The organism is Pseudomonas sp. ICMP 561 (assembly GCF_002699985.1).
Classification (GTDB): domain Bacteria; phylum Pseudomonadota; class Gammaproteobacteria; order Pseudomonadales; family Pseudomonadaceae; genus Aquipseudomonas; species Aquipseudomonas quasicaspiana.
Genome location: NZ_LKBT01000001.1, coordinates 1 through 461,373 on the forward strand (window position 1 = coordinate 1; position 461,373 = coordinate 461,373).

The 461,373-nt window shown below is 57.1% G+C and carries 406 protein-coding genes, 13 tRNA genes, 7 pseudogenes and 2 riboswitches (1 of these 428 only partly in view); of the genes and pseudogenes, 186 read left to right on the plus strand and 240 right to left on the minus strand.

Translation table 11 applies throughout. The annotated features are described in order from the left end of the window. The 3 genes and pseudogenes from AO242_RS29530 to AO242_RS00010 form a co-directional block, all read left to right on the plus strand. Positions 1-353, plus strand: a pseudogene (locus AO242_RS29530) (hypothetical protein); the annotation flags it as partial. Positions 354-451: 98 nt separating this feature from the next. Continuing rightward, positions 452-1,339 carry a threonine/homoserine exporter RhtA gene (gene rhtA / locus AO242_RS00005; RefSeq protein ID WP_099267201.1) on the plus strand — a complete coding sequence of 296 codons (888 nt, stop codon included), beginning with the start codon at positions 452-454 and terminating at the stop codon, positions 1,337-1,339. A gap of 177 nt (positions 1,340-1,516) precedes the next feature. After that, positions 1,517-1,816 carry a hypothetical protein gene (locus tag AO242_RS00010; protein WP_099267202.1) on the plus strand — a complete coding sequence of 100 codons (300 nt, stop codon included), beginning with the start codon at positions 1,517-1,519 and terminating at the stop codon, positions 1,814-1,816. Between the two features lie 47 nt (positions 1,817-1,863). On the opposite strand, the gene AO242_RS00015 is transcribed toward AO242_RS00010, so the two are convergent. Continuing rightward, positions 1,864-3,672, minus strand: coding sequence for an aminopeptidase P family protein (locus AO242_RS00015; RefSeq protein ID WP_099267203.1), 1,809 nt, complete (start codon positions 3,670-3,672; stop codon positions 1,864-1,866). A gap of 57 nt (positions 3,673-3,729) precedes the next feature. Next, the gene (locus tag AO242_RS00020) at positions 3,730-4,908 is read right to left on the minus strand and encodes a cysteine desulfurase family protein (RefSeq protein WP_027899257.1); all 1,179 of its coding nucleotides are present in this window, start codon (positions 4,906-4,908) and stop codon (positions 3,730-3,732) included. 884 nt (positions 4,909-5,792) lie between these two features. On the opposite strand from AO242_RS00020, the gene AO242_RS00025 reads away from it, so the two are divergent. The 17 genes and pseudogenes from AO242_RS00025 to ssuE all read left to right on the plus strand — a co-directional run bounded on the left by AO242_RS00025 (position 5,793) and on the right by ssuE (position 25,173). Next, a complete protein-coding gene (locus AO242_RS00025) occupies positions 5,793-6,587 on the plus strand; it encodes a hypothetical protein (RefSeq protein WP_027899256.1) in 795 nt (264 codons plus the stop codon). A 33-nt stretch (positions 6,588-6,620) separates the two neighbouring features. Next, positions 6,621-7,742 (plus strand): DegT/DnrJ/EryC1/StrS family aminotransferase, encoded by a 1,122-nt coding sequence (locus AO242_RS00030; RefSeq protein WP_099267204.1) that lies wholly within the window; start codon positions 6,621-6,623, stop codon positions 7,740-7,742. Positions 7,743-7,747: 5 nt separating this feature from the next. Then, the gene (locus AO242_RS00035) at positions 7,748-9,262 is read left to right on the plus strand and encodes a lipopolysaccharide biosynthesis protein (RefSeq protein ID WP_099267205.1); all 1,515 of its coding nucleotides are present in this window, start codon (positions 7,748-7,750) and stop codon (positions 9,260-9,262) included. A 3-nt stretch (positions 9,263-9,265) separates the two neighbouring features. After that, positions 9,266-10,192, plus strand: coding sequence for a glycosyltransferase family 2 protein (locus AO242_RS00040; RefSeq protein ID WP_027899253.1), 927 nt, complete (start codon positions 9,266-9,268; stop codon positions 10,190-10,192). Further along, positions 10,182-10,631: a low molecular weight protein-tyrosine-phosphatase gene (locus AO242_RS00045; RefSeq protein WP_099267206.1), complete on the plus strand. Its 450-nt coding sequence runs from the start codon at positions 10,182-10,184 to the stop codon at positions 10,629-10,631. The genes AO242_RS00040 and AO242_RS00045 overlap by 11 nt, the downstream gene beginning before the upstream one ends. Then, positions 10,632-12,842, plus strand: coding sequence for a polysaccharide biosynthesis tyrosine autokinase (locus AO242_RS00050; protein ID WP_099267207.1), 2,211 nt, complete (start codon positions 10,632-10,634; stop codon positions 12,840-12,842). A 46-nt stretch (positions 12,843-12,888) separates the two neighbouring features. Continuing rightward, positions 12,889-13,689, plus strand: a complete 801-nt coding sequence (locus AO242_RS00055) for a WbqC family protein (protein ID WP_099267208.1) — start codon at positions 12,889-12,891, stop codon at positions 13,687-13,689. Between the two features lie 5 nt (positions 13,690-13,694). Continuing rightward, positions 13,695-14,207, plus strand: a complete 513-nt coding sequence (gene rfaH, locus AO242_RS00060; RefSeq protein ID WP_099267209.1) for a transcription/translation regulatory transformer protein RfaH — start codon at positions 13,695-13,697, stop codon at positions 14,205-14,207. Positions 14,208-14,472: 265 nt separating this feature from the next. Beyond that, positions 14,473-15,474, plus strand: a complete 1,002-nt coding sequence (locus AO242_RS00065; protein WP_099267210.1) for a glycosyltransferase — start codon at positions 14,473-14,475, stop codon at positions 15,472-15,474. Beyond that, the gene (locus tag AO242_RS00070) at positions 15,471-16,715 is read left to right on the plus strand and encodes a glycosyltransferase family 4 protein (RefSeq protein ID WP_099267211.1); all 1,245 of its coding nucleotides are present in this window, start codon (positions 15,471-15,473) and stop codon (positions 16,713-16,715) included. The genes AO242_RS00065 and AO242_RS00070 overlap by 4 nt, the downstream gene beginning before the upstream one ends. 165 nt (positions 16,716-16,880) lie before the next feature. Next, the gene (locus AO242_RS00075; RefSeq protein WP_257153343.1) at positions 16,881-18,077 is read left to right on the plus strand and encodes a hypothetical protein; all 1,197 of its coding nucleotides are present in this window, start codon (positions 16,881-16,883) and stop codon (positions 18,075-18,077) included. A 186-nt stretch (positions 18,078-18,263) separates the two neighbouring features. After that, complete coding sequence (locus AO242_RS00080; RefSeq protein ID WP_027899246.1) at positions 18,264-19,376, plus strand: glycosyltransferase family 4 protein; 1,113 nt, start codon at positions 18,264-18,266, stop codon at positions 19,374-19,376. A 1-nt stretch (position 19,377) separates the two neighbouring features. Continuing rightward, a complete protein-coding gene (locus tag AO242_RS00085; RefSeq protein ID WP_099267213.1) occupies positions 19,378-20,415 on the plus strand; it encodes an acyltransferase family protein in 1,038 nt (345 codons plus the stop codon). A 32-nt stretch (positions 20,416-20,447) separates the two neighbouring features. Further along, positions 20,448-21,666, plus strand: a pseudogene (locus AO242_RS00090) (glycosyltransferase family 4 protein). A 12-nt stretch (positions 21,667-21,678) separates the two neighbouring features. Then, positions 21,679-23,103 carry an undecaprenyl-phosphate glucose phosphotransferase gene (locus AO242_RS00095; protein ID WP_099267214.1) on the plus strand — a complete coding sequence of 475 codons (1,425 nt, stop codon included), beginning with the start codon at positions 21,679-21,681 and terminating at the stop codon, positions 23,101-23,103. A gap of 160 nt (positions 23,104-23,263) precedes the next feature. After that, on the plus strand, positions 23,264-24,352 hold the full coding sequence (locus tag AO242_RS00100; protein WP_099267215.1) for a polysaccharide biosynthesis/export family protein: 1,089 nt from the start codon (positions 23,264-23,266) through the stop codon (positions 24,350-24,352). A 239-nt stretch (positions 24,353-24,591) separates the two neighbouring features. Beyond that, on the plus strand, positions 24,592-25,173 hold the full coding sequence (gene ssuE / locus AO242_RS00105; protein ID WP_027899241.1) for an NADPH-dependent FMN reductase: 582 nt from the start codon (positions 24,592-24,594) through the stop codon (positions 25,171-25,173). 134 nt (positions 25,174-25,307) lie between these two features. Here ssuE and AO242_RS00115 read toward each other — a convergent pair whose 3' ends face one another. The 4 genes from AO242_RS00115 to pcsA all read right to left on the minus strand — a co-directional run bounded on the left by AO242_RS00115 (position 25,308) and on the right by pcsA (position 28,901). Then, positions 25,308-25,913 (minus strand): LysE family translocator, encoded by a 606-nt coding sequence (locus tag AO242_RS00115; RefSeq protein WP_027899240.1) that lies wholly within the window; start codon positions 25,911-25,913, stop codon positions 25,308-25,310. A 135-nt stretch (positions 25,914-26,048) separates the two neighbouring features. Next, positions 26,049-26,324: a hypothetical protein gene (locus AO242_RS00120; RefSeq protein ID WP_099267216.1), complete on the minus strand. Its 276-nt coding sequence runs from the start codon at positions 26,322-26,324 to the stop codon at positions 26,049-26,051. Between the two features lie 212 nt (positions 26,325-26,536). Beyond that, positions 26,537-27,793: a hypothetical protein gene (locus AO242_RS00125; RefSeq protein WP_141562166.1), complete on the minus strand. Its 1,257-nt coding sequence runs from the start codon at positions 27,791-27,793 to the stop codon at positions 26,537-26,539. 388 nt (positions 27,794-28,181) lie between these two features. Beyond that, entirely contained in the window at positions 28,182-28,901 is a 720-nt protein-coding gene (gene pcsA / locus AO242_RS00130) for a phosphatidylcholine synthase (RefSeq protein WP_027898053.1), read from the minus strand. A gap of 211 nt (positions 28,902-29,112) precedes the next feature. Further along, positions 29,113-29,307: riboswitch (cobalamin riboswitch) on the plus strand. 203 nt (positions 29,308-29,510) lie between these two features. On the opposite strand from pcsA, the gene AO242_RS00135 reads away from it, so the two are divergent. The 3 genes from AO242_RS00135 to AO242_RS00145 are packed head-to-tail and all read left to right on the plus strand — an operon-like array spanning position 29,511 to position 32,385. Beyond that, on the plus strand, positions 29,511-30,551 hold the full coding sequence (locus AO242_RS00135; protein ID WP_099267218.1) for an ABC transporter substrate-binding protein: 1,041 nt from the start codon (positions 29,511-29,513) through the stop codon (positions 30,549-30,551). Then, positions 30,548-31,591: a FecCD family ABC transporter permease gene (locus AO242_RS00140; RefSeq protein WP_049826706.1), complete on the plus strand. Its 1,044-nt coding sequence runs from the start codon at positions 30,548-30,550 to the stop codon at positions 31,589-31,591. The genes AO242_RS00135 and AO242_RS00140 overlap by 4 nt, the downstream gene beginning before the upstream one ends. Then, entirely contained in the window at positions 31,588-32,385 is a 798-nt protein-coding gene (locus tag AO242_RS00145; protein ID WP_099267219.1) for an ABC transporter ATP-binding protein, read from the plus strand. Before AO242_RS00140 ends, AO242_RS00145 begins: the two co-directional genes overlap by 4 nt. A gap of 131 nt (positions 32,386-32,516) precedes the next feature. Here AO242_RS00145 and AO242_RS00150 read toward each other — a convergent pair whose 3' ends face one another. Both AO242_RS00150 and AO242_RS00155 read right to left on the minus strand, forming a co-directional pair. After that, on the minus strand, positions 32,517-33,017 hold the full coding sequence (locus AO242_RS00150) for a GNAT family N-acetyltransferase (RefSeq protein WP_099267220.1): 501 nt from the start codon (positions 33,015-33,017) through the stop codon (positions 32,517-32,519). A gap of 41 nt (positions 33,018-33,058) precedes the next feature. Further along, entirely contained in the window at positions 33,059-33,943 is an 885-nt protein-coding gene (locus tag AO242_RS00155) for a LysR family transcriptional regulator (protein ID WP_099267221.1), read from the minus strand. Positions 33,944-34,210: 267 nt separating this feature from the next. Between AO242_RS00155 and AO242_RS00160 the strand changes: the two genes are divergently transcribed. Continuing rightward, positions 34,211-34,681: a multidrug/biocide efflux PACE transporter gene (locus AO242_RS00160; protein WP_099267222.1), complete on the plus strand. Its 471-nt coding sequence runs from the start codon at positions 34,211-34,213 to the stop codon at positions 34,679-34,681. Here AO242_RS00160 and AO242_RS00165 read toward each other — a convergent pair. Beyond that, the gene (locus AO242_RS00165) at positions 34,584-35,552 is read right to left on the minus strand and encodes a LysR substrate-binding domain-containing protein (protein ID WP_099267223.1); all 969 of its coding nucleotides are present in this window, start codon (positions 35,550-35,552) and stop codon (positions 34,584-34,586) included. The genes AO242_RS00160 and AO242_RS00165 overlap by 98 nt on opposite strands. Before the next feature lie 178 nt (positions 35,553-35,730). Here AO242_RS00165 and AO242_RS00170 point away from each other — a divergent pair, with 178 nt between their 5' ends. The 9 genes from AO242_RS00170 (at position 35,731) to AO242_RS00210 (ending at position 45,666) form a co-directional block, all read left to right on the plus strand. Further along, complete coding sequence (locus AO242_RS00170; protein WP_099267224.1) at positions 35,731-37,251, plus strand: ABC transporter substrate-binding protein; 1,521 nt, start codon at positions 35,731-35,733, stop codon at positions 37,249-37,251. An 86-nt stretch (positions 37,252-37,337) separates the two neighbouring features. Beyond that, complete coding sequence (locus AO242_RS00175) at positions 37,338-38,255, plus strand: ABC transporter permease (RefSeq protein ID WP_027902510.1); 918 nt, start codon at positions 37,338-37,340, stop codon at positions 38,253-38,255. A 169-nt stretch (positions 38,256-38,424) separates the two neighbouring features. Further along, positions 38,425-39,330 carry an ABC transporter permease gene (locus AO242_RS00180; RefSeq protein ID WP_099267225.1) on the plus strand — a complete coding sequence of 302 codons (906 nt, stop codon included), beginning with the start codon at positions 38,425-38,427 and terminating at the stop codon, positions 39,328-39,330. 16 nt (positions 39,331-39,346) lie between these two features. Then, positions 39,347-40,363, plus strand: a complete 1,017-nt coding sequence (locus AO242_RS00185) for an ABC transporter ATP-binding protein (RefSeq protein WP_099267226.1) — start codon at positions 39,347-39,349, stop codon at positions 40,361-40,363. Beyond that, positions 40,360-41,349 (plus strand): ABC transporter ATP-binding protein, encoded by a 990-nt coding sequence (locus AO242_RS00190; protein WP_099267227.1) that lies wholly within the window; start codon positions 40,360-40,362, stop codon positions 41,347-41,349. The genes AO242_RS00185 and AO242_RS00190 overlap by 4 nt, the downstream gene beginning before the upstream one ends. Beyond that, the gene (locus AO242_RS00195; RefSeq protein WP_099267228.1) at positions 41,346-42,770 is read left to right on the plus strand and encodes a M20 family metallopeptidase; all 1,425 of its coding nucleotides are present in this window, start codon (positions 41,346-41,348) and stop codon (positions 42,768-42,770) included. Before AO242_RS00190 ends, AO242_RS00195 begins: the two co-directional genes overlap by 4 nt. Further along, positions 42,767-43,921 carry a M20 family metallopeptidase gene (locus tag AO242_RS00200; RefSeq protein ID WP_099267229.1) on the plus strand — a complete coding sequence of 385 codons (1,155 nt, stop codon included), beginning with the start codon at positions 42,767-42,769 and terminating at the stop codon, positions 43,919-43,921. The genes AO242_RS00195 and AO242_RS00200 overlap by 4 nt, the downstream gene beginning before the upstream one ends. 109 nt (positions 43,922-44,030) lie before the next feature. After that, on the plus strand, positions 44,031-44,468 hold the full coding sequence (locus AO242_RS00205) for a carboxymuconolactone decarboxylase family protein (RefSeq protein ID WP_099267230.1): 438 nt from the start codon (positions 44,031-44,033) through the stop codon (positions 44,466-44,468). 364 nt (positions 44,469-44,832) lie between these two features. Next, a complete protein-coding gene (locus tag AO242_RS00210) occupies positions 44,833-45,666 on the plus strand; it encodes a PhzF family phenazine biosynthesis protein (RefSeq protein WP_099267231.1) in 834 nt (277 codons plus the stop codon). A 1-nt stretch (position 45,667) separates the two neighbouring features. On the opposite strand, the gene AO242_RS00215 is transcribed toward AO242_RS00210, so the two are convergent. Beyond that, on the minus strand, positions 45,668-46,819 hold the full coding sequence (locus tag AO242_RS00215) for an MFS transporter (RefSeq protein ID WP_099267232.1): 1,152 nt from the start codon (positions 46,817-46,819) through the stop codon (positions 45,668-45,670). A 318-nt stretch (positions 46,820-47,137) separates the two neighbouring features. Here AO242_RS00215 and rarD point away from each other — a divergent pair, with 318 nt between their 5' ends. After that, the gene (gene rarD, locus AO242_RS00220; RefSeq protein WP_099267233.1) at positions 47,138-48,016 is read left to right on the plus strand and encodes an EamA family transporter RarD; all 879 of its coding nucleotides are present in this window, start codon (positions 47,138-47,140) and stop codon (positions 48,014-48,016) included. On the opposite strand, the gene zapE is transcribed toward rarD, so the two are convergent. The 11 genes from zapE to AO242_RS00280 form a co-directional block, all read right to left on the minus strand. Then, on the minus strand, positions 48,017-49,132 hold the full coding sequence (gene zapE / locus AO242_RS00225; protein WP_099267234.1) for a cell division protein ZapE: 1,116 nt from the start codon (positions 49,130-49,132) through the stop codon (positions 48,017-48,019). A gap of 302 nt (positions 49,133-49,434) precedes the next feature. Further along, positions 49,435-50,397, minus strand: a complete 963-nt coding sequence (locus AO242_RS00230; protein WP_099267235.1) for a DUF4145 domain-containing protein — start codon at positions 50,395-50,397, stop codon at positions 49,435-49,437. A 1,261-nt stretch (positions 50,398-51,658) separates the two neighbouring features. Then, positions 51,659-52,579: a tetratricopeptide repeat protein gene (locus tag AO242_RS00235; RefSeq protein WP_099267236.1), complete on the minus strand. Its 921-nt coding sequence runs from the start codon at positions 52,577-52,579 to the stop codon at positions 51,659-51,661. Positions 52,580-53,190: 611 nt separating this feature from the next. Beyond that, positions 53,191-55,404 carry an AAA family ATPase gene (locus AO242_RS00240; protein WP_176560547.1) on the minus strand — a complete coding sequence of 738 codons (2,214 nt, stop codon included), beginning with the start codon at positions 55,402-55,404 and terminating at the stop codon, positions 53,191-53,193. Positions 55,405-55,686: 282 nt separating this feature from the next. Then, positions 55,687-55,986 (minus strand): hypothetical protein, encoded by a 300-nt coding sequence (locus tag AO242_RS00245; protein WP_099267238.1) that lies wholly within the window; start codon positions 55,984-55,986, stop codon positions 55,687-55,689. Positions 55,987-56,116: 130 nt separating this feature from the next. Beyond that, positions 56,117-56,554: a GNAT family N-acetyltransferase gene (locus AO242_RS00250; protein WP_099267239.1), complete on the minus strand. Its 438-nt coding sequence runs from the start codon at positions 56,552-56,554 to the stop codon at positions 56,117-56,119. 59 nt (positions 56,555-56,613) lie between these two features. After that, entirely contained in the window at positions 56,614-58,140 is a 1,527-nt protein-coding gene (gene tnpC / locus AO242_RS00255) for an IS66 family transposase (protein ID WP_099267240.1), read from the minus strand. A 61-nt stretch (positions 58,141-58,201) separates the two neighbouring features. Then, a complete protein-coding gene (tnpB, locus tag AO242_RS29610; RefSeq protein WP_099267241.1) occupies positions 58,202-58,537 on the minus strand; it encodes an IS66 family insertion sequence element accessory protein TnpB in 336 nt (111 codons plus the stop codon). Next, entirely contained in the window at positions 58,534-58,866 is a 333-nt protein-coding gene (tnpA, locus tag AO242_RS00265; protein ID WP_257153347.1) for an IS66-like element accessory protein TnpA, read from the minus strand. The genes tnpB and tnpA overlap by 4 nt, the downstream gene beginning before the upstream one ends. Positions 58,867-59,213: 347 nt before the next feature. Next, complete coding sequence (locus AO242_RS00275; RefSeq protein WP_099267243.1) at positions 59,214-59,942, minus strand: hypothetical protein; 729 nt, start codon at positions 59,940-59,942, stop codon at positions 59,214-59,216. A gap of 230 nt (positions 59,943-60,172) precedes the next feature. Then, positions 60,173-61,000 carry a pentapeptide repeat-containing protein gene (locus AO242_RS00280; RefSeq protein ID WP_257153350.1) on the minus strand — a complete coding sequence of 276 codons (828 nt, stop codon included), beginning with the start codon at positions 60,998-61,000 and terminating at the stop codon, positions 60,173-60,175. A gap of 448 nt (positions 61,001-61,448) precedes the next feature. Between AO242_RS00280 and AO242_RS00290 the strand changes: the two genes are divergently transcribed. Together AO242_RS00290 and AO242_RS00295 are read left to right on the plus strand one after the other, a co-directional pair. Further along, positions 61,449-61,703 (plus strand): hypothetical protein, encoded by a 255-nt coding sequence (locus AO242_RS00290; RefSeq protein WP_257153352.1) that lies wholly within the window; start codon positions 61,449-61,451, stop codon positions 61,701-61,703. A gap of 173 nt (positions 61,704-61,876) precedes the next feature. Then, positions 61,877-63,322: a SulP family inorganic anion transporter gene (locus AO242_RS00295; protein ID WP_099267245.1), complete on the plus strand. Its 1,446-nt coding sequence runs from the start codon at positions 61,877-61,879 to the stop codon at positions 63,320-63,322. Between the two features lie 391 nt (positions 63,323-63,713). On the opposite strand, the gene AO242_RS00300 is transcribed toward AO242_RS00295, so the two are convergent. From AO242_RS00300 to AO242_RS00310, 3 genes are all read right to left on the minus strand, one after another. After that, the gene (locus tag AO242_RS00300) at positions 63,714-64,034 is read right to left on the minus strand and encodes an AtuA-related protein (protein WP_099267246.1); all 321 of its coding nucleotides are present in this window, start codon (positions 64,032-64,034) and stop codon (positions 63,714-63,716) included. Next, the gene (locus AO242_RS00305) at positions 64,031-65,386 is read right to left on the minus strand and encodes an acyclic terpene utilization AtuA family protein (protein WP_099267247.1); all 1,356 of its coding nucleotides are present in this window, start codon (positions 65,384-65,386) and stop codon (positions 64,031-64,033) included. The genes AO242_RS00300 and AO242_RS00305 overlap by 4 nt, the downstream gene beginning before the upstream one ends. A gap of 147 nt (positions 65,387-65,533) precedes the next feature. After that, positions 65,534-66,826, minus strand: a complete 1,293-nt coding sequence (locus AO242_RS00310; protein ID WP_099267248.1) for a CitMHS family transporter — start codon at positions 66,824-66,826, stop codon at positions 65,534-65,536. A 158-nt stretch (positions 66,827-66,984) separates the two neighbouring features. Here AO242_RS00310 and AO242_RS00315 point away from each other — a divergent pair, with 158 nt between their 5' ends. The 6 genes from AO242_RS00315 (at position 66,985) to efeO (AO242_RS00340) (ending at position 73,937) form a co-directional block, all read left to right on the plus strand. Further along, positions 66,985-67,878 (plus strand): LysR family transcriptional regulator, encoded by an 894-nt coding sequence (locus AO242_RS00315; protein WP_099267505.1) that lies wholly within the window; start codon positions 66,985-66,987, stop codon positions 67,876-67,878. A gap of 59 nt (positions 67,879-67,937) precedes the next feature. Continuing rightward, positions 67,938-69,101 carry a class C beta-lactamase gene (gene ampC, locus AO242_RS00320; RefSeq protein WP_176560548.1) on the plus strand — a complete coding sequence of 388 codons (1,164 nt, stop codon included), beginning with the start codon at positions 67,938-67,940 and terminating at the stop codon, positions 69,099-69,101. Positions 69,102-69,528: 427 nt separating this feature from the next. Next, positions 69,529-70,392 (plus strand): iron uptake transporter permease EfeU, encoded by an 864-nt coding sequence (gene efeU / locus AO242_RS00325; protein ID WP_099267249.1) that lies wholly within the window; start codon positions 69,529-69,531, stop codon positions 70,390-70,392. Between the two features lie 8 nt (positions 70,393-70,400). After that, positions 70,401-71,609 carry an iron uptake system protein EfeO gene (efeO, locus tag AO242_RS00330; protein WP_099267250.1) on the plus strand — a complete coding sequence of 403 codons (1,209 nt, stop codon included), beginning with the start codon at positions 70,401-70,403 and terminating at the stop codon, positions 71,607-71,609. Positions 71,610-71,763: 154 nt separating this feature from the next. Beyond that, on the plus strand, positions 71,764-73,080 hold the full coding sequence (efeB, locus tag AO242_RS00335; RefSeq protein WP_027902480.1) for an iron uptake transporter deferrochelatase/peroxidase subunit: 1,317 nt from the start codon (positions 71,764-71,766) through the stop codon (positions 73,078-73,080). Positions 73,081-73,118: 38 nt separating this feature from the next. Continuing rightward, positions 73,119-73,937 carry an iron uptake system protein EfeO gene (gene efeO / locus AO242_RS00340; protein ID WP_027902481.1) on the plus strand — a complete coding sequence of 273 codons (819 nt, stop codon included), beginning with the start codon at positions 73,119-73,121 and terminating at the stop codon, positions 73,935-73,937. A 211-nt stretch (positions 73,938-74,148) separates the two neighbouring features. Here the strand turns inward: efeO (AO242_RS00340) and AO242_RS00345 are convergent, their stop codons facing one another. Beyond that, positions 74,149-74,817, minus strand: coding sequence for a polysaccharide lyase family 7 protein (locus AO242_RS00345; RefSeq protein WP_095099420.1), 669 nt, complete (start codon positions 74,815-74,817; stop codon positions 74,149-74,151). Between the two features lie 565 nt (positions 74,818-75,382). On the opposite strand from AO242_RS00345, the gene AO242_RS00350 reads away from it, so the two are divergent. Genes AO242_RS00350 through AO242_RS00370 form a run of 5 tightly spaced genes read left to right on the plus strand, consistent with a single transcriptional unit; the run spans position 75,383 to position 80,457 of the window. Continuing rightward, complete coding sequence (locus AO242_RS00350) at positions 75,383-75,835, plus strand: MarR family winged helix-turn-helix transcriptional regulator (RefSeq protein WP_099267251.1); 453 nt, start codon at positions 75,383-75,385, stop codon at positions 75,833-75,835. Then, complete coding sequence (locus AO242_RS00355; RefSeq protein ID WP_176560549.1) at positions 75,832-77,919, plus strand: FUSC family protein; 2,088 nt, start codon at positions 75,832-75,834, stop codon at positions 77,917-77,919. Before AO242_RS00350 ends, AO242_RS00355 begins: the two co-directional genes overlap by 4 nt. Then, positions 77,916-78,125: a DUF1656 domain-containing protein gene (locus AO242_RS00360; protein ID WP_027902485.1), complete on the plus strand. Its 210-nt coding sequence runs from the start codon at positions 77,916-77,918 to the stop codon at positions 78,123-78,125. Before AO242_RS00355 ends, AO242_RS00360 begins: the two co-directional genes overlap by 4 nt. After that, a complete protein-coding gene (locus tag AO242_RS00365; protein ID WP_099267252.1) occupies positions 78,122-79,021 on the plus strand; it encodes an efflux RND transporter periplasmic adaptor subunit in 900 nt (299 codons plus the stop codon). Before AO242_RS00360 ends, AO242_RS00365 begins: the two co-directional genes overlap by 4 nt. Continuing rightward, entirely contained in the window at positions 79,018-80,457 is a 1,440-nt protein-coding gene (locus AO242_RS00370; RefSeq protein WP_099267253.1) for an efflux transporter outer membrane subunit, read from the plus strand. The genes AO242_RS00365 and AO242_RS00370 overlap by 4 nt, the downstream gene beginning before the upstream one ends. Positions 80,458-81,261: 804 nt before the next feature. Here AO242_RS00370 and AO242_RS00380 read toward each other — a convergent pair. Next, entirely contained in the window at positions 81,262-82,284 is a 1,023-nt protein-coding gene (locus AO242_RS00380; protein ID WP_027902297.1) for a transporter, read from the minus strand. 437 nt (positions 82,285-82,721) lie between these two features. Next, a complete protein-coding gene (locus tag AO242_RS00385) occupies positions 82,722-83,549 on the minus strand; it encodes an aldo/keto reductase (RefSeq protein ID WP_099267254.1) in 828 nt (275 codons plus the stop codon). A 366-nt stretch (positions 83,550-83,915) separates the two neighbouring features. On the opposite strand from AO242_RS00385, the gene AO242_RS00390 reads away from it, so the two are divergent. Next, on the plus strand, positions 83,916-85,532 hold the full coding sequence (locus tag AO242_RS00390; protein WP_027901408.1) for an inorganic phosphate transporter: 1,617 nt from the start codon (positions 83,916-83,918) through the stop codon (positions 85,530-85,532). Here the strand turns inward: AO242_RS00390 and AO242_RS00395 are convergent. Next, positions 85,520-86,425, minus strand: a complete 906-nt coding sequence (locus AO242_RS00395; RefSeq protein WP_099267255.1) for a LysR family transcriptional regulator — start codon at positions 86,423-86,425, stop codon at positions 85,520-85,522. The genes AO242_RS00390 and AO242_RS00395 overlap by 13 nt on opposite strands. Positions 86,426-86,739: 314 nt before the next feature. On the opposite strand from AO242_RS00395, the gene AO242_RS00405 reads away from it, so the two are divergent. Then, the gene (locus AO242_RS00405) at positions 86,740-87,939 is read left to right on the plus strand and encodes an MFS transporter (RefSeq protein ID WP_099267508.1); all 1,200 of its coding nucleotides are present in this window, start codon (positions 86,740-86,742) and stop codon (positions 87,937-87,939) included. Here the strand turns inward: AO242_RS00405 and egtB are convergent. Next, on the minus strand, positions 87,936-90,086 hold the full coding sequence (gene egtB / locus AO242_RS00410; protein WP_099267256.1) for an ergothioneine biosynthesis protein EgtB: 2,151 nt from the start codon (positions 90,084-90,086) through the stop codon (positions 87,936-87,938). The two genes, AO242_RS00405 and egtB, sit on opposite strands and share 4 nt — an antisense overlap. A gap of 94 nt (positions 90,087-90,180) precedes the next feature. Then, positions 90,181-90,549, minus strand: coding sequence for a DUF427 domain-containing protein (locus AO242_RS00415; protein ID WP_099267257.1), 369 nt, complete (start codon positions 90,547-90,549; stop codon positions 90,181-90,183). A 286-nt stretch (positions 90,550-90,835) separates the two neighbouring features. Here AO242_RS00415 and AO242_RS00420 point away from each other — a divergent pair, with 286 nt between their 5' ends. The 5 genes from AO242_RS00420 to AO242_RS00440 all read left to right on the plus strand — a co-directional run bounded on the left by AO242_RS00420 (position 90,836) and on the right by AO242_RS00440 (position 98,280). Further along, a complete protein-coding gene (locus tag AO242_RS00420; protein WP_099267258.1) occupies positions 90,836-92,011 on the plus strand; it encodes an XdhC family protein in 1,176 nt (391 codons plus the stop codon). A 233-nt stretch (positions 92,012-92,244) separates the two neighbouring features. Next, positions 92,245-93,924 (plus strand): MFS transporter, encoded by a 1,680-nt coding sequence (locus AO242_RS00425; protein ID WP_099267259.1) that lies wholly within the window; start codon positions 92,245-92,247, stop codon positions 93,922-93,924. Further along, entirely contained in the window at positions 93,921-95,111 is a 1,191-nt protein-coding gene (locus AO242_RS00430) for an HlyD family secretion protein (RefSeq protein WP_099267260.1), read from the plus strand. Before AO242_RS00425 ends, AO242_RS00430 begins: the two co-directional genes overlap by 4 nt. A 925-nt stretch (positions 95,112-96,036) precedes the next feature. After that, positions 96,037-97,125, plus strand: coding sequence for an enoyl-CoA hydratase/isomerase family protein (locus AO242_RS00435; RefSeq protein WP_099267261.1), 1,089 nt, complete (start codon positions 96,037-96,039; stop codon positions 97,123-97,125). A gap of 3 nt (positions 97,126-97,128) precedes the next feature. Further along, a complete protein-coding gene (locus AO242_RS00440; protein WP_099267262.1) occupies positions 97,129-98,280 on the plus strand; it encodes an acyl-CoA dehydrogenase family protein in 1,152 nt (383 codons plus the stop codon). 125 nt (positions 98,281-98,405) lie between these two features. Here the strand turns inward: AO242_RS00440 and AO242_RS00445 are convergent, their stop codons facing one another. Together AO242_RS00445 and AO242_RS00450 are read right to left on the minus strand one after the other, a co-directional pair. Next, a complete protein-coding gene (locus tag AO242_RS00445) occupies positions 98,406-103,574 on the minus strand; it encodes a dermonecrotic toxin domain-containing protein (RefSeq protein ID WP_099267263.1) in 5,169 nt (1,722 codons plus the stop codon). A 127-nt stretch (positions 103,575-103,701) separates the two neighbouring features. Further along, on the minus strand, positions 103,702-104,265 hold the full coding sequence (locus AO242_RS00450; RefSeq protein ID WP_099267264.1) for an NADPH-dependent FMN reductase: 564 nt from the start codon (positions 104,263-104,265) through the stop codon (positions 103,702-103,704). 292 nt (positions 104,266-104,557) lie between these two features. Here AO242_RS00450 and AO242_RS00455 point away from each other — a divergent pair, with 292 nt between their 5' ends. After that, positions 104,558-104,767, plus strand: coding sequence for a hypothetical protein (locus AO242_RS00455; protein WP_027902834.1), 210 nt, complete (start codon positions 104,558-104,560; stop codon positions 104,765-104,767). Between the two features lie 298 nt (positions 104,768-105,065). Here the strand turns inward: AO242_RS00455 and AO242_RS00460 are convergent, their stop codons facing one another. From AO242_RS00460 to AO242_RS00475, 4 genes are read right to left on the minus strand one after another with little or no spacing between them, the layout of a single operon-like run. Beyond that, the gene (locus tag AO242_RS00460) at positions 105,066-105,611 is read right to left on the minus strand and encodes a GNAT family N-acetyltransferase (protein WP_099267265.1); all 546 of its coding nucleotides are present in this window, start codon (positions 105,609-105,611) and stop codon (positions 105,066-105,068) included. A 45-nt stretch (positions 105,612-105,656) separates the two neighbouring features. Then, a complete protein-coding gene (dnaQ, locus tag AO242_RS00465; protein ID WP_095099470.1) occupies positions 105,657-106,418 on the minus strand; it encodes a DNA polymerase III subunit epsilon in 762 nt (253 codons plus the stop codon). After that, positions 106,411-106,863 carry a ribonuclease HI gene (gene rnhA / locus AO242_RS00470; protein ID WP_027902837.1) on the minus strand — a complete coding sequence of 151 codons (453 nt, stop codon included), beginning with the start codon at positions 106,861-106,863 and terminating at the stop codon, positions 106,411-106,413. The genes dnaQ and rnhA overlap by 8 nt, the downstream gene beginning before the upstream one ends. Positions 106,864-106,891: 28 nt before the next feature. Continuing rightward, on the minus strand, positions 106,892-107,653 hold the full coding sequence (locus AO242_RS00475; protein WP_027902838.1) for a class I SAM-dependent methyltransferase: 762 nt from the start codon (positions 107,651-107,653) through the stop codon (positions 106,892-106,894). Positions 107,654-107,723: 70 nt separating this feature from the next. Here AO242_RS00475 and gloB point away from each other — a divergent pair, with 70 nt between their 5' ends. The 8 genes from gloB to fabI all read left to right on the plus strand — a co-directional run bounded on the left by gloB (position 107,724) and on the right by fabI (position 118,704). Beyond that, positions 107,724-108,503 (plus strand): hydroxyacylglutathione hydrolase, encoded by a 780-nt coding sequence (gene gloB, locus AO242_RS00480; RefSeq protein ID WP_099267266.1) that lies wholly within the window; start codon positions 107,724-107,726, stop codon positions 108,501-108,503. Between the two features lie 99 nt (positions 108,504-108,602). Then, complete coding sequence (locus AO242_RS00485; protein WP_099267267.1) at positions 108,603-110,189, plus strand: lytic transglycosylase domain-containing protein; 1,587 nt, start codon at positions 108,603-108,605, stop codon at positions 110,187-110,189. A 314-nt stretch (positions 110,190-110,503) separates the two neighbouring features. Then, positions 110,504-112,333, plus strand: coding sequence for an extracellular solute-binding protein (locus AO242_RS00490; protein ID WP_099267509.1), 1,830 nt, complete (start codon positions 110,504-110,506; stop codon positions 112,331-112,333). Further along, positions 112,330-114,183 carry an extracellular solute-binding protein gene (locus tag AO242_RS00495; protein ID WP_099267268.1) on the plus strand — a complete coding sequence of 618 codons (1,854 nt, stop codon included), beginning with the start codon at positions 112,330-112,332 and terminating at the stop codon, positions 114,181-114,183. Before AO242_RS00490 ends, AO242_RS00495 begins: the two co-directional genes overlap by 4 nt. Position 114,184: 1 nt before the next feature. Then, a complete protein-coding gene (locus AO242_RS00500; protein WP_027902843.1) occupies positions 114,185-115,258 on the plus strand; it encodes a microcin C ABC transporter permease YejB in 1,074 nt (357 codons plus the stop codon). A gap of 1 nt (position 115,259) precedes the next feature. After that, the gene (locus AO242_RS00505; RefSeq protein WP_099267269.1) at positions 115,260-116,279 is read left to right on the plus strand and encodes an ABC transporter permease; all 1,020 of its coding nucleotides are present in this window, start codon (positions 115,260-115,262) and stop codon (positions 116,277-116,279) included. Position 116,280: 1 nt separating this feature from the next. After that, complete coding sequence (locus AO242_RS00510; RefSeq protein ID WP_099267270.1) at positions 116,281-117,891, plus strand: ABC transporter ATP-binding protein; 1,611 nt, start codon at positions 116,281-116,283, stop codon at positions 117,889-117,891. An 18-nt stretch (positions 117,892-117,909) separates the two neighbouring features. Continuing rightward, complete coding sequence (fabI, locus tag AO242_RS00515; RefSeq protein ID WP_099267271.1) at positions 117,910-118,704, plus strand: enoyl-ACP reductase FabI; 795 nt, start codon at positions 117,910-117,912, stop codon at positions 118,702-118,704. Positions 118,705-119,543: 839 nt separating this feature from the next. Here the strand turns inward: fabI and AO242_RS00520 are convergent. Genes AO242_RS00520 through AO242_RS00535 form a run of 4 tightly spaced genes read right to left on the minus strand, consistent with a single transcriptional unit; the run spans position 119,544 to position 123,521 of the window. Beyond that, complete coding sequence (locus AO242_RS00520; RefSeq protein ID WP_099267272.1) at positions 119,544-120,545, minus strand: lysylphosphatidylglycerol synthase domain-containing protein; 1,002 nt, start codon at positions 120,543-120,545, stop codon at positions 119,544-119,546. Beyond that, the gene (gene clsB, locus AO242_RS00525; protein WP_099267273.1) at positions 120,542-121,825 is read right to left on the minus strand and encodes a cardiolipin synthase ClsB; all 1,284 of its coding nucleotides are present in this window, start codon (positions 121,823-121,825) and stop codon (positions 120,542-120,544) included. Before clsB ends, AO242_RS00520 begins: the two co-directional genes overlap by 4 nt. Beyond that, on the minus strand, positions 121,822-122,607 hold the full coding sequence (locus AO242_RS00530) for an endonuclease/exonuclease/phosphatase family protein (protein ID WP_099267274.1): 786 nt from the start codon (positions 122,605-122,607) through the stop codon (positions 121,822-121,824). Before AO242_RS00530 ends, clsB begins: the two co-directional genes overlap by 4 nt. Continuing rightward, entirely contained in the window at positions 122,604-123,521 is a 918-nt protein-coding gene (locus AO242_RS00535) for a DUF72 domain-containing protein (RefSeq protein WP_099267275.1), read from the minus strand. Before AO242_RS00535 ends, AO242_RS00530 begins: the two co-directional genes overlap by 4 nt. A gap of 495 nt (positions 123,522-124,016) precedes the next feature. Here AO242_RS00535 and AO242_RS00540 point away from each other — a divergent pair, with 495 nt between their 5' ends. The 3 genes from AO242_RS00540 to AO242_RS00550 all read left to right on the plus strand — a co-directional run bounded on the left by AO242_RS00540 (position 124,017) and on the right by AO242_RS00550 (position 127,647). Continuing rightward, positions 124,017-124,556, plus strand: a complete 540-nt coding sequence (locus AO242_RS00540) for a cytochrome b (RefSeq protein ID WP_099267276.1) — start codon at positions 124,017-124,019, stop codon at positions 124,554-124,556. Between the two features lie 211 nt (positions 124,557-124,767). Then, a complete protein-coding gene (locus tag AO242_RS00545; RefSeq protein WP_099267277.1) occupies positions 124,768-126,933 on the plus strand; it encodes an outer membrane assembly lipoprotein YfiO in 2,166 nt (721 codons plus the stop codon). Positions 126,934-126,939: 6 nt separating this feature from the next. Then, on the plus strand, positions 126,940-127,647 hold the full coding sequence (locus tag AO242_RS00550; RefSeq protein ID WP_099267278.1) for a DUF3142 domain-containing protein: 708 nt from the start codon (positions 126,940-126,942) through the stop codon (positions 127,645-127,647). Here the strand turns inward: AO242_RS00550 and AO242_RS00555 are convergent, their stop codons facing one another. Both AO242_RS00555 and AO242_RS00560 read right to left on the minus strand, forming a co-directional pair. Then, complete coding sequence (locus AO242_RS00555) at positions 127,648-128,205, minus strand: cysteine hydrolase family protein (protein WP_099267279.1); 558 nt, start codon at positions 128,203-128,205, stop codon at positions 127,648-127,650. It abuts the gene before it with no gap. Between the two features lie 24 nt (positions 128,206-128,229). Continuing rightward, positions 128,230-129,153, minus strand: a complete 924-nt coding sequence (locus AO242_RS00560) for a LysR family transcriptional regulator (protein WP_099267280.1) — start codon at positions 129,151-129,153, stop codon at positions 128,230-128,232. Positions 129,154-129,272: 119 nt separating this feature from the next. Between AO242_RS00560 and AO242_RS00565 the strand changes: the two genes are divergently transcribed. Further along, on the plus strand, positions 129,273-130,022 hold the full coding sequence (locus AO242_RS00565; protein WP_099267281.1) for a 3-oxoacyl-ACP reductase family protein: 750 nt from the start codon (positions 129,273-129,275) through the stop codon (positions 130,020-130,022). 117 nt (positions 130,023-130,139) lie between these two features. On the opposite strand, the gene AO242_RS00570 is transcribed toward AO242_RS00565, so the two are convergent. Then, a tRNA-Ser gene (locus AO242_RS00570) sits at positions 130,140-130,229 on the minus strand. Between the two features lie 226 nt (positions 130,230-130,455). Between AO242_RS00570 and AO242_RS00575 the strand changes: the two genes are divergently transcribed. The 5 genes from AO242_RS00575 (at position 130,456) to AO242_RS00595 (ending at position 133,637) form a co-directional block, all read left to right on the plus strand. Continuing rightward, positions 130,456-130,644, plus strand: a complete 189-nt coding sequence (locus AO242_RS00575; protein WP_099267282.1) for a hypothetical protein — start codon at positions 130,456-130,458, stop codon at positions 130,642-130,644. 136 nt (positions 130,645-130,780) lie between these two features. Then, positions 130,781-131,074, plus strand: coding sequence for a DUF6388 family protein (locus AO242_RS00580; protein WP_099267283.1), 294 nt, complete (start codon positions 130,781-130,783; stop codon positions 131,072-131,074). Positions 131,075-131,081: 7 nt separating this feature from the next. Beyond that, complete coding sequence (locus tag AO242_RS00585) at positions 131,082-131,744, plus strand: class I SAM-dependent methyltransferase (protein WP_099267284.1); 663 nt, start codon at positions 131,082-131,084, stop codon at positions 131,742-131,744. Between the two features lie 110 nt (positions 131,745-131,854). Then, a complete protein-coding gene (locus AO242_RS00590; RefSeq protein WP_099267285.1) occupies positions 131,855-132,547 on the plus strand; it encodes a crotonase/enoyl-CoA hydratase family protein in 693 nt (230 codons plus the stop codon). A 118-nt stretch (positions 132,548-132,665) separates the two neighbouring features. After that, on the plus strand, positions 132,666-133,637 hold the full coding sequence (locus AO242_RS00595) for a magnesium and cobalt transport protein CorA (protein WP_099267286.1): 972 nt from the start codon (positions 132,666-132,668) through the stop codon (positions 133,635-133,637). A 348-nt stretch (positions 133,638-133,985) separates the two neighbouring features. On the opposite strand, the gene AO242_RS00600 is transcribed toward AO242_RS00595, so the two are convergent. Next, positions 133,986-134,705 (minus strand): amidotransferase, encoded by a 720-nt coding sequence (locus AO242_RS00600; protein ID WP_099267287.1) that lies wholly within the window; start codon positions 134,703-134,705, stop codon positions 133,986-133,988. A 325-nt stretch (positions 134,706-135,030) separates the two neighbouring features. Continuing rightward, a complete protein-coding gene (locus AO242_RS29235; RefSeq protein ID WP_141562167.1) occupies positions 135,031-135,240 on the minus strand; it encodes a hypothetical protein in 210 nt (69 codons plus the stop codon). Between the two features lie 179 nt (positions 135,241-135,419). On the opposite strand from AO242_RS29235, the gene AO242_RS00605 reads away from it, so the two are divergent. Together AO242_RS00605 and AO242_RS00610 are read left to right on the plus strand one after the other, a co-directional pair. Further along, entirely contained in the window at positions 135,420-135,791 is a 372-nt protein-coding gene (locus tag AO242_RS00605; RefSeq protein ID WP_099267288.1) for a rhodanese-like domain-containing protein, read from the plus strand. A 4-nt stretch (positions 135,792-135,795) separates the two neighbouring features. Further along, positions 135,796-136,611: a cytochrome c gene (locus AO242_RS00610; protein ID WP_257153360.1), complete on the plus strand. Its 816-nt coding sequence runs from the start codon at positions 135,796-135,798 to the stop codon at positions 136,609-136,611. Positions 136,612-136,971: 360 nt separating this feature from the next. Here AO242_RS00610 and AO242_RS00620 read toward each other — a convergent pair whose 3' ends face one another. The 8 genes from AO242_RS00620 to AO242_RS00655 form a co-directional block, all read right to left on the minus strand. After that, positions 136,972-137,790 (minus strand): transglutaminase family protein, encoded by an 819-nt coding sequence (locus tag AO242_RS00620; RefSeq protein ID WP_099267291.1) that lies wholly within the window; start codon positions 137,788-137,790, stop codon positions 136,972-136,974. After that, positions 137,787-138,746 (minus strand): alpha-E domain-containing protein, encoded by a 960-nt coding sequence (locus AO242_RS00625; protein ID WP_027898876.1) that lies wholly within the window; start codon positions 138,744-138,746, stop codon positions 137,787-137,789. Before AO242_RS00625 ends, AO242_RS00620 begins: the two co-directional genes overlap by 4 nt. Before the next feature lie 12 nt (positions 138,747-138,758). Continuing rightward, complete coding sequence (locus tag AO242_RS00630; RefSeq protein ID WP_027898877.1) at positions 138,759-140,168, minus strand: circularly permuted type 2 ATP-grasp protein; 1,410 nt, start codon at positions 140,166-140,168, stop codon at positions 138,759-138,761. A 515-nt stretch (positions 140,169-140,683) separates the two neighbouring features. Then, on the minus strand, positions 140,684-141,025 hold the full coding sequence (locus AO242_RS00635; RefSeq protein WP_027898878.1) for a ribonuclease E inhibitor RraB: 342 nt from the start codon (positions 141,023-141,025) through the stop codon (positions 140,684-140,686). Positions 141,026-141,272: 247 nt separating this feature from the next. Continuing rightward, positions 141,273-141,509: a hypothetical protein gene (locus tag AO242_RS00640; RefSeq protein WP_027898879.1), complete on the minus strand. Its 237-nt coding sequence runs from the start codon at positions 141,507-141,509 to the stop codon at positions 141,273-141,275. A gap of 607 nt (positions 141,510-142,116) precedes the next feature. After that, positions 142,117-144,204 carry an LTA synthase family protein gene (locus tag AO242_RS00645; protein ID WP_099267292.1) on the minus strand — a complete coding sequence of 696 codons (2,088 nt, stop codon included), beginning with the start codon at positions 144,202-144,204 and terminating at the stop codon, positions 142,117-142,119. 355 nt (positions 144,205-144,559) lie between these two features. Then, positions 144,560-145,420: a polyamine aminopropyltransferase gene (speE, locus tag AO242_RS00650; RefSeq protein ID WP_099267293.1), complete on the minus strand. Its 861-nt coding sequence runs from the start codon at positions 145,418-145,420 to the stop codon at positions 144,560-144,562. Between the two features lie 408 nt (positions 145,421-145,828). Continuing rightward, a complete protein-coding gene (locus tag AO242_RS00655; protein WP_099267294.1) occupies positions 145,829-146,020 on the minus strand; it encodes a PLDc N-terminal domain-containing protein in 192 nt (63 codons plus the stop codon). A gap of 149 nt (positions 146,021-146,169) precedes the next feature. On the opposite strand from AO242_RS00655, the gene AO242_RS00660 reads away from it, so the two are divergent. After that, positions 146,170-147,096, plus strand: coding sequence for a ZIP family metal transporter (locus AO242_RS00660; RefSeq protein WP_099267295.1), 927 nt, complete (start codon positions 146,170-146,172; stop codon positions 147,094-147,096). Positions 147,097-147,100: 4 nt separating this feature from the next. On the opposite strand, the gene AO242_RS00665 is transcribed toward AO242_RS00660, so the two are convergent. Next, positions 147,101-147,622 (minus strand): hypothetical protein, encoded by a 522-nt coding sequence (locus tag AO242_RS00665; RefSeq protein ID WP_099267296.1) that lies wholly within the window; start codon positions 147,620-147,622, stop codon positions 147,101-147,103. An 85-nt stretch (positions 147,623-147,707) separates the two neighbouring features. Continuing rightward, positions 147,708-148,241: an ankyrin repeat domain-containing protein gene (locus AO242_RS00670; RefSeq protein ID WP_099267297.1), complete on the minus strand. Its 534-nt coding sequence runs from the start codon at positions 148,239-148,241 to the stop codon at positions 147,708-147,710. Positions 148,242-148,705: 464 nt separating this feature from the next. Between AO242_RS00670 and AO242_RS00675 the strand changes: the two genes are divergently transcribed. Further along, the gene (locus AO242_RS00675) at positions 148,706-148,984 is read left to right on the plus strand and encodes a DUF3509 domain-containing protein (protein WP_099267298.1); all 279 of its coding nucleotides are present in this window, start codon (positions 148,706-148,708) and stop codon (positions 148,982-148,984) included. Between the two features lie 376 nt (positions 148,985-149,360). On the opposite strand, the gene AO242_RS00680 is transcribed toward AO242_RS00675, so the two are convergent. The 6 genes from AO242_RS00680 to aroC form a co-directional block, all read right to left on the minus strand. Next, positions 149,361-150,083, minus strand: a complete 723-nt coding sequence (locus AO242_RS00680) for a helix-turn-helix transcriptional regulator (protein ID WP_099267299.1) — start codon at positions 150,081-150,083, stop codon at positions 149,361-149,363. Positions 150,084-150,353: 270 nt separating this feature from the next. Then, positions 150,354-151,037: an acireductone synthase gene (gene mtnC, locus AO242_RS00685; RefSeq protein ID WP_099267300.1), complete on the minus strand. Its 684-nt coding sequence runs from the start codon at positions 151,035-151,037 to the stop codon at positions 150,354-150,356. Positions 151,038-151,047: 10 nt separating this feature from the next. Next, the gene (locus tag AO242_RS00690; RefSeq protein WP_027898889.1) at positions 151,048-151,596 is read right to left on the minus strand and encodes a 1,2-dihydroxy-3-keto-5-methylthiopentene dioxygenase; all 549 of its coding nucleotides are present in this window, start codon (positions 151,594-151,596) and stop codon (positions 151,048-151,050) included. Between the two features lie 82 nt (positions 151,597-151,678). Then, positions 151,679-152,293, minus strand: a complete 615-nt coding sequence (locus AO242_RS00695) for a methylthioribulose 1-phosphate dehydratase (protein WP_099267301.1) — start codon at positions 152,291-152,293, stop codon at positions 151,679-151,681. Further along, the gene (locus tag AO242_RS00700) at positions 152,290-153,453 is read right to left on the minus strand and encodes an MFS transporter (RefSeq protein WP_099267302.1); all 1,164 of its coding nucleotides are present in this window, start codon (positions 153,451-153,453) and stop codon (positions 152,290-152,292) included. The genes AO242_RS00695 and AO242_RS00700 overlap by 4 nt, the downstream gene beginning before the upstream one ends. A 36-nt stretch (positions 153,454-153,489) precedes the next feature. Beyond that, positions 153,490-154,581 (minus strand): chorismate synthase, encoded by a 1,092-nt coding sequence (gene aroC, locus AO242_RS00705; RefSeq protein ID WP_099267303.1) that lies wholly within the window; start codon positions 154,579-154,581, stop codon positions 153,490-153,492. A gap of 143 nt (positions 154,582-154,724) precedes the next feature. Here aroC and AO242_RS00710 point away from each other — a divergent pair, with 143 nt between their 5' ends. Together AO242_RS00710 and AO242_RS00715 are read left to right on the plus strand one after the other, a co-directional pair. Then, positions 154,725-155,684 carry an alpha/beta hydrolase gene (locus AO242_RS00710; RefSeq protein ID WP_099267304.1) on the plus strand — a complete coding sequence of 320 codons (960 nt, stop codon included), beginning with the start codon at positions 154,725-154,727 and terminating at the stop codon, positions 155,682-155,684. Between the two features lie 116 nt (positions 155,685-155,800). Continuing rightward, entirely contained in the window at positions 155,801-156,604 is an 804-nt protein-coding gene (locus tag AO242_RS00715; protein ID WP_099267305.1) for a hypothetical protein, read from the plus strand. 63 nt (positions 156,605-156,667) lie between these two features. On the opposite strand, the gene prmB is transcribed toward AO242_RS00715, so the two are convergent. Then, complete coding sequence (prmB, locus tag AO242_RS00720) at positions 156,668-157,576, minus strand: 50S ribosomal protein L3 N(5)-glutamine methyltransferase (protein WP_099267306.1); 909 nt, start codon at positions 157,574-157,576, stop codon at positions 156,668-156,670. Between the two features lie 260 nt (positions 157,577-157,836). Here prmB and AO242_RS00725 point away from each other — a divergent pair, with 260 nt between their 5' ends. The 3 genes from AO242_RS00725 to AO242_RS00735 all read left to right on the plus strand — a co-directional run bounded on the left by AO242_RS00725 (position 157,837) and on the right by AO242_RS00735 (position 159,769). Beyond that, the gene (locus tag AO242_RS00725; RefSeq protein WP_099267307.1) at positions 157,837-158,427 is read left to right on the plus strand and encodes a cysteine hydrolase family protein; all 591 of its coding nucleotides are present in this window, start codon (positions 157,837-157,839) and stop codon (positions 158,425-158,427) included. 234 nt (positions 158,428-158,661) lie between these two features. After that, on the plus strand, positions 158,662-158,982 hold the full coding sequence (locus tag AO242_RS00730) for a hypothetical protein (RefSeq protein WP_099267308.1): 321 nt from the start codon (positions 158,662-158,664) through the stop codon (positions 158,980-158,982). 229 nt (positions 158,983-159,211) lie between these two features. After that, positions 159,212-159,769, plus strand: a complete 558-nt coding sequence (locus tag AO242_RS00735; protein WP_027898898.1) for a Smr/MutS family protein — start codon at positions 159,212-159,214, stop codon at positions 159,767-159,769. Positions 159,770-159,802: 33 nt separating this feature from the next. Here AO242_RS00735 and AO242_RS00740 read toward each other — a convergent pair whose 3' ends face one another. Then, on the minus strand, positions 159,803-159,991 hold the full coding sequence (locus tag AO242_RS00740; protein ID WP_122395631.1) for a hypothetical protein: 189 nt from the start codon (positions 159,989-159,991) through the stop codon (positions 159,803-159,805). A 191-nt stretch (positions 159,992-160,182) separates the two neighbouring features. On the opposite strand from AO242_RS00740, the gene AO242_RS00745 reads away from it, so the two are divergent. From AO242_RS00745 to AO242_RS00760, 4 genes are all read left to right on the plus strand, one after another. Then, positions 160,183-160,461, plus strand: coding sequence for a type II toxin-antitoxin system RelE/ParE family toxin (locus AO242_RS00745; RefSeq protein WP_027898899.1), 279 nt, complete (start codon positions 160,183-160,185; stop codon positions 160,459-160,461). A gap of 8 nt (positions 160,462-160,469) precedes the next feature. Beyond that, positions 160,470-160,781, plus strand: a complete 312-nt coding sequence (locus tag AO242_RS00750; protein WP_027898900.1) for a HigA family addiction module antitoxin — start codon at positions 160,470-160,472, stop codon at positions 160,779-160,781. A 276-nt stretch (positions 160,782-161,057) separates the two neighbouring features. Then, positions 161,058-161,603 (plus strand): GTP cyclohydrolase I FolE, encoded by a 546-nt coding sequence (folE, locus tag AO242_RS00755; RefSeq protein WP_027898901.1) that lies wholly within the window; start codon positions 161,058-161,060, stop codon positions 161,601-161,603. A 76-nt stretch (positions 161,604-161,679) separates the two neighbouring features. Then, positions 161,680-162,051, plus strand: coding sequence for a glutathione S-transferase N-terminal domain-containing protein (locus AO242_RS00760; RefSeq protein WP_027898902.1), 372 nt, complete (start codon positions 161,680-161,682; stop codon positions 162,049-162,051). Positions 162,052-162,072: 21 nt separating this feature from the next. Here the strand turns inward: AO242_RS00760 and AO242_RS00765 are convergent, their stop codons facing one another. From AO242_RS00765 to AO242_RS00775, 3 genes are all read right to left on the minus strand, one after another. After that, a complete protein-coding gene (locus AO242_RS00765) occupies positions 162,073-162,465 on the minus strand; it encodes a lysozyme inhibitor LprI family protein (protein WP_099267309.1) in 393 nt (130 codons plus the stop codon). A gap of 172 nt (positions 162,466-162,637) precedes the next feature. Further along, entirely contained in the window at positions 162,638-163,240 is a 603-nt protein-coding gene (locus AO242_RS00770) for a glutathione S-transferase family protein (protein ID WP_099267310.1), read from the minus strand. Between the two features lie 33 nt (positions 163,241-163,273). After that, positions 163,274-164,440, minus strand: a complete 1,167-nt coding sequence (locus AO242_RS00775) for an aminotransferase-like domain-containing protein (protein ID WP_099267311.1) — start codon at positions 164,438-164,440, stop codon at positions 163,274-163,276. 82 nt (positions 164,441-164,522) lie between these two features. Between AO242_RS00775 and AO242_RS00780 the strand changes: the two genes are divergently transcribed. After that, entirely contained in the window at positions 164,523-164,993 is a 471-nt protein-coding gene (locus AO242_RS00780; RefSeq protein ID WP_099267312.1) for a MarR family winged helix-turn-helix transcriptional regulator, read from the plus strand. A gap of 322 nt (positions 164,994-165,315) precedes the next feature. Further along, positions 165,316-166,509, plus strand: coding sequence for a benzoate/H(+) symporter BenE family transporter (locus AO242_RS00785; protein WP_099267313.1), 1,194 nt, complete (start codon positions 165,316-165,318; stop codon positions 166,507-166,509). A 161-nt stretch (positions 166,510-166,670) separates the two neighbouring features. Here AO242_RS00785 and AO242_RS30010 read toward each other — a convergent pair whose 3' ends face one another. From AO242_RS30010 to AO242_RS00800, 4 genes and pseudogenes are all read right to left on the minus strand, one after another. Continuing rightward, positions 166,671-167,552 (minus strand): methyl-accepting chemotaxis protein, encoded by an 882-nt coding sequence (locus tag AO242_RS30010; RefSeq protein WP_373562185.1) that lies wholly within the window; start codon positions 167,550-167,552, stop codon positions 166,671-166,673. Beyond that, a pseudogene (locus tag AO242_RS30015) lies at positions 167,532-168,650 on the minus strand (HAMP domain-containing protein); the annotation flags it as partial. The pseudogene AO242_RS30015 and the gene AO242_RS30010, both read right to left, overlap by 21 nt. A 298-nt stretch (positions 168,651-168,948) precedes the next feature. Continuing rightward, complete coding sequence (locus AO242_RS00795; RefSeq protein WP_099267315.1) at positions 168,949-169,881, minus strand: S66 peptidase family protein; 933 nt, start codon at positions 169,879-169,881, stop codon at positions 168,949-168,951. A gap of 234 nt (positions 169,882-170,115) precedes the next feature. Continuing rightward, entirely contained in the window at positions 170,116-170,610 is a 495-nt protein-coding gene (locus AO242_RS00800) for a hypothetical protein (RefSeq protein ID WP_099267316.1), read from the minus strand. 324 nt (positions 170,611-170,934) lie between these two features. Between AO242_RS00800 and AO242_RS00805 the strand changes: the two genes are divergently transcribed. Continuing rightward, entirely contained in the window at positions 170,935-171,939 is a 1,005-nt protein-coding gene (locus AO242_RS00805; RefSeq protein WP_099267317.1) for an NADP-dependent oxidoreductase, read from the plus strand. 225 nt (positions 171,940-172,164) lie between these two features. On the opposite strand, the gene AO242_RS00815 is transcribed toward AO242_RS00805, so the two are convergent. The 5 genes from AO242_RS00815 to AO242_RS00835 form a co-directional block, all read right to left on the minus strand. Next, positions 172,165-173,331, minus strand: a complete 1,167-nt coding sequence (locus AO242_RS00815) for a zinc-binding metallopeptidase family protein (RefSeq protein ID WP_099267510.1) — start codon at positions 173,329-173,331, stop codon at positions 172,165-172,167. Between the two features lie 255 nt (positions 173,332-173,586). Next, positions 173,587-175,950, minus strand: coding sequence for an NAD-dependent DNA ligase LigA (ligA, locus tag AO242_RS00820; RefSeq protein ID WP_099267318.1), 2,364 nt, complete (start codon positions 175,948-175,950; stop codon positions 173,587-173,589). 160 nt (positions 175,951-176,110) lie between these two features. Continuing rightward, on the minus strand, positions 176,111-176,950 hold the full coding sequence (zipA, locus tag AO242_RS00825; protein ID WP_099267319.1) for a cell division protein ZipA: 840 nt from the start codon (positions 176,948-176,950) through the stop codon (positions 176,111-176,113). A 250-nt stretch (positions 176,951-177,200) separates the two neighbouring features. Then, complete coding sequence (gene smc, locus AO242_RS00830) at positions 177,201-180,689, minus strand: chromosome segregation protein SMC (RefSeq protein WP_099267320.1); 3,489 nt, start codon at positions 180,687-180,689, stop codon at positions 177,201-177,203. Positions 180,690-180,693: 4 nt separating this feature from the next. After that, a complete protein-coding gene (locus tag AO242_RS00835) occupies positions 180,694-181,353 on the minus strand; it encodes a GntR family transcriptional regulator (protein WP_099267321.1) in 660 nt (219 codons plus the stop codon). Between the two features lie 272 nt (positions 181,354-181,625). Here AO242_RS00835 and xdhA point away from each other — a divergent pair, with 272 nt between their 5' ends. The 4 genes from xdhA (at position 181,626) to guaD (ending at position 187,885) form a co-directional block, all read left to right on the plus strand. Then, complete coding sequence (gene xdhA / locus AO242_RS00840; protein WP_099267322.1) at positions 181,626-183,080, plus strand: xanthine dehydrogenase small subunit; 1,455 nt, start codon at positions 181,626-181,628, stop codon at positions 183,078-183,080. Next, positions 183,073-185,553 carry a xanthine dehydrogenase molybdopterin binding subunit gene (gene xdhB / locus AO242_RS00845; RefSeq protein WP_257153361.1) on the plus strand — a complete coding sequence of 827 codons (2,481 nt, stop codon included), beginning with the start codon at positions 183,073-183,075 and terminating at the stop codon, positions 185,551-185,553. Before xdhA ends, xdhB begins: the two co-directional genes overlap by 8 nt. After that, the gene (gene xdhC / locus AO242_RS00850; RefSeq protein WP_099267323.1) at positions 185,550-186,386 is read left to right on the plus strand and encodes a xanthine dehydrogenase accessory protein XdhC; all 837 of its coding nucleotides are present in this window, start codon (positions 185,550-185,552) and stop codon (positions 186,384-186,386) included. Before xdhB ends, xdhC begins: the two co-directional genes overlap by 4 nt. A gap of 191 nt (positions 186,387-186,577) precedes the next feature. Further along, positions 186,578-187,885: a guanine deaminase gene (gene guaD / locus AO242_RS00855; RefSeq protein ID WP_099267324.1), complete on the plus strand. Its 1,308-nt coding sequence runs from the start codon at positions 186,578-186,580 to the stop codon at positions 187,883-187,885. Between the two features lie 124 nt (positions 187,886-188,009). Here the strand turns inward: guaD and AO242_RS00865 are convergent, their stop codons facing one another. The 3 genes from AO242_RS00865 to uraH form a co-directional block, all read right to left on the minus strand. After that, entirely contained in the window at positions 188,010-188,753 is a 744-nt protein-coding gene (locus AO242_RS00865; RefSeq protein WP_099267511.1) for a GntR family transcriptional regulator, read from the minus strand. Between the two features lie 111 nt (positions 188,754-188,864). Further along, entirely contained in the window at positions 188,865-192,956 is a 4,092-nt protein-coding gene (locus tag AO242_RS00870) for a dermonecrotic toxin domain-containing protein (RefSeq protein WP_099267326.1), read from the minus strand. 102 nt (positions 192,957-193,058) lie between these two features. After that, complete coding sequence (gene uraH, locus AO242_RS00875) at positions 193,059-193,412, minus strand: hydroxyisourate hydrolase (RefSeq protein WP_099267327.1); 354 nt, start codon at positions 193,410-193,412, stop codon at positions 193,059-193,061. A gap of 349 nt (positions 193,413-193,761) precedes the next feature. On the opposite strand from uraH, the gene puuE reads away from it, so the two are divergent. The 5 genes from puuE (at position 193,762) to AO242_RS00900 (ending at position 198,214) form a co-directional block, all read left to right on the plus strand. Beyond that, a complete protein-coding gene (puuE, locus tag AO242_RS00880; protein WP_099267328.1) occupies positions 193,762-194,691 on the plus strand; it encodes an allantoinase PuuE in 930 nt (309 codons plus the stop codon). After that, complete coding sequence (gene uraD, locus AO242_RS00885) at positions 194,688-195,203, plus strand: 2-oxo-4-hydroxy-4-carboxy-5-ureidoimidazoline decarboxylase (protein WP_099267329.1); 516 nt, start codon at positions 194,688-194,690, stop codon at positions 195,201-195,203. The genes puuE and uraD overlap by 4 nt, the downstream gene beginning before the upstream one ends. A gap of 42 nt (positions 195,204-195,245) precedes the next feature. Further along, a complete protein-coding gene (gene alc, locus AO242_RS00890; RefSeq protein WP_099267330.1) occupies positions 195,246-196,241 on the plus strand; it encodes an allantoicase in 996 nt (331 codons plus the stop codon). Between the two features lie 136 nt (positions 196,242-196,377). Further along, positions 196,378-196,881, plus strand: coding sequence for an ureidoglycolate lyase (locus tag AO242_RS00895; protein ID WP_027897924.1), 504 nt, complete (start codon positions 196,378-196,380; stop codon positions 196,879-196,881). Positions 196,882-196,924: 43 nt separating this feature from the next. After that, entirely contained in the window at positions 196,925-198,214 is a 1,290-nt protein-coding gene (locus tag AO242_RS00900) for a urate hydroxylase PuuD (protein WP_099267331.1), read from the plus strand. Between the two features lie 231 nt (positions 198,215-198,445). Here AO242_RS00900 and AO242_RS29240 read toward each other — a convergent pair whose 3' ends face one another. Continuing rightward, positions 198,446-198,649, minus strand: a complete 204-nt coding sequence (locus tag AO242_RS29240) for a hypothetical protein (RefSeq protein ID WP_141562168.1) — start codon at positions 198,647-198,649, stop codon at positions 198,446-198,448. 14 nt (positions 198,650-198,663) lie between these two features. On the opposite strand from AO242_RS29240, the gene AO242_RS00905 reads away from it, so the two are divergent. Beyond that, a complete protein-coding gene (locus AO242_RS00905; protein WP_027902391.1) occupies positions 198,664-199,449 on the plus strand; it encodes an outer membrane protein OmpK in 786 nt (261 codons plus the stop codon). A 287-nt stretch (positions 199,450-199,736) separates the two neighbouring features. On the opposite strand, the gene AO242_RS00910 is transcribed toward AO242_RS00905, so the two are convergent. Next, positions 199,737-199,952: a hypothetical protein gene (locus AO242_RS00910; protein ID WP_027902392.1), complete on the minus strand. Its 216-nt coding sequence runs from the start codon at positions 199,950-199,952 to the stop codon at positions 199,737-199,739. A 16-nt stretch (positions 199,953-199,968) separates the two neighbouring features. Next, on the minus strand, positions 199,969-200,877 hold the full coding sequence (locus tag AO242_RS00915) for a DUF808 domain-containing protein (RefSeq protein WP_099267332.1): 909 nt from the start codon (positions 200,875-200,877) through the stop codon (positions 199,969-199,971). Between the two features lie 168 nt (positions 200,878-201,045). Between AO242_RS00915 and AO242_RS00920 the strand changes: the two genes are divergently transcribed. From AO242_RS00920 to AO242_RS00935, 4 genes are all read left to right on the plus strand, one after another. Then, complete coding sequence (locus AO242_RS00920) at positions 201,046-201,657, plus strand: TetR/AcrR family transcriptional regulator (protein WP_099267333.1); 612 nt, start codon at positions 201,046-201,048, stop codon at positions 201,655-201,657. 493 nt (positions 201,658-202,150) lie between these two features. Next, positions 202,151-203,782: a methyl-accepting chemotaxis protein gene (locus AO242_RS00925; RefSeq protein ID WP_027902395.1), complete on the plus strand. Its 1,632-nt coding sequence runs from the start codon at positions 202,151-202,153 to the stop codon at positions 203,780-203,782. A gap of 241 nt (positions 203,783-204,023) precedes the next feature. Further along, positions 204,024-204,857, plus strand: coding sequence for an ion transporter (locus tag AO242_RS00930; protein WP_099267334.1), 834 nt, complete (start codon positions 204,024-204,026; stop codon positions 204,855-204,857). Between the two features lie 126 nt (positions 204,858-204,983). Next, a complete protein-coding gene (locus tag AO242_RS00935; protein WP_099267335.1) occupies positions 204,984-205,982 on the plus strand; it encodes a sulfate ABC transporter substrate-binding protein in 999 nt (332 codons plus the stop codon). 160 nt (positions 205,983-206,142) lie between these two features. On the opposite strand, the gene AO242_RS00940 is transcribed toward AO242_RS00935, so the two are convergent. From AO242_RS00940 to ccmA, 11 genes are all read right to left on the minus strand, one after another. Next, positions 206,143-206,364, minus strand: a complete 222-nt coding sequence (locus AO242_RS00940) for a DUF6124 family protein (RefSeq protein WP_099267336.1) — start codon at positions 206,362-206,364, stop codon at positions 206,143-206,145. 833 nt (positions 206,365-207,197) lie between these two features. Next, positions 207,198-207,602, minus strand: coding sequence for a hypothetical protein (locus AO242_RS00945; RefSeq protein WP_099267337.1), 405 nt, complete (start codon positions 207,600-207,602; stop codon positions 207,198-207,200). An 11-nt stretch (positions 207,603-207,613) separates the two neighbouring features. After that, on the minus strand, positions 207,614-208,819 hold the full coding sequence (gene ccmI / locus AO242_RS00950; protein WP_099267338.1) for a c-type cytochrome biogenesis protein CcmI: 1,206 nt from the start codon (positions 208,817-208,819) through the stop codon (positions 207,614-207,616). Continuing rightward, positions 208,816-209,286, minus strand: coding sequence for a cytochrome c-type biogenesis protein (locus AO242_RS00955; RefSeq protein WP_099267339.1), 471 nt, complete (start codon positions 209,284-209,286; stop codon positions 208,816-208,818). The genes ccmI and AO242_RS00955 overlap by 4 nt, the downstream gene beginning before the upstream one ends. After that, positions 209,283-209,819 (minus strand): DsbE family thiol:disulfide interchange protein, encoded by a 537-nt coding sequence (locus AO242_RS00960; protein ID WP_099267340.1) that lies wholly within the window; start codon positions 209,817-209,819, stop codon positions 209,283-209,285. Before AO242_RS00960 ends, AO242_RS00955 begins: the two co-directional genes overlap by 4 nt. Next, positions 209,816-211,786, minus strand: a complete 1,971-nt coding sequence (locus tag AO242_RS00965; protein ID WP_027898028.1) for a heme lyase CcmF/NrfE family subunit — start codon at positions 211,784-211,786, stop codon at positions 209,816-209,818. The genes AO242_RS00960 and AO242_RS00965 overlap by 4 nt, the downstream gene beginning before the upstream one ends. Positions 211,787-211,788: 2 nt before the next feature. Then, the gene (gene ccmE, locus AO242_RS00970) at positions 211,789-212,253 is read right to left on the minus strand and encodes a cytochrome c maturation protein CcmE (protein WP_027898027.1); all 465 of its coding nucleotides are present in this window, start codon (positions 212,251-212,253) and stop codon (positions 211,789-211,791) included. Next, positions 212,250-212,426: a heme exporter protein CcmD gene (gene ccmD, locus AO242_RS00975; RefSeq protein WP_027898026.1), complete on the minus strand. Its 177-nt coding sequence runs from the start codon at positions 212,424-212,426 to the stop codon at positions 212,250-212,252. The genes ccmE and ccmD overlap by 4 nt, the downstream gene beginning before the upstream one ends. Beyond that, positions 212,423-213,220 (minus strand): heme ABC transporter permease, encoded by a 798-nt coding sequence (locus AO242_RS00980; RefSeq protein ID WP_027898025.1) that lies wholly within the window; start codon positions 213,218-213,220, stop codon positions 212,423-212,425. Before AO242_RS00980 ends, ccmD begins: the two co-directional genes overlap by 4 nt. Before the next feature lie 84 nt (positions 213,221-213,304). Beyond that, the gene (ccmB, locus tag AO242_RS00985) at positions 213,305-213,976 is read right to left on the minus strand and encodes a heme exporter protein CcmB (protein ID WP_099267512.1); all 672 of its coding nucleotides are present in this window, start codon (positions 213,974-213,976) and stop codon (positions 213,305-213,307) included. Beyond that, positions 213,973-214,614 carry a cytochrome c biogenesis heme-transporting ATPase CcmA gene (ccmA, locus tag AO242_RS00990; protein WP_099267341.1) on the minus strand — a complete coding sequence of 214 codons (642 nt, stop codon included), beginning with the start codon at positions 214,612-214,614 and terminating at the stop codon, positions 213,973-213,975. The genes ccmB and ccmA overlap by 4 nt, the downstream gene beginning before the upstream one ends. A gap of 192 nt (positions 214,615-214,806) precedes the next feature. On the opposite strand from ccmA, the gene fliK reads away from it, so the two are divergent. Together fliK and AO242_RS01000 are read left to right on the plus strand one after the other, a co-directional pair. Continuing rightward, a complete protein-coding gene (gene fliK / locus AO242_RS00995; protein WP_099267342.1) occupies positions 214,807-216,444 on the plus strand; it encodes a flagellar hook-length control protein FliK in 1,638 nt (545 codons plus the stop codon). Next, a complete protein-coding gene (locus tag AO242_RS01000) occupies positions 216,444-216,767 on the plus strand; it encodes an EscU/YscU/HrcU family type III secretion system export apparatus switch protein (RefSeq protein ID WP_027898021.1) in 324 nt (107 codons plus the stop codon). The genes fliK and AO242_RS01000 overlap by 1 nt, the downstream gene beginning before the upstream one ends. A gap of 1,110 nt (positions 216,768-217,877) precedes the next feature. On the opposite strand, the gene AO242_RS01010 is transcribed toward AO242_RS01000, so the two are convergent. The 58 genes from AO242_RS01010 to AO242_RS01310 all read right to left on the minus strand — a co-directional run bounded on the left by AO242_RS01010 (position 217,878) and on the right by AO242_RS01310 (position 282,628). Further along, the gene (locus tag AO242_RS01010) at positions 217,878-218,276 is read right to left on the minus strand and encodes a DUF2802 domain-containing protein (RefSeq protein ID WP_099267343.1); all 399 of its coding nucleotides are present in this window, start codon (positions 218,274-218,276) and stop codon (positions 217,878-217,880) included. Continuing rightward, positions 218,277-218,756, minus strand: a complete 480-nt coding sequence (locus AO242_RS01015) for a chemotaxis protein CheW (protein ID WP_027898780.1) — start codon at positions 218,754-218,756, stop codon at positions 218,277-218,279. Between the two features lie 57 nt (positions 218,757-218,813). Continuing rightward, positions 218,814-219,716 (minus strand): CheW domain-containing protein, encoded by a 903-nt coding sequence (locus AO242_RS01020; protein WP_099267344.1) that lies wholly within the window; start codon positions 219,714-219,716, stop codon positions 218,814-218,816. A gap of 114 nt (positions 219,717-219,830) precedes the next feature. After that, a complete protein-coding gene (locus AO242_RS01025) occupies positions 219,831-220,619 on the minus strand; it encodes a ParA family protein (protein WP_027898778.1) in 789 nt (262 codons plus the stop codon). A gap of 45 nt (positions 220,620-220,664) precedes the next feature. Further along, positions 220,665-221,552: a flagellar motor protein MotD gene (gene motD / locus AO242_RS01030; RefSeq protein WP_027898777.1), complete on the minus strand. Its 888-nt coding sequence runs from the start codon at positions 221,550-221,552 to the stop codon at positions 220,665-220,667. A 6-nt stretch (positions 221,553-221,558) separates the two neighbouring features. Further along, the gene (locus AO242_RS01035) at positions 221,559-222,299 is read right to left on the minus strand and encodes a flagellar motor protein (RefSeq protein ID WP_099267345.1); all 741 of its coding nucleotides are present in this window, start codon (positions 222,297-222,299) and stop codon (positions 221,559-221,561) included. Further along, on the minus strand, positions 222,299-223,498 hold the full coding sequence (locus AO242_RS01040; protein ID WP_099267346.1) for a protein-glutamate methylesterase/protein-glutamine glutaminase: 1,200 nt from the start codon (positions 223,496-223,498) through the stop codon (positions 222,299-222,301). Before AO242_RS01040 ends, AO242_RS01035 begins: the two co-directional genes overlap by 1 nt. Positions 223,499-223,736: 238 nt before the next feature. Beyond that, positions 223,737-226,022 (minus strand): chemotaxis protein CheA, encoded by a 2,286-nt coding sequence (locus AO242_RS01045; RefSeq protein WP_099267347.1) that lies wholly within the window; start codon positions 226,020-226,022, stop codon positions 223,737-223,739. Between the two features lie 38 nt (positions 226,023-226,060). Next, the gene (locus AO242_RS01050) at positions 226,061-226,849 is read right to left on the minus strand and encodes a protein phosphatase CheZ (RefSeq protein ID WP_027898773.1); all 789 of its coding nucleotides are present in this window, start codon (positions 226,847-226,849) and stop codon (positions 226,061-226,063) included. A 19-nt stretch (positions 226,850-226,868) separates the two neighbouring features. After that, positions 226,869-227,243: a chemotaxis response regulator CheY gene (locus AO242_RS01055; RefSeq protein WP_176469940.1), complete on the minus strand. Its 375-nt coding sequence runs from the start codon at positions 227,241-227,243 to the stop codon at positions 226,869-226,871. Positions 227,244-227,532: 289 nt separating this feature from the next. Continuing rightward, positions 227,533-228,273 carry an RNA polymerase sigma factor FliA gene (gene fliA, locus AO242_RS01060; protein WP_027898771.1) on the minus strand — a complete coding sequence of 247 codons (741 nt, stop codon included), beginning with the start codon at positions 228,271-228,273 and terminating at the stop codon, positions 227,533-227,535. Then, positions 228,270-229,103 (minus strand): flagellar synthesis regulator FleN, encoded by an 834-nt coding sequence (fleN, locus tag AO242_RS01065; RefSeq protein ID WP_027898770.1) that lies wholly within the window; start codon positions 229,101-229,103, stop codon positions 228,270-228,272. Before fleN ends, fliA begins: the two co-directional genes overlap by 4 nt. A 114-nt stretch (positions 229,104-229,217) precedes the next feature. Continuing rightward, positions 229,218-230,546, minus strand: coding sequence for a flagellar biosynthesis protein FlhF (flhF, locus tag AO242_RS01070; protein WP_099267348.1), 1,329 nt, complete (start codon positions 230,544-230,546; stop codon positions 229,218-229,220). Between the two features lie 11 nt (positions 230,547-230,557). Beyond that, positions 230,558-232,687, minus strand: a complete 2,130-nt coding sequence (gene flhA, locus AO242_RS01075; protein ID WP_099267349.1) for a flagellar biosynthesis protein FlhA — start codon at positions 232,685-232,687, stop codon at positions 230,558-230,560. Between the two features lie 1,083 nt (positions 232,688-233,770). Further along, positions 233,771-234,907: a flagellar biosynthesis protein FlhB gene (gene flhB, locus AO242_RS01085; protein WP_099267350.1), complete on the minus strand. Its 1,137-nt coding sequence runs from the start codon at positions 234,905-234,907 to the stop codon at positions 233,771-233,773. Between the two features lies 1 nt (position 234,908). Then, a complete protein-coding gene (gene fliR, locus AO242_RS01090) occupies positions 234,909-235,694 on the minus strand; it encodes a flagellar biosynthetic protein FliR (RefSeq protein WP_080237874.1) in 786 nt (261 codons plus the stop codon). 4 nt (positions 235,695-235,698) lie between these two features. After that, complete coding sequence (locus AO242_RS01095; RefSeq protein ID WP_027897996.1) at positions 235,699-235,968, minus strand: flagellar biosynthetic protein FliQ; 270 nt, start codon at positions 235,966-235,968, stop codon at positions 235,699-235,701. A 25-nt stretch (positions 235,969-235,993) separates the two neighbouring features. Next, a complete protein-coding gene (fliP, locus tag AO242_RS01100) occupies positions 235,994-236,740 on the minus strand; it encodes a flagellar type III secretion system pore protein FliP (protein WP_099267351.1) in 747 nt (248 codons plus the stop codon). Then, positions 236,740-237,186, minus strand: coding sequence for a flagellar biosynthetic protein FliO (gene fliO / locus AO242_RS01105; RefSeq protein WP_099267513.1), 447 nt, complete (start codon positions 237,184-237,186; stop codon positions 236,740-236,742). The genes fliP and fliO overlap by 1 nt, the downstream gene beginning before the upstream one ends. A 5-nt stretch (positions 237,187-237,191) precedes the next feature. Then, on the minus strand, positions 237,192-237,659 hold the full coding sequence (fliN, locus tag AO242_RS01110) for a flagellar motor switch protein FliN (protein WP_027897999.1): 468 nt from the start codon (positions 237,657-237,659) through the stop codon (positions 237,192-237,194). Positions 237,660-237,715: 56 nt separating this feature from the next. Next, complete coding sequence (gene fliM, locus AO242_RS01115) at positions 237,716-238,684, minus strand: flagellar motor switch protein FliM (RefSeq protein WP_027898000.1); 969 nt, start codon at positions 238,682-238,684, stop codon at positions 237,716-237,718. Positions 238,685-238,693: 9 nt separating this feature from the next. Continuing rightward, complete coding sequence (fliL, locus tag AO242_RS01120) at positions 238,694-239,197, minus strand: flagellar basal body-associated protein FliL (RefSeq protein WP_027898001.1); 504 nt, start codon at positions 239,195-239,197, stop codon at positions 238,694-238,696. A 313-nt stretch (positions 239,198-239,510) separates the two neighbouring features. Next, on the minus strand, positions 239,511-240,896 hold the full coding sequence (locus tag AO242_RS01125; RefSeq protein WP_099267352.1) for a flagellar hook-length control protein FliK: 1,386 nt from the start codon (positions 240,894-240,896) through the stop codon (positions 239,511-239,513). A gap of 248 nt (positions 240,897-241,144) precedes the next feature. Then, a complete protein-coding gene (locus AO242_RS01130) occupies positions 241,145-241,459 on the minus strand; it encodes an Hpt domain-containing protein (protein WP_049826699.1) in 315 nt (104 codons plus the stop codon). 82 nt (positions 241,460-241,541) lie between these two features. After that, the gene (locus AO242_RS01135) at positions 241,542-243,248 is read right to left on the minus strand and encodes an ATP-binding SpoIIE family protein phosphatase (protein WP_099267353.1); all 1,707 of its coding nucleotides are present in this window, start codon (positions 243,246-243,248) and stop codon (positions 241,542-241,544) included. Positions 243,249-243,252: 4 nt separating this feature from the next. Beyond that, positions 243,253-243,555 carry an STAS domain-containing protein gene (locus AO242_RS01140; protein WP_027898005.1) on the minus strand — a complete coding sequence of 101 codons (303 nt, stop codon included), beginning with the start codon at positions 243,553-243,555 and terminating at the stop codon, positions 243,253-243,255. A gap of 303 nt (positions 243,556-243,858) precedes the next feature. Next, positions 243,859-244,308: a flagellar export protein FliJ gene (fliJ, locus tag AO242_RS01145; RefSeq protein WP_027900997.1), complete on the minus strand. Its 450-nt coding sequence runs from the start codon at positions 244,306-244,308 to the stop codon at positions 243,859-243,861. Positions 244,309-244,314: 6 nt separating this feature from the next. Further along, positions 244,315-245,673 carry a flagellar protein export ATPase FliI gene (gene fliI, locus AO242_RS01150; protein ID WP_027900998.1) on the minus strand — a complete coding sequence of 453 codons (1,359 nt, stop codon included), beginning with the start codon at positions 245,671-245,673 and terminating at the stop codon, positions 244,315-244,317. Then, complete coding sequence (gene fliH, locus AO242_RS01155; protein ID WP_099267354.1) at positions 245,663-246,478, minus strand: flagellar assembly protein FliH; 816 nt, start codon at positions 246,476-246,478, stop codon at positions 245,663-245,665. Before fliH ends, fliI begins: the two co-directional genes overlap by 11 nt. Positions 246,479-246,603: 125 nt before the next feature. Further along, positions 246,604-247,620 carry a flagellar motor switch protein FliG gene (gene fliG / locus AO242_RS01160; protein WP_027901000.1) on the minus strand — a complete coding sequence of 339 codons (1,017 nt, stop codon included), beginning with the start codon at positions 247,618-247,620 and terminating at the stop codon, positions 246,604-246,606. Further along, complete coding sequence (gene fliF / locus AO242_RS01165) at positions 247,613-249,403, minus strand: flagellar basal-body MS-ring/collar protein FliF (protein WP_099267355.1); 1,791 nt, start codon at positions 249,401-249,403, stop codon at positions 247,613-247,615. The genes fliG and fliF overlap by 8 nt, the downstream gene beginning before the upstream one ends. A 14-nt stretch (positions 249,404-249,417) precedes the next feature. Further along, positions 249,418-249,744 (minus strand): flagellar hook-basal body complex protein FliE, encoded by a 327-nt coding sequence (gene fliE, locus AO242_RS01170; protein ID WP_027901002.1) that lies wholly within the window; start codon positions 249,742-249,744, stop codon positions 249,418-249,420. A gap of 253 nt (positions 249,745-249,997) precedes the next feature. Continuing rightward, positions 249,998-251,422: a sigma-54-dependent transcriptional regulator gene (locus AO242_RS01175; protein WP_099267356.1), complete on the minus strand. Its 1,425-nt coding sequence runs from the start codon at positions 251,420-251,422 to the stop codon at positions 249,998-250,000. Then, a complete protein-coding gene (locus tag AO242_RS01180) occupies positions 251,422-252,639 on the minus strand; it encodes a sensor histidine kinase (RefSeq protein ID WP_099267357.1) in 1,218 nt (405 codons plus the stop codon). Before AO242_RS01180 ends, AO242_RS01175 begins: the two co-directional genes overlap by 1 nt. 125 nt (positions 252,640-252,764) lie before the next feature. After that, the gene (fleQ, locus tag AO242_RS01185; RefSeq protein WP_099267358.1) at positions 252,765-254,243 is read right to left on the minus strand and encodes a transcriptional regulator FleQ; all 1,479 of its coding nucleotides are present in this window, start codon (positions 254,241-254,243) and stop codon (positions 252,765-252,767) included. 162 nt (positions 254,244-254,405) lie between these two features. Then, the gene (gene fliT / locus AO242_RS01190) at positions 254,406-254,705 is read right to left on the minus strand and encodes a flagellar protein FliT (RefSeq protein ID WP_027901006.1); all 300 of its coding nucleotides are present in this window, start codon (positions 254,703-254,705) and stop codon (positions 254,406-254,408) included. A 34-nt stretch (positions 254,706-254,739) separates the two neighbouring features. Next, a complete protein-coding gene (gene fliS, locus AO242_RS01195) occupies positions 254,740-255,123 on the minus strand; it encodes a flagellar export chaperone FliS (protein ID WP_027901007.1) in 384 nt (127 codons plus the stop codon). A gap of 130 nt (positions 255,124-255,253) precedes the next feature. Then, positions 255,254-256,672, minus strand: a complete 1,419-nt coding sequence (fliD, locus tag AO242_RS01200) for a flagellar filament capping protein FliD (protein ID WP_099267359.1) — start codon at positions 256,670-256,672, stop codon at positions 255,254-255,256. 78 nt (positions 256,673-256,750) lie between these two features. Further along, complete coding sequence (locus AO242_RS01205; protein ID WP_099267360.1) at positions 256,751-257,140, minus strand: flagellar protein FlaG; 390 nt, start codon at positions 257,138-257,140, stop codon at positions 256,751-256,753. 74 nt (positions 257,141-257,214) lie between these two features. Further along, positions 257,215-258,066, minus strand: coding sequence for a flagellin domain-containing protein (locus AO242_RS01210; RefSeq protein ID WP_099267361.1), 852 nt, complete (start codon positions 258,064-258,066; stop codon positions 257,215-257,217). Between the two features lie 245 nt (positions 258,067-258,311). After that, positions 258,312-258,569, minus strand: coding sequence for a hypothetical protein (locus tag AO242_RS01215; RefSeq protein ID WP_099267362.1), 258 nt, complete (start codon positions 258,567-258,569; stop codon positions 258,312-258,314). After that, positions 258,566-259,858 carry a motility associated factor glycosyltransferase family protein gene (locus tag AO242_RS01220; RefSeq protein ID WP_099267363.1) on the minus strand — a complete coding sequence of 431 codons (1,293 nt, stop codon included), beginning with the start codon at positions 259,856-259,858 and terminating at the stop codon, positions 258,566-258,568. Before AO242_RS01220 ends, AO242_RS01215 begins: the two co-directional genes overlap by 4 nt. Before the next feature lie 81 nt (positions 259,859-259,939). After that, complete coding sequence (locus AO242_RS01225; protein WP_027901013.1) at positions 259,940-260,866, minus strand: ketoacyl-ACP synthase III; 927 nt, start codon at positions 260,864-260,866, stop codon at positions 259,940-259,942. Positions 260,867-261,989: 1,123 nt separating this feature from the next. Next, a complete protein-coding gene (locus tag AO242_RS01240; protein WP_099267365.1) occupies positions 261,990-264,923 on the minus strand; it encodes a TIGR00180 family glycosyltransferase in 2,934 nt (977 codons plus the stop codon). Positions 264,924-264,977: 54 nt separating this feature from the next. Next, on the minus strand, positions 264,978-265,712 hold the full coding sequence (locus AO242_RS01245; RefSeq protein ID WP_099267366.1) for a cephalosporin hydroxylase family protein: 735 nt from the start codon (positions 265,710-265,712) through the stop codon (positions 264,978-264,980). 109 nt (positions 265,713-265,821) lie between these two features. Then, complete coding sequence (locus AO242_RS01250) at positions 265,822-266,685, minus strand: NAD-dependent epimerase/dehydratase family protein (RefSeq protein WP_099267514.1); 864 nt, start codon at positions 266,683-266,685, stop codon at positions 265,822-265,824. A gap of 5 nt (positions 266,686-266,690) precedes the next feature. Further along, on the minus strand, positions 266,691-267,917 hold the full coding sequence (locus tag AO242_RS01255; RefSeq protein WP_099267367.1) for a class I SAM-dependent methyltransferase: 1,227 nt from the start codon (positions 267,915-267,917) through the stop codon (positions 266,691-266,693). Beyond that, positions 267,914-268,474, minus strand: a complete 561-nt coding sequence (locus AO242_RS01260; RefSeq protein ID WP_099267368.1) for a dTDP-4-dehydrorhamnose 3,5-epimerase family protein — start codon at positions 268,472-268,474, stop codon at positions 267,914-267,916. The genes AO242_RS01255 and AO242_RS01260 overlap by 4 nt, the downstream gene beginning before the upstream one ends. Continuing rightward, on the minus strand, positions 268,471-269,553 hold the full coding sequence (gene rfbG / locus AO242_RS01265) for a CDP-glucose 4,6-dehydratase (protein WP_099267369.1): 1,083 nt from the start codon (positions 269,551-269,553) through the stop codon (positions 268,471-268,473). Before rfbG ends, AO242_RS01260 begins: the two co-directional genes overlap by 4 nt. Beyond that, positions 269,535-270,308: a glucose-1-phosphate cytidylyltransferase gene (rfbF, locus tag AO242_RS01270; protein WP_099267370.1), complete on the minus strand. Its 774-nt coding sequence runs from the start codon at positions 270,306-270,308 to the stop codon at positions 269,535-269,537. Before rfbF ends, rfbG begins: the two co-directional genes overlap by 19 nt. Positions 270,309-270,508: 200 nt before the next feature. Beyond that, positions 270,509-274,102: a glycosyltransferase gene (locus AO242_RS01275; RefSeq protein WP_099267371.1), complete on the minus strand. Its 3,594-nt coding sequence runs from the start codon at positions 274,100-274,102 to the stop codon at positions 270,509-270,511. Positions 274,103-274,206: 104 nt separating this feature from the next. Further along, positions 274,207-275,823: a flagellar hook-associated protein 3 gene (locus AO242_RS01280; RefSeq protein WP_027898286.1), complete on the minus strand. Its 1,617-nt coding sequence runs from the start codon at positions 275,821-275,823 to the stop codon at positions 274,207-274,209. Between the two features lie 14 nt (positions 275,824-275,837). After that, complete coding sequence (gene flgK, locus AO242_RS01285; protein ID WP_099267372.1) at positions 275,838-277,883, minus strand: flagellar hook-associated protein FlgK; 2,046 nt, start codon at positions 277,881-277,883, stop codon at positions 275,838-275,840. Positions 277,884-277,893: 10 nt separating this feature from the next. After that, positions 277,894-279,114 (minus strand): flagellar assembly peptidoglycan hydrolase FlgJ, encoded by a 1,221-nt coding sequence (flgJ, locus tag AO242_RS01290; protein ID WP_099267373.1) that lies wholly within the window; start codon positions 279,112-279,114, stop codon positions 277,894-277,896. 11 nt (positions 279,115-279,125) lie between these two features. Further along, complete coding sequence (locus tag AO242_RS01295) at positions 279,126-280,235, minus strand: flagellar basal body P-ring protein FlgI (protein WP_027898283.1); 1,110 nt, start codon at positions 280,233-280,235, stop codon at positions 279,126-279,128. 13 nt (positions 280,236-280,248) lie between these two features. After that, complete coding sequence (gene flgH, locus AO242_RS01300; RefSeq protein WP_027898282.1) at positions 280,249-280,962, minus strand: flagellar basal body L-ring protein FlgH; 714 nt, start codon at positions 280,960-280,962, stop codon at positions 280,249-280,251. Between the two features lie 93 nt (positions 280,963-281,055). Then, positions 281,056-281,844 carry a flagellar basal-body rod protein FlgG gene (gene flgG, locus AO242_RS01305; RefSeq protein ID WP_027898281.1) on the minus strand — a complete coding sequence of 263 codons (789 nt, stop codon included), beginning with the start codon at positions 281,842-281,844 and terminating at the stop codon, positions 281,056-281,058. Between the two features lie 46 nt (positions 281,845-281,890). After that, positions 281,891-282,628: a flagellar basal body rod protein FlgF gene (locus tag AO242_RS01310; RefSeq protein WP_027898280.1), complete on the minus strand. Its 738-nt coding sequence runs from the start codon at positions 282,626-282,628 to the stop codon at positions 281,891-281,893. A 1,094-nt stretch (positions 282,629-283,722) separates the two neighbouring features. Here AO242_RS01310 and AO242_RS01320 point away from each other — a divergent pair. Then, a complete protein-coding gene (locus AO242_RS01320; protein ID WP_049826762.1) occupies positions 283,723-283,914 on the plus strand; it encodes a hypothetical protein in 192 nt (63 codons plus the stop codon). On the opposite strand, the gene AO242_RS01325 is transcribed toward AO242_RS01320, so the two are convergent. From AO242_RS01325 to AO242_RS01355, 7 genes are all read right to left on the minus strand, one after another. Continuing rightward, positions 283,915-285,663: a flagellar hook-basal body complex protein gene (locus AO242_RS01325; RefSeq protein WP_099267374.1), complete on the minus strand. Its 1,749-nt coding sequence runs from the start codon at positions 285,661-285,663 to the stop codon at positions 283,915-283,917. Between the two features lie 198 nt (positions 285,664-285,861). Next, entirely contained in the window at positions 285,862-287,202 is a 1,341-nt protein-coding gene (flgE, locus tag AO242_RS01330) for a flagellar hook protein FlgE (RefSeq protein WP_099267375.1), read from the minus strand. Between the two features lie 28 nt (positions 287,203-287,230). After that, positions 287,231-287,911: a flagellar hook assembly protein FlgD gene (locus AO242_RS01335; protein ID WP_099267376.1), complete on the minus strand. Its 681-nt coding sequence runs from the start codon at positions 287,909-287,911 to the stop codon at positions 287,231-287,233. Positions 287,912-287,925: 14 nt separating this feature from the next. Further along, complete coding sequence (gene flgC / locus AO242_RS01340) at positions 287,926-288,366, minus strand: flagellar basal body rod protein FlgC (protein ID WP_027898659.1); 441 nt, start codon at positions 288,364-288,366, stop codon at positions 287,926-287,928. 3 nt (positions 288,367-288,369) lie between these two features. Next, positions 288,370-288,777, minus strand: coding sequence for a flagellar basal body rod protein FlgB (gene flgB / locus AO242_RS01345; protein ID WP_099267377.1), 408 nt, complete (start codon positions 288,775-288,777; stop codon positions 288,370-288,372). 386 nt (positions 288,778-289,163) lie between these two features. Then, a complete protein-coding gene (gene cheR, locus AO242_RS01350) occupies positions 289,164-289,991 on the minus strand; it encodes a protein-glutamate O-methyltransferase CheR (protein WP_176560550.1) in 828 nt (275 codons plus the stop codon). 44 nt (positions 289,992-290,035) lie between these two features. Continuing rightward, a complete protein-coding gene (locus AO242_RS01355; RefSeq protein ID WP_027902539.1) occupies positions 290,036-290,968 on the minus strand; it encodes a chemotaxis protein CheV in 933 nt (310 codons plus the stop codon). A 79-nt stretch (positions 290,969-291,047) separates the two neighbouring features. Between AO242_RS01355 and flgA the strand changes: the two genes are divergently transcribed. The 4 genes from flgA (at position 291,048) to AO242_RS01375 (ending at position 293,651) form a co-directional block, all read left to right on the plus strand. Continuing rightward, complete coding sequence (gene flgA / locus AO242_RS01360) at positions 291,048-291,806, plus strand: flagellar basal body P-ring formation chaperone FlgA (protein ID WP_099267378.1); 759 nt, start codon at positions 291,048-291,050, stop codon at positions 291,804-291,806. Positions 291,807-291,990: 184 nt separating this feature from the next. Continuing rightward, on the plus strand, positions 291,991-292,308 hold the full coding sequence (gene flgM / locus AO242_RS01365; protein WP_027902541.1) for a flagellar biosynthesis anti-sigma factor FlgM: 318 nt from the start codon (positions 291,991-291,993) through the stop codon (positions 292,306-292,308). Between the two features lie 49 nt (positions 292,309-292,357). Then, positions 292,358-292,822 (plus strand): flagella synthesis protein FlgN, encoded by a 465-nt coding sequence (locus AO242_RS01370; RefSeq protein WP_027902542.1) that lies wholly within the window; start codon positions 292,358-292,360, stop codon positions 292,820-292,822. Between the two features lie 82 nt (positions 292,823-292,904). Further along, a complete protein-coding gene (locus tag AO242_RS01375; RefSeq protein ID WP_099267516.1) occupies positions 292,905-293,651 on the plus strand; it encodes a flagellar brake protein in 747 nt (248 codons plus the stop codon). Positions 293,652-293,976: 325 nt separating this feature from the next. Here the strand turns inward: AO242_RS01375 and AO242_RS01380 are convergent, their stop codons facing one another. The 4 genes from AO242_RS01380 to AO242_RS01395 form a co-directional block, all read right to left on the minus strand. Beyond that, positions 293,977-295,347 carry an MFS transporter gene (locus AO242_RS01380; protein ID WP_099267379.1) on the minus strand — a complete coding sequence of 457 codons (1,371 nt, stop codon included), beginning with the start codon at positions 295,345-295,347 and terminating at the stop codon, positions 293,977-293,979. A gap of 54 nt (positions 295,348-295,401) precedes the next feature. Then, the gene (locus tag AO242_RS01385) at positions 295,402-296,643 is read right to left on the minus strand and encodes a glutamine synthetase family protein (RefSeq protein ID WP_176560556.1); all 1,242 of its coding nucleotides are present in this window, start codon (positions 296,641-296,643) and stop codon (positions 295,402-295,404) included. A gap of 302 nt (positions 296,644-296,945) precedes the next feature. Next, positions 296,946-297,638, minus strand: coding sequence for a sensor histidine kinase (locus AO242_RS01390; protein WP_099267381.1), 693 nt, complete (start codon positions 297,636-297,638; stop codon positions 296,946-296,948). Further along, positions 297,635-299,239 carry a tetratricopeptide repeat-containing response regulator gene (locus AO242_RS01395; RefSeq protein WP_099267382.1) on the minus strand — a complete coding sequence of 535 codons (1,605 nt, stop codon included), beginning with the start codon at positions 299,237-299,239 and terminating at the stop codon, positions 297,635-297,637. The genes AO242_RS01390 and AO242_RS01395 overlap by 4 nt, the downstream gene beginning before the upstream one ends. Before the next feature lie 567 nt (positions 299,240-299,806). On the opposite strand from AO242_RS01395, the gene AO242_RS01400 reads away from it, so the two are divergent. After that, positions 299,807-302,212, plus strand: a complete 2,406-nt coding sequence (locus AO242_RS01400) for a TonB-dependent receptor (protein ID WP_099267383.1) — start codon at positions 299,807-299,809, stop codon at positions 302,210-302,212. A gap of 320 nt (positions 302,213-302,532) precedes the next feature. Continuing rightward, on the plus strand, positions 302,533-302,859 hold the full coding sequence (locus tag AO242_RS01405; protein WP_099267517.1) for a hypothetical protein: 327 nt from the start codon (positions 302,533-302,535) through the stop codon (positions 302,857-302,859). Here AO242_RS01405 and AO242_RS01410 read toward each other — a convergent pair. Next, positions 302,856-303,306 (minus strand): annotated as a pseudogene (locus AO242_RS01410) (LysR substrate-binding domain-containing protein); the annotation flags it as partial. The gene AO242_RS01405 and the pseudogene AO242_RS01410 overlap by 4 nt on opposite strands. Here AO242_RS01410 and AO242_RS01415 point away from each other — a divergent pair. After that, a pseudogene (locus AO242_RS01415) lies at positions 303,304-303,864 on the plus strand (tail assembly protein); the annotation flags it as partial. The pseudogenes AO242_RS01410 and AO242_RS01415 overlap by 3 nt on opposite strands. 181 nt (positions 303,865-304,045) lie before the next feature. Here AO242_RS01415 and AO242_RS01420 read toward each other — a convergent pair. Then, positions 304,046-305,851, minus strand: coding sequence for an ATP-dependent nuclease (locus AO242_RS01420; protein ID WP_176560551.1), 1,806 nt, complete (start codon positions 305,849-305,851; stop codon positions 304,046-304,048). A 357-nt stretch (positions 305,852-306,208) separates the two neighbouring features. Here AO242_RS01420 and AO242_RS01425 point away from each other — a divergent pair, with 357 nt between their 5' ends. The 3 genes from AO242_RS01425 (at position 306,209) to AO242_RS01435 (ending at position 308,303) form a co-directional block, all read left to right on the plus strand. Continuing rightward, a complete protein-coding gene (locus AO242_RS01425) occupies positions 306,209-306,538 on the plus strand; it encodes a hypothetical protein (RefSeq protein WP_141562171.1) in 330 nt (109 codons plus the stop codon). 269 nt (positions 306,539-306,807) lie between these two features. Next, a complete protein-coding gene (locus tag AO242_RS01430; RefSeq protein ID WP_099267386.1) occupies positions 306,808-307,728 on the plus strand; it encodes a hypothetical protein in 921 nt (306 codons plus the stop codon). Between the two features lie 260 nt (positions 307,729-307,988). Then, positions 307,989-308,303: a hypothetical protein gene (locus AO242_RS01435; protein WP_099267387.1), complete on the plus strand. Its 315-nt coding sequence runs from the start codon at positions 307,989-307,991 to the stop codon at positions 308,301-308,303. Between the two features lie 202 nt (positions 308,304-308,505). Here the strand turns inward: AO242_RS01435 and AO242_RS01440 are convergent. Then, positions 308,506-308,582 (minus strand) — tRNA-Arg (locus AO242_RS01440). Positions 308,583-308,897: 315 nt separating this feature from the next. Between AO242_RS01440 and AO242_RS01445 the strand changes: the two genes are divergently transcribed. The 3 genes from AO242_RS01445 (at position 308,898) to AO242_RS01455 (ending at position 310,135) form a co-directional block, all read left to right on the plus strand. Next, on the plus strand, positions 308,898-309,149 hold the full coding sequence (locus AO242_RS01445) for a hypothetical protein (protein WP_099267518.1): 252 nt from the start codon (positions 308,898-308,900) through the stop codon (positions 309,147-309,149). Between the two features lie 49 nt (positions 309,150-309,198). Then, a complete protein-coding gene (locus AO242_RS01450) occupies positions 309,199-309,384 on the plus strand; it encodes a PA3371 family protein (protein ID WP_027900089.1) in 186 nt (61 codons plus the stop codon). A 421-nt stretch (positions 309,385-309,805) separates the two neighbouring features. Continuing rightward, entirely contained in the window at positions 309,806-310,135 is a 330-nt protein-coding gene (locus AO242_RS01455; protein WP_027900088.1) for an Arc family DNA-binding protein, read from the plus strand. Between the two features lie 155 nt (positions 310,136-310,290). Here the strand turns inward: AO242_RS01455 and mgtE are convergent, their stop codons facing one another. Next, positions 310,291-311,733 (minus strand): magnesium transporter, encoded by a 1,443-nt coding sequence (gene mgtE, locus AO242_RS01460; RefSeq protein WP_027900087.1) that lies wholly within the window; start codon positions 311,731-311,733, stop codon positions 310,291-310,293. A gap of 318 nt (positions 311,734-312,051) precedes the next feature. Between mgtE and bamE the strand changes: the two genes are divergently transcribed. Then, the gene (gene bamE / locus AO242_RS01465) at positions 312,052-312,555 is read left to right on the plus strand and encodes an outer membrane protein assembly factor BamE domain-containing protein (RefSeq protein WP_099267388.1); all 504 of its coding nucleotides are present in this window, start codon (positions 312,052-312,054) and stop codon (positions 312,553-312,555) included. A gap of 43 nt (positions 312,556-312,598) precedes the next feature. Here bamE and AO242_RS01470 read toward each other — a convergent pair. The 7 genes from AO242_RS01470 to ltaE form a co-directional block, all read right to left on the minus strand. After that, positions 312,599-312,675: transfer RNA gene (locus tag AO242_RS01470), tRNA-Arg, on the minus strand. Between the two features lie 72 nt (positions 312,676-312,747). Then, positions 312,748-312,824, minus strand: a tRNA-Arg gene (locus AO242_RS01475). 108 nt (positions 312,825-312,932) lie between these two features. Beyond that, positions 312,933-313,023, minus strand: a tRNA-Ser gene (locus AO242_RS01480). Between the two features lie 62 nt (positions 313,024-313,085). Then, the gene (gene csrA / locus AO242_RS01485) at positions 313,086-313,274 is read right to left on the minus strand and encodes a carbon storage regulator CsrA (RefSeq protein WP_002554426.1); all 189 of its coding nucleotides are present in this window, start codon (positions 313,272-313,274) and stop codon (positions 313,086-313,088) included. Positions 313,275-313,444: 170 nt separating this feature from the next. Continuing rightward, positions 313,445-314,677 carry an aspartate kinase gene (locus AO242_RS01490; protein ID WP_027900085.1) on the minus strand — a complete coding sequence of 411 codons (1,233 nt, stop codon included), beginning with the start codon at positions 314,675-314,677 and terminating at the stop codon, positions 313,445-313,447. A 96-nt stretch (positions 314,678-314,773) separates the two neighbouring features. Next, on the minus strand, positions 314,774-317,398 hold the full coding sequence (gene alaS / locus AO242_RS01495; RefSeq protein WP_099267389.1) for an alanine--tRNA ligase: 2,625 nt from the start codon (positions 317,396-317,398) through the stop codon (positions 314,774-314,776). Between the two features lie 144 nt (positions 317,399-317,542). After that, the gene (gene ltaE, locus AO242_RS01500) at positions 317,543-318,547 is read right to left on the minus strand and encodes a low-specificity L-threonine aldolase (RefSeq protein WP_099267519.1); all 1,005 of its coding nucleotides are present in this window, start codon (positions 318,545-318,547) and stop codon (positions 317,543-317,545) included. 182 nt (positions 318,548-318,729) lie between these two features. After that, a riboswitch (FMN riboswitch) is annotated at positions 318,730-318,875 on the plus strand. A gap of 126 nt (positions 318,876-319,001) precedes the next feature. Here ltaE and AO242_RS01505 point away from each other — a divergent pair. After that, positions 319,002-319,511, plus strand: coding sequence for a 6,7-dimethyl-8-ribityllumazine synthase (locus AO242_RS01505; RefSeq protein ID WP_027900082.1), 510 nt, complete (start codon positions 319,002-319,004; stop codon positions 319,509-319,511). Between the two features lie 339 nt (positions 319,512-319,850). Here the strand turns inward: AO242_RS01505 and astE are convergent, their stop codons facing one another. From astE to acs, 14 genes are all read right to left on the minus strand, one after another. Continuing rightward, positions 319,851-320,858 carry a succinylglutamate desuccinylase gene (gene astE / locus AO242_RS01510; protein WP_099267390.1) on the minus strand — a complete coding sequence of 336 codons (1,008 nt, stop codon included), beginning with the start codon at positions 320,856-320,858 and terminating at the stop codon, positions 319,851-319,853. A 31-nt stretch (positions 320,859-320,889) separates the two neighbouring features. Beyond that, a complete protein-coding gene (locus AO242_RS01515) occupies positions 320,890-321,174 on the minus strand; it encodes a hypothetical protein (RefSeq protein WP_027900080.1) in 285 nt (94 codons plus the stop codon). Positions 321,175-321,237: 63 nt separating this feature from the next. Beyond that, positions 321,238-322,584, minus strand: coding sequence for an N-succinylarginine dihydrolase (gene astB, locus AO242_RS01520; RefSeq protein WP_099267391.1), 1,347 nt, complete (start codon positions 322,582-322,584; stop codon positions 321,238-321,240). Between the two features lie 207 nt (positions 322,585-322,791). After that, a complete protein-coding gene (gene astD, locus AO242_RS01525) occupies positions 322,792-324,261 on the minus strand; it encodes a succinylglutamate-semialdehyde dehydrogenase (RefSeq protein ID WP_176560557.1) in 1,470 nt (489 codons plus the stop codon). After that, positions 324,258-325,283 carry an arginine N-succinyltransferase gene (gene astA, locus AO242_RS01530; protein ID WP_027900077.1) on the minus strand — a complete coding sequence of 342 codons (1,026 nt, stop codon included), beginning with the start codon at positions 325,281-325,283 and terminating at the stop codon, positions 324,258-324,260. Before astA ends, astD begins: the two co-directional genes overlap by 4 nt. 74 nt (positions 325,284-325,357) lie before the next feature. Beyond that, on the minus strand, positions 325,358-326,389 hold the full coding sequence (gene aruF / locus AO242_RS01535; RefSeq protein WP_027900076.1) for an arginine/ornithine succinyltransferase subunit alpha: 1,032 nt from the start codon (positions 326,387-326,389) through the stop codon (positions 325,358-325,360). A 147-nt stretch (positions 326,390-326,536) separates the two neighbouring features. After that, positions 326,537-327,757, minus strand: a complete 1,221-nt coding sequence (locus AO242_RS01540) for an aspartate aminotransferase family protein (RefSeq protein ID WP_027900075.1) — start codon at positions 327,755-327,757, stop codon at positions 326,537-326,539. Positions 327,758-328,158: 401 nt separating this feature from the next. After that, the gene (gene argR, locus AO242_RS01550; RefSeq protein WP_099267393.1) at positions 328,159-329,139 is read right to left on the minus strand and encodes a transcriptional regulator ArgR; all 981 of its coding nucleotides are present in this window, start codon (positions 329,137-329,139) and stop codon (positions 328,159-328,161) included. A gap of 161 nt (positions 329,140-329,300) precedes the next feature. Continuing rightward, positions 329,301-330,065: an ABC transporter ATP-binding protein gene (locus tag AO242_RS01555; protein WP_099267394.1), complete on the minus strand. Its 765-nt coding sequence runs from the start codon at positions 330,063-330,065 to the stop codon at positions 329,301-329,303. A 22-nt stretch (positions 330,066-330,087) separates the two neighbouring features. Then, the gene (locus tag AO242_RS01560; RefSeq protein WP_099267395.1) at positions 330,088-331,200 is read right to left on the minus strand and encodes a succinylglutamate desuccinylase/aspartoacylase family protein; all 1,113 of its coding nucleotides are present in this window, start codon (positions 331,198-331,200) and stop codon (positions 330,088-330,090) included. A 1-nt stretch (position 331,201) separates the two neighbouring features. Beyond that, complete coding sequence (locus AO242_RS01565) at positions 331,202-331,900, minus strand: ABC transporter permease (RefSeq protein ID WP_099267396.1); 699 nt, start codon at positions 331,898-331,900, stop codon at positions 331,202-331,204. After that, on the minus strand, positions 331,897-332,586 hold the full coding sequence (locus AO242_RS01570; protein ID WP_099267397.1) for an ABC transporter permease: 690 nt from the start codon (positions 332,584-332,586) through the stop codon (positions 331,897-331,899). Before AO242_RS01570 ends, AO242_RS01565 begins: the two co-directional genes overlap by 4 nt. Before the next feature lie 85 nt (positions 332,587-332,671). Further along, positions 332,672-333,448: an ABC transporter substrate-binding protein gene (locus tag AO242_RS01575; protein WP_099267398.1), complete on the minus strand. Its 777-nt coding sequence runs from the start codon at positions 333,446-333,448 to the stop codon at positions 332,672-332,674. A gap of 626 nt (positions 333,449-334,074) precedes the next feature. Next, positions 334,075-336,030 (minus strand): acetate--CoA ligase, encoded by a 1,956-nt coding sequence (gene acs, locus AO242_RS01580; RefSeq protein ID WP_099267399.1) that lies wholly within the window; start codon positions 336,028-336,030, stop codon positions 334,075-334,077. A 374-nt stretch (positions 336,031-336,404) separates the two neighbouring features. On the opposite strand from acs, the gene AO242_RS01585 reads away from it, so the two are divergent. Then, positions 336,405-336,671, plus strand: coding sequence for a DUF2790 domain-containing protein (locus AO242_RS01585; protein ID WP_027898011.1), 267 nt, complete (start codon positions 336,405-336,407; stop codon positions 336,669-336,671). Between the two features lie 104 nt (positions 336,672-336,775). On the opposite strand, the gene AO242_RS01590 is transcribed toward AO242_RS01585, so the two are convergent. Next, the gene (locus AO242_RS01590) at positions 336,776-338,353 is read right to left on the minus strand and encodes a sigma-54-dependent transcriptional regulator (RefSeq protein ID WP_099267400.1); all 1,578 of its coding nucleotides are present in this window, start codon (positions 338,351-338,353) and stop codon (positions 336,776-336,778) included. Positions 338,354-338,617: 264 nt separating this feature from the next. On the opposite strand from AO242_RS01590, the gene phhA reads away from it, so the two are divergent. The 5 genes from phhA (at position 338,618) to AO242_RS01610 (ending at position 341,873) form a co-directional block, all read left to right on the plus strand. After that, complete coding sequence (gene phhA, locus AO242_RS01595) at positions 338,618-339,436, plus strand: phenylalanine 4-monooxygenase (protein ID WP_099267401.1); 819 nt, start codon at positions 338,618-338,620, stop codon at positions 339,434-339,436. A 15-nt stretch (positions 339,437-339,451) separates the two neighbouring features. Next, positions 339,452-339,808: a 4a-hydroxytetrahydrobiopterin dehydratase gene (locus AO242_RS01600; protein WP_099267402.1), complete on the plus strand. Its 357-nt coding sequence runs from the start codon at positions 339,452-339,454 to the stop codon at positions 339,806-339,808. Positions 339,809-340,094: 286 nt separating this feature from the next. Continuing rightward, complete coding sequence (locus tag AO242_RS29355; RefSeq protein WP_164706047.1) at positions 340,095-340,235, plus strand: hypothetical protein; 141 nt, start codon at positions 340,095-340,097, stop codon at positions 340,233-340,235. A gap of 78 nt (positions 340,236-340,313) precedes the next feature. Continuing rightward, positions 340,314-340,496: a hypothetical protein gene (locus AO242_RS01605; RefSeq protein ID WP_027898125.1), complete on the plus strand. Its 183-nt coding sequence runs from the start codon at positions 340,314-340,316 to the stop codon at positions 340,494-340,496. Between the two features lie 168 nt (positions 340,497-340,664). After that, positions 340,665-341,873, plus strand: a complete 1,209-nt coding sequence (locus tag AO242_RS01610) for an MFS transporter (RefSeq protein WP_099267403.1) — start codon at positions 340,665-340,667, stop codon at positions 341,871-341,873. Here the strand turns inward: AO242_RS01610 and arfB are convergent, their stop codons facing one another. The 4 genes from arfB to AO242_RS01630 form a co-directional block, all read right to left on the minus strand. After that, positions 341,874-342,287, minus strand: coding sequence for an alternative ribosome rescue aminoacyl-tRNA hydrolase ArfB (arfB, locus tag AO242_RS01615; protein WP_099267404.1), 414 nt, complete (start codon positions 342,285-342,287; stop codon positions 341,874-341,876). A gap of 113 nt (positions 342,288-342,400) precedes the next feature. Next, on the minus strand, positions 342,401-343,192 hold the full coding sequence (locus tag AO242_RS01620; RefSeq protein WP_027897900.1) for an ABC transporter permease: 792 nt from the start codon (positions 343,190-343,192) through the stop codon (positions 342,401-342,403). Next, entirely contained in the window at positions 343,189-344,121 is a 933-nt protein-coding gene (locus tag AO242_RS01625; protein WP_027897901.1) for an ABC transporter ATP-binding protein, read from the minus strand. The genes AO242_RS01620 and AO242_RS01625 overlap by 4 nt, the downstream gene beginning before the upstream one ends. Positions 344,122-344,276: 155 nt before the next feature. After that, positions 344,277-344,900, minus strand: a complete 624-nt coding sequence (locus AO242_RS01630; protein ID WP_099267405.1) for a glutathione S-transferase family protein — start codon at positions 344,898-344,900, stop codon at positions 344,277-344,279. Between the two features lie 401 nt (positions 344,901-345,301). Here AO242_RS01630 and AO242_RS01635 point away from each other — a divergent pair, with 401 nt between their 5' ends. Both AO242_RS01635 and AO242_RS01640 read left to right on the plus strand, forming a co-directional pair. Further along, positions 345,302-347,749, plus strand: coding sequence for an acyl-CoA dehydrogenase (locus AO242_RS01635; protein ID WP_099267406.1), 2,448 nt, complete (start codon positions 345,302-345,304; stop codon positions 347,747-347,749). Between the two features lie 90 nt (positions 347,750-347,839). Continuing rightward, on the plus strand, positions 347,840-348,250 hold the full coding sequence (locus tag AO242_RS01640; RefSeq protein WP_095094636.1) for a PA2817 family protein: 411 nt from the start codon (positions 347,840-347,842) through the stop codon (positions 348,248-348,250). A gap of 46 nt (positions 348,251-348,296) precedes the next feature. On the opposite strand, the gene AO242_RS01645 is transcribed toward AO242_RS01640, so the two are convergent. Beyond that, a complete protein-coding gene (locus AO242_RS01645) occupies positions 348,297-350,459 on the minus strand; it encodes a hypothetical protein (RefSeq protein ID WP_176560552.1) in 2,163 nt (720 codons plus the stop codon). A 73-nt stretch (positions 350,460-350,532) separates the two neighbouring features. Between AO242_RS01645 and AO242_RS01650 the strand changes: the two genes are divergently transcribed. The 3 genes from AO242_RS01650 to AO242_RS01660 all read left to right on the plus strand — a co-directional run bounded on the left by AO242_RS01650 (position 350,533) and on the right by AO242_RS01660 (position 355,448). Continuing rightward, positions 350,533-351,312 carry a hypothetical protein gene (locus AO242_RS01650; protein WP_099267408.1) on the plus strand — a complete coding sequence of 260 codons (780 nt, stop codon included), beginning with the start codon at positions 350,533-350,535 and terminating at the stop codon, positions 351,310-351,312. Between the two features lie 249 nt (positions 351,313-351,561). Then, positions 351,562-352,785: a PipA/GogA/GtgA family type III secretion system effector gene (locus AO242_RS01655; RefSeq protein ID WP_099267409.1), complete on the plus strand. Its 1,224-nt coding sequence runs from the start codon at positions 351,562-351,564 to the stop codon at positions 352,783-352,785. Between the two features lie 185 nt (positions 352,786-352,970). Further along, positions 352,971-355,448 (plus strand): type III effector HrpK domain-containing protein, encoded by a 2,478-nt coding sequence (locus AO242_RS01660; protein WP_176560553.1) that lies wholly within the window; start codon positions 352,971-352,973, stop codon positions 355,446-355,448. Between the two features lie 820 nt (positions 355,449-356,268). Here AO242_RS01660 and AO242_RS01665 read toward each other — a convergent pair. The 4 genes from AO242_RS01665 to AO242_RS01680 form a co-directional block, all read right to left on the minus strand. After that, positions 356,269-356,823 (minus strand): transglycosylase SLT domain-containing protein, encoded by a 555-nt coding sequence (locus AO242_RS01665; RefSeq protein WP_241154031.1) that lies wholly within the window; start codon positions 356,821-356,823, stop codon positions 356,269-356,271. Positions 356,824-356,964: 141 nt separating this feature from the next. Further along, the gene (locus tag AO242_RS01670) at positions 356,965-357,384 is read right to left on the minus strand and encodes a hypothetical protein (RefSeq protein WP_099267411.1); all 420 of its coding nucleotides are present in this window, start codon (positions 357,382-357,384) and stop codon (positions 356,965-356,967) included. A gap of 74 nt (positions 357,385-357,458) precedes the next feature. Further along, on the minus strand, positions 357,459-358,421 hold the full coding sequence (locus AO242_RS01675; protein ID WP_099267412.1) for a hypothetical protein: 963 nt from the start codon (positions 358,419-358,421) through the stop codon (positions 357,459-357,461). Between the two features lie 9 nt (positions 358,422-358,430). Next, positions 358,431-358,976 (minus strand): RNA polymerase sigma factor, encoded by a 546-nt coding sequence (locus tag AO242_RS01680; protein ID WP_049827211.1) that lies wholly within the window; start codon positions 358,974-358,976, stop codon positions 358,431-358,433. Between the two features lie 282 nt (positions 358,977-359,258). Between AO242_RS01680 and AO242_RS01685 the strand changes: the two genes are divergently transcribed. The 13 genes from AO242_RS01685 (at position 359,259) to AO242_RS01745 (ending at position 375,940) form a co-directional block, all read left to right on the plus strand. Continuing rightward, positions 359,259-360,362 carry a TyeA family type III secretion system gatekeeper subunit gene (locus tag AO242_RS01685; protein WP_099267413.1) on the plus strand — a complete coding sequence of 368 codons (1,104 nt, stop codon included), beginning with the start codon at positions 359,259-359,261 and terminating at the stop codon, positions 360,360-360,362. Next, positions 360,359-362,452 (plus strand): type III secretion system export apparatus subunit SctV, encoded by a 2,094-nt coding sequence (sctV, locus tag AO242_RS01690; RefSeq protein WP_099267414.1) that lies wholly within the window; start codon positions 360,359-360,361, stop codon positions 362,450-362,452. Before AO242_RS01685 ends, sctV begins: the two co-directional genes overlap by 4 nt. A 28-nt stretch (positions 362,453-362,480) precedes the next feature. Then, positions 362,481-363,401: an FHA domain-containing protein gene (locus tag AO242_RS01695; RefSeq protein ID WP_099267415.1), complete on the plus strand. Its 921-nt coding sequence runs from the start codon at positions 362,481-362,483 to the stop codon at positions 363,399-363,401. Next, the gene (locus AO242_RS01700) at positions 363,395-364,762 is read left to right on the plus strand and encodes a FliI/YscN family ATPase (protein WP_099267416.1); all 1,368 of its coding nucleotides are present in this window, start codon (positions 363,395-363,397) and stop codon (positions 364,760-364,762) included. Before AO242_RS01695 ends, AO242_RS01700 begins: the two co-directional genes overlap by 7 nt. Continuing rightward, a complete protein-coding gene (locus AO242_RS01705) occupies positions 364,752-365,228 on the plus strand; it encodes a hypothetical protein (protein ID WP_099267417.1) in 477 nt (158 codons plus the stop codon). The genes AO242_RS01700 and AO242_RS01705 overlap by 11 nt, the downstream gene beginning before the upstream one ends. Next, positions 365,225-365,830, plus strand: coding sequence for a type III secretion system HrpP C-terminal domain-containing protein (locus AO242_RS01710; protein WP_099267418.1), 606 nt, complete (start codon positions 365,225-365,227; stop codon positions 365,828-365,830). Before AO242_RS01705 ends, AO242_RS01710 begins: the two co-directional genes overlap by 4 nt. Continuing rightward, positions 365,827-367,017: a FliM/FliN family flagellar motor switch protein gene (locus AO242_RS01715; protein WP_099267419.1), complete on the plus strand. Its 1,191-nt coding sequence runs from the start codon at positions 365,827-365,829 to the stop codon at positions 367,015-367,017. Before AO242_RS01710 ends, AO242_RS01715 begins: the two co-directional genes overlap by 4 nt. Beyond that, on the plus strand, positions 367,014-367,667 hold the full coding sequence (sctR, locus tag AO242_RS01720; protein ID WP_027902898.1) for a type III secretion system export apparatus subunit SctR: 654 nt from the start codon (positions 367,014-367,016) through the stop codon (positions 367,665-367,667). Before AO242_RS01715 ends, sctR begins: the two co-directional genes overlap by 4 nt. Positions 367,668-367,674: 7 nt before the next feature. Beyond that, positions 367,675-367,938, plus strand: a complete 264-nt coding sequence (gene sctS / locus AO242_RS01725) for a type III secretion system export apparatus subunit SctS (protein WP_027902897.1) — start codon at positions 367,675-367,677, stop codon at positions 367,936-367,938. 2 nt (positions 367,939-367,940) lie between these two features. Continuing rightward, complete coding sequence (sctT, locus tag AO242_RS01730; protein WP_099267420.1) at positions 367,941-368,747, plus strand: type III secretion system export apparatus subunit SctT; 807 nt, start codon at positions 367,941-367,943, stop codon at positions 368,745-368,747. Next, complete coding sequence (gene sctU, locus AO242_RS01735) at positions 368,744-369,832, plus strand: type III secretion system export apparatus subunit SctU (protein WP_027902895.1); 1,089 nt, start codon at positions 368,744-368,746, stop codon at positions 369,830-369,832. Before sctT ends, sctU begins: the two co-directional genes overlap by 4 nt. A 113-nt stretch (positions 369,833-369,945) precedes the next feature. Then, the gene (locus AO242_RS01740) at positions 369,946-375,651 is read left to right on the plus strand and encodes an AvrE-family type 3 secretion system effector (RefSeq protein WP_099267421.1); all 5,706 of its coding nucleotides are present in this window, start codon (positions 369,946-369,948) and stop codon (positions 375,649-375,651) included. A gap of 76 nt (positions 375,652-375,727) precedes the next feature. Next, entirely contained in the window at positions 375,728-375,940 is a 213-nt protein-coding gene (locus AO242_RS01745) for a hypothetical protein (protein ID WP_027902894.1), read from the plus strand. 1,100 nt (positions 375,941-377,040) lie between these two features. Here AO242_RS01745 and AO242_RS01755 read toward each other — a convergent pair. From AO242_RS01755 to AO242_RS01825, 15 genes are all read right to left on the minus strand, one after another. Continuing rightward, positions 377,041-377,427 carry a CesT family type III secretion system chaperone gene (locus tag AO242_RS01755; RefSeq protein WP_027902350.1) on the minus strand — a complete coding sequence of 129 codons (387 nt, stop codon included), beginning with the start codon at positions 377,425-377,427 and terminating at the stop codon, positions 377,041-377,043. Positions 377,428-377,477: 50 nt separating this feature from the next. After that, positions 377,478-377,843 carry a type III secretion protein HrpV gene (locus AO242_RS01760; protein WP_099267422.1) on the minus strand — a complete coding sequence of 122 codons (366 nt, stop codon included), beginning with the start codon at positions 377,841-377,843 and terminating at the stop codon, positions 377,478-377,480. Positions 377,844-377,847: 4 nt separating this feature from the next. Continuing rightward, positions 377,848-378,051: an HrpT family type III secretion system protein gene (hrpT, locus tag AO242_RS01765; protein ID WP_027902348.1), complete on the minus strand. Its 204-nt coding sequence runs from the start codon at positions 378,049-378,051 to the stop codon at positions 377,848-377,850. Continuing rightward, positions 378,048-380,126 (minus strand): type III secretion system outer membrane ring subunit SctC, encoded by a 2,079-nt coding sequence (gene sctC / locus AO242_RS01770; protein ID WP_373562186.1) that lies wholly within the window; start codon positions 380,124-380,126, stop codon positions 378,048-378,050. Before sctC ends, hrpT begins: the two co-directional genes overlap by 4 nt. A gap of 22 nt (positions 380,127-380,148) precedes the next feature. Continuing rightward, a complete protein-coding gene (locus AO242_RS01775; protein WP_049827157.1) occupies positions 380,149-380,592 on the minus strand; it encodes a hypothetical protein in 444 nt (147 codons plus the stop codon). Further along, positions 380,579-380,800, minus strand: coding sequence for a hypothetical protein (locus tag AO242_RS01780; RefSeq protein ID WP_049827156.1), 222 nt, complete (start codon positions 380,798-380,800; stop codon positions 380,579-380,581). Before AO242_RS01780 ends, AO242_RS01775 begins: the two co-directional genes overlap by 14 nt. Before the next feature lie 78 nt (positions 380,801-380,878). Further along, positions 380,879-381,451: a type III secretion system stator protein SctL gene (gene sctL / locus AO242_RS01785; RefSeq protein ID WP_099267423.1), complete on the minus strand. Its 573-nt coding sequence runs from the start codon at positions 381,449-381,451 to the stop codon at positions 380,879-380,881. Then, complete coding sequence (locus tag AO242_RS01790; RefSeq protein WP_099267424.1) at positions 381,423-381,989, minus strand: hypothetical protein; 567 nt, start codon at positions 381,987-381,989, stop codon at positions 381,423-381,425. Before AO242_RS01790 ends, sctL begins: the two co-directional genes overlap by 29 nt. Continuing rightward, a complete protein-coding gene (gene sctJ / locus AO242_RS01795) occupies positions 381,986-382,816 on the minus strand; it encodes a type III secretion system inner membrane ring lipoprotein SctJ (protein WP_099267522.1) in 831 nt (276 codons plus the stop codon). The genes AO242_RS01790 and sctJ overlap by 4 nt, the downstream gene beginning before the upstream one ends. An 11-nt stretch (positions 382,817-382,827) precedes the next feature. Beyond that, complete coding sequence (gene sctI / locus AO242_RS01800) at positions 382,828-383,196, minus strand: type III secretion system inner rod subunit SctI (protein ID WP_049827154.1); 369 nt, start codon at positions 383,194-383,196, stop codon at positions 382,828-382,830. 20 nt (positions 383,197-383,216) lie between these two features. Next, positions 383,217-384,281 carry a hypothetical protein gene (locus AO242_RS01805; RefSeq protein ID WP_099267425.1) on the minus strand — a complete coding sequence of 355 codons (1,065 nt, stop codon included), beginning with the start codon at positions 384,279-384,281 and terminating at the stop codon, positions 383,217-383,219. A 91-nt stretch (positions 384,282-384,372) separates the two neighbouring features. Next, positions 384,373-384,651, minus strand: coding sequence for a hypothetical protein (locus AO242_RS01810; RefSeq protein WP_027902343.1), 279 nt, complete (start codon positions 384,649-384,651; stop codon positions 384,373-384,375). Positions 384,652-384,900: 249 nt separating this feature from the next. Beyond that, the gene (locus tag AO242_RS01815; protein WP_099267426.1) at positions 384,901-385,809 is read right to left on the minus strand and encodes a sigma 54-interacting transcriptional regulator; all 909 of its coding nucleotides are present in this window, start codon (positions 385,807-385,809) and stop codon (positions 384,901-384,903) included. Between the two features lie 533 nt (positions 385,810-386,342). Next, positions 386,343-386,684 (minus strand): Rap1a/Tai family immunity protein, encoded by a 342-nt coding sequence (locus tag AO242_RS01820; RefSeq protein ID WP_099267427.1) that lies wholly within the window; start codon positions 386,682-386,684, stop codon positions 386,343-386,345. Between the two features lie 387 nt (positions 386,685-387,071). Further along, the gene (locus tag AO242_RS01825; protein WP_099267428.1) at positions 387,072-387,977 is read right to left on the minus strand and encodes a LysR family transcriptional regulator; all 906 of its coding nucleotides are present in this window, start codon (positions 387,975-387,977) and stop codon (positions 387,072-387,074) included. A gap of 318 nt (positions 387,978-388,295) precedes the next feature. On the opposite strand from AO242_RS01825, the gene AO242_RS01830 reads away from it, so the two are divergent. From AO242_RS01830 to AO242_RS01890, 14 genes and pseudogenes are all read left to right on the plus strand, one after another. Next, on the plus strand, positions 388,296-388,919 hold the full coding sequence (locus AO242_RS01830) for a cysteine dioxygenase (RefSeq protein WP_027902340.1): 624 nt from the start codon (positions 388,296-388,298) through the stop codon (positions 388,917-388,919). Then, on the plus strand, positions 388,916-390,499 hold the full coding sequence (locus tag AO242_RS01835) for a rhodanese homology domain-containing protein (RefSeq protein WP_099267429.1): 1,584 nt from the start codon (positions 388,916-388,918) through the stop codon (positions 390,497-390,499). The genes AO242_RS01830 and AO242_RS01835 overlap by 4 nt, the downstream gene beginning before the upstream one ends. An 83-nt stretch (positions 390,500-390,582) precedes the next feature. Further along, positions 390,583-391,563 (plus strand): ABC transporter substrate-binding protein, encoded by a 981-nt coding sequence (locus tag AO242_RS01840; RefSeq protein ID WP_099267430.1) that lies wholly within the window; start codon positions 390,583-390,585, stop codon positions 391,561-391,563. Between the two features lie 39 nt (positions 391,564-391,602). Continuing rightward, positions 391,603-392,955 (plus strand): LLM class flavin-dependent oxidoreductase, encoded by a 1,353-nt coding sequence (locus AO242_RS01845; protein ID WP_099267431.1) that lies wholly within the window; start codon positions 391,603-391,605, stop codon positions 392,953-392,955. Between the two features lie 112 nt (positions 392,956-393,067). After that, complete coding sequence (locus tag AO242_RS01850) at positions 393,068-394,255, plus strand: acyl-CoA dehydrogenase family protein (RefSeq protein WP_099267432.1); 1,188 nt, start codon at positions 393,068-393,070, stop codon at positions 394,253-394,255. Between the two features lie 605 nt (positions 394,256-394,860). Beyond that, positions 394,861-395,841: pseudogene (locus AO242_RS30020) on the plus strand (methyl-accepting chemotaxis protein); the annotation flags it as partial. Positions 395,842-395,985: 144 nt separating this feature from the next. Continuing rightward, positions 395,986-396,699: a methyl-accepting chemotaxis protein gene (locus AO242_RS30025; protein ID WP_373562187.1), complete on the plus strand. Its 714-nt coding sequence runs from the start codon at positions 395,986-395,988 to the stop codon at positions 396,697-396,699. A 371-nt stretch (positions 396,700-397,070) separates the two neighbouring features. Beyond that, complete coding sequence (locus AO242_RS01860; RefSeq protein ID WP_099267433.1) at positions 397,071-398,225, plus strand: mandelate racemase family protein; 1,155 nt, start codon at positions 397,071-397,073, stop codon at positions 398,223-398,225. 75 nt (positions 398,226-398,300) lie between these two features. Beyond that, positions 398,301-399,923, plus strand: a complete 1,623-nt coding sequence (locus tag AO242_RS01865; protein ID WP_099267434.1) for an ABC transporter substrate-binding protein — start codon at positions 398,301-398,303, stop codon at positions 399,921-399,923. A 36-nt stretch (positions 399,924-399,959) separates the two neighbouring features. Next, positions 399,960-400,997 (plus strand): ABC transporter permease, encoded by a 1,038-nt coding sequence (locus AO242_RS01870; protein ID WP_099267435.1) that lies wholly within the window; start codon positions 399,960-399,962, stop codon positions 400,995-400,997. Next, positions 400,997-401,896 (plus strand): ABC transporter permease, encoded by a 900-nt coding sequence (locus tag AO242_RS01875; protein WP_099267436.1) that lies wholly within the window; start codon positions 400,997-400,999, stop codon positions 401,894-401,896. Before AO242_RS01870 ends, AO242_RS01875 begins: the two co-directional genes overlap by 1 nt. A 165-nt stretch (positions 401,897-402,061) precedes the next feature. Further along, the gene (locus AO242_RS01880) at positions 402,062-402,916 is read left to right on the plus strand and encodes an ABC transporter ATP-binding protein (RefSeq protein WP_099267437.1); all 855 of its coding nucleotides are present in this window, start codon (positions 402,062-402,064) and stop codon (positions 402,914-402,916) included. Positions 402,917-402,926: 10 nt separating this feature from the next. After that, positions 402,927-403,715 carry an ABC transporter ATP-binding protein gene (locus tag AO242_RS01885; RefSeq protein ID WP_099267438.1) on the plus strand — a complete coding sequence of 263 codons (789 nt, stop codon included), beginning with the start codon at positions 402,927-402,929 and terminating at the stop codon, positions 403,713-403,715. Positions 403,716-403,828: 113 nt separating this feature from the next. Continuing rightward, on the plus strand, positions 403,829-404,554 hold the full coding sequence (locus AO242_RS01890) for an oligogalacturonate-specific porin KdgM family protein (RefSeq protein WP_099267439.1): 726 nt from the start codon (positions 403,829-403,831) through the stop codon (positions 404,552-404,554). Positions 404,555-404,575: 21 nt separating this feature from the next. Here AO242_RS01890 and AO242_RS01895 read toward each other — a convergent pair whose 3' ends face one another. Further along, the gene (locus AO242_RS01895; RefSeq protein WP_087271095.1) at positions 404,576-405,319 is read right to left on the minus strand and encodes a FadR/GntR family transcriptional regulator; all 744 of its coding nucleotides are present in this window, start codon (positions 405,317-405,319) and stop codon (positions 404,576-404,578) included. A 98-nt stretch (positions 405,320-405,417) separates the two neighbouring features. Here AO242_RS01895 and AO242_RS01900 point away from each other — a divergent pair, with 98 nt between their 5' ends. Then, positions 405,418-406,143: a FadR/GntR family transcriptional regulator gene (locus AO242_RS01900; protein WP_373562184.1), complete on the plus strand. Its 726-nt coding sequence runs from the start codon at positions 405,418-405,420 to the stop codon at positions 406,141-406,143. Between the two features lie 123 nt (positions 406,144-406,266). Here the strand turns inward: AO242_RS01900 and AO242_RS01905 are convergent, their stop codons facing one another. From AO242_RS01905 to nirB, 3 genes are all read right to left on the minus strand, one after another. Beyond that, positions 406,267-408,552 carry a molybdopterin guanine dinucleotide-containing S/N-oxide reductase gene (locus AO242_RS01905; protein ID WP_099267440.1) on the minus strand — a complete coding sequence of 762 codons (2,286 nt, stop codon included), beginning with the start codon at positions 408,550-408,552 and terminating at the stop codon, positions 406,267-406,269. Between the two features lie 198 nt (positions 408,553-408,750). Next, positions 408,751-409,131 carry a nitrite reductase small subunit NirD gene (gene nirD / locus AO242_RS01910; RefSeq protein ID WP_099267441.1) on the minus strand — a complete coding sequence of 127 codons (381 nt, stop codon included), beginning with the start codon at positions 409,129-409,131 and terminating at the stop codon, positions 408,751-408,753. After that, the gene (gene nirB / locus AO242_RS01915; RefSeq protein ID WP_099267442.1) at positions 409,131-411,692 is read right to left on the minus strand and encodes a nitrite reductase large subunit NirB; all 2,562 of its coding nucleotides are present in this window, start codon (positions 411,690-411,692) and stop codon (positions 409,131-409,133) included. Before nirB ends, nirD begins: the two co-directional genes overlap by 1 nt. A 583-nt stretch (positions 411,693-412,275) precedes the next feature. Here nirB and AO242_RS01920 point away from each other — a divergent pair. Both AO242_RS01920 and AO242_RS01925 read left to right on the plus strand, forming a co-directional pair. Further along, on the plus strand, positions 412,276-412,599 hold the full coding sequence (locus AO242_RS01920; RefSeq protein ID WP_099267443.1) for a helix-turn-helix transcriptional regulator: 324 nt from the start codon (positions 412,276-412,278) through the stop codon (positions 412,597-412,599). Next, positions 412,599-413,864, plus strand: a complete 1,266-nt coding sequence (locus AO242_RS01925) for a type II toxin-antitoxin system HipA family toxin (protein WP_099267444.1) — start codon at positions 412,599-412,601, stop codon at positions 413,862-413,864. Before AO242_RS01920 ends, AO242_RS01925 begins: the two co-directional genes overlap by 1 nt. Before the next feature lie 288 nt (positions 413,865-414,152). Here AO242_RS01925 and AO242_RS01930 read toward each other — a convergent pair. From AO242_RS01930 to AO242_RS01965, 8 genes are all read right to left on the minus strand, one after another. Then, positions 414,153-414,228 (minus strand) — tRNA-Gly (locus tag AO242_RS01930). A gap of 2 nt (positions 414,229-414,230) precedes the next feature. Continuing rightward, a tRNA-Glu gene (locus AO242_RS01935) sits at positions 414,231-414,306 on the minus strand. Between the two features lie 103 nt (positions 414,307-414,409). Then, a tRNA-Gly gene (locus tag AO242_RS01940) sits at positions 414,410-414,485 on the minus strand. 4 nt (positions 414,486-414,489) lie between these two features. Next, positions 414,490-414,565: transfer RNA gene (locus AO242_RS01945), tRNA-Glu, on the minus strand. Positions 414,566-414,668: 103 nt separating this feature from the next. After that, positions 414,669-414,744: transfer RNA gene (locus AO242_RS01950), tRNA-Gly, on the minus strand. Between the two features lie 4 nt (positions 414,745-414,748). Further along, a tRNA-Glu gene (locus AO242_RS01955) sits at positions 414,749-414,824 on the minus strand. 103 nt (positions 414,825-414,927) lie between these two features. Beyond that, positions 414,928-415,003: transfer RNA gene (locus AO242_RS01960), tRNA-Gly, on the minus strand. 4 nt (positions 415,004-415,007) lie between these two features. Further along, positions 415,008-415,083 (minus strand) — tRNA-Glu (locus AO242_RS01965). A 287-nt stretch (positions 415,084-415,370) separates the two neighbouring features. Here AO242_RS01965 and AO242_RS01970 point away from each other — a divergent pair. Beyond that, positions 415,371-416,129: a hypothetical protein gene (locus tag AO242_RS01970; protein WP_080238342.1), complete on the plus strand. Its 759-nt coding sequence runs from the start codon at positions 415,371-415,373 to the stop codon at positions 416,127-416,129. Positions 416,130-416,177: 48 nt separating this feature from the next. Here AO242_RS01970 and AO242_RS01975 read toward each other — a convergent pair whose 3' ends face one another. Both AO242_RS01975 and AO242_RS01980 read right to left on the minus strand, forming a co-directional pair. Beyond that, positions 416,178-416,660, minus strand: coding sequence for a GAF domain-containing protein (locus AO242_RS01975; protein ID WP_027902450.1), 483 nt, complete (start codon positions 416,658-416,660; stop codon positions 416,178-416,180). Next, positions 416,657-417,547, minus strand: coding sequence for an ATP-binding protein (locus tag AO242_RS01980; RefSeq protein WP_099267445.1), 891 nt, complete (start codon positions 417,545-417,547; stop codon positions 416,657-416,659). The genes AO242_RS01975 and AO242_RS01980 overlap by 4 nt, the downstream gene beginning before the upstream one ends. A 225-nt stretch (positions 417,548-417,772) precedes the next feature. On the opposite strand from AO242_RS01980, the gene AO242_RS01985 reads away from it, so the two are divergent. Further along, positions 417,773-420,115, plus strand: a complete 2,343-nt coding sequence (locus tag AO242_RS01985; protein WP_099267446.1) for a response regulator — start codon at positions 417,773-417,775, stop codon at positions 420,113-420,115. On the opposite strand, the gene AO242_RS01990 is transcribed toward AO242_RS01985, so the two are convergent. Further along, positions 420,116-420,601, minus strand: coding sequence for a glutathione peroxidase (locus AO242_RS01990; RefSeq protein ID WP_099267447.1), 486 nt, complete (start codon positions 420,599-420,601; stop codon positions 420,116-420,118). Between the two features lie 325 nt (positions 420,602-420,926). Continuing rightward, a complete protein-coding gene (msrB, locus tag AO242_RS01995) occupies positions 420,927-421,322 on the minus strand; it encodes a peptide-methionine (R)-S-oxide reductase MsrB (protein WP_099267448.1) in 396 nt (131 codons plus the stop codon). 192 nt (positions 421,323-421,514) lie between these two features. Between msrB and AO242_RS02000 the strand changes: the two genes are divergently transcribed. Together AO242_RS02000 and htpX are read left to right on the plus strand one after the other, a co-directional pair. Further along, positions 421,515-422,726: a pyridoxal phosphate-dependent aminotransferase gene (locus AO242_RS02000; RefSeq protein ID WP_027902445.1), complete on the plus strand. Its 1,212-nt coding sequence runs from the start codon at positions 421,515-421,517 to the stop codon at positions 422,724-422,726. A 312-nt stretch (positions 422,727-423,038) separates the two neighbouring features. Beyond that, complete coding sequence (gene htpX, locus AO242_RS02005) at positions 423,039-423,926, plus strand: protease HtpX (protein WP_027902444.1); 888 nt, start codon at positions 423,039-423,041, stop codon at positions 423,924-423,926. Between the two features lie 160 nt (positions 423,927-424,086). On the opposite strand, the gene AO242_RS02010 is transcribed toward htpX, so the two are convergent. Further along, on the minus strand, positions 424,087-424,743 hold the full coding sequence (locus AO242_RS02010) for a thiopurine S-methyltransferase (RefSeq protein ID WP_099267449.1): 657 nt from the start codon (positions 424,741-424,743) through the stop codon (positions 424,087-424,089). A 103-nt stretch (positions 424,744-424,846) separates the two neighbouring features. Between AO242_RS02010 and AO242_RS02015 the strand changes: the two genes are divergently transcribed. Continuing rightward, complete coding sequence (locus AO242_RS02015) at positions 424,847-425,614, plus strand: DODA-type extradiol aromatic ring-opening family dioxygenase (protein WP_099267450.1); 768 nt, start codon at positions 424,847-424,849, stop codon at positions 425,612-425,614. Positions 425,615-425,785: 171 nt separating this feature from the next. Here the strand turns inward: AO242_RS02015 and AO242_RS02020 are convergent, their stop codons facing one another. Beyond that, positions 425,786-427,495 (minus strand): DEAD/DEAH box helicase, encoded by a 1,710-nt coding sequence (locus AO242_RS02020; RefSeq protein WP_176469863.1) that lies wholly within the window; start codon positions 427,493-427,495, stop codon positions 425,786-425,788. 386 nt (positions 427,496-427,881) lie between these two features. On the opposite strand from AO242_RS02020, the gene AO242_RS02030 reads away from it, so the two are divergent. Then, positions 427,882-428,673: a crotonase/enoyl-CoA hydratase family protein gene (locus tag AO242_RS02030; RefSeq protein ID WP_099267451.1), complete on the plus strand. Its 792-nt coding sequence runs from the start codon at positions 427,882-427,884 to the stop codon at positions 428,671-428,673. 367 nt (positions 428,674-429,040) lie between these two features. Here the strand turns inward: AO242_RS02030 and AO242_RS02035 are convergent, their stop codons facing one another. Then, a complete protein-coding gene (locus tag AO242_RS02035) occupies positions 429,041-429,796 on the minus strand; it encodes a spermidine synthase (RefSeq protein ID WP_027900564.1) in 756 nt (251 codons plus the stop codon). A 221-nt stretch (positions 429,797-430,017) separates the two neighbouring features. Between AO242_RS02035 and AO242_RS02040 the strand changes: the two genes are divergently transcribed. Next, the gene (locus tag AO242_RS02040) at positions 430,018-431,364 is read left to right on the plus strand and encodes a class II 3-deoxy-7-phosphoheptulonate synthase (RefSeq protein WP_099267452.1); all 1,347 of its coding nucleotides are present in this window, start codon (positions 430,018-430,020) and stop codon (positions 431,362-431,364) included. 109 nt (positions 431,365-431,473) lie between these two features. On the opposite strand, the gene AO242_RS02045 is transcribed toward AO242_RS02040, so the two are convergent. Then, entirely contained in the window at positions 431,474-431,710 is a 237-nt protein-coding gene (locus AO242_RS02045) for a DUF1127 domain-containing protein (RefSeq protein ID WP_176560554.1), read from the minus strand. A gap of 94 nt (positions 431,711-431,804) precedes the next feature. Between AO242_RS02045 and AO242_RS02050 the strand changes: the two genes are divergently transcribed. Next, positions 431,805-432,659, plus strand: a complete 855-nt coding sequence (locus tag AO242_RS02050) for a LysR substrate-binding domain-containing protein (RefSeq protein ID WP_099267453.1) — start codon at positions 431,805-431,807, stop codon at positions 432,657-432,659. Positions 432,660-432,663: 4 nt separating this feature from the next. On the opposite strand, the gene AO242_RS02055 is transcribed toward AO242_RS02050, so the two are convergent. Further along, the gene (locus AO242_RS02055) at positions 432,664-433,410 is read right to left on the minus strand and encodes a sulfite exporter TauE/SafE family protein (protein ID WP_164706043.1); all 747 of its coding nucleotides are present in this window, start codon (positions 433,408-433,410) and stop codon (positions 432,664-432,666) included. Between the two features lie 205 nt (positions 433,411-433,615). On the opposite strand from AO242_RS02055, the gene AO242_RS02060 reads away from it, so the two are divergent. Next, positions 433,616-434,083, plus strand: a complete 468-nt coding sequence (locus tag AO242_RS02060) for a MarR family winged helix-turn-helix transcriptional regulator (protein ID WP_099267454.1) — start codon at positions 433,616-433,618, stop codon at positions 434,081-434,083. A gap of 408 nt (positions 434,084-434,491) precedes the next feature. Next, positions 434,492-434,911 (plus strand): organic hydroperoxide resistance protein, encoded by a 420-nt coding sequence (locus AO242_RS02065; protein WP_027900558.1) that lies wholly within the window; start codon positions 434,492-434,494, stop codon positions 434,909-434,911. 209 nt (positions 434,912-435,120) lie between these two features. On the opposite strand, the gene AO242_RS02070 is transcribed toward AO242_RS02065, so the two are convergent. Together AO242_RS02070 and earP are read right to left on the minus strand one after the other, a co-directional pair. Next, entirely contained in the window at positions 435,121-435,690 is a 570-nt protein-coding gene (locus tag AO242_RS02070) for an elongation factor P (protein WP_027900557.1), read from the minus strand. Positions 435,691-435,787: 97 nt separating this feature from the next. Further along, positions 435,788-436,933 carry an elongation factor P maturation arginine rhamnosyltransferase EarP gene (gene earP / locus AO242_RS02075; protein ID WP_099267455.1) on the minus strand — a complete coding sequence of 382 codons (1,146 nt, stop codon included), beginning with the start codon at positions 436,931-436,933 and terminating at the stop codon, positions 435,788-435,790. A gap of 118 nt (positions 436,934-437,051) precedes the next feature. Here earP and AO242_RS02080 point away from each other — a divergent pair, with 118 nt between their 5' ends. The 6 genes from AO242_RS02080 (at position 437,052) to dkgB (ending at position 440,967) form a co-directional block, all read left to right on the plus strand. After that, complete coding sequence (locus AO242_RS02080; RefSeq protein WP_099267527.1) at positions 437,052-437,450, plus strand: hypothetical protein; 399 nt, start codon at positions 437,052-437,054, stop codon at positions 437,448-437,450. A 3-nt stretch (positions 437,451-437,453) separates the two neighbouring features. Further along, positions 437,454-437,936: a GreA/GreB family elongation factor gene (locus AO242_RS02085; RefSeq protein WP_099267456.1), complete on the plus strand. Its 483-nt coding sequence runs from the start codon at positions 437,454-437,456 to the stop codon at positions 437,934-437,936. A gap of 122 nt (positions 437,937-438,058) precedes the next feature. After that, on the plus strand, positions 438,059-438,256 hold the full coding sequence (locus AO242_RS02090) for a hypothetical protein (RefSeq protein WP_027900553.1): 198 nt from the start codon (positions 438,059-438,061) through the stop codon (positions 438,254-438,256). Positions 438,257-438,543: 287 nt separating this feature from the next. Continuing rightward, positions 438,544-439,089, plus strand: a complete 546-nt coding sequence (locus AO242_RS02095) for a DUF1003 domain-containing protein (protein ID WP_099267457.1) — start codon at positions 438,544-438,546, stop codon at positions 439,087-439,089. Between the two features lie 174 nt (positions 439,090-439,263). Then, positions 439,264-439,803 carry a PaaI family thioesterase gene (locus AO242_RS02100; protein WP_099267458.1) on the plus strand — a complete coding sequence of 180 codons (540 nt, stop codon included), beginning with the start codon at positions 439,264-439,266 and terminating at the stop codon, positions 439,801-439,803. A gap of 360 nt (positions 439,804-440,163) precedes the next feature. Continuing rightward, entirely contained in the window at positions 440,164-440,967 is an 804-nt protein-coding gene (gene dkgB, locus AO242_RS02105) for a 2,5-didehydrogluconate reductase DkgB (protein WP_099267459.1), read from the plus strand. A 358-nt stretch (positions 440,968-441,325) separates the two neighbouring features. Here dkgB and AO242_RS02110 read toward each other — a convergent pair whose 3' ends face one another. Both AO242_RS02110 and AO242_RS02115 read right to left on the minus strand, forming a co-directional pair. Then, positions 441,326-442,660, minus strand: a complete 1,335-nt coding sequence (locus AO242_RS02110; RefSeq protein WP_099267460.1) for a lysine N(6)-hydroxylase/L-ornithine N(5)-oxygenase family protein — start codon at positions 442,658-442,660, stop codon at positions 441,326-441,328. Positions 442,661-442,950: 290 nt separating this feature from the next. Next, complete coding sequence (locus AO242_RS02115) at positions 442,951-444,825, minus strand: MFS transporter (protein ID WP_099267461.1); 1,875 nt, start codon at positions 444,823-444,825, stop codon at positions 442,951-442,953. A 548-nt stretch (positions 444,826-445,373) separates the two neighbouring features. On the opposite strand from AO242_RS02115, the gene AO242_RS02120 reads away from it, so the two are divergent. Next, positions 445,374-448,847, plus strand: a complete 3,474-nt coding sequence (locus tag AO242_RS02120; RefSeq protein WP_099267528.1) for a hybrid sensor histidine kinase/response regulator — start codon at positions 445,374-445,376, stop codon at positions 448,845-448,847. A gap of 435 nt (positions 448,848-449,282) precedes the next feature. Then, positions 449,283-449,828 (plus strand): RNA polymerase factor sigma-70, encoded by a 546-nt coding sequence (locus tag AO242_RS02125; RefSeq protein WP_027900543.1) that lies wholly within the window; start codon positions 449,283-449,285, stop codon positions 449,826-449,828. Positions 449,829-450,030: 202 nt separating this feature from the next. On the opposite strand, the pseudogene AO242_RS02130 reads toward AO242_RS02125, so the two are convergent. Next, positions 450,031-450,615: pseudogene (locus tag AO242_RS02130) on the minus strand (GNAT family N-acetyltransferase); the annotation flags it as partial. A 483-nt stretch (positions 450,616-451,098) separates the two neighbouring features. Here AO242_RS02130 and AO242_RS02135 point away from each other — a divergent pair. Next, on the plus strand, positions 451,099-451,662 hold the full coding sequence (locus AO242_RS02135) for a TetR/AcrR family transcriptional regulator (RefSeq protein WP_099267463.1): 564 nt from the start codon (positions 451,099-451,101) through the stop codon (positions 451,660-451,662). Here the strand turns inward: AO242_RS02135 and fabF are convergent, their stop codons facing one another. Together fabF and AO242_RS02145 are read right to left on the minus strand one after the other, a co-directional pair. Continuing rightward, complete coding sequence (gene fabF, locus AO242_RS02140; RefSeq protein ID WP_099267464.1) at positions 451,663-452,937, minus strand: beta-ketoacyl-ACP synthase II; 1,275 nt, start codon at positions 452,935-452,937, stop codon at positions 451,663-451,665. It abuts the gene before it with no gap. A gap of 258 nt (positions 452,938-453,195) precedes the next feature. Further along, positions 453,196-453,528: a ComEA family DNA-binding protein gene (locus tag AO242_RS02145; RefSeq protein ID WP_099267465.1), complete on the minus strand. Its 333-nt coding sequence runs from the start codon at positions 453,526-453,528 to the stop codon at positions 453,196-453,198. 539 nt (positions 453,529-454,067) lie between these two features. Between AO242_RS02145 and pseB the strand changes: the two genes are divergently transcribed. Genes pseB through pseI form a run of 6 tightly spaced genes read left to right on the plus strand, consistent with a single transcriptional unit; the run spans position 454,068 to position 459,645 of the window. Continuing rightward, the gene (pseB, locus tag AO242_RS02150; protein ID WP_099267466.1) at positions 454,068-455,069 is read left to right on the plus strand and encodes a UDP-N-acetylglucosamine 4,6-dehydratase (inverting); all 1,002 of its coding nucleotides are present in this window, start codon (positions 454,068-454,070) and stop codon (positions 455,067-455,069) included. A 2-nt stretch (positions 455,070-455,071) separates the two neighbouring features. Continuing rightward, positions 455,072-456,232, plus strand: coding sequence for a UDP-4-amino-4,6-dideoxy-N-acetyl-beta-L-altrosamine transaminase (gene pseC / locus AO242_RS02155; protein WP_099267467.1), 1,161 nt, complete (start codon positions 455,072-455,074; stop codon positions 456,230-456,232). After that, positions 456,229-456,930: a pseudaminic acid cytidylyltransferase gene (gene pseF, locus AO242_RS02160; RefSeq protein WP_099267468.1), complete on the plus strand. Its 702-nt coding sequence runs from the start codon at positions 456,229-456,231 to the stop codon at positions 456,928-456,930. The genes pseC and pseF overlap by 4 nt, the downstream gene beginning before the upstream one ends. A 14-nt stretch (positions 456,931-456,944) precedes the next feature. Beyond that, positions 456,945-458,039 carry a UDP-2,4-diacetamido-2,4,6-trideoxy-beta-L-altropyranose hydrolase gene (pseG, locus tag AO242_RS02165; protein ID WP_306475032.1) on the plus strand — a complete coding sequence of 365 codons (1,095 nt, stop codon included), beginning with the start codon at positions 456,945-456,947 and terminating at the stop codon, positions 458,037-458,039. After that, positions 458,036-458,593 carry a UDP-4-amino-4,6-dideoxy-N-acetyl-beta-L-altrosamine N-acetyltransferase gene (gene pseH, locus AO242_RS02170; RefSeq protein ID WP_257153362.1) on the plus strand — a complete coding sequence of 186 codons (558 nt, stop codon included), beginning with the start codon at positions 458,036-458,038 and terminating at the stop codon, positions 458,591-458,593. The genes pseG and pseH overlap by 4 nt, the downstream gene beginning before the upstream one ends. Beyond that, positions 458,590-459,645: a pseudaminic acid synthase gene (gene pseI, locus AO242_RS02175; protein WP_099267470.1), complete on the plus strand. Its 1,056-nt coding sequence runs from the start codon at positions 458,590-458,592 to the stop codon at positions 459,643-459,645. The genes pseH and pseI overlap by 4 nt, the downstream gene beginning before the upstream one ends. Positions 459,646-459,678: 33 nt before the next feature. Here the strand turns inward: pseI and AO242_RS02180 are convergent, their stop codons facing one another. Beyond that, on the minus strand, positions 459,679-461,373 hold the 3' portion of the coding sequence (locus AO242_RS02180; RefSeq protein WP_099267471.1) for a polysaccharide biosynthesis protein. 300 nt of this gene lie beyond the right edge of the window; 1,695 of the gene's 1,995 nt are visible here — the last part of the coding sequence; its start codon lies beyond the right edge, outside the window; the stop codon is at positions 459,679-459,681.

Consider the following 461,373-nt stretch of genomic DNA (forward strand, 5'->3'; position numbering starts at 1 on the left):
CCGAGGCGCGCATTCTACAGCAGCCTCTGTATCTGTCAAGCGGTTATTTTAAGAAGTTTTCAAAGTTTCCTTATCAACCTCAACCACTTGCGCTTCGATCAACATCACGTTGCTCGTTAGCGGGAGGCGAATTCTACAGCGTTACAATCTGCTGTCAACTGCCTTTTTTACCGCTTTCGATCAACTTCATCGAAGCCTCTTCTTCGCTAACCGAATCGTCCAACTCATTGATTATCAAGGAGTTTTTCGTTCTGTCTGCGCCAGAAGAGGTGCGAATTATAGAGAGATTCGAGAGGCCGTCAACCCCTAATTTCAGTTTTTCCAAAAAAGCTAAAAAGATACTGCTTATATAGAAGAACAACCCGCCATGAGCATTATATTGCGCAATATAATCTTCTTAAGCATCATATAGCCTTTGAACCAACTGCCCGCTGACTGGAACACCCTCCCCATGAGCAACAACCTGCGCCCCCTTTCCCACACGCTATTCCCTATCGGACTACTGCTCATTGCCATGGCATCCATCCAGACCGGGGCATCAATGGCGAAGACGCTGTTTCCTCTGGTAGGTGCGCAGGGCACGACTTCTTTAAGGTTGATCTTTGCCAGCGTTATTCTGCTGCTGGTACTCCGCCCATGGCGCGCCAGATTCACTGCGAAGTCGTTGAGAACAGTCCTGTTCTACGGCATCGCTCTGGGCGGCATGAATTTCCTCTTCTACATGTCTTTGCGCAGCGTCCCGCTAGGCATTGCCGTAGCCCTGGAATTCACAGGGCCGCTGGCTGTTGCTTTGTTTGGTTCACGCAGGCCACTCGACTTCGTCTGGATCGCGCTGGCCGTAACGGGATTGTTGCTGCTCATTCCGACCGGCGCAGAAAGCGCGAGCCTGGATATGACCGGGGTGGCTTATGCCTTAGGCGCGGGGGTTTGCTGGGCAGGCTACATCCTGTTCGGACAGAAGGCGGGCGAAGATAACGGCATTCAGACGGCAGCGCTGGGCGTACTCATTGCTGCCCTCTTCATAGCGCCGATTGGTGCCGTGCATGCAGGATGGGCGCTTCTCGATATTGGCTTGATTCCTACCGCTATAGGCGTAGCCATCTTGTCCACTGCCCTCCCTTATAGCCTGGAGATGGTCGCACTGACCCGGATGCCTGCACGAACATTCGGGACCCTGGCGAGTCTGGAGCCGGCATTCGGAGCGTTATCAGGCATGCTTTTTCTTCACGAAAATCTGACCCTCACTCAATGGCTGGCCATTGGCGCGATTATCCTGGCCTCAGCGGGCGCAACCCTTACAGCACGGCGAGACACCGCGCGATTAGTCCCTGTCGATTGAGGACTCTTTTGCTCAAATATGAGATGTCACTGGCATTTGTAACGATGTTAAGCCATGTTTACGACATGGCGACGCCGAAGCCGTTTCTGGCCATCGGCAGAATGCCAAATCATCTGACTGAGTAATCGCATCCGGGCTGGGCACTGGCGCTCAATGAAGGCCAGAGTAAGGAAGGCAATGAAGTACATTTTTATAGCGCTGACGACACTTATAATTACAGGCTGCGCAGCCACCTCGGCCCCTATCAAGCAGACCAAGCGGGGAATCCATATCAACTGCTCAGGTCTGTCGTCTTCGTGGCAAAAGTGCTACGAAATGGCAACTGACTCCTGCATTTCGAAAAACTATCGAATCATCGCCAAGTCAGGCGACGGGGTTGAAGACCCCGGCGACTATCCTTTCGGTTTGAACCCCGCCGGCTACACCAGTCGCAGCATGATTATCATCTGCAAAAAACCTGCAAAAGCCGCTGACTAAAGGAAAGTATGGCGGCTGTATTCACCGCCATATAAACCTCGAGCAGATCAGACCGCCACAGTACGCATTCGCAGCCACTCAAGCGCTGCGCCCTGCAACAGTGGGCTCAAGCGCTGATTCACCTGAGCGTGATAGTCGTTCAACCATTCACGCTCATCCTGCGTCAGCAGCCCGATCTCCAGGCATCGGGTATCGATCGGGCATAAGGTCAGGGTTTCGAACCTGAGGAAGTCGCCGAACTCCGTGCTCTGCGCCTCACGATTGATCACCAGATTCTCGATTCGGACACCCCATCGACCCGAACGATACGTACCAGGCTCAATAGACGTAATCATGCCTGGCAACATAGCGGTTTGAGGCGTAGCCGGAGCCTGATAGGCAATAACCTGCGGTCCTTCGTGGACGTTGAGGAAATAGCCAACACCATGTCCAGTGCCATGACCATAGTTCACGCCTTCAGACCAGATTGGCGCCCGGGCGATGGCATCCAGCAGCGGCGACAGAATGCCTTTAGGGAAATGTGTACGGGATAACGCGATCAGGCCTTTGAGTACTCGAGTGCAATCACGCTTCTGCTCTTCACTTGGCGTACCAACAGGAACCATGCGCGTGATATCGGTCGTGCCCCCCAGATATTGCCCACCGGAATCAATGAGCAGCAGCCCGTCCCCCTCGATCTGCGAAAACTCTTCAGGGGTAGCACGATAATGCGGCATCGCTCCATTGCCATTGAACCCGGCAATGGTCGCAAAACTGGGCGATATGTAACCTGGACGGCGCTGGCGAGCCTGCCCCAGCTTTTCATCAACAGTCAGCTCGCTGACAGGGTCGTGACCCAATGCAGAATCAAGCCAGCAGAAGAATTCGCACAACGCCGCGCCGTCCTGCTCCATGGCCTGACGGATGTGAGCGGTATCGGCTTCACTCTTCTGGGACTTGAATAAGGTAGTCGGGTTGAGGCCCTCCACCAGCGTGACTTCTGCATCCAGGTAATCCAGCAGTCCACAGGTCACCCGGGCAGGATCAACCAGCAGGCGAGCTTCTTTAGGCACTTCACGCAAGGCTGCGCCAATCTGGGTGTACTCCAGCAACGTAACGCCGTCCTGCTCGAGACTCAGGCGTACGCCTGCGCTCAGCTTGTCCGAGTCAACAAACAGACTGACGCTGTTCGGTCCGATAAGAGCGAAGGAAATGAACACGGGATTGTAGGAGACATCTGAACCGCGCAGATTGAACAGCCAGGCAATGTCATCAAGCGTGGCGATGAAATGCCAGTCCGCACCACGCTCGGTAATGACCTGACGCAGACGAGCGAGCTTTTCCCCACGCTTCACAGAGGCCTGAGGCGGCAAATGCTCATAAACAGGGCTGACGGGTAACGCAGGTCGGTCTGTCCACAACTCAGTCAGCAAATCCAGGTCAGTACGCAACCTCGCGCCACGCTCATAGAGCTTGCTCGCCAGAGTCCGGGAAGAGGCAACCGCCAATACAGCACCGTCGACGGCCACGACCGTTTCGGCTTTGGCCTGATCAGCCAGCCACTCCAAAGGCCCTTGCTGCCCTGGCTGGAGCTTGACCAGTTCAATGCCGCTGCCAGCCAGCTCTTTGGTGGCTTGCTCCCAGTAACGGCTGTCCGCCCATAGTCCGGCGAAATCCTGAGTAACGATCAGCGTTCCGACCGAACCATGAAACCCCGACAACCATTGTCGCCCCTGCCAGTAGCCTGGCAGGTATTCGGAAAGATGCGGGTCGGCTGAAGGCACCAGATAAGCATCGATACGCTCGCGACTCATCAAGGCCCGTGTCTGCGCCAGACGTTGCGCGACGGCTGCGCTGGGTTTCGATTGCGTACTCATTGGTTCTCCTGCTGACCCGATAAATTAATCTCTTGCGGGCAGATAATGGAGCACCAATCAGGACTGAGCAACCGCCCAGAACGCAGGTTGTACCCTTGCAGCCTTGATCAGCGACGCTGCGCGCTCGATTTCTTCTTGAGTGGTAAAGCGTCCGAGGCTCAGGCGAATGGTTTGGCTGGCCGCCTTGGCGTCATGACCCAGCGCCAGCAAAACATGTGACGGGGTGTTTTTTGCCGAGTTGCAGGCAGACGTCGAGGAGAAAGCCAGACCGTGGCCCAGGACCGCAACGTCCAGATCACTGTTGCCAAATGTCAGACTCAAGGTATGAGGAATGCGCTGAGCCGCGTCGCCATTGATACGCAAGCCGGAGACATCGGCCAGCCGAGCACATAAAAGCTCGTTCAAACGCTGAATATGAGCAGTCTCTTCGTCAAACAGCGCCTGCGCCAACGCAAAGGCTGCGCCCATACCGGCAATCTGATGCGTTGCCAGCGTGCCTGAACGCAGGCCACTCTCGTGTCCCCCACCATGAATCTGCGCTTCTACACGCTGTTCGGCTCGCGGCCCGACATACAGCGCACCAATACCTTTGGGACCATAGATCTTGTGCGCCGAGAACGACATCAGGTCCACCGCCAGTTCGGCCAGATCAATCCTGACCTTGCCAGCCCCTTGAGCAGCGTCAACATGGAACAGTGCCCCATGCTCGCGCACATGCCGACCGATCTGTGCAATATCGGTGAGCGTCCCCAGCTCGTTGTTGACCAGCATCAACGACACCAGAAAAGTATCTTCACGCAGAGCAGCGGTCACTGCCTCGGGAGCGATCAGGCCATTCGCATCAGGTGCCAGGTAAGTAACTTCAACACCCGCCAACTGCAGCTGATGCGCGGTATCCAGAATCGCCTTGTGTTCGATCAGGCTGGTAATAATGTGCCCGGCGCTACGCCCATGACGCTCTGCATAACCTTGTGCGACGCCCTTCAGCGCCAGATTGTTCGACTCGGTCGCACCCGAAGTCCAGATGACCTGCTCCGCCTGAGCCCCCACCAGATCAGCAACCTGCTGCCGCGCAATATCAACGGCAGATCGCGCTTCGCGGCCATAAGCATGTGAATTGGAGGCCGGGTTACCAAACGTGCCAGACCTGCCCAGGCATTGCACCATGACCTCAATGACACGCTCATCAACGGGAGTGGTAGCAGCGTAGTCAAAATACAGCGCAAGATTTTTCATCAAACCACCTTCAAATGCGCAGCCCGGAACGCCGGACTGTTTGCGTAATACGAGTCGCGATTCCTGCGACGCTCAAACTGAACCTGTGGAGCATCATGCATCAACAGACATAGATCAAAAAATTATTAATTAATATTTGCTTATTCAAAAAAGACATATACAAGCAACTGTCTCTAGAACTCCATGATACTCCACGCACATTCCATGCCCAACAGCAGGAGTAACAAGCCCCTGTCAGTACTGACCGGCACCCTTCTAGCGTCTATAGATATATTCAAAGGGAGTGAATATCAATCATTACACTCGTTTGAATAATATTATGTTTCCTTTAAAAATTTATATAACCCTCTCTTTCGCCGACGAACTTCTGGCGTTATAAAAACGATAACGGCGTTTAGAGCCTTCAGTTTATGAAAATTGTAAGAGTGCCCAAAAACCGTCACTGCACCGAAGCAGTGCGCGCAATGTTTTTTTGACTCCTTATAAATCAACAACTTGAGATATATTTAAAACCACTTATCAAAAACTTAACAGAATGTTGACGAAATAATTTGACAGAAAGCCAGGCGAGAACGATATATACGCATGTCAGACATTTCCTTTTCAGTGCAGTGTTACCAAAGAGTAACGCGCAGGAAATATCGAGCCAACACACTTCTTGAAATGCCTCACGTTAGTTATCTGCACGGCGCACTTTAGCGCCGGTGGTCGTCCTTTGATTAACAGAAAAGAGCCCAGCTGCTGAGAGCAGTCGGAATGGCGGTAGCGTGGCCCGGGAATCTGCGCCACGTGACGGGAAATACGCTCAAGACCTCCACGCACTGGATCAAAGGATTCGGGCGGTAGCGTGGACGAGCTCACCTTCAATATCAGGGATTGAATTGATGCCATCTTCATTTGCCATGGATCAGCCGCAGATAAAGCAGATTGCTGAGCAGATCGATGCTCAGGGGTTCTGCCAGATAAGCGGCGCACTCAACGCCAACGACCTGCAACTGCTGCGCACCTACACCCAAGCCGAGGCGACACTGCATCGGGGTGAGTACTTCGCTCACCACGGTAAGCAGTTACTGTCGCAAAGTTCGCTGTCATCGCTGTGGGAGTCTGCGGACTTCCAGCAAATGCTGGCCGGCCTTTATCGCTCAGCCACCGGCGTGGAGCCCGCCAGCACCGAAATTTTTCCGGTACTGCGCTGTGTTCAAGGCAACCAGGGGCGTCGTGAATCCAACTGTTTTCATTTCGATGCCAGCCTGGTTACCGTGCTGGTGCCTGTGTTCATCCCTACCGAAGGGGATGATCGCGGTGACCTCATGCTGTTTCCCAACCTGCGCAAAGTACGGCATAACGCGGTATTCAACGCCGTTGAAAAAGCGTTATTGCAGAACGCCTTCAGCCGCAAGTTACTGGTCATGGCCATCCAGCGAGGCTGGCTCAAGCCCGAAACACTGACGCTCAAACCGGGCGATATCTACGTGTTCTGGGGCTACCGAACACTGCATGCCAACAAGCCCTGCGGCCCCGCGATTACCCGGGCGACGGCAATCTTCCATTTCGGCGATCCCCATGCCGGCAGCCTGACCACGCGGCTGATCCTGAACATCAACCAACGTCGCGCCCGACGCGCCAGCATCAAAGCGGGCGCAGTCCCCACGGCAGTCACACCCGGCAAATCGCTCTGACACCTGCGTTAAACGTCAAACATGGAGGCTTCGATGATCAACGTGACCAAGACATACCTGGGCGATATCAGCAAATTCAAGGCTTATGTAGAAGGCATTTATGCCCGGGGCTGGCTGACCAATCACGGACCTCTGCTGGGCGAACTGGAAGAACGCCTTAAAGAATATCTGGGCGTCAAACATATCATCCTGACCAACAACGGGACGCTGGCGTTGCAAGTGGCTTACCGTGCGCTGAACCTTGGTGGCAGCGCGGTCACTACCCCCTTCAGTTTTGTCGCGACCAGCAGCTCTTTGCAGTGGGAAGGGATACGGCCATTGTTTGCCGACATTGATCCCGCCACCTGGAACATCTCGCCGGACCACATCGAAAGCCGCATCGAGGCCGATACAACCGCTATCGTCGGCACCCACGTATTCGGCAATCCCTGTGCTGTCGAACGCATTGAACAGATTGCGCTCAAGCACAAACTCAAAGTGATCTATGACGGTGCCCATGCTTTTGCCGTGCGTCATGCGGGCCAGTCGGTGCTCAATTGGGGCGATGTCAGCACCTTGAGTTTCCATGCCACCAAACTTTTCCACACCATTGAGGGCGGCGCGATCATCACCAATGATGACGAAATAGCCAAACGTGCCTATCTACTGTGTAACTTCGGTATCTCTGACGTAGACAAGATTGACAGTATTGGCATCAACGCCAAGCTCAACGAATTTTCTGCCGCCATGGGTCTTTGCATCCTGGATGACATCGAGAACATTCTTGAAGAACGGGCCGAAATTGCTTACCGCTATACATCCCGCCTGGAAAACTATCTGGATCTGCAGCAAACCGAGGCAGACAGCCAGCTCAATCACAGCTACTACCCGGTAGCCCTGCACAACGAACAACAATTGCTGCGCATACGCACTGCACTCAACCATCGGGACATCAATCCACGACGCTATTTCTATCCGTCGCTGGATACCCTTGAGTACCTGCAGCCTCAGGTTCCCCAGTGCGAATCCCGTGCGTTGAGCGAACGCGTACTGTGCCTGCCGATCTATCCCGGTCTGCAAAAAAGCGATCAGGAAAAAGTCATCAACACACTGCTCGAAGAGTGCAGCGTCAGTAGCGCGCGCTACCGCAGCCCGCTCATCGCCCGAGCGATGTAATCAACATGGCGCAGAGTCGCTCGGTCGTTCGCAATACCGCACTCAACTATGTCGGTCAGGCCTACGTTCTGCTGGTGGGAATTCTGATCATGCCGTTCTACCTCGGGCACCTGGGTGCCGAGGCTTATGGTTTGATCGGATTCTTCGCCGTTATGCAGACCTGGTTGCTGCTGCTCGATGCGGGTTTGTCACCCAGCCTGGTGCGTGCCGTCGCCCACCAGCAGGGTACGCTTGCCCGCGAACGCAGCTCGGGGCAGTTGCTGCGTTCGTTCGAAATCATTTTCCTGCCAATGGCGCTGCTGTGTTGCATCGGTATCTACCTCAGCAGCCCCTGGATTGCCCTGCAGTGGCTCAACGCTAAAGACCTGCGGCCCGAGACACTGATCAACTGCATCAGCCTGATGGGGTTGGTGGTTGGCCTGCGCCTGTATGCAACCTTATATAAAAGCGGCATTCAGGGCCTTGAACAACACGCGTGGCTGAATATCGCCAACATCATCATTGCGACACTGCGTTATTTCGGCGGCCTGGTGTTAGTCAGTACCTACTCTCAGGACCCCGAGGACTACTTCAGATTCCAAGTCCTGGTCGGGCTGATCGAGACCCTGATGTTTGCTGCCCGGGCGTATCAGCAAATGCCCACCCCGCACTTCTTCACAGGTTTCAACTGGCAGTTGGTCAAGCCGATTATCCCGTTTGCCGCCAGCATGACCCTGACGTCAGTGCTGTGGATTGTGCTGACCCAGATGGACAAGGTGTTGCTGTCCGACCTGCTGCCGCTGGATCAATACGGCTATTTTTCGCTGGTGACCCTGACCACCACCGGCATCATGATGCTCACCAACCCACTGGTGCAGGCGTTGTTACCGCGCATGACGGTGATGGTGGCCGAGGGTCGTCAGAGTGAGATGAACGTCCTGTTCCTGGCCGCAAACCGCTTTGCCTGCACGTTTCTGTTTCCGCTGGCCGCCCTGATCGGCTTGCATGGCAAGTACCTGATCTATGCCTGGACCGGCGACTGGGTCGCGGCGCAATGGAGCCATCAGATTCTGTGCTGGTATTCCCTGGGCAGCGCGATCATGGCCGTCAGCGCCTTTCAGTTTTACCTGCAGTACGCCTATGGGCAGATAAGTCTGCATATCTGGTACAGCGTGGTTTCCGCCATAGTCACGGTACCGGTGATGTTCTTCGCCATTCGTTACCAAGGCGCCTATGGCGCGGCCATCTCTTGGTTTCTTCTGCGCGTGGTGTCGTTCGCCATCTGGCCGATGATCGTTCACCGCCGTCTGGCTCCCGGCATCCATGGCCAGTGGTTGCGAGACATTTTACGGATCAGCGTGATGACAGCAGTAGGTCTGACCCTCAGCGAACCCTTGTTCCTGCTGATCGCCGGGGATGATCGCCTCAGCGTGTTTCTAGGCTTGGCAGTCAGCGGCCTGATCACCCTATTGATCGTCGCCGCCAGCTACAAACCGGTGGCAGCCAGAATTTTCGTCTTGTTCAGCAAACCGAGTACATGAGCCATGGATGAGATTACAAAAACTGACCCAAGCGCACCGCCATTACTGAGCATCGTGTGCCCGGCCTACAACCAGGAAGACTTCATCGCTCAGACACTGGACAGCTTTCTCGCTCAGCAGACGACCTTCAATTTCGAAATCCTGATCAATGACGATGCCTCTACAGATGGCACGGCACGGATCATCGCCGAGTACACCCAACGTTACCCGCACATCATTCGGCCCTTCTATGAGCAGGTGAACCAGTTCCAGCATGGTCGGCCTTGTGTGCCCGGTCTGTTTGCCAAGGCGCGCGGTCACTACATCGCCTATTGCGAAGCTGATGACTATTGGACCGACCCACACAAGCTGCAGATCCAGGTGGACTTCCTCGAAGCTAACCGGGACTACGTGATGACCTATCACGACGCCATGGCCTTCGATAAAAACGGTCTGCGAGGCATTCAGCTAAAAGGCAATCTGCGCAGCGATGCCAGTGCTCTGGACCTGCAGAAAGCACGACCGATTTCGACCCTGACGGTGTGCTTTCGTAATCTGCTGAGCACCCTGCCGCCCGAGCTAATGATGCCCGTCGCGCCGCTCAATGACATGTGCTGGTGGTCGCTGTTGGGCGCCTTTGGTAAAGGCAAGTTTATGGCCGAGATCAAACCGGCGGCGTACCGGGTGCACCCGGGCGGAATTTTTTCCATGCGCAGCAACAAACGCAAATTGCACATGAGCCTGCAGACCAGCAGCAGCCTGGCCAACTATTACCAGCGCATTGGCAATCAGGCCCTGTACGAACACTTCCTGAAACAGGTCTTCTGCCTGTCCCTGGCAGCACTCGGCCCGATGCACAAAGTCCAGGCGCTGCTGATGGCCATCCGCAACATGAGCGTCAATCTGCGCAGGCGTCTGCTGCCATCGATCAGCAAAGGCCATGTTCAGTAACGTGCTGGTGATCTGCGTTGGCAACATCTGCCGCAGCCCCATGGCCGAGGCGCTGTTGCTCCAACGTATCGCGCCGCATGTGCAGGTGACTTCGGCAGGAACACACGCGGTTCTCGGCTCGCCGATGGACCCGCTGGCGCAGGCGGTATTGCAAATGCATCAAGTCCGGACACCTCGACATCAAGCCCGTCAGGTAGAGAGAGCCATGCTGCACCGCGCCGAACTGATTCTGCTGATGGAGCCTTCGCAGTTGAACAGCGTGCTGAAGCTGGCTCCTGAAGTACGTGGCAAAACGTTTCTGATTGGCAAATGGCAGCAACAGCTGGAAATCGCCGACCCCTACCGGCAACCCCAATTAGCCTTTGAACAGACCTACGAGCAGCTCTCGAGATGCGTCGACGACTGGCTACCTTTTCTTCAGTCAGGAGAAACAAGATAAATGACCGCTATGAACCGCTCTTCCCTGGACTACTACCAGGACTCCCGGATCGATCTGGCAACTATCTTGCGCACATTATTCGACCACAAGGGCCTTATCCTTTTGATCGTCGGGCTCTTCAGTCTGGCGGGCGTGGCCTATGCGGTGCTTTCCACACCGATCTATCAGGCCAACGCAATGATCCAGATCGAGCCGAAAAAAATCGGTATCGAGGGCACACCCGAGGTCTCCGGCAAACCCATGTCGGTGTCTCAAGCCACGACTGAAATTGAACTGATCAAATCCCGGGCGGTGCTGGGCAAAGTGGTCGAAGACCTCAAGCTCAATATCGTGCAACTTCCGAAACTGTTCCCGGTGATTGGCCCTTATTTGAACCGCACGTTCAAGCAGGAGACGCCCAACGCACTGGCGGAGCCTCTGTTTGGCCAGACTGCCTACGCCTGGGGCGGAGAGAAGATCGACGTGTTTCAGCTCGACGTCCCGGAAGGCCTGCTCGGCGAAAGCCTGATTCTGGTTGCAGGAAAACCGGGGTTCTTTTCTCTTTATGACGAAGACCGTACGTTGATTCTGAGTGGTGCCATCAACCAGACCGTCGAGGGCAAAGGCGCAAAAATACAGGTGGCTGCGCTCAATGCACGACCAGGCACTGAGTTCATCGTCGCCAAACTGCGCACGCTGACGGCCGCACTGATTTATCAGGACCGCCTGAAAATCACCGAAGCAGGCAAGGATTCCGGGATCATCTACCTCGCCATTCAGGACCCCGATCCAGAGAAAGCCAATCACATCCTCAATGAAGTCAGCCGCCTATATGTGCGCCAGAACGTTGAGCGCAGCTCGGCCGAAGCTGCGCAACGCCTGGAATTCCTGCGCTCCCAACTGCCTGCCGTACGCAAGCAACTGGAAGAGTCGGAAATGGCCCTGAATGACTTTCAGACCAGCGCCAAATCCGTGGACCTGAGCATCGAAACCAAAGGCATCCTGGATCAGGTGGTCAAGCTGGATTCGATGCTGTCCGAACTCAAGCTAAAGCGCGTCGAGATAGAGCGTCTGTACACCCGCGAACACCCGACCTATCGCGGCCTGATGAATCAGATGAGCCAGCTGGAAGCGCAGAAACAGGGCCTGCTGAAGAAGATCGAAGCGCTGCCCGTTACACAACAGGAACTGCTGCGCCTGACCCGCGACATGCAGGTCACCAGCCAGACTTACACCCTGATGCTCAACAAGAGCCAAGAGCAAGACATCCTGCGTGCAGGCAGTATCGGTAACGTCAGGATCATCGACAATGCCGACGCCAACGTCGAACAGCCGGTCAAACCGATGAAAAAACTCATCGTGCTGCTGGCTGCATTGCTCGGCGTTGTCGTGGCAGTTGGCACCGTCTTCGTCCGCCAGGCGTTCTATCGCGGCGTGGAAAACCCCGAAATCATCGAAAATATTGGCATGCCGGTCTACGCGTCGCTGCCCTACTCCCGCCAGCAAGACCGACTGGAAAAGAACAGTCAGGGACGCAGCAAGGAATCGAAACTGCTGAGTGTTTCTGCACCCACCGAGCTGGCCATCGAATCCTTGCGCAGCCTGCGTACCAGCCTGCACTTCGCGATGCTTGAGGCGCGTAACAACGTCCTGATGATTTCCAGCCCGTCGCCCGGCGCTGGCAAGTCCTTCGTATCCAGTAATCTGGCGGTGATCATTGCCCAGGCTGGAAGGCGCGTGCTGCTGATCGATGCCGATATGCGCAAAGGCTACCAGCACAAGATCTTCGGTCTGAACCCCAAGCACGGTTTGTCAGACACTCTGGCAGCTCGCGTGAAAAGCACGGACGCCATCAATCACACCGAGGTACGCAACCTCGACGTGATGGCCTGCGGCTTCGCAGCGCCGAATCCTTCTGAGCTGTTGATGCATGACAACTTCAACAAAATGCTCGCCGAGCTTTCCCCGCTCTACGACCTGATTCTGGTGGACACACCACCGATTCTGGCCGTCACCGACGCCACCCTGGTCGGGCGTCAGGCGGGCACGTGTCTGCTGGTGACCCGCTTCGGCCTGACCACGGTTAAAGAAATCGAAGCCTGCAAACGTCGGCTTGGCCAGAACGGCGTGCTGATCAAAGGCGCGATCTTCAACGGTGTGCTGCGCAAGGCATCCACCGCTGACTATGACTGCGCCGCTTATGGCTACAACTACAGCCCGGTCCGTAAATAGCACCCAGTCGCGCACCTTATTTCCCCGCATGCTCAAGGAGTTACACATGACACGGACGATCGCGATGATGCAGCCCTATCTCTTCCCCTATCTGGGCTACTTTCAGTTGATTGCAGCGGCGGACGTTTTTGTCCTCGGTGACGATCTGCAATACATCCGCTCCGGATGGGTCAATCGCAATCGCATCCTGAACAACGGTGAAGCGAAGCTGATGACCTTCCCGTTGAAGAAAGACAGCTTCGAACTGCCGATCATGAAACGCCAATTGTGCGACAACTTCAGTGATGAGGCTGATCGATTGGTCAACCTGATCTCCCAGAGCTACCGCAAGGCGCCGTACTTCGATCAGGTCATGCCTTTTCTGGAGCGCTTGATTCGCTTCCCGCAGACAAACCTTGGCGTCTACACAGAGCACACGATTCGCGAGCTGTGCGCTTACCTGCATATTCTTACGCCCATTCTGCGCGGTTCGGACCTCGAACTGGTGTCCTGCCTCGACAAACAGGACCGTGTCATCAACGTCTCACGCGTCTTCACGGCCACCACGTTTCTCAATCCCATCGGTGGCGTCGAGTTGTACGACCGTAATCACTTCGCACGTCAGGGATTATTGGTTCGTTTCTTCAAAATGGACCCCATCGTCTACCCACAACTGAACCAGCCTTTTGTACCCAGCCTGTCGATCATCGACGTGCTGATGTTCAACAGCGTGGAGCAGATCCAGGCGATGCTCGCCTGTTACAGCGTCTGCGATGGCGTGCAGCCCAGCGAAACCAACCAAACGGCTGAACTGGCCAACCAGGGCGACGCCAATACCATCAAGCCTGCCCACGCTGCTGCGGAGTGATTGCCATGTCTTTGAGTAACCCAGCCCGCTGGTACCTGATTCAGACCAAACCCCGCCAGGAAGCACGCGCCGAGGAACACCTGCAGCGTCAGAATTTCGAGTGCTATCGCCCGTTCAAGCCTGGCGATACGAAAAAGCGCAGTGCTCGACCGATGAATCAGGAGGAACTGTTCCCCGGCTATCTATTCATTCGCATGGATCAGATCCATGACAACTGGTACCCGATCCGCTCCACCCGGGGTGTTGCCAGAATCGTGACATTTGGTGGCCACCCGGTGCCGGTGCAGGACGAACTGATCGAGCAGATTCGCCTGCGCCTGAGCACTCCTGCCCCAAAGGCCGAGTTCAGGTACGGCGAACATGTGCTGATCAAGGCGGGCGAGCTGTGCGATATCGAAGCGATATTCCTCGCCTGCGATGGCACCGAGCGCGCCGTCATCCTGCTCAACCTGCTGCAACGCGAACAGAAAGTGGTGCTGCCGATGAGCAGTTTGCTGCGGATGGAAGCACGGGTTTGACGCTCGCTGCACCTGAGCCCACTTCTTGTTGCCCTGATCTGAAATGAGATCCCTGCCCACACCGGGGCAGCGCCTGTCAAACAAATGCAGTTACCTGATTTGCAATGCTTTTCTGTAGGAGCTCACGAGCACCGCGAGGCAGCGATGGCGTCCTTTCTGATACACCGCTATCGCGGCCTCGCGGTGCTCGTGCGCTCCTACAAGTAAGTGTTTGATAGCCACAAGCCTGCTCCAGCTCTCTGACCTCATTTACCGGAACCTCACGATGACCCAACTCACAACGCTGGTGACGCTGACCTATGGCGATCGCTACAACTACTTGCATACGCTGGTCAGCCGCTCGCTGGAGAGTCCGCTGATCAACCGGGTGATTATCGTCAGCAATGCCTCGGTTGCGCCGCTGGAAAACCTGCGCACAATCTGGCCGGGTCAGGTCGAGGTCATTTATCTGCAGAACAACACCGGTTCTGCCAAAGGCTATTCAGTAGGCATTCAGGCTGCGCTGGACGCTGGCGCTGAATACATCTGGCTGATGGATGACGACAACGCGCCGACGATCAACGCCATTGCAACCCTGCATCAGAGCCTGGCTCAGCGCCAGGCCATTGATGGTAAAGACAAGGCCGCCGTGCTGGGCTTTCGTCCTACTCACCAGGCCGACATCGCGGCCGGTGTACCGCGCCGCTTTGCTATCCAGCGTCGCTCCAGCTTCTTCGGTTTTCATATCGCGCAACTGCCCTACAAGATCTGGCGACGCTTGCCTTGGGGTCAGCCTCAGGGCAGATACAAAAAGATCGAAACGGTGCAACTGCCCTTCGCTACTTACGGCGGTCTGCTCGCCCATCGCAGCCTTTACCAGCGCATCGGCCTGCCACTGGATGCGTTGATGTTGTACGCCGACGACAGTGAATACACCTGGCGCATTACCGCCACCGGCGGACGCATTTTTCTGGTGCCGGATGCACTGCTGGATGACCTTGAGGACTCATGGAACATCAAAGCGCGCACCAGCAATATCTATGAAAGTTTTCTGCTGGGCGGCTCGGATCTTCGCGCCTATTACGGTGCCCGTAATCAGGCCTGGTTCGACAAGAACATCTGGGCCTCGTCGGAATGTCTCTACAGCTTCAATCGCTGGGTATTCTTCCGCCTGTTGCGGCTGATTGCCAAGCGACGCGGTGCCGAGCAACGCTTGAGTCTGATCGAACGAGCCATCGCCGATGGCGAGTCCGGTGTGTTGGGCCTGCACAAGTCATATCCGCTATGAAGGCCCTGTTCATCAGCAGCCTGTATGCCCCGGACATTGGTGGCGGCGCAGAAATCATCCTGCAACGCACGGTCGAAGGCCTGCAGCAACGTGGCTACCAGGTCGCAGTACTTGCCACCGGCCCGCAGTCAGGTCTTGTCGAAGAGACCGTCAATCTGGTGAAGGTCTACCGCGCCGGATTGCGTAATTTCTATTGGCACTTCAGCGCCCAGCGCCCCGGTAAACTGGCGAGACTGGGCTGGCATCTGCGCGATCGCTACAACGCAGGCATGCGCGATTATGTGAAGCAAGTGATCGCCCAGGAAAAACCGGATCTGGTGGTGTGCCACAACCTGACCGGTTGGTCGGTTTCAGCCTGGGACGAGATCACCGCCGCCGGACTGCCCATCGTCCAGGTGCTTCATGATCTCTACCTGTTGTGTCCCGGCAGCACCATGTTCAGCAAAGGTCAAAGCTGCAAGACTCAATGTGGCCGCTGCGAGCACTTTCGCAAAGGCCACGAGGCCCGCTCGGCCCAGGTCAACACGGTCGTCGGCGTCAGCCGCTTCATGCTCGACACCCTGCAAGCCCAGGGTTATTTCAAAGGAGCCCGTGGCTACGTAGTGCACAACGCCAGTCCTCGTCCGGCCATACCGATCAAGGTCAAAAGCCTGGGGCCGCCGGCGAAAAATGCTCCGCTACGCTTCGGCTACATGGGCACCTTGTCCGAACCTAAAGGGCTGCGCTGGCTGATCGAGCAATTCCAGCAACTACCTATTGATGCCACTTTGCAGATTGCCGGCCGGGGTCAACTGGACGATGAAGAACGCCTCAAGGCACTGGCCCACTCGCCAAAAATAAGCTTCGTCGGCTATCAGGCCCCTGAAGACTTCTACAAGCAAATCGATGTTGCCATCGTGCCGTCAATCTGGAACGAGCCCTTCGGTATGGTCGCCGTTGAGGCCTGCTCCTGGTCGGTACCGGTGATAGCCAGTCGAATGGGCGGACTCCCGGAAATTATTCAGGATCAGTTCAATGGCCTGCTGTGCAGCCCCGACGATCCGGACTCGCTGGGTGTGGCGATGCTCAAGCTGCATCAGCAGCCTGACTTGCTGGCACGTTTGAGCGCTCAGGCCCGAATCAGTGTCGGGGCGCTGACAGACCTGCAACTGATGCTCGACAGCTACGAAAGCATTCTCGAACAGACCTTGCTGGACGACACGTCATACCAGGCGAAGCCTGGTGCGTCAGGTCCAACCTGACATACCGGGCTCCGTCTTTATAAGCAGTGTTATTTACCGGCCCGTGACCAACCAGAGCCTGGACGCTTACGCTCCGGACCGTGCCTCTTCATTGAGACAACCATGCGCAAGCCGCCTCGAAGACTGTCAAGAACGCCACTGACCCTTTGTCTCCTGAGCCTGTTATTGAGCGGTACTGCAACCGCTGACGAACGATTCATTATTGGTGTCGCGACTCACTTGATGAACAAAAACGGCCTGTCGGCCAAAGTGCTGCAACTGCTCGAAGCCGCTGGCGTCGATTCGGTTCGCGATGATGCCTGGTGGCCCATAGCAGAGCCCCATTACGGCCAGTTGCAGATCGATCCCGCCTGGCAGGCATACCTGAACAGGACACAGAAGTACAAACTCAGACCCCTGCTGGTATTGAATGATAGCAACGCGAACTACGTCAGTTTCGTCAGCGGTAATCTGGCCGACCGCGTGGACTTTTACGAAATAGGGAATGAGTGGGACGAAGAGAACCCGGTCGACCTGGCCATTGCCCGGGACTACAGCAACCTGATTGAACAAACCGCCAACACACTGCGACAGCGAAAAAATCCTGTGACAATTCTGGCCAGCGCGGTAACAACCCAAGGGATGGAAGCGGGATTTGCCGACCGTCTGGTGACAGCCGGATTGCTCGATCATGTGGATGGCCTGTCTCTGCATCCTTATGAGTATTGCCGTCAGGACGGACAGCATACCCCGGAACGATGGATTGCCTGGTTGCGCTGGATCGATGCCGACCTCAGGGCTCGGGTTGCACGGCCTGTGGCGCTATACCTCACCGAAATGGGCTGGCCCGGCAACAGCGACGAATGCGGAGCCAGTGAACAGGCCAAGGCCGCCTGGCTGGCCCGGAGTTTTTTCCTGGCCCAGACCGTGCCGGATATCAAAGGTTTGTGGTGGTACGAGTTGATGGACGACGGCAAGGATCCCGGCAACCCGGAACAGAATTCCGGTTTTTTCAATCAGGACCTGACGGCCAAGCCGTCTTATCTGACCCTGAAAGCCATCAGCCCGTTTCTGCACGACTTTCGCTATGACGCAGAAAAGAGTCGGGAACTGGATAGCGTCTACCTGCTGCGCTTTGCCAAAGGATCGGAGCAGATTCTGGTGGCCTGGAGCACCGGGCCGCCGAGTTCAATTGCAATCGATGCCAGTAGTGTTCAGACAGGCAATGTACTGCTGACCGACAGCGGCCAACCGCAACGAGGCCAGCACGACAGCGGCGTCCCCTGGAACTGCAACGACAGCCGCTGCTCGGCCCAAGTGCCGATCAACGAGTTTCCGAAAATTATCCGCCTGGGCAGCAAGCCACCGTTGTTTGCCCGGTGATACACAGCTCCCGTCAACACATGTTTCCTGTAGGAGCTGCCGAAGGCTGCGAAATCATTTTTCCTGACACGACGCCATTCGCAGCCTTCGGCAGCTCCTACAGAAACCTGGGTTCATTGTGCACCAGCGCAATCATTCATCAAGCAGACCACCACCTACCCCCATCCTGCGCAGAGACCTTCGACCATGATTGTGATCAATGCCCGATTTCTTACCCAGGAAATGCGTGGGATTCAGCGCTTTGCCGAGCAGATCTGCCTGGCGCTCAAGCAACTGCGCAATGACCTGGTTTTTGTCGCCCCCCATGGCATAAAAATGAGCGAAAGCGCCAAGGCTCTGGACGTGCAATGCATCGGCCACAACAAAGGCCACGTGTGGGAACAGCTGGATTTACCGCTGTACCTGATGCGTCACGGTCGCCCGCTACTGGTCTCACTGTCCAGCACCGCGCCCATGTTCTACGCCAATCAGATCGCCACTCACCACGACATCAATTACGTGCGCCACCCACAAAGTTACTCGCGAATGTTCCGCGCGGTTTACCGCACCGTGACGCCTGTCCTGTTATGGCGACTCAAGTCGTTGCTCACCGTCAGCAACTTTTCACGAAACGAAATTGCCCGGTTCTACGGCTACCCGGAACAACGTATTTTCGTCGTGCCCAATGCAACCAGCGATGACTTTCGCCCCGGTGTCGCACCTGCCGATAACCAACGCTATCTGCTGGCCGTTTCCTCACCCAGCGCACACAAGAACTTCAACCGCATGATTCAGGCATTCCTGACCTTGCGCGGTCATGACGACGTGCAATTACACATCGTCGGTGCCGCCAGTGAAATCTTCGCCGCGCCGGAACTGCAACGTCTGGCCTGTCGTGATCCGCGTATCCGCTTTCTAGGGCGCCTCAGCGATGCCGAACTGATCAAGCAGTATCAGGGTGCGACGGCGTTTGTCTTTCCATCGCTGTACGAAGGTTTCGGCATCCCGCCACTGGAGGCCCAGGCCTGCGGTTGCCCGGTACTGGCCGCCAATGCGGCGTCCATTCCAGAAGTGCTACAAGCCAGCACGCTGTATTTCGACCCGCTGGACGTGTCACATATGGCCTCGGCCATGGAGCGCATTCTCACAGACGAACCGCTGCGCCAGGCCTTGCGCCGCCGCGGGCTGCACAATGCCGAGCGCTTTTCCTGGGAAGAGTCGGCTCGCCGCGTTTCTCAGCGTATCGACGCATTGATTCAAATCGATCCGCTGTCCAGTCCGCTACAGCACACCGCTGAAACCACGTCGGGCAAGTCTTGACATGAAACGCCTGGCTTATCTGGATGCATTGCGCGGCATCGCAGCATTGCTGGTGGTGTTCACTCACCTCTATGCCCCGCTGCTGGGTGATTTCTGGCTATTTCACGAACTGGATATCGGCAAATTCGGCGTGCTGTGGTTCTTCATGATCAGCGGTGTGGTCATTCCGTTCAGCCTGCGTCCCGGCCCTGAAGGTGCGCGACGTTTTGTGATTTCGCGGTTCATGCGTCTGTACCCGGCTTACTGGCTGTCGCTGCTGGTGTATCTGGTCCTGCTGCAACTGTCCGGCGGACTGTTCCCCTCCTGGCCGCAAATCGTTGCCAACATAAGCATGGTCCAGACGCTGATGGGTTTCGATGACGTAATCGGACTGTACTGGACGCTGTTCATCGAACTGGTGTTCTACGGCTTGTGTCTGCTGCTGTTTCTCAGCGGCAAGCTCTATGACCTCGGCGTGCGAACCCGCTGTGCACTGGGCATGCTCGTGCTGGGCCTGCTACTGGCCGTTGTCCGCGAACTCACCGAGCGCAAAGTCCCTGTGGCCCTGCCGCTGGCTTTGTCGTTGATGTTCTTTGGCTCGATCTGGCGTCAATGGTTACTCGCCGAGCACAGCCGCCAACTGACCCGCTGTCTTGTGCTGATGCTGGGGGCTTACCTGCTGCTGTTACCGCCCACGTTGCTGTTGGCCTACGGCGAAAACCTTATCGAAGGAGAAGCCGGCGGACGTTACTTGCTCACTTACGCGCTGGCGATCGCCAGCTTTCTGTTGCTGACCCGTCGTGCCCGCCTTGATCACCCGCTGTTGGTCTGGCTCGGCAGCGTCAGTTACTCGTTGTACCTGCTGCATCCGTCAATGCTGATGCTGGCCGAATACATGCTGCGCGGCCTGCAACTACCACCGCTATACGACGCCTTGCTGGCAACCGTACTGACCCTGGGCATCGCCCATTTGTCCTTTCGCTGCATCGAAACGCCATTTATCCAGTGGGGCAAACGCCTCAACAATCGCCACGCCAAGACGCAGACAGCCCGCGCCTGATGTAGAGCCTGTGCATACAGAAGGGAACCTCAATGAGAATCGCAATAGTCCACGACTGGCTGGTGACGTATGCCGGTGCCGAGCGCGTATTGGCATCGCTGATCAATATCTGGCCCCAGGCCGATCTGTTTTCAGTAATCGACTTTCTCAGTGACCAGGACCGCGCCCACTTGCAAGGCAAAGTGGCCAAGACCACTTTTATCCAGCGTTTGCCCAAGGCTAAAACCCACTACCAGCGTTACCTGCCTCTGATGCCGCTGGCCATCGAACAACTGGACCTCTCGGGTTACGACCTGATCATCAGCAGCAGCCACGCCGTGGCCAAAGGTGTGCTTAGCGGCCCGGATCAATTGCATGTCAGCTACGTGCACTCGCCGATCCGCTACGCCTGGGACCTGCAACACCAGTACTTGCTGGAGTCGGGCATGAGCAGCGGCTTCAAGAGCAAAGTGGCGCGGATGATCCTGCATTACATCCGCATGTGGGATCAGCGCACCTCGTCCGGTGTTGACGATTTCATTGCCAATTCGCACTTCATCGGCGGGGGGGGTTTCAAAAAGCCATCGCCGGGACTCCACGGTCATTTCCCCGCCAGTGGATACCGTCAACTTCACCCCGCAAGACACCAAACAGGACTACTACTTCACTGCATCGCGCATGGTGCCTTACAAACGCATGCCGATGATTATCGAAGCGTTTGCGGCGATGCCGGACAAGCGCCTGATCGTGATCGGTGACGGTCCGGAAATGGCCAAGGCAAAGCTGATTCATGCACCCAACGTCACGCTGCTGGGCTTTCAGCCGTTTGCGGTGCTGCTGGAACACATGCGCAACGCCAAAGCCTTTGTTTTTGCCGCCGAAGAAGACTTCGGCATCAGCCCGGTAGAAGCTCAGGCCTGTGGCACGCCGGTGATCGCCTTTGGCAAGGGTGGCGTGCTGGAAACCGTCTGCGGTCTGGACCATCCACAACCGACCGGCGTGTTCTACGACCAGCAGACCGTGTCATCGCTGGTCGCCGCGGTGGGAGAGTTCGAAGCTGCTCATGCCCGTATCAGTGTCCAGGCCTGTCGCGCCAACGCAGAACGGTTTGGGGCGCAACGCTTCGAAGATGAAATGAGGAGCTTCGTCGAAAGTCGCCTCGCCGCTGCACGTCTGGCACGTCAGCCCGCCCGGCACAGAACGCTTCTGGTATCCCCGATTCTGGTCAGCAACGAACAGACCGCCCGGGTCATTCCGATCAAATCCGTCTGAGCGAGCACTGCCATGCGTAATCCCGTTCGCGGCATTCTTCACGCGCATCAATCCTTGTTATCGGTTGCCCACCGCCTGCTCGACCTGACGGTCATTGTGCTGGGCGGCTACTGGCAGAGTCAGTTGAATCCAGAAACATCCAGCGCCGAAGCCTGGATCCAGATCCTGCTGGCAGTGCTGGTCTTCCACTGGCTCGGTGAGTATCACCAGATGTACGGCTCGTGGCGTGGTGAGCGAATCCTGCGCGAGCTGATCAAGGTGTTCAATTACTGGGCGCTGACCTTCGTGGCTCTGCTGTCCATGGATTACCTGCTGCTCAACCATGCCGACATGCCGAACAACGCCCAGATGGCCTGGTTCGCCTCGGTGCTGGCCGTACTCTGCGGCTATCGCTTGCTGATTCGCAGCGTCCTGCATGGCTTGCGGCGACGCGGCTTCAATACCCGGAGAGTGGCGATTGTCGGGACCGGTCAGGTCGGCGTGCGGCTTGCCAAATCGATCTCCAGCGCACCGTGGATGGGGCTGCGAGTGTTGGGCTTCTATGATCTGGCAACCCCCTTGAATAAAAACCCCGAAACCGGTGCCGAGATCGCAGCGGACATCAGAATACTGGGTGATCTGGAACAATTGATCGATGACGCTCGCGAAGGCCGCATCGACAAGGTTTACATCACCTTGGCACTCACCGCCCAACCCCACGTCCAGGAGCTGGTCAAGGGGCTCAGTGACACCACCGCTTCGGTGTACCTGATACCGGATGTGTTCATGTTCGAACTGCTGCATGCCCGCAGCGAAAGCATCAACGGCCTGGCAAGTATCAGTATTTTCGACTCGCCCATGGACGGTGCCTGGAGTCTGGTGAAGCGCGTCGAGGACATTGCGTTGTCCAGCGTGATCCTGAGCATGATCGCCCTGCCCCTGCTATTGATTGCCGTCGCGATCAAACTGACTTCCCCCGGGCCAGTGCTGTTTCGCCAGCGCCGTTACGGGCTGGACGGGCGACCGATCATGGTCTGGAAATTCCGCAGCATGAGCGTTCAGGAAAACGGCGAGGTAGTGAGTCAGGCGACCCGCAACGATGCACGCGTCACGCCGCTGGGCGGGTTCCTGCGACGAACCTCGCTGGACGAACTGCCGCAGTTCTTCAATGTATTACGTGGCGATATGTCCATCGTCGGCCCGCGTCCTCACGCGGTCGCGCACAACGAGCAATACCGTAAACAGGTGAGCGGCTACATGTTGCGGCACAAGGTCAAACCGGGCATCACCGGCTGGGCTCAGATCAACGGCTGGCGGGGCGAAACCGACACCCTGGACAAGATGCAGAAGCGCGTCGAGTACGACCTGGAATACATCGAACACTGGTCCCTGTGGCTGGACCTGAAAATCATTCTGCTGACGCTGTTCAAAGGCTTTCTGCACAAGAACGCCTTTTAGTTAGCCCCTTTCAAAAAACCTTTCAAGACATCAACAACCGGCCCGAGAGGCGCTGGAGGAGGTGCGTGCATCCATCAAAAAAGACCCGTAACACTCGGTGTTGGTAAGGGAAGCAATGAAATCACTGTGGTGCCAACGCACCTTTAGGAAGGAACACTATATGAAGCTAACCCTAGCTGTTGTGCTGCTCTCCAGTCTGATTTTGCAAGGCTGTGCTTTTGCACCCGGGCAGCACATGACCCCAGGAGATGTTGAAGCAAAAGATCCGGACGGTCCGGATGTTCAGTTGGTACAGATCACCCCGCAAACCCTCAAGCAGCAGAAGCAACAAGCCGCGGCCAGCTCCAGGCCGTTGCCCGCCGAACTGCTCAATTACAAAACGCCTGAATACATCGTCGGCCCCGGCGACACCTTGCTGGTCATCGTGTTTGAACACCCTGAGCTGACCGCACCTGGCTCGCAGGACCAACTCGACGCCAACAGCCGGGAAGTATTGAGCGACGGCACGCTCTATTTCCCTTACGTGGGCAGAATCCAGGCGGGAGGCAAAACCGTCGGGCAGATCCGCGAACAACTGCGCATGGGGTTGTCGCCGCAGTACACCGAGGTAAAAGTCGACGTCAAAGTGCTGCGTTACAACAGCCAGCGCATCCTGCTCTCGGGTTCATTCAAAAGCCCCGGCCCGCAACCCATTACCAACATCCCGTTGAGTCTGGTCCAGGCCATCAGCACCGCTGGCCTGGACCTGGCCGACGCCAACCTTGCGGGGCTGACCTTGCGCCGCGACGGCAAGGACTATGTGATTGACGTCGACGCGTTGAACCGCAAAGACTCGCAATTGAGCAAAATCTTCCTCAAAAATGGCGACTATCTGCACTTGAACAGCAACTCCAAGAACAAGATCTACGTGCTGGGCGAAGTCCAGCGTCCGCAGGTCATTTCCTTTGGCACCACCAGCGTGACATTGCTCGAAGCTCTGGGTAATTCCGGCGGCCTGAATCCGGAAAGCGCCGACGGTGATGCGGTGTACGTGATCCGCGGTGCGGAAAATCAGGCCAACGCACGCTCAACGGTTTATCACCTGCTGGCGAAAAAACCGACGGCTTACCTGCTGGCCAAAGAGTTTGAGCTCCAGGCCCAGGACGTCATATTCGTCGGCCCGGCGGACATCACTCGCTGGAGCCGTTTCGTCAGCCAGTTGCTAGGCTCGGCCAACGTCATTCAGACAGGCGCCGCTTTCAGAAACTGACACGCAGAACAAACGTCCCCGCATCTGCCGATTGCGGGGATTTTTTTGCCTGAAATTTGTCTGCAAATGTTGGTGCAGCAACAGTGGATCAACAGTTGGGGCCGGTATTGAGCACCTACGTCGTTGAGCCGCTCACTTGCGACCTGAATATTTACCTTTAATTTCAGCACCTTAAGTCATTAAACGGCGCTGGCATGCATGCTGCTTTGAAGTCCTTACGCTTTTAAAAGGAATTCAGCATGTTGGTAGTTTCACTGTCAGGCAGCCCCGCTCTCAAATCCCGTTCAGGCGTAGTCCTGGAACACGCCGGTCGCTGGCTTCGCGCCAAGGGCGTTGATGTGACGACCCTGCGTATTCGCGATTTCAACGCTGAAGATCTGATCTTCGCCCACTTCGACAGCCCGCAAGTGCTGGACTTCATCGAAGCCGTCAAACAGGCCGACGGCTTGCTGATTGGCACACCGGTTTATAAAGCATCGTTTTCCGGGGCGCTGAAAACCCTGCTGGACTTGCTGCCTGAGCGCTCGCTGCACGGCAAGGTGGTTTTACCGCTGGCAACCGGTGGCAGCATCGCTCACATGCTGGCCGTGGATTACGCGCTGAAGCCAGTGCTATCGGCGCTCAAATGTCAGGAAGTCCTGCACGGCATTTTCGCCATCGATAGCCAGATCAGCTATGCGGATAACGAACAAGGCGGCGAACTGGACGAGATTCTTCAGGAGCGTTTGCAGGAAGGGCTGGAGCATTTTTACCTGGGCCTGCAGCATCGCGTACACGCACGGCAGAAACAGGCTGGGGGGCATTTGCGGTTGGCGTTGTGAAGTGACCTACGAAGGCAAGCCTCGCTTCAACTGGTTCGATGACTGTTGGAGCGAGGCTTGCCCGCGAAAAACGATGATGCGGTCTGCCTGACTCACCGAGTCGACTGGTTCGCGGGCAAGCCTCGCTCCAACAGTCACCCCTTTAACATCGGATACAGCGAAACCACCAACAGCACCGCCATCCCTACGTTAAACACCCGCAACCAGAAGGGATCGCGCAACGCGTTGCGCAGCAGGCTGCCGAACCCTGCCCAGATACTGACAGTGGGCAGGTTGATCAGCGCAAACACCGCCGAGATGATCATTACATTGGTGAAGTAACCCTGCAGTGGTGTGTAGGTGCTGATCGCACCCACGGCCATCACCCAGGCTTTGGGGTTGACCCACTGAAACAGCGCGGCTTGCATCAATGTCTGTGGCTTGCCCTCTTCACCCACTGCGTCCGACGCCGGGCCTGATGTGGCAATCTTCCACGCCAGATACAACAAATAGGCAGCGCCGACATAGCGCAGGATGGTGTAAAGCAGCGGGTACGCCTGGAAGGCGGCCCCTAACCCCAGCCCGACTGCCAGCACCAGGCTGAAAAAACCGCAGCAGATGCCCAACATGTGCGGCACCGTCCGGTTGAACCCGAAGTTCACCCCAGAGGCCAGTAGCATCATATTATTCGGGCCCGGTGTCACTGACGTGACGAACGCAAACAGGGCAAAGGCAAGTAGCAGATCGAGAGAGAGCGACATGGTGCGATCCAGACATCTAAAGGGCAGGCCTTCACCCTATCGAATCGGCAACCAGAAACACACGAACAGTCAGGAGAAAATACAACCGGTACAGTTCTAATCGACTACGAATTTTACGAGACTGTACTTAAGCACTTAACCTTGACGATCTTTGCTGACTTCAGCGTTATCAGCACTGATCTCACCGCGATTATCAAATGCTCGAACAGCCTGCATCTGTGGCTCAGCCAGCAGTTTGGCCTTGGCGATCTGATACTCATCGAAGGGCAAACCGCGACGATTCAGATCTTCCAGCGCTAGCTGATGAGTTTCCTGAGCGGTGTAGGGACGCAATTCAACGGCATGGTGGGTCGAGCAGCCGGAGACAACAGCAACGGTCAATAACAGGGCAAATGCGTAAATGCGGTTCATGAGAGCCTCCGGATCGGGTTCATTTCGGGAATGAACAAAGGTTACGCCCGGAGCCGTTTACGCAAAAATCACTGCTCTTGATAGTCAGTATTGGTTGAGGTGGCCATTTCGCGATATGAACCCCGAACCTGGCAGACAGTCTTCGCGGACAACTTTAAAAGTCGATCGCGAAGCTGCCTGTTGTAACCAGTGATACTTGAAACCGATCATCCTTAACTACCCATATAGCGTGCAACGCCGACCCCGTTCCCCTTATCAAAATCAATGACTCGGCCGCCAAGTAGAATTTGACCGTTTGGCTGGACGAATACGTTGGAAACCGAGTCGAAGCCGCCCAGATCAGTCATCACCCTCGCATCGCTACCAAACTCCATATCCAGACGGCCAGAAGGAAGAATACGCATCAACGTGAAGTTCGAAGTGTCAGGAGTGCCAGTTGAACCACCCGCCGCGAGAATTTTCCCGTCAGGCTGCACGGCAACGGCGAAGTTCTGCACCTCATAACCGTCAAAGCTATCAAGAACTGGCAGGCCATGGTTGAACGAATTATCGACCTGCCCCGTTGAGAGGATGCGGATCACCAGCGGAAACAACTGGGAATCGATGCCCGCAGATCCTGCTGCCACGATCGACCCGTCATCCTGGAGCGTCAACCCCGCCACTTCTGAATATGAGGCTGACTCAACTTCGACAACCAGTGCGCCCGCGTTACCGAACTGTTTGTCTAACTGACCGTCAGGGAGATAGCATTCGAACAGCAGAGCGTTTTTTGCACGACCTCCTACCAACAGTCGACCATCCGGCAGGTTCAACAGCGGACCATACCCCATTCTGAAAGTCCTGATGATCCCTGTTCCACCAAATCCAGGATCAAGCTGGCCCGACGCCGTGAGACGTATAAGTATCGCGTCATAATCATCATATGCACGCCAACTCTCGCCGGACAGCACAATCTTCCCGTCAGACTGTACGACCAGAGCTCTGAACCGTTCGGCGCTTTGAAACAGATCAATCAACACCACACCGTTATTACCAAATCTCGTATCTACCGTTCCGTCCGCAGCACAGCGAACAACGAAGATCATTTCCCCTTCAAGGTCACCATGAACCAGGATCTTGCCATCAGGCTGAATTGCAGGCCTGGCAGTTGTGGCCGAGATTCCTGTGCCCAGCGAGATATTGACCTGACCTTCATCACCAAACTCAGGATCAAGTTGGCCATTCGGAAGACACCTGAGTATGACGACCTCACCACCTGCCTCTGCTCCAGCAATAAGAATACGGGCGTCGTCCTGAAGAAGAGCTGCGCCAGAGAAGTGTGTAGCCCCGGTGACCCTGTAAACCAGCTTGCCGGCATCACCAAACCCTGGATCCAGTTCACCTGCCGCCTTGCCTGTTCTTATCCTGTCCATTTTCGAGATCCCTTTATTGATCGTGTTATCAGCAACACAAAACTCAATATCCAGCACTCGAAGAAGCGCTACAACTGTCAAAACTGACAGTTGAAGAGAACGTTTGGTAATTAAAAAAAGGGGGATATTTCGAATGTATTGGTCGTATTTAGAGCCACTAAAAGAACGCCGATTACATAGGATCAAGCGGACTTAAGACCTAAAATAATCTGTGCCGGATAAGATTTATCGGTCGCTGAATCAGAATGATCGTATCAAGCAGGGGCGGTAAGACATGCATATCTAAAACGCCCAGCATTTGTTTGGAGGCAACCCATTGCAGGCAAACCTTATGCTTATGTTCACGCCGTGGGACCGGCTTTAGCCGGGAACAGGCAGGCAAGGACTGCATACAGTCGCTTTAAATACTGCCCTCCCGGCCAAAGCCGGTCTCACGTCTAGCCCGTCAAGCCCGCCACTTACCCCAATATTCCAGCGACGTGCGCCACAGGCAGATGCCGATAAAGTACGCCGACATGGTGAACCATATGCCCATGACCACTGGCCCGTTATGCGGGTGGTTGATGATCAGCAACGCACTGGTGATCAACCAGATCGTAGTGACCAGGATGTTCAGCGGCATGAAACGACGCACTCTGAATGGGTGCAGAAACTTCATTCTGGTCACGGTCAGCAATGCCAGACCGATAATCGTCAGGAAGGTCACCCAGGGTGTCGGCTGAATGATGTACAGACACAGCGCCACCACGTTCCAGGCCGCAGGGAAGCCCTGAAAGTAATTGTCCTTGCTCTTCATTTCCAGATTGCAGAAACAGAACAGCGACGACACCAGAATGATCGCCGTGCTCAGTAACAGCGTATAAGGCGGCAACGGAATGTAGCTATAAATGAACAACGCAGGAATAAACACATACGTCAGGTAATCAATGACCAGGTCCAGTACCGAACCGTCAAAGCCCGGCAACACGGATTGCACGTTGAATTTGCGTGCCAGCGAGCCATCGACGCCGTCTACCGCCAGCGCCAGGCCTAGCCACAACAGGCAGGCTTTGGCCTGATCATCGAACAGGGCAATGGTCGCCAGAAATGCGATGACCACGCCGGTGGCGGTAAAACCGTGGGCACCCCAGGCTTTAAGCCAGGCCACTCGTTGAGTCGATATCACAGGAAAATGTCTCCAAAAGGTGAAGCGGACCAGTGTAAACCTGGTTGGACGGACTATCGACCGGCTATCGGTCGATAAGGTTCACCGCCGGACGGTGTTAACACCCGGCCATTAAAGGCTTGCATCATGCGCCGAGCAAGCGAAACGTACGATAAAAAACTGTCTGCCAACGGCTGATACAGGAAAAATCCCCACTCTTTTAAACATATCCATTACCATGCCGCCCGTCGGTTTCCAAACGGGATTAATAGGGAATCCGTGATGACCTGAGGGTCGTCAACCGGAACTGCCCCCGCAACTGTAGGCGCTGAGCCCTGCTCCATCGATGCCACTGGGTCATTCCGGGAAGGCCCGAGCACGGCGATGAAGCGTCAGTCAGGAGACCTGCCGACATCAGGAAGCTGCATCGCCGTTGCGGGACAACCCGTCAAGCGGTCGCGCTTTCTGGCAACTGACCCACCGGCGGGGTGTCCGGGGAGTACATCCGTCAGCACGGCGAAATAGCGGTGACTGATTGACCCTGCCGGACCTATTCCAGCAGCACGTCGTGATGTGTATCCAGCCAGAACACCATCGTACGGATAACCGTTCGAATGGAGATCGTTTTTCATGTGTTTGCCTCGTTTTGCTGTGCTGCTTGCCGGTCTGGGTTTTTCTGCGCTGACGCTGGCGGCCAATCCTGCCCCACAAACCTCCGCCACACCGACAACCTACCCGCTGACCCTCGAGAACTGCGGCGTGCCGCTGACCTTCACCAAGGCACCCGGCAAAGCGGTGACCATCGGCCAGTCGGCCACTGAAATCCTTTACTCCCTCGGGCTGGGCGACAAAGTGGTCGGCACCTCACTGTGGTTCAACAACGTGCTGCCCCGGTTCAAGGACCTCAACGACAAAATCCCGCGTCTGGCCGATAACGATCCCAGCTTCGAAGCGGTGATCAACAAGCGTCCGGAACTGGTCGCAGTACAATTCGAATGGATGGTGGGTCCCCAAGGCGTGGTCGGCACCCGGCAGCAATTCAACGAAATGAAAATCCCCACCTACCTCATGCCGTCGGACTGCGAAGGCAAGGACAATCTGGTAGGAGCGGACGGCACGCGCCTGCGTCCGTTCTCGATTGACAGCCTGTACAAGACCGTCACGCAACTGGCACAAATCTTTGACGTCCAGGCCCGCGGTGCCGAGTTGAACGCCGACCTGCAGGCACGCCTTGCCAAGGCTCAGGCCAGCGTCAAAGACAAACACCTGAAAGACGCCTCGGCAGTGTTCTGGTTTTCCAGCGCCGACCTGAACGTCGACCCTTATGTCGCCGGACGCAAAGGCATTCCGGCGTTCATGATGGACACCCTGGGCATCCGCAACATCGTGCAGTCCGATGAGGAATGGCCGACGGTTGGCTGGGAAACCATCGCCAAGGCCAACCCGACCATTCTGGTGCTGGCGCGCATGGACCGCCGCCGCTTCCCGGCCGATGACTTCCAGAAAAAACTGGAATTCCTCAAGACCGACCCGGTCACCAAAAACATGGACGCGGTGAAGCACAACCGGATCGTGATTCTCGATGCACAAGCCATGGAAGCGACGATTCGCACATTCGACGGCATCGATGAACTGGCGGACGCCATCGACAAATTCGATCTGCACCCATGACAGCTCAGTTCGCCGGTCGCTTGTTGCGCAAGATTTGCCTGCACGGTGCCTGGGTGCTGGCTGTGTTGCTGGTGGCGATTGTGGCGGGCATTGCGATCGGTGAAACGCCAATCAGCCTGTCACTGGTGTTTCAGGTGCTGGCCAACAAACTATGGGGCGCCGGTTTCGTGCTGGACCCTATCGATGAAGGCATCGTCTGGAATTACCGCCTGACCCGCGCCCTGGTCGCTGCGGCCTGTGGTGCGGGCCTGGCCATCTCAGGCGTGGTTCTTCAATCACTGCTGCGCAACCCACTGGCCGATCCTTACTTGCTGGGCATTTCTGCCGGGGCCTCGACCGGCGCAGTGCTGGTTGCGATCATCGGCGTTGGCGCAGGCGCCATCTCCTTGTCAGCCGGAGCCTTTGCCGGGGCCATGGCCGCCTTTGTGCTGGTCGCCCTGCTCGCTCGCAGTACCGGCGCGGTCAGTGGCAGCGGGCAGATCATTCTCGCGGGCATCGCCGGTTCGCAACTGTTCAACGCCCTGACCTCTTTCCTGATCACCAAATCGGCCAACTCCGAACAGGCGCGCGGCATCATGTTCTGGCTATTGGGCAACCTCAGCGGCGTGCGCTGGCAATCGGTCACGCTGGCCGTGCCCGTGGTGTTGATCGGTCTGGCGGTCTGCCTGTGGCATCGGCGTTCGCTGGATGCGTTCATGTTCGGCAGCGATTCTGCCGCCGCCCTGGGTATTCCGGTAAGGCGGGTTCAAGTGATCTTGATCGCGACGGTTGCGCTGGTCACGGCGGTAATGGTCTCGCTGGTGGGCTCCATTGGTTTTGTCGGTCTGGTCGTGCCCCATGCCGCGCGCTTGCTGGTCGGCGTGCGTCACGGTCGTTTGATTCCGGTCAGCGCCCTGGCCGGCGCGGTGTTTCTGATCACCGCCGATGTGCTGTCCCGCACGGCGATCAAGGGCCAGGTATTGCCCGTCGGGGTGATTACTGCGCTGATCGGCGCACCGGTGTTCGCTGTGATCCTGATCAAAGCCAAGGGGGGCCGATGAGCACTCTGAAACAGCCAGCGCACCACACCGACGGCAACGTGTTGACGTGCTCAGGCCTGAACTGGTCAATCAAGGGCGTACCCATTGTTAGAGACGTCGCGTTGCAGTTACGGCGCGGTGAAACTTTGGGTTTGATCGGTCCCAACGGCTCAGGCAAATCCAGCCTGCTGAAGTTGCTGTCCGGCATTCGAACTCCGGCCAGTGGCAAGATCCACCTCAATGGCGTCGCCCTTGCCGAAATGAAGCGCCGCGATGTCGCACAGATGATTGCGGTGGTGGAGCAGCAAGCGGAAACCTCGGACGCGATTACGGTGCTGGACGCTGTGGAACTGGGCCGCACGCCATGGCTTTCCGCCCTGGAACCCTGGTCAGCCGCAGACGATGGCATTGTTCGGCAGGCCTTGCTTGATGTCGACATGGCCGACAAACCCAGGCGCGCCTGGCACAGTCTGTCAGGGGGCGAACGACAACGCGTCCACATCGCCCGCGCCCTGGCTCAACGACCGCAGATCCTGTTACTGGATGAACCCACCAACCACCTGGATATCCAGCATCAGTTGAGCATTCTGGGACTGGTCAGGTCGCTGTCAGTCACCACCCTGATCGCCCTCCACGACCTGAATCAGGCACTGGCCTGCGACCGGCTGGCCGTGATGGACAAAGGCGCACTGATCGCCATCGGTGAACCGTCCGAGGTGCTGACCTGCGAATTGCTACGTGAGACGTTTGGTGTAGAAGCGCACTACCTGACAGATCCGTACGACGGCACGCGGATATTGCGGTTTCGGTCGTGAGCCGAGTGCCCCTGTCAAGCGCGTACCACCGTAGGACTGGCTTTAGCCGGGAGGGGGCCAGTACCTTCACTGCATTCTCTGATCAGGAATAATGTCCTCCCGGCTAAAGCCGGTCCTACGGGCGCAGGTTCCTAAACCAACCCGCACTCCATATGCGTCGTCTGCCACACCGGATCGCTTTCCACGTCCACGACCCGGAAACCCTGCCGCTCCCAGAAGCCAATCGCCCCCGGTAAAAACGGATGGGTGTGCAGGTAAAGCACATCCACACCCTGTTCAACGGCACGCGCCTTGAGGGCAAGGAAGATCGTGGTCGCCAGCCCTGAACGACGAAACTCCGGGATCACAAACAACCGAACGATTTCCATCACCTTGCGCTGCCCGTAATCCAACTGCGGGAATCGACCGTCATACGGCAAGTAGCCAATTGCAGCGACTATTTCCCCGTGGCTCCGGGCAATCAGAAACCGGCCACCGCCCTCCTCGCTGTAGACCTGAGCAAACTGCGCCAGATCTGCGGGCATGCCTGCCAGGTCGAGCTTCGGGAAGATTTCCGCACGGGCTTGCAGGACAAAATCCACGACGGAGGGGATGTCTTGAGGTTCTACAGAAACAATTTCTACGGCAGCCATATTCAGCGTTCGGTCAGCGAATGGAGCGTCATCCTAGCTGATCACTCGCCGCGATGCCGGGTGAACGTTTCCAGTAACCAGGCGCCCGCTGGCCCGAGGCTGCGTTGTCGTGACCAGATGATGTCCACCGCAGAACTGCGTGGCCAACCCGGCACGTCGAGCTCCTTGAGCTTGCCGCTGGCATAGCCCGACACCAGCCAGCGCGGCAGCGCCGCCCAACCGAAGCCGAATGCAGCCATGTCCATCAGCAACAAATAGTTGGGTGCCGACCATGGACGATGGCCGCTGATGGGCAAGTCATCGGTGGGGACGCTTTGGTCCACCAACGTGTTCAAGCGCAACGCCCGGTACTGGGCCAGATGCTGATAGTCGACCTGCGCCTGCTGAGCCAAGGGATGCTTGTGCGCCACGAACAAGCCGAAGTCGGCACGCTCGGCAATCGTCGCGTAACCGACTTCAGGCGGATAGCTGGCCTGTGCCGATAGCAGTCCAAGAGACGCGCGCCCTGATTGAATCAGGCTAATGGCGTCACCGTGCTCGGCAAACACACACTCCAGCTCCAGCTCGGGGAAGCGCTGGTCGAGCTCAGCCATGCGGATTTCGAAATCGGCAAACTGATTGGCGTCGGACAGCACCAGCGTCAGGCGCGGCTCCATGCCGTCGGCCAGACGTCCGGCAGCGCGGCGCAGTTTGTCGGAGGCGGACAACACATCTTCGATACGTCCGAGCATGGCCCTGCCTGCTTCGGTCAGGGCCGGATGTTTTGAAGAGCGATCGAACAGCTCAAGACCCAAGTCGATTTCCAGACGGGCGATGGCCTCACTGATCGTCGACTGACTCTTGCCCAAACGCCGCGCCGCTGCGCTGAAAGAACCCAGTGCGACCGTCTGGGCAAAAGCTTCCAGGGCTTCCGGGGAATAACTCATCTGAACCTCGTATCGGTTTTACCGATGGAAACGATTTTCACTTTAACGCAGGGGCCGATGACAATGCACGTCATCGCAAGAGCCGTACTCACTGACACCACGCCACGGCACAAAAAACACGCTGCCCCGTAGGACTGGCTTTAGCCGGGAGAGCGGCATTCCAGACGAAGGAAATGTGTGAATGTGAAAACGCCCTCCCGGCTAAAGCCGGTCCTACGGAAATGGGCGTTTATCTGGAATTCGTATTCGCTTCGAGAGGCCAACTCTATGCCAACCAAATCCATCAAGGAACGCGCCTTCCACGCGCTTCTTTTCGAAATCATCGGCGTGCTGCTGTTTGCGCCCCTGCTCGCCTGGGCCATGGGTCATTCGCTGGCGAAAATGGGCGCGATGACCGTCATGATCTCCACCGTGGCCATGCTCTGGAACATGCTGTTCAATGCCATGTTCGATGGCCTGCGCCGCAAATGGGGCTTCAAGCTGTCATTCGGGACCCGCATGTTGCATGCGTTGGGTTTCGAGAGCGGCCTGATTCTGGTGATCGTGCCGTTAGCAGCGTGGTGGCTGTCGATCAGCCTGCTGGAAGCCTTTTTGCTGGATATCGGTCTGCTGTTGCTGTTCTTGCCGTACACCCTGATCTTCAACTGGGCATACGACGCTCTTCGGGAACGTGTAATCCAGCGCCGCCAGCCTGATCGCCAGCGGTTTTCGCCAACTCGGCGATCAGAAAATCCCTGAAGGCAGACACGGCAGCCGGCAGGTTACGACCGGCCATGCTTTGCATCTCGATTCGCCGTGCCTGCATGCCTTCGTCGAGAATCGGCAGGCACCGCAATTCTTTGCCCACCACCTGCTTGTGCAGGGTCATCTCACTGGAAAGGCTGATACCGCCCTCCTCACGCACAAAGCTGTACAGCGCGCCGATGTAATTGCTGGTCAGCACCGGCTCGAACATCAGGCCCTGCACCCCGCAGCAGATATCGAACAGTTGTCGCAAGGTCGTGTCAGGTCTGGGTAGTGCAATCGGGTAAGGCTGCAGTTCGGCAAGACTGACAGCGTCGCGTTCGGCCAGGGGATGGGAGTTGGCAACTACCGCAAAAATCGCCCCGCTCATCACGTGCTCGACGCAGATTTCCTTTTGCGGCGTCAGGCTGAACGTCAGCGCCAGATCAGCCTCGCCGGAACGCACTTTCTCTGTGGCTTCAGCCGGTGCGCACACCTCCAGCGTGAAGTGAATGCCCTGATACTCGCGCCGAAATGCAGCGATGCTGTGGGGCATGTAATCCAGCGCAAAGCCTTCCGAACAGGCGATGTGTACGTGCCCGCGTTGCAGGCCGTGCAGTTCGGTAATCTCCAACACCACCTGCTCGGCTTCCAGTTGCGATTTGCGCGCATACGCCGCGAGTCGCGTGCCTGCCTCACTGAGCACCATGCCTCGGGCGCGGCGCTCGAACAGCGTGGCGTCCAAGGCGAGTTCAAGCTTGGTGATCTGCCGACTCACCGCAGAGGCTGCGACGTTCAGGCGCATGGACGCTTCGCTGATGGAACCGCAACGCGCCACTTCAAGGAAATAGCGTAGGGCTGTGGATTGCACGCCATACAACTGCATCAGTACCTCCATGTATTGCCTTTTCGGCAAAGCAAGTATCGAAAGATTGTGCTTGTGGCATTGGTAAACCATCGCCTACATTCGTGTCCACACCAAAAAGAACATTGCCTGATTTCCTTTCCGCATTTGCGAACAGCTGCCCTTTGATTCAACCACTCTCGCCAACGGAGACGACGGCATGGGCATCAAAGGTTTCGCTTTCAGTATTGCGCTGCTGGGCTCCATCAGCAGCTTCCCGGCCCACGCCGGTAAAGCCAACGACACACTGGTTTACGCTTCCGACAGCGAACCTGAAAACATCAGCCCTTATCACAACGACCTGCGCGAAGGCGTGATTCTCGGTCGGCTGATCTGGGACAACCTGGTGTACCGCGATCCCAAAAGCGGCGAATACAAACCCATGCTGGCCAACAGCTGGAAACAGGTTGACGACACCACCATCGATTTCGAACTGCGCAAAGGCGTCAAATTTCACAACGGCGACCCATTCACCGCCGACGACGTGGTGTTCACCCTCAACTACGTCGTGTCGCCCGAAGCCAAAGTCGTTACTGTGCAAAACGTCGACTGGATCAAGAGCGCCGAAAAAACCGGTGACTACAGCGTCCGTCTCCACCTGAAAAAACCTTTCCCGCCCGCCCTCGAATACCTGTCCAACGCCGTCCCGATGTTTCCGAAAAACTATTTCGAGAAAGTCGGCATGGCTGAATTCAGCCGCAAACCGATTGGCACCGGCCCGTACAAAGCCGTGTCGGTTGTAGCGGGTGAAGGCGTGACCATGGACATCAACAAGGACTACTTCAAAGACAGCCCCCAGGGCCTGCCGCACATCGGCCACATCAAATTCCGGGTGATCCCGGACGCCGAAACTCGTCTGGCGGAGCTGATGACCGGCGGTGTCGACTGGGTGTGGCGCGTGGCACCGGATCAGTCGGAGAACCTCAAAGGCATGCCGAACCTGACCGTGACCAGCGGCGAGACCATGCGTATCGGTTTCCTGATTCTCGATGCTCGCGGCACTTCCAGCGAAAACTCGCCGATGAAGAACCTCAAGGTGCGTCAGGCGATCAACCACGCCATCAACCGTGACGGGCTGGCTTCGCAACTGGTGGGCGGTGAAGCCAAACCGCTGCAGGTGGCGTGCTACCCAGGGCAATTCGGTTGCGATACCACCGCAGCGACGGTCTACAACTATGACCCGGCCAAGGCCAAGGCGCTGCTTGCGGAAGCCGGTTACCCGAACGGTTTCGAGACAGAAATTTTCGCCTACCGCGACCGTGATTACGTTGAAGCCATCATCGGTAACCTGCGTGCTGTGGGCATCAACGCCAAGCTGCGCTACCTGAAGTACGCTGCCTTGCGCGATCAGCAACGTGGCGGCAAAGTGCCGATGTCGTTCCAGGCCTGGGGTTCGTTCTCGATCCTCGATACCTCCGCTTCAGCCGGTACGTGGTTCAAAGGCAACCCGGACGACAACATCAAGGACCCGCAAGTCCAGGGCTGGCTGCAAACCGCTGACAACGCCCTCGACCCGCAAGTGCGCAAAGACAACTACCGCAAGGCGTTGCAGCGCATCAGCGAGCAGGCCTACTGGGCGCCGCTGTTCAACTACTCGATGAACTACGCCTACACCTCGGAACTTGAGTTCACGCCGTACCCGGACGAGTTGCCGCGCTTCGTGCTGTCCAGCTGGAAATAACCCGCAACCATCGTTGCCGTGGCGCTACGTGATCGCGCCACGGCATACCTCCACTTTTTCAGCTAATGGATACGAGGAAACTTGCCATGCTTGGGTTCCTTCTGCGTCGTCTGGGCATCGCCGTGTGCGTTGCGATTACCGTGTCGATCATCAGTTTTTCTCTTCTGCACCTGTCCGGTGACCTGGCCACTGCCATTGGCGGGCCGGAAGCCAGCAGCGAACAAATCGAGCAGATCCGCGTGCAGTACGGTTTGGACAAGCCTTTGCCAACCCAGTACTTCAACTGGCTGGGCGACTTGCTGCGGCTTGATCTGGGCGATTCTTTTTTCTTTCAGGAATCGGTCTACAACCTGATCGCCAGCCGTTTGCCGATCACCTTGAGTCTGGGTGCCATGGCGCTGGGCATTGCGTTGGTGGTGGCCATTCCGCTGGGTGTTCTGGCTGCGGTCAAACGTGACACCTGGATTGACCGTCTGGCGTTGAGCATCGCCGTACTCGGTCAGGCCATGCCGAGTTTCTGGTTTGCGCTGATGCTGATCGTGGTGTTCGCCGTCACCCTGAAATGGCTACCGGTGTCAGGCAACTCGACGTTCCTGCACTTCGTGATGCCGGCCATTGCGCTGGGTTATTACGCAACACCGGCGATCATGCGCCTGACTCGCGCAGGCATGCTGGATGTACTCAATTCCGACTACATCCGCACCGCCCGCGCCAAGGGCTTGCGCCCGGCGCGGGTGTTGTTCAAGCACGCGTTGCGCAATGCGCTGATTCCGGTGGTGGCGCTGGCCGCTGTGGAGTTCGGTTTCATGCTTGGCGGCTCGGTGGTGATCGAAACCGTGTTCTCCCTGCAAGGCGTCGGGCAACTCGCCTGGGACGCCATCGCCCGCGATGACTTCCCCGTGGTGCAAGCCGTGGTCCTGCTGATCGCAGTGATCTACATCATCCTCACCTTGCTGGCCGACGTGCTCAACGCACTGCTCGACCCGCGCATTCGTGTGCGCTAGGAGGCTTGAATATGTCCCAACATCGCATAATCCGTAGGACTGGCTTTAGCCGGGAGAGCGGCCTCCCTGACGAGAAATATGCATTGAATGCCCTGCCCTGCTCGCGGCTAAAGCCGCTCCTACTACAAGTGAGCCCAGTTAGTCTGGCGCTACCAGACAGGAGGCTCCCATGAGCACACCCGCCGCCCCTCTCGCCATCAACGACTACCTGCCGCCCCCCAGCAGTCTCAGCCGGGTACTGGGCAAAAGCTTTCGCCATCGCGGTTTTGCGATTGGCATGGTGTTGCTGATGATCATCTTCATCGGCGCGCTGTTCGCGCCATGGCTGGCGCCATATGACCCTTACGTCCAGGACGTGATGCTGCGCATGAAACCGCCAGTCTGGATGGCCAATGGCACATGGGAATACCCGCTGGGTACCGACAAGCTGGGCCGTGATTACCTGTCGCGGCTGCTCTACGGCGCGCGTATCTCGCTGTTCATCGGCGTCGCCGCAGCACTGATCTCCGGTTTCATCGGCACGGTCATGGGTCTGCTCGCCGGTTACTACGGCGGCAAGGTCGATGCCTTCATCAGCTACCTGATTACTACGCGCCTGGCGATGCCGGTGGTGATGGTTGCACTGGCTTCGGCTTCACTGATGGGCGGGTCATTGAAAGTCGTGATTGTGCTGCTCGGCTGCCTTTTGTGGGATCGCTTCGCGGTGGTGGTCCGGGCGTCGGTGCAGCAGATTCGCGATGCTGAATACGTTGCGTCGGCCCAGGCACTGGGCTGCTCGACCCTGCGCATTCTGGCCAGTGAAATCCTGCCCAATCTGGTCGGCGCGCTGATCGTGGTCGCCACCCTGGAAATGGCCCACGCGATCCTGCTGGAGTCAGCGCTGTCGTTCCTCGGTGTCGGCGTGCAACCGCCCACCCCGTCGTGGGGGCTGATGATCGCCGAAGGCAAACCCTACATGTTCTTTTCCCCGTGGGTCATCGCCATTCCCGGCGTCGCCCTGATGATTCTGGTGCTGGGCATCAACCTGGTCGGCGACGGTCTGCGCGACCTGATCCTGCCCGACGGCCGCAACTGATAGAGGAGCCACGAACATGGCACTACTCCACGTTGAAAACCTGCGCGTCGACATCCCCATGGGCAACAGCCCGACGCCGGATGACATGCTGCACGCCGTGCGCGGCCTGGACTTTGAAGTCGAGCGCGGCGAGATGCTGTGCATCGTCGGCGAGTCCGGTTGTGGCAAATCCCTGACGTCGCTGGCGCTGATGGACCTGCTGCCACGCAAGGCCAAACGCACCGCAACCCGCCTGACGCTGGACGGCATCGACATGCTCACCCAGAGCGAGCGGCGCATGTGCGACCTGCGCGGCAACCGACTGGCGATGATCTTTCAGGAGCCCATGACCTCGCTGAACCCGGCCTACAGCATTGGCGATCAGCTCAGTGAAGTACTGACCCAGCACCGCAAGGTGTCACGCAAAGACGCTCTGGCCCGCGCCGCGCAAATGCTGGAAAAAGTCGGCATCAGCAACGCCACCGAACGGCTCGGTCAGTACCCGCACCAGCTCTCCGGCGGCCTGCGCCAGCGGGTGATCATCGCCATGGCCTTGATGTGCGAACCGGACCTGATCATCGCCGACGAACCGACGACGGCGCTGGACGTGACGATTCAGGCGCAAATCCTGCGGCTGATCCGCGACATTCAGAAAGAATTCGGTCTGGCGGTGATTTTCATCACCCACGACCTGGGTCTGGTGGCGCGGATCGCCGACCGTGTCGCGGTGATGTACGCCGGGGAAATCGTCGAAACCGCTCCCGCCCTGCAACTCTTCGAAAACCCGCAGCATCCTTACACCAAGGGCTTGCTGGCGAGTATCCCGATCCCCGGCAAGACCAAACCGGGTGAAGCGCTGGGTTCAATTCCGGGTCTGGTGCCCAGTCTGGTCGGTGAACAACAAGGCTGTGCGTTCCGTAACCGTTGCGGTCAGGCCGTTGATGCCTGCGCCCAGAACATTCCCGAAATAATGCGAGATGGCCACATGGCTCGCTGTCTGTTTGCAGCGCCGGGTCCGGAGCCGATTCGGCAGATGGAGAGTGTACGGTCATGAAAAAGGACATCGCTCTTGAGCTGTGCGACATCCGTCGCGAGTTCCGCATGAACAAAGGCTTCTTCAAAGCCCCCGCCACCCTCAAGGCTGTCGACGGCGTATCGCTGCGGCTTATGCGCGGCGAAACCCTCGGGCTGGTGGGCGAATCCGGGTGCGGTAAAAGCACCCTGGCGAAGATGCTACTCGGCCTGCTGCCGCCCACCAGTGGTGATGTACTGGTCAATGGCAAACATTTGGCCGCCACCGATCGCAAGGAAATGTCCCGGCACATCCAGCCGATTTTCCAGGACCCGTATTCGTCGCTGAACCCGCGCAAAACACTGCGGGAAATCGTCACCCTGCCGCTGATCGTTCACGGCATCGGCACCACTGCCGAGCGCCGTAAAAAGACTGAAGAGATGCTCGACGTGGTGGGCCTGCCCAAGCGCGTCATCGACAGCTACCCGAGCCAGCTGTCCGGTGGCCAACGTCAGCGGGTGGCGATTGCCCGCGCCTTGATCATGCGTCCGGACGTGCTGATCTGCGACGAACCCACTTCCGCGCTGGACGTTTCAGTGCAGGCGCAGATCCTCAACCTGCTGCAGGATCTCAAGCGCGAATTCGGCCTGACCTACCTGCTGATCAGCCACAACCTGGCGGTCATCGAACACTTGGCTGATCGCGTGGCGGTGATGTATCTGGGGCGTATCGTCGAAGAACGCACCCGTGAGTCCTTGTTCGCTGAACCCGGCCACCCTTACACCCGTGCGCTGCTGGATTCGGTGCTCACGCCCGATGCGCGTTTGGGCATACCCGACATCGGCCTGCACGGTACTTTCCCCAACCCGATGTCGCCGCCGTCCGGTTGCGCGTTTCACCCGCGCTGCCCCAGCTGTTTCGCACCCTGCAAGACGGCCTACCCGGCCAATGATTCGATCATCGGCGGCAAAGTGCGCTGCCACCTCCACGACAGTCCTGCCCAAACTTTGGAGCTCGTCCACTCATGAGTCGTTCACAGGCCATCAGCTACACCACCGAGCAGTTCGACAACGGCGCATTCCTGTCCCTGCTCGAACGCAGCGTCGCTCTGCACACTGAAAGCCAGATCCCGGATCAGCTGCCAGAGCTCTATCGCTACCTCAAGGAATTCATCACGCCCCACGTCGAAGCACTGGGCTTCAGTGTGCAGATCTACGACAACCCGCTGCCCAAGCGCGGCCCACTGCTGATCGCCACTCGCATTGAAGACCCGGCATTGCCGACGGTGCTCAGCTATGGCCACGGCGATGTAGTCAACGGCTATGACGCACAGTGGCGTGAAGGCCTGTCGCCGTGGGAGGTCAAGGTCGATGGCGAGCGCTGGTACGGTCGCGGCACCGCGGACAACAAGGGTCAGCACTTGATCAACCTGACGGCACTGGAGCAGACACTCAAGGCTCGCGACGGCAAGCTGGGTTTCAACGTCAAACTGCTGCTGGAAATGGGCGAAGAGGACGGCTCGCCGGGATTGCGCGCGTTCTGCGAAGCGCATCCTGAAGAACTCAAGGCTGACGTGTTCATCGCCTCCGACGGCCCGCGTCTGGCGGCTTCGCGCCCGACGATCTTTCTCGGTTCCAGGGGCGTGTTCAACTTCGAACTTAGCGTCAACCTTCGTGAAGGCGCACACCATTCCGGCAACTGGGGCGGCCTGCTGTCCAACCCCGGCATCATCCTGGCCAACGCCATTGCCAGCATGGTCGATCAACAGGGCCGGGTGAAAATCCCTGCGTTGATGCCCAAGGAAGTGCCCGAAGCCGTGCGCCTGGCGCTGGCGGATATTGAAGTCGGTGGCGGTCCCGGCGACCCGGAAATCGACCCGAACTGGGGCAACCCCGAGTTGACCCTGAGCGAGAAAGTCTTCGGCTGGAACACCCTCGACGTCATCGCCTTCAAGACTGGCAACCCCGATGCGCCGGTGCATGCGATCCCCGGTAAAGCTAACGCCCACTGCCACATCCGCTTTGTGGTGGACAGCGACTACAACACCTTCATCCCGGCGGTGCGCGCGCACCTGGATGCCCACGGTTTCACTCAGGTGAAAGTCAAACAAGGCCGCATCGACATGATGAACGCCACCCGTCTTGACCCGCAAAGCCCGTGGGTTGGCTGGGCGCTAAACTCCCTGGCTGAAACCACCGGCAAAAAACCGGCCCTGTTGCCTAACCTTGGCGGCTCGCTGCCCAACGACGTCTTCGCTGACGTGCTCGGCTTACCAACGCTCTGGGTGCCGCATTCGTACCCCGCCTGCTCGCAACATGCGCCCAACGAACATTTGCTCGCCCCCGTGGTGAAAGAGAGCCTGCAAATCATGGCCGGGCTGTTCTGGGATCTCGGCGACGATGCTTCGCGATTGACGCAGGAGCATCAACAGCGGGAGCAAGCCAAATGAGCGACGCTCGACAACAGGCGCTGGACTGGCTCGCGGGCCAGGGCGAGGCGATGGAGTCATTGCTGCAACGCATCGTCGACACTGATTCCAACAGCTACGACAAGGCGGGTGTCGATGCCGTGGGCGCACTACTGGCGGCCGAACTGGAAGCAGACGGCATCCTGCTCGAACGCATGCCGGTGGAGGGATTTGGCGATGTGATGCTCGCCGAAGTCTCCGGCGCAGCGGGCAAGCCGGTCTTGCTGCTGGGCCATCGCGACACGGTATTTCCCAAAGGCACCACCACAACCCGGGGTTACAGCCGGGACGCCACCCTTGCTTACGGGCCTGGTGTGGCTGACATGAAAGGCGGCCTGGTTCTCAACTGCTTTGCCCTCAAAGCGCTGAAACGTGCCGGTCTACTGCCCTATCCGGTTCAGGTGCTGTACACCGGTGACGAAGAGATCGGTTCCGGCAGTGCTCGCGGCCATATCGAAACCGCCGCGCGTGCGGCTCGCGCTGTGCTCAACACTGAACCCGGCAGAGCCAGCGGCAACGTAGTCAGCGCTCGTAAAGGCGGCGCTACGTTGATCATCGAAGTCAGCGGCCGCGCCGCGCATTCGGGGGTCAACCATGCCGACGGTGCCAGCGCCATCGAGGCCCTAGCGCGCAAGATCGTCAAGCTGCATGCCTTGACTGACTATCCGGCGGGCATCACCACCAACGTCGGTCTGATGTCCGGCGGCACGTCCAGCAATACTGTCGCGCCCAGTGCCACGGCGAAACTGGATGTACGCTTTATCGAGCTCAAACACTGGGATCAAATATTCGAAGCGATTCAGAAGATCGTCGCCGAAGAAGAATTGCCCGGTACCAGCGCTGTGCTCAAAGAGGCTACGACCTTCCTGCCCATGGAAGCGCAGCACAGCACCCGCTTGCTGGCGCTGTATCAGCAGCAAGCGCAAACACTGGGCTTCAGCGTCGAAGGCGAATTCACCGGTGGTTGTGCCGATTCCGGTTTCACCGCCAGCCTCGGCATTCCAACCCTGTGCGGCCTCGGCCCGGTGGGCGGCAAGGTCCATACCGATCGCGAATACCTGGAACTGGACACCCTCGTGCCCCGCGCCCAGGCATTGGTGGCGACGATTCTGGCCGTGGGTGAAGCCTACTGAGGTAATTGGTCTCTTCGAAACGCCGGGGATTGGCTATCCACACCGCCAGGCCCCGACGTTAAGGTTGGCGCCATCGCCCGATGGGCATTCAACCTAAGAGAACGCCAGCATGAACGAACGCATCCAATGGGCAACCGTCGCCCCTGAAGCCTACCGCGCCATGGCCGCCCTTGAGGCTGCCGTCTGTAAATCCGGGCTGGAAAACTCACTGCTGGAACTGGTCCGGTTGCGCGCCTCGCAAATCAATGGCTGCGCCTTCTGCATCAACAAACACGCCAACGACGCCCGCCGCGCCGGGGAAAAAGAATCGCGCCTGCAAACCGTCAGCGTCTGGCGCGAAACCGCGTTCTTCACCCCTCGGGAAAAAGCCGCGCTGGCCTGGGTCGAAGCCATGACCCTGCTGCCCAATCAGCAAACCTCGCAGGACCAGCACCTGGCCTTGCAAGAGCACTTCAGCGACAGCGAAGTGGTCAACCTCACCCTGGCGATTGCGACCATCAATGCCTGGAACCGCTTCGGTGTCGGGTTCGCGATGGTGCCTGCGTAGCCTGAGCTGAAATACCGCTCCTCTGCGGGAGCGGTGCTTGGGAAAGCGCTGTTTCAAGCGGTACACAGGCTGCGGATGTACCGGCCCCTTCGCGAATGAATTCGCTCCTACCGGGATCTGCGCTTGCAGACCAACATGCATCACCCCGCGCCTGATTCAACACAATTCCTGTAGGAGCTGCCGAAGGCTGCGAAGCGGTGTGTCATGTAAAACGCTTTCGCAGCCTTCGGCAGCTCCTACAGGGATTGTGCGCTGTTCATCCATCGATCAAATTTGCAGATGCTTCACATAAGGACTATTGGTTTGAGTACTCACCCGGCTTTGAGGAAACTCACCGGCGCTTTCACTAAAGGCTCTTACCAACATGACCGACAACGTTATTAAACTGGCTGCATTCAGCGATGGCGACCAAGGCGGCAACCCCGCAGGTGTATGGCTCGGGCACTTTTTGCCGGATGAGGCGACGATGCAGCGGATTGCTACCGAGATTGGCTTTTCCGAAACCGTGTTTGCTGCACCCATCGCCGAGGGATTTCGGGTCCGTTATTTCTCGCCTGAAGCCGAGGTGCCGTTCTGCGGTCACGCGACGATTGCCCTCGGTGCTGCGTTGGCAGGTCACTATGGCGACGGTGTTTTTAACCTGACGCTGAACCAGGCGCAGATCAGCGTCGAAGGTCATGCTCAGGGCGATTTGATTTCGGCAGCCCTGCAATCACCGCCCACTCACAGCGGGCCCATTGATGATGCCTTGCTGCACGAAGCATTGGAGCTGTTCGGCTACGCGCAACACGATCTGGACGCGCGTATTCCACCGGCATTGATCAACGGCGGCGCGCAGCATCTGGTGCTGGTGTTGAACAGTCGGGAAAAACTTCGCGCCATGGAATATGACCAACAGGCCGGGCGTGAGCTGATGACCCGTGCCGGATGGGTCACGATATTGCTGGCGTATGCGGAAAATCTGCAGCTATTCCACACCCGCAATCCGTTCGCTTGGGGCGGCGTGTACGAAGACCCCGCCACTGGCGCTGCAACGGCCGCATTCGCGGGTTACCTGCGCGATCTTGAATGGCCTCACGGTGGGCACATCGACATTGTGCAGGGCGAGGACATGGGCAGTCGCTCACGGATTCGAGCTGAGATTACTGAACTGAAAGGCAGTTCGATCCGGGTTTCCGGCATGGCCCGCAAACTTTAAGTCAGACCTTGAGCCGTGAGCCGCCAATCGCCACGCCGACCAGCATCACGGCGACAACCATGAACGCCACTTCCAGGCTGCTGGCGTGGGCGATGAAGCCAATCGCTGCCGGGCCAATCAGAATCCCGGCATAACCCAACGTGGTCAACGCCGGAACGGCGACGTTCTCGGGCATGCTCTTTTGTCGACCCAACGCGCTGTAACAGACCGGAACGATATTCGAGCAGCCCGCCCCCACCAATGCGTAGCCGAGCAGTGCCGCTTGCCATGACGGTACGAGGGTGGCCAATGCCAACCCGACCGCCGCACACAAGCCGCCAAGAATCACTATTTGCCGTGGGCCGACACGTCGCACTACCGCATCACCGAACAATCGGCCTGCGGTCATGGTCAAGGCAAACACAGCGTAACCCAGCCCCGCATAAGAAGTTTCAACTCCGCGCAGCTCGCTGAGGAACACCGCGCTCCAGTCCAGCATCGCCCCTTCAGATAGAAAGACCGTGAAGCACAGCAGGCCGAGGAACAACACCACGCCTCTCGGGATGGCAAACGGCGGGCCATCGGTTTCGCTGCCGTAATCAAGGAAATGCGGTGCGGCCTTGAGCAACGCGATCAGTAAAACCGCTACGACGACAAACATCGAGACCAAAGGCGACGCGCCCACGCTCAATAACCCTGCAACACCCGCAGCCCCGGCGATGCCGCCCAGGCTGAACAGGCCGTGAAAGCCGGACATCATGGTTTTGCCGCTGGCACGTTCGACGATGATCGCCTGAATATTCACGGCACAATCCAATGCGCCCATCGCCGCGCCAAAAATGAACAGCACAGCAATCAGCGACGGCAAATGCGAAACCGTGGCCAGCAATGGCAGACACAGGCAAATGATCGCCGAGGAAATCAACAGCACCCGACGACAGCCAATCCGCGCAGCCAGTGCACCGGCAAGGGGCATCGCGACAATCGAGCCGACACCCAGACACAGCAACAACAAGCCCAATGTGCCCTCATCCAGCCCGACGCGGGCCTTGGCATACGGAACCAGTGGCGCCCAGGCTGCAATGGCAAAACCGGCAATGAAAAAAGCTACACGGGTGGAGAATTGTTCCTTTCGTCCCGACACAACCGGCGCCGGGGTGCTGATGGAAGTCATGCAGGCTCCTTGAAAACGGCGGACCAAAAGGTCCGGTAATGGAGGGCAGACTAACAAAGGTTGGGGGTTAACCAAATGGGTACGGAGGAATGGGATGTTATCCGTAGGACTGGCTTTAGCCGGGAGGGCATTGTTCCTGCCTCAGGGAATGTTGCGGATGCACTATCGATCTCCCGGCTAAAGCCGGCCCTACGGGTCAATTTTGTGGCTCAGATCCCCCTGTTTAAAGTGAGCTAACAGCTTCTTGGCTTTGAGCTAAACTACGCACCATTTTGAACCGGGCCGCCCTGCAACTGCCCACAACGTAAAGAGGCTGCTGTGTATAAAGGTGTGGTGTTGTCGGTTCTGGCTTCGGTGCTGTTTGGGGTCATGTATTTCTATACATCGCTGCTCAAACCACTGGGCGGGGAAGAGATCTTCGGCTGGCGGATGCTGCTGACGGTGCCGTGCGTGACGGTCTTTCTGTTGTTCAGTGACGATTGGCATCTGGTCAAAAAAATCGCCGGGCGTATCCGCCAGCAACCGACACTGCTGATCGGCATCGCCCTGTGTTCGTTATTGCTGGGCGCGCAATTACTGGTGTTCATGTGGGCCCCCCTGCATGGCCGAAGCCTTCAGGTGTCCATGGGTTATTTCCTGCTGCCGCTGACGATGGTTGTCACTGGACGCATCGTCTATGGCGAGCGTTTGTCGCGGTTGCAAAAGATCGCAGCCTTCTGCGCCATGGTCGGTGTCGCCAACGAGTTGCTCAATCGCGGCAGTTTCGCCTGGGAAACCTTGCTGGTCGCGGTGGGTTACCCGCTGTACTTCGTGCTACGGCGCAAACTGGCCACCGATAATCTTGGCGGCTTGTGGTTCGACATGGCATTCATGTTGCCGATCAGCGTCTGGTTCATCGTCAACGGCGATGCGTCCGTGGTTGAGCAATTCCCGATGCTGTATCTGCTGATTCCAGTGCTGGGTCTGATCAGCGCCTCGGCACTGGTCAGCTACATCGTTGCCAGCCGCCTGCTGCCGTTCAGCCTGTTTGGCCTGCTCAGTTATGTTGAGCCGGTGCTGCTGGTGGGCGTCGCATTGCTGTTGGGCGAGAGCATCGCCCGTGATGAGTGGATGACCTATCTGCCGATCTGGCTGGCGGTGCTGGTGCTGATTTTCGAAGGCTGCAAGCACGTTCTGGTGCAGCGACGCCGAACCTGATTACTGAATGAAGCGTTCCAGTTGCATTTCTTGCAAGCGGCTCAAGGTGCGGCGGAAGGCAAACGACAGATAGCCCTGGGTGTACAGCTCATGCATGGGCACCGCGGCATCGACATATAAAGGCACGCGACGGTCGTAGCATTCGTCCACCAGCGCAATGAAGCGCCGAACGCCGTCGTCGTGGGGCGACAGCTGCGGCAGTTCACGATCTCCAGCCACTACCTGCTCGACTGCGTCCTCAGTGCCACGGGCGATTTTTGCTTCGCGCTGTGGCGCACTCAGGGCCGGAACTTCGCTGAGCAATATCGTCGAGAACCGGTCGCACAGCTCAATGAAATCCATGGCGGCCAATGGTTGTTCGCACAAATCAACGTATCGGCACCACAACACGGAGTCGCTGTGTTTGATGCTGGTGATGCTGCGATGCCCCACAGGCACTGCGCCACTGGACACCGTTTCGTCGCCCTTGAGCGTCTCGAATACGGCAGCCAGCGCGCTGTTCTGCCCCGGTGCGGTAACGAAATACCGCTGATGCAGCAGCCCCGGATGCAAGCGATGATCTTCGCCGCCGTCTACCGTGACGACTTGCATGTAGCGCTGAATGGCTGCAATGGCAGGCAGAAATCGCTCACGGTTATGACCATGGCTGTACAACTGCTCGGGCGGCTGGTTGGAGGTGCAGACCAGCACGACACCTGCTTCGAACATCGCTTGCAGCAAGCCTCCAAGGATGACCGCGTCGCCAATATCCGTGACGAACAGCTCGTCAAAACACATCACCCGCACATCACGTCCCAGCTCCTGAGCCACGACCTTGAGCGGGTTGGAGGTGCCGATCAGTTCGAACATGCGCTTATGCACCCAGCGCATGAAGTGATGAAAATGCTGACGCCGTGCCGGAACGCTCAGGCTCTCGAAAAAGCGATCCATCAACCAGGTTTTGCCCCGCCCCACCGGGCCCCACAGGTACACGCCCTGCGCCGATTTCGGGTTGTCGTTCAGCGCCTGAAAACAGGCCTGCAGCTGTTGAACGGCATGCAACTGCGCGGCGTCCGGCTGAAAACCCAACTGCTCGACGGCCCGCTCGTAGGCCTGCAACGGTGAAACGGCATTCATGGGTAGCGCATCGCTCGGTTGAGTGAGGGGGTGCAAGCATATATGAGCAAGTGAACTGATTGCGATCTGTTGGCTAGTGCAAACCTTGTGGGAGCCGCTCGATCCCAAGGCCCTACGTCGTGGGACCGGCTTTAGCCGGGAAGAGGCCCTTACAGTCACCAAAAATTGATTGTCAGAAATATCGCCTTCCCGGCTAAAGCCGGTCCCACTGGATGGGGTCAACGCATTGGGTTGGGCACGCATGATGGTCATGTCCAAAAATACGTGCCGACGGGGTCAGATCAATGATCGCCGCCTTTGCGCTACTTCGCAGATTCCGGCGCAGCGCCAAGCTGAGGTGCCTGGTTGGACGATGCAGCTCTCAACTCTGGGCTTTCCAGCACCATCGCCGAGAACAGGGTAAGAAACAGATTTTGTTCCTCGTTCTTGACGGCTGGGAGAATTTTTTCCAAGTAAGAACGAGTCTGCTCCATCGACCCAGAGATTGGGAGCGAGTGAAAACTGCTCTGCAGGTTTTCTAGTTTTTCCCAAGAGTCCCGTGCAAATTCCTCAGTCATCCAGCCTTCGTCGAACATCTGCTGGACAAATTCGAAGCTGCGCTCGAACTGCTTGTTCTTGAGGTAGGCCATGGCCAGTTTGTCGATAGCGAGCAGAAAACTCATGATCCTGTCCTCTTCTTCCGTCGTTTCAGGAGGAACAGAATCCAGAGGAATCAACCCTTGATACATCCTTCTAGCATAGGCTTGTCGTGCTTCCTGATGAGCAATGACTCGCGCCTTATACAGGGTGTTTGACTCGATCAGTGGCTCCAGAATCCGCACCCTGTATACCGGTGGCAAGGTGCTCAGCACCGTCGCCAACCAATCCGTCGACATGAGGCCGTGCTTTTTGAGGTACGCCAGAATCGCCCATTCGCAAAGCACATTTAGGGCACTGAGGCCATCACCTATACGTTCGTCCGTAAGGGCTGCATGATTCGCTTGATGGGCGCCGTCATTGCCTAATAGCCTGATGCTGTGAAGCCGCTCAATGACATCGGCAGAAAAGAAGTGGCTAAGCAGGCCGATTCGGGTATTCAAATCACCCCGACGCCACCTAGACTCATCCGCAGGCTCAACGATGTGAACGAAAATCGTTTCGACGATGTTTTCCAAGCAGCTACGGATGCTCGCAACCTTTTGGTAAGGGATCGGAGATTGTTTCTCGTCGAGGTAGTAAACCAACGCAGACTTGGGCATCAGTGGCAGATTCTCAGCTTCCTGCACGGCCAGCTCCTTTTAACGGTCATTAGCGAAGAGGGGGCATTAACGAGAGTTGAGGATACTGAATTGAGATCATGAAAATCACCCCTCGCCACGTCCGTCCCCTTCGAGAACGCGCCCTCAAAATGATGCGCGTGTTACCAGCATGAGCCAGCGGCAAGCACCAATCGCTGGGCAACCGAGAATAGCTGGCTGCCCAAGACCGTTGTACGGGTGAAGATGCTGGTGAGAACGCTTTTGCCTTGCGTTCAAAACTGAGGCGAGATATCCAGGCCACAGTTGACGAGCGAGGCAATGGCGCTGTCAGAGCGCGCAAAGTCATCGGGAATAAACCACACTCCCTCACTCTGTTGTCATTGAGCCGGGTCAAGAAGGCTATCACGAAGTCCGAACGTCCCGACTTTCGGCTTTCGGTGGCAGCTGCAATAGACGGGTCAGTGGCCGTGACCTCAGACCTTTCCTCATTGGTGCCGATCGCCTGCACCACGTCACTCAATGCCGGCCAGTACTTGAGGTCGTACTGGTACTGAAGACACTCTAAGTCCTCTTTCACATAACTCTCGTAGTGATAATTATGCTCAGGCGTGTCGTGCACGATGCCCAGGATGTGGTAGTGGGAGTTCAAACTGAAGGCGACGGCTTGCCCGGTGCTGAGAGACGTTTGGTTATGCCCGCGGTGATGACAGCAACGACAACGGCAGTAGTCACGCTTTCACTCGGCCTGTTACGCGCAATCATTACAAGACCAAACGCCGGATGCGCATTGTGTGTGTGTGTGTGTACTGCGGGGTCATCTCAGCCTGACATGCCTCGTGCTGGCTGCAGCACCTGCAGCGATTGCAGGAAGGATTTTGGGGAGCCTCGTATTGGTCTTCTTGGCGCCTTGGCTCGCCGATTGATAAGACACACAAACGCTGGCAGCACAATGCCACTCTACCCCGAAGAATAGAGGATGCTAGAAATGTTATTTCCATCGTGAAGGAGATGCTCTCCTGACGGCGTGAGCCGGGCCCAAGTGCCCGAAATAACCGTTTTCAGCGCTAAAGAATTTGGCGCACGAACGATGGCAAAGGTCAGTAGCCAGTCATTGAACGGAAACCGCGATCAATTTTAAAGATATGGAAAGCATAACTGGTGAGTTCCATTCCCTTCGGACTTTGATCGAGAATCGAATGTTTAAGAGGTATCTTTAGAAGATATCCACTGCGATGGCTCCAAGTCAGTAAGCTCTCTAAGACGGCAGCGCTAGATCAAGTCAGAGCGATTAACTGCTGAATGTGAAATTGCAACGCGTGGCGAAATCAAGATCACCACGGAGCTTTTCAACTACCTGAGGCACGATTGCAAGGCTCTTGTTGATGTACGACCGGGCGTCTTCAGTTCGTCCAAGCGAGCACAAGATTTTCGTCGCATTGATCACAATCGTCTGCACGTTACCGCTTTCAACAGGTTGCAAGTTAATGGCCGTACTGATGCTTTTGAGCGCCGCATCATTGCGTTCAGTCCGCATTTCAGCGTAAGCCTTGTAGTTCCAAGCCATTGCATCTGAAGTGTTCAGCAACGTTGCCATCTCGAAATTAATTAAAGCCTGCGCGTAGTTACCTTTCTGGGCAAAGCGTTTACCGGTCGCAATATACTCAGCTGCCGCTATTAACGGTGAGGGCTTATCCGCCTCAACTTGGCGAGGTGGAGTATCGATCCTGAACGCGCTCACTTTTTCAAGAATATCGTCTAAATCTTCTTTCGAAAAAATAGCCTTTGCGAGCAGTGTGACTTTCTGTACAGATTCTGGAGCGCTGTCGAAAATAAGAGCCCGATTGCTCTGAATGAATCTGGCCTTACTTTCCATTCGATTGCGTTCGACATCGCTTCGCTTGATGAAGAGCTCTTCTTGCTTCTGGCTGAAATCCTTCTTCTGTTTATCGACTTCTAACACCATGCGTGCGTCGTTGTTATTGGCATTCGTGCTGTAGGTCGCCGCTGCCAGAATGAGTACTGCGACAGGGATTGCGAGTTTGGCCACCAAGTCAACCCGATAGCTTTTGATAGCTACAGCTGTCTTGGTTTCCTCGAGCTTCAGTTTTCTCTGCTCAAGCTCAAGCTTTGCCATTTCGATGGAAAGCTTTCTCTCATCTAAAGAAGTCGCAGGGCTAGTTTCTTCGAGCATGGCTGTAATAAATTTCATGTTGCGAGTTAAGAAAAAAGCCTCAGGAACGCTGAAGCATATATCGAGCGAATTAAAAACTTAGGTTGTAATTTTTGGGGATACAGCCCAAGCAAAACGCAGTTATCAGTCTTATTCTGAAAAAGCTGAGGTATCAGCACCAGACTGTGATCGCTCAAACGTTAGATTGACTTTTGGGAAACTAGGGGTGCAGCTACCACCAAGGTTATCCATTACCGCTGAGGCAAGGAGCGATGGTGTTTACACACCGACTCCCAACGACCAAAGCGGAAACGTTCGTATTGTCGTACAGGTACGACTTTGGCATGACTAGTCATGACGATATTTCCATTTTTTCTCAGCGTTGCCGCTGATAGCCTTTGCGCCCCATGCGCAAAGCTATGCGGGCTGGGAAGTCAGGCAGGATGGAAATGGAAATCCGTTGGTGGTAGCTGCGCCCCTATGTTAACAGGCTGACTTGCAGCAGGAAAGCAGAAAAATAGCGTTTGGCCATTAGTGCGTTTAATTTTCTATGACCAAGGTAGCCATCCCGCACCTCCCCTGCCCGATACTTACGTCTGAAAATTTCCTCTGAGGAGCGCCTTCTTAGGGGCTCAATTCCAGAGTCCGTCTCACTCCTCTCCAGCATCACCCTCTTTTTCTTCAGCCTCTCCCATCATCATACTGTAGTGCTCTGGGTATCCGGACTCAATGAACACCGCCTTGAATTTTTCAATGAGTTTGTTGGACTCCCATCCGCCAAAGTCGGTGATATTGATCGCAGTGCCGTGTGATTCCCGATTGATGTAGCGATAGAGGGGCTTGAACTCTCCGCTGTCTTTCTTTTCCAACGACTCCAGAGCCTTGAGCAAATCGTCTCTTTTGTGAATGAAACTAAAATAGTGCTCAAGCACGTTGCGCATCATGTTAGGTAACACGGTGGCATGCACCTTTGCCTGGCTCGCGTCCTTGATTACTTGCCAGTACGTTTCGTAGTCGTTCTTGATTTCACCGTGGCCTAGCACAGTAATTTCGCTGAACTCACCCTTCACAACCCGGAAACATTTGTATTTTCTGACAATACTCAGCGGTGCATTCTTAAGGAGTTCGTGAAAGAAAAACAGGTTATGGGTCAGCACCAAGACCTTTTTGAAGTTGGCGTCGGGTCGCAGAATTCGGTGATAGATGTGAGCGGCAACCTCATAGACATAGTTGTGCGAAAGGCTAGAAATCGGGTCGTCGATGACGACGACGCGGCTACCCAAAACCACGGGCGAATCAGCCTCGACACTGCCCATACAGAGCTCAAGAAAGTAGAGGAAGGTCACTAGGGTTTTCTCACCTTCACTCAATGACTGGAAGACATCCCCTGAGCCCTGAGGACGGACGAGCCGATAACTGGTTTGATCGCTTGGTTCCTTTTCAATGGAAAAACCACTAAGGCCTATACTGGCAAGCGAATCGTTTATGTTCTTTACCGACTCTTCAATATTGGTAATTTGCGATCGATGCGCTGAGATGGATGCCCGAATAACCTTCGAATCGTTATCTAGGACAACCAGGCTCTCGTCGCATTCCTTAAGTTTCAAATCCAAGTCATGAGAGGCTTCTTTGTGTGCCTGGATGATGGAGTCTGCCTGTTTTCGCAGGAGTAGCCACACCTCCTGATTGATTGCCTCGAGTAGCTGATCCTTCTTGATGATCCTGTCGTTGTACTCCTCAATCTTTAACCGCTCCGCTTCGATGGCAGTATTGAGTCTTTCAATAATGTCAGCGGTTGATTGAAGTTTGATGACTTTCGAGACATAAGATTTCTTTTCGCTGATTTTTGAGATGTTATCGCCAAAGGCTTTGACCAAGTCAGCCACGGCCTTCACAAATACGGGATCTTCCTGGATCGCCGAGCTTTTGTAAGGCTCACTGTCCAAGATTGTCAGGAGCGAGCGGGTGGCATGATCGTAGCTTTCCTTGAGCAACAGCAGTGTTTGGATTTTATCGTCGTAGCTTTTATCGAAGAGTAGTTTGACGTGAGACTGGAAGTCGTGGGGAAGTACCTGCTGACAGAGTGGGCACTGGCCCTCAGATTCAGCCACAAAGGGCATCGCGCTCTTGACCCAGTCCGAGTTCCCAAGCTTCTCGATTAGCCCTGCCAGATACGAGTCTCCTGAAGGCGTGATGATTTCGCTAAAAATTGTATGGTCTTCAGTGGCGGAGGCCTTGAATACGATATGCGCCAGATCGGCTAAAAGCTCGCCATCAGAAGACTGCAGGGCCTGCGCAGCTTCAGCCAGCTCCGTCGCTGCACGCGTTACTCCCGTGGGGAGAGCCATGGTTTCCAAGCTGTTCTTGAACTTTACTTTGTTGGTGTGAAATCCGTCGAAACAATAGTGAAGGTTGTCTCGCTGGAGGTCTTTTTTGATTTCCCAGAGCAGCTCCTTGTATCGGTCATCCTCCTTGGTAAGCAGATCGGCAAATTTTTGTCGATTATTAACGACATCCTGGCGCTGTAATCTCGTTTCTTCTAAACGCTGCTCATCCTCACGGATCGCTGCTTCAGCTTCGATATTACCCTGATTGAGCGTGAAGATCCCAGGGTGGGTTTGTTGGTGAAAATTTTTCTCTACAAACGCTTGGCTGTAGACAAATAGCTGATCCTGATTAATCGAAGGCACAACCCGACAGTGCTCGTAGTCCTTGTGTGCGAGATCTTGCAGGTAGTTGGCTATAGTGGATTTGCCGCTGCCGTTCAGCCCATAGATGAGGTTTACGCGCGTCAATGGCCCGAGCGTGACTGACGTTTCTGAGGAATAGCTGGTAACGCCTTTAAGAGATACATGTTCGATCATGAGAGCCATCCATGGGAAGGAGAAATGTTAAATTGCCACTAACCTATCACTCTGCCGAACGTGTTGCCTACAATGCCCAAAAATATCCACTCATCGTATTAGCTGCGTAATGCATTCGCGGTCACACTTTAGCCCACGCAACGACCAATCCTTCTAGGCCTCTGTCTTCTATCGCCGACGACCTCATACCCAACAAAGACCAAGGAGAAGATGAAAAATCCTCCATACGCCCTGTAAGGATTGACGTCCGCACAAAGGCTCTAAACTAGTCGACTTGTTGCCCTACGATGCCATCAGTTCTTGCATCACTCGCTTATGCATTTCTTCAGTCAAACCGCAACCACAAGTTATCGGCATAGTAATTGCACCGATCATTGCCATTGAATTGCGGAACATCTCCTGAATAGCTTCAAGTTCAGCAATCATCTCGCTACGCCCGGATTCGGTCATAAAGGAAACGGATTTTTCCGAAAAATATTTGTGTGCAAGCCAGCTTCGCTGTACTAACACATTTGTCAAAACGGCCTTGATTTCGTCGGTTGGCTGACCTGCGTTTTGGAGGTCCTGAATTAATCTCCCCATTGTCTGACCAAGCTCTTTGAATTCGTATCGGTCGAATTCTTTTTGCCAGTGCTCTGTAAGCGTCCGCCAAACACACCTTGCATGATTACGCGCACGCCCACCTAGCCTCTGATCAACACATTTTGAGTTGTTATTTCAGGCACTTTTCAAAGCGAACATCACCTTCTGGTAAGTTTTCCACGGGTTGCCAGCCGAGATTTCGATAGAAGCCACTCGCGCGGCTTGCTTCAGCGGTTTCTAGCCATATCGTTTGGTGGTGTTGAAATAGGCAAGCCTCCGCTTTATTCATCAGGCTGCGCCCCAATCCGTGCCCCTCGAACTCAGGAAGAATGAAAGCAGCGAACACACAACCATCCTCAACATCAACCATGGAAAAACCTACGGGAACACCATCGACTTCGGCGACCCAAGCACATGGAGTCTCTAAAATTGCCTGTCTTATAGTTTCGGGAGTAATGCCCATCTCCGCCAACTGATCATGAGACAAGTGGTTTTCCTGGACACTGGTTCGAATATCAAAAATGGCATTGATATCTGCCGGATTGGCGAGTCTGATTGTTTTTTCCATGACGTACTCCGTTGTATTCCATCAACGCGATGGAAAGTATTCTTACAGATGTGACGTAATTAAAGGTGGCCCCACTTATGCGGCAGCAACTGATCGATTTCACTCGCCCGCTGCGTCGGCAGGCGCGTGAGTACATCTTTCAGATAGGCATACGGATCATGACCATTCAGTCTCGCCGACTGGATCAAACTCATGATCGCTGCCGCACGTTTTCCGCTGCGTAGCGACCCTGCGAAGAGCCAGTTTTTACGTCCAAGAGCCCAAGGGCGGATCTGGCTTTCACACCAGTTGTTATCTATGGGTACGGCCCCGTCATCAAGGTAGCGCGACAGCGCTGCCCAGCGTTTCAGGCTGTAATCGAGTGCTCTGCTGATGGCTGAGCCTTCGGGCACGAAGTCACGCTGGGCGATAATCCAGGCATGCAACATATTCATCACTGGGACGGCTTTTTCTTGCCGTATTCGGCGCCGTAAATCCGGGCCCAGATCGCGGACTTCGCTCTCGATTTCGTACAACAGCTGGATATAGCGCAGGGCTTGCTCTGCAAGCATGCTTTTATTCGTGGAGTGCAGTTCGAAGAACTTGCGCCGTGCATGGGCCATGCACCCAATCTCGGTCACGCCGAGTTCAAAGCTGGCCTTGTAGCCGCCAAAATCGTCGCAGACCAGCTTGCCCCTCCAGTCTTGCAGGAAGTGGCGAGCATGCTCACCGGCACAGCTCGGACTGAAGTCATAAACCACCGCTGCCAAGTCCGAGAACTGGCTGGTGGCGTAGGCCCACACATAGGAACGGTGAGTTTTCTTTGTTCCCGGCATGAGCATCTGCACCGGTGTTTCATCTGCGTGGATGACTTGTTGCCCAAGCACTACTTCGCGCAGCGCGTCGACCAGAGGCTGCAACTGCACGCCCGTCACGCCCACCCATTGAGCCAATGTTGAGCATGGAATCGCCAGGCCTGCTCGACCGAAGATCGATTCCTGACGGTAAAGCGGCAGATGGTCAGCAAACTTGGCAATCATGACGTGTGCAAGTAGGCCCGCAGTCGGGAAGCCCTTATCAATAACCTGCGCCGGAACCGGTGCCTGGATCAGCGTTTCGCAGTCATCGCAGACCCACTTGCCACGGACATGGCGTTCGACGGTGAACACGCCGGGCGTGTAGTCCAGCTTCTCGCTAACGTCCTCACCGATGCGCTTGAGGGCGCAGCCGCATGGGCAGTGAGTGTTGTCCGGTTCGTGATGGATCAATGTGCGCGGAAACTCAGCCGGTAATGCAGTGCGCTTAGGTTTCTGCTTTTTCTCGGTCGCCGCTGGCACTGTCTGCAAGGCCTGAAGCTCTGCTTCAATCGCTGCGATATCGGTATCGATCAGGTCATCGAGCAAACTGGCCTGCTCAGGATTCATCTGCTCGCTGCGCTTAGCAAACTTCAAACGCTTGAGCTGGGCGATCTCGTGGGTCAGTTTCTCGATCAGCGTTTGGTCGCGGTTGATTTTCTTGCCCATCGTGTCGATTTGCGACAGCAACTGCACTGCCAAAGCACGCAGTTGGTCGGGGGACATTTGGTCGAGATTGGGAGAAGAAGTCATGCGCCGGATTTTGCCAGAGCAGGCGCTTCGCGGCGATAGACCGATAGGCTAATGGCAGCCGTTAAAGCAGTGTGATCGAGCCTCCAGAACCTGCGCGTTGCCATGGTAGACCCAGCACCAATGCTTGAAGTTGCTCAGTATCCAGTTCCATTTCAGAACCATGGCGAATGCCGGGCCAGTGAAACTTGCCTTGGTTTAACCGGCGCGCCGCCAGCCATATTCCAAAGCCGTCATGCACCAGCACTTTCATGCGATTGGCGCGGCGGTTGGCGAACAGATAAGCACAGTGCGGCTGCGCCGCACCGAACACCGCGATCACCCTGGCTAACGCCGTGTCGGTGCCTGCGCGCATGTCCATGGGCTCGGTGGCGAGCCAGATGGAGTCGATGCGAATCATCGTAGAAGGTCTCGAAGAAAGGTCGCGCAGGCAGCAGCATTTTCAGTGGGCCAGTTCACTTTTACGGTGCCGCGCGGGTGCTGTATTTCAACGCAGATATTCGATGATGCTGGATGGGAGTTTGCCCCGGCCAGAGGCATGGGTAACTGAATAAATGCAGGTGGAAGCGCAGGGCTTTTCTGCGCTTGCAGCCGAATCCATTTGTGGACGAGGTTTGCGTTGAGGCTATGGCCGAGCGCGACGCTGGCAATCGAAGCGCCGGGCTGTGCACACTCTTGAATGACCTGGGCCTTGAAGGACTTGGAATAGGAACGGCGTGTTGGCTGCATGAAATACCCGCTTAAAAGGCTAGAACTGGTGTGCACTTAAATTTAAGTGCACACCATGTCTTGGCTTTGCGGGGCTGGGTAGATGACTTGGCCGGACACATACAGTGCTCTTTCCCCTTGAAATCCTTGACGTTTCGAGGGAAGAAATCGAAAAATATCAAGTGCAGAAATATGGATTGCTCAAGACATTGGGCCAGTACATAGCTAAGACAAAATGAGCGTATACGTCACGGTGCAGCGATTCATCCATCGTAGTTACTCGTCGGAGAGATGGCCGGTGGTCCATGTAGCTGCGTCCGGCCAATAATGGGTGACTCGCCCAGGACAGGTGAGACTTCATCACCACTTTAGGGGATACTTATATAACTGCATATCAGCTGAGATATGATGGGCTCTTGAACATAGGAGACCATCGCGCTCAACAGGGCCATGCCGATCACAGTCGAAAGTAGCGCACGAATCCAGCCGAAGTCATGCACTAAACGCTGCATCTTGGCGATGGCGAAGCCGATAAACAGCACATAGCCCACCAACACCAGAACGTCTGAGATCCTTGCCATCGAGCTTTGCTGAATGGCCGACGTGACAGCCTCGTCATAGCTGAGGGCGGTACAACTCTCTGCCATGGCTTTAAAACGAGCACCCAAAGCGGGCATTTCGAACAGCTTGAGTACCACCAGCCAACCCGAGACATAAAAGAAGGTGTTCACGCTGACCAACATCTCGCGGTCGCTTCCCAGCAGCCGAGAACCTATCGCGAAACACACCCCGTAGAACGCAATGAGGAGCCAGTTCATCATTGTCATCACACTCGCAAACTCAAGGTTTGGAGTAATGCCAGCAGACCGAGACGCTGGCAGTCCCAAAACTCCTAGGCCAATCGCCACGAAGATGCCGAAGAGCCAAGCATTCGAGCAAACTCCCTTGCGATCTTTCATGGTTGCAAAAAAGGAAGAATTCGATTGAATGAGTTCCCGCGCGTCCTGAGCGGATGCGGACAAGGCTGGCCAAATCTTCTCCAAGAAAAACCCTATTATTTTTTCCATTTTCTTATTCCCCTTAACTTCAATGGCCATTTACCCAATAGCTAATGATCCAACCCTGGTCCGCTCATCTCGAAAAAAGCCAGAATTGAAAAAACAGGTACACGGATAGGGCATCACCTGAAGTTGATACTTAATGTTCGTTACTAGCGTTGAAATGGTTCGCTTGCAAAGCGTTCTTTAATCGCAACATTTCTTCGCCCCCCCATGCCCCTACAACCTCGTCTGGGCTTATGAGCGGGGTACCATGTAGAGGCTGCGATTCAATCTTCGTCGTCTGGTAACCAAGGGACGACGCCCTGAGGGCCTACGTCCCAGTTGTGATAAAGGATTTCACCGCTCAAAAACGCCCCTGTGGCACCGTTGAATATGCAGCCATTGATATTCGCATTGCGCAGATCAGCTCCGTCGACTTTAGCCCCTTTAAAACAGGCCTCTCTCAGATAGGCCCCTCGAAGGTCAACGCCTCGCAAATCTGCATAGCTAAAATCGGTTTTCCATCCGTAAGCGCCAGGTTGAATCACTGGATCAGCGGTAGCGCAGTAGAACTTTGCATCACTGAAGTTGCAGTGGCTTGCCTTTTGAACGTCTTGGAGCCAGTCGTAGTGCACGAGGCTTCCAGGCGCCTGTAGGTAGCTGAAATCAGGGACTTTCAAACGCTTGAGAACACGGCGAATTCTGCTAAATAGCAACGAGCTGAAATGAAATCCGCTGAAATCGACGCCCCGCTTATCTGCAGCAGATGCAAGTGGAACTTGGTCACGAAGACATTCAACAAGCGCATCGAATTGCAACAGGAATCGCGCCCTTCGGAATACGCCTTCATATGGTTTGAGCCAAAACCCTTGAGAAACACAGTGTTCCGCATACCGGGATATCATCTGATCTCTAGCAACAATTTTGGGATATGGCAGACCATGCTCTTTGGCAATGATTCGCAGGCAGATATCACGGTTCACGGGACCCGAACTTATCAATTGAGCACTAATGGCTCTGTCGAGTGCAGAGCGACAGCCGCTGCGTAAATCACGATGCAAAACAGCTGCATCTGACTTAAGAGCAGCAAGCGAAGGAGTATCAGGGAATTTCATAGCCTAGCCTCTTACGATCAACGCTAAACCCTAGTGTCAGTTGACCATTAAAGGTGGCAATAAGAGATGTTGGAGCGACGTTGCAGAGGCTTCACCTAGCTAGGGCTGAACGCCAACGTCAATGGCGCAGATATATAGTGGAAAAAAAACCTGTCTTCGTCAAGGTCTGCAACCACATTGATTTAGGATCATGTCGATGTATCTTGGAAAGATTAAAGTTATGAAATACTTGCCATGAGCATTGAAGCGAAACTCCATCACCTCCCTTCGATCCAGAACCTCCTCGCGCCATATCAGTATCTCTTTTGCGTAGACCTTGAGGCAACATGTGATGAGGTTGGCGATTAGGAATCGCCAAGCCCCCTCGCAATCGTCTCTGATCAGCTACTTTTACGATAACGGCAGTGGACATGCGAGGGCCGCTGTTTTCACCTCCTAAAAGAAAGCCATGGAAGCTGCGGATGAATTCAGCAATCGCACTGGTAAGCTAGTGGCTAATGCGGTATCGGATCCGGTGCGTCAGAGCTCGACCACATTGAAAGTAGAGAAGGCATTCACCTCGGCGCGCCGTATCCAGGGAGAAGAGGATCTCATGGAGCGCGGGGCGATCAGGCGAAACGCTCATCTGCCCCGTCCCTCAATGCAGAAACTGGGACTGCACAATACGATGGAGAGCTTCCGCCAGCCACTTCACGATGAGTGACGACAATGCAGCGGCTGTACTGGCGCCTTCCCGGCTAAAGCCGGTCCCACGTCTTAGATCACCATAAGTCAGGTTCAACAGGATCCGAGTCCATTTTTGTTAGCACCCACCAGCCACATTCAGTAACATCCCCTCTTTTTGCTTTCCCGGCATTGCCCCCTTTCAGGTACCCCATGAAACCAGCCCGTATACGCGCCGATGTCCTGGCCGGACTCACCACATCCTTTGCTCTGGTGCCCGAGTGCATCGCCTTTGCTTTGGTTGCCCACCTCAACCCGCTGATGGGCCTGTATGGCGCGTTCATCATCTGCACCCTGACTGCCTTGTTCGGTGGGCGGCCGGGAATGATTTCCGGTGCGGCAGGCTCGATGGCGGTGGTGATTGTCGCGCTGGTGGTGCAGCAGGGTGTGCAGTACCTGCTGGCGACGGTGTTGCTGGGCGGCTTGATCATGATCCTGTTCGGCGTGCTGCGCCTGGGCAAGCTGGTACGCATGGTGCCGTATTCGGTGATGCTCGGGTTCGTCAACGGCCTGGCGATTGTGATTGCCATGGCTCAGCTCGAACATTTCAAGGTGGGTGACGCCTGGCTCACGGGCCAACCGTTGTACCTGATGATGGGCCTGGTGGCGCTGACCATGGCGATTGTTTACCTGCTGCCCCGCCTGACCAAAGCGATACCGCCCGCGCTCATCGCGATTCTGGGCGTTGGTTTGCTGGTCTATCTGCTCGATCTGCCGACCCACACTTTGGGTGATATGGCGCACATTGCCGGTGGTCTGCCGAGCCTGGCCTTGCCGGAAGTGCCGTGGGATCTGGAAACCCTGCGGATCATCGCGCCTTACGCGATTCTGATGGCGCTGGTGGGTCTGCTGGAAACCCTGCTGACCCTCAACCTGACCGATGAAATTACCGAGAGCCGCGGCTTCCCGGACCGTGAATGCGTGGCGCTGGGCGTGGCCAATATGGCGTCTGGCGTGTGCGGCGGCATGGGCGGTTGCGCGATGATCGGCCAGACCGTGATCAACCTCAGCTCCGGTGGCCGGGGTCGTTTGTCCGGCGTGGTAGCGGGCTTGATGATTCTGATGTTCGTGCTGTTTCTTTCGCCTTTGATTGAAGAAATCCCGCTGGCCGCGCTGGTCGGCGTGATGTTCGTGGTGGCTCAACAAACCTTCGCCTGGGCGTCGTTGCGCGTGCTGCACAAGGTGCCGGTCAACGACGTGCTGGCGATCATAGCCGTGACGATCGTGACGGTGTTGACCGATCTGGCCACGGCGGTGATGTTCGGCATCGTCATCGCAGCGCTTAACTTCGCCTGGCAGCAGGCGCGAGAGCTGTACGCGGACACTCATCTGGAGACTGACGGCAGCAAGGTTTACACCCTGCACGGCACGTTGTTTTTTGCTTCTACTACGCGTTTTCTCAACCAGTTCAACCCGGCTGAGGATCCTGCGCAAGTCACCCTGGATTGCCAACATCTGAGCTTCGTCGATTACTCGGCGGTATCAGCCTTGCAGACCTTGCGCGAGCGCTACACCAAAGCGGGCAAACATCTGCGGGTGGTGCACTTGTCGAACCGTTGCAAGCAATTGCTCAAGCGGACTGATGTACAGCATGGGTAATGAACAGGTAGGACCGAATTCATTCGGGAAGGCGGCACTTCAGACGATACACAGCTTGCGGATGTACCAACCTCTTCGCGAATGAATTCGCTCCTACCGGTAATCTGGGCAAGACGCAGAACCTGTGGGACCGAATTCATTCGAGAAGGCGGCATTCCAGACGATACACAGCTTGCGGATGTACCAACCTCTTCGCGAATGAATTCGCTCCTACCGGTAATCTGGGCAAGACGCAGAACCTGTGGGACCGAACTCATTCGGGAAGGCGGTATTTCAGGTTACGCATAGGCTGTGGATGTACCGGCCCTTCGCGAACAAGTTCGCTCCTACCGGAGACCTGAGCAAGACATAGAACCCGGCAGGACCGAATGCACTCAGGGCACCCAATCCGCTAAACCTCAATATCCAGCAAAGCCGCGCCCAGCGCCTTGCCATGGGCATCCAGTGCCAGCGACCGGGTGACGCCACCACGCAGGATGCCGGGCAGGACGAAGTTCAGGGCATGAACATTGGGCAATTCATAACGGCGCACGGGGCCTGCGTTCGGGTCCAACAGCTCGGCGAAATATGCGGCGACACGCTGTGCGGTTAACACTTCACACAAGCGTGAATAGTCTTCAGCGCGATAGGCAATCACCGAGATATTCGAGGTGTCGCCCTTGTCGCCGGTTCGGGAATGGGCGAGTTCGCGCAGTTTTACAGGGCGGCTCATGATGCATTCTCCAGATGTACAACAGCTGTCACCGCCGAACGCGGAACAAACAAAGATGCGACCGCCACAACCTGACGTAAACCTTTGGTAGCCCCACCCCCGCCATACGGGCCGTTGGTGTAGAGGGTTTCCACTTCGTTACCGACCCGCACCGCCTGAGCCTTGTCAGTGCAACGTGCCGCCACTCGCAATCGGACTTCCCAAGGTTCAGCCGCAGTGCGTGAACCCAGCTCGTCGCCATGCAGCGAGTCCACTCCCATTAGCTCGGCGCGGATGTCGTCATAGCTGACGCCCGTCAGCTTCAGACGCTCAAGCACTACATCACGGGCCAGCCTTGCGCGCGCCAAAGCGCCAGGGCCGCCGTAGGAAATCTGCCCCTCACCGATCCAGCCATCGAGAAAACCGACCGATACTTTCAAGGTTTCGGGCCGCGCACGGCCGTCTGCGCCACTGACCCGAACTCTATCCTGCCCCTCAACCTCGAACCCGACGACCGAAAAATCAGCACAGACGTCCGGCGTCAGGTAAGCCGCAGGATCATGCACCTCGTAGATAAGCTGCTCGGTGCAGGTCGCGGTATCGATACGGCCACCCGAGCCCGAAACCTTACTGATCACCGCAGAACCGGAAGCATCCACCTCGGCCAGCGGGAAGCCCAGACGCGCCAGATCCGGCACGTCTTTATAACCGGGGTCAGCGAAATACCCGCCACTGATCTGCCCCGCGCATTCAAGCAAGTGACCCGTAACGGTGCCGCGCCCCAGCAACGACCAGTCATCTGCCGCCCAGCCAAACTCGAACAATTGCGGTGCAAGGAACAGCGATGGGTCAGCAACCCGCCCGGTGATCACTACATCGGCATCGGCCCGCAATGCCTCGACAATCCCTTCGACGCCCATGTAAGCGTTGGCAGAAATCAGCCGTTCACCCAAGGAACCAAGCGTTGCGCCGTTGTCCAGCAACTGTTGCGGGTCGGCCTGCAACGCAGCCAGCACGTCATCCCCGGTTACAGCCGCGACTTTCAAACCATGCAACCCCAGCTCGGCAGCAATCCGCCGCACCTCGCGTGCCGCCGCCAACGGGTTGGCCGCGCCCATATTCGTGATCACTCTCAAGCGCCGTACAGAACAGTCCCCTACGAACGGCAGTACACGGCGCATGCGCTCACTTAGCAACGGGTCGTAGCCGGTCTCGGGATCTGCCAACCGGGCCTGTTGCGCCAAGGCGATGGTGCGCTCGGCCAGACACTCAAAGACCAGATAATCCAGATCACCGTGTTCAGCCAGCTCAACGGCAGGCTCGATACGGTCACCGGAATAACCGGCGCCGGAGCCAATGCGTAAGGTTTTCATGTTGATACTCCTCTCAAACAAAAGCTGATTGTTTGAATTGAAATGCATTTCTGTAGGAGCTGCCGAAGGCTGCGAAGCATTCATCCAGACACACCGCTATCGCAGCCTTCGGCAGCTCCTACAAATTCTGTGTTTGCTGTTCGGCAGTCAGAACACACCCAGCAGCATCGCCGTCAGGGTCATCAACACCGAGGCGGCAAACAGGAAAGGAATGGTGAAACGCTGGTGGTCGGCCAGCTCGATTTTGCACAGGCCTACCAGCAGAAAGGTCGCCGGGGTCAACGGGCTGACCGGGAAGCCGGTGGTGTGTACGCCCAGCAGCGAGGCCTGAGCCACTTGCAACGGATCGACGCCCAACGCCTTGCCGACTTCGGCAATCACCGGCATGACGCCGAAATAGAACGAATCCGGATCAAACAGCATGCTCAGTGGCATGGAGATAAAGCCCACCACCATCGGAATCAACTTGCCGTGACCCGCAGGAATTTGCGCAACCGCCACTTCGGCCATGGCCTTGAGCATGCCGGTGCCTTGCATAATGCCGGTAAATACACCGGCCGCCAGGAGGATGCTGGCCATGGTCAGGGCCGTCTTCGCATGCGCATCGATGCGAGCGCGCTGAGCGTCGACATTCGGGTAGTTGATGCATAGCGCGACGACGGTGCCGAGCATGAACATCACCACCGGATCAACCAGACCGGAAATCATCACGCCCATGACGGCAATGGTCAGGATCAGATTGAGCCAGAACAGGCGCGGCCGACGCAGAACCTCTTCGTGGTCCGCCAGCACCCGCTTTGGCACGACGTCCACATTGGCGCCAGCCCCCAGGCCAAGGCGTTTTTCTTCACGACGACCGAGCATATAGGCACAGAAAAATACGAAGGCCAGGCCGACCAGTTGCACCGGAATCAGCGGCTGGAACAAATCCGCAACCGGCACGTGCAACGCCGCAGAAGATCGCAACACCGGGCCGGTCCACGGTAGAAAGTTGACCCCGGCGGCCATGGCCGTCACGCAGGCCAGAATGCGCTTATCCATGCCGAGCCGCGTATACAGCGGCAGCATCGCCGGGATGGTCACCAGAAAAGTCACCGCTCCCGAGCCGTCCAGATGGACCAGCAGCGCCAACAACGCGGTGCCCATCACAATGCGCGTCGGGCGTGTGCCGACAGTACGCAGGATGCGATCAATGATCGGGTCCAGCATGCCCGCGTCGGTCATCACCCCGAAGAACAGAATCGCGAACACGAACATCCCCACTACAGGGGCGACATTCTTGATGCCGGTGATGATGAAGCCACTGGTTTGCAGACCGAAACCGCCGATCAGGGCAGCAATAATCGGTAAGGCAATCAGTGCGACGAGGGGTGAGAGGCGTTTGCTCATGACGGCGGCGAGCAGACAGAGAATCGTAATGACACCGAGGGTGGCGAGCATAGGTACTTCCTGTTCGTCATCCTTCCCGCTGGCGCGGCGGATGAGCTGTTGTTGTTTTCAACGAGTATTGAAAACACAGGTAAGCTTTGTAAATTGAAATGTTCGGCATGCTGCATTCGAAAAAACAAAACCATACGAATAAAAACAGGCACACGACCATGAAGAATTCGATTCAGCACATCCGAGCCTTTCTCGCCGTCGCCCATAGCGGCAGCTTTGCCAAAGCCGCTGTGGAGTTGAGCCTGAGCCCGTCGGCCCTCACCGTGCAGGTCCAGCAGCTCGAAGACTGGCTCGGCGTGCCGCTACTGGAGCGCAGCCCGCGCCATGTAAGCCTCACAGCAGCCGGCCAAAGCAACCTGATGCCGATGGAAAAACTGCTGCTGGACCTCGACAACATCGTCAGCGGTTCTCGGGATCTGGCGGCATTGAAGCGCGGCGTAGTGACCATCGCGGCCCTGCCCTCCATGTGCTCGAGCACTCTGCCGCCCGTGCTGCGCCTGTTTCGGGAACAATTCCCCGGCGTCGAAGTGCGCTTGCGCGACGTGGTAGCCCAACGTATCGACGCGCTGGTACGCGAAGGCGAGGTGGATTTCGGCTTAGGCGTACGCGCGCGAATGTCGCACGGCCTGGAGTTCGAAGTGGTGCTGACCGACCGTTTGTGCCTGTTCGTGCCGAGCAGTCATCCGCTGGCCGGAAAGCCATTAATCAAACTTGATGAGCTTGCCGATCAACCTATTATTCTGACCGGTCGGGACAGCAGCGTGCGTGAGCGGGTCGAACAATTGTTCGCCGATGAACACCTGACGCTGCTACCCGGGCTGGAGGCCAATTACATGTCCACGGTGCTTGCGCTGGTTCGGCAAGGCCTGGGCATGACGTTACTGCCGGAGTCGGCGGATGAAGGCCGGGATGATATGGTTTGCGTGCCCGTCGACCACCCCGGCGTGAGTCGCGACATCGGCTTGATCACCCGAAGCGGTCAGGGTTTAAGCCCGGCGGCTCGGCAGTTTATTGAGCTTTTGGGAAATACCCTGCGACAGAATGTTTATTGAGGGCATGGCATCCAAGCGAATATTTTCCGCGCTCTGAATGGAATCCAAGGAATCTCTTGATGCGTTTGATGACTCAATCGTTGCTCTTCGCGTGCAGCCTCTCGTTCACTTACCTGGCAAACGCTGCCCAGACGAAACCGGATATTGATGCGGTAACCCTTGAGGCTTCCGTGCGTAAAGCGGCCGCGCAAGTCATGCAGCAATACAACATTCCCGGCATGAGCATTGCCGTCACGGCCAATGGGCAACAGCATTTTTTCAACTACGGCATTGCCTCCAGAGACACCCGGCAGGCGGTGAGCAGCGACACTTTGTTCGAGGTCGGCTCGATCAGCAAAACATTTACGGCGATCCTGGCGACATACGCTCAGGCAAACGGTCAGCTATCCCTTCGCGACCATCCGGGCCAGTACCTGCCACAACTGAAAGGCAGCGCCTTCGACCAGGTCAACCTGATCAGCCTCGCCACGCACACGGCGGGCGGTTTTCCTTTGCAGGTGCCGGATAAAGTTCAGAACACCGAACAATTGATGAGTTACCTGAAAGCCTGGCAACCGCAATACCCGGCAGGCAGCAAACGCACCTACGCCAACCCGAGCATCGGCATGCTGGGGATGATCACCGCGAAGGCAATGAACACCTCGTTCGAGCAGGCAATGGAGCAGCAACTGTTTCCAAAACTCGGACTGACCAACAGCTATCTGAATGTGCCAGCCGACAAAATGAAGATGTACGCGCAGGGCTACGACGCGCAAGATCAGCCGGTCCGCTTGCAGGGCGGCGTACTCGGGAATGAAGCCTACGGGATGAAATCCAGCGGCAAGGATTTGCTGCGTTTCGTTGAGTTGAACATCAACCCAGGCAGGGCCGACCGTACGTTAGCCAAGGCGATTACCGATACGCATGTTGGATATTTCAAGACGGGCGCGATGACCCAGGACCTGGCCTGGGAGCAGTATCCCTACCCGGCCAGTCTGGAAACGTTGCAGGAAGGCAACTCGAACAAGATGGCGTACGAGACCCAGCCTGCCGTTGCGATCAACCCGCCGCTCGAACCGCAGCAGAATGTCTGGATCAACAAGACAGGGTCCACCACTGGCTATGGTGGCTATGTGGCATTTGTTCCAGAGAAAAAGATCGGCATCGTCATCCTGGCCAACAAGAAATACCCGAATGAAGTGCGGGTGAAGTTGGCGCATGAGATTTTGCAGGGACTGAATTAACCACTTTATCCCTGTAGGAGCTGCCGAAGGCTGCGATTGATTTTATCTGACACACCGAATCGCAGCCTTCGACAGCTCTCATCAAACATCACTTCGATAATGGATTTGAAACGCAGACCTGGTAGGAGCCAACTTGTTGGCGAGGCGCAATTTCTGACAATGCAGGTCCGACGTCTCGCCAACAAGTTGGCTCCTACCGGGTCACCCGTTTGCTCCGCTACAGCGGTGTGTCATAGACACAAGGCTGTTCCTACAGATGTATCCCCCGCCTGAACCCCACCTGAACAAGAACTCAAATCCTATCAAGGGCGAAAAAACAACTATACGCATTCAATAATGAGTATCATTATGTTACGTATTGTTTCAGGTATGACTCTTTTTGGTGGCCCTGAAGCAGATCAGCCTAACGCATTAACCCTGGTGAAACATGCTCGTTCCTTTTTTGATCATGCTGCGCGAAGGGATTGAAGCCGCGCTTATTGTTGGCATCATCGCCAGTTACCTGAAGCAGACCGGCCGTGGCGAGTGGATGCCCGCCGTGTGGATTGGTGTCTTCCTGGCAGTCGCGCTGGCGCTGTTCGTCGGGGGTGGTCTGGAACTGGTCAGTGCTGAATTCCCGCAAAAACAACAGGAGTTGTTCGAAGGGATCGTCGGGCTTTTAGCCGTAGCGATCCTCAGTTCCATGGTGTTCTGGATGCGCAAAGTGGCGCGTTCTATCAAGCATGCTTTGCACGAATCTCTCGATGCCGCTCTGGCTGGCTCGAAAAACCAGACCTATGCGCTGATTGCCATGGTGTTCTTCGCCGTGGCCCGCGAAGGGCTGGAAACCGTGTTCTTCCTGCTAGCCGTTTTTCAGCAGAGTGAAGGCGCCAGCGCGCCGCTGGGTGCCCTGCTCGGCCTGATCCTCGCGGTTGCCGTGGGCTTCGCCATCTACAGCGGCAGCATGCGTTTGAACCTGAGCCTGTTCTTCCGCTGGACCGGGTTGTTCATCCTTGTGGTGGCGGCTGGCATTTTGGCCAACTCGGTGCAGGCGCTGCATGAAGCCGGAGTCTGGAACCACATGCAAACCGTGGTCTTCGACATCAGCGCCACGTTGCCGATGGACGGACCAACCGGCTCGGTACTGGCGGGCATGTTCGGTTATCAGGATGCGCCCACCATCAGCACCCTCAGTGCTTACCTGATTTACCTGATCTTCGCGCTTGTTCTGTTCTTTATGCCCCACGCTCGGGTGGTGAGTTTGCCCACCCGACCGGCGCATTCGCATCCCTCTTCCGCTACAAACGAATAAGGCAACTCATGTCGAATCGTCCTACAGGGCTTTCAGATAAAGCCAAGCCACCTCGCGCCTTGAAATTGGCTGTCGCAGGCTCCGTGGTGCTCATGATCGCTGCAGGCGGGCTGTTTTATTACGCCTCGCAAACCGCCATGAAAAAGCGCGCCGCCAATAACAATGCGGAAACCGTGGTGACCATTCATGGCCACGCCTGCGAGCCGAATACGCTCACCGTGCCGGCTGGCAAGAACGCCTTTCGTATCGTCAACCGCTCCGAACGGGCTGTTGAATGGGAAATTCTCGATGGCGTTCTGGTGATTGAAGAACGGGAAAACATTGCGCCGGGCCTCAGCCAGGTGATCAACGCCAACCTGCAACCCGGCGACTACGCGATTACTTGCGGCCTGTTGAGCAACCCGCGCGGGACGCTGCATGTAACGCCGACTGCAGAGTCGGAGGCCAGTGCCAAGGCGCGCCCTTCGATGGTTGCTTTCATCGGTCCGCTGTCCGAATACCGGGTTTACCTGAGTACGCAGGGTTCAGCGCTGATCAAGGCGGTTAACGCCCTGCAGGACGCCATTGCGGCGGGCGATCTAAGCGCGGCACAGGCAGCTTATCTTCCGGCCCGGGCGGCCTATCAGCGCATTGCCCCCGCAGCCCAGCGTCTGGCCGAACTGGATAACGCAATCAACGCCCGCGCCGACTATTACGAAAAACGTGAGCAGGACCCAGGCTTCAGCGGTTTCCATCGCATCGAGTACGGCCTTTTTGACAAGCACAGCGTCGACGGTCTGCTGCCTGTCGCGCAGCGTCTGCAAGCCGATGTCACCACGCTGAAGCAGCAGTTGCTGGCGCAGAACATGGCGCCTGAACAACTGGCCAGCGTCATCGCCCGCAACATGCGCGGCCTCGCCGAAATCCGCAGCAACGGCGAAGAGGAGCGTTACAGCCACAGCGATCTGAACGGCTTCGTTGCCAACCTTGAAGGCACTCGCAAAGTCATCGACCTGCTGCGCCCGATGCTGGCCAAAAGCGCCAAGCCGCTGCTTGAGCAGATCGATGCCGCCGCCGCTGCGCTGGACACCGAATTGAATGGGCTGAGCACGGACAGCGGCATGCGCCCTTATGACCAGGTGGATGCCGTGCAACGCAAGTTGATTGCCGACAAGGCCAAAGCACTGGCGGATGCGCTGGACGGGATAGATGAGGCGCTTGGCCTTTCGGGCCTTTGATTTTATGTGGGAGCAGAGCTTGCTCGCGATAAGACTGGACGCAGTTCACTTTAGATCGCGAGACCTTTATCGCGAGCAAGCTCAGCTCCCACAAAGAACTCGCGACCGATCTCCCCGTTACCAAACAACTGATTTTTGAGCGAAGTAAACAGCCATGAACGACTCAGACAACAGCAACGCCCCACAATCCGTCCAACGCCGTCGAGTGCTGCTAGGCCTCGGTGCTGCGGGTGCGGCTTTGGCGGGTAGCAGCCTGAGCGGCAACGTATTGGCCGCCGCTCCGGCACAAGTCACCGAAGCGCCGAACAGCGAAAAGACCGCTGACCATAACGAGTTCCACGGTATCCACCAGACAGGAATCGTCAACCCGCGTCCGGCGTCCGGCATGCTGGTGGCCTTTGATGTGCTCGCCGCTGACCGGGAAGATCTGGAGCGTCTGTTTCGCACGCTGAACGAGCGCATCACGTTCTTGATGACCGGCGGAACAGTGCCGCAGATTGATCCGAAGTTGCCACCTGTGGACTCCGGCATCCTTGGCCCGGTGGTCACTCCGGACAACCTGACCATCACGGTTTCGGTGGGTGATTCGCTGTTCGACGAGCGCTTCGGCCTCGAAAGCGTCAAGCCCAAGCGTCTGAGCCGAATGGTCGGCTTCCCCAACGATGCGCTGGAAGCGGACAGCTGCCATGGCGACTTGAGCATTCAGTTCTGCGCCAACAGCGCCGACAGCAACATCCACGCCCTGCGCGACATCGTGAAAAACCTGCCGGACCTGCTGCTGGTGCGCTGGAAGCAGGAAGGCAGTGTGCCGCCGCAAGCGCCGAAGAAACCCGGCCAGCCGCCGGAAAGCGCCCGCAACTTCCTGGGTTTCCGCGATGGTTCGGCCAATCCGGATTCCAACAACCAGAAGACCATGAACGAACTGGTCTGGGTGCAGCCGGGCAGCGACGAACCGGGCTGGGCCGTGAATGGCAGCTATCAGGCGGTGCGGATCATCCGCAACTTCGTCGAGCGCTGGGACCGCACGCCTCTGCAAGAACAGGAAGCGATTTTCGGCCGGGTCAAAACCACAGGTGCGCCCATGGACGGGAAGGTTGAAACCGATGTGCCGAACTATGCAGCCGACCCTCACGGCAAGAAAACCAGACTGGATTCCCATATCCGCCTGGCCAACCCGCGCACGGCTGAAAGCCAGCGCAACCTGATCCTGCGTCGGCCGTTCAACTATTCCAACGGCGTTAACAAGAACGGCCAACTCGACATGGGCCTGCTGTTCATCTGTTACCAGTCCGATCTCGAGAAAGGCTTCATCACCGTGCAGACCCGCCTCAATGGCGAGCCACTGGAGGAATACCTCAAACCGGTGGGCGGCGGGTACTTCTTCACCCTGCCCGGCGTGATCAACGACCAGGACTTCATCGGTCGCTCACTGCTTCAGGCTTCGGCCAGCTCCGATACCAAAACTGCGTAATTGCCAACCCTTAAAGCCACCTCAACAGGAAGAGTCCCATGAAGAAGTTGCCTTTTGCTTTGCTGCTCACCGCCGGTCTGCTGCAGACCCCGGTTTTCGCCGCCACTGCGCCGCTGGACCTGGTAGGACCGGTTTCGGATTACAAGATCTACGTCACCGAACAGATCGGCGAGCTGGTCAGCCACACCCAGAAATTCACCGACGCGGTGAAGAAAGGTGACCTGGCCACCGCTAAGAAACTGTACGCGCCGACCCGCGTGTTCTATGAAGAAATCGAGCCAATGGCTGAGCTGTTCAGCGATCTGGACGCGTCCATCGACTCCCGTGTTGATGATCATGAAGCTGGTGTGAATGCTGAAGACTTCACCGGCTTCCACCGTCTGGAATACGCACTGTTCTCGCAAAACAGCACCAAGGATCAGGGCCCGATTGCAGACAAGTTGATGGCCGACGTGAAAGACCTGGAAACCCGCGTCGCCGGTTTGACCTTCCCGCCTGAAAAGGTTGTAGGTGGCGCCGCAGCGCTGCTGGAAGAAGTGGCTGCAACGAAGATCTCCGGTGAAGAAGACCGCTACAGCCACACCGACCTGTATGACTTCCAGGGCAACATCGACGGCGCGAAGAAAATCGTCGACCTGTTCCGTCCGCAAATCGAGAAGTCCGACAAAGTGTTCGCTGCGAAGGTCGACAAGAATTTCGCGACCGTGGACAAGATCCTGGCCAAGTACAAGACCAAGGATGGCGGTTTCGAAACGTACGACAAAGTGAAAGAGAACGACCGCAAAGCGCTAGTGGGCCCGGTTAACACCCTGGCTGAAGACCTGTCGACCCTGCGTGGCAAGCTGGGCTTGAATTGAGTTAACCCGATCCCGTGGAATTGGAGTGGAATTGATCTAACCCAATCCTGTGGAACTGGGGGAATTGATCTAACCCAATCCTGTGGGAGCCGGGCTTGCCCGCGATACATGAGACGGGGTTTGAAGACACACCGCGTTATCGTTTATCGCGGGCAAGCCCAGCTCTCACAGGGGTTTTGCATTCCCCTGTGAGATATCTGCCAAGCCTTATTCACGCCTTCTTGTCGTGATTGATGATCAGCTTGTAAAACGTTGCAGCCCCGCCTTCGGTGGCATACCCAGTGTTGTCCTGGGTATACACACCTGCCTTGAAATACAGCAGCTTGTCTTTCCACGTAGCATCCAGCTTGGCACCCCAAGCAAAGTCAGCCGCATTCACTGTCAGATTGCCTGCAGGCGTCAGGTGGATGCTGTAGCTGAACCGCACGTTCAACGGCACGCCTGAAGCAATGTTGATGACTTCGATTTCAGCGTCCGGGCTACGGCGGAATTTAGCGACGATATTGCCGGTCTGCAGTTTTTCCTTGAACTGGTACTCAACCTTGAGCAGCGGCTCGGTGCTTTGGAAAGCGTGAATCTGACCGATGACAATTTTGCCGGTTGAAGGCACTTGATTGACCGTGAGTGCAGCGCGCAGGAAATTGTCTGCCTGGGAGTAAGTCCAGTTGTAGACCTTGCCGTCCGCCGTCGTCTCTCGCAGTTCCGTCCGCGGGAATTTAGCGTTCTCCGTTTTGGACCCGGTTACCGGAGCCCAGAAGAACAATGTATTGCCAGAACGAAAATAACCATCCTGATAACCCTGAACCAGTTTAGGGGTATCAATAATCACGGATGGAGTGCCTACAGGAATGGAAAGGTTCCAGGTGGCGAGGTCGATCATCGCATGCTCACAAGGTGCGGCCAGCGCACCGACAAAGGTCTCTAAACCGGGCGCTTGAGCTCCCGGATGGCTTCGTCTGGCGTATCGGCTGAATCGATTTTTTTGTGAACAGGGTGCGACACTGAATTGGCGCCAATAAAACATCACCCAGTATTAAAGGCCAGTATTTCGATATCACGCATCGAATCAGGGCCCATGACCTCTCCTGCCCTGCAAGCATCATCAAATATGGAAACTGCGAAATGAGAACCACGTCAGTTTTTTGGACGTGCGTCCCGTAACTGCTGATTTACAGTTAAAAAAACATAAATAAATACCGACCAACGGTATGAAAATAATCAATTTGCGGGGCACTTTTTCAAATTGTCCATGTCTGCAAGGCCTCATCCCCCATAATTCTGTCTTTGATATCCAACGTCCGCTCGGCAGTGAACTGACTCTCTCCCGGCTAAAGCCGGTCCTACATTCAGGCTTGACTGTAAGACTTTGTTACAGGATTATAGTTAGCAAGCTAATTATGTTGTCACGAACAATATCCTCGCTAACTAATTTCCCGGTTTCAGTTATGTCCCTCGATTCACTGCAGATGAGCATCAGCAGCGGCATGGTCGCTTCGTCCCGACAATGGCGGCGGATCTGCCACAACACGCTGGTGCGCTATGGTGTTTCCGAAGCTTGCGCTGCGCCGCTGCTGATGATTCTGCGGCTGGGCGACGGGGTGAATCAGGTCACGGTGGCCCACGCAGCGGGCATGGAAAGCCCGACGCTGGTCCGCCTGCTCGACCAACTGTGCAATGCGGATATCGTCTGCCGCACCGAAGATCCGTCGGATCGCCGGGCCAAATCCCTGAGCCTTACCGAAAATGGCCGCGTGCTTGCGCTGGCCATTGAAGATGAGCTGCTGCGCTTGCGTCGCGAGGTGCTCAAAGGGGTGGCGAAGGAAGATCTCGAAGCAACGTTGCGCGTGTTTAAAGCCTTCAGCGATGCCGCCAATCAAGACAGCACGGGGTCGCTTTGAAAGACTTTTTCGCAGGCGTGCCCCCGGCGCGTGACTGGTTCTATGGCGTCCGGACCTTCGGCGCTTCCATGCTGGCGCTGTATATCGCGCTGCTCATGGAAATGCCGCGGCCCTACTGGGCGATGGCGACGGTGTATATCGTCTCCAGTCCGTTCGTGGGTCCAACCAGCTCCAAGGCGCTGTATCGTGCAATCGGCACACTCACGGGTGCAGCGGCGTCAGTGTTCATCGTGCCGATGTTCGTCCAGACGCCGTTTCTGCTCGCCATCGTGATCGCCCTCTGGACCGGCACACTGCTGTTTCTGTCGCTGCATCTGCGCACCGCCAACAGCTACGCGTTAATGCTGGCCGGTTACACCATGCCGCTGATCTCCTTCCCGGTGGTGGACAACCCCCAGGCGGTGTTTGAAATCGCCGTATCGCGTACCGAAGAGATCTTTCTCGGCATCGTCTGCGCAGCCGTGGTCGGCAGTATTTTCTGGCCGCGCCGCCTGGCGCCGGTCATGCAGGGCTCGGCAGATAAGTGGTTCAGCGATGCCTCGGCCTACTGCGACCGCTTTCTGTCACGCAGCGCCAATGCTGAAGAAGTCGGCACCCTGCGCAGTTCAATGGTTGGTACCTTCAATACCCTTGAACTGATGATCGGCCAGTTACCTCATGAAGGCGCCCGCAAACAAACAGTTCGCAACGCAAAAGAGCTGCGCGGCCGCATGATCCATCTGCTGCCGGTGATCGACGCGCTGGATGACGCTTTATGGGCATTGGAGCGGCGCACGCCAGAACTGGTCGCCAATCTCGCGCCGCTGTTGATCGAGACGCGCGCCTGGCTGGAAAACACCGCCAGCGGCCTGCAGACAAAACAATGGGAAACGCTGCATGGCGAACTGGATCGCCTGCAACCCAGTGCCGCTCAGCTCGATGATCGCCGTCAGTTGCTGCTGTCCAACGCGCTTTACCGACTGGGTGAATTCATTGATCTGTGGCAGGACTGCCGCACCTTGCAACACGCGATCAAGACTGACGACCAGACACCGTGGCGCGCCGTTTACCGGCACTGGCGACTGGCGCGCATTACGCCGTTTCTGGATCGCGGGCTGATGCTTTATTCGGTGATGACCTCAGTGCTGGCGATCATCGTCGCTTCGGTGCTGTGGATTCTGCTCGGCTGGACCGACGGTGCTGCCGCCGTGGCGCTGGCGGCAGTGTCGTGCAGCTTCTTTGCGGCCATGGACGACCCGGCTCCGCAGATTTACCGGTTCTTCTTCTGGACCATGCTGTCAGTCGTCTTCGCCAGCCTGTACCTGTTCGTGGTCCTGCCCAACCTGCATGACTTCCCGATGCTGGTGCTGGCCTTTGCGGTCCCGTTCATCTGCGTCGGTACCCTGACCGTGCAGCCGCGCTTCTACCTGGGTACCTTGCTGACCATCGTCAACACCTCTTCCTTCGTCAGCATTCAGAGCGCCTACGACGCGGATTTCCTGAACTTCATCAACTCCAACCTGGCCGGTCCGGTGGGCCTGCTGTTCGCATTCATCTGGACCCTGATCATGCGTCCGTTTGGTGTCGAACTGGCGGCCAAGCGCCTGACCCGCTTCAGCTGGCGCGACATTGTTGCCCTGACCGAACCCGCGACACTGGCTGAACATCGGGCCATGGGCGCACAAATGCTCGACCGTCTGATGCAACAACTGCCGCGTCTGACCATCACCGCGCAAGACACCGGCATTGCCCTGCGCGACCTGCGCGTGGCGCTGAATCTACTGGACATGCTGGCCTGGTTACCAAGGGCGCACGCGGGGCAACAGCTGTTGCTGCGCCAGGTGGTCGAAGAAGTCGGCAGCCACTTCCAGGCCTGCCTGAAAGCCGGTGAGCGCCTGCCAGCGCCCAAAGGCATGTTGATGACCATGGACCGCGCACGCCGCGCCCTGACCGTTGAACTGCTGGGCGAAGAACCGGCCCGCCTGCATCTGCTGCATGCCTTGAGCGGCCTGCGCCTGGCCCTGTTGCCAGGCGTGGAAGTCGTCAATGCCGCGAGCGAAACCGAAGAATTACCGCCCCATGGCCTCGACGGAGCGTCCCTATGATTGGCGATCTGGACATCAGCGGGGTCTTCGTACCCACGTTTCTCGCGCTGATGGGCATCACCTATTTACTGTTTCTCGGGGTCCACGCGGTGTTATCGCGTACCCATTTCTACCGTCTGGTCTGGCACCGGGCATTGTTCAACGTAGGTCTATACGCTTTGTTGCTCGGCGCCGTGGATACTCTCAGTCGATACCTGATGAAATGAAAAAACCTCTGCTTACTTTGGGCCGTGTGGTCCTGACTCTGCTGGTCGTGACCTTCGCCGCCATCGTGGTGTGGCGCATGGTCATGTATTACATGTACGCCCCTTGGACCCGCGACGGGCACATCCGCGCCGACATCGTGCAGATCGCGCCGGACGTGTCCGGGCTGATCGAAAAAGTCGACGTCGGCGACAACCAGTTGGTCAGCAAAGGCCAGGTGCTGTTCACCATCGATCAGGACCGCTTCCGCCTCGCGTTGCGCCAGGCCAAGGCGACGGTTGCCGAGCGTCAGGAAACCTGGGAACAGGCCCGCCGCGAGAACAAGCGTAACCGTGGCCTCGGCAATCTGGTGGCCCGCGAGCAACTGGAAGAAAGCCAGTCCAGGGAAGCCCGCGCCCTCTCCGCCTTGCAGGAATCCCAAGTGGCGGTGGATGCCGCCCAATTGAACCTGGATCGCTCGGTGATCCGCAGCCCGGTAGACGGCTACCTCAACGACCGCGCACCCCGCGCCCACGAGTTCGTTACCGCGGGTCGACCTGTGTTGTCGGTCGTCGACGGCGCTTCATTCCACATCGACGGCTACTTCGAAGAAACCAAGCTCGACGGCATTCATATCGGGCAGGGCGTGGACATCCGGGTGATCGGCGACAACGCCCGTCTGCGGGGCCACGTCGTGAGCATCGTCGCCGGTATCGAAGACCGCGACCGCACCAGCGGCTCCAACCTGCTGCCCAACGTCAATCCGGCGTTCAGTTGGGTACGTCTGGCCCAGCGCATTCCGGTGCGCATCGCCTTCGACGAAGTGCCGGACAACTTCCGCATGATCGCCGGGCGTACCGCCACCGTGTCGATCATCGAAGACAGTCAGGCAATTCACACAGAGGAGCCCGGCAAATGACACACCTTACGCGCCTGACGGCAACAGTCGGGCTTGGCTTGCTGCTGTCGGCGTGTCAGATGGTCGGCCCCGATTACCAACTGCCCAAGGACGCCGCGATCAATCGCCCGGACCTGCAGGGCGAGTTGGCCGGGGAATCGGTCAACACGATTTCTGCGCCCGTGCCATCTGACTGGTGGCGCCTTTATCAGGACCCACACCTGGATCAACTGGTGCAGCAGGCCATGGCCTCCAACACCGACCTGCGCATCGCCGCCGCCAACCTGCAACGCGCCCGCTACCAGACCTCTGAAGCTGAAGCTGCGGGCGGTTTTACCACCAGCGCCAAAGCCGGTGCGCAGCGCCTTCAAGAGTCCGGCGAAGCGTTTTTGCTGTCCGAGAAAGTCCCGGTGGGTAACGTCGGGGATGTGGGTATTACTACGTCGTACCAGTTCGATTTGTTCGGCACGCTGCAACGGGGTATCGAAGCGGCCAACGCCAACGTTGATGCCGCTCAGGCAGCTGCCGACACCGCACGCATCACCTTGGTGGCTGACGTGGTTCGCGCTTATACCCAGGTCTGCGCCGCCAACGAAGAGCACGACATCGCCATGGAGTCGCTGAGCCTGCAAAAGCAGAGCGTCAGCCTGACCCAGCGTCTGCGTGACGCCGGGCGTGGTGATGAAACTCAAGTAACGCGTTCGGAAACCCAGTTCAAATCCCTGAGCGCTGAACTGCCGCGTTACGAGGCGTTGCGTCAGACCGGCCTGTATCGTTTGTCGATGCTGCTGGCCAAACCGCTGGATCAATTACCGACGGGCGTGAGCACCTGTAATGAGTTGCCGCATATCGCGCAGGTAATGCCGGTGGGTGATGGCGCTGCACTGCTCAAGCGCCGTCCGGATGTGCGTCAGGCGGAACGGCGTCTGGCGGCATCGACCGCTGAAATCGGTGTGGCGACGGGTGAGTTGTACCCGGACATCAGCATTGGTGCGACCGTCGGCACCGTGGGCCTGTTGGAAAACCTGGGCAAGCCGGTCGCTAACCGTTGGGGCTTTGGTCCGTTGATTAACTGGACTGTACCATCGAACGGCGCTCGGGCCCGGATTCACGAGGCCGAGGCGTCGAGCCAGGCGGCATTGGCACGTTTTGATGGCGTGGTGCTGAATGCGATACGGGAAACCCAGACCGGACTGGCGCAATATACGGCGCTGTTGCAACGCCGTGATGCGCTGACCGATGCTGCGCAATCTGCGGAGCAGGCGGCGGATCAGACGCATCGTTTCTTCCAGGCAGGACGCGCTTCGTTTCTGGCTGATTTGCAGGCAACCCGGACCTACACCGATGTGCGCGCGCAGTTGGCGACGGCGAATACGCAGGTGGCAATGGGGCAGATTGATCTGTTTCTGGCGTTGGGTGGGGGTTGGGAGAGTAGCGGCTCGGCGCCTAAGCCTTGAGTGTTGCGGCTTGTGTACATATCCGTTACCGCGGTGATGGCGGATATTGGTTGCGCTTTTACAGCGCCTCACTTTTGATAGATCCGGAAGCCGGCCCAGACAAAAGTAAGCAAAACGCTCTTGCCCCACCACTCGGTCCCTCGCCTAGGCTCGGGATGCCCGCCCGCAGATCTGAAACCGTGGGCCGCCGCAATGGGCCATCCATGGCCCGGTGCGGCTAACCCGGCGTCCTGCCGGGTTACCCACGGTTTCAGATCTACGTTCGGCCAGCGTGGTTTGACGGGGCGCCTAAAGTCAAAAGCAGATCAAAAGCAAAGCGAATACGGCGGGATCGCCTCGGCCCGGTAGGAGCGAACTTGTTCGCGAGACGTCACCACAGCCAACGAATACATCGTCTGACACACCGCTTCGCAGCCTTCGGCAGCTCCTACAAAACAGCGGTAAATTCACACATCAGGACGGCTGTCAGGCCGCCGTGCTTTTGATTTTGACCTTAAGCGCCCCGTTAAACCACGACGGCCGGAATTCGATATTGCTGTGTGGGGGCTCTTGTTAACGGAAGGGGCGGCAGGGATGCCGGTTTAGCCGCCTCAGGCCATGGATGGCCGGTGGCGGCGGCCCCACGCAGCAATGTCGGATTACGGGCATGCCGAGCGACAGCGAGGCACCTAGTGGTGGGGCAAGAGCCTTTTTGCTTACTTTTGGGCTTCAAAAGTGAGGCGCTGTAAAAGCGCAACCAATATCCGCCATTACCCCAATAACGGATATGTACTCAAAACACCTAACGCGCGAGAGCGCACAAACCTACCCCTGATCCCGATTCTTGCGAAACGCCCACCGCCCCGCAATCACCGTAAACGTCGCCACCAACGCCACCAACACCCAAAAACCCTCAGGATCGCTCGCCAGCGGAATACCGCCCACGTTCATCCCGAAGAACCCCGCAACGATGTTGATTGGCAGCGCCAGCACAGTCACCACCGTCAGCGTAAACAGCGTGCGGCTGCTCTGCTCGTTGAGGTTCGCGGCGATCTCCTCCTGCAGCAACTTGATGCGCTCACCCAACGCCACCAGATCGCTGATCACCAGCGCCGACTCCTCCGTCGACTGCCGCAACTCCTTCACGTCGGCTTCCAGCAACCAGTCAGGCGGGCGATGCAGCAAACGCATCAGCGAGCCGGGCTCCAGCGCCAATAGTCGTTGCAGGCGTACCAATACCCGCCGCATCGCCCCCAACTCCGAACGGTTATTGCTCAGGCGCTGCGACAGCAATTGGTCTTCGATCTTGTCCACACTCAGGCTGGTCTTGCGCAGAAACTGCGTCAGTACTTCGCCCTGATCGCGCAACAGATGCACCAGCAACTCCAGCGGCGAACGAAACCGCTCACCGCGTTTGACCGAAGAACGCAGCTTGTCCACAGAACGCAACGGATGCAGCCGGGCCGTGATCAGGAGGTTGTGATGGGTGCAGACCCACAAGGTGGAGATGTCAGTCGACAACATGTTGAAGTCGAAGACCACGTCGTTGACCACCGCCAGCAGCGCGGAGTCCACATGCTCGATACGAGTCGAGCGTGACCCTTCGTGCAAGGCTTCGAAGAATTCCTCTGGCAGACGCAGGTTGGTCTTCATCCAGCGTTCACACGCCGCGTGGGCCAGATTGAGGTGCAGCCAGATAAATTCATCACCGCTGTCGCTGGAGTGCAGACACTGCAAAGCAGCGGCGGAGCCAATTTCCCGGCCGCTTTCACCGGGTTTGAAACTGAAACCGTAAAGCAGGCCGAACAGATCTGAATCCTGGTGGTTCTGCACGATGCTTTGGTTCATGAATGCTCGCTGGCCGTTATGCGCCGGGTCCGTGGCAAAAGGACGAAGTGCGCATCATGACAAGCCGTTATTGCAGTTTTGTTGCACTCTCGATTCCACCAGTGGGATCGGATTCATCCTGGAAGTCGGCATTCCTGACGATAAAGAAGCGGTGGATGTACCGGCCCTTCGCGAATGAATTCGCTCCTACAGGTTTTCGATCTCCTCAGGTCCCGCGCGATCCTGTGGGACCGGATTCATCCTGGAAGTCAGCATTCCTGACGATAAAGAAGCGGTGGATGTACCGCCCCCTTCGCGAATGAATTCGCTCCTACCGGTAATCTCGCCAAGACGTAGAGCCCGGTAGGACCGAATTTATTCGGGATGGCGATATTCCTGAAGATACAAATGCATCGCCTGTATCGACCCCTTCCCGACTGAAGCCGGTCCCACGAACGTCAAACCATCGCCAACGGCATTTTGCGGCTTGGCACTGGCCAGGCTCTGTCGATGTCCGCGAGGTCTTGTGCAGTGAGGGCCAGCTCGGCCGCTGCCGCGTTGAGCTCGATGTGTTTCGGTGTGACCGCTTTAGGAATGGCGATCATGTTGCTCTGACGCAATACCCACGCGAGGCTGATCTGCGCCGGAGTCGCGTTGTGCCGTGCAGCGATTTCGTGCAGCGCCGGGTGATGCAGCAGGTTACCGGCCTGGCCCTGACCAATCGGGCAATACGCCATGGTCGGCAAATTGTTGGCTTCTGCCCAAGGCAACAGATCGAACTCGATGGCACGGTCTTCCGGGTTGTACAGAACCTGGTTGGTGGCGCAGGCCGGGTTATTCAGTTCCAGCAGGTCTGGTACGTCGAAGTTCGACACACCCCAGCGACCGATTTTGCCTTCTTCACGCAATCGCTCGAAGGCTTCAACGGTTTCTTCCAGCGGATAGGAACCCGGCCAGTGCAGCAAATAGAGATCGATGTAGTCGGTTTTCATCCGCTTGAGGCTGCGTTCGCAGGCGGCGGGGATGCCCGAGCGGCTGGCGTTGTGCGGGTAAACCTTGCTGACCACGAACACGCGATCGCGCTGCCCGGCGATGGCCTCACCGACGATTTGTTCGGCGATGCCGTCGGCATACATTTCAGCGGTGTCGATCAGGTTCAAGCCCAACTCGATGCCCTGACACAGTGCGCGGATCTCGGCCGAGCGCATGTCCTGACGCTCGCCCATGTGCCAGGTGCCCTGGCCGATAACCGGAACCTGTTTGCCCGCTAATTCAAGAGTGCGCATGGGAAAAGCCTGCAAGTCAGTTAAATGATGAGGAATGAGGCAGTGGAACGGGGAAAGGGTTCAGTGCGATGAGCAAAAACCGGGCTTGAGGGGCATCCAAGCTCTGTTGACTTGAAATGCCACCCTATGTGGGAGCGGTGCTTGCCCGCGATAAGGCTGGACGCGGTTCACTTTAGATCGCGTCCAGCCTTATCGCGGGCAAGCACCGCTCCCACAGGGAATCTCATTTCAATCCAGATGATCGGGTCAAAAAATGCCAATCATCCGAAACCGCCGACTAATTCAGGGATCATTGACCTGTGTAGCATCTCGGTAACATTTTGTAATGAGTATGGGCAGATCCATTCTTCAACAGGATCAAGCACCATGGCAACCAGCACGTTAGCCCCGGATTCCTTTGAACAGGCCCGAGACTCAAAGCCTCAACTGCACCGCAAGCCCAGCACGCTGACGATGGTGGTTTTCTTCGCCATTCTTGCCACGGGCTTATTGTTCACCGCCTATAGCTTGAAGCAAGACGTAGATGACCTGGGCACCGTGGTGACCACCTGGACGCCATTTCTGTTGTTGGGCGTGGCGTTGCTGATTGCGCTGGGTTTCGAGTTCGTCAACGGCTTCCATGACACCGCCAACGCGGTTGCTACAGTGATCTACACCCACTCGCTGCCGCCGGGCTTCGCAGTGGCGTGGTCCGGGTTGTTCAACTTTCTCGGCGTGCTGTTTTCCAGCGGTGCAGTGGCGTTCGCCATCATCGCCTTGCTGCCGGTCGAGCTGATTTTGCAGGTGGGCTCAGGCGCCGGTTTTGCGATGATCTTTGCCTTGTTGATCGCCGCGATCATCTGGAACCTGGGCACGTGGTGGCTGGGTCTGCCCGCCTCCTCTTCGCACACCCTGATCGGCTCGATCATCGGTGTGGGGGTTGCCAATGCCTTGATGCATGGCCGCGATGGCACCAGCGGCGTCGACTGGTCTCAGGCGACCAAAATCGGCTACTCGTTGCTGCTATCTCCCTTGGTCGGGTTCGTTTTTGCCGCGCTGTTACTGCTGGCAATGCGCATGTTCATCAAGAACCGCGCGCTCTATAAAGCGCCTGAAGGCAATACTCCACCGCCATGGTGGATTCGCGGCATGCTGATCGTGACGTGCACCGGCGTGTCGTTCGCCCACGGTTCCAATGACGGACAGAAAGGCATGGGCCTGATCATGCTGATTCTGGTCGGCACCTTGCCAATGGCCTACGCGCTGAACCGCACCATGCCCGCCGATCAGTCCATCCAGTTTGCTGCCGTTGCCGAAGTTACCCAGCAGGCACTTACTCGCGCAGCCCCACTGCCCGCTCCCGCTGATCCACGGCAGACGCTATCGCAGTATCTGGTCAGTAAACAGGAAACCCCTGAGCTGATTCCGGCCCTGGCGGTGATGGCGGGCAAGATCGGCATTCAGGTCAAAGGCTACGGTTCACTGTCGAAGGTCCCCGCCGAAGCGGTGGCCAACGTGCGTAACGACATGTACCTGACGTCGGAAACCATCCGCGTGATGGAGAAAAACAAAGTCGGCAATTTCGACGCGGATACGCAGGACAAGCTCAAGCTGTTCAAGGACCAGATCGACAGCGCAACGCGCTTTATTCCGACCTGGGTCAAGATCGCCGTAGCCATCGCTTTGGGTCTCGGCACTCTGGTGGGTTGGCGGCGCATCGTGATCACCGTCGGCGAGAAGATTGGCAAGACCCACATGACCTACGCTCAGGGCGCTTCGGCGGAAGTGGTCGCGATGCTGACCATCGGTGCCGCCGACATGTACGGCCTGCCGGTGTCGACTACCCATGTGTTGTCATCAGGCGTGGCCGGCTCCATGGTCGCCAACGGCTCCGGCCTGCAATTGCGAACGTTGCGTAATCTGGCCCTTGCCTGGGTGCTGACCCTGCCTGCCGCGATCCTGCTCTCGGGGTCGTTGTACTGGGTGTTCACTCAGATCTTTTGATAGCCGCCTGCTGGCAATAAGTGCTCCTTGAGAAAGTCGATCAAGGCACGCAATTTCGGGGATGCATGCTGGCTCACGGGCCAGAGCATCCAGAGGGTGCCGTGGCTGAGGGTGAAATCTTCGAGCACGACCTGCAACTCACCACGCTGTAACGCCTCATTGACGACGAAATCCGCCAGGTAGGCGATGCCCATTCCCTGCTTGCACAGGTGGTACAGGGAATGGGTGGTGGTGCAGGTCGCGGCTTTTTTCAAGTTCGGGACAGGCAAACCGTCGACACTGCGCAACGGCCAGGGCTCAATCTTGCCGGTGGCGGGAAACTTGTGCAGCAGGCCGACATGCCCGGCCAGATCGCCAGGCGTCAAGGGCACGCCATAGCGTTGCAGGTAATCCGGGGACGCAACCAGCATCAGACGGAAGTCACCAAGATGCCGCGACGCCAGTCGTGAGTCCTGTAGCGTGCCGGTGCGAACCACCGCATCGAAGCCCTCCTCGATGATGTCCACCATGCGATCCGACAGGTCGATGTCCAGCTCGATGTCCGGATAGCGGCGCATGAAAGCGGTCAATACCGGCATCATCAAACCATCCTGCAGCGGCACGCTGATATGCAGTTTGCCTCTGGGCTCGGCAGTGAAATGCGACAGCTCAAGCTCCGCAGCTTCGACCTCCCCCAGTATTCGCCGACACCGCTCAAGAAACAGTGTGCCCTCGGCTGTCAGGGTGATGCTGCGCGTGCTGCGATGAAACAAGCGAACCCCAAGGCGCTGCTCCAACCGAGCAATGCTCTTGCCGACCGCCGAGGAAGAAACCTCCAGCGTACGCGCCGCCGCAGTGAAGCTGCGCGTTTGTGCGACCTGCACGAAAATTCCGATGCCACTGAGACTGTCCACGTTAACGTCTCCATAGGCGACCGGATCTGTTGGAGCGAGGCTTGCCCGCGAAGAACGATAACGCGGTGGGTCTGATCCACCGAGTCGGCTGATTCGCGGGCAAGCCTCGCTACAACAGAATCAACATATTGCCGCTAGACAGCGAGGAGCCATGGACCCTGGGGATGATCTCCTGCGCAGGAGATACGCCTCAACGCCCCTATCCTCGCCTGTTAATTACGGACAAATTTGTCCGCTATATGCGGAACCTTAGCCTGTTTTTCCGCCAGCCACAGCCCATTAATCTGGCCCTCTTTTGAACAGGGCTCATGGCTATGACTGACAACACGCTGAACCTTATTGATAAATCAGACGTAGAAAGGCTGCCGTGGACGGCGTTGCTGGCCTTGGCCATGGCGGGATTTCTGACCATTCTCACCGAGGCGCTGCCCGCAGGATTGCTGCCCTTGATGAGCGCAGACCTAAAGGTGTCACCCACCCTGGTGGGGCAACTGATAACGGTGTATGCGGTGGGTTCGCTGCTGGCGGCCATTCCGCTGACGGCCCTGACCCGCAATTGGCGGCGCAGGCCATTGCTGTTGATTGCCATCGGCGGTTTTGCCGTGGTCAACAGCATCACCGCGCTCTCCGATGACTATGGCGTAACGCTGGTCTCGCGATTCTTTGCCGGAGTTTTTGCTGGCTTGCTTTGGTCCCTGCTGGCCGGTTACGCCAGCCGTCTGGTGCCTGAACATTTACGTGGTCGCGCCATTGCGGTGGCCATGGTGGGAACGCCGCTGGCACTGTCCATCGGCATTCCGGCCGGAACGCTGCTGGGTTCAGTCATTGGCTGGCGCTGGGCTTTCGGGATCATGAGCCTGTTGAGTCTGGGCCTGGTGATCTGGGCACGTCTGAGCCTGGCGGATTTTCCCGGTCAGACCCAACAACAGCGCCTGTCGATCCGCCAGGTGTTCGTGCTGCCAGGCATCCGCCCGGTGCTGCTGACCACCCTGATGTTCGTACTGGCCCATAACGTTCTTTATACCTACATCGCACCGCTGCTGGAGCCTGCCGGTCTGTCCGAGCAGATCGACCGGGTATTGCTGGCTTTTGGCGTCGCGGCGCTGGGAGGGATCTGGCTGGTGGGCGTGCTGATTGATCGCTGGCTGCGTGAGCTGGTGCTGATCAGCATCGCGCTGTTCCTGCTCACCGCCTTCGCCTGGGCGCTTAATGGTGAAAGCAGTCAACTGATTTATCTGTATGTGATCATTTGGGGGCTGGCATTCGGGGGCGCAGCCACGCTGTTCCAGACCGCGTCAGCAATCACCGGCGGTGCCGCCGCCGATGTCAGCCAATCGATGATCGTCACTGTGTGGAATCTGGGTATTGCCGGAGGCGGACTGGCAGGTGGTTTGCTACTGCAAAGCTTCGGTGTGCAGTCCTTCAACTGGCTGGTTTGCCTGCTACTGATCGGCGCACTGGTCGTCAGCGCCAGCGCGAATCGCGCTGGCTTTCCTTCTTCCAGACAGACTTAGGCACGCAGGGTGAACAACGCCACTTCAGGAGCAGCGCTGACCCAATGCTGACTCACCGACCAACCCGCAGCCGTGGCCAGTGCGGTGAACGACTCAATGGTGAACTTGTGAGAGTTCTCCGTGTGCAGCCGCTCACCCACGCCGAAGTGGAAAGTATGCCCCGCCACCGAAGCCACTTGCTCCACACGGCTGACCAGATGCATTTCCATGCGCTGGTCCTCATCGTTCCACAGCGCGAGATGCTCGAACTCGTCGACGTTGAAGGTGCCATCCAGTTCGCGGTTGATCCGGGTCAGCAGATTCTTGTTGAAGCGTGCGGTGACCCCTTCGGCATCGTCGTAAGCAGCAACCAGCGTATCCGGATCTTTGACCAGATCCACGCCGACGATGAAGTGCGCGTTTTCACCCAACAAGCTGTGGGCGGAACGCAGAAACTTCACCGCCTGCTCAGGAGTAAAGTTGCCAATGGTAGAGCCGGGGAAAAAACCGACCCGAGGCAAACCATCAGCCGCCCTTGGGAGCTTCAGAGCCCGGGTGAAATCGTCGACCTGCGGCGCTACCGTCAGATGCGGGTATTTGTTGCTTAGTTGATGAGCGGCCCGATTCAAGGCATTGGCGCTGATATCAATAGGCACGTACACGGCGATCTGCGGCGCAGCGTCCAGCAACAAACAGGTTTTGTCACTGGCACCACTGCCAAATTCCACCAGAGCAGCACCGTGCGGAATCAGCCCGGCCATTTGTACAGCAACATCGGTCAGCAGCCGGGTTTCGGCGCGGGTCGGATAGTATTCCGGCGTCTTGCAAATGGCTTCGAACAGTTGCGAGCCAGCTGCGTCGTAGAAGTACTTCGGTGAAAGGTTTTTCACTGGCGAGGACAACCCACCAATCACATCACGGGCGAACTCACTGTCGTGAGGGTTAACCACTCCCGGCTGACGGCTGTCCCTGGCCAGACGCAGACCGGAAACCACCCAGCGTTTCTCCGGATGGAAAAAGTTTCGATACGTCGCTCGGGAATGGCTCGGCGACGTCACGCTTGCCCCGCCGCGCAATACCATCTGGTTGATCATGAACTTGCCGTTGTATTCGCCCACCGCACTGGCTGCCGGACGAAATCCCGGATACGCGCTGTAAGAGCTTTGGGTCCACTGCCAGGCGACGTCATCCACCTGCTCCAGCAGACCGGCAACCACTGCCGCCTCCCATTCAGCTTCAGTAGGCAATCGCGCATCGGCCCACTGCGCGAAGGCTGCAGCTTCGTAGTAACTGATGTGAGTGACAGGTGCGTCCGGGTCAATCGGTTCAAGGCCGCGCAAGGTCATGCAGCGCCAGCCGTGGGTTTCGTCGTGCTGCCAGTACATCGGCGCGTTCCAGGCATTTTCCTGAACGATGCTCCAGCCTTCGGAAAGCCAAAGCCCTGCCTGACTGTAGCCACCCGCATCGATAAACTTCAGCCACTCGCCGTTGGTGACCAGCCGATCACTGATCTCGAAAGACTGTAAGTACGTGGTGTGGCGTGGACCTTCGTTATCGAATGCGAAGTCGGTGCCTTTATGGCCGATTTCGGTCAGTCCACCCTTGAGCGGTTTGTAGCGGCCCCGCCGACCAGCCACATCCTTGGGCCAGGCCGGGTCGTAAGCCGGCTTGAGGGACGACGTACTGAACAGATGGAGGATGTCCATCAGCAGCAATTCCTGATGCTGCTCCTCATGGGCCAGGCCCAGTTCGATAAGGCTGCTCAAGTCGTCGGGTAGCGTATTTTGCAGCAGACGTGCCATGTGCTGGTCGACATGTTCACGATAGGCCATGACCTGATCGACTCCTGGACGAGTCATCAAGCCGCGCTGTGGACGTGGATGGCGCGGGCCGACGGCCTCGTAATAGGAATTGAAGAGGTAACCGAACGCCGGGTCGAAAGGCTCGTAGCCCGGCACGTTTTCGCTGAGCAGGAATGTCTCGAAGAACCAGGTCGTGTGCGCGATATGCCATTTTGCCGGGCTGGCATCAGGCATGGACTGGACCACCATGTCTTCGGCGCTCAACGGTGCGGCCAGGCTTTGGGTTCGACTGCGCACGTTCTGGTAGCGCTTGAGCAATTCGTTGGCAGCAGCAGTCTGGCGAGGCTCGCGTGAGGGGCTGATCATCAGTGTGAATCTCCGGCGTTGCCGCGACCTGTTTGTTCAGGCAATGCGGCGTCGAGCGTTTCATTTATCAGCCAACCGGTGCAGAAACACCGCTTCAGTCATGTGGTATCTGCGTCACGAACGTCACCCGTTCGGGGTAAAACGCTACGTGATCTCTGAGCTTCGCCACGGCACGGTACGGATGTTCATAGGTCCAGACCGCGTTCGGGATGCGTAGCCCATGGATATCCAGGCTGAAATAATTAGCGTCGCCTTTATAAGGGCAGTGGGTTTGATGTTCGGTCCTGACGTAATGTTCAATCCGTATATCCGAACGGGGTATGTATATAACCGGCGGGTATTTGGCTTCTTCGAGCAACAGCGCGTGATCGCTGCGGGCGAGCAGCGTTTCTTTGAAAATCACGCTGACCGAGCCTTTGCAAGAAGTGATGGAAATGGGGTGGTTGTAGTCGGGGGTTTTCATGGCGCAGACCCTTTGACAGACAGCATTGATTTTTATTTATGGCATACCTCTTTGGAATCTACGCATTCCCGTAGGACCGGCTTCAGCCGGGAGGGTGCCAGTACATCCAAAGCATTCCCCTGTTCAGAACCGACGCCCTCCCGGCTAAAGCCGGTCCTACGGGATCACGCCGTAAACAGTGTAGCCACCCTCAAACAACACGCTTATACCATCGCAAACTGAACGTTTTCGGCAACCCTGCATCCGAACACTCTATGCTGTGCACACAGATTTCCGAGGTTTTGTAATGAATGATTTATCCCGCCTGCTCGAGGCTTTGTCCCTTGCTCATACTGACGGGCAGGACGCGGTCATGGCGACGGTGGTCAAAGTCGAGGGTTCGGCCTATCGGCGTCCCGGCGCGCGGATGGTGATTCCACAACTTGGAAACGCCACTGGTACGGTCAGCGGCGGGTGCCTGGAAAGCGATGTGAGCAAGAAAGCCTGGTGGCTGACCGCCGCAGGTAAACCAGTGCTGCGCACTTACAGCACCGGCGAGGACGACGATGAACTGGAAGACGCTGAACTGAGCTTCGGGCTGGGCTGTAACGGTACGGTGCATATTCTCTTCGAGCGAGTCAGTGCGCAGAATCCATCACTGGCAATCAAAGTGTTGAAACAGGTGCAAATCACCTCGCGCCCTGCTGCCCTGGCGACAGTGATCAGTTCCGAAAATGAACACCATGCTGCAGTGGGTGAGCGGGTTGCACTATGGGCCGACGGCAAGCATGAGCAGGAAATGCACGACCGACTGCTCAGTCAGAGCATCGCCGCCGACCTGCAAACCGTACTGACTGCAGAGAAGTCAGCCATTCGAAACTACGAGGGTCACTCCGGATCGATTCAGGTGCTTCTGGAATTTATTCCGGCACCACGTCGGCTGGTGATCTTTGGGGCCGGGCACGATGCCGTGCCGCTGGTGAACATGGCGCACCTGCAAGGCTGGCACACAACGGTGATCGACGCCCGAACACACTTTGCCCGCCCCGAGCGCTTCCCCGAGGCCGATCAAGTCAGCGCCCTGCCCTTGCAGCCTTTCGCAGGCATGCAGGCGCTGGTCGATGACGCTGCGGTGGTAGTCATGACCCACAGCTACACTCAGGATCGTCACTGGCTCAGTCAGGTACTGACGCTGAATCCGCGCTACATCGGCCAGCTTGGCCCGCGCAGCAGGACAGAGCGATTGCTGGACGAAATGAGCAGCGAAATGCGTCAACTGCCAGCCTTTGCAGCGCTGCATTACCCGGTAGGTCTGGACTTGGGCGGCGATACCCCTGCAAGCGTTGCGCTGTCTATCCTGGCGGAGATCAATGCGGTGCTCAATCAGCGTAGCGGCGGCATGCTCAAGCATCGCGAAGCGAGCATTCATGCCGCGGATGTGATGATGGCGGGTGAGATGGGACTGCTCAAGAGTGGGTCTTAGGTATTTTCTGACCTGCTGACATGTACAAAACCTGTAGGCCCCCCCTGTGTCCCTGAAACAGCGTTGTCGCGCAGCAAAGATTGGACTTGTAGGAGCGCGCTTGCCCGCGATGGCGTCAGGTCAGTCGATGAATGTATCGCCAGTGCTGACGCCATCGCGGGCAAGCGCGCTCCTACAGGTCCTGTGCAACACTTCAAACATCAAACACAGTTGCCACAAGGCAGTACCCACGCATGAGCAGTAAGTACACCCAACGCGACTGGGCTCCCCATGAACGGCCGACCATGCCCGGCTCGCCGTCGACGCCGCTGCACTCAACGCCCAAGCGCTGGGCTTACGCGCTGGTTGGGGTCATCGTTGCGCTGACCGGCGGCCTGGGTAATGCACTGGTGGTTGCCAACCTGCCCTATTTGCAAGGTTCACTGGGCGCGACCACCGCTGAAGTCGCCTGGCTCCCCGCGGCCTACGTCATGACCAACGTCTCAATGAATCTGGTGCTGGTGAAGTTTCGCCAGCAGTTCGGCCTGCGGACCTTCACCGAGTTATTTCTGGTGCTCTACGCACTGGTGACCTTCGCTCACCTGTTCGTCAACGACCTGAATTCGGCCATCGCCGTGCGTGCGGCTCATGGGATGGTGGGCGCGGCACTGTCGACGCTGGGCCTGTATTACATGATCCAGGCCTTCCCGCAGAAGTGGCGCTTGAAAGCATTGGTGCTCGGGCTGGGCACCGCGCAACTGGCCATTCCCATGGCTCGGCTAGTGTCCGAGGATTTGTTGCAAATCGCCGAATGGCGTGGCCTTTACCTGTTCGAGCTAGGCATGGCACTGCTGTCGCTAGGCTGCGTGCTGTTGCTCAAGTTACCTCCGGGAGATCGCTTCAAGGCATTCGAAAAACTCGACTTCCTGACGTTTGGCCTGCTTTCCACCGGCTTCGCCCTGCTCTGCGCCGTGCTTTCCCTGGGCCGTATCGAATGGTGGCTGGAGAAAACCTGGATCGGTCTGGCATCTGCCGCATCCATCGCGCTGATCTGCGCCGGTCTGGCCATCGAACATAACCGCAAAAACCCACTGCTGATCACTCGCTGGCTGGGCAGTGGTGCGATCTGGCGCCTGGGGCTGGCGGTCATCCTGTTCAGAGTCGTACTGTCGGAGCAATCCATCGGCGCAGTGGGGTTTCTGCAAACCCTGAACATGGGCTCCGAACAACTGCATTCACTGTACGCCGTGATGTTACTGGGCAGCGTGGCGGGTCTGGCGGTCAGCGCGTGGACGATCAACCCGCAGCATTTGATCAAACCGTTGTTGATTTCTTTGGCGATGATTGCCATTGGCGCCTGGATGGACAGCGGCTCGACCAATGTCACCCGGCAATCGAACATGTACCTGAGCCAGTTTCTGCTGGCCTTCGGCGGCACATTCTTTCTGGGTCCGACGCTGGTCATGGGCATCAGCAGCGTGATCGCCAACCCGCGCAACATGGTCAGTTTTTCCGTACTGTTCGGGATCACCCAGAACCTGGGCGGGCTGATCGGCTCGGCGGTGTTCGGCACGTTTCAGGTGGTGCGGGAGAAATTTCACTCAAGCGTGCTGGTCGAACACCTCACCTTGATCAACCCTCAGGTTCAGGCCCGCCTGCAAAGCTCCAGCGCGAGCTACGCTTCAGCCATTGCGGATCCATCGACGCGGACCAGTCTGGGCATCCGCGCCATCGCCAACACAGCCACCCGGGAGGCCAATATCCTGGCCTACAACGATGTATTCATGCTGATCGCGCTGGTTGCCGTCCTGACCATGGTCTGGATTTCGATTCGCGTGACCTGGCTGAGAATGACCACAAAACCGCTTGAGGCGACAACGCCTGCAGCGGCGAACTCTACTTCCGTTAACTCCAGCGGCGCTCAACCTTCATGAATGACACAACCAAGCCCCCTGCATCGACCGACGCAGGCTCTGATCAGACACCGGAACAACCCGCATCATCAGGCCCGCCACCGCCTCCGGCAGCTGCACCCGCCAGCAGCGAACCGCGCTCTTCACGCACGCGGATCATTTCCTCGGTGATTTTCGCCAGCATTGCGCTGATCGGCATTCTGATCGTGCTCTATGCCTGGCAATTGCCACCGTTCAGCAGCCCTGTCGAAAGTACTGAAAACGCATTGGTCAGGGGCCAGACCACGATCATCAGTCCGCAATTGAGCGGCTATGTCTTCGAGGTGCCGGTACAGGACTTCCAGTTCGTCAAGGCAGGCGACCTACTGGTGCGACTGGATGACCGGATCTACCGTCAGCATCTGGATCAATCGCTGGCACAACTGGGCATTCAGAAAGCTTCACTGGCCAACAACCTGCAACAGCGACGCAGTGCCGAAGCGACCATTGCGCAGCGCAAGGCAGCCCTGGAAAACAGCATCGCTCAGGGTCGCAAGGCGGCGGCCGACCTGCGTCGAAATCAGGCGCTGGTCACCGATGGTTCGGTCTCAAAAAGTGAGCTGGACGTCAGCCGCGCCGCCGATGCACAAGCCAACGCCGCCATCGCTGAAGCCCGTGCTGCGCTAGACATTGCCAAGGAGGATCTGCAAACCGTGATCATCAATCGCGGCTCGCTGGAAGCTTCGGTGGCCAATGCTGAAGCGGCTATCGAGCTGGCGCACATTGACCTGAGCAATACCCGGATTCTGGCCCCGCGTGACGGTCAGTTGGGGCAGATTGGCGTGCGCCTCGGTGCCTATGTGAATTCCGGCGCGCAGTTGATGGCGCTGGTACCCGACCGGCTTTGGGTCATCGCCAATATGAAAGAAACGCAGATGGTGAATGTGCGCCTGGGTCAGCCGGTCACGTTTACTGTTGACGCGCTGGGCCATGAAAAGATGCACGGGCGCGTGCAGCGGATTTCGCCTGCGACGGGTTCGGAGTTCAGTTTGCTGCCGGCGGATAACGCTACCGGCAACTTTGTGAAGATCTCTCAGCGGATTCCGGTGCGGATCATTGTCGAGCCCAATCAGCCGTTGGCGAAACGTTTGCGACCGGGGATGTCGGTGGTGGTCAGTATTGATACCAGTCAGGACGGCGAGGTGCCGGCGGATCCGGGGGGTGAGTGAGGGGGCTCATCGTTTTGTGCCGCTGTTCTAGTGTACATATCCGTTTTAGCGGTAACGGCTGATATTGGTTGCGCTTTTACAGCGCGCCACTTTTGGTTCCGGAAGCCGGCCCAGCCAAAAGTAACCAAAAGGCTTTTACCCCACCACTTGGCACCTCGCTTAGGCTCGGTGTACCCGCCCGCAGATCCTGAACCGTGGGCCGCCGCAATGGGCCATCCATGGCCCGGTGCGGCTAACCCGGCATCCTTGCCGGGTTGCCCACGCTTCAGAATCTGCGTTCGGCCATCGTGGTTAACGGGGCGCCTCAGATCAACATCAAAAGCTCGGCGGCCTGACAGCCGACCTGTTTTCTTGGGTTTGCCGACATTCTGTAGGAGCTGCCGAAGGCTGCGAGGCGGTGTGTCAGGCGATGCCTGTTTTGGCTGTGCCGACGTCTCGCGAACAAGTTCGCTCCTACCGGGGTGTTACCGCTATATCGCTTTGCTTTTGATCTGCTTTTGATTTTGATCTTAAGCGCCCCGTTAAACCACGCCGGCCGTAATTCGACATTGCTGCGTGGGGCAAACCGGCAGGGATGCCGGTTTAGCCGCCTCAGGCCATGGATGGCCGGTGGCGGCGGCCCCACGCAACAATGTCGGATTACGGGTATGCCGAGCGACAGCGAGGCACCCAGTGGTGGGGCAAGAGCGTTTTGCTTACTTTTGCGCTGTTCAAAAGTGAGGCGCTGTAAAAGCGCAACCAATACCAGCCATCACCACAGAAACGGATATGTACCCAAGAACAACCACAGCAGATACCACCGCACCCTGCAAGAACGCCCTAGGACTATGCACCTTTACCGGCTGTCTTTTGCAAATTTGCACTGTTAGCATCGCAACTGTCATCTCTCGCAGCCTATAAAACAAAAACGAACAGGGAGTTTGTAATGACTGCATCTGCTTCAACTGCCCTCAAGACGCTCACCGACAACAGCATTCTGGCCGAAGTGCGTAATCACATCGGCCACCTGACACTCAATCGCCCGGCAGACCTGAACGCCATTGACCTGAGCATGGTGCGCAGTCTTCAAGCGCAACTGGACGCCTGGGCCCGGGACGACTCGGTGTACGCCGTAGTCCTGCGAGGTGCCGGAGACAAGGCATTTTGCGCCGGTGGCGATATTCGCTCGCTTTACGACAGCTTCAAAAACGGCGAAACCCTGCATCAGACTTTCTTTGCCGAAGAATATGCCCTTGACCTGACTATTCACCGTTACCGCAAGCCAATTGTCGCGCTCATGGACGGTTATGTTCTGGGCGGCGGCATGGGGCTTGTGCAAGGCGCAGACTTGCGGGTGGTCACCGAGCGCAGCCGCCTGGCCATGCCGGAAGTGGCCATCGGGTACTTCCCGGATGTGGGCGGCAGTTACTTCCTGCCAAGAATTCCCGGCGAACTGGGCATTTATCTGGGGGTGACCGGTACGCAGATCGGCGCAGCAGACGCGTTGTACTGCGGACTCGCCGACTGGTACCTGCACAGCGATGCGCTCGCAGAGCTGGATCGAAAGCTCGACCGCCTGCAATGGCGCAATCAGCCGCTGAAGGATCTGCAAGGGGCGCTGGCGAAAGTCGCCAGTCAGCGCTTGCCTGATCCTCCGCTGGAAAAACTGCGATCCGCCATCGACCATTACTTCGCACAGCCGGACATCACAAACATCATCGAGCAGCTGCGTGAAGTGACTGTTCTCGACACCCATGCCTGGGCCCTGAACACCGCAACGCTGATGGACAGCCGCTCGCCCCTAGCCATGGCCGTGACCCTGGAAATGCTCCGGCGCGGGCGTCATCTGTCGCTGGAGGAATGCTTCGCGATGGAGCTGCATCTGGATCAACAATGGTTTGAGCGCGGCGACCTGATCGAAGGTGTACGCGCGCTGATCATCGATAAAGACAAGAAGCCGCAATGGAATCCGCCCACCGTTAAAGCGTTAAGCGCCGAGCGTGTGCAAGGTTTTTTCAGCGGCCATGGAGATTGAGTCATGCACGATATCGAGCTCACCGAAGAACAAGTGATGATCCGCGACATGGCACGTGATTTCGCCCGCAACGAAATCGCACCGCATGCACAAGCCTGGGAGAAAGCAGGCTGGATCGATGACGCGCTGGTCAGCAAGATGGGCGACCTGGGTTTGCTGGGCATGATAGTGCCCGAGGAATGGGGCGGCACTTATATCGACTACGTGGCCTATGCCCTGGCGGTCGAGGAGATTTCTGCTGCGGATGCCGCCACCGGCACCCTGATGAGCGTGCACAGTTCAGTGGGTTGCGGCCCGATTCTGAATTACGGCAGCCAGGAGCAGAAGCAAACCTGGCTGGCCGACCTGGCAACTGGACGCGCCATTGGCTGTTTCTGCCTGACCGAACCCCATGCCGGTTCCGAAGCCCATAACTTACGCACCCGCGCCGTGCTGCAAGGGGATGAATGGGTGATCAGCGGCGCCAAGCAGTTTGTCAGCAATGGCAAGCGGGCGCAGTTGGCGATCGTGTTTGCCGTCACCGACCCGGAATTGGGCAAAAAAGGACTGTCAGCGTTTCTGGTGCCCACCGACAACCCCGGTTACGTAGTGGATCGCTCTGAACACAAGATGGGTATACGCGCATCCGACACCTGTGCCGTCACTCTGAACAACTGCCGCATACCCGCAGCCAGTCTGCTTGGCGAGCGTGGCAAAGGTCTGGCCATTGCCCTCTCCAATCTGGAAGGTGGGCGAATCGGCATTGCCGCTCAAGCGCTTGGCATCGCCCGCGCCGCGTTTGAAGCGGCGTTGACCTACGCACGGGAACGGGTGCAGTTCGACAAACCAATCATTGAGCATCAGAGCATCTCCAATCTGCTTGCCGACATGCACACCCGCATTAACGCAACACGCTTGCTGGTTCTGCATGCCGCAAGATTGCGCAGTGCGGGCCAACCCTGCTTGTCAGAAGCGTCACAAGCCAAGCTGTTCGCTTCAGAGATGGCCGAATCGGTCTGTTCCAAAGCGATCCAGATTCATGGCGGCTACGGCTATCTGGAGGACTACCCGGTCGAGCGCTATTACCGGGATGCCCGCATCACGCAGATCTACGAAGGTTCGAGCGAGATACAGCGGCTGTTGATTGCAAGGGAACTAAAGCATTACTTGATTTGATACTGCGGCGGGGGACCGACTTTAGCCGGGAGGGCTATATTTCTGACAATCAATTTTTTGGTGACTATCAGGACCTCTTCCCGGCTAAAGCCGGTCCCACCCCATCATCAGGTTAAGTCACCGAGTCAAAACCGTTCACGCCCCAGCAGTGTCACCAGCAAGGCCACGGAATCGGCATTGGCCATTATCACCTCGGCGCGTATCAGCGCATCGTCAAGGAATATGTCTCGTGCAGCGTCAAGGTTGGGGGCGTCAGTCAATTTCAGCACCTTTGCCTTGGCTCCGCCGTCGGCGGTCTTGAGGTCGCGCCAGACGCCGTTCTTGTCCTCCACTTTGAACAGATCATCTCGAACGGCCAGATGTGAAAGTTTGTTCTGGGCTCTGGTTTGCTCCCTTTTCATACGCACCCGGTACTCGCCCGTATCCTCAAGCAGGTCCAGATACGGCCTCTCTGAGTCCAGGTAGGCGATGTCTTCTGTTTTCCCGGCAATGTGGGAAAGTTCATGAATCAACGCCGTAGCACGAAAATGCGCGCCGACATTAAAGCCACCCAACCTCGACTGCGCTGACTTGAGTCGCGCAAAAGGAGTGGCGAAAAAACGCTCACTTAAAAACACTCGTTTCAGCGGATCATCGGTGTAAGTGAATGCTGTGACATCCCGGGACTCGAGCTTGTTGGTACCTACTACATATCGTTGCGATGAATGCGGGGAAAGCGTGGGGTCAAGCAGAAGTCGATAAATATCAGAGATTGCCAGTTTCACCGGAACGACCAGCGAGTTACTTAAAGCCCTCACCCCGAAGAAATCCTTGAATATGCGCTCGACACGAGGGTCAAGGAAACGACTGGGGGAACGTAACGTCAGGTTATCAAGGGCGTTCCTCAGATAGACCCTGGCCTGCCGATGGGCTTCAACCAATTGTGTAGACTTCAGCGGATACAGGCGCTGAATCTCGCCCACCCCTCGAGCTTCTACTACAAAAACGTCTTCGACGTTGTAGTCAATGACATTGGTCTTGAGTCGAGTCAGCGCACCGCCGTTAAGCCGTCTGCCAATGCCCGTTCCAAACCCCCACTGTTGCTGGCCATCAAGCGTAATCCGCGGCCCCTCTTTTTCGTCTGCAATGACGTGCCAGCCGTCGGCTTCGCTTCTGACCTGATAAACGTTGCCTGAGACTGCGGCGTATTGCTTGCCGGTGAGAGGGTTTCTGAAAATATGCAGTGCATTGTCTTTCTCCAGCTGACTCAGAGAAACATCATGCACCTCAAACTGTCGCAAAAGGACTTCCAGATCCAGTTGCATTTGTGGGTCGTTCCACTGGTGTTCGGACCAATCATCGGGATCGCTGTCATTCTCCTGAAGTTGCGCCGAGCCTTCATTCAGTTGTTGGCCGGTGGTAATCAGCACAAGCAAAGCCGCTGCAAATTCAGCAATGGCCTCGCCCCACTGTTTATCCTTGGCCGAGTCCAGGGATGAATGTAATAGGTCCTTCGCCTGCCATAAACTCACCAGCCCACCGGCCCTGCCGGGCAAGAACGTCAAGGACTGCTCGACACCCAACAACATCAAGTGTTTCCACTGCGCGCGGTCTTCCTCAGCGGTGCTTATGCTGTTTCTTCGGGCGATCAGCAGCATCACCTGCTGCGCAGCCCGAAACAGGCTTAACAGGAAGTTTTCCTGAACAACCTCCGCCTTCAGTTGCACAGGCCCCGGCAGGGATTCGCCCAGATCGGAAAAACCACCCGAGGCCCAGGAAAGGTGAGGTGTCAGAAATCCCCCTCGCGCATAGACGAAATGCACGCTCGGATCCAGACGCTCGATCACCAACGCCTGCAACTCGGTACTGGTCTGCAGTTCGGAGAGAAAATCCGCCTGACTGGCGTATTCCTTGAAGGTGTAATCCACGCTGGCAACAACATGCAGAATCCATGGCCCGGCATCCTGACCTTGTGGGCCGATCAGATAGATCCCGGTAGCGACATCCGGGAGATAGCCTGGGGCAGGCACCAATTGCAACGGGCTGAAGATGATGCTCCGCCCGTCTATGGGGAGCCGGGCGAAGCCATCCGGCATATTGATGAGATTCTCGACGAAGCTATAAGCGGTATTCGTCAGTTTGCCCTGAAGCCTCAGCTGGAAAGCCATGAGCAACAGTGCACATGGGGCCTGCTCGATAAACTGGCCCAACCGCTCGAGGTAGTCCGGAGACGTTTCGCTGAATTTGCCCTTCAGGTATTGCTGATAACTGCTACCAACATCAAGAGTTCGAGCCAGATTGCGCACATAGAGCGCATCCAGCGACGCAGGCAGCGATGTCGTACTGCTGGTCGAAACACTCAAAGAGGCGTCCTGAAACCTGGAAAAGCGATTTATGGCGAAGTCAGACAGGGATTCGCTCACCCTGCTGGTTGCTGCCGGGATCGAAGACGGTATCTGTCCCGTGCCCCCTGGCGCGGGTGTGTAATGTGTAAGCGTGATCAATATCTGCTCTGGATCGAGCTGTACGGCGGGGAAATCCGTTTGCAAGCGCAGGCGCACCTGCTCAACCGTGTATTGATCCAGTGATGCAAGAGAGACAACCCGTTGTCGCGAAGTGTAGAGCTGCCAGAAACGGATCATAAGCCCCCTGAACGCTGACAAATCGCGCTCGGAAGCCTTCCTCAACCAGTCTGGCAGCCCCCCTTTCAACAAGGTGTACTCAAGCCGACTCGCCAATGTATCAATAACGGTCCTTGTCTTGTCATCCGACGCCACAGGGATCAGCATCCTTTTCAACAGTATGGCATCAGCCTGCCATTGAACTGCCGTGCGGTAGGCATCTTCAATCCCCAGACACTGCCTGCTCAGCTCATCCTCGACCAGACGCCCGATGAAGTCCTCGTCGACCCTGGCCAGGTTGATGGTGAGGGTTGGCGTAGGGCTGCGGCTGAAAAACGCCCGAAGCCTGGGTTTGTCGGATTCGGCTATCAGGTCAAACCATCTATCCCGGGATCCGGGATACGCAAGCCTGGCATTGAGATCGATCTGTAGAGCAGTGATGCTTTCGAATTCTCTGAGACCCAGGATCGCAGAACACAGCAGGGGTTTGCCATCGCCATTCAGGGGCTGCTGGAGGACGAACACATTGGTGAGTTGCAAGGGTGGCTGATTACTGTCGTAGATCAGGTAAGGAATGGACACTTCGACAGCCTCGAAACCAAAGCGCTCACGAAGCTTGAACAGGGGTCGGTCCAGTACTTGCTCAAGCATATCCAGCCCGCTTTTACTCACCTCGCTCGATGTGCGGTGCATGCTCAAAGCAAGTCTGATCAGCCCTTCCTGAATCAGACGCGAGGCATTGGCCGAAATCACGGTGGAACCACGTACCCGCAAGTGCGCACCATAAAATGCCCTGACCTGATCCAGGTACTCCTTGGCAAAGCTCTGCCGGGCAAGATCCATTACGTGATTGAGCAACTCCGGCGTCAGCCATGACAGATGCATGGCGTAAGCGGAATCAGGTGGATCGACATAAACCTTGCAACCTTCAGGCAACGTTGCCTCGCGATGCCCGGTGACGCGATCCAGAAGCAGCACAGACAAACTCACAACGCTATCGTCGTTATCACGGAACCACATGCGCTGGGCATCCGCTGCGTCACCGCGCAATACCGAAAAATAGCGATTCAGCAGTCTGCGAGCGCACTCAGAAACGGTTGGGTGAGCGTCGAAAATACTGTCGACCCGCGTGCGTGCATCACGAAGATAGGTTGCCCATAGCAGTGGCGCGGCCTCGCTGGCATCCCGGATCTGAATACCCAGCGCAGAGATTCTCGATGGCGAACTGAAACTGGTCCAGAGCTGCTCTGAGCCCGCCAGCGCCTCGCTCCATTTCTTTGTCTCACCAGCAATAACGAGACGTGGGTCAATCAAATAACGGATATCCAGCGCCACCTCGAGGGATACTGATGCTTGAGCTGGAGACTTGAAGGTAGATTTCAGGATACTGGCGAGGTTGCGCTTTTGCAGTGCGATCACTGACTCGGCAAGCCTGATGAGCGGAGCGTTGCTGACCGAGTCCAGCCTCAGATGAACCGCGCCTTGAGCACGCAATAACTTTTCATCATCGAGCGATGTGTAGTCGAATATTTCGGTGCGGCCTTCGATACCGGCGAAGTGCTTAGCCACCGCGTCTACGCTGTTGAACCGTCGCAACCCGCGCTTCGCGCAATACAGGAAGATATCCGACAGCAACTCTGAGGTGAATCCGATCATCACGACGCCCGCCAGCTTGAGCGGTGCCTGATCGCGTATCGCGACCGAAACCCGCGACATTTCCGCGCGGCCTGAAACTCGTCCATCTGCCTGACACAGAGTCTTGAGCACGGCATATTCAGCAGCGGTGACCGTACAACCCTGTCTAGCGGTCAGCAAATGCTGTCGAAAACAATCGATGAAGGCCTGACCGAGCACATCACGGAGGGTCATACCGTCCGCTACCCAAGTACGCCAGTAATCATCCAGAAGGTTTTCATAGACGCCAGCCAGAGAGCCTGAAACGCTGGTGACCGCTCGTTGCCATGAGCTGGCTGCTTCCCCGGTCAGCTCATTGCCTTCAATATCCAGCCATTGCTGTCGGATTCCGCTGATCAAAGGCGTACCACAAAAGCCCCGTATCGCCACATCGACGAGTGTCTGGGTGCCAAGAATGGCCCCTTTTTGTGTGCCGTTCCCGACCTGTCTGATCTGCGCAATATGGGTGAGCACGTTGAGCTTAGAGCCTGTAAAACGTGCGGCAACCTCTCTTTTCAGTGCTTCGCCAATGGCTGTACGCAGTGACGGCAAACGCTGCAGACACCGGGACAGCCGCTCAAGTTGCTGTGCCTGCTGATCGATGATCGAGAGCATGCGGTGCCGGGACACCTCACCTTCGATCTGTTCGTATTCGAATTGTGCCGGGTCGCCACTTCGCAGACCGAACCGCGCCGTTAACCCGGCCACCAGCTCCTGACGAGTGCTGAACCTCTCTAGGCCATTGAGGGGGCTGCACAGATAAACCTCGGGGGCGAGATTCGTGGCGTCGCTGATCAACAATGCGCCCGCCAGCTCAGCGTGTATCAGCCCGTCGTCACCGCGGGACAATCGGTCAACCCGCGGCGCGCCCGTCTGGTCGTCTCCGGGCTGGACGAGTAGCTCAAGCCACCGGGCCTGCTGGTCGGTGATGCGCCCGGCTTCAAGCGCATCGGCGATGTCCAGCGGCAAGCGCGAACTGAGCGACCCGGAATAGAACCAGGGTGAATCTGTAGATGACATGACAAGTTCCTTTTGCAATGAGAACCCACCGCCACACAGGGCGATGGGTTGAAAGAGCAAAGGAGCTTATCGGGGGTTAAATCATTGCAGACGGTACATAAAGCAGCGCACGCCCAACCCTGTCGGATCAGGCCTTGTGGTTCTGCTCAACCCAGGCGGCATAGGCATCGATGAAAGTTTGCAGGAAAGGCCTGGTCTGCTCGGACAGGGTTCCCGCCGCATCAAAAAATGAACCGGCGTTGCCCAGGTAAGCTTCGGGCTGTTGCAGGCACGGCACGTTGAGGAACACAAGCGACTGGCGCAAATGATGATTGGCGCCAAACCCTCCAATGGCGCCAGGCGAAGCGCTGATCACGGCACCGGGCTTGCCACTCCAGGCGCTTTTGCCGTACGGACGCGAGCCCACGTCAATAGCATTCTTCAGAGCACCTGGAACCGATCGGTTATATTCCGGCGTCACGAACAGAACGCCGTCGGCCGCGCTGATTTGCTGACGGAACGCCGTGTAGCTTTCAGGGCTTGAAGTAGCCGTGTCGATGTCTTCGTTATAAAGCGGCAAATCGCCGATTTCGACGATCTTCAGTTGCAGGTTGGCCGGAGCCAGATCGGCGAGCGCCAGTGCGATCTTCCGATTGATCGAATCAGCACGCAGACTGCCCACTACCACGGCGATTGAGTAAACCTGACTCATGGATATTTCCTTCAACGTATGAAAAGAGCCATTAGTTATAGATCAAGTCGGGGCCAAGGTGCAGATTGCATTGCCGCGATAGAGCATTAAACATCACAAACAGCATAAAACCCGGCCGAGATTATTTTTTAATCGCGGGAAAACTCCGCGTCCAAACAGCGGTCTACTTCGCTTGATTGCGCACTGCGCACTACGTTCTGTCCGAGTCATGCAGGATATGAACCCGGCACTCGATGCGCAGTGTTAGCATGCAACAGTAAACATGCGGTTATCTTCAGAGGTTACAAAGCAAATGGCTTCAATCAAGGTTGGACAATTTCATGCACGCGATGCCGAAGGCCGTGTTTATTCGGTGCATGAGTTCCGGGAGCAACTGTCTGAAGCTAGTGGCACGGAGCCTGTTTCAATCTACAAGCTGGCGATTGGCGACCGCGTCAACCATCTGGGTGGCGATGAGTTTCAGTTGGTCCAGTCAGGCATCACGATGACGCGTACGTCTTGATAGTACGAGCGCCGTTCTTATGATCGCTTGAGATGCGCAGGGGATTGCTGTGTGCCCTGACACAGGGCTGTTGTGAAGCAAACATTGGACCTGTAGGAGCTGCCGAAGGCTGCGATCGCGGTGTGTCAGGATGGATGCTTCGCAGCCTTCGGCAGCTCCTACAGAAAACGCGTTTCAATCCAGTAGATTGCATTCTGTTTGATAAGAGCAGCTTTAGTTGCGATCAAACCATTGCATCCACAACATCTGCGCAGTCAGAACGCCTACCTCCCGGCTAAACCCGGTTCTACAGGGTTGGTCAACTGAACAACAGATACCAGAAGATCGCGGACTCACGGGTCTGAGGATCGATGGCGCGGTATCGCAGATGATCCACCCCACCGACAACGAATCCATATCGCTCATATAACCGGCAAGCCGCAAGGTTGTTGTTCTGGGTTTCCAGCATGATGCCTGGCAGATCCTGCTTGCGCGTCCATAACTGCGCCACATCCAGCAATGCCCTCGCCACACCGTGACGGCGCGCTGATGCATCGACAGCCAATTCATCGACGTGCGCATAACCGTTCCAGTGGCGACTCAGGACCATGTGTCCGACGGCGCGCTCGCCCAGCCAGGCAACCATCACCGTACTGTCGGCGGCGTCCCGATAGTCGCAGAACTCCTGAGAGTCGATGCCATAGTTTTTGCTGTAGGGCTCGACCGCTTCGACCTGCCATTGATCAACACTCAGCCCCACTTGCACCGCCGCATAACCACTGACGGTGAATGTGAATTCGCTGTTGAGGATGTAGTCCTCGAAGCATTCGTCTGCAACGCGAATACTCAGTGCCGGATTAGCCAAAGTCGTGAGTCCATTCAGTTGCCAATGAATCGGTCGAGCGGTGTGTTACGCCTGTCGGGCAGCGGCTGCGGCTTCCTGCAACTGCACCCACAACGCCGGGGCACCAGCAGCCTTGGCGATGGCCGCCATACGCACGTCATGCTCGGCGAGGTCGTTTTCACTTGCACGGATGACACGGCATGGCTGACGGTCAGCTGGCAAACGACGAATTTCGGTCGCCGTATTACCTGAACCTTCACCCGACCCGTTGCCGTCACTGGCGTTACCAGCCAAGGACAGGCTGGTCTGGCCGCCAGTCATGGTCAGATAAACGTCAGCAAGAATCTCGGAGTCGAGCAAAGCGCCGTGCAATTCACGGCCGGAGTTGTCGACGCCATAACGCTTGCACAACGCATCGAGGCTGTTGCGCTGACCCGGGTGACGCTCGCGAGCCATCATCAAGGTGTCGAGCACGGTGCAGTGCTGAGTGATATCAGCCCTGTCCTGCTGACCGATCAAGGCAAATTCGTTGTTGATGAAGCCAACGTCGAACGCCGCGTTATGAATGATCAGTTGCGCGCCTTTGATGAATTCGAAGAACTCATCCGCGACTTCTGCGAAGCGCGGCTTGCCGACCAGAAATTCGTTGGTGATACCGTGGACGCCGATAGCGCCTTCATCACTTTCCCGGTCTGGTTGCAGATAAACATGGAAATGCCGCCCGGTCAGGCGACGGCCCATCAGTTCGACGCAACCAATCTCGATGACCCGGTGGCCATCGGTGACCGGCATACCGGTCGTTTCGGTGTCGAGTACAACGCTACGCATGTTTGATGCCTCTTACTTCATCCACACCACGGTTAGCCAACTGGTCGGCCCGCTCGTTGCCAGCGTGACCAATATGGCCACGCACCCATTTCCAGGTCACGGTGTGGCGATTGACTTGTTCATCCAGCAGTTTCCAGAGATCGGCATTCTTGACCGGCTCCTTGGCAGCCGTCTTCCAGCCGCGCTTCTTCCAGTTGACCATCCACTCGGTGATGCCTTTCATCACGTACTGCGAATCAGTCACCAGCAGAACCTCGCAGGGACGCTTGAGCTCTTCCAGGCCGCGAATGGCACCCAGCAGCTCCATGCGGTTATTGGTGGTATTGGCTTCGCCGCCCCACAGTTCCTTTTCAACGCCCTTGCAGACCAGCAACGCGCCCCAGCCGCCAGGCCCGGGGTTGCCCTTGCAGGCGCCATCAGTGAACAGTTCAACGGTATCGCTCATTACAAACATCCAGAATGGGTTGGCTTTGCTATTCAGGCTCGCACGTGTCGCGATTGACCTTGGCCATGGGCAGCGGGATCAGCTTGCCCATCGGCTCGCGACGTAACTCCCGCAAAGGCCGCAATCCTACCACCAGCTTGCGTGCAACTAATAAATAGAAGCCACCGCCGGGGCTTTGCCAGCCATCGCCAAGACGCTCAAGACCGGAAAGACGGGCTTGCCAGCTCGCGGAAGCAAGCGGCGGACGATAGCACCCGAAGCGGCGCTTCTCCAGTGCGAAGCCCAGCAGATTCAGCCAGTCGGCGACCCTTGACGGGGAAATGCAGCGCGCTTTGTGCAACGCATCCTTGGCAAATACATGCCGCAACCCCCAGGCGCTCCAGGGGTTGATACCCACGATCAACAGATGCCCGCCGGGCCGCACGCTGCTGGCCGCCTCGCGTAACAATCCGTGAGGCGACAGGCAGAAATCCAGACCGTGCTGCATGACCACAACATCGGCAGCATGCTCACTGAGCGGCCAGGCCTGCTCTTCACAGACAATCTCAACGCCCGGCAGAGGTGCGCCCAGGCGCACATTGCGCTGAACCTGGTGTGCCGCAGGAGGGGTTTCGGCCGAAGGGCCGTAGTGCACCAGATAGCCACCAAAAAAGCGCCCGAGCTCTTCTTCCAGAATCCGTCGCTCTTCCTGCAATAAAAGCTGGCCCAACGGGCCTGACAGCCAGTCGCGTGCCGAACTGATCAGCGCCAGCCACTCAGGATCAGCCTGCGCGAATGCTTCATCTGTCATGTGTGATCCTCGCATCGAGCGTCATCAGACTCTAAGATGCCTTATTGTTTCCAGCTAAGCGAACTGCGCCATGATACAGATTGATGCCCTGCCGGCTTTTACCGACAACTACATCTGGTTGTTACAAGATCCTTCCAGCAAACGCTGTGCGGTAGTGGATCCGGGCGACGCTGCGCCGGTCATCGAATGGCTGGAGCAACATCCGGACTGGACCCTGAGCGACATCCTGATCACTCACCATCATCACGACCATGTCGGGGGCGTCGCGCAGCTTAAACAGCTCACCAGCGCCCAGGTATCCGGTCCAGCGACAGAAAACATTCCTGCGCGAGACATCAGCCTTGTCGATAAGGATCGGATCAACGTGCTTGGACTGGATTTCGAAGTCATCCTCGTTCCTGGTCACACTCTTGGCCACATCGCGTTTTACCACGCCAGGCCAGAGAAGCCGTTGCTGTTCTGTGGTGACACATTGTTTGCGGCGGGCTGTGGACGCCTGTTCGAGGGCACACCGGTACAAATGCACCAGTCGCTGGGCCGTCTCAACGACCTGCCGGACGACACACTGGTGTACTGCACCCACGAATACACACTGAGCAATCTGCGTTTCGCACAAGCGGTCGAACCGCACAACACCCATATTGCAGAGCGTCTGACGCAAGTGACGCAATGGCGAAGTGAAAATCGCATCAGCCTGCCATCAAATCTGGCACTGGAACGTCTCACAAACCCATTCATTCGTACCAGTGAAACATCTGTTAAACAAAAAGCAGACGAACGGACCGGGACCGATAATCGGTCGCCAAGCGAGATTTTTGCTGCCTTGAGGGCTTGGAAGGACACGTTCTAAAAAGCGCGTTCTTGAGCACAAAATCGTTGAAAGGTTGACCATTGGCAGGTGGGTTTCTAGAATCGCCCGACATTTTCGCCTGGAACTATCTCCCAGCCAATGTCGTCATCTATACGCAGAACCATTAATTCAGACGCATTGACCCGGTTAGCTCAGGCTATTGCCGTAGCCGTGAGCGCCACGCTTGCAGGCTGCCAGACCACTAGCCACGTCGAACCCAGCAGTAGCCACCGCACGCCCAATCTGGCTGCGGGCATCAAGCAAAAGCCGATCTTTCTCTCTCATAAACCTGCCCCACTCGCGCCCCCGCAAGATGTCTGGGAGCGCATGCGTCAGGGTTTCCAGTTGCAACAAGGCAACGGTCTTAACCCTCGCATTGACCAACAACGCCTCTGGTTCGCCAACAACCCGTCGTTCCTCGAGAACGCAGGCGAACGCGGCAGCCTGTACATGCATTACATCGTTGAACGCCTCGAAGAACGCAATATGCCACTGGAACTGGCGCTGCTTCCGGTCATCGAAAGCGCCTACAACCCCATGGCAGTTTCTCGCAGCCAGGCAGTAGGTCTGTGGCAGTTCATCCCGTCTACCGGGCGTTATTTCAATCTGCGTCAAACCAGTTTCTACGACGGCCGCCGTGACATTCAGGCATCCACCGTTGCTGCACTGGATTACCTGACGCGCCTGCACGACATGTTCAACGGCGACTGGCTTCTGGCTCTGGCGGCTTATAACGCGGGTGAAGGCACGGTCAGCCGCGCGATTGAGCGTAACGACAAGCTTGGCCTGCCAACCGACTACTGGAATTTGCCCCTCCCGCAGGAAACCAAGGACTACGTGCCCAAGCTGCTGGCGCTGTCCCAGGTGGTGCTTGCACCCGAAGCCTACGGCGTAAACCTGAATCCTATCGCCAACGAACCGTATTTCGACGTTGTGGAACTGAACCAGCGCGTCGACCTGTCCAAGGTCGCCGCGATGGCCAACATCGACGAAGACGAGCTGATCCAGCTCAATCCCGCTTTCAAGAAACGCATGACCATCGACGGCCCCAAACATCTGCTGGTGCCAACGGCCAAGACGCAATTGCTGACCGCCAGCCTGTCGAACATGAAACCTCAGGAGTTGGTGGACTGGCAGCAGTACCGGGTCCGCAAGGGCGACACACTGGCCAGCCTCGCCAGCCGCTATCAGGTTTCAGTCGATTCGCTGAAGCGCACCAACGGGCTGTCCAGCAACAATTTGCGTCTGGGGCAATCGTTGAGTATTCCGACTCAGCCGGGCATGACGCCTTCAAAACCTGTGTTCGAAGAGCTGGCGCGTAACGAAAAACCAGCTCGCAGCAAGAATTACACGGTCAAGAGCGGTGAAAACCTGTCAATCATCGCCAAGGCCAACAAGGTCGACGTCAAGGATCTGCAGCGCTGGAACAAGCTTTCCGGACAGAACCTGAAGGTCGGTCAGACGCTGGTTTTGCAGGACAACAGTGTGAAAGCCAAGAGCACGGCGACCGCCAGTGCAGTACCGGCTGACAAGAAGTCCATGCAGTACAAGATCCAGAAAGGCGACTCGATGTACCTGGTTGCCAAGCGCTTCAACGTAGAGATGCAACATCTCAAACGCTGGAACCCGCGCAGCGGTTCGGCACTCAAGCCAGGCCAGACCTTGACTGTTTATCTGCCGCATTGATGCATCCCCTTACCCGCCTCGGACCACCCTCCGGGCGGGTGAGCAATGCTGTATCCAGCCTCCCAGAGAACTACGCAATCTGTAGGACCGGCTTTAGCCGGGAGGACGTCGGGACCTCCGCGAAACATCCTTCGCCAAAAAATACCGCCCTCCCGGCTAAAGCCGGTCCTACGAGATCAAGAGCAAGCTTGCAGGCGAACGTAGAATCTCCCACAGGCCATCTCCCCCGCAAACGTCTCGCTCAACTGCAACCCTTTTTCCTGTCGATACAAGCTGTTACTGTTGACGACCCAAAAGCCCAAGCCGTCTGGATCGTGATACGTCCCTTCCTGCTCATCATCAGCCTGGCCTTGAGCTTTCCCGTCTACGCGGCCATCAGCGAGAGTCATGGCTACGCGCAGTTCGGTGTCCTCAAGTATCCAGCCAGCTTTACGCATTTCGACTGGGTAAATCCCGAGGCGCCGAAGGGTGGCACCTTGCGAATGATGGCTTTCGGTTCATTCGACACACTCAACCCTTACACTTTCAAGGGCAGCAGCCCGATTTCAACGGCCAACTTCCTGCAATACGGCATCAATGAGCTCAACGAGCCATTGATGGTGGGCACCGGGCAATACGATCCTTCCGGCGACGAACCGACGTCAAGCTATGGCCTGATCGCGCAAAGTGTCGAGTTCAGTGAGGATCGCAGTTGGGTAGTCTTCAACATCCGCCCGCAAGCCCGCTTCCATGACGGCAAGCCAATCACGGCCTATGACGTGGCGTTCTCCTATCGCACCCTGCTCAAAGACGGCCATCCTCAGTACCGCACAGCCCTGCAGGAAGTGCAGCGGGTCGACATTCTCAATCGCCACCGTATTCGCTTCGTCTTCAAACGCACCGGCAACCCCCTGTTGATCCTGCGTTTGGGCGAATTGCCGGTGCTGCCGCAACACTATTGGAAAGATCGTGACTTCAAGGCCACGACATTCGAGCCGCCACTGGGCAGTGGGCCTTATCGGATTACAAAGGTGCAACCCGGTCGCCAACTGGTCTTCGAAAGGGTGAAGGACTACTGGGGCAAGGATCTGCCGGTCAATCGCGGCAAGTACAACTTTGATCGGGTTGAAGTCGAGTTCTACCGCGACAGCGACGTCGCCTTCGAGGCATTTAAAGCAGGCGAGTTCGACATCTACATCGAGCATCAGGCCAAGAACTGGTCCACAGGCTACAACTTCCCGGCTGTAGCAAATGGCGAGGTGATCAAGGCACAGATAGAGCACAAGATTCCGACCCAGACTCAGGGCCTGTTCATGAATACCCGGCGCGCCATGTTCGCCGACGCCCGGGTGCGTGAAGCACTGGGGCTGATGTTCAACTTTGAATGGACCAATCGCACCCTGTTCAGCGATGCCTATTCGCGCACCACGAGTTACTACCCCAACAGCGAATTTTCCGCGACGGGTCTGCCTACCGGTGCCGAATGGTTGCTGCTATCAGCTTATCGCGAGCAATTGCCGCCAAGCCTGTTCACCCAGCCGTTCACCGTGTCGAAAACCGACGGCGGCGGCATCCCCCGTGAAACCCTGCGTAAAGCGCTGAAGCTGTTTGGCGAAGCAGGCTGGAAGCTTTCGGACCACGGACTGGTGAACGCCAAGGACCAGCAAATGCGCTTTGAGATCCTCCTGGTCAACCCAAGCCTTGAGCGCATCCAGCAGCCTTTTATTGAAGACTTGCGCCGGATCGGCATTGACGCCCGCTTACGTACAGTCGACCGTGCCCAATACAAGCAGCGGCTGGACCAGTTCGATTTCGAAATGATCAGCATGACCTTGACGCAAACCCTTAGCCCCGGCCTGGAGCAGTGGCAGTATTTCCACTCCAGCCAGGCCGCCATCAAGGGCAGCAAGAATTACGCGGGCGTGGCCAGTCCGGTGGTCGACGGACTGCTCAATCAACTACTCGCCGCGCAGACACGGGACTCGCAAGTGGCAGCCGCGCGCGCGCTGGATCGAGTCCTGCTGTCTCAGCACTACATGATCCCCAACTGGTACTTGAACAATCATCGCCTGGCGTACCGCAACCGGTTCGCCATGGTCACCACCCCGCCCTATACCCTGGGTTTGCGTGCGTGGTGGATAAAGCCTCTGGAGAAGACCCAATGAACCCGTTGCGTTCCCTGCTCAAGCAGGCTGGCGGCCTGTTGCTGGTCGGCATTGCCTGCACCGCCCAGGCTGCGCCCCAGCACGCCCTGACGCTGTATGACGAAGCGCCGAAGTACCCGGCCAACTTCAAGCACTTTGACTATGTAAATCCAGATGCGCCCAAGGGCGGCACCATTCGCCAGGCAGGCTTTGGCAGCTTCGACAGCCTCAACCCGTTTATCAACAAGGGCGCGCCCGCTGAAGACCTTGGCCTGATCTACGACACACTGGCCCGTTCAAGTCTGGATGAGCCGCTGACCGAATACGGCCTGATCGCCGGCAAGATCGAAAAAGCGCCGGACAACACCTGGGTACGTTTCTACCTGCGCCCCGAAGCGCGCTTCCATGACGGCCACCCCATCCGTGCTGAAGACGTGGAGTTCACCTTCAACACCCTGATCAAGGACGGAGCGCCGATGTACCGAGCCTATTACGCAGGTGTCGAGAAGGTGGTCGTCGAGGACCCGCTACGAGTGCTGTTCAAATTCAAGGATAACCACAGTCGCGAGTTGCCTTTGATCCTTGGCCAGCTACCGGTACTGCCCAAGCACTTCTGGGCCACTCGCGAGTTCAACAAAGGCAATCTTGAACTCCCACTGGGCAGCGGCCCTTACAAAGTCGCCGAGGTTAAAGCCGGGCGCTCGGTGCGCTACGAACGGGTGAAGGATTACTGGGCCAAAGACCTGCCGGTCAACCGCGGCCAGTACAACTTCGACGTGATGAACTACGACTACTATCGCGACAGCGACGTAGCGTTGCAGGCACTGAAAGCCGGTCAATACGACTACCGCCTGGAAAACACTGCGAAGAACTGGTCCGCCGCCTACGACATCCCGGCGGTACGCGAAGGTCGGTTGATCAAGGAAGAGCTGCCCAACGGCAATCCGCAAGGTATGCAGGGCTTCGCCATGAATTTACGCCGCCCGGTGTTCCAGGACCCGAAAGTGCGCGAGGCACTGACCCTGCTGTTCGATTTCGAGTGGACCAACAGACAGTTGTTCAACGGTTCCTATACACGCACCAAAAGCTATTTCGACAACTCGGAAATGGCCTCCAGCGGCCTGCCCTCTGGTGAGGAGCTGAAACTGCTCGAACCTTTGCGCGGCAAGATTCCTGATCGGGTGTTCACGGATGAATTTGTACTGCCGACCACCGACGGCAGCGGCATGATTCGGCCGCAAATGCGCCGTGCTTATCAGTTGCTGCAAGAAGCCGGCTGGCGCATCAAGGACGACCATATGACCGATGCGCAAGGCAACCCGGTCAAGCTGGAGTTCCTGATGGCGCAGACTGCCTTTGAGCGGGTCATGCTGCCTTACAAGCGCAACCTCAAGGACCTCGGTATCGAACTGACCATCCGCCGCGTGGATGTGGCCGAATACATGAACCGCCTGCGCTCGCGGGACTTCGACATGATCGTCAGCAGTTTCCCGCAATCTTCATCGCCAGGTAACGAGCAACGTGAGTTCTTTCATTCGATCAGCGCCGACCGCACCGGCAGCCGCAACTTCATGGGCCTCAAAGATCCGGCAGTCGATACGCTGGTGGACGGCCTGATCAATGCCGACTCGCGGGAAAGCCTGATTGCCCATACCCGTGCCCTGGACCGCGTGCTGCTGTGGGGCTTCTACATGGTGCCCAACTGGCATATCAAGAGCTGGCGGATCGTTTACTGGGACCACCTGGCGCATCCGCAGGCGAAAGCCTTGTCAGATATCGGCCTGTCCAACTGGTGGGTAAAACCGGATGTGAAACCTGCACCGCCGCAGCAGCCGGTACCCGATGCAGACGCCGAGAAAGAGGAGCGCTGACATGCTGGCTTATATCCTGCGACGTTTGCTGCTGATCATCCCGACGCTGTTCGGCATCCTGTTGATCAACTTTGTGATTATCCAGGCAGCCCCCGGTGGCCCGGTAGAGCAAATGATCGCCAAGCTCGAAGGCTTCGAGGGCGCCACCACCCGAATCGCTGGCGGCGGCTCCGAAGTCTCGGTGGCCGGTTCCAACTACCGTGGAGCTCAGGGGCTCGACCCGGCCCTGGTGAAAGAAATCGAAAAGATGTACGGCTTTGACAAGTCAGCGCCGGAACGTCTGTGGATCATGATCAAGAACTACGCCCATCTGGATTTCGGCGACAGCTTCTTCCGTGACGCCAAGGTCGTCGACCTGATCATCGAAAAGATGCCGGTGTCCATTTCCCTCGGGTTATGGAGCACGCTGATCATGTACCTGGTGTCGATCCCGCTGGGGATCGCCAAAGCCACCCGACATGGCAGCCACTTCGACGTCTGGACCAGCTCGGCAATCATCGTCGGGTACGCGATCCCGGCCTTCCTGTTCGCCATCCTGCTGATCGTGCTGTTTGCCGGAGGCAGTTACTTCGACTGGTTCCCGTTGCGCGGCCTGACCTCGAACAATTTCGACGAGCTGAGCGCAGGCGGCAAGATTCTCGATTATTTCTGGCACCTGGTGCTGCCAGTTACCGCGCTGGTGATCGGCAACTTCGCGACCATGACCCTGTTGACCAAAAACAGCTTCCTCGACGAGATCGGCAAGCAGTACGTGACGACCGCCAAGGCCAAGGGCCTGAGCAACAATCGCGTGCTCTACGGCCACGTGTTCCGCAACGCGATGCTGCTGGTGATTGCCGGTTTCCCGTCGGCGTTCATCGGCATCTTCTTCACCGGCTCACTGCTGGTGGAAGTGATTTTCTCCCTCGACGGCCTGGGCCTGATGAGTTTCGAAGCCGCCATCAACCGCGACTATCCCGTGGTGTTCGGCACGCTGTTTATCTTCACCCTGCTGGGGCTGGTGGTGAAACTGATCGGGGACATCACTTACACACTGGTGGACCCGCGCATCGACTTCGAAAGCAGGAAACATTGATATGAAGTTGTCTCCTCTGAATCGTCGACGCTTCGAGCGTTTCAAGGCCAACAAGCGCGGCTGGTGGTCGCTGTGGCTGTTCCTGATCCTTTTCGTCCTGAGCCTGGGCGCGGAACTGATCGCCAACGACAAACCACTGGCCATCCGATACGACGGCGCATGGTACTTCCCGGTGCTGGAGCGCTATCCGGAAACCACCTTTGGTGGCGAATTCCCCCTGGAAGCTAACTACAAAAGCCCCTACATCAAGGAACTGCTTGAAGCCAAAGGCGGCTGGACGTTGTGGGCACCGATCCCGTTCAGCTACCAGAGCATCAATTACGACCTGAAAGTCCCGGCCCCTGCCCCGCCCTCCTCGGAAAACCTGCTTGGCACAGATGACCAGGGTCGAGACGTGCTGGCCCGGGTGATTTACGGGTTCCGGATATCAGTCCTGTTTGCCCTGACCTTGACGATACTTAGCTCGATCATCGGTGTCATCGCAGGTGCCTTGCAGGGTTTCTATGGCGGTTGGGTGGACTTGGTCGGGCAGCGCTTTCTTGAAGTCTGGTCCGGATTACCGGTGCTGTATCTGCTGATCATCCTCGCCAGCTTCGTGCAGCCCAACTTCTGGTGGTTGCTGGGCATCATGTTGCTGTTCTCCTGGATGAGCCTTGTGGATGTGGTGCGGGCCGAGTTCCTGCGCGGGCGCAATCTGGAATATGTACGCGCAGCCCGTGCACTGGGCATGGAAAACGGCGCGATCATGTTCCGCCATATCCTGCCCAACGCCATGGTCTCGACCATGACCTTCATGCCGTTTATCCTCACCGGCGCCATCGGTACCCTGACCGCGCTGGACTTCCTTGGCTTTGGCCTTCCGGCCGGGTCGCCGTCACTGGGCGAACTGGTTGCCCAAGGTAAATCCAACCTGCAAGCCCCATGGCTGGGCATCAGCGCGTTCGCGGTACTGGCCCTGATGTTGAGCCTGCTGGTGTTCATCGGCGAATCCGCCCGCGATGCTTTCGACCCAAGGAAATGAAATGAACAATGACAATCTGATCGAGATCCGCGATCTGGCCGTCGAGTTCGTGTCCGGCGAAGGCTGTCAGCGCGTGGTCGAAGGCATCAATTTTGACATTCGCCGGGGCGAAACCCTGGCGCTGGTGGGTGAGAGCGGCTCGGGTAAATCGGTCACCGCGCACTCGATCCTGCGCCTGCTGCCCTACCCGCTGGCTCGCCACCCGAGCGGCACCATTCGCTACGCCGGTCAGGACCTGTTGACCCTGGACGAGAGAAAGCTGCGCAAGATTCGCGGCAATCGAATCGCGATGATCTTCCAGGAACCGATGACTTCGCTCAATCCATTGCAGTCGATCGAGAAGCAGATCAACGAAGTTCTCGGTCTTCACAAAGGCCTGACCGGCAAGGACGCGACCCGCCGTACCCTTGAGCTGCTGGAGCTGGTGGGCATTCCGGAACCAGAAAAACGCCTGAAAGCCCTGCCCCATGAGTTATCGGGCGGCCAACGGCAACGGGTGATGATCGCCATGGCCCTGGCCAACGAGCCGGAACTGCTGATTGCCGACGAGCCCACCACCGCGCTGGATGTGACGGTACAGCTGAAAATCCTCGAACTGCTCAAGGAATTACAGTCGCGTCTGGGCATGGCTTTGCTGCTGATCAGCCATGATTTGAACGTGGTAAAGCAAATAGCCAACCGCGTATGTGTCATGCAGCGCGGTTGCATCGTCGAACAAGCGTCCTGTGACGAATTGTTTCGTTCGCCCCAGCATCCGTACACCAAAATTCTGCTCAGCGCAGAGCCCAGTGGCGGCCCGGCGGCCAACCCGGCTGGCGCACCGCTGCTGGAGGTTGAGGATCTGAAGGTCTGGTTTCCGATCAAGAAAGGTCTGTTCAAAAGGACCGTTGATCACGTCAAGGCTGTGGACGGCATCCACTTCAGTCTGCCCAAAGGGCAGACGCTGGGGATTGTGGGTGAAAGCGGCTCGGGCAAATCGACGTTGGGCCTGGCAATTCTTCGCCTGATCGGTAGCCAGGGTGTCATACGTTTTCAGGGCGAGACGCTAGACTGCCTGTCGCAGCAACAGATTCGTCCGTTGCGTCGACAGATGCAGGTGGTTTTTCAGGACCCGTTTGGCAGCCTGAGCCCGCGTATGTCAGTCGGTGAAATCGTCGGCGAAGGCCTGCGAATCCATCGCATGGGCACGGCGGCCGAGCAGGAAACGGCGATTATCGAAGCGCTCAGAGAGGTAGGACTGGATCCGGAAACCCGGCACCGCTACCCTCACGAGTTCTCCGGTGGGCAACGGCAGCGAATCGCCATTGCCCGGGCACTGGTACTGAAACCGGCGCTGATTCTGCTGGACGAGCCCACTTCGGCGCTCGACCGGACAGTGCAGCGTCAGGTAGTCGAGCTACTGCGCTCGCTGCAAACCAAGTACAACCTGACGTATTTGTTTATCAGCCATGACCTGGCTGTCGTCAAAGCCCTCAGCCACCAATTGATGGTGGTCAAGCAGGGTCAAGTGGTCGAACAGGGTGATGCGCAAGAAATCTTTGCCGCACCGCAACATTCTTATACACAGCAGTTGCTGGAAGCCGCCTTTTTGGCACCAGTAGCTGTCGATTAACCTGAAGAGGAACAACACATGGGTTTTCTCGCCGGTAAGCGCGTCCTGATCGTCGGTGTCGCTAGCAAACTGTCCATCGCATCCGGTATTGCTGCCGCCATGCATCGCGAGGGTGCAGAGCTTGCCTTCACCTACCAGAACGACAAACTCAAAGGTCGCGTCGAAGAATTCGCCGCTGGCTGGGGCTCGGGCCCTGAGCTGTGCTTCCCTTGTGACGTAGCCAGTGACGAAGAAATCGCCAAGGTCTTCGAAGACCTGAGCAAGAAGTGGGACGGCCTGGATGTGATCGTTCACTCCGTTGGCTTCGCTCCAGGCGACCAACTGGATGGCGACTTCACTGAAGCCACCACCCGCGACGGTTTCCGTATCGCTCACGACATCAGCGCCTACAGCTTCGTGGCACTGGCCAAAGCCGGTCGCGAGATGATGAAAGGCCGCAATGGCAGCCTGCTGACTCTGTCGTATCTGGGTGCCGAGCGCACCATGCCAAACTACAATGTGATGGGCATGGCCAAGGCCAGCCTGGAAGCCGGTGTACGTTATCTGGCAGGCAGCCTGGGTCCGGAAGGCACTCGCGTCAACGCGGTATCGGCCGGTCCGATCCGTACGTTGGCGGCTTCGGGTATCAAGAACTTCCGCAAGATGCTGGCCGCGAACGAAGCGCAAACTCCGTTGCGTCGTAACGTGACCATTGATGAAGTCGGCAATGCTGGCGCGTTCCTGTGTTCGGACCTGGCGTCCGGCATCAGCGGCGAAATCATGTATGTGGACGGTGGTTTCAACACGACCGCTATGGGCAATATCGAAGAGTAATCTTCGAGTACGCCTGTGAGAAAGCCCGCAGCTTGTGAGAGTTGCGGGCTTTTTTTGTGTACATATCCGTTGGCGGGGTAGCGGCTGAAATTGGTTGCGCTTTTACAGCGCGTCACTTTTGAACATCCGGAAGCCGGCCCAGACAAAAGTAACCAAAGCGCTCTTGCCCCATCACTCGGTCCCTCGCCTAGGCTCGGGATGCCCGCCCGCAGATCTGAAACCGTGGGCCGCCGCAACGGGCCATCCATGGCCCAATGCGGCTAACCCGGCGTCCTGCCGGGTTGCCCACGGTTTCAGATCTGCGTTCGGCCAGCGTGATTTAACGGGGCGCCTCAGATCAAAATCAAAAGCGCGGCGGCCTGACAGCCGACCTGGTTAGTGAGCTTTCAGGGCTTCTGTAGGAGCTGCCGAAGGCTGCGATGCATTGTGTCAGACGACGTATGCGTTGGCCGTGGTAACGTCTCGCGAACAAGTTCGCTCCTACCGGTCCGAGGCGCTACCACTGGCTGTCTCAATATGCTATTGATCTGCTTTTGATTTTGATCTTAAGCGCCCCGTTAAACCACGCCGGCCGGAATTCGACATTGCTGCGTGGGGGCTCTTGTTAACGGAAGGGGCGGCAGGGATGCCGGTTTAGCCGCCTCAGGCCATGGATAGCCGGTGGCGGCGGCACCACGCAGCAATGTCGGATTACGGGTATGCCGAGCGACAGCGAGGCACCCAGTGGTGGGGCAAGAGCGTTTTGGTTACTTTTGCGCTGTTCAAAAGTGACGCGCTGTAAAAGCGCAACCAATACCAGCCGTTACCCCAACAACGGATATGTACGCAAAAACAAATGATCAGGCCCCACCCTCAGCCTGATTCCTCTCCCCCATCTTCTTGCTACGCTTCTCCAGCACCAGATAAACCACCACAGCAATCACCAGCGGCAGCAGAAAGTAAATCGCCCGGTAGCCAATCAGCGCCGCCAGCAAGGTGCCTTTCGAGAACTCATCCTGAAGCAAGGTCATGAAGACCGTTTCCAGCACCCCAAGCCCCGCCGGGATATGCGTGATCACACCAGCGATGCTGCTGATCAACAACACCCCAAGAATGGCTGGATAGAACGCCTTGTCCGGTAGCAGGGTATAAATCACCAACGCCATCAGCGACCAGTTCAGCGCGCCGAGACTGGCCTGCAGCAGCGCCTGCTTCATCGATGGCAGCGTGATCTCCTGCTTGCGAACGGTCCACGAACGACGCTTGGAAAACCGGCAAGCCAGCAAATAAGCACACGACACCGCCAACAAAGCAAAGCCGATCAACCGTAGCGTTCCAGTACCTACCGCCCACTCCTTGGGCAGCTCCAGAAAGCCCATGGCAAAAACACCACCTGCCAGAATCATGTAACCCAACCAATTGGTGATCAGGCTCAGACTCAACACACGAGTAATAGTTGGCACATCGAGCCCGAGCCGGGAATACAGGCGATAACGCAACGCAATCCCGCCGACCCACGAACTTAGGTTCAGGTTGAACGCATAACAGACAAACGCCACCGGTACGATTTGTTTGATCGCCAGCTTGTGCCCGGTATAAAACCGCGCCAACACATCAAAACAGCAGTACGTGAGGTAGCTGCACAGCGCAATCACGACACCTAACGCCAGGGTACTTAGCTTGTAGGACTGCAACGCCTGCTTCACTTCCTGCCAGTCGAGGTTCTTGACCAGCAGGAACAACAACACTGGGACCGCGATAAAGAAGAACAGGTTAAAGGCACGCTTGGCCCACTTCCATTTGTTGCTTTGCTTCTCTTTTTCTTTTGGCTGATCCGAAGACGCCTCATAAGCCTGACTCATAGCGACTTCTCCTGATCCGATTGCAGGCTGGACTTCAACTGCTCTGTGACGCTGCTTTTCTCATTTTCAACAACGCTCGCTTCAGGAATTACATCCGCAGCCCGCAACGGTTTGAGCCTCATGCCATGGGCCGGAAACAAGCCAGCGATGGCCGGGAAGTGACGCAGGAAGTGAAAACTCAGGAAGATCATCGGCGCACGCCACCATTGACCGCGTGCCGCGCCCCTCAGGTTCATTTCTTTACTGTGGGCCGCAGCGAGTCCGGTCAAATGCTCGTGCAGATGCTGATTGAGCTGTTGATCGCGGATGAACAGGTTCACTTCAAGATTCAGCGCAAGGCTCAGCGGGTCCAGGTTGCTGGAGCCGACGGTGGACCACTCACGGTCAATCAGTGCGACTTTGCCGTGCAGGGCGCGCTGGGTGTATTCGTGGATTTTCACCCCGTCACGCAATAAGTAGGTGTATGTCAGCCGCGAGCAGACACGCACGAACGGCATGTCCGGCTGGCCTTGCAGAATCAGGGTGACCTTGACGCCACGGCGCGCAGCATTTCGCAACTCACGCAGGAAGCGGTAGCTGGGGAAGAAGTAGGCGTTAGCGATGGTGATCCGCTGGGTTGCATTACGAATCGCCAGCAAATACTGCTCTTCGATATCAGTGGTGTGCTCCTCGTTGTCGCGCTCACACAACAGCATTCGCGCACTGCCCGCGTGCTGGGTCGCTACGCGCAGCGCCGGGACTTTGGCTCGCACACCTTCACTCAACAGGCGCATGGCGGACTTGTGAATATCGCCGACGATAGGGCCACGAACCAGGACTGCATAATCCTGCTTGGCAGTCAGACCGGTATCACTCATGTGATCAACGCTGTAGTTAATGCCGCCAATGAAGGCCAGCTCACCGTCGATAACCACGACTTTTCGGTGCAGACGCCGGAACAGGTTGGTGCGCATGCCCATCAGGCGCGGACGCGGATCAAAGAGCTGAATATGAACACCCGCAGCCAGCATCCGGCCGACAAATGACTTGCTGAGATCCGAAGTCCCGTAATCGTCCACGGTCACCACGACGTAAGCGCCGTTGCTAGCAGCCTCAATGAGCGCTTGCTGGAGCGCCTCCCCGATCCGGTCTTCGAAAATGATGAAGGTTTCCAGCAGCACTTCTTTGCGCGCCGCGCGAATGCATTCGAAGACGCGAGTGAAATAGTCTTCGCCGTTGATCAGCAACTCAACCGAATTGCCCTCTTGCCACTGCCCGTGGTTATTCGCCTGATCACTCATAAGGTTAACTCCACTGCCAGCGGCGCATGATCTGAAAGGTGTGACCACGGACGATTGGACAAGACTTTGGGTCGATTGCTCGTGGCATTGCGTACGTAAATGCGGTCAAGCCGAAGCAACGGCCAGCGCGCGGGAAAACTTTTAGCGGAGACGCCGAAGTGCTGAACGAAAACTTCGTGCAACCCGGTGCCTTCAAGCGCCGCATCGGCGCGCTGACGCCAGTCGTTGAAATCCCCGGCTACGATCACCGCCTCGCCTTCCGGTAACCGGGCCAGCAATTCGGCGAGCAGCTTCAGTTGCTGCTGGCGATGATTTTCCCGCAAGCCCAGATGCACGCAGATGGCATGCACGTGACCGTGATGGGGAACATCCAGCACGCAGTGCAACAAGCCGCGCTCTTCTGTGCCATGGATCGAGATGTCGAGGTTCTCGTGGTAGCTGATCGGGTACTTGGACAGCAGCGCGTTGCCATGGTGGCCGTGGGGATAGACCGCGTTGCGGCCATAGGCGAAATCACCCCACATGCTGTCCGCCAGGAATTCGTACTGCGAGGTCGTTGGCCAATCCTTCACGCGCTGGGCGTGATTTTGATGTTCGCCGTGAACCTCCTGCAAAAACACCACATCGGCAGACACTGAGCGCACCGCGTCTCGCAACTCGGGCAAAATAAATCGGCGATTCAGAAAACCGAATCCCATGTGCATGTTCATGGTCAGCACGTTCAGGGAAACGCTGGCAGATGTAGCCGTTCGCACGCCAACCGGCGTTGTGGCACTGGTCAAAACTCAACTCCTTGCAGGTCGCCCGGCGCAACGTCCAGCCCTTTGGCGAGATCGAAGCGCTCCAGCAATTGACGGGCGTCATACGGCGCACGGACTTTAAGGTCGTTATCGAAGTAGCAATAAATGTCCCGGGATTTGCGTTTAAGCCCTTTTCCAGTAATCAACACCTGGGCGTCGGACGGCTGTGAGCCTTTGCGCCAGGCATCGATACGATCGCCCCAATACTGGATGGCCTTGTCGGTATAGCCACTGGCATAAAGTTTTTTATCGCCGTGCAGCCTCAAGTAGACAAAATCACTGGTCAGGTCTTCGATGTACGGCCACTTGCCTGCGGTGTCCGCCATCACCAACGCCACTTTGTACTTGCGTAACAAGGTAATGAACTCAGGCACCTTGAAACTTGCGTGACGGATTTCCACCGCATGGCGTAGACGACCGGTTTGGGGAAGGTCCAGATAGCCGGGCTTGTGCATTTTTTCGTCGCACTGCGCAGCGCAACGCCTGGCCTGCTTCATGTCATGAGGCAACAGCGTGAGGAAGTGTTCGAATTGCTCAGCATCGAATTTGAAGCTCGGCGGAAACTGCCAGAGGATCGGTCCCAGTTTCTGTTTGAGCTGAAAAATACCCGACGCAAAGAAGTTGGCGACGGGTTTCTCAACCTCATTCAGGCGCCGCACATGGGTAATGAAACGTGGGGCTTTGACACTGAACACAAAATCATCAGGCGTATCGGCATACCAGCGCGCATATAAGTCCGGCGATTGCAGAGCGTAAAAAGAGCCATTGATCTCGATACTGTTGACCGCACGAGACGCAAACTTGAGCTCGTTTTTCTGTGTCAGCCCTTCCGGATAAAAGTCGCCCCGCCACGGGACGTAGCGCCAGCCGGAGATGCCAATGCGGATATCGCTCATGATGAGAGGCCCAGTGCAATACGCGGCGCCCGTGAGCTGCGGACCTCCAGACGCGATCCTGGCCGAGGTCCACGCCCGCTTTCAGGCATGAATGTTCACGTCATATGAAGCCTGGCACTGGCACAGGTTCCATACCGTTTTTTCAGCTCAGTAAACTCACCCGTGTCGTCCAGGTTATCGACCCAACAGGTGAGTCGGTGCTGCGCATTGCAGGCCTGGCCCCAGAAAGATGCGCCACCAACCGGACCTGAACGCTCTCAGCGTTGGCGCATGGCTAGCATGTCCTGACGAAAAAAAGCGGTTCCGGCATGGGTATTGCTGCAACGATATAAGCGATCCTTGGTCAAGAAAGTGACTGCACTGCAAGCACTCATCGACCCGCCATCGCCGAGCAAGCTAGAGCATTGAGCGGTCGAAACACGGCAAGCCAGAAATCGGCCTGCGGCAATCTGCATCTGTGCCTAAAATGCCAAAAAACAATCAAGGGAAAACACCGTGAATACACCTTCAGCAGTACGCTATAGCTATAGAGCCCGTTGGCTTCACTGGGTAATGGCCATCCTGATCGTGCTGGCGTACGCCCTTATCCTGAGCCGCACACAATTTGCGCGTGGTTCTGGGTTGCGAGCTTTCGCGGTACAAAGCCATTTCTGGGTAGGCATTCTCGTGCTGACCCTGGCATTCTTCCGCGTTGCTGAACGGCGCCGTCATACGCCACCGGATATAACACCACCACTTGAGGGTTTTCTGCGACTCGCGGCAACCGCTTCCCACTATCTGCTTTATGCGTTCCTGTTTGCACAGCCACTACTTGGGCTGTTTACAGTGCTGATAGAAAAAGGCTCGCTGCCAATTCCTTTGACGGATACTTTGATCCCGTCACCCTTCCCCGTCTCCGAGCGCTTCGCCGAATCACTGGAAGACCTGCACAAACTGTTGGGCTCCATTTTTTACTACATCATTGGCCTGCATGTCGTTGCCGCGATCTGGCACCACTTCGTGCGCAAGGACAACACGCTCAAACGTATGGTGTAGGGCCTCCCTTCGCCATGATGATTTGCAGGGGGTGGGTGTTGCCTCGTGCCAAATGGTAGACCGGTAGGAGCGCACGAGTACCGCGATGGCTTTGTGTCAGAATAAGTGCTTTCGTAGCCTTCGACAGCTCCTACGAAGTGCATTTCAAACCCGAAAGGAATGCAAGAGCCAGCGCTCACATCCCTCGCCCTAGCCCTCTCAAGGACGTTCCATGCAAAGCCGCCTGCTGACTTCTCTGGCCATCGCCGTGTGTGCATCGGCTTCCTCCCTCGCCCAAGCCAGCAGTGATGACTCCTGCTATCCGACCTGGTCGATACTCAGCGAACAGCTGGACCCTTGCAGTAACTTGCCTTTCCTCAGCCCCGGCAATGACAGCTCGGTTAATCTGCGGCTGCTGCTGGCCAATGCCGGCAAGTTGCAATTGAGCCCCGCAGCACTGAACAAGGATGACCTTGCTGAAGGTTACGGAGAAGTACCTTTTGCTCATTACCGCCTGCTGCCGGTGCAAGGCGAGATCGATGACGAGGTTGCCAAAGACGGCCATACACTCGGCCTGAATGAGATGCTTGCCTCACTGGGCATCAAGCGCGAACCCGCAGAAGTGGCTGGCGATATGCTGGTCGACGGCGAAGGCAGCCGCTGCCGCAGCAACAATGAAACCACCGCCACGGATTTCATTCGCGAATTGATCAAGACGCCGGAACTCTCCCCTGCTGAACGCGCTGCGCTGGCGAATAGCCGGATGCAGATGCTCCCGGCCTGCGGGTGGGAGCCCGAGCAACTGACCAGTCTGTTGCCTGGCGAAATCACCTCGAGCACAGGCAAGGCCTTCACCACTTATCTGCAAGCGGCCGCCGACTTCTACAGCGGACGTTTCGTCGATGCGAGCAAGGGCTTCACCTTGCTGGCTGATAATCCAAACGAATGGTTGAAAGATACGGCGCTGTACATGATTGGCCGAACCGAGCTGAACCTCGCTCAGGAGAAAGCCTTTGAATACGGCGAACTGAGGCCGGATCGCGTCGATCTGGCTGCGGCCAGACGTGCCGAAAGCGCCTTCAGGAACTATGTAGACAATTACCCCTATGGCGTCTACTCCAACACCGCCACTGGCTTGCTGCGCCGGGTGCACTGGCTGACTCAGGACAAAGACAAGCTTGCCGCTGATTATGAAGCGCTGCTATTCCGCCCAGGCGAAGACAGCACGGCTGACGAAGCGCTGATGCGCGAGGCGGATCTCAAGCTCATCACGCCGAACACGACCGCGATCAAGTCGCCCATGATCGCCGCCGTCAATGACCTGATGTGGATGCGTGAAGGCTCCAGCAACAAGCTGACCAAAGCCAGTTTAATGGCGCAAAAGGACACCTTCGCCGAACATCCTGAACTCTTCACTTATCTACAGGCCGCGTTTGCCCTCTACGTGGAGAACAATCCGGCCAGCGCCTTGCAACGGCTACCCGATACCATCCCCGCCGAGCTCAATTACCTGGCGTTCAGCCAACAGATGCTGCGTGGACTGGCTCTGGAGGCCAATCAGGATTCAAAGAACGCGCAGGCGCTGTGGCTGAAATTAATGCCGCAGGCCAAATTGCCACTGCAACATGAACAATTGCAATTAGCGCTGGCCATGAGTTACGAGCGCGATGAGCAACTGGCCAGGGTCTTCGCCGCTGACTCGCCGATTAAAGCCGAAAAAGTGCGTTACATCCTGCTCGGCAAAGCTGCAGATGCAGACCTGTTGCGCCAACAGGTCATTCAAGGTGCCAGCGATACCGAGCGCAACACCGCGCTGTTTGTTCTGCTGTACAAAGACCTGATGCGCAGTCAATTCGGTGCGTTTGGCGAGGATCTCAAACAATTGCCAGAGAGCCCGTCTGCAGAAAAACTCGGCTACAGCCTTGGCTATGTCTACGATCAGGGACAGGCGCTGACGCTGTTTCGCTGGCATGGGGACAAGGCCGAATCCGGCTACGTCTGCCCAAGTATTGCGGACACGGCAGCGACTTTACAAAAGGATGCGAAGAATCCCCGAGGCCTGAACTGCATGGGCGAATTCATTCTGCGCAACGGCCTGGATCGCATGCCGCTGGACGAAGCACGCAGCGCCGATGTGCTGGGCGGCACAGCCCCCGGTTTTGCCGGGCAGGTATTCTCCAGGCATAGCGCGTATCAAACCGTCATCGCCAATACGAAGGTTGACCACGAAGACAAAGCCTACGCACTGTATCGCGCCATCAACTGCTACGCCCCGTCGGGCAACAATGGCTGCGGCGGCAAAGCCGTAGAGCCCTCGGTACGCAAGGTGTGGTTCAAACAGCTCAAAAGTGGCTTTGCCGATACACCCTGGGGTAAGTCTTTGCAGTATTACTGGTAATCCTGGATGCGCGGCTGGCTAATGCTGCTGTGCTTATTACAGCTGGGCTCGGCCAAGGCAGCGGTCAATGCCGAGGATCATGATGCCTTTTGGCTGTGGGGAGGTGTCGCTGCACAGCCGGTGCTGACCAAGGCAAAAACCCTGTACCTCTTGCAAGGGCAGATCAGTAGCTCGCGCAGTGAACAACACCGTCGAGTCAACTTCGTGGCGCAGGGCATGCAAGTGGCGAAGCTGCCTCAGCGCGAAGTCTGGATCGTCTATCGCGCTCATACTCTACGCTGGCCTGAGACGGTCTATACCCAGCTGTTTGGCCAGATCAAACGCTGGCGTCAGGCAGGTAACCTGGTGGTGGGCATCCAGATCGACTTTGATGCCCGCACCCGCTACCTCGACGAATACGTGACGTTTCTGCGCGACCTTCGCCAACGCCTGCCCGCCGACTATCGCCTGAGCATTACCGGCCTGCTGGATTGGAGTAGCAATGCAGACGCTTCCGTTATCGGAAAACTCAAAGGCGTGGTCGATGAAGTTGTGGTGCAAACCTATCAGGGCCGCCACAGCATTCCGGACTACAGTGCTTACCTGCCACGAATCAGTCGGCTGGGTTTGCCGTTTAAAATTGGACTGATGCAGGGCGGCGAATGGCAAGCGCCTGACTATCTGCAAGACAACCCATGGTTCAAGGGTTATGTGGTGTTCTTGCAGAATCGGTGATCACAGACGCTGCAGTATCTCTTCGCTGCCCACGACCGTGGCGTATTCCCCATGCAGATTACCCAACGACATGGCGTGCACATCTTCTGCACTGCGTGGTGTGCCGAAAAAATCCGGCGTGTCGAAGGTAAAACAACCGTCATGGGGCACTATCACCTCAAACCCCAGATTGCCACCAGCGCGGGCAGTGGATTCCACTGAGTTGTTGGTGACAATACCAACGATAACGACCTGAGTGATGGAATCGTCTTTTAACCACTGCGCCAAGGGCGAGTTGCAGAACGCGTCGGGCACCTGCTTGCACAACTCACGCTCACCTTCCAAGGGCAGAAAGTCCGACTGATATTCCACGCCGGCCTGCTCCGGCCAAAACACCGACTCAGGCTCGCGGGAAAAATGCCGGATATGGATCACGGGTCTTTGGGTGTCGCGCCAGGCCTGGAGTAGCGCGAGCATTTGCCCTTCAGCCTGAGGATTATTGCGGCGGCCCAGTTTGGGATGTTGAATGCCCTGTTGCATATCAATGATCAGTAGTGCAGCGTTGGCGTGAATCTTCATCTGAACTGACTCTATCAAAGGCTTTTAAAGGGCGCTGAAAGCTGCAGGCAGTCCCTGCTCGTCAAACTGTTCAAGCACAAAATCCACAAATGCCCGGGTCTTGCCTGGCAGCAATTTGTGCTCAGTGTAATAGAGCGAAATATTACCGTCATCGACGTACCAATCGGGCAACACCCGTAGCAGTTGCCCGCTGCGTAAATACGGCACAGCAAACGGCATACTGACCAGCGCGATGCCCAATCCCTGCTCGGCAGCAGAACACGCGGCCTCCGAATCACTCATGGTCATGCGCGGCTTCAGGTCCAGCGGGCTGTACTGGTGATCGCGACTGGTCAGCGGCCAGGAGCGGATTCGTCCGGTCTGCGGCGAACGGATCAGAATTCCCGGATGGTTCTGCAGATCCTCCGGCTGATCAATAGCCGACTGCCCGGCCAGATAGCCCGGCGACGCCACCAGCACCCGGTGCGCAGGCGCTAACTTGCGCGCCACGACCCCTTGAGGCAGATCAAACCCACCACCAATGGCTGCGTCAAATCCCTGCCCAATCAAGTCCACCTGTCGGTTATCAAAATGCCAATCCGGTGTAATGGCCGGGTAACGACGTAGAAACTCAGCCAGCAGTGGCACGATGTAAAGCCGTCCGAAGATCGTCCCCATGCTGACCTTCAGCGTGCCCGCCGGCTGCCCTTCCGCGCTGGCCAGATTGGCAACGGCATTTTGAATCGTGGTGAAGCTGGCAGCGACTTCCGTCAGAAAACGCTGCCCGGCTTCTGTCAGTGTCAGGCTGCGGGTACTACGCTGGAACAGGCGCACACCCAGCCGCGCTTCCAGCCTGGCAACGCTTTTACCCACCGCCGCTGGCGTCAGGCTTAGACGTCGTGCCGCTTCGGCAAAGCTGCCTACCTCAGCGCTGCGGACAAAGCATTCGATGCTGCTGAAGTTTTCCATGAGTCGGATTCTAAACTTTTGGTTTACTCAGACTATCGCAATTACCGTCTACTCAGGATGCAATCTGCGCCGGATACTGACCCCCAACAACTCACTTAACAACTGCTCAGGAGAATCTCATGACTCAGCAAACACCACTCAGCGGCAAAATAGCGCTCGTTCAAGGCGGCTCAAGGGGTATCGGCGCCGCTATCGTCAAACGTCTGGCCGAAGAAGGCGCGTCAGTCGCTTTTACGTACGTCAGCTCCGAGGCCAAGGCGCAGGAACTGCAGGAAAGCATCACGGGCAATGGCGGCAAGGCCCTGGCAATCAAAGCCGACAGCGCAGACGCAGAAGCCATTCGTAACGCAGTTGCCCTTACAGTTGAAAAATTCGGTCGCGTCGACATCCTGGTCAACAATGCAGGCGTACTCGCCATCGGTCCGCTGGATGAGTTCAGCCTGGAAGATTTCGACCGCACGCTGGATATCAACGTGCGCAGCGTATTCATCGCCTCACAGGCCGCAGCAAAGCACATGGGCGATGGCGGTCGCATCATCAACATCGGCAGCACCAACGCTGACCGCATGCCCTTCGCTGGCGGTGGTGTCTACGCCATGAGCAAATCAGCGCTGGTCGGCCTGACCAAAGGCCTCGCCCGCGACCTCGGCCCACGGGGCATCACCATCAACAACGTACAGCCCGGCCCGGTCGACACCGACATGAACCCGGCGAGCGGCGACTTCGCCGAATCACTGATCCCGCTGATGGCGATCGGACGTTACGGCCACGCCGAAGAGATCGCCAGCTTCGTTGCCTATCTTGCGGGCCCGGAAGCGGGTTATATCACCGGCGCGAGTTTGACGATTGATGGCGGGTTTGGGGCTTGATGAATCGCCGGGCCTATCTGTTGAAGCGGTTTTGATGAACTGCTGAAAGGACAAATAGCCAGAAACGAAAAACCCCTGACTTCTCAAGGAAATCAGGGGTTTCGTTTGTAGCGAATTTGGCGGTGAAGGAGAGATTCGAACTCTCGATACAATTTCTTGTATACACACTTTCCAGGCGTGCTCCTTAAGCCACTCGGACACTTCACCGTATCTCGTCACACCGTTGGTCTGTCGAGGCGCGCTAATGTAGTCGAAAGCTTTTGCGAACGCAAAGGTTTTTTCAGAATTTTCATGCGGTTAAGCAAATAGACGCCTGCGCGCTGACCGCTGCCTCGTGATCACAGGGTTTCAACCTCTTACCGGTGCTTACCGAGGTGATTTCGTGTGGAGCATTGCTTTATATTCGAGTCCTGCAAGGCGGAGATCGAAAGCGATGGCACATTCACCCAAGTATCAAATCTCGGAATCCGTGCGCAATATTGAAACAGAGGTGGGCAAGTTGCTGGACCTGGTGGTCATGCTCAAGGAAGCTGGTGACGAAGGGTTGTCAGCAAACGTTGCGCTTCAGGCACACAAACTGTTGGAGGCTGCAGTGGCGCTGAGGATGGCGATGGCTGGCTGATAGCTGCTGCCCCATTCCACGTGACAGGCCCGGTGGCACTGGCAGCTCAACCCCCAATCACGCACAATCGCGTTCCCGTCTCTTTGGCGCGTTGTGCTGGAGATACTGTCTTGGCTGCAAACCTGCGGAGAACCCGATGAATCTGCTCGAATGGAACGACGTTACTCAAGCTAAATACCTTGAGACCAATCCTCTTCTGCGCGATGAAATTCAGAGCCTTAGCGCCAAGGATCAGCAAGATCAGATCAAGTGGGCCTTTGAAGATGAAGCGGAAGCACAAGGCATCGAACCCTGGGAGCTGGCAGCGCAGTTGATCGCTGAAACGCCTGAGCAACTCAAAGCCATGCGCCTTGACACCCATCAGCAGGTGGCAGAGGCGCTGGGTATGGTTTGGGCGGAATATTGCGAGCTGAACGACATTCAGGAGTAGCGCACTGATGAGCACATCCTCCGAAGCAGGGGCTGCCGTTTACTCGCCCCTGACGCTGAAGCTTTACGACGCCTGGGTACTGGGCATTTCCAACCAGTTCGCCTGGCACTGCCCTACCCGGCAAGTATTACAGCCATTCTTCGACCGTCATGTGGGCGCACGCCATCTGGATGTGGGTGTCGGCACCGGTTATTACCTGGCCAAAGCCCGCCTGCCGGACACCACTCACGTCACCTTGCTGGACTTGAACCCCAGCAGCCTTCAGGCCGCCAAAGACCGCTTCGGTCGCGCTGACACGCAAGTCCTGCAGCATGATGTGTTCAAACCGCTGGATGCCTCGCAGCATGGCCGCTACGACTCGATCTCTCTGTTCTATCTTCTGCATTGCCTGCCCGGCACCATGGCCGAAAAGGCCCAGGTGTTCGCCAGCCTCAAACCCTGCCTGAAAGACAATGGCGTGTTGTTCGGCGCCACCATCCTCGGAGATGCAGCTGACCACAATGGCTTTGGCCGCAAGCTGATGGACATCTACAACAAGAAAGGGATTTTCGGTAACCGCAGCGATACCGTGGCGGGGTTGCGCAGTGCGCTTGAACTGCACTTCGCTCAGGTAAGCATTGAAGTGGTGGGCAAAGTGGCATTGTTCAGCGCCCGATCAGCGATTCTATAAGCGGCCACTGACAGCAGACGTTCAAAGAAAAAATGACCCGGTAGTCATCGCTTTACCTGCCCCTTGTGGGTGAGTAACGTCTGCTCACGTCAATAACAAGGAACATTGTCATGAGTGATTTGATCTCTTACCAACTGGAAGACGGCATCGCCACGCTGACCCTGAGCAACGGCAAGGTCAACGCTATTTCCCCTGAGGTGGTAGCTGCTTTCAATAGCGCGCTCGATCAAGCCGTGAAAGATCGCGCGGTGGTGATCATCACCGGCCAGCCCGGCATTCTTTCCGGTGGCTACGACCTGAAAGTCATGACCTCAAGCGCTGAAGCCGCCATCAGTCTGGTCAAGGAAGGTTCGACACTAGCCCGACGCATGTTGGCCCACCCCTTCCCTATCGTCATCGCCTGCCCAGGTCATGCGGTCGCCAAAGGCGCGTTCCTGCTGCTGTCCGCTGACTATCGAATCGGTGTCGAGGGGCCGTTCAGCATTGGTTTGAATGAAGTGCAGATCGGCATGACCATGCACCACGTCGGCATCGAGCTGGCCAGGGATCGCCTGCGCAAATCGGCTTTCCACCGCTCGGTCATCAACGGTGAAATGTTCGACCCCAAAGGTGCAATGGACGCAGGCTTCCTCGACAAGCTGGTCAGCGTCGAAGAGCTCACTGAAGCCGCACGCACCGCCGCGCAGCAATTGAAAAAGATCAACATGAACGCCCACAAGCACACCAAGCTGAAAGTGCGAAAAGCACTGCTGGATACGCTGGATGCGGCCATTGAAGCCGATCAGCAGCATTCGTTGAGCTGACTTCAGGCGCCTGTCAAACCAGACGTTAGACAGCCCGCGAACTCGGCGGGCTTTGCCGACTCTTATTCGTGAGCCCGTTGCCGGGCATCCCCTGCCACTTTCAGGATGCAAAACCAAAATGGGTCGAGTCGTTGCCGCTGCGGTGTACAGTGCAGGCAAGAAAGTCACCGATATCAGTCTCGAAGAAGGCGCAGCCTGGGCCGCAAAACCCGGTCATTTTGTCTGGATCGGTCTGGAGCAACCGACTGCCACTGAGCTCTGCAGCCTCAAGGAGCAGTTCAAACTACATGAGCTGGCCCTTGAAGATGCCCTTGAAGTACACAGCCGCCCCAAGCTGGAAACCTTCGGCGACGCGCTGTTTATCGTCACCTACGCACCGGTCAGAGAGAACGGCAAACTGACGTTTGTTGAAACTCATATATTTGCCGGCAAGGGCTACATCATCACCTCGCGCAATGGTCACTCAAAGTCCTATGGACTGGTACGCCAGCGCTGTGAAGCGCGGCCGTTGCTGCTGGAGCATGGCGAAGACTTCGTGCTCTATGCCCTGCTGGATTTCGTGACGGAAAATTATCAGCCAGTCACAGAGTCTATCCATTGCGAACTGGAAGAGCTGGAGCACAGCGTGCTGACCGGGGCGTTGAAAGAGAGCGATATCCAGCGCATCCATAGTTTGCGTCGAGACCTGTTGCGCCTGTGGCGTTACGTAGCGCCGATGGTGGAAGTCGGCGAAGAACTACAGAAACTCAGCTTTCCCTTCATCGACAAAAATATGCGGCCGTACTTCCGCGATGTGGAAATCCACGTCAAACGGCAAATGGAAGATTTGGGCAACCTGCGTGATATCGCCAGTCAGACCATCGAGATTGGCCTGCTGCTGGAGTCGTCACGGCAGAGCATCGTGCAACGCAAGTTTGCGGCCTACGCAGCGATCCTTGCTGTGCCGACAGCCATTGCGGGCATTTACGGGATGAACTTCGAGAACATGCCGGAGCTGACCTGGCACTACGGCTATTACGTGGTGCTGGGCACGATAGCGACGGTGTGTGGCGGACTGTTCGCAAGCTTCAAGCGTTCAGGCTGGCTTTGAAGCCGCGCATATCCGTAGGGGCATCGCGCCAACCGGTGGAGCTGTGGAGCGCCCGCCTCGCGCAGCAAACATAGGACCTGTAGGAGCTGCCGAAGGCTGCGATCGCGGTGTTTCAGGAGAAATGCTTCGCAGCCCTCGGCAGCTCCTACAGAAAATGCATTTCAATCCAGAGGTTTGCATTTTGTTTGATCGGAGTGAGCTTGCTCGCGATTCGGTCTGTCATTCGATGCATATATTGCCTGTCCTGACGCAATCGCGGGCAAGCGCGCTCCTACAAACGGCATCTCAATTCAGCGATATACATGTAGTTTGACAGGAGCGGCTTGCGCCGCGAGGGATCAACGCACTTTAAACCGCAGCTTTATGCTGCACGAACCGCATCATCCATTCGGCTACTGTCTGACCGTGATGGTCATGCTCAAGGCTGGCGATACCAGACTGGTAAACCTTCTCGCCCAGACAGGCCTGACGAATATCCAGCAGGGTCCGGGAGTAATCGTGAATGAATTCCGGATGTCCCTGGAAGCACAACACCTGATCATTGATGTGGTACGCCGCAAACGGGCAGAACTCGCTCGAAGCAATGACCGTAGCGTTTTCCGGCAAAGCGGTGACCTGATCCTGATGACTGATCAGCAGGGTCAGTTTGTCCATGGCCGGCGTCATCCATGGCGTTGCAGGTGCCAGCTCGTAGTGATGGATACCGACGCCCCAGCCTTTGCTTGCCCGCTCACTTTTACCTCCCAGCAGCAACGCCAGCAACTGGTGACCGAAGCAGATACCGAGCAGTTTGTCGCCGCGCTGATAAAGCTCCAGCAAATAGACTTTCAGGGTTTGAATCCACGGATCAGTGCCAAACGAGTCAGCTTTGCTGCCGGTCACCAGATACGCGTCAAAGCGCTTGCCTTCGGGTGGGTATACACCCTGCATCACGTTGTAGACCTCGAACTCGGCGGCAATGGGTTGCCGTGCGAAGAGCCGTTCGAACATCCGCCCATACCCCTGATATTGGTCTACCAGCTCAGGGCGAAGGACGTCGGTTTCCAGAATGCAGATGCGTAGCGGCATAAAAAGTACCTGAAACGGTCAAGGCGATAGTGCGCGGCCCAAGCCTGCCTTGAACGGGTATGCCAAGGCAAGCGCCGGTTGCCGGGTCTGTGCATCATTACCTGAACCATCGCTGTACCGCGTGCATTTTTAGCAACCGGTATTTTGTAACGTTGGTACAACAGTAATGACCGACGTAGGAATATTCCGACACCGACGAACGGTAGGTCGGCACTAATCAGGCTGAAAAAATGCCCGACCTGTCTAGCAAGGGAACATGCGCCCCGTTAACCGCAGTTCCTATAACTGGTTATTCGTATGAGTTGGTCATACATACGAAATGGTTCTAAACAACAACGACCTTGGACTCTAAGGTTAATTTTGTAGCAACAGTAGCGCGATAAAAACTATATGCGGCGCTCGGGTTGTCGGCGGCTTTGCCGGACCGGTTGCTCAAAGAAACACCTTTGCCAGCTGCCCGAACATTATCAATACATTCGGTGAGCTTTTGTCGCTCAGGAATAACAAAAAAAGGCAGATAGCCATGTTCAAGCATTCGAAAGTACGTCAAGCCGGGCTTATCTTGTTCGCCACTACCCTGCTGTTGATCTTGCCGAATATGACTCGTCTATTCGGCTGACAGGCTTTGCAGCAGTAAACCCAGACGACTGCGCCCTACCGGGCGACGATTATCTGTGCCAGTCTTTGCTCATCTATGAAAGGAGGCATTTGGTGATGGGTAAATGGATAGCGCTTGGGCTCTTACTCTGCACCGGTAGCGCCGCCGCAGGTGATGTCGAACAAGCGGTTGCCGTAGCAGCGCTCAAGGAAGGGAAACTGGCCGTCGATGTGCGCAGCCAGACTGACTACGACGCGGGCACTGTACTCAACGCGGTACGCGTAGAGGAGCGACGTCTGGTCAATCAAATGAAGCAGGTGCTCAATGACCGCAACGTGGTGTTTGTGGTGTTCAGCAGCAGCAACGAAAAAGCCAGCAAAGCTCAGGACAAACTGAACAGGGCCGGTTATTACAGCGTTATCAATGGTGGCAACTATGAAGAGCTGCACAACGCTCTTTACGACACCAGCGACGACCCGGCGGAGTAATGGCTTGCGTTTTATTCTTTCCCTCGCAGCGCTGACACTCGTCCCGCAACTCTCCCTGCAAGCTGCACAGCTCAGAATCGAACGATCTCATGGAGTCGAAACCTGGGAGACTCGTCAGCTGCTCGTACACCCACAGATTCAGACCATCCAGATCAGCGAGGATGTCGCCTACAAACGTGACATGAGCTATCGCGCCATTCCTCTTGTAGCGCTGCTGGAGGGTGTTACAGCACAGGATCACCTGCAGGCGGTTGCGACCGACGGATTCGCCGCGGAAATACCCGCAGCACCGGTGGTACAACCCAAAGGTTCGAAAGCATGGCTGGCCATTGAGGACCCGGCTCATCCTTGGCCAGCGCTGAGCAACGGTTCGCAAAGCGCTGGACCGTTCTATCTGGTGTGGACAGCCCCCTCGGCCGACAATATTGGCCGCGAAGAATGGCCGTATGCGATGAGCACGTTGCGAGTGCTGGCGTCCGTCAGCGAGCGCTTTCCCGCGTTGCTACCCGACCCGACACTGGCGGCTGAAGATCCGGTAAACAAAGGTTTCGCGCTGTTCCAGAAGAATTGCCTGGCCTGTCATCGCCTCAACGCTGCCGGGGATTCACAACTGGGCCCTGACCTGAACCTGCCGCACAGCCCAACCGAATACTTCAGCGCCGGGTACCTGCGCCAATACATTCGCAACCCGCAAAGCCTGCGCGAATGGCCGCAAGGCAAGATGCCGTCCATCCCGAAGGAAGTCTTGTCCGATACCGAACTGGATCAGGTGATTGCTTATCTGGAGCACATGGCGGCGCGGCGTAAGGCGGGAGAATAACGATAAGCGCGGTGTGGGTCTGGCCCGCCTCGCGAACAAGTTCGCTCCTACCGGTTCAGCACCGTGTCAGGTAGGAGGCAACTTGTTGGCGAGAGGGCTTGATGCGGTGATTCGCATGGCGCCTCGGCATCAATGGCTGATGCCTTCCATCCCGAAGGAAGTCTTGTCAGATACTGAACTGGATCAGGTTATCTGGAGCACATGGTGGCGCGGCGTAAGGCGGGGGAATAACGAGAAGCGCAGTGTGGGGTCTGGCCAGCCTCGCGAACAAGTTCGCTCCTACCGGTTCAGCACCGTGTCCGGTAGGAGGCAACTTGTTGGCGAGGGGCTTGCATCAATGGCTGATGCCGCCCCTGGCGATCACTGATGCTGGGCTTGCATCATGACCTTCGGTGCGCCAACCATCGGCGACACCAGTACCTTGGCGTGCATCTGTTCGCTGCCACCGCCGCGGCGCATACCGCGTACCGGGCAGGCATCGAGATAATCCAGACCTACTGCCAGTTTCAGGTGACGCTCCGGGATCGCCAGCTGGTTGGTCACGTCAAAGCTGTACCAGGCGTCTTCAATCCACGCCTCAGCCCAGGCATGACTGGAAAGATGTTCGCTGTCTTCGCTGTACAAATAACCGGACACATATCGCGACGGAATCCCGAGGCTGCGTGTACAGGCCAGGAACGCATGGGTGTGGTCCTGACAAACACCTGTCCGTCCCGCAAAGGCCTGCGCTGCGCAAGTATCGACCTCGGTAGACCCCGGCGTGTAGGTAATGTACTGATTCAACGCGTGCATCAGATCAATCAATGCCGTGCGGTCCTTGCGCGTTTTGCACTGCTGACTGGCAAAGGCACGAATGGCTTCATCAGGCTCCGTCAGACGCGTGAAACGCAGGAACGGCAGCGGAGACTGACTTTCATGTTCGGCTTCACGCTTCTCGTCGATTTCAACCTGGCCGCGCGCGCCGATAATGATCGCCTCGTGGGGCTCATCCATGCTCAACACATGCAGGATGTTGCCAAACGGATCGATCTGCGCGCGCACCGGGCGCGGCAGGGTCAGTTGCCAGCTGAGCACTTGCTGGCGCTCGCTGTCGTGCGGTGTCAGACGTAAATACTGGATGCTTGCGCGGACCTGATCCTCATAGTGATAGGTGGTCTCGTGGCTAATTGAGAGTCTCATGCAGCCTCCAGGTAAGAAGTGTGAATAGCGTTACCCAATTGGGCCAGCAAAGGGATGAATTCGTTCAACCACTCGTGCAAGCCCTCCTCCAGTATTTCGTCGATCCCGGTGTAGCGCAGACGTGCATCCAGCTCAGCGGCCAGACGTTGCGCAGGTCGGCCATTGGCGCCCGGCAGGCTGGCAAGGATCTGATCCAGCTCTTCAAGACATGCACTCAGCGAACGGGGTACGTCGGGGCGCAACAAAAGCAGCTCTGCAACATGCCTCGCGGCTGGCGCATCGCGATACAGCTCCGTGTAGGCTTCGAAGGACGACAATGCCCTCAGCAGCGCGCTCCACTGGTAATAACCATGAGCCGAGCTGTCGGCGTCCACATTGGTGTCAGTACCACGCAGCTCGAGCATTTCATAGCGCGCATCGAGCATGCGCATGGTGTTGTCGGCGCGCTCGATGAATATGCCCAGCCGAATGAAACGGAATGCGTCATGACGCATGATCGTGCCATATGTGGCACCACGAAACAGGTGCGAACGCTCCTTGACCCACTCGCAGAAACGACTCATGCCATAACGGGTCAGGCCTTGTTCGGCGATGCCGCGAATCTCCAGCCAGGTGGAGTTGATGTTCTCCCACATGTCCGCGGTGATTCGGCCACGTACCGCATGGGCACTGGCCCGTGCGGCGCCCAGACAGCTGTAAATACTGGCCGGGTTGCTCGCGTCCAGCGCGAAAAAATGCAACAGGCGTTCGGCGTGCAGCTCACCGTGACGCTCCAGGTAATGATCCAGCGTGCCGGTGATGAGCAGTGGCATGGCCAGCTCATCGAGCCCGTCACCCCGCCCATCCTGAGGCATCAAAGACAGCGAGTAACTGACGTCCAGCATCCGCGCGAGGTTTTCGGCTCGCTCCAGATAACGCGACATCCAATACAAATCCGAGGCAGTTCTACTTAGCATTGGCAGGCATCCTTAATCCTCGACCACCCAGGTGTCTTTTGTTCCGCCACCTTGAGACGAGTTCACCACCAGCGAGCCTTCACGCAGCGCGACTCGGGTAAGCCCGCCGGGTACGACGCGGGTTTCACGACCAGAAAGGACAAATGGGCGCAAATCGATATGGCGCGGTGCGATGCCGTTCTCGACAAATGTCGGACAGGTCGACAGGCACAACGTCGGTTGCGCGATGTAAGCGTGTGGCTTGGCTTTGATGCGGGCGCGGAACGACTCGATTTCCGCAGCCGTCGAAGCTGGCCCCACCAGCATGCCGTAACCGCCCGACCCTTGAGTCTCTTTGACCACCAGTTCCGGCAGATTGGCCAGCACATGGGACAGGTCAGCAGGCTTGCGGCATTGCCAGGTCGGCACATTCTGCAAGATCGGTTCTTCATCCAGATAGAAACGGATCATGTCCGTGACATAGGGATAAACCGACTTGTCGTCTGCGACACCTGTACCGATTGCGTTTGCCAACACCACATTTCCTGAGCGATAGGCCGACAGCAGGCCTGGCACACCCAGCATCGAATCAGGGTTAAATGCCAATGGATCGAGGAATGCGTCGTCTAGACGACGGTAGATAACATCCACCGCTTTCGGTCCATCAGTCGTGCGCATGAACACGCGATCATCACGCACGAACAGATCCGCACCCTCAACCAGCTCAACACCCATTTCCCGGGCAAGAAACGCATGCTCGAAAAACGCACTGTTGAAGCGGCCCGGTGTGAGTACAACCACGCTCGGATTATCCAGCGGACTGGAGCTCTTCAACGTGTCGAGGAGCAGATTCGGGTAGTGATCGATAGGCGCAATGCGCTGCGCGGCGAACAGCTCGGGGAACAGCCGCATCATCATCTTGCGGTCTTCGAGCATATAACTCACGCCGCTCGGCGTGCGCAGGTTGTCTTCCAGCACGTAGTAAGTGCCGTCACCATCACGCACCAGGTCGACCCCGGAGATGTGCGAATAAAGGTCGCGGTGCAGATTCAGGCCCTGCATCGCCAACTGGTATTGCTCGTTGGCCAGCACCTGTTCGGCGGGGATAACCCCTGCCTTGATAATCCGCTGCTCGTGATAGAGGTCGGCAAGGAACATGTTCAGCGCCTTGACGCGCTGGATACAGCCTCGCTCAACCACCCGCCACTCGCTGGCCGGAATGCTGCGTGGAATCGTGTCGAAAGGAATCAGGCGCTCGGTGCCCTGCTCATCACCATAGAGCGTGAACGTAATCCCGGCGCGATGAAACAATAGATCGGCTTCACGCCTGCGCTGAGCCAGGAGCTCAGGGGGCGTCTCACCCAACCAACGGGCAAATTCCCGGTAATGCGGGCGGACTATACCGCCAGCATCGTACATCTCATCATAAAAGGTGCGGATCATGCCGTACTCCTTGTCACCACGGACACCAAAGGCCTTCGCAAGGCCCGTGCCATCGGCATAAACGCTTAAATATCAACTGGTTATATAAACATCGAAAGCCCGCCGCACCATTCCTGTGCAAGAAGCTTCCCAACCAGTTCTCCTACGCCTCATTCGGAAGCGTCATTCAACCGCAAAAGCTATGACCAGCATAGCCAGAGTTGATTTCACGAGACGATATCGTTTGTCGATAATCAGCGACATCCGAAACACACCGAATTTGTATGCCCCGTTTCAAGTCGCTGTCGAAAAAAACGAGCGTGATGCCAGTATCGACTTCCAGGCGGGCTGCCCTTACCGAACTTCCCTTTGAGCCACTCACTGAGTGGCTCTTTTTTGTCTGCCATAAACTGAGCCCACACTGGTCACAGCCGACGAATACTCTTTTTTAGGTTTAGAACATACAAACTAAAACCGGCCAATCCCCAGGCATATACCTGGCAATTGACCGGTGATTCAACATGTCATAGCGCGTTTCATGCGTGTAGCCGCCTGATCTCCTGTCTGACTCCCCAACCCTCGACTTCTCCGTCCAGCGGAGTGATCGCAGCCTGGAAATCCTGCTCGAAATCACCGATGCCATCATAAGTCGCGTGCATGACCTTGCTTAGCTGCAGGTGCCAGGCACCGTCATCTCGAACATTGATCTGAGTGTTAAGGGACTCGCCGCGATACTGATCTGCAGCCTGCCTTGCCCGTTCCTCGTCCGGGAAAATGGCGTAGAACTCGATGGGATGGATGCGTGCGAAATCGAAACCGCTTTCTTTCATGCGGCGCAGCACGTTGCTGCTGATGTCCTCTTGATAGGCTGTGCTCATGAAACGTCCTCCTATTCAACGATAGATAGAGTTTCAACATTCCCTGCGCGGCACTCACCGGTAGTACCACTACACAGCAGATACTCTGCTTAACGGGATCAAGCATGTAGCTGACAAGGCCGTGCCTGTTGCCAGACCGGCATCGACATGGAGAGAACGGGAGAAACGCTTCACCCGTCTCACTTGCAGAGTAACCCCATCATTGGTCTTCTGCCAATTCCCGGCGGGGGCAATTTTTTCAATGCGCTCAGAAAACCTCTTTGATCGAGATGATCTGCACAGCGTTGTGTTCTTTCAAAGACTTAGCCGTTGGCTCGGCTATACGGCCGTCCAGGTCATTCATGTCCAGCTCGTCAGCAACCGGAACCAGGATGTGCCGAAGACGCTGGGCGGCCTTCTCATCGCTGGGAAGCTCCTCGGATTCCATCACATGGCTTTGTTGCACACCGTCTTTGTCGAGATACGAAATGTTCCACTGTTTCATCAAGGTCTCCTCGGCAGCCGACAATGCGGCTTACGTGATCTTGACCTTTTGACGCGGGCATTCGTTCACAGGATTTGAATCATTGCAGTGCTTGTTCGTCAGGCTAAAACGCACATTCCCGAGGAGAAGGCCCTGAGTTAATGGCACCACGCGGTCTCACGGTAGACAGACCTGTACAGACTGTGTGAAAACGTAGCGAGCGACGGCAAGACAAGGCGCAACGAGCGAATCAAAACAGCCGAAAAACGGCCGGGGTCGCGTCCGACTCTAGTGTTCTAAATGAGCATTTTTCGGCTGTTTTTAACGCAGTATTGTGCGCGTAGCACCGAAGGTGCCCAGCCTGCAGTAGTTTTCACACAGTCTGTGTAGGAGCGCGCTTGCCCGCGATTCGTTCTGTCAGCCGATGAACATATCGCCTGTGGTGAAGCTATCGCGGGCAAGCGCGCTCCTACAGCTAAAAAACATTCCAAATCATATAGTTGGTTTTTTTGATACGAGTCGCCCGGTTTCAATGGCACCACGCTGTCTGGCGGCAAACGACGATACCTTCGGCCAGACAACAAAAAGCCCCTGCATGAGGGGCTTCTTGGATTACGTCACCAGCAGGTCAATTCTTGCTCGCTTCGACCCCTGCGGTGTTATCCAGCAAGCTCTTGGTCGCCGTTTGCAGGAAGCTGTCGAGCTTGTCGCGCATTTCCTTGGCATCAGGCGCATTCGGAATCACTTCAGCACGCGGCGTACGGCCCAGGGTGTACGACAGAACCTTAGGCTCCATATCCTTGGGCTCAATCAGAATCCGGTCTTGAGTGACCAAAGCAACGGTCTGCTCACCACCCGATGGCTTGATCACACCAAAGCCCGTGTCGCCCGCCGGCAGGTTGAGCAAGTCGCGGCCCCAGCACTGATGACGGGTTTCACCGCCAAGACGACCCATGATCGTGGGCACGATGTCGATCTGGGTTCCTACAATGCTGCTGCGCTGACCAAACTTCTCTTGAACACCCGGAGCGATAATCAACATTGGCACATTGAAGCGCCCGAGATCCATTTCAGTAATCTGCTGATGATTACCGAAACCGTGGTCCCCCACTACAACAAACAGGGTTTCCTTGTAGAACGGCTCTTTCTTGACCTTCTCGAAGAACTGGCCAAGCGCCCAATCTGAATAACGCATCGCAGTAAGGTGTTCGTCCAACGAGCCTTGACCGGTAACTTTCTCGACCGGCAGGTTGGTCGGCAATGCATAAGGTGTGTGGTTGGAAAGGCTTTGAAGCAGTGCATAGAAAGGCTTGCCCTTCTCCGCACGAGCTTTCAACTCCTGCGCGCCGCGATCAAACATGTCCTGATCAGAAACACCCCAGGTCGGATCGGAGAACACTGGATTGACGAAGTCTTCACGACCCACAAAATTGGTCATGCCCTGATTACTGAAGAAACCTGACTGGTTGTCCCAGGCGAAGTTACCGTTATAAACATAGACGTCGTCAAAACCACGGGCACTCAGCAACTGCGGCAAGCCAGACAGCTTGTGTGCGCCTTCAGGCATGCGCATCAGGTACTCGAAAGCCGGCAGATTGGGGAAGCAAGCCATGGTGGCGAACATCCCTTGGTGGGTGTGCGTACCATTGGAGAAGAAGTGATCGAACAACAGGCCTTCTTTGGACAACTTGTCAAAGTAAGGCGTGATGTTCGCCTCATCACCCAACGCGCCCACGGCATGGCCCGCGAAACTTTCCATCAGGATCACAACGACGTTCTTGATTGGCAGCGTATTCTCAACCGGCGGCGTGAAGTCGCGGCGGACAGAAGCAATATCGCCATCTACCAGTTTGTCGTGGCTGGTCAAAAGCATGCCACGCACGATCTGCTCTGCCTCAGCTTCGGGCAAAGTGGCTTTCCAGGCATTATCGCGATGCGATGACATGCTGGCCTTGGCTGCGGCGATCAGCGTCAGGGTGCCATTGAGACCCAGTGTGTTGGCGAAATTGGATTCCGTGGTGTAAGCATCACCCCAGCGCAGGGGCGGCCCCTGACGCAGCGTGCCACGCACGGCAATAACAGCGATCAGCAGGCAAACCACGAATACGCCAATACGCGCATACCAGGGCGCAACGACGCGATTGCTGGCATTGCTGACGCTGAACTCACCACGTGGGCGGGTTGCACGATCAACACCTTTGAATACCAGGCTCAGCAACCAGGTGACCACAGCCCAGGCCAGCAGGTAGCGCACCACCGGGAAGCCGTACCACAACATGCTTAGAACGGTCTTCGGATCCTCCTTGACGTACTGGAACACCAGGCCATTCAAGCGCTGGTGGAACTCGCGGTAGAAGTCCATTTCCATCAGGCCGAGAAACAGCGTGATGCTGGCTACCACAGTCAGCCAGAAACGGAAGAAGCCTCGTGCAGCCATTGCCCGCGCGCTGAATAAAGAGAGCAGCAGCGGAACAAGCAGGTAAACCGTCAGACGCAAGTCGAAACGTATCCCATTGAACAGCGCCTCGACAAATGCAGAGGCCGGTGTATCACCGATCATCTCGCGGTTATAAACCAGCAAAGCGACGCGCAGGAGCGTGTACATGACCATCAGCACCAATGCACTGAGCAGCGTATAGGCCAGGTGCGATTTGACGGTGGGTTGCAGCGAGCGCGACGACGCGTGCTTTGGAATCATAGCGTCCGGTTTAGCCATGTTGTTCTAGGATCCGTTGGATTCAAAGTAAGGTTCGAAAAGCAGTCGCGCCCGGCAATGAATGGGCATTGACGAACGACGGGCGCAAATCTTACGTGATCGCCCGGGATTTAGCAGCGATACACGGCAGATGTTTTACTTTCAGCTGCAGGAAGTCGGGTGAGAAGCGAGAGGAAAGGCGGATGATAAAACCCGGCCACACCATTACCCATAGCTAACGGCTGAAAAGCGCGCGCAATGTTCTATGAAGAGGCGTGAAAATTTTGTAGTGGCGAATCGACGGTAATGGGCGCCCTAGGCATGTTACGCAGGCATCGCTCCCCAGCAGCAGAAGCCTGCGTAACCTTCGCAGAGGTCAGTCGTTGCTGGGTTTGTTCACAGCCTGCAACACGTACTGCGGCAACGCGAACGCGCCGATGTGCACTTCAGGATTGTAATAGCGCGTAACAATGCCGCTGCCTGAGAAACGCTGACGCAAGGTTTCCAGTGGCAACTTGCGATAAGCAGGATCGGTCGCGCCCCAAGCAAACGTCATGGCACCACCGATGTAGGTCGGAATGGCTGCCTGATAGAAATGCCAGTCCGCGAACAGGCCACGCATGCGCCCTGCCGTGGTTTGCACGCCGCTGAGCTGCATGAACGGAGTACCGTTCTGCGTCACCAGAATACCGCCTTCGTTCAGGCAGCGATGGCAGGCCTGATAGAAGTTTTCCGAGAACAATACCTCGCCCGGACCAATCGGGTCGGTGGAGTCGGAAATGATTACGTCGAATTTTTCTTCCGTGGTCGCGACAAAACGCATGCCGTCGTCGATCACCAGATTCAGGCGCGAGTCATCGAACGCACCCTTGGAGTGTTCCGGCAGGAACTCCTTGCACATCTCCACCACGGTGCCGTCGATTTCGACCATGGTGATGTGTTCAACGGTGTCGTGCTTGGCCACTTCACGCAGCATGCCGCCATCACCGCCGCCAATGATCAGTACACGACGGGCTGCGCCATGAGCCAGGATCGGCACGTGGGTCAGCATCTCGTGGTAGATGAATTCGTCAGCTTCGGTGGTTTGAATCACGCCATCCAGCGCCATGACCCGGCCCATGCGCGGGTTCTGGAAAATCACCAGATGCTGATGTTCGGTGCGCACTTCGTGAAGCATTTTTTCAATGCGAAAGCGCTGGCCGTAACCTTCGTACAACGTTTCTTGATAATCGCTCATGGGTAGGTCCCTGATGAATGCTGAAGACAGGACGGCCGGCCGCCCATAAGAAAGGCGCGCATTCTACGTCGCGAAAGATGACAGGTCGAACCTCGGATGATGCAATCACTGAAAACCCTGGGTTTCTGTTAAAAATTCCTGAGTCTGAAGATGCGCATTTTGTAGGAGCTGCCGAAGGCTGCGAAGCGTTTGACCTGATACACCGCTATCGCAGCCTTCGGCAGCTCCTGACACTGCATATAAATCATTGAATGCACGAGATTTTCATGTGGGTGCCGAGCTTGCTCGCGATAAACGATAACGCGGTATGGCTTATGACTGTGTCTCATATATCGCGGGCAAGCCTCGCTCCCACAGGGGATATGCGTGCCTCATGCATCGCGGACAAGCTCCGCACATGGAACCGAGTCAAATCCGCACATTACCCCGCGGGCCAGCGAGGGCCCAGATGACCAGCCCCAGCACCGGCATCAGGACGATCAGCAATATCCAGAGAACCTTGATCCCGGTTTCTGCTCCACTTTTCAGTACGTGGATGACGGCCCAGATGTCGAGAGCCAGAATAATCAGCCCTACCAAACTATTAAACGTCGAACCCATGATGTTGCTCCAGATTGAATACTTGCCGCTTAGGATAGTGGCTTTCCTGCAGGGTTCCGTTGAACCAACAGCATATTTGCAGGTTCCGAATCGGATCAGGTCATTATTTAAACAGTGACCTTCAGATTTTTCAGACAGGTCGGCCAGTCATGCAAACACCCGCACAACCAAGATCGCTCTGGGCCTCATGGTTAGCCCAGGCTCAGTCCACTCCCCTGCTCAGCCTGGGGTTTCTGCTGGTGGTACTGGTCGTCCTCGGGCTTTTCATTGCCAGCGGTTACAACGCTATTTACGGCACTAATCAAGACAACCTGCATTACGCGCTGCTCGGTGGTACCGCGGGTTTCGCGGCGACGGCTTTAGGGGCAGTCGTTGCCGTGGCACTGAGAGAGGTTGCTCAGCGGACTCAGGATGTGATGCTGGGTTTCGCAGCCGGAATGATGCTTGCCGCCAGTTCGTTTTCGCTGATTTTGCCCGGCCTGGCGGCGGCTCGGGAAATAACCGACAGCGGGCCACTCGCTGCAGGCACCGTGGTGCTTGGCCTTGGGCTGGGCGTGCTATTGATGCTTGGCCTGGATAAATTCACCCCTCATGAACACGAAAGTGTCGGCCGCCAGGGCCCTCATTCCGAGCGCATTAACCGGGTCTGGCTGTTCGTGCTGGCAATCACTCTGCACAACCTGCCCGAAGGCATGGCAATTGGCGTCGGTTTTGCCAATGGTGACATGGAGGTCGGGGTACCGCTGGCCACTGCCATTGCGATTCAGGACATCCCCGAGGGCCTGGCTATTGCTTTGGCGTTGCGGGTAACGGGCCTGTCGTCGATGAAGGCCATGCTGGTCGCAGTTGGCTCAGGCTTGATGGAGCCAATCGGTGCGCTGATCGGCCTGGGGATTTCCAGCGGCTTTGCCATCGCTTATCCGGTCAGCCTGGGGCTGGCTGCGGGCGCGATGATCTTCGTGGTATCGCATGAAGTGATTCCGGAAACCCACCGCAATGGCCATCAGACTTCAGCGACCTTGGGGCTGATGGGCGGCTTTGCGGTGATGATGTTCCTCGACACGGCATTGGGCTAGGCAGTTAAAGGCTGCGCAGCGCTTCCAGTGCAGGCGCTGCGTGAATGTTCAATGCAGCACACAACTCAAGCACACGGGCCTGATCATTGCCGTAGATGAGTACCGCCTGCAGTTCGTCATCCAGCGGCTGGCTGAAATTCATCAACACATAACCGCCGTTTTCCTTATTCATGCTGCCCAGCTGAATCTGGATACGATTGAGCGCAACCAGTGCCTCGACCTTGGCCAGTTGTTTGGGCTTGATATTGAACACCACCTCTTTACCAAACGATTCGACAATCTGTGCGAACAAGTCCGTGTAGGTGTCTGCCTGAAACAGCACCGTATCAGGCAAACTGCCCACCACCACCCACTCGCCTAACGGGATCGGAAACGTGTCGTCGTAATTGATATCGGGATTGGCGGCCAGAAACGCCGAAGGATCCGCATAGGCCTGTGCGGCCTCATCAGCAACACGCTCGATATCCTGCTCGCCCATGCAACCCGAACTGATTTTGCCGATTAATTCGATGAGTTGATTCTTCACGGGAGATCCTGATCACGAGCAAAAATAAAGGCGCGAAGGATACCGGCAATTCCTTCGCGCCTCTATCACTTAAGCCGGTAATCGATCAGCCAGCGAGCCGCGCCAGTTGCTCGGCGGTATCTGCGGCCCCCATGGTCTGAGCGGCGGCCAGCGGCGTAACGCCCTTGGCATCGCGAGCATTGGGGTTGGCGCCCTTGCTGATCAGGTAGTCGACAATAGCGGTTCGGTTGAACATGGCCGCCATCATCAGTGCAGTACGACCGTCCGCCGAGGCACCTTCGACTTCAGCGCCGCCATCGACCAGCAATTTGACCACTTCGAGATCACCTTTGAATGCAGCCCCGGCAATCGGGCTTTGACCGTTGTCGTTACGAATCTCCGGATCAGCCTTGTACTTGAGCAGTGCCTGCACGGCATCTTTGTGGCCGTGATAGCTGGCGAGCATCAACAGCGTATCGCCTTTGTGATTGCGCAAATTCGGCGTAAGGCCTTTCTCCAGCAATCTGTCCAGCATTACTGCATCGCCGCGACGGGCGACGTCAAATACCTGCTCGGCAAACTCCAGAGCCTCCTCGTCGTTCATTTGCACAGGTTGATTGCTGGTGTTCTGGTCTGACATGGGTGACTCCCGCAGAAAATAAGGCATGGGCAGAGCAACCGCACGGCAACTCCCTTCTTGCATTTAATGACCGCAAGTCTCCAGAGGCGTTCGTCCAGAATCAAGGTAGATGGCAATTTACTACCCGTCATCGACTAGTGAGGCGTTCACCCCATCTTTTTTATTGGCTGGCCGAATAAAAACCCCATCACGCGGTCGTAGTAATCACGAAACGAGGCACGACCCTACCCGCTGAATCCTTTCTGCTCCCCGCAGCAAAGTTCCCTCGCTGCAAAAAAAAACCTTAAAAAAACCGCAAAATGCAGGATGCCCGGCAGCCATTCATGCATATTGCACGAATCCGTAAAAACAAATTATTTATAAACCATTGTTTTTAAAGGATTTTTTTATAACACAAACACTGGCACAGTCACTGCACTAGTACTACCAAGCTTGTTATCCCATGAGCAATGGAGCCGCTAGACATGACTTTTATCCAAGAGAAATTCGCTTCCGTATTCTCCGAATTCGACGTAACCACTCAGGCCCGCCCGGATGGCGGTGTGCTGCTGTCGTTGCGTAACGGCGAAGGCAAACAGATCCGTCGTTCCATTTCCTACGCTCAGTTGCACACCCCGGTGCAGCTTGAGTGGGTGATCAGCGCGATTCGTCGTGACCTGGCTGGCCAGGCAAGCGACCTGCCCGCGATTTCCATGCTGCAAAGTCAGCACCGCTTTGATCTGCCGACGTATCACACTCGTTGATTTTGAATGTTGACTGTCCGTTTCATGCATCACTGATTCAAACGCTTCGCTCCCTTTGTTTAGCCGTGATTGCCAATTGGCATTCACGGCTTTTTTTTGCTTTGGTGAAAGATCAGGCAGGAGACGACTTGTTGGTGAGGCGGAATCTGTGACTGTGCAAGCCCAATGGTTCGCCGACAAGTTGGCTCTCGTCAAACAAAATGCAATTACCTGGCTTGGAATACTTTTATGTAGGAGCAGCCAAAGGCTGCCAGGCATTTCTCCTGATACACCGCGATCGCAGCCTTCGGCAGCTCCTACAAATCTATGTTTGCTTTGCGACAGCGGTTTGTCATGAACACAATGCGCGCTCCTGCAGGGAACGTCTGATTGTTGCTCACTTGATGATGCCCTGACACAAAGCCTCCCCCACCGCCTGAGCTCTGTTGGAGACCCCGAGCTTGCTGTAGATGCTTCTGAAGTGATATTTGACCGTCGCCTCGGATACTTGCCGGATCGTGGCGATTTCCCAAGCGGTTTTGCCGTCACGCGCCCATTCGAGAATCTCGACTTCCTTCTCGCTCAGCCCTCGAGAGCGCAGTTTCGTCCCTCGCCCTACCAAATGCAGGACCGGAACCAGGCTGGATAACAAATACATATCAGGAGCCTTGAGCGCTCGACTCAATCCGTTGAGTGAACAGATCGAAGTCACCCCCTGAAAACTGCGCGCCGGACTGGTATAGCCGTAGGAACAAGCCGGTGTCAGCGCATGTTTTTCTACGCTCTGTATATAACTGTCAGTGGGTGGATAGCGCTTGAATGCCGCTTTCCAGTCGATAAACCCCAATTGCTCCCGGTAGTGATTGACCACCGGATCGTCCATCAACAGCAATTGACGTCGATAATGCTGACTCCAGGAGCGATCAATGTTGGAGGTCACCAACGTCAGCAGCATTGAGCCCCTGAACTGGCAAAATATCGCCCCTTCGCACTGACACTCCTGGCGTAACCAGTCCAGCGCATTCTCGATAGCCTGATTACTGTCCAGCTCATGAATGCTCCTGACCATCTGTTGTATGAGAGGGTTTTCGGTCGAGTTGATTGATTCAGCACTTCCCATCGCAGTTCGCTCCTTTGTCCAGACACGGCGCAGGGTTTGAATGGTTGTTAGTTGGCTGCGCCAGGGATGGATCGATCAGAAAACTACACGATTAAAAGCTTTGTAGAACAACTCCAGAAACAAACAGGTATTACGCACTCAAGTAAAAGCCTCATCCTACTTTTCAACAGGACGAGGCTTACACGTAATGGCTTGGTATTGGCTGAACAAGTTGAATCGTCTGACCGGCAGCCGCGATTCATTCCTGCAATAGCAGCCGGAACTCAGCGGCTAAAATGCGCCTAGGTCGATGTCGGTGAAGCTGGCAACATTGACGTGCCCCTTCAACTCGCCACCGTCACGCACCAGGCCACACGTAGCCATGCCAGCGGCCTTGGCGGCATCCAGCTCTTCGACGATATCCGACAGGAAAACAATCTCTTCAGCCGGCAAGCCAATCGCCTTGGCGATGTTGCAGTACGACTGCTCCTCGCGCTTGGGGCCCGAGGTGGTGTCGTAATAACCGCTGAACAAGACCGAAAGGTCGCCCGCGTCCGAGCAACCGAAGATCAGTTTCTGTGCCTGAATCGAGCCAGAGGAATAAACGTAAAGCCCATAACCTTGCTGATACCAGCGCTGCAGCGCTTGCACTGCATCGGGATAGACATGGCCCTTGAGCTGACCGGCGTCGTAACCCTGCTCCCAGACCATGCCTTGCAGCGCCTTGAGCGGTGTGGCCTTGCGATCCTCGGCTATCCAGCTCAGGAGAACCTCGATTACCTGCTCGACGTCAGCATCCGGCTGCGCGCTGTCTTCGCGCACTTTTTCCAGCTGTGCGGCGACATCAGAGCGAGAGGCGTGCTCGCGGACAAAATCCGGCAAATGCTTTGCCGCGTAGGGAAACAACACGTCGAAGACAAAACTTACGGCGCTGGTGGTGCCTTCGATGTCAGTCAGGACCGCTTTGATTGTCATGAACTGAATCCTATAAATCGTCAAGCTGCGGAAATAGGCTGGCAATCTTCTCGCCAGTGAAGTTCGCAACCCAGCCCTCAGTATTATTGAACAGGCGGATCGCGACGAAGTGTGGGTTTTCCCCCATGTCGAACCAGTGCGGCGTTCCCGCCGGAACCGAAATAAGGTCGTTCTTTTCGCACAGCACGGCATACACATACTCGCCGATATGCAACGTGAACAAACCACGCCCGGCGACGAAGAAACGTACCTCGTCTTCGGAATGGCGATGCTCATCGAGAAACTTTGCACGCAATTCGGCTTTTTGCGGGTGATCACTATTGAGGCTGATCACATCGACAGTGACGTAACCGCGCTCGGTCATGAGTTTGTCGATTTGCACCCGGTACGCATTGATCACTTCTTCCTGGCTGGCACCCGGGGTAATAGGCGTCGCAGCCTGCCAGCGGTCAAAACCCACGCCGTGCTCGGCCAGGGTCGACGCGATATCCTCGACATGGGTCAGGACTTTATCTGGCTGCTCAGGGCTGGACTGGTGATAAACATACAGGCTGCTCATTGCGGCGCTCCTCGGTTCAGTTAAACCCGGTTGAATATGCCCTGCGACTTTTACAGCTCGTTCAGGCAGAAGGCTAAAAACGTTATCGGTTCAGTATGGCGAGGGTTTTGAGTTCACATTCAAAAAGGAACTCGAACGCCTCGATTTGCCGCAGCGCATCGCTCATCTTCGCGCCCCAGGTATATAAACCATGGCCGCGAATCAGGTAGCCCGCGCAATCAGGGTGCGCATCAAGCCAGGGCTGCACCTTCGCCGCCAGACGCGCAATGTCCTGATCGTTGTCGAAAATAGGAACCACGACCCGGGATTCATGAGTCACGACGCCACTGAAAGCCTTTTGCAGCTCGTAATCCTCAAACACCAAGTGATCGGCCTCGGTCAGACGCGACAATACTGTCGCATTGACCGAGTGGGTGTGCAGCACCGCACCGACTTCCGGCCTGCAACTGTACAGTTGCGTGTGAAGCAAGGTTTCCGCCGATGGCTTTTTGCCGGGTTCCAGGCTGTTACCGTCAAGATCTGTGACCAGCACGTCGTCGATGCCCAACTGGCCCTTGTGTTTGCCCGAGACGGTCAGCAGCACCTCAGTGGCGGAAAGCCGCGCCGAGTAATTACTGCTGGTCGCAGGTGACCAGCCACGACCGTACAGAAAACGACCGGCGTCGATAATTGCCTGACTCAGTTGTTCGCGGCTCATGCCCGCTCCTCTTTCATTCGTGTAGCTGCCATCACAGCAGCGGCCAGCGCCACAGCACTGGCGATAGTAAATGTCCAGCCGGCCCCCAGGAAGTTCCAGGTGTAACCGGAGTAAAGCGCACCCAATGCGCCCCCCGTGCCCGCCAACGCGGCATAAAGCGCCTGGCCCTGACCTTGTTGTTGCGCACCGAAGCTACGTTGCACGAAATGGATGGCAGTGGCGTGAAAACTGCCGAATGTTGCAGCGTGCATTAACTGGGCAAACAGCAACACCACCAGATGATCCGCAAGATTACCCAGCAACAGCCAGCGCAACGCCGCCAGCAGAAAACTGGTCAGGAGCACCTGACGTACCGAGAAACGCTGTAATACCCGGCTCATGGCCATGAACATCAACACTTCCGCGACGACACCAACCGCCCAAAGCATTCCGATCAGGCCGCGACCGTAACCCAACTGCTCCAGATGGAGAGTCAGGAAAGTGTTATACGGCCCGTGACTCATCTGCATGAGCCCGACGCAGGCATAGAAGGCCAGTACGCCGGGTCGAGTCAATTGTCGGAAAAAGCCACCGCTTTCCGGATGCGTCGTCGACAACACCGGCTGAGCATTGGGAATCCACCAACTGCTGATGACAATCGCGGCAATTATCGCGACCAGCACACTGGGAAAATAGTCGAGGCTCACGCTCTCGAATAGCCGTCCCACGCCCACCACCGTCAGGATGAAACCGATGGAGCCCCATAACCGGATCTGGCTGTAACGAGACGTCTGGCCACGCAGATGTGCGAGGGTAATGACTTCGAATTGCGGCAGGATTGCGTGCCAGAAGAAGGCGTGCAGAGCCATGACCATCGCCAGCCAGGCATAGCTTTGCCTGACCAGAATCAGGGAAAGCGCGAGCAAACCACAAATAGCGCCAAGCCGCACGATGACCAGTCGGCGCCCGGTGTAGTCCCCGAGCCACCCCCACACATTCGGCGCAAGACAACGCATCAGCATCGGGATCGCGACCAGTTCACCAATGCGCGCGCTGGAGAATCCGAGATGGCTGAAATACAACGGCAGAAAAGGTGCTGTAGAGCCGAGCAAGGCGAAGTAGAAAACGTAAAAACTGGACAGCCGCCAATAAGGCAGCTGTCCAGCCGGGGGGTGCGTCACGTCAACAGACCCTGGCAGCGGCAACGCCTTCGGGCATTACAGTTGACCCAGCACAGGCGTAGTCACCCGAACATCGGCATTCTGACCGCGATGACGTAACAGATGATCCAGCAACACGATGGCCATCATGGCTTCGGCAATAGGCGTGGCACGGATCCCGACGCACGGGTCATGGCGGCCCTTGGTGATCACGTCCACCGGATTGCCGTGAACATCAATGGAGTGTCCTGGCGTAGTGATGCTGGAGGTCGGTTTGAGTGCCAGGTGCGCCACAATTGGCTGACCTGAGGAAATACCGCCAAGAATCCCGCCGGAATTGTTCGACAGGAAACCCGCGGGCGACAGCTCGTCGCGGTGCTCGGTGCCGCGTTGGGCGACACTGGCAAAACCGGCGCCGATTTCCACACCCTTGACGGCGTTGATGCTCATCAACGCGTGAGCCAGATCGGCATCCAGACGGTCGAACACCGGCTCGCCCAGCCCCGGCATAACGCCATCGGCAACAACGGTGATTTTTGCACCGACCGAATCCTGATCACGACGCAACTGGTCCATGTAGGCTTCCAGCTCCGGAACCTTGTCAGGATCGGGGCAGAAAAATGCGTTCTCTTCCACGCAATCCCAGGTTTTGAAGGGAATTTCGATCGGGCCAAGCTGACTCATGTAGCCGCGTACCACGATGCCCATCTTCGCCAGATACTTCTTGGCGATAGCACCGGCCGCGACGCGCATGGCCGTTTCCCGTGCCGAGCTGCGGCCGCCGCCGCGATAATCGCGAACGCCGTATTTGTGGTGATAGGTGTAATCGGCGTGGGCCGGGCGGAACTGAGCCTGGATGGCCGAGTAATCCTTGGACTTCTGATCAGTATTGCGAATCAGCAAACCAATGGAGGTGCCGGTGGTTTTGCCTTCGAAAACACCCGAGAGGATTTCCACCTCATCGGCTTCCTGACGCTGGGTCGTGTGGCGGCTGGTGCCGGGCTTGCGCCGATCCAGATCGACTTGCAGGTCTTGCAGCGACAGCTCAAGGCCCGGCGGGCAGCCGTCAACGATAGCAACCAGCGCCGGACCATGGCTTTCGCCGGCAGTGGTGACAGTGAACAGCTTGCCGAAGGTGTTGCCGGACATGCGGACGCTCCGATAAATCAGCGAAAAAACCAGGTCGATATAAACAAGCCCGCCAGTATACGCAGGCTGCTCGTGTAGTTCATCCTCGAACCTTATCCGTCTGGCCGCGTCCAATCGGCATCCCATCAGATAGTGGCCCAACGATGTTACGCGTTATCGCTTTGATCCTTCCCTTGCTCACCGGGCTTGCTCACGCTGCCACCCCATCCGTCCTGCAGCGCCCTATCGTTCTGCAGACCGCGACGGGTGAGCTGTCCGGCACCTTATTACTGCCCAAATCCACCTCTCCCGTACCGGTGGTGTTGATCATTGCTGGCTCTGGCCCGACTGATCGCGATGGCAATAACCCCGACGGCGGGCGCAACGACAGCATGAAACTTCTGGCGCGCACCCTCGCCAGACACAACATCGCCAGCGTGCGTTATGACAAACGCGGCGTCGCCGCGAGCAAGGCCGCTACTCCTGATGAGCGCAATCTGAGCATCGAGGCTTATGTAGCCGACGCAGAAGCCTGGGGCCAGAAACTCAAGACTGACCCGCGTCTGGGTCAGTTGATCCTGCTGGGTCACAGCGAGGGCGCACTGGTTGCATCACTGGCGGCTGAAAAAGCCGGTGCCGCTGCGGTGATCTCGGTAGCCGGTACAGGTCGTCCGGTGGATGAAGTATTGCGTGAGCAACTGCAAGAGCGCCTGCCTCCGCCTCTGCTGCTGCGCAGCAATCAATTGATCGATGAAATCAAGGCGGGCAAGACCGACAACGATGTTCCGGACGAGCTGGAAGTTGTATTCCGCCCGAGTGTTCAGCCGTATCTGATTTCGTTGTTCCGCCAGGCCCCGGCTGCCGCGTTCGGCAAATTGAAAGTTCCAGCGCTTATCATCCAGGGTCGAAACGATATCCAGGTCGGTGTCGGCGATGCAGAGCTGTTGAAGCAAGCCAAACCCGATGCCGAACTGGCCCTGATCGAGGGCATGAACCACGTGTTGCGCATCGTACCGAACGACATCAAGCAGCAACTCGAGTCCTACAAAAACCCGCAACTGCCGCTGTCCAGCGAGCTTTCCAAACGGATTCTGCGCTTTATCGAAGCCCTTCCAGCAGCGTGACCTGGAAAATTGGCGTCAGGAATTATGGCGCCCCTTCAGTACCGGGGAAAACGGCCGATAGCTGATTGCTGGCTCTGTGTTTGCTGCACAGGGTCAAGGACAGGATCGCCGTGAACATGACTGAAACGAACGCGTTACCCGAAATCACTGAAAACACTCCAGTCGCCGAAGCGGAAGCGCCGGCGCCTGCGCAGCTGTGGGACGAAGTCAAGCCAGAGCATTTTGTAATGCTGCGCTTGGCCCCGCTGCAGACCGACCGGGCCACGGGTGGCCGGCCGTTGCGCTTTGTCCAGTTTGGCCGTGCCGAGCGCCATAGCAAAGAGGTGAGCCTGCTGCGCCTGAGCATCCAGTTGCCGGGGCAACGGGTGCGGCGCGAACAGAACCATCTGGATGTCTGGGTCGATCACGAAAAACACATCGTGCGCTTCGGACCGGACTCAGGCCTGCAAATCGAGCCGTGGAACCGTGGCATCGGCCGTTTTCTGATCGCTCAGGGCATTCACTGGGCGCAGAAAAAATGGTCGACCTATAAAGTCGAGAGCTTTGCCTTGCCGAGCAAGGACGGGCTCAACGAAGACACCCGCCTGCGCCGCGATCATTTCCTGAAAACCCAGGGCTTCGAAGTCGCCTACGCCGACGCACAGCATATGAAAGGCAGCTTCAAGGAAGTCCAGGTCGGCAACCTGCACAGCACCTGGAACAACGACAAGATTCAGATCATCGAGATTCTCGAAGCTTCACAGATGCTGGAAAACGCCGAGAAGAAGATGATCGAGCAAGAAGTTGCGATCCGTCAGCATGAAGATCGCGTCGGCAAATACAAGCGTGAAGACAGTGGCCTGCGCTTCACTATTGCCTGCCTGGTGACCTTTGCAGTGTTCCAGGCCGGATTGCTGATCTGGATTGCAACCCACCGCTAGTCTTCAAAACTGAATAGCTCTCAAACTGAAGGCGCTCATCGCGAGCGCCTTCAGCCTGATCAGTCAGACCCGTGATTCAAACAGCGCCTGATGCTCCCGGCACTGGGCAGCGCTGAGCATGAACACGCCATGACCACCGCGCATGAAATCCAGCCAGGCGAACTCAACTTCCGGGTACAACGCCTGGACGTGAACCTGACTATTACCCACCTCAACGATCAATAGACCTTTTTCGGTCAAATGATTTGCTGCCTGGCTCAACATCCGGCGCACCAGATTAAGACCGTCACTGCCACAGGCCAGGGCCAGTTCCGGCTCGTGCTGGTATTCATCCGGCATGTCTGCGAAATCTTCGGAATCGACATAAGGCGGGTTGGAGACGATCAGGTCAAAACGCTGACCCGGCAGGCCGTCAAAGCCGTCGCCCTGAACGGTGTAAACCCTGTGATCAACGCCGTGACGCTCGATGTTCTGGTTGGCAACTTCCAGTGCTTCAAAAGACAAATCAGCCAGCACCACTTCGGCGTCCGGGAACTCGTCGGCACAGGCAATACCGATACAGCCGGAGCCAGTGCACAGGTCGAGAATGCGCGCCGGTTCGTCAGCCAGCCAAGGAGCAAAGTGGTTTTCGATCAGCTCGGCAATGGGTGAACGGGGGATCAGCACACGCTCATCAACAATGAACGACATGCCGCAGAACCATGCTTCGCCCAGCAGGTACGGCGTTGGTACGCGCCCATCAATGCGGCGAGAGATCAGGCGCTGCAGCTCCGAAATCTCATCAAGCTCCAGACGGCAATCCAGATAGCTGTCGGCAATCTCCCAAGGCAGGTGCAATGCGCCCAACACTAGCTGGCGTGCCTCGTCCCAGGCATTGTCAGTTCCATGACCGAAAAACAGGTCTTCCTGGTGAAAGCGACTGACCGCCCAACGGATATGGTCGCGCACGGTGCGCAAGCGGGATGTGATCACGGGGGGAAGCTCCTTGGAATACGTCTTGGGATTCTAGCAGCCATGACTGCAACACACGATGCCCGAGTGCCATTAGCGACCCGGCTCACGTTCGACGATGGTTTTGGATACGTGGCATTTCAATCAAGGCATAATGCTCACCGCCCAGATCGATCAACGCCGCTACAGGCCAGAGAAACCGGAGCTTCTCACCGTCGCCATTCCCAGAACCGTTCAGGCGGAGGAGAATGACGCAAAAGCCCCACACAAAGGAGCCCCAGATGTCCGATCCAAAGACCATGTTTCAACTCAGCGGCCGAGGCTATGCAGCGGCCACTTTGAGTAATGCCACGCTGATCATTATTGATGCCCAGAAAGAATACCTCAGCGGCCCGCTGGCCCTGACCGGCGTTAACGAAGCAGCCGCCAACATCTGCAAACTAGTTGCGGCGGCCCGTGCCGGCAAATGCCCGGTTGTGCACATCCGCCACCTCGGCACTGTCGGTGGCTTGTTCGACCCGCAAGGTGAGCGCGGTGAGTTCATGCCTGAGTTGAAGCCACTGGAAGACGAACGCGTCGTTGAAAAACGTCTGCCCAACGCTTTCAACGGCACCGGCCTTGACGACTTGTTGCAAAGCCTTGGTCATCTGGACCTTATTGTTTGCGGCTTCATGAGCCATTCGAGTATCAGCACGACCGTACGGGCGGCGAAGGATTACGGCTATCGTTGCACGCTGGTAGACGACGCCTGTGCGACGCGAGACCTGCCAAGCCCCGACGGAGTCGTCAGCGCCTACATTGTTCATCGCACTGAAATGGCGATCATGAACGATAACTTCGCGACCCTGGCACTCACCAAAGACTTGATCTGAACCACTAGAAACCAGCCCAGACTCCTCCTGCCCGGCCAAGAGCCTTACAGCTCCGCGCAGGCGTGCACCACGCCTCGCGGCTGTCCTACGCCATTCCCTGTATTCGCGGTTATGTGACGCTGTTCACATTACCGCCTATCCAATAATACCCGTCATTTGCCCTGAATCCTCTGCCTGCGGGAACCAGCCGCCGCCTGTCCGGGTCAGACCCCGATACTCTGGAGGAAAATCGGAATGAAAGTATCCGACGGTTTTGACGCCCGTCGCCTGCGTCCAAAAGGATCGGGCAATTGGGGCGTGCGCATTGGTTCGGCCATTGCTGCCCTGTTGGCGACTTTCGGCGTGTTGCTGGCAATGGCGGGTGTTTCCAGCCTGATTGGTCGGCCCCAGGTGCTGGGTGAACTTAATGCCAGCCCGCTGGGCACAGCGCTTGTTGTATTAAGTGGCTTGTTGGTGCTCTACGTTGGCATCTGGCTATGGCGTCGCTGCCGCGTGGGTAGTCGTCGCAAGAATGGCTTGAACATGTCGCCGCACTTGATGAAAAAGCAGGATTGAATGCGAGCTCATTTGAGCTTGGCAGGACTGGCTTAGCCGGGAGAACACTATTCCTGCCGGTAGATACCCTGCGAATGTCCAGCCCCCTCTCCCGGCTGAAGCCGGTCCTACAATAAATCGCGTCATGTCAGTGACTTTTGCGGGAGCAGAACCGGGTTGCCAAAAGCGGCGTTTTAATCCCGCCGCGGACCGCGACTTGGTTAAACTAGCCCCCTTCGCGGAGGCTGACATGCAAGACGACGATTTTTCCCTGTTCAAAAACGAGTTACGCGGCGTTAAGCCCATCAAGCAAGAATATGCCGATGTAGGCAAACCCAAGACCGACCGTAAACTCCTGGCCAGACTGCGTCAGTCCGCGACGGTGCGCACCGATTCGGTGACAGTCGATGGGTTGTCTGATCAGTTCGTGATCGATGTCGGGCCGGAAGATGTGTTGAGCTGGTCCCGCGATGGCGTGCAGGAAGGCCAGATGCGCAAGCTGAAGCTCGGGCAGATCAGCTTCGAGGGCAGTCTGGATTTGCATGGCATGACGGTCGAGGTCGCACGGGAAACCCTTTGGGAGTTTCTCGCTGAGGCCACCAAACTGGAAGTCCGCTGCGTACGTGTCACTCATGGCAAGGCTGTGCGACTGGACGGCAAGCGCCCGATGATCAAAAGCCACGTCAACACCTGGCTGCGGCAACATCCTCAAGTGCTGGGTTTCTGTTCGTGCCAGGCAAAACACGGCGGCGCGGGAGCGGTTTACGTGATTCTCAAGCGGACCATGATGGAAGGTCGCGACGAGTAATCCGTCGCAACCTGAATGAAAAACCGGGGCGAGTTACGGACGACCGCCCGGACCGCCGCCACCTGGACCACCGCGGTCGCCACCTTCATAGTGACCGCCACCGCCGCCATGCCCGCCACCACCATGACCGCCGGGTCCACCTGGACCCCAAAACGGCCAGCAGCCTGAAACCGTAGACAGCACTGCAACCACCATTGCCACTTTTACCATTCGACCAAACATCACTTCACTCTCTCATGCGACAGGTATTTGTTACCTGCTCATTCAGACAGCGTGTGAGGGGTAATTTCTGTCGCCGGTTGGTAGGGACTTGGTAAGCGACTGGATACAATCGCGCTCCGTCTGAGATGCCGCTTGATAAATGATCGTGCAGCTATATACTCAACCTTAACGAATAACGTTAAGCATTACAGATGATTCAGAGTTTTCGCTGCATCGATACCCAGGCACTGTTTGAAACTGGCAAGACCAGACGTTGGAGCGGGTTAAAGAATGTAGCAGAACGAAAGCTCGCGATGCTCGATGCCGCAACGGCGCTGAAAGATCTCAAGTCGCCCCCCGGAAATAGACTGGAGGAGCTTCATGGAGACAGAGAGGGTCAGCACAGCATACGCATCAACGCTCAGTTCAGAGTCTGCTTCATATGGGGCAGCAATGGACCGGAACATGTAGAAATTGTTGACTATCACTGAGGTGAACCATGCATAAGAACGGCATGCGCCCGATACATCCGGGAGAAATTCTCAAAGAGGAATTTCTTGAACCGCTGGGGGTGACCCCCGCTGCACTCGCCCGCGCCCTTCATGTCTCTGCTCCGACAGTCAACGATATTGTCAGAGAGCGGCGCAATATCAGTGCAGATGTTGCATTGCGTCTGGCAACGGCACTCGGCACATCTGCGCAGTTCTGGCTCAACCTTCAAGCCTCCTACGACCTGCGTAAAGCAGAGATCGAGAAAGGCGAAGAAATCTACCGTGATGTTCACCTTCTCGACTGCTGTGCCTTCAGCTAAAGAAACCTGAACGATCAGGCCGCTGTAGCGCCAATATGCCCTTCTGTAATAGACGGCAATACAACTACGGTCATACCTACGCTACTATGGGCGGCCTGACAGAAAAAGCTCGGCGCCAGCCTGGGCAAAGCGGGCAAATACCGCTATCGATTTATACCATCGCAGAACTCCGGCACTGGCTGGGGCGAGATCGGGCAACTCGAATAGAGCTTGATTGGTACAAATTGGTACGACCCGACATGGTACCTATCTGAAAACTTTATGGAATCAACCCCTGTGACACTGGAACAGAACTACACCGCGATCCTTGGCCAACTGGGGGAAGACGTTTCCCGCGAAGGTCTGCTCGACACCCCCAAGCGTGCTGCCAAGGCAATGCAGTATCTGTGTCGCGGTTATGAACAAACGCTGGAAGAGGTTACCAACGGTGCCCTCTTCAGCTCCGACGCCAGCGAAATGGTGATGGTCAAGGACATCGAGTTGTATTCGTTGTGCGAGCATCACCTGCTGCCGTTCATTGGCAAGGCGCACGTCGCCTACATCCCCAATGGCAAGGTGCTGGGTCTGTCCAAGGTCGCGCGCATTGTGGACATGTATGCCCGCCGCCTGCAGATCCAGGAAAACCTCAGCCGCCAGATCGCGGAAGCAATAATGCAAGTGACCGGCGCACTGGGCGTTGCAGTAGTGATCGAAGCCAAACACATGTGCATGATGATGCGCGGTGTCGAAAAGCAGAACTCGTCGATGATCACCTCAGTGATGCTCGGTGAATTCCGCAACAACGCTGCTACCCGCAGCGAGTTCCTCAGCCTCATCAAGTGACCGACGCCCTGCCCGGCTGATCACTCGCCGGGCCTTGGGCGATACGTTCCCGCCTGTTTCTCGCGAGGTCTTTTACGTGTTTATAAAAGCATTGAGGGTTGGCCTTGGCCAACTGGTCATCTTCATCGACTTCATCACCCGTCCGGCGAAGAAAAAACGCACGCCCGAAGCTCAGGCGGCTGTCGAGCAGTCAGCAAAGAATCTCAGCCTGTATCAGTTCAATGCCTGCCCGTTCTGCGTCAAAACCCGTCGTACCCTGCACAAGCTCAACGTCCCGGTTGCGCTGCGTGATGCAAAAAACAACGAACAGGATCGCGAGACACTGCTCAATGAAGGCGGCAAGATCAAAGTGCCCTGCCTGCGCATCGAGGAAGATGGCAAGACCACCTGGATGTATGAGTCCAAAGTGATAATTGATTACCTGAATCAGCGCTTCGCAGCGATCTGATTCAACGGCGCACGCCCGACATCAGTTCGGGCAGCCTTCCTGACGGCACGCCGCATACTGTTTCAGCTGCTCGACGCGCACTCTGGTCTGCTCTGCCAGACACCGGGATTGCAGCAGCGGCCACATCGAGCCGGAATCCTCAGCCTTGCCTGCCTGATACATACAATCCGCATCACGGAAAGCAATCCACTTCTGCTGCGCAGCCTTGAACGCCTGCTTCTTCTCGGGCGTCTGCAAGTACGCTATTTGTGCCTTGTATTGTTTGTTCAGCTCCGCATCCAGCGTTGCCAGTTGCTGACCTGCGCAACGATTCATCGCAGCCTGGCTGGCATCACAGTCTGTGTTTTGTGCCGAAGCAGAGCAGCCAATACCCAGCGCCATGAACATCAGCACCGCCATCATTGAAAAGCGCATCGGGAACTCCTTTCCTTAAAGTCGTTGTTATCGGGCTACGGGGCCGCTCCCGAAGGGCGCGCAGACTAAATGCCTGTGCTGACACAGCCAAGTGATTTCAGCTGTGCTAAAACAATCGGACATAAAAAAGCCGGTCATGTTGCATGACCGGCTTTTCAGGTGTCCGTCGCGATCAGTCCAGCATGCCCACATAGCCAGGTTGCGCCTTCACCCGCTCAAGCCATTGCTCGATGCCAGGGTATGGCGTCAGGTCGAAACCGCCCTGATGGGCAACATGGGTGTAGGCATACAACGCAATGTCTGCGATGGAAAAGTGATCGCCCACCAGAAACGGCGTACGTTTCAGCTGCTGCTCCATCACCGCGAGGGCGCGGTAGCCAGCCTTGTGCAACGAACGATATTCCTCGAGACGCTCTTCAGGCAGCCCCAGATAAAACTGGATAAACCGCGCGACTGCGATGCTCGGCTCATGGCTGTACTGCTCGAAGAACTGCCATTGCAGCACTTGCGTGCGCAGTCGCGGTTCGCTCGGCAGGTACTGGCTGCCATCGGCGAGGAAATTGAGGATCGCATTGGATTCCCACAGGCAGGTGCCGTCCTCAAGCTCCAGTACCGGAATCTTGCCGTTGGGGTTCTTCTCCAGAAACGCTGCGGTCTGGGTTTCACCCTTGAGAATATCCACCGGCACCCAGTGATACTCGACGCCCAGCAGGTTGAGCATCAGCTTGATCTTGTAGCAGTTGCCCGATTTGTAATCGCCGTAAACCTTGTACATACCCGTCCCCTTGAATTCTCTTGATGCCCGCAGCTAAGCGGCTCGTTCCAACCGGGCCTGACGCACGACCGCCGCCAATCGCTTCAGGCCCTCGTCGAGACGGGCTGGATCAATGTGGCTGAAGTTGAGCCTTAGATAACCATGGTTGGCATCTGGATCGGCAAAAAACGGCTCCCCCGGCATAAACGCAACATCCTGCCTGAGCGCTTTGTCGAGCAGAGTCCGTGTATCCATTGGTTGCTTGAGCGTCAGCCAGAAAAACAAACCACCTTGCGGGCTGTTCCAGTCAGCTATATCGGCAAAATGTCGTTTTAGTGCAGCCTCAAATGCATCCCGCCGCTGACGGTAGAAAGTCTGCAACTCAGACAAGTGTTCGCGGTAGTGCTCGGTACCGATCCATTGCAGGGCCTGCCACTGGCCTAAACGGTTGGTGTGCAGATCGGCAGACTGCTTCAAACGCAGCAAATGCGGGAACAGATCAGGACTGGCAATCAGGTAGCCGACCCGCAAACCTGGCAACAGGGTTTTCGACACAGTACCGGTGTAGATCCAGCTGGCTTTTTGCAAACGGCTGGCGATGGGCTTGGCACTGCCGCCATCAAACGTCAGATCGCGATAGGGTTCGTCTTCGATCAAGGTCACGCCGAATTCATCGAGCAGGGCAGCCACGGCCACACGACTGGCTTCGCTGTAACGCACTGCGGAAGGATTCTGGAAAGTCGGAATCAGATAGGCGAACGCAGGCTGGTGTTGCTCCAGTTGCTGTCGCAAGGCCTGCAAATCCGGGCCATCGGTTTGCAGCGGCACTGTCAGGCAATCAGCACCGAACAACTGGAAAATCTGCAACGCCGCCAGGTATGTCGGTGCTTCGAGCACGATCTGCGTGCCTTTGTCGATGTACAGCTTGGCCGCCAGATCCAGCGTCTGCTGCGAGCCACTGACGATCAACACCTGACTGGCGTCGCACTGCAGGCCGATCGCTCGCGCCTCAGCAGCCAGGGCTTCGCGCAAGCCAGGCTCGCCTTCACTCATGCCGTATTGGCCAAGCGCAACAGGCATGTCCGCCCACTCCACTTTGGGCAGCATGGCTTCGGCTGGCAGGCCACCGGCGAACGACATGACTTCCGGACGCTGGGCCGCAGCAAGGATTTCACGAATCAGAGAACTTTTAAGCCGGGACACGCGTTCAGAGAAAGCCATTGAGATCACCGCTAGCCGAAGTAATTGGAAATAAGTCAAACTGGTTGACCGAAATTACGACGCCAGACATAGATACGTCAATATGCTTGACCTTAAAAATTCCGCATCCCAACAAGCCGCCATGGAAGCTTTTTTCTTCGGCTATCAGGCATTCACGGCAAAAGCTGACGAAATGCTCGCCCGACGAGGCTTCAGCCGCGTGCATCAGCGCATCGTATTTTTCATTGCCCGCTACCCCGATTTGAGCGTTAAAGAGCTGCTCGGCGTGCTCGGTGTAAGCAAGCAGGCACTCAATGCGCCGCTGCGCCAACTGATCGCCATGGATCTTGTACACGGCACCGCCCCCGACAGCGACAAGCGCAAACGCTTGCTGGGTCTGACCGAAGAAGGCTTGAAGTTCGAACAGGCTTTGCGGCGCGAACAAGTGAAGTTGTTGCAGCGCGTTTTTGCCGAGGCGGGTCTTGAAGCTGTTGACGGCTGGCTGCAGGTCAACGAAGCACTGGGCAGGACGCTACAGAATGGCGCCCGGCCTGCTTCTCGTGAGGAGGATTGAAAACCTGACATCGGCTCCTATCGGACAAAACATAAATAATTGAATAGATGCGATTTTTATGGGGGAGATTCTATGTTCACCTGGGATTCCGTAGGACCTGCTTTAGCCGGGAGAGCGGTATTTCTGACGAGGAATATGTAGTGAACGTCCCGACGCCCTCCCGGCTAAAGCCGGTCCTACGGAATAGCGCGGTCTATGTGGGAGCGAGGCTTGGGCTGCTTCGTAACTGTACTCACGTTTACGAATCCCGCTGTATCGCAACACTTTGATACCAGTACGTTTACGCTTGCGGCCTGCCGTTGCACTGCTCAAGGATGGATTGATGAACGCCTCACCCCTCGCCCGTCTGCGCCCATTGGCCGACACTTCCCCCGCCGCAATCGTCGCTGGTTTTATCGCCATGATGACGGGCTGTACCAGTTCGCTGGTGCTGATGTTCCAGGCAGGCCAGGCAGCCGGGCTGACCAGTGCGCAGATATCTTCGTGGATCTGGGCATTGTTCGTCGGTATGGCGGTGTGCAGCATCGGTCTTTCCTTGCGCTATCGGACCCCCATCACCGTGGCTTGGTCGACCCCCGGCGCAGCTTTGCTGATCACCAGCCTGGGCGGAGTGGCGTATCCAGAAGCCATCGGTGCGTTTATCACCAGTGCAGTGCTGGTCATCATTTGCGGGGTAACCGGCAGCTTTGACCGACTGGTAAAAAAGCTTCCCGCCTCTCTGGCTGCGGCGTTACTGGCCGGCATTCTGTTCAAGATCGGCAGCGAAATCTTCGTCGCCGCCCAACACCGCACCGCGCTGGTATTGGGGATGTTCTTCACCTACCTGCTGATCAAACGGATATCGCCACGCTACGCGGTACTGGCTGCACTCCTCGTGGGTACTGCGCTGTCAGGCTGGTTGGGTTTGCTGGACTTCAGCGGCTTTACGCTGGAGGTCTCGATGCCGGTCTGGACGACGCCAGAGTTTTCTCTGGCGGCAACGGTGAGCATCGGCATTCCGCTGTTTGTGGTGGCCATGACGTCACAGAACATGCCGGGCATCGCCGTGTTGCGTGCTGACGGTTACCACGTACCGGCCTCGCCGCTGATTTCAGTCACCGGTATCGCGTCATTGTTGCTGGCACCGTTCGGTTCCCACGGGCTCAATCTGGCCGCCATCAGCGCGGCCATCTGCACCAGCACCCACGCTCACGAGGACCGCGACAAGCGTTACACGGCGGCCATCTGGTGCGGAATCTTCTACGCCATTGCCGCCATCTACGGCGGAGCGTTGGCGGCGCTTTTCGGTGCGTTCCCCAAGGAACTGGTGCTGTCGATAGCCGCTTTGGCGTTGTTCGGCTCGATCATCAACGGCCTGACCGTTGCGATGAACGAACCCAGGGAGCGCGAAGCGGCACTGATCACCTTCATGGTGACGGCGTCAGGCCTGACCCTGCTTTCAATTGGATCGGCGTTCTGGGGGATTGTGGCGGGGGTTGTGACGATGCTGATCCTGAATGGGACGTCGCGTCGGTAGAAGCAGGTCGCTTCACAAATACATCTACCGGGTTCAAAGATGATCCTGCGCCACAAACAAGTGGTCTGTAGGAGCTGCCGAAGGCTGCGATGGCGGTGCATCAGACTAAGTTCTCGCAGCCTTCGGCAGCTCCTACGGGCCAATAAAGATTCAGTGTCACCCTACAACCTGAAATGCCCAACCATCCCCTTGAGCTCGGTCCCAAGTGATGCAAGCTCAGTACTCGAGGCTGCATTGCCCCGCATGGCCAGGGCGGACTGGTCGGCGCTGGCGCGAATATTAGTGACGCTGCGATTGATCTCTTCGGCGACCGACGCCTGTTGTTCTGCCGCTGCAGCAATTTGCTGGTTCATCTGCTGGATCATCGAAACCGCCGCAGCAATGCTGCCCAACGCGCTTTCGGTTTGCAGCGCATCGCTGACCGCAAGCCTGACCAGTTCACCACTGCTCTGGATTTGTGCCACGGAGGCTGAAGCACCACTGCGAAGGCTGCTGACGAGTCGTTCGATTTCCTCAGTGGATTGCTGAGTTCGCCTGGCCAGCGCTCTTACCTCGTCGGCAACCACGGCAAAGCCCCTGCCCTGCTCACCTGCGCGCGCGGCTTCGATAGCCGCATTCAGCGCCAATAGATTGGTCTGTTCGGCCACGCTTTTAATGACCCCAAGCACCGTGCCGATGTTCTGGATCTCGTTGCTCAGGTTTTCAATGCTGTCGATGGCCGACGCAGAAGAACTGGCCAATTGTTCAATGCGCTGCAGACTCTGACGCACCACTGTCTGACCGCTGTCGACCTTTTCATCAGCGCTCTGCGCGGCAAGCGCGGCTTGTTCAGCATTGCGGGCGACGTCATGCACAGTTGCCGTCATCTGGTTCATGGCCGTCGCGACCTGCTCGGTCTCTTCCTGCTGATGACTGACTTCGCGATTAGTCTGCTCAGTGACAGCCGAAAGAGAATGCGCAGAACTGGCCAACTGATCGATACCTGCCTGCAGACCGCTGACGATGCCACTCAGGCCAGCCCCCATTTGCTGCATGGCGAGCATCAGTTGTCCGATTTCATCCTTGCGCCGTACGTCGATACTACCGCTCAGGTCCCCCGCAGCAATACGTTGCGCAGTGGCAATGACGCTGCGCAACGGGTGAACGATCAGGCGAGTGATCAACAGCGAAGCCATCACACCCACCAACAAGGCCACCACCGATGAGCCGATGATCTGCAACGTGTTCGTGGTGAGTTGCGCCTGCATCGACTGATCTTCGGCGGCGTAAGCCTGCTTCACTTGCTCGACGACCTGCGTGGCGTTGGCAGCCAGTTGCAGTGATACCTTGGCTTCGCTGTCGAGCAGGTCGGTGTATTCACTCAGTTTTTCAGTGAAATTGACGATATGCGTACTGACTTCGCCCAACACAGTCTGGTAGCCCTCGTCCTTGACGACACCTTTGAGCTCCTCGACCAACGCCTTGGCATCATCCGCCTTCGTGATTTTGCCAGTCTTGACCTCGTCACCCGAGCCTGTCTTGCGGCTTTTATCGAGACGCACCCGGGCCTCGTCCATTGCCTGCATCATCAATTTTGAGACCTGGCTGACCTGATTGGCCTGCTCGATGAACTCCGAACCCTGCTCGCCCTTCGACTGTTTGAGCCCATAGGCGCCGTCATCCGCCAGCCCGGACTGTAGAACATCCAGATTGTTGGCGACGCTAGAGACGGACCAACTGGCCATTTCCAGCGCAATGTCCTTGCTTTGGCTGATATCGACGAACTGATCGAAGGACCTGCGATAAGCCCCCAATGTCTGCTGGACCTCGGTCATGCGTGACTCGCTGGCGGGGGACTGACTTTTCAATTGCTCAGCCAGTGCATTCAACTCATCAACGCCAACATGCAGTTGCTCAACGATCTTCGGATCACTGCGCAGCGCGTATTCCTGCTCCAGCAACCTGACCTTGAGGAGCCCGCTGTTCAGGGAAGACATCTGGTTAAGGCCATCGAAGTGAGCGCTGATGCTTTTCAGCGACCAGACACCAATAGCGGCCACCAGCGCGGTCAGCAGCAAAACCAGCGTGAAACCCACGCCGAGTTTCTTTGCCATCCCAAGGTTGGCAACGCGAGCTTGCATGGCCGAAATCATAGCGCTCATCTCCGTTCGATCACTCAAGGCGTTCAGGCCGAACACTCAGGCCTTTGATTCACGCCATTCAATAATCGTGCAGATTCGCAATGGTTCTGAGGATGTACAAGACTTTGACGCCGAGATAATGGCAAATAGCTATGCCGAAGTCGTTTTCAGACTTATTCAGGGCAACTTTGGATTAACAGCCAGCTTGCGACATCGAGATTTGAGAATAAAAGCGGTGGAAGCCTGGGAGCAGTTGCAGGGTAAACGTCCAGTTCGGAGCGATTACCCTGCGTGCAGCGCTAAACGTGTGCAGGGGTTTTCAGCGAGTCGCAGCACCCACCAGCAAGGTTCCCGCATCCGCATCAAGCGTGGCTTCGATGCCCAGCGGCACCGCGTGGTTGATGGCATCATGACCAATGGAAAGACCGCCCAGAACAGGAATGCCCAGATCACCCAGTCGCTCCATCAAGACACTCGAATGGGTGATTGATCCGGTAGCGCCTTTAGGTTCGCTGAACTGCCCAACCGCGATGCCTGCCAATCCATTCAGCGCACCACTGTTGAGTAGATGAGTAAGCAGGCGGTCGACACGATAGGCCGCTTCGCTCACATCTTCGATCAGCAGAATGGCGCCGTTGAGATCTGGCATGTAATCAGTACCGACGCTGCTGCTCAGTATGCTGAGGTTGCCTCCCAGCAATACACCGTGAGCCGTGCCGCGGGTACGCACATCGAAGGTGCGCTCCGCTGCATCGGCTGCGACCAGAACCGGTTCGGGGCTCATGGTCACGTGTCGCAAGCCGCCGACGAACACGCCGCCGCGCTCAAGCTGACTGGCCACCGGCCCGTGGATGGTTGCCAGTCGCGCATGCTGCCAAAGCGCACCGTGGAACGCTGTGATATCAGAAAAACCAATCACCAGTTTCGGATCGCGTTTAACCGCGTCGAAATCAAGATGCTGAACGATGCGTTGCGCGCCGTAGCCGCCACGGTTGCAAAACAGTGCGCGGATCTCCGGATCAGCCAGCGCAGCATTGAAGTCTGCAAGCCGGTGCTCATCAGTGCCCGCATAAAAAGAATGAGTGTCCAGTGCGTGAGGGTAAATCCGGGGCCTGAGACCCCAGCTCTTGAGAACCTCTGCCGCACTCTCGACCTTTGCCGCTGCCACCGGGCCAGCAGGCGAAACCAGAGCGACTGCGTCTCCGGGGCGAAGCGCATGAGGGCGAAGGGTTGGCAAACAGATAGAAGGCATTACGAAAACTCAAGTTTCAGGCAATTCGAACAATGTAGATCAGTCTCGACTATTGATCTACATACATAAATATTTTATTGCTGAATATCGAGTAATTTTTCATTTATGTGCGCCCGCCGTAAAACCAGCATGAGCATGTTTACTGCCCGTGAGTAGCGACGGTGCGTCCACTCCTCACGGTTGTACAGAGACACCCGTCGCGTGGCAGGTTGTTTCACGCGGGAAGCCGCCAGGTTATCGTTTCACAACCTTGGTGCAGACTTCTGTGCCGCGCCCGCCCGCCCCCTTGCCCTCTTTAGAAGTGCGCATGTAGTCCGGTAGATAATAAGACTTGTGTAGCGTCGTAATAAACTTGCCCTCCGTATCCTGATCATGAGTAATCAATGCCATACCGACGCCGCGATCCGTTGGGGCATCTTCGCTGTCGTTGGCGAAGTACATTGCCAGTGATTGGCCTTGCGCTGCCGCATACCCTGAAAATGTTGAAGCATGTTCACCCACTTTAACTTTAAAGGTGAATGTATAAGCCCCAAAACTTTGCGCAAAATGACTGGCCCGCTCATCCACGGTAAAAGTCAGTACGCCTGTAAACGCGCCGTCGTGGCTGTCGAAACCTGTGCAGGTGTAGTCACCGGAGACATGCAGAGGGTCTGCAGGCCTGGCGATTGCATGATTGGATAATGAGAACGAAAAGAGCAGTGCGGCAAGAGAAGATAGTGTCGCTTTCATTTATGACTCCATTCTAAATACGGTGGTAGCCCGTGTGTTTGAGGGAGCGAGACTTTTCCATAAACAAGCGTTTGACAACAGCCCGTACACCGTTAAAACCCTTACTGGACATTGCGAAACCGCCGTTTATACATAACTGCATACAAACCTGTAAAAACTTACAAAAAAACTCCGGGCAAAAATATTCATTTGAATAGAAAGGACTGCGTACATAAGACGCTTCATCATCGAACTGGATCGAATCGTATTCGCAGACTGATCTTCACTTGCCGAGCGCAGCCTCAGCGACTTCAATCTACCTTTGACTATCTATGAGGACATGCCATGAGCAGCCACACCAACCGCCAATTCCTGCTCGCCAAACGCCCGGTCGGCCAGGCGAGTCGCGAAGACTTCACCTATCAGGAAGTACCGGTCGGCGAGCTGGCAAGCGGGCAGATTCTGGTCAAGAACCATTACCTGTCGCTGGACCCGGCCATGCGCGGCTGGATGAACGAGGGCAAGTCGTACATCGCCCCTGTCGGTCTGGGCGAGGTGATGCGCGCACTGGGGGTGGGCGAAGTCATCGCCTCGCAAAGCGAACAGTTCGCGGAAGGTGATTTTGTTCAGGGCGCGCTCGGTGTTCAGGACTATTTCCTGGGTGAGCCTAAAGGGTTCTACAAGGTCGACCCTAAACTCGCGCCGCTGCCCCGCTACCTTTCAGCGCTGGGCATGACCGGCATGACCGCCTACTTTGCGCTGCTGGATGTTGGTGCGCCGCAGAGTGGCGACACCGTAGTGATTTCCGGCGCAGCGGGTGCCGTGGGAAGCGTCGCCGGACAGATCGCCAAGCTTAAAGGTTGCCGAGTGATTGGCATCGCGGGTGGTAAACAGAAGTGTGAATCGCTGATTAATGAGCTGGGCTTCGACGGCGTCATCGACTACAAGAGCGAGGATGTTCTGACCGGCCTGAAGCGTGAATGCCCCAATGGCGTGAACGTCTATTTTGACAACGTCGGTGGCGACATTCTCGACGCCGTACTCAGCCGTCTGGCCCCCAAAGCGCGGGTCGTGATCTGTGGCGCGATCAGTCAGTACAACAACACCTCGCCTGTCAAAGGGCCGAGCAATTACCTGTCGCTGTTGGTCAACCGGGCCCGCATGGAAGGTTTTGTGGTCATGGACTACGCCAGCAGGTTTGCTGCTGCCGGGCAGGAGATGGCCGGCTGGATGGCTGAGGGCAAACTCAAGAGCCGTGAGGACATTGTCGATGGGCTCGAGACCTTTCCCGAAACCTTGCAGAAACTGTTCAAGGGCGAGAATTTCGGGAAGTTGGTGTTGAAGGTTTAGGCCTGAAGAAATCGGGGTCTTATCAATCCAGAACACTCATCAATCAATGAATGCGGGTCTGTAGGAGCGAGGCTTGCCCGCGAACCGGCCGACCAGGTACGTCAGACGCACAGCGTCATCGGTCTTCGCGGGCAAGCCTCGCTCCTACAGGGCTCCCGTTTGCTTCGCGACAGCGCGGTGTTATGGACACAGCGCTGTCGCGAACAAGATCAATAATCGCCGCCCCTACTGCGCTTGCAACACCTCATCCGCCTTGCCGCCTGCATCCTGAATCACCAGATGAATGAAATGCAGTTTGGTGATCACTGCAGGTGGCAGGACGAACGGGTAGAAGTCAGGCTGGCCCATGCTGCGCGACAGCTCGTTGAGCATCCCGGCCAGTTCGATCCAGGCATTGACGAATGACAGGAACGCAGGCCCGCCGGGGTGTTGCGGGTCGTAAAGGGTTTCCAGCGGGAACGGCTGATAATCCAGGTCCATATCCCGGGCACTCATGCCAAAACCCAGCGCGGTATCGACCGCATCCATCATGTGCAGGTAATGCGCCCAGGTCTCCGCCCAATCCTCCCATGGATGCATGGTGGCGTAAGCGCTAACGAAGTTCTGCTGCCAGTCGGCAGGCGCCCCGTTCTGGTAATGGTGATCCAGTGCCTCGGCATAACTGGCGCGTTCATCGCCGAACAGGTTGCGATACCCGTCCTGCCACCAGGTATTTGCAATCAACCGATCCCAATAGTAGTGCCCCACTTCGTGACGGAAATGCCCGAGCAAAGTCCGATAAGGTTCGTGCATCTGCACACGAAGTTTCTCGCGATGGGCGTCGTCCGCCTCTTTGATATCCAGGGTGATCAAGCCGTTGGCGTGCCCGGTGGTCGGCGCTTTGCCTTCCAGGTCAACGCCAAGAAACTCAAAGGCCAGCCCGCGCTCTTCGTCCTGAGTTTTGGGGATGACTTTCAGTCCGAGGGAAATCAACTGCGCAACCAGTCGACGCTTGGCGGTTTCCACCTTGCACCAGCGCTCGCCGTTTTCCGGGATCGACAGGTCGGGAATGGTCTTGTTCAGGCTACAGGCAATGCAGAACTCGCCACTGTCATCGGCGGGAAACAGCCAGTTGCACGCCGCAGGCGTATCAACGTTTGCGCAACGTCGATACAACCCGGCTCCGGGCTCGTCACTCAGGCGCCAGGTGTCTTGATCGGGGCCAGGCTCAAGAGCTGCAACCCGGCCCTGCTCTGGCAGATAACCAAGCGCCGCGGAGCAGGCCAGACACTGGGTATTGGGAAAGAATACAGACTGACCACACCGGCACTGCCAAACCTTGCTGTTACGCCGGGTCTCGCCAACAAAAGGTGCAGCAATACGTGAACTGAGTTGCTCGAAAAACCGGTACATGGCGATCTCCTGGTGGGCCAGCATGCACTAGATCATCGCCGGTTGCCGTCGTTCCGTGGAGTTGATGCGTGACGTGGATCTTTGCTGGAGCACTGTCCTGTGGGAGATTCCATGTTGGCCTGCAAATCCCGTAGGACCGGCTTTAGCCGGGAGGACGGTATTTCTAGCGAAGAAGATTTGGTGAGTGTCCCGACGCCCTCCCGGCTAAAGCCGGTCCTACGGGATTACGAAAGACCTGCGGACGCGCATGGCCGATCAATCCACCGCAATGCCATGCTTCGCCAAAAAGCCTACAAACGCCTCTTCATCCAGCACCTTCAAACCCAGCTCGTTGGCCTTGGTCAACTTTGACCCGGCCCCCGGCCCGGCGACTACGGTGTGGGTTTTAGCCGATACGGAGCCGGACACCTTGGCCCCCAGGCTTTCCAGTTTTTCCTTGGCGACGTCGCGGCTCATCAGTTCCAGCGAACCGGTCAATACCCAGGTCTGCCCCGCCAAAGGCAAGCCTTCGACGACTTTTTTCTCGCTCTGCCAGTGCATACCGAAGTCTTTCAACTGGGCTTCGATGGCCAGCCCGCGTTCGGCGTTTTCCGGCTTGTCGAAAAACTCACGCACCGCTCTGGCCTGTTTCTCGGGCAAGGCCTGACGCATGTCCAGCCAGTCAGCCTTGATGATGCCTTCCAGCGAGCCAAACTTGTCGGCCAGCTTCTGAGCGGCACCGGGACCTACCGAAGGGATGTTCAGCTTGTCGACCATGCCACCCAGCGTCGCGCTGGCAGCGAACTCTGCGCCCAGGTCGCCCTCATCCTGCAATTGCAGGCCGCGCTCGTTCAGCAGCGCGTCAATCACATTCTGGTTGTGCTCGTCTTCAAAGAAGCTGTGGATCTCATGGGCTACTTCAAGACCGACATCCGGCAAATACGTCAGCACTTCAGGCAACGCCTGTTTGACTCGCTCCAGCGACGCCAGTGAGCGAGCCAGCACCTTGGCGGTCTCCTCGCCCACATCCGGAATACCCAACGCATAGATAAAGCGTGCCAGTGTGGGTTGCTTGCTGTCTTCGATGGCCTTGAGCAGCTTTTTGCTGGAGATTTCCGCGAAGCCCTCCAGATCGACGATTTGCTCAAAGGTCAGCGCATAGAGATCGGCTGGCGAACCAATCAGTTTTTCGTCAACCAGCTGTTCGATGGTTTTGTCGCCCAGGCCTTCGATATCCATGGCCCGTCGCGAGACGTAATGGATGATTGCCTGCTTGAGTTGCGCACCGCAGGCCAGTCGACCCACACAGCGGTAAACCGCGCCTTCGCTGACGGTTTCCTTGCCCTTGCTGCGCTTGATCAATTGCGTGCGCTCGACATGGGAGCCACACACCGGACAGGTTTGCGGGATTTCTACCGCGCGGGCGTCTTCCGGACGACGCTCAAGCACGACTTGCACCACTTGCGGAATCACATCGCCTGCGCGACGGATGATCACGGTATCGCCGATCATCAGTCCCAGACGTGCCACTTCGTCCATGTTATGCAGCGTCGCGTTGGCGACAGTCACGCCGGCTACCTTCACGGGCTTAAGGCGTGCTACCGGCGTAACAGCGCCCGTACGCCCTACCTGAAACTCGACGTCGAGCAGTTCGGTAAGTTCTTCCATGGCGGGAAATTTATGGGCGATGGCCCAACGCGGCTCACGGGCGCGAAAACCCAGCTCGCGTTGTGCAGCCAGGTCGTTGACCTTGAACACCACACCGTCGATTTCGTAGGTCAGGGCCAGACGCCGTTCGCCTATGTCACGGTAATACTCAAGGCATTCTTCAATGCCATCTGCCAGTTTCAGTTCGCGACTGACCGGCATGCCCCATTCCTTGAGCTGGTTCAAGTTGCCAATATGGGTGTCGGAGATTTCCGCAGACACCTGGCCCAGACCATAAGCACAGAATTCCAGCGGGCGGTTAGCGGTGATCTTCGAATCCAGCTGACGCAGGCTGCCCGCTGCCGCATTACGCGGGTTGGCAAAAGTCTTGCCGCCGATTTCCGCCTGGCTCGCATTGAGCCGCTCGAAGCCCGCCTTGGACATGAACACTTCACCGCGCACTTCCAGCACTTCGGGCCAGCCCGTGCCATGCAGCTTCAGCGGGATATTGCGCACGGTGCGCACATTGACGCTGATGTCTTCCCCAGTGGTGCCGTCGCCACGTGTAGCGCCCCTTACCAGAGCGCCATCGCGGTACAACAGGCTGACCGCAAGGCCATCGAGTTTAGGTTCGCAGCTGTATTGCACTTTTGCGCCGCTGCCAAGCAAATCGCCGGCCGGCAAATCCAGCCCTTCGGTCACGCGGCGGTCGAACTCACGCATGTCGACGTCTTCGAAGGCGTTACCCAGGCTGAGCATCGGTACTTCGTGACGCACCTGAGTGAATGCCGACAGCGCTGCACTGCCGACCCGCTGCGTGGGCGAATCAGGCGTGACCAGATGCGGGTTTTCTGCTTCAAGCGCTTTGAGTTCGTGGAACAGCCGATCGTACTCCGCGTCCGGAATGCTCGGCTCGTCGAGGACGTGATAGCGGTAGTTGTGCTGATCCAGCTCGGCGCGCAGTTCAAGGATTCGGGTTTCGGCGGCTTTCATGCGGTGTTCTCTTCAAAAGCAAAAGAGCAGCCTAGGCTGCTCAGATGTTGGTGCTCTGTTGGTTCGACCGTAGCAGCGCGCTTGCCCGCGATAAGGGCCGAAGGACCTTCGTTGCCTGACAACCGCCATCGCGGGCAAGCGCGCTCCTACAGGTTTGGCTTCAACGACGCTGAGTCAATGCGCGGCGTTCGAATTCGACGATGCGCTGACGGTAGTGCTCAATGGTCTGCGCGGTCATGACGCTGCGCTGGTCATCCTTGAGTTCGCCATTGAGTTCATGGGCCAGCTTGCGAGCAGCGGCAACCATGACGTCAAAGGCCTGTTTCGGATGACGCGGCCCCGGCAAGCCGAGGAAGAAGCTCACGGCACGGGTGCTGAAATGATCGATGTCATCCAGATCAAATACGCCAGGCTTGACTGCGTTAGCCATGGAGAACAGCACTTCACCGTTGCCTGCCATGCTTTCGTGGCGATGGAAAATATCCATCTCACCGAAACGCAGACCGCTTTCCAGAATGTTCTGCAACAACGCAGGGCCTTTGAAGCCACTTTCGTCGCGGCAAATAACGCTGATGACCAGCACTTCCTCAACAGGCGGCAGATCCTTGTCTTCAGTGATGCGCTGGGCAGGCTTGTCATCTTCGAAAGCATCTTCGCGCCCGGTGAACAGGCTCGGGCCGTCCATGTCCAGGTTGAGATCGCCTTGCTGCGGCTCATCCTTACGTTTGCTATTGCGCTTGCTCTGACGCGGCGTCGCGCTCATCGACGGCAGGTCTTCCTCGTCGAGCTGCGGCTCTTTGTGTGTGTCGAGCACGCGCGGTGGGCCCAGCAACTCGGCGGAGGACGGTTCATCGTCGTCCGGCAGGTTCGAGAAGCTGCGGTCCAGCCTGAATTTCAATTTCCCCTTGCTGCCGCGCATACGGCGCCAGCCATCAAAAAGAATACCGGCAATGACAATTATGCCGATGACGATCAGCCACTCGCGCAGACCGATTTCCATGTAATCCAGTGCCTCTAGTGAAGAATGCTTGAAATAAGGGCCTAAACCCCTTTAAAACGTGGTGCCAAGTCTCTGTTCTGACTGGCAATTTGCCCACGCGAAAAGAAAAAGTGGACATTAAACTAGCACGACCAAAGGTAACTTTACACCGTCTGTTACATCTGGTTTGTGCGCAAAGCGATATCTACCGCACAGAGTTGTTCACGCGAAGCCATTAAATGGCCATTTCTACCGCGCAGAACAGGCATTCCTAGGCATCGACCAATGCCATCGCCTCCTCTACATCCACCGCCACAAGTCGCGAACAACCCGGTTCATGCATGGTGACACCCATCAATTGATCGGCCATTTCCATAGCGATCTTGTTGTGGGTGATGTAAATGAACTGCACGGTCTGCGACATCTCCTTGACCAGTCGCGCGTAGCGTCCAACGTTGGCATCGTCCAGCGGTGCATCCACTTCGTCGAGCATGCAGAACGGTGCAGGATTGAGCTTGAAGATGGCGAAAACCAACGCCAACGCAGTCAAGGCTTTCTCGCCACCGGACAGCAAATGGATCGTGCTGTTTTTCTTGCCCGGCGGGCGCGCCATGATTGTTACCCCTGTATCGAGTAAATCTTCGCCCGTCAGTTCCAAATAAGCTGAGCCTCCACCGAAAACTTTTGGAAAAAGTGCCTGAATTCCACTGTTTATCTGATCGAAGGTCTCTTTGAATCGATTTCGCGTCTCCTTGTCGATCTTGCGGATCACGTTCTCGAGGGTTTCCAGTGCCTCAACCAGGTCAGCGTTTTGCGCGTCCAGATAGCGTTTGCGCTCAGACTGCTGCTGGTACTCATCGATGGCTGCAAGGTTGATCGCGCCCAGCCGCTGAATCCGTACGGCAATGCGCTCAAGTTCTTCTTCTGCGTCTTTTTCGTTGGCCTCAGCGGTCAGGGTTGCCAGCACGCCCTGCAGGTCGTAACCGTCTTCAAGCAGCTGATCCTGCAACGTGGTACGGCGCACCGTGAGGGATTGCCACTCCATCCGCTGCTGTTCCAACTGCCCACGCAGCAATTGTGATTGCTGCTCGGCCTGGGTACGGCGCTTCTCGGCGTCGCGCAATTCGCGATCGGCATCTTCCAGCGCATTCTTGGCGGTACGCATTTCATCGTCCACCGCCATGCGCCGCTCAAGTAATTCTTCAAGTTTCAGGCGCAACTCTTCCAGCGGGGCTTCGCCCTCCTCCAGATTCAAATCGAGCTGCTCGCGCTTTTCGGTCAGGCGCTCGGACTGCATCTCCAGACGCTCAAGCGCCTGTCGTGTGGAATCGTGCTGAGCCCTCAGCGAGCCAAGGCGCACAGCCAGTTGATGGGCGTGGTCCTTGTGTTGACGGGCTTCCTGACGCACGCGGTCAAGGTGCTCGCGCAGACTGTCGCGCTGGGCCTGAAGCAATTCACGCTGCTCGGTGTCCAGCGCCATGGCGTCCAGCGCATCCTGCAATTGCAGACGTGACTCACCAAGATGCTCGTGCTCCATGGCGCGTTGCTCGCCCAGCTCTGCAAGTTCTTCATCCAGTCGGGTACGACGCAAGGTGAGCTGCTCGACCTTGACCCTGGCGGCAGACAATTGCGCCCGGAGCTCGCTTTGCTGACGGGTTTCATCCTGGACCCGGCGGCGCAACTCCTCCCGGGCCTCTTCCTGATTCGATTGCTGTTCACGCAGTATCAACAGCTGCTCTTCAAGGGTGGCCAGGGTGGCTTCACGCTCATCGCGCTCCTGCCCCAGACGCTGCAACTCCTGACCGCGGGCCAGCACGCCGCTTTGCGCTTCGCTGGCGCGACGTACCCGCAGAAAGTGCCGCCCCACCCAATAACCATCGCGACTGATCAGGCTTTGCCCCGTCGCCAGTTGACCGCGCTGGGCCAGTGCCTCATCAAGGGTTTCAACCGGACGCACCTGGCCCAGCCAACTGGCGAGGTCCATGGCACTGTCGACTTTATCCAGCAGACTGCCGGGGATTCGCGCAGCCTCGGCGCCAGTACTGACCAGCCGCAAATCGCCCTGTTGGAAACCTGCAAGATCAAGCCCGCTGAAGTCATCAACCAGCACGGCCTGCAGGTCGGCACCCAGCACGGTTTCCACCGCCAGCTCCCAACCCGGCTCAACCCGCAGGCCTTCCGCCAGCCGTGGCTGCTCAGCCAAATCATGGTCGCGCAGCCATTCGGCGGTACCGGTGTCGGGATCAAGCGCAGCCTGCTGCAACGCTTCAAGGGATGCTAAACGGCCGTTAAGCCGCTGCAATTCGCCTTGGGCCTGTTGCTGCGCCTGATTGGCCTGTTGCAGCTCGTTGCGCAACTGCTCAAGCCGCTCGACAGCTTGCTCTTCGCCGATGTGCAACTCTTCGAGGGTCATTTCCCGGGTAGCAAGATCTTCGTCCAGTTGCAGGATCGCCGCGTCTTCCGGATCGGCTTTGAGCAATTCCAACTCTTCACCCAGCCGTCGCTGCCGCTCAGCCAGTCGCTCCAGGCTGTGTTCCAGTTGCTGGATACGCGACTGCTGAACTTCCGCCTGACGCCGCGGTTCGGCTGATCGCAAGTTAAAGCTGTCCCACTTTTCCTGCCAGCCATGCATCGCGCTTTCAGCATCTTCCAGCGATGCTGCGGATTCCTCGGCGGCAGCACTGGTCATCTCCTGCTCAGGCTCAAGCATTTCCAGCTCTTCGCCCAATGTAGCCAGCAGCGTGCGGTCGTGGCCCAGATGGGATTCGGTTTCCTGACGGGCCCGCTCGGCTTCACGCAGGTCGTCCTGCAATTGGCGCAGACGCTGCTGACCGTGCTGGATGCTTTGCTCGACGCGGGCAATGTCACCGCCCACGGAGTAGAAGCGCCCCTGAACCAGATTGAAGCGCTCGGACAGGTCGTGATGACCGTCACGCAAACGCTCGATGCTGGCATCGGCATTACGCTGTTCGGCGACCAAGGCCTCGAAACCGACCTCCTGATTGCCAATCACCGCCTCGCGCTGACCCACCTGCTCGTTCAGCGCCTGCCAGCGCAACGCTGACAACTGTGCCTTGAGCTGACGCTCCTCAGATTTGTATTCCTGATACTTCTCGGCAGCCTGAGCCTGACGATGCAAGCGTTCCAGCTGACGTTCCAGCTCTTCGCGAAGGTCGGTCAGGCGTGCGAGGTTTTCGTGGGTACGGCGAATTCGGTTTTCAGTCTCGCGACGGCGCTCCTTGTACTTGGAGATACCCGCCGCTTCCTCGATGAAATTACGCAAGTCTTCCGGCTTGGCTTCGATCAGCTTGGAGATCATGCCCTGTTCGATGATCGAATAGCTGCGCGGACCCAGACCGGTGCCGAGGAAAATATCAGTGATGTCCCGTCGACGGCATTTGGTGCCGTTCAGGTAATAAGTGTTCTGGCTGTCGCGGGTGACCTTGCGGCGGATGGAAATCTCCGCGTAGGCCGCGTACTCGCCGACCAGCGTGCCGTCCGAGTTATCGAAGACCAGCTCGATGCTGGCCTGGCTGACGGGCTTGCGGCTGGTTGAGCCATTGAAGATAACGTCGGTCATCGATTCGCCGCGCAGGTTCTTGGCCGAGCTTTCGCCCATGACCCAGCGCACGGCGTCAATGATGTTGGATTTGCCGCAGCCGTTAGGGCCTACGACCGCCGCCATGTTACTGGGGAAGTTCACCGTAGTGGGGTCGACGAAGGATTTGAACCCCGCCAGCTTGATGCACTTCAGCCGCATGGGGTCAGCCCGCTTCCAGAGCCGAGAGCACCAGCTGACAGCTGCGTTGCCCGTAATCGGTCAATACGCTGCGAACCCGCGTGGTATCCCGGGCTACCACTGCTTCAAGCAATTGCTCGAACAGGGTCAGATAGTCACGCATCTCTGCCTTGCGCTGGTCCAGCGCAAGGTAATAGCTGCGGCTCATGGACGGTTGCAGGTTATCGACGGTCTCCTGCAGGTAAGGATTGTTGGCAAACGGATAAGCCGCACGCATCACGTTGAAGCTGTCTTCTACGAAAGCCTTCACGTCCTGGCGCTCGTAACTGGCAATCAGCCGCTGCTGGATTTGCAGGAAACTCGCCAGATCGCTCTGCTGCTGCCACTTCTCGGCTACCGCAATGCCCAGCAGCACATACAATTCGGTCATCAGCGTGCACAGGCTCTGCACGTTATGGGCATTGAGTACCGTGACCTGCGCGCCGCGACGCGGCAGGATCGCCACCAGATGACGGCGTTCCAGAATCAATAACGCTTCGCGCACCGAACCACGGCTGACGTTCAACGCCTGCGTGACTTTTTGTTCCTGAATTCGCTCAGCGGGCTTGAGCTCGCCACGAATGATGCGCTCGGCAAGGTGGTGAGCGATTTGCTCGGCGAGGCTGTCCGGAGCCTTGAACGTCATGTCTTTCCCAAATGCTGGTGATAACCAAGCGGCGCAGTGTATCCCAAGGAAGGCCTATGGCGCAGGGCCATACCGGTGGAAACTGGCACGAAATAAGCAAAACTTTCAACAGATCGTGTCAGTTCGTCGCACTGGCAGCCCGCTGATACCCGGTGACCGATCTAAAAACGACACTTCCTGACCTAAGAGTCAGAAACAAATTGACCGAAAAGTCAGACCTGATAAATTCGGCTTTATGTTCGAAGATCAGAAAAAACGCGCAGAGGCCTTCCGTGATCCAATTTCTCTTGAACAATGAGCTGCGCACCGAACATAGCCTGGACCCCAATCTGACGGTTCTCAACTACCTGCGCGAACACCTGCACAAGTCTGGCACCAAAGAAGGCTGCGCCAGTGGCGACTGTGGCGCCTGCACGGTGGTAGTCGGCGAACTTGAAACCGATGCACAGGGTGAAGACAGCCTGCGTTATCGCAGCCTCAATTCTTGCCTGACCTTTGTGGCGTCCCTGCACGGCAAGCAGTTGATCAGCGTTGAAGACCTCAAGCATCAAGGCAAGCTGCACAGCGTTCAACAGGCCATGGTCGACTGCCACGGCTCGCAATGCGGGTTCTGCACCCCCGGCTTTGTCATGTCGTTGTTTGCCCTGCAAAAGAACAACCCACAGCCCGACAGTCACAAAACCCACGAAGCGCTGGCGGGCAACCTCTGCCGCTGCACTGGCTATCGCCCTATTCTCGATGCCGCCGAACAATCGTGCGGCAAGCGTCAACCGGACCAGTTCGACGAACGAAAAACACAGACCATCGCTCGCCTGCGCAGTATCACGCCGACGCAAACCGGTGAGCTGACTGATGGCGACAAGCGCTGTCTGGTGCCGCAGACCGTCGCTGACTTGGCGCAATTGTATGAAGCCCACCCACAGGCGAGGCTGCTGGCAGGCGGGACCGATCTGGCCCTTGAAGTCACTCAGTTCCACCGACCGCTGCCGGTGATGATTTATGTGGGCAATGTCGCCGAACTGAAACGCATCGAGCATTTCGATGACCGAATGGAAATTGGCGCGGCTACACCACTGACTGATTGCTATGCCGCGCTGAGCGCCGAGTACCCGGACTTTGGCGAACTGCTGCAGCGCTTTGCGTCGTTGCAGATCCGCAATCAGGGCACCCTGGGCGGCAATATCGGTAACGCGTCTCCGATTGGCGACTCCCCTCCTTTGCTGATCGCCCTGGGTGCGCAAATCGTACTGCGCAAGGGCGATACTCGCCGCACCCTGGCACTTGAGGATTACTTCATTGATTACCGGGTGACTGCGCGGCAGGAAAGCGAATTTATCGAAACCGTTATCGTGCCTAAAGCCAAGGCGCGGCAGGCCTTCCGCGCCTATAAAGTCTCGAAGCGGCTGGATGACGATATTTCCGCGGTCTGCGCGGCGTTCAATCTGCACGTCGAGGACGGCAGCATTGTTGATGCGCGAGTTGCCTATGGGGGGATGGCGGCAACTCCCAAGCGCGCCGCTGCCTGCGAAAAGGCATTAAAGGGCGCGCCATGGACATCTGCGACAGTGGAAGCTGCCTGTACGGCACTGGCGGAAGATTTCACGCCCCTGTCGGACTTCCGCGCCAGCAAGGAATATCGTCTGCTCAGCGCGCAGAACCTGCTGCGCAAATACTTCATCGAGCTGCAAACGCCCACCCTTCAAACGCGGGTGACGGCTTATGTCTAACCACTCAGGGATCAAGTCCCAGGCCGAAATGATCGCCCTGTTTCAACAGGACCTGACCACCGGCGTCGGCCGCAGCGTCAAGCACGACAGCGCCGACAAACATGTGTCCGGCGAAGCGGTGTATATCGATGACCGCCTTGAGTTCCCCAATCAACTGCACGTGTATGCGCGCCTGTCAGACCGTGCTCATGCACGGATCATCAGCGTCGATACCGCCCCTTGCTACGCCTTTGATGGCGTACGGATTGTCATCACCCACGAAGACATCCCCGGCCTGAAAGACATCGGTCCACTGCTGCCCGGCGATCCATTACTGGCCATCGATAAAGTGGAGTTCGTCGGCCAGCCGGTGCTCGCTGTTGCCGCGCGTAGCCTCGATATCGCTCGTCAGGCGGCCATGGCGGCAGTGATTGAATATGAAGATCTGGAGCCCGTTCTGGATGTAGTCCAGGCGTTGCGCGACAAGCATTTCGTGCTCGACAGCCACACTCACAAGCGCGGTGATTCCGCTGCAGCGCTGGACGGTGCAAGGCATAGAATCCAGGGCAATCTGCACATCGGCGGCCAGGAGCATTTCTATCTGGAGACGCAGATTTCCTCGGTGATGCCCACCGAAGACGGCGGCATGATCGTCTACTGCTCGACCCAGAATCCCACTGAAATACAGAAGCTGGTCGCCGAAGTGCTGGACGTTTCGATGAATAAAATCGTCGTCGACATGCGCCGCATGGGCGGAGGTTTTGGCGGCAAGGAAACCCAGGCAGCGAGCCCCGCCTGCCTGTGTGCAGTGATCGCGCGCCTGACCGGGCAACCCACCAAAATGCGCCTGCCCCGTGTCGAAGACATGTTGATGACCGGCAAACGTCACCCGTTCTACATCGAGTACGACGTCGGCTTTGATGACGATGGCCGTCTGCACGGTATTCAGTTGGATCTGGCAGGCAATTGTGGTTATTCGCCGGATCTTTCGGCGTCTATTGTCGACCGGGCAATGTTTCATGCCGACAACTCTTACTACCTGGGCGAAGCCACAATAAATGGCCATCGCTGCAAGACCAACACTGCGTCCAATACTGCGTATCGCGGCTTCGGCGGTCCCCAAGGCATGGTCGCCATTGAAGAGGTCATGGATTCCATAGCCCGTTATCTCGGCAAGGATCCATTGCTCGTGCGCAAAGCCAATTACTACGGCAAGACCGAGCGCAACGTCACCCACTACTACCAGACCGTCGAGCACAACCTGCTGGAGGAAATGACTGCCGAGCTGGAAGAAAGCAGTCAATACCACGAACGCCGCGAAGCGATTCGGGCGTTCAACGCCAGCAGCCCGATCCTCAAGAAAGGCCTTGCACTGACCCCGGTCAAGTTCGGCATTTCCTTTACTGCCAGCTTTCTCAATCAAGCCGGGGCGCTGATCCATATTTACACCGACGGCAGCATCCACCTGAACCACGGCGGCACAGAGATGGGTCAGGGCTTGAACGTCAAAGTCGCGCAAGTCGTGGCCGAGGTGTTCCAGGTCGATATCGACCGGATTCAGATCACCGCAACCAACACCGATAAAGTGCCTAACACCTCACCCACTGCTGCTTCCAGCGGTACGGATCTGAATGGCAAGGCGGCGCAGAATGCGGCCGAAATTCTCAAGCAGCGTCTGGTGGAATTCGCCGCGAAACACTTCAAAGTCGAAGAAGCCGATGTCGAGTTTCGCAACGGTCATATTCGCGCTGGCGAACAGCTGGTGTCGTTCCAGTCTTTGGCGCAACTGGCGTGGATGGGGCAGGTTTCGCTGTCCAGCACCGGTTATTACAAAACGCCGAAAATCTTCTATGACCGCAGCCAGGCACGGGGCAGACCTTTTTACTACTTCGCCTTTGGCGCGGCTTGCAGCGAAGTGATCGTCGACACGCTGACCGGCGAATACAAGATGCTGCGCACGGATATCCTCCACGATGTCGGCGCATCCCTGAACCCGGCCATCGATATCGGCCAGGTCGAAGGCGGCTACATTCAGGGCATGGGCTGGCTGACCACTGAAGAGCTGGTGTGGAATGACAAAGGCAAACTGATGACCAACGGACCGGCGGGCTACAAGATTCCGGCGGTCTCGGATATGCCGTTGGACCTGCGCGTCAAACTGGTGGAAAACCGCAAGAACCCGGAAGACACCGTGTTCCACTCCAAGGCTGTAGGCGAACCGCCGTTCATGCTCGGCATCTCGGCCTGGTGTGCGATCAAGGATGCGGTGGCGAGCCTGGGCGACTATCGCCATCAACCCAGGATCGACGCGCCTGCGACGCCGGAACGGGTGTTATGGGGGTGTGAGCAGATGCGTAAGACCGAGTCGCCTCAATCGCGAGCAAGCTCGGCTCCCACGGGGGACCGTATTCCCCTGTGGGAGCCGCCGGGGTCGCGCTCGACCTTGCTCGCGATAAGTTCGACACCGGTGTCAAGCCCGGAGGTAAAACCATGAATAACTGGATCAGCGCCCTCGCCGACCTGCAAACCCAGGGTGAAGCCTGCGTCTTGGTCACCATCATCGAAGAGCGCGGTTCGACGCCACGCAATGCCGGTTCGAAGATGGTGGTCAGCGCCGAGCGTATCTTCGACACCATTGGTGGCGGGCATCTGGAGTACAAGGCTATGGAAATCGCCCGGGAAATGCTTGCAAGCGGCAGCCAGAACACTCGACTGGAGCGCTTCAGTCTCGGCGCAAGCCTGGGCCAGTGTTGCGGTGGCGTGAATGTGCTGCTGTTCGAGCCCATGGGCCAGCCCCAGGCGCAGATCGCGGTGTTTGGCGCCGGTCATGTGGGCCGGGCGCTGGTTCCTTTGCTGGCCAGCCTGCCTTGCCGGGTGCGCTGGATCGATGCCCGGGAACAGGAATTTCCAGCGCAGATCCCCACCGGCGTTCGCAAGATCGTCGCTGAAGACCCGCTGGATGAAATTGATGAGTTGCCCAAAGGCAGTTATTGCATCGTCATGACCCACAACCATCAACTGGATCTGGAACTAACGGCCGCAATTCTCAAGCGCGGCGACTTTGCCTACTTCGGTTTGATTGGCTCGAAGACCAAGCGGGTCAAATTCGAACATCGGTTACGTGATCGAGGTTTTGATTCGGCACTGTTGCAGCGCATGCGCTGTCCGATGGGGCTGAGCGAAGTCAAAGGCAAGCTGCCTATCGAGATCGCCGTGTCGATTGCCGCCGAAGTCATCGCCACCTACAACGTCAATTTCGGGCAGCACAGCACCAACGCCGAGCCTGTTGCCAAACTGCTGCCGGTGTCTCGGCGCAGTCAGGTGTAACAACCGGGGCTCTGGAGGAGCGATTTTTTCGCAATGCGTTTTGCCTGACTCACCGCCTCGCCCGTAGGACTGGCTTTAGCCGGGAGGGGGCCGGTACATTCGCACAGTATTCTTCGCCAGAAATAATGTCCTCCCGGCTAAAGCCGGTCCTACGGGTTCCTCGTTTACTGCGCGACTTTGATGAGACCTATATGAACCCAAGTAAAAAAGCCTACCGCGCTGCCATTCTGCACAGCGTTGGCGACCCGGCCGAAGTCGGCATTGAGGCCTCTTATCAATACTTCGCTGATGGTCTGATGCTGGTAGAAAACGGCAAGATTGTAGCCCTTGGCCACGCAACCGAACTGCTGAATACACTTGGTCACGATGTCGAAGTGACCGAGTACAAGGACGCATTGATCACGCCTGGCTTCATCGACACCCACATCCATTTGCCGCAGACCGGCATGGTCGGCTCCTACGGCGAGCGCCTGCTGGACTGGCTCAACACTTACACCTTCCCGTGCGAAAAACAGTTCGCTGATCCGGCGCATGCCGCCGAGGTCGCGGACATTTTCCTCAAGGAACTGCTGCGCAACGGCACCACCACTGCGCTGGTGTTTGGCAGCGTGCACAAAGAGTCGGTGGAGGCGTTCTTTCAAGCGGCAGAAAAGCTCAACCTGCGGATGATCGCAGGCAAGGTGATGATGGATCGTAATGCTCCGGACTACCTCACTGATACCGCAGAGTCGGGCTACGCCGACAGCAAGGCGTTGATCGAACGCTGGCACGGCAAAGGCCGTTTGCACTACGCGGTCACGCCGCGTTTTGCGCCGACCAGCACCCCGGAGCAACTGACGCTGGCTGGGCAACTGCTCGCCGAGTATCCCGACGTGTACATGCAGACTCACATCAGCGAGAACGTCGAAGAAGTGCAATGGGTAAAAGCGCTATTCCCGGAGCGCAGCGGTTATCTGGACGTGTATGACCATTTCAAACTGCTGGGCGAGCGCTCGGTATTTGCCCACGGCGTACACCTCTGCGACAGCGAATGTGCACGCCTTGCCGAGACCGGTTCAGCCATCGCCTTCTGCCCGACGTCGAACCTGTTTCTGGGCAGTGGCCTGTTCAACCTGCCCATGGCTGAAAAGCACAGGGTCAACGTCGGCGTCGGCACTGACGTGGGCGGCGGCACCAGCTTCTCGATCCTGCAGACTCTCAACGAAGCCTACAAAGTCATGCAGATGCAGGGTGCAAAACTGAGCCCTTTCAAATCGCTCTACCTGGCTACGTTGGGCGGCGCGCGGGCGTTGCGCCTCGATGACCGAATTGGCAGTCTGCAGGTGGGTAATGAAGCTGATTTTCTGGTGCTGGATTATCACGCCACGCCGCTGCTGTCCTATCGCTTGAAACAGGCCAAGGACATTGCCGAGACGCTGTTTGTGCTGATGACACTGGGGGATGACCGGACGGTGCAGGAGACCTATTCGGCGGGGAGTCTGGTTCATAGCAGAAGCTGAAGCCTGCAACCACGCTGTTGGAGCGAGGCTTGCCCGCGAAGAACAACAACGCGGTGCGTCTGGCGGACCGAGGTGCCTGGTTCGCGGGCAAGCCTCGCTCCAACGGCCCCCCTTACCCCCTGATCTACTTTTTCGTCCCCGCCATCACATGCGAAAACACCGCATGCAGATCATCCGACGCGCTGTCCTCGTCCAGACGGAGTTTGCTGTCGATGTGATCCATGTGATGCATCATCAGCTCTACCGCACGCTTCGCATCACGCGCTTCGATGGCGTCGATCAACTGGCTGTGTTCATCCCATGAACAGTGAGTGCGATTGCCGCTTTCATACTGGGCGATGATCAGCGAGGTCTGCGACACCAGGCTGCGCTGGAAACTGATCAGCGGACTGTTATTGGCCGCCACCGCCAACTGCAAGTGAAACTCACCGGACAGGCGAATGCCTGCGCCACGATCGCCTCTGGCAAAGCTGTCACGCTCGTCGTTGACCATTTGCCGCAAGGCCGCCAACTGTTGGGCCGTTGCATGCTCGACCGCCAATTCGGTAATGGCTTTTTCTACCAGTCGACGCGCGAAAAATACCTGGCGCGCTTCATCGATACTCGGGCTGGCAACCACGGCGCCACGATTAGGGCGTAGCAGCACAACACCTTCGTGCCCAAGACGCGACAAGGCTCGACGAATGATCGTGCGACTCACGCCAAAAATTTCACCCAGCGCTTCCTCGCTCAGCTTGGTACCAGGCGCCAGACGCTGTTCAAGAATAGCCTCGAAAATATGCGCATAGACAATATCGTCCTGAGTACCGCTGCGTACTGTTTTTTCAGTGCGTGGCTGCTTTTTGAAGGGTTGCAACGGTTCGTTCATGAGCGCTCGAGGCAGTCGCCGGTAAAATGTCAGCGCATTGTACACGGCGACTTGTTCGCCGGGCATCGCGACACCCGCAGGGTGCTGCGATGCTTTTGAGCGCGGTGTCGATCAGCGCTGGTTCATCGAAATGTCATCGGGCAAGCGCATGACGAATACCTGTGTGCCACGGCCCGCCTGGCTGGTGATATTGGTGCCCCCCAATAATTTGATCACTTTGCCTTGCTGCCTGGCCTGTTCAAGCGTGTGGGAAATGGGTTCTGCGGCATAGATGCGAATCAAGGGTTCGACCATCCCGTCTCCGTCCAGAGGATCGCGGAATGCACCACTCGGAGGGGTCGTAATATCCCCGGTTGTTGAACGACGAAGATAGAGCAGGTAGACCTCTTCCTGCCCTGGACGACGAAACGCCATGAACTCACGCCCACCGACCGCCAACTGGTCATGCAGGATTTCGTAGCCGTTGCGCGTCAATACATCGCTCATCAGACCTCTGAGACTCTGGATGCTGCCCGGCAGCCTGGCCTCGGAAACCGATCTGATCAGCCATTCCACTGTCACGGGATGGTGGGTGGCAAAATCCAGACGTTCAAAGCTGTCCAGCGCGCTTTCATTACCGATGCTCCAGTGCAGTTGATTATCGGCCTGATTGGTCGGATGCGCCTTGTTGAGCATCAATAGCGGATCGTTCAATTGCGCCAGCGGCGCCGTTTGACCAGTACGCCACGCATTGACGGTGGCTTTGAGGTTGATCATGCGGGTTGCGGTCACGGCTGACGTCGACGGGTCGGCCATCTCGAACAGCTTATGCGCCAGCACCACATTCGTGATGTCGGTAAACCCCGGGCGACTCTCTGCGATATAGGCCTCGACTTTGCGATTGAATAGCGGGCCCTCCACCGCCCACTGACCTGTTGCCGGCTGATATTTCGCCATCATCGGCTGATCGAAGGGATTGCGTCGAATCACCTCACTGAGTTCCGCAAAATTGCGGGACTGTGAATGCCTGCCAGGGTTGCGAATGAACGCAGTATTGGTCCTTCGCTGTCCGCCGGCGGGCAGGATTTCGTAAAACTTCTGACCGATGCGGATCACGTCGTAATCCTGAGCGAAGTCGAGCCGGTAGATCGGCGGGTTGACGCTGATCTGATCCAGCACAGCCATATTGTCCACCTGCTTTTCCCATCCCTTCCATGCATCGGCGCTGGCGGCCTGCCGGGAAGATCCCGCCACGGGTTGCGGCAGCCGACGGTCCGGCTCAACCTGTGGCGAATCAGGCTCCTTGCGTTTTGTTGGCGACGGTACAGTCTGAGGCGCTGGCGGGCGTCGGTATTGCTCAGCCCAGTCAGGCAACGATTTGGTCTTGCGGTAATGCTCGGCGAGCATCAACTCCATGCGCTGCTGTTGATCGACTGGGAAATCGAATTGATTCAGTAGTTCACGGGCCTGTCTGGTTCGAAAAGCGCTATTGCCATGGGCTTCAACCAGCAGTATCTCCGCGATCATTGAGCGTCCACCACCCTTGAGGCCGACATCGCTGTGATAGACCCACTCCCCTCCCACCTGACGCACTGGTGGCTCGTAACCATGAGCAGCGGTTTTCTTCAGGCGCAAGGTCTGCTCCCCCGGCCGGCGGTAAACCCGGTAAGCCGAGCCTTGGTGATGGATGAACAGCTCACCGTTTTTCAGCCAGGTGCCCGCGTTATTTCCAGTCTGCGCGACGGCGCCTGACAGCGAGATATCGGCCTCGTAACCGACAAATTTTGGGATTCTGGAACGTCCGGACATCGATGGTAATGCGCGCCCCAGGCTCGTTAGCTGCCGCAAGCGGGTCGCTCGACGGGCTACCACCACGAGAGCGCTCACGGTGCTCACTCCGGGGATTACCGAAAGCAGCACGTCGATCACCGAAAGCATCGTGCTACCGGCCGTCAACAGACCTTCATCAAGCTTGCCCGCCCTCAATGCCTTGCTTGCAGCATGACCATCACTCCAGCCGTCTTGCACACTGAACAACACGCCCAAACCCGGCACGAACGAGACAACGCCTCTGAAGAACATCAGATACAACCGGTTGCGCCGCTGATTGTGCTCCCCTTTGAGGTCGTGATTACTGCGCGCTTCGGTCAGGGATTTTTCGTAAAGCAGGTCCTCACGCACATGCAGTTGCTGCTCGCTGATCAACAGATCCAGCGCGGGCACTATCGCGACAAAACCTTCAAATCCACGCCTGAGTGCTTCCCGGATATAACGCTCGGCGGCAGCTTGCTCACTGGCGTTCTCCACACAGGACGCCAGCCAGGCCACCCGTGCAGGCAGACGCAGCAAGCTGCTGATCAGACGCTCGCGAGCTTCCTGCACACTGTCGGCCTCTATGAAGCACTCTCCATCCGGCGCCTGGGGCAGATACATCAGCACCTTGCCGCTCGCCTTGTGCTCGATGACGCTGATGCCTCGCAAGGTCCGGCTACTGCGCTCTCCTGTCAGAGCCTGGCCCGGTTTGAACACCAGTCGATTGATAAACACCCCTGCCTGGCTCAACACGGCAGTGAATCTGGCTTTAGCCGCCTGGGTCAGCAGTGCATAACCGGCCTCGCTCAATAGGCGACGCTGGCGTGCACAGAAGCCATCGAGAATGATGTGCAGCTCATAGGCTTTGATCATCAGCTCAGCGTCGCGGGCCGATGCCGGTGAGCGCAACTGGAACACCGAGCGCAGCAGGCTGCGATACTGTCCGGCGATATCCAGCTCGGGAATGATCTTGAGCAGGTAGTCTCCAGTAATGCGCTGCAAACCTGCCATCTGAGGCGATGGTGGATACGAGAGTTCAAGCATGCCCAACCTTGCGATGGTGTTCTCATCGCGGGCATCGAAGTTTTCCCGGGCCAGCCCGGACAGGCTCGACTGCACACGCGCTTCGCTGCCCTTCCAGGGCTTGTGATGCAATGGGCTTCCATACTGCGGATCAATATCAACGTGACGATGGACGCTCTTCGGCAGATCTATGATCAGTTGATCGGCATCGATGTCCATCCTCAGGTCGTTTTTGATACGAGCATTCAGTTGCTGAGCAGTGAAGGCACTGAAGGTCGGAAGCTTAGCCGCCAGATGCGACTCCAGCCGAGCCGCAGCACTGTGAAATTCAGCCAGTCGGGTTGCGTATTCCTGACGTATTTCGAGAGGTGCATTGAGCAACCATACGGGAAATTGCGGCACCAGTTCGGCGGTACGTTGCTGTTCGGCAATCAGGTCGATGGCCCGCTCACGGGTTTCGCCAAGGGCTACACCGAGGTTGCTCACTCGCTCACGACTGTCTATCTCCAGGAGCGCGCTTGCCCGCGATGGCGGCCGTTCAGTCAAAACATCATCGTCTGATTCAACGCCATCGCGGGCAAGCGCGCTCCTACAGGAGTTGGGCTGCGTACACAGAACTTCAAGCGCCTTCAGCTGGGTGTTCACCCCATGCTGAATCGGCTTCATAGTGATCACACGGGTTACCAACGTTACCGGCGCCGCCATGGCTGCAGCGCGTTGCGTCGCGCTGACGTGGCGCCACAGCGTGGTTTCCTGCCCCGTGCTCAGGGTAAAACCCAGCCGGTCCTTGAGCGTCTGCAACGATTCGAATTTTTGCAGACCGCCCGCTTCACCGGGCACGTACAGCAAAGCTGGTTCGATCAGCGCTGGAGTTTTCAGCGCCTGTTCAGTGGTAACGATCATTGCACCGCTGAACACCACGGGCTCGTCCGGATCGCCAACGCCCACATCGAGATGCAGCACGTCGTCATCCGGCTCATCCGCAAGCCCTAACGCATACTGAAGTCGCTGCAAATCCGCCGCATTCAATATGCCTTCGCAGATCTGTAATTGAGCCTGGGCCAGCAACGCCGCCTGCCGCTGTGCGACCAGTTGCGGTTTCAACGCCAGCAATGCTTCGCTGTCGAGGGGGGCCGCAAGCAGCGTGCGCAGTGACTTGCCAGCAGCATGGAGCCGCATGCGGCACGTCTGATAAGCAGACAACACATCAACCTGTTCACAAGCCTCGCCCACGTGATTGAGGATGCGTTGCAGGTGATCGGCGATGCGCCGCTGATTGAGGCTTTCCGGGAAGCTTTCCGGCAGGCTGTCGAAGGCTATCAGGTCGCAAGCCCGGCCCGTCCAGTGGGTGCCAGCGTCCGGGGTTGCGAGGGTTGTCGAATCATTCACAGGGTCATGCTCCATTGATCAAAGTCTCTGGAGCGTCCCGAATCTGCGAATGACTAAGTGACTACATAACTATTGCTTACAAAACTATTGCTGACAAAACAGTCAGCTGCCGCGATAGGTCGAATAGCTGTAGGGCGAAACCAGCAGGGGCACATGATAGTGGTCCTGCCCTGCATCAATCCCGAACCGCAGCACCACCACATCAAGAAAAGCCGGCTCTGCCAGCAGTGTGCCCCGCGCCCGATAATAGTCACCTACATGGAACTGCAACTGGTAGACACCGGAACGGTAATCTTCGCCGTGCAACAAAGGCGCATCGCAACGGCCATCGCTGTTGGTCACCGCGTCGGCAAGCAATACCAAGCCTTCGTCTTGAACCCGATACAGCTGAATTTTGATGGAGCTGCCGGGGCAACCATGAGCGGCGTCCAAAACATGCGTCGTCAATTTTCCCATGACCAATCAATGCCCCGTTATGAAAGTAATGAGTGTGCAGTCGCACCCTATGAGTGCAGGCAGGCGACCAGACGATGCCGAATTAAGACACTTTTACGAAAATCTGTACACAATAAATGCTGCTGGCAAAGCTCGGTGACAGCCTCTGTTCTGATGGACGCCGATTTATCGGGACCTCAGGAATTGAATGGCTTTTTTGTGGATAACCTGACCAGTCAGGCAAGTTTCTTGCAGGTGTTCCTACCAAGGTTTCGAAACCAGCTGGATGGGAAATGGTAGTTACAATCCTCAAATCACTTTGTATACAATCTGCCCATCACAGGACTATTTGAATGAAAGGAAGACTGCAGTGAGTGCTGACTACCCTCGCGACCTGATCGGTTACGGCAGCAACCCGCCCCACCCACGCTGGCCGGGCAACGCGCGTATTGCGCTGTCCTTTGTGCTTAATTACGAGGAAGGCGGCGAGCGCAATATTCTGCATGGCGACAAGGAGTCCGAAGCATTCCTGTCCGAGATGGTCTCCGCTCAACCGCTGCAAGGCGAGCGTAACATGAGCATGGAATCGCTCTATGAATACGGCAGCCGCGCGGGCGTATGGCGCATCCTCAAGCTGTTCAAGCAATTCGATATTCCGCTGACGATCTTTGCCGTGGCCATGGCAGCCCAGCGTCATCCGGATGTGATCCGCGCCATGGTCGCAGACGGTCATGAGATTTGCAGCCACGGCTATCGCTGGATCGACTATCAGTACATGGACGAAGCCAAGGAACGCGAGCACATGCTCAAAGCGATCCGCATCCTCACCGAGATTACCGGCGAACGTCCGCTGGGCTGGTACACCGGCCGCACCGGGCCCAACACCCGGCGTCTGGTCATGGAAGAAGGTGGCTTTCTCTACGATTGCGACACCTACGACGACGACCTGCCCTACTGGGAGCCGAACAACCCGACCGGCAAGGCGCATCTGGTGATCCCGTACACGCTGGACACCAACGACATGCGCTTTACCCAGGTGCAGGGTTTCAACAATGGCGATCAGTTTTTCCAGTACCTTAAAGACGCCTTCGATGTGCTGTATGCCGAAGGTGCAGACGCGCCGAAGATGCTTTCCATCGGTTTGCATTGCCGCCTGATCGGTCGACCGGCACGGCTCGCCTCTCTGAAGCGTTTTATCGAATACGCCAAAAGCCACGAGCAGGTCTGGTTTACGCGCCGGGTCGACATCGCGCGCCACTGGCACGCCGAACATCCCTATCAGCCGGAGACTGCGCGGTGAGTCATTTCACGACACTAAAGCCGTCGACACTGAGCCGCGATGAGTTCATTGCCACTTTTGCTGATATCTACGAGCATTCGCCATGGGTCGCAGCAGCGGCTTACGACCAGGGGTCAATCCACGAGCTGGACGAGATCGAGACACTGCATGTGCGAATGAGCAAAATCCTGCTCGGCGCCGATCATGAGCAGCAGCTCGCACTGATCAACGCCCACCCGGACCTTGCCGGTAAAGCCGCCGTGCAAGGGCAACTGACCGAAGCCAGCACCAGCGAACAGGCCGGCGCCGGTATTCACCAGTGCACGCCTGAAGAGTTTCAACGCTTTACCGAACTCAACGATGCTTATAAAGCCCGATTCTCCTTCCCGTTCATCATGGCGGTCAAAGGCAGTAACCGGCACCAGATACTCGCAGCCTTTGAGACCCGCATCGATAATACGGTCGACGCCGAATTCGCCTGCGCCCTGGCCGAGATCAACAAGATTGCCCTGTTTCGTTTGCAAGCCCTCTAACCGCCCTACCCAGGCCACTGATCAAAAGGCAGACCTAAAAGAATGAAAGCTTACGCCGCACCCTTCGAGAAGTTCGTCAACCTGGCCGACGCGCGCCTGGGCACCAAAATCCTTTCGGTCACTGACGACTGGTTCGCCGATGCCAACCGCCTGTTCCAACCCACTCCTGCGGTGTGGAAAGAAGGTGTGTTCGACGACAACGGCAAGTGGATGGACGGCTGGGAGTCGCGTCGCAAGCGTTTTGAGGGTTACGACAGTGCGGTGATTCGTCTGGGTGTGGCGGGCTCGATCAAGGGCGTGGATATCGACACGTCCTACTTCACCGGTAACTATCCGCCATCGGCCTCGCTGGAAGCGTGCTTCCTGGCCAGCGGCGATCCGGACGAGAACACTCAGTGGACTGAAATCCTGTCCGCCGTAGAGCTGAACGGCGACAGCCATCACTACCATGAAATCAACGCTGAACAGGCTTTCAGCCATCTGCGTTTCAATATCTATCCTGATGGCGGCGTTGCACGTCTGCGCGTGTACGGCGTGCCGTTCCGTGACTGGTCGGCGGTGGGCGAATCCGAGCAGATCGATCTGGCCTCGGCGCTCAACGGTGGCCGTGCTCTGGCATGCTCCGATGAACACTACGGCAGCATGAGCAACATTCTCAATCCGGGTCGCGGCGTGAACATGGGCGACGGCTGGGAAACAGCACGTCGTCGCACCCCCGGCAACGACTGGGTGATCATCGCCCTGGGTCATGCGGGGGAAGTGGAAAAAGTCGTGGTTGATACCCTGCACTTCAAAGGTAACTATCCGGACAGTTGCTCGATCCAGGGCGCGTTCGTCAAAGGCGGCACCGACAGCCAGATCGAAACTCAGAGCCTGTTCTGGCGCGAACTGCTGCCAAGCCAGAAACTGAGCATGCACGCCGAACACGAGTTCGCCGAGCAGATCAAATCGCTGGGCCCGATCACCCATATCCGGTTGAACGTATTTCCGGACGGTGGCGTGAGTCGTCTTCGGGTGTTGGGTAAGGTTTCACGCTGAACCTGTAGGAGCGCGCTTGCCCGCGATTGCGGTGTGTCAGACAACGAAGGTCCTTCGGCCCTTATCGCGGGCAAGGTGGAGCGCCACCCCGGTCGCTCCTACAGCAAATCAAATGAATTCAAACAGAAGACCCAGCATGCGCACACTGACCATCGAGCCGTTGACCAAAGAAGCTTTTGCCCCGTTCGGAGATGTCATCGAAACCGACGGCAGCGATCACTTCATGATCAACAACGGTTCGACCCAGCGCTTTCATCGTCTGGCCGAGGTGCAAACCGCTACACCGGACGACAAGGCGATCATCAGTATTTTCCGTGCCGAGGCGCTGCAGATGCCCTTGATCATCAGCATGCTGGAGCGCCATCCGCAGGGCAGCCAGGCGTTTGTGCCACTGCTCGGCAACCCTTTTCTAATCGTGGTCGCGCCCATTGGCGATGAACCTGATTCAGAGCTGACCCGCGCTTTCGTGACCAACGGCAGGCAGGGTGTTAATTACCATCGCGGCGTCTGGCACCACCCGGTGCTGACGATCGAAAAGCGGGATGACTTCCTGGTGGTTGATCGCAGTGGAGCTGGCAATAACTGCGATGAGCATTTTTTCGCTGAGAGCCAGAAGCTGGTTCTCGACCCCCACCCGTAGCAGCCTGAGCGTCCGGCAAGTGACGCAGGCTTGAGGTAATACCGTGGAAGCACATCTGATGGAATGGCTGAATCTCAGCGTGCGCTGGATTCACATGATTGTCGGTATCGCCTGGATCGGCGCATCGTTCTACTTTGTCTGGCTGGAGAACAACCTCAACCGGGTCAACCCGCGCGATGGTCTGTCCGGAGACTTATGGGCCATTCACGGTGGCGGCATCTACCACCTGGAAAAATACAAACTCGCGCCGCCGACCATGCCCGAGAACCTGCACTGGTTCAAATGGGAAGCGTATTTCACCTGGCTGTCAGGTGTCGCCCTGTTGTGTGTGGTGTTCTACACCAATCCAACCTTGTACCTGCTCGCACCGGGCAGCAGCCTGTCCGGTCCGGAAGGCGTGGCATTGGGGTTGGGTTCGTTGTTCGTTGGCTGGTTCGTTTACAGCTTTCTCTGCGATTCGGCGCTGGGCAAACGCCCCGCTCTGCTCGGCCTGATTCTGTTCGTGCTGGTTATCGCGGCGGCGTATGGCTTCAGCAAAGTCTTCAGCGGTCGCGGCGCTTACCTTCATGTCGGCGCGATCATCGGCACGATCATGGTCGGCAACGTCTTCCGCATCATCATGCCCGCCCAGCGTGCGTTGGTAGCCGCCATCGCCGAGAACCGCACACCGGATCCATCGCTGCCCGCCAAAGGCTTGCTGCGTTCGCGCCACAACAACTACTTCACCTTGCCGGTGCTGTTCATCATGATCAGCAACCATTTCCCGAGCACTTACGGCAGCGCGTATAACTGGCTGATCCTGGCCGGGATCGGCGTGTTGGCGGTGCTGGTCCGTCACTACTTCAATACGCGGCACAACAGCCACAAGTTTGCCTGGACCCTGCCCGTCGCCGCACTGGGCATGATCTGCCTGGCTTACGTCACTGGCCCTGCGCCAATGCCGAAACCTGCGCCAGCGAAGATCGAATATCAGCCATTGCCGGGCACCGCCGTCGGCGGCTATCGCCACGACGAAGTTCGGCCAGCCCCACCTCCGGAACCTGTGGCCGAGGTTGCCGCTGCCAGCCCAGGCGTAGACTTTGGCAAGGTGCAGAGCGTGATTCATGAACGCTGCACGGTGTGCCACTCCGCCAAACCTACCAGCCAACTGTTCAGCGCTGCGCCTGCCGGCGTGATGTTCGACACCGCAGAACAGATCAGGCAGATGGCCCCGCGCATTCAGGCCCAGGCCGTAACTTCGCAAATCATGCCACTGGGCAACATTACCCAGATGACTCAGCAGGAAAGGGAGTTGATTGGAGCGTGGGTGACTGCAGGTGCGCAGACCCACTGATCTTTGGCCGAACTAACTGTAGGAGCTGCCGAAGGCTGCGATGGCAATCTTCCTGATAAACCGCCATCGCAGCCTTCGGCAGCTCCTACAGTAAGCCAATGAAACTTCCACACACGCCCCACAATTGCTCGCCCTGCCCTGTCCCAGAGCACTTGCACTAAACTTCCGCACCCCATATCCTCCGCCGCCGCGTTAAAACCCACCCTGTTGCAATGCTGACTGAACAGACAACTAACTGACCAACCGGTCAACTGTGACGTTTTCTGAAAAAAAGCCTCGATCGACTGCTAAAGATGCAGCCGACAGCACTTTCGTGCGCTTTTCAATCGGCATTGGCTCAGCTCTTGCTATGTAGTCAAAGCTGACCAAACAGACATGTTTTAAACGCGGAAAAGTGCCTAAAAAGAGCACCAAAAAAAGACCATCACGATCCATCAGGGGAGCATTGAATGAACCGTATTATTTCCAGCGCGATAGTTGCCGGCAGTCTTCTGGCGTCCGGACAAAGCATGGCCGACGGCCTGCTGCAATGGCAGAGCAACAGCCTGACTTACCTCAACGGGCGCGACTTCACAGTCAACCCGTCAAACCAGCAGACGTTCACTTTTGAACACGCTGACGGCTGGAAATACGGTGATAACTTCCTGTTCATCGACAAGATCTTCTACAACGGCAAAGGCGACGCCACCAACGGTGATAACACCTACTACGGTGAAATTTCCCCGCGCCTGTCCATGGGCAAGATCTTTGGTCAGAAATTCGAGTTCGGCCCGATCTCCGATGTATTGCTGGCGGCCACTTACGAGTTTGGTGAAGGTGATAACGAGTCGTACCTGATTGGTCCGGGTTTTGATTTGAACATTCCGGGCTTCGATTACTTCCAGTTGAACTTCTACAAGCGCTACACCGACGGTCATCGTGCAGGTTACGGCGCCTGGCAGGTCACGCCGGTCTGGTCCTACACGATCCCTGTAGGCAAGTCCGACATCCTGATCGACGGCTTTATCGACTGGGTGGTGGACAACAAGTCCGACCGCAACGGCGAATACAAATCCAACGTTCACTTCAACCCGCAAATCAAATACGACCTGGGCAAAGCCATCAACTTGCCTGAGCGTCAGCTGTATGTGGGTATCGAGTACGATTACTGGTCAGACAAATACGGTATTGAAGACACCAAGTTCTTTGATACCAACCAGAACACCGCAAGTTTGCTGGTGAAAGTGTTCTTCTGATAAACCTGCGAAATCTGTAGGAGTGAGCTTGCTCGCGATAAATGATAACGCGGTATGTCTTCTGGCTGCGTCTCATGCATCGCGGGCAAGCCTCGCACATATACCGCGCTATTCCGTAGGACCGGCCGGGCGGCGCTGCGCTTTAGCCGGGAGGGCGTCGGGACATTCGCTAAATATCCTTAGACAGAAACACCGCTCTCCCGGCTAAAGCCGGTCCTACAAGATCATGCTTGCAGGCAAACATAGAATCTCCCACAGGAATCTCGTGAGCTCAGAATGTTGCCTATCTACTCCCACGGCAACGGCTTACCCGCCCGCACTTTCGAGTTGATCGCACGCAGCAACTCCAAAGGATCACTCTCGGTTTGCGCGTGACTCTGTTCATCGACCCAGGCCGAAACCTGCTTGCGATCCAGATTGGGCCGCAAATGCAGGATCTCGACCAACTGCCGCTCACATTGCTGGGCGTACGCAACAACACTGGAAAACAGTGGGCTATTCATTCAAGTCGACCAGCCATCAGGCCCTGATTAGTTTCCAGACTTTCCCCGCTACCGTGACCAGCAACAGGACCAACGCACCGGCAATGATACCGGCGACCGCGTCCAGCAGAGTAGGCACAACCATCGAAAAACCGCCGACCGTTTGCGCCGCCTGTTCTGTTACGCCTTCGATCCAGTGATGAGCGACCGGTACACCGTGGGTGAGGATACCGCCGCCGACCATAAACATCGCTGCAGTCCCGACGATGGAAAGGATTTTCATCAATACCGGTGCCAGCCACAACAACCCTGAACCGATACCTTGAACAGCCGACTTGGCGCTTTTCTTCAGATAAAGGCCTAGATCGTCCAGCTTCACGATGCCCGCCACCAGACCATATACACCGACAGTGATCAGTACCGCGACGATAACCAACACGCCGACCTGATCCAGAAAGGGCCGGGTGGACACGACGCCAAGCGCCAGTACGATGATTTCTGCCGAGAGGATGAAGTCAGTGCGAATCGCACCTTTGACCCTATCTTTTTCGAACGCAACCATGTCGACATTCTTGTCGGTTGCGGCCTCCCGCCGTTGCTGACGCTGTTGTTCGGTTTCGGGGTGTAGCCATTTGTGAGCAATCTTCTCAAAGCCTTCGAAACACAGGTAGGCACCGCCGATCATCAACAAAGGCAGAATCGCCCAGGGTGCAAACGCACTGATCAACAACGCTGCCGGTACCAGGATTGCCTTATTGATCAAAGATCCCTTCGCCACCGCCCAGACCACCGGCAATTCACGGTCGGCGGACACCCCTGTCACCTGTTGCGCATTCAGCGCCAGATCATCGCCCAGCACGCCAGCGGTTTTCTTTGCGGCCAGAGAGACATCATCCAACAGCGTCGCGATGTCATCCAAAAGGGTAAGCAAGCTTCCAGCAGCCACAATCAATATCCTTGAATACGTCATTTAAGTTCGATAGCGCAGCACAATTGATGCCACGCGGCGGCCATTGAAGCACAGCGCGGCCAGAGTCGTTGTCCGATGTTGAGGCGTTCTTGAGGCGGGTGCTACCATGCGCGACCGCCGACCGGGCAAGGAAACCTCTGGTTTATGAGCAGTATTCGCGAGCGCAACAAAGAGCTGATCCTGCGTGCCGCCAGTGAAGAGTTCGCCGACAAAGGCTTCGCGGCCAGCAAAACCAGCGATATCGCTGCCAAGGCTGGTGTGCCCAAGCCCAATGTCTACTACTACTTCAAATCCAAGGAAAACCTTTACCGCGAAGTGCTCGAAAGTATTATCGAGCCGATCCTTCGCGCTTCCACTCCCTTCAATCGCGAGGGCGTACCCGCCGAGGTGCTCAGCGCCTATATCCGTTCGAAGATTGTGATTTCCCGCGACCTGCCGTTTGCCTCCAAGGTGTTCGCCAGCGAAATCATGCACGGTGCGCCGCACCTCTCGCCGGAGCAGGTCGAACAGCTCAACGGGCAGGCCAAACACAATATCGATTGTATTCAGGGCTGGATCGACAAGGGCCTGATGGCGCCCATCGACCCGCATCACTTGATGTTCACGATCTGGGCCGCGACCCAGACCTATGCCGACTTCGACTGGCAGATATCGACGGTGACCGGCAAGGCGAAGCTGGAAGACAGTGATTACGAAGCTGCGACCCAGACAATCATTCGACTGGTGCTCAAAGGCTGCGCTCCGGATATTGAATAGTTCTTGCAGGAGCTGCCGAAGGCTGCGAAGGCACTGCTCCTGACACACTGCTGTTCGCACCCTTCGGCAGCTCCTACAAAGGGTTGTATGCAAGACAACGCCATTTCTCGCAGACAACAAAAAACCCGCCGAAGCGGGTTTTTTGTATGACCATTCCGACATCCTGTCAGTAGCCGTCCTGGCGATGGTCGATCATCCCTGATCCCGAAGCGCTTCCTTCGCTGCGGTGATGGATCCAATCTACCGCTCAAATGTGACAGCTCATAGAGCGAAACTCCCTTCCTCATGTAAGCCTTTCGCTATACCGCACAACATTTGGAGAAATCTCCTGCCGCTCACTCAGGTTTATCCTTTCAGCGCCGACACCCACTTTAGTAGCGATGGGCTAGACGACGGGTGTCAAAAGGCTATTATCGAAGCGAGACCGACTTCAATGTGAATCTCACGGCGCACAGCGCTCTACACAATAAAAAATAAGACGGAGCAACCGGTCATGACAATGCGCAGCTTATCCATCAGCCGAAGACTCTGGCTGATCCTCGTCGTTTCCGTGTTGATGCTGTTTATCCTGACAGCCGCCATGCTCAAGCAAGTGCACACGGACCTTTACGCCGCCAAGGCTGAAAAGACCATGCACGTGGTACAGAGCGCCAGTGGCATCCTGGATTACTACCAGGGCCTGGAAACTGCTGGGACGCTGACCCGTGAGGTCGCGCAGAAACAGGCACTGGATGCCATTCGCGGCATGCGCTACAACAAGGACGATTACTTCTGGATCAACGATATGCGTCCAGTGATGATCATGCACCCCATGAACGCCAAGCTGGTCGGTCAGGACCTTTCAGCGATCAAGGATCCGGACGGTTTCGCGGTCTTCAATGAAATGGTTGCCGTCGCCAAAGAGAAAGGCGCAGGCATGGTTCAGTACCGCTGGCCCAAGCCGGGAGCCAGTGAACCCGTCCAGAAAATTTCCTACATAAAACTGTTCACACCCTGGGGCTGGATTCTCGGCTCCGGTGTGTACGTCGATGACGTGAAAGCAGAATTCCAGCAACAGACGATCAATGCTGCCTTGTTCAGCCTGGCAATCATCGTGATCATGGTGCTGCTGGTCATCATGATTGCACGCAGCATCGTCCGCCCTCTTCGCGACTCCGTGCAGGCCATGGCCGACATCGCCAGTGGCGAAAGCGATCTGACCCGCTCTCTGGAAACTCAAGGCAACGATGAAGTCACGCAACTGGCAAGGCATTTCAACGCCTTCACAGCCAAGCTGCGCGGTGTCGTCTTACAGCTTCAGGCGTCAGCCAACGGCCTGGAAAAAGCCTCCTCGGATCTGGGCATCAATGCCGAACAGGCCCAGGCGCGTAGCCAGCAACAATCGCAACAAATGGAACTGGTGGCGACCGCCGTCAACGAAGTGACCTACGGCGTACAAGACGTGGCCAAAAATGCCGAGCACGCCGCCAACGAAATGCGCGACGCCGAATCTCAGGCGCATCAGGGTCAAGTCAACATCGACAGCAGCCTGCGCCAGATCGATCACCTCTCCGGCACGATCAATCAGGCGGTGGAAGTGATTCGCACGCTGTCTTCGGAAAGCACGCAAATCGGCGGCGTACTTGAGGTGATCAGCTCGATTGCCGAACAGACCAACCTGCTGGCCCTGAACGCAGCTATCGAAGCGGCGCGAGCCGGTGAACAGGGTCGCGGCTTTGCTGTGGTGGCCGATGAAGTTCGCTTGCTGGCCCAGCGCACACAGAAGTCGACAGCAGAAATTCAGAGCATGATCGAACGCTTGCAGACTCACTCTGACGCAGCGGTGAAAGTCATCGCCGACAGCAGTCGCTCATCGCAACTGACCATCGAGCAAGCCAATCAGGCCGGGCAAAGCCTGACGTCGATCAGTCAGGCCCTGCGCAACCTCAACAGCCTCAACGCCTCGATTGCCAGCGCGACTCTGCAGCAATCCCATGTAGTAGAGGACATCAACCAGAACGTCACCCAGGCGGCGCAACTGTCCCAGAGCACCGCCATCGCAGCGGAACAGTCCACAGGGGCAAGCGTGCACTTACGGGAAATGAGTGAACACTTGAATGGGCTATTGAGGCAGTTCCGGGTTTAGTGGCGGGCTTGCAAACCTGCGGGGGGACTCCAGGTCTGCCTGCAAGCTTGATCTTGATCTTGATCTTGTAGGACCGGCTTTAGCCGGGAGAGCGGTGTATCTGCCGAAGAAAATTTAGCGAATATCCCGACACCCTCCCGGCTAAAGCCGGTCCTACGGGAAAGCGCGCTCCCAATACAACAGTGCAATCCAGCCCCTCAAATTTGCGTAGACTGCTCCGATCTTGAATTCGGAATGCACCATGGACAACACCATCAGTCGCCGCGAACAGTTACGCATTGTTATCTTCCAGAACGATACGCCTGCCGGACGACGCTTCGACAAAACGTTACTCGTGGTTATCCTTTGCAGCCTGATTGTGGTGGTTCTCGACAGCATTCCTGCGGTACACGCCAATTACGGTGACTGGTTGGCGTATGCGGAATGGGGCTTCACCGCCATATTCATCGTTGAATACGTTCTGCGACTCTACTGCTCTCCGCAACCTCTGAAATACGCCTTTAGCTTCTATGGCCTGGTGGACTTGCTGGCCATCGTGCCCGGCATCCTCGCAATCTATTACACCGACGCGCAGTACCTGCTTATTGTGCGCGTCGTCCGCATGTTGCGAATTTTCCGGGTGCTCAAACTCAGCCCATACCTGAAGCAGGCCAATTACCTGCTTTCGGCGCTGCGCGGCAGCAAGCAGAAGATCATCGTGTTTTTGCTGACTGTGTCTACGCTAGTGGTGGTGTTCGGCACGCTGATGTACGTGATCGAGGGTCCCGAACATGGTTTTACCAGCATCCCGAAAGGCATCTATTGGGCGATCGTGACCCTGACGACTGTGGGCTATGGCGATATCGTGCCCAGAACCGCGGTCGGCCAAATGCTCTCGGCACTGGTGATGATTACCGGTTATTCAATCATCGCGGTTCCCACCGGGATCTTCACTGCAGAACTCGCCACGGCCATGCGGGGCGAACAGCTGAAACATGATTGCCCGGTCTGTTCGAAGAACAGTCACGAACACGGTGCCGCGTTTTGTTCGCGCTGTGGCAATGCGCTTTTCCCGCGTGTTGAAAACAAGGCATAAGCAAATGCCTTTTAAGTCTTTAAGAGCGTGTAGCTGCGCGGCTATAGTCGCGGGCACTATGCCATGAACATCTGGCCATCAACATCTGGTCATCAATGTCGGTACATCCAAAAAAGGAATTGCGCAGTGAACAAACTTTTCGCCGCTTCGTTACTCGCCGCTGGCCTGGCTTTCGGCAGCGCGGCCCAGGCCGCCCCGACCCTGCTCAACGTGTCGTATGACGTAATGCGTGACTTCTACAAGGACTACAACGCTGCGTTCCAGAAGCACTGGCAGGACGAGCACAAGGAAAACATCACTGTGCAGATGTCCTTCGGCGGCTCCAGCAAGCAAGCCCGCTCGGTCATCGATGGCCTACCGGCTGACGTGATCACCATGAACATGGCTACCGACATCAATGCCCTGGCGGATAACGGCAAACTGGTCCCTGACAATTGGGTGACGCGTCTGCCGAACAACAGTGCGCCGTTCACTTCGGCCACCGTGTTTATCGTCCGCAAGGGCAACCCAAAAGCCTTGAAAGACTGGAACGACCTGGTCAAGGACGGCGTGGAAGTTATCGTACCTAACCCGAAAACTTCCGGTAACGGCCGCTACACCTACCTGTCGGCGTGGGGCTATACCCTGAAAAACGGCGGTGATGAAGCCGCTGCCAAGCAATTCGTCGGCAACCTGTTCAAACACGTACCCGTGCTGGATACCGGTGGCCGTGGCGCAACCACCACCTTCATGACCAACCAGATTGGCGACGTGCTGATCACCTTTGAAAACGAAGCAGAAATGATCGCCCGTGAATTCGGCCGTGATCAGTTCGAAGTGGTCTACCCGAGCGTATCCGCAGAAGCCGAACCGCCGGTGAGCGTGGTAGATAAAGTTGTCGACAAGAAAAACAGCCGCGCCGCCGCCGAGGAATACCTGAAATACCTGTGGTCCCCGGAAGGTCAGGAAATCGCTGCCAACAACTACCTTCGTCCTCGCGATCCAGCAGTACTGGCCAAATACACCGACCGCTTCCCGAAAGTTGATTTCCTCCCGGTAGAGAAGACCTTTGGCGACTGGCGCACCGTGCAGAAAACCCACTTTGCTGATGGCGGGGTTTTTGATCAGATTTATACCGGCAAGTGATTGGGCTGGTTTGAAATGAAAAACGGCGACCTTCGGGTCGCCGTTTCGTTTTTGCTGCTAGCAGGACAGCGTTATCCATATGCCATGCGTTCGCTCAGGGTCCAGATCAACACAACTACCGCCTGTGTATCACACCACTAAAGAGAATGAATTCGTCCAGCTAATTCGCCTCGGGCAATTGTTCCAACCTGATCAACGAATGATCAATCACCGTCTTGGCCATATCGATAAGATGTACCACTGACAATGCAAGATGGCGGTCCGAACCAGTCAGTCTGTCACCGCTTTCGTACGCTGTTGCGGCTGCACATTGCAGCAAATTGGAAGCATGACCAAGGGCCTCTTCCAGATCTGAATGAGGCATGGGTAAGAGATGTGGCATTTTTTGAGAACTCCAACGTCAAGGGAAGCTGCCGACATCGCTACTAAACGATAGGGTGGCAGCTGTGCGCAGGTTAGTAGACCGGGACGTTGGACCGGCGCACCCGAAGGTGCCCTGAGCACAGCCGCCATTAAGCTCAAGCGTCTGAAAACGCCTGAATCAGGAGGATTGTGCTTCCACGTCGCGGGCTACTAAACCCGGTCACCGACTTTTCGGGGACCGATGAACCTTAGTGGCCTGAACGGGGAGACACAAGTGGCCGGGATTGTCTCGGAAACTTCACTCAAGAGAAAGAGAGAATTCCTGCCGTGTTATGCGGCCAGAGCCTGCAAAACGCTTTTTAGAAGCTTCATACACGCAGTCGCGGGGCAAAGGCTAGTCGTTGATGATTGCCTACAGTCCGCGGTTCGATCACGACGCTGTGGAAGATTCTATGGTTGCCTGCAAGCGTGCCCTTGATCTTGTAGGACCGGCTTTAGCCGGGAGAGCGGTATGTCGCCAAAGAAAATTTAGCGAACACCCCGACTTCCTCCCGGCTAAAGCCGGTCCTACGGGACTGCGTGGTCCTGTGCGAGGCTTACCCGCGATATGGCTGAATGCAATTCTCGGTTGCATCGAGGTGCCTTTATCGCGGGCAAGCACCTCTTCCACATAAAAATCGCAGCTATTCAGTGATTTATGCTTTGTTTGATAAAAGCGTTTTCCGCGATTCAACCTGTCAGTGAATGAATATCCCGCCTGTACTGACGCAATCGCGGGCAAGCGCGCTCCTACAGGTGAAAAATGATTCCAATCAGGTAGTTACAGTTTCCTTGAGGGGAACTGGATCCGCTTCAATTCCCGAATTGCTTACCCAACCCCGCCGGCACACCACTCGAATCCGTTTCCTGCCATGGCCCATTGCGGCCAGTGGACCATGTCCAGCCGTTGTTCCAGCGGTAGTAGGTGCGCTGGCGGTAGAAGGTGTCTGTTTCATCGTCCAGAACGTGCACGCCCAGTTTTGCATCCCAGTGGCTGTTGCCACCCGGTGGCGGGGCGAAGTTGCTGGAGGTTTTTGGACCTGCTGCAGGTGCTTTCGGAGTCGGCGTGGGTGTTGGCGTGCTCGGCGTACCGGGTTGGGATTTACCAGGCAGCGTCGGGATCGGTTCCTGGCTGCGCGGTCCGGTGGGCTGGACCGCACAGGCGCTCAAGCCCATAACCAGACCCAGTAACGTAATACGTGCGGCTGCGCGGTACATAAGCGTGCTCTCTACTGATCAGGGCTGTCGATGGTCAGTGCCTGCAAGACCGTGGTGTTGCTCGCCAGCGGCTTGCTGCGGCCGATCCACTCACCGGTGGTCGGCTGACCTGCGCGGGATATCCGTGCCACGAGTTGGACTTCCGGAAAGTTCGACAGTTTCAGTTGCGGCATCATCGCGTCCGCATCGCCCAGTTCGACTTCAATGGGCAAGTCTGCCACCGTCACTCGCTTGACTGCCAATGGTGCAGGAGGGCCGCCTACCGCGCGGGCGAAGATGAATACGCTATCACCCGGCGCTACTTTGGCTTTCAGGTCAGCAGCCAGAGTGACACGCACTTTGATAGATGCGGTTTTATTCACCACTGCGGCAGGCTGTTCAACCTTGCCACCGCTTTCGGCGAGCTTTTCAGTGGCGCGGGCAATGCCGCCTTCCAGTGCTTGCCGGGATGGATCCTGCGCAGGCAGCACAGCCAACAGGCGCTTCCAGTAATCAACGGCTTGTTGATAATGCTGGCTTTCAAAAGCAGCAATCCCTAACAAGCCAAGGCTGGTGACTTCCTTGGGATCGCCCTGCAACGCCTCATTAGTCAAGGCTTGTACCTGAGGGCTGAATTTCTTGTCACTGGCGAAGTACAGCGCTTGCGCCCACTGACCGAGCAGTTCGGGCTGACGACCTGCCAGCGCGACGGCTCGTTCGAACATTGCAGCAGCGTCAGCCGGGCGATCCTGAGCCATGTAGGTGCGGGCCAGGAAGTACACCCCCTCAGCCGAATCCGGCTGGGCTTTAACGGCACGCTCCAGGCGATTGGTCATCTCGGCAATCGAGCCAGGAGGCTGAGCGAATTCGCGAGTCAGCTCAACCTTGTCACTGGCCCCAAAATGCAGATAAAGACCGATCCCCATTAATGGCACCAGAAACGCAATCAGCAGTGGCAAAGTTTTGCCCAGGCGCGAGGTCCGCAGCGGTTCAGCCCCCTCTGTGTCTGCCAGCAACTCACGGACAGCTTCTGCGCGCCCGCTGTCCATTTGCGTCGAGGTCAGTACGCCCTCCTCCTGCTGACCTTGCAACTCTGCGACCCGCTCCTGATACAAGGCAACGTTGAGCGCGGTGCGGTCTTCTTCACTTTGCGCGCGACGGCCACGCAGCACGGGGATCAGCAAAAAACTCATGGCCACCAGCAACAGCAGGCCAGCGGCTAGCCAGAAATCAATCATTCGCGGTTCTTATCCAGCAGATTTGCGAGGCGCTGACGCTCCTCGTCGGAAAGCACATCGGTTTCCTCGCGACCCTGGCCACGACGACGCACGACGATCACACCAATCACCACCAGGCCACCGATCAGCAACCCGGCAGGCCCAAACCACAACAGCCAGGTTTTGGCGCTCAACGCAGGCTTGTAGCGCACGAAGTCGCCGTAGCGATCAACCATGAAGTCGATGATCTGCTGATTGCTCTGCCCTTCGCCGAGCATGCGGAAAATCTCTTTGCGCAGGTCTGCCGCGATGGGGGCGTTTGAATCGGCAATGTCCTGATTCTGGCATTTGGGGCAGCGCAGCTCTTTGGTTAGCTCGGCATATCGCGCGCGTTCGGCGTCATCACGAAACTCGTAAGCATCGATGGCGGCATGCGCCACGCTGACAATGCCAAGGCTGAAAACCACTGCGGCGAGTAAACGCTTCATTGACGCGCCTCATCCACAAGGCCCTGATACAAGCCAGCGAGTTTTTCACGCCATACGGTTTCATCCACGACACCGACAAACTTGTGACGAATGATGCCCTTGCTGTCGATCAGGAAGGTTTCCGGTGCGCCATAGACGCCGAGGTTCAAGCCCAGGCTGCCTTCGTCATCACGAATGTTCATCTGATACGGGTTATGAAAATCCTTGAGCCACTTCAAGGCATCAGCGTTGATGTCCTTGTAGTTGACGCCGTAGATCACCACCCCCTGCTGCGCCAGCTTGTTCAGCACTGGATGCTCGACCCGGCAGGCGACACACCAAGTGCCCCAGATGTTGACCAGTGCCGGTTTGCCCAGCAGATCAGCACGGGTGATGATCCGGTCGCTTTGCACATCCCGCAGAGAAAACTCCGGAAATGGTTTGTCAATCAACGCCGAGGGCAGCTCGGCCGGATTCAGATACAAACCGCGATACAGAAACACCGCGACGCCAAGAAACAGCACCAGCGGCAATAGCATGACCCAGCGCCTCATACCGCGGCCTCCATGCCCAAGGCATCACGCACCTTACTTTTCACTTTGACCCGATAGCGCTTGTCCATCGCCGCCAGCACGCCGCCCAAGCCGGTGATCAAGCCACCGAACCAGATCCAGCGCACGAACGGTTTGACGTGGACCCGCACGGCCCAGGCGCCATCGCCCAACGGCTCGCCCATGGCCACATACAGGTCACGGGTGAAACCAGCGTCGATCCCGGCTTCGGTCATCATCGACTGCTGCACGGTGTAGAGACGTTTTTCAGGGTGCAGGATGGTCACTTGCTTGTCGCCTTCAAGTACGCGCACGGTGCCGCGATCAGAGGTGAAATTTGGCCCCTGATAATGCCGGGCACCCTCGAACACGAACGTATAACCACCCAGTTCCATGGATTCGCCCGGCGATAGACGCAGATCACGTTCGGCACTGTTTTGGCTGGATAACACCACGCCGAGGGCGCACACCGCGATGCCGATATGAGCGAGCTGCATCCCCCAGTAACTGCGGGTCAGACTGCGTGAGCCTTTGATCAAACCTTTGTGGCGGGTCTTGTCCAGCAGGTCGCGGACACCTGCCAGGAACACCCAGGCAGCCAGCATGAAAGTCGCCATCACGGCCCAGTGGAAATCATCCATGGCGAAACCGGCGATCACCGCCAGTACGGCGCTGCCGATCAGCACCGGCGCGAGCATGCTTGCCAGCCATTTGACCGGAGTGTCTTTCCAGCGCACCAACACACCAATGGCCATGACCGCCATGAGCAAGCCCATCAAGGGCACAAACAGCGCGTTGAAATACGGCGGGCCTACCGACATCTTCGCGCCACTCATGGCATCGAGTACCAGTGGATACAAGGTACCGAGCAGAATCATCGATGCGGCGACCACCAGCACCAGGTTGTTGCCCAGCAGCAGGGTTTCCCGGGACCACAGGCCGAAGCCAACGTGGCTTTTGACCACTGGCGCGCGGAAGGCAAACAGTGTCAGCGAACCGCCGACCACGAACAGCAGGAAAATCAGGATGAAAACGCCGCGCTCCGGATCAGAGGCGAAGGCATGCACCGACGTCAGCACGCCGGAGCGAACCAGGAATGTCCCCAGCAGGCTCAGAGAAAATGCAGCGATGGCGAGCAGTACCGTCCAGCTTTTGAACACACCACGTTTTTCGGTCACAGCCAGCGAATGTATCAACGCAGTGCCGACCAGCCATGGCATGAACGAGGCGTTTTCCACCGGATCCCAGAACCACCAGCCGCCCCAGCCGAGTTCGTAATACGCCCACCATGAGCCCAAGGTAATGCCGACACCGAGGAATGCCCAGGCGACGATGGTCCACGGACGTGACCAGCGCGCCCATGCGGCATCGAGCCGCCCGCCCAGCAACGCGGCAATGGCAAACGCGAACGCCACCGAGAAACCGACATAGCCCATGTAAAGCATCGGCGGATGGACGATCAGCCCAATGTCTTGCAGCAGCGGATTCAGGTCGCGGCCGTTGGCGGGCACTTGCGGCAGAATGCGGGAGAACGGGTTGGAGGTCAGAATCAGGAACAGCATGAAGCCGACGCTGATCATGCCCATGACGGCCAGCACCCGGGCAAGCATCACTTGCGGTAACTGACGGGAAAATATCGAAACAGCGAACGTCCAGGCACCGAGAATCAATGCCCAGAGCAGCAGCGAGCCTTCATGCGCGCCCCATACGGCGCTGAACTTGTAGTACCAGGGCAACGCGCTGTTGGAGTTTTCGGCGACATAGGCCACGGAAAAATCGTCGGCCATGAACGCGTAGGTCAGACAGCCGAAGGCGAAGACCAGAAAGCTGAATTGCCCCCAGGCAGCGGGTTGTGCGAGGCCCATCCACAGGCGGTCGCCACGCCAGGCGCCAATCAACGGCACGCTGGCCTGCACGACGGCGAAGCAAAGCGCCAGAATCATGGCCAGATGGCCGAGTTCAGGAATCATGATCAGCCCTGCTTCGATGGTGTTGAAGAGATCGGGGCGGGTTGACCGCTTTCCTTGAGCGCCTTGGTGACTTCCGGCGGCATGTACTTCTCATCGTGCTTGGCCAGCACTTCATCGGCGACGACCACGCCATCTGCACCGAGCTTGCCAAGGGCAACAATGCCCTGCCCTTCGCGGAACAGGTCCGGCAGGATGCCACGGTAGGTAATGGTTACGGCCTTGTTGAAATCGGTGACGATGAATTTCACGTCCAGCGAGTCCGGAGAGCGCTGCAAGGAGCCTTTTTCCACCATGCCGCCCGCACGAATCCGCGTATCCAGCGGCGCTTCGCCATTGGCAATCTGGGTCGGGGTGTAGAACAGGTTGATGTTTTCTTTCAAGGCACTCAAGGCCAGTGTCACGGCGATGCTGACACCGGCGAGGATCGCCACGATGATCAACAGGCGCTTTTTACGCAGCGGATTCACTTCTGTTTCTCCCAGCGCAGGCGACGCGCCTCTTGTTGCAGGTAACGCCGACGTGCCAGCAACGGCAACGCCACATTGATCGCCAGCACCACAAAACAGATGCCATAGGCCGACCAGACGAACAGACCATGATGACCCATGGCCAGAAATTCGCCGAATGAATCAAATTTCATGGTGCCTCTCCCTTCACCGGCGGCTGCCCCAGGGATTTGAGCACTTCGGCCTTGACCCAACTGGCCCGGGCTTCACGCTTGAGCACCTCAAGGCGCATGCGCAGCAAAACGATCGCGCCGAAGAAGCAATAGAAACCCAGTACCGTAAACAGGAGCGGCAGCCACATTTCCGCAGGCATCGCCGGTTTTTCGGTGAGGCTGAATGTGGCGCCCTGATGAAGGGTGTTCCACCACTCCACCGAGTATTTGATGATCGGAATATTGATCACCCCGACAATGGCCAGCACTGCACAGGCCTTGGCGGCGCTGTCGCGGTTGCTGATGGCGTTGCTGAGGGCGATCAGGCCCAGATAAAGGAACAGCAAAATCAGCATCGAGGTAAGGCGCGCATCCCAGACCCACCACGAGCCCCAGGTGGGCTTGCCCCAGATAGCCCCGCTGATCAGCGCCAACGCCGTCATCCAGGCACCAATAGGCGCAGCACTTTGCAGCGCGACGTCGGCGAGTTTCATTTTCCACACCAGCCCGACCACGCCGCAGACCGCCAGCATCACGTAGCAGGACTGGGCGAGCATGGCGGCCGGAACATGGATATAGATGATGCGAAAGCTGTTGCCCTGCTGGTAATCCGGTGGCGCGAAGGCCAGGCCCCAGACGACGCCGATGCCGATCAGCAACACTGCGGCGATACTCAGCCAGGGCAGCAGACGCCCACTGATGCCGTAGAACCATTTAGGGGAACCGAGCTTGTGGAACCACGCCCAGCTCAACCCGCGTTTAGCGTTGTCTTTCATCACGCTGCCTTTCATCAAACTGCCTTCTCACGGTGTCGCTCGGGCTTGCTGCTGACTAAAAGAGTCATTCAGGCAGAACCTCATTTATTCGCCGACGCTGATCTTCAGGCCAGCCGCTATTGCAAAGGGGGTCAGGGTAACCGCAAGCGCGGTCAGGCTGCCGAGCCAGAGCAGGTAACCCGTCGCAGGCATACCTTGCAGTGCCGCTTGCAGCGCGCCACTTCCCAGAATCAGGACCGGGATGTACAACGGCAGAATCAACAGGGCCAGTAACAAACCGCCACGCTTCAGACCCACCGTCAATGCCGCGCCGACCGCACCGAGCAGACTCAATACCGGCGTCCCCAACAGCAATGACAGTAACAACACCGGCAGGCACTGAGTGGGCAAACCCAGCATCAGTGCCAGCAGCGGCGCCAACAATACCAGTGCCAGCCCGGAAAAGGTCCAATGAGCCAGCACTTTGGCCAGCACCAGCATCGCCAGAGAGTGCGAGGAAAGCACCCATTGCTCCAGAGAGCCGTCCTCGAAATCGCTACGGAACAGGCCGTCCAGCGAGAGCAGCACCGATAACAGAGCCGCTACCCAGACTAATCCCGGCGACAAGGTTTGCAACAGTTGCGTCTCCGGACCGACCGCCAACGGGAACAGCGCAATGACAATCGCAAAGAACACCAACGGGTTGGCCAGTTCGGCGGGACGCCTGAACAACAAGCGTGCCTCGCGTGCGATCAACAGGGTAAACACATGAATCATACGGCCCATTGCCCCAGATCAATATCGCGATAACCGGCCGGTGTTCGGCTCAAGGTGTGGTGAGTGGTCAACACAATCATGCCGCCCCGCTCGCAATGCCCGGCCAGATGTTCCTCCAGTTGCGCGACGCCTTGCTTGTCCAGCGCCGTGAAAGGTTCGTCGAGGATCCAGACCGGCGGGCTGTCCAGATACAAGCGCGCGAGCGCGACCCGTCGCTGTTGCCCGGCCGACAATGTGTGACACGGGACGTCTTCGAACCCTGCAAGACCGACGGCTTCAAGAGCCTGCCAGATAGCCGCTGATTCAACCGGACGATGCAGCGCACTCAGCCAGGCGAGGTTTTCCACCGGGGTCAGCAAATCCTTGATGCCCGCCGCATGGCCGATCCAGAGCAGATTACGGGCCAGCTGGATTCGTTGTTCGCTCAACGGCAAGCCGTTGACAAGCACCTGGCCCGCAGTCGGCTGCATGAGTCCGCAGAGCAGGCGCAAAAGACTGGTCTTGCCGCTGCCATTAGGACCACTGATCTGCAGCATGTCGCCAGCGTTTACGTGCACGTCGAGGTGCTCGAAAAGCATTCGCCAGTCGCGCTCGCACGCCAGATCAATGGCTTGCAGAAAAGGTACAGAAGGAGTCATCAGAGGTCCCGGTGCCGCATAGTCGCATCAGAACACAGCGCGGAAAATGCGGTCTGAGGAAATGGCTGTTCAAGTCAGCTTTGAAACGGCCGTTACATTGGCAACTTCATTTGTATCGGTGGCTGCCACAGCGGGCCGCATTATACATGGCATGTCCGCCACAAGAGGGCATTTTCAACAGGTCGCGATTCCATGACAGGTGACATCACCAGCCTTCAACCGACTACCGCCGCTGCCGCTCTGGGCCGCGCAGGCCTCTCCCCGGCGCAAGTGCTTCAACTCCTCCAGCCGATGGAAAACCTTATAAAGCCGGGCGAGACTGTCGCTGCCGAGGTGATCACCCTCAAGCAACTGCAACAGAATTTTCAGTTACTGATCAAGATCGCGTTGGGTAATGGTCTACAGACCAGCGTCAGTGTAACCAGCCCCCTGCCCCTCACGCCGGGCACTACGCTCTCAATCTCGCAAGCGTCCCCCAATGCGCTGACCATGACCTTGCAACAGGTCAACACTGCATTGAATAACCTGCAGACCAGCATCGACACTGAAAAGTTACCGCAAGGCACATTGCTGCAGGCGCGGGTGCTGACGACTCAGGTCGTGGCTGATGCCGTGAATCAATTGACCGGCTTGGGGACGGCGCAACCTGGTACACAATCCGCCGCACAGCCAGCCCTGTATAAATCCATTGTGGTTCTGCTTAATACGGCCTTGGCGGGCACCAGCCTGAGCATCGAAAGCCCTCAGCCGTTGCGCCCCGGCTCATTGCTGAGCGCCCAGGTGCAGGGCAGCCAGTCGCTCAATTTCGTGCCGCTGCCCAGCAACCTTGATCAATTGGCGGTGACCCAGCAACTCACCACTCAGCAAAACCGTCAGGGTTCGCTGGACGTGCTGATCAATGCGCTGCGCAACCTTCAACCCCCTCCTTCTACATCGTCTGCGCCCTCAACACCGTTGCAAGCGAGCATTCAGCAGTTGCTGGCGGACTTGCCGGACATGGAGCAGATGAGCAATCCCCGCGTCGTCGCCCAGGCGATCAACGCCAGCGGCCTGTTCATGGAGGCAAAGCTGCTCTCGGGAATGAACCCGATGGCGATGCCAGACATGAAGGCCAACCTGATGCAACTCATCGCGCAGTTGCTGCCCGGCTTGCCCGCCAACACCAGCTATGACGCTGCCGCCGCCTCCAACATGCTGGCCCGAACCATGCCCGGTGTATTGCGTAGCGCGCTGGGCACTATGGGACTGGTCGCGCCACCGCCATTGCCAGTCCATTTCCCGCTGCCCTCGCGAGCGATCAAGAGCGGCAAAGAGGATGACCTGGAGATTCTGCTGAAACTCGCTGCCGCAGCCGTTTCACGCGTGCAGAGTCATCAGTTGGGTAGCCTGGAGCAGACCCGGACCAACGCTGACGGTACTCAAGTGACCGCTTGGCAACTGGAAATCCCGATGCGCAACGGCCAGGACATCGTGCCGATGCAGGTCAAGATACAGCGCGAAGACATGCCGGAAAAAGACAGCAATCAGGAGAAGGACGACAGCGAGCCGAAGGACGTACGGGAGAAACTCTGGAAGATCGACCTGGCCTTCGATCTGACGCCCCTTGGCGCACTTCAGGTTCAGGCGCAATTGCACCGTGGCAAGTTGTCGAGCCAGCTGTGGGCCGAACGCGCTGACAGTGCTGCCCTGATCAGCAATGAACTCGGGTATTTGCGCGAGCGGTTGATCGCCTCCGGCCTTGAAGTCGGTGAGTTGGCTTGCAGTCAGGGCGTGCCCCATCAAGGACCGCGCACTACCCTTCAACAACGCTGGATCGACGAGAACGCCTGATGAGCAAACCCGACCAAAACCCGCGCCAGGCGATCGCGCTGACTTACGACGGTACGCACACGCCGACTCTGAGCGCCAAAGGTGACGATCAGTTGGCCGAAGCTATTCTGGCCATTGCCCGTGAGTATGAAGTACCGATCTACGAGAACGCCGAGCTGGTCAAGTTACTGGCGCGTATGGAGCTGGGCGACAGCATTCCAGAGCCGCTGTATCGGACCATTGCGGAGATCATTGCTTTTGCATGGCATTTGAAGGGCAAGTTTCCGGTGGGCCAGGATCCGGATGCACCGCCGGTGGAGCGGGATATTACGCCTAAGTGGTGAAGCTACTTTTGTGTACATATCCGTTCTTGGGGTGAAGGCTGGTATTGGTTGCGCCCTTACGGCGCCTCACTTTTGTGAAGCGCAAAAGTAAGCAAAACGCTCTTGCCTCAACACTCGGCACCTCGCTGTCGCTCGGTGTACCCGCCCGCAGATCCTGAACCGTGGGCCGCCGCAATGGGCCATCCATGGCCCAATGCGGCTAACCCGGCGTCCTGCCGGGTTGCCCACGCTTCAGAATCTGCGTTCGGCCAGCGTGATTAACGGGGCGCCTCAGATCAAAATCAACAGCGCGGCGGCCTGATAGCCGACCTGATGCGTGAACTTACCGATATTCGGTAGGAGCTGCCGAAGGCTGCGATTCGGTGTGTCATACGAAGAATGCGTTGGCTGTCGGGACGTCTCGCGAACAAGTTCGCTCCTACCGTTCGGCGGGAGTAAGCAAAACGCTCTTGCCCCAACACTCGGCACCTCGCTGTCGCTCGGTGTACCCGCCCGCAGATCCTGAACCGTGGGCCGCCGCAATGGGCCATCCATGGCCCAATGCGGCTAACCCGGCGTCCTGCCGGGTTGCCCACGCTTCAGAATCTGCGTTCGGCCAGCGTGATTTAACGGGGCGCCTCAGATCAAAATCAACAGCGCGGCGGCCTGATAGCCGACCTGATGTGTGAACTTACCGACACTCTGTAGGAACTGCCGAAGGCTGCGATGCGGTGTGTCAGATGAAGAATGCGTTGGCTGTCGGGACGTCTCGCGAACAAGTTCGCTCCTACCGTTCCGCGGTGAAACCGCTGTTTTTGATTTTGATCTTTGGCGCCCCGTTAAACCACGCCGGCCGTAATTCGATATTGCTGTGTGGGGCAAACCGGCAGGGATGCCGGTTTAGCCGCCTCAGGCCATGGATGGCCGGTGGCGGCGGCCCCACACAGCAATGTCGGATTACGGGCATGCCGAGCGACAGCGAGGCACCTAGTGGTGGGGCACAGACTTTTTGGTTACTTTTGGGGCGTTTGCCAAAAGTGACCCGCCGTAAGGGCGGAACCATAGCTTCAGTTCAAAGAGATAATGGATATGTGCTCAGTACCAATGGGCCCGCGCAAGCGAGCACCACCCTTACCCCTGATTATGACTATGCAACTTGCTCATCAACTGAGCCTCTGCCTGAGTCAAACCACAGGCCTGAGTGAGTTCATCGACGCTGGCGCCCATGCCGACCAGGCGTGCGGCCTGGGCGAAAGAAAGAGTTGATGGGTCGCGCTGCTCCAATGCGGTGAGTTTGTCGGGCAAAGGCCCGACAGTCGCCCGCAGCTCGTGCAAGGCCTCACCCATCTTGACGGTACCGCTCTGGAAATGGTCCACCCGCCTGGCCAGCTCCCGAAAGCGCTGATCACGTAAAACGTCCAGCTCTTCCCTTTTCAGTTCGAGCTGGCGCTGACGCTTGGTGTAAGTGATAAACCAACCCAGGGTCACTACCCAGAGAATCCCCAGGAAAATGACAGCTACCTCAATCAATCAGATGTTCTCCAGCTCAGACCACTCTTCTTCGGACATCATCTTGTCCAGTTCGACAAGGATCAACAGCTCGCCGTTCTTGTTGCAGACGCCCTGAATGAACTTGGCGGATTCGTCGTTACCCACGTTTGGTGCAGTTTCCACCTCAGACTGACGCAGGTAAACCACTTCGGCAACGCTGTCGACCAGAATACCGACCACTTGCTTGTCGGCTTCGATGATCACGATACGAGTGTTGTCGCTGACTTCAACCGGGTCCAGACCAAAGCGCTGACGCGTGTCGATCACGGTCACGACGTTACCGCGCAGGTTGATGATACCCAGCACGTAGCTTGGAGCACCCGGTACGGGAGCGATTTCGGTGTAGCGCAGCACTTCCTGAACCTGCATCACATTGATGCCGTAAGACTCGTTATCCAGGCGGAAAGTAACCCACTGCAGAATAGGATCTTCGGAACCTTGTGCGGACGACTTCTTCATAACCCCAACCCCTCGCGTGTGTGCTGTGCAGGAGGCGTGCTGTACGCCCCCTCTTGATTATTTGGTTTTGTGCATCTGCTTGACCGCGCCACTGGCTATCAACTCGGCCAACTCTGAAACATCCAGCAAGGCGCACATGTGCTCTATCACTGTGCCCGCCAACCAGGGACGTTGCCCTCGCTGGGTACGCCATTTGATCTCCTTTGGGTCAAGGCGTAGCGAGCGACTGACCTGATGCACCGCCAACCCCCACTCGTAGCCTTGAACCGAAATTACGTACTGCAAGCCCTGGCGAAAATCATCGCGATAGCGATCCGGCATGATCCAGCGCGCGGTATCCAGGACTTTCAGGTTACCGCTCTGGCTCGGCAGGATTCCGAGGAACCATTCCGGCTGACCAAACAGCGGCGTCAAATCATGTCCGGCCAAGGGATAAATCGACCCCAGGCAAACCAACGGTACTGCCAGCGTCAAACCGGCCACATCAAACAACAGGCATTCGAACGGCTCTTCTGCCCATGCAGGTCGGCCGTCGCTGGTGGGCGGCGGCGTGGGTGTGCGCTGGGCGGTTGCCAGATGCACATCGACAACCGGCTCGATCAACTCAACCTCTTGCACCGGAACCACTTCCGCGACTTCCGGCACCACTTCAACTTCAACCCGCGCCACCACTGGAGCCACAACCGGCACGACCACTGGCGCAGCGACTGCAACCGGTACAGCGACAGGCGCAGGTGCGGCAACGGCCACCGCTATCGGTGTCGCCAGCGCCTGCATGCGCTTGTCATGTTCCTGCTCCTCACGCACCGCTGCTTCGAAATCATCCTCAGCCGAGAACTGCGGTTCGGCTGGCAATACTTCGGGCAAATCTTCGGTGGCGTCCTGAAGCAGCGCATCCAGATAAGACTGCAGCGCCAACTGCGGTCGTGTTGCTATCTCTACAGGCCGATTCAGGTTCATACAGGTGCCACACAATGATTGACGCGTTTACCGCTTGAAAGAGTTATCGGCCAATGTAAGCCCCGACTTGAATGGATCTGTGTGCCCGCTGCAAATAAAGATGACATGCTCATGTCAGGCCACCTGCGCCATGAGTTGTTCGGACAGCAAATGCTTGAGCAGTGCCCGATAAGCCAGCACCGCGCGACTTTTGTTATCGAACTGCGAAGGCGTCACGCCCTTGCGACTGGCGTCTCGTAAACGGGTATCCACCGGCACATAGGCTTTCCAGACGTGCTCGGGGAAACTGTCGCGCAGGAATTTAAGGGTGCCCATGGAGGCCTGGGTACGTCGGTCGAATAAGGTCGGCACGATGGTGTACGGCAATGGGACCTTGCGCGAACGGTTGATCATCGCCAGCGTGTTCACCATGCGCTCCAGACCTTTGACGGCGAGAAACTCGGTCTGCACCGGGATCACCAGTTGCTGACTGGCCGCCAATGCATTGACCATCAACACGCCCAGCAACGGAGGGCTGTCGATTAACGCGTAATCGAATTCCTGCCAAAGCTGCGCCAGGCTTTTGGCGATGACCAGGCCCAGGCCATTCTGGCCGGGTGACTGGCGCTCGAGCGTTGCCAGCGCAGTGCTCGACGGCAGCAACGAAATACGTTGATCGCTGGTGGGTAACAGCAACTGGCCTGGCAGGCCGTCCGGAATGCTGCCCTTGTTCAAAAACAGGTCATAGACACTGTGTTCAAGGGTGTCCGGGTCGTGACCGAAATAACTGGTCATCGAGCCATGGGGATCCAGATCGACCACGACCACGCGCTTGCCCGCCTCGGCCAACAGCCCGGCTAACGCGATGGTGGAGGTGGTTTTACCAACGCCACCTTTTTGATTGGCTACTGCCCAGACTCTCATGTGTGCTCTTCCTCCCGCCATGGCGGTGGCCATACCGAGAAACGACTATCGTACGGGTGACGAAGAATTGACGGTATTGCTGCGCACCGCCGGGTTGACAGGCGCAGGTGCAGTTTGTGTGCCAGCACGGCGCAATGCAGCATCCGGTTGCGCATTGGCTGAACCGGAAGCGGTCAGGCTGCGACGTACATCAAGATTACGGGAGATCACCAGCACGACCCGGCGATTGCGGCCACGCCCTTCCGCCGTAGCGTTGGAAGCCACAGGCTGGAACTCGCCATACCCAACGGAAGCCATACGGGCCGGGTTCAAGCCTTCCATCGCCAGCATGCGCACGATGCTAGACGAGCGCGCCGAAGACAGTTCCCAGTTGGTCGGGAACTGGGAAGTGCTGATCGGCTGATCATCGGTAAAGCCCTCGACATGAACCGGGTTGTCGAACGGCTTGAGAATCTTGGCGACTTTTTCAATGATCGTGAACGCCTTGTCACTGGGGATGGCGTCCCCGCTGCCGAACAACAGGCCGGAACTGAGCTCGATTTCGATCCACAGTTCGTTGCCACGCACCGTCATCTGATTGGACTTGATCAGGTCACCGAAACCATCACGCACTTCATCGGCAATTTCCTTGAGCGGGTCGGTCACGTTCTGGCCAATGCCCGCATCGACTTGCTCACTGTCCTTGACCAACGGCTCGGCCGGCTTGACCGATAAAGGACGCTGCTCGCCAATGGGAATCGGCTTCATGCTGCGCTCGGGTTCGTTGAACACGCCCACCAGCGCTTCGGAAAGGATTTTGTACTTGCCTTCGTTGACCGAAGAAATCGAGTACATCACGACAAAGAAGGCAAACAGCAGCGTGATGAAGTCCGCATAGGACACCAGCCAGCGTTCGTGATTTTCGTGCTCTTCGGGTCGACGACGTCGAGCCATGGCGTATTACTCCATGAAGCCTTGCAGCTTGAGTTCGATGGAGCGCGGGTTTTCACCCTCGGCAATGGACAGCAGACCTTCGAGAAGCATTTCGCGATAGCGCGACTGACGCAGGGCGATGCTCTTGAGCTTGTTGGCTACCGGCAACAGGATCAGGTTGGCCGAGGCCACGCCATAAATAGTGGCTACGAAAGCCACGGCAATACCGCTGCCCAACTGGCTCGGGTCAGCGAGGTTACCCATGACGTGAATCAGGCCCATGACGGCGCCGATGATGCCGATGGTGGGCGCGTAACCGCCCATGCTTTCAAAGACTTTGGCGGCCTGGATATCACGATGCTCCTGGGTCATGAAATCCACTTCCAGGATGCTGCGAATCGCTTGTGGTTCAGCACCGTCAACCAACAACTGCAGGCCTTTACGGGCATAGCTGTCAGGCTCGGCATCGGCCACCGACTCAAGGCCGAGCAAGCCTTCCTTGCGGGCGGTCATGCTCCAGTTGATGACCCGGTCGACACCACTCGCCAGGTCAATGCGTGGCGGGAAGAGAATCCAGACAGCAATCTGAATGGCACGCTTGAACGCGCTCATCGGTGCCTGCAGCATCGACGCCGCCAGCGTACCGCCAATCACGATCAAGGCCGCAGGACCATTGAGCAAGGCGGACAGATGCCCACCTTCCAGATAGTTACCGCCGACAATTGCAACGAACGCGAGGATGATACCGATCAGACTCAAAACATCCATCAGACACACGCCTCCACGAGGTGCCGGCCGATATCGTCCAGACTGTAAATCGCGTCAGCCAGATCAGCTTTGACGATCGCCATTGGCATGCCGTAGATCACGCAGCTCGCTTCATCCTGAGCCCAGACGTGGCTACCGCCCTGCTTGAGCAGACGCGCACCTTCGCGGCCGTCTGCACCCATGCCGGTCAGCACTACCGCCAATACCTTGTCACCGTAGGATTTGGCCGCCGAACCGAACGTAATGTCTACGCACGGCTTGTAATTCAGACGCTCGTCGCCCGGCAGGATCTTCACCGAACCACGGCCGTCAATCATCATTTGCTTGCCGCCCGGCGCCAGTAGCGCGAGGCCTGGACGCAGAATGTCGCCATCCTCCGCTTCCTTGACGCTGATCTTGCACAGCTTGTCCAGACGTTCAGCGAAGGCCTTGGTAAACGCTGCGGGCATGTGCTGAATCAACACGATCGGCGCAGGAAAACTGGCAGGCAATTGGGTCAGCACGCGTTGCAAGGCAACCGGGCCGCCTGTCGAGGTACCGATAGCGACCAGCTTGTAGTTCTTGCGTTTCGGTGTCCCTGACAACGGCGGGTGCGAGCTGCTTGCCGCCGGAGCTGGCGCGGCTGTCGCACGCGGGGTTATCGGCCGCGCTGGAGCCGCAGTCGGACTTGTAGTTCTGCTGGTGACCGGAGTCGCAGCCGGCGCATGGGCCGGGCTGTGAATCGGTGCATGAGACGACGCATGAGTCGGAGATGAGACGGGAGCTGCCACGGGCGCAGCAGAACCGCTCAAGCCGCGGCGATTACTGCGCGAAATGCTGTGGACTTTTTCGCACAGCAGTTGCTTGACCTTCTGCGGGTTACGCGAGATGTCTTCGAAATTCTTGGGCAGGAAATCCACCGCGCCGGCGTCCAGTGCATCCAGCGTAACGCGGGCACCTTCGTGAGTCAGCGAGGAGAACATCAGCACCGGGGTTGGACTGCGCTGCATGATCTGGCGAACGGCGGTAATGCCGTCCATCATGGGCATTTCGTAGTCCATGGTAATCACGTCAGGTTTGAGCGACAGCACCAGATCAATCGCTTCCTTGCCGTTGCTCGCAGTACCGACAACCTTGATGTTTGGGTCTGAAGAAAGAATTTCCGTGACGCGGCGGCGGAAGAAACCGGAGTCATCCACCACCAATACCTTGACTACCATAAACACTCCATTACAGGCTGCACGGAAACGACTGCGCTGTGCTACATGCCTTTGAAGCGCGATTCGGGCGATGACAGCAATCGACCGAACGCATCCCAAAGGGCCACGAGACGCATACGCTCTATTGCCAGCTACGCAAGCGACTCGACGTTGTTGTTATTGCCTTCTCGTGCATTCGCAGCGTTTCGACACAACCTGACCAGGCGCCACAGGCAGTTGCCTGCCGGTGGCACCAGAATCAAATACGCCGTGCGGCGTACCGCTTGAGCATACTCGGCACATCGAGAATCAAGGCAATGCGACCGTCACCGGTGATGGTGGCGCCTGACATGCCAGGCGTTCCCTGCAGCATTTTGCCCAGAGGCTTGATGACCACTTCTTCCTGGCCGACCAGTTGATCGACAACGAAGCCGATCCGCTGAGTGCCCACGGAAAGAATCACCACATGCCCTTCATGCTGCTCTTCGTGGACGGCCGAACTGACCAGCCAGCGCTTGAGGTAGAACAGCGGCAGCGCCTTGTCACGCACGATCACAACTTCCTGACCATCGACGACGTTGGTGGTCGACAGGTCCAGGTGGAAGATCTCGTTGACGTTGACCAGCGGGAAAGCGAAGGCCTGGTTGCCCAGCATCACCATCAGGGTCGGCATGATCGCCAGGGTCAACGGCACCTTGATGACGATCTTCGAGCCCTGGCCCTTGGTCGAGTAGATGTTGATCGTACCGTTGAGCTGGGCAATCTTGGTTTTCACCACATCCATGCCCACACCACGACCCGATACGTCGGAGATCTCGGTCTTGGTCGAGAAGCCCGGTGCGAAGATCAGGTTGTAGCAGTCGGTATCGCTCAAACGATCTGCAGCATCCTTGTCCATCACGCCACGCTTGACCGCAATCGCGCGCAGGACGTTAGGGTCCATGCCCTTGCCGTCATCGGAGATCGACAACAGGATGTGGTCGCCTTCCTGCTCGGCAGAGAGAATGACGCGACCGCCACGAGGCTTGCCGGATGCTTCGCGCTCTTCCGGTGTTTCCACACCGTGGTCAACCGCGTTACGCACCAAGTGGACCAGTGGATCGGCAAGCGCCTCGACGAGGTTCTTGTCCAGATCGGTTTCTTCACCCACCAGCTCAAGGTTGATTTCTTTCTTGAGCTGACGAGCCAGGTCGCGAACGAGTCGCGGGAAGCGACCGAAGACTTTCTTGATCGGCTGCATCCGGGTCTTCATCACCGCGGTCTGCAAGTCGGCCGTTACCACATCCAGGTTGGAAACCGCCTTGGACATGGCTTCGTCGCCGCTATTGAGACCCAGGCGAACCAGACGGTTACGCACCAGCACCAGTTCGCCGACCATGTTCATGATCTCGTCCAGGCGCGCGGTATCGACCCGCACGGTGGTTTCCGCTTCTGAAGCGACCGGCTTTTCAGCAGGTGGCGCAGCCGGTTTGGCAGGCGCAGGAGCAGGCGCGGCGGCCTTGGCGGGCGCTGGTGCAGCAGCCGGTTTGGCTGCCGCAGCCGGAGCAGGCTTGGCCGCTGGTGCCGCTGCTTTCGCAGGTGCTGCTACAGCGGCCGCAGGCGCAGCAACTGCAGCGGCTGTTGCAGCTATTTCCGGCTCGAACTTGCCCTTGCCGTGCAGCTCATCGAGCAAGGCTTCAAATTCGTTATCGGTGATTTCGTTGCCTTTGCCAGTCGATGCGGCTCCGGCAGCAGCAGGCGCTGACGCAACTGCGGCAGCGGCTGGAGACACCACTGCGGTGGCATCGAACGAACCTTTGCCGTGCAATTGATCAAGCAATGCTTCGAATTCATCGTCGGTGATGTCACCGCTTTCAGCCTTGCCAGCCGGGGCTGCCGCTACCGGAGCAGCAGCAGGTGCCACGTCAGGCGCAAACTGGCCTTTGCCATGCAACTGGTCGAGCAACGATTCGAATTCCGAGTCGGTGATTTCGTCAGTTGCGGCTCCGCCCGTGGCAGCCGGTGCGGCAACAACCGGTGGTTGCTCCTTGGCGGCATGGAGCGAATCAAGCAGGTTTTCGAATTCGGTATCGGTGATCTCGTCGGAAGCCGCTTCAGCGACAGCTTCGACAGATGCCTCCTCCACGACTTCAGCAGCGGGCGCTTCGTCAGCAGACGCAGGCTCCGCCAGACGCGCCAGGGCAGCCAGCAATTCCGGTGTTGCCGGAGTCACTTCACTGCGCTCACGCACCTGGCTGAACATCGCGTTGACCGCATCCAGCGCTTCAAGGACCACGTCCATCAGTTCCGAGTCTACGCGACGCTCACCCTTTCGCAGGATGTCGAAGACGTTCTCGGCGATGTGGCAGCACTCCACCAGCTCATGGAGCTGGAGGAAGCCGGCGCCCCCTTTTACAGTGTGAAAACCGCGAAAAATTGCATTGAGCAGATCTGCGTCATCCGGTCGGCTTTCCAGCTCGACCAACTGTTCAGACAACTGCTCGAGAATTTCGCCGGCCTCTACCAGAAAATCCTGAAGGATCTCTTCATCGGCGCCGAAGCTCATTGGGGTGCTCCCTAAAATTAACCGTCAACAGACCAGACTTAGAAGCCCAGGCTCGATAGCAGATCGTCTACATCGTCCTGTCCGGACACAACGTCTTCCCGTTTATCGGCATGAATCTGCGGACCTTCACCCTGTTTGATATGTTTTTCTGGATCTTTTTCTGCGCGGATGGATTCGTCGTCATGTTCGATGCCCGCAAAGCGGTCCACATGACTGGCCATGAGCACCAATTTGAGCAGATTGCTCTCGACTTCAGTGACCAACTGCGTGACGCGCTTGATCACCTGACCGGTGAGGTCCTGGAAGTCCTGAGCCAGCAGAATGTCGTTGAGGTGGGAGGAAACCTGATGGGTATCCTTTTCAGTGCGCGTCAAGAAACCATCGACACGACGCGCCAGCTCACGAAACTCATCAGCGCTGACCTCACGGCGCATGAAACGCCCCCAGTCCGCACTCAAGGCCTTGGCCTCGTCGTTCAGACTGTGCATCAGCGGGGTGCTTTCTTCGACCAGGTCCATGGTGCGGTTGGCCGCGTTTTCCGTGAGCCTGACGACATACGACAGGCGCTCGGTGGCATCCGTGATCTGGGACACCTCTTCGGCTTGCGGCATGTTCGGGTCAATCTGGAAGTTGACGATCGCGCTGTGCAACTCGCGCGTCAGCTTGCCGATTTCTTGATACAGGCCACGATCCCGAGCCTGGTTGAGCTCATGGATCAGTTGCACGGCGTCGCCGAAACGGCCTTTTTCAAGGCTCGCCACCAGCTCGGTTGCGTGTTTTTTCAGGGTCGATTCAAACTCGCCCATTGACGTTTCGTTGTTCTCCATAAAGCCCTCGCGGCATACATCAGCTATTTACGCGCTCAAAGATCTTGTCGATCTTTTCTTTCAGCGCCTGAGCCGTGAATGGCTTGACGACATAACCGTTGACGCCGGCCTGAGCCGCTTCAATGATTTGGTCGCGCTTGGCTTCTGCGGTCACCATCAACACCGGAAGGTGCTTGAGGCGCTCATCGGCACGCACTTTACGCAGCAGGTCGATACCAGTCATGCCAGGCATGTTCCAGTCCGTTACCAGAAAGTCAAAGGAACCACTTTCCAGCATCGGCAACGCGGTAAGCCCGTCATCGGCTTCGGACGTGTTGGTAAAGCCCAGATCACGCAGCAGGTTTTTAATGATCCGCCGCATCGTTGAGAAGTCATCAACGATGAGGATTTTCATGTTCTTGTCCAATTCGACCTCCAAGCAGTCTTTGACGCGTTCAGCACCTGAACGCGCTGTTCAATCAATACCGGCACAGCTCACATCGGCTGCACGTAAACGACGGGCTTGGCAAATCAACAACTATGGAAACCGCACAGCAAATCCACGGACTGCATGAAAGCTATTGCTTTTAACAGTCCGTGGCGCGAATGCCTGTACGGCTCCAGCCTTGTCCACTGTCCCACGTAACGCTTTGCACAGCCTGCTCACACGAGACACACAATCACCAGGGATTGCGTACCACCTGTCAACGCGCTCGCCACTCTCCCAAACGCCCTCGTAAACGAGCTGCGCACTGGCTGTGTAACTGGCTGACTCGAGATTCGCTGACCCCCAGGACCTCACCGATTTCCTTGAGGTTCAGCTCCTCGTCATAGTACAGCGCCAAAACCAGACGTTCACGCTCCGGCAAGTTGGCAATTGCATCTGCCAACGCAGCCTGGAAACGTTCATCTTCCAGGTCGCGCGACGGCTCAAGCGAACCGCTTGCGCCATCCTCATGCAGTCCTTCATGTTCGCCGTCCTGCAAGAGGTCGTCGAAACTGAAGAGGCGACTGCCCAAGGTATCGTTCAAAATCCCGTAATAATCATCGAGACTCAATTGGAGTTCGGCCGCAACCTCGTGATCTTTAGCGTCACGGCCGGTTTTTGCTTCAATTGAGCGAATTGCGTCACTCACCATGCGCGTATTGCGGTGAACCGAGCGAGGAGCCCAGTCTCCCTTGCGCACTTCATCGAGCATCGCACCCCGGATTCGAATCCCGGCATACGTCTCGAAACTGGCACCCTTGGTGCAATCGTACTTGGTGGAAACTTCCAGCAAGCCGATCATCCCCGCCTGAATCAAGTCTTCGACCTGAACACTGGCAGGCAGGCGCGCCAATAAATGGTAAGCAATGCGCTTGACCAGCGGAGCATACCGCTCGATCAACTCATATTGCGAGTTTCGGGACGCTTTGCTGTACATCTGATAGCCGCTCGCGGTCATTGAACAGGCCCTGCACTTGTCTGGTAAACCAGTCGCTCAACGAAGAACTCAAGATGTCCACGTGGGTTGGCAGGCAGAGGCCAGGTATCGACTTTCTGCGCAATGGCCTTGAATGCCAGCGAACATTTAGAGCGTGGGAAAGCTTCGTATACGGCGCGTTGTTTCTGGACGGCCTTACGCACACATTCGTCGTAAGGCACTGCACCGACATACTGCAAAGCGACGTCCAGGAAGCGGTCGGTCACCTTGGTCAACTTGGCGAACAGGTTGCGCCCTTCCTGCGGGCTCTGGGCCATGTTGGCCAGGACCCGGAAACGGTTCATGCCGTAATCGCGATTGAGCAACTTGATCAGGGCGTAGGCGTCAGTGATGGAAGTGGGCTCATCGCACACCACCAGCAAGACTTCCTGAGCAGCCCGGACAAAGCTGACCACCGACTCGCCGATACCGGCGGCCGTATCGATGACCAGCACGTCAAGATTGTCGCCAATGTCACTAAATGCCTGGATCAGGCCGGCGTGCTGCGCCGGGCTCAGATGAACCATGCTCTGCGTGCCGGAGGCAGCAGGCACGATCCGGATCCCGCCCGGGCCTTGCAACAACACGTCGCGCAGCTCACAACGACCCTCCATCACATCGGCGAGGGTGCGTTTAGGCGTCAGCCCCAGAAGGACATCGACATTCGCCAGGCCAAGGTCGGCGTCCAGCAACATGACGCGCCGGCCGAGCTCGGCCAAGGCCAGTGAAAGGTTCACTGACACGTTAGTCTTACCGACGCCACCTTTGCCGCCGGTCACCGCGATCACCTGTACGGGATGCATGCTGCCCATTTAATTCTTTACCTTGTCTTGCGTAGACCGAAGCCAGATTGCAGGCGACACGCTCAATGAAGAGCAATGCCAGGCAGACCACCGATGCAGGTAACTCTCAATAGTTCGCTTCACTTAACCGACCCGTTTGTTGGGGTTGTGGTAAAGGTCGGCGAACATATCCGCCATGGCCTCTTCGCTTGGCTCTTCTTGCATCTGCACGTTGACCGCGCGTGTCACCAATTGGTGGCGGCGTGGAATGTGAAGATCGTCAGGAATTCTAGGCCCATCAGTGAGATAGGCAACAGGCAGCTCATGACTGATCGCAAGGCTGAGCACTTCACCCAGGCTGGCGGTTTCGTCCAGCTTGGTCAGGATGCATCCGGCCAGACCACAGCGTTTGTAGCTGTGGTATGCAGCAGTCAGCACCTGTTTCTGGCTGGTGGTAGCCAGGACCAGATAATTACGTGATTTGATACCGCGCCCTGCCAGACTTTCCAGTTGCATACGCAACGCCGGATCACTGGCCTGCAGGCCCGCGGTGTCGATCAGCACGACGCGCTTGCGCAACAGCGGATCAAGCGCTTGCGCCAGCGACTGGCCAGGATCGACGTGAGTCACCGGTACGTTGAGGATACGGCCCAATGTCTTGAGCTGCTCCTGAGCGCCGATACGGAAACTGTCCATGCTGACCAGAGCGATATTCTGTGCGCCGTACTTGAGTACGTAGCGCGCTGCCAGCTTGGCCAGCGTGGTGGTCTTGCCCATGCCAGCCGGGCCGACCATGGCAATCACACCACCCTCTTCAAGCGGCTCGACGTCCGGCACTTCGATCATCCGCGCCAGGTGGGCCAGTAACATGCGCCAGGCCTGACGTGGCTCGTCGATATCCGGGATCATTTCCAGCAGGTCGCGGGACAACGGGCCAGACAAGCCGACACGTTGCAGACGACGCCACAGGTTGGCCTGGGCCGGACGACTGCCCTGCAACTGATTCCACGCCAGGGAGCCGAGCTGGACTTCCAGCAGCTCACGCAGGCCATTCAATTCGAAACGCATCGAGTCGTAACCGCGCTGACCACCAGCAGGTGCCGCCGGAGCAGCCTGCGGCTGTGCGGAGGGACGTGGCGGCTCTTCCAGAGTCGGCTCGATGTGGGTGTCAGCGGTGCTCAATGGCAAACCGGCAAACAACTGGCGATTGGTCGCGCCGTCGCTGTCGCTGCGGTTGTTCAGTTCTGCCTGGGCCGAGACGATGCGCGACTGGGTTTTGCGCAACTCGTCCTCGAGCTCGATATTAGGCACACGAGGTGCGAGCGCGGACAGTTTGTAATCCAGAGCGGCAGTCAGCTCGACGCCACCGGCAATGCGCCGGTTACCGATGATGGCCGCTTCTGCGCCCAGCTCATCACGAACCAGTTTCATGGCTTGACGCATATCGGCGGCGAAAAATCGCTTAACTTGCATGACTCACTACCTCAGCCGTTAGGCCCGACAGTCGCTACGATGGTTACTTGCTTGTTGTCAGGAATTTCCTGATACGCCAACACGTGCATATTTGGTACAGCCAACCGTCCAAACCGCGACAGCATGGCCCGAACCGGGCCTGCTACCAGCAGAATCACTGGTAAGCCTTGCATCTCTTGACGCTGGGCGGCATCGATCAGCGAACGCTGAAGTTTTTCCGCCATGCTTGGTTCAAGGAGAACGCCTTCTTCCTGACCCTGACCAGCCTTCTGAAGACTATTGAGCAATATCTGTTCCAACCTTGGCTCCAGCGTGATAACTGGTAGCTCCGGCTCAATGCCTACAATGCTTTGGACGATTGCGCGGCTCAATCCGACCCGGACTGCAGCCACCAGCGCGGCGGTATCTTGACTCCGCTGAGCGTTGTTGGCGATGGCTTCGGCAATGGTGCGGATGTCCCGCACAGGAACCTGCTCGGACAGCAGCGCCTGCAACACTTTGAGCAGGGCAGACAACGACAGAATGCCTGGAACCAGCTCTTCAGCCAGCTTGGGCGAGCTTTTAGCCAGCAATTGCATCAGTTGCTGCACTTCCTCATGACCAATCAGCTCATGAGAGTGCTTGTAAAGAATCTGGTTGAGGTGGGTCGCGACCACGGTACTGGCGTCAACCACGGTATAACCGAGAGACTGAGCCTGGCTGCGCTGGCTGATTTCGATCCAGACGGCTTCCAGGCCAAACGCCGGGTCCTTGGCGGTAATACCGTTGAGCGAACCGAACACCTGACCCGGGTTGATGGCCAGCTCGCGATCCGGATAAATCTCCGCCTCAGCCAGCGTGACCCCCATCAGCGTCAAACGATAGGCGCTGGGAGCCAGATCCAGGTTGTCGCGAATGTGTACGGTCGGCATCAGGAAGCCCAGCTCTTGAGAGAGCTTCTTGCGCACGCCCTTGATCCGCGCCAGCAGTTGACCACCCTGATTACGGTCTACCAACGGAATGAGGCGATAGCCCACTTCCAGGCCGATCATGTCGATGGGGGTTACATCATCCCAGCCCAGCTCTTTGGAATCCTGAATGCGCGTCGGCGAAGGCAGCATTTCCTGCTGACGCTTGACCTCTTCCAACGCGACGACCTTGACCTGATTCTCTTTCTTCCAAAGCAGGTAGCCGATGCCGCAAGCGACAAGGCCCAGACTGATGAAGGAAAAGTGCGGCATGCCTGGCACGAGGCCCATCACGATCATGATCGCGCCAGACACACCCAGCGCTTTCCAGGAAGTGAACATCTGGCGGTTGATCATCTTGCCCATTTCTTCCGAACCGGAAGCACGGGTCACCATGATCGCTGCGGCGGTGGACAAAAGCAGTGATGGCAATTGCGCCACCAAACCGTCACCGATGGTCAGCAAGGTGTAAATCTTGCCGGCGTCAGCAAATGTCATGTTGTGCTGCAGCATACCCACGAGCATGCCGCCAATCAGGTTGATGAAGAGAATCAACAGACCGGCAATGGCGTCACCACGAACGAACTTGCTGGCACCGTCCATGGAACCGTAGAACTCGGCTTCCTGAGCGACTTCAAGACGGCGACGCTTGGCTTCAGGCTGGTCGATCAGACCGGCGTTCAAGTCGGCGTCGATTGCCATTTGCTTACCGGGCATGGCGTCCAGGGTGAAACGCGCACTCACCTCGGAGATCCGCCCGGCACCTTTGGTGATTACCACGAAGTTGATGATCATCAGGATGGCGAACACCACGATACCGACGACGTAGTTACCGCCGATGACCACTTCACCAAACGCTTGAATCACTTTACCGGCAGCGGCGTGACCGTCCTGACCGTGCAGCATGACGACGCGGGTCGAGGCTACGTTGAGCGCCAGCCTCAATAAGGTGGCGACCAGGAGGATGGTCGGGAATACCGAGAAGTCGAGTGGACGCAGTGCGTACACACAGACCAGCAGAACCACGATGGACAGCGCGATGTTGAACGTGAAGAACACGTCCAGCAGGAACGGCGGGATGGGCAACATCATCATTGCCATCATGACCAACAGCAGCAACGGAACGCCCAGCTGGCCGCGGCCGAGGCCTGCCAGATTGCTACGTGCGCTACTGATTAACTGAGAGCGTTCCACCGATTATTCACCTGCGCGCTAAATCAAAACTTTGACGCCGATGGCGACCTGATATGACCTATTGCAAGAAGCTTTCCAACTGTGGAATTGGTGATGAAATAGCGGGTGGGGTCTGTAAGAAAGTGTGAGATTTTTTGGAGGGAGGGGGGATTTTGTGTACATATCCATTGTTGGGTAACGGCTGATATTGGTTGCGCTTTTACAGCGCCTCACTTTTGTGAAGCGCAAAAGTAAGCAAAACGCTCTTGCCCCACCACTCGGTCCCTCGCCTAGGCTCGGGATGCCCGCCCGCAGATCTGAAACCGTGGGCCGCCGCAATGGGCCATCCATGGCCCCGTGCGGCTAACCCGGCGTCCTGCCGGGTTACCCACGGTTTCAGATCTGCGTTCGGCCAGCGTGGTTTGACGGGGCGCCTCAGATCAAAATCAAAAGCTCGGCGGCCTGACAGCCGACCTGGTTGTGTGGGTTCTCCGGGCATCTGTAGGAGCTGCCGAAGGCTGCGAAGCGGTTTGTCAGGGGACGAAAAGCGTCAACTGTGCTGACGTCTCGCGAACAAGTTCGCTCCTACCGGTCCGGGCCAGCGTGGTTTAACGAGGCGCCTCAGATCAAAATCAAAAGCGCGGCGGCCTGACAGCCGACTTGGTTTGTGAACTTCCCGGCTTCTGCAGGAGCTGCCGAAGGCTGCGAGGCGGTGTGTCAGATGACGGATGCGTTGGCTGTGCGGACGTCTCGCGAACAAGTTCGCTCCTACCGTTCCGCGGGGGAACCGCTGCTTTTGATCTGCTTTTGATTTTGATCTGAGGCGCCCCGTTAGACCACGCCGGCCGGAATTCGATATTGCTGCGTGGGGTAAACCGGCAGGGATGCCGGTTTAGCCGCCTCAGGCCATGGATGGCCGGTGGCGGCGGCCCCACGCAGCAATGTCGGATTACGGGTATGCCGAGCCTAGGCGAGGCACCAAGTGGTGGGGCAAGAGCGTTTTGCTTACTTTTGCGCTTCTCAAAAGTGAGGCGCTGTAAAAGCGCAACCAATATCAGCCATGAACGCGGTAATGGATATGTACGCAGATGCAGTCAGCAAAAATCAAGAATCCCGCTGCAAATCCGGCGGAATGGTGATATCACCCAGCGGATCCGGACGCTTGCCCTGCCCTGCATGGTACTGACGAATCTGATACACATACGCCAGAACCTGAGCCACCGCCAAGTACAGACCGGCCGGGATTTCCTGATCAAGATCCGTGCTGTAGTAAATCGAACGCGCAAGACCCGGCGATTCAAGAATCAGAATCTGGTTATGCGCAGCAACCTCCCGAATCTTCAACGCCACAAAATCCACGCCCTTGGCCACCAGCATCGGCGCCCCACCCTGATCAGGGTCATATTTAAGAGCCACGGCAAAGTGCGTCGGGTTAGTGATGATCACATCCGCCTGAGGGACCGACTCCATCATGCGGCGCTGCGATGCGTCTCGCTGCAACTGACGAATGCGCTGCTTGACCTCCGGACTGCCTTCGGAGTTCTTGTACTCATCGCGCACTTCCTGCTTGGTCATCAACAGCTTCTTGTGCGCTTCCCATAGCTGGAATGGCACATCCACCGCCGCAATGAAAATCAGCCCGCACGCCATCCACAACGTACTCCAGCCCACCACTTGCAGACTGTGAATAATCGCCTGCTCCAAGGGCTCGTGAGCAATCGAAACCAGTGCGGCCTTTTCCATGTTCAGAACCACCAATGCCACGATCAGCACAATGACGAACTTGGCGAAGGACTTGAGTAGCTCAATCAGCGCGGTGGGAGAGAACATGCGCTTGAGGCCCGCAAACGGGTTCATGCGGCTGAACTTGGGAGCCATTGATTTGGCGGCGAACAACCACCCACCCAGGGAGATCGGGCCAATGATCGCGGCAGCGAGCATGACCAGGAAAAAAGGCATCATGACGACCAGCGCGAGTTTGCCGGTCGACAAGAGCATCTTTGCCATGGACCCCTGATCCATGAGCACTTCACGGGTGATGGTGAAATTCGAAGTCATCATGTAGGACATTGCCTGAGCAATGTCCGACCCTTCGACCAGAAGCCCGATAGCGCCTGCCATCATGATTGCCAGGGTATTCAGCTCCTTGGAGCGGGCAATCTGGCCTTCCTTACGGGAATCACTTCGCTTTTTATCCGTGGGTTCTTCTGTTTTGTCCTGACCATTCTCGTTCTCAGCCATGTCAGCGAGCCCTCACCATATCGCGGAAGCCCTGCAGCGCTTCAGTTGCCAGCGGTTGGTACTGATTGAGAATGTCGGCCAGGCTGATCCACAGGATGACAAAGCCCATTACCAGCGTCAGCGGAAAACCAATGGAGAAAATGTTCAGCTGCGGTGCTGCACGGGTCATAACGCCGAAAGCGATGTTGACGACCAGCAAGGCGGTAATCGTCGGCAACACCAGCTTCAGACCGGCAGCCATGACCCAGCCCAGGCCATTGGCAAGCGCCCAGAAGTTGGATACCAGCAAACCACTCCCTACCGGCATGGTCGTAAAGCTCTCGATCAGGGTTTCTATCACCACCAGGTGGCCGTTCATGCCTAGAAACACAAGCGTGACCAGCATGGTAAAGAATTGACCAATCACTGCCGATGACACGCCGTTGGTAGGGTCAACCATCGAGGCGAAGCCCATGCCCATTTGCGTGGAAATGATTTGGCCGGCAATCACGAAAGAATGAAAGAACAGCTGGAGAAACAGCCCTAGACCCGCGCCGATAATGATCTGCTCACCGATCAGCAACAAGGCGGTCAGGTCCAGCGCGTTGACCTCGGGCATGGGCGGCAGGACTGGCGCCACAACCACGGTGATGGCCAGCGCAAGATAAAGACGCACACGACGAGGGACCAGTGTGGTACCGATGATCGGCATGGTCATCAACAGCGCAACAATCCGGAACATCGGCAGCATGAAGCTCGCTACCCAAGTGCCGATCTGCCCGTTGGTCAGGGCTAGAATCGGTTCCACGAGGTCAGCCGATCACAGTCGGGATGCTGGTATACAACGCGAGGATGTATTCCATGAACACCTTGAGCAGCCAGGGACCGGCGACGATCAACGTGATGAGCATCACGATGAGACGCGGCAAAAAGCTCAGCGTCTGTTCGTTGATCTGAGTGGCCGCCTGAAACATGGCGACCAACAGACCACAGAGCAGACTGGGCACTACCAGAATCGCCACCAGCAATGTGGTGAACCACAGCGCCTCGCGGAACAGGTCGACAGCTACTTCTGGCGTCATTGCGCAGACTCCTGATCAGGACGGGTCATACACCACCGAAACTGCTGGCCAGCGTGCCGACGATCAACGCCCAGCCATCCACCAGCACAAAAAGCATGATTTTGAACGGCAGGGAAATAATCAACGGCGAGAGCATCATCATACCCATGGCCATCAGCACGCTGGCGACCACCAGGTCGATGACCAGAAACGGAATGAAGATCATGAAGCCGATCTGAAACGCTGTCTTGAGCTCGGAAATGACAAACGCCGGAACCAGGATCGTCAGCGGAGCCTGATCAGGAGAGGCGATGTCAGTGCGCTTGGAAAGCCGCATGAATAACTCAAGATCGCTGGTGCGGGTTTGCGCCAGCATGAAATCCTTGATTGGTACCTGCGCCTTGGCCACTGCATCCTGAGCCGTCATGGTTTCCGCCAGATAGGGCTGCAAGGCATCCTGATTCACCCGGTCAAACACCGGGGCCATGATGAACATGGTCAGGAACAGCGCCATGCCGGTCAGGATCTGGTTCGACGGCGTCTGCTGCAGACCCAGGGCCTGACGCAGAATCGAGAAAACAATGATGATCCGCGTAAAACTGGTCATCAGCATGACGAACGCCGGGATAAAGCTCAGCGCCGTCATGATCAGCAGGATTTGCAGGCTGACCGAGTATTCCTGCTGACCGTTTGCACCGTTGGCCAAGGTAATTGCCGGGATCGACAACGGATCGGCACCGAACGCCACAGGCGCTGCCAGCACCAGCAAAACTGTCAACAGAATACGCAGCATTACTTCTTATCCTTCTGAACCTTGTTGCCCATCAAGTCCATCAAACGCTGCGCAAACTCGGAGTTCACCGGCTGGGTCTCCGGCACCCGCACTGGCTCGTTGAGCACATGCAACGGCGTGATTCGTCCCGGCGTGACGCCAAGCAGAATCTGTTCGTTGCCGACCTGAACCAGTACCAGGCGATCACGCGGGCCGATAGCCCGCGAGCCGACCAGCTCGATCACCTGAGCATTGCCCGGTACGCCGCGCTGAACCCGACGCATCAGCCAGGCCAGCAGAAAGATGAGACCGACGACCAGCAGAAGGCCGAACAGCAACTGCACTATCTGCCCGCCCATGCCTGATGACGCCGCGGCAGTCGCCTGAGGCGCCACCGCCTGAACGGCGGGCTCAGCCGCCAAAGCGCTCAGCGGCATGACGAGGAACACGGCTACGGCTTTGATCATCTTCACTAGCGCAGCTTCTTGATACGTTCGCTTGGGCTGATCACGTCAGTCAGGCGGATGCCGAACTTCTCATTGACCACAACCACTTCGCCATGGGCGATCAGCGTGCCGTTGACCAGAACATCGAGCGGCTCACCCGCCAGACGATCCAGCTCGATAACCGAACCCTGGTTGAGCTGCAGCAGGTTACGAATACTGATATCGGTACTGCCCACTTCCATGGAGATGGACACCGGAATATCCAGAATCACATCAAGGTTGGGACCATCAAGCGTTACCTGAGCATTGCTCTTGGGCACGCTGCCGAACTCTTCCATTGCCATACGGCTGGACGCCGCCGAATTACCGGCATCTGCAGCAAGCAGCGCATCGATATCGCTCTGCCCGTCATCACCGGTTTCTTCCAGTGCTGCCGCCCACTCATCGGCCAACGCCTGATCTTCAGCAGACGTCATATCGTTTTCATCAGCCATCGGTTGTCCTCGGTGAACATTGATTCAGTGACACAAAAATTTTCGGCGAGAAAAACTCAACGCCGCTCTATCGGTTCGATGACTTGCAGGGCCAGATTGCCTTGATGCGATCCCAGCTTGACCTTGAAGGAAGGCACGCCGTTGGCGCGCATCACCATCTCATCAGGCATATCAACCGGAATAATGTCGCCCGGCTGCATGTGCAGAATGTCGCGCAGCAACAACTGACGACGAACAACCGTCGCGCTCATGGGCACTGCTACATCCAGAACATCCTGCTTGAGTGCATTGATCCAGCGCTCATCCTGGTCGTCCAGATCGGACTGAAAGCCCGCATCCAGCATTTCCCGAATAGGCTCGATCATCGAGTAAGGCAAGGTGACATGCAGGTCGCCGCCACCTCCGTCCAGCTCGATATGGAAAGTCGATACGACAACCGCTTCGCTCGGACCCACAATGTTGGCCATCGCCGGGTTCACTTCAGAGTTGATGTACTCGAAGTTCACTTCCATGATCGCCTGCCAGGCTTCTTTCATGTCGATGAAAGCCTGGTCCAGCACCATGCGTACCACGCGCAGCTCGGTCGGCGTAAATTCACGCCCTTCAATTTTGGCGTGACGACCGTCACCGCCAAAGAAGTTATCCACCAGCTTGAACACCAGTTTGGCGTCAAGGATGAACAGCCCGGTGCCACGCAACGGTTTGAGCTTGACCAGATTGAGACTGGTCGGCACATACAGCGAGTGAACGTACTCGCCGAACTTCATCACCTGCACGCCGCCTACCGCCACGTCGGCTGAGCGACGCAGCAGGTTGAACATGCTGATGCGGGTATAACGGGCGAATCGCTCGTTGATCATTTCCAGAGTCGGCATCCGACCCCGTACGATCCGATCCTGGCTGGTCAGGTCATAACTTTTGATGCTGCCGGGTTCAGCAGCGTTTTCAGTTGCAACCATTCCATCGTCCACGCCGTGCAACAGCGCGTCGATCTCATCCTGGGACAGCAGGTCTTGCACGGCCATGTCGTGTTCCTACTGCAATACGAAGTTAGTGAAAAGCAGTTGCTCGATCACGGTTTTGCCCAGTTCTTTCTGGGCGACTTCCTGAACGCTGGCGGTCGCTTTCTGACGCAGCATTTCCTGACCGATAGGCGACGCCAGGGACTCGAAAGGGATGCCGGCAAACAGCATCACCAGATTGTTGCGGATGACCGGCATGTGCACTTTCAATGCCTCAAGATCAGCCTGATTGCGCGCCAGCATGGTGATGCTGACCTGCATGTAGCGCTGACGACCGTTGGAGTTGAAATTGACCACGAATGCAGGCGTGAGCGCTTCGAAAATGGCCGGGTGTTTGGCATTGGGATCCGCCGCAGCGACAGCCGCCGGGTCTACCTTCGGCTCGGAGCTGTGCATGAAAAACCAGGTCGCGCCGACTGAAAGGCCGACGGCCAGCAATAAAGCCACTACCACAATGATAATGAGCTTGAGTTTGCCTTTTGAGCCGGGTTCTTTAACTTCGTCGCTCTTCGCCATGCCAATAATCCGTCACTATTCGGGGGGTTCGCTAATGCGTGACAGAGGAAGAGCAAGTGTTATGCCAGAGTTGGGAGAGGATGGTCAGGACGGGGGTTTTAGTGAGGTGATTTTTCGAGGGTTTATGTATTTGCAGCATCAGGCAGCGCCGGAATTAGAGCACTGGCTTTAGCCGTGAGGGCCAACACTTATACTACCCTCGTAGTCAGAACCAATGCCCTCCCGGCGAAAGCCGGTCCTACGGATCTTTGTTTGCTCCGCGACTGAGCGGCGCCAGGCACACCCCGCTCAGTTACTTGGCAGCAGGTCACCATCAGGCGTAGAAATCGATCTCGCTGGTACCGACAACCCGTTGAACCGGCTGACTGATCGCAATGCCAGTATCTGCGTCGATACCGTCAACCGGGCCGTCCACGCCACTGACGCCCGAACCACCGTTGCCAGTGCCACGGGCATTGTTAGCCTGCTCTTGCTGCTGGGCCTGGTTCTGCTGGTTGCGGGACTGGTCGGAAACGTTCACGTCCACCTGCCCCATACCCTGCTGGGTAAAAGAATCGCGCAGGCGGGACATCTGGCTTTCCAGCGCTTCACGAACCCCCACATGAGCACTCATGAAGGTCACTTGAGTCTGCTGGTCAGGCGCCATGTTGATACGAATATCGAGGCGACCCAATTCAGCAGGCTCCAGCTGGATATCAGCCGATTTCAGGTTTTGACTCGACAGATACATGACGCGCTCTACCACGCCTTCACTCCAGCCACTCTGGTGCATCGCCAAAGGCTGGTTCATCAGAGGTACCGCAGGCGCTGCCACACGAGGCTGTTGAGCGGCTTGACTCAGGGCTGCCAGACGATCAGCGAAGTTATCCACCCGAGTATCGCCAGCAGCTGATTTGACATCCTTGAGACCACTGTCGAGCAAGCCGTCGAATGATTTATCGCTGCTCTCGGTGCTGGGCTCGTCCGAAACAGATGAACGCTCATCCAGTGCTGCCAGGTTATTGGCGAGCTGGGATGGATCCGTTGCGGCGTTATCCAGCTTGGCGTTCTTGCCTGCCTGATTCGTTGCGTGAGCATTTTGCGCTTGCTGAGCCTGCTGCGCCTTGGCTGCTGCATTCTCCAGAGCAAACTGCAGCGCGGGCATGTCTTCGAGCGGATCAGCGCTCGGGTCGAAAGATGCTTCAGCCGGATCAGCGGCCTGCACGGTCGGCAAGGCGGTTGAGGCAGAAGCGACATCAACTTTCGGCTTGTCGACGTCCACCTGGGCCGAGGCCTGACTGACTATGGCTTGCAATGCAGGATCAAGCGCGGGATCAAGCGCCGGGTCTGGCGTTACAACCTGGGCCAGTGCCGGATCAACTTCTTCCTCGGCCTTGCCGTCGCTTGCGCTGGCAACTGGCTCGGCAGGCAAGGTATTGCCGCTATCGGCAACCGTCGTCGAGTCCGAAGCGGCAGCATCGTTCTTGTCGGACGCGGCCTTGTCTGCAACCTGTTTGTCTTTATCCGCGGCAGATTTGGCCTTGACCGGAGCGTCGTTGCTCGCAGCCGATTTAGCCTGAGCCTGCTTGGCATAGACGTCAGAGAAGCTGGAGTTGTCGTCTTTGCTGCTGTCAGCCTGCCTGGCTGAGTTGCTGGCAGAACTGGCCTTCTGCGCCGCCACTGGAGTGGCTTGAAGAAGAGCATTGGGGGCGAGTGGCATGTCGATCTCCGCGAAAAACAGCTGAATACGCAGAACAGAGCAAGATACGGGCCAAAGACGATCATGAGCAGCCCTGGTGTCAATGATGCAGCGCTCTCGCAGCCAACACGCCCCTCCAGGAGCGCGATAGCGTTAGCAAAGCCGATAGATTTATCGAATGACAGACCGAGTCGCGGGCAAGCGCGCTCCTACAGGTAAATAACATTCCAAATAGTAGGCGCATTTGTTTGATAGAAGCGCGAGTCGACTCAGGGGTGTGCGATAAAAAACTGGCGTTCCGCGTCGAATAACCGACGCACAGTCGAGTATTCGTGATCAAGGGCGGCCAATAGATCGCCAAGACCGACGCTTTCCTCCCGACGGCTGCGCTCTTCAAGCTCACGGCACAGGTCGGCAAGGCGCAGCGCGCCCATATTGCTGCTGCTGCCTTTGAAGCTATGGGCCACCAGGCTCAGCTCCTGCAGATCAAACGCAGCCACTCCCATAAGCTGACGCAAACGGGAAATACGGTATTCAGAGTCTTTGAGGAACACATCCAGAAGGGTGGGATACTCGTCTTCCATGACTTCCTGCAACGTCGTCAATACGCTGTAATCCAGATGAATGACTGACACCTTGCTCACTCCTTTGATCAAGAACCCGGGGTTATGCCTTTGCCCCCCAGCAGAATTCCACGCGTGCGATCCGTCCGTCCTCAGACCACGAAGCCTCGTCACTCAGCTCTCGCACCAGCGCAAGACCGCGACCGTACAGCTCATTGAGTGTCGGCGGCAACGCAAGAATTGTATCAATGTTGAAACCATTACCGCTGTCCTCCACCTGCACACTCAAACGGCCGCCCCCATCCAGAGGGGTGACCTGAAAATGTATGCGAATGAAGCCACTCTCCAGCGCGGCAAGCCGCTCTGCCCGCTGCTGATAATAGCGGGTAAATCCTGACGCGTTACTTTTCAGCGAAGAATCCAGCCCCAGAACGCCATGCTCCAGCGCATTGCTATAAAGCTCGGTCATTACGGTGTAAAGCGCACCGCTCTGATGACGCAGGCCATGGACCTCCAGCAACAGCTGCAACAGATAAGGCAGTGGATTAAAGCGCCTGAGGGTCGACGCCCTGAACTCGAACGTCGATGACCAATCCAGCGGCGTAGAGGTACCGCTGTCCGAATAAGTCACGGTTTGCGGTCCCAGCTCTGCCTGCTCGACAGCTGTGATTTCCACCATGCTGACGTCATCCCGGGGCTGCCCACCGAAATCATTCAACGCTTGCTGAATCTCCGTGATCAACAGCTGCGGATCGCGATTGGCTTCCAGCACCTCGTGTAGCCGCGCCACACCAAACAACTGCTCTTTGTTGTCCGCGGTGTCGATCACCCCATCCGAAAGCAGGAAAACCCTGTCACCCAAGGCGAACGGATGAACCTCGGTCCGGTCATCAAACGAACCCGAGTCCAGCACGCCAAGCGGCAGATGCCGTGAAACCAGTGCAGTGCGCTCCCCTGTCGCAACACTCAGCAGATAACCGTCAGGCAAGCCGCCATTCCAGACCTGAAACTGGCGCTGACTGAAGTTGATACAGACCATGGTCGCGCAGCAGAACATGTCCACCGGCAGGATGCGCTTGAGCTTGGCGTTCATCTCGCGAAGGGTTTCAGCCAGACCGAAACCCTTCGCAGTCATGCCGTAAAACACTTCTGCCAGAGGCATCGCACCGACCGCCGCCGGCAAACCATGCCCGGTGAAGTCGCCCAACAACAGGTGCATGTGGCCAGCGGGTGTGTAGGCAGCGAGCAACAAGTCGCCGTTGAATAGCGCGTAAGGCGATTGCAGGTAGCGAATATTGGCTGCGTCCAGGCAACCGGAATGCGCTACCTGATCAAATACTTCCTTGGCCACTCGTTGCTCGTTGAGCAGGTAGTCATGGTGGCGGGCAATCAGGTCGCGCTGCCTGAGGACGGTCTCCTGCAGCAGCCGCAAGCGGTTCATGGCATTGATTTTTGCCGTTAGAACCGTCTGGTTGTAGGGCTTCGCAATGAAATCGTCTCCACCGGCATCCAGGCAGCGCGCCAATGCAGCACCTTCCGTCAGCGAGGTCAGGAAGATAATCGGAACCAGCGCCTCACCGGCCAGCTCCTTGATTCGCCGGGCAGCCTCGAAGCCGTCCATCACCGGCATCATGGCGTCCATCAATATCAGTTGCGGCCGATCTGTCTCGAACAACGCAATCGCATCGGCGCCATTGTCAGCGCACAACACACGATGTCCTTGTCGAGCCACGATAGTAGACAGCAACAGGCGGTCACTGGCGTTGTCGTCAGCGATCAGGATGCACAAGGATTCGCTGGACGGCTGCAAGGGTTCAACCTATCTGGAAAAGCTTCGAGAAATTGGAGATGGTCAGGATCGTGATGACATCAGGGCAACAATTGATCAGACGAATCCGCGAACGCTCGCCCCCGGCATGATCACGCAGCAACAAAAGCATGCCCAGCGCCGAACTGTCCAGGTAAGTGGTGCCACTCAGGTCAACGACATAACGCAGTTCGCTACCCGACTTTTCATAAGCTTCACGAAAGTCCTGATGGGAAGCGAAATCAAAGCGCCCAGAGATTGAGATGGTCAGTTGCTGACCGTCGGGAGAAAGCTCAGAAGTGACCGGCATGTAGAATTCCTGAGAGACGTACGTCACGTTATCAAGGTTTAGCACCGCCTTTGAGCGGCGGCAAATTGATTGAAGGCCGATTTTTCGGGAGGTTGCAGGGGCAAGCGGGTGAAAACTGAATGGCTCCATTCACAGATACCGTAATGCTTTGAATTGGAACGCGTTTTCTGTAGGAGCTCACGAGCACCGCGAGGCAGCGATGGCGGCCCGTCTGATACACCGCTATCGCGGCCTCGCGGTGCTCGTGCGCTCCTACAGCTCTAGTGTTTGACGCGAGCTATAGCCGCACCCTATCCAGCGTTGTTAAAACGGCGCATGCCTGGGCAGGCGTTGCGATAACTCATCCAGCAGCTTCTGTTCGCGCTTGTCTTCCAGTTGACGGGCTTCGTCGATGTAGCGCTGGACCAATTTACGCAAGCCTTCAACCCGGGCATAAGCCTGCTGCCAACTGACGCGGGCTTTTTCGACGTTGTCCTGATGCCAGGCCAGACTCCGGCGCTGCTGATCAACAGCGGTATCCAGCTGGGTAAGGAAGCGCTGGTACCCCAGCAGCCACTGCCCGGAAACGCCATGGGCGCCCTTGTCGATCCATTGTTGCTGGTAGTCCAGGCGAAACTGCTCCAGGTCATTAAGCTTGCCTTCGGCGATGCGCACCTGCCCCTGGAAATGCCCCAATCGCTGGACGGCCGCGCGCTCGGCGCTTTCGGCCATATCCACCACGGGCGCCAGACGCGCTGCGCGACTTACGGCCATGACTTATCAGCCACCCGCAGCAGGGCTGAAGACGGCAGCCAACTGAGCACTGCTGTTCTCCATGCTCTCGTTTTCATTGAGCCCCTGACGCAGAAAGCGCACCAGGGTTGGCTGCAGATGAATCGCCAGGTCGGTTTCCCGATCCCCACCGGGCACGTAGGCACCGACGCTGATCAGATCGCGGCTCTGTTGATAACGCGACCACAACTGCTTGAAGTGCTGCGCCTGATTCATGTGGTCGGGGGTGACCACCGCAGGCATGACCCGGCTGATGGACGCCTCGATATCGATGGCCGGGTAATGCCCTTCCTCAGCCAGCCGACGGGACAACACGATGTGGCCGTCGAGCACGCCTCGCGCCGAGTCCGCGATCGGATCCTGCTGATCGTCGCCTTCGGACAGCACTGTGTAAAACGCCGTGATCGAGCCGCCGCCCGCTTCGGCATTACCGGCGCGCTCTACCAGCTTGGGCAGCTTGGCGAACACCGAAGGCGGATAGCCCTTGGTTGCAGGAGGCTCACCGATAGCCAGAGCAATTTCCCGTTGCGCCTGAGCGAAACGGGTCAGGGAATCCATGAGCAACAGCACGTTCTTGCCCTTGTCACGAAAATATTCGGCGATTCGCGTGCAATACATGGCCGCCCGTAGACGCATCAGCGGCGCATCATCCGCAGGGGATGCGACCACCACCGAGCGCTTGAGCCCTTCTTCACCCAGGCTGTGCTCGATGAATTCTTTAACCTCACGACCCCGCTCACCGATCAGGCCCACGATAATAATGTCGGCCTCGGTAAAGCGGGTCATCATGCCGAGCAGGACGCTCTTGCCGACGCCCGTACCGGCGAACAGCCCTAGACGCTGGCCGCGGCCCACCGTCAATAATCCGTTTATGCTGCGAATGCCCACATCGAGGGGCTGACTGATCGGGTTGCGCTTGAGCGGATTAATCGTCGGGCCGTCCATCGGCACCCAATCCTCGGCCCTAACGGCGCCTTTGCCGTCCAGCGCGCGACCTGCGCCATCCAGTACGCGGCCCAGCATTGCCATCCCCATGGGCAAACGGCCGGTATCCGCCAACGGCACAACGCGCGCACCGGGCGCGAGACCGGACACGCTGCCGACGGGCATCAAGAATATCTTGCTGCCGGAAAAGCCCATGACTTCGGCTTCGACTTCTACCGGATGATGACTGTCATCGTTGATCACCATGCAGCGACTGCCCATGGCAGCCCGCAGGCCCTCGGCTTCAAGGGTCAGACCGACCATGCGCAGCAAGCGCCCTTCCACCACCGGCTGCACGGGCATTTCGATGGTTTCGGCATACGAACCCAGGCGTTTGCCGAAGCTGGTGCGATCAAGGCGCATCGGATTTCTCGACATCAGGGCTGGCAGACGCTGGCGCGGCTGGAGGGGTGTTCAGTTCCAGACTGAGGTCTGGAGCTGCCGGATGCAGTGACTGCTCGTGCATCTGGTCATACATTTTGCCAATGGCCAGCGCCAGGCGTGTCTCGATGCTGGCATCGATCCGGCTGTGCTCGGTTTCAATCCGGCAACCACCAGCCTGCAATGTGTCATCTTCAACGATGCGCCAGGTTTCCTCATGACGCTCGCGCATGGCTTTGACCAGATCAAAATCCTGCGGATTGATGAAGATCCGCACATTATTGGCGCCCATAGGCAACAGTTTCAGCGCATCGCGCAGGACATTGCCAATCTGCCGTGAATCGGTGGTCAGCTCCCGCTGAATAACCTTGCGAGCGATGTGCTCCACCAGATAAATCACCGATTGCTCGATTTGCTTGTCCTGGCTGCCGATCGGATCAAACAGCTGGGTCATGAGCAGGTCGAGGCTTGCAAGCTTTTCCTTGAGGGCAACCTCGGCTTCCTGGCGAACCTTCAGTTGCGTGCTGTGAAAGCCTTCCTTTTCGCCGGTAGCGAAGCCTTCGTTGTAGGCCTCCTGACGGACGCTCTCCAACTCTTCGAGTGTTATCGGCTGGACTTCCTCCAGAGGGACTTCTTCGATGGTGTCGACCGATTCCTCGATCACCGGTTCCGGCTCGGGTTCAGGCTCTTTGTACGGGTCGAAACTGGGCAGCGACCACACGTCAAAACCGCCGACGTCCTTGGCGCGGATGAGCTCGCTGACCGGTTCTTTGTTGGAGCTGGACATTGATAGTGCCTTAGAGTCTGTGATGTTTCAGCGCAGGCCGCCTTGCCAGACGACTGTCGTCAGGCAAGGCGGTGGACACCGGAGACTATATCCCCGGTCAGCTTTTCCGACAAAACGTCAACAGACTAGATCATTTCCTCGCCACCTTTGCCGCCAAGAACGATTTCCCCGGCCTCGGCCATACGGCGAGCAATAGTGAGGATTTCTTTCTGTGCGGTTTCCACGTCGCTGACGCGGACCGGGCCCTTCGCTTCCAGATCGTCGCGCAGCAGTTCGGCGGCACGCTTGGACATGTTCTTGAAGATTTTTTCTTTGATCGCCTCGTCGGAACCCTTGAGAGCGAGTACCAGCACGTCCGAAGACACCTCGCGCAACAGCGCCTGGATACCGCGGTCGTCCACGTCCGACAGGTTGTTGAAGACAAACATCAGGTCTTCGATCTGCGTCGACAGATCTTCGTCGACTTCGCGGATCGAATCCATGAGCGCACCTTCGATGGAGCTGTCGAGGAAGTTCATGATATCCGCAGCACGCTTGATACCACCCAGGGTAGTACGCGACGTGTTGGCATTACCCGAGAACTGCTTCTCGAGAATCTGGTTCAGTTCTTTGAGGGCCGCTGGCTGCACGGTGTTCAGCGACGACACCCGCAGAATAATATCCAGCCGCACCTTGTGATCGAAATGGCCGAGCACTTCACCTGCCTGATCGGCATCCAGATACGCCACAACAATGGCCTGAATCTGCGGGTGCTCGAAACGGATCACGTCAGCCACAGCGCGTGGCTCCATCCATTTCAGGCTGTCCAGACCGCTGGTGTTGCCACCCAGCAGGATGCGGTCGATCAGACCGTTCGCCTTGTCTTCGCCCAATGCCTGGGTGAGCATTTTACGGATGTAACCGTCAGAGCCGACGCCCAGGCTGGTCTGATCGCCAACGATTTCGACGAACTCGGTCATCACCTCTTCGACCTGTTCGCGATGCACGTTACGCATCTGCGCCATGGCCACGCCGACCCGCTGGACTTCCTTGGGCCCCATGTGGCGCAAGACTTGCGCCGCATCGGTTTCACCCAGGGAAAGCAGCAGTACGGCAGCTTTCTCGACTTTACTCAGTTTGGCTACAGCGGCTCGATCATTCATCAGTGTTAATCCACTCTTTCACGACCTGGGCCACACGACCCGGATCTTCAGCCACCAAACTCTTGATTGCGTTCAGCTGTGCGTCATAACCCTCGGTCGGGCTAGGCAGCAGAATACTTTGCGGGCCACCCAGGCTGACGCGGTCGTTGGACAGCTCATCGGAGCCACCACCGCCCATGCCACCCATACCGCCCATGCCGTCGTCAAAACCGGCGAGTTGCTTGCTCTTGCCGTTGGTGATGTTGTTCAACACCGGACGCAAGACACCGAACACCAGAACCAGGATGAAGATGACACCCATCGCCTGTTTGACGATGTCCCAGAACCACTGCTGTGAGTAGAACGGAATATCCGGGATGACTTCGCCCTGCTCGGCCGAGAACGGCACGTTGACAACGCTGACGCTGTCACCGCGGCTGGCATCGAACCCGACAGCGTTCTGCACCAGACGGGTAAAGCGGTTCAAGTCTTCTGCGCTCCACGGTGTGCGTGTCGCTTCACCATTGGCCGGGTTGATCTTGAGCTGGTCATCCACCACCACGGCAACCGACAGACGATTCAAACGGCCCTGCTGTTGCTTGGTGTGACTGATGGAGCGGTCCAGCTCGAAGTTCTTGGTCGACTGCACGCGCTTGTCAGCCGGGTATGGCGCCAAGGCTGGCTGACCCGTGGCCGGGTCCATGATTTGTTGGCCGTTTGCATCCAGCAACGGCTGGCCTGGAGCAATGGCGGCAGCAGCACCGGCTGCACCGGCGCCCGGGGTTTGCGGTGCGGTTGCAGGGCCTGGCGGCTGGTTGCTCAACGCGCCCGGAACACCTGATGCACCTGAACTGCTGGAACGCTGCTCGTTGACCGACTGCTCGCTGCGCAAGGCAGGCTGATCAGGGTTGAAGCTTTCTGCCGTTGACTCGACAGCACTGAAGTCCACATCAGCGGACACTTCCGCCTTGTAGCGATCAGTGCCCAGCACCGGACGCAGGATGTTCTGCACACGCTGAGTCAACATGCCTTCCATGCGACGGGCATAGTCAAACTGCTTGCCCGCCATGGTCAGCTCGGAGTTCTCCGCCTGATCAGAAAGAAGATTGCCCTTCTGGTCGACGACAGTGACCTGGGACTTGGTCAGCTCTGGAACGCTGGTCGCCACCAGATTGACGATGGCCATGACCTGGCTTGGCTCAAGGGAGCGGCCAGGGTAAAGCTCAACCAGAATCGAAGCACTTGGCTTGCGATCATCACGGACGAACACCGAGCTTTTCGGGATCGCCAAGTGCACACGGGCACCCTTGATGTTATTCAAGGACGAAATGGTCCGCGCCAGCTCACCTTCAAGGCCACGACGATAGCGCGTCGCTTCCATGAACTGACTGGTCCCCAGGCCTTGATCCTTGTCCAGGATTTCAAAACCGACGTTGGCGTCAGTCTGGGCGATGCCAGCAGATGCCAGCTGAATGCGTGCACGTTGCACGTCATCAGCTTTCACCAGCAGCGCGCCGGAATTAGGCTCGACGGTGTAGGCAATATTGGCCGTGGTCAGCGTGTCCATGACCTGTTTGGCGTCCATGCCGGCCATGCTGCCGTACAACGGACGATAGTCAGGTTGCTGCGACCAGAGCACTACGGCAAAGCCGATGGCCACACTGGCAGCCAGGCCGACCATAAGGCCAACCTGACGCAACATGGTCATCTCGGAGAGGTTTTCCAGGAAGGCCAGACCGAACAACGGTTTGCCTGCAGGAGCGCCTGCCTTGGCCGGAACGCTATCGGCGAGTGTTTCTGCCATGACTCAATACGTCCTTAAACCGGCATCTGCATGATGTCTTGGTAAGCCTGAACCAGCTTGTTTCGCACCTGGGTCAAGGCTTGAAAAGACACACTGGCCTTCTGGGACGAGATCATCACGTCAGTGAGGTCCACGCCGCTCTTGCCGATCTCGAAGGCGCTGGACAGCTGGCTGGAAGCCTGCTGAACGTCGTTGACCTTGTTGACGGCCTGGCCAAGCATGTCGGCAAAGCTGCTGGAGCCGATTTGCGGCGTAGCTGCAGCCTTGGGCGCAGCCATGGCATCCATCTGCATGGAGCGCATGTCCAACATCAAGCGATTAAATTCAACACCTTGGCTCATGGACGTTTCTCTCATAAGGGCCGCAAATTTTTGACACCGAGTCAGCGGTCAATAATGTCAAAGCAACAAGAGTGCCAGCTACATAGCAGCATATGGCCATCACGATGCATCCAATCTATCAGCGAATTCCGCTAAACCCTGCTCTGGATAAGCATTTGGCTGATCCAGAGAGGTTAAAATTTTTTAATTTCAGGTCGATCTGCGACAAATAAGCGCAGGCAGAAAAACTGTATCGGCTCTAAACGACAAACCATCAGGTCGCGAACAGATAACCTTCCACGTCCATCCCCGCGTCGCGCATTTGTGCCAGCTTGTAGCGCAACGTACGAGGGCTGATACCGAGGCGCTCCGCCGCTTCTTTGCGGCGACCACGCTCAGCGCGTAGCGTATCGATGATCATTTGAAATTCACGCCGCCGCAGGTCATCCCCCAGCGCGCCAGCCGAATCGCTGACAGCCAGCTCCATCGGAGCCGACACACCCACTGGCGCGGCAGGTGCCAATGAACCGCCAGCGGTCCCGCTCAACGATGGCGCTGGCGCGTAAGACACAGGGCCGGACAAGCAGAAGTCTTCAGCCTGAATCACACCGCCCTGCTGCAAAATCAACGCCCGTTGCACAGCGTTATCAAGCTCCCGGACATTCCCCGGCCAGGCATAACTCACCAGACAGGCTTGCGCCTGCGCCGACAGCCTGACGGCGGCGTGCTTCATTTTATTGGCATGCTTGGCCAGCAGACGCTCGGCGAGCGGCAGAATATCGGCAGTCCTTTGACGCAGCGGTTGCCAGGCCAACGGAAAAACCGAAAGCCGGTAGTACAAGTCTTCCCGGAAGCGACCTGCCGCTACTTCACCGGCCAGATCACGGTTGGTGGTCGCAACCACGCGAATATCCAGGGTGATCGTCTTCTTGCCGCCGACCCGCTCAACTTCACGTTCCTGAAGAACCCGAAGCAGCTTGGCCTGCAAACCCAAGGGCATTTCCGAGATTTCATCCAGCAAGATCGTGCCGCCGTCGGCCTGCTCGAATTTGCCAGCCTGGGCGGCGATAGCGCCGGTGAAAGAGCCCTTCTCGTGACCAAATAACGTGGCTTCCAGCATATTGTCGGGAATGGCTGCGCAGTTAATGGCAATGAACGGCTTTTCCGCGCGGGGCGAATGCTGATGGATAAAACGCGCCAGCACTTCCTTACCCGTCCCCGACTCCCCTGAAATCAACACGGTCGAATCGCTTTTCGCCACACGGCTGGCCAGGTTGAGCAACTGCGCGCTGGCAGGTTCGACGGCGATAGGACCTTCGTTGCCTGCCGGCCCCAGACGCCCCAAGGCATGTCGCTCTACCAGACCCAACAACGCCTTGGGTTCGAACGGCTTGACCAGATAGTCGGCCGCGCCATGACGCATGGCATCCACCGCGCGCTCCACTGCGCCATGAGCTGTCATCAACAGCACCGGCAATTGCGGGTGACGCTCGCGCAGCAAACCGAGCAATTGGTGCCCGTCCATGCCGGGCATGTTGACGTCACTGATGACCAGCCCGAACGACTCATCGGCCGCCGCCAGCAACGCGTCTTCCGCGCAGGCGACCGCGTGATAATCATGCCCCGCCAGTTCAAGGGTATCGCCCAGCGCTTCCCGCAATGAACGGTCGTCCTCGACCAGCAACACCTTGATCGCCATCAGCAGATTTCCTTTGCAGCGGAAGCCGGAACCAGTGGCAACGAAACGATCGCACAGGTGCCGCGCCCGACACGGGATCGGTACTGCACGCCGCCCTGATGCGCACGGGTAACCGCTGTCACCACCGCCAGCCCAAGACCGGTTCCCGTGGTCTTGGTGGTAAAGAATGGCTCGCCGATTCGGGCAAGTGCAGCGGCATCGATGCCACTGCCGTTATCACTGACACAAACCCGCAAAACATCACCGCGGGCATAAGCGTGGATTTTCAGACGCGTGCGCCCGGCACTGGCCTGCACGGCATTCTCAACCAGATTGAGCAAAGCACCGACCAGCGTGTCGCGATTGCACAGCAGCTGCCCAGGGACATCGTCACACTGCCACCGCACGGACAGATCGTCGGTTTGGGTATGCGCCGCAGCCTGTAGTGCCGCGAACAGCTCGTGCGGTGTAATGCGATCCGTCAACGGCAACTCGCCACGGGCAAAGACCAGCATGTCGCGAACCTGATGCTCCAGCTCATGCAAACGTTCCTTGAGTCGTCCGGCGAAACGCTGCTGGGTTTCCACCGGCAACTGCTGCTCTGTCAAATGACTGGCATAGATCAGCGCAGCAGAGAGCGGCGTACGAATCTGGTGGGCCAGCGAGGCGACCATTCGCCCCAGAGATGACAGGCGCTCATGGCGCGCCAACTGCCCTTGCAGGCGACGGGTTTCAGTCAGGTCGTTAAGCAAGACCAACTGCCCAGGCTCGGCATCCAGTGAACGCGTGGAGATGGACAGACGACGTCCATCCTTTAGAGAGATTTCATGACCATCGTCTTCGCGAGGCGCAAAGCAACGGCTGATCACGTGCCTCCAGAGCTCACCCACCAGAGGTTGCCCGAGCAGATCCACCGCAGCCGGGTTCGCTTCGCGTACAACGCCCATGGCGTCGATCACGATCACGCCGCCGGGCAACAGATCCAGAAGGTTCTGCAAGCGGAATGCAAGGCGTTCTTTTTCTGCCAGCTCCTGCATACGCTGAGCACTGACCACCGCCAGTTCGCCCTTAAGCTCAGTAACCCGTGCTTCCAGCAAGCTGTAGGAGTCCGTCAGTTGCGACGACATCTGATTGAACAGCTGAAAGGCATGCTCAAGCCCCTGACGACTTTCCAGTTCGAGGGACAGCGGAACTTGAAGTGCAGAATCAGACGACAGCTGCTGAACGGCCTGGGACATAGGTAATCTCTCGCGTGGCGAACCGTCAGTAAAAACGGTATGTTCCAAGAGACTTAGCAATCCTCGTGCCGAAAAAAAAGCCCCTGATAATTCAGGGGCTTGGCTTTATTTCAACGCAGCACGCGTCAATCATCTGCCTGTTCATCACCGTCACGGCGCGTCATGCCGTACTTGCGCATCTTCTCGACGAGGGTTGTACGACGGATCCGCAGACGCTCGGCGGCGCGAGCCACAATGCCGTTGGCATCGTCCAGCGCCTGCTGAATCAGACCCTGCTCAAGACCACCCAGGTAATCCTTCAGATCCAGACCTTCCGGAGGCAGAACCGCGCTGTTGGCGAAGTTTGGCGTATGACCATTGATCGCAACGCGCTCTTCGAGATCGCTGCGGATACCTTCAACCATCTGCTCGTCTTCATCATCGACGTAGCGGAATTTCTTCGGCAACTCCGCGACACCAATCACGCCGTACGGATGCATGATCGCCATGCGCTCAACCAGATTGGCGAGCTCCCGCACATTGCCCGGCCAGGCATGGCGACACAGGGACATGATCGCTGCCGAGTTGAAACGAATAGAGCCACGCTTCTCGTGTTCCATGCGCGAAATCAGTTCGTTCATCAACAGCGGAATATCTTCGACCCGCTCACGCAGCGGGGCCATTTCGATCGGGAATACGTTCAGACGGTAGTAAAGGTCTTCACGGAAACTGCCGATCTCGATCATGGTTTCGAGGTTTTTGTGCGTGGCGGCAATAATGCGAACGTCGACGCTTTGCGTCTTGTTGCTGCCCACCCGCTCAAACGTGCGCTCCTGAAGAACCCGCAACAGTTTGACCTGCATGGGCAGCGGCATGTCGCCGATTTCGTCAAGGAACAACGTACCGCCGTTGGCCAGCTCGAAGCGCCCGGCACGACTGGTGATGGCGCCGGTAAAAGCGCCCTTCTCATGGCCGAAGAGTTCGCTTTCCAGCAACTCGGCAGGGATCGCCCCGCAGTTGACCGGCACAAATGGCGCTTCACGACGCTTGGAATGGTAATGCAGGTTACGGGCGACCACTTCCTTGCCCGTACCGGACTCGCCAAGGATCAGCACGGTGGCGTCAGTGTCGGCGACCTGCTGCATCATCTGGCGTACGTGCTGAATGGCGCGACTGGTGCCTACCAGGCTACGGAACAGGTTGGGTTCGCGATGGCGACCGCGCTCACGCGCCTGATCGTACATCTCCCGGTAAACCTGGGCCCGGTGCAGCGAATCAAGCAACTTGCTGTAGCTCGGCGGCATCTCGAGGCTCGAGAGCACGCGGCGACGCAAATCTTCGGGAAGCTCGGCAGGAGAAGAATTTTCTCCCAAAAGCAAAACAGGAAGGAACTCATCCCATGCTGCGACTGTCTTAAGCAGTCCTTGAAGACTGCCCGAGGCATTGACACTGCCGACAAGCACGCAAAGCACTTCGCGAGTGGACGTCAGAGAGCCGACAACCTGCTGCCAGTCCTGGCTTGAGCAGGAAAGATTTTCTTCGCCAAGAAAATTCAGAATAACCGCCAAATCACGGCGGCGCTGGCTGTCGTCATCGATCAGGAGAATCTTGATTTCACGCCACATGCAATAGCAACTTCCCTAGTCAACTCAATGCCCATACATGGGGCAGCTTGGTATCCCGGCCACTGCTTATACCGAGAACCAGAAAATAGTAAACATCGCTAGTTAAGTCAAAATACCGTAAACAGTCAAATTTATGGCGTAAAGCTTTTTTTGACCAACCGGTCACGAATCAAATAGATGGTAAACCTTTGCTGCATTTTTGGCTTGGTTGATTTGCGTCATTTCATCGACGATAGCCTGACGCTCGCCGGTAGCAGTGTCGATGAGTTGCCGGTAGACCGTCAATAACTCTTCAAGATTGCTGCGCAACTCAGGGCCATCAGGCGCATCTTCGCGAATAACGTCTTCGACACAGGCACGACAGGCCAGGTCCAGCTTGACGATCGTCTCCCAGTCACGCTCGGCCAACGCGCCAACCAGCGCTTCGCGAGTTTCTTCGATACGCTTGAGTGCAGCACTCATGTCTATATCCTCAGTACAAGCCTGTTATTTGATCTTAGTGGCCCGCGATTGCGTCCCAGCCTTCTTTGACCGTGCCCAGCAAACCGCCAACTTCGTCGAGAATTTTCGGGTCGCTTTTTATATTAGCTTCAGCCAGGCGTTTCATCATATAGACGTACAGGTTATCAACGCGAGTCAGCGTATCGGCAGAATTTTCCATATCCAGGCCTTCACGCAAACCGCCGACGATCTCGATGGCTTTGCCGATCAACACACCTTTGGAGGCAATGTCCTTGCGCCCGATAGCGCCCTTGGCCTGAGCAATACGATCCAGCCCGGCCTCCATCAGCATTTGCACCAGACGGTGAGGGGTAGCCTCCGAAGCCTGTGCATGGGAGTTCACTTTCTGATACTGCCGAAGGGCTAACATCGGGTTCATGATGTACCTCGTCAAAGATTTAAAACTTCGTATGAACAGCTTATCGACGTATCGGCGACAAACTTTAGGACAGAAGCCAAAAACCCGGCATGCGTATGGACGCAGCCGGGCCTTTGTGAACCAACCAGCCTCAGGAAGCAGAGGTACGGGCGTTCAGTGCATCGAAGAACGAGGTGATGCTGGACAACGTTGATTTCATTTGCCCAACAGCCAGGTCCATGGCGTTGTATTTGGCAGTCAACGTCGCGGTCAGGGTCTCAACCCGTAGATCCAGCGCGGCCTTCTGAGCGAGCAGGTCAGCCTTGGTCTTGTTCAACTGAGTGGTACGGACGTCCATGACGCCGCCCGTCGAAGTGTACGGGTCCAGCGCCTTGCTCATCCGTTTCAACAAGCCGTCGCTGCCATCCTCCTTGGTACCCGCGAACAGCTGCTGCACATCGCCGCCAAGCCCCTTGGTCATAGCCGCATTGTACTTCCCAGTATCAAACGCCAGCTTGCCGCCCACTTGATCGGTTTGAATACCCAACTGCGAAAGGGTCGACAGCTTGCCACCCGAAGACGTGTCGTTCAGCACCGAACGCATGGTAGCCAACAAATCACGCGCCAGTGAATCACCGCCCAGCGCCGCAACGCCAGTCAAATCACCATTGGAGTCAGTCGTGGCCTTGGTCAGCGAGTTGATGGTACTGACAACGGTGTTATAGGCATCAACGAAGGCCTGTAAAGAGGTCTTCAAACCGTCGGAGTTGGCACCCACAGTTACTACTGCCGGCGTCTTGGTTTCAGCAACCGCCGTGAAGCTCAAGCCCGAGACAGCGGTGTCGTAAGTGTTGGTGGAGCTCTTGATCGACAGACCACCAACCTTGATCTCGCCATCAATTGGCGCGTCGCCGATTCGACCAGCACTGGTCGCATCGGAAGCATCCAGCGCACCCGAACCGATGGTCAGGCCACTAATGCTGCTGCTCGTGGTGATGTCCGAACCGGCACCGGTTTTGGTCGAACCGAACACCAGGCGCGAGCCTGTAGCGTCAGTGATGATGTTGGCACTGACCCCACTGGTGGAGGTTTTGGCGTTAATCAGGTCTCGAACCGATTGCAGTGTCGAGCCTTCTGGAATGTTGAACTGCGTATCAACGCTATTTTGAGTGATGGTCAGGGAACCACTCGGAATAGCACTGGCAGCCGCCGTGTCAAAGGATGCCGAAGCCACGCTTGAACTGGTGGCCAGTTTCACGACCTCCACTGCGTAAGTACCCGCAACCGCTGTGTTCTTGGCAGTTACAGTCAATACGGTAGGAGCCGACGACGTTGCAGCATAACCGTTAAAAGAAGGGGTATCGGTCTTTCCGAGATTAGTCAGCGCAGTCTGGAAGGCATCAAGCGCAGAGTTCAGCGTGCTGATCCCTGACAACTTGGTGGTGTTCAGCGTCGTCTGCTTGGCTATCTGGTTTGTTTTGGCGGCCTTGTCGGAGTTGACCAATGAAGTAACAAGGTCACCAATGGCCAGACCCGAACCCAGGCCTGAAGATGTAATTGTACCTGCCATGAATTTCTCCTTCAGATTTCAGCGGTCTTTTGCCTTTTCAAAAAAACAAAAGAACCCATCACATCGCTCACACCAGCATCAAACCCTGGCGTCGAACAATAAGCTGTGTGCGTTATGAAGGCTGTCGGCGATTTTCAGTGCCTCCGCTGACGGCAACTGTCGCACGACTTCCCCGGTGTCACCCGCTATCACTTTTACAACAATTTCGCCCGACGACTCGTCGATCGAAAACTCGAGATTGCGTTTTACCGACTGCACAAACTTTTCAATTTCCTGTACTGCCGACTCAAGCCTCTGAGACTTTTCCGCTTCCGAAAGCCTGAGCGCCTCTTTACTTTCGGATGAATCCGAAACCACGGCAGGTGTCAGCACAACCGCGGCCTGAGGAACCTCAGCCGGTTTTTCAGCAACAACAGGCGTCGGCTTAACGGCCTGGTAAGACAAGCTCAATTTGACGCTCATGTCCATATCCATCACCTCCTCAAAGTAAAAAAGCGGAGGAGTACGAACTGCATACTCCCCCGCCAAGTCTTACACCGATATTACTGAAGCAGTTTCAGTACAGCGGATGGCAGCTGGTTGGCCTGAGCCAGAACAGCTTGCGAAGCTTGTTGCAGAGTTTGTTGCTTGGTCAGGTTAGCAGTCTCTTCTGCGAAGTCGGTATCCTGAACGCGACCCAGTGCAGCGGTGGCGTTTTCGTTTACGTTCTGCAGGTTGGAGATGGTGCTGGTCAGACGGTTTTGCGAAGCACCGAGGTTCGAACGGGTTTCGTTGATGACCGACAGAGCGGCGTCGATTGCGCAGATCGAGGAGTCGATAGCGTTGGCAGCGTCAGAAGCCGAAGCACCAGTCAGAGCCAGAGTGCCGCTGTCTACGGACAGAGCCACTGCGCCGAAGCCTGTGCTCAGAACCAGGTCGATGTGGTTAGCGTCGCCAGTGTTGGAACCGACTTGCAGAGTCATGGTGCCAGCACTACCGTCGAGCAGGTTTTTGCCGTTCAGGTTGGTGCTGCTTGCGATACGAGTCAGTTCGTCAGACAACTGAGCGAATTCGGCGTTGGTCGCTTTCTGCTCGGAAGTACCGTTGGTACCGTTACGTGCCTGGATTGCCAGTTCACGCATACGCTGCAGAAGGTTGGTGGATTCTTGCAGAGCGCCTTCAGCGGTCTGAGCCATCGAGATGCCGTCGTTGGCGTTCTTGATTGCTACGGTCTGGCCACGAACCTGGCTGGTGATACGGGTTGCGATCTGCAGGCCGGCTGCGTCGTCTTTGGCGCTGTTGATTTTCAGGCCAGAAGACAAGCGAGTCATGGAAGTGGACAGAGCGTCGGAGGCGCGACCCAGGTTCTTCTGAACAGCAAGGGAAGCAACGTTAGTGTTTACGCTTAAAGCCATGATGAAATCCTCATTGGTTGGGTGCTGCGGCTTCCGGCCCTGGCGACAGCCGGGTTGGCACAGAGAACCTTCGTAATAGTTATCGTCGTCTACCCTGTTTGCTTTAGGTGTATTTGAAAAAAAATTCCAGCACTTGGGCAATTTTCTTCAAAAACAACGACTTAACGAAAAAACACATTAACCAAGAGGTCTTGCAACTTTAGATAAAACCAGAGTGCCGTCAAAAAACCGCCTTAATCTGGCCTTTAGCCTCTAAGCAATACTGCTAGTTCGTACTCCATATAGTCGGCCAGTCCAAGCCAATCCTGAGCCTGTTGACACGCCAGCATGGTCGTCAGCAACTGCACCCATTGCTGCTGCACACCGGGGGAGCGCTCATCAAGATGGCTGCCAGCACTTTCAAACACATCAATCATATCCAGCCCCGCCTCGACGCTACGCCCCAAACGAAACAGACCGGCGCATGCGGTGCAGTGCGCGATACATTGCTCGACCGTCGTCATTGCACGAACTCCTTATTAAAAGCTGTGCCAGCGATCATCGCCCCTGCCCGGCTGCTATTAAGGAACTGCACGTCAGGGTGCAGGTAGATATAGCGCTCCAGCTCGCCGAGATAGCGGCGGAAATTCAGTTGCGTCCTGACTCGCTGGCCATAACCGTCAAGCACCCATTGCCGGGCATGATCGATAGAAGGACCAAGAGTTCCGTCGGCCCACCCGGCATGGGTCTTGTTCATCGGATAAGCGAAATCGGTACCGAACAGTGTCACCCGCGACGCCCCCATCTGCACGGCCAGATCCACCGCAGGATGAATCACGCTGCCGCCGCCGAACAACTCGCCACGGCTAACGTGCTTGCGCAACTCATCATGTATCGAGCCTGGCGAATAACTGGCGTATCGCGGCCCTTCCCAGGCCTGGATCACCAGAGGGTCGCTCAAGGGCTTATAGACCAGCACGATTTCTGCCGAGTCAGCCGGTGGCAGGTGTGCAGTCGTGATCTTCTGATCAATGCTCACCACAAAGTCCGGCCTTATGCCGTGGGCAAGCAGCGGTTTGTAGGCGGTGTCGACACAGATAAACAGTGGACGTTGCTCGCCCGCACGAATGCTCAGCAGCCTTTCAAAGTGCTGCTCAAGACTCGGCCCGGTGCCTATCACATACATTTCCCGGCTCACGTGCTGGCCGAACAGCTCGGTCACGTCCCGGTCGGAGCTGACCAGCTCAAGGTTCGCCAGCAAACGCTCAACGATGTGCGGCGCTTGCGGATCGAACTCACGATTATTGAAATGCAGATGGACTTCACTGACCAGTCGGTCCCGAATCCGCGCATTGACCTCATCCGCCAGCTCCAGCTCGGCAGGCAATGCGAAGAACGGCAACTGAATCTCGCGGTCATCAGCGGCATAACCCAGCTCGACCCGAGGATCGCTGAGCCAGGACGTCTGATCAGCAAGCCTGAGCACCAGCGAGAACAAAGCCCCGTTGAGGATATGCACCTGCAAGCGCTGCAAGTCGGGCCGCTCCAGCAATACCTGCTGCAGGTCGCCAAGCCCGGTGCCATATAAATGCAGCGGTGAGTTTTGAGCCGGCAGGCTGGCGGCCTGAAAGCGCGCCTCGGCGGTTCGGTCATGGCGACTGGTCAATTGTATGCCCGAGACACTCAGGGTCGCTTCAAGTCCATTAACCAGTTCGACCTGAAGCGCCTCGTAATCTTCATCCAGCAACCTGGCAAACACCTGCGGCCAGCGATCCTGAAGCACCGCGGCATTTAACTGGAAGCTGTCATCCATAAGACCTCACCCAAATTCCGGACAAAAAAATAGCGCTCAAGAGTAACCGTCCTGAGCGCTATTTTTTACTGCAATATTCGATCAGGGCCGATAAATGATCGCCGAGCCCCAGGACAAGCCAACGCCAAAACCGCTGAGCGCAACGCGTTTCCAGCTGGCATCCAGCACATGCTTCTCAAGCAGCAATGGGATGCTGGAAGAAATGGTATTACCCGTTTCCAGCATGTCTTTGATGAATTTTTCCGGCTCGCCTTCAAAACGTCGCGCCACGGCATCGACAATCGCCGCGCTGCCTTGGTGAATGCAGAATGCGTCAATATCGCTTTGATCCAGATCCGACTCCTGCAACAACTCATGCAGGTGTGCAGGCACCTTGAGCAGTGCGAAGTTGAAGACCTGGCGGCCATTCATGAAAAACACGCCATTGCTGACTTTCAAGTGAGCGGCCCCGGAGCCGTCGGTACCGAACTTGGCCTTGCCCAATTGCCAGGGCGCGTCCTCGCCCATCCAGGTTGCAGTGGCGGCATCGCCAAACAGCATCGTGGTGTTGCGATCTTCCGGATCGACGATCTTCGAATAAGGATCGGCAGTGACCAGCAGACCGTTTTTCAGGCCTGCTGCTTCCATGAAACCTTTAAGTGCATAAATGCCGTAAACATAACCGGAGCAGCCAAGGGATATGTCGAACGCTGCCACATTCGTTGGCAGGCCCAGTTTGTCCTGAACGATAGCGGCAGTGTGTGGCAAGCCTTCCTCGTCACCGTTCTGCGTGACAACAATCAGCGCATCGATGGACTCGCGTTTGAGGTCCGGATTATTGGCGAACAGGGCGTTGACTGCCTCGACGCACAGATCGGAGGTTTCCTGTGCATCATCCTTGCGCGGTAGAAAAGCGGAGCCGATCTTGCCAAGGATGAATTCGTCATCCTTGCCGAATTTCGCACCCTGGGCGTAGTTGTCGACGCCAGCCAGAGGTACGTAACTCGCTATGCTTTTTATGCCAATCATCATGGCTTCCCAATATAAATAGCTGAATATCACCGTTTGCCCGATGACTCGGCATCGAAAACAAATGGCTTTTGACCCATGAAAAAAGAGCAGCGAAGGAGTTTGACCGGTCCCGGATTACCGTGAAATCAGCCTGACGCCATCATCGCCCGCGAGCACGATACAGTGAAGATGCGCGTTATGACTCATAGGTCACTAAGTTTTATACCCTTTTAGCGCATGGCATGACACTGTTGAGGGCTGTCATCGTGCAGGGATTCACTAAAAAACTTCAAGATGTCATGGAAGTTTGGGTTGGAATCTCTACGTCTTGTGTACTTATCCGTTGGCGGGGTAACGGCTGATATTGGTTGCGCATTTACAGCGCGTCACTTTTGGGGCCCAAAAGTAACCAAAAGGCCTTTACCCCACCCCTCGGCACCTCGCTGTCGCTCGGTGTACCCGCCCGCAGATCCTGAACCGTGGGCCGCCGCAACGGGCCATCCATGGCCCAATGCGGCTAACCCGGCGTCCTGCCGGGTTACCCACGGTTCAGAATCTGCGTTCGGCCAGCGTGGTTTAAGGGGGCGCCTCAGATCAACATCAAAAGCGCGGCGGCCTGACAGCCGACCTGATTGTGTGGGTTTGCCGGGCATCTGTAGGAGCTGCCGAAGGCTGCGAAGCGGAGTGTCAGGCAACGAATGCGTTGGCTGTGATGACGTCTCGCGAACAAGTTCGCTCCTACCGGTCCGGGGTGAAACCGATGCTCTTGATCTGCTTTTGATTTTGATCTCAAGCGCCTCGTTAAACCACGCCGGCCGGAATTCGATATTGCTGTGTGGGGCAAACCGGCAGGGATGCCGGTTTAGCCGCCTCAGGCCATGGATGGCCGGTGGCGGCGGCCCCACGCAGCAATGTCGGATTACGGGTATGCCGAGCGACAGCGAGGCACCCAGTGGTGGGGCAAGAGCGTTTTGCTTACTTTTGTCTGGGCCGGCTTCCGGATGTTCAAAAGTGAGGCGCTGTAAAAGCGCAACCAATAGAAGCCATGACTACGGTAACGGATATGTACACCGAAGTGCGAGCAAACCAAGAAACATAAACGCCCCCACAAACATCGCAAGGGCGTCAGGACTCAGCAGAACTAAACGAACAACTGCGACCAGTTCACACCGCTCGGCTCACCCAGTGTGAACCCCTCCCCCGTCAACGACAGGTTCTTGTTGTAAGCCTGATCATGCTCGAATTGCCCAGCCCACTTACCCTTCAAAGTCGCAAGAGCCTGCGGCGCGTCCGGCAGAACACCCGAATGACAGATATGCGCCTGCGGCGTCCATACCGTCATGAAACCGAGCTGGCCAATGTTCAGACAAAGATCGACATCACTGAAGGCCTGCGCGAAATCACCTTCGTCAAAACCACCCACCTCATCAAACAGTTCCTTGCGCACCATCAGACACGCCGCCGAAACGGCCGAGTAGTTTTGCGTCACCTGCAGACGACGCATATAACCCGACTCCTCCGAATCCAGACCAATAAATGGCGAGCCCACACCGCCATTCAAGCCCAGGATCAAACCAGCCTGCGTGATCTTGCCCTCGGCATCCGTCAGCCTCGCACCCACTACCCCGACCTCGGGACGCTGGGCCTGATTGAGCAGGTTGCCTATCCAGTTCGGACCAACCACCTCACTGTCTGCGGCCAGCCATAACAGGTACTCGCCACGGGCCTGCGCGGCCATGGCATTGCACGACGCGGAAGGACTGAGCCCCGCCTCGACCTCAAGCACTCGCACCCGGCCGCCAGGCTGCTCCAGCTGACCCAGCCATTCCAGCATTTGCGGTGCCATGCCCTGATGACTGGCCAGCAGCACTTCAAAACGCAGGTAGCGGGTGCGTTGCAAGATGCTGATCAGGCAGCGCTGGAGCCGCTCAAGCTCGACCTCGCCGTGCAGAATGACGCTCACCAGTGGACGCTCGGTATGGCGATAGTCGATGTGATGGATACCATTGGCCTCGCACGTGACCTGCGCCTTATAGCCACGCGCACTCAAATGGCGGGTCAATGCCAGTCGCTCTTGAGTATTTTCAGTAGTCGACGGCGTATCACAAATCATCAACGGCTCATCGAGATGAGCCAGCCAGCCCAGACCGCCTTGCTGGATAATTCTCAACAGCAGGTCGAATTCCAGAGCGTCGGTGAATTCAGCAGAGTAACCACCGGCCTCGATCAGCACATCACGACGGACCAGCCAGTGGCGAGCCATCAATGACGGAATGCTTTGCAGCAGATCCAGGTTGAAGCCTGGTCGGAAAATATCCCGCAACGCCCCGTTCGCCTGACGATGAATTTCGTCGGCGCAGACGGCGCGGCACTCGGGAGCGGCCAGCAACTCAAGGCCAGCCAGCAAAAGGCCGGCCGCTGTGAACTGGTCACCGGCTTCGGCCAGCATCAGCCAGTCCGTGGATAGCTGGCGAGCAATCTGGTTGAGTTTCTCGACATAGTTGTTCTGGGTGACTTTGACGAAGTGCAGCGTGCTGCCGAACGTCGTTGCACTCGGCGGCTCATCCGTCGTGAACACCACCACCTTGAAGCCCTTGTAGAGACCTTCGACCAGGCTGTCGAGGGTGGTCTGCAACTTATGGATGTCGTTGTCGAGATTGAGTACCAACAGACCAAATTGCGGCGGAGCGCCCTTGGTCTTGAGATAGCGACCTATCGCCCCCTGCTCCTCGATACCTGGAGTACGGGCTGCCAGCCACTTCAGCAAGCGGCCAGATTGCATGCCGGCAAACGTCTGCTGGTTGTCATATTCATAAATCGAATCAAGACGCTCAGCCCAGGCGAGCATATCGCTCGAACGGTCATGTTCCTGATTAAGCTCGAGCTGCTGCGCCAGTTGTTTAATCACCCGACGGTTGAATGCGTTTAGGTGCATCGCATCCCACAGACGCGGGATCTGCGTCTCGGCGGTGTCATTGCCGCGAACGGTTAATAGCTCTTCCTGCAAGGCCCATATACCTTCCAGGGCTTCAAGCTGTACGCGCGCTGCTGGCATCGCATGCAGGAAGAATTCGATTTCGGTCAACTGGTCGAAAAATGCCTGGTTGTAATAGGGCATTTCCACATACTGCAGAGGACCAAAACGACGCTCCGGCCCATCCTCAGGGACGTTCCAGGTTGATTCAAAAATCAATTCGTTGGTCAGGGAGCGACGAGCAAGCAGGCATTGGCCCATCGCGGTAAAGCTATCCACCACCACCTGGCGGCGCTGCTCAACGCTGAGGTCCTTCATGTCCGCGGGCAGTGACGCACAGAAATCAATAAACGCCTCACGCTCCCTGACAGATTGCTCATCGGTAAACAGCAGGGAGTGAGACACTTCGGTCTTGTGCTCAGAAGTTCCGACGTTGATTTCCCGCACCACGTACGGTGCATTCAGAACTCGCGCCTTGGCAGAGGCCAACAGGAAATACGCATGGCCAATTTCCTGCCACTGCATCGAGGTATTTTCCGGCAGTGTGGCGTACCACTCCTTCAGTAGCGAAGTGCGGGTAACGGCATAGAAAGGCGGCACGAACTGCCCCATGAACTCGACAACACGTTCCTGGGCCAGATCAGAGCAGTAGTCTTCCTGAATCTTCTTGTCGCGACGGAAGTATTTGACGTGTTTACCCAAGGACGCATACATCAGGCAATAGCCGTGGCACATGCCGTAATCAGGGTTGTCGTGCAGGAAATCCACTGAAGCCTGCAACGTGTCGTGCAGGATGAAGTCGTCATCCGAGACAAATACCATGTAAGGCGTGGAAACCAGCGGAACGCCGTACACCAGCTTGGTCTGCAAGCCCCAATAACCAAACTGCGGCAGGTGCTGATAGTCGATGTCGGCAACCGTTTGCGTCGGCAAATCCGTTGCTTTCTCGGCAGATGAGTCCAGTACCAGAATCCTGCAAGGCAGCGTCTGATAGTAGCGCAACGCCCGACGCAGAAAAGCCGGACGATTGTGACTGATGATCACCAGCGTAAGCTGTTCACTCAACGGCGGGCGATGGCTGGAAAGGTGCTGGCCTTGCATAAATAGTCCCCGTGCAACAGGCGATAAAGGATTCAATGACTTTGCATTCAACGATTAGCGGACACGACGCAGATAGCCGTCCATCGCCACGGTGATCAGCAATTTGTTGTGAATCGATTCGTCGATCACAAAATCGGCGTTTTCCTTGAGGTAGGCCCATACGGCGGTCTTCGGGTTATCGCCTTTGCCCCATGGGCGATCCGGGAACGCGTCCTCGGGCATGTCTTCCACCACCGTATCCATCACCACGCAATAGCTGTCCACGGAAACCAGCGGGGAATAAAGACGCAACTCTTCAAGCACGTGCTCGTGAGTGTGATTGGAGTCCAGCACCACGATGACTTTCTTGCCCGCCGCGATAGCACGCACTTGCTCGGCAGTCGCCGGATCAATGCTGGAGGCCTCGATCATCTGGATACGCTTGCTCATCGGGTGGCTTTCAATGGCCTCGCGGTTGTGCGGGCGAATATCACGGTCGATACCCAGCACTTCGCCATGCCCCTGCAGCTCAAGCAGGGAAGCGTAATAGATGATAGAACCGCCATGAGCGATGCCGCATTCGATGACCAGATCCGGCTTGATGCGCCAGATCAGTTCCTGCATCGCCATCATGTCTTGAGGCAACTGAATGATCGGGCGCCCCATCCAGGAAAAGTGATAGGTGTATTTGTGCCGGGCCGACTCGTTGTAGAACTCTTGGGCAAGGGCCTTGAGCTTCTGGTCCTGGCCCTGGTCGTTGACTTGCTCGTCGCATTCACGCTGGAATACTTGCAGTGCTGTATCCGTCATTTTTCTGTTCTCGATAAAGATAAGTTGAACCAATAGCCAAAGGCCTTGCGAGAAAAATCTTGCCAATGTGCCGACGCGAACCGGCGCGCATGGTGGCGCTCAACAGCAGTTATTCAGCGCCCTGCCGCCCTTCACTCAAGAGTCCCAGCAGCCGCTTGTTGTCACCCCAGAACGCCATGGGTTCATGGGGGGAATAACCGTAATGCCCCAGATTCAAATGCAACGAGCCCCCTCTCTCCCGCAACCGCTGCTCGACCAGCGCCCGAACCGAGATCGGCTGACCGCTGGCGCAATTGACGACGCCCGAGAAATCCCGGCAGTGCAGCACGCCGACAAGATTGTCGGCAGCCACTTCAATCGCGAGATAGTCCCGCAACTGGTCACCCGCCGACATGTTGAAGGAGCTGTCACCGGCATCGATCGACCGGTCAAGGCTGGCCAGCAGACTGTTGCTGTTTTGCCCCTCACCATGCAGATAGAACAGGCGAACCCATTGCAGCGTGAAAGCCTGCTGCCGCTGCAAACTTTCCAGAAACAGACGCAAGGTGTTTTTAGCAAGGCCGTAGGGATTGGTCGGCTGAGCCACGGCGTTTTCATCCAGGGCACCACTTTGCATGCCGTACTCGAAGCAGGTGCCCGTCACCATCACCTGACCGACACCGGCCTCAACGACAGCTTTGATAAAGCGGTAGTCCGCGAACAGGTTCTGCTCGAAATGAAACAAACCCTGGTAGTTAGGCAGGCCTGGCCAGGCCAGATGCACGAGGGCATCGATACCCTTGGTAAGCGCCGCCACATTGAGATCATCAGCGTGAATATCCGCGCTGACGAACTCGACGTCTTTTATCCACGGCATGCTTTGTGCGACCTGAGCATTGCGGGCAACGGCGCGGACACGGCAGCCTTTGTTCAGCAAAGCGCTGACAACATGGCGGCCGACAAACCCGGTCGCCCCCGTGACCAGTACATGCAAGCCCGTCACAGGACTTTCAACTCTGGAATAGCCACGACAAAACGCCCTCCCCAACTGTTCACACCCGCGAACTGCCCGGTGATCTCATCGATCAGATTCCAGGGCAGCACTAATACGTAATCAGGCTTTTCCAGCGCGATACGCTCAGGCTCGACCACCGGAATGCGACTGCCCGGCAGGAACTTGCCTTGCTTGTGTGGGCTGGCGTCAGCGACCCACGCCAACAGATCGGGCTTGATGCCCGCGTAGTTGAGCAGGGTGTTGCCCTTGGCCGCCGCGCCGTAGCCGACCACGCGCTTGCCATCGGCCTTGGCCTGCAGCAGGAAGCGCAGCAACTCATGCTTGATACGCTCGGCAGCCGGAGCGAGGCTGGTATAGAACTGCGCGGTTTTCACCCCAGCGTTCAACTCGGCCTCAAGTACACGCTGCACAGCGGGCATCTGATCATGCTGTCCACCGTCGGCGCGCTGCACGAAGACCCGAAGCGAGCCGCCATGAGTGGGCAGTTCACTGACGTCGAACACGCTCAGGCCATTACGCTCGCACAGGGTCTGCACCGCAGTGAGCGAGAGGTAGGAATAGTGCTCGTGATACAGCGTATCGAATTGCGCACCTGCCATTAACGTCAGCAGATGAGGAAACTCGAAAGTTGCCACGCCGCCGGGTTTGAGCAAGGTGGCGAAACCGCTCAGGAAATCATTGATGTCCGGTACATGGGCCAACACGTTGTTGGCGGCCATCAAGTCAGCAGCCCAGCCCTGCTCCAACAACTGCGAAGCGCTCTCACGGCCAAAAAACAGCTCGCGAATCTCCAGGCCTTTGGCCCGCGCTGCCTGCGCTGTGCTGTGGGTCGGCTCGACCCCCAGACAGGCAATCCCGCGTCGGGCTACATACTGCAACAGGTAACCATCGTTGGCCGCGACTTCCACGACCCGGCTCTGCTCATTCAAGCCAAAACGCTCGACCATGGTCGCCACGTAGTGCTCGGCATGCTCCAGCCAGGTACTGGAAAAAGAACTGAAGTAAGCGTAATCGGCATCAAACAGGCTGTCGGCCCGCGTGTAGTCCTCGGTCTGCACCAGCCAGCAGGATTGGCAGACCTGAACTTTCAGCGGCACCCACTGCTCGGCGCTGTCCAGTTGCTCTGCCCGCAGGTAGGCGTTGGAAGGCGGCGATGTCCCCAGATCAATCAGCGGCAGGCTCAAAGCTGCACCGCACCCACGGCAATTCATAAACGCACTCCGGCGAATTGGGCATCCAGCAAGGGATGCGAAAGATCTCTTTCCGACAGATTCTTGACGGGCAGCGGCCAGGGGATACTCAGGCGCGGGTCGTGCACGCTGAGCCCACCTTCGTGACCCGGCGTGTAATCGGCGCTGTGCAAATAAAGCAATTCGGCGTCGTCGGTCACGGCCTGAAAGCCATGGGCGAAACCGGCCGGCAGCAGCAGGCTGCGACCGTCACCCGCTCGCAGGTATTCGGCATGCCAGTGCAGGAAGGTCGCCGAATCGGGACGCAGATCGACCGCGACATCCCAGACTTCACCCCGCAGACAGCTGATCAGCTTGGCTTCAGGCAGGCTGGCATTCTGATAATGCAGGCCGCGCACGGTCCCGCGCTCACGCGTACAGGAATGATTGATCTGACGGATATGAAACGGCTGGCCAAACTGGCTCAGGCTGCCTTCGCAAAACAGTCTGGAGAAATGCCCGCGCTCATCGGCATGGTATTTATGTTGAACGCTGAACAACCCTTCCAGCGGCAACGCATGCAACATGAACTCGCTCAATGCGACCCCCGATATAGATTCAATTGAGTGAGGGTCACTTCACGCATGTCTTTGCCAGCCTTCCATGCCAGGTGCCAGTCCAGCGTCTGCTCCAGACATTGCTGCAACGACCAGCGAGGTTTCCAGCCCAGGATCTGCCGGGCACGGCTGCTATCCAGGCGCAAGAGACCGGCTTCATGCAAATCACTGGGCTCTATACGCAAGCCGGGGGCTTGAGGCCAGCGACGGGCAAGCAGTTCGACCACTTCGCCCACGCTGCACATGTCTGCTTCACCAGGACCAAAGTTCCAGGCACCGGCAAACTCCGGGCCTTGCTGATACAACCCGGCCGCCAGTAAAAGATAGCCAGCCAAAGGCTCCAGCGCGTGCTGCCAGGGGCGAACCGCCTGCGGGTAACGCAGGGTTACCGGCTCACTGGCAGACCAGGCCTTGAGTACATCGGGAATCAGGCGCTCCGGTGCAAAATCGCCACCGCCCAGCACGTTACCTGCACGGGCAGTGGCCAGCGCCAGGCCGTGCTCGGCGTAACGTTCTGCCGGAAAAAAAGAAGCCGCGTAAGACTGGGCCAGCAACTCGCAACAGGCCTTGCTGCTGCTATAAGGATCATGCCCGCCCAGCGGCTCGTTCTCGCGGTACGGCCAGAGCCATTCCTGATTGGCGTAGACCTTGTCGGTGGTGACCAGCACGCAAGCGCGGACGCCGCCAACCTGGCGAATGGCTTCGAGCACGTTGAGCGTGCCCATGACGTTGCTTGAATAGGTCCCCAGAGGATCGCGATACGCTTCACGCACCAGCGGTTGCGCAGCGAGATGCAGAACGATTTCCGGCTGGGTCTCGGCAATGATTTCCAGCAGAGCACCCAGATCACGTAGATCACCGCGCTGGTCATTGATGCCCTCGGCAACCCCGGCCAGCTCGAACAGGCTTGGATCGGTGCCAGGCTCAAGGGCAAAGCCAGTGACGTTGGCGCCCATGCTTTTCAGCCACAAAGCCAGCCAACTGCCTTTGAACCCCGTGTGACCGGTCAACAGAACGCGCTTGCCGCTCCAGAACTGCGAACTCAGCCCCACTGCTTCCATGGGGCCTCCCCGCTCTGCCACAGTTGCTCCAGGTGATTCTTGTCACGCAGGGTGTCCATGGGGTGCCAGAAACCGTCGTGCTGGAAAGCCTTCAATTCACCCCGCGCGGCGAGCCCAATAAGGGGTTCGGCTTCCCAGGTGGTATCGTCCCCGGGGATCAGCGGCAACACTTTGGGTGACAACACAAAGAAGCCACCGTTGATCCAGCCGCCATCACCACGAGGCTTTTCAGAGAAACCGAGCACCAGGTCGCCGTCGCGCTCCAGAGCGCCATAACGTCCTGGCGGCTGCACAGCAGTTACTGTCGCGAGCTTCTTGTGAGAGAGATGAAAGTCCACCAAGGCGCTGATATTGAGATCGGAAACACCGTCGCCGTAGGTGAAGCAAAAGGCTTCTTCGTTTTCCAGATAGCGGCTGGCACGGCGCAGGCGCCCACCGGTCATGGTCTCCTCACCGGTATCGATCAGGGTCACGCGCCAGGGCTCGCTGTAGTTCTGATGAACGTCCATGCGGTTGTTGCACATGTCGAAGGTGACGTCAGAGGTATGCAGGAAATAGTTGGCGAAGAAGTCCTTGATCGCGTAGCCCTTGTAGCCCAGACAAATCACGAAGTCGTTGATGCCGTGAGCGGAGTACTGCTTCATGATGTGCCAGAGAATTGGCTTTCCGCCGATTTCGATCATCGGCTTGGGCTTGAGATGCGACTCTTCGCTGATCCTTGTACCCAGCCCACCGGCCAGAATTACTGCCTTCATCTCATCCCCTCTTCCACTTCACAGGGCCCCGTCAAGCTTTCGGGGGCTTTGCAAACCATCTGGACAAACCGTCAACGCTACCGGGATAGCGCTCATCGGCTGGCGCAAATACACGTTTTATGACGATATAGAGGGGAATATGCAGGAAGCGCGCCAGCCTGGATTGCCCAGGCCAGCGTCATAAGATCATGCGGGAGGTTTTAATCGGCAAACCAGCCGTTGACCCAATGCTCGAGATTGTCGCCACGCAGAACGAAGTCCCGGAGCACCATCTCTCGTAGCTGGTCACCCATACGATAGCTGGCCTCAGGGTCAGCGAGATGCATACGAATAGCCTCCAGCCATTCCTGGGTGCTGTTGCTCTTCACCCGAGTGCAAGGCAGATAACCACGATAGGCGGCGGTGTCGGTACACACCACCGGATACCCGCAAGCGCCGTACTCAAGCAGCCGAAGATTACTTTTGCAGTCGTTGAAGATGTGGAACTCCAGTGGTGCCAGCGCCAGGTCAAGGTTCAGGCTGGCCAGTTTGGCCGGGTAGGCATCCAGGCCGATAACGCCGTGGAACTCGTGGATATAAGGACGCAACTCATCGGGGCACATGCCGAAGAACACCCACTCCACTTCGTCAGCCAACTCGCGAACAACCTCGGCAATAATCTCCAGGTCACCGCTGTGACTGGTACCGCCGCCCCAACCCACCCGCGGCTTTTTGGAAGTCCGGCGCCGGCTGTGTAGATTGCTCCACATGGACGCGTCAAGCATGTTCGGCACTACCCGAATATCGTTATGCATGCTCGACAGCGCATCGGCCAACGACTCGGTGGTGACCACTACGCGATCACACAGACCAATTGCACGGCGCACCATACGCTCCATTTCTTCCCGCTCGGGCTTGTTGCGGGCATGCAGGTTTTTCTTCGTGGACTGTATGACGTAGTCATCAATTTCATAGATGCGCCGCGCCCTGGAGTAAGTTTTCATAGGCTCGATTTCCTTGATCGTACCTTCACTGTAGCGACATTGAAGGATGATCACGTCCGGATCCAGCCGCGCCAGTTCGATCGTCGACGGTGCGGAGTAGTAAACCTGTCCTGTCGCCCTGCCTGCGGCCTGCAGCTCGGCCAGTGGCTGAATCACCCGGTAATGGCCAACGGCGCCGGAGTTGATAGGTATCGCAGCAACGACGGGCAGCGTCTTGCGCACGAACGGACGCCAACCGGTAGTCAAGCCAGGGTCGAGACCAAAACTGCCGCCACCCAAGGTATTAAGCGACAGGTTTACGTTATAAGCCGGGTCCCGGGCAATGATAGGCAACCAACGCTTGTAGTAAGTCGTCGTCTCTACCGCTTTGCGCTGTTCCAGCCCGGCATCGACAGTTGCTGGTCGGTTGCCCAACGCCAGTTGAGCGTAAGGCGTCCAGACCACCAGATAACCTTTCTGGCGAATTCGCAAACAGAGGTCCACGTCGCCAAGGGTGCTGGTAAAGCTCAGCTCATCCAGCCCGCCTACCTCATCAAATACCTGCTTGCGCACCAGCAGACAGTCAGCCCCGACCGCACTGAGATCATGGGCAACCTGCAAACGATGCATGTAACCCGCCGCATGACCGGCGCCCCCATTAAATGCTGAATTTGCCGGACCATGGAGCCCAAGGATCAACCCGGCGTGCACGACACCGCCGGAGGGATTGAACAGCTTCGCCCCTACGATCGCCACTTCAGGACGCTGTCCGTGATTGAGCAACTCATCGAGCCAGTCAGATTCGGTCACCACCGAAAAACAGTTGAGCATCAACAGGTAATCGCCCCGGGCATGCTCGGCAGCAAAATTGTACAGAGCAGCAGTGTTGCCCTGCTCCGGGTAACTCAACACGCGCAACTTGTCACTGCCTAACTGCGCCATGGCCTCCAGCCAGGCCAGGGTGCCAGGTTGCTCGCTGCCGTTGTCCACCAGCAACAACTCGTATTCGGTGTAGGCCGTTTTTTCCAGCAGACTTTCTGCACAGCGCTGCAAGGCCGCTATCTGATCCTTGCAGGTGATGATGATCGACACCAGCGGGCGCTCTGCGTGCTGGTAATCGATCCGGTTGATCAGCGGCATTCTGCCCTGGCGCAGATCATGTGCAACCCCCAGACGCTGAAGGTGCGCGCGCAGTACGGCAGGGTTCTGCTCGACGACTTCTGGCCGGGCAAGCCAGCCGGCGAGGCCCAAGGGTGCCTCCACCAGAATATCGCTGACATGCTCCACCACGTGGGTACCATGAGTTTCCACCAGACGCCAGAGCACATCGTGAGGCGCCAACTCCCCAAAGCCCCCATCGAAGCCACCGACGGCAAGGAACTGCTCGCGGTTAAAGGCCAGCGTTCGACCCACGTAAGGATAACTGCGCAGCAGATCCAGGTTGAAATCGGGCTTAAAGATCGGGTCTACAGACTCAGTGTCACGAAGCCCGCCTTCATCACTGTACAGACACAAGACATCGGCAAAAGCGACAATCCGCTCGGCCATCACCAACAATGCTGGCGCGATAACCCGGTCGCCCGCCTGCAACAGATAAAACCAGTCCGCGCCCTGCAACTGCCCCAACACCTCATTGAGCTGTTGTTGCCAGTTGGCTTGCAACGGCATGCGCAGTGTATTGCCCTCCAGCAGCGTCTCGGTACAGCTGCGGGAAAGTACCAGCGCCAGATGCGGTGGATAATTTTGCGCATCCAGGCTTTGCAAGGTCACCGCAAGGTCGCCACCTGTGACCTGATCATCGATGATTACTGGAACGATTTTGGGCTGCCAGGACCAGCCGTCGAGGGTCTCTGGCAAGAGGTTTTGCTGCACCTCGGAGAGGGAGCGGCACGCCAGCCATTGTTCATAAAGCTCGGAAAAGCTCTGCGCCTTGGTGCCGACCCGCCAGGGAAGCGTGCTTTGCCGGGTCCCCATGGAACGACCGAGGCAGATCTCTTCCCAGACACGCGGGGCCTCGTCGGCCCGCTTTAGTGGTAAATAACGAACCCAGCCATGCGCCGGTGCCGACTCTCCGCTGCGCCCTTTGAGCATTTGCCGCAACCAGTCGCGCTCAACCCGCACGGCGTCCTTCACTGACGGCTGAGCGCTCAAGCGATCCTGGTACAGCCGCTCAACGCTGAGGATATCGTTGAGCAGCACCAGGTTGCCACGGCGCAAGAGGCAAATATACAAAGCAAAATCCAGACTCGCGACAAAGCAATGATCCGGCTGGGTCAGGGCGGGCAGCAGCTCCTGAATATCGGCGCGACGAAACAACGTACTGCTGAACCCCCCCAGGAAATTGGCCGGATAGGACTCGATAATCGCCAGCAGATCATCGCCCTTGAGAATCGAACTTTCCGGACAAATCACGTCATTTTCCAGACGCTGCGGAAGCACTATGTTGTCTGCATCCCAGAGCATTCGCTGCGCGGTAACCAGGCTTGCATCGGAGTGCTCAATCAGCGCATTGGCCTGAATCTCGATGCAGCCGGGAAACAACAAATCGTCGTCGCAGAAAAACTTGATGAACTCGCCCTGAGCCTCATTGAGGCAGACCTGCAGATTACCCGTCAGGCCAAGATGCTCGGCATTACGCACGTAGCGCAGGCTGACGCTCGCGGCATCGCTCAACGAATCGAAGATGGCCTTGATTTCGCTGCCACGACTGTCATCACAGACGATGACTTCAAGATTGGAATACGTCTGGTGCAGGGCACTGACCAGTGCAGCGTTGAAAAAGCGCGGGTTGTAGGCGGGGATGACGATACTGACGAGAGGAGCTGGATTCACTGGACATACTCACGAGCGGCGGGCCTGCCTTACGGATCAAGCCCCTTAACCGCTGAAAAAAGACGGTTTGCTCGGCGATGCGCCGCATTTCTGCGGCGTTGCACTTACAACTGACTGAACAGATTCAACTGCGCAAGCTTGGTAAATACCAACTGTGAAGCCGTCAACATAGTCTGCTGCATGGTCAAACGCCCGATGGCATCAACCGGATCGGAGTCGGTAATCTTACCCTGCTCCAGCTTGTTGTTGCCTTTGAGCAGATCATTGGTCACACCTTGATCATCGGCACTGGCCTGACGGGCACCACCGGCGGAAATGGCGGTGGAAACCCTCTCGGTACCACTGGCGATGTTACCCAGAGCAGAATCCAGAGCAGCCTGCAATTTCTGGCCCGCCACTGGATTGCCATCGGCTGGCGTGCTCAGCGCAGTGATCACCGACGACAGGGTATTGAGTACGTTCTGGGTCTTCTGAGTGCCGCCCTTGACCACAAACTGGTCATTGATATCTGGCGTGCCGTTGATTGTGAAGTTGATCCCGGAAGCACTGATGGTCGTGTTCGGTGGCGTCAGCGTCATCGTCCCGCTGGAAACCGGCGTGCTGCTGCTGGTGATCGGCGATGCATACAACGCATAGTCGGTAGCCGAGGTGAACTTGAGGACCGCGCCACCGGCAGGGAACGTATTGTTGTACGCCGCCATTTCTAAAGGAGTGCTGCCCACTGCCGCACCGGTGATCACTGCACCGGACGTATTACCGTTGCTGCGCGTGGTGCTGATTTTGTCTGTCGTGGCAGCCAGAGTGAAAGTACGCTCAGGAGGCCCGGCGATAGCTGCATCGGCAAGCGCCGGATCTGCCCGTTCGGCATCCGTGAGGTTCACATTGAGGGAAAACTGTACGCCACGAAAATTGATCGTCTGGGACCCAGCATTTGCCGAAGAGAAATTCCCCCCGCTGCTCGCATCAATAGTCACATCGGTGTTGGTCGCAAGACTCGTGATCTTGTACTGCGTACTGCTCAGAAAGGTCAGCTCGTAAGGCTGTCCTGCCAGGTACTCCGCCGAGTAGGCAGCGCTGGAGGCGACACTCCCCCCGGACAGGCTGATCTTGCCGTCATTGGTTGCCGGTGAGGTCAGAGTCGACGAGGTACGCGTGCTGTTGACTGCCGTCTCGAAAGCATCCCAGCCGGTGGTATTGCTGGCCACACTCAAGCCGTCGCCAATGGCGAGGTTGATGGAAGTCTGATCGCCGTTGTAAGAGTACGTGCCGTCCGAATTCAGGGAGTACGGTGCTATCGAGGTCTTCGAGCCGGAAAACAGGTACTCGCCGTTCGCGTCCTGGCTGTTCATGAGCCCCAGAATCTGGGTCTGAACCGCTTTCAGTTCGTCAGCGGCGGATTTACGGTCGTTGTCTGTGTAAGTACCGTTACCTGCGGCAATAATCAGTTCCGACGCCCTTTGCAGCGAATTCTGAATGCTCTTCAAGGCCGTCTCGGACTTGGTCACATTGGTGCCAATGGTACTGATGTTGGCACCGTACTGAGTCAGCATCGAGTTTTGCTGGGACAACTCCAGCACTCGCGCAGCACCCACCGGATCATCGGAAGCGGTGTTGAGCTTGATCCCGCTGGCGACCTCTTCGCCCGTCTGGTTCACTTTGGCATAGGTACGCTGGTAATTGGCGGTACTGGTTTCGTAAAACTGAGCAGTTGAAATACGCATGGATTACGCCCCCCTTAAAGACTGTTGATCAGCGTGCTGAAAATGGACTGCGCCGCTTTGATGATCTGCGAAGACGCGGTGTAGTACTGTTGATACTTGATCAGGTTGGCGGCTTCCTCATCGAGGGAAACGCCGGATATGGCATCGCGTGAGTTTTTCGACTGGGTCAACAGTGCGGCAGTCGCTGTGGTATCGCTAAGCCCCTGAGCAGCCGCCGAACCGACGTTTGAAACCAGCGTTCCGTAAGCGCCAGACATGCTTTGCCCGACGGTCCCGTTGACTCCCACCGTCTGCTTGGTCTGCAGGGCCAGCAAACTGGTCGCATTGCGGTTGTCGGCAGAACCCGCGCCGGTCAGACCAATGTTGTAGGCATCATTGTTGTTGGGCGCCCCCGCGATGGTCATTTCGACCGAAAAGGACTGAGCAGCGCTGGCAGAATCGGTGTAACCCACATTAAAGGTCAGCGTGTTGCTTTGCCCTGGCACGATATTGCCGGTGATGGCGGTACCGGTCTTGTCCAGCACCGCATTGCCCTGAGCGTCCAGCAGCTGATAGCTCTGAACACCCCCTGATGCCGTGCCGAACAGCAGTTTCATCGGCGTGGAGGTGGTGATTGCGTTACGCAGGTCCGCTGTTGCGGCCGTGTCGTAGATGTCCGATTTAGTCGTGAGTGTCGGCTGGGTAAACGTACCGGTACCGGAGTTGGCAGCGGCGGTCGCCGTCAGCGGTGCAGCAGCAGCAAGACTGCGCGGATCGGAAATCACGGTCGACAACTGTGCCGCCGCATTGCGGGTCGGCGTCAACTTGAAGCTGTCACCGAACCCCATAGCGTTGCCATTGAGGCTGACCGAGAAGCCATCGAACTGCTTGGGCGGATTGTCATCCAGACTGCCGCTGCCGACAGAAGTACCGTCCGGCAAAGACCGAACAATAAATTTCTTGTTGTCACCGGCGTCGTTAAAAACAACCTCGTAATCACTGGTGGTCAACTTACTGGTATCGGTGATCGTGACATCAAGATTGCCTGAACCGGCAGTGTTGGTTGCACGACCGATGCTGCGCTGGCTGATCTGACTCGGATCATTGATGCTGCTGAACAGGTTGGAGCCAAAGTTACCGTTAGCGTCGATACCCTGATTCAACTGGCTGTTGACCTGATCGGAAAGCACCAGAGCAACCCGGCCGAGCTCGTTGGTCGCCGGGGTCAATACCTCGCTGCGGTAGCGCAGCAGACCACCGATGCTGCCGCCAGTGATGACCGACGTCACATCAACATTCGCGGTGCCGTAAGTCAGCTTGAGGCCATATTGCAGCGGATCGGTAGCGCTCGGTGCAGCAGTCATTGTGTACGCAGTGCTGCCAGTGACCAGGGACTGCCCGGTACCGATGTAAACGTCGAAGCTGCCGTTGGTCTCGACCACCTTGGCACCGACCAGCTCATTGAGCTGACGCACCGCCTCGTTACGCGAATCCATCATGGTGTTAGGTGTTGCGCCGGTCGCACTCGCCGACGTGATTTGCTTATTGAGCGAGGCGATAGTCGACGACAGCTTGTTGACCTGATCAGCCGTGGAAGACAACTGGCTGTTAACCGATGCGTTCTGCGAACTGAGCTGTGAGCTGATCGAATTGAAACGACCGCTGAGGGCGCTGGCCTGGGTCAAAAACAGCTGCCGGGAATTCGAGTCGGTAGCGAGCTTCGAAACACCCTGCAACTGGGTGAAAAACTGCGACAGTGACGTCGAAATACCCGTTGCGCTGTCCGATAACAACTTATCGGTCTGGGACGCTTGCCCTGAGTAAGCCACCGCATCGGCACTCAGCGCGGTACTGGTTTGCAATTGGGCGTCCATGTAGCTGTTGTAGATCCGACGAACGTCGGACAGCGTCGTCCCGGTGCCGATATAGCCAGCACCCAGATTCTGCTGCAACGAAGCAGTGGTCATGACCTGCTGACGCGAATAACCCGCGGTATCCACGTTAGCCGTGTTGTTACCGATGGTGTTCATCGCCGCACTACTCGCGGACAGACCCGACAACCCAATTGAAAGCAGCGACATGATTAAAACCTTATAAAGTCGTGGAAGAGCCCGTAGCGGCGGCGTAGTTCTGGTAACTCTTCATCTGTTTCGCAATCTGCGAAATCTTGCTGGCATAGTCCGGATCCGTAGCGTATCCAGCCTTCTGCAATTCTTTTACAAACTGTTCCGGGTTATCGGCAGAATTCACGACTTCTTTATAGCGATTGTTGTTCTGCAACAGGCTGACCAGGTCGTGGAAGCTGTCTGCATAGGAGTCATAGGAACGGAAATCCGCCGTCTCCTTGACCATCTTGCCGTCACGGAACTCGCTGGTAATAGCCCGCGCCTGCTTGCCATCCCAGCTCCCCGTCGCCTTGATACCGAACAGGTTGTGACTGCTGCTGCCATCCTGCTGACGCATGATCGACTTGCCCCAACCGGTTTCCAGTGCGGCTTGTGCCACCAGAATCGCCGGATCAACGCCAATGCGCGCAGCAGCATCCTTGGCCAGCGGCAACATGGTTGCCATGAACTCATCGGAATTGCCGAACGCACGTTTGGCCGGAGCCAAAGGCGGCTGAGCAATACTGCGCACGTACTGCGGGGTCGCTGGCGCCAGGTTCGGGTCCATCGTCCAGTCGCCGTTTCCACTGCCTGTGCCTTTACTCGCCACGTTGTTGCGAGCAATAGGCGACAGCTCAGTAGCACCCGACGGCACGATGCCCGCCAGCAGACGATCAGTAAGTTTGCTGGGCAATGCCAGGCGGCGGGAATTGAGCGCCGCCACATCGTTGCGCCCTTCTGCCACTGCTGCGGTCTTGTCACTGGCGGCCGAACGCGTCGCCCATAGCGGCCGTTGCTGAACGCTGGCAGCCAGGCCATTGGCGGCAGTCGAAGCATCGCCTTTTGCCGCATCAGCGGTTGCGGCTGTGTGCATGTTGCGAGTCTTGGAAAGCTGGCGCATCAGCACGTCTTGCAGGCCGATACCATTGCCCCGCCCGGACAACGTCACGGACAACTGCTGGTCATACATGTCCTGATACTGCCGGGTTGCGGCGGTATTCATCGGATTGTCCTTGGCCAGCACTTCGTTGGCAGAACGCATCGCCTTGAGCATCTGACTGACGAACAGCGACTCGAACTCCTGCGCAACCTTTTTCAGGTTGGCATCGCTGTTCACATCACCGGTTTTCAGCGAGCTCAGACGATTGAGGTCGGTGTACGCACCTGAATCGATACCTGAAGAAACCGGGCTCTTGGGCATGTCCATTTACAGTGTCCTCAGATCACGATCAGGTCGGCCTGCAACGCGCCGGCCTGTTTCAATGCTTCAAGGATTGCCATCAAGTCGCCGGGCGCAGCGCCCACCTGGTTAACGGCACGAACGATCTCGTCCAGCGTGGTGCCAGGGCCGAACTTGAACATCGGATGCAGCTCTTGCTGAGCATTAAGCTTGGAGCGAGGCACCACAGCCGTCTGGCCATTGGAGAGCGGCCCGGGCTGGCTGACAATCGGGTCTTCGGTAATGGTCACCGTCAGGCTGCCGTGAGTCACGGCAGCAGGCGAAACCTTGACGTTCTGACCGATCACGATGGTGCCGGTACGCGAGTTGATGATGACTTTGGCTGCGGTCTGGCCCGGATCGATTTCAAGGTTTTCCAGCACTGACAGATAGTCAACGCGCTGACCCGGATCCAGCGGCGCGGTCACACGAACAGAACCGCCATCCAGCGCCTGAGCAACGCCAGGACCGAGCAGGTCATTAATCTTGTCCACCACGCGCTTGGCGGTAGTGAAGTCCGAACGGTTGAGGTTCAGGGTCAGCGTGTTGCCCTGATTGAAGCCGCTCGGCACTGCTCGCTCAACCGATGCACCACCCGGAATACGACCGGACGACGGCACGTTGACGGTGATCTTCGAACCGTCCCGGCCTTCAGCATCAAAGCCACCGACGACCAGGTTGCCCTGAGCGATTGCATAGACGTTGCCGTCGACACCTTTCATCGGCGTCATCAACAGCGCACCACCGCGCAGGCTTTTCGAGTTACCGATCGACGACACGGTGATGTCAACGGTCTGGCCTGGTTTGGCGAACGCGGGCAAGTCTGCGTACACCGCCACTGCCGCGACGTTTTTCAACTGCACGGTACCGGAGCCGGTCGGCACCTTGATACCGAACTGGGCCAGCATGTTGTTGAAAGTCTGCAAGGTAAACGGGGTCTGAGTGGTCTGGTCACCCGTGCCATTGAGACCCACGACCAGGCCGTAACCGATCAACTGGTTGGCCCGTACGCCGGAAATACTGGCGATGTCCTTCAAACGCTCGGCATGAGCGCCGAACGCGGTAGACAACAGCAGTGCTGCCGCGAGCAATTGCTTGAGATTGATCATGTTTATCCCGCTATCAGAAAGGGAACAACGGGCTGAGGAAGAACCGGTCAAACCAGCCTGGCTGGCTCGAATCGGCAAATGCACCAGTACCTGAATACGTAATGCGCGCGTCGGCCACACGAGTGGACGAAACGGTGTTGTCAGTCGCGATGTCGTCAGCACGAACCAGACCGGCGATGCGCACCAGTTCGTCACCGGTGTTCAGCGTCATCCACTTCTCGCCGCGAACCGCCAGGATGCCGTTGGGCATGACGTCGGCAACGGTCACCGTGACCGAACCGGTGAGGCTGTTGCTCTGCGCGGCCTTGCCATCACCGGCAGTGGTGCGTGCGCCGTTGTAGCCAGCACCGAGACTCAGATCGTTACTGCCAATCGGGTTGTTGGTGGTCAGACCCGAACCGAACAGCGAGGTCAAACCGATGTTCGCCGTGCTGTTCTTGGAGATGCCCGAGCTTGCAGCCTTGCTGGCAGCCATACGCTCCGACAAGGTAATGGTGATGATGTCGCCGACCCGGAAGGCCTTGCGATCGCCATACATGTTCTGCTCGAAACCCGCCTGATAAATCGAGCCGTTGTTCGCTGCAGCAGGCAGCGGCGTACGCGGCATCACCGGCGCGTAATAAGGGTCATTAGGCTTGGCATTAGGCGCAACGCAGCCTGCCAGCAGAGCGATTCCACAGAATGGCACCACCAACACAGAAAACCGCAGAACAGATAGCCGTTTCATGACACTTAAAACCTCGCGGTGTAACTGGCGCCGGGCAGGCGCCGTATCGAATTGAGCGGGTACAGCAACAGGTCAAACAGGTCGATCAAAGCGTTACAGGTTCTGCGTCAGGTTCTGCAGCATCTGGTCAGCCGTCGAAATCACTTTCGAGTTCATCTCGTAAGCACGCTGAGTGGTGATCATGTTGACCAACTCTTCAACGGTGCTGACGTTGGAAGCTTCGAGGGTGTTCTGCAAAGTCGTACCCAGGCCGTTCAGGCCAGGTGTTCCGACTTGCGGCGCACCGCTGGATGCAGTTTCCAGAAACAGGTTGCCACCTTGCGCTTGCAGACCAGCCGGGTTGATGAAGTCAGCCGTCTGGATGTTGCCGATAATCTGTGGCGTTGCAGTCGCACCGGCCAAGGTGATCGACACCGTACCGTCCTGACCTACGGTGAAGGTCTGGGCGTTCTGCGGTACGACGATGGCGGGTTCCAGCGCATAACCATTGGCGGTCACGATCTGGCCGTTGCCGTCCAGGTGAAACGTACCGTCACGGGTGTAGGCGATGGTGCCGTCAGGCTGCATGATCTGCAGGAAGCCACGACCGTTCACTGCGATATCCAGTGGGTTTTCGGTGGTTTCCAGGCTACCGGCGGTGAAGTTTTTCTGCGTACCGACGATGCGCACACCGGTACCCAGTTGCAGACCGGACGGCAGTTCGCTGTCCTGGGTCGACTGAGCACCCGGCTGACGCTTGATCTGATAGAGCAGGTCCTGGAACTCGGCGCGATCACTTTTAAAACCCGTGGTCGAGACGTTTGCCAGGTTGTTGGAAATGGTCGTCAGGTTCATGTCCTGAGCGGCGAGACCGGTTTTCGCGACATATAGTGCAGGAAGCATTCTTTCTCTCCTCGTGCGTCGGTTTATCGACGCAAGCTGTCAATGGTTAGCCCTGCAAGATGCGCGTGGCGGATTCGTCGTTCTGCTCAGCGGTTTTCATCATCTTGACGTGCAATTCAAATTGGCGGGACAAGGCCAGAACGGAAGTCATTTCTTCCACGGCATTGACGTTGCTCGCCTGCAAAAAGCCCGACTCGACCTGAACGTTGGCGTCGGCTGGAGCCGCTGCACCGCTCTTCAGGTGGATCAGGCCATCTGGGCCTTTTTCCATGGTTTTCATATCAGGTCTGACGAGCTTGATACGGTCGACCTGAGCCATGACTTGAGCGCTCTCGCCCAGGGAACGAACGCTGATGGTCCCATCAGCGCCGATTTCAATCTGTTGTTGCGGCGGCACGGCGATAGGACCGCCGTTGCCCATGACCGGCAAACCATTGCCAGCCCGAAGCACGCCGACGGCATCGATATTCATGCCTGCACTGCGGGTATAAGCCTCGCCACCGTCAGGTGTCTGAACGGCAATCCAGCCATCGCCCTTGACCGCGATGTCGAGATCACGACCGGTCTGGATCATTGCGCCGCCACTGAAGTCAGTACCGGGACGTTCGCTCATTGCGTAGGCACGCGAAGGCTGAACCTCGCCAAACACTGGCATCGAGCGCGCCTGTTCGAGGTCGCGCATGAAGCCGTTTGTCGAGACGTTAGCCAGGTTGTTGGCATGAGCCTTTTGCGCAACGGCGTTTTCAGATGCACCGCTCATCGCGACGTAAAGCAACTTGTCCACAGTCTTCCTCCTCTGACAGACGTTTGCCGTCTGTAGCTGTTCTAACAGGGAGATAGCAATATCCGGACCAACTTGTCAGCGTTGATACAAAGCACTGATTGTTCAGCAAAAACAGGCGTGCTCGTCGTGAGGACTGAAGTACGGGATGGAAATGCGGCGGCGGATTGCCACATTTGCTGCGAGGGGTCGGATGGGCCGCCAAAAAAACTACGCTGTGTGTTTTTGTATGGCGATTTTGTGTACATATCCGTTGTGGGGTGAAGGCTGGTATTGGTTGCGCTTTTACAGCGCCTCACTTTTGAACAGCGCAAAAGTAAGCAAAACGCTCTTGCCCCACCACTCGGCACCTCGCTGTCGCTCGGTGTACCCGCCCGCAGATCCTGAACCGTGGGCCGCCGCAATGGGCCATCCATGGCCCGGTGCGGCTAACCCGGCGTCCTGCCGGGTTGCCCACGCTTCAGAATCTGCGTTCGGCCAGCGTGGTTTAACGGGGCGCCTAAGATCAAAATCAAAAGCAGATCAAAAGCAGATCAAAAGCAGATCAAAAGCAGATCAAAAGCAGCGATTTCACCGCAGAACGGTAGGAGCGAACTTGTTCGCGAGACGTCAGCACAGCCAGCACAAATCTCATCTGACACACCGCTTCGCAGCCTTCGGCAGCTCCTACAGAACATCGGTAAGTTCACCCATCAGGTCGGCTGTCAGGCCGCCGCGCTTTTGATTTTGGGCGCCCCGTTAAACCACGACGGCCGGAATGCGATATTGCTGCGTGGGGCTCTTGTTAAAGGAAGGGGCGGCAGGGATGCCGGTTTAGCCGCCTCAGGCCATGGATGGCCGGTGGCGGCGGCCCCACGCAGCAATGTCGGATTACGGGCATGCCGAGCACCAGCGAGGCACCCAGTGGTGGGGGAAGAGCGCTTTGGTTACTTTTGTCTGGGCCGGCTTCCGGATGTTCAAAAGTGACGCGCTGTAAAAGCGCAACCAATATAAGCCGTTACCCCAATAATGGATATGTACACAAGAACCACAGCATGACGCCGATGCAGTGATAGTCTTGCACCCAGCACTTACCCCGAGAGCACCAGCCAACCGACATGAAAACTCATGCAGGCTTTACCTTGATCCTTGCCGCATCCATTGCATTGGCAAGCATCACCGTACAAGCGAAAAACGCCCGCTATTACCGGTGGCAAGGCGCGGACCGCATCGTCTGCGCGCAAACCAGCCCCGGCGAGGGCTGGAAGCGACTGAACGGCTCCTTTATCAAGTCCGACTGCTCAATCTGATCAGGTCGACTGAATCAACGTCTGCATCAACGTCACCTCGGTTGAAATCGCTTTAGAGTTCGCCTGATAGGCCGTCTGCGCCTGAATCAACTCAATCAACTCATCAGCCAGCGTCACGTTGGAACCCTCCAGCGACTGACCAATGATGACCCCCAGCGTCCCGACACCCGGCTCATCAAAATTGGCAGGCCCGGACGCACGCGTCTCACTCCAGCGCGTGTCACTCTGCGGCTGTAACCCCTGAAGATTAGCGAAACTGGCAAGCATTACCTGACCGACATCACGGGTAAGACCGTTGGTAAAACCCGCCCGCAGCACGCCATCGCGGCCCATGGTCAAACCGCTTAATTTCCCCGAAGGATGTCCATCCACCTGCTGTGCCGAACGATTCGAAGCACCGTTGTGCTGGCGCAACCCCGTCAAATCGATGGCAATACCGCCGTCGCTGCCCGCCGCACCGTTGGATACCCAGCTCTCACGACTGGTCCCGCGATCACGAACAATGGCCGGCACCCAGCCCTCGAGCTGCAGGCTATCTGTACCGTTGCCGGTCATTCCCGGCATACCGACCAGCGACTTCAATGAGCCGTCCCGATTGAAAACAACGTTGGCCGTCATAGGCTCCGTGGACTCGGGCGCCTGAGGGTTACGATCATTAATCAACACATGCATCCGCCAGCTGTTAGTCCCGTCCTTGACGAAGTATTTCTTCAGCTCGTGCTGATTGCCCTGCCCGTCAAAGATCGCGTTGGCAAATACCCTGCTGTAAGTCTTCAGATTGGTGGGATCGAAGACCGGCACAGGCCGGACCATCACAGGATCGCTGTCATCGAGGGCAGTTGCCGCGCCATCGTTCAGGGACAAAGACACCGCCCCGCCATTTGCAGCACCATTGAAAACCCAATTACCGTTCACTTCTTTGGCTGGACGCCAGCCATGCAGCGAAAACTCGGTGTCCGATACCTTCCGGATATGCTGTGTGTTGCCAGAGTATTGCAGCGTTCCGTTTGCCGCTTTCTCCAGCGTGACATGCTGCGGAGCGGTACTGCCAGGATCGACGGGATTACGACCATCCACCAATACATACATCGACCATTGATTCTCGTCGGTCTTGACGAAGTACTGCTTGAGCTCGTGATCCACAGGCGGGGCTGGCGCGACGCCTGCGTCCTGAATGGTTCGGCTGGTCATGCGCGTGTAAGTCGCAGGGTTGTCCGGATCAAAGGCAGGCAACTGCGCAAGGGACGGCAGTGACGTATCCAGATTGACTGTTTCCGCGATTTTCGTGGTTGCCTTGGGCTCAATATTGGAAGCATTAATCTTCAGGTCACCGCGTACTCCCGTCATGATCTCGCCTCTCTCGTTGGCCGCGTATCCCTGCAAACGCGCGCCTTCGCTGTCGACGATGAAATTGTCGGCATTCTTGAGGAATGCTCCGGCACGCGTATAAGCCAGCGAACCGCGCTCACTGACCACAAAGAAACCATTGCCCTGAATCCGCATATCGAGAGGACGGCCCGAAGTGGTCATGGTGTCACCCTGGTTGAAGTTCTGCCGCACCTCCGATAAACGCACACCATCACCGGCAGCGTTCTGCCCACTTCCCAGGTGTGAAGACGAATACAACGCGGAAAATTGCGCACGCGAGGATTTGAAGCCAACCGTTCCGGCGTTGGCAATATTATTGCCCGCCACTTCAAGCCGTTTGTTAGCGGCCTTTATTCCACCAATAGCAATATTAAACGACATTAAAACTCCCTTTTTACCGTCAACGGCTTTTATTGAGGAGTTTTAATTCTCACATCATCGCGAGTAGGAAATTTCCATAGTCGTTGAGTGACCAATCTGGAAATTAATATTTAATGTAGGACCTCATTTATTATTTAACGCCCATAAAAAAGCCCCTTCGAAAAGGGGCTCTTCAGGCAGCGTGTACAGCGACGTTTATCACGTCATCTGGATAGTGGTCTGCATGATAGTGCTTTGCGTAGAGATGGTCTTCGCATTCGCCTGATAGTTACTTTGCGCCTTGATCAGGTTAACCAGCTCCATGGTCAGGTCAACGTTGGAATCTTCCAGCGCCTGACCGGAAATGTCGCCCAGCGTACCCGACTGAGGAGCACCGGTAACCGGCACGCCGGAGGCGAAGGTTTCACGCCAGTTAGTACCACCGGCTGGAGACAGACCCTGCACGTTGGCGAAGTTGGTCAGCGAAACCTGACCAATGACTTTGGATTGACCGTTGGTGTAACTGGCAAACAGGTTGCCCGTGGCGTCGACGCTCATGGAGCTGATCTGACCGGTTGCGTAACCATTCTGCGACTTGGTGATAGCACCTGATACAGACGCGGTCTGAGTAGTTGAGAGCATGTTCAGTTGCACGCCACCCACTGCAGCCGCAGCACCGTTATCAACCCAGTTTGGAACCGTTGCAGTACCCGCATTGTAAGCCGGATTCCAGTTGGAGATCTGGAAGGTAGCATCAGCATTAACCACGACGTTCGCAGTCGACGTCGGCAACGGGTTGGTAATCAGAGCCCCCGCAGAGTCAAAGCTCAATACCGTCTGGTCCGGGGTAGTGGCGGTTGCCAAATCAGCGTTGGTCGGGTCGCTGATGCTACGACCATCAATCAGCGAGTACATGGTCCATGTGTTGGTACCGGACTTGGCAAAGTACTGATCCAGGGTGTGCTCGTTACCCTGAGAGTCGTAGATCGCGGTACTGATAGGGAAGTTGTAAGAAGCAGTATTGCTCGGATCGAACGGTGTGACAGTAGGTATTGTCGCAGTCGAGTTCATGTTCGAGGCAAGCGTAATGCTACTTGTAGGATTTGGCGCCAGGTTCGAGGAGTCAACCCGCAGATTCTGGGAGACACCCGTTACCACATTGCCGTTGGCATCAACGTTATAGCCCTGCAGGTTCATGCCGGAACTGTTGACGACGTAACCGTCTTTATCGGTATGGAAAGCACCCGCGCGAGTGTACAGCTTCTCGCCGTTGTTGCTGATCATGAAGAAACCATTACCGTTGATCGCCAGATCGAGGCTGTTGGCGGTGCCGGTGGTCAAGGTGCCCTGAGTGAACTGCTGGGACACTGCAGCGGTTCTTACGCCACTGCCGACGTTGGTGTTGCCGGAAGTACCGCGAATGGATTGCGCGTACTGATCAGCAAACTCCACGCGGGAAGATTTGAACCCGTTGGTTGCAACGTTGGCAATATTGTTGCCTGCTACGTCCAGACTTTTATTTGCTGCGTAGAGCCCACTAAGACCGGTATTGAATGACATGTAACACTCCTTCGCCGTCGAGTCGGCTCTAAATTCCGATAGTTTGTACTTTGGACAGCGCGATACTTTGACCGCCCGCCAGATTTAGTGTCATTTCTCCACCACTTACACCGGTGGTCACACTGTTGACCGTGGCGGGCAGGTACGTGGACAGGCCTGTTGGAGTGCCGTCCAGAGAACCTGAAGCCACAAAGCTGTAGTTGCCGGAAGCGACTTTTTCACCCGCTTCATTAGTGCCGTCCCAACTGAAACTTGAAGTACCCGCAGATTGGCTACCCATGTCGACTGTTTTGACCAGATTCATCTGCGCGTCATAAATTTTGACGCTGGTTGTCGAGCTGGATGAAGGCACAACTGCAGACCCTGTCATGCCTTTCGCGGTATCAACCGAGGTTGCGCCCGCATTGACAATCACTGAACGGCCTACCAGAGAAGATGCCTGCAGAGCTTGGGAAGACTGATAGAGGCCAGCAATGCCGTCCACCGTGGTCGTCAGGTTCTGCATGCTTTCCAGGCTGCTGAACTGCGCCAACTGGGCAACGAACTCGCCGTTGTCCTGCGGCTCCAGCGGGTTCTGGTTCTTCATCTGTGTAACCAGCAACTGCAAAAACGCATCCTTGCCCAACGCGTCGTTGGAACTGGTCTTGGTTGCAGTAGGGTTTTGCAGCGAACTTATGAATTTCGCGGATACATCGTTTTCAACGGCCATTTACACGCCCCTTATCACTGACCGAGGGTCAGGACTTTTTGCATCATGGATTTGGCGGTGTTCATGATTTCCGCGTTGGTCTGGAACGAACGACTGGCAGAAATCATGTCGGCCATTTCTTCAACGACGTTCACGTTCGGGTAGTACACGTACCCATTGCCATCGGCAGACGGATGATTCGGCTCGTAGCGCGCTTCGAGGTTGGAAGCATCTTCAATGATGCCGTTGACCTGTACGCCCTGACCGGCCTCACCCTGATCCTGGAACAGCGAACCGCCGCCCTGCTGGCTTTGCTGGAAAACGGTCGCGAACACCGGGTGACGGGCGCGATAAGTCTGGTCCATGCTCGAAGACACAGTCTCGGCGTTGGCGATGTTACTGGCGGTGGTGTTCAACCGAGTGGTCTGAGCACTCATGCCGCTACCGGCAATGTTGAAGACGTTGGCTAGAGACATGAATTATTCTCCGCGAAGGGCTGCAACCAGCCCTTTGAATTTACTGTTGAGCAAGGTGAAGCTGGCCTGGAAACCGACGGAGTTTTCCGCGTAGTTGGCGCCTTCCACTTGAGCATCGACGGTGTTCTGATCCAGCGACGGCGCCGACGGTGTGCGGTACATCAGTGTGCCGTCGGTGTTGCCCATGCCTTCAGCTTCGATATGACGGTTGTTGGTCATATTCATCGCAAACTTGCCGTTGCTGACTTTGTCGCTTTCCGCGGCCAGCACAGAAGAGAAGTCCAGATCACGCGCCTTGTAGTTCGGTGTATCGGCGTTGGTGATGTTGTTAGCCAGGACTTCGGCACGCTGAGCGCGGAAGCTGAGTGCCTTTTCGTGAATGCCTAGTGCTTTATCGAAGCTGATGCTCATTTCGGGAAACCTTTACCGGTTGACCAGATTTTCTTGATAGAGACATAGCAATCAGCGTGCCAGTTTAGGAAAAGCCCTGTTTCAAAGGGCTGCGGGGCTTTGGGACAGACGTGATGCCAGAAAAGCGGCAAGTCATTTCCGCTGAGAGCGGCATAAGCGGCAAGGTGAACGCCGTAAAATTGCCAGGGTGGAGTCAAATGTGCTGAGTTCTATGGTGTTCTTATCGCGGGCAAGCCTCGCTCCCACAGGCAGAACGCAATCTCATGTGGGAGCGAGGCTTGCCCGCGATAAGAACACCACCGACTCAACAGACCTGACATCAATCAATCGCCACTACCAAAACAAAAAAGAGACCCGAAGGTCTCTTTCCTGAACAGCACTAAAGCTTACTTCGCCTGGTAAATAATCCCCGGACTGCATTGCACCATCTGGTAATGATCCGGCAGACCATTCAGCGCCTCGGACGCACCGAGGAACAGATAGCCGCCCGGCTTGAGCGTGCCGTGAATGCGCAGCAGTATGTCTTTCTTCACCTCGGCCGAGAAGTAGATCAGCACGTTGCGGCAAAAGACGATGTCGAACTTGCCCAGGCTCGCATAGCTGTCCAGCAGGTTAAAGGCACGAAACTCGACCCGGCTCTTGATCGGAGCCTTGACCACCCAGCGCCCCGGCGACTTGACGTCGAAGTAACGCTGCAGGCGATCCGGAGACAAACCCCGACCGATCGCCAGGCTGTCGTACTCACCCGACTTGCAGTTGGTGAGCATCAACCCCGACAAGTCAGTGGCAACAATCTGCGCACCGTTCTTCAACAGCCCGGAATTGCTGCGCTCAAACTCGTCGATGGTCATCGACAGCGAGTACGGTTCCTGACCCGAAGAGCAGGCGGCCGACCAGATGCGCAGACGCTGACCAGGAGCAGCCTTGATCGCTTCGGGCAACACCTTGTTCTTCATCACCTCGAACGGATAGGTGTCGCGAAACCACAGGGTCTCGTTGGTCGTCATCGCATCCACCACCTGCTCGCGCAAACCGCTGCGTGGCTGTGACTGGATACGCTGAATCAGCTCCCCAAGGGTTTTGATGCCTTGCTGTTCCATCAACTTGTTGAGGCGACTGGAAACCAGGTACTGCTTGTTCTCACCCAAAAGGATGCCACAGGCTTTTTCCAAAAATACCCGGAACTGCTCGAAATCCAAATTACCCGTAGCCAAAATGCCGCCTCTCAAATCATGTAAAACCACCAGGAACGACGTTCCTAGCTGATGTCTGCTGCCTTGATTCTGTCCACAACGCGTGCTGCGAGATCATCAGGCCGGAATTTGGCAAGGAAGTCATCCGCGCCAACTTTCTTCACCATAGCCTGATTGAACACACCTGACAGAGAAGTATGCAAAACGATGTGCAATTTTTGCATCCGAGGGTCATTACGAATCTCGGAGGTAAGCGTGTAGCCGTCCATTTCCGGCATCTCGATGTCGGAAATCATCATCAGGAATTCTTCTTCAGGCTTCTTGCCTTCAGCGACCATCTGCTTGAGGTAATCCAGTGCCTGACGACCGTCGTTGAGCGCAACCACTTCCACGCCAACAGTCTGTAGACAGCGGCTGACCTGTTTGCGCGCCACTGACGAGTCATCGACCGTCAGCACTCGCAGAGAAATGGCTTTGTGATGGGTTTCCTCGTCGATCACACCGACAGACACGGCTTCCGACATCGGTGCCACTTCCGCAAGAATTTTCTCGACGTCGATGATTTCCACCAACTGGTTATCGACCCGCGTCACCGCCGTCAGGTAGTGATCGCGACCCGTTCCCTTGGGTGGCGGATGGATCTCTTCCCAGTTCATGTTCACGATGCGCTCGACCGAGTCCACCAGAAAACCCTGAACCTTGGTGTTGTACTCAGTGATGATCACGAACGCATTATCAATCGACATCTGCCCTGGCAAACCGGTTGCCATGGCGAGATCGAGAATCGGGATCGTCCCGCCACGAATGTTGGCAACGCCGCGCACAATCCGACTGGATTTAGGCATCACAGTGAGCTTGGGGCATTGCAGCACCTCCTTCACCTTGAAGACGTTGATCCCATAAAGCTGTTTGCCATTGAGACGGAACAACAAGAGCTCAAGGCGATTCTGCCCAACCAGCTGTGTTCGCTGGTTCACTGAATCCATTACACCGGCCATGCTGCGACTCCCCTATCAAAGTAACCATCGCCACAGCACCTGGTCAGGTAAGCGGCACGGGCCTTGCTTTTCATACTTCATGAATGCAAAAACGACAATTTCCCGACACGCCATCTTCAAGAACCGCATCTTGCTCTGTTCGCTGGCTTTGCTGTGTCTTTCTGCCTTGGTGAATACCAGCCGGGCAGACAGTTTCACATTGCCTGAACAACTTATCGGCGTCACTCAGGGGTTTCTTGAATTCACAGTTGAAGACTATTTGGCGACTGCCCAGATCGAAGGGCGCTACGAAATTGAAGTGCGTCAATTGGACCCGCGTCTGCGCATGCCTTTTTGCGACAAGGAATTGACAGCAAGTCTGGAAAGCCCGCGTCCCGTTGGCCGCGTGACTACCCGGGTACGCTGCGAGGGCTCGTCGCCCTGGACGGTGTTTGTGCCCGCCCAAGTGCGGTTGTTTCGCAATGTAGTGACCGCTGTTCGCCCACTCAAGCGTGACGCGGTAGTTACCGAGCAGGACATCGCCATGCGCGAGCGCGACATCGGTTTGCTGGGTCAGGGATTTCTATCTGCCGAAGATCAGGCGATAGGACAGAAGATCCTCCGACCAATGGTCATCGATCAAATCATTGCACCCAACTTTCTGGAACAGCCCCAGATGGTTAAAAAGGGTGATCAGGTGGTGATCACCGCTCGCAGCGGCTCCATCTCCGTGCGGATGCCGGGTGAAGCGTTGTCTGACGGGACGTTCAACGAACAGATACGGGTCAAGAACCTCAACTCAAAGCGCATCATAAAGGCCAACATTACCGGGCCTGGACAGGTGGAGGCCCCTATGTGATCAGCTATGCGGCGCGATAGAACACTGGCGTGAAACGCTTGTTTTTCCTAGACTGCGAAACAACTTCTGCGGTTCGAGGTCCATTGGCTGCGCAAAACGCAAATGGATTTCACTTAGCAGGCTAAAGTTTTTTTGCATTTGGTCGAAACCATGGCAAGCGTCCAATTACCCAGAGGTTTTTATCATGGTCATTGACTTCAACAGACTGAACAGCGGCAACGCGGTTAGCGGCACGACACGTACCAACAGCGTTAAAGAAACAGGCAAGACAGAAGCAGCGGTTAAAACCGGCGCACTGGAAAAAACCGCCGGCACCGGCGAATCCGTAAAACTGAGCAGTGAGTCTCAACAGTTGCAAAAGATCACTGACAAGCTAGGCGAACTGCCGACCGTCAACAGCGCCCGCGTGGCGGAGTTGAAACAAGCGATCGCAGATGGCAGCTATAAAGTGGACAGCAACCGTGTAGCCAGCAAGCTGCTTAATTTCGAAGCTTCGCGCTAGCCCAATGCTCGCGCGGTATCTTCTGGACGCTTAAAAACCAGAGCATGCGATGCAAGACACTACTTTGCTCCAACTGATGACCGAAGACATGGTCCCGGCCCAGCAATTGCTGGAAATACTGCAGGCAGAATCCCTTGCCCTGATCGGCCGCGACATGGTCGAGATGGAGCACGTTCTGGCTAAAAAGCAGGCGCTTGTGGTATTGCTCGAACAGCATGGCCGCAAACGCAGCCAGATCCTTAGTGGGTTAGGACTGAGTCCGGACCGCAATGGCCTGAGCGCGCTTGCAGCCAGCTCGTCGCTGGGCGAACAGTTGATCAAGGCGGGCGACGAGTTGAGCGCAGTGATTACTCAGTGCCAACTCGTCAACACACAGAATGGCAGTTCCATCGTTATGCAGCAGGCCTCTACTGCGCATCAATTACGGATACTGACCGGTGACATGCCCACGCTCTATGACAATCGTGGGTCGACATCGGGCCGTGCAAAACCACGGCCGTTAAGCCAAGCGTAGTTTTCTGTATCAAGGCGCTTTGCATGCTGGCAAGATGCCTGCAATTGCATTGCTGTCGTATTTTGCCTGGAGATGGAAAAAAGTGAATGGCTCAAGCGCGGACGATGCTCCGCAGCCCCCAAAGGTACTGAATACGCCTTTGGAAATTGCCGCCAATTTGCGGCTGCTACTTGAAAGTCATGATCCCCTGATCATCACTTTTCATGAGCGCACACAACGTTTTCAAAGTTATTTGATTGAGGTCGACCGCGAAAGCGATGTCATTGCCCTCGATGAAATGATCCCCCGTGACGGCGAAAAATTCCTCGCCAACGGTGAAGCTTACCGGGTTGAAGGCTTCCATGACGGCGTCCGAATCGCCTGGGAAAGCAACAACCAGATGACCATTCATGAAGTTAATGGCGAACGTTTCTACCGCGGCCCGTTGCCAACTGAAGTTATCTATCACCAGCGTCGTAACGCCTTCCGTGCAGCATTGAAGCTTGCCCAGCTGGTCAGCATCGAGATGGGCGGCGACCGACTGAAATTCCCTTTAAGCGGCAAATTGCTGGATATCTCCGCGACGGGGTGCAAGCTTCGCTTTGAGGGCGATGTTTCAGAACGCATGCAGTTGGGCCAGGTGTATGAGCGTTTCGTTGCTCAATTGCCGTTCGGCACCATGACCGCCCCGGTTGAATTGCGTTATCTGCACTTCGAAGAAAGGGTCAACACCACCTTTGCCGGGATTCGCTTCCATAACATGAGCGGCCTTGTGCAGCGTCAGGTTGAACGTTTTGTGTACCAACTGCAGCGTGAAGCCCGTCGCTTCGACAAGGACGACGACTTCTGACAGCGGTATCCGGTTGCTAAAAAGGCGATTGCGCGGTGAGCGTAATCGCCTTTTTTGTTCATCCTGCCTGCCGTGACGCGGAACCTGTAGGAGTGAGCTTGCTCGCGATTGGGCCTGTCAGTCGATGAATATATTGCCTGTGCTGGAGCTATCGCGAGCAAGCTCACTCCTACAGTAAAAAGCATTCCAAATCAGATAGTTATATTTTTTTGATGAGAGCTAACTTTTTGGCAAGGCAGAGCTTCTGACTATGCAGGCTTGGCTTCTCGCCAACAAGTTGGCTCCTGCAGGTCAGTCCACTCAAGCCTGACGAGCGTTAAAGACCCTAAGGCCGATTGATCTCTTCATCCTGCACAACCCCATCGGCCTCCCCTTCAGCCTTGACCTCAACCGGCGCTTCAACCTCAGGCTCCGGTTCAACCACCGGTTCAACCGTAGTCTGCATCTGATCCTGAACCACCTGCTCATCAACCCGCGGGTCAAGCGCAACCACCAGTGGCGAACTGGACATGCTGTCCGGCATCGCGACGTGGTGCAGTGGCGCATCGTCCACCTGATGCAGGTGAGTCACGGCTTTAGGTCGGATCAGGAACACCAGCGCCAGTGAAGTCAGGCAGACGAAGGCATAAAGCATATTGCTGCCTAGCGCCTTCATCAGCGCACCCGCCGCCAGCGGACCAATACTGGCGCCAATGCCGAAAGTCATCAGCAACATTGCCGTCAGCGACACCCGGCGCTCACCTTCCACGTGGTCGTTGGCGAACGCTACGGCCAGCGGGTAAAGGCTGAATTGAATCAACGACACAATGAAGCCGACGACAAACAACACCTCCAGCGGCATGCTGGGCAGGATTGCCAAAGGCAACGCCACGACCGTCAGGACGCCGGCAAAAGCCCGCATCAGTTGAGCACGATCATAACGGTCAGAAAGAAGCCCCAGTGGCCACTGAACCAGCAGGCCGGCCAGAATACAGCAAGCCATGAACATACCAACATGCTCGGTCGACAGGCCCTGTTGCGCTGCATACAGAGGCGCCAGACCATAGAAAGCACCGACGATAAGTCCCGCACCCAATACGGTTGTCAGCGACTGCGGAACCCGACTGATAAAGAAGCGGGGTTCCAAAGGCGCGGGATGCAGGGGTGCCGGGTGAATGCTGCGGGTCATCGCCACAGGGACCAGACACAAGGCAAAACACATGGCAACCAGCATCAACAGCTCAGGCCCCAATCCGGGGTGGACCACCAGAATCATCTGACCCAGTACCAAACCCAGGTAGGACGCGATCATGTAGCCACTGAAGACCATGCCACGCTGCTTGGGGGCTGCCTGCTCATTCAGCCAGCTCTCGATCACCATGTACTGGCACATCATGCCCAGGCCCACGATCATCCGCAGGAATAGCCAGGCTGGCAGCCAGTCAATCAGGCCAAGGCCCAATACCGCTGCTCCGACAATCCCAGCACAGGTGGCGTAGGCACGAATATGCCCGACACGACCGATCAGGCGATGCCCGACCTTGCCACCCAGCACCAGCCCCACATAGTTAGCGGCCATCAACGCACCGATCCACAGGCCATCGACCTGGTCAGCGGACAATCGCAAGGCAAGGTACGTACTCAGAAGACCGGAGCCGGTCAACATCATCAGGGAGGCAAAATACAGACCCTGAAAGGACTTCCAGATTTGGCGCATCGACTTTCCAAAAATTAGGAGCCGCCGAAATGGACGTCTCCTGAAACACGATTCTTAAGCCTGGGCAGCCAGAATGCGCCGTTCCCAGGGGGTGATTTCATCAAAAAAACTGGTCAGTTCCAGGGTCTTCGATGCGATGTAGCCTTCGATGAACTCAACGCCAAACAGTTCCTTGGCCAACTGACTGCGTTTCAGACGCTCCAAAGCGGCATGCAAGGTACATGGCAATGACAATTCATCCGGCACATGAATATCGCCCTGGGTCGGGGCCGTCGGCTCCAGTTGCTGATCGATACCATGAAGCCCTGCTGCCAGGCTTGCCGCTATCGCCAGATAGGGGTTGGCGTCTGCGCCCGGCAAGCGGTTTTCAACACGTCTGGCTGCCGGTCCACTGGCCGGAATACGTAATCCCGCCGACCGATTGTCATGGGACCAACAGGCGTTATTCGGCGAAGCAAATGGATGATACAAACGCTGGTACGAATTCACGTTTGGAGCAAGCAGCGCCGTGAAGTCAGCCATGCAAGCTTGCTGACCGGCAATGAACTGCCGGAACAGTGCCGTTGGCTCGCCCTGCTCGTCGCTGAACACATTCGCGCCAGTGACCGAATCAACCACACTTTGATGAATATGCATCGAACTGCCCGCCGTATGCGCCAGCGGTTTTGCCATGCACACCACGATCAAACCATGCTTGAGCGCCACTTCCTTTAGCAAGTGCTTGAACAGCAGCGTCTGATCGGCGAGCAGCAGCGGATCGCCGTGAAGCAGATTGATCTCGAACTGGCTGACACCCATTTCATGCATGAAGGTGTCACGGGGCAGACCCAGTGCAGCCATGCATTTATAGACTTCGCTGAAGAACGGCCGCAGACCATTGTTGGAACTGACACTGAACGCTGAGTACCCTTCCTCGCGACGGCCATCGATTCCGGCTGGCGGCTGAAAAGGCCTGGCCGGATCGGGATTTGGCGCAAAGACAAAAAACTCCAGCTCGGTAGCAACCACCGGTGCCAGTCCACGCTCGGCATAACGAGCGATCACTGCCTTGAGCAAGCTTCGGGTAGACAGATTACAGGCTCCACCGCCCAGCTCTTCGGTATCACAGATCGCCAGCGCGCGAGGCTCGGCACTCCACGGCAAGCGATGGATCTGCTGCGCATCGGGGATCATTGCCACATCACCGTCATCGCTGCCGTAAAAACGCGAAGGCGGATACCCGCCCATGATGCATTGCAACAGAACACCCCGGGCCATCTGCAAACGCCGACCTTCAAGAAAGCCTTCGGCAGTCATCACTTTGCCGCGGGGTATTCCATTTAGATCAGGGGTGATGCATTCAACTTCATCAATGCCCTTCAATCGCTGTGCGAGCGTGTTGTGGCCATCGCTGGTCATGACTCGAATCCTTCCTTTTTCTTACGGAGCGCTCCGTAGCTGGACGTACAAAATACGCACCACGTGTGGAGACTTTCAAGTATCAGAGGCTGATCAGCAGCAGGAGCGACCCGAACAGCTGAAAAAAACCCACCGTTCAAGGTGGGCTGATGAGTGCGCCGGGGTGTCCGGATTGTTTTGAAGAGCTCAGTAAACGATGACTAAGGCAAATAGATCCGAAACAGCCCGCCCCCTAGGGCACCGCCATTAGCCAGCTCAATCCGCCCATGCACTCCATTACGCTGATGCTGCTCAGCAATGCGAGCGGCGAAGTAAAGTCCGAGGCCGGTGCTGCCGCTGGCCTGGTTGATACCCAGTGCGTAATCAGCCTGCTTCTCAAGCATGCTTGCGGAAAAGCCTGCACCGTCGTCATTGATCGCGATGCAGAGTTGCCCGACCTCTTCGCTGACGCTGATGGCAATGGACTTGCGGGCATAACGAATGGCGTTGATGGTGACGTTACCCACCACCGTGCCGATCAATTCGCGGTCGAAGAAACCCAGCGGGATGAGCGCATCGACTTCGCAGGTCGCCACGATACCGCGACTGTTCAACACTTCTTGATGATGAGCCAGTTGGCCTTCGATGAAGTCGTCCATCTCATGGTAATCAGGGCGCAGGGGCAGCTGATTGACGTCCAGCTTGTAGAGGCCGAGTAACTGCACGAGCATGCCATTGAGCCGGGCAAACTCGTACTCGATCACTCCATGTTCCGGGGTGTCTCGCTGCTCGTCGGTCAACTTCGCAAGCCATCGGTTGTGAGACTGACCCAGTGTCGACAGGGAGTTCTTCATATCATGTACCGTCGACGCAATGACCATGGAAAAATCCATACTCGTTTCGTTTTCGCTCATGCTCCAAATGCCTTGCTCTGCAGTTTTTGATAACGCTCGAAACGCGGGTCACTCTCCGGCATCTTGCCAACCATTCTCAGGCAGGCGCGACACTCTTCCAGTTTCGCTGCGTCAGGTGCTGTCGCCATGGAATGGAGCAATGCCTGCGCCAGATTCAAGGCGATACTGATGTTCTTGGCTTGCAGTGCCAGAGCGCGACGGAAAAAATCCTGCGCATCGTTGAGATTACCGGCCTTGTAGGTGCGCACGCCCTGAACGTTGAGCTCGATGGCAGCTTTGTTGGCACCGAGGATCGTGGGGTCATCCGTCTGTTTGGCGATGCTTTGCATCACCTGCGGGTCATCACCGTAAATCTCGGCGCAGCTTTTCAACACGCCCGCCCCCGCCTCTTCATGCCCAAGACTCTGCAATTGCGAAGCAACGGCCAACGCGGCATCAGCACTCAGGAACTGGTCCATGTTCTGCAAGCGACCCATCGCATCCGCAGTCAGCTTGGCAGCCATCTCAGGATCGGAATGCTTGACGCTGGCAGCCTTCATCAGCCGCGTGCGCACCTGAAGCCCCTGGTCGGCACCGTTTTCCTTGGCGACCTCACTCAGCGTCTGATTGATCTCAACACGAGCACGCGCATCCAGGCCTTGTTCACCACCGCGACTGATCAATGCCTGAGCGAAACCAAGATTGGTTTCCGGATTTTTGAAACGCGAAAACTGACCTTGGTTGACCGCCTGGCGAAAGGCCTTGGAAGCACCGTCAAAATCGTTGTTGTCCAGCGCTAGCTTGCCGAGCAATGTTTGTCGGCGCACTGCCAGTGGAGAAATCTTGACCGCGTCTTCCAGCACTTTCTGGGCCCGCACCACATCACCACGTGCAACCAGCGCCTCGGCCAAGCCATCGTAAAGGGTTGGCATACCGGGAAAGGCTTTTATGGCCGCATCAAAAACGGCCTGGGCATCGGCGTGCTTGTTGCGCTTGAGCAATAGATTGCCGAGGGCCGCGTAAGCCCAAGGGGCCGGGCGATCAGCCAGAATTGACTTGAGGAATGCTTCAAGGGGTTCAAATTGTTTGAGGTCGCGCAGTGCGTCCGCCTTGTACCGCAAACACAGCGGTGCATAGCGCGGGTCCTGCTTGGTCAGGGCCACGCAGGCGGCGAGCACTTCAGCAGGCTTGCCGCGATCCAGCGCCTGCAGGATTGGCTTGAGTACGCCCTTGCGCTGCACCAGTTTTTCAAGACGCTGCGCCAGGCCTGCCCGGTTGAAAGGCTTGGTCAGGTAAGCATCCGGTTCCCATTCCAGAGCACTCATTACCATGGCCTGGCTGTTTTCCGCCGTGACCATGACAAATACGCTTTCGTGGCTCAACAACCGGTCGACCATCAGGTCTTCGAGCACATGCTGGCCGTTTTTCTTGCCGTCACCGAGATTGAAGTCATGCAGAACAAAATCGTAGCGCTTCTGCGAGCACATCTTCAGCGCCTGCTCTCCGGTGTCGGCGGTGTCGACATCCCTCACCCCCAATTCACGCAGCATAGAGCGCACCGAACTGCGGAAGTCGGAGAAGTCGTCGACGATCAGAAAACTTTTTTGGTTGTACGCCAGCATCAGGGATCCTGTCAGGGAAGAAAGAAGATGAGCCCAAAGGCAAACATATAGACGGGTCCAGCTTCGCTACCCATTTTTGGCGTGCAATTACCAGTAAATAGCATTACGCCATCACACACATTCTACATCAAAGCTCTGCTACAGGGCTCTGAACGGCACGTTGCGGCCTTGCCCGGTTCACGTACATCACCACCGTGTGAAATCAAACGAGCCATCACCGATATGACGTTTATCGGCACCCTGCCAGTTTTCTGGAGCCTGAATAATGGCCGGTGACTGTGTTTTGATAGGTGGTCTGTGGGAGTCAGAAATCGAGCTGCAAAACAGAAAAACTCACAAAATAAGTTTCTGTAGGAGCGCACGAGCAATGCGAGGCCGCGATGGCGTTCTGTCTGACACACCGCAATCGCGGCCTCGCGTTGCTCGTGCGCGCCTACAGGACCACCGTTTACTGAGCGACTTGAGCGTCGAAAGCAAGGGATTCGAAAAAAATTGCGTATCCCCTGTCCCCTTTCTTCGCCTCACCGGTCATCACAGGTAAGTGAACAAATATGAGAGCCTACCTCCATGTCCCCAGCGTCGCCTTTTCGTTTGCGCCCCTTGCTGCATTTCAGCCTCTTGCTGACCTTGAGTTCCAGTCCACTCTTCATTTCCTCCAGTTGGGCCGAGGGAGCAGACCGTCGCACTTACGAGGTGCCCGCAGGCAGTCTGGGCGCGGCGCTTACCCGCTTTGCCGGTCAGGCTGGCGTCAACCTGTCGGTGGACCCAGCCCTGGTAAGTGGTCGTAACAGCGCCGGACTGTCTGGCGATTATGCGGTGGAAGAAGGCTTCTCACGCTTGCTGCAAGGTTCCGGCCTGCAACTGGTGTCGGTGGCGGATCATGCTTACACCCTGATCCCGGCGCCGGAAGGCAGCAGTAGCCTGCAACTGGCGCCGACCTCGATCCTTGGTGCAACAGGCTCGACGGACGGTCAAGCCTACGCCGGAGGCCAGGTGGCTCGCCGCGGATCCCAGGGCCTGCTTGGCTCGCGGGATTTCATGGACACGCCGTTCAGCATGACCACCTACACCAGCAAGACGGTCAAGGATCAACAGGCCAGAACCCTGGGCGACCTGGTCGCCAGCGATCCTTCGGTACGTGCGACCAACCCCGCAGGCGGGCGTTACGAACAGTTCACCATCCGCGGCCTGAGCCTGTTCAACAGCGACGTTTCCTATAACGGTCTGTACGGCATTTTGCCGACCTATACGATCGACATGGAAATGGCTGACCGGGTGGACATCCTCAAAGGCCCGAGTCAACTGGTCAACGGCATATCACCGCGAGGCAGCGTCGGTGGCGGCATCAACGTGGTGCCCAAGCGCGCGACTGACAAGCCCATCACCGAGCTCACCGGCAGCTACGCCTCCAATAACCAGTTGGGGACCGCCATCGACGTCGGCCGCCGGTTTGGTGACGAGGGCAAGTTCGGCATCCGCTTCAACGGCGTCAAGCAATCAGGCGACACCGAATGGGACCATCAGAGCGTCGACCGCGAGATGGCGGTGCTGGGTCTGGATTTCCGTGGCGAACGCCTGCGTCTGTCAACAGACATCGGGCACACCGAACGTGACACCGATGCCCCCCAGGAACGCGTACAGATCTCTGCCGCCGCACAAGTGCCGAACGCCAATGACGTGCGTCGCAACTACGCGCAAGCCTGGAGCCAGGCGCGCACCCGAGATACCTTTGGTGCTGTGAACGCCGAGTATGACGTTAGCGATTCGGTCATGGTGTACGGCGGCGTGGGCGCGCGGAAAAGTAACCACGACTTTCTCCGCCATGCCGTTTCAATCCTGAATGATGCGGGCGATTTCAGCGTCCCGCCTCGCGACTTCACCCGTGATGAAAATGTCCGTACGGCCACTGCGGGCGTGCGCAACTGGTTCCAGACCGGTCCTGTGAGCCATGAAGTCAATCTGGCCGCCAGTTACTTCTACATGGACTTCGAAAATGGCGGGGCGCGCTATGCATCATCTAATAGCAACCTGTTCGATCCAGTGGCCACGCCAACGCCCAGCAATCCCACACGGCAAGATGCAAAGGTTTACACAGAGAGTCGCTACAACAGCGTGGCCTTGTCCGACACCCTCGGCTTTTTCGATGACCGCCTGCTGCTGACACTGGGTGCCCGCTGGCAACGAGTCGAGGTCGATGACTGGAGCGATAACTTCAAAGGTAAAACGGGCTACAACGAGGAGAAGATCTCACCCTCGGGCGGCATCCTCTACAAAGTGACCGATCAACTGTCGGTGTATGCCAATTACATGGAAGGGCTGAGCCAGGGCAAGATTGCTCCTTCTACCGCAAGTAACGCAGACGACATCTTTCCGCCCTTCCTCAGCCGTCAGGTTGAGGTGGGCACCAAATACGACCTGGGCACCTTCGCTTTCACCGCCAGCGTCTTCAGAATCAAACAGCCGGCTTACGAAAGGAACGAGATCTCCACCCGCTTTGGTCCAAACGGCAAGCGTGAAAACACCGGCGTCGAACTCACCCTGTTCGGCGAGCCACTTGAAGGCGTCCGCCTGCTGGGCGGCGTGATGTACATCGACAGCGAATTGACTGGCACAGTCAATGGCACCTTCGACGGCAAACGCGCGCCCGCCACACCTGAATACAACGTCAATCTGGGGGCCGAGTGGGACGTGCCTAATGTTAAAGGCCTGACCCTGACCGGCCGCGGCATTTACTCCAGCTCTCAGTACCTGAACCAGGCCAACACCAAGGAAATCGACTCGTGGGAGCGCTTCGACGTAGGCGCACGCTATGCGTTCAAGGTTGACGACAAGGACGTAACCCTGCGCGCTAACATCGAAAACGTTATGGATAAACGCTTCTGGAGTTCGGCAGGTGCGTCGGATGACAGCGAGCCAGGTCTGACCCTCTCTACGCCACGGACTTATCTGGTTTCGGCGACGATCGGGTTTTAAGCGCTACTGAATGAGCAGCGCCCAAGGACGGGCGCACCCTGCTCGCCATTCTGAAACGGTGCAATGCCGTACAGGAACCTGAGTGACCGGTATCGGGTCGCATACAAAGTTGCTTTATTCACGCAGCAAACACGCCTATAGGAGCGCGCTTGCCCGCGATAGCGTCAACGCAGCCGAAAGATTTATCGACTAACAGATCGAATCGCGGGCAAGCGCGCTCCTACAAATCATATGTTTGCTGCGCGACATTGCGCCCCTTGCCTGTGGGCGACCTTCTACAGACTGATTCCAATCGCATGTTGATGACAGGAGCTTTCAACCTGAACCCCGTAACCCCGGATGGCCGTTATTTCATTGTCAAAGGGCAACTGTGGCGCTGCTCCAATCCTGCACTGGATGAGAATGAGCGCCAGCGCCTGGTGAAAGACCTGATGGCCGCACGCCGCTCCGTCAAGGCAGCAAAGGCGTCGGGTGATCCTGATGAGATGACGGCGGCGAGATCAGCCGTTCAGTCGGCGAAAGTGGCCTTGGGGGAACGTGGGCCGGTGTGGTGGAAGGACGGTGCATCGGACTTCAACAGGCACAAGATCGTCAATACACCGTACGCGGAGTGGTATCGGTCGCTGGGAGACGCCCCACCCCGTTAGATTGATGAAAATGTCTGCCGCTCCGAGAACCACTCCAGCGCCTTCGCTTTGAATGCTTCGGCCGCAGGGGTTAGCGGGTAACGCTGATCGTAAGCCAGGACGATTCGCTGAGGAGGAAGTGCCTGTTTGATCGGGCGACAGACCAGCGGCAAGCCATCGTAGCTTCTGTCACCGAAGGGCCTGGTATAGGTCAGCGCTACACCAAACCCGTTGGCGACCAGACTGCGCTGAAATTCAAAGCTATGAGCCCGGGTGACGTTCTCGGGGACAAGACCGAAGATATTGAACAGATCCAGCACGTGCTGCCAGCTGTGATGTCTGATCCGTGACCACCAGATTGCAGGCGCTGAGTGCCTCCATACTCACGTAAGACTCAGTGGCTAACGGGTGATCGGCAGCCATTAGCGCGTGAGCCGTCAACTGGCAGAGTTCCAGGCGTTCAGTATGCCGACGACCCGCATCTACTTGTCCGGATCCTTGGCGCGTAAGTTCTTCCGCTACAAGGACTATCTGCTCGACAGCGGTTGTGCGTATGAGGGGTCTAAGGCGCTAAAAAAACACGGTCGACGGCTTCGCTGCAGAGGTGGCGAGGCTCGCCAGCCTGGGGATGCGATTCGCCATTTTGCGAAACCGAAAGAACGTCGGCGACGACGGTTTCGGGATGAACGGCGCGCGTGAGATTCGGATTTTGCCGGTTATTGCGGGCGCCAAGCGCGCCGGGATTCTTCAAATGGTGTTAGGAATAGTTCTGATCGTGGTCGGCGCCTATTCACAAAACCCGAATCTCATCGCCGCAGGTGTTGCGATGACGGCCGGTGCGCCATCCAGGTGCTAAGCCCACAGGCCTCAGGCCTGCGGCAGAGCGGTTCCCCTGATAACTTCCCGAGCTATGCGTTCGGCAGCGCCAAGACCACCACAGCCAGCGGCAACCCCGTTCCGATCTGCATCGGCTACCAACGTTGGGGCGGCGCGATTATATCGGCCTCGATCTATGCTGAGGAAAGATATGAATTCATCTATCAAGGGTTTGGTGTTCGCGGCCGATCCGTAGGGAACGCGCCTAACATTAAGTTTCACCTACGCACCTAAACGATCCAACGCGCCGGCCAGATAGAACGGGGCAAAAGAAGAACTCTTTGCCCCGTGGCAGTGAAGCTCAACTAAGGAGGCATGAGCTACGAGAACATCAAAAAGGCTCTTTCACGTTCTGCTCCAAGAAGTCCGGCGTGTGCTCATCTTCTAAAGTTTCCATACCCGCAATACAACGCACGAATTTAACTATAGGAATGGATGTATCTTCTATATTTATGCCACTCACATAACGGTAAGCAGAAAGCGGCTTACCTAGCAATTTATCGTAGGTGTAACTGTGTGCATCCTCGAAATTTCTAATAGAAACATAGCGCACGGCTCGGCACCCTTTGGCTGTAGCTGCTGAAAGCTCACCCCAGATACTCGCATTCAGCGCCCATGCGCTATTTTTCCTTGGCGACATGTCAGAATTCGTAGAGAGAACCCCATCTTTGTACAGGTACCTTTCATCGGAGTCATGAATGACATGCTGACTAATTTTGAAATGACTTAAAATCTTTATAAAAAACGGCATATTGTTCTTTGAGCCAGTATTCAGCACAAATATCTCAGATGCGTTGAAATTTCTGTCCAGAAGATCACGAACAACAATGGCTTCAGTATCTCCTTCAACTAATACCACTTCATCCGCAAAAAAGGATTCGCACACATGAGGATCAAACCTATTGAGCATCTGCACTCGGTTCTTCGTTTCATCGTCGCTATCGAACAATCCATGCCCCGCCTGGTGGATTGAGGTCGTTCCATCCTTGTTTTTTACAAACCTAGCTAGCGAAGTGTGGGGTTTGGTGAGGTCAATAAGCTGGGGATCGTGAGAAACGCAAAGAATCTGATAGCAATCCTGATTAGCTAGATCGTACAGAGCTTCACGAAATCGACGTTTGTTGCTTGGGTGCAGATATAGCTCAGGTTCCTCAAACAAAATCACATGTTTCCCGTCAGTCTTGGTTTCTTTGAATATCCCCAGCAGGTTTATTATCGCCTGACGTATCAAACCATGACCGTGTTGATCAAACTGTCTACCCCGGTAAGTCGATGCAGTTTCAGCTCCCGCACTAGAAGCGTTTACTTGCTCCTCTTTCAGCATTTCCAGCGTTTCCAACGCATCGGCCAAAACCGCAACTTCTTCCGGAACAGGCTGAGCACTAGACTTATCTCCGATGAAAATACTAAAATCTTTGTCAAAAGCCTTTGTTAGGTCGGTTTCTTTATATGGATTGGTTACGATCTTTAATTCCAGCTCGGGGAATGTTTTCGCAAAGTTAGCATTTGCACCCGCGCAAATCTTCCCGAGATAGTCATCATCTTCCACTTTTTTCTGCAGCTTTTGAAACGCACCAATAGCGGCGTTATACTCAGCCTCATGATTATCCTTGAGCGTTTTTAGCAGTTTATTCTTTATCTCTTTCTCCAGCCACTCCGTCAGATCTTTTATGTTAGGCATAGCCTCTATGAAAATTATAGACGGAGTAGCATTTGTAAGAATCTGATCCAACCCTCCAAATCCGCCTTTAGCGTATTCATCCTTTTCAGGATCGAAGGTTTCTTTCACTGCCGCAGTACCGGGGACGCTCCAGGTTTTCCTAACTCGTACCTCGCCGGTGAGTTTCGACACCCACTTATTAAGCCCTTTATCATTAAAATTTTCTTCATCCGTGGCATCTTTGAGGTAAACCGCCTCTATGATTATAGGGCAGTCCTTCGGCTCTTGATGATGGAAATCGGTAATTAATGCTTGCTTACTGGGAGAGGCAAAATACTCATAAGCCCTGAGCACACTTGACTTCCCTAGATTGTTTTTTCCGAAAAGGAATATAATATTATTATCATCGAAGCCAATCTCATTATTATCGCCTCTAATTGCACGAAAGTTTTGTATCTTGAGTGTTTTCAATCGCATATATCTATCCTTGACTATAGCGGTAGTGGTTGGCAGTTCCCAGACCGAGAGCCACAGCCTACAACTGTAGCCTAGGTATGAGCTCCTGCCTGGTCGAGGAGAACTAAAGCAGCCCGCTCCCACACCCGCAACGCAATACTCCGAAGTCGTACAGGCGAATGCGCGACCTTTAGGCCCTAGACAGCGCAAATAATGTCGGGCCAAGATAGCGTCCAGATTGATGGCGAACCAGTGTGGATGAGGATTAGTCGTGCGCCATGTGGATGAGTGCATGCTCTTGCGACAGACTGCCAGGGCGCGACCGCCAAATTGAGCCACTCAGCCCTTTTGCCACGGCCCTATAAGATGGGAGAGAGAATGGAATCGCATGATCCGAACCGCGAGCTTACCGAAGCCCTGCTTAGGTTTTTCCTCAAGTTTTATGGGGTGGACAAGATAGATCCGGGGACCCACATGCATGAAATCAGGGCCTTAGGGGAGCAGGTGGGTGAGATGTGGGGCCGAAGCTGTGCCGTTTGCCTGCACGAGGGCCCTATTGAGGCCGGTATAGCCTTTGAGATACGGGCCAAAGTCGTGGAAAGTAAAAAAAGAGCTTTGGACACGGTCACCGAGCTCTATGGCCCTGGCGGGCGCATTAGGGAAATCCTTTCGGGTACTCAGGGGAACCCGTCGGATGAGGGCAGATAGCACCCGATGCCAACGTGGGTAGGATTGTGAGTAGGTTCGCAATAGTCAACGTGATAAACCGCTAGCTGTAAGGCGTATGCGAGTGGTGTTTGAGTCTCCCTCGGAACCGGGCCTCTTTACAGGTTTGTTCAACACCTGTCTGCAGCGTGTGTAGGCCTTAACGCTGTGTTTGCAGTCAGGCACGGTTGAACCGCGAAGCATTTCCGGGGGACTTGCTAAATCAACAGCGATATGGCTATTTGGCATTGACCATCAAGGACTGATAGCTCATGACCCCCAGAAGAAAAATTGCTTACGCCCACTACCTGCCCGGTTGGAGTTTTGAAAAGGGTAGCCGGGACGCGTTGAAGGCCAGCCGACGGGTTGCGCCAGATGAATACGAAGACGACATGATTGGCAGCTTGTACTGCCCAGGCTGCTACACCAATGTCGAACGGACACCTCGGAAAAAAGAAGTGTTCACCAACCAGCGCGACCCCTTCTTTCGCCATTTGAAACGGTGGCAACACGTTGGCTGCGTTTTGAGGGCCAAGAAACCGGTAGGTAAGCGGTACGACACATGGGAGGAAGCAAAGCGAGCTGTCGAGCACGAGCATTTGGCCGTCGTGAAAGAGTTTCTCCAGGAGAGGCCGGAGGTGGATATATCTCCAGGCGCCGAGTACGACGAGACGCCTGTCGAAGATATTGCTGGGCCGCTGTCGAATGTCCCGATTGGAAGACACCAAGGCGAGTCATTCGAGCTCCCTAGCACCATCACAACCGTGGCAGGTATTTGCCGGAACTTCGAGAAAAACAAGGACAAATATTTTGTCCTGCCTGGCGCGATCCATGCAGTGAAGCTTGCTGAGCTGCTCACTGATGTGGTCGATTTGGATAAAAAAATCTTGGACCGCGATCAGGTAAAAAAGCTTTATTTTGGCAAAATCACCGATAGCTGGAACGCGGGTAGTCAACGGCACAACATCAGAATGACAAGGCTGAAATGCGCTTCGGCAGCTGGTGATTTCACAGTCAAAATGAACGATGGGTTTTGCAGAGACAAGGGAATCGCTGAACAGTCGGTGGGAAGGGTTGTTATGTTCTACGGGGTTATCTCCAAGAACGGAAGTGGACTTGCTGTGGAGAATCTGGCATGGGGCGAGATCGCGCTTGTGCCAAAAAAGTACAACGAGCTTTTGATAGCGGGCTAGACCACTTGGTCCACGCGACAGCAGCGATACGGGCACGTAGAGATTTAGGGGCAGATTTGGGGGCAGATCTATTTACGAAACCATAGGCTGCCATGCTTTTCGGGGCCTGTAGCCCACAGTTCGATTCCGTCTCTGGCCTGATGCCGGTCGCTATCTACAATGTGTGGCCCCAGATACCCAGGCGCGTCCTCCAGCGATTTAGGATAGATTGCCAGTTCGATTTACGGGCACATGAAAATCCATAGGCAAGGAGCGCAAGCATGATCTGGCTTGAAATTGAAAACCCTGAGGGTAAAAAAATTCCTAAATGGATGAGGACTCTCGGCGTTTCCGAAGACCATTCGATTTTCGTACCAGCTGCCATTGGCGGAAACGAGATGAGCGTATCTCTTTGCACCGCGTATGACGGTACGGCTATGGTCACATATCGCAATCGCGTTTTCGTGCCCTCGACCTGGATGTCTAAAGAGTTTCCAGACACACGTGAGCTCTGCGAAGTTATGGATAATTGGGCTAACGCTCAGATAGCCGCAGGTATTTTGGAAGATCCGAGTACCACACCACCCAATCGCTAATAGCGGGCATGGAATATCGAACATTGCGGTGATTACACCCCGTGTGAATGGCGCCGCGCGCGAATCAGCGCCCAACGGAGGCACAATTAAAAAGGCCCCACCTGATCAATCAGTGTGGGGCCTTTCTATATTCTGGAGCTGGTATGGTGCTGGTAGGATCTGCTGGCGCTAGTATGGAAACTGCTCAGAAGCCCTGTTTATATGGTGTCCCAGGGCAGGTTCGAACTGCCAACCTTCCCCTTAGGAGGGGGATGCTCTATCCAATTGAGCTACTGAGACGCAGTGGCCAGCACACAGAACGGTGCCAGCGAGGACGGCGTGCATGTTAACGACACATGACCATTTTGTCATGTCGTCTTTGGCTTACACGGCTGTGGTCCATATCCGTTTAATTTGCCCGAAATCTGCACGGTCATGCATTTTGCAACGTTCCATATGGCCATCATTGCAAAACGCATGCAAACACCCTCCTGCAGACATTTCAAGTCATTGATTTATAACGATTTTATTAGCAATCAAAGTTGGCATGCAGACTGCACTATTACTGACGGTAGAGACCCTTCCTTAAGAAAGTTCCATCGGAGGTAAATGAAAATGAACATCACCCTTTCAGTGTTGAACGCTGCAGCGCTGGTTGCACTGGTGGCTTTTCATTTTCAAGACGATGGTAAAGCAGAGCAGACCGCACTGCAGACTCAGCCACACCACCTGCTGCGCCAGGCACCGCAGCTGGCGGTCATGACTGATCGCAGCAACAAGCCTCAAGCTGTGACGCTTGCCAATGACGGCGATTCCCAAGCCTCTGGCTCAGCAAATCTTAGAACTGAGCCTCGCTGGGTTTTCTGAAGTCTTCCACGCCTCCGTGATGCAACGAATAATCGAAAAGAGAACCGCCATGTCCAAGTCCGCTGTGTCGTTCATCCTCCTTGCCTTGCTGGCTGTAGCTGTTGACTTTCAGTTGCCTGCAACGGCTGAAGGGCTGAGTAGTGCTGCAAAGATCGCTGCTGGTGTGTTTTCGGTTCTGTTTGTTGTCGCTCTGATCCTCGGTCGCCGTTTCAAATTCGACCCGGTACTTCGTTAACTGCAACCCCCTCCTCTGCGGATCCATCATTTGCGATCCAGCGAAGCGTCAAGCGCGGGACTGGCGGGCTACCCGTCACGTCTGTCGGCCAGCATTCGTATTCCACTGGCAACCTTCTAAGCTGACAAATAGCCATCACGGCAGTCATGGGCTCGTAAAAGGTACGAATTCGCACCTTATAGATGAGCGGATGCTTTAGGGCTTTGCTAATTCGCTCGCAATTCTGATAATTGGTGCTGGCTAATCGCCTTTATCTGAGTCAATATTTGTCACAGAATTGACGCCAAGGATATGGCAGATTGGGGCATGATGCTGGCCTCTTGAGAACACGGTTGAACATTTCGCCAAAAGGGCTGTCACAGATTGACATCCATGCGGCGACTTGCAAGAACCGCTCCCCCTGAACTAACCGGTTAAATATATGAGCCCTATGAAACAGGCTACTTATTCCAGCCGCACGGCTGACAAGTTCGTCGTACGTCTACCAGACGGCATGCGTAATCGTGTGCAAGAGGTAGCTAAAAACCACCATCGCAGCATGAACTCAGAAATCATTGCTCGCCTCGAACAAAGCTTGATTCAGGAAGGTGCACTGGGCGACGAACCTAGCCTGCGCCTCGACAGTCCTGAGCTGTCCCTGCATGAACGTGAATTGCTGCAACGCTTTCGTCAATTGTCCCACCGTCAGCAGAACGCACTGGTGTCACTGATTGCACACGACACTGAGCTGGCTGCAGACAACGAAGACTGATCGCAAGATCAAGTTTTTCAAGCCAGCGTAATTGCTGGCTTTTTTTATTCGCGGATTTTTATTGTTTAGTTATTTGTAGTACCACCTTGTAAGACATATCCGCGAACCATAAAAAAACCGCCTGCGAGGGCGGTTTTTTTATGCAGCTAAAACAACTAAAGCAGGAAGATGGTGGCCAGCCCCAGGAAGATGAAGAAGCCACCACTGTCGGTGACTGCTGTGATCATGACGCTCGCCCCCATTGCCGGGTCTCGGCCGAGCTTGGACAGCGCCATAGGGATCGTGACCCCCATCAGAGCTGCCAGCAGCAGATTGAGTGTCATGGCCGCTGTCATCACGACACCCAGCGACCAGCTGCCATAGAGCAGATACGCCACGACCCCAATCACCCCACCCCACACGACACCGTTGATAAGCCCCACCGCCAGCTCTTTGCGCAGCAGGCGCTTGGTGTTGCCGGTATTGACCTGGTCGAGCGCCATGGCCCGCACGATCATTGTGATGGTCTGATTACCAGAGTTACCGCCAATCCCGGCCACAATCGGCATCAAGGCTGCCAGCGCGACCAGCTTCTCGATAGAGCCTTCGAACAAGCCAATCACACGCGAAGCCAGGAATGCAGTGATCAGGTTGATTGCCAGCCACGCCCAACGGTTATGCAGTGAGCGCCAGACGGAAGCAAAGATGTCTTCCTCTTCACGCAAACCGGCCATGTTGAGGACTTCGGTTTCGCTCTCTTCACGAATGAGGTCAACCATTTCGTCGATGGTCAGACGGCCGATCAGCTTGCCGTTCTTGTCCACCACCGGCGAGGAGATAAGGTCGTAACGCTCGAACGCCTGAGCGGCCTCGTAGGCATCACCATCCGGGTGAAAACTCACCGGATCATTGGCCATGACCTCCGACACCTGCTTCTCAGGGTCATTGACCAGAAGGCGCTTGATGGGCAGCACGCCCTTGAGCACGCCGTCGTAATCGACTACGAATAACTTGTCGGTGTGCCCCGGCAGCTCTTTCAGACGACGCAGGTAGCGCAGAACGACTTCAAGGCTCACATCCTCACGGATCGTGACCATCTCGAAGTCCATCAGCGCGCCGACTTGCTCTTCATCGTACGACAGCGCAGAACGCACACGCTCACGTTGTTGAGTGTCCAGAGCCTCCATCAGCTCATGGACAACATCGCGAGGCAGCTCGGGAGCAATGTCGGCCAGTTCGTCGGCGTCCATTTCCTTGGCGGCAGCCAGAAGCTCGTGATCGTCCATGTCGGCGATCAGCGTTTCCCGAACGGAATCGGATACTTCGAGGAGGATGTCGCCATCGCGGTCCGCCTTGACCAACTGCCAGACCGTCAGACGATCTTCGAGAGGCAATGCTTCCAGGATGTAGGCGACGTCGGCAGAGTGAAGATCTTCGAGCTTGCGTTGCAGCTCGACCAGGTTCTGCCGGTGAACCAGATTTTCTACACGGTCTTGATTCTGACCTTCCTGACGATGAGTCAGGTCTTCAACAATACGCTGGCGCTGCAGGAGCTCGATAACCTGAGCCAGACGATCCTGCAAACTATCCTGCGTTTTTTTTACTTCGATTTCGGACATAGGCGAACTCCACTCCCAGCAGCGGAGCACGCCGGGAGATCAATCAGTTAATGCATGATTGCTTAAAGAAACTGTTGAGTAACTACTGGGTAAGTCCATGGAGGTTTTCCACAAGCCCCGGCGGGGCTGACGGGCGCAATCATACACCGCTTGACCACATTGCACGCTACAAAATTCTGGCCAGAACAAGCGCTTGCAACACAAACTTCATAATCTGCGCGGCAATAGACCTTCGACGACACATCCCGCCAAGAAAACACCTGCCCGCACCAAATGATCTTCACTAGTCTTTTGCGACATCCGTCACGGAAGACTTCAATGAACCAAACGCCCGCCTGTCTTTTAGGGTTCGCCCTGCTCTGCTCATCAACCTTGCTGCAAGCGTCCAGCGTTCTGCGCTGCGAAGACGCCACCGGCAACATCACCTTCACCACCCTGGGCTGCCCAAGCGGACAGGACGTACAGTGGCAAGACGCTTACAACGCGCCACCCGGCTCGGTTACGCCGTTGCTTCCCGGCGCTGAACAGGTAGACAGATCCGCTCGCAAATCAGCACAAGCTGCTCAATCAGAAGAATTGGTAATAGTCGGTCAGCGTGACGACGGATGCGGCAACCGCCTGAGCCCCGAGCAACGTCGACGGGCGATCATCAATCAGCAGACGCCACCCGGCATGACGCGCAAGGACGTAGAAAGCTTGCTGGGCAGGCCCGACAAGGTAGTGAGCAGGAATGGCGAGACACGATACGTGTATCACGAGAAGAAAGGCCGCAGTAGCCAGGTCACCTTCGACGAGCATGACTGCGTAAAAGGCAAACGCTAGAAAGCAAAAAGCCCGTATCAAACGATACGGGCTTTTTGGTGTTTGGTGCACTCGACAGGATTCGAACCTGTGACCGCTCGGTTCGTAGCCGAGTACTCTATCCAGCTGAGCTACGAGTGCATTAGCGCTTGATAAACCAGATCACCGCTGGTTACAACAAAGTCACTTGCATTACTGCAAACAACTCTTAAATGGTGCACTCGACAGGATTCGAACCTGTGACCGCTCGGTTCGTAGCCGAGTACTCTATCCAGCTGAGCTACGAGTGCATTTGTTGCCGCGCATTATAGGCCGTCGAATCTTTTGGTCAAGAACTTTTTTCTAGTAAATTCAACAGCTTACCGATTAAAGCCAGATACAACGTACTACGCAAATAATGGCGGAGAACGGGGGATTCGAACCCCCGACACCCTTGTGAGGTGTACTCCCTTAGCAGGGGAGCGCCTTCGGCCACTCGGCCAGCTCTCCGCAACACGGGGCGTATAATAACCACCCTTTTCCCCGTTTGCAAACCAAAAATTCAATAAAAATTAATGGCTTGGTTCTTCGTCCTTCTCTTTCTTGATGCGCAGGTAAATCTCTTCACGGTGGACAGCGACTTCCTTGGGTGCGTTAACACCAATGCGCACCTGGTTACCTTTGACGCCGAGCACGGTCACGGTGATTTCTCCATCACCAATGATCAGGCTTTCTGCGCAACGACGAGTCAGAATCAGCATACCTTTCTCCTCACGCACTACATTCAGGAACAACAGTCTGCAAACCGAAGGCGACATCCGCGACAGTAGCGCGGCTGTCACCAAGGTATCGACCGGCAAAAGCAAAAGAACAGTTTTCGCCCGGCAATAACACAAGAGGCGCAGTCAGTCCGCGCCCCTTGCCGATACCATCACTCACCCTGTCGAGGCGCATCCAGCTCAAAAGCGGTGTGCAGCGCACGTACCGCCAGCTCCAGATACTTCTCTTCGATCACCACCGAAACCTTGATTTCCGACGTCGAGATCATCTGGATATTGATGCTTTCCTTCGCCAGCGACTCGAACATGCGACTGGCAACACCTGCGTGAGAACGCATGCCCACGCCAACAATCGATACCTTGGCGATTTTGGTATCGCCAATCACTTCACGGGCATTGATTTCACGCGCAGTGTTTTCCAGCACCTGCAAGGCAGCCTGGTAGTCATTGCGGTGAACAGTGAAGGTGAAATCGGTGGTGTTATCGTGCGCAACGTTCTGCACGATCATGTCGACTTCGATATTCGCGGCGCTGATCGGCCCGAGAATCTTGAACGCCACACCCGGGGTGTCTGGCACGCCACGGATGGTCAGCTTGGCCTCATCGCGGTTGAAGGCGATGCCGGAAATGATCGGCTGTTCCATGGATTCCTCTTCATCAATGGTAATGAGGGTACCTGGACCCTCCTTGAAGCTGTGCAATACGCGCAGCGGGACGTTGTACTTGCCGGCAAACTCCACCGCGCGGATCTGCAATACCTTGGAACCGAGGCTGGCCATTTCCAGCATCTCTTCGAAGGTAATCTTGTCCAGACGCTGAGCCTGGGAGACCACACGTGGATCTGTGGTGTAAACACCATCGACATCGGTGTAGATCTGGCATTCATCGGCCTTCAGCGCCGCAGCCAATGCCACGCCAGTGGTGTCAGAACCACCACGACCCAGGGTCGTAATGTTGCCGTTCTCGTCCACGCCCTGGAAACCGGCGACCACAACCACACGGCCAGCCTTCAGGTCGGCACGAATCTTCTGGTCATCGATCTGCAGAATACGCGCCTTGTTGTGCGCGCTGTCCGTCAGGATACGGACCTGATTACCGGTGTACGACACTGCTGGCACGCCACGCTTCATCAGCGCCATGGCCAACAGGGCGATCGTCACCTGCTCGCCTGTCGATACGATTACATCCAGCTCACGAGGAACCGGCTGATCGCTGATCTGCCTGGCAAGGTCGATCAGGCGATTGGTCTCGCCACTCATGGCAGAAAGCACAACCACAAGGTCGTCGCCCTGCTCACGGAATTTCTTGACCTTGTCGGCAACCTGCTCGATACGCTCCACAGAGCCCACCGAGGTGCCTCCAAATTTCTGTACGATCAAAGCCATCTCAAAGCCGCCTCTGCCCGATTAAGGGCGCCCATTAAACGTTAAATCCAAGCGCCGGGCGGCCACGCCTGTGCGTGGCTGCTCCGGAAGGTCGACTTAAATACCCTGCTCGACGAAAGGCACGGTCAACGCCAGCGCTGCATCCAGCGCCCCCGCGTCAACACCACCACCTTGCGCCATATCAGGACGACCGCCGCCTTTACCACCTACGGCCGCAGCGGCCTGTTTCATCAAATCACCGGCTTTGAGTTGGCCAGTCAGGTCCTTGGTTACGCCTGCAACCAGTACGACCTTGTCTTCATGCACACTGCCGAGCAGGATCACTGCGCGACCGAGTTTGTTCTTCAACTGATCGACAAGCGCCAACAGCGCTTTGCCATCCAGACCGTCCAGGCGCACGGCCAGCACTTTCACGCCTTTGACATCCAGCGCGGAGGAAGACAGATCGTCGCCCGCTGCGCTGGCCGCCTTGGCCTGCAATTGCTCCAGTTGTTTTTCCAGCAGACGGTTGCGCTCAAGCACAGCCGTCAGCTTGTCCAACAGGTTCTCGCGGTTGCCTTTGACCAGCGTCGCGGCTTCCTTGAGTTGATCTTCTGCGGCATTGAGGTAGCCCAGCGCCGCTGCGCCAGTGACGGCCTCAATGCGTCGAACGCCAGCGGCCACGCCGCCTTCGCTGACAATCTTGAATACTGCGATGTCGCCGGTGCGAGTGGCATGAATACCACCGCACAGCTCGACGGAAAAATCACCGCCCATGCTCAGCACGCGCACGCTGTCGCCGTACTTCTCGCCGAACAGCGCCATGGCGCCACGCGCCTTCGCAGTTTCGATGTCGGTTTCGACCGTCTCGACTGCCGTGTTCTTGCGGATTTCGTCGTTGACGATGTCTTCCAGCGCTTTCAACTGCTCAGGCTTGATGGATTCGAAATGGCTGAAGTCGAAGCGCAGGCGCTGACTGTCGACCAACGAGCCCTTTTGCTGAACGTGCTCGCCCAACACCTTGCGCAAGGCTGCGTGCAGCAAGTGAGTCGCGGAGTGGTTCAACGCCGTGGCGTTGCGCACCTCGGCATCGACTTCGGTGTTGACCGAAGCGCCCACCGTCAAGGTGCCGGCAGCGACAACGCCATGGTGCAGGAAAGCGCCACCGGTTTTGGTGGTGTCACGAACATCGAAGCGTACTTCACCAGCGCTGAGGTAACCGGCATCACCAATCTGGCCACCCGACTCGGCGTAGAACGGCGTGGTATCAAGGACTACAACGCCCTCTTCGCCTTCGCTCAACTGCTCGACTTTCTGACCGTCTTTATAGAGGGCCACGATCTTCGCTTCGCCGCGAGTCGCTTTGTAGCCAGTGAACTCGGTCGCCACGTCGACTTTGACAAGGCTGTTGTAGTCCATGCCGAACGAACTGGCAGAACGGGCGCGAACACGCTGCGCATCCATCTCGCGCTCGAAACCTTCCTCGTCGAGAGTCAGGTTGCGCTCACGGGCGATGTCGCCAGTCAGGTCCATCGGGAAACCGTAGGTGTCGTAGAGTTTGAACACCACGTCACCCGGCACGACATTACCTTTGAGTTCAGCCAGATCCTGTTCGAGGATCTTCAGGCCCTGCTCCAGGGTCTTGGCGAACTGCTCTTCTTCGGCCTTGAGCACGCGCTCGATGTGCGCCTGCTGCTGAACCAGCTCAGGAAACGCAGTCCCCATCTCGGCAACCAGCGCCGCAACGATCTGATAGAAGAAGCTGCCCTTGGCGCCCAGCTTGTTACCGTGACGGCAAGCACGACGAATGATCCGACGCAGCACATAACCGCGACCTTCATTGGACGGCAGCACGCCATCAGCAATCAGGAAGCCACAGGAACGAATGTGGTCAGCCACGACTTTCAGCGAAGCCTGACTGTCGTTACCGCAGCCAATGGCTTTGGCCGAAGCAGCCAGCAGGCTCTGGAACAAATCGATTTCGTAGTTGGAGTTCACGTGCTGCAGAACAGCACTGACGCGCTCCAGGCCCATGCCGGTGTCTACCGACGGCGCAGGCAACGGGTGCAGCACGCCGTCAGCGGTGCGGTTGAACTGCATGAAAACGTTGTTCCAGATTTCGATGTAACGGTCGCCGTCTTCTTCCGGCGAGCCTGGTGGGCCGCCCCAGATTTCAGGGCCGTGATCGAAGAAAATCTCGGTGCAAGGACCACACGGGCCTGTATCGCCCATGGTCCAGAAGTTGTCGGATGCGTATGGCGCGCCTTTGTTGTCCCCGATACGGACCATGCGCTCGGCAGGTACGCCGATGTCTTTGGTCCAGATATCGTAAGCCTCGTCGTCACTGGCGTAGACCGTTACCCAGAGTTTGTCCTTGGGCAGGTTCAACCATTTTTCCGAGGTCAGGAAGGTCCAGGCGTAGGTGATCGCATCACGCTTGAAGTAATCACCGAAGCTGAAGTTGCCCAGCATTTCGAAGAATGTGTGGTGACGCGCGGTGTAGCCGACGTTTTCCAGGTCATTGTGCTTGCCACCGGCACGCACACATTTCTGGCTGGTCACTGCACGGGTATAGGCTCGCTTTTCCTGGCCCAGGAAGCAGTCCTTGAACTGGTTCATACCTGCGTTGGTAAACAGCAGGGTCGGGTCGTTGCCCGGAATCAGGGAACTTGAGGCTACACGGGTGTGGCCTTGCTCTTCGAAGAAGCCAAGGAAGGCTTCACGGATTTCTGCGCTTTTCATAGGTTCTTCCACGGAGACTGCGGCCAGAGGCAAGTGCAAAACGTCATATGACGTAGCGACGGCAAAGGGCCGCATTATATAGGCGTTGCGTCAACGGTACAGTCTGTTTGTACGATAGAACAAAGCTACTGGACTATCGGCGCTTCAAGTGCGGGAAAAGTCAGCAAATGCTGTGATTACGGTCTCGAGTTGCTGACGGGAAACATCCAGGTGAGTGATCATCCGCAGACGCGGCGCAGCACTGAGCGTGATACCGCGTTCGGCACAGAACGCCTTGAGCGCCTGAGCGCGATCGCCGATGTGCACATAAACCATATTGGTCTGCACCGGTTCAACCGAGTAACCCAGCTCCGTCAGTGCAGAACCCAGAAATGCGGCATTGGCGTGATCATCGGCCAGACGCTCGACCTGATGCTCCAGCGCATACAGGCCCGCTGCCGCCAGCATCCCGGCCTGACGCATGCCGCCGCCGACCATTTTGCGCAAGCGGCGGGCCTTGTCGATGAACGCCTGAGAGCCGCACAGCACCGAACCAATCGGCGCACCCAGCCCCTTGGACAGGCACACTGACACCGAATCAAAATGCTGAGTTATTTCCCGCGCATCAACGCCCAGTTTCACTGCGGCGTTGTATAACCGGGCGCCATCCAGATGCAGCGCCAGGCCATGTTGCTGAGTGAATGCGCGGGCTGCCGTCAGATAGCTCAACGGCAGCACCTTGCCCTGCATGGTGTTTTCCAGGGCCAGCAGACGGGTGCGGGCAAAATGGAAATCGTCAGGCTTGATGGTTTGCAGCACCTGATTCAGGTCCAGCGAACCATCGGCCTGGTTTTCCAGCGGCTGCGGTTGAATGGAACCCAGCACCGCTGCGCCGCCACCTTCATATTTATAGGTGTGGGCCTGCTGGCCGACGATATATTCATCGCCACGTTCGCAGTGGGCCATCAAGCCCAACAGGTTGCTCATCGTGCCGGTCGGGACGAACAGCGCAGCCGCGAACCCGAGTCGGTCCGCCAACCAGCCCTCAAGACGATTGACCGTCGGATCTTCACCGTAGACATCATCACCCAGCGGTGCCTGCGCCATGGCGGCACGCATGCCATGAGTGGGCTGAGTCACTGTGTCGCTGCGCAAGTCGATAACCGTCACGATAAAGCTCCCTGGAAAAAGACGAACCTCAGTTGTGAGGTTACGGACAGGAATAATCAAGGCGCTGGTGTTGAATTCCAAGACTTTCTTATAAGAAAAAGTCAGGACGACTGTAGGAATGCGTCCAAGCACATTCAGTAAAACTGTGATAAAAAATGCGCGCCGTTGAAATATTTCAGCGGCAACGTTCTCAGGGCGGGGTGCAATTCCCCACCGGCGGTAATGACGCGCAATGTGTCTAGCCCGCGAGCGCCTGCATACGCAGGGTCAGCAGACCTGGTGAGATTCCGGGGCCGACGGTCATAGTCCGGATGAAGAGAGAACGGGATTGGCACCACCGCAACGCATCGCGCATCGTCACGAACGGATTTCGTTCCCATGATTGCCGGGCTTAGCCTGACCTTCCCATTCGATCCAAAGTGCCCTGTTTTTTTATAGACAGGAGACAGAACAGATGCAACCCACCGCAATCGACAGCAAAAGCAAAAACCACGCGAACGAGCGTATCGCTTTTATCCAGGCCTGCTGGCACAAGGATATTGTCGATCAGAGCAAAATCGGCTTCATCACTGAAATGGCTAACCATGGCTACACCGAAGCGGACATCGACTTCTTCGAAGTCGGCGGCGCCTTTGAAATCCCACTGCACGCCAAACTGCTGGCCAACAGCGGCCGCTACGCAGGCATCGTCGGCGCAGCCCTCGTTGTGGATGGCGGGATCTATCGCCACGAGTTCGTCGCTCAGTCGGTGGTCAGCGCACTGATGCAAGTGCAGCTGGAAACCGAAGTGCCGGTTTTCTCTGTAGTCCTCACCCCTCACCACTTCCACGCAGGCGAAGAACACCTGAAGTTCTTCTTCGAACACTTCCTGCACAAAGGCCAGGAAGCGGCGAAAACCTGCGCGGATACCGTTGCTAAAGTGCGTGCGATTCGCCGTAGCGAAGGGCAGAAGAAAGTCGGCTAACCGGAGCCGAGCGTAACACCCGTAGGAGCGCGCTTGCCCGCGATAGCGTTAGCACAGGCGATAGACTCGTTGATTGACAGACCGAATCGCGGGCAAGCGCGCTCCTATCAAACAAAATATAACTATCTGATTTGGAATGCTTTTTACTGTAGGAGTGAGCTTGCTCGCGATAGCTCCAGTACAGGCAATATATTCATCGACTGACAGGCCGAATCGCGAGCAAGCTCACTCCTACAGGGTCCGTGTTTGCTGCGCGACAGCGTGGTGTCAGGGACACCGGGGCGACTCCTACAGGTCGCCGCTTGCTGCGAGAGAGAACTCCAGCGCTCAAAAATGCTTTTAAACCAGCCCGTCCGCCGTAGCCGGCACAATCAATATCCCCGCCCGCAGCCCGTTTTTGACCTTGGGATTCGGGAAAATGATCCTCGCGCCCTCTTCTTCTACTATCCAGCGTGAATGGCTCAGGTCGTCAGCCAGAACGTAGCCTTTATCCAGCGGCGAAAAGTTTTCCACGTCCAAGGGCAAGTGCAGCCTGAAACCATCGCTGTGCTTGATGATTTCCCGGGCAACGCTGAACAGCTGCAAACCCTCAAGACTTTCGTCCACCGCGGGCTCAGTGCCTTCGATCATCTGCTCCAGACGCGTGCGCAAGCGAGTCAGATCAACTTCCTGGTTCTGCCCGAACGGTCGCGCCTTGCCCAGCTCAAGGGTAAAAGCCTCGGCCCCGAGCTTGTCGTAGGTATAGGCGCTGAATACGATAGAGGGTTTTTTCTGCAGCAATACCGCCGTCATGCCTGCTGCCTGCAACCGCGCCAGCTCCCGGCGCGAATGCTGACGCCCTTCTTTCCAGGGATACAGCGCGAATTGTTCGATCTTCGAACCACGAATCGCCGTGTGCAGGTCGTAGTGCAAACGGTAGCGATCCGGAATGCTGAAAAACGTCGCCGCCAGCCGCTCCAGCTCGCAGGCGCGTAACGCCTCAGCTCCACCGCTGTGCTCATGACGACCGTTGAACAGCCGATTAACGTCCTGCTCAACATACCGCTCGCCACGGCGCATGGCGTCGGGATTACCGAACAGGAAAAGAATACGTGCCCGCGGCTGTAATTCGCCGCGGGCAATGCTGCGGATCAATTCATCCAGCAGCTCGATAGGTGCCGTCTCGTTGCCATGGATTCCGGCGGACAACAGCAAATCCGTGCCGTTATCCCGATCCTGGGCAGGACGCACTTCCAGCGCACCTTCGCTCAGCCATCGCAATCGCACTCCGGCGACTGTCACTTGAGTCTTTTCTGCCGGTTCACGTCCAGCCAAAGTCAGGTCAAGCAGTTTACCGAGGGCGAGCATAGGCACTGTTCCCTAATGGGTGAAGTGGGTCTTAGTGATTGCAGTCCGGGCCGTGCACATGCTCTTCGTCTTCACCGACGTCGGCAGGCTCCATTTCCAGCTGCAGGCTGACCAGATTGGTCGCCAGAGGACGCAACAACAGGTTGGCGTACTCGGCATCACCTTCCTCGACATCGACGCCGATCAGCAACTGGCCGCGGCCATCGTGCTGAATCCAGATTTCCTTGCCCTGCCAGACGACCGCAACGCGGGTGCAGGAGGTTTCCAGTTGGGTGCCATCGGTGTCTTCAAGGATCAACTGCAGGGTGTCGCTCATAATCGGTGTTCTCTATGGAGAGGTAAGGACGGCGGGTCGTGCCAGGCACCACCCGCCAGAATTTCAGGCCAACTGAAAAGGATAAACTGCGCCCAGTTTAAGGATTTGCGTCAATTCATCCAATGCTCCGCGGCATTCGACCAGCAATTGCGGATCTGCCAGATCATCTTCGCTCATGCGGTCACGATAATGCCTGTCGACCCACTGGGTCAGCGTGTCGTACAGCGGCGCGGTCATGATAACCCCGGGATTGACCGCCGCCAGCTCGGTTTCATTGAGCGCGACCCGCAGACGCAGGCACGCCGGGCCGCCGCCATTCTGCATGCTCTGCTTGAGGTCAAAGACTTTAACCTCCCTGACCGGACCAGCACCCGCGGTCAGCTCTTGCAGGTAACGCCAGACTCGCTCATTGCCGCGACACTCTTCGGGCACGACCAGCAACATGGTGCCATCGGGGCGGGACAATAGCTGGCTATTGAACAGGTAAGAACGCACCGCATCTTCGACCGAAACTTCGGCACGCGGAACGCAAATCGGCTGGAGCTGGCCGCCGCAACGGGCAAGCTTGTCCTGCAATTCAGCCAGCATGCGCTCGGTATGGAGAAATGCGTCCTCGTGATAGAACAACACTTCGCCGTTACCCACGGCAATCACATCGTTGTGAAACACACCCTGATCAATCACCGCCGGGTTCTGCTGACCGTACACGACGGCGCTGTCACTCAAACCATGCAAGCGAGCCACGGCCTGGGATGCTTCGAGGGTCTGGCGCGCAGGGTACTTCTGCGGCTCAGGAAATCGCGAATCAAAAGCGCTGCGCCCGAACACGAAAAACTCCACCCCCGCCTCGCCATAGTCACGACATAGACGCGTGTGATTGGCGGCGCCCTCATCACCAAACTGGGCAACAGAAGGCAACGCAGCGTGGTGGGCAAAGTGTTGCGAATTGGCGAACATCGCCGCCAGCACACGGCTGGTGGTCGGGTGCTCGATGCTACGGTGGTATTTGCAGGCCAGGTTGGCGGCGGTGAAATGCACGCGGCCATCAGCGGTGTCGGCGCTCGGGCTGACCGTTGCGGCGTTGGCGACCCACATGCTCGAGGCTGAACAACTGGCAGCCAGCAGAGGTTTGGCTTGCCTGGCAGCCTGCTCGATCACATGTGCGTCTGTGCCGCTAAAGCCAAGACGGCGCAGACCGGCGATATCCGGACGCTCCTGTGGCGCGAGGACACCCTGGGTAAAACCCATGTCCATCAACGCCTTCATCTTCGCCAGGCCCTGCAACGCAGCCTCGCGAGGATTGGAGGACTGCAGGCAGTTGCTTTGCGAGGCGACGTTACCGTACGACAGACCGCCGTAGTTGTGCGTCGGCCCGACCAGGCCGTCAAAATTGACTTCGTATGATTTCATCGGCTCGGCTCCGTGGATCTTTTCTTATAAGCGTAAGGTTCAATCATCGCTTCGCAGCCTTGGGCAGCTTTATCAAACAACATATAACTTACTGAACTGCCATGGATTTTCTGTAGGAGCTGCCGAAGGCTGCGAAGCATTCATCCTGACACTCCGCCATCGCAGCCTTCGGCAGCTCCTACAGGTTCAATGTTTACTGCAGGACAGTCATGACAATCGCACACCCGGCGTCAGGGTCGCAGGCAAGGTCAGGCTGCTGCTCTCCAGCGAGGCCACCGGATACGCGCAATAATCCGCCGCGTAATACGCACTCGCCCGGTGATTACCGGAAGCCCCTACCCCGCCAAACGGTGCGCTGCTCGCCGCGCCCGTCAGCTGTTTGTTCCAGTTGACGATCCCTGCCCGGCTCTCCAGCCAGAACTGTTTGTAACGCGCTTCGGAATCCGACAGCAGACCGGCAGCCAGGCCGTACTGAGTGTCATTGGCCAAGGCGATGGCGTTATCAAAATCCGAATAACGCAGCACCTGCAATAGCGGCCCGAACAGCTCTTCATCAAGAGGATCGCTGACCTCGGACACGTCAATAATGCCTGGTGTGAGCAACGCCGACGTGGCGTGTGGCTGGGTCATTTCCAGTAACGCCAAAGCGCCATTGGCAAGCAATTGCTCCTGAGCCGCCAGCAAGGCACTGGCCGCATGCAGCGAAATGACCGAGCCCATGAACGGCGCGGGCTGCTGATCGTAAGCGCCCACTTCGATGTTGCGCGTGACCTCAACCAGACGCTCAAGAAACGCATCGCCCCAGACGCCCTGTGGCACCAGCAAGCGTCGCGCGCACGTGCAGCGCTGCCCGGCGGAGATGAATGCCGACTGAATAACGGTGTACACCGCAGCTTCTACATCGCTGACTTCGTCGACGACCAGCGGGTTGTTGCCGCCCATTTCCAGCGCAAGGATCTTGTCGGGACGACCGGCAAACTGCTGATGCAGAGCATTGCCAGTACGGCTCGAACCGGTGAAAAACAATCCATCGATGCCAGAATTGGCGGCCAGGGCGATACCGGTGTCACGACCGCCCTGCAGCAGATTCAATACACCGGCAGGCAAACCGGCCTCAATCCAGCACTTGACCGTCAGTTCGGCGACTTTCGGGGTCAGCTCGCTGGGTTTGAACACGACGGCATTGCCCGCCAGCAAAGCCGGGACAATGTGTCCGTTGGGCAGATGCCCGGGAAAGTTGTACGGCCCGAACACCGCGACCACGCCATGGGGCTTGTGGCGCAGCACCGCGTTCGCGTCGCCCAGCGGGCCGCTCTTCTCGCCGGTGCGCTCCCGGTAGCTCTGTACGGAAATAGCGATTTTATTGACCATGCTGGTCACTTCGGTCGCCGACTCCCAGAGCGGCTTGCCGGTTTCTTCACCAATGCACTGCGCCAAAGCGTCTGCCTGGCTTTTCAGGCTGGCGGCGAAAGCTTCCAGCACCGTGATGCGATCTTCCAGGGTGCGACTCGCCCATGCGGGAAAAGCCTGACGCGCAGCTTGCACGGCAACGTCTACCTGAGCGGCCGTTGCACCTTGCCCGGACCATACAACCTGCTGAGTCACCGGATTGAGCGACTCGAACGCCTCGCCCTGCCCGGCCTGCCAGTTGCCTGCGATATACAAGGTGCTCATCAGACAGCCTCCCGCGCCGGGGACAGCGGAACCGCACGGACATTGTCGCCCGCACTCAGGCGCAGGCGCTTGGCGGTCGCCGGGGCAACCACCAATGTACCGGCCGCAAAGCGCGCCGCGCCCACAGTGATTCTGCACTCCTCACGCTTGCGGTTATGAATCAGGAATTGTGTGGCATCGTCACCCGGTGTACCGATGGCCAGCACCAAAGGCGCACTGTCGCGCACGGCGCGGATCTTCGCAGTCTCGCACTCAACCGCTGGACCGGCGTCGAAGATATCCACGTAACCCTGATAGCTGAAGCCTTCGGCCTTGAGCATGGTCAGCGCTGGTTCGGTGTCGGCGTGCACCCGGCCAATCACGTTACGGGCATCTTCGGAGAGGAAGCAGCTGTACAGCGGAAACTTGGGCATCAGCTCAGCAATGAACGCCTTGTTACCGACGCCCGTCAGGTAATCCGCCTGGCTGAACTCCATCTTGAAGAAGTGTCGCCCCAGACTTTCCCAGAACGGCGACCGACCATTTTCATCGGACATACCGCGCATCTCGGCGATGATCTTGTTGCCAAACAACTGCGGGAACTCCGCGATAAACAGCATCCGCGCCTTGGCCAGCAGACGCCCGTTCAAACCGTTACGGAAGTCGCTGTGCAGGAACAGCGAGCACAGCTCGGAATTACCGGTCAGGTCATTGGCCAGAAACAGGGTCGGGATTTCCCGATAGATATTCAATTCCTGAGAAGCGCTGACCGTCAGCCCCACTCGATAGTTGTACCAGGGCTCGCGCAGGCCAACCGCCCCAGCGATGGCGGAAATACCCACTACGCGGCCGTCATCGTCTTCAAGCACGAAAAGGTAATCCGCATCACCGCGCCCGGCTTCGCCGCGAAAGGTCTTTTCCGCCCAACCGACCCGGTGCGCCAAGCGTTCTTCATTGGCGGGCAAAGTCGTCAGGCCAGCGCCTGTGCTGCGCGCCAACTCGATCAGCGCTGGCAGGTCACTGCTGCTTACGGGACGAACGATCATGCTATCTCCTCAATACCACTTCCCTCGGGAAACGGCGAAACTCGCTAAACCAGCCATCCACATTCAAAGGCGTATCAGACCGCCACGACCCGCACGCTGGCATCTTCACCAACACCCAGGGCCTCGGCTGCTGCCAGACTCAGGGCGACCGGCTTGCCTGGCGCCCAGTCCAGTTCCAGCAATATCGCCCGGTAATCCTGCAACAAGCCATTGGCAACCAGATACAGACGGCCGCCGGAACCGGTGTCAGTGGATCGTTGAGCGTCGATTTTAACGGGCACCAAGCGGCTCTGAGCGATGGAGCGAATCCCGGAAACACGCGCATGCAGGGTCGGGCCACCGTCGAAAATGTCGATGTAGTGATCGGTCTCGAAGCCTTCGCGCATCAGGATGTCGAAGGTGATCTGCGCCCGCGGATGCACCTGGCCCATAGCTTCCTGGGCGGCGTCCGGCAACAACGGCACATAAATCGGGTAATGCGGCATCAGCTCGGCGAGGAATGTCCGGCTTTTCAGCCCGCACAGACGTTCGGCTGCGGCATAGTTCAAATCGAAGAAATTGCGCCCGATGGCATCCCAGAAGGGCGAGTCGCCATTTTCATCGCTGTAACCGACAATCTCGGTCACCACCGAGTCCGCGAAGCGCTCCGGGTGGCTCGCGACAAACAGCAGACGCCCCCGGGAATTAAGCTCCGACCATGCACTGCCCACCAGTTCAGGGACCACATAGAAACTGGTCAACAGGCTGTTGCCGGTCAAGTCGTGGCACTGGGACAGAACATGAATCTTGTTATGAATCTTCAGCTCGCGAGAGGCGTGAACGAAGGTTTCGTTACGGAAGCTGTAAAAGGGTTCGGAATAGCCCGCCGAAGCGACAATCCCTGAACAGCCCACCAGTCGTCCGCTTTCACTGTCTTCCAGTACGAAGAAGTAGGTTTCTTCGCCATTGAAGCTCACTTCAGCCGCGAATGAGGCTTCCGAAGCGGCGATCTTGTCGCCAAGCCGTCCCGCATCGTCAGGCAGGGACGTGACACCGATCGGGCTGTCGGCAGCGAGGCGTTGAACCTCGGCCAGATCAGCCATTTGCGCGGGGCGCATCACGAGCATGGTGCCACTCCTTACCAGAACACAGACCGGGCAAACCCGGCACAGAAAAAAAGCGCCACGTGGATCAACGCCACATGGCACAGGAAAATGTCCGACGCTTACCGTGCAGGCAAACGCCGGAAGGTGTTGCGTTGGATCAGCCCGCCATCAAGCCTGAGTCAGCTTGGCCACAGCGCGCTCGAAGCGATCCAGACCTTCGTCGATGTCAGCGTCTTCGATCACCAGACTCGGAGCAAAACGCACCACGTCAGGACCGGCTTGCAGAATCATCACGCCTTCATGCTCGGCAGCGTTGAAGAAGTCCTTGGCCTTGCCTTTCCAGGCATCGGTCAGCACGCAACCGATCAACAGGCCCATGCCACGTACCTGGGTGAAAACACCATACTTCTCGCCGATCTGCTCCAGGCGGGCCTTGAACTTCGCATGTTTGGCCGTGACGCCGTCGCGGACTTCCTGAGTGTGGACCACATCCATCACTGCGTTACCCACAGCGCACGCCAGGGCATTGCCTCCGTAAGTCGTACCGTGAACGCCGACCGCGAAGTGCTTGGCGAGCTTTTCGGTGGTCAGCATGGCTGCCATCGGGAAACCGCCGCCAATGCTCTTGGCGCTGGACAGGATGTCCGGCGTAACGCCGTAATTCATATAGGCAAACAGACGACCGCTACGGCCCATGCCACACTGCACTTCATCGAAGATCAGCAGCGCTTTGTGCTCGTCGCACAGTGCCCGGGCACCTTGCAGGTATTCAAGCTCGGCAGGCAATACGCCACCCTCGCCCTGAACAGGCTCCAGCACCACGGCGCAAGTCTTGTCAGAGATCGCGGCCTTGAGCGCTGCCAGATCGTTGAATGGCACGTGGCTGATGCCAGTGATCTTCGGCCCAAAGCCGTCGGAGTACTTGGACTGACCACCCACGGTCACGGTGAACAGCGTACGACCGTGGAAGCTGTTCAGTGCGGCAATGATTTCGTACTTGTCCGGACCATACAGATCGTGGGAAACGCGGCGCGCCAGCTTGAAAGCGGCTTCGTTGGCTTCGGCACCGGAGTTACAGAAGAACACGCGCTCGGCGAATGTCGCGTCCACCAGCTTCTTCGCCAGACGCAGGGCTGGCTCGTTGGTGAAAACGTTGGAAACGTGCCAGAGCTTGTTGGCCTGCTCAGTCAAGGCACCCACCAGCGCCGGATGGCAGTGGCCCAGTACGTTGACGGCAATCCCGCCGGAGAGATCAACCAGTTCACGACCCGCCTGATCCCACACCCGGGAACCCGCACCGCGCACAGGAATAAACCCGGCTGGAGCGTAATTGGGGACCATTACCTGGTCGAAATCGGCGCGTTGCACCGCAGCTTGCTCAACGGACATCGGAGTCTCCTGAAGAGGAACGCCTGCCTGAAACTGGCGAGCGATGGGAAGATTGTAAGGACTGGTTTGACTCCGGCCTTGCCGCCAGGCGACAACTTGTTACAGCACAAAACCGGGTTTTTCAGTGACTTTCGGCAATGCGACATTAACCATCGCAAAGGCGCAGTTTAAACGTTGCGGGCGGATTGTTGCAGATACAGATGATTTGATTTGTTGGAGCGAGTGGGCGGCAATCCGACTTGCCCGCGAAGAACGATGAATTGACTTGCCTGGATACATTCCTCTGTAGGAGTGAGCTTGCTCGCGATAGCGTTCTTTCAGTCACCTATATGTATTCTGAAAAGCCGCCATCGCGAGCAAGCTCACTCCTACAAGTCCTCAACCACCAAAACTAGCAGGACTCACCCCCGCTCGGCAGGCACCGACGACAATTCAAACGGGCTGCTGCTGCGGCGCTGGTTACGGTCTTCACGGGGGGTCGCGCCGAAGAAGTTGCGGTAGGCGCTGGAGAAGTGTGGCCCTGAGGAGAAGCCACAGGACAAGCCAATCTGGATGATGGATTTGCTGGTCTGCATCAGCATCTGTCGCGCCTTGTTGAGGCGCAGCTCCAGGTAATACTGGCTCGGCACGCGATTGAGGTACTGCTTGAAGATCCGCTCCAGTTGCCTGCGCGACACACACACGTGCTGGGCAATTTCATCCGTGGTCAGCGGCTCTTCGATGTTGGCTTCCATCAGTAGCACAGCCTGAGTCAACTTCGGATGGCTGGACCCCAGGCGATTCTGCAACGGAATACGCTGACGCTCGCCGCCTTCGCGGATGCGCTCCACTACCAGTTCTTCGGACACCGCGCCCGCCAGTTCGGCGCCATGATCACGCGCCAGCACGGCCAGCAACAGATCCAGCACCGACATGCCGCCACACGCGGTCAAACGATCACGATCCCAGTCAAACAGATGGCTGGTGGCAATCACTTTGGGGAAACGCTCGGTAAAATCATCCTGCCAGCGCCAGTGCACCGCAGCGCGATAGCCATCCAGCAGCCCCAACTGAGCCAGTGGGTAAACCCCTGCTGAAAGTCCGCCAATGACGCAACCGGAACGCACCAACTGCTTGAGCGCCGAGGCCAGCGTGGCGTTCACCGTCACAGGTGGCTCATCAGCCAGCAAAAACAGCTTCTGGCAACCTTCCAGCCGCCCCGCCCAAGGCTCGCCGGGCAATTGCCATGCGCCCTCGGCAGGCGCTTCGGCTTGCAGAAACGACAGCTCGTAAAGCACTTCCGGATGGACGCGCTGGGCGACACGCAAGGCTTCCTCGGCCAGCGCCAGAGTCAGGGCTTTGGTGCTGGGCCAGATAAGAAAACCAATTCGTTGAGCGGTCATGGCATGCAATCCGAAACGTGTCGCTGTTGTTGAAACTGTGTGCACAGCTTATGGGGCGGGCATCGACGCCCAGGCTGAATCTACTGCAATCAGCTCATGCTGCTTGCCGCGCAGCATGAACGGTTACGTCTCGAAACGCATCGCCAAAACGTAGCTTTTCGTTACTTCAAGCTACCCGAGAGGAATTGCTGCAAACGTTCGGACTGCGGATTGACCAGGACTTCACGAGGATCACCGCGCTCTTCGACCACGCCTTTGTGGAGAAAGATCAATTGGTTGGAGACTTCACGGGCGAAGCCCATTTCGTGCGTCACCACGACCATGGTCCGGCCTTCCTGAGCCAGGGCCTGCATGACTTTAAGCACGTCACCCACCAGCTCAGGGTCCAGCGCGGAGGTCGGCTCGTCGAACAGCATCACCTCCGGCTCCATCGCCAGGGCACGGGCAATCGCCACACGCTGCTGTTCGCCACCGGACATATGCCCCGGATAGGCGTCCTTGCGGTGAGCAACGCCTACTTTGGCCAGGTAATGCTCGGCTTTTTCCAGTGCTTCTTTTTTCGACACGCCCAACACATGCACCGGAGCTTCGATGATGTTTTCCAGCGCCGTCATGTGCGACCACAAGTTGAAGTGCTGAAACACCATGGACAGACGTGAACGCATGCGCTGCAGTTGTTTCGGGTCCGCAGCGCGCATGCTGCCGTCTTTGTTGGCGACCAGTTGAAGCTCTTCATTGTTGAGCAGAATCTTGCCCGCGTGGGGCTGCTCCAGCAGATTGATGCAACGCAGGAAGGTGCTTTTGCCCGAACCACTGGAGCCAATGATGCTGATCACATCGCCCGCTTTGGCGGTCAGGGAGACTCCGTTGAGCACTTCATGGTTGCCATAGCGTTTGTGCAGGTCCTGGACTTCCAGTTTGTTCATGCTTTCAGTTCTCACAAATCGGTCAGTCATTGAGCAAGCGACCCTGACGTCGGGCAGTACGACCCGCCACCTTGGCCAGCCAGAAGCCCGGCTGGGCGTAACGCAGTCGCTCGATGGCAAACAACACCCCGGCGGTATTCGAGCAAACAGTACTGACCCGGTCAGACAGTGGATCAATCACTTCAAACAGCGGCTCACCCACTTCGACCCAGGCGCCTGCGTCACGCAGGAAACTCACCACGCCAGGGTGCGGGGCGAACAGCAATTCAGTGCCTTCGAACGGCATCCCTTCGCACTCTTCATGGGCTGCCTGCGGCCAGTCACCACTGATAAAACCTTGCCCGGCAAGAAACGCCAGAATGCCTTCGGCATGAGCCTCGGCCTCAGGCTTACCGGTATCGGCCTGACCGCCCAGTTCAATGGTAGTTGCCAGGCAGGTCAGCGGGATCTGCGCATCAGGGAAAATCCGCGACAGGCGCAACCACGGTAGCGAACAGGCCTCGTCGAACGAACTGCCACCCGAGTCTTCCGCCAGCAAAGCCACTTGCACATTCAAATGCGCAGTCAGCGAGCGCCATTGCGGCCAGTGCTGCGGCAAGGCGTACATGTGCAATGCAGCATCGGCGTCGCAATGCAGGTCGAGCACAACATCGGCCACGCACGCGTGACTCAGCAGAATCCGCTGCATGCCGCGCAGCTCACTTTCAGCTGGAGGCAAATTAGCCAGCACCGTGGTCATGGCCTGACGGATCAATTGCACATTGCTGTGCGGGTCATCGCCCAACTGGCCTTCAAGCAATTCGGCCACCGGCTCGCTCAGTTCGGAGAAATCGCGATTGAAATTCTTGCCACTGCCAAACTCGAAACGGCCTTGATGTGCGCCTTGCAACAACTGACCCAGGCCAATCGGGTTGGCGACCGGTACCAGTTCGATAACGCCCTTGAGCGCGCCCTGCTCTTCCAGTTCGGCCAAACGCTTCTTCAGCTCCCAGGCCGTGCGCATACCCGGCAGCTCATCGGCGTGCAGGCTGGCCTGAATGTAGGCCTTGCGCTCGCCGCTGCCGAAACGGAACACGCTGAGGTGGCGCTCGGTGCCGAGAGTGCTCCACGGCAATACATGATCGGTTCTTTGCATGTCAGGCCTTCCGGGGTGCGAGGTAGCCCAGCCAGCGGCGTTCAGCCAGCTTGAACAGGCGCACCAGAATGAATGTCAGGCACAGGTAGAACACGCCTGCGGTGATAAACGCCTCGAAGGGCAAAAAGCTTTCCGAGTTGACCGCCCGGGCCGCTCCGGTGATGTCGACCAGAGTGACGCTGGACGCGAGACTGGTGGTCTGCAACATCATGATCACTTCGTTGCTGTACTGCGGCAGCGCTCGACGCAAGGCCGAAGGCAGCAGGATGCGGCGGTACATTTTGGATTTGGACATGCCCATGGCACGTGCCGCTTCAATCTCGCCCGCAGGCGTAGCCTTGAGGCTGCCAGCGATGATTTCCGCGGTGTAGGCGCTGGTATTGATCGCAAACGCTAGACAAGCGCAAAAGGTCGCACTGGACAGCCATGGCCACAGGAAGCTTTCCCGGACCGCAGCGAACTGCGACAGGCCGTAATAGATCAGATACAGCTGCACCAGCATCGGCGTGCCACGAATCACGTAGGTATAAAGCCACGCAGGCATATTCACCCAAGGCTTTTTCGACACCCGCATCAGACCCAGTGGCAACGCCGCAAACAGACCAAACACCAGGGCGATGCCGAGCAACTCAAGGGTGGTCAGCAAACCGGCGAAGTACAGCGGCAGATTGTCCCAGATCACGTTGTAATCAAAAATCACAGGTCAGCCGCCCTTACTCCAACGGAGTAACGTTTTTCGACAAGGCGCAGAGCCAATAGCGAAACGCTGGTGATCAGCAAATAGATCCCGGCCACCGCCAGGAAGAAGGTAAAGGGCTGACTGGTGGCGTCGCCTGCCTGCTTGGCAAGAAACATCATGTCCTGCAGACCGACCAGCGAAATCAGCGCGGTCGCCTTGGTCAGTACCAGCCAGTTATTGGTGAAGCCGGGGATCGCCAGGCGAACCATCTGCGGCACCAGAATTCTGAAGAACACTTTGGAGTGACTCATCCCATAAGCAAGGCCCGCTTCGGCCTGCCCTTTTGGAATGGCCATGAATGCACCGCGGAAGGTTTCCGACAGATAAGCACCGAAGATGAAACCCAGGGTACCGATACCGGCAGCCAGAGGGCTCAGGTCGATGTAATCGTCGTGACCGAGCGTCGGCGCGATGGTGTTCAAGGCACCCTGACCGCCATAGAAAATCAGCAGGATCAGGACCAGATCGGGAATCCCGCGAATCACAGTGGAATACACGTCACCCAGCCAGGCCAGCCAGCGCACCGGCGACAAACGCAACGACACACCGATCAGACCCAGGACGATTGCCAGCGCCATCGACGACAGGGCCAGTTGCAGCGTCAGCCCTGCGCCCTCGAGGATGACAGCCCCGTAGCCATTCAACATGTTATGCGGTCCTCATGGGTGTAAAAAATGGCGCTAGCCACAACACCGAAACCGGCTTCTGGCTGCGCCATCCGTGACGACAGGTTTACTTGCCGTAAACGTCGAAGTCGAAGTACTTGTCCTGAATCTTCTTGTACTCGCCGTTGGCACGAATCGCAGCGATCGCGGCGTTGATGCGCTCAACGTTGGCCTTGTCGCCCTTGCGAACAGCAATGCCGATGCCGTCACCAAAGTAAGCCGGGTCAGTGAACGCCGGGCCGACAAAAGCATAGCCTTTGCCCGAATCGGTTTTCAGGAAACCGTCCTGCAGCAGGGTCGCGTCCGCTACCGTGCCGTCCAGACGACCGGCCTTGAGGTCCAGGTAGATTTCGTTCTGGGAGCTGTAGGACTTGATCACGGCGCCCTTGGGCTCAAGCACCTTTTTGGCGAAAGTGTCGTGGATCGTTCCACGTTGCGCGCCGATCGTCTTGCCTTTGAGTTCATCCAGGCTATCGCTGACGGTGGTGCCTTCCTTCATGACCAGACGCGCCTGAGTGCTGTAGTAGCGATCAGTGAAATCAACCGACTTCTTGCGGTCTTCGGTGATGGACATCGAGGACAGGATCGCATCGATCTTGCGCACTTTCAGCGCCGGGATCAGGCCGTCGAATTCCTGCTCGACCCACGTGCACTTGACCTTCATCTCAGCACACAGGGCGTTGCCGATATCGTAGTCGAAACCGACGATGCTGCCGTCCGGTGCTTTGGAGGCAAACGGAGGGTACGCTGCTTCAATACCGATTTTCAGAGGCTTTTCGTCTGCGAACACTGGCTGCGCCAGAACGGTCAGCGCCATTGCGCCAAGCAGCATGAGCTTTTTCATTGTCAGGACTCCGTCGGTAAAACACGACAAATGGCAACGTGAGCAAGAGCCCAGGATGCGAAGAGGACTATTGGAGATAGACGCCAGGCGACTGGGACCGGTATGCGGACCTGCAAGCCTGCGGCGAGTGAGCGGCATTTTAACGGGACGCTCGAAGTCGATATTTCTTCAATGCGACAACTAGTTACAAATGCACTGAAAATCACGGCATGCGCATTGACAACCAAAAACGGTTATGCAAAGGCGAAAAGAGGGATAACCCGTGATTGCAGCAAAATGCGCGCCCATTATTGGCAAAGCCTTGTAATACGGCAAGGGCGGGATTGCCGCATGTTTATCTGCCAGCTATTTGAGTAGCAGATTCTTACAGATGTGAGGTGCGTTGCCCCATAAGCGGGAGTGGCGTTACCTGAGCGGTGGGGTGGGTAACAGGTCGATATATATCCTGGTTGGATATCACTGTGTTGCTGGACCTTGTAGGACTGGCTTTAGCCGGGAGGGAGGCATTCCTGCCAATGCAAATGCGGCGGATGTACCAGCCCCCTCCCGGCTAAAGCCAGTCCTACAGACCATAAAAAAAGCCCCACCCGGCTCACACCGGATGGGGCTTTTTGAGGCGCTGACTATCAGGCCACTTTCATTGTCTTGTGCGTATCGATCAAATGCTGCACCACGCTCGGATCGGCCAGGGTCGAGATATCGCCCAGCGAATCGTATTCACCCGTGGCGATCTTGCGCAGGATGCGGCGCATGATTTTCCCGGAGCGGGTTTTCGGCAGGCCTGGCGCCCACTGAATCACATCTGGCGAAGCAATCGGGCCGATTTCTTTACGGACCCAGTTACGCAGCTCGTTGCGCAAAGCATCATCCGGCACTTCACCGCCGTTGAGCGTCACGTAAACGTAGATGCCCTGCCCTTTCAGGTCATGAGGTACGCCGACCACTGCGGCTTCGGCCACCTTCGGATGCGCAACCATCGCACTTTCGATTTCAGCCGTGCCCATGCGGTGGCCGGAGACGTTAAGCACGTCATCCACGCGACCGGTGATCCAGTAGTAACCGTCCTCGTCACGACGCGCACCGTCACCCGTGAAGTACATGCCGCGAAAGGTCTTGAAGTAGGTATCGACGAACCGGTCATGGTCGCCGTACAGGGAGCGCGATTGACCCGGCCACGAATCGAGGATGACGAGGTTGCCTTCGGCAGCGCCTTCGATCAGGTTGCCAAGGTTATCCACCAACGCCGGAATCACGCCGAAGAACGGACGCGTTGCCGAGCCAGGCTTGAGGGCCGTCGCGCCCGGCAGTGGGCTGATCAGAATGCCGCCGGTTTCGGTCTGCCACCAGGTATCGACGATCGGGCAGTTTTTCTTGCCAACCGTGTTGTAGTACCAGTTCCAGGCTTCCGGGTTGATCGGCTCGCCCACCGAACCCAGCAGGCGCAGGCTTGAACCGTCAGCGCCTTCAACGGACTTGGTACCTTCAGCCATCATCGCGCGGATGGCCGTCGGTGCGGTGTAGAGGATATTGACCTTGTGCTTGTCGATGATCTTCGACAGACGCGTGATGTCCGGATAGTTCGGTACGCCTTCGAACAACAGCGTGGTGGCGCCGTTGGCCAGCGGGCCATAGACGATATAGCTGTGGCCCGTGACCCAACCAACGTCAGCGGTGCACCAGTAAATTTCGCCCGGTTTGTAGTCGAACACTCGCTCGTGAGTCAGCGCGGCATACAACAGATAGCCGCCCGTGGTGTGCAGCACGCCTTTCGGTTTGCCCGTTGAGCCAGAGGTATAAAGGATAAACAGCGACTCTTCGGCCCCCATTTCTTTCGGCGCACAGATCTCGGACGCCACGTCCAGCAGCGAGTGATACCAGATGTCACGGTGGCGGTTCCATTCGATGTCGCCGCCAGTGCGTTTGCAGACGATGACTTTCTGCACGCTGGCGGTTTCCGGGTTGGTCAGCGCCCGGTCAACGTTGGCTTTCATGGCGGTTTTCTTGCCGCCGCGCAGACCTTCGTCAGCAGTGATAACCACTTTGGATTTGCAGTCGATGATGCGGCCAGCCAGTGCTTCGGGCGAGAAACCACCAAACACAACCGAGTGGATCGCACCGATACGGGCGCAGGCCAGCATGGCGACCACGGCCTCGGGGATCATCGGCATATAAATAGTGACGACATCGCCACGGTGCACATCCTGACCGCGCAAGGCGTTGGCGAACTTGCAGACTTCGGCATGCAGCTCGCGATAGGTAATGTTGCGGCTTTCGGAAGGATCGTCGCCCTCCCAGATGATAGCGAGGGTGTCGCCGCGCTCTTCGAGATGGCGATCCAGGCAGTTATAGGCAACGTTCAGGGTGCCATCGGCAAACCATTTGATGTCGACACGATGGTCATCGAAAGAGGTCTGCTTGACCGAGGTAAAAGGTTTGATCCAGTCCAGACGCTGAGCTTGTTCACGCCAGAAGCCATCGGGATTGACCACCGACTGCTGGTACATGGCCTTGTAGGTCGCCTCATCGGTCAGCGTGCTCGCTGCGACTTCTGGGCGGACGGGGTACAGGGAAGCTGCACTCATCTTGGTTACCTCGGTGGATAGTTGTTGTTTTATGCCCCTGTTGTATCCGCCTGTCGGCGTCGGGACCATTCGACGATGGTCTTACCGTTCAGATAAACAGGCCCGTTAGGACCATTGAAAGGCACAGACAAGACCGCAGTCAACCGTTCATAAGCCTCTGGCCCGGTGCTCTCAGGGATTGTTGTCAATTCGCTCAATAGTGTTTATCAAAAGTGTTTCTATATGAAGTGCGGTGACAGGCATAGAATCGACTTCGCCAAACAAGGCACCTGATAAATAACTGACAGCCCCCACGGCGAGTTAATCATTAAAGGCTACACATCGCTTTACAAGGGCGGTGTATCCCCTCTCGAACTCAAGAAGGTAAAACAGAAATGAAAGTTTCACTGTTGGTTCTGGCACTCTGTGGTTTCAGCGCATTTGCAATGGCTGAAGAATCCGGAGCAAAAGTTGCTGCCCAACAAGCACGCGTCGAGCAGTACACCTACGGCAGCCACCCTGATATTGCCAAAGTCATTTCCATCACCGCCATCCCTGACGTCTGCAAGGTCGTGCCAATGCGCATGACGTACGAAGACTCCAAAGGCCAGCAGCACGTGATGGGCTATCAGGTCATGGGTAACGGCTGCAGCAATAGTTGAGTGACATCCGTCAGGCAATTATGGGTAGGAGGCAACTTGTTGGCGAGACAGTGTGTCAGGTAAATATTTGCTGATATGCCAACACCTCGCGAACAAGTTCGCTCCTACCGATAATTATCATCCGGCTTGCTGGAAGTACTTAACCCATAATCCCGCAACTTGTTAGCCACTGTTGTATGGGATACACCCAATCGTTTTCCAAGTTGTCGACTGCTGGGATATTCCGCATATAAACGCTGCAATAACGCCTTTTCAAAACGACCGACTATCTCTTCCAGCCCTCCGTCCATGGAGAACTGTGCCAACGGATCGCGCAGGCCGTAATCCGGCAAGCGAATGTGTTCGGCTTTAACCGTCCCGCCCTCACACAACGAAACCGCCTGGAACAGGACATTCTCCAGTTGCCGAACATTGCCCGGCCACTGGTAATGACTCAAACGCTCCTTGGCAGCAGTTGCCAGTTTCGGTAGCAGACAGCCTATCTGGCGGCTGGCCTGATCCAGAAAATGCTCAACCAGCGGGCCAAGACCATCCAGGCATTCACGCAACGGCGGGATGTGCAGGGTCAAGACATTGAGGCGATGGTAGAGATCCTGGCGAAATTCACCCTTCGTGCACAGCTCGGACAGGTCAACCTGAGTCGAGCACATGATGCGCACATCGAGAAAAACGTCTTCGTCACTGCCGACTCGCCGGAAGCAGCCGTCCTGCAGGAAACGCAGCAACTTGGCCTGCATGCGCGAACTCAGCTCGCCGACGCCATCCAGAAACAGCGTGCCTCCCGCCGTCAACTCCAGCAGACCCAGCTTGCCCTCCGCTCGCGCGCCGTCGAATGCGCCAGGGCCATAACCGAACAGCTCGGTCTCGGCCATGGCATCCGACAGGCCCGAGCAGTTCATTGCCATCAACGGCGACTGGCCACGGGGGCTGGCGAGGTGACAGGCGCGGGCCAGCAGCTCTTTGCCGGTGCCCGTCTCACCTTCAATCAACAAGGGTGCGTCCAGCGGTGCCATGCGCCGCGCCTCACGCACTACTGCGGCCATGACTCTGGAACTCTGGAAAATACTGTCGAATCCGCGCAGTTCTTCCTTGCGAACCTGATAGATCTGCTCACCCACCCGATCCGCACGATGCAGGGTCAACACTGCCCCCGCCATCGCTTCGCTGTCGTCATGGCGCGACTGCAAGGGCGCAATATCAGCAAGAAATACATCACCCCGAATGGTCACCCGAAGGCCATTGATCCGGGACTTGTTGCTGCGGATCAGCTCCGGTACATCAAGGTCTTCGGCGTAACGCGACAACCCAATACCCGGCACCTCATCCACGCGCACGCCTAGTAATTGAGCGGCAGCCCGGTTAGCCGCGACGATTGAACCGCCCATGTCGATGGACAGCACCGGAAACTCCAGCGCGCCCAGCAGCGCATCCAACTCCATATGCCGTCGCTCACTGGGCATCAGCCCGACGCGCTTGACGCCAAAGACGCCGGCAATGGCTTCGAAGCGCGGGCGCAATGACTGAAATTGCAGATTGATCAGGTTCGGGCAGTGCAGATAGATGGCGTCGCCATGCTCCCCGCCCACCTCACCCCGGGCGACGTTAACGCCGTAGGAGGCCAGCAGTTCAAGAATGTCGCGGGTCATACCGATGCGGTTCTGGCAGTGCACTTTGATGCGCATGGCAGATGAGTCCTGTGGCTGTTGTTATTTTTGTGATGAGGCGAAGTTTAGCGTCAAGAATTCGTTACACCAGAACCCCGTAAAACTCACTCCATCACAAGATAATCAGGGATTCGCCCATCCCGTAAAGATTTCTTTACGGGATTTCGCCCTTACCGGCCTTTGTCAGATCAAAACGCCGACAGCCTGCAAGCCTGAAATGCGCTATTGATGACCTAGGGCGTTCGCAACAAACCCAATAAAAAGAACCCCGAGGAGAGCTGCATGAGCCTTGCGAAATACGTAGCACGGGAACCCGAAGCTCATGGGGTGATTGATTACCCCAGCGCCGAGCATGAGGTATGGAACACGCTGATCACCCGGCAAATGAAAGTGATTGAAGGCCGTGCGTGCCAGGAATACCTCGACGGCATAGAGCAACTGGCGCTTCCACATGATCGCATTCCGCAACTGGCGGAAATCAACAGCGTTCTGGGCGCAACCACTGGCTGGCAAGTGGCGCGAGTCCCGGCATTGATTCCGTTCCAGACCTTTTTCGAGCTGCTGGCCAACAAGCAGTTTCCGGTGGCGACGTTCATTCGCAGCCAGGAAGAACTGGACTATCTGCAAGAGCCGGACATTTTTCACGAAATCTTCGGCCACTGCCCGCTGCTGACCAATCCCTGGTTCGCCGAATTCACCCATACGTACGGCAAGCTCGGCCTCAGCGCCAGCAAGGAACAGCGTGTGTATCTGGCGCGCCTGTACTGGATGACCATTGAATTCGGGCTGGTCGATACGCCGCAAGGTCGGAAAATCTATGGGGGAGGCATTCTTTCCTCTCCCAAAGAAGCGGTTTACAGCCTGTCGAGTACGCCGGAACATCAAGCGTTCGATCCTCTGGAAGCCATGCGCACGCCTTACCGTATCGATATCCTGCAACCCTTGTATTTTGTGTTGCCGGACTTGAAGCGCCTGTTCGACCTGGCCCAGGAAGACATCATGGGGATGGTCGAGCAAGCTATGCAGCTGGGTCTGCACGCACCGAAATTCCCGCCCCGCCCTTCATCCAGCTCTTCATCCAAGCCCCCCCAAGTGGCCTGAACAGGAAACCTATTGATGACCAATCTCTCCCAAGCCAGCTGCGAAGCCTGCAGCGCCAACGCCCCGCAAGTCAGCGAAGCCGAACTGCCTGATCTGTTGAAGCAGATCCCGGACTGGAACATCGAAGTCCGCGACGGTGTGATGCAGCTGGAAAAAATCTATCTGTTCAAGAATTTCAAATTTGCGCTGGCATTTACCAATGCTGTGGGTGGGATAGCCGAAGCAGAAGGTCATCACCCGGGTCTGCTGACCGAGTGGGGCAAAGTCACCGTGACCTGGTGGAGCCACTCCATCAAAGGCCTGCACCGCAACGACTTCATCATGGCGGCGCGCACGGATGAGGTGGCGAAAAGCGCTGAGGGGCGTAAATAATCTTCCCTCGTAGGACCGGCTTCAGCCGGGAGGGCACTATCATTGACGACGCGTTTGCATCGTATGTGCAGGCCTCCTCCCGGCTAAAGCCGGTCCTACGACGCTCGCCAGCAATGCACTCCATGCGTCATGACACGGGACAATAAAACCCGGTTTTTGTTTCCGTACATGACCAACGGTCAAGATAAAAATCTGTTTGTCATTATCTCTGCTGTATCCTGCCCAAGCTTTTTAGAAGCACTGGTTCTGCCCAGCAACTAAAAAACTTGTGCAAGGAGCATCGAACATGCATGAAATTCCAAACTTTCCCCCTGGCCAGAAAGAGCCTGAGCAATCGACACTGGCTCAACTGGAACTCGGTCAACCGGTCGACATGAAAGCCGGTGTACAGGCCGAACAAGGCCAGCAAGCCTCCAGCGAAGACTGAGGGTGATTTTTCAGACGTATCGGAAACCAGCCTCGCTGTGTTTTCATACGTCTGATTGCCGATGACCACAGGCTGCACATGAAAGACTTCAACGAAGCACAAGCCAATACCCTGATCGGCACCGCCGAACTCATGATCAAAATCTGGGCACAGCTGAGCCCGGAGAAGAAACAAGCCCTGCTCGACCGCTTCGGCAATCAGGAAAACGCCCTCGCCGCGCTGGTGACGACCCAACTGGTCGCGCCTGAACAGCCTCAATAAGGCTCTGCCCCTTCCTGGCCGAATACCCTCGCTGTAATTTTTTTTGACCAGACCTCCAGCCCAACGCTCGTTCGCCGCTATCATTGAGCACTTGTTTGCCTGCCAGGGTTCGACCTGACCTGCAGCACCCGTTAGATTTCCCCCGCCGCAACAGTGGACCGCTTACCCATGCCTGATACACCCCGCAGTGATTCCCAACGCCCCATGGCAGTCACGCTGCAAGTCGTCTCCATCGTCATGTTCACTTTCATCGGCTACCTGAACGTCGGTATCCCGTTGGCGGTACTGCCGGGATACGTCCACACCGATCTGGGGTTTGGCGCAGTGACTGCGGGGCTGGTGATCAGCGTGCAGTATCTGGCTACCCTGCTAAGCCGCCCGTATGCCGGACGCATCATCGATAACCTCGGTCCCAAAAAAGCCGTGCTGTTCGGTCTGGCCGGTTGCGGCCTCAGTGGCGTGTTCATGCTGCTGTCGAGCTGGTTGCAGGCGTGGCCCATGGTCAGCCTGATCAGCCTGTTCTTCGGCCGACTGGTGCTGGGCAGTGCCGAGAGTCTGGTGGGTTCCGGATCGATAGGCTGGGGCATTGGCCGCGTTGGCTCGCAGAACACCGCCAAAGTGATTTCCTGGAATGGCATCGCGAGTTACGGTGCGCTGGCCATCGGCGCGCCGCTGGGGGTGATGCTGGTCAGCACGCTGGGGCTTTGGAGCATGGGCGTGAGCATCATTCTGCTCGCCCTGCTCGGGCTGAAACTGGGCTGGAGCAAAGAAGCCGTGCCAATCGTCCATGGCGAGCGCATGCCGTTCATTCACGTGCTGGGCAAAGTATTTCCCCACGGCATGGGTCTGGCGCTGGGGTCTATCGGATTCGGCACCATCGCTACGTTCATCACGCTGTATTACAACAGCCATAACTGGCCGAACGCCGTGCTGTGTCTGAGTCTGTTCGGCGCGTCATTCATCGGGGCGCGGCTGTTGTTCGGCAACATGATCAACCGGATTGGCGGCTTCAAAGTGGCAATCGGTTGCCTGAGTGTTGAAAGCCTTGGCTTGCTGCTGTTGTGGATGGCGCCGTCCCCGGAGCTGGCATTGGCAGGCGCGGCGTTGACTGGCTTTGGCTTTTCGCTGGTATTCCCGGCCCTGGGTGTAGAAGCCGTAAATCTGGTGCCCGCCTCGAGCAGAGGCGCAGCGGTAGGCGCTTATTCCCTGTTCATTGACTTGTCGCTGGGGATCACCGGTCCTGTGGCCGGAGCGGTGGCGGCAGGCTTTGGCTTTGCCTCGATCTTCCTGTTTGCAGCGCTGGCCTCTATCAGCGGTCTGGCCCTGAGCGTCTGGCTATACAAGCAAGCGAAAGCAGCGCGCCAACAGAGCGCTTGATCAGAAATCCACTTTGCCGCGACCCGCCTTGATCGAGCCACGCTTGGTCTTGGATTCCAGACGGCGGGTCTTTGAACCCAGCGTCGGCTTGGTCGGCCGACGCTTCTTCTCGACCTTGGCCGCGTTGACGATCAGTTCGGCCAACCGCTCAAGCGCATCGGCGCGGTTCTGTTCCTGAGTGCGGTACTGCTGGGCCTTGAGCACAAGCACGCCTTCACTGGTGATCCGGCTGTCGCGCAACGCCAGCAACCGCTCTTTGTAGAAAGGCGGCAGCGATGAAGCGTTGATGTCGAAACGCAGGTGCACCGCACTGGAAACCTTATTGACGTTCTGCCCACCCGCGCCTTGGGCACGGATGGCAGTCAATTCGATTTCGGCATCGGGAAGGTGCACGTTGTTGGAGATTACCAGCATGAGGGGTCCCTTGTTGGAGCGAGGCTCGCCCGCGAATCAGTCGACACGATCTCGCATACACACACCGCGTTATCGTTCTTCGCGGGCAAGCCTCGCTCCAACAGGCGCATACCCTAAGAGCGCATCCCGCGCCCACTGACCAGCAACCGCGCGCAGCCGATATACAGCACGATGGTCGCGATCACCATGAACGCCATGGCAATGCTGATGCGGATGTCGGAGACACCCAGGATGCCGTAACGGAAAGCGTTGACCATGTGCAGAACCGGGTTGGCCAGCGACACGGTTTGCCAGAACGGTGGCAGCAGGCTGATGGAGTAGAACACGCCCCCCAAATAAGTCAGCGGGGTCAGCACGAACGTCGGGATGATAGAGATATCGTCGAAGTTGCGCGCAAATACAGCGTTGATGAAGCCCAATAGCGAGAAGATCGTCGCTGTCAGCAACACCACCACAATGGTCACACCCAGATGGTGAACCTGCAGATCAGTGAAGAACATCGACAGCAGTGTCACGATAAAGCCCACCGCCAGACCGCGCAGCACACCGCCCAGCACGTAGCCGATCAATATGGTGTGAGGCGAGACCGGGGAAACCATCAGTTCTTCCACCGAACGCTGGAACTTGGCACCAAAGAAACTCGACACCACGTTGCCATACGAGTTGGTGATCACCGACATCATGATTAAACCCGGCACGATGTATTGCATGTAGGTGAAGCCGCCCATGTCGCCAATCTGTCGGCCGATCAGGTTGCCGAAGATCACGAAATACAAAACCATGGTGATCGCTGGCGGCAGCAAGGTTTGCGGCCAGATGCGCATGAAACGACGTATTTCGCGATAGACAATAGTGTTCAGGGCAACCAGATTGGGGCGCAGCTCGGAAGTCGTTTCGTTGCTCATACCGCCACCTTCGCCAGATTTTTTTCCACCAGTGACACGAACAACTCCTCAAGGCGATTGGTTTTGTTGCGCAGGCTCAGCACTTCAATATTCTGCGCCGCCAACTGGCTGAACAGTGCGGTGATGCCAACGTTCTTGTCGACTTGCACTTCCAGGGTATGACTGTCGATCAGCGTGCATGGATAACCCATCAGCTGTGGCGCGACATGGTGTTCGTGCTTGAGATCCAGCAGAAAGGTTTCCACGGTCATCTTGTTGAGCAATTGCTTCATGCCCGTGTTTTCCACGATCACCCCATGGTCGATGATGCCGATGTTGCGACACAACTGCTCGGCCTCTTCCAGGTAGTGCGTGGTCAGAATGATGGTGGTGCCCTGTTCGTTCAGCTCGGTGAGGAACGACCACATGGAGCGACGCAGCTCGATATCAACCCCGGCCGTTGGCTCATCAAGGATCAGCAGACGTGGCTGGTGAATCAGCGCCCGGGCGATCATCAGACGTCGCTTCATGCCGCCGGACAGCGAACGCGAAGGCACGTCGCGCTTATCCCACAGCCCTAGCTGGGTCAGGTATTGCTCGGCGCGTTCCTTGGCGATCTTCATCGGGATGCCGTAGTAACCGGCCTGGGTCACGACGATATCAAAGGCTTTTTCAAACTGGTTGAAGTTGAATTCCTGAGGCACCACGCCGATACAGCGCTTCAGCGCAGCGGGCTGGCGGTCAAGATCATGGCCAAAGATATTCACCGTCCCGCTGGTTTTGTTGACCAGCGTCGAGATGATGCCGATGGTGGTGGATTTGCCGGCGCCGTTCGGGCCGAGCAAAGCAAAAAAATCACCTTCAGCGACGTCCAGATCGATACCACTCAGGGCCTGGAAACCGTTGCCGTAGGTTTTGGTTAGCTGCCGGATGGATAGAGCAGAACTCATGTCGGAAAAATTACCAGTGAAGAAATAGGGGATGTAGATGAGGGCTGACACACATGATTACAACTCCAGCCAGCACCGCAATGGTGCTTGGCCGGGCCGTTCAAGTACAGCGCGATCTATTGATAGTACCTATCGACGCGGCTCATCTAACTCGGTCAGGTGAGCGCGGTCATGACCGCCGCCTGATAAGCAGGCCGGGCTTTAAGCCGCTCATACCAGCTTTCGAGGTGCGGCATGGCAGGTCGTTCAATCGGCATTTCGAACCAGGCATAAATAAAGCTGCCCAGCGGGATGTCGCCCATGCCGAATTCGGCACCGGATAGATAAGGCTGTTTCTGAAGCGCTTCATCGACAACGATCAACAGGCTCTGCAGGGTTTTGATCGCGCCGTTGATCTGCACCCAGTCCTGCTGCTCGGCCGGGGTGCGTAATACGCCCCAGAACACATCGCGAAAAGGACCGGCAAAGGTCGAGGTGGTCCAGTCCATCCACTTGTCTGCGGTTGCGCGTTGCTGAACATCGGAGGGATACAGCGCTGAGTCAGGCGCATGACGGGCCGCCAGATAACGCACGATGGCGTTGGATTCCCACAACACAAAATCGCCATCTTCGATCATCGGAATACGCCCGTTGGGGTTCTTCGCTCGATATTCAGCGCCATCCACCAGCCCGAACGCCCCGCCTGCATCCAGCGCCTCGTATTGCAAGCCCAGCTCTTCAGCAATCCAGAGTGCCTTGCGCACATTGGAAGAGTTTTTCCGACCCCAGATTTTAAGCATTGTTTTCTCCTTGAAGATGGGCGACAGGATAGGCCATTTACAGCGAAACGCGATGGTCCTGTGCGATCGTGTGGGAGCGCGAAAAATCCTCCTCGATGTATCCCGGAATTGCGTGCTGCCTTGTCGTCTGGATGCGGCCCAGACCAACCCGCGCTCCCGTAGGACCGGCTTTAGCCGGGAGGGCTGCCTTTCCAGCGACGAATATCGGGCGAATCCCCCGACGCCCTCCCGGCTAAAGCCGGTCCTACGGGTGTATTTCAGTTGGAGACCATATTCGGACGTGAAACTCCCTCCCCCCGCCAGGGTCACTATCCATGCACCCGCTCGGGCGACCTTCTTGACGAAACACGCCCCGGCTCATGATAGTGGCTTCTCGCTGCTGTCATCACGGAGGATTACTTATGCTGTTGTTGTGGATTGTGGTTCTGGTCGTAGGCATCGCCTGGCTGGCGCACCGCCGCGTTGCACCTATGCCTGCGCTGGGCGTGGTGGCTGCTTACCTGCTGGCGATGGGCATCATCAGCCATGCGCCGACCTGGTTGATGGTGATCTTCTGGACCCTGCTGCTGGCCGTGGCATTGCCGCTGGCGCTGCCGGACCTGCGACGCAAACATTTCACTGCGCCGATGTTCACCTGGTTCAAGAAAGTGTTGCCGCCCATGTCGGAAACCGAGCGCGATGCCATCGACGCGGGCACGGTCTGGTGGGATGGCGAGCTGTTCAGCGGCCGTCCTGACTGGGACTTGCTGCTCAGTTATCCGAAGGTCCAACTGACCGACGAAGAACAAGCCTTCATCGACGGCCCGACCGAAGAGCTGTGCGCGATGGTCACCGATTGGGAAATCGGCCAGGCCATGGACCTGCCGCCCCGCGCCTGGGAACACATCAAACAACACGGTTTCTTCGCCCTGATCATCCCTAAAGAGTTCGGCGGCAAAGGCTTCTCGGCCTACGCCCACTCACAAGTAGCGATGAAACTGGCCACCCGCAGTGGCGACCTGGCCTCGACGGTCATGGTCCCCAACTCACTCGGTCCTGCCGAACTGTTGCTGCATTACGGCACCGACGAGCAACGCAATCACTACCTGCCGCGTCTGGCACGCGGCGATGACATTCCGTGTTTCGCACTGACGGGTCCGCTGGCAGGCTCCGACGCAGGCGCCATGCCGGACACCGGCATTATCTGCAAAGGCCAATGGCAGGGCGAAGAAGTGATCGGTCTGCGCCTGAATTGGGAAAAGCGCTACATCACCCTCGGCCCCGTCGCCACCCTACTCGGCCTGGCGTTCAAGGCCTACGACCCGGAGCACTTGCTGGGCGAAGAAGTCGATCTGGGCATCAGCCTGGCACTGATCCCGACTGAAACACCGGGCGTTGAAATCGGCCGTCGCCACCTGCCGCTAGGCGCCGCGTTCATGAACGGCCCCAACTCTGGCAAGGACGTATTTATCCCGCTGGAGTACCTGATCGGTGGTCAGGAAATGCTCGGCAAAGGCTGGATGATGTTGATGAACTGCCTGTCGGTGGGACGCTCCATCTCCTTGCCAGCTGTGGGCACCGGCGCTGCCAAGTTCACCAGTCTGGTCACAGGCCAATACGCCCAGGTACGTGAGCAGTTCAACGTACCGCTGTCGGCCTTCGAAGGTATTCAGGAATCCCTGGCGCGGATCGGCGGCAACGCCTGGCTGATGGACAGCGCCCGCATGCTCACCGCTAACGCTGTGGACCTTGGCGAAAAACCGTCAGTGCTCTCAGCAATCCTCAAATACCACCTGACCGAACGCGGCCGCGAATGCATCACCCACGCCATGGACGTACATGGGGGCAAGGGCATCATCATGGGCCCAAATAACTATCTGGGCCGCAACTGGCAAGGTGCGCCGATCTTCATCACCGTTGAAGGCGCAAACATCCTGTCGCGCAACCTGATGATCTTTGGCCAGGGCGCGATTCGCTGCCATCCGTTTGTGCTCAAGGAAATGGCCTTGGCCGGTCGCGCAGACCATGACCAGGCACTGCTCGAGTTCGACAGCCTGCTGCTCAAGCACATCGGTTTTGCCGTGAGCAACGCCGCCAGCACGTTCATCCTCAACCTGGGCTTTGGCCACTTCGAGAAGGCTCCGGGGGACAGCCTGAGTCAGGGCTACTACCGCGCGCTGAATCGCCAGGCCGCGGCCTTCGCCATGCTGGCCGACCTGAGCATGATGTTGCTCGGCGGCGAACTGAAGCGTCGCGAGCGTCTGTCTGCGCGACTAGGCGATGTATTGAGCCACCTGTATCTGGCGTCGGCAGCCCTCAAGCGCTACCACGACCTGAACTACCCTGAACATCTGCAACCGGTGTTCAGCTGGGCAATGGAAGAAGCACTGGGTGAGTCCGAACGCGCACTGGACGAGCTGCTGAGCAACTTCCCGAACCGTGTGCTGGGCGCTCTGTTGCGCGTTGTTGTGTTTCCGTTCGGACGTCGCCACAAAGGCCCGTCCGATGCGCTGGATGCACAGGTTGCCGCTGTACTGGGCCGCGCCAATGGAGATCCGACCCTGGAAGAATTGCTGGCGGGCTGCTACCGCCCGCAATCGCCGGACGACGCTGTTGGCGCCCTGCAACATGCCAGCGATCTGTTGAACGCCGCGAAACCACTGCACAAAAAGCTGCATGTGGCTTTCAAGGGCGGCCAGTTCAAACCGGCCGCAGGCGAGCACGTGATCGACGCAGCGCTCAACGCCAGTGTGCTTCAACCGGCCGAGGCCGAGACGCTGCGGGCAGCCGAGGCGGCACGACGCAAAGTCATCGACGTGGATGATTTTGCCAAGGAAGAGCTGACTCTGAGCGAAGGTAAAATTCGCTAACGACTGGCGGAACTGTTCAGTTCAACCCCACAGCAGGCGCGCAGAGCTTTATACTCTCGCGCCTGTTTTTTTGTCTTTGAGGATTGCCCCATGGCCGACGCCAATCTCGACCACCAACTGAACCTGCTGGCGCACCTGCGCAGCATCCTGGTCGCACTGGGCGAGGCCGAGCAGGTTCCCGAAGAAAGCCATGCGTTGTTCATGGAGCGCTTCGACGAGCTGCTGACCCTGCTGCCGCAAGACCCTATCGAAAGCCAGTATCTGGGCCAGGACATTCTGTGTCAGGTGATCCAGCGCTACCCGCAAATCGCCCATCTGGTGCCACGCGACCTGCTGTGGTTCTTCGCCGGTGACTGCCTGCACTTCATGCCTGACGAAGAAATCGAGCTGTACCAATCGCTGGAAGAGCGTCGCTACGAAGCCGAGCAGAACGACGAGCCGTTTGACTGGAACATGGAAAAGCAACTGCTGGCCATGCCTTCTCAGGGCAGTAAGCACTGATCGTGATTCACAATCGCCAGACATCGATCCCCCTGACGCCACGCACTCAACCGTGCTGACGTCTGAATCGATCTGACTGGTACTGGGCGTATTGCTGACTGCCGCTGCGCTGCGCTGGCACGGGAGGGGTTCGTCGTCGCTGGCGGTCGAGCAAGCGGAAGTAAAGCGCCTCGTGATCCGGTTGCGGGTGGTTGGAACTGCGCAGCCTTTCCAGTGTGCTATGGCCTGGACTCGCAGGCCCCTTGATCAGCTCGATAGCGTCCGCCGCCGGAATTCCGTCGAGGATTTTATTGAACGCAACGGTGACCTGCAGATCGCCAGCAAAGATGACACGAGAGGCTGCAAGGGCATTTCCCTGTTCCGGTGCAAGCACCTTGCGTAACGAAGCCGGGCTCAGGTTCAGTGCTGCAATACCTTCAAAGTAACCTGCAAGCATGGCATTGCAGACGGCGATGGATGTTGCTGTCCAGCCACCATCAGGGGGCACGCAAATGTCCGGGATGATATTGGGCTGGTCCTGCTCGGGGTTGCCAAGCAGTTTGACCACCTCACGCGAGCGCAGGCCACTGCTTGCCAACGCATCGAGGTAGGCCTTGATGCAGGCAGGTTCTTCATACCTGGCCGCGCCCTGCAGGCAAGTGTCGCCCTCAGAGTCCTTGCCTTGCAGCAGCCGGTATTTCTCCTGCGTATCGAGCAAATCACATTTGCTGACGCGCGCGATGAAGGCCGAAATCATGTCGGCATGGCCGAAAGAAGCAGCATCCGCCATCGCGGTCTGGCCATTTGCAGTGGTGGCGCCAAGCAGTCTCGCCAGCCTTCCTTTACCAGGCTGCAGGGTTTCCAACTGATCAAAAAGAAGATGGAAATCTTCGGCGTTCTGATTCTCCATCGCCACAGTCAGATTATTATCGTTAGGGTCGCCACGGATAACATCGAAAAAATCGGCGTCGTTCAAACGAGCAGTCTCTAGTAACGCAAGGTAATCGGCGACGAAACCAGGGTTCCGGGACGGCAAATGCAGGGAATACCCCAGAGGTTTGCGATGTTTTTCAATACTGGGCGCCAGCAATTTTCTGGCACTTGAACTGGGTACTTTCAACTTCGCCATGCCGGTTACAAAAACCCGCAAACTCAAGCGCTGATTTTCATGGTTCAAGTCTTTCGGATCGACACCTTGCGCAAAATCTCTGAGCCGTTTTTTAGGTGCGCTTAGATAAGGCGTGGCCTTGCTGCCAACCAGCCCCTTGCGCTTCATGTAGTCGCACAGCCCCAAAAACGCTTGCAGAGAACTGACTGCCCAAAGCGTATTGAGCAGTGACCTGTCAGCCTCCATGGGCAATCTGGAACCCTTGCGGAAGTACTTCATGTCGTCTGCGGGATGCCCAACATCCCTGCTGACGGCTTGTATGAACGGATAACGGCCTTGTTCAAAGTAAGCACTGTTGTCGGGAAAGGCTTTATCAAAGGTGATATCCGCGACGCTCTGATCCGGATAACGCTCAAGCCGACGGTGAACGTTGGAATCGTTGGGGTCGTAAAAAGCCAGGGTAATGCGACCCCCTTTATTTTGAATATGTATGGGCAAATCATGGTTATGGGTGCGCAGCATGATTCGCGCTTCAGGAAGCCGTTTGTCGACCACCTGACGGAACGTGTCGTCCAGCCAGCGTCCAAACTTGTCCGGAATAAGGAGTGGGTTGTTACGCCCGACGATGAGCTCCAACGCGTCTGTTCCAGAGTCAGCGCGTGCATGGGGGTTGCTGGGGTGATCGTAGAACGCCTGCAAGTGGGCTTTGGATTTGGCCGCCCGGTCCAGGAAATCCTTGCCACCGCGCATGTCGGCAGGCTCGTCACCAAACAGATAGTTGAAAGCGAGATGACGACATACCGCCAGTGGCCGAGTGACTTCCATATTCAAATCAACAATGGGGCCACGTTTACTGGAGAGATAGACTTCATCCTTGCCGGGTTTGATCGGGTCCTGCCTGTTACGAGGCTGAGGCCTTGATCCGCTGGCCTTCGGACGACGCGTCCTGGAAGAAGAGGTCTCCGGCTGGCGTGTATGGCTACTACTCTCAGGGCGCGGCCTTACAACTGGGCGAAGGGGCAAACCAAGAAAATGATTTAAGGGCATGGGGATGAAATCCTCTGAATGGCATTCCCCTCTGTGGTGATTCCAGCCTGCCCGGTTCCTTGCCGTGACGGACACACTGCCACAACGCCAGGGAACTGGATAAGCACACGGGCCACTCAGGTAGACACCGTTCTGCTGAGTACACCTCATGATCAATATTTCTCATCCATCCCTGACATCGGTCGCCTTGAAAGTCGGTAAACCGGACAAGCCCTCAGTGTCGGCCAATCTTCACGTAGCCGATAACATTTCCATGGGCGCGAAGATGCACTTTCCCGGCCCATGGCTGGATAAGAAACGGGCATCACTCAGCCCTTTGCAGCAAAAAATGTTCGACGTGGCCTTGAAGGTATTGAGCGGCGAAGAACGCCCAAAGTCCGTCCGGGCCTCTGAAACTGGTCGCGAGATCGAGCTGGATCGGCCAGCCCATGGTGCAACCACTCTCAGTATCGGATTGGAAAAACCCATGTCCGAGGTGCTGGACTATCTGGGCATGAGTGACGGCAAAGGTAGAGCCCTGCTGACGTTGGGCACGAAGATGGCAAATGCCGTATCCCCTCCGCCTACCCCTCCACAGCCTGAAAGCCCTGCGAAGTCCACGCACAAGGACTTTCTGAAGAGCGGAAACCTGAGCGCTACGATTCTGGGAAACTTGCTAAATAAAACCTCGAGTCACGGTCGGCAAAACACCGGGGTGAATAACGCCATGAACCAGCCACAACAAAGCTCTGCCACAGCGCAGCGGCTACCAACTCGTGCGCCCCTTGAAGATGCCAGTGCCAATGTCTACTCAGACGTCGATACCCAGGGTCCGCGAGTTGAAGCACCGCAGCCCCCTGCGACGAAGGGGACTGGCGCGAGCGGCCGAAAGCCTTCGACAGAACAGTCGAAAGCCAGCGCCACTCAAACAGGGCAGCCAGATCGATAGCGATATCAGTCTTTTTAACCTATCCATCCTGCCTGGATTTAAACCAGAAGCATCGCCAGGTCTCGCGTCAAAGGAACCGTATTTCGGCCTGAAACCACTCAAAGGTTCAAGAACCCACCCAGGTCCCTGTCCGTGATATTTAATACTTCTGCCATTCTCCCCCGCCCGGGCCAGACCACGGCGAGCGTGAATGCCCCGACTACTGGCAACGCTAGCCCGGACCAGTTTCTTGCAGGGAAACATCGGGATATGGTCGCGCAATTCAAAAACCCCAGCTCTTTGCGCAAAACCCATGATAACCATGCCATTGATGAGCGTGGACACCTGCCCTTGAGTCAACTGCGCGATTATCTAATCAGGCAAGGTGCACTGGACACAAAGGGGAAATCTGCTGAACACAAAGCCGCGTTGGGAGCGCTTAACGAGACGATCACGACGGCGTACCAGAAGAGCGCGACGTTCCGCAGGCTTTTCAACCATAGCTGGGCTACACGCCTGCGTACTCCGTCGGAGCGCTGCCTGGTTGAGATCGAGGGCGATCTAACGAACACTCAAGAGTCTGTCCTGCGGTTACCCGATGTACTCACCCGCGGCCCAAGACCGAAATATCCCGCAGCGCATGGCCCGGAGAGAGCTTCCCAGGAGCGAATCCTGCTCGGTCAGGTGGTCAGCCAACTCACTCAGCTACCCGAGCAAGAGCCGGGGCACCCCCGCGGGCCCAATCCGGAATATGTGAACATCATTCTCAAAGAAATGGGCAAGCGCGACCCTGCACAGATTGCCCTGCCCAACCAACCGGCAGTCATCAAAAATTCAGCTCAGGACGTCAGCGCTAAAACCTCGCTCAACCGTTTGATGCTGAACATCGACTCAGGGCCCAGCCGCTCGACGACTGGAAAGACTTTCAAGGACAGTGTCAGAACACACTTGAATGCTTTCGCCGGCAGGCATCTGGAACTCATCGCCCAACGCCCCAATCGGCGTCAGCTCACAGCACTGGTGCGCGAGGAAACCCAGGCGAGCAAACAACTACCGGAAATATTGATGCGCCTGTTTGGCCAGGTCCGTGGGGATGAAAAACCTATGGCACTGCTGGAAAAGATCGCTGCGCAAAATCACAGACAACAGCTATTTGCCTACCGGATCGATAAGCAACGCAGCCCTTTGGAAATGATCAACAGCCGCGACGGCGACTGCACATCATTTGCCAGATTGTTTTCGCTGCTAGGCGAAGCAGCGGGAATAACAGGGCTGGAACTGTTCAGCATGGACGGCGAGATGCATGTGCAGCTATCTTCGCAAAGCCCGGAAATAGCCGGGGCGAAGCCTGGCGCAGCGCTAATGATGGCTCGCCATACCATCCTGCAACGCGGCGAAGGCGAACAACGCGAATACTTCGACCCGGTGTTCGGGCAACAAGTGAACCCGGCCTGGTACGGCATAGACCAGAACCGCTACCTGATGCGTACCTGACCGAAAGCGCCGACACCCTGGCTACGCAGCCTGCAGCGCCTCGGTAGTCTGAATCTCATCCAGGGATTCCATCGTTGGACCGGTAAGCCGCTGGCAACGCTGCTTGAAAATCACGCTCAGTGGAACCGTTTCAACTGCTTCGCCACACAGATGTATCAATAGTTGTCACACAGAAGGCAATGAACATGAATATGCGCGTCTCCCCTGATATGCCCAGCCAGATTCCTCTCAACGGTCAGGAGGGGATGCATTCAAACGACGCTCCGGGCCAGGGAGTCAAAGGCGCGGTAGTGCCGATGAAAGCCTTCGTGGCCGGTAATGGCGGTGGCGGCATCTCCTTCGGCCAAGGCAACACCACACAAGTGCCCCGCCAGCCAAACAGCCAATTTGCAGCCGGCAAGACTCAAGACGCGCCCTCGCCCTCGGCGCTCATCTCGTTGTTCAAGGAAGTACTGGAACGCCTCAGCACACCCGGCGGAGATCAACCCGAGGAAGCAGCATTCGGTAAGCCAGCTCAGCCGCAAGGCACAGGTGCGCAGCGCACCAGTAAACCAGACGGAGTTGACAGAACCTTCGGCGTGACAGCCCCCAAGGCCACTCATGCCCCCACAGGCGCAGCTCCCACGGCCAGAACGGGTCAGGATGCCGAGTTTCTCGATAACTCCAAATACTCCACACCAAAAGATCTGGAGAAATTCGGGCCGATGGTGGCCAACTTGCCGCCCGCGCAGCAAGAGCAGGCGGCGAAAGAACTCAACCGCCCCATCGCGGCAGCGAAGATGGCCGCTGCGGGCGGTCCGGACGCAGAAAAAGCCAAGGCATTCATCGAGGCCAATCCGGTGCTCAAGACCGCAGCGGATGTCGGCAAGCGCGGCGGTCAGGCTGACGGGAAAACCACCGATGGTGATTACAAGTCGCTGGCGAAAAATCTCGAGAAGGCTCGGGACGCCGGGGCGAAATCCGTCAATGAGTACATGAAAGACAATCCCAAAGCTGACCCGCAATCGCTGCAGATGGTGACCAATGCGGCGTTGCTGCGGGCCAACGAACCCATCACCAAATGCGCCGATCCGAAAAAAGCTGCAGGGGGTGAAGAGAAAGTTGGCAAGTACACCACGGTCGATGACCTCAAGGCGTTGTCCTCTGGCAACCCTGGCTTGTCCAGCCTGCTGACAACCTCAGCGAAAACGTTTGCCCAGCCAGGTTTCTCTGACTTGCTCGACCAGGGCGGACTGGAAGGCAAGGCACTGGCGAAGAAAAGCGCCGACGGCGATATCAGCACCCGGAACATAGAAGACTGGATCAAGAAACAGGCCCCTACAAACGGCGGCGAATTCGCGGCCATGATGAGCAGCGCCGCGACGCTCAACGCCACAGCAGGCGTTGATATCAGCGCCCTGAACGAAGACGTTTTTGCCAATCCTGACAAATACAGCGGAGACCAGAAAGCAGCGGTCATGGTCAAACTGCAGAAAACCCTGGAGAGCGTGGAAGCCGGACAAAGTCTGCGCAAGACCGAGAAGACTGAAACGGCTCTGAAGGAAAAAATCGCACAGTTGCAAGGCGATAAAGACGTACAAGCCTTCCTCGACAAATCGATTCCCGAACAGCAGAGGAAGTTGATCAGCAACGACCCTGCTCTGAAACAAGCGGTCAATCAGCGTTACCAGAGCCTGACCTCGGGTAACTCACTGGAAACCGATATGCGGGGCGATTTTGATGCGGTGACCAAAGACAAAGACGGCAAGCCGGTCAAGGATCCATCCTCTCCTGATTACAGTGCTTCGGTCGGCAACCTGAGCGCCGAATTGCAAATGCAAAAAGATTTGCGCGGCCCTGACGCAGGTGTTCCCACAGCCAGCGATGTAGTGGCGAACCGTCCGGATTTGAGCGCCGAACTGCAACTCTCTTACCAACAGAATTTTGCCCAGGGCGGCAAAATGAACGAGCAAATGAAGTCGAAGGACGCCAAGCCGGAAAAAGTACTGGCCGACGTCGACGGCCAGAAAGCAGCCTACGACGCTGTGTTGCCGCCAGAAATTACCGCCGCCAGCCAGGACGCCTACACCGAGGCCACGCTGGCCGCCTTGAAGACCACCAAGGCTGGCGTCGACATGATTACCGACTTCAAGGACGCCACTGCCGGGCTGGGCAATAAAGATCCACAAAGCATCACCGCAAAGGACTTGAAAGCCGAAGCTGAAAAGCGTGCCAATACTGCCCTTGACGGCAAGGGCATGGCGGGTGGCGCTCTGGGCGCGGCTGGCGGTGTGTATGCCATGACGTCCGTTTCCGGATTGCTGGCTCAGGGTAAGGATGCCGAGGCAGGTAAAGCGATCTACGACAGTATCCGTGGCGCGGGCACCGCTGCGCGGGTTGGCTATGACCTGGCAACCAAATCAAGCACTGCCGGTGGGGAGATCGCCGGTAAAGTCGCGGGTAGAGCCGTCGGCGCGATTGCCGGCCGTGTTGCAGGCATGGCGGCTGCCAGTGCAGTCGCAAGCGCCGTGCCGGTCGTTGGCTGGATCGCCGATGCGGCCATGGCGATAGGTTTCGGCATCAAAGCGATTATCGATGCGGTGCACAAAAAACAGGATCAGAAGGCTTTCGATCACAATGTTGATCCAACGCTGGACCAGTTTGGTATTCCCAAGGCGCATTAACACATCTCCATGCAGGGATGTTTGTGTACATATCCGTTAACGCGTTAATGGCATGTATTGGTTGCGCTTTTACAGCGCGTCACTTTTGATAGAGCGCAAAAGTAACCAAAACGCTCTTGCCCCACCACTGGGTGCCTCGCTGTCGCTCGGCATACCCGTAATCCGACATTGCTGCGTGGGGCCGCCGCCACCGGCCATCCCTGGCCTGAGGCGGCTAAACCGGCATCCCTGCCGGTTCACCCCACACAGCAATATCGAATTCCGGCCGGCGTGGTTTAACGGGGCGCCTAAGATCAAGATCAAGATCAAAAGCAGATCAAAAGCAAAGCGAAGACAGCGGAATCACCGTGGGCCGGTAGGAGCGAACTTGTTCGCGAGACGCCAGCACAGCCAAAACAGGCATCGTCGGACACACCGCTTCGCAGCCTTCGGCAGCTCCTACAGAAGATCGGTAAGTTCACACAACCAGGTCGGCTGTCAGGCCGCCGCGCTTTTGATTTTGATGTGGGGCGCCCCGTTAAACCACGCTGGCCGAACGTAGATTCTGAAGCGTGGGCAACCCGGCAAGGATGCCGGGTTAGCCGCACCGGGCCATGGATGGCCCATTGCGGCGGCCCACGGTTCAGGATCTGCGTTCGGGTACACCGAGCGACAGCGAGGTGCCGAGTGGTGGGGTAAAAGCCTTTTGGTTACTTTTGGGCCCCAAAAGTGACGCGCCGTAAGGGCGCAACCAATAGAAGCCACTAACGTGGTAAAGGATATGTACACAAACATCCCACCCCATGGAGAAGGAAAAGATGTGCATATACCTATGCTCTACTCAGCGATCAGCAACCATCCGCTTCAGTCGTTCCTGAATCTTGCTTTTATAAAGCCGCGCCGGTTCGCCACCCGCCGGGCGATGGTACATGCCAGCAGCGCTGACCCAGTCTCCGGTTTGCTGATAATACTGACGTAGCAACAAGGCAGCGCTTTGCAGGTTATTGATCGGGTGGAGCGCATCGCAGGGCTCGCGAAACCGGGCGCGACCGATATAACCCCAGTTCTGCTGAGTCAGGCCGATATCCACCGCATACACACCCTGCTCGGAGATTGCCTTGAGCACCGCGCGGCAGGCCTCATCGCGTGTTTCGAAACGCAGAGGCTTGCCCTTGACGTTAAGGGTCCAGGGCCATGGGTAATACCCGATGCGCAATTGCGTGTTGCTTTCAGTCTGCGCCACCGCATAAAGCAACTGCGCCGGGACACCGGCGGCCTCGGCCACCTGTCGGTACGCGGTTGGCGGACCTGCCCAGGCGGGATCAGCCGCTAATACGCCGAAGAACGCCAGCAGCGCACCTAACTGCCCCGTCCTCACCCGACGTTCCCGCCTCATGCCAACATCTGCCAGTTGCCCCGCGAATCGGCAGCGTTTGCGGCAGCGCCTTTGTCATCGATGGATACTGACCAGAGGCGTCGAATACTGATGCTGATATTCATAAAGCTTCCTTGACGGTAGAAAGACAAACATCGGCCATCAGTAACGGATGTCCGGCATGTTGCGCTGGTTGAGATGCTGTTGTTGAATTCGCTGGCGCAAGCGCTGCTGCTCGACAATGCGACGTTGGGCATTGCGCTGCTGATTGATCTGGTCTTGCTGTCGGCGCTGCTGAAGGTAGCGCTGTTGATTGAGTTCTTCTTGCTGCTGGCGCTCCTGGAGGTAGCGCTGCTGAGTACGGCGGTTGTCCTGCGCTTGCTGCGCAGCCCGGCATTGCGCAACGACGGTTGCCAGCTGTCCGCGCCATTTAGCTGCACCGACGTTGTCCTGATCTGCAATTGCCTGAGCCAGACGCTGGCTTGCAGCCCTGTGAGCCTGGTAGCAGGCGCTGGGGGTAGGCCATGCCGCTTGCGCCAGACAAGGCATCAACACCATGACCAGGCACAGCATGATTTTCATGATCACATCTCCACTTGCGTCACCACCTATCAATCTGTGTGGTCACAGCATGCGAAAACGTTGCATGTAATCGATCAGTCAATCAGGTCACGCCAGCCCGGGTCGATATCGAGCGCCAGGCCAGCATTGTGAAGGGTGTCCAGCAATCGATAGAGCGCGCTGCGATCAGCGATAGGGCACTGGGCGGGATAGTCGCCAACTGGATGGGGCAGGAAAAGCATGGCAGGGAAGTCATCTGCCGCCAGGCCGCCCGGGCGAGGCCTGATGTCTTGCTCAAGCGGGGCTATTCCGGCGGCGTCGTCATCCAGCGCGGCGAGGATCATTTCGATGCGTCCGGCCAGCTCGGCGCACGCTGGATCAACAGGCTCAGGGTTGTCGCCCAGGCTACGCCGATAGGCAGCGTTCCAGACCTGGGTTTCTTCATAGCTGGGGCCACCGCAATCGAGCAGCGGTGCCAGCAATAAAAGCTCGTAATCCCCCGCCTTACCGACCGGCTCAGCCCGAGTGGTGGCAAGCGTCAAGGGCATGCTGCCTTGCCAGAGGCTCCACTGGTCCGGGCTTTCGCGCCGCGCCAGGAGCGAAAGAATCTGATTGCCGATACCCAGAGTTTGCAAACTCTGTATCCCGTTGCGTTCCCCGCCCATCGCCAACAACTCACCCTCGTTAAGCATCTGGCGCAAGCGGCTGTCGCTGAGCAAGGCGGGATTTACTGCAAGGCTTGTGCTCTGAGGCACGGCATCGGGCGATGGCAAGAGGTCTGGCTGGCTGAAACCCGTCAAGCTGTCGAGTTCCCACAACGGCCGCCCATCGACCCACAATTGGGTCAACCCCGAGGCTCTGGCCCGCACACCGAACACAATGCGCCTGCGTTCGGAAAACCGCTGGAATGCATAGGCATGGGCGCCCGGCATACCGGGCCACGCAGCATTGCCGGCTTTCTGCAAGCATTGGTCAAGGGGATCTTGAGCGGCCCGTAACGGCACGGGCGCCAAGCCGGGCTGTATTTGCCGCGGACCGCCAATCTTGAAGTTCGACATGCTTACCTCTCACGCGCGAAAACCTTCTGGCAGATTATCACGCAACTGCGTGCGGGCCCTGGACAGGCGGGAGCGAATTGTACCGATCGGCACACCCAACACATCGGCAGCATCCTGGTAACTGCCTTCGGTTTCGACAGTGACTTCCAGCGTATGACGCATGACGGCTGGCAGTACGGCGATAGCTTGAACAGTGCGCTCCAGGTCTCGATAACTTTCTATGTGACCGCAAATATCCAGACTTGGCTCGGCATGCGCAAGCTGCTCCTCGAACTCGACGTGCATGGGCCGACGATAGAGTTTGCGAAAATGATTACGGATCAGATTCAGGGCGATACCGCATAACCAGGTCTCGGGTTTGCACTGTTGCAAAAAGCGGCTTTCGGCATTCAGGGCTTCGACAAAAGTTTGCTGAAGAATGTCTTCGGCATCCTCCTGATTAATGACGCGCTTATGTATGAAATTCTGCAGTTTCTGAAGTTGTTGTTGGGTCAACTGGGCGAAGCAGGAGGTGCCGGTCCGCGTGGGCAGTAAGCTCTGGTTCATCGCGTTCATACTGAATTATTCCCTTAGATCCTCGTCGTGAGCGCTTCACGGCGATACTAAGACTCCTATAGCGAAACCTGTGCCAGGCTTTAAAAACTATATAAATTATTGTTTTTAATAATATTTTTAATCTAACAGTAATGTTTTGTGCGCAAGCTTTTGCAAGCACCCTCGAAAAGCTTCGCAACATCTTGCAAATCTTCCTGATCAGACGCTGGCCTGTTTTTCGCGTGGAACCGGATAGCGCCTGCGACCACACAGAGAGGTGTACTCCAGACGCGTAGACGGCTCATGTCCCTCAACCACATCACCCCCCTGCCGCACACCACTGTGCATACAGCGACGCCGCAGCCCGCTGCTTCTCCTGTCGCAAAGGCAGGGGCGACCAGCGTGCATCAGCAAGGCGAGTCTGCGCACATGATGCAGCAGATGAGCGCTGCACTCGCCTCTATGAGCAAGCCTCTGAGTCAGCGCGAAGTGGTGTGTGGACAGCACGCCAGCAGTCAGCCGATGAGCCTGCAACAGTTGTTGCAGGGAATAGGCAACCATGCGCCGACGCAACTGAACGCCCGGTTGAACAAAATGCGCCAGCAGCTACGGCAGCAGAAATCAGTCAAGGAGATGGTCAAGGACCAAGGCGACAATCCGCTTCGGACGCACCTGCTGCTCAGCGAAATTGCTCACCAGGCCGAGGAACAGGGCAATGATGCAGAGGCCGAACAGGCCCAGGCGCAACTTGACGCACTGGATGCCGAGCACGGCGAGGAAATAAAGACCGGTCTGAGCATCACTCCAGCGCTGACCCACGCAGTGAAAGACCCGGATCTGCGCGATAACTTGCGCACTATTTATTACCAACACCTGATCAAGAACCCGTCACTGGGTAACTTCATGGAAGCGGTGCTGCATCTGTGCGGCGAGAAAAATTTCATCAAAGGCCTGCGGGCCCTGCAACAAGCCCTTGCCGACGATATCGCCAACCTTGCGCAATTGCCCCAGGAGGGCAAGTTGCGCTCGTTGATGGAAAGCCTTGGGCGCACCACTCAGCTCAACAATCTGGTGCATGGTTGCTCGGACCTGGCCAGCCGCATGGTGGCTAAAAATCCGGCCATGACCTTGAGCGGCCTGCTGTTGATGCGTCAATTGATGCAACTGGCCAACCAGTCGATGAACGTACGCGACACCCAGCAACTCTCGGAAAAAGTTGGCGGCCCATCGCCGACGCTGCAACTGACCTTCCTCAACGGCCTGCGTCATCTGCTTGCCGACCTGCCCAACGGTCTGTGGCGCGACGACAAGACGCGCCAGACCTCATTGCGCAACGTCTTGCTGATCATGGACGAGCTCGGGCAAAGCGAACGCAAGGCCCTGCCAGACCGGAGTAGCCGTTTATGAATGCCGTGCTCAATGGCTTGACCCGGGTGGCGATAGCCGCCTCCAAGCGCTCAGAAGTCGCAGGCGCAATCATCGTCATCGGCATCGTCTTCATGTTCATCACGCCCTTGCCTACAGGGCTTGTGGATGTCCTGATTGCGGTGAACATCTGCGTGTCCTGTCTGCTCATCATGCTGGCGATGCAACTGCCCAAGCCCTTGGCGTTTTCGACGTTCCCGGCAGTGCTGTTGCTGACAACCATGTTCCGCCTGGCCTTGTCGATCGCGACTACGCGGCTGATTCTGCTCGAACAGGATGCGGGACACATCGTCGAAGCCTTCGGCAACTTTGTCGTCGGCGGCAACCTGGCGGTGGGCATGGTCATCTTCCTGATCCTGACCGTGGTCAACTTTCTGGTCATCACCAAGGGCTCCGAGCGGGTTGCGGAAGTGGGCGCGCGCTTCACGCTGGACGCCATGCCTGGCAAGCAAATGTCCATAGACAGCGATTTGCGCGCCGGGCTAATCAGCGTCGATCAGGCCCGCCAGCGTCGAGCGGATCTGGGCAAGGAAAGCCAACTGTTCGGCGCCATGGATGGCGCGATGAAGTTCGTCAACGGCGACGCCATCGCAGGCCTGATCATCGTCGCGATCAACCTGATTGGCGGCATCTCCATTGGTGTGATGCAGCACGATATGAGCGCTAGCGACGCCATGCACCTGTATTCAGTGTTGACCATCGGTGACGGCCTGATCGCACAAATTCCGGCGCTGCTGATCTCGGTCACCGCGGGCATGATCATCACCCGTGTACCCAATGAGGAAAGCGACGAAAACTCCAACATCGGCGGCGACATTGCCAAGCAGTTGGGCGCGCAACCGAAATCACTGGTCATTGCGGCAGTAGCGATGCTCGGTTTCGCGGCACTGCCGGGCATGCCGACCATGGTGTTCGTCATCATTTCAATCCTCGTCGGCACGCTGGGCGTATTCCTGATGCGCAGCCGGGCCCCCAAGGCCCAGGCCGTCGCCGCCTACGTCCCCCCGGAACAGAATGGTGACCGGGACATTCGTGAGTTCTTCCCCTGCCGCACGTTCCTGCTGCAGTTCAACCCAGGCCAGGACCAGACAGAAATCATGGCCTTGATCAGTCAGGTACGGCAGCGCCGCAACCAGCTCGTGGCGCAGTTCGGCATCACCCTACCCTCCTTCGACATCGAGTACGCGGGTCATGTGCCTGCAGACGAATTCCGCTTTCTGGTTTACGAGGTGCCCGCGATCAAAGCCACCTTCACCCAGGATTTTCTGGCCGTAGAGCGACAACTGCTGGCTGCGGAACCGATCAACGCTCATCCCGGCGATGTTGCACGCGAAGAGGCCGACCTGCTCTGGATACCGGCCGACGATCCGACACTGCAAGAGCCGGGCTTGCACCCCAGCACCTCAACCCAACTGATCGTTGAACGCATGTTCCGCGCCATGCAGGCCTGCGGCCCACAATTCATCGGGCTGCAGGAGAGCAAGGCGATCCTCAGTTGGCTGGAGCGCGATCAGCCGGAACTTGCTCAAGAGATGCAGCGGGTCCTTCCTCTCGCTCGCTTTTCGGCAGTTCTACAACGTCTTGCCAGCGAGTGCGTGCCGTTGCGCGCTATTCGACTGATTGCCGAAGCCCTGATTGAGCACGGCCAGCATGAGCGTGAAATCGGCGCCCTGACCGATTACGTACGCATCGCGCTCAAGTCGCTGATCTTCCACCAATACTGCGGGCCTGAAGGCTTGCAGGTCTGGCTGTTGTCGCCGGAAAGCGAGCACCTGATGCGTGACAGCCAGCGCCAGACCCAGAACGAAACTTTTTTCGCCCTGCCCGCCGAAGCCAGCCAGCAGTTGGTTGATCAGTTGCGCCAGGCCTTCCCGCGTCGATCCAGGGCGATGGCGGTGTTGCTGGTCGCCCAGGATTTGCGCAGCCCGCTACGCACATTGTTGCAGGACGAATTCCATGAAATTCCCGTGCTGTCTTTTGCTGAGCTCAACAGCACGGCGCAGGTCAAGGTGCTAGGCCGCCTGGATCTGGACGACCAACTGCAAACCATCGCCGACGAAAACGCGGCATGAGTCTGCCTACCCGTTCAAGGAGTGAGTGATGTACGAACTACGCGTATTGAACGGCTTGCACCGCGGTGCGGCCTTACCGCTGATTGGCGACCACTGGCTGGTCGGGAGCGACGAACAACACGATCTCCTGTTGCAGGATCCCGGCATTGCCAGACGCCATTGCAGATTAACGTGCGACGGCGAAACCTGGCGCCTGGAAGCCGAAGACGGCTCGCTGTTCGACGAGCAGGGCCAGCCCTGTGACAGCCTGAATGCGCTAACCGCTGAACAGACGTTCCGGCTGGGCACTGTGCAGTTGAGCATCATGGCAAGTACAGCGCAGTGGCCAGCGGTGGTCGAACCGAAACCCTCCAGCGAATCCGCCACGTCAGGCTTCGGCGAATCCCGCGCCGAATCCCAGGCTCCCCCCTCGCCGTCACAACCCGCCAAACGCCCGGCGCTGCATAAGCGCCTGGCCATTGCAGGGATTGTGGTCACGCTGGCGGGCAGTGCCTGGGCATTGACCACACCAGGGCCCGTGAGCCCCTCGCCTACGACCACTCAGCCCCGCGAACCTTCAGCCCTGAGCGCTACGGACACCGCGGAAAAACTGCAAGTCATGCTCCGCGAACGTGAATTGCGCGATACGGTCAGCGTGAGCACCAGCGCCGAAGGCATCGTACTCAAAGGCTCGTTAACACCTGAACAGATGGCGCTGTACAAACGCATGCTGGAACGCTTCGGCCAGCAGCAGAAAAGCGCAGTGGCAGTGCTTGATCAGGTCAAGCCGTTCGGCCGCAAACTGCCTTTCGAGATTGTTCAGATCGCCAGCGGCAAGCGCGCCCACGTGGTGTTGGCTGACAACCGCCGGTTATTTCTGGGCGACGAAGTGGATGGCCTGCGCCTGACCAAGATCGACAAGAACCACGTCGAGTTCGACGGCGACGAGCACTATGAGGTGAAATGGTGAGCGCAGCGCTGGCCGAAACTGTCCCGTTGGCAGAATGGGCCGACGCCTATAGAGCGCGCCTGAACAAGCTCTCTCCGGTGGTGGTCAGCGGTCGGGTCAGCGCAGTCAACGGCATCCTGCTCGAATGCCAGGTTCCGGCAGTACGCATCGGCGACCTGTGCCGCGTTTACAAAACCGGCGGCGAAGCGATGCTGGCGGAGATCGTCGGCTTTACCGAAAACTGCACGCTGCTTAGCGCTCTGGGTACGCCAGAAGGCATCGAGCAAGGGGCGCGGATCGAGCCGCTGGGCGTTGTCCACTCGGTGAGTGTCGATGACAGCCTGCTCGGCAGCGTGCTGGACGGATTTGGTCGACGTCTGGACGGCCAGGGTGACGGTGCGTTCGCCTTGCCCGGCGACCACCGTCCGACCCAGCCAGTAATTTGCGACGCTATTCCACCCACCCAGCGACCGCGTATTGACGAGGCCATGCCTACCGGGCTGCGTGCCATCGACGCGGCCATTACCCTGGGTGAAGGTCAACGCGTCGGGCTGTTCGCCGGTGCAGGCTGTGGCAAGACCACGCTGCTCGCAGAGCTGGCGCGCAATATGCCGTGTGACGTGATCGTATTTGGCCTGATCGGCGAGCGGGGTCGTGAACTGCGCGAGTTTCTCGATCACGAACTGGACGAAGAACTGCGTGCGCGTTCGGTGCTGGTCTGTGCCACCTCGGACCGTTCAAGCATGGAGCGCGCCCGCGCTGCATTTACCACCACCGCCATCGCCGAGGCCTACCGGCAACAAGGCAAGCGCGTACTGCTGCTCGTCGACTCGCTGACCCGCTTCGCCCGGGCCCAACGTGAAATCGGCATCGCAGCAGGCGAACCCTTGGGACGCGGTGGCCTGCCGCCCTCGGTCTACACCCTGCTGCCGCGTCTGGTGGAGCGCGCCGGACGTAGCGAGCAAGGCTCAATCACTGCGATCTATACCGTTCTGATCGAACAGGACTCGATGAATGACCCGGTGGCGGACGAAGTTCGCTCGCTGATCGACGGCCACATCGTGATGTCGCGCAAGCTTGCCGAGCGCGGCCATTATCCAGCCATTGACGTGCAGGCCAGCCTCAGCCGTATCACCAGCAGCGTGACCGACAAGCAACATCAGCGCGGCAATATCACCCTGCGCCGTTTATTGGCGGCCTATCAGCAAGTGGAAATGCTCCTGCGTCTGGGCGAGTACACCCCCGGCAACGATGCAGTGACTGACTGCGCCGTGCAGTTGCACGATCAGATCAACGAGTTTTTGCAGCAGGACCTGCGCGAACCGCTGGACCTGCAAGACACCCTCGAACAACTTTATGCGCTGACAGCCCATGCGCCGTAGGCCGGCTGTTGAAGAAGCCGCGCCGGACGCCGACCCGCAGCGCGATGCGCTGGTTGAGGTGGTGACCTTGCTCGCGCCGCTGCGCGAGTTGCGCAAGCACAGCCTGGAACGACGTTGCCGCGAAGCCCGGCAGGAAGCCGAGCAGATGCAGGCGGCGATAGAACAGGCTGGTAAAGACTGCGCCGAAGACCTGCGCCAGCAAAAGCAGGCACGCAAGGCCTTGGCATTGCAGTGTGAGGGTCAAGTCATGAGCCTCAACGCTATCCAGCATTGGCACCAGCAAGAGCAACAACTCATGGACCGACAAACCGAGCTGCGCGTCCACGTCCAACGCCTGAATCTTGAGCTTGACGCCCAGCACGTGCGAGTCAGCGAAGCCCAGGCTCAATTGCGCGCCAGCCAGCGTGCCCTGGAGAAACTGGCCTGTCTGCGCGAAACCCTGGCCTTGCCAAAGGAGACGACATGAATCTCAGCAGCCCTGCACACGCAATTCTCGAGCATCGCGCGCCTGCCAAGCCGGAACGGCAAGAGCCACAGCACGATACGTCTCGGGACAGACCGCAACCGCAAGGTGCGCGCCCGCAAGGCCGTGTCCCCAACGAACTTGATCGGCCTCGCGAGACGTCGGCGCGAGACAGCGGCAAAACCCGACATGGCGATTCCGAACGTATGGCCGACGGGCTGTTTTTCCAGCAACTGCTGGCGCCATTGGGCGGCATGGGTGGCCAGGGGCAAGGTGGCTCACGCGGCCAGTCGTTCGCAGGCCAGGCTGACGGGATGGGTAGCGCAGGTTTCGCAGCCTGGAACCAACTGGTCGATGACCTCGCCGGGCGGCTGCCCGCTGGCACTGGCCAGTCTCTGCAAGCCACGCTGTTCATGCCAAACCTGGGCCGCATCGGTCTGAATGCGCGTAATCGCTCACCACGCGGCTGGGATATTGATCTGGATTGCGCAGAAGCGCATGCCGCCGAGCATCTGCGTCAGAACCACCCGCGCTGCCAGGACGATCTGAGCCGCGCACTGTGTCAGCCCGTCAACCTCAGCGTGCGCCACCGGGGGTGCGCATGAATGCCCAGGCGCTGCCCCTGCGGCAGGTCAGCCACGTTCAGGCCCGCCTGTCCCGCAAACTGGCCGGCGAGCCGTGGATGGCATTCAACGTGGAGGGCCAGACGGGGCGTCTGACCCTCAAGGCCAGCCGCCGCGCGCCTGTCGCCGCTGCGCTGCAATGCTTCGACAGCGCATTAGGGACTTTTGGGCTCAGCGATGCTCAACCGGTGCTTAACGCATGGTCGAGCTGCCCGGGTTTTGCCGGGGCTGTCGGGTCTGTAAAAGCAGACGCCGACGAAGACTGGCTATGGCCGCTATACAACGCAGGCCTGTCGGCAGAACTGGCCGCTGTCATGGGCACACTGAAACCGCTTCCAGTCTCTGAAACAGCGCAGGCCGATTGGGTGTACTGCGAGATGAGCCTGCAATTGAGTCAGGGTCGCGTCGACAGTGTGCTCGCAGTCTCTGCCCCTGCGCTCGCCGATTGGCTCGACCAGCCCGCATGGAACGTAAATCCACCACGCGACCACTCAGGGTTAACGCTGGCTTTCGCGCTGCGTCTGGGCAGTCTGAATCTCCCCCGACAAACGCTAGAAACCTTGCGACCTGGTGACGTGCTATGCCCCACCGAGGCTGACTTCGACACCGCAGGTTTTGGTGTGTTGACCCTGGGGCAGCGGCGTCTTCAGGTCCGTGTTTGCGAACAGCCCGAACGGTTGCAACTGGAAGTTCTGGAAATCGAGGAGACGACGGTGGCAGACCGTAATGAGCTTGACGAACCGATTGCCGAGTACACCGACCCTTGGGCGGATGAAGACGGTTATTCCGATGAGGTCGATACCGAAAACGCTTTCGCTGAAGAGGCTGATCCCGACTCCGATGCAGATCAGTACTACACCGAGCCTGCCGGGCAGATTGAAGACGAAGATGACTATGCAGATCAGGCCGATCAGGCGCCTCAGTCGCCGGCAAGTCCTACCGAAGCTTTCGCCGACCTGGCGATGCCGCTGACTCTGCGGTGCGGCCAGATCCGCTTGACCCTGGGCGAACTCGCGGCCCTGGGACCCGGCGCGATCCTTGAAGTCCCAGGCGTCACGCCAGGGCTGGCCGGTCTCTATTACGGTGAACGAAGGCTGGCCCAAGGCGAACTGGTGGATGTAGAAGGCCGTCTTGGCTTGCAGATTACCCAGCTGGATGAGCGCGGATGACGCTCAATGACACGAATCCAATCATGCTGGCGCTGTTTCTCGGCGCATTGTCGCTGCTGCCATTCCTCTTGGTGGTGTGCACGTCCTTCCTGAAAATCGCTTCCGTACTGCTCATCACCCGTAACGCCATCGGCGTGCAGCAAGTGCCGCCGAACATGGCGCTGTATGGCATTGCCCTCGCCGCCACGCTGTTTGTCATGGCACCGGTGTTTTCCGAAATTGCCACCATCGCTCAAGAGCACCCCCTGCAACTGAATGACACAAAAGGCCTGGGCAAAAGCGCGCAGGCCCTGCTCGCCCCTCTTCAAGCATTCATGACCCACAATGTTGAGCCCGACGTGCTGACTCACCTGCACGAAAACGCCCTGCGCATGTGGCCCAAGGCAATGGCCGACGCCGCCAGCCGCGAAGACTTGCTGCTGCTGATCCCGGCCTTCGTGCTGTCGGAGCTGCAAGCGGCATTTGAAATCGGCTTTCTGATCTATATCCCTTTCATCGTCATTGACCTGATCGTCTCCAACCTGCTGCTCGCGTTGGGTATGCAAATGGTTTCGCCGATGACCATTTCCCTGCCCTTGAAAATCCTGCTCTTCGTGCTGGTCAGCGGTTGGACGCGCTTGCTCGACAGCCTCTTCTACTCCTATATGTGAGGTCGCGATGGAAGCCTTGAACCTGTTCAAACAGGGCATGATCCTGGTGGTGCTGTTGACCGCACCGCCGCTGATCGTGGCGGTCGCGGTCGGTGTGCTGACGTCACTGGTCCAGGCATTGATGCAAGTCCAGGATCAAACCCTGCCGTTTGGTCTCAAGTTGCTCGCAGTAGGCGTGACCCTGGCAATGACCGGTCGCTGGATCGGCGTCGAGCTGATTCAATTGACCAACCTGGCGTTCAACATGATTGCCCAGACCGGTAAGGGCTGAGCATGTTCGACGCTCAGTTCGCTTACGAGCTGCTCAATGGCATCGCCTTGTCCATGGCCCGCCTCTACCCTTGCATGTTTCTCGTCCCTGCGTTTCTGTTCAAGCACCTCAAAGGCCTGCCGCGCTATGCCGTACTGACGGCGCTGGCGCTGATCCCCGCCCCGGGCATCGGTCAGGAGTTGAGTCGGCTGGGCAAATCGTGGTCGGACATCTTCTTTCTGATTTTCAAGGAAATGATACTGGGCACCCTGATGGGTCTGGTGCTGTACCTGCCATTCTTTTTATTCAGCGCGGTGGGCGTGTTGCTCGACAACCAGCGTGGGGCGCTGACAGGCGGCCAGCTCAACCCGGCACTGGGCGCCGATGTGACGCCGTTATCTCATCTGTTCGAAGAAACCATGATCATGCTGTTGATGATCATTGGCGGGTTGCCGCTGCTGATGCAGGTGATCTGGGACAGCTATCAGATCTGGCCCGCAACGAGCTGGTGGCCAGCGCTGCAAGGACAAGGCTTCGATGTCTATCTAGGCATACTGCAGGACACTTTCACCCACTTGTTGCTGTATTCGGCACCGTTCATTGCCTTGTTGTTGCTGGTCGAAGCGGCGATGGCGTTGATCGGTATCTACAGCCCTCAACTGAACGTGTTTATCCTCGCGATGCCGGCCAAGTGCGTGATCGGGCTCGCGTTTCTGGTGATCTACTTGCCGACCCTGATGGACCTGGGCACCGAGCGCCTTGAGCTGCTCAAGGCCGTGCGGCATACCCTGCTGCTGATGGTCCCCGGTCCTCGCGAACCCACACCATGAGCGAGAAGAATCAGGACGCAACGCCCAAGCAGATTCGCGATGCACGCAAGCGTGGGCAAGTCGCGCAGAGCCAGGATCTGCCCAAGCTTTTGATCCTGGTGGTAGTCAGTGAAATCACTCTGGGCATGGCCGACGTCAGCATGGAAAAGCTGCAGGCGCTGATCAACCTGTCGATGACGCGCATGGATCAACCCTTCCTGCGCACCGTGGGTGAAGTGGTCACTCAGGGCGTGTGGCTGGTGGCCGCTTTTGCTGCGCTGAGTGTGGGCGTCGCCATGCTTATGCGCCTGGTCGGGAGCTGGATGCAATTCGGCTTCCTGTTCGCCCCCGAGGCGCTCAAGCCGACCATGGAAAAGCTCAACCCGTTCAGCCACCTCAAACAAATGTTCACCATGCGCAGCCTGGTCACATCGCTGTCCGGCGTGGTCAAGGCTGCGATCATCGCAACCGTCATGTGGTTCATCGTCGAGCCCGCGCTCGGCACGCTGGTCAGCCTGGTGCACACCGATCTGGTGACGTTCTGGCACGCCCTGTCGACGCTGTTCCACCGGATTCTGCGGGTGACTTGCGGGATATTGCTGGTACTCGCAGTGGCGGACTTTGCTATTCAGAAGTATTTCCACGCCAAGCAACTGCGCATGAGCATGGAAGACATCAAGCAGGAATACAAAAACTCCGAGGGCAACCCGGAGGTCAAGGGCCACCGCCGCCAACTCGCCCACGAATTGCTCAATCAGGCACCCAAGGCGCCGCCCAAACCGGTCAAGGATGCCGACGTGTTAATCGTCAATCCGACTCACTATGCAGTCGCCCTCTATTACAAACCTGGCAAAACAGCCCTGCCGCGCATCCATTGCAAACATCTGGATGCCGGCGCCCTGGCGCTGATCGAGGAAGCAAAGCGCGAACGCATCCCGGTGGTCCAGTGCGTGTGGCTCGCCCGTGTTCTGTACCGCGTGCCCGAAGGTCGCTTCATCCCGCGCGACACGCTGCAGGCGGTGGCGCAGATCTATGGCGTGATCAAGCAACTGGACGATGAAGCCAAACGGGAAGTCATCCTGGCGAACGATATCGACATGCTCTGACCACAAATATCGTAAGCCCTGAAAAGCCTTTCCAGCGTCTTGCAGACTGTGTGGGAACCGTTTCAGAGCTATGAACCACACACAGGTATCAGCCCTGAGCGAGCATTCACGGAATGATTAATTCACTACTATCGCGCTTGCATGGCCAGTCCCAGACGGTCCAGCAGCCACCTGCGGCGCCCCCCCTGCACAGTCAGGCCAAGGCCCCGAAACTCAATCAGCTTCGCGATCGCCCATCACATGTTGGTGTGGCGAACTCGCTGATGAAGGCGGGCAGCAAATTCACCGGCATGTTTCGCGCCCGTCAGCGTGACGTCGGCAAGCACGAACAACGCGATTGGCACGACGACCTGATGCGCGTGCCACGGGACGGTAAAACCACCGACCTGCAAATGGTCAACTCCAGTTCTGCGCACGCGATCACCCAGAAACTCAACGCCGAAGGCCGCTACAAGGATATTCGCGCGATCAATCAGCATCACTTGGGCCCCGGGGTGAAGGGCTACCAGATGCAGGACCAGGACGGCCACTGTCACCAGGTGCAGCAAAGCGATGCGGTGATCAGCACATTGAAGTCGTCGATGCCCCAGGGCGTCAGCACGCTGATCGCGGCAGGCAAAGGCCATCAGGCAGAAAGCAGCGGTATTTTTACCGACAAGCAGAACGTCCAGTACACGTTGCACAATCGCACCCTTTATAGCTTCGACCGGGCGACGCAACGCTGGGCCCAGGCACAGCCTCTGCAGAACAACATCTCACGGCTGTCGCTGGATCAGCGCGGCGAGATGATTCTGTATAAACACAAGGACGACATACGCGACCACAGCGCTATCAAGAGCCATGAGGTCCAGTTAAAGCGTGACGGCAAGATTCGCCTGACCGAAGGCCATGATCCTGACAAAGGCGTCGAGCTCAGCCTGCTCAAGCACGATGGAACCCCTATCGATGTCGAGCGCGTCGGGTTGCTCAAGCCCAGTCACACCCACGGCAGCCCAACGCTGTTTGTACTGGACAAGGAAGGTGGGCTTCATCACAAGCTGCTCAACGATGACTGGCAGTCAAAATCCAGCATGGCGCTGCAGGAAGTGAAACCAAGCTTGAATCAGGCGATCGGCGTCGAGGCCGCCGACAAAGCGGCAATCGAGGGCTTCATCGCAGACGCCGGTACGCTCAAGGCGGTAATACGTGACGGCGTAGGCTTGCGCCACAGTGCGCCGCTCATTCAGCCGATGACTACCTCGAATAAAGATGAGCCCACCCAATGCAGAATGGGTCCCGGCTGGCGGCTGAGCGAGCAGATGCATCTGGTCAACCAGAACGGCCTGCCGGAAAGGATCGGCGTCGATGACACGCAAGTCCGCCTCCACGGCGGCGCTGCGCTGGGTCTGAATAAAAACCGAGACCTGTGCGGCTGGAACGAGACCACCCAGAGCTGGGACAAGCTCCACGTCAAGGGCGTCACTCAACTGGTGCGCGGTCTCGACGACAAGCCGTATGTGATTCAAGACGGTAAACCCAAGGTAGTGGAAGCCAGCTTCGCGCAGCCCAAACTGAAGCTGGGCAACGGTGAACCGGTGGCATTGGGTCGCTCGACCGCTGCAGAGGTGGGCCGAACGTTGAGCGAAGAGAAGGTCAGCCATTGTGCGGTCCTCGACGACAAGAATTTTGCCCTGCTCACCGAAGCGGCCCCACGTGTCCCAGCGAAGCTCAAAGCCAGCATCGAAGGGCTGAATGTCGATATCCCGCTCCCGCGTGATGCGCAAGGCAAAGAACTGGCTGTCACCAGCGTGGCGCTTGATCAGTCTCGTCAACTGTACGTGACGGCGGGCGGCAATCTGTACCGGCTGCCCCACGATCAGTGGACCCAGAGCCATCACGGCCAGACCGCAGCGTGGAAGCCGGCCGGGCTGCAAACCAAGGCACCTTCTGCGCCTGCGGCGGCGGCTGCGGTTGCTGCTCCTGCACAGGCTCCTGTTTCGGCGACGGCGACGGCCATTGCCATGGCGACTACCGCGGCGACAGCTTCAGCTACGCCGGGTGCTCCTGGTACGCCGCCAACGTCAAGGATCGGAAATCCAATTTCGCCAGGCATCACCGACCCGTCCAGAAAAGACGGCACAGACGTGCTTTTGGACCAGGTCAAAAAGACGCTCGCACCCGGTATTTCCCTGAGCGCTGCAGACTTGTCCAGCGCGACTGTAAGTATCGGCAAAGTCGAAATGGGGCCAAACAAACGCCCGGTGATCGAAGCCACGCTGTTGCCTCCAAGTACGACTGATGCCAACGGTCAGACGGTTCAGCCCGGACCGTCCACCCATTCGCTGGAATTGTCCTACGGTCGTCTCGGCGAAATAGTGCTGCGCCCGGCCAAGGCACAGGCCAATCCAACGGCCAACAGCCAGATGGAAAGCATGCAGGCGCGCAATCACAAAACCGCCAAAATCGGCAACGCCAACGGCTCGGCGACCACCACCATGTTTGGTTCCACCACCGACAATGTGCGTACTGGTGGCGCGAAGAACATCTTCAAGACCGCTGCCGAAGGGTTTCGCAAGATGGGCGAGTCCTATCAACACCACTTCCACCCTTTGGAAACCCCCAAGGCAAACGCCAAGGAACTCAAGCAAGCATTCAATTCAGGCGAGAACATCAAGCAGAAGCTGCAGGCTGCGGGCCACCATGCCTTGACCCCTGGCCCGCGCAGCCGCTCGGGCATGAGCCCGATCTACCAAGAGTCGCTGCGACTGTATAAGCGTTTTGATAGCGCTAATACCAAGGCCAATACCACCACCAACACAAACACAAACACAAACACAAACACAAACACAAACACAAACACCAATAGAACCGCCAGGCCGATGCTGGAGGCAGGGATAGCGCTGCTGGACACCAAGGCTGTGCCAAAAACCCGCGCCGACCTGGAAAAAGCACAACTGCATACCGGCCTCGAGACGCTGCACAAAGACATCGAGAACAGCAGCTACCAGGCAATCGTCCGACTGGGCCAGATTCACAAACTGCTCGATGAGCGCGGTAAAGCCCTGGAACCTGCGGCGGCCAACGTCCCGGTCGCGGCCCCGGGCGCAGGCACAGTCAAGGCCACCGGCGCAGTCAAAGTCATGCAGGATGCCTTGCTCGACAGCGGACTCAGCCCCACCAGCAAGGCGCAGACCAAGCTCGAAGAATTGGTCCAGCTAGGCCTGACGCTGCCAGTCCGCCAACTGGAACCGGGCTACGACAACACAGGCCGTAACGAAAGCAAGAGCAGCCTGCTGGAGGATCGTGTGCTGCTCGATGCCCAGACGCTTCTTCAGGTGCGCGATCTTCTGGGGCGAGTGAACAGTCAACAAGGACAGACCCAGATCGTAAACAGCGAAAATGTCGGGCCTGGCAAGAGCACTACGCTGGATCAGTTACAAGGCCTGCGCATGGCCTATGAAAACAGCGACATCAAACTGTTCAGCGACAACGGCATCGTCAGCCACCGCCAACTTGAGAAGCTGCACCAGGCTCGCGACACTGTAGCCCGGGAGCTTACCGGTCGGCATGGCCTGAATTACAACACCACGCGCTCGTTCTCCGAAGATCTGCGCGCCATCGGCGACCATTTCGGCAACCTGCAGGTGGGCGACGCCACCTCACTGCTGCGCAGCAAGGGTGCGACCTTTACATCACCTGCGGTGTTCGTCCCGCTAACCCCGGATGGAGGCGGAATTTACTTCAACTTCGGCATTGGGCGCGAACATGGGATTAGCCTGGAAACCGAAGGCGGTGAAGATGCGACGACACTGGGCCTGAAAAACAGCCGTAACAGAAACGAGTTTCTGAACGTCGGCTACTACCACGCACCCTCGGCGGTTTTCTCACGCTTGTTCAGCTCCGAGCCGAAGGGCAATCCGAGCAGTGCCGGCGAATTGTACAGTGCCGACGCCAGTTTCAAACTGACTCAGAGCCGCGCAATAGCAGGCTGGTTGACTGCCAGCAACGCCAGCATGGCTAACGTCATGGAGAACCTGCTGGATCCCAGTGCTTCATTGGCCGACCTGTATCGCCTGGGCAAGGACAAAGGCGGCTCGGTGGAAAAAAGCAAAGTTAACCAAGGGTCAATCGGAGTCGGTAGCGGCGTCGACCTGGGACGCCTGAACCTGGGCGGTACGATGCTGCGCAACGAAAGCGGTGGAGTATGGAACGCCTTCCTGCGCGCTACTGCCGGGATCAACGCCGAAGCTACGCTGGTGAACTATTCCAACACCAAGGTCACCACCCACAAAGGCGAAGGGCAAGATGCTAAAGCGGTAAAACGCGCCTTCGAGGCACTGCCCTCCGCCAGCGCAGGGGCGTATGCCCGGGTCGGTTTTGCTACCAACGGCAACGCGCACCCTGACCAGACGGCCAATAACATGGGCGTGAATAATCATATTCTGGTCGGCCAGACCGTCCTGCCCGATGCTCTCAGCGTCAGCTTCGCGCTGGACCGGGCCAAAAACGACAAATTCACCCTCAACTTCAAGCCCGGCAAAGCCGTGACCACGCCTCAGTTGCACGACGTGGAAAAGTCCTTGGGCAAGGTGCTCAAAGACAAAGAGATTGCCAAGGCACTGGCAGAGCGAAAAGCCCTGCTGACCGAGCTGGAGCGCTGCGCACCCGAGCCAACACAAGCCTCGGCTGCCCTGCCCTCAAGCCCTCTGGGAGGCCGCGCGTTGCCGCCAACCGTGCCACCTCGGCCAGCGCGAGAACGCGTGGCTAACTTGAGCACGCTGTTACCGCGCCTGAATGACAGCATGCCCAAGAATGATGAGGTCGACGCGTTGCAGAAGGCCATCGCCAGCCTGCCTGCAGCGCCGACCCAGGAGCAGCGTAACAAAGTACTCAACGATGCTCGAACCCTGGCTGTCGCAATGAAAGCCGATATCAAGGCGACGGAGGATTCCAAACTGCTGGAAAAAGCCAGTAAAGCCATTGATGCAGGCGAGAAAGTCGCAAATCCGGAAGGCCATCTGGCGGCACTAAAGGGTGTGGTCGACCATCTCGACAATCTGCCTCACGACAACGAGACGCTGCAAGAGCTGCGTTACAGCGTCCAGCAACTGGTCAAGAACAACGATCTGTCCAAGAGCGGCGGACGCCTGCTGGCATCTGGGGAACACAAGTTCACCAACACAGGATTGCAACTGCGCAAAGGTGGTCTGGTCGGTGACTCAGCCCCTTGGCGCGACAGGACCTCAACCCAGAACGCTAACGCCATCGCCACCTTCATCAACAAGAGCCCCGTGCTTCAGGAAATGGCCCGCCGCGCTGAACACTCCGGTCCTACGTCCATGGAGGTGACCCTTGAGCTCAAACCCAAGGTACTGGAAAGCATCGAGAACAGCCTGAACAGGCAAGACCCGAAAATTCAGAAAAAACTCGAAGAAGCCTTGAGAAATGACGACAACGTGCGGATCAAGCGCTTCACCTTGCTGCGCGGCGCAACCCAGACCGACGCCAAGGCAACGCCAAGCCTGTTGTTAAGCGCCAAAAGCAGCGCATCGGTCACCGATTCGGTGGTACTGGCATCGCTGGACCTCAAGTACAGCCAGGAAGAGGAGCACCGGCCAATCAGCATTACGCCTGGCGGTCTCCTGGTACGACCATTGGTGGACAAGGCAGTGCGCGATGACATGAGTGCCAAGGGCTATGCCATTAAAGGTTCACGCAACAAGAAGGATCTGCACAGCGAAGAAGACGCTGGCCGGGCCAAGCCTGGGGAAACCACCGTCGAGCATTCCAGCAACAGTGCCAATACCGGCAGCGGGCCACGCAGTACAGGCGCTCTGTGATGGTTAAGGCGCAGCGCCGGAAGTTATTCCTCGTTTCACCTCAACCTTGTTTTACCAACCCTGAAAGGAAAACATCATGATCCCAGCAATCGTCGCTTCCGCAGCACGCGCAGCCGCTCCAATGGCTAAAGATCTCGGTAAAGACCTGGGGGCCAATCTTGCCCAGGGCGCTGGTCAGCAACTGGCCAGCAGCGGCCTCGACGCCGTCAAAAACCTGATGAGCGGCGGGCCAAGCGGTGAACCGGTGTCCTACGCTAGCGCGAACGAGAACAAGCCAGCGACTTACTAAGTCTCTCCTCTCCAGGCCGGACGTTGCTGCGGTATGCGGCGCGTTCGGTGCTTATTCCTTCCTATCTTTGGGCATATCCGTTGTTGTGGTAACGGCTTTAATTGGTTGCGCCCTTACGGCGCGTCACTTTTGATAGAGCGCAAAAGTAAGCAAAACGCTCTTGCCTCACCACTGGGTGCCTCGCTGTCGCTCGGCATACCCGTAATCCGACCTTGCTGCGTGGGGCCGCCGCCACCGGCCATCCATGGCCTGAGGCGGCTAAACCGGCATCCCTGCCGGTTTACCCCACACAGCAAGGTCGAATTCCGGCCGGCGTGGTTTAACGGGGCGCTTAAGATCAAAATCAAAAGCAGATCAAAAGCAGATCCGATGCCTTTCAGAGCTACAGGTCGTTGATTGGACGCGATTTATGTGGGAGTCGCCCCGGTGTCCCTGACACCACGCTGTCGCGCAGCAAACACGGCCCCTGTAGGAGTGAGCTTGCTCGCGATTCGGCCTGTCAGTCGATGAATATTGCCTGTACTGGAGCTATCGCGAGCAAGCTCACTCCTACAGTAAAAAGCATTCCAAATCAGATAGTTATATTTTTTTTGATAGGAGCGAGGCTTGCCCGCGATGAACGATAACGCGAGTGTATCTGACTGACCGAGGCGCCTGTATCGCGGGCAAGCCTCGCTCCCACAAGATTCGTGCTTGTCGAGCGACAACGCTTAGTCGAAGGTAGGCCGGTAAGTTCAAACAACCAGGTCGGCTGTCAGGCCGCCGCGCTGTTGATTTTGATCTGAGGCGCCCCGTTAAATCACGCTGGCCGCCCGCAGATTCTGAACCGGGGGCAACCCGGCAGGACGCCGGGTTAGCCGCACCGGGCCATGGATGGCCCATTGCGGCGGCCCACGGTTCAGGATCTGCGGGCGGGTACACCGAGCACCAGCGAGGTGCCAAGTGATGGGGCAAGAGCCTTTTGCTTACTTTTGGGCTCTCAAAAGTGAGGCGCCGTAAGGGCGCAACCAATACAAGCCATTAACGCGCTAACGGATATGTACACAAAAAATCCCGACATGGAAAAGATGTGTACATACCTATGGAAGGATGCAGCGGGGTCAGCGCACCAACACACGACGCAAAGTAGCCAGCCGATCAGCGAACCCCATGATCCACTGACTGAAGCTCAATTCATTGAGCACACTGAGATCCTGCTGAGCACATAGACGAACCGTGTTCTGCGCATCCAGAGCCAACCAGCAACCGCCCAACTGGTCAGGCTTGAAATTGAGCTGCAGCAAACGCTCGTGGATGCCACGTTGCGTCTGATCAAGATCAATACGGGCATGGACGAACGCGACATCGCCCGGTGCCGGGACTTCGATATTCGCCAACTCCTGCCCCTGCTCGTCAGCCAGCGCACAGAGGCCATCCTTGAATACCAGTTCACTGCCAGCCTGCGCGGCCAGTGCCGCCAGCAAACGGTCGGCATGAGGTGTGGTCATGAGTTCTGCTCCCTATCAATGAAAATCTGCTTTGCCGTACATGGCGCGTGTCAATGACGCGCCAGACCTTCGCCCAGGTGCTCAAGCCCCATGAGCTGCAACTGATGAGCGCTGATTTCATCCAGCGCGGCACTGTCCAGTTCGCCTGGCAAACAATGCCAGACCACAAAATCGCGGCGAGAATCCAGGAACAGAAAGTAATCGTTGTAACGCTCCGGGTCATCGAAACGACGCTCCAGCGCATCACCTAACTGCGAAGGTCCAAGGCTGTGCCAGTCAACCTGCAGGGCCAGGCCCCAGTCCAGGCATTCGCGCCGTGTGCAAAAGGCTACGCCAGCAGCTATTTCCCAGATAGCAGGGCGTCCTGCCACCACCTCGGCGTAAAATTGCGCCTTGTCAGTATTACGAGCGGGCATAGGGTTAATCCTCCAAGGGCACTCGAGTGAATTCGGCCTGTTCATCCCCCAGGCCGAGGCCGTCGCGCATATCCGATGGCCACCAGATAACGACCTCACGGTCGTTGGAAACAGGCCGGTCACACGCCTCTTTGGCGCACCCGCGGTGGCCAAAGGAAGAGCAACCGGCCAACAACATCACGGTCAAAGCGAGCAAGACAGCTTTCATGGCTGGCTGACCTCCACAGTAGTGAGCAATGAACGACGTTGCGGCGCGCCGCTGTTGACTTTGGGTGGACGCAAAGCAATGAACACCTCGGCCTCTCCACCCGGCGGGACCCAGGCACTCGGCCAGACGCTCACGCCGACCGCATAACGACCTCCACAGCTGGCCTCATCAACGCGTTGTGGCGTATCGGACGTGTTGCGCACCAGCGCGACAGCGACGCCAAACCCTGCATCACCGGCATACCATTGCGCACGGCGTGGATCGAGTTGCAGGTCAGGATTGCCATCGCACAACGTCTCTGGACGCAGCGGTATGGCAGCGGCGGTAAAGCCCGCAGGCAGAGTCCCCTGAATCATCGCGCTCAAGGCCTTGGTGACCACTGTACGGTTCGGTCGCTCGGTGCCTTCGCGGCGCTTTTTGATCTTGTCCAGACGATCCTGCACATGGTTGGGATTGGCGTAGTCGACGTAGCGCATCGGGTTCACCTGGTCACCAATCAGGCGCGGCGTCAGGATGAACAAGCGTTCGCGGTTGGACTCACTGCGCTCGCTGGCCGTGAACAGCAATTTGCCAATAATCGGGATTGCGCTCAGGTAAGGCACTTTCTTGCGACGCTCGTTGTTTTCATAGACATGAAAACCACCCACCACCAGCGAGGCTTTCTCGGCAATGACCGCCTGAGTGCTGACATTGCCGCGGCGCACCGAAGGCTGCTCGGCGCGGATATTGGACTCCTGAATCTGCCCGTCCTCGATATCGACGACCATCTGAATCATCTGGTCCTTGGCACCGGAAGCCGTGATAGAACGCGGAATAACCTGCAGACTGGTGCCCGCCGTCAGCGGCTGGAAGTTGGCAACTCGCTCACCGATAGCCTCAAGAATTTCGGTCTGGCTAAAGTCGATTACCGCTGGCTGGTTTTCCAGGGTCAGTACCGAAGGATTGCCGATAATAGTGGCCGATCCTTTACCTTCCAGTGCGCGCAGGCCCAGGAAGAATTTGTCCCGATCCTGGACATACATTGTCGAGCTGCGGCCGTTCTCGGCGATGCTCGCGCCGCCGCTGAAATTACCGGCGCTCAACCCCCAGTTGCTGGACAACTCATCCATCGAATTGCGATCAACGTCGACAATGATGGCGTCGATCTCGATCACGTTACGGGGCTTGTCCAGCTCCTCCACCAGATCCTTGTAGATCGAACGCCGCTCGGGATCGTCGTAGATCAGCACGGCGTTGTTGCGCACGTCCGCCTCGACCCGAATGTGATTGCGTGAGCGCGAGGAACGCCGCTCGCCTTCGGTAGGTGCCACATAATTCTTGCCGCTGAAATTGCTCGCAACAGAGTCGTCGAACAGCTGCGGAAAATTACTCGCATCGGCACCGAAACCCGTGCTCATGCCACCCATGCCTGCCAAGGGCAACGTGCCGGTGCGCAGGGCATCAGACGTCAACCCGCCGCCCATTGAGGAGCGACGTTCCAGCAGGTTTCGTAACAACGTGGCAACGCCATCGACTTTCAGGCTTTCGCCGCGGTACTTGATCGGTCGGTCGGCAGCGTTCGCGTAGCGCAGCGGCAAATAGATGACTTCCTGCTTTTCATCGCGGCTTTGCTGCTTTTTGCTGAAGTCTTCGATCAACTCGACATAACGACGCGGGCCCCGCACCAGCACCACACCCTGCTCGGGCAAAGCGCCCCAGCCGAAGCGCGGATCGAGCAGGCCGACATCGGTCAATGCCTGGCTGAGGTCATCGACGGACTTCTCATCCACTTCGATACGCTTGGATTGCTGTTGATCAAGCGGACTGATGTACAGGCTGTTGTTGTAAACGAACCACTGAAATTGATGCTCCAGCGCAAGGCGATCGAGAAACGCCTCCGGGCTTTCGCTGCGCATCCGCCCGTTGACGGTGCCGCTGATGTCTTCCATCTCCAGACTGACGCCGAAACTCTCGGCGAAGTCCTTGAGGACCTGCGTCAACGGCGCATTCTTGGCGTCGTAGGCATACGGGGTGTCGCGCCATTGTTCCGGTACGACGGCAAACGTGGGCGTAGCCCAGAGCATCGCGGCCATCAACGGCAGGCAGGTCCAGGCAGTTTTACCCATTCATCAATCCTCTGTGCAGAAGTCCCAGACCCAGCGACGCGGGCATGGCGGGTCGGCCTGCCGTTTTGCGCGGGGCCTGTTCGGCGAGCACCAGCGCCCAGGCGGCTTGCTGGTTGGCCAGGTTTTCAACGGTGGCGACCAGTGCCGCAGTGTCGACATCGGGGGGCAACCAACGCACCAGGCAGGCACGTTGCTTATGACGGTCATAAGCCAGGGCAATCGGGTCTTCCCCCATCAGGCTGGCTTCGACCAGGCGCAACAGGGGGGCGAGCTGATCATTGTGTGTGCCCATGCGCCCAGGCAGTGCGACACGACAGAAGAAGCCGCCTTCGCGGTTTTGCACCTGGATGCTGGCGCCGTCCACCCAGCATTCGAAAAGCCCGCCAGCCTCGCGGCGGCAGGCTTCTAGCTGGGTGTACAACTCACTGGAAGCCATCGAGCACCGACTTGGTCATGCCGTGCTTCGCGCTCAAGGCTTGAGTCAGCGCGAAGTTGGCCGAAGTGGTGTTCATGGTTTCCTCGAAAATGGCCTGCATGTTCTCGACACTAGGATCGTCGGCGGCAGCTTCGCTCGCGTATTCGTAGTTGCGGCTGGCTCGGTCGTAGTTGTTGTCCAGTCGTCTTTCCAGGGCATTGGTTGACATGGCGTACTCTCTCGAAATGGGATGACTATCGATGAGTGGTCACGCCGGACAGAACGGTTCCGTCACTGATGAGAATGATCACGCCAGGTCAAGAATGCGCTCACGCAGCCGTTCCCAGTCGAGGCTGAAATCGCCGCTTTCAGTGCTCAGCCAGAGCGTACCGGGAGCGAGGCCGGTGTCGCGTTCGAGCTGCCAGTGCGTGTGCGGTTGTTGTTGCAACCAAGCGTCGACCGATTCATGAAGGTCCACGGAGCAACGCAATGTGGCGCGCACCGGACGGGTCTGGCTCTGGGCAATCTGGCGCACCAGAGCCAATGCGCGTTCTTCATCGGACAGCGTGCCCAGCAGACTGGCCAGCGTCTCGCTTAACAGGCTCCGGGCCTGCTCGACCAACGCCTCACGCTGAGCCTGCCGTTCGGCCTCCCAGCCTTCCAGCATGGCATTGGCGCGATCCCAGAATTGCGCTTGAGCATCGGCCAGCAGTTGCTCGCCCTGAGCCCGTGCATCGGCGAGCAAAGCCTCTGCTTGTATATGAGCACGCGCAAGGTGCTCACTGGCGAGCACCACATCGCTGAAATATTCGCGGCGCAGCAATGGCTCGGCAACGCCAGGCTGCGGAGCATCAAAACTGAGCGTGCGACGAATGAACATCAGGTTCCTCCAGGACACGTTGCAACGCGGCGCGCCAGAGCATATCCAGACGCTTGGGCTCGGCGCAGGGTGATGCGGTTACGGTGGTTGCGACTGCCCGCGGCCAAAGCAGCCTTAGCCGCTGCCATTGCGCTTCGCCGCGCCATTGAGCCAGCAATTGCAAAGGGTCGACAGGCTCGTCAGGCAACCAACTGCCCGGCCGTAACGCCTTGGCCACGCTGCGACACCAGGGCCGCAGACTTTCATCCGGCAGCTGTCGCGTTGCCCGCGCCGTGCACAGATGCTCGACAACAGCGAGCAATGACTCCCGATGTTCGCCGGCTTCGAGCAAGCTGACGATCATCGAGTCCGGGCGCGACGGGCTGCTCGCCTGAACACCGAACGCAGCGCCCAGACGATCAGGATGCACCGCTGATAGCCAGGCAAACTGGGCATCGCTCAAATGTCGTTCGCTTATCACTTCAGACCAACTGGCGTCAGCCCATTGCCAGGGCCGAGCCCACCATTGCAGCCACTGCTGCCCCAGTGCCGGACTCATGCCCCGCGCTCGTCAAACCGGCCAACAGCGGTACCTGGCGCCCTGGGTGCCGAACGCATGCCCACCAGCTCAAGCAATTTTTGGCGTAACGCCGGGCGTAGCCACAGAATCAAACCCGCGAATAAAAAGAAAATCCCCAACGCGCCACCCAGCATCGTGCCTTTGAGAGCGTCGACTTCCTGCTCTGGCACCATGAACGGTCCGTAATGAACCAGAACCTGCTCCTCTTGATAGGCACGTGCGTTGACGAAGACCACCGACAGTTTCTCGGTGTTATCCACCGCCGCTGCCATGCCGGGAATACTGCTGGCAACCATCCGCCGGATTCGCGGCAACACGGTATCCGGATCAAGGCTCGCAGCATGTTTGATGAACACGGCTGCCGAGGCTGGCTGTACCGGTTCGCCGGGCGCTACCCGCTCTGGCAGCACCACGTGTACGCGAGCGACAATGACGCCATCAATCTGCGACAGCGTCGACTCCAGCTCTTGTGACAATGCATAGATATAACGCGCGCGCTCTTCAAGAGGCGTGGAGATCACCCCTTCCTTCTTGAAGATTTCACCCAGATTAGTGCGCGTGCGCCGTGGCAGACCCGCCGCCTCCAACACCCGCACCGCTCGATTGATGTCCGAGGCGGACAGCAGAACGCTGACCCCTTCTTTGTTGCTGCGCTTGCTGGCGTCGATGTTCTTGCTCGACAACTCGGCGATCACATCATTGGCATCGTTTTCAGAAAGCTTGCCGTGCAGTTCTATCTGATCACCGCAAGCGCCCAGCATCAGCGCCAGCCCGATCAGGCTCAGGTATTGCAGAAAATGCCTCATCAGCCCACCCATCACTGCATGTTGGTGAGTTTGTCCAAGGCTTGCGAACCCTTGCTGATCATTTTCACCGACAACGACGTTTGCAGAGAGTAATCGCTCAGCGCCCGGGTCGCTTCCATGAACTTCTTGGGGTCCGAATGCAGCGACGCCTCGCGCAGCGCCTTGCCAGCGTCCCTGGACATATCCTCCAGAGACAGAGCCTTGCGCGTCAGCGGGTCCATCACCTGCTCCGAAAAAGCCCCCGCACCCTGAGTCGGCTCTGGCCTTTGCATGGCAGCCCTGAACCAGTCAGCATCGCCTTGCGTAGGGTTATCCAGCTCCACTTCCGGCTTGAGCGCCGTGGCGGAGGCCGAGCTGTTTTCAAGTTTCCCAATCGTCATATCGACCTCCTTCACGGTTTTCAGCTGAACAGCTTGTTCATGATCGAACCGGCTGTATTCTGGGCATCCTGCTGCAGCGCTTGATCCTGAGCCTTTGGACCAGAACCCTGAGTGGTATTGCCGTCCTGACCCTGCCCCTGCAACAGCTTGAGCAGATCATCGAGGCCCATGGTCACCGTCCCGTTGCCGCCGCCGAAACCGCCGCTACCGCCCACGGCACCGCCACCGCCACCGAATCCTCCACCACCGCTACCACTGCCGCTGCCTTGATCCGGAGAAAGGGGGATTCCGCTATTGGCCAGCATGCCTGAAGCCGGTGCTGTGCCGCTGCCAGCAGCCTGGCCAAGCATGGCGAGAGCATCCTGAAACTTGGATGCTTCAGCGCCGTCAAGGAAAGTGTCCGCCTTGCCACTGCTGTCAGTTTCGTTGAGTTCGTCCGACCATGACTTGGTCTTGCCGTCAGCGTTGTCCGGCGATCCGAATTTCTCCGGATGCTGGTCCATGAAGTTAGCGACATCTTGCAGCAGGGCTTTGTCTTCGCTTTTGAACGTTGCGCCACCTGAGCCATCCGTCGCAGGCTCCAACACGCTGCCGAGCTTCTGCTCTGCCAGTCCACCGAGCAGTGATGAAAGCGCATCGCCGCCACCGCCAGCTGCACCGCCGCCGCCCACACCACCGTTGCCGCCACCAAAACCGTTGCCAGCACCGGCACTGCCTGCACCGCCTGCACTGCCGGTGCTCCCGCCCAACAACTGGCTCAGCAGTTTCAGAAGATCGTCAGGACTCATGTCCTTCACGGAACCGGCAGCAGGTTTTTGATCAGACATACCGCTAGAGCCCTGACCGCCAGCAGCCTGGCTTTGCGATCCCAGCTTCTCCATCAGTTGGGTAAGCAGTTTTACCAGTGGGTTTTCGCTGTTGACCTGCCCTTTGCCATCGGTCATCGACTTGACCAGCGTGTCAAGGGCAGCGTCCGTGCTCTGCGGGCGTTGGCCACCGCCTGCTGCATTGTGAGAATTACGCGTCTGCTGCTCATTACTGAAACTGGTCGGGCGACTGTTCTCAAGATTTATCGAAATGGTCATGCCTATACGTCCTCTTTGTAATCAGACATCCAGAGTGCGGGCGGGGCCATGTCGCACCTCCACTGAGGGGACACAGCCACCGCCAGAATGATCAGTAATTGATCCCCTTGGCGGTTGAAGCGACGTTACTGAGGTGCTTGAGGTCGCTGTCCTGGCTCATCGCCTCGACGGTGTTCTTGGCGTCGGTCTCGATTTTCTTGATGCCCGCGTTGGTGACTTTGGAGTCCGCAGCCCCGGTGGCATCAGTCATGCGCCCGGCGTTTTCTGCCGAGTTGCTTTCGTAGCCACCGTCGGTGCCGGCAGTAGCGGCTTTGAAGTTGCTGCTAAAGCTGTTGCCCATGTTGTTCATGCTGTTGAAAAAGCTTTCCATAATCTTGCACCTCAGCGGAATGATTGATGTAGGAACTTAGGCCCGGCAGGGTTCAAGCGCCGGTCCTGTTCAATGAGTGGGCATGAGGTTGAAAGCAGTTCCACGTTTAATCCGGGGACTGTGCGTCCTGATGGCTGCGGGAGAAACGCGGGACGGTGCGCGAGACATAGAAACCCGCTGCCTGGCGCCAGTCAGAAAACCGGGAAGACGTAAGGGCAGGATTGGAAGTAAGCCGGAAAGAGCGTGGTGTCAGACTGAAAGGCTTTTGATGCGGTGATACAACGTGCGGCTCGGAATACCCAGTTCGAAGCTGGCCGCTTCTACGCTTTGCTGATGGCGCTTCATGGCTTCATCAATGAGGATACGTTCAATGACCCGTAACTGCGCCTTGAGCTGCAATGGCTCTGGCGAGCAAGGCTCAGCCAACGGCGAGAAGCCCAGTACGGAGCGCTTGGCGCTGGATTTGAGTTCACGAATATTGCCCGGCCAGGTGTGTGCAAGCAGTTGTTGAGTCATCGCGGGAGTCATTACCGGGGCCGGTCGACCGACCAGCGATGCCTGCTTGGCGAGGAAGCGATTGAACAACGGGATAATTTGTTCGCGACGCTCACGCAGCGGCGGCATCTTGATGCTGACCACGCTGAGACGAAAGTACAGATCGCGGCGAAAGGTGCCCTCTTCAACCAGCTCTTCAAGGGGGCGTTGCGAAGAGGTGATGACGCACATGTCCACGGGGATAAACTCGGTCGACCCCAGGCGTTCGACGCCACGGGTTTCCAGCACACGCAGCAGCTTGGCCTGTAACGACAGCGACATGCTGTCAATCTCATCCAGGTACAGCGTACCGCCCTGCGCAGCCTCGACATAACCACTGCGCGATTTACTCGCACCGGTGTAAGCACCGCTGACCACACCAAACAATTCGCTCTCGGCCAGGCTCTCCGGGATGGCCGCGCAGTTCATCGCAACGAACGCACCACGTCTTCGCGATAAACGATAAATCTGCCTTGCCAGGGTGTCCTTGCCGGTGCCTGTTTCGCCAACCAGCAGCACATCAATATTCAGGGGGGCCATGTTGGTGGCCAGGTACTGCAAGTCAACGAAATCGCCGAAATAGGCAATTTCCTTCAGGTCTGATTCAAACTCGCGTCTATCCATGTTGGAGTACCCTCTTCGCACTTACATCCAGTATCGCGACCCCCTGACAGGCAGTTTGCAATGGCAAACTACTCAGGTCGCATCACTCAAGTGGTACCATTTTCAAAGGACACTTCTACTCTCAACATAAAGCCGCAAGAGAATTTGGAGGGGACAGGTCGTTTGAAAAAGCTTGCGTAACGTAGACAAAAACAGACAACAGAAGTTCAGATAAAAGTTATATTTCAACAGTGCGCGATATAGTGCGCAATTAATATCGATTCTTCTCTGAAAGCATCGCTCTAGAGCCTTCCGCATCACCAAAAGCGACCTCTGACAGGGCTCTTTACGACACGGCAGGCGAGCGTAACTGTCGCAGGTGACAGTTTTATGAATGGCTATTATCTATAACTTATCTTCCGCAAGTTTCCAAGCACAATCAGACTGTCACGCAGTGATTACTTATATGCTTTTACATGGCCACCATCCGCGGACTCTTAACATCACGGTATAAAATCGTATCACTGTCAGTGAATAAGAGTATTTGAACACTTTTATCCCCTGTGCCTACAGGGCCATTGAGAAATCATCGCTGCAGTGAGCCCTACACTGGCCGGCTGTTTCAACAATTCCGGATGGTTGAACAGGTAGGCATTAACAGCGTTGACCACCTGCCCCGCATCGACATCCTCCCGACTGCAAAACAACAAGCCTGCATTGGCATCGTAGACACCCTGGACATAACCCAATGCCTGCATCTGAGCCAGGTTCAACGGCTGCCCCTTGCGAATTTCGCGCAGCGATACCTGCAGGTCATGCCCGCTGAAAAATGCCCCTTGGACTGTCTCGCATAATCCAGCAAGCATCAACGCCCCGCCCATGCAGAATGAACGCATCAAACGGTTTCCCCGGAGACGACGTCTGGAGACACCGCCATGGCGGGCACGCGAGTTCTTGTGCACAGCATGCGCAATGGGAAATCTGCCATCCGCCATCAGTCCGATCCCGTGGTGATCTGAATGCTGAGTGGTCAGTGCCTGAAAAACGGTTCCACGATTGCGCACATTTTTTTGGAGAGGATCCCCTCGCCCCTATACAAGCCCAAAGATTGATCGCAACCCCGTAGGACCGGCTTTAGCCGGGAGGACACTATTTCTGGCGATAGATGTTTAGCGGATGTACTGACGTCCTCCCGGCTAAAGCCGGTCCTGCGAGACAGCTCGGTGTAAAGGACACCGGGCGATCTCCTACAGGATTTGCATTTGTCGGGTAGGCGCCCGTTATCAAGCGGCGTCTTTAACCTGCTTCAGAGAGCGCGCCACCAGATCACCAAACGAACTGACCGGCCCTTGCAGGTTGCCTAAAAAGCGCGGATAGATCAGCCACAGATCCATAACCGGCTTGAAGTCCTTGACTGGCAACACCGCCAGTTGCTCGCGATGAATGCTGCGTTCAAGCAACGGGCGTGGCACCAGTCCCAAACCCATGCCGTCGGCTACGAGGCCCAACTGGAGTTCAGTGCCGAAAGTTTCCAGGTTGACCTTCAAGCTCAGGCCCTGATCCGACAAGGTACGCTGCAAACCGGCGCGAAAACCACAGCCATCAGGGTTTAGCACCCAACCCTGTTGATAACAGTCGGCCAGTTTTACCGAGCCTTTGGGCAACGCAGAACGTGCACAAACCACTACCAGTTCCATCTTGCCGATGGACTCGCCAATGATGTTTTCCGGGAAAATCTTGCCCGCCGGGAACAACGCCGCGGCGGCATCCAGTTCGCCGTTCTCGATTTTGCTGACCAGGTTACTGCCCCAGCCGGTGGACACCTGCGCACGCAAATCCGGGTACTCACCGCGCAGCTGCTTGAGGGCATCCAGCAGCACCACGTCACCAATAGTTTGCGGCACGCCCAGACGCAGCAGACCGCTCGGCGGTGTATCGCTGGCAACCAGCTCACGCAAGGCATCCATCTCACGGAGGATCGACAGACAACGCTGATACACCTGATTACCCATCTGCGTCGGCTTGAGCGGTTTGGTGTTGCGGTCGAACAACTCGACGCCCAACGCCTGCTCGAAATTCTGTACCCGCCGAGTAATCGCCGGTTGGGTCAGGTCCAGGGACTGCGCCGCATGGCTGATCGACTGGCAACGAATCACCGCCACAAAGGCATCGATATCATCAATTTTCATTCGGACCGCACATAAAGAGACAGAGGAGAGATAGGCGAAAATCATAGTGGGATTTGCGGTTTTTGGATAGCGGCGGCAGATTTCTGCATTGGCCATACCAACGCCATCGCGGGCCAGCGCGCTTAGATATTACGGTGGGTAGGAGCGCGCTTGCCCGCGATTGCGATTTGGCGTTCGACAAATAGCTCAAGATAGACACTGCTCACGGAATAACTTTCTCAGCACCTTTGGTTATAACCTAATCATAAAATAATCGCATATTAGACTAAGCCATTATGTTTATATTAAGCCACGCATTAACCTGGCGCTGGTATAGACATGACGCACACACGACATCCCGAACGGCTAAGAGAATTCATTGGCGCACTGGCCGAGCTGATCGACAGCAATCCTCGCGAGGGTGATCTGCTGCATCGTGGCGGCAAGCTGCTGGGGCAACTGGTCAGCTACGACGACTGGCTGCCGGACGAGTACGCCATTCCCAGCCCCGAGCGTTATCAACAGTTCCTTCTGCACGCCGACTCACGGCAGCGCTTTTCGATTGTCAGTTTCGTCTGGGGCCCCGGCCAAAGCACGCCGATTCACGACCACCGCGTGTGGGGCTTGATCGGCATGTTACGTGGCGCTGAATACTCCCAAGGCTTTGCCCGCAGCCCGGATGGTCGACTGGAAAAAGAAGGCCAGGCGATTCGCCTCGAACCCGGTCATGTGGAAGCCCTGTCGCCTCGCAGCAATGACGTGCATCAGGTCAGCAATGCCTTCAGCGATCAGGTCTCGATCAGCATCCACGTTTATGGCGCCAACATCGGCGCAGTGCGGCGTGCGGTGTATCAGCCCGACGGCACCGAAAAACTGTTTATCTCCGGCTATTCCAACGCCTTTCTGCCCAACATCTGGGATCTGTCCAAAGAGAGCCCTGCCAAAGAGAGCCACGCACAATGACTCAGTTGAACACTCGCTCCTTCGCCGATATCCGCCAGGCGCTGCTGGCTCATGAAGAACTCGCCCTGGTCGACGTTCGCGAGGAAGCACCCTTCGCCGAAGCGCACCCTTTGTTCGCGGCCAATATCCCGCTGTCCAAACTTGAGCTGGAAGTGTTGTCGCGCATCCCGCGCCTCGACACCGCCGTGACGGTCTACGACAACGGCGAAGGTCTGGCTCAGCGCGCCGTTGAGCGTTTACAGGCATTGGGTTACAGCGATGTAAAACTGCTTGAGGGTGGCCTGCAAGGCTGGCGTGAGGCCGGCGGCGAGCTGTTCATCGACGTCAACGTGCCCAGCAAAGCCTTCGGCGAACTGGTTGAACATCATCGCCATACGCCTTCGCTGGCGGCTGAAGAAGTGCTGCAATTACTGGAATCCAAAGCTGACGTGGTGGTGCTCGACGCACGTCGCTACGACGAATACCAGACCATGAGCATCCCCAGCGGGATCAGTGTGCCCGGAGCTGAACTGGTGCTGCGTGCTCGCGAACTGGCGCCGGACCCGAACACCCGCATCATCGTCAATTGCGCGGGCCGTACCCGTAGCATTATCGGCACCCAATCGCTGGTTAACGCCGGTATTCCCAATCAGGTGAGCGCTCTGCGTAACGGCACCATTGGCTGGCTGCTGGCGGGTCAAACACTCGATCATGGCCAGGCTCGTCGCTTTGCCGCCGTCAGCGACGACACCCGTGAAGTGGCCGGTGCCGACGCCCGCCGCGTGGCCGACAAGGCTGGCGTGCGCCGTGCAAGCCGCGCCGAGCTGAGCAATTGGCAAGCAGACCCATCGCGCACCACTTACTTGCTGGATGTGCGCACGCCGGAAGAATTTGCCAAAGGCCATTTACCCCACGCGCGCTCAACCCCGGGCGGCCAACTGGTTCAGGAAACCGATCACTACGCCAGCGTGCGCGGTGCGCGTCTGGTGCTGGTGGACGACGACGGCGTACGCGCCAACATGTCGGCGTCCTGGCTGGCCCAACTGGGCTGGGAAGTGTTTGTGGTCGACGACCTGCAAGCCAGCGACTTCAGCGAACAAGGGGACTGGAACGCCCCGATTCCTGCGCCTCTACAAGTGGAAGAAATCAGCCCGCATACCCTCGCCGAATGGCAGCAGCATGGGGACGTCGCAGTGCTGGATTTCACGGCCAGCGCCAACTACGTCAAGCAGCATATTCCCGGTGCATGGTGGACCTTACGCGCGCAGTTGCAAGATGCGCTGCACAAAATCCCTAAAACCGAGCGCTACGTTTTGACCTGCGGCAGCAGCAAACTCGCGCGTCTTGCCGTGCCAGAAGTTGAAGCCCTGACCGGCAAGCAGGTGTTCCTGCTCAAGGACGGCACCGCCAGTTGGATCAAGGCTGGTCTGCCACTGGAAACCGGCGAAAGCCAATTGGCCTCGCCGCGCATTGATCGCTATCGCCGCCCGTATGAGGGCACCGATGCACCACGCGAAGCCATGCAGGCCTATCTGGACTGGGAGTTCGGTCTGGTGGACCAGCTCGCCCGTGACGGTACGCATGGGTTTCATGTGATCTAGAAGATGTTAACGCCTCTGTAAGCAGGACCGACCCCTCCAGGCGGAGGTCCTTGCCAGCACTCTATTAGCCTGGAGATACACCCATGTTGTTGAACACCTTTAATTTCAAGCAACTGCTGCTGGGCGCTCTGTTGAGCGTAACCCTTGGCCAGCAGGCCATAGCGGCCGATCTCGAACCGCTGCTGGTCGCCAATCAGAAATCCACGATCAAGGCCCTGCTGCAAGTCTCCGGCGAACTGAAAAACGTGCCTTACGAAATCAGGTTTTCCGAATTCCCTTCTGCCGCCCCCTTGGGTGAGGCATTGAACGCAGGTGCCGTTGATATTGGCGCATTAGGCGATGCGCCCTACGTGTTTGCGCTGGGTGCTGGCGCGCCCCTGAAAGTCGTCAGTATTACCCATGCCGAAGGCCGTTTCACCACCGCGTTGCTGGTGCCCAAAGACTCACCGATCAAGACCGTCGCCGATCTCAAGGGCAAGCGCATCGTTACCGGACGCGGCTCCATCGGCCACTATCTGGCAATCAGGGCCTTGCGTCAGGCAGGCCTGAAAACCAGCGATGTCACCTTCATCAACCTGCTGCCGGGTGAATCGCGCATTCTGTTGTCCAGCGGCGGAGCCGATGCCTGGGCCACCTGGGCCCCGTACACCACAGTAGCCACCACCCAGAGCCATGACCGGGTACTGGTCAGTGGCAGCGAGCTGTTGAGCAATCACCTGTACCTGGCCGCGACCAGCAAGGCCATCGCTGAAAAACGCGTGCAACTCGATGACTTCGTGGCACGGGTCGAGCGCGCCTATCTGTGGAGCAACACCCACCCTGCCGAGTACGCCAAGGCTCAGGCTGCGATCACCGGCCTGCCAATCGAGGTTCATCTGGAAATTGCCAACGCCACCAAAATGAACCGGGTAGAGATCGACGACAACGTCATCAAGGGCTTGCAAGCCACCGCTGATATTTACCAACAGGAAGGCATCCTGACCAAATCGATCGACGTCTCAAAAGGCTTCGACAAAAGCTTCAACGCTTCGCGTGCTCAAGTTGTGCAAACAGCCGCTCACTAACTCTCACGCAATCCTATTTTCAGATTCAGGAGCACGCTCATGAGTAAGCCTCGTCAAAAAGAGCCACGTCAATTGAAGCTAGGCGCAATGGTCCACGGTGTCGGTCACGGCTGGGGCGAATGGCGTCACCCGAACGCATTGGCAGATGCCAGCGTTAATTTCGGTTATTACAAGCAGCAGGCGAAACTGGCAGAAGCGGCCAAATTTGATTTCGTGTTCATCGCTGACAGCCTGCACATCCACGAGAAATCCAGCCCGCATTACCTCAACCGCTTCGAGCCGCTGACCATTCTCTCGGCACTGGCCGCGACCACGGAAAATATCGGTCTGGTGGCTACCGTCACCGTGAGCTACACCGAACCGTTTCAGGTGGCGCGGCAAATCTCTTCGCTGGATCACATCAGCGGTGGCCGTGCTGGCTGGAACGTCGTCACGTCATGGCTCAGCGGTACTGCCGACAACTTCAGTAAGGGCGAACACCCGCCGCATCCCGTGCGCTATCGCATTGCCAAGGAGCACGTCTCAGTGGTCAAAGGCTTGTGGGATTCCTGGGAAGACGACGCCTTTGCCCGTAACAAAAAAACCGGTGAGTTTTTCACACCCGGCAAACTGCATGCCCTGAACCACAAAGGCGAGTTTTTCTCGGTCAAAGGCCCGCTGAATATCGCCCGCTCGAAACAAGGCCATCCGCTGATTTTCCAGGCAGGAACATCCGAGGACGGACGCAACTTCGCAGCCGAATATTCAGATGCGATCTTCGTCCATGCCGAGTCGCTGGAAGAGGCACAGGCTTACTACCGGGACCTGAAAAAACGTGCGGCGGGCTTTGGGCGTAACCCATTGGACTTGTCGATTTTGCCGGGCATCCGCCCTATCGTCGGCCGCGATGAAGCAGAAGTTGAAAGCCGTTATCAGCAGGCCGTGGAGCTGGTGAGCATCGAAGACGCCATCGTCGCGCTGGGCCGTCCGTTCAATGATCACGACTTCAGCCAATACCCGCTGGACGCGCCATTCCCTGAGTTGGGCGACCTGGGTTCCAACAGCCAGAAAGGCGGTTCGGACCGGATCAAACAACTGGCGAAGGATGAAGGCCTGACCCTGCGCGAAGTGGCGCTGTTCTTCTCCCGACCACGCCGCGAATTCGTCGGCACGCCCGAGCAGGTTGCCGACACCATTCAGACCTGGTTCGAACACGAAGCGGCAGATGGTTTCATCATCAACTCGCTGCTGCCGGATGGCTTGCAGTACTTCGCGGAACTGGTGGTTCCGGTCTTGCAACAACGAGGTTTGTTTCGCAGCGAATACACCGGTTCGACCTTACGCGAGCACTTCAATCTGCAAGTGCCGCAAAACCGCTACGCGCAGCTGGAAGAGGCTGCGGAGCTGGCCTGACTCCTGTTGGAGCGAGGCTTGGTCTGAACGGTACCCGAGATAGCTGACGTACCGCGGTGACAGCTTCGCGGGCAAGCCTCGCTCCAACAAGTACATAAAGGAAACCCCATCAATGAGCGTATTTCCCCTTCGCCCCGTTGCCGCCAGCGACATCGAATCCGCCGAGGCTTTCACCGCGCGGCTGACCTCAATCACCGCCGCCCTGGCCGCAACCGCCGAACGCTATGACGACAGCGGCGAGTTTCCCCATGAGAACTTTCGCTTATTACACGAGCACGGTTTGCTCGCCCTGACCGTACCGATTGAGCTGGGCGGCGGCGGTGCTGATTTGCCTCAAGCGCTGCAAGCCATCAGCGCTGTCGCTCAGGGCGAGCCATCCACGGCGTTGATTCTGGTCATGCAATACATCCAGCATGCACGCCTGCAGCAGAGCAAAAGCTGGCCGGAGCATCTGCGTCTGCAAGTGGCCAAAGAAGCGGTGCGCGATGGCGCGTTGATCAACTCTCTGCGCGTAGAACCCGATCTTGGCACCCCTGCTCGCGGAGGTCTGCCTGCGACTACGGCGAGGCGTACCACCGAGGGCTGGCGCATCAGCGGCAGCAAGATTTACTCCACCGGCAGCCATGGCCTGACCTGGTACAACGTCTGGGCGCGCAGCGACGATGCCGATCCTTTGGTGGGTGCCTGGCTGGTACACAAGGACACGCCAGGCATTCGAATCGTCGAAGACTGGGACCACTTGGGCATGCGTGCCACGTGCAGCCATGAAGTGATCTTTGAAGACGTATTGGTGCCACTGGAACACGCCGTCAGCGTCAGCCCATGGAGTGCACCGCAGGCAGAGCTCGACCCGGCAGGCTTCATGTGGATGTCGGTCTTGCTGTCCTCGGTCTACGACGGCGTCGCCCGCTCGGCGCGCAACTGGTTCGTGCAGTGGCTGGAAGAGCGTAAACCGTCCAACCTCGGTGCCGCGTTATCGACCTTGCCGCGCTTTCAGGAAGTAGTCGGTGAAATCGATACATTGCTGTTCAACAACCACAGCCTGCTGCAATCGGCTGCCACGGGGCTGACCCCGCCAGCCCATGCTGCGCAGATCAAATACCTCGTGACAACCAACGCTATTCGCGCCGTGGAGCTGGCGATAGAAGCAGCGGGCAACCCTGGCCTGTCGCGCAGCAACCCGTTGCAGCGCCACCTGCGCAATGTGCTGTGCGCACGGATTCACACACCACAGAATGACGTGACGTTGACAGGCGTCGGCAAGGCGGTGTTTGCAGAGCGGGAGAAAGCGAATCGGTAGGTGAGGAATTGTTCTGCGTCTGGCCTGCCCCCTGAATGGAACGTTGGACGACGTCAAACGCCCTGAACGTTGCAAGAGGTGTTTAAATCGGCGCTCAGAGGCCGAGCCCTGTTAGCAGCGTTCCAGGGTATTCACAGATCTAATAACTACGACTAAAACACATTAAAAATGTGTACTGAGATACGGGCGTATCCTGCAAGTTCCCAATTAATACTTCGGTTTATTTCAAGCCATGAATAATTTCTATATTGCCTATAGAAATCCCCACCCCAAACAGTGATCGTACAACTTCTTTTTTTGCGGGGTGCCGCCAAGGCTGCACCTTACGCCTCAAAAAAATATTTTTAAAACCAATGAACTCATTGCAGTTTCAGTTGTATTTATCCGTCGCTAAAACTGTAATAAATATTATCTTAAAGTTATCAATCTTTTATTAAAGTTTCTCAAACCGCCACCGATAAAACTCCAACTGGACTATTGGCAAGGAGCAGCCTCATACCGTATTTCTAAAAGTACTCGGAGCATTATTCATGCTGAAAATGATTCATCGCGGGCTTTCGAATATAGCCGTTCATACCAAGCTTGCACTGGGCTTTGGCATGGTCATGCTGCTCACCGTACTCATCGCCGCGGCAGGCTGGTCGGGTATCAAGGAAATGGGCGAACGAAGCCAGAGAATCGATGACATCGGCAAGCTCGGTTCCTTGACCAGAGATATACGTATTGAGCGACTTGCCTACATCATCACGCCTGACAACGAGCGAGCCGCCAGCTGGTTAAAAGCCGTGGATAATCTGGACCGGCATCTCGAGTACGCCCGTCCGATGTTCAGCTCCGCCCTCAACGTCCCCCACCTCAACGCTGCCAGTGATGGATTGAAAGACTATCGTGTTCAATACGATGCAGTCGTCAAGGCCACAAACGCACGAGAGGCAACACGGGAAGTATTTGGCAACCATGCCGAAGATGCGGCAAAAAATCTCGAACGCTTGAACGTCTTCGCCAACGCTGAAACGGGCGATGCCGCCATGCGTGACAGCGTGACACGTGCCCGTGCCTTGTTTCAGCGCATGCGCTTTGATGTCAGGGGTTACACGTATACGTTGAATACAGACGCTGAGCGGCAAGCCAAGGAATCCATAGCTGAAGTCATACGCTTCATCGAAAGCCTGAAAGGGTCAGGGCTTCCGGCAGAGACGCTTCAAAGTATAGGCACGTCGCTGAAGGCTTATCAAAGTACCGTGCAGCAGTTTTCTGATGCTCAGGCAAAGATCACCGAGTCTCAGGCGAATATTTCCAAAGACATCAAAATACTGTTCGCCGCGGCCGATGAGCTTACAAAAAATCAGACAACCTTGCGCCTGCAGGACCTTGCGCAATCTAGAGACTTGCTCATCATTGGTCTGGTTATCGCTTTGATTGTAAGTGCCCTTGCAGCCTGGATTATTACTCGCCTTATCGTTACTCCTCTGTTGAAGACCCTGGCTGTCGCTGAACGCGTCGCCAACGGCGATCTCACTCACGATCAGATTTCCGATCGCCGAGACGAACTGGGCCGACTTGAAAACACCATGCAAAAAATGACCGTCAAGCTAAGGGGCTTGATCGGCGGTCTCAAGGACGGTGTCGTGCAGATCGCAAGCGCTGCAGAGCAGTTGTCTGCCGTGACCGAGCAAACGAGCAGCGGTGTCCAGAGCCAAAAATCCGAAACGGATCAAGTCGCGACGGCGATGCATGAGATGGGCGCGACAGTCCAGGAAGTTGCCCGCAATGCGGAGCTCGCTTCCGGCGCAGCAGTCAATGCCTCAAGAGAGGCCCGCGAAGGTGACATCATTGTTTCCCAGGCGGTAAACCAGATTGAAAGCCTGGCACTTGAAGTCGGGCATTCAAAAACCGCCATGGATGACCTCAAGCGCGAAAGCGACAAGATCGGCGGCGTGCTGGATGTTATCAAAGCCGTGGCGGAGCAAACCAACCTCCTGGCGCTCAATGCTGCCATTGAAGCAGCACGGGCAGGCGAAGCAGGTCGCGGATTTGCGGTGGTTGCGGATGAGGTAAGGAGTCTTGCTCAGCGCACCCAGACTTCCACCGAGGAAATTGCAAATCTGATTCACGGACTGCACAAAGGAACCGAGCGGGTTGCTGCGATTCTGGATAACAGCCGCAGCCTGACAGACAGCTCTGTTGAACTGACTCGCAAGGCCGGAACATCCTTGAACAGCATTAGCCGCTCCGTCTCTGAAATCGAGTCCATGAATCAACAGATCGCCGCCGCTGCGGAACAGCAGAGCGCCGTCACCGAGGAGATCAATCGCAGCGTGCTCAATGTGCGCGATATCTCAGAGCAGACAGCCGCCGCCAGCGAGGAAACCGCGTCGTCCAGCGTAGAACTGGCCCGTCTGGGTGTTCAGCTACAAACGATGGTCAATCAGTTTAAAGTCTGACCCGCACAAACCCGTAGGACCGGCTTTAGCCGGGAGGACTTCGAGGCATTCGCCAGATCTCCTTCGGTAGAAAAATACCGCCCTCCCGGCTAAAGCCGGTCCTACGGGATTGCAGGTAAACATGGAATTTCCCACACAGGCATTTCCATTCAAAACCGATCCTGCTCCAACCCTCACGAAGTATGACGACTTTAGATACCTCCCCTCGATAAAAAGAACCACCCTTCTCCCTCCGAAACACCTACACACCCCATAAAAACTGCAAATACCCGTTGACACATCCAGTCGACCGGGAAAATAATCCCCCCATCGTTGTATGACGACATACAGCAAAGCCACCTAATAATCACAATATCCAAGGCAAGCTTTCTATGAAAATCACCCGTATCAGTGTCGAGGTCTTTTCCCATCCGTCGCGCCGCGCCGTGGACAGCGCAGGCCATGCTCATCCAGGCGAAGAAAAACCGGTCAATCTGGCCATGCTGCGCATCGCGTGTGACGACGGCAGCGAAGGTTATTCCTTCGGCGCTCCAGAGCTGATTCGTCCGCACATCATCGAGTCCTTCGTGAAGAAAGTGCTGATCGGCCAGAACCCGATGAACCGCGAAAAAATCTGGCAGGAACTCGCTCACTGGCAACGGGGCAGCGCCAGCCAGTTGACTGACCGCGCGTTGGCATTGGTCGAACAGGCGCTCTGGGATCTGGCCGGACGCGCACTGAAACAGCCGGTCTACAAACTGCTCGGCGGTTATCGCGACAAGGTGTTGGCCTACGGTTCGACCATGTGTGGCGACGATTTGCCAGGCGGCCTTTCCACTCCGGATGAGTACGGTCAGTTCGCCGAAAAACTGGTCGCTCGCGGCTACAAGGCCATCAAGCTGCACACCTGGATGCCACCGATTTCCTTCGCGCCAAACCCGCGCATGGATGTAAAGGCCTGCGCTGCAGTGCGTGAAGCGGTCGGCCCGGATATCGCGCTAATGCTCGACGGATATCACTGGTACAGCCGCGTCGATGCGTTGTACATCGGTCGCGAACTGCAGAAGCTCGACTTCGCCTGGTTCGAAGAGCCCATGATCGAAGACTCGGCCGAGTCCTATGCCTGGCTAGCGGCCAATCTCGACATCCCGGTACTGGGCCCGGAAAGTATCGACGGCAAATATCACAGCCGTGCGAGCTGGGTGACGTCCAGATCCTGCGATATTCTGCGCGCCGGGGTTGCTGGTGTAGGCGGTATCAGCCCGTGCCTGAAAGTCGCGCACATGGCCGAAGCGTTTGGCATGGATTGCGAGGTTCACGGGAACGGCGCAGCCAACCTGCAAGTGATCGGAGCCATCAGCAACTGCCGCTGGTACGAGCGCGGCCTGCTGCACCCATTTCTGGACTACGAGCAGATTCCGGCCTACCTGAATACGCTGGTCGACCCCATGGATGATGAAGGCTACGTGCATTTGTCGGACCGCCCGGGCCTGGGTGAAGACATCAACTTCCACTACATCGAGGCCAACACGCACCAACGTTACTGACAGGCGGCACCGCACAGGGGCGACATGAGCGCCTCTGGCACAAGAGTCTTAATAAATATAAGAAAGGACTGCCCTATGAAACTCTGGCCTTCGCGCCTTCGCCAGTTGCTGTGCGTGGCGCTGACTGCGACGCTTCTGCACACCCCGCCCGGCATGGCGCGCGGTGAAACACCGGTTGATCAACTGGTGGTTGGCATGAGCATGATCAACCTGCTCTCTCTGGACCCTGCCGCTGCTACCGGCCTTGAAGTATCCGAGGTCAATTCCAACGTCTACGACATGCTGCTCGAACAGGATGCCAGCGCGCCCGATACGCTCATCCCTGCCTTGGCCGAACGCTGGGAAGTCAGCCCCGACCGCATGCGCATCACCTTTCACCTGCGCCCCGGCGTGACCTTCCATTCGGGTCAGCCACTGACCGCGCAAGACGTCGCGTGGTCACTGCAACGGGTCGTCACCCTCAATCGCGCGCTGGCTTCGACCTGGAAAGCCTACGGCTACACCGCGCAGAACGTCGCGCAACTGATGCGTGCCGAAGACCCGCTGACATTCGTCCTCGACCTTCCACGGCCGACCGATCCGCTGCTGGTGCTCAACACACTCGCAACCTCGCCAAGCGCCTTCGTCATCGATCGTCATACCGCGATGCAACATGCGCAGGGCGAAGACCAGGGTGCCGCATGGCTGACAACGCACACCGCAGGCTCCGGCGCTTTCAAGCTGGACATCTGGCGCGCCAACGACGTGATCCTGATGACGCGTTTCGATAATTACTGGCGCGGTCCGGCGAATATGCGCCGGGTGATCATGCGCAACATGACCGAATCCCAGGCCCTGCGCTTGATGGTCGAACGTGGTGATCTGGACGTGGCCCGAGGCATGGCCGCTACCGACATCAAAGCCCTGACCCGCTCCCCTGAAGTCAATGTGCAGACCATCGCTCGCGGCACCATTTATTACATCGCGCTGAGCATGGAGCAACCGCTGTTTCAGGACATCCGGGTGCGCAAGGCGATACGCCTGCTGATCGACTATCAAGGCATCAACGACGTGGTCATGCCCCATTATGGCGTGGCCAACCAGCGCCCGCTGCAACTGGGTCTGGCGGCCCGTCTGGATGACCCCGGTTATCGCCTGAATGTGCAGGAAGCCAAACGTCTGCTGGCGGAAGCCGGGCACGAAAATGGCTTCACGATTACCCTGCGCTCACTGACCGATTCACCTTTCATCAATATCGCCACCAGCCTGCAATCCACCCTGGCTCAGGCCGGTATTCGCGCCACGATCATTACCGGCACCGGCAACCAGATTTACGGCGCCATGCGCGACCGCAAGTTCGACATTCTGGTCGGGCGCGGCGGTGGCGGGGCCGAACGTCACCCTCATTCCAGCCTTCGAGCATTGGTCTACAACCCGGATAACCGCGAAGCAGCAAAGCTGAGCAACTTTCAGGGTTGGCGCACCTCGTTCTACAGCGCCGAGCTCAATCAACTGATCGAGCAGGCCGAACAGGAACGCGATGCGCAACGCCAACTGGCGCTCTATCAACGCATTCAGACCCTGTACGACCAACAGGTCGGCGCCATCCTGCCGATTTCGCAGATGACCGACGAGGTCGTTGTGCATGCCGACGTGCGTGACTACATCGGCCATAGCGCCGCCACGACGCGTCTGCACGACGTCTACAAACAACGTTGATCCGGACCCAGTCGCTTTCGCAAGGCAGGAATTCTTATGACGAGTGCATCTGTTTCATTGTGGGGCAGCCGCATGGCTGGCACGACCCGGCGCAGCGGCTCAGTGCTGGCGACGCTGTTTGGCCTGTTGCTGCTCACGTTCTTCATCGGTCGGGTCATGCCGCTGGACCCGGTTCTGGCCATCGTCGGCCCGGACGCTGACGCGTCGACGTATGCACAGGCTTACAAAGAACTGGGGCTCGACAAGCCGCTTTGGGTGCAATTTGGTGGCTACCTCAACGACTTGCTGCACGGCAATTTCGGCAACGCGCTCCTGACAGGTCACCCGGTCATCGAAGACATTGCCCGAGTGTTCCCCGCCACTCTTGAGCTGGCCACGCTGGCCATCGTCTTCGGTGTTCTGGCCGGGTTGCCGCTGGGTGTCTATGCGGCAACTCATCAGGGTCGTGCCGGTGATCATATCGCCCGGTTGTTCACTCTGTTTGGTTACTCAACGCCGATTTTCTGGTTGGGCATGATGGCCTTTCTGGTGTTCTACGCCTGGCTTGGTTGGGCCGGTGGGGTGGGACGTATTGGTCTGGCTTACGACGGTCTGATCCCGACACGCACCGGCTTGCTGCTGATCGACACGGCCCTGTCCGGCGACTGGGAAGCTTTTCGCAGCGCCCTGCGGCACATACTGTTACCCGCCATCATTCTCAGTTTCAACTCGGTGGCTTACATCAGCCGCATGACCCGCAGCTTCATGCTTGAGCAACTGTCCCAGGAATACATCATCACGGCGCGGGTCAAGGGCCTGTCCCAGCGGCGGATTGTGTGGGGTCATGCGTTTCGCAATATCCGCGTGCAACTGCTGACCATCGTCGCCCTCGCCTACGGCGGATTGCTTGAAGGCGCGGTATTGATCGAGACGGTATTTGCCTGGCCCGGCTTTGGCCAGTACCTGACCAGCAGCCTGCTGCTGGGTGATATGAATGCGGTGATGGCGTGCGTGCTGTTGATCGGGCTGATTTTTGTCGCCCTGAACCAGATCAGCGACGCCCTTTATAAAGTCTTCGACCCGAGAACCCGCTGATGACGACTTCTCAAGCTACCTCTATGGCAGCGGCAGTGCCCGCTTCGAGTCTGGCGGCCCTGACCGGCAGCGCGGCACGCATAATGCGCTTTCTGTTGCGTAACCCGATGACGCTGGCCGGGCTGATCGTGATTTCAGTGCTGATGATCGTTGCACTGTTCGCGCCCTGGATCGCCAGCCATGACCCGCTGCAACAAGACCTGACCCGCGCTTTGCAAGCACCCGGTGCGGTGCATTGGTTCGGCACCGATGAGTACGGCCGCGACGTGTTCAGCCGACTGGTTCATGGCTCGCGCATTACCCTGTACATCGTGCTGTTGGTGACCGTGATCGTCGGCCCTATCGGTTTGTTGATCGGCACAGTATCCGGCTATTTCGGTGGCTGGGTCGACAGCCTGTTCATGCGCATCACCGACATCTTCATTTCGTTCCCGAGCCTGGTCCTGGCCTTGGCGTTTATTGCCGCGCTCGGTCCTGGCCTGGAGCATGCAGTGATCGCCATCGCCCTCACCGCCTGGCCACCAATTGCGCGTCTTGCGCGAGCTGAAACCCTGTCGCTGCGTAACGCCGACTTTGTTGTCGCCGTGAAACTGCAAGGTGGCTCACCGCTGCGCATCATCGGTCGACACATCATCCCGATGTGCCTGTCGTCAGTGATCATCCGCCTGACCATGAACATGGCCAGCATCATTCTGACCGCTGCGGCACTGGGCTTTCTCGGTCTGGGCGCGCAGGCACCGCTGCCGGAATGGGGCGCGATGATTTCCAGCGGTCGGCGTTACATGCTGGAAAGCTGGTGGCTGGTCGCAGCACCGGGCGCGACGATCATGCTGGTCAGCCTGGCGTTCAACCTGCTCGGCGATGGCCTGCGCGACGTGCTTGATCCTCGTAATGAATGACAGCAATACGGAACCTGTAGGAGCGCGCTTGCCCGCGATGACGTCCGCACAGGGGATAAATATATCGAATTCAAAATCGCATCGCGGGCAAGCGCGCTCCTACAGATAAAGCATTCCAATTCAGTTAGTGCGCGGCATCAGCAAATTTAATAAGAGGTAACAGCCATGTCTCAGTTATCCGCATCACAGAGCAAGCTCGTCGTAGACGACTTACGCGTCGAGTTCACCAACGCAGGCAAGACCACTCTGGCTGTGCAAGGCGTGTCGTTCAATCTGGGGCGGGAAAAGCTGGCGATTGTCGGCGAGTCCGGCTCGGGTAAGTCTACAGTCGGCCGCGCCCTGCTGCGCCTGCATCCGGCAACTGCGCGCATCACCGCCAAGACCTTGCGATTTGATGAGATCGACCTGCTCAGCGCCAGCGAGAAACAAATGCAGGGCGTTCGCGGGCGTCGCATGTCGATGATCATGCAAGACCCCAAGTATTCGCTGAACCCGGTAGTGAAGGTCGGCGAGCAGATCGCCGAGGCGTATCTGGCCCATCACAAAGTGTCGCATCAGGAGGCCAAAGAACGAGCGCTGGACATGCTCGCCAAGGTGCATATCCGCGATCCGCAGCGGGTCTATCAGCTCTACCCGCATGAAGTCTCCGGCGGCATGGGCCAGCGAATCATGATCGCGATGATGGTCATCACCGATCCACAGGTGATCATCGCCGACGAGCCCACCTCGGCGCTGGATGTCTCGGTACGCCGTCAGGTGCTGAATATTCTCGAAGAGCTGGTGAGTGAACGGGATCTGGGCCTGCTGTTCATCAGCCACGACCTGAATCTGGTCCAGCACTTCTGCGACCGGGTCCTGGTGATGTACGCCGGACGGGTCATGGAATCACTGGAAGCCGCCGACCTTGCCAGAGCAGAGCATCCCTATACGCGCGGGCTGCTCGCCGCGTTGCCGAGCCTGGACTTTCCGCGCAGCAGCCTGCCGGTGCTCCAGCGCGATCCCCTCTGGCTGACTCATTGAGGTATTTCCCATGGCGATGATCGAAGTCCAATCACTCAACCTCAGTTTCGGTACGGGTCCGACGCTCAATCAGGTGCTGCATGACGTCAACCTGCGCGTTGAAGAAGGCCAGGCGTTCGGCCTGGTGGGCGAGTCCGGCTCAGGCAAAACCACAGTGCTGCGCTGCCTCGCCGGGCAATACCAGCACTGGACCGGCGCACTGCAGGTCAACGGTCAACAGGTACAGCGCAAGCTGGATGCCGAGCATTATCGAACGGTGCAGATGGTCTTTCAGGACCCCTATGCCTCATTGCATCCGCGGCACACCATTGATTCGGCGCTCAAGGAGCCGCTGGCGATTCACCGCATCGGCGACCGTGATGACCGGGTCAGCGAGATCCTGCGCAAGGTGGGCCTCAATGACAGCTTTCGCTTCCGCCATCCCCATCAACTGTCAGGCGGGCAGCGCCAAAGGGTAGCGATCGCCCGGGCGCTGATCCTCGAACCCCGGGTCCTGCTGCTGGATGAGCCGACCTCGGCACTGGATGTATCAGTGCAGGCGGAAATTCTCAACCTGCTCGCCGACCTGCGCCGCGAACAGAGCCTGACGTACCTGATGGTAACGCATGACCTGGCGGTCGTTGCCCACCTGTGCGAGCAGGTAGCCGTGATGCAAGGCGGCAAGATCGTTGAGATTCTCGACACGGGCGAACTGGCCCGGCATGAGGCGCAACACGCATACACCCGTCTGTTGGTTCAGGCGAGTCGCGACATGAACACCCATAACATCGAACAACCGGTCGCCTGCCTGGCGCTGTAAGACCACTGGAGTTTTAAACCGTCGCGTCCTTCGGCATTTTTTGCCGAGGAACCCGGCTGCCCGAAATCTGCTGTGAATAAAACCTTCCATTTCATTTAACAAGAATAAAAAACATGAAAACCACCCAAGCAATGATGACGTTTGCTGCACTGCTGACCTCCACGCTGGCCATGGCCGACAGTGGCTACGTCAATTATCGACATCAATATGCGGAAAGTACGCGAATGCACTCGGACCGGGTCAAGTTCGGTACCCGACTGGATAACGGTCTCGGGTTTGAAGGGGAACTTAAATACAAGACAGCCGGTGACCGGCAGGACGTTGCCTTTGACAATACCGTGGGCAACGGCCACGAACTGGGCATGACCTATCAGTACAAACTCAATGCTGACTGGATGCTGACCCCTTCTATCGCGCTGGAAAGTATTGAGAAATCCACCGCCTATAAAGTCGGCCTGAAAGCCACCTACCGCATCAGCGACACCCTGAATGCCTCGGCCCGCTACCGCTATGACTCCATCAAGCTGGATCGAGACAAGATCAATGAGGACATGCCCGACAACGCGATGGATAACCAGAGCATCAATCGTTATGACGTCTGGCTCAACTATGCCCCGCAAAACAGTAAATGGGCTTATGAATATCAGTTCACCTACTTCGATGCCGACTATATTCGCTACGACAACGGTAAAACTGACTATGAACAAAACGCCGTATTTAAATACAAGATCGACAAACGTTGGGTGCCGTTCTTCGAAGTCGGCGACATAAAAGTCGACAGTGCCGATGACAAGCGTCAGTTACGTCTGCGGGTTGGCGTGCAATACAACTTCCTGTAATAACCCGGCCTTCATTGAACGCTAGTTACTGTACAACTCCTGGCTTGCCTGGGTTTGATGCAAACGGATGCGGCTGCTGTTCAGGTGCAAGTACATGGCCGAACGCGCCGCATCCACATTCCCGGCGGCAATCGCCAGATAAATCTGCCGGTGCTCAGCATTGATCCCGGCCAGATACGCCGTGCGATCACTCTGCCCGGTGTAGGCCGAATTCATCCGGGTGCGGGGGATCAGCTTGGTGCCCAGGTGCTTCATGATATCGATCAGGTAGGTGTTGCCCGATGCCTTGGCGATTTTCAGGTGAAACTGGAAATCGGCATTGATCGTGGTCCCGGACTTTTGCGGCCCTTCGAGCAAGGCATCCAGCGCCTGCTTGATTTCCAGCAGGGCTTCGGGGGTACGCCGTTGTGCAGCCATCCCCGCCGCTTCGACCTCCAGACTCAAACGAAACTCCAGCAGATTGAGCACGTCAGGCAAGGTCGCGATAGTGGCCGGACCAATTACGAAACCGGCAGGCGCAGGCATGTCCAGAACAAAAGTGCCCACCCCGTGACGGGTTTCCACGAGTCCCGCCGCCTGCATGCGCGACAACGCATCGCGCACTACCGTGCGGCTGACGCCTTCGGCCTCCATGATGTGCAGTTCGGGAGGCAGTTTTTCACCGCGCTTGAGCACGCCATCGCGCATGCGCTGGGCAAAGCGGTCAACCAGAGTCTCGGCTAAACGTCTGTGTTTTTTCTGGGACGAAAGGTCTGGGTCCGACATGGGCTGACTCGTTTTCGAAGAACAGACATTATAGTGCCAGCTGGCGCCAGCGTGGCAGCTGGCTGAGGTTATACTCTGCGGCCCAATGGAAACTTGAAATGAGTGACATGGAAATCCCGCCTGCAACCCCGGATCGGCGTACCAGCCTGGCTCAGCAATTGGTCAATGACTTCTCACGCAGAATCCGTGAAGGTGAGATCAAGGCCGGGGAAAAGCTGCCCACCGAGCAGGTGATCATTCAGGAGAAAGGCGTCAGTCGCACGGTGGTTCGCGAAGCCATGTCCAGGCTGCAGGCCGAAGGACTGGTGGAAACCCGGCATGGTATTGGCACCTTTGTAGTGGATGCCAGTCGCCCCAATGATTTTCAGGTCGATGAGCGCACCAGCGGCACGTTGCGCGATGCCATCGCGATCATTGAGCTGCGCCAGAGCCTTGAAGTGGAGTCCGCCGCCCTGGCGGCCGAACGACGCACGCCGGAGCAACTGCAGGCGATCCGCCAGGCACTCGACACCCTCAATGCTTGCCCGCCGGGCAGCGACACCGCGTTTGCCGATTTCGAGTTTCATCATCAGATATCGCTATGTACCGCTAACAGCTTTTTCACCGACGTGATGGAGCAACTGGGCAGCAGCATCATCCCGCGCTCAAGAATGCAGTTCAGCAACGCCCACTCACCGGATTATCTGGAAATCCTGCGCCGTGAACACGAGCAGATATTTGCCGCCATCGCCCATCAGGACCGCGATGCGGCAAGAGCGGCCATGCGCTTGCATCTGAGCAATAGCCTGGAGCGGTTGCGGCAAAGTCAGTATCAGAATGTCTGAAATGCGATCCCTGTGGGAGCGAGGCTTGCCCGCGATGCATGTGTCGCAGTTCGCAGGCAGACCGAGTTATCGTTTATCGCGGGCAAGCCTCGCTCCCACAAGGGTTCTGCATTCCAAGCATCCCTACCCCATTATCATCGGCGGCTCGAACGCCGTGACTTCCGGCAACTCCCCTTCCCACTTCACGATATCCACCGTCGCCGTTTGTGCCGAGCAGCCTTGGGACAGGCTTGATGAGCCGACATCCTCAGTAACCATGTTCGGATTGCCGTGTTTTTCCAGGCTGCCGGGCTCGCCGTGCACCAGCGGATCGAACCACGCACCGGTGGCGATCTGGACCACGCCTGGGCGAATGTTATCCGAGACAATCACACCGGCCAGAAACGCCCCACGGTCATTGAAGACCTTGACCACATCGCCATCGCTGATACCCCGCGCCCGCGCATCGTCGGTATTGAGGGTCAGCGGTTCGCGTTGTTGAATCTTTGAAGAACGGCTGTAGCTGCCATGGTCATATTGGCTGTGCAGGCGGGTTTTCGGTTGATTGGATAACAGATGCAACGGATAGTCTGCCGCCGTGTTGTCCAGCCACACCGGGTGCCCGGGGCAGTCGGCATACCCGAACCCGGCGATGCGCTCGGAGAAAATCTCGATACGCCCCGACGGGGTTGGCAACGGATGGGCGTCGGGGTCCTTGCGAAAGGCTTGCAGCAACACCGTATCCTGCTCCGGATATTCGACTTCAAACACGCCATCGCGCCAGAACTGATCATAGTCCGGCAACTGAATGCCAAACTCCCCCGCCCTGCCCCGTGACTCTTCGTAAATGTGCCGCAACCAGCCCGAAGCATCCCGACCTTCGGTGAAGCTGTCGGCAAAACCCAGTCGGCCGGAAAGCTCGGCCAGAATCGCGTAATCGTCTCGGGATTCGCCCACCGGCTCGATCGCCTGTTGCATGGCGATCATGAAACGATCAGACGCCGAGCTGCCGATATCGTTACGCTCCAGCGCCGTCGTGGCGGGTAAAACGATGTCAGCGTACTTGGCCTGAGCGGTCCAGAACTGCTCGTGGACAATAATAGTTTCCGGGCGCTGCCAGGCTTTCAGCAGGCGATTGAGGTCCTGATGGTGGTGAAAGATATTCCCGCCCGCCCAGTACACCAGGCGGATGTCCGGATAATTCCGCTGCTGACCGTTGTAGTCGAACGCCGCGCCGGGGTTGAGCAACATGTCCGCCACCCGCGCTACGGGAATAAAGTCTTTGACGGGGTTCTGGCCTTGGGAAAAACGCGGCCCGGAGAACGCTTTGCGACCGCTACCGGTGTTGTTCATGCAACCGTAACCCAGACCGAAGCCACCGCCGGGCAAACCGATCTGGCCCAACAGCGTGGCCAGCGTCACGGTCATCCAGAACGGTTGCTCGCCATGCACAGAGCGCTGCAAGGAATAGGCGATATTGATCATCGTGCGCTTGCTGGCCATGCGTCGGGCCAGATCAGTGATCTGCGCAGCTGGAATATCCGTCAGGGCTTGAGCCCATTCGGGGTCTTTAGGCTGACCATCGGTAAGGCCAAGCAGGTAATCACGGAAGCGTTCATAACCCACCGCGTAACGCTGAACGAAGTCTTCGTTGTGCAAACCTTCGGTGACCAACACGTAAGCCAAAGCCATCATCAAAGCAGTGTCGCTGCCCGGGCGCACCGGCAGCCATTCATTGCGCGTTGGCCCAATCAGATCATCCCGCAGCGGGCTGACGTTGACGAATTCCACGCCCGCTGCGGACATGTCTTGCAGGGCCTTGGTCAGCAGGTGATCACTGGCACCACCGGGGCTGGTCTGGGCATTTTTGGCAGGCAGGCCGCCGAACGCGACGAATAGCTCGCAATGCTGCGCAAGGTTTTTCCATGAGGTATGCGCTGCCAACAACCAGTCCATGTTGCCGACAATATGCGGCATCAATACGCGTCCGGCACCGAGGCTATAGCTGTCGACGCTGGCGACGTAACCACCAAAGCCATTAAGGAAGCGGTGCAGCTGACTTTGCGCATGATGGAAACGCCCAGCACTGCCCCAGCCATAACTGCCGCCAAAAATTGCCTGATTTCCGTGTTCGGCTTTGACCCGTTTCAGTTGTTTCGCCACCAGTTCCAGCGCGACGTCCCAGGAAACTTCTACAAAGGGTTCCTGACCGCGTAACTCCGGACTGCCACCCTGCCCCTCAAGCTGCCCCTCCAGAAAACCGCGCCGCACGGCAGGCCGCCGAATACGCGTGGGCGATGTCAGCGCGTCAGCCACTGAATCACCGATAGGTGAAGGATCGCTGTCCCACTCCACCGGCACCAAAGCCCGCAGTTCGCCATCGACGACTTGCGGGCGATAAGCCCCCCAATGCAGCGAAGTGAAACTCATGACGCGGTACTCCTTTGGTTTAACCCGTATTCAAACGGGTTAAACCATAGCACTTAGTTTTTTATTCACTAAATGCATTTTCAGAATGGGTTTATATGCAAAGACTAACCATCAAAACTCCCCTGATCCACGCTACCGGCGAGCAGCAAGCGCGCTCCTACAGATAAAAGCATATAAATTCAAATGCGCGCGGCTTCACTACACCGCGAGCTGCACGTCCTCTCCCTCAAAGCGCACAGGCCAGACCCGCAAACGCTGCTCCGGGTATTCCAGACAGCTGCCATCCTTCAAACGAAAATGCTGCTTGTACAGCGGCGAGGCAATGACCAGATCACCCTTGATACTGCCGATCAGTCCGCGGCCAATCACGTTAACCCCGGACTGCGGATCACGATTGTCCACCGCGTAAAGCTGACTGCCCTCAGCGTCCGGCAGATAGAACAGCGCGACCTGCGCGCCGTCGAGCCAGACCACAACGCCAGAGTTGGTCACCAGATCTTCTCGGCCGCAAACCGTATGCCACGCAAGACTCGAATCAGGTGCAACAGGTTCGCTGTGTTTGATAGCTGTCAGGCTCATCAGAGTGCCTCCTCGACGACGGGAATAAGGTTCAGCTCGGCAGCCGTGGCCGGACGACGCTGGCCGCGCTCCTCGACGAAATGGATGTCCGGGTCCGGCCGCTTGTCATTAACGAAGGTGCGGAAACGCTTGAGTTTCTCCGGGCTCTTGAGGGTGTTGGCCCATTCGCATTCGTAGCGATCAACCACCAGTTGCATCTGCGCTTCCAGTTCCGCGCCCAACCCGAGGCTGTCGTTGATGATCACATCTTTGAGGTAGTCCAGACCGCCTTCCAGGCTTTCGCGCCATACCGAGGTGCGCTGCAGCTTGTCGGCAGTGCGGATGTAGAACATCAGGAAACGGTCGATGTAGCGAATCAGGGTTTCGTCATCCAGGTCGGTGGCGAACAGCTCGGCATGGCGCGGACGCATGCCACCGTTACCGGAGATATAGAGGTTCCAGCCCTTCTCGGTGGCGATCACGCCAACGTCTTTGCTCTGCGCTTCGGCGCACTCACGGGTACAGCCGGAGACCGCGAACTTTAGCTTGTGCGGCGAGCGCAGACCTTTGTAGCGATCCTCGATGGTCAAGGCCATCTGCACGCTGTCCTGCACACCGTAACGGCACCAGGTACTGCCGACACAGGACTTCACCGTACGCGTCGATTTACCGTAGGCATGGCCGGTCTCGAACCCGGCTTCGATCAGCTCCGACCAGATGTCCGGCAACTCATGCAGTTGCGCACCGAACAGGTCGATGCGCTGGCCGCCGGTGATTTTGGTGTACAGGTCGTACTTCTTCGCTACCACGCCGATGGCGATCAGCTTGTCGGCCGTGATTTCGCCGCCCGCGATACGCGGCACAACGGAGTAAGTGCCGTTCTTCTGCATGTTGGCCATGAACGTGTCGTTAGTATCCTGCAAAGGCACCAGTGAGGCGTCCATGATTGGCTGGTTCCAGCACGACGCCAGAATCGAACCCACGACCGGTTTGCAGATATCACAACCGGTGTGGCCACGACCGTGTTTGGCAAGCAGTTCTTCGAACGTCTGCACACCCTCAACGCGAACCAGCGCGTACAACTCCTGACGGGTGTAGGCGAAATGTTCGCACAGGCTTTTATCGACGCTGACACCGCGAGCAATCAGCTCGTGTTCAAACACAGTTTTCAACAAAGCGGCACAGCCACCGCAACCGGTGCAAGCCTTGGTCTCGGACTTGAGCACGCCCAAATCGGTACAACCGCCATCAATGGCCGAGCAGATGGCGCCTTTGGTGACGTTGTGGCACGAACAAATGGTCGCGGTTTCAGGCAAAGACGCCGGGCCCAGAGTGGGTGCGCCAGAAGAACTCGGCAGGATCAGACTGGCCGGTTCGGCGGGCAGCGTGATCGCGTTCTGCATGTATTGCAGCAGGGTGTCGTAGTAGCTGTTGTCGCCCACCAGCACTGCGCCAATCACATGCTTGCCGGAGGCATCGACCACCAGGCGGCGGTAGCTGGCAGTGGTCTGATCGATGAATTGATAGCTGCGTGAGCCCGGCGTGTGGCCGTGAGCATCACCAATGGAGCCAACGTCGACACCCAGCAGTTTCAGCTTGGTGGACATGTCGGCGCCCATGAACGGATCAGCTTCGCCACCGCACAAGGTCGTCGCTACGGCGCGTGCCATCTGGTAACCCGGTGCAACCAGACCAAAGATACTGCCGTTCCAGGCCGCGCACTCGCCAATCGCGTAAATATCCGGATCGCTGCTCAGGCACTGGCCGTCGATGCTGACGCCGCCACGGGGACCAATGTCCAGACCGCATTGCCGGGCCAGCGCATCCTGCGCACGAATGCCTGCGGAGAACACGATGAGGTCGGTTTCGAGGAATTCGTCATTGCCGAAGTTCATCCGGTAGCGGTATTCCTCACCCGCCGTGATCGACTGCGTACCACGGGCCAGATGCACCCCGACGCCTAATTGCTCGATGCGATCCTTGAGGGCGATACCGCCCTGCTCGTCCAGTTGAACCGGCATCAAGCGCGAGGCGAACTCCACGACGTGCGCTTCGAGGCCAAGGCTTTTCAGGGCATTCGCAGCTTCCAGTCCCAACAAGCCACCGCCCACCACAACACCGCGAATAGCGTTAGTCGCCGCAGTGCGGATCGCATCAAGGTCTTCCAGAGTGCGGTAAACCAGACGTGAGTCACCGTGAGCCCCTTCAATCGGTGGCACGAACGGGTAGGATCCGGTGGCCAGCACCAGCTTGTCGTAATGCACACTACCGCTGGCGGTGATGACTTTGTGGCCGTCCCGGTCAATCTCCAGCACTTGGGTGCCAAGGTGCAGCGTGACGCCGGGCGTCTGATACAGCGCAGCATCGGAAAGCGCCAGCGACTCGGCATCACGGCCGGTGAAGTACTCGGACAAATGCACGCGGTCATAAGCGCGCATGAGCTCTTCGCCAAACACATGCAGTTGATAGTGCTGCAACGCGCCACCGGCAATCAATTGCTCGACACAGTGGTGTCCGACCATGCCATTGCCGATCACGATCAGGGTTTGCAGCGAGTTCGAAGAATCAATATTTGTGTTCATGGATAGCACCCGACCAAAGCCAATCACGGAATAAAAAGCAAAAAAAAGCGCCTGAAACCTTGCGGTCTCAGGCGCCTTTGCCTGTTCGTTTGGTGGTTAACCTGGCCTCTATGCCTGATCCACCCATAGTGCCCTGGCCTTGTTGGCTGATCGATCTTCGTTGACCGACGGGCTGCCCACTCGACTACGTTCGCGGTGGACCTGAACAAGGGTGATGCAGCGTTTGTGCCAGCCTTCGTGCAAATCGGGAAAACCCGCGTAAAGCCAGACTGTCGACGCGGGTATACAGGAGCGGTTTGGCGTCACGGCTCATGATTTGGCGCATCGCCATGGTGCAAATCGGGCGCAGTCGGCTTTATATAGTGCAACAAGCGCGTTATCCAGGGTGCTTTATTGACTCAATTGGCGATGCATGAGATGCAATCTATATGATTCTCTCGCTAAAAAAGAGCCATATAAGACTCTTCACGCCAAAAATGTAACCTATAAGGCTCTTTATTTAATAAAGTAATCTATATAGCTCATTTATCTTGACGAGAGCCATATAGATTACATACTGCGTACCTCACCGAGGGACCGCGCCATGAAAACCACATTGCTTGATCAAATCCGCCAACGTCGTCTTGCGCTTGGCTTGAAAATTCAGGAAATGCCATTGCTCGCAGGGCTCACAAGACAGCAGTACGGCAAAATCGAAGCGGGTGGCAACCCACGACTCAACACGCTCGATCAGATTGCTGAGGGGTTGGAGTCGGCGCTGGTTCTGGTCCCCAAGTCGAAGCTCGCTGCCGTTCAACGCATTCTTGCCAGCGAAGCTCAAACGGAGATCAATCAGCGCTACACCGAACCTGGAGTGCAAACTTTGACGGTCAGCGAAGAGGCTGAAAACCCCTGGGGAGACCTCTGATGGTCAAAGAAACGGTCTCAGCCTTACGATTGACCCTTCAGGGTGAAAACGTCGGTTATGTCGCGGGGTACTCCAACGGCAAGAACGTTTTCACACTAGCGCCCGAGTACGTCCAAAACGAGGCCAAAAATCCGCTGACGCTGTCCCACAACAACCCCGCGTCTCTGGCCCGGCAACTTGCAGCAAGCCATCCCTACATCAGCAGCCATAAGCTGCACCCGGTGCTCAGCAACCTGCTTCCAGAAGGCGCGTTACGCGACTTCCTGTCACAAGCGATGAAGGTTCATCGGGATAATGAATTCCCGCTGCTGACCTGGCTGGGCCGAGACCTCCCCGGCGCACTGATTGCCTACCCTCTGGAAGCCTCGGAAATCCCGCATCTGGCCCTTCAGTACCGTGGAAAAATCCAGCCCACCGTTATCGATATTCCTGATAGCCGAGCGCATTTTTCTCTGGCTGGCGTACAAATGAAATTCTCCATGCGCAACCAGGACGGGCGTTACATCACCGGCGACCCCGATGCTCCCGGGGACTGGATTATTAAAACGCCTTCGACCGTGCATCCGTTTGTGCCACTCAATGAATACACAGCAATGACACTCGCTGCCCTTGCTGGCGTGAACATCCCCGAAATCAAGCTGATCCCGATGACCCACATCGAGGCGCTTCCCAACATCAATCTGCCGAATGAGCAGTACGCCTATGGAATACGTCGATACGATCGATTGCCAGACAACAAGCGCGTCCACTCAGAAGACTTTGCCCAGATTTTCTTTGCCTACGCCCACGACAAATACCGCGCGGCCAGTTATGAACAGGTAGGGAAGCTGATTTATCAAAACTCGCTTCAAGGCCAGCGCGACGCGGCGCAGATGGCGGTGAGACTCCTGGTCAACATACTGCTGGCGAACGGCGACGCGCACCTCAAGAACTGGAGCATGATTTATCCAGATGGCCGCAACGCCGAACTGTCTCCCGCGTACGACATCGTTGTGACCAAGGCCTACATCACCGATGAAAACCAGTACGCCCTGAATATGGGCGGTAGCAAAAACTGGTACGAAGTTTCCATGGAGGACTTCAAGAAGTGGGCGGAATATGGGGATATTCCGTGGCGTCCGGTTCTCTATAACCTCAGAGCGGCGCTGGAGAAAGCTCGTACCCTTTGGCCTGCGGCGCTGGATGAGAGCAGGATGGCGGACGACCACAAAAGCGTTTTACGCAAGCACTGGAAGCGGCTGCATGCTGATTTTCGGATTGGGTGACTTGCGACAGATCTTGCCTCGCTGATAAAACCACGCTGTTCACAGCAAACACGGCTGGATTGAAATGCATTTTCTGTAGGAGCTGCCGAAGGCTGCGAAGCATTTCTCCTGACACACCGCGATCGCAGCCTTCGGCAGCTCCTACAGGCCCTATGTTTGCCACGATACAGCCCGGTGCCTTGGACACCGGGGCCACTTCTACAGAAAAATATGCCAAATCAGATAGCTGGGCATTAAAAAACGCACAAACAAAAACGCCGCTCTATTGAGCGGCGTTTTCGTTAAATATGGAGCGGGAAACGAGACTCGAACTCGCGACCCCGACCTTGGCAAGGTCGTGCTCTACCAACTGAGCTATTCCCGCAATGGCGTCCCCTAGGGGACTCGAACCCCTGTTACCGCCGTGAAAGGGCGGTGTCCTAGGCCACTAGACGAAGGGGACACGCTAACTGAAACACATGGTGTGTATTTCAGTGCCCAAATCCAAGTCCGAAGACTGGGTTCTGGTTTCACTCAATCTCGCCCGGAAGCAAGACTGCATAAACTGGAGCGGGAAACGAGACTCGAACTCGCGACCCCGACCTTGGCAAGGTCGTGCTCTACCAACTGAGCTATTCCCGCAATATGGCGTCCCCTAGGGGACTCGAACCCCTGTTACCGCCGTGAAAGGGCGGTGTCCTAGGCCACTAGACGAAGGGGACACACGAACTGAAACACATGGTGTGTATTTCAGTGCCCAAATCCAAGTCCGAAGACTGGGTTCTGGTTTCACTCAATCTCGCCCGGAAGCAAGACTGCATAAACTGGAGCGGGAAACGAGACTCGAACTCGCGACCCCGACCTTGGCAAGGTCGTGCTCTACCAACTGAGCTATTCCCGCAATATGGCGTCCCCTAGGGGACTCGAACCCCTGTTACCGCCGTGAAAGGGCGGTGTCCTAGGCCACTAGACGAAGGGGACACACGAACTGAAACACATGGTGTGTATTTCAGTGCCCAAATCCAAGTCCGAAGACTGGGTTCTGGTTTCACTCAATCTCGCCCGGAAGCAAGACTGCATAAACTGGAGCGGGAAACGAGACTCGAACTCGCGACCCCGACCTTGGCAAGGTCGTGCTCTACCAACTGAGCTATTCCCGCAATATGGCGTCCCCTAGGGGACTCGAACCCCTGTTACCGCCGTGAAAGGGCGGTGTCCTAGGCCACTAGACGAAGGGGACACACGTACAACTTCACTACTTAACTTGCGTTCCGCTAGGTGCTTTACGCTGTAAGTGGCGCGCATTCTATGGATGGATTGAGGGGTCGTCAACCCCAATGTGAAAATTTATCTAAATCAATGACTTCGCCTGCTTTATCCAGCCGCCTGGCGCTGCGCGCTTCAGGTATTTATGTATTGGCCGACAAACTACAAGCAGTGCATCTATGCGCAATAGTGCTTAGCCACTACACTCACTTCAAATTTACTGACTACAGCTATATAGAGGTTCGCGCGGTGACTCCACTGATGATTACCCTGATGGTAGTAGCCGGCATTGCGCTCCTGATCGCGATCGGCTATCTCAACCATGTGGCAGAAAACTCCAAGCTGGATAAAGCGCGAACGAAGATCGAGCTCAGCGACCGACTGCGTCGCTGCACCGAAATTTCCGAAACGTTCCCGGGCCAACTGGTCACCCCTGCTTTAAAGCTGCTGATGACCCGTCTGGAACTCAACGTGGTACAGCGCATGCTGGCGCTGGATAAAAACAGCGCACAGCTCAAAACCCGCGTCGACGAGCTGAACACCCTGGTTGCACAAGGCGACGCCATTGCCGTGACCAACCCGGCCAGCCCGATCCTCACCGAAGCCAAGGCCAAAGATGTTCGCTTTCTATTAGAAGCGCTGCATGGCCAGGTCACTCGCGCTGCACATGACGGATTTCTGCAAACCAGCGAAGCCAAGCACTGGATTCGCGAGATCCGCAATATTCTGGTGATGCTGCATATTGAATTCTTCAACAACCTGGGCCAGGCCGCACTGCAGCAGGACCAGCCTGGTCAGGCGCGTCTCGCGTTTGAACGCGGCGTGCAGTACCTGAAGAACCAGCCAGATCCTGTGACGTATCAAGCCGCATTGATAGCCATGGAAAAACAGCTGGCACGTGCCAACTCCATGGTACTGACCAACATTGCGCCAACCGCAGACGACGACAACGCTCTGACCGAAGGTCTGAAGGCGGACGACACCGAATCGGAATGGAAGAAGAAAGTCATCTACGACTGATAGACGACGGGTTGGCGCATACGCTTTGAGCGATGCGCCAACCAGGACTCAACAGTCCGTTGCTTTCAGAAAGATCGCTGCCAATTGCTCAATGCCTGCCTGATCCTGCTCCGAAAAGCGCCCTACCTTCGGACTGTCCAGATCCAACACCCCAATCAAGCGTCCCTCTTTCACCAACGGCACCACCAGCTCGCTGTTCGATGCGCTGTCGCACGCAATGTGCCCCGGAAACTCATGCACGTCTTCGACACGCTGGGTTTGCAGACTTTGCGCAGCAGCGCCGCACACACCGCGGCCAAACGGGATGCGCACACACGCGATTTGCCCCTGAAACGGCCCCAGCACCAACTCTTCATCACGGTTGAGATAAAAGCCGGCCCAGTTCAGATCATCAATCTGGCTATACAAAAAAGCCGAGAACTGTGCGGCGTTGGCGATAAAGTCTTTCTCATCAGCCAATAGAGATTCCAGCTGAGCAGCCAACAGACCGTAGCCTTCCAGCCCGGCACCGGTGTTTTGCAAGTCAATCATGGTTGTTGCTCCAACAATTTCAAACCTACCCAATAACGTGCGAATTGATAGGCGCACCGCCCATTGCGGTTGCCCCGTCCGGTTGCCCAGCGGATCGCGTGCTTGTCCAGTTCCTCATCACGCTGCCAGCTCAGGCCGGCCGCCAGGGCAAGTTGCGTGATCCAGTGTTCCACTACGTTCAGGTAGTGCTCCTGAGTGAACGGGTAAAACGACAGCCACAGCCCAAAGCGATCCGACAGTGCAATCTTGTCTTCTACGGCCTCGCTTGGATGCAGTTCGCCATCGACTTGCTGCCAGTTGAGATTGTCGCTTTCCTTTTCCGGCACCAGATGACGACGGTTGGACGTGGCATAAAGCAGAACGTTGTCCGGAGCCTGCTCGAGAGAACCGTCGAGCACACTCTTCAGAACCCGGTAATCGCTCTCCCCTGCCTCGAAAGACAGGTCATCGCAGAACAGCACAAAACGCTGCGGCAGCTTTTGCAGTTGCTCGACGACACGCGGCAGATCGCCCAGATGATCGCGCTCGATTTCGATCAGCCGCAGGCCCGCCTTCGCGTACTCGGCGAGTAGCGCACGGATCAGCGAAGACTTGCCTGTCCCACGCGAACCCCATAGCAAAGCATGGTTGGCCGGAAGACCGTCGATGAACTGACGCGTATTGCGACCCAATTGTTCACGTTGCAGATCGACACCGATCAGATCAGACAAACGCATGTCGAGGCTGACTTCAAGCGGCATCAGGTAACCGCTGCGGCCTTCACGAACCCAGCGCGCGGCCATGGAGTGCGACCAGTCGACCGCTTCCCGTGGCGCTGGCAGCAGCGGTTCAAGCCGCGCCAGTACGGCGTCGGCGCGTTCGAGAAAAGCATTCAAGCGAGAGTCCACAATGGCTCCTTGATTAACACGCAGTAAACACGACGGGACTGGCCTGAGCAGTGAGGAAAGCGGTTCCGGTCACATCTGTAGATAAGATGTGCCAACGCCTTCACGGCTAATGCCAGTCCTACAAATATTCATTTCAATTCAGTTAACTATAAGTTGCTTGATGAGAGCCAGCGCCGATCAGCTATGCTTGCCCCCGCGAAGGACACCAGAAGTGGCAATACCCTCATGGACATAGCGTTTACTCAACGGCTCTCGTATAAACAGGCCCGCCTGACCGTTTTGCTCGGCTTCATTCTGGGGATGTTGCTGAGCCTGATACAAATTGCCATCGATTATGCCAGCGAAGATGCGTCCATCAATCGTGAAATTCGCTCTCTGCTGGAAATCAGCCACAACCCGGCCTCACGCATTGCCTACAATATCGACGCCGAGCTGGCTCAGGAACTGACCCTGGGCCTGTTGCAATCCCCGGCGGTGGCGGGCGCCAGATTGACCGACAACAACAATGTGGTGCTTTCCAGCGTCGAACGCCCCTTCGCGCAAAGTCGCTACCGGTTTGTCAGCGACTTCCTGTTTGGCGAAAGCCGCCAGTTCGAAGACACCCTGAACCTGGCGCACTTACCCAACGAACCGATTGGCACGCTGCGCCTGAACGTCGACACCTTTGCCTTCGGTAATCATTTCCTGCAGCGCTCGGGCATCACGCTGCTCAATGGCTTCATGCGCAGCCTGATTCTGGCGGGCGTGCTGACCCTGCTGTTCTACATGACACTGACCAAACCCCTGGTTGACGTGATACGGGCTCTGGCCACACGCGATTCAAGCAACCCTACTCCCACACCACTGCGATGCCCACCAAAGCACGAAAACGATGAAATCGGCGTACTGGTAGATGTCGCCAACCGCCAGTTTGCAAACATCGCTTCAGAACTGGCGCGGCGGGTTGAAGCCGAAGACCGCCTGACGGCACACCGCAATGAACTGGAAGACATCGTTTCAGCCCGTACCACTGAATTGAAGGCCAGCAACGAAAGGCTGAGCAAGTCCAATGAAGAGCTGAAAATCGCTCGCAGTACGGCGCTGGACATGGCTCAGGCCCGCACCGCGTTTCTGGCGAACATGAGCCATGAAATCCGCACGCCACTCAACGGGCTGCTAGGCATGCTCGCCCTGGCGCTGGACAGCCCCCTGAGCGCCGAACAGCGTCAGCAACTGTCGATTGCCCACGACTCGGGCAAGGTGCTGGTGGAACTGCTCAACGACATACTCGACATGTCCAAATTCAACGCGGGTCACTTGCAGGTCGAGCGCATCCCCTTCGATCTCGGCGCGTTGGTAGAGGACACCGCCAACCTGCTGTCACAGAATGCGGCGCCCAGCGTCGAGCTGACCTGCTTCATTGATACGCAATTTCCGGCTCTGGTGGTGGGTGATCCGACACGGGTCCGACAAATCGTCAGCAACCTGCTTTCAAACGCGCTGAAATTCACCCGTTTTGGTCGGGTGGATGTGCGACTGAGCAACTATCAAGATCCTGACACCCTGGAAAACAGCGTGCGCATTGAAGTGCGGGATACCGGCATCGGCATTGCCCAAGAAGCACAGGAGAGGATTTTCCAGCCTTTTACCCAGGCAGAAGCGGCGATTACCCGGCAATTTGGTGGCACCGGATTGGGTCTGGCTTTGACCCATAACCTGTGTGAAGCCATGTCAGGGCAATTGAGTATTCATTCGGAGTCAGGATTCGGCAGTCAATTCTGCGCAGACCTGCCACTGCCCATCCATCAGGCCACCATTACTCCGACGCCTCTAAAAGGCCGCGTCGTAGTTGTCAGCAACGCGGGCAGCGGGCTTGTTGAGCTACTGGGCAATTTGCTGCCTGAATGGGGTATCGATTTTCAGCGATGGAGCATGGATGACAATGTGCTGAATATGGACCCCAGGAGCAGTCCTGATCTGGTGATCACCGATTGCCCGGAATGCCTGTTTGGCATGCGCCCGACGATTGATGTGCCCATTCTGCTGGTGACTGCCTACGGCAACTTCATGCCAAGCGAACAGGTCAGCGCCCTCGCCCCCCTGCAGCAACATGCTCGACCGCTGGCACGCAATGCCCTTTATCAAAGCCTGTGTCGGATCCTGCAACCCGAGCAGATTCCCGACCGGGATACGGAAGCGGCCGACAGCAAGACCTTGCGCCCGGCCAAAATCCTGCTGGTGGAAGACAACCCGGTCAATCAATTGGTAGCCCGAGGGATACTGAGCAAACTGGGCTGTGAGGTGATTGTCAGCAGCCACGGCGGCGAAGCGCTGGAGCAGCTTGAACTTCACGAGTTCGATCTGGTGCTGATGGACTGCAACATGCCGGTCATGGATGGCTACGAAGCCAGCCGCCAGATCCGCCAATGCGGACGCTGGCCACAACTGCCGATCATTGCGCTGACTGCCAATGCCATGCCCGAAGAGCGCGAACGCTGCCGGGCGGCAGGCATGAGTGATTATCTGGCCAAGCCGTTTCGCCGTTCCGATCTGGTCAGCCTGCTGGAACAGTGGCTACCGGTGAAATGACTATTTGAGCAGCGTCTCGATTTCGCTTTTCAGGTCCTCGGGCTTGGTCAGCGGTGCGAAACGTTTGACCAACTGACCGTCCTTGCCAATGAGAAACTTGGTGAAGTTCCACTTGATGCGCTCGGACCCGAGTAAACCCGGCGCCAGCTTCTTCAACTGGACGAACAACGGGTGGGCATTGCTGCCATTGACATCGATTTTCTTGAACAGCGGAAAACTTACCCCGAAATTCAGCTCACAGAATTCCGAAATAGCCCCTTCGTTGCCCGGCTCCTGCTTGCCAAACTGATTGCAGGGAAAGCCCAGCACGACCAGCCCCTGATCCTTGTAGTCCTGCCAGAGCTTTTCAAGCCCTTCGTACTGCGGGGTAAAACCGCACTTGCTTGCGGTATTGACCACCAGCACAGCCTTGCCGGAAAAGTCGGCGAGGGTTTTCGATTCACCCTTGATCGTCGTAACCGGAATGCTCAGCAGATTGGCGCTCATGACAGTGATCCTTGATGAAAAGCGGGTCCTGAAATTAGCGCGCCATTGACTGGCGCGCATCTCAATTTCCGGGAGTGATGGAGGCTTATAAGTGGCTTTGACCGTGGCACGGCTTATGCGGCCGTTTGCGATCAATTTGGGAGATTCTATGTTGGCCTGCAATCCGTAGGACCGGCTTTAGCCGGGAGAGCGCTATTTCTGCCGAAGAATATTTGGTGAATGTACCTACGCCCTCCCGGCTAAAGCCGGTCCTACGGCCCCTTCGTTTGCTTCGCGACAGCGCGGTGTCAGTGACACCGGGCCGGTCCCTACAGGAAATCAGGCTTCAGACGCGCGGCACCAAGTCCAGGCACACCGAGTTGATGCAGTAACGCAGGCCAGTGGGCGGTGGGCCATCAGGGAATACGTGACCCAGATGCGCGTCACATTTGGCGCAAACCACTTCAGTGCGAATCATGCCGTGGCTGACATCGCGCACTTCGACCACTGCGCTGCCTTCGAGCGGCGCGTAGAAACTCGGCCAGCCGCAACCGGAATCAAACTTGGTAGAAGAGTCAAACAGCGGCTCGTTGCAACAGATGCAATGATAGACGCCATCGGTTTTGGTGCTGTTGTATTTACCGGAGAACGGACGTTCGGTGCCCTTGAGGCGGCAAACGTTGTACTGCTCCGGGTCAAGCATGGCTCGCCATTCTTCCAGCGTCTTGTCCAACTTTTCCACAGGTACACCTCCGCAGTCGAAAAAGCCTGATCTGTATCTTCTCCACAGATCAGGTGGCACGTATCATTGCGCCTCATTAGGCGCCAGTCTGTCACTCACGTTTCGACCATACAAACTCATTTTTACGGCGTCATACCCGACGAACCAGATTTCCAGCTCGCTACGGCTCGTCCATTTTCGGGATCAATCACCATGCAGTTCAGCAAATCGAACAAGCTCGCCAACGTCTGCTATGACATTCGCGGCCCAGTGCTCAAGCACGCCAAACGCCTGGAAGAGGAAGGCCATCGCATCCTCAAGCTGAACATCGGCAACCCTGCGCCATTTGGTTTCGAAGCGCCGGACGAAATTCTGCAGGACGTGATCCGCAACCTGCCGACCGCTCAAGGCTACAGCGACTCCAAAGGCCTGTTCAGTGCGCGCAAGGCCGTTATGCAGTATTACCAGCAGAAGCAGGTTGAAGGCGTCGGCATCGAAGACATCTACCTGGGCAACGGCGTCTCCGAGCTGATCGTGATGTCGATGCAGGCATTGCTCAACAATGGCGATGAAGTACTGATCCCGGCTCCAGACTATCCGCTGTGGACAGCTGCCGTCAGTCTGGCCGGCGGCAACCCGGTGCACTATCTGTGTGACGAGCAAGCCAACTGGTGGCCTGATCTGGCCGATATCAAGGCCAAGATCACCCCGAACACCAAAGCCATGGTGATCATCAACCCGAACAACCCGACCGGTGCCGTGTACTCCAAAGAAGTACTGGAAGGCATGCTCGAACTGGCGCGCCAGCATAATCTCGTGGTCTTTTCCGACGAGATCTACGACAAGATTCTCTATGACGATGCCGTGCACATCTGCACTGCCTCGCTGGCACCCGATCTGCTGTGCCTGACGTTCAACGGCCTGTCCAAATCCTATCGCGTGGCAGGCTTCCGCTCCGGCTGGGTCGCCATCTCCGGCCCTAAACACAACGCGCAAAGCTACATCGAAGGCATCGACATCCTGGCCAATATGCGCCTGTGCGCCAACGTGCCGAGCCAACACGCCATTCAAACCGCGCTGGGCGGCTACCAGAGCATCAACGATCTGGTTCTGCCTCCAGGCCGCTTGCTGGAGCAACGCAACCGCACCTGGGAACTGCTCAACGACATTCCCGGCGTCAGCTGCGTGAAGCCGATGGGCGCACTTTATGCGTTCCCGCGGATCGATCCGAAGGTCTGCCCGATCCACAACGACGAGAAGTTCGCCCTTGACCTGCTCCTGTCGGAAAAGCTGCTGATCGTTCAAGGCACTGCCTTCAACTGGCCATGGCCTGATCACTTCCGCGTGGTCACCCTGCCGCGCGTCGACGACCTGGATCAGGCCATTGGTCGCATCGGCAACTTCCTGAAGACCTATCGTCAGTAACCCCAGGACCCGCTGCGGCGCATAAACTGCGCCCGACGGGAATTCCTGCCCTCTCTTTGCGGTCATAGCGATTCCTGAGCAAGGGATCGCTTTTGCTGTGGCCGCGTTCGTGCCGCAATACAAAAAAACAATCTGCGCGTAACAGCGTTCAGAGCCAGCCGCTCTGGGCCGGAACCTGTTTGCCTAAAGCGAATGCTACTGGTTCGCGCCGGACGACACAGTTTGAAATAGTCGCCAGGTTGAATAGCCGCTGACATCACCTTATATACCCCGCAACGCGTTACATATTCGTCACAGGAGAACATCCAAACCATGATGCGCATTTTGCTGTTTTTGGCCACTAACCTGGCGGTCGTGCTGATTGCCAGCATCACCCTGAGCCTTTTTGGCTTCAACGGGTTCATGGCGGCCAATGGGGTTGATCTGAACCTCAATCAGCTGCTGATCTTCTGCGCTGTATTTGGTTTCGCCGGCTCGCTGTTCTCGCTGTTCATCTCCAAGTGGATGGCGAAAATGAGCACCGGCACCCAGATCATCACCCAGCCGCGTACCCGCCATGAACAATGGCTGGTACAAACCGTCGAGCAACTGTCCCGCGACGCTGGTATCAAGATGCCGGAAGTCGGGATCTTCCCTGCCTACGAAGCCAACGCTTTCGCCACAGGCTGGAACAAGAATGATGCACTGGTCGCTGTCAGCCAGGGTCTGCTGGAGCGCTTCTCACCTGATGAGGTGAAAGCGGTACTGGCCCACGAAATCGGCCACGTTGCCAATGGCGACATGGTGACTCTGGCGCTGGTGCAGGGCGTGGTGAACACCTTTGTAATGTTCTTCGCCCGCATCATCGGTAACTTCGTCGACAAGGTGATCTTCAAAACCGAAAACGGTCAGGGCATTGCTTACTACGTGACGACGATCTTTGCCGAACTGGTTCTGGGCTTCCTGGCCAGCGCCATCGTCATGTGGTTCTCGCGCAAACGCGAATACCGCGCTGACGAAGCCGGTGCCCGACTGGCAGGCACCAGCGCCATGATCGGTGCCCTGCAACGCCTGCGCTCCGAACAGGGCGTGCCGGTGCAGATGCCTGACAGCCTGACGGCGTTCGGCATCAACGGTGGCCTGAAGAGCGGTCTGGCTGCGCTGTTCATGAGCCACCCGGCTCTGGAAGATCGTATCGAGGCACTGCGCCGCCGCGGTTGATCAACCTGCATAAAAAAACCGGCCTTAGTGCCGGTTTTTTTATGCGAGTAAATAACCTGTAGGAGCTGCCGAAGGCTGCGAGGCATTCATCCTGACATACCGCCATCGCAGCCTTCGGCAGCTCCTACAGGTCAATCGTTTGCCGCACATCAGCGCCTTTTCAACGTCGAACCAAACGATAAACCCGCTCTTCCAGGCGTTCCACACCGCGCTGCTCAAATTTCACGCTGCCCTTGAGAACATCGCTGGTCTGCAATATGTCCAGTTCCCAGCCCTCGGCCATCAATCGCTGCACCTCCTCGTCCGGAACAGAGAACGGCGGCCCATCAATCTTTGCCTGATCGTAATCCAGCGTAATCAGCAGCCCTTGGCATTCAGCAGGCAATACCGACGCCAGGTGTGCGACATATCGCTCACGCATCGCAGGCGGCAAGGCAATCAATGCGGCGCGATCATAAAGCGCCGTACACCCCGCTACATCCTCAGCCCGCAACGCAAAGAAGTCACCGCACCACAACTCAATCCCTGCGCAGCCGTACACTTTGAACGCGCCACGCTGGCTGATGATAGGTTCAATGCGTTGCTCACTGAAAAACGCCTGGACCGCTTTTTCCGACAGCTCGACACCCAATACCTTATGCCCCTGCTCCGCCAGCCAGACCAGATCAAGGCTCTTGCCGCATAAGGGCACCAAAACACGTCCATCCTTCCCGACCGCCAGTTCCGGCCAGAACTGCTGAAGCAAGGGGTTCGCTTGTTGCTGATGGAAACCAATCTGGTTGGCCGCCCACCGCTCGTGCCAAAATTCGGCCTGCATGAATACTCCTCATAATTCGATTAAAAGGCGCTAAAACTTATATTAGATTTAGATCAATGATCTGACTGAAGATGGCGTCATCTTAACGTTCAGGACGCCCGCTATGTTCCCCAGCCTGTTTATCTCCCACGGCTCGCCGATGCTTGCGCTGGAACCAGGCGAAAGCGGCCCGGCCCTGTTGCGTCTCGCAGCCGAGATGCCCAGGCCCAAGGCGATTGTTATTGTTTCAGCTCACTGGGAAAGCCAGGAGCTGCTGGTCAACGCCAACCCGCAGCCGGAAACCTGGCATGACTTCGGCGGTTTCCCCGCGGCCCTGTTTGCGGTGCAGTACCCCGCTCCCGGCTTGCCAACGTTGAGCGCTGAAGTCCTGGGGCTGTTGCAGGCTGCCGGGCTGGCAGCGCGCACTAACAGCCAACGACCTTTTGATCATGGTGTGTGGGTGCCACTGTCTCTGATGTATCCCGATGCCGACATCCCTGTTGTTCAGGTTTCCCTGCCCAGCCGCGAAGGCCCGGCACTGCAGACTCGCGTCGGCCGGGCGCTGGCCAGCCTGCGTGATCAGGGTGTATTGATTATCGGCTCGGGCAGCATCACCCACAATCTTGGTGAACTGGACTGGCATGCCGGACCGGAAAGCGTAGAGCCATGGGCCAAAGCGTTTCGCGACTGGATGATAGAGAAGCTGGGCAGCAATGATGAGGGCGCATTGCATGACTACCGGGCACAAGCCCCCAACGCCGTGCGCAGTCACCCAAGCGATGAGCATTTGCTGCCGCTGTATTTCGCCCGGGGTGCCGGTGGTGAATTCAGCGTGGCGCACAAAGGCTTCACGATGGGAGCACTGGGAATAGATATTTACAGGTTTGGGTGAGGCCACAGACCTGACGCCAATCTGTAGGAGCTGCCGAAGGCTGCGAGACGATATTCCTGATGCACCACCATCGCAGCCTTCGGCAGCTCCTACAGAAGCAGGAAACCCAGACAAAAAAATCCCCGAACCAGTCGGGGATTTTTTATTTCAGACGATCAACTCAAGCGCTGATCAATCTTCGCGATAGCGACGCAGCTTCAACTGCTTGCCTGCAACGCGGGTGTCCTTGAGTTTGGTCAGCAGACGCTCAAGGCCATCTTCCGGCAGTTCAACCAGGCTGAAGCTGTCGCGCACCTGGATGCGGCCGATTGCTTCGCGGGCCAGGCCGCCTTCGTTGAGGATTGCACCCAACAGGTTCTTGGCAGCGATACCATCACGCGCACCCAGCGCGGTACGGCAACGAGCACGACCTTCGGCCAATGGAACCGGAGCGCGACGCTCACGATCACCACTGCGCTCTGGACGATCCGACGACGAACGATCACTACGCTCACGCGGTGCATTGTTCGGCACCAGTGGGCGCTCGCGCTCGATGGCTGCCAGGGTCAGAGCCTGACCGTTGGTAGCTTTGCGCAGCAGAGCAGCGGCCAGGGCGCGCGGGCTGCAACCGATATCGGCAGTCAGACGGTCCAGCAGTTCGCCGTGAGTCGACTCGGCATCGCCAACCAGTGGCGACAGGCTGTTGGTCAGTTTCTTGATGCGGGCATCGAGAACAGCCTGAGCATCCGGCAGGCGGACTTCAGCAACTTTCTGACCGGTTACACGCTCGATCACTTGCAGCATGCGGCGCTCACGTGGAGTCACCAGCAGCAGTGCACGACCTTCGCGACCGGCACGGCCAGTACGGCCGATACGGTGAACGTAGGACTCAGGGTCGTACGGCATGTCAACGTTGAATACGTGAGTGATGCGCGGAACGTCCAGACCACGGGCAGCAACGTCGGTCGCTACAACGATGTCCAGGCGGCCATCCTTGAGGGAGTCGATAACGCGCTCACGCTGGTTCTGGGCAATGTCACCGTTCAGTGCAGCAGCCTTGTAGCCTTTGGCTTCAAGGGCACTTGCCAGATCCAGGGTCGCTTGCTTGGTACGAACGAACATGATCAGGGCGTCGAAATCTTCGACTTCCAGCAGGCTCAGTACAGCAGAGGTCTTCTGGTCAGCGTGAACCAGCAGGTGAGCCTGCTCGATCGCGGTAACGGTCTGGGTCTTGGTCTGAATCTTCACGTGCTTCGGATCGCGCAGATGGCGCTCGGCGATGGCACGGATCGATTGCGGCAGGGTCGCCGAGAACAAAACGGTCTGACGGGTTTCCGGCATGGCCTTGAAGATAACTTCCAGGTCGTCCATGAAGCCCAGCTTGAGCATTTCGTCCGCTTCGTCGAGAACCAGGTGGTTCACGGTCGCGAGGACCTTCTCGTCACGACGCAGGTGATCGCACAGACGGCCCGGCGTGGCGACAACGATTTGTGCGCCATTGCGGATTGCTTTCAGTTGCGGGCCCATCGGCGCACCGCCGTAGACAGCCACAACGGTAACGCCCGGCATTTGCTTGGCGTAGGTTTCGAAAGCGGTGGCCACTTGCAGGGCCAGTTCGCGAGTCGGCGCCAGGATCAGTGCTTGCGGCTCGCGCTTGCTTGGGTCGATACGATGCAGGATAGGCAGTGCGAACGCGGCGGTTTTACCGGTACCGGTTTGCGCCTGACCGATCATGTCGTGGCCAGCAAGGATAATAGGGATCGATTGCTGCTGAATGGCCGAAGGCTCTTCGTAGCCAGTCGCGACGACTGCTGCAACAATATTAGGGTGAAGTTCAAGAGCGGCGAAGCCGCCGAGTTCCTGGGTCATGGGTCTGCCTCTAGTGCATCCGCAAAGACCCATGCTCCAAAGCTGCGCGTGCCGTGTACGACCCTAAAGTCACCCTGGCTGCTTTGTCGGCGGGGATTTGCGAAAACGTTTGATGAATGGATCGCCTAGGATAGTCCGCAGAGCGAACAAGCAGCCGAAGCTGGCTTCGGGGAATTGCAATACCTTGACGAGGGCCCTGTTAAAGACCGGCGCGCACTATACCGGAATTACGCAAAAAAGTGAGGATTTTTTTCACTACCAATCATGGCTAATGCCCAAGACCTACAGGCTTTGCGCAAACCGACAACAGTGGCTATTTTGCTACAGGCCCGGGTTTACGGGAGAAACTGCTTAAACGGTTCACCTGATCACTCAGACAGTCCGCCTCCGATCCTACTCCACGCGCAGGGACTTCCTACATGACTTCCTCTATAAAAGGCCGTGTCAGCCGTGAACTGCACGACCACGTGATGCTCATCGGCCTGGATCGTGTCGCCAAACGCAACGCCTTCGATCTTGAGCTGCTCAACCAGCTAAGCCTGGCTTACGGTGAATACGAACGCGAGGATCAGGCCAGAGTCCTGGTGGTTTTTGCCCATGGTGAGCATTTCACTGCCGGGCTGGATCTGGCCGAAGCCGGTCCGGCGCTGATCAATGGCTGGCAGGTGCCCGAAGGCGGTTGTGACCCTTGGGGCGTGTTCGCAGGCCCCCGGGTCAGCAAACCGGTGATCGTTGCCGCTCAGGGTTACTGCCTGACCCTGGGCATTGAGCTGATGTTGGCGTCGGATATCAATCTGTGCGCGAGCACGACCCGCTTTGCGCAACTGGAAGTCCATCGCGGGATCTTCGCCTTTGGTGGCGCCACATTACGTCTGCATCAGATCGCCGGTTGGGGCAATGCGATGCGCTGGCTGCTGACCGGCGACGAATTCGATGCCCAGGAAGCCTGTCGCATGGGGCTGGTGCAGGAAGTCACGGCCCCGGAAGACCTTCTGCCCTACGCCTTGCTGCTGGCCGGGCGCATCGCAGAACAGGCACCGCTGGCGATTCGCGCAACGATTGCCTCCGCCCGTCAGGCGGTGCTCGAAGGAGAAACAGTCGCCGCCCAGGCGCTACCTGCCATGGTCAACCACCTGATGAGTACCGAGGACGCCAAAGAAGGCCTGCTTGCCATGCAAGAGCGCAGGCCCGGTGTCTTTAAAGGCGTGTGATCTGAGTCCCACAGTATCCGTGACACAGCGCTGTCGCGCAGCAGGCATTGGACCTGTACAGACTGTGTGAAAACGTAGCGAGCGACGGCAAGACAAGGCAAAAACAGGCGAAAAACGGCCGGGGTCGCGTCCGACTCTAGTGTTCTAAATGAGCATTTTTCGCCTGTTTTTAACGCAGTATTGTGCGCGTAGCACCGAAGGTGCCCAGCCTGGAGTAGTTTTCACACAGTCTGTGTAGGAGCTGCCGAAGGCTGCGATGGCGGTGTGTCAGGATAAGAGCATCGCAGCCTTCGGCAGCTCCTACAGAAATGCGCCCCAAAGATCGTTCGCCGTGTCCGGAGATGGGCAACGCCTGAAGGCTCTGTCTTCAGGTTGCCGGGCGCAGATCCTTGATCAAGGATGCCAGCGAGTAACCAAGGCGTGGTGCCAGTTCTTCAGCACGGGCATTCAGCGATGCAACGTCCAGCTCCTGATCCAGATCAGCAGGAACAATAAGAATAACGTTGCCCTCCTTCACCGGCAGCTCCCAGTAGTGCCGGTGGTAGAGACCACGAAATAGCGCCGCGCCCAACGGTTTGCCGTCATCCGAGGCCCACTGATTGATCACCAGCCAGCCTCCTGAATTCAGACGTTTCTGACAGTTCTCAAGGAATTTCCAGGCCAGATGCCCAACACCGGGGCCAACATCGGTGTAAAGGTCGACGAAAATCAGGTCAGCCGGTTCGGCGGTGTCCAGCAGTTCAAGCGCATCGCCAATGCGGATATACAACCGGGGATCGTCATCCAGCCCCATGAATTCAATAGCCAGACGCGGCACGTCAGGGCGCAATTCGATGGCCTCGACATCTTCCAGCGGCAAAAACTTCAGGCAAGCCTGAGTCAGCGTACCCGCCCCAAGCCCCAGAAACAGCGCGCTTTCGGGGGCGTCGTGACACAACGCGCCAATCAGCATCGCCCGGGTGTAGTCGTACTCAAGCCAGCTCGGATCGGCCGTGAAGGTGCAGCTTTGCTCGATGGCATCGCCGAATTCCAGAAAGCGATAGTCGTCGACTTCCAGCACGCGAATCATGCCGAAATCATCATGTACCTCGGCCAGAATCCGCTCCACCCGCTCCTCAGTCATTGCTTCTCCTAAACGGCGAGCCCAAGTCTGGCCTGTTGATGCAGTCGCAGGACCGCGCAAAAAGCGAATTGTCGATCAAGGGCAGCCACCAGGTCACGCTCTTTCTCTTTGATGGCGATAGCGCTACTGCCGTAACCGCGCTCCGATCATCCCTTGCACGCTAGCGACAGCTAGGCGAACTGCTAACATGCTGATCCGATCGCACTGACCTTGAGTTCATGATGAGCCAACCCTGGAGCCCCGACAGCTGGCGGGCATTGCCTATTCAGCAGCAACCTCAATACCCCGATGCTGCGCACTTGTTAAAGGTCGAGCAGACACTGGCCAGCTATCCGCCGCTGGTATTTGCCGGCGAGGCCAGAGAGTTGCGCCGACAGTTTGCCGAGGTGACTCAGGGCCGCGCCTTCCTGTTGCAGGGCGGTGATTGCGCCGAGAGCTTCGTCGAGTTCTCCGCGGCCAAGATTCGCGACACATTCAAAGTCTTGCTGCAGATGGCGATCGTCATGACCTTTGCTGCCGGGTGCCCGGTTGTGAAAGTCGGTCGCATGGCCGGTCAGTTCGCCAAACCCCGCTCAGCCAACGATGAAACCATCGACGGCGTGACGTTTCCCGCGTATCGGGGCGATATCGTCAACGCCATCGGCTTCGATGAAAAAAGCCGCGTTCCGGACCCGGACCGACTGATTCAGGCCTACAACCAGTCCACTGCAACTCTGAACCTGCTGCGTGCCTTCGCCCAGGGCGGTTTCGCCGACCTGCATCAAGTCCACAAATGGAACCTGGACTTCATCGCCAACTCAGCCTTGGCCGAGAAGTACAGCCAACTGGCCGACCGCATTGATGAAACGCTGGCGTTCATGCGTGCCTGCGGGATGGACAGCTCGCCGCAACTGCGTGAAACCAGTTTCTTCACCGCCCACGAAGCGCTGCTGCTGAACTATGAAGAAGCCTTTGTGCGGCGCGACAGCCTGACCAACGACTACTACGATTGTTCGGCGCACATGCTGTGGATCGGCGACCGTACCCGGCAATTGGACGGCGCTCATGTGGAGTTCCTGCGCGGGGTGAACAACCCGATTGGCGTGAAAGTCGGCCCAAGCATGAACCCCGATGATTTGATTCGCCTGATCGACACTCTCAATCCGGACAACGACCCTGGCCGCCTCAACCTGATCGCCCGCATGGGCGCGAACAAGGTTGGCGACCACTTGCCGCAACTGATCCGCGCCGTTGAACGTGAAGGCCGCAAAGTGCTGTGGAGCTCCGACCCGATGCATGGCAATACGATCAAGGCCAGCAGCGGCTACAAAACGCGCGACTTTGCGCAGATCCTTGGCGAGGTGAAACAGTTCTTTCAGGTGCATCAGGCTGAAGGCACGTATGCCGGCGGCATTCATATCGAAATGACCGGGCAGAACGTCACCGAATGCATTGGCGGCGCCCGGCCGATTACCGAAGATGGTTTGTCAGATCGTTACCATACCCACTGCGACCCACGGATGAATGCCGATCAGTCGCTGGAGCTGGCGTTTCTGATTGCGGAGACGTTGAAGCAGGTTAAACGCTAGGCCTCAGGCAAACCCAAGACTTGTAGGAGCTGCCGAAGGCTGCGATTGCATACCTTTGACACACCGCCATCGCAGCCTTCGGCAGCTCCTACAGTGGTTACAGCCAACATCAGCGCTTCATCGGGTCTTTCCAGAAGTGCTGCCCGGTCTCGTGATAGACATCCGCCCGACTCAATCCAAGGTCCTTCAATGCAGCGTCACTCAAACTTTCCAATTGCCGACGCTGGCGATGCAGTTCGGACCAGCGGGAAGCGCGTCTCCTTATCGACCTGAGCAGGCGCTCGATCCAGGAATCACGGGATTGGGCTTTCAACACCAGCACGTAACCTTTTTGACCTTTCATCATCTTGCCCTCCATGTGGGATGGCTAGAGTCTCGCGCCAGCGTTAAGATCAATCAAACGAATGTTTTTTATGCGTTCCATTTGAGAGATTGATGCATTGACCAACTACCCAAGCATCGACACAGAGCTCCTTCGCACTTTTGTGGCCATTGCCGATCACGGTGGGTTTACCCGCGCGGGCGAAGTGGTGAACCGCACTCAATCGGCCGTCAGCATGCAGATGAAGCGTCTGGAAGAAGATCTGATCCAGCGTCCCCTCTTTCAGAAAGATGGACGCACCGTCAGCCTGACGATTGAGGGGCAAGTGCTACTGGGTTATGCGCGGCGGATCCTGAAGCTGCACGGAGAAGTCTTCAACACCCTGCGCGAGCCGCACATGGTGGGCGTGGTGAAGATTGGTTCACCGGACGACTACGTCATGCGTTTTTTACCCGGCATTCTGCAGCGATTTGCGCAGGCCTATCCGCTGGTGCAGATCGAAGTGCACTGTGAACCTTCAAAACAATTGCTCCTGCGTCAGGATCTGGACCTGAGTATCGTCACTCGCGAACCCGGTACCGAGATCGGTCAGATCCTGCGTCAGGAGCGATTCGTCTGGATGGTCGCTCAAGGCTTTTATCCTCACGAACAAAGTCCCGTGCCTTTGGCGATGTTCAACACCGACTGTTTTTGCCGGACGTGGGCCTGCAATGCGCTGGACACGATGCAGCGCGATTATCGGATTGCCTACACGAGTGCGAGTCTGGCGGCGATCAGCGCGGTAGTGACAGCCGGCCTGGCCGTGACCGCACAACTGGAAAGTCTGCTAACCCCTGATTTACGCATCATTGGCGAAGCTGAACAGATGCCGCAGCTACCGCTGGCGAGCATCGTCCTGCTGCGTAATCCGAAAAACCCGTCGCCCATCACCGAATGTCTCGCGGAACACATCGCCGAAGGATTCAGGCTTTAAGCGTTCAGGCTTTGAAGGCCAGAATGACCGCACAGACCACTAGGAAGCCGCAGAACAGCGAGCGCAGCAAACGCTCGGGCAGCGAATGCGCCAGCTTTACGCCCCAACTGATGCTGGCCAGCCCACCCACGGCCAGCGGAATGCCCATGCTCCAATTGACGTGGTCATGCAGCGCGTAAGTAAACAAGGTGATGGCTGTACTCGGGGCAGCCAGCGCCAAAGCCAGTCCTTGCGCAACCACTTGGCTCGCACCAAAAAAACTGGTCAGAATCGGCGTCGCAATCACTCCACCACCGACGCCGAACAAGCCTCCGGTGACGCCCGAACCTATCCCTAGCAACCAGAGCCGATTAACGTAGCGCAACCCGGTACTGGCGTTATCTTTGCGCCAGAACATCTGCGCCAGATTGAAGACCGTGAGCAAAATCAGAAAGGCAATGAACGCCAGGCGCATGTGCTGCGGATCAAGGCGTACCGCCCACAACGATGTCAGCCACGCCAGACAGAAACTGGGGATGATCAGCATCATGGCGTTGCGCATGGAGATACGATTTCGCTGGTTGTAACGCCACAGCGCCAACAGCACGTTAGGCAATACCATCAACAAAGCGGTGCCTTGGGCGAGTTGTTGATCAAGCCCGAACAACACGCCTAAAGCGGGAATCGCAACCAGGCCGCCCCCAATACCGAACAAGCCACCCAGAGTGCCCATGGCGGCACCCAACGCTACGAACATCACCACTTCAATCACGCCGCAATCCCTTCTCAAACAATGCGCGCATGCTACGCAGTCTGGCTGCTCAGGCAAATAACCGATGTGCGCTATTGCGAAGGTTTCATGCCCGTGATCACGATCCATCGCTGGTTGCGTGCAGCGACTGACCGGAATTTATCTGGCGCAACAAAGATCACGGCACTAAATTGTCGGCATGACACACGCAAAAGAGGACCACCCCATGAGCGCTGACGCCAGCTCCACTGCCGACAGTAACTGCCAAGCGTTGCAGCTCGACAACCAACTGTGTTTCGCCCTTTACTCCACGTCTTTGCTGATGACCAAGGTCTACAAACCCCTGCTGCAGGCGTTGGGCCTGACCTATCCGCAGTACCTGGCGATGATGGTGCTCTGGGAACAGGATGGCTTGACCGTTGGCGACGTCAGCACCCGGCTGCTGACAGATCCGGGCTCCCTGACGCCTCTGCTCAAACGCCTGGAAGGCGAAGGTTTTATCAGTCGCACCCGCAGCAAGGAAGATGAGCGGGTTGTGCTGCTGCACCTGACCGAACAAGGCCGGGCCCTGCAGCAAAAAGCCCTGACCGTCCCCGGCTGTATCCTGTCTGCCAGCGGCCTGGAAATAGAACAACTGCAAGCGTTGCAAGGTGAACTGCTCAAGCTTCGCGAGAATCTGCAGGGCAGTGTTTGAGGGCGTTCTGCACCTCATCCACAACCACTGGATAAACGCTTTTCTGTAAGAGCATCCCGATGTGCATGGCACCGCGCAGTCTCGCGTCAAAAAATACCATGGTGGGAGCCGAGCTTGCTCGCGATGAGGCTGGACGCGGTTCACTTTAGATCGCGCCCGACCTTATCGCGAGCAAGCTCAGCTCCCACAGAAAAAAGCGTGCTTGCGTCACCACCGCACTGTGCCGGGAGCACAAGCCGATCGCCTATAGATGATTCCATTCCAACAATCCGAAATATTATCTTGCGCGCAAACTATTTGCGCGATACATTTATTTCGTACTCCGTTAGCGCACTCCTTTCCAGCGCAAACAGACAAGTTTTGAAAGACCCGATCACTACGATCTTCCGACTCTAATGAGGTGACACCATGGATACGCTTTATACCGGCATCGCAACTGCAACCGGCGGCCGTGATGGTCGTGCTGTTTCCAGCGACAACATCCTCGACGTGAAACTCGCTACGCCAAAAGAACTGGGCGGCGCAGGTGGTGCAGCCACCAACCCTGAGCAACTGTTCGCTGCCGGTTACTCGGCCTGCTTCATTGGTGCGCTGAAATTCGTCGCGGGCCAGAGCAAGCGCACTATTCCGGCTGACGCCTCGATCACTACCCATGTCGGCATCGGCCAGATTCCTGGCGGTTTCGGTCTGGACATCGACCTGAACATCAACCTGCCAGGCCTGGAACAAGCGGACGCCGAGCAACTGGTTGAAGCGGCTCACCAGGTGTGCCCGTACTCGAACGCTACCCGCGGCAACGTTGATGTGCGCCTGCACGTAACCGTATAACCGCAACGGTTCCAGGTGCTGCGGAATGGCCGAAACCTGTGGGAATTCATTCGCGAAGAGGCCAGTACAGCCGACACGCTTCTGTTGGCTGATACATAGCTTTCGCGAATGAATTCGCTTCCACAAGGGCAGCCATGTTCGTTCGACAAGCGCCCACAAAAAAGCCCGCATCGCTGCGGGCTTTTTGTTGAACGCGGTAAAAGCTGTGCTTATTTAGCACGGCCTTTGTAGGAACCGCCTTCACGTGTATCGATCTCGATGCGGTCACCGATTTCGATGAAATCAGCTACTTGCAGCTCGGTACCGTTGGCCAGCTTGGCAGGCTTCATCACCTTGCCGGAAGTGTCGCCACGAGCCGAACCTTCGGTGTAGTCAACTACGCGCACAATGGTGGTTGGCAGCTCTACGGAAACCAGACGCTCTTCGAAGAAGATCGCTTCGCAAACGTCGGTCATGCCTTCTTCCACGAATGGCAGAACGGCTTCGATGTCTTCAGCGTTCAGCTCGTACATGGTGTAGTCAGTGGTGTCCATGAACGTGTAGGTGTCGCCGCTGATGAAGGACAGTGTCGCTTCTTTGCGGTCGAGGATTACGTCGTCCAGTTTGTCATCAGCGCTGTAAACGATCTCGGTCTTGTAACCGGTCAGCAGGTTTTTCAGCTTGGTTTTCATGATGGCGCTGTTACGACCGGACTTGGTGAATTCAGCTTTCTGAACCAGCCAAGGGTCATTTTCAAGACGAATCACGGTACCGGGTTTGAGTTCTTTACCAGTTTTCATTGCGTATATCCGAATTTGGATGGAATTTGCCGAGGCTCTGTACGAGAAACCACTTCGCGCGTGTCACGCGAAGGTCTTTTTCGTACAGAGCCTAATCTCAAGGCCGCGTATCATACGAAACTCCACAAAACAGTACCAGCGCCGTCGCAAGATCAGCGTGGGAAGCTTGCTGTACACACCAGCTTTCAGCGTGGTTCGCGATCTCTGACCAGTGCTCAAGCAGCGCCTGCCAGCTTTCAGCGCCCTTCTCGCCCGCATTCCAGGTGCGCCAGAAGCCGCTCAACGCCTTTGCAGCCTCGGGCGAGAGCCCTGCAAGGTAGTGTTCCAGAAAGGCATCGAGCTTCACCCAATGGGCGTCATCGTCCTGTTCATAGATGTGCCAGAGCAGCGGCCGCCCCGCCCACTGCGCCCTGACGAAAGAGTCTTCGCCGCGTACCACGTTGAAATCACAGGACCATAGGAGCCGGTCGTAATCCTCCTGTCTGACGAACGGCAGTACCTGAACCGTCAGCGCTCCGCGGGTTTCCCGTGCCCCGGTTCGAAGCGAGTCGACGCCAAGCCAGCGTTGCAGATCCCCCAGAATACGGCCTTCCGGTACCAGTAAATGGTTTGCCTCGCTATCGGTCGCCAATGCGTCAAGCCAGGCTCCGATACCCGGATTTTCATACGCAAACACCGAAATCAACCGCGCGCCATCGTCAGGAGTGACCCCAAGCCCTTGCAGGAAATGGCTACGCTCTGCCTGGTTCTGTTGAAACGCCTGACGTGTGGCAAGCAAATCATGCTCTCGCAGCAGACCACCGGTAGTCGGAACAAAGCCCGGAAAGAAAAAGAATTTGCGCAGCCCGTTGGATTGCACCGATGGCAGGCCATGGCAACCACTCACCCAATCTTCGGCGCTGAGGTATTCGAGATTGATCCATACCGGCCGGGGTGAACATTGTGCGATAGCGTCAACGTAGTCGGGTGGCAGACGGCAGGCGAAGGCCTCAACGATTACGTCGGGGATGTCAGTGGCCTGCCATTGCTTCGGCCATTGATGGACGCTGACGCCTTCGCTCCATTGCTGCGCGGCAGAGGCATCAGCGCCAGGGCTCAGGCGCACGAAGGCAGCCAGATCATCGACCCAAAGGCGCACCTTCAAACCATGCTCGGCTACTAATTGCCTGGCCAGACGCCAGGTCACGCCGATGTCGCCGTAGTTGTCGACGACGCTGCAAAAAATGTCCCAAGAGGCTTTCATGTCCGGCTCCCTGAGGCTGGATGATAAAAAACGCCGATTGTCCTTCAGACAACCGGCATTCACCAGCCTCCGGTCATGGCACAATCGCAGCATCTGCAGTCAACGCCGAGATACTGTCATGCCTGTTACTCACCGCCGCGAACTGAATGTATCCCTTCACCCATTGAAACTGATCGCCTGTATCGCCATCGGCATCTGGCTTGGTTTTGTCGCAGTGGCGATGACCGGCATGCTGCTCTACAAAGCCCTGCCCGCTGCCGAAACTCAGGTAATCAACAATGCGGCCGCGCAACTGAGCGCACCGCCGGTCGAAAAGCCTGCGCCCGCTGCGGAAAAAACCATGTTCGAAAAGTATGAGCAAAGCCTGCGGGAAAGCGAGGCTCGCCAGGCGTGGGAACAGGCTCAGGAACAACAGCAGAAAAACTTCAACGGCCCCAAATGTAACTTCTGGATGCAGCAGGATCGCACCGCGCCCAGCGAGAAAAGCCGCGCCAATGTCATCCAGTTCTGCGGATAAACCATGAACAAGCAAGACGTGTTGCAACTGATCATCGACAAACTGGAGGTGGACCTGGATATCGCCCGGCGCGCTGCTCAGACCGCGTATGAAACCGCGACCCACGAAGAAAACATCGCCGAAAACAAATACGACACGCTGGGGCTCGAAGCCTCGTATCTGGCTGCGGGTCAGGCGCGGCGTGTGGAAGAAATTCGCCAGTCGCTGGTGCTCTACCAAAAGCTGACACTCGCGCCATTCAGCGAGGACAAAGGCATTCAGTCCGGCGACCTGATCACGCTGGAAAATCACCTTGGCGTTGAACAGCATCTGTTTCTGGGGCCTGACGCCGCTGGTCTGAAGATTCAATACGACGCGCACACTGTCACGGTAATCACCGCCCGCGCGCCATTGGGCCAGAGCCTGCTGGGTAAACAGACGGGCGATGAACTGGAGATTCGCGTAAATAGCAGCAGCCAAACCTTCGAAGTCACGCAGATAGTGTGACCGGCTATTCATTTACAGGGTTGATCGCTCCAACTTTTTCTGGGTATGGTGGCTTCGTCGCCACATAAAGTGACCGGGACTACATAACCGGAAGCAAGGACTCACTAAGTAGGAGATATTTCATGACTAACGTCATTGCTTTCCCTGACGCCCATGAACGTGATCGCCTCAAGTCAAGTGACCACCCTGGGCTGAGATACCTGAACAAGAAAGAGCGACTGCTGATCGACCAGTTACGTCAGACCAGCCATGCCGGACGCCAGTACGTCTATGACTATGCAGCCATTATGTCGCTGTCCAAGCCACTGCATCCGGATTGAGTGCCCGCGGTTTCTGAATGTGATGAGAATCCTGTGGGCGAATAAGTTCGCTCCCACGGGTTTTACGTCATTCCGTAGGACCGGCTTCAGCCGGGAGAGAGTTGGAGCTTTTGTCAGATATCTTTCGGCAGAAATACCGCCCTCCCGGCTGAAGCCGGTCCTACGGGATTGCAAGCAAACATAGAATCTCCCACTGCTTGTCTATTCAGCCCCGGTTCAGACCATGACACCCCAACCCCGCGCAAGCGCCTATAGTGCCTGCACGTCCCGGTAATCTGGAATCCGTCATGAACCCCGCTGGATCTGAACACGCCCCCTCTGAACGGCACATAGCAACAGAATCGACCGGCAAGAAACCTGTCGATCATCTGCGTTTCCACAAGCACCACGCGCACCTTGCCAGTACCTTCGGCAATGACGGGTTTGCCCTCAAGGCCGAGGCCTTTGCCCGATTCTTTGGCACGCCTACGTTCCTCGGTGCACAAACCGTTATCGTTCTGCTCTGGGTGGTGTGTAACGCCACCGGCCTGACCCAATTCGATCTGTACCCGTTTATCCTCCTCAATCTGGCGTTCAGCCTTCAGTCAGCCTACGCAGCGCCTCTGATTCTGCTGGCTCAGACCCGCCAGTCAGCGCGCGACAAAGCCAATGCCGACGCTGACGCCCAGCACCGCGAAGATCTGGCAGCACAAATGCTCTCGCTGCTGGAGCAGAACACCCGCCTCACAGAACTGACCAAATCGCTCACCGAGCGTATTGAGACGCTCACCTCTGACATGCATAAGCATTTCGTGAAACGCGACCCGGTCGATTGCGACAAAAAGCCGGGCTGACTGGCCGCTTTTCCAACGCCCTGTCCATCCTGTTCGAGTGGGAAGCCCGGTAGGCCAAGCCGTCACTTGAGTCGGACATTTTCCAAAGCTGTCGCCACTTAGTATTGCACCCATCATAAAACCAAAGGATTATGACCATAATTAAAACCGCAAAAGCCTTGTGGAGTGCACGTCATGTCGATTCAGACCCGTGATGAAAAACTCAGCCTCTGGCTGGAAGAAGAGCGAGCCATAAGAGAAAGCCTGGGCGCAGCGGGCACAATGCGTCTAGCCGATGTGGCCCTGTTGGAGCCCAGGGAGTTCTTCGAAGGCATTGGTCGTGGCGACCTGCCCTGTCCGCCCATTGGCGAGCTCATGGATTTCACGCCGCTGCGCTGGTCGCCGGGAGAGTTCGTTTTTCAGGGGACGCCCGATGAGCGTCATTACAATCCTTTGGGTAGCGTGCATGGCGGGTACGCGGCAACGCTACTGGACTCATGCATGGGTTGCGCGATTCATACCCGTCTGAAAAAAGGTCAGGGCTACACCACGCTGGACTTGCGTATCAGTTACGTAAGGGCACTGAACCACTCAGTCGGGCCGGTGCGCGCGGAAGGCAAGGTGATCCATATCGGTCGTTCAACTGCATTGGCCGAGGGTCGGCTGTATGACGTGGACGACCGGCTTTACGCCATTGGCAGTACGACCTGCATGATTCTCAATATGGATACTTGAGTGGAAACGACCTTTTACCGAACAACAATAACCACCTGAGTTGTAATACGTTTTCTGTAGGAGTGGCCGGGGTGGCGCTCCACACTGCTCGCGATAGCGTCAGCACAGGCGATAAATTCATCAACTGGCAGACCGAATCGCGAGCAAGCTCACTCCTACAGGGGCCGTGTTTACTTCGCGACATCGTATCCTACGAGCTAAATCTTGAACCCTGCACGCCTTCTACTGACCAACCTGACAAGCTCATTCGTGACGCACAGGCAAATATCCCTTTCCCGTTGCACTGTTTTTCTCCGCAGTCCGGGCCGGGATACTGAGCTCACGTCTTGTTTGTTGAATCAATTTGAAGGAGCACCACACATGTCTATTCCAGCATTCGGCCTCGGTACTTTTCGCCTCAAGGATCAGGTTGTCATCGACTCTGTAACCAATGGCCTTGAAGTGGGCTATCGAGTCATCGACACCGCTCAGATCTACGGCAACGAAGCCGAAGTCGGCAAAGCCATCGCCGACAGTGGCGTGCCTCGTGAAGAGTTGTTCATCACCACCAAAATCTGGACCGACAACTTCGCCGCCGACAAGCTGATCCCGAGCCTCAAGGAAAGCCTGGCAAAACTGCAGACTGACCACGTGGATCTGACACTGATTCACTGGCCTTCGCCAGAAGGCAAAGTCTCGGTCAAAGAGTTCATGACGGCTTTGCTGGAGGCCAAAAAGCAAGGCCTGACCAAACAGATCGGCATCTCCAACTTCACGATTGCGTTGATGAAGGAAGCCATTGAAGTGGTCGGTGCAGAGAACATCGCCACCAACCAGATTGAACTGCACCCGTACCTGCAAAACCGCAAGGTGGCTGACTTCGCCAAACAGCACGGCATTCAGATCACGTCTTACATGACCCTGGCCTACGGTGAAGTGCTGAAGGATCCGGTGATCGAACAGATCGCCAAACGCCACAATGCTTCGACAGCACAAGTGACGCTGGCCTGGGCGATGCAACTGGGTTACGCGGTGATCCCGTCGTCGACCAAACGCAGCAATCTGGAAAGCAACCTCAAGGCTCAGGATTTGAAACTGAGCGATGAAGACATGGCACAGATCGCAGCGCTGGATCGCGGCCACCGCCTGACCAGCCCCGCGAGCCTTGCGCCGAAGTGGGATTGATCAGAAACGCAGCACCTGTAGGAGCGCGCTTGCCCGCGATAGCGTCAGCACAGCCGATATATTTATTGGCTGACAAACCGACATCGCGGGCAAGCGCGCTTCTACAAGTTAAAAATCATTGAATCGGCTAGTCGAATATTTTTTGATTGAAGATACGGTGTCCATGTCACCAAGCTTTCTGGCATCAACACGGACCCTGTAGGAGTGAGCTTGCTCGCGATAGCGTCAGCACAGCCGATATATTTATTGGCTGACACACCGTCATCGCGGGCAAGCGCGCTCCTACAAGTTAAAAATCCAAGTCAGGTAATTGCAGGTGCGCCCACGAGAGATCGCGTTTCAATTCAATGAGGTGTGCTTACCCCACCGCCACCAACCGCTCCAGCACAGACTGATCACGCCCTCCCCGCGCCACATTGGCGTACAGCGATTCGGCGATTTCATCGGCGCGGATTGGCAGCACTGACAACAAGGTGTCGCTCAACCCGTGACTGGACTCGCAGAAACCCTGCATGTAGATCGAGGCTTTGCAGCGGCTGTCGCTCTTGATCCGATAATCACGACTCACTTCAAAGTCCCCCAGATACTCACTCAGCGGCTCCAGCAGATGGCGGTGCAACTGACGCTCGTAGCCGGTGGCCAGGACCACTGCGTCGTAGGTCTGCACGCTGCTTTCACCATTGGCGAGATTACCCAGCACCACTTCAATACCGTTGGCGGTTGCCTTCGCGTTCTGGACCGAGGTCAGGTTGCGGAATGTATGACGTGCAATGCCCGAGACTTTCTGGCGATAGAACACACCGTAGATGCGCTCGATCAGATCGATGTCCACCACTGAGTAATTGGTGCTGTGGTATTCGCGGATCATCTCTGCGCGCTGCATGCCGTTCTGGCTGAACATGAGATCGGTGAACTCGGGTGAGAACACTTCGTTGACGAAAGGACTGTCGTCAGCAGGCTTGAGGGCCGAACCGCGCAGAATCACGTCCACCTGCACCGACGGGTAACTGTCGTTCAGGTCAATGAAGGCCTCGGCCGCACTCTGCCCGCCGCCAACAATCGCGATGCGCATCGGCTTGCCATTGGCGCAGGCTTGCTGAGCCATGGATTGCAGGTATTTGGAATGGTGAAACACTCGTGCGTCGCCCTTCATCCCGGAGAAAGCCTCAGGAATACGCGGCGTGCCACCAGGGCTGACCACCACCGAGCGAGTGGTGCGCACGTGATTCTGGCCTTGCGTATCACGGGAAATAACCCGCAACGCCTCGACCTGCTTTTTGTGCAGCACCGGCTCGATGGCGGTGACTTCTTCGCCATAGCGGCTCTGTTCGTTGAACTGTGCTGCCACCCAGCGCAGGTAGTCGTTGTACTCCATCCGGCACGGGTAAAAAGTGCCCAGGTTGATGAAGTCCACCAGGCGACCGTGCTGCTTGAGGTAGTTGACGAACGAAAACGGGCTCGTGGGATTACGCAGCGTGACCAGATCCTTGAGGAAGGAAATCTGCAGTTCGCTTTGGGTCACCAGAGTGTTGCCGTGCCAGCGGTAGTCGGCCTGTTTGTCGAGAAACAAAGCATCCAGCGCACCCTCCCGCTCGCCCCGTTCCCGCAGGGCAATTGCCAGTGCCAGATTGGATGGACCAAAACCGATACCGATCAAATCGTGAACCACGGCAGATACAAGAGCCTGTGTCATTCCAGTGTCCTCGGGAGATGTTGCCCGCTCGTCAATCAATGGCCAGCAAGGTGGCCTGTTGCAGTAGGAAACGAGGACAGAGAAACAAAATTTAACGATTGGGCCGAGAACGGGGCGACGAGGCAGAGGGACAGGAAAGCCGGCCCTGCTGTTATGTGATGCATATGCTGTAGGAGCTGCCGAAGGCTGCGAATGCATCAAGCCTGACACACCGCTATCGCAGCCTTCGGCAGCTCCTACAGGAATACGTTTCCATTCAAATAATTGCGCTATTTTTGATCAGACGCGGCTTAACGCAACTCCCCACGCAACGACGCCACCTGTCTGCGCGCCGCTGCCTGGGTCGATGCGTCACCGGTCAGCGCTGGCCCGGCGACGACGGTCACCCTCGACCACAGGCGGCGGAACAAACGTTTGCCCGGCGCACGGCTGAAAAAGCTGCCCCACAAGCCTTGCAGCGCCATCGGGATGACCGGCACAGACGTCTGTTCAAGAATGAGCTTCATGCCACTTTTAAACTCATCAATCTCACCGTCGCGAGTCAACTTGCCTTCTGGAAAGATGCATACCAGCTCGCCTTCGTTCAGGTATTGGGCAATCTTTTTGAAAGCTTGATCGTAAATCTGCAAGTCCTCACCACGCCCGGCGATAGGGATCGTCCCGGCGGTGCGGAAAATAAAGTTAAGCACCGGCAAGTTGTAGATCTTGTAGTACATGACGAAACGAATCGGCCGTCGCACTGCGCCGCCGATCAACAGGGCATCAACGAACGACACGTGATTACAAACCAGCAATGCCGCACCTTCGTCTGGAATATGGTCGAGATTCTCGTGCTTGACGCGGTACATGGAATGGCTGAGCAGCCAGATCATGAAGCGCATGGTGAACTCGGGAACAACCTTGAAGATGTACACGTTGACCGCGATGTTCATCAACGAGATGGCCAGAAACAGCTCCGGAATCGACAGCTTGGCCACGCTGAGCAGCAAGATCGACACAATCGCCGACACCACCATGAACAGCGCATTGAGAATGTTGTTGGCAGCAATGACCCGAGAGCGCTCGCGCTCCAGGGTGCGGGACTGAATCAGGGCATACAGCGGCACGATGTAGAAGCCACCAAAAATCCCGATGCCGAGAATGTCCAGCAGCACCCACCAAGCCTGACTGAAACCAAGGACGCCCAGCCAGTCATTGGCCATGACGTTCTGCGGCATTTGTCCGGAATGCCACCACAGCAACAGGCCGAACACCGTCAGGCCCATGGAGCCAAATGGCACCAGACCTATTTCTACCTTGCGCCCGGACAGGCGCTCGCAAAGCATCGAGCCGGTCGCGATACCGATGGAGAAGACGGTCAGGATCAGCGTCACCACGGTTTCGTCGCCGTACAGCCACTCCTTGGCGTAGGACGGGATTTGCGTGAGGTAAATCGCGCCGACGAACCAGAACCACGAGTTACCGACAATCGAGCGGGAGACCGCTGGCGTCTGACCCAGTCCCAGGCGCAAGGTGGCCCAGGTCTGAGTGAAAATATTCCATTCAATCTTCATCTGCGGCGAAACAGCTGCGGCCCGAGGAATGCTATGGCTGGCGATGTAGCCCAGGCTCGCCGTCAACACCATCACGCTGGCGACAAACATCTCGTAATGAGCGGTGGACATGATGATACCGGCGCAAATGGTCCCGGCCAGAATCGCCAGAAAAGTACCCATTTCCACCAGCCCGTTGCCGCCGACCAGTTCTTCTTCACGCAGGTGTTGCGGGAGGATCGAATACTTCACGGGCCCGAACAGCGCCGAGTGGGTGCCCATGGCAAACAACGCCACCAGCATCAGCCACAGGTGCCCGAACAGAAACCCCACCGATCCCACCAACATGATGCCAATCTCGGCCAGCTTGATCACACGGATCAACTTGTCCTTGGCGTACTTCTCACCAAACTGTCCGGCTAGGGCAGAGAACAGGAAGAACGGCAGGATGAACAGCAACGCACACAGGTTGACCCAGATAGAGCGATCACCGTCGATGTTCAGTTTGTAGAGAATGGCCAGAATCAGCGATTGCTTGAGGATATTGTCGTTGAAAGCCCCGAGGGACTGTGTGATGAAAAACGGCAGGAAACGACGCTTTCCAAGCAAATTGAACTGTGACTGATGGCTCATCGTCCGCGATCCTGAATGGCAACGGGCACATTGAAGACGTTACAGGACGTAATGTCGATAGGATGTTTCGCAATGTCAGGAATTTGATGCGCAAAGAGGCCCGTAGGACCGGCTTTAGCCGAGAGGACGTACGTCTGGCGAAGAAGGTTTAGCGAGTGCCCAGGTCTCCTCCCGGCTGAAGCCGGTCCTACGGGATCGCCAAAAAACCTGTGGGAATTTATTCGCGAAAGCGGTGTGCCAGACAAAGCTATTTTTCAGGTCTGGCCCCTTCGCGAATAAATTCGCTCCCACAGGTTCCACAATCCCGTAGGACCGGCTTTAGCCGGGAGGGCGTCGGTACATTCGCTAAATTTTCTTCGTCAGAAATACCGCTCTCCCGGCTAAAGCCGGTCCTACAAGATCAAGCTTGAAGACAACCATAGAATCTCCCACAGGGAATCGCGTTTCAATGAGCTGCGTCTCTATGCCGCTTCACGACTAAAGTAGCTCCTGCTCCCCCGAACCTTCATGCGAGACTAGCCAGCTTGTTCTTGAGGCTCTGAATGTCTATGTCGCTGTCCACCGGGCTGATTGCGGCCGTCGCCCTGGCTTATATGGCCGTCATGTTTGCCATCGCCTTTTACGGTGACCGGCGCAGTACGTCGCTGCCGCCCCGGCTGCGCGCGTGGGTGTATAGCCTGTCGCTGGCGGTGTATTGCACCAGCTGGACGTTCTTCGGCGCAGTCGGTCAGGCCGCCGAGCAGTTGTGGTCGTTCCTGCCTATCTACCTCGGGCCTGTGGTGCTGATGCTGCTGGCGCCGTGGGTGCTGCAAAAGATGGTGCTGATCAGCAAACAGGAAAACATCACCTCGATTGCCGACTTCATCGCTGCACGCTATGGCAAATCTCAATCCCTGGCGGTGGTGGTTGCGCTGATCTGCCTGGTGGGCGTGCTGCCCTACATCGCCCTGCAACTCAAAGGCATCGTGCTGGGGGTGAACATCCTCATTGGTGCAGTCGCGGACGCCACAGGAACCCGAGCCCAGGACACAGCACTCATCGTCTCGCTGGTCCTCGCGCTGTTCACCATTGTCTTCGGGACGCGCAATCTGGACGTCACCGAACACCATCGCGGCATGGTCATGGCGATTGCCTTCGAGGCGCTGGTCAAGCTGTTTGCCTTCATGGCGGTGGGCGCGTTCGTGACGTATGGCCTTTATGACGGCTTCGACGACCTGTTCAATCAGGCCCTGATCGCGCCACGGCTTGAGGAGTACTGGAAGGAAACCATTAACTGGCCGTCCATGGTGGTGCAAACCGGCGTGGCGATGATGGCGATTGTTTGCCTACCCCGGCAGTTTCACGTCACCGTCGTGGAAAATATTGACCCGCAGGATCTGCGCCTGGCCAAGTGGGTGTTCCCGGCCTACCTGGTACTCGCAGCGCTGTTTGTAGTGCCCATCGCCCTGGCCGGGCAAATGCTCCTGCCAGACTCGGTGCTGCCCGACTCGTTCGTGATCAGCCTGCCCCTGGCGACGACTCATCCATCACTGGCTTTGCTGGCGTTCATCGGCGGTGCCTCGGCAGCCACGGGCATGGTGATCGTGGCGAGTGTCGCGCTGTCGACGATGATCTCCAACGACATGCTGCTGCCTTGGCTACTGAGCCGAAAAACGGCGGAGCGCCCGTTTGAGGCTTTCCGCCACTGGATGCTGTCGGTGCGCCGGGTCAGCATCGTGGTCATTCTGCTGCTGGCCTATGTCTGCTATCGACTGCTGGGTTCGACCGCCAGTCTGGCAACCATTGGCCAGATCGCCTTCGCCGCTATTACGCAATTATCGCCCGCGATGTTTGGTGCACTGTGGTGGAAGCAGGCCAACCGTCGAGGTGTTTTTGCCGGATTGGGGGCCGGGATTTTCCTGTGGTTTTACACCTTGGTCCTGCCGATTTCTGCCGAAAGTCTGGGATGGCCGCTGGAAACGTTTCCACTGCTGGCCTGGCTGCACAGCAACCCCTTAGGGCTGCCGATTACGCCGCTGACCCAAGGCGTGGTGCTGTCACTGGCGGGCAACTTCATCCTGTTCGGCTGGGTGTCGGTGATCTCCAAGACCCGGGTTTCCGAGCACTGGCAGGCCGGGCGTTTCATCGGTCAGGACGCCAGTGTCAGCACCGGCAATCGGCCGCTGCTGGCCGTGCAGGTCGAGGATTTGCTGAACCTTTCCGCACGCTTCGTGGGTGAAGAACGCGCCCGACAAAGCTTCATCCGCTTCGCCTATCGTCAAGGCAAAGGCTTCAACCCGAACCAGAATGCCAACGGCGACTGGATCGCTCACACCGAGCGCCTGTTGGCCGGTGTACTGGGCGCCTCATCGACCCGCGCCGTGGTAAAAGCCGCCATCGAAGGCCGCGACATGCAGCTCGAAGACGTGGTGCGCATCGCCGATGAGGCCTCCGAGGTGCTGCAGTTCAACCGCGCCCTGCTACAAGGGGCCATCGAGAACATCACCCAGGGCATCAGCGTAGTCGATCAATCGCTGAAGCTGGTGGCGTGGAATCACCGTTATCTGGAGCTGTTCAATTATCCCGAGGGGCTGATCAGCATTGGCCGCCCGATTGCCGACATCATTCGCTACAACGCCGAACGCGGGCTGCTGGGTCCCGGCGAGGCGGAAGTTCACGTGGCCCGGCGTCTGCACTGGATGCGTCAGGGCCGTGCCCACACCTCGGAGCGGATGTTCCCCAACGGCCGGGTGATCGAACTGATCGGCAACCCGATGCCAGGCGGTGGTTTCGTGATGAGTTTCACTGACATTACCGCTTTCCGCGATGCCGAACATGCGCTCAAAGGCGCGAATGAAAGCCTTGAGCAACGGGTCGCCGAGCGTACCCACGAGCTATCACAGCTGAACCTTGCCCTGACCGAAGCCAAGGGCACAGCCGAAGCGGCGAACCAGTCGAAAACCCGCTTCCTGGCAGCCGTCAGCCATGACTTGATGCAACCACTGAATGCTGCCCGCCTGTTCTCCGCGGCGCTGTCCCATCAGGACGACGGCATGTCCGCTGAAACCCAGCAACTGGTGCAGCATCTGGACAGTTCGCTGCGCTCAGCCGAAGACCTGATCAGCGATTTGCTGGACATTTCCCGCCTGGAAAACGGCAAGATCACCCCGGACCGTCAGCCTTTTGCACTGAACACGCTGTTTGACACACTGGGCGCCGAGTTCAAGGCGCTGGCCCAGGAACAAGGCCTGGAATTCCGGGTCAGCGGCACCGCGCTGCGGGTCGACAGTGATGCCAAGTTGCTGCGACGCATCCTGCAGAACTTCCTGACCAATGCGTTCCGTTACGGCAAAGGCCCGATACTGCTCGGCGTGCGCCGTCGTGGCACCTACCTGAGTCTGGAGGTCTGGGATCGCGGGCCGGGGATTCCGGAAGACAAGCAGCGGGTGATTTTCGAAGAGTTCAAACGTCTGGACAGTCACCAGACCCGCGCTGAAAAAGGCCTGGGGCTGGGCCTGGCGATTGCTGATGGTCTGTGTCGCGTACTGGGCCACACGTTGCAAGTGCGCTCATGGCCGGGCAAAGGCAGCGTGTTCAGCGTGTGCGTGCCGCTGGCTCAGCATCAGACAGTTCCGGCCAGCGTCGTACCCGACGCAAACCGTACCGCGCTGACCGGGACGCAAGTGCTGTGCATTGATAACGAAGACAGCATTCTGATCGGCATGAACAGCCTGCTGACTCGCTGGGGCTGTCAGGTATGGACTGCCCGCAGCCGTGAGGAATGTCAGGCGCTGCTGGATGAAGGCGTACGCCCGCAACTGGCACTGGTGGATTACCACCTGGACAATGGCGAGACCGGCACCGAGCTGATGGCCTGGTTGCGAACGCGCCTGGGTAAACCGGTACCGGGCGTCGTGATCAGCGCTGACGGCCGACCCGAACTGATCGCTCAAGTGCATGCTGCCGGGCTGGATTACCTGCCCAAGCCGGTCAAGCCCGCTGCGTTGAGGGCGTTGTTGAGTCGGCATGTGATGTTGGGGTGAGATCTGCGCATAAGGCTGGACGCGTTTCACTTTAGACCGCGCGGACCTTATCGCGAGCAAGCTCTGGTCCTACAGATCCCACTCGATTTACTTTGCATCTCAGCTTGCAGGCAAACATAGAATCTCCCGCATAGGTCCAATGCTCTTTGAGGCGCATTTAATCTTGAGTTGAAATGCCGTCCCCTGTGGGAGCGAGGCTTGCCCGCGATACATAAGACGCAGCTAAAAGACAGACCGCGTTGTCGTTTATCGCGGCCAAGCCTCGCCGTTGATGGTCCGCAGAGCAAGCGGTGAGGCAAACGATTATGAGAAAGGAATACCGATATACATATTTCTCATTTGACAATCATTATCATCAAGCCTAATTTGTTGCCCGGTGTGTAGGGGGCTTCCCTACGAAAGCTGCATCTGCCCAATTGCTGCAAGGTGATTTCCATGCCGGAACAACTATCCACAAGTACGTGCGATTCACCGCTTCTCCAGGCGTTTGTCGAAAACCGCCTGATTCTGGTCAAGATTGCCGCCCGCATTACCGGCTGCCGATCACGGGCGGAAGACGTCGTACAGGACGCTTTCTTCCGACTGCAGTCCGCGCCGCAGATCACGTCGTCGATCAAGGCCCAGCTCAGTTACCTGTTTCAGATCGTGCGCAATCTGGCGATCGATCATTACCGCAAACAGGCGCTTGAGCAGAAATACTCGGGCTCCGAGGAAGAGGGACTCAATGTGGTTATCCACGGCGCGTCTCCTGAAACCTCGCACATGAACTTCACCACCCTGGAAACCATTGCCGACGCCCTGACCGAACTGCCTAGCCGGACTCGCTACGCATTCGAGATGTACCGGCTGCACGGCGTCCCGCAGAAGGACATTGCCAAGGAACTGGGTGTTTCGCCGACACTGGTGAACTTCATGATCCGCGATGCGCTGGTGCATTGCCGCAAGGTTTCCCTGCAAGAGGCTCGCGCTGTAAGGCGCTGAACACCGCCGGGCAGGTCATACCTGCCCGCCATGGTGCGCAATTGTTGGAGCGAGGCTTGCCCGCGAAGAGGCTGCCCATCCAACAAACCTTAAGTGCCTGATCGAAGGCCTTCGCGGGCAAGCCTCGCTCCAACGAGAACCGAGACAGCCCTTGTGAGCTGTGCAGACGAACAATGACTATCCCCTTCCACATCAATTCACATTAAAGCCACTCACACCGCTCAAAAAACCGCTGACGGTCCAGCGTCATCAGCGCTGCCCGCTTATGTGGGAAATCGAACTCCTTCTCCTTCTCGAACCCCTGCCCTTGCATATAGGCAATCATCTTCCCGTTGTCGGCACGCGGCTCTGACACCAGTCGCTGAGTGCGCTCATCATCGAGAAAAAGATAATGGACCAGTGCCGAGAGCCAACTGGCGACTTTATGTGGGCCCCGGTGGCTTTCTTCGCCCACCAGCATGTGAATCCCACGGTCGTATTCACCAGGACTACAGAACGGAGCGATGCGATCTTTCAGCGCCCAATAGGCTTCGAAATAAGCAAAGGGTTCGTCGTCAAAGCAGCCGATCAAAGTCAGTGTATGAGGGTCGGCAGCCTGCTTTTCCAGGTACTCTCGATGCTGCTCCAGCGATCCGCCCTCCTGCCAGAATTGCAGAACGCGGGGATTGTTTTGCCAGCGATTGAAGCGCTCAAGGTCCAGATCGACATCCAGAGCGCGCAGAGAAATCGAGGTGCCGAGACTGGCATCAAAACGTCGATAGACTTCGCCGACAGGCTTGGCCGGGCGAATCAACGGCATCGCCGTCGCGGATAATGACTGAGGCATGCTTTGGGCTCACGAATAAAGGGCTGATTCAATGAGAAGACGTGCTCGGGGCGGGGAAATTTAATGCGAGGCTCTCAGCAAGCACCTCAGCTTGAAATGTGGAGTCGTAGCAGGCAACTTTTTGGCGAGAAGGATTACGCGGTGTGTCAGTTGAATCGTCTTCGCGAACAAGTTCGCTCCTACCGTGGGCGTAGTGTCTCTGCCGTTCGGGTAGGAGGCAACTTGTTGGCGAGAAGACTACGCGGTGTGTCAGTTGAATCGTCTCGCGAACAAGTTCGCTCCTACCGGGTGGCGCGGTGTCCAAACCGTTAGGGTGCTCGGTGGAATACCACCCCCGGTCGCTCCAGAGTGCGCGACCGCTGAGGAAATTTACGCTCCGCGCGCGCCTCATCCATGTAAAAATGTCGACCAACATATCAAGGCCCAAAGTATCAGGAGGATTGCATGCGGTACGCGCACGATCACAAAGCCCAGACTCACGAACGCATTCTTCACGAAGCCTCGGCACGCTTTCGTCGCGACGGGATTGGTGCCACCGGGCTGCAGCCACTGATGAAAGCATTGGGGCTGACCCATGGCGGCTTTTACGCGCATTTCAAATCCAAGGATGACCTGGTCGAAAACGCGATGCGCTGTGCGGCGGACGAAGCCAACGAGCGTACCAGGCAAGCCTTCGAACAAGAGAATGGCCTGAGCGCTTTTATCGATATGTATTTATCCGAGGGACATCGCAATGCCCCCGAGAAAGGCTGCCCAATGCCGACCATGGCGTCGGAGCTCGGTCAGCGCGGCCAGGCTAGCCCGATCGCCGATGAGCTGATCGAGTCGCGTCTGGCGTTGCTTCAAGAAGCACTCGGCGGGCCGGATGCCGACGCACAAAGCGTGGTAATGCTGTCAGCTCTGGTCGGCGCTTTGATGCTGTCGCGCAGCACTCAGGATCCGGGTCTTTCAGCGCGAATCCTGGACACCACACGTGACTTTCTGAAACAGCAGAACACCGAGTCCTGATCAGTCCTGCCAGCGCTTGAACAACACGCTGGCATTGACGCCACCGAAGCCAAAACCGTTCGACAAGGCGTATTCGATGGCCATGGTCCGCGCTGCGCCGTGGACAATATCGAGACCGGCTGCGGCTTCATCAGGATTGTCGAAATTCAGGGTAGCCGGAGCGATCTGATCGCGAATCGCCAACGCCGTGAAAATCGCCTCGATCCCACCCGCAGCACCCAACAAATGCCCGGTCGCGGATTTGGTCGAGGTGACTGCGATGGAGTGTTGATCGCCAAACAGTGCCTTGATGGCCGCCATCTCTCCTTTGTCACCGACCGGCGTGGAAGTGGCATGAGCATTCAGATGCTGAATGTGTTCTGGCGTGATCCCCGCCTGACGAATCGCCGCCCTCATGGCCCGCTGAGCACCACTGCCGTCTTCCGGCCCAGCCGTCAGGTGATAAGCATCCGCACTGGTGCCATAGCCCACCAGTTCGACAATCGGTTTAGCGCCCCGGGCAAGGGCATGTTCCAACGATTCAATCACCAGAATCCCGGCGCCCTCGCCCATCACAAAACCGTCGCGATCCCGGTCAAAGGGTCGTGAAGCCCGCTCTGGCGTTTCATTGAAGCCACTGGACAAGGCCCGAGCTGCGGCGAAACCTCCCAGGCTGACCCGATCAATCGCCGCCTCCGCCCCACCGCAGATAGCGATGTCTGCTTCGCCACTGCGGATCATTCGCGCCGCATCGCCAATGGCTTGCACACCCGCAGCACACGCCGTTACCGGCGCGCCCAGCGGTCCTTTGAAACCATGCTGAATGGAAACATGACCCGCCGCCAGATTGACCAGAAACGAGGGAATCGTGAACGGCGACAGACGCCGCGGCCCACGGCTATCGGTGGTGCGCACCGCATCGGCAATCGCCCCGAAACCACCAATACCCGAGCCAATAATAGTCGCCGTACGCTCCTGGGCCTCTTCGCTATCGGCGACCCAGCCCGCCTGCGCAATCGCCTCTTTGGCAGCAGCGAGGGCAAACACGATGAAGCGATCCATCTTCTTCTGCTCTTTGGCGGGCACCGCGCTGTCGGCATCGAAACCGGCTTCTGGATCGTCAGCCATCAGCGGTACGCGACCACCCACCTTGCCCGGCAGATCGGCAACGACCTCTTCACCGAGCCGAACAATGCCGGAGCGCCCTTCCAGCAAACGCTGCCACACGGCTTCGACGCCAGTGCCTAGCGGCGTAACCAGCCCCATTCCCGTCACGACGATTCGTGGACCCTTCATAGTGATCTGTGCCTCGGTGTTCAAGATTTGACGCCTCTTGCGTGAGTGGTGCTCATTCTGGAATCTCCAATCGAATACCATCTTTATATTACATACGTAATTCAAATAATTGTATGTCGATCAGCATTTGATGTGTCAAGAAGGCCAAAAGGATCAGGAGGACTGACGCTTGCCAGGTTTGGCAGAAGGTGGAAATAAAAGCGGGGATGACAGGAAGGCCGGTCATGGACCGGCCTGATCAGAAGGAATTAACGAAGGTTACTCGACCGCGAGTCTGTCCCGGTTCTTGTCCAGAAGGGCTTTGCCAATGCCTTTGACTTCAATCAACTCGTCCACCGAGGTGAACTCACCGTTGGCTTCGCGATAGGCAACGATGGCTTCAGCCTTGCCTTTGCCGATGCCCGACAGTTGCTTCTGCAGGGTTTCCGCTTCGGCCGTATTGATGTTGACTCTGGGTGTCATCTGCTCCTGCATGGCAGCGGGGGCCATGGGATTATTCTTTTCCGAAGGCATAGCCGGTGCAGCGGTTACAGCAACCGAAGCACTGGTTAAAAACGCGAATAACAACGAGGAAAGAAAAGCTTTACGCATGTGGAACACTCCGTAACATCATGATTGAGTGCGACATTCCTTGAGTCGCCACTCAAACCTAGTTCAGGGTCTTGAGGTGTCAATTGAGGCAAGGGTGACCAGTTATTACGCAAGCGAGCTGATAAGGCTTTCATTACACCCACCACGATTATCGAGTAACACGAGGCGACAAACTGCCTTTTTCAAACACCACATAATCACTGGATACATGGTTTTTTGCAGGACTGGCCGGGCGGCGTTCCACTTTCGCCGGGAGGGGACCCATACATTCGTCAGGTATCGTTCGTCAGACATAAAGTCCCCCCGGCTAAAGCCGGTCCTGCAGGTCTATGCCTGCGGGATGCAATACAGGATTTTTCAAGGTTGAAACCGCAATCACGTCCGGACAAAAGTTGGCGACCGTAGACCGTGCGATATGCTCTACTTCATGGCTAGAGGCAAGGTGCTCGATCAAGGCACCTATGACGATTTGACCGCACGTACAGATGCCTTCAAACGTATGGCCGTACACCTCCAGGACTTCTCTTCAGGATAGATAGATGTTCAACGATAAGACCATTCTCATTACCGGTGGCACTGGGTCGTTCGGCAAAAAATACGTTCAGACTATTTTGAGCCGTTACACGCCCAGGAAGTTGATCATTTTCTCCCGTGATGAGCTCAAACAGTACGAAATGCAGCAGACCTTCAATGCCCCGTGCATGCGCTATTTCATTGGTGATGTGCGAGATAAAGAACGCATGGTGCAAGCGATGCGGGGTGTTGATTTCGTTATTCATGCCGCGGCACTCAAGCAGGTGCCTGCCGCAGAATACAACCCGATGGAATGCATCAAAACCAACATTCACGGTGCTGAAAACGTTATCCATGCAGCGCTGGAAAATAACGTAGAGCGGGTGATTGCGCTATCCACCGACAAGGCTGCCAACCCGATCAATCTTTACGGTGCAACCAAGCTGGCGTCCGACAAGCTTTTTGTCGCCGCCAACAACATGTCCGGGGGGCATCGCTGCCAGTTCTCGGTAGTTCGCTACGGTAACGTGGTCGGGTCGCGCGGTTCGGTTGTACCGTTCTTTGAAAAACTTATCGCTTCCGGTGCTGACTCCTTGCCGATTACCGATGCACGCATGACACGCTTCTGGATCACGTTGCAACAGGGCGTGGATTTTGTGTTGAAGAACTTCGAACGCATGTATGGCGGTGAGATTTTCGTCCCCAAGATTCCGTCGGTGCGCATTACTGACCTCGCTGAAGCCATGGCGCCGGGCATGCCACAAAAGGTTATCGGGATCCGTCCCGGCGAGAAGCTGCACGAGATTATGTGCCCTTCCGATGACTCGCACCTGACCCTTGAGTTTGACGATCACTACGTGCTGCGCCCGACCATCACATTCTACAGTCGCACCAACGATTTCACGGTAAACCAGTTGGGTGAAACCGGTGTGCCTGTGCAGCAGGGGTTCGAATACAACTCCGGGACAAATCCGCATTTTCTCGATGTTGCTCAGGTTGCCGAGTTCAATAAGTCCGCTGAGGCCTGAATATGATCCCCTATGGCCGTCAGGATATTACCCAGGCCGATATCGACGCCGTGGTTGGCGTGTTGCAGTCCGACTTTCTGACCCAGGGGCCAATGGTCCCGAAGTTTGAGGTCATGATTGCCGACTATTGCGGTGCGAAACACGCGCTTGCAGTCAACAGTGCGACGTCCGCGTTGCACATCGCCTGCCTTGCACTGGGGCTTGGGCCCGGCGATCTGTTGTGGACGACACCGGTGACCTTCGTGGCTTCTGCCAACTGCGGATTGTATTGCGGCGCGCGGGTGGATTTTGTTGATATAGACCCGCGTACTTACAACCTTGATGTCGTAGCGCTCGAGCATAAATTGCTGGAGGCTCAACGGAATGGCCAGCTACCGAAGGTGTTGGTAGCAGTGCATCTCTGCGGCCAGCCCTGTGACATGGAACGTATCCACGCACTGTCTCAGCAATTCGGATTTCGGGTCATCGAAGATGCATCCCATGCCATTGGCGGCAAGTATCAAGGCCTGCCTATTGGTAACTGCCAATACAGCGCTATCACGGTTTTCAGCTTTCACCCGGTGAAGATCATTACTACCGCAGAAGGCGGAATGGTCACCACCAATGATGCGCAACTGGCGCAGAAAATGGGGCTGCTGCGCAGTCACGGCATTACCCGCGATCCAGAGCAAATGACCCACGATGCCGACGGTCCGTGGTACTACCAGCAGATCGATCTCGGCTTCAATTACCGAATGACCGAGTTGCAAGCTGCGCTGGGCGTAAGCCAGATGGACCGACTTGATGACTACGTTGCACGGCGGCATGAGCTGGCAGCACGTTATCGGGAGTTGCTGGCTCACTTGCCCGTCACGCTCCCTTGGCAGCACCCGGAAGGCTATTCAGGCCTGCACTTGTTTGTCATCCGCTTGCAGCTCGACAAACTGGCCGTTACGCATCGTCAAGTATTCGAATCTCTGCGTGCTCAGGGTATCGGCGTAAACCTGCATTACATCCCCGTACACACGCAGCCGTACTTCGCAGAAATGGGCTTCGCGCCCGACGCCTTTCCAGAAAGCCAGAAATACTATCGCGAAGCCATCAGTATTCCGATGTTCCAGACCATGACCTTCGATCAGCATGATGAAGTTGTTGCAGCCCTGAACAAGGCGCTCATCCCATGAAACTGGCGGTGATCCCGGCTCGCGGTGGCAGCAAGCGTATTGCCCGTAAAAACATCAAAATGTTCTGCGGCAAACCAATCATCGCCTGGTCGATTGAGGCAGCACTTCAGAGTGGATGCTTTGATCGCGTAGTAGTCTCCACCGATGATGCCGAGATAGCGGAAGTTGCCCGGAACTATGGGGCGACCACGCCATTCATGCGCCCGGCTGAATTGTCGGGCGATTACACCGGCACTATCCCGGTGGTGGCCCACGCCGTGCAGTGGCATCTGGACAGCGGCATTGCCGCGACGCATGTGTGCTGCGTCTATGCGACGGCGCCCTTCGTCAGGGCTGAGGATCTGCGGGCAGGCCTGGAAGTGCTGGAAGAGAGCGGCAGTGATTATGCATTTTCAGTGACCAGCTACCCCTTCCCGATTCAGCGCGCCATACGCCTTGATGAAGCCGATCGCGTCAGCATGTTCAGCCCGGAACATTTCAATACGCGATCCCAAGAGCTGGAAGAAGCTTTTCACGACGCAGGCCAATTCTATTGGGGCAAGGCGAGTGCCTGGCTGCAGGGCAAAATCATGTTCAGTCAGGATTCTGCAGCTGTGAAGCTGGCCCGCCACCGCGTTCAGGACATCGATACCCTTGAAGACTGGTTGCGCGCGGAATGGATGTTCAAGGCGATGAATGCTGTGGATGGGGCAAAGTGAAGCCGATGAGGGTCATGTTCAGGGTCGACGCCTCCCTTGAAATGGGCAGCGGCCATGTGATGCGCTGCCTGACATTGGCTAACGCCCTCAAGGAAAGAGGCGCCATTTGTGAGTTTCTATGCCGAGAGCATCCTGGAAACCTGATTGGGCTTATTCGAGATCAAGGGTTTCCTGTCTTTAACCTGGGAGCGCCTTGCTCTGATGTATCGGCCGGCGCCCAGTATCTGCAATGGTTGGGGGCCACTCAGGAGAGTGATGCATCGGCGTGCAAGAGCGCTCTTGGGGATAACCCATATGACTGGTTAATCGTTGATCACTACGGCATCGACTATCGCTGGCAGTCGCTGCTTGAATCTCATTACTCAAGGTTGGCCGTCATCGATGATTTGGCGAACCGCACCCATCGTTGCGATGTTTTGCTGGACCAGACCTACGGACGTCCCGAGTCTGACTATCAGGCACTGGTGCCCGAAGAATGCAAAATACTGACCGGCAGTGAATACGCCCTGCTTCGCCCGGACTTTTCAAGGCTGAGAGAAATGTCACTCGAGCGGCGCAAAAAAAGCGGCCTGAAACGTATCCTGATCAGTCTCGGTGGAGTCGACAGCAACAATGTCACGGAGCGGGTTCTGGATGGCTTGTGCGAAAGCCCGCTCCCCAAGGATTCTGAAATCGTTGTCGTGATGGGGACGACTGCGCCGTGGCTGGATGCTGTTCGCCAACGGGCAGCGCGCATGCCCTGGAGCACCAGTGTCCTTGAGAACGTTTCGGATATGGCCAGTCAGATGTGCGCTGCCGATCTGGCAATAGGCGCTGCTGGATCTACGTCCTGGGAACGATGCTGTCTTGGCCTGCCTACGCTGATGCTGATATTGGCCGATAACCAACGATATGCCGCCTCGTTGCTGTCATCTGCGGGCGCAGCTCACCTGCTTTCGTCCGAGGAGCAACTTGGCGATCAATTATCGCAGTGCATCGAACGTGCGCTTAGTGATCCTGGCTTTCTGAATAACATGACCACCGCAGCTTCGGGCATTACTGACGGTGCAGGTGCAAGCAAGGTCAGCAGTATTCTGGAGCGACTGACGGGTGTGGAGATAGCGCAGTGAGCAGCCTGGGGATGTTGAGAGCGATTCGTCAGGATGAACTCGAACGCGTACTGACGTGGCGTAACGCTGAAAGCGTTCGGCGTAACATGTATTCACGACACCTGATTTCTACCGCTGAACACCTGAAGTGGTGGAACTCTCTTGAGGGTCAATCGGATCGACGTTATTTCATGTATGAGTGCTCGGACGTTCCATTGGGTGTGGTGGGGTTTAGTGATCTTGGAAGGGTTGATGCCGTTGGCACATGGGCGTTTTATGCCGATCCAGAAGCGCCGAAAGGAACGGGCAGCAAAATGGAATTCATGGCATTGGATATGGCGTTTGGCGAGCTCGCCCTGAACAAGCTCCGATGCGAAGTCCTGGAATTCAATACTGCCGTGCTCAAGCTGCATCAGAAATTTGGATTCAGGATTGAAGATGTCCCGCCTAAGCAGCATCTGTACGAGGGTGAGCAAGTGGGCATCGTGCAGTTCGGTTTGTCGTCAGCGGAGTGGCAGGAAAAGCGTCCGGTTATTCTGGAGAAGTTGGTCAAGGTGTTTGGGGAGAAGTCATGAGTCCATCGATATCCATAGCAGGCCGTACCATTGGTGTGGAGTCTTCTCCCTATATCATTGCCGAGCTTTCCGCCAATCATAATGGCAAGCTGGAAACCGCTCTCAAAATCATCGAAGCAGCGAAGCTGGCGGGTGCTGATGCCGTCAAGTTACAGACCTATACGGCAGATACCATTACCCTCAATAGCGATGCTGATGAGTTTAAAATTCACGGTGGGTTGTGGGACGGTGAGACGCTTCATGGGCTGTATCTTCGAGCACAGATGCCATGGGAGTGGCACGCGCCGCTGTTTAAGCATGCCCGCCAAGTGGGCATTACGCTATTCAGCTCGCCATTCGATTCAACGGCTGTCGACTTGCTTGAAGATCTCGGCGCGCCCGCTTACAAGATCGCTTCATTTGAAGCTGTAGACCTGCCGCTGATCAAATACGTCGCCAGCACCGGCAAACCCATGATCATCTCCACCGGGATGGCCGATGAGCAAGAGATCGCCGAAGCCATTGAAGCAGCGCGTGTTGGCGGCTGTAAAGAACTCGCCATTCTGCACTGTGTCAGTGGTTATCCTGCGCCTGCGGAAGACTACAACCTGCGTACCCTCCCCGACATGATGAAGCGCTTCGGGTTGGTGACCGGCCTCTCGGACCATACCCTCGATAACACCACTGCCATTACCAGTGTTGCCTTGGGCGCATCCATCATCGAAAAGCACTTCACCCTCGACCGCAGTGGCGGTGGTCCAGACGATAGCTTCTCCCTGGAACCTGATGAGCTGATGGCGTTGTGTCGAGACAGCAAGACGGCCTGGGCTGCGTTAGGTCGTGTGGACTATGGTCGTAAAGCCAGCGAGCAAGGCAACGTCAAGTTTCGTCGTTCGCTGTATTTCGTGAAGAATCTCAAGGCTGGTGAGATTATCAGTGCGGATGCTGTGCGTAGCGTAAGGCCTGGCTTTGGGATGGCACCGAAGTATCTGGATCAGGTCATTGGCTCTGTCGCTGGAGTGGACATTGCCATGAATACCCCGGTGCGTGCCGAGCATGTGAAGTTCAAGTAGTCATCGTCTTTGGAGGCCCACCGGTCTGCCCTTTCAAGGATTCCGGTGTCGCTGCTGATAACTCCAATCCACGATGTCGCCGTCAGGGGCATACCCGTTCACGGTCTCCATGAGTATTTTCCTGACCCGCGCATAGTCATCTTCCGCAACAGCAATGAGCAATTGGTCCAGATAATCCTTCATCTTCTCCCATGAAAGATAATCTTCATTGGCACTCATGATCATCGGATGCTGCGTGGAGACAACGTTATCGCCAATCAATAACTCTTCGTAAAGTTTCTCTCCGGGGCGCAACCCGGTGAACTCGATAGGAATATCGCCCTGCGGATTCTTCTCGGATCGAATGCTAAGCCCGGACAGGTGCACCATCTTTTCCGCCAGGTCGACAATTTTGACCGGCTCGCCCATGTCCAGCACAAATACATCACCGCCCATGCCCATCGAGCCGGCCTGGATGACCAGCTGCGCGGCTTCAGGAATAGTCATGAAGTACCGGGTAATTTTGGGGTGAGTGACGGTAAGCGGTCCGCCGGACTTAATCTGTTTGTGGAATAACGGGATAACAGATCCGGACGAGCCCAGCACATTGCCAAACCGGACCATGATGAAACGGGTTTTGTTGACCTGATGAATATTCGAGGTATCACCAAACATGACCGGTGATAGCTCTCGACTTAACGCTTGAAGGGTCATTTCGGCAAGTCGCTTTGTTCCTCCCATGACGTTGGTAGGACGCACAGCCTTGTCAGTCGAAATCAGCACGAAGTTGGCAACCCCGGCTTGAAGGGACGCTTGAGCCGTATTAACCGTGCCCAGCACATTGTTGATCACACCTTCGGCGATATTGTGTTCAACCATAGGCACATGTTTATACGCAGCCGCATGATAAACCGTGGTCACGTTCCAGGTTTTCAGGGTGTCGTATAGCTTGGACTGGCTGCGCACTGAACCAAGAATCGGCAGCAGCTTTACCGGCAAGGTCCTGCTTTGAACAAAGGCCTCCAACTCGGAAAAAATGGTGTAGAGATTAAACTCGCTATGATCGAACAGGATAAGAGTAGTGGGCTCCAATAATACGATCTGGCGGCACAGTTCCGATCCAATCGATCCTCCGGCCCCAGTGACCAGAACCGTCTGCCGCTTGATGCAGCGCTCAAGCAGGTGATCCTGAGCAGGCACGGGGTCACGCCCCAGAAGGTCAGCGATGTCCACTTCCTGAAGATCGTCGACTTTTACTCGCCCCGCCGCCAGATCCATGAACCCTGGAACGCTTCGGACGTGGAGAGGGAAGCCTTCGAGAAATCCTAAAATCTCACGCCGACGCCCACGTGTCGAAGAGGGAATGGCCAGCAGGATTTCCTGAGCCCCGGTCATTTCCATCATTCGCTGAATATGCTGAGGCTTGTAAACCTGTAGCCCGGAAATGATCCGGTTAGTGATGGAACTGTCATCATCGATAAACGCAACAGGGCGCATGAGGCGTCCCATTCGTAATGCCGCCACTAATTGATTGCCCGCTGAGCCCGCACCGTAGATAGCAACTTTGAGGATGCCATCCTCCCGATTGCTAAAGGGTACATGCTGCGACGCTGCAAACCAGTCGCCAAGGAAGTACTGACGCATGGCAAGACGCAAGCCGCCGATCATGACCAGGCTCAACCACCAGTAGTTGAACATGATGGACCGTGGTACCAACGGCTTGTGATTGCTGTAGACATAAACCAGGCA

Bases quoted from the DNA above. Each gene is read 5' to 3' on its own strand.
- rhtA (WP_099267201.1), top strand. From the start codon at position 452: ATGAGCAACAACCTGCGCCCCCTTTCCCACACGCTATTCCCTATCGGA.
- AO242_RS00010 (WP_099267202.1), top strand. From the start codon at position 1,517: ATGAAGTACATTTTTATAGCGCTGACGACACTTATAATTACAGGCTGC.
- AO242_RS00015 (WP_099267203.1), bottom strand. From the start codon at position 3,672: ATGAGTACGCAATCGAAACCCAGCGCAGCCGTCGCGCAACGTCTGGCG.
- AO242_RS00020 (WP_027899257.1), bottom strand. From the start codon at position 4,908: ATGAAAAATCTTGCGCTGTATTTTGACTACGCTGCTACCACTCCCGTT.
- AO242_RS00025 (WP_027899256.1), top strand. From the start codon at position 5,793: ATGCCATCTTCATTTGCCATGGATCAGCCGCAGATAAAGCAGATTGCT.
- AO242_RS00030 (WP_099267204.1), top strand. From the start codon at position 6,621: ATGATCAACGTGACCAAGACATACCTGGGCGATATCAGCAAATTCAAG.
- AO242_RS00035 (WP_099267205.1), top strand. From the start codon at position 7,748: ATGGCGCAGAGTCGCTCGGTCGTTCGCAATACCGCACTCAACTATGTC.
- AO242_RS00040 (WP_027899253.1), top strand. From the start codon at position 9,266: ATGGATGAGATTACAAAAACTGACCCAAGCGCACCGCCATTACTGAGC.
- AO242_RS00045 (WP_099267206.1), top strand. From the start codon at position 10,182: ATGTTCAGTAACGTGCTGGTGATCTGCGTTGGCAACATCTGCCGCAGC.
- AO242_RS00050 (WP_099267207.1), top strand. From the start codon at position 10,632: ATGACCGCTATGAACCGCTCTTCCCTGGACTACTACCAGGACTCCCGG.
- AO242_RS00055 (WP_099267208.1), top strand. From the start codon at position 12,889: ATGACACGGACGATCGCGATGATGCAGCCCTATCTCTTCCCCTATCTG.
- rfaH (WP_099267209.1), top strand. From the start codon at position 13,695: ATGTCTTTGAGTAACCCAGCCCGCTGGTACCTGATTCAGACCAAACCC.
- AO242_RS00065 (WP_099267210.1), top strand. From the start codon at position 14,473: ATGACCCAACTCACAACGCTGGTGACGCTGACCTATGGCGATCGCTAC.
- AO242_RS00070 (WP_099267211.1), top strand. From the start codon at position 15,471: ATGAAGGCCCTGTTCATCAGCAGCCTGTATGCCCCGGACATTGGTGGC.
- AO242_RS00080 (WP_027899246.1), top strand. From the start codon at position 18,264: ATGATTGTGATCAATGCCCGATTTCTTACCCAGGAAATGCGTGGGATT.
- AO242_RS00085 (WP_099267213.1), top strand. From the start codon at position 19,378: ATGAAACGCCTGGCTTATCTGGATGCATTGCGCGGCATCGCAGCATTG.
- AO242_RS00095 (WP_099267214.1), top strand. From the start codon at position 21,679: ATGCGTAATCCCGTTCGCGGCATTCTTCACGCGCATCAATCCTTGTTA.
- AO242_RS00100 (WP_099267215.1), top strand. From the start codon at position 23,264: ATGAAGCTAACCCTAGCTGTTGTGCTGCTCTCCAGTCTGATTTTGCAA.
- ssuE (WP_027899241.1), top strand. From the start codon at position 24,592: ATGTTGGTAGTTTCACTGTCAGGCAGCCCCGCTCTCAAATCCCGTTCA.
- AO242_RS00115 (WP_027899240.1), bottom strand. From the start codon at position 25,913: ATGTCGCTCTCTCTCGATCTGCTACTTGCCTTTGCCCTGTTTGCGTTC.
- AO242_RS00120 (WP_099267216.1), bottom strand. From the start codon at position 26,324: ATGAACCGCATTTACGCATTTGCCCTGTTATTGACCGTTGCTGTTGTC.
- AO242_RS00135 (WP_099267218.1), top strand. From the start codon at position 29,511: ATGTGTTTGCCTCGTTTTGCTGTGCTGCTTGCCGGTCTGGGTTTTTCT.
- AO242_RS00140 (WP_049826706.1), top strand. From the start codon at position 30,548: ATGACAGCTCAGTTCGCCGGTCGCTTGTTGCGCAAGATTTGCCTGCAC.
- AO242_RS00145 (WP_099267219.1), top strand. From the start codon at position 31,588: ATGAGCACTCTGAAACAGCCAGCGCACCACACCGACGGCAACGTGTTG.
- AO242_RS00150 (WP_099267220.1), bottom strand. From the start codon at position 33,017: ATGGCTGCCGTAGAAATTGTTTCTGTAGAACCTCAAGACATCCCCTCC.
- AO242_RS00155 (WP_099267221.1), bottom strand. From the start codon at position 33,943: ATGAGTTATTCCCCGGAAGCCCTGGAAGCTTTTGCCCAGACGGTCGCA.
- AO242_RS00160 (WP_099267222.1), top strand. From the start codon at position 34,211: ATGCCAACCAAATCCATCAAGGAACGCGCCTTCCACGCGCTTCTTTTC.
- AO242_RS00165 (WP_099267223.1), bottom strand. From the start codon at position 35,552: ATGCAGTTGTATGGCGTGCAATCCACAGCCCTACGCTATTTCCTTGAA.
- AO242_RS00170 (WP_099267224.1), top strand. From the start codon at position 35,731: ATGGGCATCAAAGGTTTCGCTTTCAGTATTGCGCTGCTGGGCTCCATC.
- AO242_RS00175 (WP_027902510.1), top strand. From the start codon at position 37,338: ATGCTTGGGTTCCTTCTGCGTCGTCTGGGCATCGCCGTGTGCGTTGCG.
- AO242_RS00180 (WP_099267225.1), top strand. From the start codon at position 38,425: ATGAGCACACCCGCCGCCCCTCTCGCCATCAACGACTACCTGCCGCCC.
- AO242_RS00185 (WP_099267226.1), top strand. From the start codon at position 39,347: ATGGCACTACTCCACGTTGAAAACCTGCGCGTCGACATCCCCATGGGC.
- AO242_RS00190 (WP_099267227.1), top strand. From the start codon at position 40,360: ATGAAAAAGGACATCGCTCTTGAGCTGTGCGACATCCGTCGCGAGTTC.
- AO242_RS00195 (WP_099267228.1), top strand. From the start codon at position 41,346: ATGAGTCGTTCACAGGCCATCAGCTACACCACCGAGCAGTTCGACAAC.
- AO242_RS00200 (WP_099267229.1), top strand. From the start codon at position 42,767: ATGAGCGACGCTCGACAACAGGCGCTGGACTGGCTCGCGGGCCAGGGC.
- AO242_RS00205 (WP_099267230.1), top strand. From the start codon at position 44,031: ATGAACGAACGCATCCAATGGGCAACCGTCGCCCCTGAAGCCTACCGC.
- AO242_RS00210 (WP_099267231.1), top strand. From the start codon at position 44,833: ATGACCGACAACGTTATTAAACTGGCTGCATTCAGCGATGGCGACCAA.
- AO242_RS00215 (WP_099267232.1), bottom strand. From the start codon at position 46,819: ATGACTTCCATCAGCACCCCGGCGCCGGTTGTGTCGGGACGAAAGGAA.
- zapE (WP_099267234.1), bottom strand. From the start codon at position 49,132: ATGAATGCCGTTTCACCGTTGCAGGCCTACGAGCGGGCCGTCGAGCAG.
- AO242_RS00235 (WP_099267236.1), bottom strand. From the start codon at position 52,579: ATGAAATTTATTACAGCCATGCTCGAAGAAACTAGCCCTGCGACTTCT.
- AO242_RS00240 (WP_176560547.1), bottom strand. From the start codon at position 55,404: ATGATCGAACATGTATCTCTTAAAGGCGTTACCAGCTATTCCTCAGAA.
- AO242_RS00245 (WP_099267238.1), bottom strand. From the start codon at position 55,986: ATGGGGAGATTAATTCAGGACCTCCAAAACGCAGGTCAGCCAACCGAC.
- AO242_RS00250 (WP_099267239.1), bottom strand. From the start codon at position 56,554: ATGGAAAAAACAATCAGACTCGCCAATCCGGCAGATATCAATGCCATT.
- tnpC (WP_099267240.1), bottom strand. From the start codon at position 58,140: ATGACTTCTTCTCCCAATCTCGACCAAATGTCCCCCGACCAACTGCGT.
- tnpB (WP_099267241.1), bottom strand. From the start codon at position 58,537: ATGATTCGCATCGACTCCATCTGGCTCGCCACCGAGCCCATGGACATG.
- tnpA (WP_257153347.1), bottom strand. From the start codon at position 58,866: ATGCAGCCAACACGCCGTTCCTATTCCAAGTCCTTCAAGGCCCAGGTC.
- AO242_RS00275 (WP_099267243.1), bottom strand. From the start codon at position 59,942: ATGGCCATTGAAGTTAAGGGGAATAAGAAAATGGAAAAAATAATAGGG.
- AO242_RS00280 (WP_257153350.1), bottom strand. From the start codon at position 61,000: ATGAAATTCCCTGATACTCCTTCGCTTGCTGCTCTTAAGTCAGATGCA.
- AO242_RS00290 (WP_257153352.1), top strand. From the start codon at position 61,449: ATGGAAGCTGCGGATGAATTCAGCAATCGCACTGGTAAGCTAGTGGCT.
- AO242_RS00295 (WP_099267245.1), top strand. From the start codon at position 61,877: ATGAAACCAGCCCGTATACGCGCCGATGTCCTGGCCGGACTCACCACA.
- AO242_RS00300 (WP_099267246.1), bottom strand. From the start codon at position 64,034: ATGAGCCGCCCTGTAAAACTGCGCGAACTCGCCCATTCCCGAACCGGC.
- AO242_RS00305 (WP_099267247.1), bottom strand. From the start codon at position 65,386: ATGAAAACCTTACGCATTGGCTCCGGCGCCGGTTATTCCGGTGACCGT.
- AO242_RS00310 (WP_099267248.1), bottom strand. From the start codon at position 66,826: ATGCTCGCCACCCTCGGTGTCATTACGATTCTCTGTCTGCTCGCCGCC.
- AO242_RS00315 (WP_099267505.1), top strand. From the start codon at position 66,985: ATGAAGAATTCGATTCAGCACATCCGAGCCTTTCTCGCCGTCGCCCAT.
- ampC (WP_176560548.1), top strand. From the start codon at position 67,938: ATGCGTTTGATGACTCAATCGTTGCTCTTCGCGTGCAGCCTCTCGTTC.
- efeU (WP_099267249.1), top strand. From the start codon at position 69,529: ATGCTCGTTCCTTTTTTGATCATGCTGCGCGAAGGGATTGAAGCCGCG.
- efeO (WP_099267250.1), top strand. From the start codon at position 70,401: ATGTCGAATCGTCCTACAGGGCTTTCAGATAAAGCCAAGCCACCTCGC.
- efeB (WP_027902480.1), top strand. From the start codon at position 71,764: ATGAACGACTCAGACAACAGCAACGCCCCACAATCCGTCCAACGCCGT.
- efeO (WP_027902481.1), top strand. From the start codon at position 73,119: ATGAAGAAGTTGCCTTTTGCTTTGCTGCTCACCGCCGGTCTGCTGCAG.
- AO242_RS00345 (WP_095099420.1), bottom strand. From the start codon at position 74,817: ATGATCGACCTCGCCACCTGGAACCTTTCCATTCCTGTAGGCACTCCA.
- AO242_RS00350 (WP_099267251.1), top strand. From the start codon at position 75,383: ATGTCCCTCGATTCACTGCAGATGAGCATCAGCAGCGGCATGGTCGCT.
- AO242_RS00360 (WP_027902485.1), top strand. From the start codon at position 77,916: ATGATTGGCGATCTGGACATCAGCGGGGTCTTCGTACCCACGTTTCTC.
- AO242_RS00365 (WP_099267252.1), top strand. From the start codon at position 78,122: ATGAAAAAACCTCTGCTTACTTTGGGCCGTGTGGTCCTGACTCTGCTG.
- AO242_RS00370 (WP_099267253.1), top strand. From the start codon at position 79,018: ATGACACACCTTACGCGCCTGACGGCAACAGTCGGGCTTGGCTTGCTG.
- AO242_RS00380 (WP_027902297.1), bottom strand. From the start codon at position 82,284: ATGAACCAAAGCATCGTGCAGAACCACCAGGATTCAGATCTGTTCGGC.
- AO242_RS00385 (WP_099267254.1), bottom strand. From the start codon at position 83,549: ATGCGCACTCTTGAATTAGCGGGCAAACAGGTTCCGGTTATCGGCCAG.
- AO242_RS00390 (WP_027901408.1), top strand. From the start codon at position 83,916: ATGGCAACCAGCACGTTAGCCCCGGATTCCTTTGAACAGGCCCGAGAC.
- AO242_RS00405 (WP_099267508.1), top strand. From the start codon at position 86,740: ATGACTGACAACACGCTGAACCTTATTGATAAATCAGACGTAGAAAGG.
- egtB (WP_099267256.1), bottom strand. From the start codon at position 90,086: ATGATCAGCCCCTCACGCGAGCCTCGCCAGACTGCTGCTGCCAACGAA.
- AO242_RS00415 (WP_099267257.1), bottom strand. From the start codon at position 90,549: ATGAAAACCCCCGACTACAACCACCCCATTTCCATCACTTCTTGCAAA.
- AO242_RS00420 (WP_099267258.1), top strand. From the start codon at position 90,836: ATGAATGATTTATCCCGCCTGCTCGAGGCTTTGTCCCTTGCTCATACT.
- AO242_RS00425 (WP_099267259.1), top strand. From the start codon at position 92,245: ATGAGCAGTAAGTACACCCAACGCGACTGGGCTCCCCATGAACGGCCG.
- AO242_RS00430 (WP_099267260.1), top strand. From the start codon at position 93,921: ATGAATGACACAACCAAGCCCCCTGCATCGACCGACGCAGGCTCTGAT.
- AO242_RS00435 (WP_099267261.1), top strand. From the start codon at position 96,037: ATGACTGCATCTGCTTCAACTGCCCTCAAGACGCTCACCGACAACAGC.
- AO242_RS00440 (WP_099267262.1), top strand. From the start codon at position 97,129: ATGCACGATATCGAGCTCACCGAAGAACAAGTGATGATCCGCGACATG.
- AO242_RS00445 (WP_099267263.1), bottom strand. From the start codon at position 103,574: ATGTCATCTACAGATTCACCCTGGTTCTATTCCGGGTCGCTCAGTTCG.
- AO242_RS00450 (WP_099267264.1), bottom strand. From the start codon at position 104,265: ATGAGTCAGGTTTACTCAATCGCCGTGGTAGTGGGCAGTCTGCGTGCT.
- AO242_RS00455 (WP_027902834.1), top strand. From the start codon at position 104,558: ATGGCTTCAATCAAGGTTGGACAATTTCATGCACGCGATGCCGAAGGC.
- dnaQ (WP_095099470.1), bottom strand. From the start codon at position 106,418: ATGCGTAGCGTTGTACTCGACACCGAAACGACCGGTATGCCGGTCACC.
- rnhA (WP_027902837.1), bottom strand. From the start codon at position 106,863: ATGAGCGATACCGTTGAACTGTTCACTGATGGCGCCTGCAAGGGCAAC.
- AO242_RS00475 (WP_027902838.1), bottom strand. From the start codon at position 107,653: ATGACAGATGAAGCATTCGCGCAGGCTGATCCTGAGTGGCTGGCGCTG.
- gloB (WP_099267266.1), top strand. From the start codon at position 107,724: ATGATACAGATTGATGCCCTGCCGGCTTTTACCGACAACTACATCTGG.
- AO242_RS00485 (WP_099267267.1), top strand. From the start codon at position 108,603: ATGTCGTCATCTATACGCAGAACCATTAATTCAGACGCATTGACCCGG.
- AO242_RS00495 (WP_099267268.1), top strand. From the start codon at position 112,330: ATGAACCCGTTGCGTTCCCTGCTCAAGCAGGCTGGCGGCCTGTTGCTG.
- AO242_RS00500 (WP_027902843.1), top strand. From the start codon at position 114,185: ATGCTGGCTTATATCCTGCGACGTTTGCTGCTGATCATCCCGACGCTG.
- AO242_RS00505 (WP_099267269.1), top strand. From the start codon at position 115,260: ATGAAGTTGTCTCCTCTGAATCGTCGACGCTTCGAGCGTTTCAAGGCC.
- AO242_RS00510 (WP_099267270.1), top strand. From the start codon at position 116,281: ATGAACAATGACAATCTGATCGAGATCCGCGATCTGGCCGTCGAGTTC.
- fabI (WP_099267271.1), top strand. From the start codon at position 117,910: ATGGGTTTTCTCGCCGGTAAGCGCGTCCTGATCGTCGGTGTCGCTAGC.
- AO242_RS00520 (WP_099267272.1), bottom strand. From the start codon at position 120,545: ATGAGTCAGGCTTATGAGGCGTCTTCGGATCAGCCAAAAGAAAAAGAG.
- clsB (WP_099267273.1), bottom strand. From the start codon at position 121,825: ATGAGTGATCAGGCGAATAACCACGGGCAGTGGCAAGAGGGCAATTCG.
- AO242_RS00535 (WP_099267275.1), bottom strand. From the start codon at position 123,521: ATGAGCGATATCCGCATTGGCATCTCCGGCTGGCGCTACGTCCCGTGG.
- AO242_RS00545 (WP_099267277.1), top strand. From the start codon at position 124,768: ATGCAAAGCCGCCTGCTGACTTCTCTGGCCATCGCCGTGTGTGCATCG.
- AO242_RS00550 (WP_099267278.1), top strand. From the start codon at position 126,940: ATGCGCGGCTGGCTAATGCTGCTGTGCTTATTACAGCTGGGCTCGGCC.
- AO242_RS00555 (WP_099267279.1), bottom strand. From the start codon at position 128,205: ATGAAGATTCACGCCAACGCTGCACTACTGATCATTGATATGCAACAG.
- AO242_RS00560 (WP_099267280.1), bottom strand. From the start codon at position 129,153: ATGGAAAACTTCAGCAGCATCGAATGCTTTGTCCGCAGCGCTGAGGTA.
- AO242_RS00565 (WP_099267281.1), top strand. From the start codon at position 129,273: ATGACTCAGCAAACACCACTCAGCGGCAAAATAGCGCTCGTTCAAGGC.
- AO242_RS00575 (WP_099267282.1), top strand. From the start codon at position 130,456: ATGGCACATTCACCCAAGTATCAAATCTCGGAATCCGTGCGCAATATT.
- AO242_RS00580 (WP_099267283.1), top strand. From the start codon at position 130,781: ATGAATCTGCTCGAATGGAACGACGTTACTCAAGCTAAATACCTTGAG.
- AO242_RS00585 (WP_099267284.1), top strand. From the start codon at position 131,082: ATGAGCACATCCTCCGAAGCAGGGGCTGCCGTTTACTCGCCCCTGACG.
- AO242_RS00590 (WP_099267285.1), top strand. From the start codon at position 131,855: ATGAGTGATTTGATCTCTTACCAACTGGAAGACGGCATCGCCACGCTG.
- AO242_RS00595 (WP_099267286.1), top strand. From the start codon at position 132,666: ATGGGTCGAGTCGTTGCCGCTGCGGTGTACAGTGCAGGCAAGAAAGTC.
- AO242_RS00600 (WP_099267287.1), bottom strand. From the start codon at position 134,705: ATGCCGCTACGCATCTGCATTCTGGAAACCGACGTCCTTCGCCCTGAG.
- AO242_RS29235 (WP_141562167.1), bottom strand. From the start codon at position 135,240: ATGCTTGAACATGGCTATCTGCCTTTTTTTGTTATTCCTGAGCGACAA.
- AO242_RS00605 (WP_099267288.1), top strand. From the start codon at position 135,420: ATGGGTAAATGGATAGCGCTTGGGCTCTTACTCTGCACCGGTAGCGCC.
- AO242_RS00620 (WP_099267291.1), bottom strand. From the start codon at position 137,790: ATGAGACTCTCAATTAGCCACGAGACCACCTATCACTATGAGGATCAG.
- AO242_RS00625 (WP_027898876.1), bottom strand. From the start codon at position 138,746: ATGCTAAGTAGAACTGCCTCGGATTTGTATTGGATGTCGCGTTATCTG.
- AO242_RS00630 (WP_027898877.1), bottom strand. From the start codon at position 140,168: ATGATCCGCACCTTTTATGATGAGATGTACGATGCTGGCGGTATAGTC.
- AO242_RS00635 (WP_027898878.1), bottom strand. From the start codon at position 141,025: ATGAGCACAGCCTATCAAGAGGACATCAGCAGCAACGTGCTGCGCCGC.
- AO242_RS00640 (WP_027898879.1), bottom strand. From the start codon at position 141,509: ATGAAACAGTGGAACATTTCGTATCTCGACAAAGACGGTGTGCAACAA.
- AO242_RS00645 (WP_099267292.1), bottom strand. From the start codon at position 144,204: ATGGCTAAACCGGACGCTATGATTCCAAAGCACGCGTCGTCGCGCTCG.
- speE (WP_099267293.1), bottom strand. From the start codon at position 145,420: ATGAGCGATTATCAAGAAACGTTGTACGAAGGTTACGGCCAGCGCTTT.
- AO242_RS00655 (WP_099267294.1), bottom strand. From the start codon at position 146,020: ATGGGTTCGACGTTTAATAGTTTGGTAGGGCTGATTATTCTGGCTCTC.
- AO242_RS00660 (WP_099267295.1), top strand. From the start codon at position 146,170: ATGCAAACACCCGCACAACCAAGATCGCTCTGGGCCTCATGGTTAGCC.
- AO242_RS00670 (WP_099267297.1), bottom strand. From the start codon at position 148,241: ATGTCAGACCAGAACACCAGCAATCAACCTGTGCAAATGAACGACGAG.
- AO242_RS00675 (WP_099267298.1), top strand. From the start codon at position 148,706: ATGACTTTTATCCAAGAGAAATTCGCTTCCGTATTCTCCGAATTCGAC.
- AO242_RS00680 (WP_099267299.1), bottom strand. From the start codon at position 150,083: ATGGGAAGTGCTGAATCAATCAACTCGACCGAAAACCCTCTCATACAA.
- mtnC (WP_099267300.1), bottom strand. From the start codon at position 151,037: ATGACAATCAAAGCGGTCCTGACTGACATCGAAGGCACCACCAGCGCC.
- AO242_RS00690 (WP_027898889.1), bottom strand. From the start codon at position 151,596: ATGAGCAGCCTGTATGTTTATCACCAGTCCAGCCCTGAGCAGCCAGAT.
- AO242_RS00695 (WP_099267301.1), bottom strand. From the start codon at position 152,293: ATGAGCCGCGAACAACTGAGTCAGGCAATTATCGACGCCGGTCGTTTT.
- aroC (WP_099267303.1), bottom strand. From the start codon at position 154,581: ATGTCCGGCAACACCTTCGGCAAGCTGTTCACTGTCACCACTGCCGGC.
- AO242_RS00710 (WP_099267304.1), top strand. From the start codon at position 154,725: ATGTTACGCGTTATCGCTTTGATCCTTCCCTTGCTCACCGGGCTTGCT.
- AO242_RS00715 (WP_099267305.1), top strand. From the start codon at position 155,801: ATGACTGAAACGAACGCGTTACCCGAAATCACTGAAAACACTCCAGTC.
- AO242_RS00725 (WP_099267307.1), top strand. From the start codon at position 157,837: ATGTCCGATCCAAAGACCATGTTTCAACTCAGCGGCCGAGGCTATGCA.
- AO242_RS00730 (WP_099267308.1), top strand. From the start codon at position 158,662: ATGAAAGTATCCGACGGTTTTGACGCCCGTCGCCTGCGTCCAAAAGGA.
- AO242_RS00735 (WP_027898898.1), top strand. From the start codon at position 159,212: ATGCAAGACGACGATTTTTCCCTGTTCAAAAACGAGTTACGCGGCGTT.
- AO242_RS00740 (WP_122395631.1), bottom strand. From the start codon at position 159,991: ATGTTTGGTCGAATGGTAAAAGTGGCAATGGTGGTTGCAGTGCTGTCT.
- AO242_RS00745 (WP_027898899.1), top strand. From the start codon at position 160,183: ATGATTCAGAGTTTTCGCTGCATCGATACCCAGGCACTGTTTGAAACT.
- AO242_RS00750 (WP_027898900.1), top strand. From the start codon at position 160,470: ATGCATAAGAACGGCATGCGCCCGATACATCCGGGAGAAATTCTCAAA.
- AO242_RS00765 (WP_099267309.1), bottom strand. From the start codon at position 162,465: ATGCGCTTTTCAATGATGGCGGTGCTGATGTTCATGGCGCTGGGTATT.
- AO242_RS00770 (WP_099267310.1), bottom strand. From the start codon at position 163,240: ATGTACAAGGTTTACGGCGATTACAAATCGGGCAACTGCTACAAGATC.
- AO242_RS00775 (WP_099267311.1), bottom strand. From the start codon at position 164,440: ATGGCTTTCTCTGAACGCGTGTCCCGGCTTAAAAGTTCTCTGATTCGT.
- AO242_RS00780 (WP_099267312.1), top strand. From the start codon at position 164,523: ATGCTTGACCTTAAAAATTCCGCATCCCAACAAGCCGCCATGGAAGCT.
- AO242_RS00785 (WP_099267313.1), top strand. From the start codon at position 165,316: ATGAACGCCTCACCCCTCGCCCGTCTGCGCCCATTGGCCGACACTTCC.
- AO242_RS30010 (WP_373562185.1), bottom strand. From the start codon at position 167,552: ATGCTCGCCATGCAGCAAATGGGGGCTGGCCTGAGTGGCATCGTCAGC.
- AO242_RS00795 (WP_099267315.1), bottom strand. From the start codon at position 169,881: ATGCCTTCTATCTGTTTGCCAACCCTTCGCCCTCATGCGCTTCGCCCC.
- AO242_RS00800 (WP_099267316.1), bottom strand. From the start codon at position 170,610: ATGAAAGCGACACTATCTTCTCTTGCCGCACTGCTCTTTTCGTTCTCA.
- AO242_RS00805 (WP_099267317.1), top strand. From the start codon at position 170,935: ATGAGCAGCCACACCAACCGCCAATTCCTGCTCGCCAAACGCCCGGTC.
- AO242_RS00815 (WP_099267510.1), bottom strand. From the start codon at position 173,331: ATGTACCGGTTTTTCGAGCAACTCAGTTCACGTATTGCTGCACCTTTT.
- ligA (WP_099267318.1), bottom strand. From the start codon at position 175,950: ATGAAAGCCGCCGAAACCCGAATCCTTGAACTGCGCGCCGAGCTGGAT.
- zipA (WP_099267319.1), bottom strand. From the start codon at position 176,950: ATGGAAATCGGTCTGCGCGAGTGGCTGATCGTCATCGGCATAATTGTC.
- smc (WP_099267320.1), bottom strand. From the start codon at position 180,689: ATGCGGCTGAAGTGCATCAAGCTGGCGGGGTTCAAATCCTTCGTCGAC.
- AO242_RS00835 (WP_099267321.1), bottom strand. From the start codon at position 181,353: ATGACGTTCAAGGCTCCGGACAGCCTCGCCGAGCAAATCGCTCACCAC.
- xdhB (WP_257153361.1), top strand. From the start codon at position 183,073: ATGTCTAACCACTCAGGGATCAAGTCCCAGGCCGAAATGATCGCCCTG.
- xdhC (WP_099267323.1), top strand. From the start codon at position 185,550: ATGAATAACTGGATCAGCGCCCTCGCCGACCTGCAAACCCAGGGTGAA.
- guaD (WP_099267324.1), top strand. From the start codon at position 186,578: ATGAACCCAAGTAAAAAAGCCTACCGCGCTGCCATTCTGCACAGCGTT.
- AO242_RS00865 (WP_099267511.1), bottom strand. From the start codon at position 188,753: ATGAACGAACCGTTGCAACCCTTCAAAAAGCAGCCACGCACTGAAAAA.
- uraH (WP_099267327.1), bottom strand. From the start codon at position 193,412: ATGGGAAAATTGACGACGCATGTTTTGGACGCCGCTCATGGTTGCCCC.
- alc (WP_099267330.1), top strand. From the start codon at position 195,246: ATGAAAGCTTACGCCGCACCCTTCGAGAAGTTCGTCAACCTGGCCGAC.
- AO242_RS00895 (WP_027897924.1), top strand. From the start codon at position 196,378: ATGCGCACACTGACCATCGAGCCGTTGACCAAAGAAGCTTTTGCCCCG.
- AO242_RS29240 (WP_141562168.1), bottom strand. From the start codon at position 198,649: ATGGATCGTGATGGTCTTTTTTTGGTGCTCTTTTTAGGCACTTTTCCG.
- AO242_RS00905 (WP_027902391.1), top strand. From the start codon at position 198,664: ATGAACCGTATTATTTCCAGCGCGATAGTTGCCGGCAGTCTTCTGGCG.
- AO242_RS00910 (WP_027902392.1), bottom strand. From the start codon at position 199,952: ATGAATAGCCCACTGTTTTCCAGTGTTGTTGCGTACGCCCAGCAATGT.
- AO242_RS00920 (WP_099267333.1), top strand. From the start codon at position 201,046: ATGAGCAGTATTCGCGAGCGCAACAAAGAGCTGATCCTGCGTGCCGCC.
- AO242_RS00925 (WP_027902395.1), top strand. From the start codon at position 202,151: ATGACAATGCGCAGCTTATCCATCAGCCGAAGACTCTGGCTGATCCTC.
- AO242_RS00930 (WP_099267334.1), top strand. From the start codon at position 204,024: ATGGACAACACCATCAGTCGCCGCGAACAGTTACGCATTGTTATCTTC.
- AO242_RS00940 (WP_099267336.1), bottom strand. From the start codon at position 206,364: ATGCCACATCTCTTACCCATGCCTCATTCAGATCTGGAAGAGGCCCTT.
- AO242_RS00945 (WP_099267337.1), bottom strand. From the start codon at position 207,602: ATGTACCGCGCAGCCGCACGTATTACGTTACTGGGTCTGGTTATGGGC.
- ccmI (WP_099267338.1), bottom strand. From the start codon at position 208,819: ATGATTGATTTCTGGCTAGCCGCTGGCCTGCTGTTGCTGGTGGCCATG.
- AO242_RS00955 (WP_099267339.1), bottom strand. From the start codon at position 209,286: ATGAAGCGTTTACTCGCCGCAGTGGTTTTCAGCCTTGGCATTGTCAGC.
- AO242_RS00960 (WP_099267340.1), bottom strand. From the start codon at position 209,819: ATGAGGCGCTGGGTCATGCTATTGCCGCTGGTGCTGTTTCTTGGCGTC.
- AO242_RS00965 (WP_027898028.1), bottom strand. From the start codon at position 211,786: ATGATTCCTGAACTCGGCCATCTGGCCATGATTCTGGCGCTTTGCTTC.
- ccmD (WP_027898026.1), bottom strand. From the start codon at position 212,426: ATGAAATTTGATTCATTCGGCGAATTTCTGGCCATGGGTCATCATGGT.
- AO242_RS00980 (WP_027898025.1), bottom strand. From the start codon at position 213,220: ATGAAAGACAACGCTAAACGCGGGTTGAGCTGGGCGTGGTTCCACAAG.
- ccmB (WP_099267512.1), bottom strand. From the start codon at position 213,976: ATGATTCATGTGTTTACCCTGTTGATCGCACGCGAGGCACGCTTGTTG.
- ccmA (WP_099267341.1), bottom strand. From the start codon at position 214,614: ATGACTCCTTCTGTACCTTTTCTGCAAGCCATTGATCTGGCGTGCGAG.
- fliK (WP_099267342.1), top strand. From the start codon at position 214,807: ATGACAGGTGACATCACCAGCCTTCAACCGACTACCGCCGCTGCCGCT.
- AO242_RS01000 (WP_027898021.1), top strand. From the start codon at position 216,444: ATGAGCAAACCCGACCAAAACCCGCGCCAGGCGATCGCGCTGACTTAC.
- AO242_RS01015 (WP_027898780.1), bottom strand. From the start codon at position 218,756: ATGAAGAAGTCGTCCGCACAAGGTTCCGAAGATCCTATTCTGCAGTGG.
- AO242_RS01020 (WP_099267344.1), bottom strand. From the start codon at position 219,716: ATGAACCTGAATCGGCCTGTAGAGATAGCAACACGACCGCAGTTGGCG.
- AO242_RS01025 (WP_027898778.1), bottom strand. From the start codon at position 220,619: ATGAGAGTCTGGGCAGTAGCCAATCAAAAAGGTGGCGTTGGTAAAACC.
- motD (WP_027898777.1), bottom strand. From the start codon at position 221,552: ATGGCTCGACGTCGTCGACCCGAAGAGCACGAAAATCACGAACGCTGG.
- AO242_RS01035 (WP_099267345.1), bottom strand. From the start codon at position 222,299: ATGGATGTTTTGAGTCTGATCGGTATCATCCTCGCGTTCGTTGCAATT.
- AO242_RS01040 (WP_099267346.1), bottom strand. From the start codon at position 223,498: ATGGTAGTCAAGGTATTGGTGGTGGATGACTCCGGTTTCTTCCGCCGC.
- AO242_RS01045 (WP_099267347.1), bottom strand. From the start codon at position 226,022: ATGAGCTTCGGCGCCGATGAAGAGATCCTTCAGGATTTTCTGGTAGAG.
- AO242_RS01050 (WP_027898773.1), bottom strand. From the start codon at position 226,849: ATGGAGAACAACGAAACGTCAATGGGCGAGTTTGAATCGACCCTGAAA.
- AO242_RS01055 (WP_176469940.1), bottom strand. From the start codon at position 227,243: ATGAAAATCCTCATCGTTGATGACTTCTCAACGATGCGGCGGATCATT.
- fliA (WP_027898771.1), bottom strand. From the start codon at position 228,273: ATGACCGCGAGCGGCTATCAGATGTACAGCAAAGCGTCCCGAAACTCG.
- fleN (WP_027898770.1), bottom strand. From the start codon at position 229,103: ATGGGCAGCATGCATCCCGTACAGGTGATCGCGGTGACCGGCGGCAAA.
- flhF (WP_099267348.1), bottom strand. From the start codon at position 230,546: ATGCAAGTTAAGCGATTTTTCGCCGCCGATATGCGTCAAGCCATGAAA.
- flhB (WP_099267350.1), bottom strand. From the start codon at position 234,907: ATGGCTGAGAACGAGAATGGTCAGGACAAAACAGAAGAACCCACGGAT.
- AO242_RS01095 (WP_027897996.1), bottom strand. From the start codon at position 235,968: ATGACGCCAGAAGTAGCTGTCGACCTGTTCCGCGAGGCGCTGTGGTTC.
- fliP (WP_099267351.1), bottom strand. From the start codon at position 236,740: ATGCTGCGTATTCTGTTGACAGTTTTGCTGGTGCTGGCAGCGCCTGTG.
- fliO (WP_099267513.1), bottom strand. From the start codon at position 237,186: ATGATCAAAGCCGTAGCCGTGTTCCTCGTCATGCCGCTGAGCGCTTTG.
- fliN (WP_027897999.1), bottom strand. From the start codon at position 237,659: ATGGCTGATGAAAACGATATGACGTCTGCTGAAGATCAGGCGTTGGCC.
- fliM (WP_027898000.1), bottom strand. From the start codon at position 238,684: ATGGCCGTGCAAGACCTGCTGTCCCAGGATGAGATCGACGCGCTGTTG.
- fliL (WP_027898001.1), bottom strand. From the start codon at position 239,197: ATGGCGAAGAGCGACGAAGTTAAAGAACCCGGCTCAAAAGGCAAACTC.
- AO242_RS01125 (WP_099267352.1), bottom strand. From the start codon at position 240,896: ATGCCACTCGCCCCCAATGCTCTTCTTCAAGCCACTCCAGTGGCGGCG.
- AO242_RS01130 (WP_049826699.1), bottom strand. From the start codon at position 241,459: ATGGAAGACGAGTATCCCACCCTTCTGGATGTGTTCCTCAAAGACTCT.
- AO242_RS01140 (WP_027898005.1), bottom strand. From the start codon at position 243,555: ATGCCGGTCACTTCTGAGCTTTCTCCCGACGGTCAGCAACTGACCATC.
- fliJ (WP_027900997.1), bottom strand. From the start codon at position 244,308: ATGGCCGTAAGTCGCGCAGCGCGTCTGGCGCCCGTGGTGGATATGGCC.
- fliI (WP_027900998.1), bottom strand. From the start codon at position 245,673: ATGCGCCTTGATCGCACCAGCTTCGGCAAACGCCTGGGTTCGTATGCC.
- fliH (WP_099267354.1), bottom strand. From the start codon at position 246,478: ATGTCCAGCTCCAACAAAGAACCGGTCAGCGAGCTCATCCGCGCCAAG.
- fliG (WP_027901000.1), bottom strand. From the start codon at position 247,620: ATGAATGATCGAGCCGCTGTAGCCAAACTGAGTAAAGTCGAGAAAGCT.
- fliF (WP_099267355.1), bottom strand. From the start codon at position 249,403: ATGGCAGAAACACTCGCCGATAGCGTTCCGGCCAAGGCAGGCGCTCCT.
- fliE (WP_027901002.1), bottom strand. From the start codon at position 249,744: ATGAGCCAAGGTGTTGAATTTAATCGCTTGATGTTGGACATGCGCTCC.
- AO242_RS01175 (WP_099267356.1), bottom strand. From the start codon at position 251,422: ATGGCGATCAAGGTGTTGCTGGTCGAGGACGACCGTTCATTGCGGGAA.
- AO242_RS01180 (WP_099267357.1), bottom strand. From the start codon at position 252,639: ATGTCCCAGGCCGTTCAGCAGCTGTCGTCTGATTCTGCACTTCAAGTT.
- fleQ (WP_099267358.1), bottom strand. From the start codon at position 254,243: ATGTGGCGTGAAATCAAGATTCTCCTGATCGATGACGACAGCCAGCGC.
- fliT (WP_027901006.1), bottom strand. From the start codon at position 254,705: ATGAGTGCTGCACTCAAGCGTATCGAAGAAACTCGCGAAGCGCTGGTT.
- fliS (WP_027901007.1), bottom strand. From the start codon at position 255,123: ATGAACCCGATGTTAGCCCTTCGGCAGTATCAGAAAGTGAACTCCCAT.
- fliD (WP_099267359.1), bottom strand. From the start codon at position 256,672: ATGGCAGGTACAATTACATCTTCAGGCCTGGGTTCGGGTCTGGCCATT.
- AO242_RS01205 (WP_099267360.1), bottom strand. From the start codon at position 257,140: ATGGACATGAGCGTCAAATTGAGCTTGTCTTACCAGGCCGTTAAGCCG.
- AO242_RS01210 (WP_099267361.1), bottom strand. From the start codon at position 258,066: ATGGCTTTAAGCGTAAACACTAACGTTGCTTCCCTTGCTGTTCAGAAG.
- AO242_RS01215 (WP_099267362.1), bottom strand. From the start codon at position 258,569: ATGACGACGGTCGAGCAATGTATCGCGCACTGCACCGCATGCGCCGGT.
- AO242_RS01220 (WP_099267363.1), bottom strand. From the start codon at position 259,858: ATGGATGACAGCTTCCAGTTAAATGCCGCGGTGCTTCAGGATCGCTGG.
- AO242_RS01225 (WP_027901013.1), bottom strand. From the start codon at position 260,866: ATGATTGGCATAAAAAGCATAGCGAGTTACGTACCTCTGGCTGGCGTC.
- AO242_RS01240 (WP_099267365.1), bottom strand. From the start codon at position 264,923: ATGCAAGGCCAGCACCTTTCCAGCCATCGCCCGCCGTTGAGTGAACAG.
- AO242_RS01245 (WP_099267366.1), bottom strand. From the start codon at position 265,712: ATGACGGATACAGCACTGCAAGTATTCCAGCGTGAATGCGACGAGCAA.
- AO242_RS01255 (WP_099267367.1), bottom strand. From the start codon at position 267,917: ATGAATTGCCGTGGGTGCGGTGCAGCTTTGAGCCTGCCGCTGATTGAT.
- rfbG (WP_099267369.1), bottom strand. From the start codon at position 269,553: ATGGAAGCAGTGGGGCTGAGTTCGCAGTTCTGGAGCGGCAAGCGCGTT.
- rfbF (WP_099267370.1), bottom strand. From the start codon at position 270,308: ATGAAGGCAGTAATTCTGGCCGGTGGGCTGGGTACAAGGATCAGCGAA.
- AO242_RS01280 (WP_027898286.1), bottom strand. From the start codon at position 275,823: ATGCGTATTTCAACTGCTCAGTTTTACGAAACCAGTACCGCCAATTAC.
- flgK (WP_099267372.1), bottom strand. From the start codon at position 277,883: ATGTCGCTGCTTTCAATTGGGTTGTCGGGTCTGTCCGCGAGTAGTGCG.
- flgJ (WP_099267373.1), bottom strand. From the start codon at position 279,114: ATGGACATGCCCAAGAGCCCGGTTTCTTCAGGTATCGATTCAGGTGCG.
- AO242_RS01295 (WP_027898283.1), bottom strand. From the start codon at position 280,235: ATGATCAATCTCAAGCAATTGCTCGCGGCAGCACTGCTGTTGTCTACC.
- flgH (WP_027898282.1), bottom strand. From the start codon at position 280,962: ATGAAACGGCTATCTGTTCTGCGGTTTTCTGTGTTGGTGGTGCCATTC.
- flgG (WP_027898281.1), bottom strand. From the start codon at position 281,844: ATGCTTCCTGCACTATATGTCGCGAAAACCGGTCTCGCCGCTCAGGAC.
- AO242_RS01320 (WP_049826762.1), top strand. From the start codon at position 283,723: ATGAAAACTCATGCAGGCTTTACCTTGATCCTTGCCGCATCCATTGCA.
- AO242_RS01325 (WP_099267374.1), bottom strand. From the start codon at position 285,663: ATGTCGTTTAATATTGCTATTGGTGGAATAAAGGCCGCTAACAAACGG.
- flgE (WP_099267375.1), bottom strand. From the start codon at position 287,202: ATGTCATTCAATACCGGTCTTAGTGGGCTCTACGCAGCAAATAAAAGT.
- AO242_RS01335 (WP_099267376.1), bottom strand. From the start codon at position 287,911: ATGGCCGTTGAAAACGATGTATCCGCGAAATTCATAAGTTCGCTGCAA.
- flgC (WP_027898659.1), bottom strand. From the start codon at position 288,366: ATGTCTCTAGCCAACGTCTTCAACATTGCCGGTAGCGGCATGAGTGCT.
- flgB (WP_099267377.1), bottom strand. From the start codon at position 288,777: ATGAGCATCAGCTTCGATAAAGCACTAGGCATTCACGAAAAGGCACTC.
- AO242_RS01355 (WP_027902539.1), bottom strand. From the start codon at position 290,968: ATGGCCGGTGTAATGGATTCAGTGAACCAGCGAACACAGCTGGTTGGG.
- flgA (WP_099267378.1), top strand. From the start codon at position 291,048: ATGAATGCAAAAACGACAATTTCCCGACACGCCATCTTCAAGAACCGC.
- flgM (WP_027902541.1), top strand. From the start codon at position 291,991: ATGGTCATTGACTTCAACAGACTGAACAGCGGCAACGCGGTTAGCGGC.
- AO242_RS01370 (WP_027902542.1), top strand. From the start codon at position 292,358: ATGCAAGACACTACTTTGCTCCAACTGATGACCGAAGACATGGTCCCG.
- AO242_RS01380 (WP_099267379.1), bottom strand. From the start codon at position 295,347: ATGCGCCAAATCTGGAAGTCCTTTCAGGGTCTGTATTTTGCCTCCCTG.
- AO242_RS01385 (WP_176560556.1), bottom strand. From the start codon at position 296,643: ATGACTGCCGAAGGCTTTCTTGAAGGTCGGCGTTTGCAGATGGCCCGG.
- AO242_RS01390 (WP_099267381.1), bottom strand. From the start codon at position 297,638: ATGAGCGAAAACGAAACGAGTATGGATTTTTCCATGGTCATTGCGTCG.
- AO242_RS01395 (WP_099267382.1), bottom strand. From the start codon at position 299,239: ATGCTGGCGTACAACCAAAAAAGTTTTCTGATCGTCGACGACTTCTCC.
- AO242_RS01400 (WP_099267383.1), top strand. From the start codon at position 299,807: ATGTCCCCAGCGTCGCCTTTTCGTTTGCGCCCCTTGCTGCATTTCAGC.
- AO242_RS01420 (WP_176560551.1), bottom strand. From the start codon at position 305,851: ATGCGATTGAAAACACTCAAGATACAAAACTTTCGTGCAATTAGAGGC.
- AO242_RS01425 (WP_141562171.1), top strand. From the start codon at position 306,209: ATGGAATCGCATGATCCGAACCGCGAGCTTACCGAAGCCCTGCTTAGG.
- AO242_RS01430 (WP_099267386.1), top strand. From the start codon at position 306,808: ATGACCCCCAGAAGAAAAATTGCTTACGCCCACTACCTGCCCGGTTGG.
- AO242_RS01435 (WP_099267387.1), top strand. From the start codon at position 307,989: ATGATCTGGCTTGAAATTGAAAACCCTGAGGGTAAAAAAATTCCTAAA.
- AO242_RS01445 (WP_099267518.1), top strand. From the start codon at position 308,898: ATGAACATCACCCTTTCAGTGTTGAACGCTGCAGCGCTGGTTGCACTG.
- AO242_RS01450 (WP_027900089.1), top strand. From the start codon at position 309,199: ATGTCCAAGTCCGCTGTGTCGTTCATCCTCCTTGCCTTGCTGGCTGTA.
- AO242_RS01455 (WP_027900088.1), top strand. From the start codon at position 309,806: ATGAGCCCTATGAAACAGGCTACTTATTCCAGCCGCACGGCTGACAAG.
- mgtE (WP_027900087.1), bottom strand. From the start codon at position 311,733: ATGTCCGAAATCGAAGTAAAAAAAACGCAGGATAGTTTGCAGGATCGT.
- bamE (WP_099267388.1), top strand. From the start codon at position 312,052: ATGAACCAAACGCCCGCCTGTCTTTTAGGGTTCGCCCTGCTCTGCTCA.
- csrA (WP_002554426.1), bottom strand. From the start codon at position 313,274: ATGCTGATTCTGACTCGTCGTTGCGCAGAAAGCCTGATCATTGGTGAT.
- AO242_RS01490 (WP_027900085.1), bottom strand. From the start codon at position 314,677: ATGGCTTTGATCGTACAGAAATTTGGAGGCACCTCGGTGGGCTCTGTG.
- alaS (WP_099267389.1), bottom strand. From the start codon at position 317,398: ATGAAAAGCGCAGAAATCCGTGAAGCCTTCCTTGGCTTCTTCGAAGAG.
- AO242_RS01505 (WP_027900082.1), top strand. From the start codon at position 319,002: ATGCAACCCACCGCAATCGACAGCAAAAGCAAAAACCACGCGAACGAG.
- astE (WP_099267390.1), bottom strand. From the start codon at position 320,858: ATGCTCGCCCTCGGTAAACTGCTTGACCTGACTTTGGCTGGACGTGAA.
- AO242_RS01515 (WP_027900080.1), bottom strand. From the start codon at position 321,174: ATGAGCGACACCCTGCAGTTGATCCTTGAAGACACCGATGGCACCCAA.
- astB (WP_099267391.1), bottom strand. From the start codon at position 322,584: ATGAAATCATACGAAGTCAATTTTGACGGCCTGGTCGGGCCGACGCAC.
- astA (WP_027900077.1), bottom strand. From the start codon at position 325,283: ATGATCGTTCGTCCCGTAAGCAGCAGTGACCTGCCAGCGCTGATCGAG.
- aruF (WP_027900076.1), bottom strand. From the start codon at position 326,389: ATGCTCGTGATGCGCCCCGCGCAAATGGCTGATCTGGCCGAGGTTCAA.
- AO242_RS01540 (WP_027900075.1), bottom strand. From the start codon at position 327,757: ATGTCCGTTGAGCAAGCTGCGGTGCAACGCGCCGATTTCGACCAGGTA.
- argR (WP_099267393.1), bottom strand. From the start codon at position 329,139: ATGACCGCTCAACGAATTGGTTTTCTTATCTGGCCCAGCACCAAAGCC.
- AO242_RS01555 (WP_099267394.1), bottom strand. From the start codon at position 330,065: ATGAACAAACTGGAAGTCCAGGACCTGCACAAACGCTATGGCAACCAT.
- AO242_RS01560 (WP_099267395.1), bottom strand. From the start codon at position 331,200: ATGCAAAGAACCGATCATGTATTGCCGTGGAGCACTCTCGGCACCGAG.
- AO242_RS01570 (WP_099267397.1), bottom strand. From the start codon at position 332,586: ATGTTGAATGGCTACGGGGCTGTCATCCTCGAGGGCGCAGGGCTGACG.
- AO242_RS01575 (WP_099267398.1), bottom strand. From the start codon at position 333,448: ATGAAAAAGCTCATGCTGCTTGGCGCAATGGCGCTGACCGTTCTGGCG.
- acs (WP_099267399.1), bottom strand. From the start codon at position 336,030: ATGAGTGCAGCTTCCCTGTACCCCGTCCGCCCAGAAGTCGCAGCGAGC.
- AO242_RS01585 (WP_027898011.1), top strand. From the start codon at position 336,405: ATGAAAGTTTCACTGTTGGTTCTGGCACTCTGTGGTTTCAGCGCATTT.
- AO242_RS01590 (WP_099267400.1), bottom strand. From the start codon at position 338,353: ATGCGCATCAAAGTGCACTGCCAGAACCGCATCGGTATGACCCGCGAC.
- phhA (WP_099267401.1), top strand. From the start codon at position 338,618: ATGAGCCTTGCGAAATACGTAGCACGGGAACCCGAAGCTCATGGGGTG.
- AO242_RS01600 (WP_099267402.1), top strand. From the start codon at position 339,452: ATGACCAATCTCTCCCAAGCCAGCTGCGAAGCCTGCAGCGCCAACGCC.
- AO242_RS29355 (WP_164706047.1), top strand. From the start codon at position 340,095: ATGCATGAAATTCCAAACTTTCCCCCTGGCCAGAAAGAGCCTGAGCAA.
- AO242_RS01605 (WP_027898125.1), top strand. From the start codon at position 340,314: ATGAAAGACTTCAACGAAGCACAAGCCAATACCCTGATCGGCACCGCC.
- AO242_RS01610 (WP_099267403.1), top strand. From the start codon at position 340,665: ATGCCTGATACACCCCGCAGTGATTCCCAACGCCCCATGGCAGTCACG.
- arfB (WP_099267404.1), bottom strand. From the start codon at position 342,287: ATGCTGGTAATCTCCAACAACGTGCACCTTCCCGATGCCGAAATCGAA.
- AO242_RS01620 (WP_027897900.1), bottom strand. From the start codon at position 343,192: ATGAGCAACGAAACGACTTCCGAGCTGCGCCCCAATCTGGTTGCCCTG.
- AO242_RS01625 (WP_027897901.1), bottom strand. From the start codon at position 344,121: ATGAGTTCTGCTCTATCCATCCGGCAGCTAACCAAAACCTACGGCAAC.
- AO242_RS01630 (WP_099267405.1), bottom strand. From the start codon at position 344,900: ATGCTTAAAATCTGGGGTCGGAAAAACTCTTCCAATGTGCGCAAGGCA.
- AO242_RS01635 (WP_099267406.1), top strand. From the start codon at position 345,302: ATGCTGTTGTTGTGGATTGTGGTTCTGGTCGTAGGCATCGCCTGGCTG.
- AO242_RS01640 (WP_095094636.1), top strand. From the start codon at position 347,840: ATGGCCGACGCCAATCTCGACCACCAACTGAACCTGCTGGCGCACCTG.
- AO242_RS01650 (WP_099267408.1), top strand. From the start codon at position 350,533: ATGATCAATATTTCTCATCCATCCCTGACATCGGTCGCCTTGAAAGTC.
- AO242_RS01655 (WP_099267409.1), top strand. From the start codon at position 351,562: ATGGTCGCGCAATTCAAAAACCCCAGCTCTTTGCGCAAAACCCATGAT.
- AO242_RS01660 (WP_176560553.1), top strand. From the start codon at position 352,971: ATGAATATGCGCGTCTCCCCTGATATGCCCAGCCAGATTCCTCTCAAC.
- AO242_RS01665 (WP_241154031.1), bottom strand. From the start codon at position 356,823: ATGAGGCGGGAACGTCGGGTGAGGACGGGGCAGTTAGGTGCGCTGCTG.
- AO242_RS01670 (WP_099267411.1), bottom strand. From the start codon at position 357,384: ATGAAAATCATGCTGTGCCTGGTCATGGTGTTGATGCCTTGTCTGGCG.
- AO242_RS01675 (WP_099267412.1), bottom strand. From the start codon at position 358,421: ATGTCGAACTTCAAGATTGGCGGTCCGCGGCAAATACAGCCCGGCTTG.
- AO242_RS01680 (WP_049827211.1), bottom strand. From the start codon at position 358,976: ATGAACGCGATGAACCAGAGCTTACTGCCCACGCGGACCGGCACCTCC.
- AO242_RS01685 (WP_099267413.1), top strand. From the start codon at position 359,259: ATGTCCCTCAACCACATCACCCCCCTGCCGCACACCACTGTGCATACA.
- sctV (WP_099267414.1), top strand. From the start codon at position 360,359: ATGAATGCCGTGCTCAATGGCTTGACCCGGGTGGCGATAGCCGCCTCC.
- AO242_RS01695 (WP_099267415.1), top strand. From the start codon at position 362,481: ATGTACGAACTACGCGTATTGAACGGCTTGCACCGCGGTGCGGCCTTA.
- AO242_RS01700 (WP_099267416.1), top strand. From the start codon at position 363,395: ATGGTGAGCGCAGCGCTGGCCGAAACTGTCCCGTTGGCAGAATGGGCC.
- AO242_RS01705 (WP_099267417.1), top strand. From the start codon at position 364,752: ATGCGCCGTAGGCCGGCTGTTGAAGAAGCCGCGCCGGACGCCGACCCG.
- AO242_RS01710 (WP_099267418.1), top strand. From the start codon at position 365,225: ATGAATCTCAGCAGCCCTGCACACGCAATTCTCGAGCATCGCGCGCCT.
- AO242_RS01715 (WP_099267419.1), top strand. From the start codon at position 365,827: ATGAATGCCCAGGCGCTGCCCCTGCGGCAGGTCAGCCACGTTCAGGCC.
- sctR (WP_027902898.1), top strand. From the start codon at position 367,014: ATGACGCTCAATGACACGAATCCAATCATGCTGGCGCTGTTTCTCGGC.
- sctS (WP_027902897.1), top strand. From the start codon at position 367,675: ATGGAAGCCTTGAACCTGTTCAAACAGGGCATGATCCTGGTGGTGCTG.
- sctT (WP_099267420.1), top strand. From the start codon at position 367,941: ATGTTCGACGCTCAGTTCGCTTACGAGCTGCTCAATGGCATCGCCTTG.
- sctU (WP_027902895.1), top strand. From the start codon at position 368,744: ATGAGCGAGAAGAATCAGGACGCAACGCCCAAGCAGATTCGCGATGCA.
- AO242_RS01740 (WP_099267421.1), top strand. From the start codon at position 369,946: ATGATTAATTCACTACTATCGCGCTTGCATGGCCAGTCCCAGACGGTC.
- AO242_RS01745 (WP_027902894.1), top strand. From the start codon at position 375,728: ATGATCCCAGCAATCGTCGCTTCCGCAGCACGCGCAGCCGCTCCAATG.
- AO242_RS01755 (WP_027902350.1), bottom strand. From the start codon at position 377,427: ATGACCACACCTCATGCCGACCGTTTGCTGGCGGCACTGGCCGCGCAG.
- AO242_RS01760 (WP_099267422.1), bottom strand. From the start codon at position 377,843: ATGCCCGCTCGTAATACTGACAAGGCGCAATTTTACGCCGAGGTGGTG.
- hrpT (WP_027902348.1), bottom strand. From the start codon at position 378,051: ATGAAAGCTGTCTTGCTCGCTTTGACCGTGATGTTGTTGGCCGGTTGC.
- AO242_RS01775 (WP_049827157.1), bottom strand. From the start codon at position 380,592: ATGGCTTCCAGTGAGTTGTACACCCAGCTAGAAGCCTGCCGCCGCGAG.
- AO242_RS01780 (WP_049827156.1), bottom strand. From the start codon at position 380,800: ATGTCAACCAATGCCCTGGAAAGACGACTGGACAACAACTACGACCGA.
- sctL (WP_099267423.1), bottom strand. From the start codon at position 381,451: ATGTTCATTCGTCGCACGCTCAGTTTTGATGCTCCGCAGCCTGGCGTT.
- AO242_RS01790 (WP_099267424.1), bottom strand. From the start codon at position 381,989: ATGAGTCCGGCACTGGGGCAGCAGTGGCTGCAATGGTGGGCTCGGCCC.
- sctJ (WP_099267522.1), bottom strand. From the start codon at position 382,816: ATGAGGCATTTTCTGCAATACCTGAGCCTGATCGGGCTGGCGCTGATG.
- sctI (WP_049827154.1), bottom strand. From the start codon at position 383,196: ATGACGATTGGGAAACTTGAAAACAGCTCGGCCTCCGCCACGGCGCTC.
- AO242_RS01805 (WP_099267425.1), bottom strand. From the start codon at position 384,281: ATGACCATTTCGATAAATCTTGAGAACAGTCGCCCGACCAGTTTCAGT.
- AO242_RS01810 (WP_027902343.1), bottom strand. From the start codon at position 384,651: ATGGAAAGCTTTTTCAACAGCATGAACAACATGGGCAACAGCTTTAGC.
- AO242_RS01815 (WP_099267426.1), bottom strand. From the start codon at position 385,809: ATGGATAGACGCGAGTTTGAATCAGACCTGAAGGAAATTGCCTATTTC.
- AO242_RS01820 (WP_099267427.1), bottom strand. From the start codon at position 386,684: ATGCGTTCATTCTGCATGGGCGGGGCGTTGATGCTTGCTGGATTATGC.
- AO242_RS01825 (WP_099267428.1), bottom strand. From the start codon at position 387,977: ATGAAAATTGATGATATCGATGCCTTTGTGGCGGTGATTCGTTGCCAG.
- AO242_RS01830 (WP_027902340.1), top strand. From the start codon at position 388,296: ATGACGCACACACGACATCCCGAACGGCTAAGAGAATTCATTGGCGCA.
- AO242_RS01835 (WP_099267429.1), top strand. From the start codon at position 388,916: ATGACTCAGTTGAACACTCGCTCCTTCGCCGATATCCGCCAGGCGCTG.
- AO242_RS01840 (WP_099267430.1), top strand. From the start codon at position 390,583: ATGTTGTTGAACACCTTTAATTTCAAGCAACTGCTGCTGGGCGCTCTG.
- AO242_RS01845 (WP_099267431.1), top strand. From the start codon at position 391,603: ATGAGTAAGCCTCGTCAAAAAGAGCCACGTCAATTGAAGCTAGGCGCA.
- AO242_RS01850 (WP_099267432.1), top strand. From the start codon at position 393,068: ATGAGCGTATTTCCCCTTCGCCCCGTTGCCGCCAGCGACATCGAATCC.
- AO242_RS30025 (WP_373562187.1), top strand. From the start codon at position 395,986: ATGCATGAGATGGGCGCGACAGTCCAGGAAGTTGCCCGCAATGCGGAG.
- AO242_RS01860 (WP_099267433.1), top strand. From the start codon at position 397,071: ATGAAAATCACCCGTATCAGTGTCGAGGTCTTTTCCCATCCGTCGCGC.
- AO242_RS01865 (WP_099267434.1), top strand. From the start codon at position 398,301: ATGAAACTCTGGCCTTCGCGCCTTCGCCAGTTGCTGTGCGTGGCGCTG.
- AO242_RS01870 (WP_099267435.1), top strand. From the start codon at position 399,960: ATGACGAGTGCATCTGTTTCATTGTGGGGCAGCCGCATGGCTGGCACG.
- AO242_RS01875 (WP_099267436.1), top strand. From the start codon at position 400,997: ATGACGACTTCTCAAGCTACCTCTATGGCAGCGGCAGTGCCCGCTTCG.
- AO242_RS01880 (WP_099267437.1), top strand. From the start codon at position 402,062: ATGTCTCAGTTATCCGCATCACAGAGCAAGCTCGTCGTAGACGACTTA.
- AO242_RS01885 (WP_099267438.1), top strand. From the start codon at position 402,927: ATGGCGATGATCGAAGTCCAATCACTCAACCTCAGTTTCGGTACGGGT.
- AO242_RS01890 (WP_099267439.1), top strand. From the start codon at position 403,829: ATGAAAACCACCCAAGCAATGATGACGTTTGCTGCACTGCTGACCTCC.
- AO242_RS01895 (WP_087271095.1), bottom strand. From the start codon at position 405,319: ATGTCGGACCCAGACCTTTCGTCCCAGAAAAAACACAGACGTTTAGCC.
- AO242_RS01900 (WP_373562184.1), top strand. From the start codon at position 405,418: ATGAGTGACATGGAAATCCCGCCTGCAACCCCGGATCGGCGTACCAGC.
- AO242_RS01905 (WP_099267440.1), bottom strand. From the start codon at position 408,552: ATGAGTTTCACTTCGCTGCATTGGGGGGCTTATCGCCCGCAAGTCGTC.
- nirD (WP_099267441.1), bottom strand. From the start codon at position 409,131: ATGAGCCTGACAGCTATCAAACACAGCGAACCTGTTGCACCTGATTCG.
- nirB (WP_099267442.1), bottom strand. From the start codon at position 411,692: ATGAACACAAATATTGATTCTTCGAACTCGCTGCAAACCCTGATCGTG.
- AO242_RS01920 (WP_099267443.1), top strand. From the start codon at position 412,276: ATGAAAACCACATTGCTTGATCAAATCCGCCAACGTCGTCTTGCGCTT.
- AO242_RS01925 (WP_099267444.1), top strand. From the start codon at position 412,599: ATGGTCAAAGAAACGGTCTCAGCCTTACGATTGACCCTTCAGGGTGAA.
- AO242_RS01970 (WP_080238342.1), top strand. From the start codon at position 415,371: ATGATTACCCTGATGGTAGTAGCCGGCATTGCGCTCCTGATCGCGATC.
- AO242_RS01975 (WP_027902450.1), bottom strand. From the start codon at position 416,660: ATGATTGACTTGCAAAACACCGGTGCCGGGCTGGAAGGCTACGGTCTG.
- AO242_RS01985 (WP_099267446.1), top strand. From the start codon at position 417,773: ATGGACATAGCGTTTACTCAACGGCTCTCGTATAAACAGGCCCGCCTG.
- AO242_RS01990 (WP_099267447.1), bottom strand. From the start codon at position 420,601: ATGAGCGCCAATCTGCTGAGCATTCCGGTTACGACGATCAAGGGTGAA.
- AO242_RS02000 (WP_027902445.1), top strand. From the start codon at position 421,515: ATGCAGTTCAGCAAATCGAACAAGCTCGCCAACGTCTGCTATGACATT.
- htpX (WP_027902444.1), top strand. From the start codon at position 423,039: ATGATGCGCATTTTGCTGTTTTTGGCCACTAACCTGGCGGTCGTGCTG.
- AO242_RS02010 (WP_099267449.1), bottom strand. From the start codon at position 424,743: ATGCAGGCCGAATTTTGGCACGAGCGGTGGGCGGCCAACCAGATTGGT.
- AO242_RS02015 (WP_099267450.1), top strand. From the start codon at position 424,847: ATGTTCCCCAGCCTGTTTATCTCCCACGGCTCGCCGATGCTTGCGCTG.
- AO242_RS02020 (WP_176469863.1), bottom strand. From the start codon at position 427,495: ATGGGTCTTTGCGGATGCACTAGAGGCAGACCCATGACCCAGGAACTC.
- AO242_RS02030 (WP_099267451.1), top strand. From the start codon at position 427,882: ATGACTTCCTCTATAAAAGGCCGTGTCAGCCGTGAACTGCACGACCAC.
- AO242_RS02035 (WP_027900564.1), bottom strand. From the start codon at position 429,796: ATGACTGAGGAGCGGGTGGAGCGGATTCTGGCCGAGGTACATGATGAT.
- AO242_RS02040 (WP_099267452.1), top strand. From the start codon at position 430,018: ATGAGCCAACCCTGGAGCCCCGACAGCTGGCGGGCATTGCCTATTCAG.
- AO242_RS02045 (WP_176560554.1), bottom strand. From the start codon at position 431,710: ATGATGAAAGGTCAAAAAGGTTACGTGCTGGTGTTGAAAGCCCAATCC.
- AO242_RS02060 (WP_099267454.1), top strand. From the start codon at position 433,616: ATGAGCGCTGACGCCAGCTCCACTGCCGACAGTAACTGCCAAGCGTTG.
- AO242_RS02065 (WP_027900558.1), top strand. From the start codon at position 434,492: ATGGATACGCTTTATACCGGCATCGCAACTGCAACCGGCGGCCGTGAT.
- AO242_RS02070 (WP_027900557.1), bottom strand. From the start codon at position 435,690: ATGAAAACTGGTAAAGAACTCAAACCCGGTACCGTGATTCGTCTTGAA.
- earP (WP_099267455.1), bottom strand. From the start codon at position 436,933: ATGAAAGCCTCTTGGGACATTTTTTGCAGCGTCGTCGACAACTACGGC.
- AO242_RS02080 (WP_099267527.1), top strand. From the start codon at position 437,052: ATGCCTGTTACTCACCGCCGCGAACTGAATGTATCCCTTCACCCATTG.
- AO242_RS02085 (WP_099267456.1), top strand. From the start codon at position 437,454: ATGAACAAGCAAGACGTGTTGCAACTGATCATCGACAAACTGGAGGTG.
- AO242_RS02090 (WP_027900553.1), top strand. From the start codon at position 438,059: ATGACTAACGTCATTGCTTTCCCTGACGCCCATGAACGTGATCGCCTC.
- AO242_RS02095 (WP_099267457.1), top strand. From the start codon at position 438,544: ATGAACCCCGCTGGATCTGAACACGCCCCCTCTGAACGGCACATAGCA.
- AO242_RS02100 (WP_099267458.1), top strand. From the start codon at position 439,264: ATGTCGATTCAGACCCGTGATGAAAAACTCAGCCTCTGGCTGGAAGAA.
- dkgB (WP_099267459.1), top strand. From the start codon at position 440,164: ATGTCTATTCCAGCATTCGGCCTCGGTACTTTTCGCCTCAAGGATCAG.
- AO242_RS02110 (WP_099267460.1), bottom strand. From the start codon at position 442,660: ATGACACAGGCTCTTGTATCTGCCGTGGTTCACGATTTGATCGGTATC.
- AO242_RS02115 (WP_099267461.1), bottom strand. From the start codon at position 444,825: ATGAGCCATCAGTCACAGTTCAATTTGCTTGGAAAGCGTCGTTTCCTG.
- AO242_RS02120 (WP_099267528.1), top strand. From the start codon at position 445,374: ATGTCGCTGTCCACCGGGCTGATTGCGGCCGTCGCCCTGGCTTATATG.
- AO242_RS02125 (WP_027900543.1), top strand. From the start codon at position 449,283: ATGCCGGAACAACTATCCACAAGTACGTGCGATTCACCGCTTCTCCAG.
- AO242_RS02135 (WP_099267463.1), top strand. From the start codon at position 451,099: ATGCGGTACGCGCACGATCACAAAGCCCAGACTCACGAACGCATTCTT.
- fabF (WP_099267464.1), bottom strand. From the start codon at position 452,937: ATGAAGGGTCCACGAATCGTCGTGACGGGAATGGGGCTGGTTACGCCG.
- AO242_RS02145 (WP_099267465.1), bottom strand. From the start codon at position 453,528: ATGCGTAAAGCTTTTCTTTCCTCGTTGTTATTCGCGTTTTTAACCAGT.
- pseB (WP_099267466.1), top strand. From the start codon at position 454,068: ATGTTCAACGATAAGACCATTCTCATTACCGGTGGCACTGGGTCGTTC.
- pseC (WP_099267467.1), top strand. From the start codon at position 455,072: ATGATCCCCTATGGCCGTCAGGATATTACCCAGGCCGATATCGACGCC.
- pseF (WP_099267468.1), top strand. From the start codon at position 456,229: ATGAAACTGGCGGTGATCCCGGCTCGCGGTGGCAGCAAGCGTATTGCC.
- pseG (WP_306475032.1), top strand. From the start codon at position 456,945: ATGTTCAGGGTCGACGCCTCCCTTGAAATGGGCAGCGGCCATGTGATG.
- pseI (WP_099267470.1), top strand. From the start codon at position 458,590: ATGAGTCCATCGATATCCATAGCAGGCCGTACCATTGGTGTGGAGTCT.